Raw genomic sequence first — 461373 nt, 5'->3', positions numbered from 1 at the left:
TTGAGGTAACCGGCCCCTGGAGGTCTTGAGATGGCTGTCTTTCGCTTGATCGGCATTGACGCGCGAGGGGAGTGGCTGGACATCTCCGAGCTGCAGCTGTGGGCGCAAGGCCAGCGCGTCGATGCGGGTGCGACGATCTCCAGCAGCCTGCCCCCGCTGGCTGGCGATGTCTCCAGCCTGCTCGACGGCAATCCCGCGACAGGCTGCCGGTGGGCCGCGTCTGATGTCCGTGCGCCTGGGTTCTGGATACAGCTCGATCTCGCTGGCGACCGCGTGGATGAGGTCTATGTCGGTGGGGCGTTGCTTCCCGCCCGAATGACGGTGCTGCGCCCCGGCACGACCCAGCCTTACACGGCATGGCCTGCGCTGGTATCTGGTGGTGCATGGTTTCGGGAGGGCGGCAACGTGCTGTCGCAGCTCCTGGCCGCCTCGCCGGCAGGAGCCTGGGGCCTGGATGCGGCGGGCGCAACGCAGGCCGACCTGGTCGGATCGCGTACCGGCACCCGCACGGGTGGCGTCACCTCTTCGACGGTGCTCACTGTCGGCCTGTCGGGTTCGTTTGAGCCGCAGAGCAGTGGGCTGGTGGTGATTCCTGCCCAGGGCGTTGATGCGGGGAATTTTTCTCTCGTCATCGACCTGCAGACCGACACAGACCTAAACCTCGTGATTGCCGAGCATGGCTCGGATAACAAAGGGTGGTCTTTGCAAACCGCAGGCCAAGGCCAGACCGTATACGGAGCGGTACCGGGCGGCATCATTGTGGCTGTCGGATTAAATGCAGGCGGCGGGCTGACCATGACGACTACCGCTATCAATGACGGTCGGCCCCGTCGCATCGTGTTTACCTATAGCGCCCAAGGCGGGCGCAGGCTCTATGTCGATGGCGTGCTGAATTCACGGGACTATGCAAACTCCGGTGGGCCTGTCTACAACAGCTCGGAGCTGCATGTGGGTTCGCGTGCTGGCGATGTTGGCTTGCCTGCTGGCTCTTTGATGAGTGCCTTTGCGATTTTTAACCGCGCCCTGTCGGCTGCGGAGGTTGCGAGTGTGTGCACCGATCCGCGCATCACTCAAACACTGTCCATGCAGCGGCATCGTCCCTTGTCTGTCCTGGGATCTCGCCCCGTCTCTCAAGGGCTTCAGACCATGAGCACGCCCCGCACACGCAAGCTGATCGACGTGGAGTGTGGTGGCCAGGGGCGCATCTATGGAACCGTTGCCAGAAAGAGCACACCCGCCAATGTGCCGCTGCGCCGCCGTGTGCGCCTGCATCGCAGCGTCGATGGCTATCTGGCGCGTGAGACCTGGAGCAAGGCCGACGGCTCCTATGAATTCCGCGAGATCTCCACGCGCTACGAGTGGGATGTGATCGCCTGGGATCACGAGCTGCAGGAGTACTCGACCGTCGCCAATAACCAGCTCGCGGAGGTTGCATGAGTGATCTGCCAGCCTTCGAGATCTCGGCGGCCCATGCGCTGGCCCGCCTGCAGGCTACGGCCAACTTTGCGGACTCCGGGCCTGCCGCGTCGACTATCGCCCTTTATGACGGCGCCGAGCAGCTGCTGGTGACGCTGACGCTGACCAAGCCCTGCGGCCAGATCACCGAGGCGGGCTATCTGGTGCTGACCCAGGCCAGCGGCGGCGGAGACATGATTCTGACCAGTGGGCAGGCCGCCATCGGCGTCTGGAGCACCAGCGAAGGCAAGCTGATCGGGCGCGGCCTGGTCACGGACGAGGTGGGCACCGGGCACTTCAAGCTGCTGGGCACCACCGGCACCCAGCTCTATGCGGGCGGCAAGGCCATCCTGGGCGAGACAAGGATAGCCTGATGCCTGCCGTCGACCTGATCTTTAATCGCGCATTCAAGACTGGCAACCCGGTCGAGCTGGTGTTTGGCGACGTTGGCGGCGGCGGGCAGGTGCCCGATGCAGCGCTGGCCGTTGCCGCGCGCATGCCGGGTCTGCGGGTCAGATCCCTGGTGCATGTGCGCAAGGATCTGGTCGCAGCGGGCCGCATGCCAAGCCTGCGCTGCAGTGCGGTCGTTCGCTACAACACCGATACGCCCCGGCCTGTGGTGGCCGAGGTGGCTGCCAGTGCCCAGCAGGCGCAGCCTGTGACTGAGGGCTGGATCTCCGGCTGGCAGGACACGGATGCACTGCCTGCGGGCTGGGTGTCGACCGCTCAAGGCGCCATGCCCATCCTGGAGCAGTTCGGCGTTGCCTGGCAGGACGGTCAGCGGCAACGGGTGGCCCTGCAGGGGCGGTTTCAGCAGGCGCAGGCGCTGCCTGGCGCGTCAACCCAGGCCCGCTGGCAAGAAGGGCAGGGCGTGCGCGTGGGCCTGCAGGCCTCGGCCGAGGATGCCGTGCCCGTTCGCGCTGGCTGGGCCGTGCGGTTTCAGGAAAGCCTGCGCGACCGTCGCCGCATGGTCGACGCAACGGCCCAGGATGCGATGGGTCTGCAGTACGAGCTCACCACGGGCGCAGGCCCATCGGTGCCGCTGTACCGAGGATTTGAGGGCCGCTATCAGCAGGCCATGAGGCCGCCTGCAGGCAAGTCTCAGGTCAAGCCGCCAGAGCCAGAGAAGCCCGGCTGCTATGAGCAACTGGTGGGCGGCCCCATTCGTTTGCTGTTCTGCAGGTCTTGGACTGCTTCGGCAGATCTGCTGTTCATGTGCTGCAAGGCCGTCGGGCCAGAGCCGCAGCCCCAGTTCGTCATTCCACTGCTGCCCGTCTATATGCAAGTCCACAACCTCACGGCGCATCTGCTGCCAAGCCTTGAGCCCGTAGTGCTCACTGACGTTTCCATTGCTGCAGACGACGACAGCTATTGCTGGAGCCTGTCTGCCAACGGCCCCGAGCATCTGCTGGACCAGCTCGCGCCCGTGGGCGGGCTGCCGCAGCGGCTGCAGGTCGGCATTGACGGCATGCAGTTTGTCTTTGCCGTCACAAGCACCGCGCGCAGCCGCTCGTTTGACCGCCGCCGCGTGGCCGTGCAGGGCATCAGCGTCACGGCCATGCTGGGCAGCCCATACATGCCCAAGCAGGCCTGGCTCTCCACCTCGGTGGCAACGGCGCAGCAGCTGGCGGTGAGCGCGCTGGAGTTCAGTGGGGTCGATCTGGACTGGCAGATCCCCGACTGGCAGGTGCCCGCCGGCGCCTGGAGCTTTCAGGGCACGCCGCTGCAGGCCGTGCTGCGCATGGCCCAGTCGGTCAATGCCGTGGTGCGCAGCCACCGCACGGCAGAGCAGCTCATCGTCGCACCGCGCTACCCGGTGCTGCCGTGGGAGTGGGGCGCGGCCGTACCCGATGTGCAAATGCCTGCGGCCGTCATCGTGACGGACGAACTGCGCCCGGATCCGCGTGCCGAATACAACGCCATCTATGTCGCCGGCGGCAGCGTGGGCGGCGTGCTGGGTCATGTGGTGCGCAGCCTCAGCGCCCGCGACAAGCTGGCCCCGCAGATTCAAGACGACCTCATCACCCACGCCGACGCCGCCCGCATGCGCGGCAGCTGGGCGCTGGCCGCCAGCGGCAACAAGCTGCAGCACAGCATCAGCATGCCCGTTCTCACGGGCGGCACCAACCCGGGCATCTTGAACCCCGGCCAGCTGCTGGAGGTGGCCGACACCGACGGCACCTGGCGCGGCCTGGTGCGCGTCGTCAGCGTCAGCGCATCCATGCCCCGCGTGCGCCAGCAGGTCACCGTCGAAAGGGTCGCCGCATGAGCACCAACCTCTACAAGCGCCTCAAGGCCCTGCTGCCCGACGACCCCGTCATGACCGGGCAGATCAGCGCCGTGTTTGCCGACGGCACCGCACTGGTCGCGCTCGAAGGCGCAGCAGGTCTGCTGCGCGTGCGCAACCCGCTGGGCATTGCCAACGGCGTGCGCGTCTATGTGCAAGGCGGTGCCGTCACTGGCCCCGCGCCCGCCATGCCCTATGTGCTGATTGAAGTCTGAAAGAAGAAAGGAAGGGAATGGACGACTACGGCAACGAGCTGCCGGCCACCACGCTGCAGCAAGTCAACAAACGCTTTAACCAGGGGAGTGAACGCATGGCTGCCATCGAACGAGATTTGAAAGCCGCAACCCAGGGCTTGCATGAGGTGCGACAGGAACTGCACCAGCGCAACCAGCAGATGGCCGAGCTGCTGGAATTTTTCACCGCCATGAAAGGTGCCTTCAAGGTGCTCAACTGGGTGGGCAAGGTCGCAAAGCCGCTAGCCGCCATCGTCATGCTGGGTGGGGCCTGCGTGGCCTTCTGGACGGCCCTGAAAGGAGGGGCAAGCCGATGAACTGGAAAGAAAAGCTCCTGGCTGCCATCGGCGGTGCTGCCGTGGCCCTGGCCATACCTCTGGTGCAGAAGTACGAAGGCACCGTGTTGCGCAGCTACCGCGACCCGGTGGGCATCGTCACCGCCTGCACCGGCCACACCGGCCCTGAACTCAAGATGGGCCAGACCTACACCCGCCAGCAGTGCGAGGAAATGCTCTACAAGGACCTGGCCAAGCACGCCGACGCCTTGAGCTGCGTCACCGCGCCGCTGACCGACGGCCAGCGCGCCGCCTTTGTGAGCTTTGCCTTCAACGTGGGGGACGAAGCGTTTTGCCGCAGCACCCTGGTGCGCAAGGCCAATGCGGGCGACATCGACGGCGCCTGTGCCGAGCTGAGCCGCTGGACCTACGCTGGCGGCAAGCAGCTGCCCGGCCTGGTCAAGCGCCGCGCGGCAGAGCGCCAACTGTGCGAGGCGGGCCTGACATGACCGGCGCATCCCGCATCTGGCCATGGCTGGCCTTGGCCCTTGCCCTGCTGTTGGTCCTGCAGAACCACCGCTTGGCAGGGGTCGAAGTATCCCAGTCAAAAAAGGTCGCAGCCCAGGCGCAGAAAGCGCAAGCTGCTATGGAAATAAAAACCGCAGGGCGACTGCAGCACGCCGCAGGACAACAGGAAAACACCCATGACTACACGCAAGAAATGGCCCGCCTGGAAGCTGGCCGCGCTGCTGATGCTGCCCGCATTGCAGGCCTGCAGCACGACATCCGCAGTGCCGCCACCCGTAACGCCCAGCTTGCCGGTGACGCCACTGCCTGCCGAGATCTCGCAGATCAGCACCAGCGACTCGCAGCCCTTGCTGGCGAAGGCGCGGGCGTGGTTGGCCAGCTTGTCGGACTGGTCGAGCGCAGAGACGCCCAGGTCAATGCCTTGAAAGGTCAGGTGCGGGTGGACAGGCAACTGCTGGCTACGCACTGAGCCAGCCTGTCAGGATTGCGATTCGCGTTGGCGGTACTTAAAACCGGAACGTTGCCCCGATGATCGGGCCGCTCTGGCTGAAGTCGAGCCGCTTGCCCCCATCGCGGTAGTCCACGCTCAGGTGGCGGTAGCCGACGGAGACAAAGATGTTCTCCTTGACCTGGTAGTTCACCGAGGCATGAACCTGCCAGGTGAGCTTAGAGCCCACATCCAGCCCGCCCATATCGGCATACAGCAAGCTGGACCAGCGCGGCGCAATGTCGTAGCGCCAGCGTGCGGCGACCACGGGGTCGACGAACGAGGTGTTGGACTGCGCCGACGCCACCCCCGGCACGTTCACCTCGGCCCTGATCTGCCACAGGCGAAAGCCCGCCATCAGGTCAAAGCTTGACTGAGGGTTCAACGCCCAGTTGTGCCCGCCGGTCATCGTCAGCGAGGTTTGGCGAATCTTGGCATGGGCGCTCAGGCCCAGGGGCAGGGCGGCCTTGTCCGATGTGGCCGCGTAGCTGAAGTCGCCCTGCAGCACATAGCTGCCCTTGCGCGCCGTGCCGTTCACAAAGGCGGCGGCGTCCAGGTTCTCCAGAATGTCCGAGAACGACTTGTTCACGTCGACTGTGGGCGCGCCCCTGAATGGGCGAACGCTGCCGTCCAGACCAGTCATCCACACATAGGGCGTAAGCTGAAAGCGCCATGCGTCGGCCGCTTCCTTGTCCTGCGCCCAGGCCGGCGTGCCGGCCAGCAGGCCCATGGCCAGCGCTGCTGCTGCCGTCTTGATGTGCTGAGTCATTTGTCTCCCTTACAGCGTGTTCTTGTGCACCTTGCCGTCCTTCATGATCAGGCGCAGGTTCTGTTCCGGGTTGGCCAGAAAGTCCAGATTCACCGTCGGGTCGCCGTCAGCCACCAGCAGGTCGGCAAACGCACCGGGGGCGATACGGCCCAGCGGCTGGGGGTAGGGGTTGCGCTCTCCCGACAGGGCCAGCAGCTCGCCGTTGGTGCCCGTGGCCTGCTTCAGCAGCGTCATAGGGTCGTAAAAGCGCGTCAGCTTGGCCAGCTGCCGGCCCTGCGTGGCCGTGCCCTTGGGGCTGAACAGAATGTCCGTGCCCCAGCCGGTCTTGATGCCGTACTTCTGCGCCATCTCATAGGCGCGCACCGTGCCTTGGGCCACGCGCGACTGGCTCTCGCGGCGCACGGCGTCGGTGTAGGGGTTGGCATCCTCGTCCTGCAAGAACGGCTGCAGGCTCCACCACACACCCTCGTCGCGCATCATCTTGACGCTCTCTTCATCGGCCAGTTGGCCGTGCTCGATGCTCCTCACCCCCGACTTGATGGCCCGCTTGATGCCCTTTGGCGTGTACACATGCGCCATCACATAGGTGTTCCAGTCGGCGGCGGCTTCCACGCCGGCGCGCAGCTCCCTCTCGGTGAACTGGGTGCTATCCAGCGGGTCGTACAGCGATGCCACGCCGCCGCCCGCCAGCATCTTGATCTGCGATGCACCTAGCATCAGCTGCTCGCGCACGCGGCGCAGGACCTCGGTCTCGCCGTCTGCAATCATGGCCACGCCGACTTGCTCCACCATGCTCAGCGACTCATTCGCTGCACGCGGGATATCGCTGCGCAGGCGAAAGTCGCCATGGCCCGAGGTCTGAGAAATCATCGCACCGCTGGGGTAGATGCGCGGGCCGGGCACCATGCCCTCGTCGATCGCGCGCTTGAGCGCAAAGGCCGGCCCGCCCGCATCGCGCACCGAGGTAAAGCCGCGCATCAACGTGCGCTGCGCCTCTTGCGCGGCTGAGATATACAGATAGCCCAGATCGGCCGTCATCGCCGTCATCTGCGGCACGGCCGCCAGCATGGTGTGCCAGTGCGTATCGATCATGCCCGGCATCACCAGCTTGCCCTGGCAATCGATCACCTGGGCGCCTTCCACCTTTTCTCCGGCAGAGGGCAGGGCGGTAATCATCTTGCCCTGGATCAGCACCTGCACGCCCTGGCGCACCGACTTGCCCGTGCCGTCAAACAGGCGCAGATTGGTCAGCAACACGGGGCGGTCGGCCTGCCTGGGCGTGCCGCCCGCACCGGGCTCGGCCGCATGCAGGCCCACAAACGGGGCCATCATCGCGGCCACCCCGCCCACAAACATGCGGCGCGACATATCCGTCATCACCCGCTCATGCAGCAACTGGCACACCACGCTGCCGCAGGTGCAGGCTCTGGGGCGAATCGGGCCCGTCTTCCAGGCCAGGTCGGCGTCGGTAGCGATTGCGTTACTCATCTGCTCTCTCCCCTCATGCTGAATGAACAAAGACGCCCCGGCAGGCGTGACAAATGGAACCACCAGTTCACAATTTGATGCACCGATGCTACACGACGATAGGCGCATGAAAAACGCCCCGTTGCGCCAGGGCACCGGGGCGTCGATTAAACTTTGAGAACAGCGCAAATCTGCCGCGCTGCCGCAGGCCGGGCTTAAACCACTGGCCTATGCACCAGCACCGGAACGCTGCTATTTACCAGAACGCGCTGGGTTTCGCTGCCCAGCAAAATGCCGGCAATGCCCTTGCGGCCGTGCGATGCCATGCAGATCAGGTCGCATTGGCTGTCCTTGGCCTGCTGGATGATGGCCTGGTGCACCGAGAAGTTCATCGTCCGCACCGTCTTGCAGTTCACCCCCTCGGCCCTGGCAATGTCCTGCACCGCCTGCAGCACCTTGTCGGCCATACGCTCGGCGTCTTTTCGCAGCTCGCTGGGGTTGTAGGCCACCATGCCCTCGCCGCCATACATCAGGGCTGAATAGTCCGGCATCACATACAGCACCGTCACCTCGGAGCCTTGCTCCTTGGCCAGCTGCAGGCCCGCATGCAGTGCAGCTTCTGAGAGTTTCGAGCCGTCCGTAGGAATCAGAATGTGCTTGAACATTTTCAGCCTCCTTGCGCGCCAGCGCGTATGTGGTTGGTAGTCGATCCGAACCTTTACCAGACCCATACTCACACTCTGGGGCCGTCAATGCAACACCTGGAGTCAATATTCAATCAGCCATGGCACGCGCCTGATGCAACGCGCCGGGGTTGGGTAGCATGGTGGCGTTGTCTTCATCCTTCAGATGGCAAGGAAGTCCCATGCTCAACACGGATACCGTTGCGAAGAGGTTGTTTGGCGCCTCCGCAGATACCTTGGACGAAAGAGCGCTCAAGGTTGCCCAGCACATAGCGCGGCGCAAGCACATCTCACGCAATGTGGATGAGGAGCTGGATCAGGCACCGCCCACCTTCGGCCAGCGCGCGGCAGATGCCGTCGCCACCTTTGGCGGCTCCTGGGCCTTTGTGCTCCTGTTCTGCGCAACCATGGTGGCCTGGGTCGGCCTCAACGCCTTGCTGCTTTGGGCACGCGGCTCAACCTTCGATCCGTACCCCTACATTCTGCTGAACCTGTTTCTGTCCATGCTGGCCGCCATACAGGCGCCCATCATTCTCATGTCGCAGAACCGCCAGGCAGACAAGGACCGCATTCGCGGCGAGCATGACTACGAAGTCAACCTTAAGGCGGAGCTGGAGATCATGCTGCTGCACCAGAAGATCGACGAGCTGCAGAAGACGCAGTGGAGCGAGCTCATCACCATCCAGAGCGAACAGCTGCAACTGCTGCGCCGGCTGGCGGAAGGGCACCGGCCCGTCTAGCCACGCAGGCATTGTGCGTGGTGCTCTCGCATCCGCTGTGCAGATCGCCATCAGCGGCTAGGGCGGTAGTACGATTCGCCAATGGCAACTTGGAGTGGGTATGGGCAAATCGACGTATCGCGCATTGGTGATTGCTTCGCTGGGCATCCCAATCCTCGGAATACTGGCGGAATATGGCTTCGATCTGGTGCCCCAGGAGCTGGCTGACCTTTCCCAGAGCCTGTTGATGCAGTCTGAGGTCGGTCTCACCGACTGGATCTTCCTGCTGGCGTTCTCGGTGGTCCTAGTGCTCGGCCTCATTTCCTTCTATGGGCTGCTGCGGTTCAGGGCATGGGCGCCTCGGTTTACCCTGTGGTCCTCTGTGGCGACCTGGGTCGTCGTCTGTTTCAGCCCGCCGATTGTGCTGTCCGGTCTGGGGTACTCCACATCGACCTTGGGCTGCGTACTCTTTGGGGCAGTGCTTGCCCTGCCGTACTACTCTCCAGAAGTGCGAGAGATGTTCTGGCCCACCACATCAGAGGAATGAACAACAAAGCCCCTTAGAGGGGCTTTTTGCATGGCAAAGCGCTTCGGGCCACCCCAAGCGGACTACCTGAACGTCATGCGCAGCATGCCCTGAGCGGGCTGCTGGTCGGCGGGCAGGTTGGGTTGATCGAGTCGGGTGGCCTGCTGCTTTTCACGGTGCTGGGCGCGCTGGGTCAGCCGCTGGGTGCAGGCCGTTGCCAGCGTGGCCAGCTGCGCATCCGTCGCGCTCATGATCTCGCCATCGGCAATGCGCTGCGGCAGGCTGCTGAAGGACACCACCATCTGGTCCGTCGCAATCGGCTGGGCATGGGGCAGGGTGGGGCGGCCCTGGCTGTCGTAGTTCAGGTTCAGCAGATAGCGGCTGTGCTGCCATTCATCGGCGTCTCCCTGCATCACCGCATTGAACACCGTGCGGTGCACCTGCGCCGCGGCCTCTGCGGCCAGAGAGAAAGCCAGCGCCATGCGTTGCGTGTCTGCCGGCTGGTGCAGCGCGGCCTCCATACGATTAAAGGCGTCGATATAGGCCAGCTTGAAGGTCAAAGCCTTCTTGCCCGTAAAGCTCATGGCCAGCAACGTAAAGCCGTCGCGGGTCAGGCGGTAGGCGGGGCGGTTCTCGCCTTTTGCATCCGTGTAATCAACCAATCGGAAATCCGATTGGTGCTCATGCGGCAGGTCTGCGATGAGGGCGCGAATGCGCTCCATGACGTGCAGGTGCTGCTTGCCGAAGTGCGAAGCAACTTCGTTGCTGGTGGTGCAAGGTTGTCCGTCGACGAGCGTGACGGCGGGAGAGAAAGCCAGGTTGGACTTGGACATGGTGGCGCTCCGTGATGAGACTTTGAGTGCCTATCGCAGCGTTCTTACGCACTGCAATAGGCGGCCGGGAGGTTAAGAACCTAGATCACGCTAGGCGGACTTCTTCCCCTTTCGGGTCTTATATCCGTCGCCCTCCCGGCCATAAATCAAGCGTCTGCAAAAGTGCAGGCGTGCAATGTCCGGGCACAAAAAAACCGCCAGTTATCGGATGCGGTTCTTCCGCGTGATCTTAGGAGTTCTTACGCTCCGCCCTCTACAGGGTAAGAAAATTATACTCGATCTAGCTCAAAGCGGGAATAGAGCCGCAGCAGTGGTGTAAAGGGCACCGGGGTGCTCTATCCATGAGAAATTTGATAAGTGAATTTTAAAACTCTTTTTCAAAAATCTATGAACATCAATTAATATGATGTAACATGAAGTTACTTGTGAATAGGATCTTAAATAGACATGGCACATGCACTAAATTATCCAACTATTGAGTTTCAAGATACTGAGAGTCTGAAAAAATCCCTGCTATTATGGGATAGAGTATTTAGAATTGTTCCATCCGGCTATAATCCCGATGATTGTTCGGAGGTGAAAACAGCTGTAAGTTCAGGTTCCGTTGTCGACTTAGAAATTGACAAAAATGATAAATGGAATGCGGCAAATGGGTTTTTGAATTTCTTCGAGAGGCGTCACGATTATAGGAATATTCTGCCGTGGCCAGCAGGATTGTCTACGGCAACATTCACGAGGATAAATCCAGAAAAGATAGATGCAAAGCTGCTTCCTCTTTTTGAGCAGCTTTCGCAAAGAATGTCTAGTGATGGCTTTCTTGAGGTTCCATCTGAACACGCTGGTGCATATATGTTCTATTTAGCGAGCTATGTGGCAAAACAGCGCTCAATGGATTTGATTACAGATTCATCGGATTATTGGGCGGTTGGCACATATTTTTCTCAGAATGGAAACTTTGGGGAAAATGTTTGGAGTGAAAAATCGAATGCTTTTTTGGCGAATTTGGCAATAGATGATTTGCTTCCAATGGATCTCAGTCAAGTCTCAATCGATACTATCCTTCGTTTTAATGAAGATAATATTGAGCAGCGAAAGAATTTTCAGAAAGAAGTTTTTCTACTTAGGGAAGAGGTTTCACGTTGCAATAACAAAGAACATGCAAAATATATTGTGGCTGACTTTATAAAGACTTTTGAAAAAGCAAAAGACGAATATAAAAAATCTATTGGCTTCTTTCGGAAAAATGAGATCTTTAGTATTTTTTCGGTTGGATTGCCTGTGACGGCTACTATTTTATCGATGCCAATTGGAGGAGCAGATCCCTATGCGCCATTCAGGTTATGTGCTGGAGTTTTGATTGGCGCAGTATCGGCTTTTGCAACAAATGGGCTAATAAAAAAAGAAAAAACGGTCGCTTCTTATCTGGTTGATTCAGAGAATATGACAAGAAAACCCAATTGGTTGTTGCATAGAAAGTTTAACGAATTTATAAACGACTAATTTTGGTCGATGAATTTATAAATAGAAATAGGCGGTTTTATAATGGAATTTAATGAATCGTTCACGGGGGTGGTGAGTGAAATTGTGGATTCAACCAAGGATGATGAATTCCTAAGAGGATTAGCTCTTGATATTTTCTATAGAAATTTACCATCTGAAATTTCAAAAAAAATCAAAAGTATCCATAATAACTTTAGTTTCAATTATCGAGCGAAAAAACACTATCAATGCCAATATCGAGGATGTTCCGATGAATCCTGTTATTCACATGATATCTCTGAGAACGCGTTCTTGAAAAATCTTTGCAGGGGTGATTCTGAAGTCGTAATTTTAAAAAGGAATATGAAGGGTAATCCTATATTTTCCATGGGAGAATATATACATAAAAGAAATGCAACTAATTTTCCAGGCTACTGTGCCAAGCATGATTTAGACTTGTTCTCTGATGTTGAGGACGGTAACCAAAAATTAGATGATTATTTTGTTAATAAGCAATGTTTGCGATCTACCCGTAGGGAAATTTTTGAGGTGGAATGTCAGATTAATATGGGATCTGATTTCGTAAAAACTGTGCTAAGCGAAAATGATGAAAATAATATCCTAATTATAGATATTGTTGGTAATTTTAATCGTAAAATAGATGCGCTAAAAAAACGTCGATTAAATCTCCTGGACTTGCATGAAAAAATAATGCGAGGTATTGAGAGTAAAGATTACCTAGTTGAGTTTAGAGAATTGGACGCTGGGAAAAAAGGTTTTTGTTTCAGTGCTTGTCTTGATTTAACCCTAGATGAAGATGAGGAAGAATGTATATTATATTTTTATAATCTTGAATTTAAAAATGAATCAAAAGCATTCGTGTGTAGTTTGAAAAATAGTCTTTCTAGAGGTTATTTAGATAATTTTATTTCTAATTCTTTATTAAATTTTTCGAAAATAATTTTTCAAAAAAAAATGAATTTGGTTTTTTCTAAAGAGTTTTTTGAGAAAATTAGTGAGGGGGTAAAATTAATTCTGAATAACGAACCTGAACTATATTCGATTAATAATATAGAGGCCTCCCTGATTTCGCAGGATTTATTCTCATAAATTGAAAAACGGCTGTGCGATGCTGTCTACGTGCTTGTCATCAAGTTGAGCTGCGATTCGGTGGATTGTGCTCAGTGAACGTGATGATCTCTATAGTCATGCTCAAGCAGGTCAGAAAGCCATGCTCGAAAATAAGCGGGACAAGGCCCGCATTTTCATCTAGGTCAGTTGGTTCCGATGCAATGCGTCAGCCCGGCGTTCCCGCTCAGGTTGTGCTGGTCAAGGCTGCGGCCACACATCCAGTGTGATGTTGGGCAACTGAAATAAAGCAAAGAAAAAGGCAATATAGAGAGCTACATTGCCTTTGTGCGTTAGAAGGCGCTTTTGGGGGCGCTAATCAGATTTCAACGGTAGCTGCCGGGCTGGGACGCCGCTTGCTGCTGATTGGCAAGAAACTGGGCTGCCAAATGGCTTCTAAGCACTTGCTCCAGCGCGGGCGAGGGCGTCTCGGGGTCTGGGATCTTGCCAAAGGCCATCAGATTTCTGGTGAGTTGCACCGGCGTCATCAAAATTCCCCAAGGCAGGCCCCACCAACCCAGAAACAATGAAAAGACCGTGTCTCCGATTTTTTGTTTGGTGCCACAACGTGCGCAGGCCACCAGCGGCCTGCTCGACCACGACGTCATCATGACGACGGAGTACACACGGTAAGAGGTATGGACATCCACCGGGCCGGGGCCGTCGCACTTGGGGCAATTGCCTTTGTGCACCCGAAAGATATGGGCCTGGACATCGGCGGGGGAGAGCTGGCTCGCAGCGTCGGAAAGTAGCCCTTGGTGCAGGCATTTCTCATTGCAGTAGCGACGGTCGCCGTCTCGCTTTCCGCCAAAAAGAATTCTGGTATTGCAGTACGCGCAGGAAGCCATTCAATCTCTCTCAGTGTTGTTATCGCGCCTGATTAAACCAAATATCGCCGGCGATCACCCATCTAAATTCAGAAGGGATGATTCGTGTATCAAATGCGCCTGGCTTCTGGCCGCAATGGCATGGTGAATTGGTTTTTCATCAAGAGGTCAAAACGCACTCAAGAGAAATGACTGAATTGAGAGCGGCGTGGCGCTCAGGCAAGGCGCGGGCCCAGGCCCGCGCTTTCACCCAGCTCAGTTGGTCGCAAAGCAGTACATCAGCCCGGCGCTGCCGCTTTGTTTGAGCTGGTCGATGCTGCAGCCGCGCGTGCCGTGAGACGAGTTCCAGGAGGCATTGGCCACAGGGTCGGGGTTGGTGCCCTTGTGGTCGTGGTGGCCCACGATGGCAGAGCCGCCGTCGCTCTTGGTCCAGTTGCCGCAGGTGGTGTCCTTGCCGGGCTCGGGCACGGCCAGTGTGCCGTCAGGGCGCGAGCCGGTCAGGATGTCGTGGCGGTTGACCTCATCGCCAAAGCCCGAGACGACTTCGCCCTTTTCGGTCAGCGAGGTGTCCTTGCCGACCTTGGCATTGGGGCTGTGCAGGTCGGCCACGCTGGTGGCAATGACCACGCCCTTGGCGTTGCGCCACGGCCCGTTGCCGATGCGATCGCGCGCATTGACAGCCGGTTGCCCATTCAGCGCCGCATTGCTCAGGTAGGCGCGCCAGGTCTTGTTGCCTGCACCCACGCTGGCGGCCAGCGACTGGCAGTAACGGTCGGCCCCGGCCAGCCCGCCCAGGTCGCCGCCCTTGCCGGGGTTGGTGCTGGTGATGAAAAAGCTCATGGGGTTGCCGCCCGACGACCCCATGGCGCCGCAACCCACAATCAGTGCGGCAGTCGCAAGGGCTGTGCTGGCGGAAAGAACCAAACGACGGGACATGGCAGGCTCCTGAGCAATAGTGGAGCGTGCAGGCTAACGCAAGGTGGTGTCAGCGGCAATATGGACAAGAGCTGCGAGGTGAGCTCCCGTTTTGTTTGCGCAGATAAACGGTGATGCAATCGCGAGCGCGCACGGGCTGTTGTAAGCAGACGTTACACTTGGATGGAAGCTGTCTCATTCACTCGTGGTGCAAACCAAGAAAGTCTGTCCTGTGTCTGAAAATAAAGTAGTAACCGGTGTCTTGGTAAGAGCCATTCAACCCAAAGACTTTGATCAGTGGCTTTTGCTCTGGGACGGCTACAACGCTTTCTATGGGCGGGCCGGTGCTTCTGGACTGGCCAGAGAAATTACCGAGACAACTTGGGAGCGCTTCTTCAATCCCATCGAGCCAGTATTTGCGTTGGTCGCAGAACATGAAGGAGAAGTGGTCGGCCTGGCCCATTACCTGTTTCACCGCAGCACCACCAGGCTTGCCTCGGTCTGCTACCTGCAGGATCTTTTTACAGCCCCCACACGGCGCAAGCTCGGAATTGGCAAGGCCCTCATTAACAACGTCTACGAGCAAGCCACGCTGGCTGGTGCGAGCCGCGTCTACTGGCAAACGCAAGCAACCAATGAAGCCGGCCGCGCGCTCTACGACAAGTTGGCCAGACATGCCGGGTTTATCGTTTACAGCCATGAGCTGTAGGCTGTTGCGGCCACGCTAGATTGATGGGGTAGCGACTTCTGGTTGAGTTGCGAATGTCGCAGTACGGCAAGGAAGAGTCATTCATTCCTACATTGGCCTTTGACTACCCACAACAAGCTGCAATTTAGAAATTTTTAGGTTTTTTCTAGACGCTTGTTTGTCATTGCTCACTCTCAAAATTGCTGATAGATTCATTTTTATAAGAACAACAATCCTATTTTGCTTGTTGTCTAAATCCAGTATTAAATTAATTTTATATAAATTAGAAAAATATGCAAAAAATTTATAGAGGATTCTCTAGAAAAAAAGAGCCTGGTGAGTATTTGAATCAATTTTTATTATCTCCTCGCCAACCAACAGAAACTCCAAAGCTCATCCATGATTTTTCGGATCATTGGTTTTATGAGAAATTTGGCATTAAATGCAGATCCACTGCTGTTATTTGCACGACAGAAATAAATCAAGCAATGTTATATGGGAGTAGCGGTAGTATCTTAGAGATTAGACCGAGTGGTATATATTCAATTGTCTACAGTCCTTATGTAAAAGATTTTCTTGATATAGTAACTGAAATAGATGAGATATCTTTCAATGCGGTAAGTAGTTGGCTTGAAAATAAAAACTACCAGTGTGTCAGGTCAATATCAGAAATTGAGAAATCATTCTTTGGCGAAGTAATGGTTTCATGCGAAAAGTATAGCGCATTCACCTATATTTGAAATTATTTTATTTTATCTAAACCGCTGCTCAAGCCGACCCGCCTGCGGCGATCGGCTTAGCTAGTTCGTTAGATTTCTCATTTCCCGATAGAGCACATCAAGACTGTGAAATGACTACAAGCGATAAAATTAATTTATTCATCGAGAAGATTGACTTCTCATATCCACCCGATGTGGTTTATCTTTTTATTAAAATTCGTTCTTTGCTTGAAGAGAAAAATTCCAAGGGGGAACTGCCAACTCTAAATTTGTATTGCAATTGGCTTGTTCATCGTGAGCTAGATAGGTCAAGCCGTCACTTAATTGATAGACTAAATAATAAAATAATCGAGCATATGGATACCGAAAGAAATTTCAATTCAATGGTATCTGAAGTTTTAGGTGTTGATAGGCTTCGTGAGGAAGTTGAGAAAATCCTTCCCTTTTTGCAGGATTTGTCTAAAAGTAAACCAATTGATTGGATTAAGCTATTCTCCACTCTATTCGTGGAGTTGATTGATAAGCCAATAAAGCTTAAAGAATATAATTCTGTGAAGCAACTTAATTATCCAAATGACATATATGGCATCAAATTAGTAGAACACGATGGCTGTATATGTTGGGAGCTTCTTTCACCAAGCCTTGAAAATAAAAACTCAAGAATTATTGGGCCTCTCATCAGCACTTCTACCCTCCATATTTAATTGAAAATATTAAGCCATCAAGTGAATGGTAAATATAATCCTACGCCCAAGCGGGCGGTCTTGAGTCGTCGCTAACCTCAGTTTGTTAGTGGCTGTCTGGTTTGGGTCGTTTACAGACTTAGTTTTTGCAGTGCCTCGTGTCGCAGGCTATGCAGAGCAGGGGGCCGTGAGCACTGAAGTACCGAGGGGAGTTTTCTGGGGAGTTTAGGGGGCGCGACGGGAATTGAAATGATGGCGCTCAGAGGGAGAGGCACCTGTTAATCCCCCTTAAACCCCGGTTTGATCGGTTCGATTCCCATCGCCGGATGCGGACCTTGCTTGAAATGACGATCTATCGCATTTTTTGCTGAGACTTAGCAGTTTGGCCTGATAAAGGAGTCGTCTTAATCAATCTTTGAGTGTCTCCAGTTGATTGCGATCGACGCTCAAGGAGGAGCGATTCCGCGTTCAGCATCTGACGGGCTACATCTGCAGGAGCCTTACCAGCTATTTGCAACGGCAATGGCACTGAAGCAGGGGAATGGCGCAGTGGCAAACTCAAGCTAAATTTGATAAACGGCAAATCCAGACACGAGTGTCTTAAAGGGCTTGTAGCGTCCGTGTTTTCTGCTCGCTCGGGCCATGCATGGCACTTTAGGTAGATCACTGTCATCGATTAATGCTATTCGATACTGACAGAGATTTTGTCTTGAAACGCTTTGCTATAAAGCGATTGAAGCTATTAAAATTGATTATTCAATTATTGCATTTACTAGCTATTGAGCAGGAATGTGGTTGCCATGGTCATATCGAATCAGCAGCGGTCCATGGAGTGCGTTTCTGATGCATCACACGTTCCTGACTGATAGCTGGTTGCCGATGGGTGCGCCAAAAACGGCTTAGCGAGATGTTGGAGGCAAGACGGCCTTACACATTGAAAACCCGCAATGTATCGAAGCGACTAGACTCAGGAACATGAAGAAAATGTTTGGAGTCTCTGTGCTCGTTTTGCTTTTATCGGGCTGCTATGCAGCAGGCCCTGGATACAGCTACGGGTATAGCGATACTTATATCTATCAGCCTTATGGCGGCTCGTATTATTACGGGCGGCCTGCATACAGGCCTGGGTACTACCATCATCATCACGCGCATCGTCCACCTGCCCATAGGCCGCACCTTGGTCATGGAGGGCATGGAAATAATCGTCCTCCGCATGGTGGGCATCGGCCGGGTGGAGGCCATGGCCATGGCCATGGCCATGGGCATCGCTGAGTTGCATGCACCAAGGGAAAGAGTGAAGACTGGGAAATAGATATCGCACCAGCGTGCCAGTTAAGGGGTCAACTGCGGATCGGCGAGTCGGAAAGTTGAGAGTCACCGGCATCTGGCTGGTTTTTTTTGACCGTGCGGGAATGCCAGTCCGTGTTCCTTCTTGGCTTTCGGTCCGGGATCTGCTTGCGCAGCTCTGCCTGCCAAAGTCGTCCGCCGCATGCCCTTTACGCGTGAGGACATCGAAAAGCCTGCCTCGGCGGGCTTTGTTGTGCATGGATGGTTAGCGCTTTTTCCTCAGAGGTTTCCGCCCGAAATTTCAATCAGACTGCCCGTGGTGTAGGGGGACTCGTCCGACATAAGCCATACGATTGCATTCGCAACTTCCAGCGCGCTTCCTCCGCGCTGCATGGGAATTCGCGGCGCTAAGCGCTGAACCCTGTCCGGCTGTCCCCCGCTGGCATGGATATCTGTTTCGATGAGGCCTGGGCGGACTGCGTTCACGCGGATGCCCTCCGCGGCCACCTCCTTGGCCAGACCCAGAGTCATGACATCCATGGCTCCTTTGGACGCTGCATAGTCCACGTACTGGCCTGGCGCGCCCAGTCTTGCAGCGATGCTGGACACATTCACAATCGCTCCGCCATGACCGCCGCGTGCCGTGCTCATGCGAAGCACGGCCTCGCGGGCACACAGAAAGGCACCGATGGTGTTGATGCGAAACATCCGCTCCAGGCGCTCAAGGCTGAACTCCGCCACTGTCTGCGCCGTGTCCACGATGCCCGCGTTGTTGACCAGTGCATCCAAGCGCCCGAACTGCACATCGGCCACGGCAAAAAGGCATCGAATCTGTTCTTCGTAAGCCATGTCGGTCTGAATGGCCATGGCGTGCCTGCCCATGTCGGTGATTTGCGAGACAACTGCCTCGCTGCTGTTTGGTCCGTATTGAAGCTGAGCAGCACATCCTAGCCGGCCGTCGCAGCTTGTACGGCGGTGGCTGCACCAATACCTCGACTGCCGCCGGTGATGAGCACAACTTTGTTTTTCATGGGTCTTCTGAAGGGGGCGTGGGATGTGGCTGAGAGTCCAGGCATGTGCAGCACAGCTTGCGACTCATCTTATCGCTGCATTTCTTATTGGTGCCTAGGTTTGGCAGGATCTACGTGCTCATATTCTTGTATCTCAAGGCAACAAAAAACCACCTGTCGAGGTGGTCGTGAACCCATTGCAAGATGAATTTGAAGCGCCCGGCTACCAATACCGGTAGTTGTGGCGCTCGCGCAGCAGCCTCTCTTGCTCCTGCTTTTTTTCCATTGCTGTGGGCTCTTGCTGTTCTAGTTGTGGCGGCGTGGGGAAATCCTTGTCCATGGAGAACAGCTCCTTGGTGGTCTCCCAGAACTTCTGGATTGGCGGGGGAATACGGCTATCTGGCATATAGACCTCCAGTCCTGGATGACGAATCAGGATCGATCGTCAAAGAGCACAGTACTCTTTTTAATAACCCTAAATGCCCTCCAATAAGTAAAACGTCAGCTTTGATGCTGGCGCTATCGCATAGCTTGCTCGCCAAGTGGCGCACCCTGCTCGAGTTGGCTGCCTTGGCTGAGAAAGCCAATCATCATGCGGGTACCGCCGCTTCTTTCCATTGCCCAAGTCAACCAGGTTGATGCATGACCGCCGCCTGCGAAGCCGATTGCGGACATCGCGTCTGAGATAAGAGTCACGTCGTTGTCTCATCCAACTGATGACGGTCGGAGCGCTCGGTCGACTGTACAGACGATGCAGGAGAAAACGGGCTAGCATGCGAGGAACAACAAGGGAGTGGCCATGGAAAGGTATCGGTTCAATGTGTTTGGCGACATAGTGCTCATAGAGCGCAGAGACTCTGCATGGCGCTGTTTTTCCGTTGGAGCCGATGGCAAGCTTGGCTTTGTCGATCTGGCTGTTCCTTCCGAGGTTTCCTATGAGCAGTTGCCTCAGTATCTCTACGACATCTTTCACGAGAGCGCCGCATCGTCCGATGGCGATATCTTCGAGATAGTTTGAGCCTCCCGGCATCCCCGCAGTCGCTTGCGGAAGGTCTGCGGCGAGGGCCAGGGCACTGGCTCCTGTGGGCTTGCAACCTGTTCGACGCTCATATGCGCCAGGCCTTGTTTCCGCCGTATTTGACTTCGGCGTTGGACGATCAAGGCTGGCGTTTCGAGATCTTTCCGTGACGGATGAAGTACTGGAAGCCAGCCTCCGGCTATGCTGAGTTCGGCTATTCACTCAGGCAATAGCGCCTTGGGTTGGCCCCGCTTCACCTGACAGCGTAGGGGGCGAGCCGCTCGTTTAAACCATATGCAGGAGATGCCAATGACGTTTCAAAAGAACCCGCTCAAGGAAGCGGAACCCAAGCCGGAACCGGTTGATCCGCCCAATGAACAACCGCCTGCAGAGTTACCGACCGACCCGATAGATCGGCCGAATGTATAAGGGCTTCAGCCAGTGATGCCTTGGCTGACTCCGTTTATTGACTCAATAGCGGCTCGAGTGGCTCTACCTTGGTATCGCGAGCGTGATTGCTATGCTCAGGCCATCAAACCGATTGGGCATTCCTCTGAGCCGGTTCAAGCCCATCTACAGCCAGCGTCGAACCTGTTGGCGATAGGTGTCGAAGGACGCTCCAAATTGTGCTTGCAGCGCTTCTTCTTCCGGCCGAATCTGAAAGCGCTGCAAATAAGCCATGAATAGCGGCACAAGAAGCAGTGCTGACAACTTGCCCAACCCTGTGGCGAAGCCAAGCAGCAGCAGTGCAAAGCCCAGGTACATCGGATTGCGCGTCATACGATAAACCCCGCTGACAACCAGTGAGGTCGACGCTGTAGGAGTGGTGGGGTTTACCGTGGTTTGGGCGCGCTGAAACGCCCGTACGCCGGCTATGCAGAAGGCGCCGCCCAATATCGCCAGCAATAAGGCGGCCATCCTGTAGGCCGGGAATTTGGTGACCAGGATATCTGGCAGAAGCCACATGGCTGCGGCAAACACTGCGAACAGTGCTATAGGCGGCACTCGCAGCGCGAGCAAGGAGGAATCGGTTTGCGAGCGGGATTGGAGAGTCATGTGTTCAAGGCTAAAGCTTGAAGTGACTTGATGGTCAACTATGTCATGTCAGGTGGCGCGGTGATCGCCAGTCGGCTTGGCCCTGGCAGCGGTGTTACATCTTTTCGGGCTTCTTACACCCGCTCCATCATCGCCAGATTGGGTAGTTGGTGAGACCCAGCGATTGAGCCGTCTGTTTGTCAGAAGTGCCCGTATAAGGTGATTTCCCGGCGGCGGGCATGAACGTCACTGTATGTGAGTTCTGAAAGAAGAGGGCAGATTCCTGGAAACGACGTGGCCTAGCATGGACCTATGTTCCATGAAAGGAGGTCGGTCATGAAATCTCTCAATGCCCTTGTATTGCTCGCGGCGGTGGCGGCTCTCAGTGCCTGTGAAAAAGCGCCACAACCAGAACTTCAATCGAGGCCGCCAGCAACAGAAGGAATGCCTGCACAACGTCCCGCCCCGGGTTCTCAAGTTCCTGTTCCTGAGCCATCACCTGCAAATCCCAATCCACGTCCATAGCCTTTGTGATGTGGGCTGTGAGAAGGTCCATATAGTTGCAGCAAGACATCGGGTCTGGCCCTATGTCTTGCAACGTATCCAGGCTCGACGACAAATAGCTATCAGCTCAAGAGATGCCAGAGGGAATGGCGCCGCCGATACATGAAATATGGAGAACGGCTTCCTGTAATCATTGCAGGAGCTGTTTCAGCGATGAGAATCTTGACGATCAAGCATTGCCTGCTTCTCGGAGAGCAGTCACGCCCCATGCCGCGTATCCCAAGGGATTCATTCTGTCTGCCATAAACAACGAGAAAGGCCTGTTGATTGAAGCGCATTGATAGTGGTGCGCTTCTTGGTCGCAAGCCAAGCTTTCGATGGCTGCAAATATTGCTGGTGTACCAGCATGCCCTGTTTGCAGCTGATTTTTGCTGCGCATCTTTTGGGCGGTTGTAGAGTCGCTGCGGATGTCGACACGGGGTTTGATCGATAAGACTTGCATGGGCTTGTTTATTGCTTGGCCCGCCTGGCTCGCGAGTGTCTGCTCTGCGTCCGGTTCACCGATAAAGCGTATATTTGCGTGGAGATAAGCTGATGAGGGCGCGGCCCAAAGGCTCGGGCCGGGTTGCCGCAGTCAGAGTCATTCCCTTCAGCTTGTCGCTTTCTGGTGACTATTGAGCTGAGTTGGAGAACAACGATGCAAAAGACATTTCTCGCCATCGATACCAACTCCTGGATACTGCTGGTCAGCATTTTTGCGTTGCTCAGTCTCGCGGCTTTTCTGGGCAAGTTCACCTGGAATAAGAGGTTCAAACATGACGCCGTCGCCGAAGATGAGCTCAAGATCGTTCTGGGTGCGACCTTGTCATTGTTTGGTCTGCTGATCGGCTTCATTCTGTCTTTCGCGATTGGTGGCTACAACATGCGCGTGGCGGCCGAAGAAAACGAAGCCATCGCAATCGGCAATGCTTTTCAGCGAACCAGCTTGTTGAAGGACAGTCATCAGCAGCAGGCGAAGTCCTTGCTGCAAGACTATCTGAGCCTGCGCACGCAATTCTTTGAGACCATGAATGAAAACCAGCGGGCGCACATCCGCAGGGAGTCCATTCACATGCAGACCCGGATGTGGAGGCTGGTCAGCAAGATTGCCACAGCCAACCCCGACCCGGTCATTGCGACAGCCTTGAACGCCTGCAACGACCTCTATATCGCACAGCAAAAAACGATGGCCAGCTGGCGACATCACATTCCAGGTGCCGCCTGGTTTCTGCTCATCATCTTCGGGGTCTGTTCAAACTTTCTTATTGGCTACAACATCCGTGGCCAAAATCGTCGCAGCTCCCTGATTTTCATCGTCCCGTTTGTCACTGCCCTGGCTCTTTTCCTGATTGCCGAGATCGATGTGCCTGGTAAAGGCCTGATCCACGTGTCGCCGGACAATCTCACCATCCTGCGCGAAACGCTTTCCGATGGCGGGTTGATGTCTTGATTGCGGTTCGCGCATTGGCGCAGCATGCGGTTCCTGTCGGCATCACTGCGCAGCCACACTGTCTGAGCTGGCAGTTTTCTAAATGCCTGAGCGGTCGCACTTGTTTGCCGTGGATTTAGATGCCACAGGTCGTTGATCCTGGTTGATTAAAAGGCCGTGCAGTATGGAGTCCAGGGTGATGTTAGCGACTATCGAATTTATGAGCATATAGCGCACGGTCTATATGTATTTCAAAGGGGTTCTATATCAAGATCGTTGCATGAATTGCGCTATGTGCTTCTATTTCAAGAGCGTTCAGCCCGCAGCTGCACTGCGCGTTGCGGTGCAGAAATGTCGCACGGGGCGAGAATTGCCCTAACGCGTCTACCAGAATCAGTGGCGATTCGCCCCTGCCGTTGTAGAGAAAGTCCCTGCAGCGATGGTCATTTTGCGATGATGCTCGCCAATGCGAACAACATCGGCGAACTCTTGAAGGCGTATTGCGGTCAAGGTGAATCAGAGCCGGCTCAGGCTTTTGATGCTGCTTGATGGTAGTTGGTTTGAGATTCAACAAGCAAGGAAGTTCGTCATGAAAGTGATGCTGGCCATTTCATTGATCGCTATTGCTTTGGTGGGCTGCAATGGCTCCCAACCGCCTGTGCAAAGCGCTGCCGTGGACAAGCCGGCGGGCGTTTCAGCCACCAAGGTGGTCAACTTTGTGGGGCCCATGGATCTGACGATCAGGCTGCAGTCTTCGGATAATTTTGAGACTGCCGTGATGACGGACAACGCCGACCGTTCGTTCAGCATGACCCGTGTGCCGGCGGCCAGCGGTTTGCGCATGACCGATGGCAAGAGCACGTTCATCCATTTCAAGAATGGCGAAGGTATTGTGGAGTTTGTGAAGGATCGCCCCATCCAGATCAAGGAGTTCACAAAATAATCGGTCTGCTGATTCGATGGCAAGCTCATGGCGACATGGGTATTTTTATGGGCCTGAGTCAGGCGAAGCTTCCTTGCCACGCAGCAGCCATTTTTTCACGGGGGCTGCCATGCGCTGGTCTTTTCTCGTTCGGCATGAAACACCCGTGGACTGCACTGCGCCCTGGCCTTTGTGGCGGTAATCGCCTCGCCAAGGGCCTGCTGCAGATTCCTGAGACGATGTTCGTACTGCTTGCACAGTTGCTGCGAGTTGGTGTCTGGAGAGTTCTACATCCATTTGCGGGCGTCCCTTATCCAGCTCTTGGTCTCCGAAGGGCTGGGTCCTAAGAATGGCTAGTTCCAGATAGTGCCAGGCCGCAATAAAAAGGCCCGTGGATTGGGGGGATGAGAGACAGTTAAAGCTTGTCTATCAGTTCACGACAGCCCTTTATTCCCACTCAAATATTCATAAGACTCCGAAAGCCATAGCTGGTGTGGGTTGTAGCGATGTGCATGCACGCAATACCATCCCAGATGCCATGAGTCCAGATGAGCTGGGCCAGCTACTGGCTAAGAGCGGCTAACACCACCGATCCACGAAGCGTGCACAGATGATCGCAGCGGCCAGTTTCAGCAATGCGTCGTGGATATCTAGCCGCCTTCACAGCGGATGCGTAGCTTGCCAAAGCCTGCAAACCATGCGTGTGTGCGCTCTACCACCCAGCGATGCCAACCCATGCTTCAGTGGATGTGTGAGCTGGTTTTTCGGATGGTCTGGCCATTTATGCCTGCGATGAACATGCGAAAAGAGCGCACTGATTTCAAACCTCATAATCCCGAATAGACGCTGTAAAAGCTATAGAAAGTTCTCACCCTGCAATAGCAACAAGAGACCAATATCCAGACTTCTGACTGCAATTATCTGGGATTACTGGATTTTTCTCAGTCCAGTGCTGATTGGAGTCTTACACTTCGGCTCAATCGAAAATGAACGGGCTGTAGGGGGTCGCCTATAAAGCCAAGCCCTCGGTATGAGAGCTTGGTATATATCTGAAATCGGAAATAATCTCAGACTGAAGCGATTAACTAATAGTAATTGTGAAATCCACTACACATTGCAAAAATCATAACCAAGATTGTAATGATATCCGCTAGATATTACATTCATATATCCATCATCCCACGAGTAAGAGTCTCCGCCCCAACTCTCACCCTCAATCTTCAAAGTACCTCTTAAGCAGCCGACCATTAATGTATCAAGCATTCGCCTTAGCGCTGGATCTTCTAGCTGTGCTAGATAAATAGAATATACCTCATTGGAAGACATCTGGCCATTATCTCTGTAAGCGGGTTTATTAATTGGGTTCCAAATGAATGTTCCAGTTAATGGATGATATTGAGAAGTGACACACCATTTCCCATCACATATAGTAAGCCAGATCCCCTGGCTTCCAGCTAAAGGATTTACCTGCTGCCGAAGCTTCTTGGTGCAGCTGTTGATTAACGGTACTTCTGATGAATGCCATCGTTAGACCGTCTGTCATGTCTGTAGCATTGCATCCATTATCGCATCTGAATGGTCCATAAACTGCAGCAAGAACTGCCATAGACACAAAAACCGATCCCAAGAGAACTTTTTTCTGAAGATTTTCATACTCATTTGCAGCAAATGTTGAATATCTGATCGCCATTTTGAATGGCTTCATTAATCTGACTTCTTGTCATATCTTTTTCTAGAATTTTTAGCACCTCCTCTCTATTTTTCATCAAACCAGTTTTCATTGCCGCGTATTCATATGCATAACTTGCTACTGTATTTTTTTCTACAATTAAGCCTGTCTGATAGATACCCGCCACCAACACCATTGCATCAGCATTGCCGTTGTTTGCTTCATCTAAAACCATCGTATACGCTTGGTTAGCCTTGTTTTTTTGCTCTGCGGTTGCGGTATTTATATCGAAATCATAAAATGCCATGCTCAGATAATCTATCTTTGCTTCTGGAATTCCTGATTGGGCTGCCATGAATAAAAACTCATCACCATTATTTCCAACCTTTTGAATGTAATCCCTGCATTTTTTCGTTATATCAAAACTTCCATCGAGGGTGTAAGTATCTGGGGTCTTACTAAGAGTATTGCAACGCTCATATAAACTCCAGGCGCGGTAAGCATATATACCATCCTCCCTTGCTTTTCTTAGTATTTCAGCGGGTTCCTGATCTGCTTCTTCAATAGGTAGGCTGCCGTACCTAACACCACTAAATCTCTTTGCTCCCTTTGTTGGCATACCCCAATTGAAATGACCTTCTTTTGGTATGATTATTGAAGAATGACTAGTAGTGGGCGATGAATCTTTTGATTCACCAATCTTAGGTTCGCTAGATGAGTCAATATCTTTATCAATTGCCTTATATCCGGCAATTAGAAATACGATCACGATAAATGAAAAAATCCACTTCCACATATATACTTTACGAATATTAATTAATGTTGCGCCAATGTCCAAATCTATTAATAGCCGAAATCATCTTTCAGCATAGATATGCATACAGATATCAAAATTCTTTTTTCTGGTCATCTAGTGATTGAAAGAGTATGGATTCACGAAACTAATTATATGCAAATGAGTCTCATTTATGCTATATTTAGCCTAAGACTGGCTAAGACTGGCTAAGACTGGCTAAGAGTGGCTAACATCACTTCGTCATAGCCCCTCGCAGAGCAGTTATGCTTGCGGCCCTCATGGCAAGACGCCCCGTTAGCAAAGAACTGTGGCGACAGCTACAACCCCTGATCCCAGCCTTCGTGCCTTCTGCCAAAGGCGGTGCGCGCAAGCTCGCGGTCAGCGACGAAGCCGCCCTCAACGGCATCCTGTTCGTGCTGCAAACACGCATCCCATGGATGACCTTCCCCAACCCCTTGGATACTACGGCAGCGGCATGACTTGCTGGCGGCGCCTGCGAGACTGGAATGCCGCTGGTGTCTGGAAGCAGTTGCACCAGGCCATGCTGACGCGCTTGCGTGAACACGACCAGATCGATTGGAGCCGGGCCAGCATTGATGGCTCCTCGGTACCAAGCCCCCGGGGTGCCAGGAAACGGGCCCCAACCCCACGGACAGAGGCAAGCTCGGCTCCAAACGACACATCGTCGTAGATGCCAGAGGCATCCCGCTGGTGATCTTGGTCAGCGGCGCGAACCGGCACGACTCTAAGATGTTCGAGAGGTGCGTGGACGCGATTCCTGCGATTGCAGGCTTGTCAGGGCGTCCCCGTAAAAGACCTGCTGCGCGCCGACAAAGGCTACGACTACAAGCGTTGCTGAACCGACCTGAGGCAGCGGGGTGCCATAGGCCGGATTGCCAGACGAGGCGTTGAGAGCAGCCAGCGGCTGGGCAAGCATCGGTGGATGGTGGAGAGGACGCACAGCTGGTTTGCCAGCTTTGGCAAGCTGCGAATCCGCTTTGAACGACGGCTGGATATCCACGAAGCGCTGTTGAAGTTGGCGGCAGCGATCATCTGCGCACGCTTCGTGGATAGGTGGTGTTAGCCAGTCTAAGTGGCGCTGATGCCTTCAGATCATCCGCAGCGCTTGCCTCATCGGTCGTGGGCTCGATGGCTCATGTGTGGCCTTTCTGTGCCTGGGTGGGTTGCAGCTCGATAATCAGTACCCGAATGGCAGCTGCTCCGACTATTAGCCGTCGCATGTACTTCTCTTTCGTGGCGGTCGGAGAGCTATCGGAGCCCGTTGAAATCCATCATTAGCAGCAGGTCGTCCTTATGCCCAAAGCAGACTCCGCACAGTCCGTTCGTATGCGAATTCTGGTGGTCGATACACCGCCTGAAGTTCGGTTTGCTGTGCAGCGGGGAAGATCTGATTTGCTTGAACCATTGGACGATCCGCAAGAGTCTCTTCGGTTCGAGTTCTCGCTTCGCCTGGGCTCGCCCCTCTCGACTGGCGCAGCCAATTTCCTGGGGGAGTTCGCGCAGGGGCCATCCTCAGACCGTTTCGTTTACATCAATTCCGGCACTCTTGCGGGGCAAGCTGACTCGCCCTGGACACGCCGTGCCAAGCTGAAGCTCGCGACGATTCCGCAGGAAGTCGTTGATGCCGCTCTCGCCTCCGGGGGAGTCATTGAGGCTCGCGTCCTGGGGACGATGAAAGACGGTGGCCCGGTCTGCGCTTCGCTTAAACCGCATGCCGTCGTCTGGGGCGTTGCGCACGATGCGGCTTAGCCTCCGATCCATCTGTTGGTACATGCTCTCCGCGGAATGAGAAAAGCCCGCGGCGGCGGGCTGCGAATACTGATGGTTGGCGAGGGTGAGGTGCGACCTGAACCGCCGTTGGGGACTAGTCTGATTTCGCTGTCTGTTTGGACTGGCTGCTTTTTGTCAGCATGGGAATCACGCTCAGGATCAGTAGCGCAAAGATTGTGCTGATGACCGCTGTTGCCTCTTCACCGAGTCCTGCGCATACGCCGATGGCGGCAGTGAGCCAAAGCCCGGCTGCCGTAGTCAGGCCCTTTACATGAGGTGCTGAGTTCTCGCCATCAGATTTCAGGATGGCACCGGCGCCGAGAAATCCGACGCCGGTGATGACCCCTTGCACTACTCGTGCAGCATTCGCTGCATCCACCCCGGACTGCAGGGACACCAGTACGACCAATGAGGATCCCATTGCCACCAGCATGTGGGTGCGCAAGCCAGCAGCTTTTCCGTTGGCCTCACGTTGCCAGCCAAGGAGCCCACCCAGGACGGCCGCCAGAAACAGGCGAACCACGATTCTTGTTGCTTGGGCAGCGTCGGGGACATCTGAAAATTCACTGGCAATGGTACTGGTGATGGTGTTGAGCGTGTCATTCATTGAGGGGTCCTTTGATCGGTGCACAAGCGGCGATGAAGCGAGGCACAGGCAAGCATGCAAAGCCATTTTTGTCGTGCTGTAGAAATTGACGAGTAGGTAGAGGGCTCCAGAAAGCAAAAAAGCCCGCGCAGCGGCGGGCTAGGTAGAGGGGGGATGGGTCTCGTTTGCCAAAGGTTTACGCAGCAGGAATGGGCGCTTTACACCGAGGCAATAAAACGGACTCTGCGGAATCAGCCGCGCAGTACAGGAGATCCAAATGCCTTACATCGCAAATTTCTTTGGTTTGCAGCTGATTGCACTTGCTGTCCTATACGCCTGGTACAAGCTATCCACGCGTTGAGCGGGTCGGTTGAGCGAAAGCAAAAAGCCCGCTCAGTTGGCGGGCTGTACCAGGCATGAAAAGGCTAACTGCGCGTTCTGACTGCTTTTGAATACTTTTCAAGTTGGTCGAGCAGGTGTTCGTACAGCGCATCAGTTGCCATTGAGTTCAAGACGTCTGCCTTCACTGATTCGGCGTGCTGATGGAAGTTGGTTTGCAGAGTGCTCAACTGTTTTTCATCCAGCGTTCTGATCAGTGCAACGAGAAGCGCTTCCTGCGCCAAAAGTTGCCCTTTCATCGCTCTCAATTGAGTGCTTTGATTTCCGAGGAACTCCATTCGATCCTTCTTAATTCATGACTTGCATCAAGGATCGGGAATTATGGTGAGTACAACTGTCTTGAAGTTGACACTCTCCTTTTGTTGGGTGCCACAAAACTTGCCTTGGCGTGTGCAAAGACTGCTGAGGTTGGTTCGGTGTCCGCGCCACTGCCTTTTGATCTTCTGTAACTGGACGTTTGGTCAGCCTGTCTTGATGAGCAGTTCCTGACATTGCATGGCAGCTTCTTGAAGGATGTAGGGCTTGCTGCGCACTGCAGTGGCGAAGCCATGCGGCTTCGTCAAAGGGTTTCGGCGGCTTGCCGCCCGTACTGGAAATAAAAAAGCCCGTGAACACACGGGCTTACGTGAGAAATAAGTCTAAAGCTTGCGTGTCAGTGCACGACAGCCCTTTATTCCCACTCGATGGTCGCTGGCGGCTTGGTGCTCACGTCGTAGGTGACACGGTTGATGCCGCGCACTTCGTTGATGATGCGACCGGACACCTTCTTGAGCAGGCCATAGGGCAGCTCGGCCCAGTCGGCGGTCATGAAGTCGCTGGTGACGACAGCACGCAGGGCCACGACATAGTCGTAGGTGCGGCCGTCGCCCATCACGCCCACGCTCTTGACGGGCAGGAACACGGTGAAGGCCTGGCTGGTCAGGTCATACCAGCTCTTGCCGGAGGCCTCGTCGATCCAGTTGTTCAGTTCTTCGATGAAGATGGCATCGGCGCGGCGCAGCAGGTCGGCATATTCCTTCTTCACTTCGCCCAGAATGCGAACGCCCAGGCCGGGGCCGGGGAAGGGGTGACGGTAGACCATGCCGCGGGGCAGGCCCAGGGCCACGCCCAGCTCGCGCACTTCGTCCTTGAACAGGTCGCGCAGGGGCTCCAGCAGCTTCAGGCCCAGTTGCTCGGGCAGGCCGCCGACATTGTGGTGGCTCTTGATGGTGACGGCCTTCTTGCTCTTGGCGCCGCCCGACTCGATCACGTCGGGATAGATGGTGCCCTGGGCCAGGAAGGTGGCGCCCTTGGAGCCGGCGTTGGCAGCCTTGAGCTTCTCGGCTTCGGCCTTGAATACATCCACGAACAGACGGCCGATGATCTTGCGCTTTTGCTCGGGCTCGGACACGCCGGCCAGCTCGCCCAGGAACAAGTCGGAAGCATCGACGCGCACCACCTTGGCATGCAGCTTGCCTTCGAACATGTCCATGACCATATCGCCTTCGTTCAGGCGCAGCAGACCGTGATCGACGAACACGCAGGTCAGCTGGTCGCCGATGGCGCGGTGGATCAGGGCGGCAGCCACGGACGAATCCACGCCGCCGGACAGGCCCAGGATCACTTCTTCGTCGCCCACCTGCTCGCGGATCTTGGCCACGGCTTCTTCGATGTAGTCGCCCATGATCCAGTCGGCTTGCGTGCCGCAGATGTCGAGCACAAAGCGGTTGAGCAGTGCCTGGCCCTGCACAGTGTGTGTGACTTCGGGGTGGAACTGCACGGCGTAGTAGCGACGTGCTTCGTCGGCCATGCCGGCGATGGGGCAGGAGGGCGTGGAGGCCATGACCTTAAAGCCGGGAGGCAGTTCGGTGACCTTGTCGCCGTGGCTCATCCAGACCTTGAGCATGCCGTGGCCTTCGGCCGTGGCGAAGTCCTCGATGCCTTCCAGCAGCTTGGTGTGGCCATGGGCGCGCACTTCGGCGTAACCGAATTCACGGGTGTTGGAGCCTTCGACCTTGCCGCCCAGCTGGGTGGCCATGGTCTGCATGCCGTAGCAAATGCCCAGCACGGGCAGGTTCAGCTCGAACACGGCGTCGGGAGCGCGGTCATCCACTTCATAGACGGAGGCATGGCTGCCCGACAGGATGATGCCCTTGAGCTTGCCGTCAGCGGCAAATTCGCGTACCCAGTCGCTGCTCACATCGCAGGGGTGGACTTCGCAGTAGACATTGGCTTCGCGCACGCGGCGGGCGATCAGCTGTGTGACCTGGGAGCCGAAGTCCAGAATAAGAATCTTGTCGTGTTGCATGGTGATCAAGGGCAAGAGGGTGGCAAAAAGGTATTAGAAATCTTCGGGAGCCCAGACGGTGACGCCGCTTTTGCGGGCGGCCTCCATCTGGGCTGCGTCGAATGTGGCCAGCGGCAGGCGCAGCGATTGCGCCAGCCACAGGTAGGCGGCATCGTAGGTGGGCAGGCCCGTGTCCAGCGCCACATCCAGCACGGCCTTGTGCTGTGCAGGCGCCAGATCGTGCAGCTCCACGCGATGGCGAATGGCTTCCAGCACGCCCCACAAGCCTTCGACCGAAGTCTGTGGAATACGGCCATTATTCACGCCCGACGCAATCAGGTTGCCGCATTCCCACTGCCAGAGGTTGGGGGCTTGGGGATCCACCTCATCGCGGCGGATGCGGGTGTACAGGCGCCGGGTGTGTTCGCTGGCGCTGTCAGGCAGCAGCCAGGCGGCGGTGACGGAGGCATCAAGCACAAAAGCGGTGGCGCTCATGCCAGGCTCCGTCCGGTGTGACGCAGGCCAGTGATGCTGTCAGCGGCGGTCGTTGCAGCTGCTGGCGCTTTCACCGTCTGCTGCAGAGCCGAGATCTGCTCCAGCTCGCGAGCAATCTGCTCATTGGTGATCACGGGCTTGCGGCGCATGGGCAACATGCGCACAACCTCTTTGCCGTGGCGCGTGATGCGCACTTCCTCGCCTTGTTCGACCATTTCGACTAGGGCGGAAAAGCGGCTTTTGGCTTCGTAGATACCGATAGATTGCATGGTGGAAAACAAAAAATCTGGCTAGAACCAGTAGTTCAGGCCAGATTTTAGCATTCTGACCAGATTTTTTCAATCTGGTCAGAATTCAAGGGGCTTGCTTAGTCAGCGCGGTAGTTGGGTGCTTCCTTGGTGATCTGCACGTCATGCACGTGAGATTCGCGGATGCCGGCTGCGGTGATTTCCACAAACTCGGCCTTTTCGTTCATCTCGGAGATCGTGGCGCAACCGCAGTAGCCCATGGAGGCGCGCACACCGCCAGCCATCTGATAGACGATGGAGACCATGGAGCCCTTGTAGGGCACACGGCCTTCAATGCCTTCGGGAACCAGCTTGTCGGCATTGGGGTTGCCGGTGGACGATTCCTGGAAGTAGCGGTCGGCCGAGCCTTGCTGCATGGCACCGATGGAGCCCATGCCGCGGTAGCTCTTGTACGAGCGACCCTGGTACAGAATCACTTCACCAGGAGCTTCTTCGGTACCGGCAAACATGCCGCCCATCATGATGGTGGAGGCACCTGCGGCCAGGGCCTTGGAGATGTCGCCGGAAAAGCGGATGCCGCCGTCGCCGATCAAGGGCACGCCGGTACCTTTCAGGGCGTCGGCCACATTGGAGATGGCCATGATCTGGGGCACGCCCACACCTGCCACGATACGGGTGGTGCAGATGGAGCCGGGGCCGATACCGACCTTGACCGCGTCAGCGCCGGCTTCCACCAGTGCCAGAGCGGCAGCGCCGGTGGCGATATTGCCGCCGATCACGTCCACTTGGGGGTAGTTTTGCTTGACCCAGCGCACGCGATCGATCACGCCCTTGGAGTGACCGTGAGCCGTATCCACCACGATGGCGTCCACGCCGGCCTTGACCAGCAGTTCCACACGCTCTTCGGTGCCAGCGCCCACGCCGACGGCGGCAGCCACGCGCAGGCGGCCCGATGCGTCACGCGCGGCATTGGGGAAGGTGGTTTGCTTGGTGATGTCCTTGACGGTGATCAGACCCTTGAGTTCGAAGGCGTCGTTGACCACCAGGATTCGTTCGAGCTTGTGCTTGTTCAGCAGTGCCTTGGCTTCTGCAGGGCTGGTGCCGTCTTTTTCATTGACGGTAATCAGCTTCTCGCGGGGCGTCATGATCTGGCTGACCTTGACGTCGTAGCGGGTCTCGAAGCGCAGATCGCGGCTGGTCACGATACCGACCACCTTGCCGCCGTCGCACACGGGGAAGCCTGAAATGCCGCGCTCTTCCGACAGCTGCAGCACTTGCAGCACGGTGTGCTCGGGGGTGATGACCACTGGGTCGTGCACCACGCCGGATTCGTGGCGCTTGACCTTGGACACTTCAGCGGCTTGCTGCTCGGCTGTCATGTTCTTGTGGATCACGCCGATACCGCCTTCTTGCGCAATGGCGATGGCCAGACGCGCTTCGGTCACCGTGTCCATGGCGGCAGACACCAGGGGCAGGTTCAAGCGGATATTGCGAGTGAATTGGGTGGCGAGAGAAACGTCCTTGGGCAGGACTTCGGAGTAGGCGGGAACGAGCAGGACGTCGTCAAAGGTCAGTGCTTTTCCGAGAAGGCGCATGTGATGGCTCCAAAAGAAAGATTGTACCTGTGACTTGCCGCACAATGTGGGCTCGTGAGCCAGAATCCCCAACGCCTGTCCAAGACTTATTGACTCCATGCACGCCATCAAGTTCGCTTTGTTCGCAGCCATAGCCTGTTGCACGGTACCCGCAATTGCCCAGTGGCAATGGATAGATGGTCAGGGGCGCAAGGTATTCAGCGACCGGGCGCCGCCTGCGGATATCCCTGCCAAGAATATCTTGCGCAGCCCCGGTGGCGCAAAGCCTGCGGCGCCTGTGGCCGTGTCTGAAGCGAGTGCAGCTGCTGCCAAGCCTCCGGCGGACAAGGGCGTAGACAAGGGACTTGAAGAGCAGAAGCGCAAGCAGCAGGAGCAGGAAGCCGCCAAGGCCCAGGCCGACAAGCAGCAGAAGGAAAAACAGCGCCAGGACAACTGCAATCGCGCCAAGCAGGCCAGGGCAACCCTGGCCTCGGGCCGCATGCTCTCGCATGTGAATGCCAACGGCGAGCGCGGCTTCATGGACGAGGCCACGCGCGATGCCGAGATCAAGCGAGCCGATGGCGTGATTGCATCCGATTGCGGCCCAATGCCAGAGCCGGCGCAATAGTTGTCGGAGTCTTCGCCGGAATCTCGATAAGTAAAGCGCCTTCTGAAGGCGCTTTTTTTATCCTGCTGGCTGTTGGTTAGTAGCCCGCCTTGGCTCCGTCTCTCTGGCGTTTGAAAAGTCCGGCGCTGCGCGCACCCTGGCGGGCAAAGCGTTCGCGTCTGGCGACCTTGGGGTCTACGGTCAGCGGGCGATAGACCTCGAGACGATCGCCATGCTGGAGCATCTGGTCCGCGGTCGCGGTCTTGCCCCAGATACCGACCATGCCAGCCGAGGCTTCGGGCAGTTGCACATCCGGCAATGCTGCTGTTGAAGCGGTCACTGAGTCCAGCGCTTGCTGGACGGTGCTGCCTGCGGGAAGCTGCAACAAGGTTTCCTGCACGGTGCCGGAGCAGGGCGAGATGCAGACCGTGATGTCGATCAGCGTGGGTGGCGCATCAGCCATAGATCTGCTCGGCACGCTTGATGAATGCGTCGACCATGGAGCCTGCGATGCGGTCAAAGACCGGACCGATGATGGCGGCCACTGCGCCGTTCTCGAAGCCGTAGTCGAGCTGCAGCTCGACCTTGCAGGCGCGCTGTGTGCCGTCGCCCACGGGGTGAAAGCGCCAGTGGCCTTCAAGACGCGAGAAAGGTCCCTTTACCAGGCGCATGCTGACCTGCTTGCCGCCGTTGTCCATGGTACTGTTCGTGTTGCGCGTCACGAAAGACTTGCGCAGTCCGCTGAACGCAATGCCCACCTCGGCAGTCATGCCGGTGCCGTCCTGCTCCAGAATCTTGGCATGATCGCACCAGGGCAGAAAGTCGGCATAGTGGGCCACGTCCGTCACGAGGGCAAACATTTCTTCGGGGCTGTACCAGATCAGGACGGACTTGTTGACGTTTTTCATGAACAAAGAGCAATCAGCAGGGCGCAAGAGCAGGGAATTGGTCAGGGCCAATCAACCCAGGGGCGCGATGCGAAACTAAAATCATCGCTCAGAGGCGAGACGGCAATCCAGTATTGTAGGGAGAGCTTTCATCTCCGGTCCGCCTGCAACTAATATTCCATGGCCAAGAAACCAGAAACATCGTCGCGCATTGCCGACAATAAAAAAGCAGCTTTCAACTATTTCTTCGAGGAACGCCACGAGGCCGGCATGGTGCTGCACGGCTGGGAGGTCAAGGCCTTGCGCAGCGGCAAGGTGCAGCTCACCGATGGCTATGTGCTGATCAAGGACGGCGAGCTGTTCCTGCTGGGCTGCCAGATCAACCCGCTCAAGACCGCTTCCACCCACGTCAATCCCGACTCGGCGCGGATCAAGAAGCTGCTCTTGAAAAAGGACGAGATCAAGCGCCTTGTCGGCAAGGTCGAGCAAAAGGGCTACACCCTGGTGCCCATCAACCTGCACTGGAAAAACGGTTACGTGAAATGCGAGATTGCCCTGGCCAAGGGCAAGGCAGAGCACGACAAACGCGACGTGATCAAGGACCGCGAAGGCAAGCGCGAGGTGGAGCGCGCCATGAAAAACCGTAACCGTTGATTTGCCGCGCCTGGCTCGACTGCCCGGATTGACACAGTTTTGACATCAAGGCCCGCTATGTTGGGCCTTGCTTTACTGACATATCGCAGCAAGGAGTTTGGTCATGGGCACTTGGTCGCACGGCAATTTCGATAACGACACCGCATTGGACTGGTTGGCCGATATCACTGGCCAGCTTATCGATGAAATTGCAGAGGCCCTGGACTCGCCTGAGGCCTTGCAGGCGGGCGAGTCCGAGTCCGATCTGGTTCCCTGCCGCATTGAGCTGCTGTGTGCCATGGCCGAGGGCGGCATGCATCCGCTGTGGCCGGATCTGCAGACGCTGGAGCAATGGAAAGCCACTTATCTGCAGGCCTGGGATCAGAGCATCGACGAGCTGGAGCCCGAGGAGGGCTACAAGCAGGACCGCCGCGTCGCAATCATCGAGACCTTCGACCGCATGATCGCTCTGGCCGCTGCAGAAGAGGAAGAGGGCGTCGAGGAAGACTGGGGCGAAGAGTAAGTCTCCCAGTCACGCAGGGCGCATGCCCGGTGCCTGGGCATGCCCCGTCGCAGCTGCTTCAGGGGTTTTCGCCGTAGCGGGTCTTGAAGTCGAACTCGAGGCGTTCACAGTCTTCGGGGGACTTGAACTCCTGTGTCTTGCGCTCGGCCTCAGGCTTGGCTGTCTGCTTCCAGCAGATCTTGATGGTTTCAGCCTCCGTCCAGCGCTGCTTGCTGAGTGGATCGTCCATGAACTGGCCGACGAGCATGAGCGCGCCAAAGATGACCACGGGCAGGGCGATGAGCCAGACCACCAGGCGGTTTTTGGCAGGGGCATCGGGTTTGGAAGTCTCGGTTTTGGGGGTATCGCTCATAGTGGCTGCCGATTATCCGCAAGCCGATGATGAAGACATTAATGCAACGCATGAAAATTCGTGATCGCTGTTATCGGCACAAGGCAGCGCGGGTATGTAGTCGCAAACCTATAATGTTCGGCTGATTTGCCTGTCTGCGCAGCTCCTGAAAAAGCAGCGCCGGGCCGTACTGATCGCAGGCGTCATGCTGGCGTCTTCATACCAAACACCATGAGTACACCCACTTTTTCCGTTGCGGACATCCGCAAGACGTTCCTGGATTTCTACGCTTCCAAGGGCCACACGGTTGTCGCGTCCAGCTCGCTGGTTCCCGGCAACGACCCCACGCTGATGTTCACCAACTCCGGCATGGTGCAGTTCAAGGATGTGTTCCTGGGCACGGACAAGCGCCCCTATAACCGTGCAACATCGGTGCAGGCCTGCCTGCGCGCCGGTGGCAAGCACAACGACCTGGAAAACGTGGGCTACACCGCGCGCCACCACACGTTCTTCGAGATGCTGGGCAACTGGTCCTTCGGCGACTACTTCAAGAAGGAGTCCATCGAGTGGGGCTGGGAGTTGCTGACCAAGGTCTTCGGCCTGCCCGCCGAGAAGCTGCTGGCCACGGTCTATCACGAAGACGACGAGGCCTATGACATCTGGAAGAACGTCATCGGCCTGCCTGCCGAACGTATCATCCGCATCGGCGACAACAAGGGCGGCAAGTACAAGAGCGACAACTTCTGGATGATGGCTGACACCGGTCCCTGCGGCCCCTGCTCGGAAATCTTCTACGACCACGGCGAGCACATTGCCGGCGGCCCTCCCGGCAGCCCGGAAGAAGATGGCGACCGCTTCATCGAGATCTGGAACCACGTGTTCATGCAGTTCGACATGAGGGAAGACGGCTCCGTGGTGAAGCTGCCCGCACCCTGCGTGGACACCGGCATGGGCCTGGAGCGTCTGGCTGCCATCCTGCAGCATGTGCACAGCAACTACGAGATCGACCTGTTCCAGGCATTGATCAAGGCTGCCGGCCGTGAAACCCACACCGAAGATCTGAGCACTCCTTCGCTGAAGGTGATTGCCGACCATATCCGCGCGACCTCCTTCCTGGTGTCCGACGGCGTGATTCCTTCCAACGAAGGTCGTGGCTATGTGCAGCGCCGCATCATCCGCCGCGCCATCCGTCACGGCTACAAGCTGGGCCAGAAGACTCCCTTCTTCCACAAGCTGGTGGCCGATCTGGTGGTACAGATGGGCGACGCCTATCCCAAGCTCAAGGAGCAGGAAGCGCATATCACCAGCGTGCTCAAGGCCGAGGAAGAGCGCTTCTTCGAGACCCTGGCCAACGGCATGGAAATTCTGGACAGTGCGCTGGCCGGCGACGTCAAGGTGCTGCCTGGCGATGTGGCCTTCAAGCTGCACGACACCTACGGTTTCCCGCTGGACCTGTCCAACGACGTGGCGCGCGAGCGTGGCGTGACGGTGGACGAGGCCGGCTTCAACGCCGCCATGCAGCACCAGAAGGAAACGGCCCGCGCAGCCGGCAAGTTCAAGATGGACCGCGCGCTGGAATACACGGGGAACGCCAATGTGTTCACCGGCTACGACAAGCTGGCAGAGGCTGCCAAGATCGTCGCGCTGTACGCTGATGGCGTGAGCGTGAACGAGCTGCAGGCCGGCCAGAACGGTGTCGTGGTGCTGGACACGACCCCCTTCTACGCCGAATCCGGCGGCCAGGTCGGCGACCAGGGCGTGATTGCCGCGGGCGGCAACCGCTTTGCCGTGGAAGACACGCTCAAGATCAAGGCCGATGTATTCGGTCACCACGGCGTGCTGGAAGCCGGCAGCCTCAAGGTGGGCGATGTCGTTGAGGCGCAGGTGGATACCGCCGTGCGCGCTGCGACCATGCGCAACCACTCGGTCACCCACATCATGCACAAGGCCTTGCGCGAAGTGCTAGGCAGCCATGTGCAGCAAAAGGGCTCGCTGGTCAACGCCGAGCGCACCCGTTTCGACTTTGCGCACAACGCTCCGGTGACGGCCGAGCAGATCCGCGAGATCGAAGCCCGCGTGAATGCAGAGGTGCTGGCCAACACCGCCACCGATGCGCGCGTGATGGACATCGAAAGTGCCCAGAAGACTGGCGCCATGATGCTGTTCGGCGAGAAGTACGGCGAAACCGTGCGCGTGCTGGACATCGGCTCCAGCCGCGAGCTCTGCGGCGGCACTCACGTCAGCCGTACCGGCGACATCGGCCTGTTCAAGGTGGTGGGCGAATCCGGCGTGGCCGCAGGCGTGCGCCGTATCGAAGGCATTACCGGCGAAAACGCGCTGGCCTATCTGCAGTCGCTGGAATCCACCGTGGACCAGGCTGCAGCCGCTTTCAAGGCGCCTGCAGCCGAGCTGACCAACCGCATCGGTGGTGCGCTGGATCAGATCAAGGCGCTGGAAAAGGAAATCGCTGCTCTGAAGGGCAAGCTGGCATCAAGCCAGGGCGACGAGCTGGCCACGCAGGCTGCCGACGTCAAGGGCGTCAAGGTGCTGGCCGCCAAGCTCGAAGGTGCGGATGCCAAGACCTTGCGTGACACCATGGACAAGCTCAAGGACAAGCTGGGCGCGGCCGTGATCGTGCTGGCTGCCGTGGACGGCGACAAGGTGCAACTGGCCGCAGGCGTGACCAAGGCTGAAACTGCCAAGGTCAAGGCCGGCGAGCTGGTGAACTTTGTGGCCCAGCAAGTGGGCGGCAAGGGCGGTGGCAAGCCCGATATGGCCATGGCCGGCGGCACCGACGCCGCAGCCGTTCCCGCAGCGCTGGCCAGCGTGCAGGCCTGGGTGGCCGAGCGCCTCTGAGCCGAGAGCCTGTAAGGCGAACACCAAAAGGCAGTCCAGGCTGTCTTGCACCAAAACAAAACGCTCCTCGATGAGGAGCGTTTTTTATTGTTGGAGCGAACCCTTGGAAACTGGCATAACCCAAGTTGGAGACACCGAGGAAGGGCCGCCCCGCACCGAGGGTGTCGTCCCCCTTTCCTTAGCGCGAAGCGCGTAGAGAAAAGGGGGAAGGCGCAAAGCGCCTCAGGGGGTTACTTCTTCCTGAACACCAGGTCCCAGACGCCATGACCGAGGCGAATGCCGCGGTTTTCGAACTTGGTCAGCGGGCGGTAGTCTGGCTTTTCGGCGTAGTTCTCGGCCGTGTTCTGCAGCATGGGTTCTGCGTTCAGCACTTCCAGGATCTGCACCGCATAGGGCTCCCAGTCGGTGGCGCAGTGGATATAGCCGCCGGGCTTGATGCGAGCGGCCAGCTTGGCGATCAGCGGGCTCTGGATCAGGCGGCGCTTGTTGTGCTTTTTCTTGTGCCAGGGATCGGGGAAGAAGATGTGCACGCCGTCGATCGAGGCTTCGGGCAGCATGTTGTCGATGACTTCCACGGCATCGTGCTGCAGGATGCGGATGTTCTCGATCTCCTGCTCGCCAATGCGCTTGAGCAGCGCTCCCACGCCGGGTTCGTGCACTTCGCAGCACAGGAAATTGTCGTCGGGGCGCACGCGGGCGATATGGGCCGTGGCTTCACCCATGCCGAAGCCGATCTCCAGAATCAGCTTGCCGTCGCGGCCGTAGGCGGCTGCGGCGTCCAGAGGAGCCTTCTGGTATTGCAGCAGGAAGCGCGGACCCAGTTCCTCAAAAGCCTTGGCCTGGCCCGTGGTGGTGCGGCCTGCGCGGCGCACATAGCTTTTGATGGTCTTGGGATACGCCACGCCTTCTGGCGCCTGGCCTTGGGATGCTGCGGATGCGTCAGCGGCTGGCACGTTTTCGGCCATATCGGTGGTAGGTGTTGGATTTGAAGAAGTCACGGGGCGATATTGTAGGTTTGGCGCCAGCACCGGACCCAGAAGTCCAGCGCCAAAGGCAAGGCGCTTGCGGGGCTTTCGTTGCAGCCAGTAGTGGCTGCAGGCGCTTGTGGCAGGCCGAGCTCCTGCGCAGCAGCAGATAGCACGGTCAGCGGCTGGCTGACATCCACGGCGGGTGCGCCATGCTGTTTGGAGAGCTTTTCTCCGCTTTCCATGCAAACCAGCGGCGTGTGCAGATAGCGCGGCTGGGGCAGGCCCAGGGCGAATTGCAGCATTAGCTGGCGCGGGGTATTGTCGGCCAGGTCTTCGCCGCGCACCACATCGGTGATGCCTTGCTCGGCGTCGTCAACGACCACGGCCAGCTGGTAGGCCCAGAGCCCGTCCGCCCGGCGCAGTACAAAGTCGCCCACGCTGGTGATCAGGTTCTGTTGCTGCGGGCCCAGACGCCGGTCCTGCCAGTGCAGCACGGGCCGCTTGCTTTCCAGGCAAGACTGCCTGATTGCTATGCTTTGCGTAGCTGCTTGCGCTTGCTGGGTAAGAGTGTTGGTTTGATTCTCTTGTAGTTCCTGTACCTGCTGCTCCAGCGCAAATCGCCAGGCCCTGGCGGGCTTGCCTTGCAGGCCATGGCGGCAGGTGCCGGGGTAGGGGCGCTCCACATGCCGCTCGTGAGTCAGCCCCTTTGCCTGCCAGGCGGCTTCGATGTCCTTGCGTGTGCAGCCGCAGGCGTAGGCCATTTTTTGCGCCTGCAGTTGCCGCAGCGCTTTTTCATAGAGAGCATGGCGCTGCGACTGCCATACCACGGGGAGATCGGAGTGCAGGCCGCAGGCGGCCAGTTGGCGCAGGATTTCCTGGTCGGCGCCAGGCTGGCAGCGTGGCGGATCGATGTCTTCGATGCGAATCAGCCAGCGTCCTTGGTGGGCGCGTGCATCCAGCCAGCTGGCTAGTGCCGCGACCAGGGAACCCGCATGCAGCGGTCCGGTGGGAGAGGGGGCAAAGCGCCCGATATATGGCCCCGCACTGGGGGCGCTGGTGAAGGGACGGGAGAGGGCCGCAGACATGAGGGACGCCATCTTACGCCCCTTGCCCTGTGCGCAGCAGGCTCAGGCCAGAGCCAGGCCCATTTCGAGCCCAGAGACAAAAGCATCTTCCACGCGCAGACCTATGCACCAGTCGCCGCACAGGCCCAGACCTACCGAGGGATCGTGGCTGAAGGGCCTGCCCAGGGGGGCCAGAGTCTGGGCATGCTGCCAGAGGTAGACGCTGGCATGGCGCGGTGCGACGCGGATGCCCGTGATCTCGCCAAAGGCTTTTTGCAGCTTGGAGAGCACGCGCGTGGCGTCGTCATGGCGGTGCTCGTTGGACCAGAGCGGGTTGGCGTGAATCGTCCAGCGCTCGGTCTGGGCGCGGCCGGGCTTGGAAGACTCGCGGGCCACCCAGGCAACGCGCTCATGCGTGCTGCGCGCCGCATTCCACTGCGGGCCCAGTGTGGTCAGGCCGGCCTGAGCCGCCATGGGGTAGGACAGTGTCATGGCCCAGCAAGGGGCCATCTCCACGGGGGCCAGGGTCTTGGCCAGCGCTGCTCCCTGTGGTGCGGTCTGCAGCAGTTGCGCGGCCACGGGCGCCGGCACCGCTAGCACCACAGCATCGAAGTCGACGGCAATCTGCGGGCCGTGGTCCTCGGTATCCAGCATCAGCGACCATTGATGGCGGCTGTGGTGGCTGCCGCTGGCAATGTGGTGGCTCATGGCGCGCAGGGACTGGCCCAGATGCAGGCGCCCGGCCTCCCACAGCGGAGCGGCCCAGGCCAGGGGCAGGGACTGCATGTCTGGCATGCCGACCCAGTGGGTCTCGCGCACCGGTGCGTGCTTGTCGACTCTGCGGCCCTGGGCATTGCGGGTCTGCACGCTGTTCAGACTCCAGGCGCGCAGACTGCCGGGCGTGGTGTCCAGAGCCTGCTTGAAGCGTGGGTCGCGCACGGTGAAGAACTGGGCGCCGATGTCAAAACTGCCATAGGGGCCGCTGACCGAGCGCATGCGCCCGCCAGCCTGGGTCAGACGCTCATAGACATGAACGTCGTGTCCGGCCTGCATCAGCGTGCGGGCGCAGGCCAAGCCTGCAATACCTGCACCGATGACGGCAATGCGCTTGGCACCGGGATGCAGGAAGGGGGAAGAAGCAGAGGCAGTTGCGGACGCGCGAGTGCGGGAAGCATTCATGAAAAAGCCTTTTCGACACCGTTTGACTTCTAGCGTAGCCAGCTATCCAAAAGATAGCAAGTGCTGCTTTTGCTGAATTGTTGCAGCGCAACTCACTCTACACCTCCCGGATGTCGGCTGTGAGCCGCTGCAGCTTATTGGCGGTGATGGTTTTCCATGAGCGCCTTGCGCGTGGCCGGACTCTCGAGCTGCGTCAGCCACCATTGCAGCGCGCGCCCGGGTGTCCGGTGGGCCGGGCCAGGCCAGGCATAGTGCAGACGCAGATTGCGGCTGGCGCGCCGTACCTGCCTTGTGACGAGCAGGCCGGCGTCAAGATAGGCCTGCACCATGCCGCGCGGCAGAAAGCCTGCGCCAATGCCGCGTATCTGTGCTTCCAGCTTGGCCTGCATGCTGTCCACGGTGAGCACGTCCTGGCCGTTGACCAGGCCGAAGCTGGTGTTGCTGCGCACGCCTGAGTCGGCCACGGCCACCATGCGGTGCTGCAGCAGCAGCTCATCGGACAGCGGCTCGTCGAGCCTGGCCAGCGGATGGTGCGGCGCGACGGCGAAGACGAAATCCATCTCCCCGATCTCGCGCGTCTGCAACTCCGAGACATTGCTGGTGTTGACCGCCACGCCAATGGCCAGATCGGCCTGACCGCTGGTCAGCACTTCCAGTGTGCCGTTGAGAATGCCGTCGCGCAGCTTGAGCGTGGTCGGCGGGTTCAGCGCATAGAAGGCTTCGACCAGCTCGAAGACGGGCGTACGGGCCACGGCACCGTCGATCACGATGGTCAGCTGCGGCTCCCAGCCCGTGGCCACACGCTTGACGCGGTGCGCCACGGCGTCGATTTCCTGCAGCAGACGGGCGCCCTCGTGCAACAGGGCCTGGCCGGCTTCCGTGGCCTGGGCGTGGCGTGAGCTGCGGTCAAACAGCAGCACGTCGAGCGCATCTTCTATCTGGCGCACGCGGTAGGTCAGCGCACTGGGCACCAGACCCAGGGAGCGCGCCGCAGCGGCAAAGCTGCCGGTTTCGGCTATGGCCTGCAGCATGGCCAGGCTGTCGGGGGTGAGCACATCGCGGGAGCTGGGCATGGTGAGATCGAGTATTCAAACAGTTTGAATGATGCCATCAACGCCGTTCAGCCACAGCTTTGCCGCCGACTTCTACAGTAGAGCCCATAGAGACAGTTACATGAACGAAAGGAAGCACACCATGATGACTCTGCGCAAATCCCAGGAACGCGGCTACGCCGACCACGGCTGGCTCAAGTCCTATCACAGCTTTTCGTTTGCCGATTACTACGACCCGCGCCACATGGGGTTTGGCAATCTGCGCGTGATCAACGAAGACCGCATCGCGCCGGGCACGGGCTTCGGTGCCCACGGCCATCGCGATATGGAAATCATCAGCTATGTGCTCGAAGGCGCGCTCTCGCACAAGGACAGCATGGGCAATGAAACCCCCATCCTGCCCGGCGAAGTGCAGCGCATGAGTGCCGGCTCTGGTGTGGTGCACAGCGAGCAGAACTACGCCCAGGACCAGACCACGCATTTTCTGCAGATCTGGCTGCTGCCGGCGCGCACGGGCATCGAGCCCGGCTATGCGCAAAAGACCTTCAGCGAGGCGCAAAAGCGCGGTCGCCTGTGCCTGGTGGCCTCGCCCGATGGAGCCGAGGGTTCGGTGAGCATGAATGCCGATGCGCGCTTGTACGCCGGCCTGTTCGACGCAGGGGAGACTGCGGATGTATCCCTGCCAGCCGGCCGCAAGACCTATGTGCACCTGGTGCGCGGCGAGCTGGACGTGAATGGACAAAAGCTGACAAGCGGCGACGCTGCACTTATTGAAAATGAGGAGCACCTGCGCCTTGCAAATGGCCGGGCCGCGGAAGTTCTGGTGTTTGATCTGGAGCCTTGAGTCTGACGATTTCAAGGGTTGTGATGATGGATATGAGCCAACGCGACCCTTGGTCGCCATGACTGGAGTTTTAAATGTTGAATCAATTCAGAAATCCTCTGGACCTGCTGGGGCGGGTGCTGATCGCCCTGCTGTTCCTGCCGGCGGGAATCCAGAAAATCAGCGGCTTTGCTGGCACGGTGGGCTATGCCGCATCGGTGGGCATGCCCATGCCCCAGGTCGCCGTGGCGGTGGGCCTGGTGATCGAGATCGCCGGCGGTCTGGCCATCCTGCTGGGTTGGCATACGCGCTGGGCGGCCCTGATCCTGGGCTTTTTCACCCTCGTCGCGAGCTTTTTCTTCCACAACTTCTGGGGCGTGGCTGCGGAAGCCGCGATGATGCAGCAGCTGCTGTTCTGGAAGAACATCGCTGTGGTCGGTGGTCTGCTTGGCTATGCCGCCCATGGGGCAGGCGCCTGGAGCATGGACGCTCGCAAGAGTTGATTGAGGCTGCTGCATCGCCTGAAGGCGCGCGGGCAGCCAAGGCTTTGATAAGCTAGGGTGCTCTCGCAAGACAAGGCCCGCCGGGTGTCAATCCGGCGGGCCTTTATTTGGCAAAGAAACAGGATGGCGGCGCGGATGGCCGCGCCGACGCAAGCAAGAAAGAAGAAATCATGAGCACTATCGTTGTGGTCTACCACTCCGGCTACGGCCATACCCAGCGCATGGCGCAGTCGGTGGCGCAGGGCGCGGGCGCGCAGCTGCTGGCCATCGATGCCGACGGCAATCTGCCAGAGGGCGGCTGGGAGCAACTGGCCGCGGCCGACGCCATCGTCTTTGGCGCGCCCACTTATATGGCGGCACCGAGCTGGCAGTTCAAGAAGTTTGCCGACGCCTCGTCCAAGGCCTGGTTTGCCCAGGCCTGGAAGGACAAGCTGTTCGCCGGCTTCAGCAACAGCGCCAGCGTGCAGGGCGACAAGCAGGTCACGCTCGACTATTTCTACCACCTGGCCATGCAGCATGGCGGCGTCTGGGTGGGTCTGGGCCTGCTGCCTTCGAACACCAAGGCCGCGCAGCGCAATGATGTGAACTGGATGGGCAGCTTCAGCGGTGCCATGGCGCAGTCGCCCTCGGATGCATCGGCCAGCGAGATGGCCGCTGGCGATCTGGAGACCGCACGCCAGTTCGGTGAGCGCGTGGCCAGCGCTGCAGCACGCTGGGCAAGATAAGCAGCTTCGATCTGCTATTGAATAGGAAGCGGCTAGCGCTTTTCTATCTTGGATTTCAGATTGCTTGGTATCTGAAATCCTTTGATGAAAAGCGCTAGCCGCTCTTTTTTTGAGAGTCGCCCAGACAGGCCGACTTATTCCATCAGATGCTTTTTGATGGGGCGGGGGTGAACCAGCTCGGTGCGCGACAGATCGGTGCCCAGCGAGTCGCGGCCGTCAAAGACAAAGCAGCCGCCGTCGTAGAACTTGCCGTCGGTTTCCTCGAAGTACTTGAGGATGCCGCCTTCGAGCTGATAGACGTTTTCGATGCCTTCGTTCTGCATCAGGATGGCGGCCTTTTCACAGCGGATGCCGCCCGTGCAGTAGCTGACCACGGTCTTGCCGGCGAATTCGTCCTTGTGCTGGCGCAGTGCTGGCGGGAATTCGGTGAACTTGCTCAGGCGCCAGTCGATCGTGCCTGCAAACGCGCCTTCGTCCACTTCGTAGTCGTTGCGCGTGTCCAGTGTCACCACCTCGCGGCCCTCGTCGTCATGGCCTTGCTCAAGCCAGCGGCGCAGCGTGACCGGGCTGACCGAAGGTGCCCGGCCATGGGCGGGGCGAATGGCGGGATGATCCATGCGGATGATCTCGTTCTTGACCTTGACCAGCATTTTGCGAAAGGGCACGGTCTCGGACCAGCTTTCCTTGGGGGTCAGGTCGGCAAAACGCGGGTCTTGCTTCAGCTGCTCGACAAAGCCGCGTACGGCATCGGCAGGGCCGGCCAGGAAAAAGTTGATGCCTTCCTCGGCCAGCAGCACCGTGCCCTTGAGGCTCAGGGCATGGGCGCGCTCCAGCAGCGTCTGGCGCAACTGGTCGGCATCAGGCAGGGGCGTGAATTTGTAGCAGGAGATGTTGAGTATGTCGGCCACGTCGATATCCGGGGGGCGGCCGCGCGGCTGCTGCATCGACGGTGATGCAGCTCAGACCGGGGCCGTCAGCTCTGCCTTGATTTTATTGGACAGCTGTGCCACTGCGAGGGATGCGGGTGCTCCAGGCATGGCCTGCAGCAGCAGCTGTCGGCGCATCACTGCTTCGCGCACGGCGGAGTCGACCGGAATATCGCCCCAGTGAGTCAGCTGCAGCGGCTGACCGGAATCGGTGGTCACGAAGCGGTTGAGCACCTGCTGCAGCTGGCCCGTGATGGCGCGGCCATCGCCAGGGCGCTGCGCCTGGTTGATGACCAGACGGATCTGCTGGCGCTTTTGCTGCAGGGCCAGCACCTTGATGGCTGCATAGGCGTCGGTCAGCGAGGTGGGCTCGGGTGTAGCCACGACCAGCACCTCGGTGGCCAGAGATACGGAGAACAGCACCACGTCGGAGATGCCGGCGCCGGTGTCGAGCAGGATGATGTCGTAGCGCGGGCGCAGCAGCTCCACCGTACGCATGAACTGGGAGCGAATCTCGGGCGTCAGGCGCGAATACTCGATCATGCCCGAGCCGGCCAGCAGCACGGAGTAGCCGCCCGGCGTGGTCAGAATCGCATCTTCCAGCGTGGAGCGGCCCGTGAACACATCGTGCAGCGTGACCTTGGGATAGAGGTTGAGCACCACGTCCAGATTGGCCAGGCCCAGATCGGCGTCCAGTACCAGCACGTTGAAGCCATGACGCGTCAGAGCCGCAGCCAGATTGGCAGAGACAAAAGTCTTGCCGACACCGCCTTTGCCGCTGGTGACGGCAATGATGTGGGCCTGCTTGGTGCGGCCAGGCGCCCGCAGGGCATCTTCCATGGATATATGAGCGGGCAAAGTAGGGTGAGGGGCCAAGGTGTCCATCGTCTCAAGGCGTTATGACCTGGCTTGCGGCGTCGGTGTTTACGTCTGGTGCTGTGTTGTCGGAAACATTTTCCTCTAAAGAGGCAGCATGCAAAGGGCTGAATAGCAGGCTTTTTTCCTCGGCACTCACCGTACTGTCGGGCGGTTCCTCCACACAGACGCAGTTGCGGCCTGCGGATTTGGCCAGATAGAGCTGGCGATCGGCACGCTCGGTCCATAGCTGCGCCGTGCTGCGAATCCATTGCTGGGCGTAGACACCGCCGATACTCACGGTGACCTTCAGCATCTGACCCGAGGACACGGCGATGGAGTTGTCTTCGATGGCTTGGCGCAGGCGCTCGGCGACCGTACGGCCCTGATGCGCGGGGCAGACCGGCAGCACGATGGCGAATTCCTCGCCGCCGAAGCGCGCCAGCGTGTCCATTGGCCGAATGATTTCGGCCAGCGTCTGTGCCACCGATTGCAGCACCATATCGCCGGCGATATGGCCGTGCTCGTCGTTGATCTGCTTGAAGTGGTCGATGTCCAGCATCAGCAGCAGAGCGGTTTCGCCCGAGCGGGCCACGCGGTCGATCTCGCGCTCGATCACGGAGCGGAAATGGCGGCGGTTGGCCAGCCCCGTGAGAGGGTCGCGCAATGACAGAGCGCACAAGCCATCAATCAGGGCTTGCAGGTAATGGGTGGGGGTGTCGGTGGGCAGACGGATATCGCCACCGCCCGCGCGAGTCACCAGATTGTGTGCGGTGGCAAGGCGCAGATCGCGCAGAAACACGGATTGATGGGGGGCGGATGAGGTCACGACAAGCTATCAATGGTGGCCGTCAGTGTAGCAGCGACCCTTATCATTTTGTGGATGTAGGCTTTTCGTCAGTGTTGACAGGAGGCGGTTCTGTGGGGAAATTGCCAAGCGTTCGCAGAAAGTCGGCATCCGTGCGATAGAGCCTGATGGGGCTGCCGCTCTGGTGCAGCAGGCCGGCACGCTCCAGTCGTTGCTCGGCAGGCAATTTCAGCCCCACCACATGCAGCAGGCCGCCGCGCAAGGCAACCATGCGCTCAAGGCGGGCAAAGGTCTCGACGCCGGTGATGTCGATGCTGTTGATGGACTGCATCAGCAAGGCCAGGTCTTTGGCCTGGGGCACCTGCTGCAGTGCGTCGGCAGCGTAGCGCTCAAGCGCTGTGGCCGTGGCGAAGTCCAGGTCTGCGTCCATGCGCAGGGCCACGACATTGGGCGCGAGGGCCGGCAACTGCCAGAGCTGGCGGCTGCGCAGGCTGCCGTCAGGATGCTCGCCGATCTCGATGATGCGCGGGTGCAAGTGGTGATAGAGGTAGTAAGCCTGGCTGAGCATGATGCCCGCAAACACCCCCCAGTACATGCGCGGGGCGGTGACGATGGTCAGCACCAGTGTGGCGACGCTGATGCAGGCTTCCACCTTGGAGATCCTGAACAGCTTGAGGATCGCGCTGGGCTTGACCAGGTTGAGCACGGCGGTGATCACGATGGCTGCCAGCGTGGCCTGAGGCACGTGGTAGAGCCAGGGGATGAACCAGAGCACGACCACCACCACCAGCAAGATGGAAAAGACATTCGCATAGCCGGTCTTGGCACCGGCGAGCAGATTGACCGCCGAGCGTGAGAACGAGGCGCTGGTGGCAAAGCTGCCGAACAGGCCGGCGCTGATCTTGGACAGGCCCTGGGCAATCAGATCCTGGTTCTCGTTCCAGCGCGTGCCGGCCTGCTGATGCTCGACCTGGGCGCTGGAGGCCGTCTCCAGAAAGCTGACCAGGGAGATGACCAGCACTGGCATGACCAGGGCGCCGAACTGTTCCCAGTCCAGCATGCCTGGCCATTGGAAGCTGGGCAGTCCCGCAGGCAGGTGGCCGATCACGGAGCCGCCCGCATCGGCAAAACCCGTGATCCAGCTGATGAAGCCGCTCAGGCCGATGATGAAAATGGCTGAGGGAAAGGCCGGACGCCATTTCTTGGCCAGCATCAGAAGAGCCATGCTGACCAGGCCGTAGGCGATGGACTGGATGCTGAACAGGTAGATGGACGGCGAGTGCCAGACGGTGGACCAGTCAGCGCGCATGCCCAGCAGGGTGGGCAGCTGCGAGGCCAGAATCAGCAGGGCTGCTGCCTGGGTGAAACCTGCCAATACGGGGGAGGTGACCAGGTTGAGCAGCCAGCCTGCACGCACCACGCCCAGACTCCATTGCACCAGGCCGGAAAGAATCGCCATCCATGCCGCAAGCACTACCCATTGGGCCGAGCCCGGTTCGGCCATGCCCGTCAGGGAGGCGCCGATCAGCAAGGCGCTCAGCGCCGTCGGTCCCACGCCCAGCCGTGGCGAGGGGCTGAAGAGAATGGCCACTGCGGCCGGAATGATGGAGGCGTAGATGCCGGTGATGAGTGGCATGCCGGCCAGCGCGGCGTAAGCCACGCCCTGGGGCAGCAACATCAGGCCCACGGTCAGGCCGGCCCAGAATTCGCCGCGTAGTAGGCCGAAAGTAGGTTTGGGCCAATCGAGAAAGGGCAGCCATCGGGCCAGGGATTGCATGGAAGTCATGATTGCGGCGAACTAAACCGTCTGCAAGCTTAGTCGGGCTTTGTTGTGCAGAGATTAAAACAGGGCGAGGCTGCGACCTGGGTCGAGAAGGGCGGGCGACTCGGGGCGCATTGTCCGAACCGGGCCCGCATGGCATCGATGGCGGCAAGAGTGTCGGCGGATGGCCGATGAATCCGGGCGGGGGCGCCCGCCAGATCCGCGCCCTGCCAGGCGACCGGGTGGGTCGCTGGCTGCTGGTGAATGATACTCACGTTGAAATCGACTCGAAGACAGAAAAAACGGCACCAGCTGCCATGGTTTTCAATGCCGGCACCGCGTTTCATCCTAGCACGCTGCCCGGGCATATGCGGGAGGGCGCGCCAGTTTCGGGCGTTGGAGCAGCCATAAAAAAAGAGAGGCTCATGGCCTCTCTTTACACGCTTTGGTGCAGTGCGCGCGGTGGCTGAGCCACCTGTCATCTATCAGTTGCCCAGATTGCGGATCGCTTCTGGGGTGTACTGGCTGGGCTTGAGGTTGTCCTTACCCAGGATCGGCGCCTTGGGGCGCTCCTGGACCAGATTCATGCTCACATAGGAGCCGGCATTCAGGTCGTAGTAGAACGATGTCCCGGCATGCCATTTCCTGATGTCGTAGGCGTAGTAGTAATTGATCTCTGCGTGCTGCCACAGCTGGCCGCGTGCATCGTAGAAGTCCCCCGAGACGGCGTGGCCGGTGTCTTCATCAATGAACATCACGCGCTTGGAGTACAGGTGGCGAAAGCCCGGCTTGAGCTTGCCCTCCAGCACCCAGACACGGCGCAGCTCATAGCGGGTGTAGGCCGGGTTGGGGTGGCCGGGTTTGAGCAGATCGGCGTACTTCAGCGGCTGGTTGATGCGAAAGGTATTGGCAGGAACGAACATTTCGCGCTTGCCGTGCATGGTCCACTCGTAGCGCTCGGAGCCACCGTTGAACAGGCGTTCTGAGTCGATGGTCGCCTTGCCGCTGGTGCCCGGGGAGGGTTGGTCATAGCCGAACTCGGGCAGCTGGCGCACGCGGCGGGTGCCGGGGTCGTAGTTCCAGGCCAGGCGCTTGTCCGTGCCGAAGTTCATGGGCTCTATGGACAGAATCACGCCGCCTTTTTCGCGCTCGGGCAGGATGGAGAAATTGGTCACGTAGGCGTATTTGCCTTCGTTGGACTTGCCCAGGTTTTCCTTGGAGTCATAGCGGCTGAGCTGGATGTAGCTGGTGCGGCCCCAGGCGATATCGCCGCCTGCGCCCACCAGTGCCATGTCGCGTTCCACCTCTTCGGTGCTGGCGCGGCTGGGCATGAGGTTGTTCCAGAGCAGCTCCACGCCGCTCTTCGGAATGGGGAAGGGCAGAGCGCCCATGAAGCCCTTGACGCCATTGCCGTCGTTGACTATCTCGGCTTCCAGCGCATTGCGCTTGATGACGGCGCAGATATCGTCGTCATAGCGGAAGTCGCGGTGGCCCGGATAGACGGGAATGCGCATGGTGGCCGGGAATTTGCCAAGCAGCGCCTTCTGGCCGTCACTGAGCTTGTCGCCGTACTGGGCCATATTGGCGGCCGTGATTTCGAACAGCGGCTTCTCGTTGGCATAGATATCGGGCTGGAACTGTCCCACTGACCTGGTGAACTTCACGCCGGGCGGCACGCCCAGGATCTTGCCCGTGAAGGGCGGAATGCTGCCGTCGGCATTGCCGGCCCTGATGGCGCCCGTGCAGGTCAGCTCCTTGCCCAGCTTGTCGGCCTCGGCAGCGGGAACCTTGGCACAGGCAGCGCCTGCGCCCAGTAAACCCATGCACAGCAGCAGCGCCGTATTCATCGTCTTGTTCTTCATTGCTCTCCTCCCTGGTGAAAACCATGCAGGCTCCTGCCTGCGAACATCGATTCTTCAGATATTTGTCATGACATGAATCGTCTGTTGAGACTAATCGACAGCGTCCGGGGGCGGCCCATGATGCACAAAGGGCAGCGCCGTTGCCGGTGCTGCCCTTTTGGGGGATCAAAAATGACTAGGTATCAACGCGAGCCGTTGAGATCCATTTCCGAGTATTTGACGATGCGCGTGCCCTTGACCCATTTGTAGCCGAACCAGATGGCCAGGAACAGAGGCAGGCCGATATAGGTGGCAATGGCGCCGACCCAGTCGATCTGGTCCTTGATCAGGTTCTCGTAGTTTTGGCCCAGGGTGATGATCAGGCACAGCACAAAAGCGAAGATGGGGCCGAAGGGGAAGGCCGCTGCCTTGTAGGGCAGCTGGTTCATATCGTAGTTCTGCACTTCGCAGCCCTTGCGGAAACGATAGTGGCTGATGGCAATGCCCAGCCAGGCAACGAAGCCGCACATGCCCGACAGATTCAGCAGCCAGATGTAGACCACTTCGGGGCTGAAGATATTGGTCAGAAAGCACAGGGCGGCGATCACGGTAGTGGCGATCAAGGCCAGCACGGGCACGCCACGCGTGTTGACCTGGGCGAACACCTTGGGCGCCATGCCTTGCTTGGCCAATGCATACAGCATGCGGGTGGAGGCATACATGCCGGAGTTGCCGGCCGACAGCACCGAGGTCAGTACCACGGCATTCATCACGGCGGCAGCGCCCAGCAGGCCGGCACGCTCGAACACCAGCGTGAAGGGGCTGACGGCGATATCGCCCAGGTCGTTGCGCAGCAGCTTGGGATCGGTATAGGGAATCAGCAGACCGATGATGAGGATGGCGAAGACGTAGAACAGCAAAATGCGCCAGAACACCTTGCGCACGGCCTTGGGCACGTTCTTGGCGGGATCTTCGGATTCGCCGGCGGCGATGCCGATCAGCTCCGTGCCCTGGAAGGAAAAGCCCACCACCATGGCCACGCCGATCAAGGCCGCAAAGCCGCCTGCAAACGGTGCGTCGCCCGTGCTCAGGTTGGCAATATTGCCCCAGATTCCGTCAGGCGCGCCGCCTTGCAAAATGCCGAAGATCATCAGCACGCCGATGGCAATGAAGACCAGCACCGTGGTCACCTTGATGGCGGCGAACCAGAATTCGGATTCGCCAAAGCCCTTGGCCGACAGTGCGTTGAGGCCGAACATCAGGGCCAGAAACAGCGCACTCCAGAGCACTCCGTTGGTGCCCGGGAACCAGTAGGCCATCACCAGCTGTGCGGCCACCAGATCCACGGCAATGGTCACGGCCCAGTTGTACCAGTAGTTCCAGCCCAGCGCGAAGCCGAAACCTTCATCCACGTACTTGGCGCCATAGGTGGCAAAAGAGCCGGAGACGGGCATGTGTGCGGCCATCTCGCCCAGGCTGGTCATCAGGAAATAGACCATCAGGCCCACGATCATGTAGGCCAGCAAGGCGCCGCCTGGGCCGGCCTGGGAGATGGTTGCGCCGGAGGCGACAAAAAGGCCGGTGCCGATGGAGCCGCCGATGGCGATCATCGACATATGACGGGCCTTGAGGGAACGGTGCAACTGGCCGGTTGCTGCAGTGGATTCGCTGTCGCTCATGAATACGAGATTTTCTGGCAGGACATGACAAGGGGAAACAGGCTGGCTAAGGCCGTTGTCATGGCTTGCATTATTGTGGTTCTGCACGGCCGGCCCTGGGATAACAACGCGGCGTGCGCGATCGGCGATGACACTCATTGCCGTTCAGTGGGTGCAGATTGTGAGCGATTTATGGGCGGTGCGTGCGCTCCGGGTTGTCATGAAGTGCAGCGAATTGGCGGAGATTTTTTCCAAGTATCTGTTTTTTATGGGTTTATGGGCTCGGGCTAGTGGCTGCCTCTTGTGGGCGGCATTGGCTCTGCATGGAGCGGTGGCGCACAAATGGTGGCATGGACGCAACGGATCGAGGCAAAGCGCGGACCAACAGCGGTCTTTTGTCCAGCTGGTAGAGCCTGAAGCCTGCTTGGGGCATCAGCGCTTTTCCGTAGCCCGATTCGCCAGACCTCGGCTTTCACGGCGGCAGCCACACAAGGCTTACAGCTTGCCGGTGATGGTTTCGTGAGCATTTCTATTCTTGAATTCAATTCAAGAGAATTTGTTGAATACAGGGCTTAATCGGCACAGATGCAGCGGGCACACTGCGGGCTATGAAATCCTCCGCCGCTTTATTTGCCCTGGCCGTTGGCGCATTTGCCATTGGCACGACCGAGTTCACTCCCATGGGATTGCTGCCCGTGATTGCCGATGGGGTGCAGGTCAGTATTCCCACGGCGGGCATGCTGGTCTCTGCCTACGCTGTGGGCGTGATGCTGGGGGCTCCGGTCATGACGCTGCTTTTCAGTCGTTTTGGCAAACGGGCTGCGCTGATGGGCCTGATGGTGTTGTTCACCGTGGGCAATCTGTTGTCGGCCTTTGCTCCGGGCTATGCCACGCTACTGCTGTCGCGCCTTGTCACCAGTCTCAATCACGGTGCTTTCTTCGGCATCGGTGCGGTGGTGGCAGCGAGCGTGGTGCCCAGGGACAAGCAGGCCAGTGCGATTGCCGCCATGTTCATGGGCCTGACGATTGCCAATATCGGTGGCGTGCCCGCTGCGACCTGGATCGGCCAGCAACTGGGCTGGCGCCTGGCCTTTGGCGGCACGGCCATGCTGGGCTTGCTCACCATTGCCGCGCTGTGGCTGGCGCTGCCCAAGGGCGAACCGGGCACACGCCCTGACGTGCGCCGCGAGTTGAAGGTGCTGGCACGCCCCGAAGTGCTGCTGGCCATGGGCACCACGGTGCTGGGGGCCGGTGCCATGTTTGCGCTCTATACCTATGTGGCACCCGTGCTGGCCGAGATCACGCATGCCAGCCCCGGCTTTGTGGCCTTCGCCCTGGTGCTGATCGGCATCGGGTTCACGCTGGGCAATGCGCTGGGCGGCAAGCTGGCCGACTGGTCGCTGGACGGCGCCACCAAGATCATTCTGGCGCTGCTCGCCGTCATCATGGCCCTGCTGCCGCTGGTCATGACCACCCATCTGGGTGCGGCCATCGGTCTGGTGGTCTGGGGCGCTGCGGCGTTTGGCATCGTGCCGCCAGTGCAGATGCGGGTCATGCAGGCCGCGGCACAGGCGCCGGGCCTGGCTTCATCGGTCAATGTGGGGGCATTCAATCTGGGCAATGCGCTGGGCGCTGCGTTGGGCGGTTTCGTCATCGGTCAGGGCCTGGGATATGCGGCCGTGCCATTGGTGGGCGCTGCACTGGCTGCAGGCGGTCTGGGCCTGGTGTGGCTGGGCAAGGCCGGCCGCAGTCCTGCGGCGCAAGCGGCTGGCGAGAGTGCCGCACGCAAGGCTTGACGGCGCTGTCGTTCCGAGCGGCTCCGTCCTGCCGCTTACCAGCGCGCCTGCTCCAGCAGCATCTGGGTCAGCGCCTTGACTTTGGGCGAGGCATGGCGGGTGCGCGGGTAGACCAGAGACAGCTCGCGGCTGCGGCCTTCGAGCTGGGTCAGCACAGGTATGAGCCGCGCGCCGGCAATATGCTCGCGCACGGCAAACTCCATGACCTGGGCCACGCCCAGGCCGGCCAGCGAGCCCTCGACCAAAGGGTCGCCGCTGTCGAAGCTGATGGACTGCGGCGGCATCCAGTCCAGCGGCTCTTCGCCTTCGGCCTTGAATTGCCAGGGCACCTGAAATCCCAGATAGTGGTTGTAGACCGACAGGCAGCGGTGCCGGGCCAGCTCCTGCAGCGTGCGCGGTGCGCCATGGGCTTGCAGATAGCTGGGTGAGACCACGGTCACCCAGCGCAGCGGCGGCAGGCTGCGCGCAATCATGCGGCTGTCGGCCAGAGGGCCTATGCGCACGGCTGCGTCAAAACCTTCTTCCACCATGTCCACTACCCGGTCAGTAAAGCTGGCGTCGATCTGCAGACCCGGATAGCGATCCATCAGCGGCCCCAGCAACGGCGTGAGCACCACCCGTCCCAGCACCGAGGGCGCGGTCATGCGCAGCACGCCACTGGGTTCGCAGCGCCGGTCCAGCATCAGCTGGCGTGCCTCATCGAGCCCGGCAATCAGCGCGGCGCTGCGGTCCACCAGGGTGCAGCCATCGGGTGTGAGCGAGACATTGCGTGTATTGCGATGCAGTAGCCGGGTGCCCAGATCTGCTTCCAGTTGGGCAATCGCCCGCGAGATGCGGGACTGCGTGGTTCCAAGGCTGTGCGCAGCCTGCGTGAAGCTTTTGCACTCGGCCACCTTGACCAGCATGTGTACGGCGTTCAGATCCATGGTGCTCAAGCTTGATTGATGCGTATACGCATAAGTTAAACATGATTTTCATGTTTATCTACGTCCTTGAATTAAATACGATGCCTGCCTGACCGGTCATTCACGCTGCACCTGCAAAGCAGCACGCTTTGGAGCACTCACGCCCGCCGTAGCGGCGAGGCGTGCAGCCGCTCTGTTTCGAGAATGAGGACCGATTGATGGATCAAGAGAAAAACCAGTTACAAGCCCTGCCCAGCCTGCGCTATCCGCGTGCAGCGCTGGCCCTGTTATCGCTGGCGCAGCTGATGATTGCGCTGGATGCGACGATCGTGTTTGTGGCGCTGGACGCCATGGGCACGCATCTGCAGTTGCCTGTGCATCATCTGCAATGGGTGATCAGCGGCTATAGCGTGGCTTTCGGCGGCTGTCTGCTGCTGGGCGGGCGCTGCGCCGATCTGCTGGGGCAGCGCCGCATGTACATAGCAGCCATGGCCTTGTTCGGACTGGCGTCGCTGGCCGGAGGCTTTGCCACCGAGGCCTGGCTGCTGATCGCGGCGCGTGCGGCCCAGGGCGTGGGGGCGGCGCTGCTATTCCCGGCCACGCTTGCCATGATCAACACCCTCTACCGCCCAGGTGCCGAGCGCAATCGGGCGCTGGCCGTGTGGAGCATGGCCAGCGCCGGAGGGCTGGCGGCAGGGGCCTTGCTGGGCGGCGTGCTGACCCAGTTGCTGGGCTGGAACTGGGTGCTCTGGGTGCTAGTGCCGATTGCCTGGCCTTGTGCGATGGCGGCACTACGCTATCTGCCCGCGATGCCCAGCGTGCCGCGTCAGCAGCGTCGCTTTGATGTGGCCGGTTGCATCAGCGTGACGCTGGGCAGCTGCCTGCTGGTCACGGCCTTGGTGCAAGGTCCGCAATGGGGCTGGCTGGACGGCCGCACCTGGGGCGTGGTGCTAGCCGCCGCGCTGGCGCTGGCGGCATTCTTTGCCATTGAAAAACAGGTGGCTGCGCCGCTGATGCCGCTGGCCATGCTGAAAGTGCGCGGCCTGCAGCATGCCATGCTGCTGACGTTGCTGTTCATGAGTTGCTACGGCGTGCAGTACTACTTCCTGGGTCTGTACTTTCAGCAGGTGCTGGGCTGGAGCCCTCTGCAGGCCGGGCTGGCCTTTGTGCTGCCCACCATTGTCTGCACCGTCGGTATTCGCTGGGCCGAACGCGGATTGGCGCGCTACAGCGCCCGCATCGTGCTGATGGCCGGCTGGGCTGCAGGTCTGGCGGGGCTGGTCTGGACCGCCGCCGTGCTGCCATTGGCCGGCAATTACTGGTGGCTGGTGCCGGGCTTCATCGTGATGAGCATAGGCCAGGGTGCCAGCTGGACCGGCATGTGGGTATTGGTGGGCGAGGGCATTGCGCCGCAGCAGCAGGGGGTGGCTTCCGGTGTGGCCGCCACGGCCCAGCAGGTGGGGGCGGCACTGGGGCTGGCCGTGCTGGTGATGGTGGCTGCCCTGCCGGTGGCGCAAGTGCAGGCCACAGGTTCGGTAAATGCCCAGGCACTGCAGCAGGCCAATGCCCTGGGTCTGCAGAATGCGGAATGGGGCACCGCGCTGATTGCCCTGGTGGCCTTGCTGGTCTGCGCGCTCATGGGGCACAGGCCGCTGGTTCAGGAGCTGAAGCCTCAGCTTGGCTGAGTTAAATTGATATGAAAATAGCTGCTAGCGCTTATGGGTAAAGCGTTAGCAGCTATTGTTTTGATGGCTTCTGGTTCAGCTCAGCAGCAATGCATCGTCGGCCAGCTTTTCGCCGCGCACCTTCTCGAACATGTGCAGCAGGTCGGGCACATCCATTCTGGAGCGCTCTTCGCCGCTGACGTCCAGCACCACATTGCCCTGGTGCAGCATGACGGTACGCGTGCCCACATCCAGCGCCTGGCGCATGCTGTGCGTCACCATCATGGTGGTCAGATTGGCTTCCTGCACGATGCGCGCTGTCAGTTGCAGCACAAAGTCGGCGGTGCGTGGGTCCAGAGCGGCAGTGTGCTCGTCCAGCAGCAGAATGCGCGAAGGCTGCAGCGCCGCCATCAGCAGGCTCACGGCCTGACGCTGTCCGCCCGAGAGCAGGCCGATGCGATCAGTCAGGCGGTTTTCCAGGCCAAGGCCCAGCGTGGCCAGGCGCTCGCGATACAGATCGCGATTGCTTGCCTTTACGGCCTTGGACAAGCCGCGGAAGTTGCCGCGCTCGTGCGCCAGTGCCATGTTCTCTTCGATGGACAGGTCTTCACAGGTGCCGGCCATGGGGTCCTGAAACACCCGGGCCACCTGCTTGGAGCGGGACCATACCGGCATGCGCGTCATGTCGATGCCGGCAATTTCGATCTTGCCCTTGTCCACGCTCTGGTCGCCCGAGACGCAGTTCAGAAACGTGGACTTGCCTGCGCCGTTGGAGCCGATGACGGTCACGAACTGACCGTCGGGAATCGACAGCGACAGGCCGCGCAGCGCGCGGGTTTCGATTGGCGTGCCAGGGTTGAAGGTGAGTTCGAGGTTTTGTGCGTTCAGCATGGTGTTCTCCGCCGTCCTTCTTCTTACTTGCGCTTGCTCAGCTTTTTCTTGATTTGCGGAATCACCAGTGCGATGGTCACCAGCACTGCCGTCACCAGGTTCAGATCCTGCGCCTTCAGGCCGATGGCATCGATATTGAGGGCTGCCGCGATGAAGAAGCGGTAGACCACGGCGCCAAGTACCACGGCCAGCGTGGCCCAGATGATCTTGCGCGAAGGCAGGATGGTCTCGCCCACGATCACGGCCGCCAGACCGATGACGATGGTGCCGATGCCCATGGAGATGTCGGAGCCGCCTTGTGTCTGCACGAACAGTGCGCCCGCCAGGCCGACCAGGCCGTTGGAGATCGCCATGCCCAGCAGGATCATGGCGCCGGTGTTGACGCCCTGGGCGCGAGCCATGCGGGCGTTGGAGCCCGTGGAGCGGATGGCCAGGCCGCGCTCGGTGGCAAAGAACCAGTCCAGAGCCAGCTTGGCCACGATGACGAAGCCGAGCATGATGAGCGGGCGCATCACATAGTCGTCAATGTTGGCCGGCTGCAGCATGGTGAACAGCGTGGGCTCGTTGATCAGCGGCACGTTGGGGCCGCCCATGATGCGCAGATTCACCGAGTACAGGCCGATCATCATCAGGATGGAGGCCAGCAGGTCCATGATCTTGAGCTTGACGTTGAGCCAGCCCGTGATGAAGCCGGCCACGGCACCTGCAGCCGTGCCGGCCAGCGTGGCCAGCCAGGGGTTGGTGCCCGTGGAAATCAGAATGGCGCAGACCGCACCACCGAGGGGGAAGCTGCCGTCGACCGTCAGATCGGGAAAACGCAGCAAGCGAAAGGAGATGAAGACGCCCAGCGCCACCAGGCTGAAGATCAGGCCAATTTCAATGGCACCGAGGATGGAAAATAAAGACATAGAGAGAGCGACAGGCGCGGCAAACGTCTAAAAAAATCGGCAGGGCCATGTTGCCACGGCACCTGCCGCTGCGCTGGCACTGCCTGGTGGCAGTGCTGGCGACAGGGAGTGGATTACTTGACCACGGTCGCAGCGGACTTGATCAGCGCGTCGGACAGCTTCACGCCTTGCTTTTCGGCTGCGCCGGGGTTCACGAACAGTTCCATCTTGGTGGAGACTTCGGGCTTGATGTCGCCGGGCTTTTCGCCCTTGAGGATGCGCACCACCATGCGGCCGGTCTGTTCACCCAGGTCGCGGTAGTTGATGCCGTAGGCAGCCACGGCGCCGCGCTTGACGGAGTCGGTGTCAGAGGCCACCAGAGGAATCTTGGCGTCCTGGCCCACCTTGACCAGCGATTCGTAGGCCGACACCACGTTGTTGTCGGTGTTGGTGTAGATCACGTCGACCTTGCCCACCAGCGAGCGTGCGGCGCTGGAGACGTCCACCGAGCGGGGAGCGGCAGCGGTCACCAGAGTCCAGCCCATCTTGGGCAGCAGGGCTTGCAGCTCCTTGACGACCACGGCGGAGTTGGCTTCACCGGGGTTGTAGACCATGCCGATGCGCTTGGCATTGGGCACGACCTGCTTGACCAGGTCCATCTGCTTGTCCAGGGCCAGCAGGTCGGACACGCCGGTCACATTGTTCTTGGAAGGTTCCCAGCTGGGGACCAGCTTGGCGGCCACAGGGTCTGTCACGGCCGAGAACACCACGGGCACGGTCTTGGTCGACGCGATCACGGCCTGAGCGGAAGGCGTGGCGATGGCGACGATGGCGTCAGGCTTGTCACCCACGAACTTGCGGGCGATCTGGGCTGCTGTACCGGTGTTGCCTTGTGCGCTCTGGTACTGCCACTTCAGTGCCTTGCCTTCTTCGTAGCCGGCAGCCTTCAGGGCGTCCTTGACGCCGTCGCGCACCGCATCCAGGGCGGGGTGTTCAACAATGGCGGTCACGGCCACGGACTTGGTGTCGGCGGCATAGGCACCCGACATGGCGGAAATTGCCAGGGCCAGTGCGCCCATGCGGGCCAAGGACAGCTGCTTCATGTGTATCTCCAGCGTTTGTTGTGTGTTCCAGGTGAATTAAGACGGCAGTGCTCGATGCGCGTCGCCTCGCGGCAAAGTCTACTGCACCGATCTGGCTGTCTTCGCAATTGAGATAACCTTGTTTATCCCTATACGATGATCGCGAAAAAATGGCATGAAAGCTGCGCAAAGCGCTATTTGACTGGTGTTTGTGTGTGTGGACACTGTTCAATGGCGCGCAATATTGCGTTGAGCAGGGCGGGGTTTCTGCTTTTTCCTGCATTTTTCCTGCGTTTGATTTGCCAAGGTCAAGGATATCGAGGCGATTGCCTATTTTTTGGTCGCTGCGCTTTCCCTGCGGCAAGCCGGTCTCCATTGGGAGATTCACGGCCCTTGCTCCGGCATGAGAATTTTCAGGATGCTGCAAATTTGTGGGCATTTGACGGGCTGCGTTGCTAAAAACATTCAGCCCATGAAAAAAGCCTGTGCAGTCGGAACTGGCGCAGGCTTTTGGGGAGTGCATCCGGCAGCGGCTGTCGCCGCCGAATGCCATCATATGGCTTACATACCGGAGTAGTTGGGGCCGCCTCCGCCTTCGGGTGTCACCCAGACAATGTTCTGCGTCGGATCCTTGATGTCGCAGGTCTTGCAGTGCACGCAGTTCTGCGCATTGATCTGCAGACGCTGCTTGCCGGGATCGGCCTCGTCCTCCACGAACTCATACACGCCTGCGGGGCAGTAGCGCTGCTCGGGGCCGGCGAACTTGGTCAGATTCACGGCAACGGGGACGCTGGCGTCCTTGAGCGTCAGGTGAGCCGGCTGATTCTCTGCATGATTGGTGCTGCTGATGAAGACGCTGGAGAGGCGGTCGAAGGTCAGCTTGCCGTCGGGCTTGGGGTACTCGATGGGGGCGCACTCGGTGGCGGGCTTGAGATAGGCGTGGTCGGGCTTGTTGCGATGCAGCGTCCAGGGGATGTTGCCGCGCAGCACGAACTGCTCCAGTCCGTTCATCACGGTGGCCGTGGTCAGACCCTTTTTGAACCAGGCCTTGAAGTTACGCGCCTTCCACAGCTCTTCATAGAGCCAGCTGTTCTCGAACGCATAGGTATAGGCCGTCAGCTCGTCGCCCTGGCGACCGGCGACGATGGCGGCATAGGCGGCTTCGGCGGCCAGCATGCCGGTCTTGATCGCGGCATGGCTGCCCTTGATGCGGCTGACATTGAGGAAGCCGGCTTCGCAGCCCACCAGTGCACCACCGGGGAAGACAAAGCGGGGCAGGCTGGAGATGCCGCCGGCCGTGATGGCGCGCGCACCGTAGCTGATGCGCTTGGCGGGCTTGATGCCCTTGGCTTCGTCGCCTTCCAGGTAGTAGCGGATATTGGGATGGGTCTTCCAGCGCTGCATCTCCTCGAACGGAGACAGGTAGGGGTTGGAGTAGTCCAGACCGGTGATGAAGCCCAGCGTGACCAGATTGTCTTCCAGGTGGTAGAGGAAGGCGCCACCGTAGGTGTCGCTCTTCATGGGCCAGCCGGCAGTGTGCAGCACCATGCCGGGTTTGTGACGCTGGGGGTCGATCTCCCAGAGTTCCTTGATGCCCAGACCGTAGGTCTGCGGGTCGCGGTTGGCGTCCAGCGAATACTTGGCGATGACCTGTTTGCCCAGATGGCCGCGCGCACCTTCGGCAAAGATGGTGTACTTGCCGTGCAGCTCCATGCCCAGCTGGAAGTCTCCCGTGGGCTCGCCTTCCTTGCTGATGCCCATATTGCCGGTAGCTACGCCCTTGACGGAGCCATCTTCGTTGTAGAGCACTTCGGCAGCCGTGAAGCCGGGGAAGATTTCCACGCCCAGGGCTTCGGCCTGTTCCGCCAGCCACTTGGTGACAAAGCCCAGGCGAACAATGTAGTTGCCTTCGTTATGAAAGCACTTGGGCAGCAGCCAGTTGGGCGTGCGCAGAGAACTCTTCTCGCCGAGGAAGACCATGGCATCTTCGGTCACAGGCTGGTTCAGGGGGGCACCCTTTTCCTTCCAGTCGGGGATCAGTTCGGTCAGGGCGCGAGGATCCATGATGGCGCCCGAGAGCGTGTGAGCGCCGGGCTCCGAGCCTTTTTCCAGCACGACCACGGAGACATCCTGACCTTTTTCGGCCGCCAGCTGCTTGAGGCGAATGGCCGTGGCCAGGCCGCCTGGGCCACCACCGACCACCACCACGTCATATTCCATGGCCTCTCGCGGGCCGTACTGGGCCAGGATCTCTTCGTTTGTCATCGGGAAAGTCTCGCTTGATATTGGATTGGGAAAACTGGCGTGCGCGGCCTAGGCAGGTGCGTCTGCAAAAACCACGATGCGGGCGATTCTATGCTGACAGTCCGGCACGACCGTGCAGATTTGGCGACAGCCCATCAATCGGTGTTGCGGCAAAGTCCATAGGCTAGTGCTCCACCCGGGGTACGCCATCCCTCAAAGAAACTAGAACAAGGGGGTGATGAGGCAGTTGCAAACCTCGTTCAATCAGGACAATCAGGACAATCAGGAGACATAGCGGCATGAGAATCGAGTTGCCAGAGCGCAAAAAACAGGTCTATGAAACGCGCTTTCCCGTGCGCTGGGGTGATATGGACGCCATGGGCCATGTCAACAACGCCCAGTACTTCCGTTACCTGGAAACAGCCCGTATCGACTGGATGCACGGCATGGGTCTGAATCCGGACCCCGCAGGGCAGGGGCCGGTCATCGTCAACGCCTTCTGCAATTTCTATCAGCAGCTGGCCTATCCCGACGAGGTGCTGCTCAAGATGTTTGTCAGCGATCCCGCGCGCACCACCTTCGAGACCTGGGCCACGATGGAGCGTGTGGCACAGCCGGGAGTCATTTGCGCTGCCGGCGGAGGCACGGTGATCTGGGTGGATTTTCCCCGGCAGAAAGCCGCTGCGCTACCGGACTGGATACGTTCGGCAGTCACAGCCTGAGGTTTGTTCGGAATTCCGTACATCTCTCCGGATGCCGTCCGGAAATCCGATTGTCGTTATGCAGAAAAGTATTTTGAATATAAGCAAATCAAAGACTTGGCCGTGATCTATTGGCTGGCACGGTATGTGCTTAAAGGACGGCACGCCGCTTCGCTGCGGCTGACCAAGTGAGACTGGGGCTGGACCCGGCTGACGAAACCTCGGTTGCGTCGGCGGTCCGTCTCGGTTTGTTGTCGCTGCCTGAACCCGGTGCCTTCAAGGCCTGGATTCCGGCAGCGACTCAAACAACGCATACCAAGATTCCAAGAAATGAAATCCAATCGCCTGACCATCATGGTTCTGCTGGCCATGGTTCTGGGTGTGGTCGTGGGCTATCTCGTCCACGCCAACGCCGCGACACCGGAGACTGCCAAAGACATTGCCGGCTATTTCGGCATCCTCACCGACGTATTCCTGCGCATGATCAAGATGATCATCGCGCCCCTGGTGTTTGCCACGCTGGTGGCGGGCCTGGCCAATATGGGCGATGCCGGTTCCGTGGGCCGCGTGGGTGGTCGTGCGCTGGGCTGGTTTATCGCGGCTTCGTTCTGCTCGCTGTTTCTGGGTCTGGTGTTTGCCAATGTGCTGCAACCCGGCCACGGCCTGACCGTGGAGCTTCCCACGAATGCCGAGAGCCTGGGTCTCAAGACCGGTGCGCTGAACTTCAAGGATTTCATCACCCATGTCTTCCCCAAGAACATCTTCGAGGCCATGGCCACCAATGAGGTGTTGCAGATCCTCGTGTTCGCGCTGTTCTTCGGTATTGCCCTGGGCTATCTGAACCACCAGAAAAAGCACATGCTGGTCGATCTGATGGAAGAGACCTCGCACGTCATGCTGCGCGTGACCGAGTACGTGATGCGCTTTGCACCCGTGGGCGTGTTCGGCTCTGTCGCAGGCACCATTGCCACCCACGGACTGGGCATGCTGCTGGTGTTCGGCAAGTTCCTGCTGGGCTTTTATATTGCGCTGGCCGCGCTGTGGGTGCTGCTCATCGGTGCCGGCTATGTGGTGCTGGGCAAGGATGTCTTCCGCCTGCTGTCGCTGATTCGCGGCCCGGTGCTGGTGGGCTTTTTCACGGCCAGCAGCGAATCCACGCTGCCCAAGCTCATGGAGCAGCTGGAGAAATTCGGCATCAAGCCACGCATCACCGGTTTTGTGCTGCCCCTGGGCTACTCGTTCAACCTCGACGGCTCCATGATCTACACCACCTTCCTGGCCATCTTCATCTCTCAGGCCTATGGCATCGAGATGTCGCTGACCGCACAGCTGACCATGCTGATGGTGCTGATGATTTCCAGCAAGGGCATTGCCGGCGTGCCGCGCGCCTCGCTGGTGGTGGTGGCCGCCGTGCTGCCCATGTTCGGCTTGCCGGAAGCCGGCATCCTGCTGATTCTGGGCATCGACCACTTCCTGGACATGGGTCGTACGCTGACCAATGTGCTGGGCAACGCCATTGCCACGGCCGTGGTGGCCAAATGGGAGGGCGATGAAGCTCCAGAGTCTTCCACAGACTCGGCAGCCCAGCCTGTGATCATGGCTGAGGCCGCCCGCGCCTGAGCCTGATCCCCGCCTTGCCCGGCTTACTGCCTGCTGCTGTGCCGGGCGCTGCTAACATGGCCCGCACCATGCTAGCTTTCCTGCCCCCGCACCTGCGCGCTGCTTTGCTGATCCTGCTCTGGCTGGCTGCAAGCAGCCTGGGCGGCTGGCTGGGCTATCAGGGCTTTGTCAAGATCGGTCTCGAGACGGTGGCTGCGGCCGGCAACAACCGCCTTGACCTCTATGCAGCCAGCCTTCGGCGCGAGATCGACAAATTTGCCTTTCTGCCCGATGTGGTGGCCCTGCAGCCCGAGATCCTGTCCCTGCTGAAATCGCCAGGCGACGAAACGCTGCAATCCCGTGCCAACCTCTATCTGGAAGAACTGAGCCGCCGAGCGGGCACTCTCAGCGTCTACATGCTGGATCACCAGGGTCTTGTGCTGGCGGCCAGCAACTGGCGCCGCGCTGACAGCTTTGTGGGCGAGAACCTCGGTTTCAGGCCCTACGTTCAGCAGGCGCTGCGTGAAGGGCGGGGGCGTTACTTCGGTGTCGGCACCACGCGCGGTGAGCCCGGCTATTACCTGACCACGACCCTGGGCCAGGGGGAGCTGCATGGCGTGGTGGTGGTCAAGGTCGGGCTGGCGCAGCTCGAGCAGTCCTGGGCCAGTGCAGAGTCGCCGGTAATGGTCAGCGATGAAAACACCGTGGTCATCCTCAGCAACATGCCTGCCTGGCGCTTTGCCACCCTGCAGCCGCTGAACGCAGCAAGACGCGCCGAGCTGGAAGCTTCCCAGAAATACAACCGTCTGAATCTGAGGTCGCTGAGCTGGGGTGGCGTGAGCGGTGCCACCGGTATCAGGCAGGTCAGCATTCCTGATCTCAAGGACGCTGCGGCAGGCCCGAGCGCAGGCCGCTTTCTGGCACAGTCCACGCCGCTGGCCGGTACGCCCTGGCAGATCACCGTGCTGTCTCCCCTGAGTGTTGCATTGCAGCTGGCGGCGAGCCGTGCATGGGTGACCGGGGCGTTGATTGCATTGATGCTGTTGCTGGGGGCTTTGCTCTATCAGCGGCGCAGGCATGTGCGCGAGCAACTGGCGGCCCAGCAGGCTCTGAAGCAGGCCAACGAGGTGCTGGAGCAGAAGGTGCAGCAGCGCACGGCCGATCTGCAGAACGCCAATCTGGCACTGCAGCAGGAGGTGGTGGAGCGCATGCATGCCGAGACCACGCTGCGCGCTGCGCAGGATGAGCTGGTGCAGGCCGGCAAACTGGCCGTCATCGGTCAGCTCTCCACCGAAGTAGCTCATGAGCTGAATCAGCCCCTGGCAGCCTTGCGGGCGCTGGCAGGCAACAGCCAGCGTTTTCTGGAGCGCGGCCAGGGCGAGATGGTGCACAGCAATCTGCGGCGCATGGCCGAGCTGACGGAGCGCATGGGACGTATCACCGGACAGTTGCGCAACTTTGCGCGCAAGTCCGCGGGTCAGCCGGAACAGGTCGAACTGGCCAAGGTGGTCGATGGCGCTCTGACCTTGCTGGAGCCGCGCATTGCGCAAAGCGGCGTCATGATCGTGCGACAGCCTTCGGATCTCGCGCTGACTGCCTGGTGCGATGCCAATCGCGTGCAGCAGGTGCTGATCAATCTGCTGAGCAATGCGCTGGACGCTGTGCAGGGCGCCAGCACGCGGTGCGTGGAAATCGCCTGCAACCGGTCCGGTGCCTGGGCGCAGATCACGGTGCGTGACCATGGTCCCGGACTCAGCGAACAGGTGCAGGCGCGGCTGTTCGAGCCCTTTTTCACCACCAAGCCCGAGGGTTTGGGACTGGGCCTGGGCCTGCCGCTGTCGGCAGAGATTGCCCATGCCGCAGGTGGCAGCCTTAGCGGCGGCAACCATCCGGAAGGCGGGGCCATCTTCACGCTGCGCCTGCCCTTGGTGGATACTCGGCCGCTGTCCTGATTGCCTGCTGCCCATGAACTCTTCCCTCCAAGTCCTGATCGTTGAAGACGATGCCGATGTCGCCATGGCCTGCGAGCAGACCATGCGCCTCGAAGGCCTGGACTGCGTCTGTGCGAGCAGTGCCGAGCAGGCGCTAAAGCGGCTGTCGCCGGATTTCGCCGGCGTGGTGGTCAGCGATATCCGTTTGCCCCAGATGAGCGGGCTGGGGCTGCTGGCCGCGATTCGCGCGCTGGACGCCGAGCTGCCCGTGATTCTCATCACCGGTCACGGCGATATCTCCATGGCCGTGCAGGCCATGAAGGATGGTGCGGCCGACTTTCTGGAAAAGCCATTTGCGCCCGAACGCCTGGTGGAGACCGTGCGCCGGGCGCTGGAGCGACGTCGTCTGGTGCTGGAGGTGCGCAGCCTGCGTCAGCAACTGCAGAGCCGGGATGTGCTGCAGCACCAGTTGCTGGGGCGGTCGCTGCCCATGCGGCAGCTGCGCAGCACCTTGCAGAGCCTTGCGGCCAGCGAGGCCGATGTGCTGATCTGGGGTGAAACCGGCACCGGCAAGGAAAGAGTCGCACGCAGCCTGCACGAGTCCAGCCGGCGCAAAAGCGGCAATTTCGTCGCCATCAACTGCGGCGGTCTGCCGGAAACCCTGTTCGACAGCGAAATGTTCGGCAGCGAGGCCGGGGCCTTTACCGGCGCAGGCAAAAAGCGCATCGGCAAGATCGAGCATGCCAGTGGCGGCACGCTGTTTCTCGACGAGATCGAGAGCATGCCCCTGGCCATGCAGGCCAAGCTGCTGCGCGTGCTGCAGGAAAGAGTACTGGAGCGTCTGGGATCGAACACGCTCATTCCCGTGGATTGCCGCGTGATTGCGGCAACCAAGGTCGATCTGCTGGAGCTTAGCCGACAGGGTCTGTTTCGTTCCGATCTCTACTATCGTCTCAATGTGGCGACCGTGAACCTGCCCCCGCTGCGCGAGCGCCGCGAGGATGTTGCGCTGCTGTTCGAGCATTTCGCGCTGCAGGCCGCGGCCCGCCACCAGCGACCTGTGGCCGAGCTGACACCGCAGCGTCTTCAGACCTTGCTGGCCCAGGACTGGCCTGGGAATGTGCGCGAGCTGCGCAATGCGGCCGAGCGCATCACGCTGGGGCTGGATGCCGGCATATCGCCGTCCGGCGCCGCGCCTGGGACTGTTGCTTCGCTGGCGTCGACCATGGAGTCCATAGAGCGCTCCCTGATTTCCGAAGCCCTGCGCAACAATGAAGGCAATCTGACGCGCACGGCTCAGGCGCTGCACACCCCAAAGACCACGTTGCACGACAAGATTCGCAAGCACGGGCTGTGAGCAAGCCATGAAGCGGCTGCCGCGTTTGGGGTCCAGGGCGGAGCTTGCGTCCCGCTACACTGGGGCATGCGTGAGTTCAAGGTCATGGTCGTTGGTGCATATGGCTTCTTCGGCAGTCGCCTGGTTGCCAGGCTGGCCCGGCAAAGCGGTCTGCACATCGTGGTGGCAGGGCGCTCGGCTTCTGCGGCGCAGGCTCTGCAAGAAGGTCTGGCCCGGGATGCCCGCTCAAGCCTGAGCCATGCGGTGCTGGACGTGATGTCTCCGGGGCTGGAGGAGCGGCTCAAGGCCCTGGCGGTGGATGCGCTCATTCACACCTCGGGCCCGTTTCAGGGACAGGACTACCGCGTGGCCCTGACCTGTGCCCAAGCCGGCGTGCACTATGTGGATCTGGCCGATGGGCGTGAGTTTGTCTGCGGCATAGACCAGCTCGAGTTGCAGGCCAAAGCCGCCGGCGTGCTGCTGCTCAGTGGTGCCAGCTCGGTGCCGGCGCTGTCCTCGGCGGTGGTGGATGCGCTGGCTCGGGGCATGGCCCGCGTCGACCACATCGACATCGGCATCAGTCCGGGCAATCGAACGGACAGAGGCCTGTCCACCGTCGCTGCCATCCTCAGCTATTGCGGCAAGCCGCTGCCCGGTGCGGGCCGGCAAACCGTGATCGGCTGGCTGCGCAGCTATGCGCATGACTATCCGGCTCCTGTGGGGCGACGGCTGCTGTCGGCCTGCGATGTGCCCGATCTTGCATTGCTGCCGCTTCGTTATCAGAACTGTTGTGTCAGGTTTGGTGCCGGACTTGAGTTGCCGCTTCTGCAACGAGGCATGAACGCCATGGCCTGGCTGGCGCACCTGGGGCTGGTGCGCGATTGGTCCACCCATGCACGCACGCTCAAGCGCATGGCGGACTGGTTCAAGAACCGGGGCAGCGACGTGGGCGCCATGCATGTAACCGTCAGCGGGCTGGATGCCCAGGGGCAAGCCAGCCAGCGCAGCTGGGTGCTGACGGCGGGCTCCGGCGACGGGCCTTATGTTCCCACCCTGGCCGCCAGTGCACTGGTGCGCAAGCTGGCAGCAGGTGCAGCGCTGGTGCCTGGTGCCAGGCCCTGCATGGGGCTGCTGACGCTGCAGGACTTCATGGCCGAGGCGCGGGGGCTGGACATCCGGATGCAGGAGCTGGCCCCATGAGGCAGCGAGCCTCCTTGTTTCAGCAGGCCATGGGTGAAGAGTTTGGCAGGCTCGATGCCGCGCTGCAGCGCTTTCACCGTCTGCAGGGCGAGCATGAGTTGGAGGGCAGGGTGCAGACCGGCGCGCCCCGGACGCTGCTGGCCAGGTGGCTGGCCCTGGCCCTGGGTACGCCGCGCACGGCCGTTGAGGGGGAGATTCATTTCGAGCTGCAGGCCAGTCCTGAGGCCGAGACCTGGACTCGGATCTTCCCCGAGCAGGTCATGCGCTCCAGCATGCATTTGCACCAGGGCGGCCTGGTCGAGCGTCTCGGGCCGGCGCGGCTGTGCTTTGCCCTGCAGGCGGTGGATGGACGGCTGCACATGCGACTGCAGCGCCTGTTTTTTCTGGGCATTCCTTGTCCGGGCTGGCTGGCGCCGCGCATCGTGGCCGAGGAAACAGGGGCCGGGCAGCGCTTGCAGTTTCATATCGAGGCGGCCGTCCCGCTGATTGGCGTGGTGGCCAGTTACCGAGGCTATCTGCTGCTGCCCGAGGAGAAAAAATGATTGTGGTCTTCGATGCGCAATGTCTGCTGTGCAACGGCTGGGTGCAGTTTCTGCTCAAGCACGACAAGCATGGCATTTTTCAGTTCGCCGCCATCCAGGGAGAGGTAGGCGGCAAGCTGTTGGCCGACGCGGGCCTGCGCCTGGAAGGTCTGCAGACCCTGCTGCTGGTGGACGGCCAGCGTTCCTGGCAGCACACCGATGCCATCCTGCGCGTGCTGCATGCGCTGGGCTGGCCCTGGCGCCTGTCAGCGCTGCTTCGGCTGATACCCGCTGCTTTGCGCGATGCGCTCTATCGCCTGATTGCCAGAAACCGCTACCGCTGGTTTGGCAAAAGCGAGCAATGCCTGATGCCGGACCCCGCCGTGGCAGCGCGCTTTCTGGATTGAAGTTCTGATGAAAGGTGCCTTGGCCCATCAAGTGCACTGCAGCCTGCGGGCAACACGGATGCTTGGCGGCGGGGCCGCTAATCATTAGAATCTGCGGCTCACTCATCCTTCCTGATGCTGCTGCTCGAAGGTGCGTTGCATCTCCCAGATTCGGAGATGCGCTGTTGCGTACCTGTTTTTCTCAGCATCATGTCCCATCTTTCCGGGAAGCTTTCCCGACTGCAAAAAGCCCTGTCGCGTCAGGGCATCCAGGTCTCCTATCGGGACCATATCTATCAAATCCATAACGAGCAGGCGGCCGCCACTGTTTTGCTGCCTGACAGTCTGCCGCTGGAGCACAAGGCCGTCAGCCAGTTGCTGGACTTTGCTTCGGTCGCCGACCCGCAGGGCCATGGCGCAGTCTGCAAAGCCTGTGCCACGCCGGACTTTCACCCCGGCAGTATTGCGCCAGTGGGGGCTGTGGTGGCGACATCGCCGGATTTCGTGATTCCTGCTGCCATCGGCACGGACATCAACTGCGGCATACGCCTGCTGAGCACGGGCCTGACCCAGGCGCAGGCCGATCTGCACAGAGCCACCATCGTCCAGCGTCTGACCCGTGTCATCCTGCAGAACGGACGCGATGTACCCGTGCGCAGCGTTGGCTTCAAGGCATTGTTCGACGAGGGCCCGCAAGCCTTTATTGACCACTTGCCTGATGCGGGCCTGTGGCAGTGCGTGAATCGTGATCGCCTGCAGGCCGAGCTGGCCGAGTGCGTGGGACTGCAAGGCTTTGCGGGCAGCAGTCGCTACGCGCCCGAGGCCTTGCTGCAGGCACGTGAGTTGCTGCGTCCGCCGTCTGCCGCCGACCTGGGGAGCGGCAATCATTTTCTGGAGTTCTGCGTGGTCGATGAGATCTACGATCGCCACGCCGCCTATGCGGCAGGGCTCAAGAAGGGCGATATCACGGTGATGATCCACACCGGCTCGCGCGATGTCGGCTTTTATGTCGGCCGCCGCTGGATGGATCTGGCCAGGCAACAATGGCCGCAAGGCATCAAACACCCTCGGCACGGCCTGTATGGTCTGAGCGGTGCGCTGGCGCAGGATTACCTGCAGGCCATGGGCGTGGCAGCGCGTTATGCATGGTTCAACCGCATGGCACTGGCCGAGCTGGTGCGCAAAGAACTGGAGGACATTGCCGCGCCCGATGCATCGCGCCTGATTGTGGATGTGCCACATAACGTGGTGATGACCGAAGGCGAGTTCAATGTGCACCGCAAGGGTTCGACCCCGGCGCACGACGGCCAGTGGGCGCTGATTCCGGGCTCCATGGGCGACTACTCCTTCCTCGTCAAGGGTCTGGGCCATGAAGACTGGCTGCAATCTTGCAGCCACGGCGCGGGTCGGCAGGTGCGCAGACAGGACACACGCCGCATGAAGCAGCCGCTGATCGAGTCCATGTGGCAGTGCATTACGCTGCGCGAGGAGCGCTTGATCGAAGAAGCCCCGAGTGCCTACAAACCCGTGGGACCGGTGCTGCAGGCACAGGAAGAAGCGGGGCTGATCCGGGCGAGCCTGAGATTGAAGCCTTGGCTGACTTTCAAGGCCTGAAAACTCCATGGCTGTCGGCGCTTGATGAACGAATGCCGGCAGTCATGGCTTCTCGGCGGCCAGGCAGATCGCTCTGTGCAGGCTTGGATACGCGCAGGACTGCTTTGGATGATCGTCAAGGAAATCCGGTAGTACTCCTCGCAACGAGAGGCTTTGCGCTAATTTTCTGATCGCGGGTTGTCGCTTCCGAGGCTCAATGCCTCGCGACGCAGGATTTCATCCACCAGCGCCTTGAACTGGCGCGTCAGCAACTGGCGCACCACCGCTTTTCCGAGCAGCGGGGGGATGGTGAATGCGGGAACCAGGCGGCCGCTGTAGCTCAGGCGCACACGGCCGTCCGCCAGGGTTTCCAGGGTATAGCTGCCGTCCATCTGCTTGAGATTGCCGCCGACCGCGTGGGCGATGATGCGCTGTTGCGGCCATTCGTTCACGGCCAGCCGGATTTCGATGGCCTGGCGAAAGAACAGAAATCCCAGACTGCCTTTCTGTTCCACCAGCACCTGGTTGCCGTTGCGCTGCAGCACGCGAGAGCTGTGCATTCCCGGCACGAATTCGGCCAGATGCTCGTAATCTGAAATCACGCCCCAGGCAGTGGCCGGCCTGATCTGCATGATGGCCGAGGCGTTTACCACCACGGCGTCATCATGCTCGGCGGTCTCGATCTGCAGTTGCTGTGCCGACACCAGCGGGCCGCAGCAGATCAGCAGCAGCGCTGCGCTCGGGGCACGCCAGCTCCCTGGTCTCATGATCCGGATTCCCGCTTCATTGGGTCGGCGTGCACTTCGAAGCTCAGATCGAGCCGGTCCCGGACCTGGATGGCGCCGCCCAGGATGGAAAAAGGCGTGATACCGAAGTCTGACTGATCGATGCTCAGCGCTCCGCTGATACGGATAGCGCCTTGCTCCTTAACGATCCGGGCCGGAACGCTCAGGCCGCGCGTGACTCCGTGGACGGTGAGCTTCAAGACCAGTACGACCTCGCCGTCCGCATCCGGGGTGGTGCGCACCTGGACGCTTGCAAACGGATGGAGCTGGGTCTGCAGCACCTTGCTCAGCATATTGGCGCGGGTCCCCTCTATATCGGCGGCACTGGGCTGGGTGTCCAGGCCCGCTGCGGCACGCAGAGCGGGTTCGTCGACCGAGAGACTGTCCAGCGCCACATACAGGTCAGCCCGGCCCAACCGGGGCGCCACATAGCCCTGCAGCTGCCGGCTGCCAATCACGTGATCGTGCCCCAGGTTGGCCAGGGCGCCAGCGCGACGTACGGTGATGGATACCAGTGAACGCGAGGTGTCTACCTTCAGTACCTGCTGACCGCTGGCTGCGGCCTGCTCGTAGAAGGCTGCAGGAAAGTCGGCAGGCCTTGCCTGCGGGCTGGTGGGCGGCACGGCTTCCAGTCCCGGTTGGGAGCATCCCGCAATCAGGGTCACAAGGGCCATCAGAACCATCAGCACCATTAGGACCGCAATCTGCGGTTTGACGGCCTTCATGGCAGTTCGCGCAGCCGGGCGCGAAATTTCACTTTCACCTCGTCGCCCACGGCATCACTGCTCTGCCACTGTCCCGTGCCTATGCCGAAGAGGTTGCGGCGGGTAAGGAATTCCCCCTCGATTAGGCGCTGCTCGGGCTTCCAGCTGAACGGCAGCTCAAGCGGCTGCCGAACGCCTTTCAGCAGCAGCGTGCCGCGTGCCAGATGACGGTCAGTGCCCGGCGTGACGAGGATTTCGCGGGTATCGAAGACCGCCTCTGGGTAGCGGGCAAAGTCAAACCAGTCCATGCCGGCGATGGCCTGGTTGATGTCCTTGCTGTTCATATCGGCGCTGCTGACGCGAATGCGGACGTTCAGGAGACTGTCGGCAGCTTGCTGAGGGTCGAAATCAAAGCGAATGCTGAAGTCCTTGAATACCCCCGTCACCGGCGTCTTCTCGAAGGTTGCAGTGAACTCCAGCCGGTTATCGGGCCCTGGCTCGAGTTGCCAAGTGGCAGCATGAGCCGCCGTGGCGCAGAACGCCGCGAGCACGGCGAGGCAGCAAACGGTTTTTCGCATCTCGATAGGCCTCCGGCAAGCAGCGCTTTGCCGGGTCGGCCGCTGCTCTGCGAGGGATAATGCGCCATTCCGTCGCCTGTTGCACTGGTTGCAGCCAACGAGTTACCGCCTGTTGCTGCTGGCTTCAGGCCTTTTTCTCGCGCGGCACGCGACCCATGAGGTAGAACTCCGGATTGGGCAGCATGCCCGCAAAACTGGCCATGCGGTTGGACAGACCGAAGAAGGCGGTGATGGCCGCGATGTCCCAGATATCCTCGTCGTCAAAGCCGTGGGGATAGAGCGCTTCGTGATCGGCATCGTCGATGTCCTGGCTGTGCAGGCAGACCTTCATGGCAAAGTCCAGCATGGCTCGCTCGCGCGGGCTGATATCGGCCTTGCGGTAGTTGACGGCTATCTGATCGGCAATCAGCGGCTTTTTCTCGTGAATGCGCAAGATGGCGCCATGGGCCACCACGCAGAACAGGCACTGGTTGGCGGCACTGGTGGCCGTGACGATCATCTCGCGCTCGCCCTTGCTCAGGCTGCCTTCCTCCTTGAGCATCAGCGCATCGTGGTAGGCAAAAAAGGCCCGCCACTCGGCCGGACGGCGCGCAAAGGCCAGAAATACGTTGGGAATGAAGCCGGTTTTTTCCTGCACTTCGGCAATGCGCTGCCTGATGTCTTCCGGCAGGCTGTTCAGATCGGGAAAGGGGTAGCGATTCTTCATGGTGCTGGTCTCCTCTGGCTTTTCACTGATACCGACCAAGCATGGCATGGGTGAGCGCTCCAAAGCTGTCGTTTACGTTGCAGATACTGCTATAGAGCGCCTTATTGGTTTGAAGCACCTTCATATAGGGCGCAAGCAGTTATCAGAATTGAAGTGATTGTGTGGTGCTGGCACCGACCAGCAACCCACCCAGGCCCATGAGCACAAGGCCCAGACTGCGGTCCATCCAGGGGCGCACGGCCTGCATCCTGCGTTGCAGCACCGGGGTCGAGAAAAAGCAGGCGACCAGCGCAAACCACAGCACATGGGTCAGCGCGATGAAGAGTCCGTAGGCCAACTGGCTGGTCATGGGCACGGAAGGCCCGGCGATCTGCATGAACAGACTGATGATGAAGAGCGCGGTCTTGGGATTGAGTGCATTGGTCAGAAAGCCCAGCGCAAAAAGCGAGAGGCCGGCAGCATGGCCGGTTGCAGCGCCGCGGGCAGGCTTTGACGAACCTTCGCTGGCATGGCTGGCGCTGCGCCATAGACAAATTCCCAGCCAGGCCAGATAGGCTGCACCCGCATATCTGAGCAAGTCGAACAGCCAGGGCAGGCGCTGCAGGACCAGGCCCAGTCCCAGCAGGGTATAGGCGACATGGATCAGCACACCGCTGCCAATGCCCAGCGCTACCCAGAGACCTGCACGGCGCGATTCCATCAGACTGGTGCGGGTGACCAGGGCGAAGTCGGCGCCGGGGCTGATGACGGCAAGAGAGGTGACAAGAATCACGGTAGGCCAGGCGTTCATGCTATGTGTTTGATTGAGTTTAAATTGCTGTTTGTCCGATGGCTTTGTTGCAGGAAAATGGCATTCAGCGCTCTATGGGCCTGAACTCTAGGGCGGTCATAGCTTTTTGAATAACGATGATTTCTCAAGAAAATGGTGAATCTGGATCACAGATAGCCGCGGTCAGTCCACAGCGCATGCCGTCGCTGGTGGCCTTGCGCTGCTTTGAAGCCGCAGCACGGCTGGAGAGTTTCAGCCGCGCTGCCGACGAGCTGCACCTGACCCATGGCGCCATCAGCCGTGCGGTGCGTGCGGTGGAGCAGGAGCTGGGGGCGCCGCTGTTCGAGCGCCGCAATCGCCGCGTGTTTCTCAATGCCGCAGGCCGCTTGTTGTTCGATGGCGTGCATGCTGGGCTGGCGCAGATGGCGCGCGCGGCAGAAGCGGTGCGCCGGCAGGTGGTCGACAGGCCTTTGCTGCTGTCCTGCGAGCCCACGCTGCTCATGCGCTGGCTGATTCCGCGCTGGGGTGACTTTCAGGCTCGCTACCCGCAGCACATCGTGCATCTGGTCGCAGGCGGCGGTACCGTCGAATGGGCGCGCGGCATCGATCTGGCCATACGCCGCAACGACTTCGACTGGGGGCGCAACGTCCATGTACAGCCCTTGTGCGCAGAACGCATGGGGCCGGTCTGCCAGCCGGACCGGCTGGAGCAGTTCTTTGCCTCGAAGGCGGATGGCAGCCTGGAGCTGCGGGGTGGGGCGGCGCTGTTACACAGTAGGACGCGTCCCGGGGCCTGGGCGGATTGGTGTCAATCTGTGTCACTTCAGTGCCCGATGCAGGCGGGGCAAGCACAAACAGCCGGCGCTCTGGTGCTTGAGCATTTTTACTTGAGCCTGCAGGCCGCAGCAGCGGGCCTAGGTGTAGCCATGGGCCCGCAACTGCTGGTGGAGGACGATATCGCCGCCGGCCGGCTGGTGGCGCCGCTGGGCTTTGTGCCGGATGGCTCGCAATACTGTCTGCTGGCCCCGCAAGTCTGGGTCGCCGGTTCGGTGCAGCAGCTTCTGGCCGACTGGATAGCGCAGCAGATGAAGGACTGAACGCAGGCCTACGGGGGCATAGGGTTCCAGGCCCCGGCATGCTCGCTTCTTGCCTGACAATGCGCTCTGTTGAAAAGCAATGGATACGCGATGAGCAACGACGCACAAACCACCGACTGGGCTGCCTGGAGCCGTGAGGCCGTTGAAATGATGCAGGCCCGCAATGCCGAATGGCCTCGGCAGTTCGGCCTGGAGGGTAGCCCCAAGTACCGTTGGGATCTCGAACGTGCGCTGCTGGCACTGGAAGCTCCGCTGCATGAGGTGGTTGCCACGGTCTGCCTGGTGGGCACCAGCAGCGAGCAGGACGGCAGCTTTGTCTGGAGCTGGGCCAACGAAGCCATTCCCAGACAGCATGGCGAAGCACTGGAGGTCGTGCATGACTTCGGTCGCCAGAACCAGCTGGCACTGCTGACCACGGCCAGGATTCCCGGCGGCCGTCCCGAGGCCATGGAGTGCCTGTGCATTGCCGCCCGCCTGCAGCGCGCCGTGGGCACCTTCATCGACCAGCAGGGCGATGTGACCCTGTATTTCACCTTGCTGCACCTGCAGGTGGCGGCCGAGCAGCAACCGGTCAATTGAACGTTGCAGAAAAGATTGTTGACAGAAGGCGAGCGGGATCGCCTATAGACTGGCGCTCCGAAAAATCAGAAAAAGGTCCAACCCATGCAAACCATGCTTGCGCTGGCTGTGACCCTGTGGGTGCTCAGCGGCTGCGCGGTCTATGACGGCCGGTATTACGACGACGGCTACAAAAAGCCCCACCCCCATGGCTGTCCTCCGGGCCAGGCCAAAAAAGGCAATTGCTGATAAGGCTGCTGAAGAAACCCGCTCAGGCGGGTTTTTTTGCATCCTGTAGCTCGTCGGGCTTGAGCCAGCCAATGCGGCCCTGGCCGCTCTCATTGAGGGTGCTGACAAACTGGGCGGCATCGGCCTCGGGCATCTGTAGCGTGAAGCGCACCAGAGAGCCGTGATCGACCTCCAGTAACTCCGCGCCCGCTGTATCGGCCATGCGCCGCACCAGACCTTCCAGCGGATAGGGGGCCGTGCACTGCAAGGTCTGCATGCGTTGAATGGCGACTTTTTCGGCCTGCAGCAAGGCCTGTGCCACGGCATCGGTATAAGCGCGCACGAGTCCGCCGGCGCCGAGCTTGACGCCGCCAAAATAGCGCACCACGGTGGCCAGTACGCCTTCCAGATCCTGATGGCGCAGCACATCCAGCATGGGTCGGCCGGCCGTGCCGCTGGGCTCGCCGTCGTCCACGGCGGCCGATTGACCGCCTGCCAGCAGGGCCCAGCAGACATGGGCCGCGCCCGGATGCTCGCGCCAGAGTGCATCTACCACGGCCTGCGCGCTGGCCCGGTCCGTCATCGGCTGCACGCAGCCAATGAAGCGGCTTTTCTTGATGATGAGTTCACTGGAGGCGGAAGCACGAAGGGTCTGAGGCATAGCGGCGGCAGCATAACCGCAAAGTCGAGGCCGAGCAGCGTGGCCCGATGATGGCAGTTGTGACATATCCATGACACGACGACGCGGCCTGTGGGGATTGCTCGACAGTGTCCTTAAGCCAATTCCTACAGGAGCGGTCCACTTCGAGCCTTAAGCTTTGAACAAAGGAGGCCATCATGAACCATCCGCATCCAGAGTCCCTGAGCGAACATACTTTTGGCCGCGAACACTTCACGCCGCCTCCGCTGGCCCAGGAACTGACAGAGCCTCAGGCCCTGCAGGCTGCGGCTCCCGAAGACGAATGGGAGCTGCTGCAGCGCATACGCAATGTGGGCGAGTGGTAGGGCGCCAGAGCCCGACCGCGTTTTCTGCTTCAATTTCTGCCACAAGCCAGGCCGGCCGCTCCTGAAAGGGAGAGCCGGTTTTTCCTGTCCGCAGCCGCGCTGCAGCGGCGAGAATCGCGGTCTATGACTGCCTGCTTCGCGCCGTTTCCCGATTCCTCGCACTGGATGCTGCTGCCGGCTGCCGCGCAGGCAGCGCAGCTGCCCGTGGCTCTGGCCGATGTGACGGCCATGATGGAAAGGGTGGGGCGCAGCAGCAGCGACGCCGTGGCCGAGCAGATCCTGCAGCTGCTGGGGCGCCATGTGCCGCTGGCGCAGTGCACGATCTTCTCCTTCCAGGGCATGGCCAGGCCGCGCGTGGTGGGCATGGGCGACAGGGCGCGCACGGGGGTGCTGCCCATGATCTCTCAGGATTACAGCGAACGCTTCTATCCGCTCGACGGTTCGCAGCGCGTGATGCAGGCCGAGCTGGCACGCCTTGCCAAGGACCCGCATGCCAAGCCGCGCGTCTGGCTGCATCGCCAGGGCCCGCGCGATGTGCAGCATCCCGAATACCGTCATGTCTGCTATGAGTTGCCGCGCATTGCCGAGCGGCTGTCGTTGCTGATGCTGCAGGAAAACGCGCGCTGGCTTTCCGTGAACCTGTACCGCGGCGAGGAGCACGGTTGCTTCGACGCCTCAGCCATTGCCCGGATCGAGGCTTTCGCGCCGCTGGTCATGCAGGCCATGCGTCTGCATTACGCGGGGCAGACGCTGCAGGATGACCTGGTCGGGCTGGTGCTGGCGCGACTGGCAAGGCGTTTCGAGCAACTGACGCCGCGCGACCTCGATGTGGTGCGTGCGTTGGCCCAGGGTCTGGATGCCGATGCGCTGGCGCAGCGCCTAGGCATTACCGTCAGCAGTGCACGCACCTATGTCAAACGCGTCTGCGCCAAGCTGGGCGTGCAAGGGCAGCGCGAGCTGTTTGCGCTGCTGATGGAGCCTGCTGAAGCTGTCGATGGTCAACTATGATAGCTGCCATCGATTGATTAGAGAGGGATAGAGGCTGATTTCATTGAAATTTGACTTGGGATAGATGTTGTCTCCATCTGGTGACGTCGGCGGTGGGCTGCTTTTCTACACTGCATTGCAAACCAGACCGCAAAGGGGATGAACGCGCACCGGTTTGACCACGACAGCGCCCCCAGGAGACAAGAACATGCACCAGCCATTTGCCGAGCCACGCCGCTCCATCTACTACCAGTACCAGGTGCACCAGCCCTGGCTCGCCTCCCTGCATCCGGGCGAGCAAAACCACCCCATCGTCATCGTCGGCACCGGCCCCGTGGGCCTGACCACGGCGCTGGAGATTGCCCGCCACGGCCAGCGCTGCGTGGTGCTGGAGTCCGAGCTGCAGGTGTCCGAAGGCAGCCGTGCCATCGTGTTCACGCGCCGCTCCATGGAAATTCTGCAACAGGTGGGCGTGGCCCAGCGCGTGACGGAGACCGGATTGCCCTGGTGCTACGGCAACAGCATCTACCGCGGCCAGCGCGTGTTTCGCATGGAGAACGCGCGTGCTGACGACGACCGCTTCTTTCCCATGATCAATCTGCAGCAGCAGTACCTTGAGGAATATCTGGTCGATGCAGTGCAGGCCAACCCGCTGATCGAGCTGCGCTGGGGCAATCGCGTGAGCAAGGTCGAGCAAAAGGGCGAGCAGGCCTGGGTGGAAGTGGATACCCCTGAGGGCAGCTACGAGCTGCGGGCCGACTGGCTGGTGGCCTGCGACGGGGCGCGCTCCGGGATTCGCACGGCTATGAGTCTGCTGATGGAAGGCGCCTCCTACGAGGGCCGCTTTGTGATCGCCGACATCCGCATCGACCTGCCCCTGCCCACCGAGCGCCTCGCATTCTTCGATCCCACATGGAACCCGGGCAACACCATCCTCATGCACCGCGAGCCGCATGGCATCTGGCGTGTGGACTACCAGCTGCCTGCTGGCGAAGATCCCGAGGATGCGCTCAGGCCCGAGTCGCTGAAGGCGCGCATCGATGCGCAGCTGGAGATGATCGGCTTTGGCGGCACGCCCTGGGAGATGGACTGGAGCTCTGTCTACTCGGCCCGCGCGCTGACCCTGCCCGACTATGTGCATGGCCGCGTGATCTTTGCGGGCGACGCCGCCCATATGCTGCCCATCTTCGGCGTGCGCGGCGCCAACACCGGTTTTCAGGATGCCCAGGGCCTGGGCTGGCGTCTGGCACTCGTCGCCAAGGGGGCGGCCAGTGCCGCGCTGCTGCAAAGCTACAGTAGCGAGCGCGTGGGTGCGGCCCGCGAGATAGTGGAGGAGGCCGGCAAGAGCACGCGTTTCATGGCGCCGCCGAGCCGTGGCTTCAGGCTGCTGCGCGATGCCGTGCTGTCCCTGTCGCTGAGTCAGCCCTTTGTCGGCCCGCTCTACCACTGGCGCACCTCGCGCCCGCATGAGTACGGCGGCTCGCCGCTCAACAGCATGGGCGACGACAATCTGCTGTTCAAGGCCGGCCCCGCCCACGGCGCGCCGCCTCTGAACGTACGCTTTGCGCCGGACAGCTATCTGCTCGACCATCTGGGTGGCGGCTTCGATCTGCTGTATTTCACGAACGGCAAGGCGATTCCTGCCGAACTGCAAGCGGTCGTGGCCGGGATCAGGGCTCGCGGAATCGGCGTGCGCCTGATTGCCGTCAGCAGCCAGGTCGCCAGCGCGATACAGGGTGCCGATCTGGTGCTCGACGACAGCGAAGGCCGTTGCCGCGCACGCTATGGCGTGATGGCCGATGGCGCTGCCTATCTGCTGCGTCCCGATCAACATGTCTGTGCGCGCTGGATGGCGCTGGATGCCAATCGCCTGCAAGCCGCATTCAAGGCAGCCTTGCCTGCCTGAGGAGAGATTCAAATGACGCAAACCACTCTTGATATCGCTGGTCTGGAGACCGTGTACGACCAGTTGGCTGTCGCCATTGATGCCGTGGGCGCGGACAAGTCCGAGCTGCTGCTGGTCAAGCTGGCGCTGTTGGCTGCCAACCGGCTGGGTGACGCCGGCCAGTTCGGCGAGCTGATTGCCGCAGCCCAGCGCGATCTGTAAGCCAGCGGCCTGTTTCCGATCCGATTGCAGCCCGCCAAGGCCCGGTCCTGGCGGGCTGTTTGCATGGGGCTCTTGAATTTCATAGCGAGAGTGCTTTGTCTGGCAAAGGCTTTGCGTGGATTTTCTGAAAGTCGATACGGCTTGATATCTGACAAGCCCGAGCCCCGGAATCGGGGCAGACTGCAAGGGTCGCCACTGTCGGAGGATGGGTTCATGAGATTGCGTTCCAGCACCTTGCTGCTAGCTGCCACCTTGAACCTGTACGGATGGACCGCGGCTCCGGCCCTGGCCAGATCGGCTGCCGAATGGCTGGCCCTGACCGGCGCCGTGCAGATCGGCCTGACCCAGGCCGTCGAGAAGGCCCAGGCCGTCGTTTCCGGAAACGCGATAGACGCCGAGCTGGAAGAGGGCAAGAAAGGCGCCGCTCCTTATTACGCGGTCACCCTGGTATCGCCCGCGAACGAGGAAATCAGGCTGCGTGTGAATGCCAGCACCGGCGATGCCGCCGTGGAGAAGAACAAGGGGCGGGCCGAAGCCAAGCATGTCAAGCGCCTGGCCGATACCCGGATCACGCTGGCGCAGGCGGTCGATGCCGCTGTTGCCTCCCTGCCGGGCAAGCCGCTGGAGGCCCAGCTGGATTCGGACTGGGGCAGGACCAGCTACAAGGTCAAGTTGCTGCGAGCCGACCAGACGGTCATGAAGCTCCGGCTGGATCCGGTCACCGGTGCCGTCACGGGCCAGGAAAAGGATTGAGGCAGCGTGGCTGCGGGATTGTGGTGCTATGAAGAAGTGAGTATCTAGCGCTTGTCAATCAAAGGTTTAAGATACGTTAAGCATTGAATTTCAATGATCGCAAGCGCTGGCTGCTATGAAGTTCAGAGTTTCAGCCCTGTTTCCGCAAGACCTTGCTCGTGCAAGGCCGAGGGCGGAAAAGTACACTGACGGGTTCTTTCTCCGCATAGGCCATGAGGCCATATAAAGCCCATCCACATGAACGCCCCGGTTGATGTTTCCTTTTTCCATCGCGATGCCAAGCCGCTGACCAGCTACAAGCCGTACTGGGCCAAGCGCTTCGGCCCGGCGCCGTTCCTGCCCATGAGTCGTGCGGAGATGGATCAGCTCGGCTGGGACAGCTGCGACATCATTCTGGTCACGGGCGATGCCTATGTGGATCACCCGAGCTTCGGCATGGCCGTCATCGGCCGCGTGCTGGAGGCGCAGGGCTTTCGCGTGGGCATCATCGCCCAGCCCGACTGGACCAGCGCCGAGGCCTTCAAGGCCCTGGGCAAGCCCAATCTGTTCTGGGGCGTGACGGCCGGCAACATGGATTCGATGATCAACCGTTACACGGCTGATCGCAAGATCCGCAGCGATGATGCCTACACCCCCGGCGATGTGGCCGGCAAGCGCCCCGATCGCGCAGCCATCGTCTACAGCCAGCGCTGCCGCGAAGCCTATAAGGATGTGCCCATCGTGCTGGGCGGCATCGAAGGTTCGCTGCGTCGCATTGCCCACTACGACTACTGGAGTGACAAGGTGCGTCGCTCCATCGTGGTGGACAGCAAATGCGACATCCTGCTCTACGGCAATGCCGAACGTGCCCTGGTCGAAGTGGCGCACCGCATCGCGGCGCGCGAGCCGGTGGAGCAGATCACCGATGTGCGCGGTACTTCGTTCTTTCGCCGCGCTTCGGAGGAAGGCTGGTTCGAGGTTGACTCCACCACGGTGGACGAGCCCGGCGAAGTCGAGCCCCATATCAACCCCTATATGACGACCAGCGAGCAGGCCGAGGCTCAGGGCCAGACCTGCTCCAAGGAAGATGCCGCGAAATCGGAAGCGGACGGCCCCAATGACGGCGCATCGGTAGCCAAGGTCCAGCCCATCCAGTTCGTGCCCAATCTCTCGCTGCGCAGCAAGTCCAAGCTGCCCCCGCGCGAGCGCACCGTGCTGCGCCTGCCCAGCTACGAAGAGGTCAAGAGCGATCCGATTCTGTACGCCCATGCCAATCGCGTTCTGCACCTGGAGACCAACCCCGGCAATGCCCGTGCACTGGTCCAGGCCCATGGCGATGGAGCCACGGCGCGCGATGTGTGGATGAACCCGCCGCCCATTCCTCTGACCACGGCCGAGATGGACTGGGTTTTCGGTCTACCCTACGCCCGCAGCCCTCATCCCGTCTATGCCGACGAAAGCGGCAGCCATGAGGGTGCAACCAAGATTCCGGCCTGGGAGATGATTCGCACCTCGGTGAACATCATGCGCGGCTGCTTCGGCGGCTGCACCTTCTGCTCCATTACCGAGCACGAGGGCCGCATCATCCAGAGCCGCTCGGAAGACTCCATCATCCAGGAGCTTGAGGAGATCCGCGACAAGGTCAAGGGCTTTACCGGCACCATCTCCGACCTGGGCGGGCCCACGGCCAATATGTACCGCCTGGGCTGCAAGAGCCCGCAGATCGAGGCCGCCTGCCGCAAGCCCAGCTGTGTCTTCCCCGGCATCTGTCAGAACCTGCATACCGACCACGGGCCGCTGATCAAGATCTACCGTCGCGCGCGCAAGTTGCCTGGCATCAAGAAGATCCTGATCGGCTCGGGTCTGCGCTACGACCTGGCCGTGAAGTCGCCCGAGTACGTCAAGGAACTGGTCCAGCACCATGTGGGCGGCTATCTGAAGATCGCGCCCGAGCACACCGAGCAAGGCCCGCTGACCAAGATGATGAAGCCGGGCATCGGCAGCTATGACAAGTTCAAGCAGCTGTTCGAGAAGTTCAGCGAAGAGGCCGGCAAGAAGCAGTTCCTGATTCCCTATTTCATCGCCGCCCACCCGGGCACCAGCGATGAAGACATGATGAATCTGGCCATCTGGCTCAAGAAGAACGGCTTCCGCGCCGACCAGGTGCAGACCTTCTATCCCAGCCCCATGGCCACGGCCACGGCCATGTACCACAGCGGCCGCAATACGCTGACCAAGGTGCGCCGGCAGATGCGCGACGAGGACGAGGAGCGCGTGGACATCGTGCGCGGTGAAAAGCGCCGCCGTCTGCACAAGGCTTTTCTGCGCTATCACGACCCCAACAACTGGCCGCTGCTGCGCGAGGCGCTCAAGACCATGGGACGTGCCGATCTGATCGGCAACGGCAAGCAGCATCTGATTCCGACCTTCCAGCCTCTGGTCGACGGCAGCTATCAGAGTGCCCGCAAGAAGAACAGCACCTCGTCCAAGAGCGGTGGCGGTATCGGCTACACCACCAACAAGGATGGCAAGGCCGTGGCCGTGCGTCGTCGCCAGGATGATGCAGGCCTTGAGCCCAAGGGGGATGTGCGCTTTCGCAGCAGCCAGCCCCAACCCGGCAAGCTGCTGACCCAGCACACGGGTCTGCCTCCGCGTGCCGGTGTGACGGGCAAGGCAAGGCCTGGAGCCAGGCCGGCGAAGCCTGCGGGTCAGGCTTCGCGCAAGCCGCGCTGATGGCAGCAGCCTGAGTGCCGACTAGAAAAGGAAACGACGCCTCAGGCGTCGTTTTTTTGTTGCTGGCGTGCGCTGCTTTCAGCTCATGGCCAATGCTCCGCACCACTGGGGCAATTGGTTTTCCTGCGTGGCAGCAAAGTATTCGCTGGTCATGGGCTTGGGGCGGGCGATGGCGTAGCCCTGGACATAGTCCACGCCCATGCTCATGAGTTCCTCGGCGATCTCGCGGCTTTCGACGAACTCGGCAACCGTTTTTTTGCCCAGGGTCTGGCCGATGCGATTGATCATCTCCACCATGGCGTGATCGCCCTTGTCCTTGAGCATGTCGCGCACAAAGCCGCCATCGATCTTGAGGTAGTCGACAGGCAGCTGCTTCAGATAGGTCAGCGACGACATGCCGACACCGAAATCATCGAGGGCAAATCGGCAGCCCAGGGCGCGCAGCGACTGAATCAGTCGCGTGGCATTGCTGAGGTTGCCGATCGCGCTGGTTTCGGTGATTTCAAAGCACAGCTTCTGCGCTGCAATTCCGTGCAACTGCAGCTGCTCCTTCACGAACTCCAGCAGCCCGTCGTCGTCGAGGCTTGGGCCGGAGAGATTGATGGCGCAGGTTTCCACGAGCTTGGCGTGTCCTGGCTGCTGGGCAAGCGTCTGCAGAGCCTTGGAGATCACCCAGCGATCTATCGAGGGCATCAGGCCGTAGCGCTCCGCGGCGGGGATGAAATGGCCGGGCGCCAGGATCTGGCCGTTCTCGTCGCGCAGGCGCAGCAGGACTTCGAAGTGCATGCCGCCATGCTTGCCGCTCTTGTTGTGCTGCTGCAGCGGCGCAATGCTCTGGGCATACAGGCAAAAGCGCTCTTCGTCCAAGGCGGTGCGGATGCGCGTGGCCCATTCCATCTCGCTGACATAGCGGCTGTAGATTCCATCCTCGGCCTTGTAGAAAAAGACCTTGTTGCGCCCACGCTCCTTGGCCTGGTAGCAGGCCATATCGACCATGCGCAGCAGATCGGAAGCATTCACCGCATCGCCGGGAACATGCACGGCGCCGATGGAAAAGCCGGTGCGCAATATCTTCTCTCCCCAGGTGGTCTGCAATTGCTGGGCCGCCAGGCGCAGCTTCTCGGCAATGCTCGCCACATTGGATGGCGGGCAGTTCTCCAGCAGCACGGCAAACTCGTCGCCGCCCATGCGTGCCAGGCAATCGGTTTCGCGCAGATTGGCCTGCAGCATGCGCGAGACTTCGCACAGCACCTCGTCGCCGGCGGCATGGCCGCTGGTTTCGTTGATGAGCTTGAACTGGTCCAGGTCGATGTAGAGCAGGGCATAGGGCTTGACCTGATGCAGGCCCTGGGTCAGCATTTTTTGCAGGCGCCGCTCGAATTCGCCGCGGTTTTCCAGCCCCGTCAGCGTGTCGTGGCGCGCGTTCCAGGAGATCTGATCCATGTATTGCTGCTCGCGCGATACATCGCGCAGCACGAAGACGGCGCCCGATGTCTGGCCCTCGCGCTGCATGGCGGAGCCCAGCACCTTGACCGGCACGATGCTGTGGTCGGTGCGGCGCACCCAGTGCGTTTGCTCGTCACGCACGACGGTGCTTTCCTTGGTTTCGCTGACCAGTTGGGCGAGCAGGCCTTCACTGGTGATGGACGCGTCCATGGTGTAGAACTGCAGCACCTGCTTGATGGGCTTGTCCAGATAGTTGTGCTTTTGCAGACCCAACAAGCCGATGGCGGCCGGGTTGACGTAGTTGATCAGACCCTTGGCATTGGTCGTGATGACCGCATCGCTGAGCGCTGCGAGCGTGGTTTCCGCGCGCTCTTTCTCGCTGTTCAGGCCTTCCTGAACCTGCTCTCGCAGCAGGACCAGCCGCCAGGTGTTCCAGACCCACAGGCTCACCAGTCCGATGGCCAGGGCTCCGTTGAGCGCGAGCAGCAGCCAGACGATGTTGCGCGAGCTTTGGCCCAGAGAGTCGCTGAAGGCTCGGGTCAGGGCCGTCACGCCCTGGTTGATCAGGTCGATCTCGCGCTTCCAGGTGGCAATGTTTTCGCGGCTGATATTGCCCACTTCGTAGCCGCGCCGAATTTCCTGGGCCAGTGTGTCCAGCTGATTCAGATATTCGTCGCCCAGCTTCCAGTAGGCCACAGGCTCCTGCACCCAGCTGAAGTAGCGGAATGTGCGCAGCAGCCAGATCAGGGAGCTGACGTCGTCGGGGTGGTTCTGGCCTTGTTCTATGCCTTTGCGCGCCAGGTCCAGGCGCAGGGGCTTGTCGTAGAGGGCGATGCGTGCCTCGGCATCGCCACGGGGCACCTGCAGGGCCCGCTGGTAGTGGGCGAAGTCCACCGGGTTGCCTTCGTCGGCATAGCGGGACAGCGAGTAGATCGCATCCTTCTGGGCCTTGGACCAGAGGCTTTCTCCGTTGACGAAGGCGCGCACGGCCGAGAGCAGGTACAGGCTGCAGCTGGCACTGAGCAGCAGAATCAGTGCCAGGAGCGCAAAAGCCCAGACACGTTGCAGCAATTGTTGAGACTTCAGTGCGGGGCTCAAAGATGCCTTCATGACGCCTCATCCAGTAAATAGACTGTAGAAACATGGGCTCAGGCATCCAGAAGGCGCACGGGTACGAAACAGCCAGCAGGCGCCATGCCCGTTGGCGATCAGAACTCCGTCGCGATGCCCGCTCTCATGCTCGACCTTTCACAGCATTGCGTAGGAGATATGTCAGGTCACACGCAATTTGTATTCATTGGTAATTTTTGGCCTGCAGACGTGAGCGTGGCGTCAGACAACTTCCTCTGTCCCTCGAAGACAGAGCGGTGATTTTTGTGAGAAAGTGGGTAGCCAGTCTGGCAGTTTCAGAGCAGGTCTATGCAGTGCACTTGCTGCTGTTCGAGCACTCCGGCCCTGCGGTCGGCAAAGAAGCGCTCCAGGGTGAGCTTGACGGTGCGAAACGCGATTTCTTCCCAAGGGATGTCGGCCTCGTCAAACAACTGGGCCTCCATGGTCTCGGGGCCAGGGTAGAACTGGGTGCTCCTGAGGCGGGCCAGGTAGAAGAGGTGGATCTGTCCCACCTGGGGCACGTTGATGAGGCTGAACAGCCTGCCCAGCTCTATGTCGGCTCCGGCTTCCTCGTCGGTTTCGCGCTGGGCTCCGCGGCTGGTGGTCTCGGCCAGTTCCATGAAGCCCGCGGGCAGCGTCCACTTGCCGCGGCGCGGCTCGATATTGCGCTTGCACAGCAGCACGCGCCCGTCATCCATAACGGGCAGGGTGCCGACCACATTGAGCGGGTTTTCATAGTGGATGGTGTGGCAGGCCGGGCAAACGGCACGCTCGCGCGTGTCCCCATCGTCAGGAACGCGGTAGGTGACTGCGGTGCCGCATTCGCGGCAGAACTTGATGGGGCTGCGAAAAATCATTCCGCAACTATAAGCAAATCAGGCTGCAAGCGCAGGCGCAACATGTGCAAATAGCTATGAAAAAGGGAGCCACACCCTGGTGCAGATGTGACTCCCCTGGAGGCTGACTGGCGCTAAATGCTTGTGCGCCAAGGGTTTTCAGACAATCTGGATCTTGATGGCCTCGAGTCCGGTGATGGCGCCTTCCAGCACATCGCCCTTGACCACGGCGGCCACGCCCTCGGGAGTGCCGGTCATGATCAGGTCGCCGGGCTGCAGCTCCCAGGCGCTGGACAGATGTTCGATGGTCTCGGCGATGTTCCAGATCAGCTTGTGGATGTGGCTGCGCTGGCGATAGTCGCCATTGACCTGCAGCGAAATCTCGGCGTTGACGATGTCGCCCGCTTGATCGGCCGGCGTGATGGGGCCGATGGGCGCCGATTGCTCGAAAGCCTTGCCGATGCACCAGGGGCGGCCCTGCTTTTTCATCTCGTTTTGCAGGTCGCGGCGCGTCATGTCCAGGCCCACGGCATAGCCGTAGATGTACTGCAGTGCGTCGGCGGCCTTGATGTTCTTGCCGGCCTTGCCGATGGCGACGACCAGCTCGATCTCGTGGTGCAGGTTCTGGGTCAGCGTGGGATAGGCCACCTGGCCGGTGCTGCCGGCTTCCAGCGCCACGGTCGCGTCCGCGGGCTTCATGAAGAAGAACGGTGGCTCGCGGCCGGTGAAGCCCATTTCCTTGGCGTGATCCTCATAGTTGCGGCCCACGCAGTAGATGCGGTGAATGGGAAAGCGCTCGCCACGGCCCACAACAGGCAGGCTGGCAACAGCAGGGGGGTTGAACACGTAACTCATGAGGTCCTCGGCAGGAACAGGCGCTGAAATCAGCAATGGTTGATGTGGCAAGCAGTGTGCCACGGTGCGGGCACGCCGAAGGCGCGGCGCACGACGGCTTTTACGTATTCCGGACCTAGGGAAAATGCCAGTCTGCGTGGCTCGCGCTATGCTGGCGGCATCATGAAGCTGCATACCTATTTCCGCTCCTCCGCCTCTTATCGCGTGCGCATTGCGCTGCAACTCAAGGGCCTGCCCTATGACTCCGTGCCCGTGCATCTGGTGCGCGGCGAGCAAAAGGCTGCGGCCTATGCCTCCCATGTCGGCGACGCCCTGGTGCCCACACTGGTGACGGACGAGGGGCTCTGGCTCACGCAGTCCATGGCCATCATCGAATATCTCGATGAGACCCATGCTCAAACACCATTGCTACCTGCAGATGCACTGGGCCGTGCCCATGTGCGGGCATTGGCGCAGATGGTGGCCTGTGAAATCCATCCGCTCAACAATCTGCGTGTGCTCAAGTATCTGGTACACCAAATGGGCGTTGGCGACGAAGCCAAGAATGGCTGGTATGTGCACTGGGTACGCTCCGGTCTCGAAGCCTTCGAGCGTCAGCTGGCGCTGCTGGATGCTGAACGCAAGGCCGCGGGGCTGGCGCCGTCGACGTTTTGCTGGGGTGACACGCCCACGCTGGCTGAATGCTGCTTGGTGCCGCAGATCTACAACGCCCAGCGCTTCAATGTGAATCTTGATGCGTTGCCGCGCCTGATGGGCGTGGTCGAGCGTTGCAACGCCTTGCCGGCTTTCCAGCAGGCCCATCCTTCGGCCTGTCCGGATGCGGAGTGAAGAGGGCGCCATGAGCGAGAACTACAGGCCGGGTCTGCCAAACTCCTGGCCCGATTCCTGGCTGGTTCCCGATTGGCCGGCCTTGCCCGGCGTGCATGCGCTTTGTACCTCGCGCGAGGGCGGCGTCAGTCAGGCCCCCTGGGGCAGCTTGAATCTGGGCGACCATGTGAGCGACGACCCCGTTCATGTGCGCCGCAACCGTGAACTGTTCAATGCGGCGTTGCGGGCCCGCACGCCTGGTGCCTGTACGGCGTTTTTGCGGCAGGTGCATGGTGTGGGCGTGCTGGCGCTGGATGCAGGCAATGTGGCCGAATCCAACGGTGCGGCCTTTGATGCCTGTGTGAGCGACGAGGCAGGCGTGGTCTGCACCATCATGGTGGCGGACTGCCTGCCCGTATTGCTGGCCCATGATTCGGGGTTGGTCGTGGGTGCAGCCCATGCCGGCTGGCGCGGTCTGGCCGGCATGCCGCCCGGCAGAAAGCCGTCCGACGAGCCCTTGCCCGGCGGTGTGCTGGAGACACTTTTCGAGGCTTTCTGCCGCAAGGTGCAGATGCAGCCATCGCTTTCGGGTGCCGAAACAGAGCGCTCCCGGATTGCCGCGCACACCCAGGCCTGGTTGGGCCCTTGCATAGGCCCCGATTCCTTCGAGGTGGGGGCAGAGGTGCGCGATATTTTTGTGGCCCATGACCCTGATGCTGCGCGGCATTTTGTGCCGGTAGCGGGCAGCGAGGGCAAATATCTTGCCGATCTGGCGCAACTGGCACGCCAGAGGCTTGCTGCTTTGGGCATTGCTGCAATCTTCGGCAACGATGGCAGCCGGCCCTGGTGCACGGTCAGCAATGCATCACGTTTCTTCTCGCACCGACGCGATGCCGCCCGCCTGAGCAGCAGCGGTCGGCTGGCTGCCTGCATCTGGCGCGACGCTTGAATCGGGGCCGGGCGGCATGTGTCCTGCAGCTAGTGCTTCCTGCTCCTGTCGGGCTTTGAGGCGGCGCTTTCTGGCCGGCGTGCCCAGTATGTAGAGCAGGATGGAAAGTGGCAGCAGACCATAGAGAACAAAGGTGAAAAATGCACCCAGCAGGGTGCCGCCGGGGCTTGCAGCCTCGGCGATCGTCATCATCACGACAACGTACATCCAGGCGATGGCTATGAGGTACATGGTGTCTATCTTAAGAGCCGCCATGCATGTCGGCAGCACTGTGTTTTGTGTCAAAACAGCTTCATAACGGCGAAATGACGCAGCTTCTTGTCGGAACCGAGTGGCACATAGGTGACAATGCCGCCGTGTGAGCCGTATTGCAGATTCCGCAAGCGTCCCCAGACCCTGAGATCGCCGGTCGCTTGCCTTGACTAGGATGTAAGCATGAATTTTGACCCGAGCTGGGGCCAGGCTGGCCAATCCGTTCAACAGTTCTGGCAGGAGCATTGGAGCAAAAGTCTACAGACGCTCCAGCAGATGCAGGCCGGTGCTCCCATGGGACTCAGCGCCATGCCAGGTCTGGGTGCTGCACCCAACCCCTGGGCCTCCATCACGGAGGCCATGCAGTCGGCCATACCCCAGGCGGCGGCCGGCTCGGCTCAGACGGTTCAGTTCGATACCCCCAAACTGCAGGGGTTGCAGCAGGAATATCTCCAGTCCGTGCAGTCGCTCGCGGATGCCAAGCAGGTTCAGGCCCTGCTGGCCAAGGACAAGCGCTTCGCCAAGCCCGAGTGGAGCGCCAATCCCGTTGCGGCGATGGCCGCAGCCAACTATCTGCTCGGCAGCCGCATGCTGACCGGCATGGCTGATGCCGTGCAGGGTGACGAGAAAACGCGCAACCGCGTGCGCTTCGCGGTCGAGCAATGGGTGGCTGCCATGGCGCCCAGCAATTTTCTGGCGCTGAATGCCGATGCGCTCAACAAGGTCGTGGAAACCAAGGGCGAGAGCCTGGCCCAGGGCATTGCCAATCTGCTGGCCGACATGCGCCAAGGTCATGTCTCCATGACCGACGAAAGCCTGTTCACCGTGGGACAGAACGTGGCGACCACCGAAGGCGCGGTGGTTTTCGAGAACGAGCTGTTCCAGCTCATCGAGTACAAGCCGCTGACGGCCAAGGTCTTCGAGAAGCCTTTTCTGATGGTGCCGCCCTGCATCAACAAGTTCTACATCCTGGATCTGCAGCCGGACAACTCGGTCATTCGCTATGCCGTCAGCCAGGGCCATCGCACCTTTGTGGTCAGCTGGCGAAATCCCGACGAAAGCCTGGGTCACAAGACCTGGGACGACTACATCGAAGACGGCGTGCTCAAGGCCGTGAGCACGGTGCAGGACATCTGCGAGGCGCAGCAAATCAATGTGCTGGGCTTTTGCGTGGGCGGCACCATGGTCTCTACGGCCATGGCAGTGCTGGCCGCACGCCACGCCCGCGAGCATGGAGAGCTACCAGCCGCCAAGCCTGCGCGCAGTCGCGCTGCTGCAGCAAAGACCAGCAGCAGGACGGCTGCTGCGGTCAAGACGCAGGCCCAACCGTTCCCAGTGGCCAGCATGACGCTGCTGACCACGCTGATCGACTTCCGCGACACCGGCATTCTAGACATCTTCATCGATGAAAACATGGTGCGGCTGCGCGAGATGCAGATGGGCAAGGGCGGGCTGATGAAGGGGCAGGACATGGCCTCCACCTTCAGCTTTCTGCGGCCTAACGATCTGGTCTGGAACTATGTGGTGGGTAACTACCTCAAGGGCGAAACGCCACCGCCCTTCGATCTGCTTTACTGGAACAGTGACTCGACCAATCTGCCCGGCCCGTTCTATGCCTGGTATCTGCGCAATCTCTATCTCGAAAACAACCTGATCAAGCCCGGCGTGCTGACCGTGTGCGGCGAGAAGATCGATATGGGGCAGCTCAAGATGCCGGTCTATATCTACGGCTCGCGCGAGGACCATATCGTCCCCGTCGGTGCGGCCTATGCCTCCTCCCAGGTGCTGGGCGGTAAGCTGCGTTTCGTGATGGGGGCTTCCGGCCATATCGCCGGCGTCATCAATCCTCCGGCCAAGAACAAGCGCAGCCACTGGCTGCGCGAGGATGGCGAGTTTCCAGAGTCGTTCAACGACTGGCTGGCCGATGCCACGGAGTATCCGGGCAGCTGGTGGACGGACTGGAGCGCTTGGCTCGGCAGCCATTCGGGCAAGCAGCTGGCGGCTCCCAGGAGCTATGGCCGTGCGCGCGCTTATGCCGCCATCGAAGATGCACCGGGTCGCTACGTTCTGTCAAAAGCCTGAGCGAGGCCTGAGGCACAATCAGTTCCATATTGCGGTGCAGCAAACAAGGTTTGCACCGTGATAGGAAGCGTCGGGTGGCACGATGAACAGAATGCGACCCGCACGCATGCATCACTTGTAAGAAACCTAGAAAGGTTCGTCAGCAATGGAAGACATCGTTATCGTTTCCGCCGTGCGTACGGCGGTCGGCAAGTTCGGCGGCTCTCTGGCCAAGATTCCTGCAACCCAGCTGGGTGCGACCGTGATTTCCGAGGCTCTGGCCCGTGCCAAGGTGGGCAAGGACCAGGTCGGTGAAGTCATCATGGGTCAGGTGCTGACGGCAGCGACCGGACAGAACCCTGCACGTCAGGCCATGATGGCGGCCGGCATTGCCAAGGAGACTCCTGCGCTGACGATCAATGCCGTCTGCGGCTCCGGCCTGAAGGCCGTGATGCTGGCGGCTCAGGCCGTGGCAACCGGAGACAGCGAAATCGTGGTTGCCGGCGGTCAGGAAAACATGAGCCTGTCGCCCCATGCCGTACCCAATTCGCGCGACGGCCAGCGCATGGGCGACTGGAAGATGGTGGACACCATGATCGTGGACGGGCTGTGGGATGTCTACAACCAGTACCACATGGGCATCACTGCCGAGAACGTGGCCAAGGAAAAAAGCGTCAGCCGGGCACAGCAGGATGCGCTGGCGCTGGCCAGCCAGCAAAAGGCTGCAGCTGCGCAGGATGCGGGCAAGTTCAAGGACGAAATCGTTCCTGTGAACATTCCCCAGCGCAAGGGCGACCCCATCGTGTTCGACAGCGACGAATACATCAACCGCAAGACCAATGCCGATGTGCTGGCCACTCTCAAGCCCGCTTTCGACAAGGCGGGTTCGGTGACCGCCGGCAATGCCTCGGGTCTGAACGACGGCGCCGCAGCCGTGGTGGTGATGACAGCTGCCAAGGCCAAGGCTCTGGGCCTCAAGCCTCTGGCCAAGATCGTGTCCTATGCCACCAGCGGCCTGGCCCCAGAGGTCATGGGCCTGGGCCCTGTCTATGCCACGCGCAAGGCACTGGATCGCGCCGGCTGGAAGGCGGCCGATGTGGACCTGTTCGAGCTCAACGAAGCCTTTGCCGCACAGGCCTGCGCGGTGAACCAGGATCTGGGCATCGACACCGCCAAGGTCAACGTCAACGGCGGTGCCATCGCCATCGGTCACCCCATTGGTGCATCGGGCTGCCGCATTCTGGTGACGCTGCTGCATGAAATGCAGCGCAGCGGTGCCAAGAAGGGCCTGGCCGGCCTGTGCATCGGCGGTGGCATGGGTGTTGCTATGGCTCTGGAAGCCTGCTGAGGCTTCAGGATTGCAGACTGCTGCGGTGCTCCTGAAGGCCGCGCAGTCTGAGCAGCCCGCTGAGGCCCGCCTCCCATCGACCCTAGGGAAGATCACGAGGTAAACCACGGCGAAAGCGGGTTCATTCGGACCTACTCGATTGCATACTGGTATGGCCAGCGTGCAGGGTGTGTGGCGTTCAAAACGATAAGCAATACCTAAAAATGTTTATCGTTGATAGTGTGATCGTGAAATAACCATTGATTGACAGGAGAGATGAATGGGTCAGAAAGTAGCGTACGTCACGGGGGGCATGGGCGGTATCGGTACCGCAATCTGCCAGCGTTTGCATAAGGATGGCTTCAAGGTGATCGCGGGTTGCGGACCATCGCGCGACTACCGCAAGTGGCTGGACGAGCAGGCGCAATTGGGTTACACGTTTTATGCCTCGGTTGGTAATGTGGGGGATTGGGAATCCACCGTCGAAGCCTTCAACCAGACCAAGGCAGAGCACGGCAACATCGATGTGCTGGTGAACAACGCGGGTATCACTCGCGACCGAATGTTCGTCAAGATGACGCCGGATGACTGGAAGTCGGTCATCGAAACCAACCTCAACTCCATGTTCAACGTCACCAAGCAAGTGGTGGCAGACATGGTGGAAAAGGGCTGGGGCCGCATCATCAACATCAGCTCGGTCAACGGTGCCAAGGGCCAGGCCGGCCAGACCAACTATTCGGCGGCCAAGGCGGGCATGCATGGCTTCACCATGGCGCTGGCGCAGGAGCTAGCCGCCAAGGGAGTGACCGTGAATACGGTCAGCCCGGGCTATATCGGCACCGATATGGTCAAGGCCATTCGTCCCGATGTGCTCGAAAAGATCGTGGCGGGCGTGCCCGTCAAGCGTCTGGGCGAGCCTGCAGAGATTGCCTCCATCATCTCCTGGCTGGCTTCGGAAGAGGGCAGCTATTCCACCGGCGCTGACTTTGCGGTCAACGGCGGTCTGCACATGCATTAAGCCTGTTCAGGCATTCAGCAAAAAAGGAGCTCAGGCTCCTTTTTTTTATGCCTTCGCTTTGCACGCTTGCGACCGGAAAGCTCGTTTCAGCAAATGACAAAACCCGCAGAGATCATTCATGCGGGTTTTGAGGAATTGGAGCCGCTTCAGAGAGCGGCAGGTCGAGCGCGGGGCAGTAAGGCTTGTGGGTTCTTTGGCCTATCAGTGCCGACTGCCCGGGCACCTGGCTGCAACACACTGCGCTTTGGTCTGCACAGTGCTGCGCGGCGAGCGCTTAGCGCTTGCGATCGCGTTCGTCTTCGGGCCAGATGGACATGATGTTCGTGGTTTGCATGGGAATCTCTCCTGTATGTCTGTTTAACGTCTGACAGATTCAGCTCGTTGACAGCTTTTTGGAAATTTTTTGCCTGTTCTTTTATCCAGTGATCATCAGGCTGCGAATGCGGGGGCACGCTTGCGATCGCGCTCGTCCCAAGGCCAGGCCATCAGAGACATAGCTGCTGCTGCCTTTGCAGGCTGGGCTTTGGCGGTGTCGGTAACAGTGGTGGTCATTGCAGTTCACTCCTTTGCGTGTTCAACGCCTGGCCTGAACTGCAGGTTGACAAGAAGCTGAATCAACCGCGCAAGAAAATGCAACTCACGTTTGCTGATGTTGTCAGTGGCTGCGTCATCAGTTCAAAATGAATAGCGCCCTGCCAATTCTGGGCAATGGCTGGGCTTGCTTTAGGGTCTCAGCAGGTTTCGGTGGACAGGGCTTCGATCTGCTCCGAAAGCTCCAGCCAGCGCTCCTCCAATTGATCGATCTCGGCATTGACGGCGCTCAGCTGCTTGCCGGCTTCCACGATATCGCCGCCCGACAGGCCAGGCGTGGCCAGCTTCGCTTCGAGAGTGCCGCGCTCTGCATTGAGCTTGGGCAGCGTCTTGTCGATCTGTTCCAGCTCCTTTTTGAAAGGCTTGGTCTTTTCGGCCAGTTGCTGACGTGCTGCAGCAGCGAGGCGGCGGGCTTCCTTAGGGTCAGCTGCGTCAGTGATTGCTTCTGTTCTCGGAGCATCTGGCGCTTTTGTGGCGGGGGCTTCAGCCGTATTTGGCTTGAACTCTTCAGGAGCCTGCACAGCTGGCGTGCTCGCGGCCTGCTGTTCTGCATTACGTGCTTCTTCACGCAGGCGCTTGGACTCTTCCAGCAGATAGCGCTGGTAATCGTCCAGGTCGCCATCGAAGGGGCCGACAACGCCGCGGCCCACCATCCAGAAGTCTTCACATACGGCGCGCAGCAAGTGGCGGTCGTGAGAGACCAGCATCACGGTGCCGTCGAAGTCGTTGAGTGCCATGGCCAGCGCTTCACGGGTGGCCAGGTCCAGGTGGTTGGTAGGTTCGTCCAGCAGCAGAAGATTGGGGCGTTGCCAGACGATCATGGCCAGCACCAGACGGGCTTTTTCACCGCCGCTCATGCTGCCCACAGACTGTTTGACCATGTCGCCGCTGAAGTTGAAAGTGCCCAGCCAGTTGCGCAAGTCCTGTTCACGGCTCGCAGCAGGCGCGGCAGCGCCGAGTTCCTTGGCCAGCCGGATCATGTGCTCGAGCGGGTTTTCGCTGGGGCGCAGCACGTCCAGCTCCTGCTGGGCAAAGTAGCCGATATTGAGGCCCTTGCCTTCGGTGACGGTACCGGCCAGCGCCTTCATTTCGCGGGCGATGGTCTTGACCAGGGTCGATTTACCCTGGCCGTTGGCCCCCAGAATGCCGATGCGCTGGCCTGCCAGCACGGAGCGGTTGACGCCGCGCAAGATGGTGGTCTGGTTGCCGTCCTCGTCCTCGTAGCCAAAGGCTGCGTCGGAGATGGCCAGCATCGGGTTGGGCAGATTTGCGGGCTCCTTGAACTCGAAGGTGAATTCGGCCTCGGCCAGCACCGGCCCGATTTTTTCCATGCGCTCGAGCTGCTTGACCCGGCTTTGTGCCTGCTTGGCCTTGCTGGCCTTGGCCTTGAAGCGGTCAATGAACTTCTGCAGGTGGGCCATTTTTTCCTGCTGCTTGGCAAAGCTGGCCGCCTGCAGCTCCAGCTGCTGGGCGCGCAGCTCTTCAAAGCGCGAGTAGTTGCCGCCGTAGCGGTTGATCTGCCCGCCCTGAATCTGCAGTGTGACGTTGGTGATGGCGTCCAGAAATTCGCGGTCATGGCTGATGACGATCATCGTGCCGCTATAGCGCTTGAGCCAGGCCTCCAGCCAGACCAGGGCATCCAGATCCAAGTGGTTGGTGGGTTCGTCCAGCAGCAGCAGATCGCTGGGAGCCATCAGGGCGCGAGCCAGCTGCAGACGCATGCGCCAGCCGCCCGAGAAGCTGTTGACGGGGTGATCCAGCTCGGAGACCTTGAAGCCCAGACCCAGAATCAGGGCTTGTGCGCGCGATTCGGCATCATGTGCACCGGCATCGGCCAGATCCACATAGGCCTGAGCGATCTCCATGCCATCGCCGGAAGCTTCGGCTGCAGCCAGCTGGGCGTTCAGCTCGGCCAGGCGTGTGTCGCCATCCAGCACGAATCGGGTGGCAGATTCGTCGGTTTCCGGCATGTGCTGGGCCACCTGTGCCATGCGCCACTGAGGAGGGATGAAAAAATCACCGCCGTCTTCGCTGAAGCTGCCATTGAGCAGGGCGAACAGGCTGGACTTGCCGGCACCGTTGCGGCCGACAAGGCCGACGGACTCTCCCGGGTTGATGGTGGTGCTGACTTGGTCGAGCAGGACTTTGGTGCCGCGGCGCAGCGTGATGTTCTTGAGACTGATCATGACTGGAGCCGATTATCCGCGAATGCCCGCAGACCCAGGAGCATGCGGGATTGAGCAGGCTACAGCGATGCCCCGGTCACGGCGGCTCAGTCGGAGTCGTCATACCGCTTGAAGGCCTATGCGCTTCATCATGGTTTCGGTGAACTTCAGCTCATGCTCGAATGCCTGGGTATAGGCAGCGGAGTCCAGAATCTGCACCTTGCCGCCATCCATCTCCAGCATCTGGCGCACCTTGGGCTGGCTCAGCACCGCATCCATGGCATTGCGCAGCCTGGTGGTGACGGCTTGCGGCGTGTCCCTTGGCACCGACAGGCCGCCCCAGGAGCTCAGATGCACGTTTTTCACGCCGGCCTCCTCTAGCGTCGGGACCTGGGGCAGCTTGTCATTGCGCTGCTCGCCGGCAACTGCAAGCGGGATCAGCCTGCCGGCCTGCACATGGGGGTAGGCGACGGAAAAGATGGGCGCAGCAAACACTACCTGCTGGCCCAGCACTGCGTTGACCAGATCGGACGCCCCTTTGTAAGGCACGTGCGTGGCCTGGATCTGCAGCGCCGAGAGCAGCAGCTCCACGCCTAGGTGCGACGGCGTGCCCACACCACCAGAGGCGTAGTCGATGTCACGGGATTTGCCGGCGGCGATCAGGTCGGCCAGGCTGCGCAGCCCGGAGCCAGGATGAACCACGAGCAGAATGTCCGAGCGGGACATGCCCATCACATGCCGGAAATCCTTGAATACCTCAAAGCCTGGGTTTTTGTACATGCGCATGGCGGCTGCCATGGGCGAGCCTGAATACAGCAGGGTGTAGCCGTCTGCGGCAGCGCGGGCGACCTGGCGTGCACCGATGTTGCCGCCTGCGCCTGGCCGGTTTTCGATCACCACAGGCTGACCCAGTTGCTGACCCAGCGCATCGGAGACGATGCGCGCGGCATTGTCCGGACCGGTACCTGCCATATAGGGAACCACCCATTTGATGGGGCGGCTGGGCCAGCTCTGGGCCTGGGTGGGCAGACCCACAGCGCCCAGGCCTGCGGCGCCCAGACTGGCGCCAGCCATGCGCAGCCACTGGCGGCGCTCGCTGTTGCCGACAGAGGGGTTCAAGGATTGCTTGCTCATTTTGTCTCCTGGTTTTATAGCTGCCTGGTTATGTCCCGTCAGGGCATGAGCAGTTCCTTGGCAATGGTGTTGCGCTGGATCTCGCTGGTGCCGGTGAGCACACGGTACATGCGCAGCATGCGGAACAGAAACTCGACGCGGCGGCCCTGGACAATGCCTTCACCGCCGTGGATCTGCACAGCACGATCGGCGATGGCAAAGGCCTTTTCCGAGCAAAACAGCTTGCTCATCGAGGCCTGGGCGCGTGCATCAATGCCTGCATCCAGCGCGCGGGCGGTCTGGATCATCAGCGCGCGGGCGGCCGTCCAGTCGGTGGCCATATCGGCAAGCATGTGCTGTATGGACTGGAACTGGGCAATGCTGCGGCCAAACTGCTGACGGCTCAGCGCATAGTCGCGCGCATCGCGCAGCGCGCACTGTGCCAGACCCAGCATGGCGGGGCAGTGAAGCAGTCGGTTGACGGTAATGCGCCCCAGCGCAAGGCCCAGGCCGCGGCCTGGTTCGCCAATCAGCTGCGCCACGGGCACGCGCACGGCGTTCAGATGAATATCGCCGGTGTGCGACTGCCCGGCCATGGTCTTGTAGCCGCTGACCACCTCCACGCCGGGTGCGGCCAGGTCCACAAAGAAGGCGCTGATTTCCCGCTCGGCGCTGCCCTCGGGGGCGGTGGATGCCATGAGCACGGCAAAGTCGGCAAACGGCGACCCAGAGATAAAGCGCTTGTGGCCGGTCAGCACATAGTGCTCACCTTCTCGCACGGCCTTGGTTTGCACAGCGCCTGCATCAGATCCCGCCTGGGATTCTGTCAGCGCAAAGCAGATGGATTTTTCGGCGCGCGCCACGGGTGCGATGAACTGCTCCATCTGCAAAGGCGTGGCCTTGCGCACCAGAGAGCCGATACGCGGCGGGCCGCTGAGCTCGCCCAGCACATGGGGAGCGAACGGCGAGCCGCTGGCATAAATGGCTTCCTTGATCAGCACCTGGTCCAGAACCGAGAGCTCTTCTCCGCCCATGGCGCGGGGCAGCGTCATGCCGTAGAAGCCCAACTCGCGCGAACGCTTCCAGACCTGTCGCAGCAACTCCTTGCTGGCGCTGTTGTCATGGCTGATGCTGTGCTTTTGGGCCAGCTCTGCGAGCTCACCCTGCAGGAAATCCTGCAGGGCTGCAATCAGCTCGGCTGCGCGCGGCGATCCCTCAAACGGCATGGCAAGCAAGGCAGAGCTCGGAGATACAGCTTGCATGGTGTCTTTGGCATTCATCTCAGTTCACCTTTCGGCTGTGGTTGGCCCAGTAGGGCGCTTGCACGGTCTTGCGCATGACCTTGCCATTCGGGTTCTTGGGCAGCTGCTGCACAAACTCGATATGGCGCGGGCGCTTGAAACCGCCCAGGCGATCAGCGCAGAAGCGGTCGATGGCCTCGTTGATGCCCGTGTCACCGGGTGTCTGCCCCTGCTTGAGCACGATGTGGGCAGCCACGGCTTCACCCCATTTGTCATCGGGTATGGCAAACACACAGGCGTCTTGCACTGCCGCATGCTCATGGAGCACGGCCTCCACTTCGGACGGATAGACATTGAAGCCGCCGGAAATCACCATGTCCTTCTTACGGTCCACGATGTAGACAAAGCCGTGTTCGTCAACACGTGCCAGGTCGCCGGTGTGATAGCGGCCGTGCTTGAGCACCTCGGCCGTCAGTTCGGGGGCACGCCAGTAGCCGGCAAACACGTCGGCCCCGCTGACCACGATCTCTCCCACCTCACCTTGGGGCAGGGGCCGGCCTTCGTCATTCACCACTTCCACGCAGGATTCGAGGAAAGGCCGCCCGCAGGACGACAGCAGCTCGGGCCTGGCGGCGCGGGCATAAAGATGGTCTTGCACGGTAAGTGCGCAGACGCCTGAGGTGGTTTCTCCCGCGCCGTAGCCCTGGCTGAGCACCGGGCCGAACACATCCATGGCCTGCAGAATGCGAGTCGGTGCCATGGGGGCGGCGCCATAGCCCAGGCGCAGCAGATCGGGTAGGGGGCGATATCGGCCTGCGATCTCTGCCAGCAGCATATTGATCATGGTCGGCACCATGAAGGTGTGTGTCACGCGCAGGCTGCGCATGTCTTGCAGAAAGCGCGCAGGCTCGAAGCTGCTGAAAAGGTGGATGGTGGCGCCTGTGCACAGGGCCGGCATCAGCTGCATGCCCGAGGCATGTGTGACAGGGCCCACCAGGCCCAGGGTATGACCAGGCTGCATGCCCTCGCCGCGCATCAGGAACTTTCGCAGCTGGGCCAGGCGATTGCCGAAGGTCTGCATGGCGGCCTTGAGCGTGCCTGAAGAACCTGAGGTGTAGTGCAGCACGGCCACTTCGTGTTCATGCACGGATACTGCTGAAAATTGGTCTGAAGCCTTTTCCAGCAAGCGCTCATAGCTATTATTTTCATTGTCGTCCAACAGTATCAGCCGGACCTGCGGGTTGCGTAGCTGGGCGCGAAAGCTCTCGGCACGTTCCGCCGTGGTGACGATGATGGCTGCATCGCTGTTGTCAGCTATCTCGATCACTTCTCGGGGCGACAGGCGGGCGTTGAACGGTGCCTTGATCAGACCGGCCTTGTAGCAGGCCAGCTCGATTTCGACGATTTCGGTGCAGTTGGGCAGGTAGATGCCCACGCGGTCGCCACGCTGCAGACCCTGAGCCAGCAAGGCATTGGCCAGGCGGTTGCTGCGCTGCTCCAGCGCGGCATAGCTGAGGCTTTTGCTGGCGCTGGTCACCGCGAGGTGGTCGGCATACAGACGGCAGCAGCGCGCAACGAGTGCACCGACATTGGATATGGGGGCACCCGACAGAGGAGCTCCCGGCACAGGGGCGTCAGGCATATTGGCCGCGGGTAAAGCAGTGGTCATAGGCAAGTCCTTTTTTAAGCAGCGTCGCACCGGTGTGCGGCATCTGCTCGGACTGTCCCAAAACGAAGGAGATCAAGGAAATACCGTTTGTTTATCCATCCTCATCAATATTTTTGATGACTTGGAAAATCAACGACTTGTGCTCCAGATGCCTAGTTTCAGGGGGCTGCGCTGCGGGTTTGTCCCGTGTCAGGGGCATAGCTGACAGTTGGCCGCTGCATTTGCCGTGTTACTGTGCTTGGCTGTGCTTTATGCCCCAGCGTAGTCCCAGTGGGCTGGCCAGCGGCCCTCGCCGATCATGGCCTGGACCTGCCGCAGAAGGGCGTCCTGAACCACCTGTACTGCGGCATCATGGGCGCGGCCGGGCTGGCGCGCCAGATAGTAGCGTCGTTGCAGATCGGGGTTGCAGACTCTGGCCACGATCCAGGCGCTGTCGGCGCTCTGTGGCTGCGGGTTCTCGGCCACCGAGCAGGCGGGGCTGAAGGTAAAGCCCCCGCCGCATTGATAGAGCGATCGAATGACACGGGCCGAGTCATGCTCGTGCACGATGTTCAGACCGAGTTGCAGATCGCTGGCGGCCTGCTCCACCGTCTGGCGTATGGAAAAGCGCCGTGACTGCAGCACCAGTGGCTGTGCCGCAGCATGGGCAAAATCCAGGCAGGGAGTGTTTTCTTCTGTGCTGTGTCGATAGAGCAGGGGCGCGACCTCGCCCTGTGCGTCATGGCCACAGAAATAGATGGGCTCGGTGGCCATGGGCTTCACCTGCAGGCCCTGCAGACTGGCTGTGTCCACTAGAACGCCCAGATCGGCGCGGCGCTCCAACATGGCTTTTTGCACCATCAGGCTGGAGTCGTCGAGCACAAACACCCGTATGCGCGGGTGGCTCTGGCGAAGGCCGGCAATCACCGGTCCCATGAGCAGTCCGGTCAACAGGAACGGCATGGCAATGCTGACCGAGCCTTCCGGCCCCATGGGCAGGCGCTGCAGGCGCTCGCACATGGCGTCGGCATCGGAGAGCAGGCGGCGAGCATCCTCGTACAGCCGGCTGCCCGCTGGCGTGGCCGTGACTCCCGCATGGGTTCGTTCCAGCAACTGGATGCCGAGCTCGGACTCCAGCTTCTTGATCTGCGCGGTCAGTGCAGGCTGGGCCACATAGAGGGAATGGGCAGCCCGCGAGATCGAGCCAGCCTCCAGCACGGTGATGAAATAGCGAAGCCCGCGAAGATCCATGGTTGCCACTTTAAAAATCAGCTTGAAGGCTGGTGTGAAAGCCTGTAGAAGGCTATTTGAAGAATTGTTAGCTTCCTGTAATGTCGGCGTAATCTGACATGGCGCAAGGGCCAAATGTCGACAAGATGGCATATCTCTAAGTCTGAAGCCCGACAGATTCAGTATGTCGGTCCTACAACTGATGCAGCAAAACGTGTCCCTCTCTTCACCTTCAACCACTTCGAGCAGAAACGGCTCTGCCCACTGGCGCATTGAAGACATTGACTTCTCTGCCATCGATCGCCACGCCATAGAGCACAACCAGGATCTTTTCTTTCTGCTGATGAGCGCCTCGTTCATCGAAACCGGCTCGGATACCTACGCGGCAAACCTCGCGGAGCATTACGCGGCTTGGCCCGAAATTGCGGTCTGGCTCAGGGATCAATGGGAGTTCGAGGAACTGCAGCACGGGCGCGCGCTGCGGGCCTATGTGGAGGCCGTATGGCCGGAGTTTCCCTGGCAACAAGCCTACGACAGCTTTTTTGCCGAATATTCGCAACTGTGCACCATGGAGGAACTCTACCCCGACCCGCGGCTGGAGATGGTGGCGCGTTGCGTGGTGGAGACCGGCACCACAGCCTACTATCACACCTTGCGCGAGCTCAGCGACGAGCCGGTGCTCAGCGAGTTGCTGGGCAATGTCCGTAATGACGAGGTCAACCACTTCAAGCATTTCCTCAAGTACTTCAAGGAGCTGCAGCAGCAGTCGCCCGTGGGCCGTGCACGTATTGCCAAGGCACTGTACGGCCGCCTCAAGGAGCTTCGCGAGAGCGATTCGGATATCGCGCTGCGCCATGTATGGGCGCACAAGGGCCGCTATTTCGCCGATGGCAGCACGCGCTTCGAGGACATGGCTCAGCGCATCTACGAGCTGGTCAGCCGCCGTCTGCCTGCCGACCTGGCCGTGCGCATGTTGCTCAAACCCATGCTGTTGCCGACCAGGGTCGAGGGACTGATACGCACGCCAATCTCGAAGCTGGCCACACGCATCATGGCGTATTGACTGTGCACGCCTGGGGAGCAGCAGAAAGAAAAAGGCCCGGTTCGACCGGGCCCCTTTTTTGGCTGGTAGCGCTTGCCTTTATGAGGATAGCGCGTTGTCGGACCAGTGGCGCAGGGCCTCTTCGGTAATCAGTAGCACCTGCTCGTCACCCGAGCTGGTGTCGAGCCAGAACACGGGCAGATCGGGGAAGGCGGCCTCGAAGTACGGTTTTTCATTGCCGATTTCCAGCACCACCACGGCATCCTTGTTCAGGCGCGCAGGCAGATCCAGGAGCAGTTGGCGGATGAAGTCCATTCCGTCGGTGCCGCCGGCCAGGGCCAGCTCGGGTTCGGCCTGATACTCGGCAGGCAGCTTGCCCATGCTGTCGGAGTTTACATAGGGCGGGTTGCACAGCACCAGATCCCAGGGGCCGGGCACCTGGCTCATGCCGTTGCTCTCCAGCAGAGTCACGCGATCCTGCAGCCCATGCTTGTCCACATTGATGCGGGCGACGGCCAGGGCATCGGTCGAGATGTCGGCTCCGGTCACCCGGACTTCAGGATAGGCCATGGCGGCCAGGCAGGCCAAAGAGCCGTTGCCGGTGCACAGATCCAGCACCTGCACGGTCTTGTCGGACAGCCAGCCGTCGATGCTGCCGTCGGCCAGCAACTCGGCGATGAAGCTGCGCGGCACGATGGAGCGTTCGTCGATGTAGAAGGGTACCCCTACCAGCCAGGCCTCGTTCGTCAGATAGGCAGCGGGCTTGCGGCTGCGGATACGCTCATCAAAAAGTGTAGCTGTCTGCTCTTGTATATCAAGGGGAACAGGCTGATTTGCGACAGATTCCGGAGCGCCTGGAGTGAGCTCGCTGTCCAGGGGGAGGCCCAGCTTCCAGAGCACCAGCCAGGCCGCTTCGTCTTCGGCCGTGGCCGTGCCATGACCAAAAGCCACGCCGGCAGCGGTGAGTGCCTGGGTGCCGCTGGCAATCAGTTCGGCAACCGTGTTGCCGGAGATCGGGGTTGTGCTGGTGGTGCTCATGCGGTCTGGGGTGCGGTCTGCTGGCGCTGAAGTTGCTCCAGCGTCTTGCGGTAAATGTTCTTCAGCGGCTCGATATCGGCCACTGCGATGTGTTCGTCGATCTTGTGGATGCTCGCATTGGGCGGGCCCATCTCGATGACCTGAGGACAGATTTGGGCGATGAAGCGGCCGTCACTGGTGCCGCCGGTGGTGGATAGCTCGGTATCCAGTCCGGTTTCATCCTTGATGGCGGCCTGCACGGCCTGCACCAGCGTGCCCGGCGTGGTCAGAAAGGGCTGGCCGCCCACGGTCCAGACCAGCGAGTACTCGACGCCGTGACGGTCCAGGATTTCATGCACGCGCTTTTGCAGGGAGTCGGAACTGGACTCGGTGCAGAAACGGAAATTGAAGTCGATCACCACATGGCCGGGTATGACGTTGCTTGCGCCAGTGCCGCCATGGATATTGCTGATCTGCCAGCTGGTGGGCGGGAAGAAGGCATTGCCCCGGTCCCAGACCGTAGCGGCGAGCTCGGCAAGTGCGGGTAGGGCCTCGTGAATGGGGTTGCGTGCCAGTTGTGGATAGGCGATATGGCCTTGTACGCCGTTGACGGTGAGCTTGCCGCTCATGGTGCCGCGGCGGCCGTTCTTGATCATGTCGCCGGTCTGCTTGACCGAGGTGGGTTCGCCCACAATGCACCAGTCCAGCCGTTCGCCGCGTTGGCGCAGCTGTTCGACTACAACCTTGGTGCCGTCAATCGAGGGGCCTTCCTCGTCGCTGGTCAGCAGCAGCGCAATGTCAAAGGCGGGCTCGGGAGTGACCTGCAGAAACTCTTCCAGCGCCACGACGAAGGCCGCGATGGAGGTTTTCATATCACTGGCTCCACGGCCATAGAGCTTGCCGTCCCGGTGCATGGGCACAAAAGGCGGGCTGGTCCATTCCTTGAGCGGACCGGGTGGCACCACATCGGTATGGCCGGCAAAGACCAGTACAGATCTATCTGGATTGATAGCGCCTTGTGTAGGTTGAGAAAGCGCTGGAGAGCGTTTTGCCCATAGATTCTGTACGCGGAAGTCTGCGGGGCCGCTGTCCAGCCGCTCGCAGGCAAAGCCCATGGGCATCAGGGCATCGGCGAGCAGCTCAAGGCAGCCAGCATCTTCGGGGGTGACGGAGGGCAGGCTGATGAGCTGCTCGGTCAGTTGCAGGGTCCGGGACATGGAGGGAGAGGGCTTCAAACTAAAACAATGCCAAAGCCGCCTTGGCGGGCGGTTTCAGGCGGTTCTGACATCCAGGGTGATTTCCGTGAAGGACGGCATATCGTCATCGCCGGGCAGGATCACATCGGTGATGGCCGGAGCTTTGACAGCATTGGCCGCATGGCTGACGTCATTATCCATACGCCACATCAGATTCGTGGGCGAGTCGGCATAGGCCAGCGCTTCGTTGCGCTCAATTGTGCCACTGCGCACCAGCGCCGCCAGTGCTTCCTCAAAGGTCTGAGAGCCTTCGGCCATGGATTTTTCCATGGCCTCCTTGACACCGCTGAAGTCGCCCTTGACGATCATGTCGCTGATGAGCTTGGTGTTAAGCATCACCTCCACGGCCGGCACGCGCGTACCGCCGACAGTGCGGACCAGGCGCTGGGAGATCACTGCCTTGAGCGAGGCTGCCAGCTCGCCCAGCATGCTGGGCCGCACTTCCTCAGGGAAAAAGGACAGGATGCGGTTGAGCGTGTGGTAGCTGTTGTTGGCGTGCAGGGTGGCCAGGCATAGGTGACCGGACTGGGCATAGGCTAGTGCGGCCGACATGGTTTCGCGGTCGCGGATTTCGCCGATCAGAATCACATCGGGTGCCTGGCGCAGCGCATTCTTGAGTGCGGTCGCCAATGTGCTGGTATCGGTGCCGACCTCACGCTGGTTGACAATCGATTTTTTGTTGCGGAACTGGAATTCGATGGGGTCTTCCACCGTCAGGATGTGGCCGGCGAGCTTTTCGTTGCGTTCTTCGATCATGGTCGCCAGCGTCGTGCTCTTGCCCGAGCCCGTTGCGCCCACCACAAGCACCAGACCGCGCTTTTCCATGACCAGTTCGCTGAGGATGGCGGGCAGATTCAGTTCATTGCGCGACGGAATCTGATAGGAGATAAAGCGCACGACCACCGCATAGGAGCCACGCTGGCGCATGGCGCTAATACGAAAGCGGCCGATGCCGCTCATGGGTATGGCCATGTTCAGCTCGCCAGTCTGCTTGAGCTCTTCGATGGCTTCGGGCTTGACGACTTCGGAGAGCAAGGCCAGCGGAGCTTCGACCGGCAGCTCCTGATTGTTGATGGGGATGCAGATGCCGTTGATCTTGATCAGCGCAGGGGCGCGGGCGGAGAGATACACGTCCGATGCCTTTTTCTCGGACATTAGACGCAGAATTTTTTCCATGGTGCTCATTTGCTCTTCATCCTCTTTTGCGCAGCCTCTCTGTCTGCGCATGTTAGCGCGTGTCCAATCGATGCAGATGGTGCATGACGCCCAAAGCCGAACTTCGGCATGAAAAAAGCCTGCGCGCTCATGAGCGGGCAGGCTTTTGTGCAGGGCTGGCCGGTGCAGCTTCCGCTTCAGGGCGGAGCGTGCATGGCCGGGTGCCCATCAGTCGCGCAGCAGGTCGTTGATGCTGGTCTTGGAGCGGGTCTGTGCATCCACACGCTTGACGATGATGGCGGCATACATGGAGTAGTCCTTGCCGTCCTTGGTCTGCTTGGGAATGTTGCCGCTGACCACCACCGAGCCGCTGGGCACGCGGCCGTAGGTGATCTCGCCGGTTTCGCGGTTGAACAGAGGGGTGGACTGGCCGATGTAGACGCCCATGCCCAGAACCGAGTTCTCTTCCACGATCACGCCTTCGACCACTTCGGAGCGAGCGCCGATGAAGCAGTTGTCTTCAATGATGGTGGGGTTGGCTTGCAGGGGCTCGAGCACGCCGCCCAGGCCCACGCCACCGGACAGGTGCACGTTCTTGCCCACTTGGGCGCAGGAGCCCACGGTGGCCCAGGTGTCGACCATGGTGCCTTCGTCCACATAGGCGCCGATGTTCACATAGGAAGGCATCAGGATGGCGCCCTTGGCGATGAAGGAGCCGCGACGGGCCACGGCAGGAGGCACCACGCGCACGCCGGTGGCGGCGATCTCGGCTTCGCTCATGCCTTCGAACTTGGTGGGCACCTTGTCGAAGAAGTTCAGGGCACCGCCGTTGATCAGCGCATTGTCCTTGAGACGGAAGGACAGCAGCACTGCCTTCTTGATCCACTGGTGCACCGTCCACTGGCCCACACCTTCACGGGTGGCCACGCGCAGCTTGCCGTCGTTGAGTTCGGCAATCACGTGCTCCACGGCATCCACCACTTCCTTGGGGGCGGCGGAAGGCGAGATATTGGCACGGTTGTCCCAGGCGTTGTCGATGATGGATTGCAGTTGTTGCGTCATGATGTTTTCGGTCAAAGATCGAAAGTTGAGGTGAATCGTTGAGTCATGAGGCCTGCGCAAGGCAGACCTTGGGTGGAAATCAGCGTGTGCGGGACTCGATGAACTGGGCAATACGCTGAGCTGCTTCAAGGCATTCTGCCGTTTCGGCCACCAGAGCCATTCGGATGCGGTTGGCTCCGGGGTTGAATCCATGGGCCTCGCGTGCCAGATAGCTTCCCGGTAAAACCGTCACGCCTGTATGAATATACAGCTCTTTGGCAAATTGTGCATCATCCATGCCCAATTCCGGCGGAATGCCGGCCCAGAGGTAGAAGCTGGCATCGGGCAGCTTGACATCCATGACCTTGGACAGCACGGGCGTGACCTGGGCAAACTTCTCGCGGTACAGGCGGCGATTTTCCTGAACATGGGCTTCGTCGCCCCAGGCAGCGACCGATGCCGTCTGCACCACAGGGCTCATGGCACCGCCGTGATAGGTCCGGTAGAGTAGGAAGGACTTGAGCAGGGCCGCATCGCCCGCCACAAAGCCGCTACGCAATCCTGGCACATTGCTGCGCTTGGACAGGCTGGTGAACATCACCAGATTCTTGAAATCATGGCGCCCCAGCTTCTGGGCGGCTTCCAGACCGCCCAGCGGAGCTTCTTCCTGGAAGTAGATCTCGCTGTAGCACTCGTCGCTGGCAATCACAAAGCCGTGCTTGTCGGACAGGGCAAACAGCTTCTCCCATTCGCCAAGCGGCATCACGGCACCGGTGGGATTGCCGGGCGAGCAGACAAAAATCATCTGCGTGTTCTGCCATACCTCTTCGGGCACGGCATCCCAGTTCACGGCGAAGTTGCGCGCGGCATCGCTGGCGGCGTAATAGGGAGTAGCCCCGGCCAGCAGCGTCGCACCTTCGTAGATTTGGTAGAAGGGGTTGGGGCAGATGACGCGGGCACCGGCCCGGGTGCTGTCCACCACCACTTGGGTGAAGGCAAACAGGGCTTCGCGCGAGCCATTGACGGGCAGAACCTGGGTCGCAGCATCCAGTTCGATGCCATAGCGTCGGTTGGCCCATTGGGCGCAGGCCTGGCGCAAGGCCGGCAGACCGGCGGTGGCGGGGTAGACGGACAGACCCTGCAGTTCGCTGCTCAGTGCTTCTTCAATGAACGCTGGCGTGGCATGACGCGGCTCTCCAATGCCCAGACTTATGGGGCGTAGGCCCTCAGGCGGCTTGGCAGAGGCAAACAGTTGGCGAAGACGTTCAAACGGATAAGGCTGTAAGCGCGAGAGCAGGGGATTCATAGTGACACATTATGGGCTGATGCCATTTTCGCATGAGAAAACAGTGCTCATGGTTTCGAATTTGCGGGTTTGCAGGCTCTGGAAATTGCAATTTGTTACGTAAGCTGGATGACAGAGCAAGTGGCTACCGTGAACAAGCTGCGAAGTCAGCAAACGAAGTCAACAACAAAAAACGAATGGAGACTGGCAATGCAAAAGCGCATCTTGCCCGACAAAAAAAACCGCGTACGAGTGAGGAATTCCGGATTGCTGTGGTTGGGGCTGCCATGGCTGCTCGCCGGGCCTGTTTTGCCCGTGCTGGGGCTGAGCGCAACTTTGCAGCTGGGCTGGTTGTCATTGTGGGCCCTGGGAGTGCTGCTGTGGCTAGGCGCTCTTCACAAGAGCTGGCAGCAGCAGTGGCAGGACATGCAGCTGGCACTGGAAAAGGTCGCCCAAGGAGACCTGAGCATGAGCGCTGGCGCTAAGCCAGGCGATGGACCGGCGGCATCAAGCCTCACCGGGTCCATGGTGTATGCGCTGTCGGCCATGGTGGCCGATGTCCGCAGCAACGCGGCCCTGGTGGCCCAGGCCGGGCAGAGTATGGTCAAGGATCATCAGGCCCTATCCGAGCGTACCGAGACGCAGGCGAGCAATCTGGCGCAGACCGTGGTCAGTGTCGAGCAGCTCACGGCGGCGGTTCAGCACAATGCGCAGGTGAGCAAGGCAGCCCATGGCCGCGCCGACGGAGTGCGCTCGGCTGCCGACCAGGGGGCCCAAGCCATGCAGCATGCGGTGCAGTCGGTGGAGCTGATCGAGCGCAATGCCGGGCGCATGCGGGAAATCATCGGGGTGATCGACGGTATTGCCTTTCAGACCAATATTCTCGCGCTCAACGCGGCGGTGGAAGCCGCCAGAGCCGGCGAGCAGGGGCGCGGTTTTGCCGTGGTGGCCAGCGAAGTGCGTACGCTGGCCCAGCGCAGCGCCGAGGCTGCCAAGGAGATTAGGCAACTGATCGGTGAAACCGTGCAGCAGGTCGGCCGGAGTACGCTGCTGCTGCGCGGCGCAGTCGAGGAAATCCAGGGTGTGACGCGGGCCGTTCACGACGTGGTGAGTCATATGGGGGAGCTCTCGGACTCGGCCAGCAGCCAGAGCACGGGGCTTCAGGAAATCAGCAATGCCGTGCACCAGATCGATGAAATCACCCAGCACAACGCCCAGATGGTGGGCCAGGCGTTGCAGCAGGCGCAGGAGTTGCAGCTGCGCGCCCAGCACCTGTCGGGCGCAGTGTCGCGATTCAGGTTGCAGCAGGGCACGGCCGAGGAGGCCGTGGCGCTGGTGAATGCGACCATGCGGCAAGCCAGAAGCTCCTCCAGTGTTGCCAGCCTGCTGCAGGTCGTCTCCGATCCCGCGCAGCCGTTTTACGACCGCGATATGTATGTGTTTGCCCTGTCCGCTGAAGGGGAGTATCGGGCCTTCGGCGGCAATCCAGCCAAAGTGGGGCTGCGTGTGCAGGATGTACCCGGTATCGACGGCGACCGCCTGATGGCCGATATCATGGCCCAGGCCGAACTTCGCCCGGGCTGGGTGGAATACGACTACATCAACCCCAGCAATCAGCAGGTTCAGACCAAAATGTCCTATGTCTGCAAGCACGCAGGCCTTTACTGGGGTTGTGGCGTCTACAAGAGCTTGGTCGGTGCCTAGTGAAACCCGGGAGGCCTTTGCAGTCCCAGAAAATGCTATCAAATCAAGAGCTTCTGATGCTTTATATATAAGCGATAGAGGCTTATTTGGTATCAATTCTGGGCGCGCTGAGTCTTGGCCTTGGCCAGAATGGCGGCAATCGCCGCCTTTTTGTCTTGAGCTGGCGCAGCCGTCGTAACGGCTTGAGCGCTGGTTTCTGTTGCCGCGGGCTGCGCCGTGGTGCGCACCGGCGCGTTGGCCTTGCGGCCCGTGCGCTGTAGATGTAAGCCATAGCGGCTGCGGGCATGCTCGGCCTGCGCAGCGCTCCAGGCGGACCAGCCCGTGGCGTCGGCGCTGGCATTGACCAGCTCTATGCAGTCGACCGGACAGACAGGAATGCACAGCTCGCAACCCGTGCAATGCTCGGCAATCACAGTATGCATGCGCTTGTTGGCGCCCAGAATCGCATCGGTAGGGCAGGCCTTGATGCACAGCGTGCAGCCTATGCACCAAGCTTCGTCTATCACGGCCAGGGTGCGGGGCGCCTCCAGGCCGTTTTCGGCGCTGAGCGGCAACTCCGGCCTGCCGGTGATCGATGCCAGCCGGCGCACGCCTTCCTGGCCGCCGGGGGGGCATTGGTTGATGGCGGCTTCTCCGCTGGCAATGGCCTGGGCATAGGACGCGCAGTCGGGATAACCGCAGCGCGTGCACTGTGTCTGGGGCAGGGCTGCATCAATGTTCGCAGCCAGTGCTTGAAGCGAAGAGGCTGCGGACAGGGATGAGTTCATTCTGGTCTGGTGAGCCTTTATGCCCTGGCGCGCTGAGAACCGCGTCCTTTCTGGGCAGGGGCGCTATTTTGACCTGTTTTCGCAGTCTTGACAGGCTTGTCGGCATGGGCTTCATTGCTTTCCAGCTCGGGGCCGTCATCGCTGACGCTGCTCAGATGACCGGCGGCGCTGGCGGCCGTGGCGCTGGCCGGCTGATGGGACAGGATGAAGTCACGCACCTGAGGGTATACGGTCTTGCGCCAGCGGCTGCCGCTGAAGATGCCGTAATGGCCCGCGCCTTGCACTTCGATATGCTGGCGTGCCTCGGCAGCGATCCCGGCACACAGATCATGGGCGGCACGGGTCTGACCGGCGCCCGAAATATCGTCCAGCTCGCCTTCAACCGTCAGCAAGGCCGTGTTCCTGATGTCCTGCGGGCGCACCAGCTCGGGCTTGCCTTGCTCGTTCCTGACTTCCCAGGTGCCCTTGACCAGCTTGTATTCCTGAAACACGGTGGCGATGGTTTCCAGGTAGTAGTCGGCGTCCATGTCCAGCACCGCGTTGTACTCGTCATAGAACTTGCGATGATGCTCGGCACTGGCCTCGTCGCCCTTGATCAGGTCCTTGAAATAGTCGTAGTGGCTGTTGGCGTGGCGGTCGGGGTTCATGGCCACAAAGCCCGAGTACTGCAAAAAGCCCGGGTAAACACGGCGGCCAGCACCGGGGTAGTTGTTCGGTACTTCGTAAATGACGTTGTTCTCGAACCATTCGTAGCTGCGGGTTTCGGCCAGATTGTTCACGGCCGTTGGCGAGCGGCGCGCATCGATGGGCCCGCCCATCATGGTCATGGACAGCGGCGTAACTTCGCCACGGCTGGCCATCAGCGAAACCGCCGCCAGCACCGGCACCGTGGGCTGGCAGACGCTGACCACGTGGCACTGTCCATAGCGTCCTTGCAGATAGCGAATGAACTCCTGCACATAGTTCACATAGTCGTCCAGGTGGAATTCGCCATCGGACAGCGGCACGATGCGGGCGTTTTTCCAGTCGGTGATATAGACCTTGTGGCCTCCCAGCATGCTTTGCACGGTGTCGCGCAGCAAGGTAGCGTAGTGGCCGGAGAGTGGGGCCACAATCAGCACCACAGGCTGGCTGAGCATGAGATCCAACGTTTCGGGGTCGTCGGAGAAGCGCTTGAAGCGGCGCAGTTCGCAAAACGGCTTGTCTATCTCCACACGTTCGCGGATGGTGACATCCACGCCGTTGACCTCGACGTTATGCAGATCGAACTCGGGCTTTTCATAGTCCTTGCCCAGGCGATACATCAGGTTGAAACCCGCAGCCATGCGCTGGGCCAAGGGCACCTGGCTGAAGACCGAATGAGGGTTGTTGTAGAACTTGGACGCGGCCTGGGCAAAGTCTGCAAATGGCTCGACCATTGCGCGCTGCATTTCGTAGATCTGATAGAGCATCGGAGGCACTTTTGCGGGTTATGTTGCAGTGCAATATAACAGCAGAGTTTGACATGCGAAGTAGTGAATTCCCTTCAAGCTCCGGATCTGCGGGGATTGCGCAACGAAGGCTGGACTTCGCGGCGTCTGAAAGTAAAAAAGCTGACCGAAGTCAGCTTTTTCATACCGGCTCACAGCATCTGCTCTGCGGCTTCCTGCTGGATCTCGTTCGGCTTGGTGCGAGCCAGTTTCATCACCTCGTGCGGTGGCAGGGTCTTGAGGCGGTGGTCGCTCCAGACTTGGCGCCAGCGGCGTGCACCGGCAAGACCGTTGCGCAGACCGAGCATATGCCGGGCAATCGAATACCAGTGCGTGCCATGCTCGCGTGCTTCGCGCTCCATGTAAAGCACCATCTGCTCTTCAATATGCTCACGTGTGCGTTCTTTGCTCTCATCCTGATAGTAAAGAGCATCCCAGGACGCCATCCACCAGGGGTTGTGATAGGCCTCGCGGCCCACCATGACGCCATCGACCTGCTGCAGTTGTTGCTGCACTACGTCGTCGGTCTTGATGCCGCCGTTGACGGCGATGGTCAGGCCCGGAAAGTCGCGCTTGAGCTGTGCCACGACCTCATAGCGCAGCGGTGGGATCTCTCGGTTTTCCTTGGGGGAGAGGCCTTTGAGCCAGGCATTGCGAGCATGAACCACAAACACTTGGCAACCCGCGTCGGCAACGGTCCCGACAAAGTCGCGCACAAAATCGTAGCTTTCGATCTTGTCGATGCCGATTCGGTGCTTGACGGTGACCGGCACGGACACCACATCTGCCATGGCCTTGACGCAATCGGCTACCAGTGCGGCCTCGTTCATCAGACAGGCGCCGAAAGCGCCGCGCTGCACGCGTTCGCTAGGGCAGCCGCAGTTGAGATTGATCTCGTCATAGCCCCACTGTTCGCCCAGGCGCGCGCTGTGCGCCAGATCGGCAGGTTCCGAGCCTCCCAGCTGCAGCGCCACAGGATGTTCCTCGGCTTCAAAGCGCAGATGGCGGGCCACATCGCCATGCACCAGAGCACCGGTGGTCACCATTTCTGTATAGAGCAGGGTGTGCTGGCTGAGCAGACGGTGGAAGTAGCGGCAATGCTTGTCCGTCCAGTCCATCATAGGTGCCACAGACATGCGCCACATGCTGTGAACTGGTTGATTCGTTTGGATATTTTCTTTGTTCATCAATGAAATCTGTGGGCTTGCAGCACCGATACAGCGCCCTGAAAAACACCCAGAAACCCCAATATTTTGTCCCTCAGTGGCAGAGGTGCGGAGTAGCACCTTAACTATAGGGACCATTTCGGCCAGGAAAAGGCAGATGAGCCAAGCGTATATACGGCCCAGATTCGCCCAAAAGACAAGGGCAGTATTGTGCACACAGAGGCGCAGACTTTCACGAGCAAGGCTTTGGTGCAGACATGGCTTTGGGAATCACGGAGCCAGAAGCTCGATGACTTTGGAAATCTACTGACTGGAGGCTGCGGAATCACTAGTAAGGATGCATGTCTGCGACGCGATAGGCCCTTGCTGTGCGCTAGACCACGGCGGCAATCAACGAATCGGGCCGTCGCGCCAGCAAATGAGACAGCCGGTGAAGACCGGCTTGTAAGCGTGCACGGTCCTTGATGCTGCCCAAAGAGATGCGAATGGCATTTACGGAGCCGTTGCCGGTGGCAAATGCCTCCGCTGGCGTGACTGCTATGCCTTCGCTGCCAGCGGCACGTGCGAGCTGCGAGGAGCTCCAGTAGCTTGGCAATTCGAGCCATACATGCAGACCATCACCAACGCCGATGTAACGTCCCGCCAGAATGTCTCTGGCCATCCAGTGGCGCAGACGGGCCTCCTTGCGTACACCTTCCCTTAGTTCAGCAGCCGAACCATCGAAGATCCACTGCGTGGCCAGTGCGGCCGTCAGAGGCGCGACCATCAGCGCAAATGATCTGAGCGCTGCGAGGAACTGTTCACGTTCGTGCCGATCAGGGATGAGAACGAAGGCCACACGCAAGCCCGGAGTCAGGCATTTCGACAGAGTCGAGATGTAGCGCACCTGCTCCGGAGCAAAGAAGGCAATAGGCGGCGGCGGGGCATCGGCAAGCAGCCAGTAGGGGTCATCTTCGACGATGCGTACATTGCAGCGCTTTGCGATGCTGGCGAGTTCCCTGCGCCGGTGCTCAGGAATGGTGATGCTTGTCGGGTTCTGCAATGTCGGATTGAGATAGATCAGCCCAGGCTTGTGCTCGTGGCACGCCTGCTCAAGCGCTTCGGGCACCATCCCATGCTGATCCGCGTCGACGGCAACAATGCGTCGGCCGAACTGTGTTGCTGCGGTGCGCAGGCCCGGATAAGCCATCGGCTCCGCCAGGATCACATCGTCAGGCTTGGTCTGCGCAAGAATCAATGCAGCGATCGCCGCTTGTGCGCCTGGGCAGACAACAACCTGCTCTGGAGCCAACTGCCCAAGCATGGGCTCAAGCCATCTGGCTCCCGCCTTGCGGTCGGAGTCGCTCCCTCCGCCCAGGTGGTAAGTCATCAGTAGGTCGGCATCCGCTCTCATCAGCACCTGGGACAGGCCTTGCTTCAACATATCGTCAAAGTCCACGCCGTCCGGCGGCGGTGGGGTATTCATGCCCAGATCGAGGATAGTGGTCAGTTCGACTTTCGGCGCTGCGACGTAGGTGCCTCGGGCGCCGCGGCCTTCCAGCAGGTGGCGGCGTCTGGCTTCGTCATACGCGCGCGTGACCGTTGTCAGGTCGATGTCCAGTTGTGCAGCCAGTTGGCGCTGTGGAGGTAGACGGTCGCCCGGACTCAAGGACCCGTCTGACATGGCTGCCTGCAAGGCGTCTGCAATCTGCAGAAAACGCGGCCCGCCATGCGCGGACAATCGCGGCAACCACGCGGGCAAACGGTCATCTTGTATGGCTTTCATATACATACATTTTGTCTCAATGTATGGAAATTGTTTTTAAGTAATATGCCTTGACACGGCGGCGACATCACTCTTGTATGGCAATCGCTGACGTTTGTGCCTCTCGCGCCCGGGAGGAGGTTCCTCGCAATAGACAGTGTCAGCCATAGGCTGGAAATTCTCAAAATGATCGATTGGGTCCCTGTAGTCTTCGTAACGTTCAAGGTGCTCATCTTCGGCACATGCATGTTCTTCGCCATCAAGTGGCACTATGACCAGGGGAAGAAGGGCGTGGACAGGCGCGCGTTACTACGCACGAGTGCCAAGCTGGTTGCCATCTTCCTGCTCGCCCTGCTGGGTGTGCTGTTCTTTACCTTTGGCCTAGCCAGGATGCTCGGTATGGACTTGAGTCTTCCTTGACCGGACAGACTGGGCAACTGATAGCCGGTAATGCGATCAACCCTGCAACGGTTGGACTGACCTTGAATGGAGACTTGACGGCAATGGCAATCTGCCTGGTGTCACCACGGCACACTGCCTTTGATTTCAGGCTTTGGGAGATCTTTTGCCTGAATGCATGAGGCTGGGTCCGGGCTGACCGCGTGAAGCGGCCCTCTCAACGGCTTTGTGTAAGCTCCTGAGCTACCCAGAACAAAAAGGCGCTTCAATGAAGCGCTTTTTTGTATGTTGGTGCGGCAAGGTCGGATCATGCCGAATGACCTGAGACATCGACCATGCCATGGTCTTGTTTTCAGGGCCGTTTCGGCCCCTCACCCCGGAATTCTTCGAGGCAATGGGGACTGTTCCTCAAGACACTTGTTTGACTGGTGCAAGAGACTTGGAACCATTGGCAAAGCTCCGGGCAGTGAATCCAGGGGTGTGACCCGTGAAGGGGAAGCCCGTTACACGCTTGGTGCGGGGCGGGGCGTAGGTTCGTACCTTGGATGTGCTCAGGCCCAGACGCACCAGCGACTCGGCAATGGTCACGGCAGCAGCCACTCCATCGACTACTGGCACACCGGTAAGTTCGCGGATCTTGGCATCCAGCTCGGCCATGCCTCCACAGCCAAGGCAGATGACTTCCGCATGGTCTTCGCTGACGGCAAGGCCGGCTTGGCGAACAATCGCTTCGACCGCACGCTCGGGTTGAGTCTCCAGCTCCAGCACAGCCATGCCACTGGCGCGAACCGATGCGCAGCGGTCGTTCAGGCCAGCGAGCTTGAGTCGATCCTCGATCAATGGCACAGCGCGATCCAGCGTCGTGACTACAGAGTATTTGTGGCCCAGGAACATGGCAGCTGTGGCCGCTGCTTCGGTGATATCCACCACGGGAACGTCCAGCAATTCCTGCAGGCCTTCGCGGCCATGCTCACCGTAGCCAGCTTGAATGACGGCGTCAAAGGGTTGGCCATAGCTCATCACCGCATCCATAACTCCGACAGCGGCAAGATAGCTCTCGAAATTCCCTTCAACCGATTCGGCTCCGAAGCGCGGAGTCAGAGCGACTATCTCCGTGCCTGGCGCAGCCACTTTCTGAGCCTGTATGCCGATGGCATGAGTCATCGACTCGGTGGTATTCACGTTCACGATCAAAATGCGCATGGTTTCTTACTTTCTTTCTCAGTGCTTGGCGGAGGCTACGGAGATGGATTCGCCATCCTGGTCGTCGTAGGTGAGGCCTTTTGGTGCAACCATCCAATAGAACAGGGCGCCTAGTCCGGCTGCGATGAACCAGGAGAACTGGGACAGCGATTGCAACGTCGGCAGGAATGCAAAGAGCAGCGAGATCAGGGACGAGGGAATCAGGGCCTGAATTGCCTTGGGATTGATGCCGTTGCGGTAGTGATAGGGGCCTGCGGGGTCGTGTGTATAGAGCGCCGGCACATTCACACGCTGCTTGCGAATCAGCCAATAGTCGGCCATCACGATGCCGAACAGCGGACCCAGAAATGAACCCAGTCCGCCCAGGAAGTAGACGATGACCAGCGGAGAGTTGTAGAGGTTCCAGGGCAGGATCACGAAACCGAGGACTGCGCTGACTAGAGCTGCCCGGCGAAAGTTCAGATGCCTGGGCATGAGGTTGGCCAGCGCCAGGGCAGGAGCCACGAAATTGGCCATCAGGTTCACGGCAATGGTCAAGATCAGCAGCGAAAGACTGGCCAGCATCAGCAGCGGCTTATTGGGGATGTTCTGGACGATGTCGGTCGGGCTTTGAATCAGCGTGCCATCGATGGCAAGCTGGCCGCCTGTCAGGATGACCACGATCAAGCCGAAGATCAGCATATTGATAGGAATGCCCCAGAAATTGCCTTTCACCACGGCGCTGCTTGAGGTGGCTGCGCGTGTGAAATCACAGAAGTTCAGCACGAAGGTGCCGTAGATCGCCACCCATAGCGAAGCAGCGCCCAGGATCTGCAGCCACATGGCTCCGCCGCTGCTTGCAAACGGGGCAGACCAATGCAGGGTCCATTTGGCGCTGTAGAAGATCCATCCTGCCAGGGCAATAAAGGTCAGCAGAATCACCGGCCCGGCAAAGGCCTCGTACTTTCGTATGCTCTCCATGCCCCAGCAGGCAATGAGCACCTGCACAACCCACAGGATGGAAAAGCTGATCCAGCCCAGCAATGGCAGGCCCAGCACGACTTGCTCTTTCAGCGACTGCAAGCCTGGAAACAGCGTGATCAGCATCACGTCGAGCACCATGGATGCCAGATAGGTTTGAATGCCAAACCACGCAATGGCGACTCCGCCACGGATCAGTGCGGGAATCTGAGCGCCGCGTGTACCGAAGCTGATGCGACTCATCACCGGAAAAGGAATTCCTGTACGGGTCCCCATAAAGCCGGAGAGGGACAGTAGTACGAACAGAAATGCGGCTCCCAGCAGCAGCGCCATCAGAATCTGATGTCCTCCTAGTCCGAGTGTGAAAAGACCAATGGCAAAGGCGTAGTTGCCAAGGCTGTGTACATCGTTGGCCCAGAGGGTGAACAGGCTGTAGCTGCCCCAGGTGCGTCCCTGTTTCGAGGTGGGAGCGAGATCATGGTTGTACAGCGATGGCGAAACCCCGGCCGGCAGGCCTTTATCGCGCTTATGGCTTGTGGTGTTGGCTCCCGAGGTCAATGACTCATGGGTGTCCAGTACTAGGTTGTTCATATGCCGCCTTCCATCAGGGTGCACCGTGGAGCCCCTTTGCCATGGCCTCATTTCGGCTGAGTAAGACCATGTTTGTCTACCGTTATTAACGGCTGCAGACGATGCAAGCCTGCAGCCATGTGTTTGCTGCAGAAGCTCATGAGGTCAACCGAATTTGCCCCATGAACACCTGTTTCAGCAAGTCTGTTCAGTGACATGTTGAACACATCGCTGACATGCATTCAATGTATACAAGGCATGAATTCAAGACGCTAGTAAGAACCCTTGTTCTATCGGGAGGGGAGCCAGGTTTGGCGCGTTCTTGGGCGCGATGAAAAATGGTCGCTATCAGGCTTAGCAAGCTCTGGCGGGCATTTCGCTCGCAGGCGAAGACGGGAACCTACACTTTGATCACGGCTGTTTTGCACGGATCTCTATCTATGAATCGCCGACGACCAGCGCCAGGTAATTACGGGTTGCTTGCAAATTGCTGTGCCATAGAACAGAACCTCGAAGCTGAGCAGCGCAGTCATTGGCCAGCGGCTGCAAAGCCGGCATTCGGGCTGCTTGCATCGCAGCACTATTGCTTGCCAAAGACTAATCGGCGCTGATTTTTTATGGCTGTGAGATCAGTTGAAATGAAGGGCAAGACTTTGGCCGCTGCACTCACCAGACGTTGCAGCAGCCGAGATAGCTGGACAGTCCATTCGGCAGAGAATGCGGAGACGGGCATATCGTTGCGCTCAGTGGCATTGGCAATTCTTGCGGGAAGCCATTCCACGGCACGATCAGCGAACGTGCGAGTCATCACCCGAACAGGTGGCGATCTCAATCGCTGCCAGTACTATCACTGGGAGCGCCAGCGTTTCAAGCTTCAATACTGGCTCGCTAGGAAGCGTTGGGAGCTAGGGCCAAGATCAGCGAAGCGGCCGAGCGGCTGGATCAGGCTGAAGCGGAGGACGCCTGCTGGCGTCAGAACACTTATTTAGCTGAAGACGAATCTTCAGGAGCCAGGATGGAGCGCAGTCGGTTGCGGGCTCCGCGACGACCAATCAGGCTTTCATCAAGGCGCGATGCCAAGGCATCGATATGAGCAATCATTAGTTGTTCCGCCTTTAAATTGTCGCCTTCCGCCAGCGCATCAACGATGGCTGCATGATCGTCGTTGAAAACCTTGGCCTCGGTTTTCGATTGGTATAGATCCGAAATCAGAGTCGTTCTCGCAGAGAGATCGACCATCATGGAAGTCAAAAAACGATTGCCAAGACACTCGGCCAGGCAGATATGAAAGTCGGCCAGCAGCCAGCTGCGAGCTTCCGCATCTCCACAGGCAATGGCTTTGCGTTCCTCCGCGATGTGCTTGCGCAGGCGCTTCAGAGTTGCCTGCAAGGGCTGACCAGCGTCACGTAGCATGCCTGGTTCAACGACGCGCCGCGCCGCATAGGTTTCCTGAGCCTCTTCAAACGAAGGTTCTGCAACATACCAGCCAACCCTGGATCGGACCTCCACAAAACCTCGGGTCTGCAGATGCATCAATGCCTCTCGGACCAAGGTTCGGCTGACCTGAAATAAGTCCGCAATGTCTTGTTCACCAAGCTTCTCTCCCGGACGTAGCTTGGCTGTCAGGATCGACTCTATGAGACGCTCGGCGATCTTGGTTTTGGTGATGACTGGAGTACTCATTCAATTGATTTTATGCGACCGTACCATGCCTAAGTGGTTGCTCTGCAGCGTGGAAGAGTTCGCCCGTGTCCGCGATAGCAACTGGCAAAGGTTGCATGCGGAAGGCCATTTGATGGCGTCCTCCAAAGGAGGAGATTAGGCCAAATGGGCTGGGCGGGCTATTTCTTTATCGTCCGCTGACGGCTGCTTGGCGAGCAGCGAAGATGAATCAAGGGAGAACACCTAGGCTTTCTCTTGTTGATGTTGTATACAAGCGTTGAGTTCAAGAACTATGATGAAGCAATGCAAACCTCACTCACCTGGTCTATCGCTGAAAGTCTGACCAAAGCAATTGTTGAACATCGACTGATGCCGGGTACCAAGCTGTCGGAGCAGAAGCTGGCCGACCACTTTGGCGTTTCCCGCACTCTGGTTCGCCAGGCCTTGTTTCGGGCGTCACAGAACCGCCTGATCAAGCTGGAGCCTACGCGTGGTGCCTTTGTGGCCACGCCTTCGGTGGACGAGGCGCGCCAGGTGTTTGCCGTGCGCCGCATGCTCGAGGCCGAGATGGTGCGCAATTTTGCTGCGCAGCAGACACCTTCCCACTTGTTGGAACTCAAGGCGCATGTGGCTGCCGAGAAGAAGGCCATGGAAGCCAATGACGTGGGCCAGCGCACCGAGCTGCTGGGAGACTTCCACGTGCGCATGGCCGAGCTCATGGGCAACGAGGTGCTGGCACAGCTGCTGGGCGAGCTGATTTCCCGCTGCGCATTGATCACCTTGATGTACCAGTCTGCATCGGCGGCCGAGCATTCGCACGAAGAACATGCCGACATCGTGACCGCGCTGGCTGCGGGCGATGTCGAACATGCGGTGCAGCTGATGTTGCAGCACCTCGATCACATGGAAGAGGGCATGTCCTTCAACCGTATTTTGCCAACGCGCGATCTGTCGATGGCACTTTCATCCGTATCCCTATGACTTACGATTCCACCGCTTCCTATCCACGCGACCTGATTGGCTACGGCCGCAACACGCCCCATCCCGAATGGCCCGGCAAAGCCCGCGTGGCCGTTCAGTTCGTGCTGAACTACGAAGAAGGCGGTGAGAACCATATCCTGCATGGCGACCCCGGCAGCGAGCAGTTTCTGTCGGAGATGTTCAATCCCGCCAGCTATCCGGCCCGTCACATGAGCATGGACGGCATCTATGAATACGGCTCGCGCGCCGGCGTGTGGCGCATTCTCAAAGAGTTCGAAAAGCGCGGCCTGCCGCTGACCGTGTTCGGCGTGGCCACGGCGCTGCAAAAGCATCGCGAGCTGGCCCAGGCCTTCGACGAGCTCGGTCACGAAGTGGCCTGCCACGGCCTGAAGTGGATTCACTACCAGAACGTGCCCGAGGAGATCGAGCGCGCCCACATGCAGCAATGCGTGGACATCTTTGAAGAGCTCTACGGCCACGATGGCGACCACGGCCTTGGCTGGTACACCGGCCGCGACAGCCCCAACAGCCACCGCCTGGTGGCCGATGCCGGCCGCTTTACCTACGACAGCGATTACTACGGCGACGACCTGCCCTTCTGGATGAAGGTCGCCAGGAGCGACGGCACGACGCACAACCAGCTCATCGTTCCCTACACGCTGGACGTGAACGATATGCGCTTTGCGCTGCCCCAGGGTTACTCGCATGCCGATCCGTTCTTCCAGTACATGAAGGACACATTCGATGTCCTGTACGCCGAGGGCAATGCCAGCGGCGACAACGCCCCCAAGATGATGAGCATCGGCATGCACTGCCGACTGCTGGGCCGTCCCGGCCGGATTACAGCGCTGCAGCGCTTCCTCGATCACATCCATAAGCACGACAACGTGTGGGTGTGCCGCCGTATTGATTTGGCTCGTCACTGGGCCGAGCGTTTCCCTATGCGATGAACAGGCCTCGACTCAGCAATATCTAGTCAGGCAGCTACTGAGCCAGTATGGATGGGCGCGAATCCGTGCCTTCACAATTTGTGTGACCCGAGTAACCCCGGGAGCCTGAAGAAGGGCTGGCCGCGGGTACGTGGGCCCGGCCTTCAGTCGATCACCACCAACTTGCCGCGCATTGGCTGGGCGTGGGTGGGGAAGGAGCAGAAGTAAATATAGTCCTCGCCCTGGACCAGGCGCTGGACGGGGAAGGTCACCGAGGCATGCTCACCGCCGGAGAGCATCTGTGTCGCGGCAAGAATGCGGGCATCACTGCGGTTGAGCCAGGCATGCTCAGGGCCGGACTGCAGGCCCTCGCGAATCACGGCTTCCGTGTCTTTGCTTCGGGTGAGTACCCAGTTGTGGCCTGCTGCCTGCCAGGGCTTCTTGCCGGTATGCACCAGGTGCACGGTGAACTGTTCACAGCGCTTGCTGACCCGCAGCTCGGTCATGTCAAACTTCTTGCCGGGCTGACCCTGGATATGAGCCTGGCAGATGGGGTCCATCTGCTGCGCCAGGACGGAGCCGCCAGAGATGGCGAGTGCGGCCAATACGGTGAGATGGCAGATGCTTGAAGTGAAGAGCTTCATGGTCGTTCTCTGTTGCTGAGTAGGATGCAATGTCTGGTCGAGACAAGGGATCAGGCGGCCAGTCCGTCCACGATCACCTGTGGTGTGCCGCGTGAACAAGTCTCCACGCGCGCTAGCACGCCATACACGCGCGCCAGCAGTTCGGGGGTGACGGCCTCATGTGGCGGGCCGTCGGCCAGCAGCTCTCCGTCCTTCAGTACCACTACACGGTCGGCATGGCGCAGGGCAATGCTGAGGTCGTGCAGTACCACCAGCGTGATCATGCGATGGCGGCGCGTTTCCTCCCGGACCAGCGACATCACATGAAACTGGTGGTTCAGGTCCAGCGCAGACAGAGGCTCGTCCAGCAACAACACGCGCGGCTGGCGAATCAGGGCTTGCGCAAGGCCAGCCAGCTGAGCTTGCCCACCCGAGAGCTCGTCCAGATGGCGCATGGCAAGATGGCCTATGCCCAGGCGCTGCAGCAGCATGGCGCCTTGCTCCACGGCATCGGAGGGCCGTTCGTTGTCGGCTGTCCAAAGAGAGTGGGGCGATGCCTTGCGCGCGGCCAGCAGTGATTCGATGACGCGCAGATGGACGGGTGCAGGCAGAGCCTGCGGCAGATACACAATGCGTTTGGCACGCTCGGCCAGGCTGGCTTTGTCCAGTGCCATGCCCTCGAATGCAATGCATCCCCGAGCGCGGGCCAGACCGGCCAGCGCGCGCAGCATGGTGGACTTGCCGCTGCCATTGGGCCCCAGTACTACGGTGACGGTGCCAGGCTGCAGATCGAGAATGTTCAGCGACGAGATGACGGTGCGCCGTCCATAAGCGACATTCAGTTGCGTGATGTTCAGTCCCTGGATGTTCATGCGCGTCCCCTGGTCTTTAGCACGATGGCCAGGAAGAACGGAATGCCTACCAACGAGGTGACGATGCCCACAGGCACGATCACATCCGGTACCAGCGATTTGGAGGCCACAGAGGCCAGCGAGAGAACCAGGGCCCCTGTGAGAGCCGAGGCCGGCAGATAGAAGCGATGATCGTCCCCCACCAGGCGGCGTGCGATATGCGGCGCAACCAGTCCGATAAAGCCGATACTGCCCACAAAGGCCACCGAAAGAGCGGCCAGCAGGCTGATGCGGAGTAGTGCACCCAGACGCAGACGACGCACATCCACGCCAAAGCTTGCGGCCCTATCCTCGCCCAGACGCAGTGCGGTGAGTCGCCAGGCATTGAGCATGGAAAACGGCAACACCAGAGCCAGTGCCATGGCCAGGGCCATCACCTTGGGCCAGGTGGCGCGGGAGAGGCTGCCCATGGTCCAGAACACCAGGCCCTGCAGTGCTTCTGCTGTGGCAACGAACTGCAGCAGGGCTACCAAGGCGTTGAAGCTGAACACCAGAGCGATGCCGAACAGCACCACGCCCGTCGTGCTCATGCCGCCCCAACGGGCCACCAGATCCAAGAGCAAAGCGGATGCCATGGCGAAGACAAAAGCGTTGGCGGGCACGGCCCAGGCCGCGGGAATTCCTGGCAGGCTCCAGTCCAGCACGATGGCTAGCGCGGCCCCGAATGCGGCAGCGGACGACAGGCCCAGGGTGAACGGGCTTGCCAGCGGATTGGCCAGCACGGTCTGCATTTCCGCACCGGCAAGGCCAAGGGCCAGACCCACGGTCACGGCCATGAGTGCGTAGGGCAGGCGGATGTTCCAGACAATGACGTGCAGCGCGGGCGCAGCCGTGTCGGGCGCGAGCAGGGTGTGCAACAAGGTCGGCAGCTCCAGGCCCGAAGGCCCGGTAGTGAAGTCGGTCAGCAGCGCGCCAAGGATGGCGGCGCCGAGCAAGGCCAGAACCAGCAGTCGCCAGCCGGAAAGGCGCTTGTAGGCTCGTGCAAGTTGCATGGGATCCGGTTGCAGCGGTTGACGGGCCTGCACACTGCTTGCCAGGTCTTGCTCGAGCGTGGCGGCAGATGCTGTCATTTGCTGGCCCCGCCACTGGCAATATCACCCCAGTAAGCACCTTGCATGGGCAGGGCGGTGAGGAAGCGTTGATTGATTTCCTTCATGGTGGCCTGAGGATCGACGTCCTTGAAGAGGTCCGGGTAGAACCACTTGGCCATGGCCTCTATGGCAAGAATGTTGGTGGGCGCATCGTAGAAGTTGTGCCAGAGACCATGGGCACGGCCCGAGCGCACGGAGCTGAGCACTTCGAAACCGGGGCGCATGGCCAGCTCTTTCAGACTGGTGCCCAGCAGTTCGGCGCTCACTCCTTCGCCAGCCTTGAGCATGGGGCGGTTGCTTTGAGGGCGGCTGCCGGTGGCGATGTACACATCGGGGTCCTGTGCAATCAATGCCTCCTGGTGCAGGTCGCCGATAGCACCGGGGATCTTGCCCTGGGCGATGTTTACGCCGCCTGCAGCGTCGATGAACTCGCCGATGTTGCCCTTGCCTGCCGTGTGGCAGCAGCCATCCCAAACGCCCGCCAGCAGTTCCGCAAACACGCGCGGGCGCTTGTTTCCGGGGATGTCTTTCACACGCGACTGCACGCGCTGCAGATGCTCTTCATAGAAGCTGGCATAGGCATTGGCCTGGGCTTCACGGTGCACTGCTTTGCCCAGAATGCGGATGCTGCTGGCGGTGTTGCGCACGGGTTGGGCGCGGAAGTCGATGAAGACCACGGGCACGCCGGACTTCTCAAGCTCTTTGACCAGACCGCTCTGGCGTCCCGGCCCGTGGCCGCCGAGACCGAAGATGGCGATGTCGGGCTTGATCGATACCGATTTTTCGAAGCTCACGCTGTCTTCCGAGGTACGCCCGATCAGCGGGATACGTTCGATTTGCGGAAAGCGTTGTTTGTAGACAGCCCAGCCATTCGGGTCGGCAAATGCCAGCTCGCCTTGCCAGCCAACAATGCGCTTGAGCGGGTCGGCACCCTCCATCAGCGCGAGCGCGTAGAGAAATCGACCTTCACCCAGCAGGACGTGATCGACCTTGGCAGGGATTCGCACTGTGCGGCCCACGATGTCCACAACCGAGACTTCGACCAGGTTTGATGCGGCGGGAGCAGAGCCTTGCGCATGGGCGGGGGAGGCGATCACGCAGGCGGTCAGCATGGCCAGACCTGTGGCCTGCAACAGCTGCTGCAGTCTGGAGAATGAAAAGTGAAAGGTCATGAGAGAGGGCATTCAAAAGTCAATGCTTGCTTGCCAGGTGCTGGCATGCGCTCGTTCGCAGCGCTACCTGCAACTGCCGTGCAAGCGCTGCATTACGAGAGCGTCGGAAGCAACCTGGCCGAGATCAGAACGACATATCGAGGCTGGCCGTGTAGGTACGGCCTGCACCGGGGATGCCATACAGCTGGAAGCCGTCCAAGGACGAACCTATGCGGCTCCAGTAGAAGCGGTTGGCGATGTTGTTGATATTGAAGTTGGCCGTCATCTGACGGTTGATGCGCCAGCGCAGGGCCAGGTTCTGCACCACATAGCCTGGGGCTTTTTCTCGGTCCACCACATAGATCGGGTAGGTGCCGCTCGGCCCCGAGGCGGTGCTTGAATTGTTGTTCAGACCACCGACCATCACGTTGTCAGCGTAGCGGCGCTGGCCTACATACTGCGCGCCATAGCTCACCGTGACGGCAGGCGTGAGCAGATAGGAAGTCCAGACGCTACCGGCCCAGTCGGGCACGTTCTTGGCTTCGGCACCTTCATTCACACCTTTGGTGATACGACTCTTGAGGTGCGAGAGGCTGGCCATCACAGACCAGCGTGGCGTGATTTCGCCTTGCGCACTCAGCTCGAAGCCCTGTACGCGCTTGGCAGGCAGAGAGCGTACGGGAGAGCTGTTGTCAGGGTTGTACTCCCAGGAGTCGGTAAGCTCGGTGCGAAAGACTGCACCGGTGACGGAGAGGCGTCCGTCTAGTACATCCCATTTGCTACCAGCTTCCCAGGTACGAGAGAGTGCAGGCTGGTAGTTGAGCTGGGCCGCCGTGCCGTTGATGACATTGTTGGTGGTCACGCCCACTGCCGACGGCTGGGCCGCACGGCTGTAGGCGGCGTAGATGGAGCCTTCCTTGGCAGGTTTGTAGACCAGGCCCAGGCGGCCGCTGAGCGCACCGTCGGTGCGGCTTGCATCGGCATTCTTCGCGGTCCAGCGGTCATAGCGCAGGGCGGTCTGTGCCTGCCAGCGTTCGTTGAAGGTGACGGTGTCGTTGACATACACCCCGACGTTCTGCACCGATGCGCGCGCGCTGCCAGCGCCTACGATGGTGGGCGTTCCAGGGAAGGTGGTGGCGGGGTTGACCGGGTCGAAGGTGAGCGTGCCACTTGGCAGGTCCAGGCTGCGTTCGTGATCGCCATAGGTTTCGCGGTACAACTCCAGACCGGCAGTGAGCTTGTGCTGCAGGCCGGCGGTCTCGAACTGGGTGCTCAGATCGGTCTGGTTGTTGGCGATGGTGTAGCGCTTGGAGCTCGACATGGCAGCCAGACGTAGCGAGATCGGCTGGCCTGTGGTGTCCACCAGGTCGTAGTCGCCATAGGAAGAGATATTGCCAGGGGCTGTCACCAGAGGCCCCTTGCCGATATAACCCAGGCTATTGCGCGTACCGGCCGCATTGAATCGTGCGGGGGAAAGCACGCTCCAGCTGTCGACGCGTTCGTAGCGGAACTGGTTGCGGATGGTGGTGTCTGCAGCAAGGTCTCGCTCAATGCGGGCCGTGATGCTGTCGGTTCTTGCCTGTTGTGTGTACAGATTGGAAGCGCCAAACCAGGCGCTGCGAGCCACGCCTGGCATCACGTTGCCGCGTGTGCCGCGCTGTATGGGCAGGCCGCCGTCCGGAATGTTGTCATCGGACTGATGCAGCACGTTGACGACGACGCGCGTGTCCGTGCCCAGGCCGTGGGCGAAAGACGCTGCCACGCCATAGCGGTCGAAGTCGACCACATTGCGGCCGGCGACCTCATTCTTGTGCTTCATCAGGTTCAGGCGCAGTGCACCGGTCTCACCGATGGGGCGGTTCAGGTCGGCAGTGGCACGCGCATATCCATCACTGCCCACACCGACGCTGGCGTTGTAGAACGTATCGCGCTTGGCTTCCTTGCTCACCAGGTTCACGCTGCCGCCGACAGCCGACACTCCCGATTCGACCGACCCCGTGCCCTTGAAGACCTCGGCTTGCTCCAGATTGAACGTATCTGTGCGACTGGCCATGCCCGCGTCGCGCACACCGTCGATGGTGATGCTCTGCTCAGCAGAGAAACCGCGAATGGTGAAGAAGTCACCCCAACCCAGGTTGCCTTCGCCGGAGCTGAAGGTGATGCCCGCCACGTTCTGCAGCACATCCTGCAGGTTTTGCGCATTCTGTTGGCGCAGTACTTCGGCCGGCACCACCGTGATGCTCTGAGGCGTGTCGCGCAGCGGCTGTGTGAACTTGGGCGACTGCACGGACTGAGCTTGATAGTCGGGCTTGTCGCGGTTGGCGCGCACCTCCACGAGAGGCATGGTGGCCGCATCGTCGGCGGCCAGGGCTTGGCTGCCCGTCGCCAGCAGCGTGGGGCCCAGCACCAGCATCAGGCTGGCCAAGGCCGGAGACAATGAGGGCTCTAAACGTGAAGCCGATGAAAATTCACGCGAATCGCGCGCTGGCATGGAGGAGACGGAGATGCTCATGACTGCAATAAACTAGAATGAAAATCGTTCTTATTGATTGATGAGCCGTCACTCTAGTGAGGCAAGCGCCCCTCCGACAGACAGGCGAGGGCAGATTTGCAATGCAATGTTTTCCCTAGCTGCTTCAACACAATCCATTACATTTCCCCCGAAAAGCTCCGCGCAGTCGTCGCATGTCGCCGCCAGGGCTCGCATTCTGGTCGTGGATGACGACCCTGAGATCCGCGAGTTGCTGTGTGACTATCTGCAGGCCAACGGCATGCAGCCGTCTGCGGTTGCGAATGGCGAGGCTATGTGGGACTGGCTGGCGCGCCACAGCGCCGATCTCATCGTGCTGGACCTGATGCTTCCGGGCGTGGACGGGCTGACGCTATGCCGCAGTCTGCGTGAGCGCACCCACATTCCCGTGGTGATGCTCACGGCTCGCGGTGCGCTCATGGACCGCATCCTTGGTCTGGAGATGGGGGCTGATGACTATCTGCCCAAGCCCTTTGATCCCCGCGAACTACTGGCGCGCATCGGCGTGGTGCTGCGTCGCACGCGGCAGGTGCCGGCCTCTCTGCACGAACCCGAACGGCTGGCCACGCTTCGCTTTGCCAGCTGGACGCTGAACATGCACACGCGCGAGTTGCACTCTCCCAATGGCGTGCTGGTAACCCTGGCCCAGTCGGACTACCGCGTGCTTTGCGCCCTGGTTCAGAACCCGCATCGGACGCTGAGCCGGGATTACCTAGCCGAGTATGCCTTCGGCCGCGAGCGCATGGCGCTGGATCGTGCCATTGACGTGTGCATCAGCCGCCTGCGTCATCATCTGGAGTCCAACCCGCGCAAGGCGCAGGTACTGCGAACGGTCCGCAATGCAGGCTATTTGCTGGCCTGCGATGTCGAGACACTGGAGTGAGTGAGTCCACTGCATCGGCATGGCTACGTAGCCTGCTGACAAGGTTGTGGCCACAGACGCTGTCTGGCCGCATCGCAGCAATCCTCATCATTGGCATGCTGGCTGCGCAGGCGCTGACCGGAACCATCTGGTGGGAGATGCGGCAAAGTCAGCTGCTGGAAGTGCCGCTGAGGTTGGTGGCAGCTCGTGCAGCCGATACCTCGGTGCTCTTGTCTTCCATGCCGCGCGAACAGCGAAATACGCTGCTGGAGCAATGGAACACCAGCCATTACACACTGCAGCTGCTCGATGAAGCACCACCGATTGCAGACGAGACCAAGCCTTTCATCGCAGAGGCGCAGGTTTTGATCGCTCAGGTTCTGCAGGAGCGTTTGGGCCGCGCGGTGCCCGTGCGGGTGTTACAGCTGGGCCTGCGTGGGGAAGAGCAAGTGGACGGCTCTCACTCGGCCAATGTGTTGACATCGGGTAGACCAGAAGCTCACGTGCGCATGGCCATGCAACTTGCCGACAAGCAGTGGCTGGTGGTGAATGCGCAGGAGAGCGAAATTGGGTATCCGGTGCGGCCGCTGCATGCCTTGGCCGACTATGTGCTGCGCGTCTATCTGCTGCGAAGTCTCGTGATCGTGGCATTTGCGTTGGTGGCGGTACGCCTGGCCATGCGACCACTTCAGCGCATGGCGAGGGCCGCAGAAGCCCTGGGTCGAGATTTGCAAAGCCCCCCGCTCGAAACCGATGGACCGCGCGAAGTGCAACAGGCGGCGCAGGCTTTCAATGCCATGCAGAAGCAGATCTCCGAGGGAGTTGCCGAGCGAACGCGCTTTCTGGCGGCGGTGTCGCATGACCTGCGCTCTCCCATCACACGGTTGCGCCTGCGTGCAGAAATGCTGGAAACCGAGGCCTTACGCGCCAAGTTCCGCAACGATCTGCAGGAAATGGAGCATATGGTGTCTTCCACGCTGGACATGCTTACTGGCGCTGATGCTCAGGGTCCGCGCCAGCCAGTGGACATCAATGCTTTGATACAGGGGATGGCACAGGACATACATGAGTCCAGTGGGCAGGAGATTCCCATTCATGGGCAGGCAGGTGGTCCCTATGTCGGCTATGCGCAAAGCCTGCGCCGCTGTCTGCAGAATCTGATCGAGAATGCGTTGCGCTATGCCCGCGAGGTGCAGCTGCATGTCAGCGACGCCCATGATTTTCTAAGCATCAGCGTGCGTGATCGTGGTCCCGGCATCCCGCCAGATCAGATTTCTCGTGTACTGGAGCCCTTCTACCGCGTGGAGCATTCGCGCAATGCCTCCTCGGGTGGAGTGGGTCTCGGCCTGTCCATTGCGCAGACCGTGGCGCATGCACATGGAGGTCAGTTGCTATTGCGCAATCTACCGGGCGGTGGTCTGGAGGCAACGCTGAAGCTGCCGCGTCAGTGACGGCCTGGGCCGAAGTTGTGGCATTGAGCGAGGGACTAGCGGCGCATTGGATGCCGTCCATGAATGGGCATGCCGAACCTGTTCCTATGTCTTGCGGAAATACTTCATGAACAGAGCCGCCAACGGCTTCGCTGCGCTGCTCAACGGCACACCGCGCAGCTGAACCAAGCCAAGCGCCATGGGTGGTGGCAGTGGCTCAACCTGCAGACGCTCTAGTCCCGCTCCATAGATCTTGTCGTTCAAGAGAATTTCGGGGCAGAAGCCAAGTACGTCAGTGCGCCTCATCAGCTCACTCATCAGCGTGGACGAGGTGCAGTTGACCATCTTGCGTGGCTCCGCCAAACCCTGGCCTCGAAGCCAGCTCACCAGAGTCTCGCTCTGGCTGCCCGCGGAGTAGTTCAAAACCCAGGTCGCGTCACGAAGCTCATCCCAGGTTTTCGCCTTGGCCAGCGGATGGCCCTGTCTTCCGGCAGGCATGGCAATCACGTCCATCAGTGGTTTGAAGACCAGTTCATAAGGCAGATCGGCGGGGTCGGCAATCGCCAGTGCAAAGTCCAGCCGTCCCTCGAGCAGAGCGGGAATCAAGCTGCTCAGAAAGCCTTCACTGAGGGCCAGCTGCACACCCGGTGCCAACTGTTCGAACGTTTTCCAGACTTCGGGCAGTGCCTTGATCGAAACCAGGGGCGACATCGCCACGGCCACCCGGGCGCCCGAGCCGCCGCGGATCAGTCGCACCTCTTCGCGCGCCTTGTCCAGCATCGACAGCGCCAGGCGTGCATGGGAGAGCAGCACTTTGCCAGCCGGGGTGAACTCAATGCCCTTGTAGCTGCGTACCAGCAACTCTGCGCCTACATCCTCCTCCAGTTCGCGCAGCGACTTGGTCAGAGCGCTCTGGCTCAGAAAGAGTGCACGGGCAGCAGCCCGGATGGAGCCGCTTTCGGCGACTTGGGTGAAAGCCCGAATCTGATGATTTTTCATGAGGGCAGGGTTTTCATCGGGTGAATCATTTTGGTTGTCTCCTCGGAAAATATACCGGCTTTTGGTGCGATGACCGAGACGCTACATTTTTTGCATGCACTTGAAATTCAGCCCCTACCTCGATACCGATGCCATGCTCGCATGGCGGCACGCCATCCATCGCCAGCCTGAACTGGGTTTTGAAGAGTTCCAGACCAGTGCGCTGGTCGAGCGTCGCCTGCGCGAGTGGGGCTATGAGGTCACCACCGGGCTTGCGGGAACAGGGTTGGTTGGCTCGCTGAAGTTTGGCCCTGGCTCCAGGCGCCTGGGACTGCGTGCGGAAATGGACGCGCTGCCTATTCAGGAGGACACGGGGTTGCCCTGGGCCAGCGAGGTGCCAGGAAAAATGCACGGCTGCGGGCACGATGGTCACACCACCATGCTGCTTGGCGCGGCACAGGCGTTAGCCAAGCTGCATCGCGAAGGCAAGCATGCCATGGACGGCATGCTGCATCTGATCTTCCAGCCTGCGGAAGAACTGGGTGGTGCGGGCGGTGCCCAGCGCATGATGAAGGAGGGACTGTTTTCGCGCTTTCCCTGCGACGCGGTCTTTGCCATGCACAACATGCCAGGAATGGAGCAGGGCCAGATCCTGTTTCGTGAAGGTGCTTGCATGGCCTCCTCCGATAGGGCAACTCTGGTGTTCGAGGGCTGCGGCGGCCACGGCGCCATGCCGCACCTGGCGACCGATCCTACGGTGGTTGCTGCGTCCACGGTAATGGCCTTGCAAAGCATCGTCGCACGCAATGTAGATCCGCTGGCATCGGCCGTAATCACCGTGGGACGCCTTCAGGCCGGGCAAACCTACAACGTGATCCCCGAGACCGCCGAACTGGAGTTGAGCATCCGGGCCCTGAAGCCCGAGGTACGCGATCTGCTGGAGGAGCGCATTCGGGCGGTGGCGCAAGGCCAGGCCGACAGCTTTGGCGCACAGTGTCACATCACCTATGAGCGGGGCTACCCGGTGCTGGTCAACTCTCCCGCTGAAACCCGGCTTGCGATGGGTGTAGCCCGGTCGCTGTTCGGCGATGCGAGGGTCGTAGCCGATGCCGATCCGCTGTGCGCCAGTGAAGATTTCGCATACATGCTGGAAGAGCGCCCCGGTTGCTACCTCTTCATTGGCAATGGCGACAACGGCCACACACATGGCAGCGCCTCGGGACCTTGCAATGTGCACAACCCCAGTTTCGACTTCAACGATCGCAACCTCGAAACCGGCGCCACATTCTGGACGGCTCTGGCCCATTCCTTTCTTTCAACCCACGCCCGAATCTGATCATGAAAAAACCTGTCTCCATCTTGCGTCGACGCGCTCTCGTCCTGTCGCTTGGTTTTTCGTGTGTGGCCCCATTCGCAATGGGCGCTGCACGGGCAGCCGATCAGCGTGTGGTGACTCTGCTCGTTCCGTATCCGGCTGGAGGCCTGTCGGATTCCATCGCCCGGGCGATAAGCCCGGCATTGGGTCGTGCCCTGAACCAGCAGGTCATTGTGGACAATCTGGGCGGCGTCAGCGGATCACTGGCCGCGCAGAAGGTGCTGAACGCGCCCGCTGATGGGCACATGATCTTTCTCGGCTCACCCAACGAGGTGATTCTCTCGCCCATGGTCAACGCCGCCGTGAAGCTAAGAGCCGAAGACTTTCGCATGCTGGGCCAGGTGGCAGTGAATCCGCTGGTTCTGCTCACACGCGCCACTCTACCGGTGCGCAACGTCGATGAATTCATTGCCTATGCCAAGACCCAGGACAAAGGTCTGTCCTATGGCAGCGTCGGCATGGGCTCCATGTATCACCTGTTGGCTGAAAGCATGGCGCAGCAGACCCAGATCCACGTCACACATGTGCCCTACAAAGGCATGGCACCCATGGTCCAAGATGTCGCAGGCAACAGCATCGACTTTGCCATCCAGCCCTATGCAACGAGTTTCAAGGGAATGTCCGAGCAGGGGCGCTTGAGGCTCGTCGGGTGGCTGGCTCCCACACGCAGCGAGCTGGATCCCTCTGTGCCCGCGCTTGGAGAAGGCAAGATTCTGAAGAACTTCAGCCATTCCACCTGGGCCGGTCTCATGGTGAGCCGCAAAACTCCCGAGGACATGGTGGTACGTCTGAACAAAGTACTGGCCGAAGTGCTGCGTGATCCCGAGGTGCGGCGCCAGATTGCGGCCACCGGATCGGAAGCGCCGCAACCCCAGACGCTGGCTGAGGCGGAGCGGCAACTCAAGGAAGACACCGTCAAATTTCGCGCCATGGCCAAAAGCATTCAACTTCAGCCTCAGTAAGCACCACAGGCTGCTTTAGTAAGCGCGCCAGCAAGCGGCGCGCATTGCTCATCAAGCTGGAGACTGGTGCGATAAGCGGGTTGCACCTGCAGGCCAGGAGACGTGCGGGAAAGTCAGCCTGATCCGCCTGAAGCTAAAGGTCGCAACTGCCGTAGCAAGCAGCATTTCGCGACTGAGCTGCACTTGCCCGTCAGGGGGCTTCCAGCGGATTTCTTTCATTAAGAACCCCGTATCGCCTTCGTCTGTCTCATGGCTATCTGGCCTCGCAACAGACGGCTTAAGGAGGGGGGCCTGCGACTGGCTGGTGAATCAGACCGAACGGTGCACCAGTACAGGAATGCTGCTGTTGACCAGCACGCGCTGGGTTTCGCTGCCCAACAAAATGCCGGCGATGCCTTTGCGGCCATGCGATGCCATGCAGATCAGATCGCAATGGCTGTCTTTCGCCTGCTGGATGATGGCCTGGTTGATAGAGATATTCGTCATGCGCGCGGTCTTGCAATCCACGCCCTCGGCCACGGCGATGTCCGTCGCAATCTTGAGCACCTGGTCGGCTTCCTTCTCGGCGCTCTTGGCCATCTCTCCAGAGTTGTAGGCCATCATCGCCTCGGCGCCGTAGATCATGGCGGTGTAATCCGGCATCACATACAGCGCCGTTACCTGCGCACCTTGTTCCTTGGCCAGTTGCATGCCCGCGCGTAGCGCGGCCTCGGAGAGTTTCGAGCCGTCTGTAGGAATCAAAATGTGCTTGAACATAGCCAGCCTCCTTGCGCGTCAGCGCGCCTGTTGTTGAACAATGAATGCGATCGCATGCCGTGTTCATACTCACACCGCGGGTCGGTCAATGCAACACACAGCGTCAGTATTCAGACGGTTTCTTGATGGCAATCAAACCTTGGGAAAACAAGCAAAAATGCATCTGGCGTATACCCGTAAATGAATGCTAGCTATCAAAATAGTAATCCCTGAGCCTCATTCCTGGCATGCGGCCCTGCAGGCTGTTGAAGCTGGCATGTATCCGGTTTGATGCAATGGCCGGGAGCGGGGGCGAGTGGGGCGGCTCTTGTCTGCTGAATTGTTGCTTCCATATTGTTGGCGCGCGAGCCGAACCTAGATCCAGGCGGCTGCTCCAGAAATCGCATCAATGACTGACAAGGCGTCCGAGTCTGCATGCTGGTGGGACATTGAAACATGGTCGCATCTTAAAGATGCATAATAAATACATCTTATGTGGAGACAGCGAAAGGAGTTGTCCTATGAGGAGTCATGAGCTTTGCTCAGAAGAGGAAGTTGCCCGCCTGGTGCATGCTTTTTATGCGCGTATACGCCAGGACGAGGTGCTAGGCCCCATCTTCGAGGCGCACATTACGGACTGGGATCAGCATCTGGCCAAACTGGTGGATTTCTGGTCGGCCGTTTTGCGGCGCACTGCCCGTTTTTCCGGGGCACCCATGGCCAAACATGCCGCGCTACCCGGGCTAAGCACCGAGCTGTTTGAGCGCTGGCTTGGCCTGTTCGAGATCACACTGGCCGAGCAGCCCAATCGATCCATGGCCGATCAAGCCTGGCAGGCGGCACGCCGTATTGCGCAAAGTCTATGGTCGGGGTACCAGATGAGTCGTGATCCCAAACAGCTGCCGCAGGTGGTGAATCATGTCTGAGCTGCTGCAAATCGATGAGCCGACGGGATCGGCATACCGCTCCAGAGCACCTGCGCCCCAGTGGCAAGCCTTCCTGGAGTTTGGCTTCAGGCCTTTGTATATGGCCGGATGCCTGTGGGCTGCGGTGTCGGTGGCATTGTGGGTGTTTGCGCCGCAATGGCTTGCTGGGCGCCTGGGCGGTGTGCTGTGGCACGCGCACGAGATGTTGTGGGCCTTCGTGGCGACGATTGCCGTGGGTTTTCTATGCACGGCGGCAAGCAGCTGGACCGGGCGCAACCCTATTCAGGGTCCCGCGCTGGGCTGGCTGTGCGTGCTGTGGCTGCTGGCGCGTGCGAGCTTTCTGGTGCCGGGAGATACCGCGTTTGCCTTCGCCTGCGGGTTCGAACTGCTGTTCTTTGTCGCTGCTGCTGTGGTGCTGGGCCGGGCGATCTACGCAGCACGCAGCAGCCGCAACTACGGTCTGCCGCTGCTGGTATTCGGGCTGGGTGCGGCCGATGCACTCTTTCTGCGCGCGGTATGGCAAGGCAGTGGCTATGCAACGCTGATGCAATATCTCTACACCGGCCTGCTGTGCATGGCGGTAATTGCGCTGTTGCTGGCGCGGCGGGTGATTCCGTTCTTCGCCATGCGGGCTGTCGCCGGCCTTCAGATACCCATGCATACAACCAGCGGGCAGTGGCAGCTCTGGGCTGGTTTGCTCGGTATTGTCTGCCTGTTGCTGGGCTGGACACAGGGCATGGTGGCTGCATTGCTGGTCGCAGGTTTGCTCACACTGTGGCAGGTACTGGCCTGGAGGCCCTGGGCGGTGCGCCGGGTACCGTTGCTGTGGATACTCTACCTGGGCCATACGGGTTTAGGCGCTGGCCTGCTGGTGGCTGCGCTTCAGGCTGGTGGCTGGATGCTGCGTCTGGCTTGGCCGGTTCATGTCATCGGCGTGGCCGGTTTTGCGGTGCTGATTATCGGCATGGTGACACGTACGGCTTTGGGGCATCTGGGCCGGCCGTTGCGCACGGATGCAGCCATGGTGACCATGTATGTGCTGGTGCTTGCTGCCGCGGTGCTGCGTTTGCTGGCACTGCTGCCTGCGGCCCCCGCCCAGGCGGCGCTCCACGCTTCGGCTCTAGCATGGGTGTTGGCCTTTGCCTTGTACCTGTGGCGCTTTGCGCCATTGCTGATTCGACCGCGCCTGCCTCCCGCCGGACTGTCCGCTGCCCAGCCAGTGATCAAGTCCAGAAAATCCGCTTGAACGGAATCCCTCGATGCGTCTCACTCTGATGACCGACTATGCGCTGCGGCTGCTCATGTATGTGGCCCGGCAACCCCAGCGGCTGTGCACGATTTCCGAGATCGCACAGGCTTATGAAATTTCCGAGACGCATCTGATGAAGGTGACGCATCAACTGGCGCTGAAGGGCTGGATAGTCACGGTGCGTGGCAAGGGGGGCGGCATGCGCCTTGCCCATATGCCACAGCAGATCAATATCGGCGCCGTGGTGCGTGGAATGGAGCCAGACTTCGCACTGGTGGAATGCTTTGGCAGTGACAACCGGTGTACGCTGACTGGCGACTGCCGCCTCGCAGGCATGCTGCAGGGTGCTTTGCAAAGCTTCCTGGCGCATCTGGATGAATTCACTCTTGCGGATCTAATTGCACCGGCTGCAAGCGCAACGTCGCTGATCCCGATCCTGCGTTCGGAGGCTCGAACATGAGCTACGGCTTGCTGATCACACTACACCTGCTGGCTGCCGTGGCGTTTGCGGGTACTGTGTTCTTCGAGGTGGTGCTGCTGACCCAGGTACCCAGCCGAGTGCCGAAACAGCACATGCTCCTTGTGGAGCAGGCGCTGGGTAGCCGCGCAACGGCCGTCATGCCCTGGGTGTTGTTGGCTCTCTACTCTGCGGGGGCAGGCTTGGCCTGGCAGCTCCGATCGGCGTTGGCACACCCACTGGCCAGCAGCACGGGCATGTTGATGACATTCAAGATCGCCCTGGCGCTAAGCGTGCTTGCGCATTTCGCCTGCGCCATGTGGTGGCGTCGCCATGGACAACTCAACGGGCAGCGTTCGCATCGACTGCACCTGAGCGTGTTTTGCCATGTTGTGTAGATCCTCCTGCTGGTCAAGACCATGTTTTATTTGCATTGGTAGAGGCTTGCGATGGAGAGGGCTGCCATCGCACGGGTAATTGGAGACGTTACAGATCAGGTTCTTGCTGGTAAGGGGAAGGCAGCAGAAAAACAAGGCACCAAGAGCGATTGCGGACAGCCGTCCGCTTATGCTTTTCATGTTCCGGAGATTGCAGGGCAGGCTATGCGCAGCGGATGCAATCAAGCCAGTGAAGCATGCGATGGCGTGCGGATATCTGTGGCGAGCAGTGAAATCAGCAATAGCCGCAGGTATTGATGAAACGTCGCCAGCTCACATGGAGCCATATCAGTCATTGGATGAATGCATAGGTAAAGTCTCTATGTATTTGCGATACCGCAATTTCGGCCAGCAGGAGGCCACTCGTGCAAGCGATAGGGCGGCTGGAGTGGGTATCACAGCCGTAATCGGGCAGAGGCGAGGGGCAACGCTGGCAAACAACCGGATGAGGATGCTGCCTCGACCCTTCGAGCACTACTTGAGTCCAGGAGGCGGCATAGCCGAGTGGGCATTTTTCGCGCCTGAGCACCGGGTTGCTGGGGCGATGACTATGACTTTGGACAACGACAGTTCTTTAGCTTGTACATGCATGTCATATGAGCCGCCAATAGATAAGATGGTTGCATTTAATGTAACTTACATGAGATGGCACAGGGTTCCCAAACCCTGAATTCACCCATTCCTAGGCTGTTGTCTTCCAGCTTTCGATGGGCTTGCCATACATCTGCTCGATGGCATCCTCGTAGTAAGCCATCAAGTTCTTCCGCTTGAGCTTGAGGGTAGGGGTCATCAAGCCGTTGTCAATGCTCCAGCTATCCCTGACCAGATGAATCGCTCTGGGCACTGCATAACGGGCAAAGCTGCGTGTCTGCTTTTCGATTCTGGCAAGTGCTTCTCTCTCAGCAGCGGCATGGTGCAGGCTGGAGGCATCATCTGGGTTCAGGCCGACACTCCTGGCAAGCACTTCCCATTCCACTTGGCTGACAACGGCGATACAGGCGATGAAAGGACGATCCTCGCCCACCACAAACACTTGCTCAAACAGGGGATCGACGAGGATGGCCTGTTCCACATCATTGGGAGGCACTTTCTCACCCGTCGACGTCACAATGATTTCCTTGATTCGACCCTTGATTCGGATGCGACCGTTTTCGATGGCCGCTTGGTCCCCGGTTCTGAGCCAGCCGTCGGCAGTAAAGGTTTTGGCAGTGTCTTCTGGACGGTTCCAGTAACCGCGCATCACCACAGGGCCGGAGACCTGCAGTTCCTGATCATCGCCAATGCGGACTTCAATCCCCGGCAGCACCCGGCCCACGGTATCAGGCCAGTTGTCGTCGAGGTCGTTAGCACTGACCACAGGTGCAGTTTCGGTCATTCCATAGCCTTGCAGCATGGGCAGGCCCAGACCCAGAAAACAGCGCGCAATGATCGGAGACAAAGGGGCTCCGCCACTTACGGCCACGCGTAGCCGGCCTCCAAACTGTGCGAGCAGGGGCTGTGCGACAAGCCTGCGCAGCAACCAGGCTGGCAAAGCAGAAGCCCAGCTTGGCTTGGCATCGAGTTGTTCCTCTAAGGGAATGCCTTGACGAGCGCAGAAGCTCTTCCAGCCCTTGTTGACTGCCGCCTCGAACAGCTGGCGCTTGAAGCTGCTGGAGGCAAGCGATTCCTGAACCTTGGCATAAACACGCTCATAGATGCGAGGCACGGATATCAGCACGGTCGGCTTGACCTGCTTCATGTCCTGCGCAAGTTGTGCGACAGAACGCGCGTAGGCCACGCAGGAGCCGGTGGCAATGGCCAGGTAGTAGCCTGCAGTGCGCTCGAAGGTGTGTGAAAGCGGCAGAAACGAGAGAAAGACGTCCTCGGGGAAAGCCTTCACACGTTGCATCACAGCGTGCAAGTCGCTGACCACGTTGTCATGCGTGAGCATGACCCCCTTGGGCTTTCCGGTCGTACCTGAGGTATAGACAATGCCTGCCAGCTGTGTTTTGTCTGGCGGCTTGGGGAGGGCAGAGGCATAGCGCTGACCACCCTGAAGCCAGGCGGACAAGACAATGAGCGGTTTTCGCTGCAGGATCTTGACGGACTCCTGCTCTGCTTGTTCGGTAGGTATGGGAGAGGGGCCCGGTGACTCGTTGGTACGGCCTTGCTGCGCGTGGATCACGGCCTGAAGTTCGGGCAGCTCCTGACCTGTGGCGCAAATTTTTTGCCAAGCCTTGGCATCGGCCACCACCAGCAAGGACGCCCCTGAATCGGCAAGGATATAGGCAATGCTGCCGGCATTGTCGATGGCATGCAGAGGAACAGGCACATAGCCGCAGCGCAGACAGGCCTGGTCAATGGTCATCGCATCAAAGCCATTGGGCAGCAGGATTGCCACCCTTGCACCGGCAGGAAGATTCGATGCGCACAAGGCACGGCTCCACAGGGCAACCCGCTCGGCTGTTTCCGCCCAGCTTAGGCTTTTCCAGGCATTGCTGCTTTCATCGAACGCTCGGTAAGCCTCCGCTGATGGCGTGGCGCAGGCGCGCATCGCCAGGAGCTCCGGCAAGGTCTGCACCTGCTCGATAGTCAGATGTCGTTTCTCTGCCTGGAGACCCAGTACGTCGATTTCACTTTGTTGGTTCATGCGCTTACCTTCAAGAAGCAGGCAGTTTCCCGCTACGTGAATGATAGCGTTATGAAAATTGGGGACTCAGAATGCGGCCCCGAGCGGGATATCGATGCTTTGGTAGCAGACGGCAATGTAATGATGCAGGCGCTGCTGCTCATCACGCACTGCCGTCAGGGAAATCTGGTGTCGGTTCATGTCATGTTGCATGACGCATGGGCCCTGCCAGTGTCCTTTTCTGCCGATTTCCGTCCAGATCTGCGACCACTGAACATCCGAATCCTCATCGCCATGGATGAAAAGGCTGGAGAATTCCTTGTTCTTGGCGGCCTGGCGCTTCAAGCCGCTGATACGCGCAAAGGCCGGATTGATGTCCACGATTTTGCGATTCGCATCCAGTACCACCATGCCTTCGTGGGAATGGTCAAATACCGTGGCAGCGATATGCAGTTGGCGCTCGGTTCGCTTGTGGTCCGAGAGGTTGGTCAGAAGACCCACATACATCCGCTGGCCACGTGCCTCGGCCTGGCTCAATGCCAGACGCATTGGAACCAGCGTACCGTCCTTGTGCTGGCCCAACACCTCGGAAATCTTGTTCTGCAGGGGAGGGGCGTTATTGCGCTGGCCGGCTTCATGCTGCTCCAGATAGTAATCATGCTGGGTGACTAATGCGGCCGGCATGAGCATTTTCACGTTCTGGCCCAATACTTCCTCTGGGCTCCAGCCGAATATGACTTCCGCTGCCGGGTTGTAATCCGTCACACGGCCCTGATTGTCTATGCAGATAATTCCATCTGCAGCCATATTGACCAAGGCTTGCAATCTGGCCTCATTCATATCCACTTTCTGCCAGCGACTGCGGTAATGGATCAAGGCATTGGCCTGTGCAATCAGTCCTCCGAATAAAAGCGTAATCAGGGCAATCGTCAGTGCCAGAATCAGACGGTCGTTCGATGCTGCTGCATCATGGATCTCATGATCGGAAGTGACTCGCAGCGCCAGCATGGCTGTGTAATGCATGCCGGAGATTGCTGCGCCCATGGTGACAGCCGCCAATGTCTTGCGCCAATGGTCCTGCTTGAGCTTGAAGCGCGCCAGCCCGAAACGAACCCAGAGCGCAAGCGTAGCCAATGCAACGCCGACAACCAGGGAGATGAAAAACCAGGTGGCTGAATACTGGTGGGTTGCAGGCGTGCGCATTGCAGCCATGCCGCAGTAATGCATGGCTGCAATGCCTATGCCTACTGCCAATCCTCCCAAGATCAATTGCCTGATATTGAGCTCATTGTGAGTTAGCAAGGCGAGGGCGACTGCAGACGCAGCAATGCCGGGGACAATGGAAAGGACCGTGACCGTCAAATCATATTGAACCGTAGCATGCAGAGAATAAGCGAGCATGCCGATAAAGTGCATGGCCCATATGCCTATGCCTAATGCCAGCGATCCACTCACAATAGACCAGTAGCGCAATTGTCGTGAAGTGGCTGATCGGGCAAAAGACGCGTGGCGCAATGCCTGTCCTGAAGCAATCCAGCAAACAGCCAGCGACAGGATTACAAGCAAAGGGTCATATTCGCCCTTGATCAAGTGAGCGTCGGCAGAGGAGCCCCAGAAAAATTGCGCCAGCATGAATCATGATCCTGTAACACTGAAAGCACATTCAGTTACTTTGCGAGCATCGCATGAATCGGGTAATCCAATATTTCAAATTTGTAGGATAAATACCAAAGCGAATTTCCCATGGGCTGACAAAAAGGGACCCTCTAGATTGCCGCATCGAGTCCATTCGCGAAATGCTGCTGCACTGCGCTCATGGCGATTTTCGGATCGCGTTGCAGCAGGGCTTGCATGATGGCCTCGTGCTCTGCCAAAGAGTCTTCGATGCGGCCTTGCTTGAACAGCGACTTGTGGCGGTTGAGCTTCATGACTTTGCGCAAATCGGCTACCAGCTGGTTACGCCAGCGGTTATCGGCTATGTCGAGGATCTGCATGTGAAAGCTTTCGTTGAGCGCGAAAAATCGCTCGGCGTCGGCGGTGTTCAGCTTCAGTTCCTCATGGGTTTGCTGCAGACGCTGCAATTGTTCGTCCGTAGCCTTGCCGGCAACCTCGGCCGCTGCATCCGCTTCCAGCAGGCTCAGCAAGCGATAGACGTCGGAGATGTCCTTGCGTGAGACCTCGGTCACGTAGGCGCCCCGGCGCAGCTTCATGGTCACCAGACCTTCGGCTGCCAGCACCTTCAGTGCCTCACGCAGGGGCGTGCGGCTGATGCCGTATTCCTCGGCAATCTTCAGCTCGTCGATCCAGGCACCAGGTTCAAGCTCCCGCCGGAAGATGCGCTGGCGCAATTGCTCGGCGACCTGCTCATATAGCGCAAGAGGAGTAAGTGTTTTGCTTGTCATTACGCGTGATTATATGCTGCAAGTATTTTGAATTCATAATTATGAATCATGTACACTAAGCGCATCTAGGTAGTTCACCGCAATTCCAAACTTCACTGCGCGCACCGCATACGAGAGACAACATGAGCCAAGAGAATCCGGTACAGGACCCACAAGAATTTGCACCCGCTGATCTGCATGCCTGGAACAAGGCCGCCAACAAGGCGGCTCCTGGCGGTGATATCAACAACCTGAACTGGGTCACGCCGGACGGCATCACCGTTAAGCCGCTGTACACGGCCGAAGATACGCAAGATCTGCCATTCACCAACACGCTGCCGGGATTCGCCCCTTATATTCGCGGCCCCCAGGCCACCATGTATGCAGGGCGGCCCTGGACGATCCGTCAGTACGCGGGCTTTTCCACCGCCGAGGAATCCAACGCCTTCTATCGCAAGGCGCTGGCCGCCGGCGGTCAAGGTGTTTCTGTCGCTTTTGATCTGGCAACCCACCGCGGCTATGACTCCGATCACCCACGTGTGACGGGTGATGTAGGCAAGGCCGGCGTGGCGATCGACTCCGTCGAGGACATGAAGATCCTCTTCAACGAGATCCCCCTGGACAAGGTGTCTGTTTCCATGACCATGAATGGCGCCGTGCTGCCCGTGCTGGCCGGCTATGTGGTGGCTGCCGAGGAGCAGGGCGTCCCGCAGGACCAGCTCGCCGGAACGATTCAGAACGACATTCTGAAAGAGTTCATGGTGCGCAACACCTATATCTATCCGCCCAAGCCGTCGATGAAGATCATTGGCGACATCATCGAGTACACGAGCCAGAACATGCCCAAGTTCAACTCGATCTCGATCTCGGGCTATCACATGCAGGAAGCCGGCGCCAATCAGGCGCTGGAAATGGCTTTCACCCTGGCCGATGGCAAGGAATATGTGAAGACCGCCATTGCCAAGGGCATGGACGTGGATGCTTTCGCAGGCCGTCTATCCTTCTTCTGGGCCGTGGGCATGAATTTCTACCTGGAAGTGGCCAAGATGCGTGCCGCGCGCCTGCTGTGGTGCCGCATCATGAAGGGCTTTGACGCCAAGAACCCCAAGAGCCTGATGCTGCGCACGCACAGCCAGACGTCGGGCTGGTCGCTGACCGAGCAGGACCCTTACAACAACGTGGTCCGCACCACCATCGAAGCCATGGCAGCCGTGTTTGGCGGCACGCAGTCCCTGCACACCAATGCGTTGGACGAGGCCATTGCCCTGCCCACGGAATTCTCGGCCCGCATTGCCCGCAACACGCAGCTGATCATTCAGGAAGAGACCCATATCACCAACGTGATCGACCCCTGGGCTGGTTCCTACATGATGGAAAAGCTGACCCAGGAAATGGCCGACAAGGCCTGGGCCATCATCGAGGAAGTCGACGCCATGGGCGGCATGACTGCGGCCGTGGACAGCGGCTGGGCCAAGCTCAAGATCGAAGCCGCCGCCGCCGAGAAGCAGGCGCGTATCGATTCCGGCAAGGAAGTCATCGTCGGCGTCAACAAGTACAAGCTGGCCAAGGAAGATCCGGTCGACATCCTGGAAGTGGACAACGTCAAGGTGCGTGACAGCCAGATCGCGCGCCTCAAGAATATCAAGGCGAAGCGCGATGCAGCCCAGGTCGAAGCAGCGCTTGCTGCTATCACTGCTGCTGCAGAATCTGGCGAGGGCAACCTGCTGGACCTGTCCATCAAGGCCGTGCGCCTGCGTGCCACGGTCGGTGAAGTCTCCGACGCGATGGAAAAGGCGTTTGGTCGCCATCGCGCCGATACCCAGAAGGTGACTGGTGTGTATGCTGCCGCTTATGACTCGGCCGAAGGCTGGGACAAGCTCAAGGAAGAGATCAACACTGCTTCACAAGCCATGGGCCGACGCCCCCGCGTGATGATCGCCAAGCTGGGTCAGGACGGTCACGACCGCGGCGCCAAAGTGGTCGCAACCGCCTTTGCCGACCTGGGTTTCGACGTAGACATGGGGCCACTGTTCCAGACACCCGAAGAATGCGCTCGCCAGGCCATTGAGAACGATGTGCACGCTGTGGGGGTCTCCACTCTGGCCGCCGGTCACAAGACCCTGGTGCCGGCCATCATTGCGGAGCTCAAGAAGCAGGGGGCTGACGACATCATCGTCTTCGTGGGCGGAGTGATCCCCGCTCAGGACTATGATTTCCTCTACAACGCGGGCGTCAAGGGCGTATACGGCCCCGGCACCCCCATTCCTGCCAGCGCCAAGGATGTGCTGGAGCAGATCAAGAAGGCCAACGGCCTCTGATCGGCCGGCAAGCATCGATAGCAAAGGCGATCGCGACGTGACACCTGAGCAAATGCAAGACGGCATCCTGCGCGGCAACCCTGCCGTGCAGCGCCGGGCCATGGCCAAAGCCATTACCTTGCTTGAATCCTCCCGGGCCGACCATCGTGAACAGGCCGATGGTCTGCTCACCGCTCTGCTGCCGCACACGGGCAAGGCATTTCGCCTTGGCATCAGCGGCGTGCCGGGCGTCGGCAAATCCACCTTCATCGAAGCACTGGGCCTGTACCTGATAGAGAAGGGGCTGCGTGTGGCCGTGCTGGCGATCGATCCGTCCAGCACCGTCTCGGGCGGCTCCATCCTTGGCGACAAGACCCGCATGGAGCAACTGTCCATGCGGCTGGAGGCCTATATCCGCCCCAGCCCCAGCAGCGGCACGCTGGGCGGCGTGGCCGAAAAGACGCGCGAGGCCATGCTGGTCTGCGAAGCCGCCGGTTATGACGTGGTCATTGTCGAAACCGTGGGCGTTGGCCAGAGCGAGATCGCCGTGCACGGCATGACGGACATGTTCTGCGTGCTCCAGCTGCCCAACGCAGGCGACGACCTGCAGGCTATCAAAAAGGGCGTGATGGAGCTGGCCGACCTGGTGGTCATCAACAAGGCCGACATCGACCCCCATGCCGCCACGCGTGCACAGGCCCAGATCACATCGAGCCTGCGCCTGCTGGGCATGCACGGCAATCCCGATCATGCCAACACCGGCGCGCTGTGGCAGCCGCGTGTGCTGCAGATCAGTGCCTTGCTAGGGCAGGGGGTGGAGGGCTTCTGGGCTGCAGTCAGCAGCTTCAGGGAGCTGCAGACCGCGAACGGCCGCCTAGCCCTGCGCCGCGAGAAGCAGGCCCTGGCCTGGATGTGGGAGCGCATCGACTTCGGCCTCAAGCAGGCGTTTCGCCAGCACCCGCAGGTCAAGGCCCTGCTCCCCGTCCTTCAGGACGATGTGGCCTCGGGTCGCATCGCTGCCAGTACGGCAGCAAGAAATCTGCTTCTAGCGCAAATGCAGTAGGCGCTAGTAGCTCTTATTACCATAGCATCGCAGCATCACCATTGCGAGACAAGCAACCCAAATCACGTTAGAGGACAAGCATGCAAGACGATATCCTGAAGCAGCTGGAAGCCAAGCGAGAACTCGCTCGGTTGGGTGGGGGACAAAAGCGCATCGATGCGCAGCACAAGAAAGGCAAGCTGACGGCGCGCGAGCGTATCGAGCTGCTGCTGGACGACGGCACTTTTGAAGAATGGGATATGTTCGTGGAGCACCGCTGCACGGACTTCGGCATGGAAAACACCAAGATCCCCGGAGACGGCGTGGTCACCGGCTACGGCATGATCAACGGCCGTCTGGTCTTTGTGTTCAGCCAGGACTTCACGGTGTTCGGCGGTGCGCTGTCCGAAACCCATGCAGAGAAGATCTGCAAGGTGATGGACCAGGCCATGAAGGTCGGCGCTCCCGTCATCGGCCTCAATGATTCGGGCGGTGCGCGTATCCAGGAAGGCGTTGCCTCTCTGGGCGGCTATGCCGATGTGTTCCAGAAGAATGTGCTGGCCTCGGGCGTGGTGCCCCAGATCTCCATGATCATGGGCCCCAGTGCCGGCGGCGCCGTGTACTCGCCGGCCATGACCGACTTCATCTTCATGGTCAAGGACAGCTCCTATATGTTCGTGACCGGGCCCGAAGTCGTGAAGACCGTGACGCACGAGGAAGTCACGGCCGAAGAGCTGGGCGGGGCCATCACCCACACCGCCAAGAGCGGCGTGGCGGACATGGCTTTCGACAACGACGTGGAAGCACTGATGATGCTGCGTCGCCTCTACAACTACCTGCCCTTGAACAACAAGGAAAAGGCTCCTGTGCGCGAGACCACCGATCCCGTGGGTCGCGCCGATCTGTCGCTGGATACGCTGGTGCCCGAAAACGCCAACAAGCCCTACGACATGAAGGAGCTGATTCTCAAGACCGTGGACGATGGCGATTTCTTCGAGCTGCAGCCCGAGTACGCCAAGAACATCATTATCGGCTTTGCCCGCATGGCCGGTCAGACCGTGGGCGTCGTGGCCAACCAGCCCCTGGTGCTGGCCGGCTGCCTGGACATCAAGTCCTCCATCAAGGCCGCGCGCTTCGTGCGCTTTTGCGATGCCTTCAACATCCCCGTGGTCACCTTTGTGGACGTGCCCGGTTTCATGCCCGGCACTTCCCAGGAGTACGGCGGCATCATCAAGCACGGCGCCAAGCTGCTGTATGCGTATGCCGAAGCCACGGTGCCGAAGATCACCGTCATCACGCGCAAGGCCTATGGCGGCGCGTACGACGTGATGGCGTCCAAGCATTTGCGCGGTGACGTAAACCTGGCCTGGCCCCATGCCGAAATTGCCGTGATGGGCGCCAAGGGCGCGGTGGAGATCATCTTCCGTGAGGACAAGAACGATCCCGTCAAGCTGGCTGCACGCGAAGCGGAGTACAAGGAGCGCTTTGCCAACCCCTTCGTGGCCGGCGCCCGTGGCTTTATCGACGATGTGATCCAGCCGCACGAAACACGCAAGCGCATCTGCCGCTCGCTGGAGATGCTCAAGAACAAGCAGCTGGACAACCCTTGGCGCAAGCACGGGAACATCCCCCTGTAAGAACAAGAAGAACCAGGAGATATATCCATGTTTACCAAGATTCTGATTGCCAACCGCGGCGAGATCGCCTGCCGAGTCATCGCCACCGCCCGCAAGATGGGCATCCAGACCGTGGCGGTCTATTCCGACGCCGACAAGGACGCACGCCATGTCAAGCTGGCCGACGAGGCCGTGCGCCTGGGCCCCGCACCCAGCCGTGAGTCCTATCTGCTGGGCGAGAAAATCATTGAAGCCTGCAAGCAGACCGGCGCACAGGCGGTTCACCCCGGCTACGGTTTTCTCTCGGAGAACGAGGGCTTTGCCAGGCGCTGCGAAGAAGAGGGCATTGCCTTCATCGGCCCCAAGTCGCATTCCATTGCAGCCATGGGCGACAAGATCGCGTCCAAGAAGCTGGCCGGCGAAGCCCAGGTCAACACCATCCCCGGCTACAACGATGCCATTGCCGGCCCCGAGCAGGCCGTGGAAATCGCCAAGGGCATTGGATACCCGGTGATGATCAAGGCCTCGGCAGGTGGCGGCGGCAAGGGTTTGCGCGTGGCCTTCAATGACAAGGAAGCCTTTGAAGGTTTTGCCTCGTGCCAGAACGAAGCGCGCAACAGCTTTGGCGACGACCGCATCTTCATCGAGAAGTTCGTCCAGGAACCACGCCACATCGAAATCCAGATTCTGGGCGACAGCCACGGCAATGTGGTTTACCTGAACGAGCGTGAGTGCTCGATACAGCGCCGTCACCAGAAGGTGATCGAGGAAGCGCCTTCACCCTTCATCAGCGACGCCACCCGCAAGGCCATGGGCGAGCAGGCCGTGGCCCTGGCCAAGGCCGTCAAGTACCAGAGCGCTGGCACCGTGGAGTTCGTGGTCGGCAAGGACCAGGACTTCTACTTCCTCGAGATGAACACCCGTCTGCAGGTCGAGCACCCAGTGACCGAATGCATCACCGGACTCGATCTGGTCGAGCAGATGATTCGTGTGGCCGCTGGCGAAAAACTGTCCTTTGCCCAGGCCGATGTGAAACGCGACGGTTGGGCCATCGAGTGCCGTATCAACGCCGAAGACCCGTTCCGCAATTTCCTGCCTTCGACCGGCCGTCTGGTTCGCTTTGCGCCGCCCGAGCAGACCATGTGGCAGTCGGATACCGAGCACCTGAGCGGTGTGCGTGTGGATACCGGCGTCTACGACGGCGGCGAGATCCCCATGTACTACGACTCGATGATTGCCAAGCTCATCGTGCACGGCAAGGATCGCAACGACGCCATCGCCAAGGCCCGCGAAGCGCTCAACGGCTTCGCCATCCGCGGCATCAGCTCCAACATCCCGTTCCAGGCAGCTCTGCTGGCACACCCGGACTTTGTCTCGGGCAAGTTCAACACCGGCTTCATCGCCCAGCACTACGCCGACGGCTTCCATGCCGAGGACGTGCCCCACGATGATCCCGACTTCCTGGTCGCTCTGGCCCTGTTCCGCAATCGCCGCTACCGTGCGCGTGCATCGACCATCACCGGCCAGATGCAAGGCCATCAGGTGCAGGTGGGCGAGAAGTACACTGCCGTGGTTCTGGGGGCTGAAGGCCAGAACAAGTATGTGACTGGCGAGGTGACTGACTTCGATGCCCAGGCGCGCGTTTGCAAGGTCGTGATCGGCGAGAAGGCCTACGAGTTCCGCAGCAATGCCGATATTCGTGACCTGGTGGTGCGTGGCGTGTGCAACGGCAAGGCTTTCACCTGCCAGATCGAACGCGGCAACGGCAAGAACCCGCTGGCTCTGCGCGTCATCCACAACGGCACGCAAGCCGATGTGCTGGTGCTCTCGCCCAAGGGCGCCGAGATGCACAAGCTCATGCCTTACAAGGCCCCGCCCGACCTGTCCAAGTTCCTGCTCTCGCCCATGCCCGGCCTGCTGGTCGACGTGGCAGTGCAGCCCGGCCAGAAGGTGCAGGCCGGCGAGAAGCTGGCCGTCATCGAAGCCATGAAGATGGAGAACATCCTGTTTGCAGCGCAGGATGGTGTGGTCAGCAAGATCAGCGCCGCCAAGGGCGACTCGCTGGCGGTGGACGACATCATTCTGGAATTCGAGTGATGAGAGCTTTTCGGGGCCTCTGTCCAGAGCCGATATGGTCTGAGCATGAGGCTCCGAAGCAAAAGCCCGCACGGCTTTGGCTCTGCGGGCTTTCCAATTTTCAATAAGATCGGCTCTATCCTTTATCCAGACTCAGCTAGTAGCTATGACATTGAAAGCAGATACAACGATTTCCCGCCCTGCCAGATTGGCCCGTGCGCTGCTGGCTCTATTGGGGACGCTGCTGCTTGTCGATGCTCTGGTACTGATGGGCATGGGGCATTTCAATGTCGGCGTGGTGTTGCCCGCCGGCTTGGGCGCTGCGGCTTTGGGGCTGAGCTGGAAATGGCAGGCCGTGCAGCACTGGCGTGCAGTCAGGCCCTTGCATGCAAGGCTCTGGTCGCTTGCCTGGGCGGGCCTGGCGCTGTGGCTGATCAGCCTTTTCTGGTTCTGGGGCCACCTTTTCGGTCTGGGCCTTGCGCCGCAGCAAGTGCCGCCCGTGCAATCCATCGTGGTGCTGGGCAGCGGCACGCTCGATGGTCATCCCAGGCCGGTTCTGGCTGCGCGACTGGATACGGCAGCAGAACTGGCCAAACTGCAGCCCCAGGCCTTGGTCGCTGTTTGCGGCGGTGTCGATTGGGGTGAAAAAGAGTCTGAGGCCGAGGTCATGGCTCGCTATCTGCAGCAGCGTCACGGTATTGCTGCGCAGCGGCTGGTGCTGGAAAAGCTCAGTACCAGTACCGAGCTGAACCTCAAACTCAGCCGGCCCTTGCTGGCCGAGCGCGGCGTGGCCGCGGATTCACCCATGGCCATGGTTAGCAGCGACTTTCACCTGATGCGTGCCATGAACATTGCAAAGCGGCAGGATCTGCCTCAGGTCTATCCCGTGGCAGCTCCAACCCCTCTGGCCACGCGTTTCAATGCCTGGCTGCGCGAATACTTTGCCATGGCCAGCAGCTGGTTGCTGGGCGAGGTCTGATATTTCAATAAAAACCGGCTCTGGTGCTTACCAATATTGCGCCTTAAGCTATCAATCAAGGAGTAATTCATGAGCAATCGTCCTTTCAAGGTTCTGGGCATTCAGCAAGTCGCCGTCGGTGGCACCGACAAACAGCGCATGAAAAAGCTGTGGGTGGACATGCTTGGTCTTGAACAGACCGGCACCTTCCAGAGCGAGCGCGAGAATGTGGACGAGGACATCCTGGCCATGGGGCGGGGCGCGATGAAGGTGGAAGTGGACATCATGCAGCCCATGGACATCGAGAAAAAGCCCGCCGTGCACGCCACGCCGCTGAACCACATCGGCTTGTGGATCGACGACCTGCCCAAGGCCGTGGAATGGCTGACCGCAAATGGCGTGCGATTTGCTCCCGGCGGTATCCGCAAGGGAGCAGCAGGCTATGACATCACTTTTCTGCACCCCAAGAGCAATGACGAGTTTCCGATTGCCGGCGAGGGCGTGCTGATTGAGCTGGTGCAGGCTCCGGCCGACGTGATTGCGGCGCTGGGCTGAGTGCTTCAGGCACCGGCAGCCAGATTGCAACAGCGTAATAGCTGCGATTATTCTCAGAACTGATAGCCGAGCCTGATCCCGAAAGCCGTGGCGGACTCGGCATCAAATGCCGCCAGGGTCGTGCCGCCGCTGGAGATATTTACTGAGCCCAGACGCTGGTAGCTCAGCCAGGGCGTGAGCTTGAACTGTCCTTGCTGATAGCTCACCCCCACCGTGTAGCCGAGACGGCCATCGGTGGGGCGCAATGGCGACAATGCAGCCTTGTCGCTGCGCTTGTCATAAGCCACGGCGACAAAGCCGGACCAGTTCGCCGTCAGCCTCTGCCCAAGACCCAGCGTGTAGGTGGTAGTGTCCTCCATGTCCGCCAGGCTGCGGCCAGGGAGTACCGCCGCCAGGGTCTGCGGATACAGCCTGAATTGCGACCAGTTGGTCCAGCGAACCTGTCCAAAGAGCAGGGTGCCTGGCGTGATACCTGTCTGGATATCCAGGTTCAAGCTTTGCGGGGCAGTCGATGCCGTCCTCGTTTCGCTTGGCCATAGGTTTTCACGGGTCGCGATCTTGTGCTTGATCGCCGAGTAATAGGTTGCAGCGACGCGCAAAGCCATATCCGGGCGCTCATAGCTCATGCCCAGCAAGTAGCCTGGCTCGGTACTGGGTCTGAAATCCACCCGGTACCCATTGAGCACTCCAAATACCATCCCCCCCAGGGCGACATGTCCTTCGGTGCGTTGCAGTCGCAGACCGCCATGCACGGCCCAGTGCTCATCCCAGCGGTAACGTAGCGCTCCCATGAGCTCATGGCTGCTCACGCGGGCCTGCGTGCCGCCAAAAAGAGGCGATTGCAGCGGGCTGTAAGCGATGTCAAGGCCGAAAGGCTTGCTCAACATCAGCAGCAACGAGGTGCGTGGATTCACATCCTGCTTGTATGCAAAGCCCCATTGGGTGTAATCGTCAGCCACCTGTCCGGTGGACTTGCCCAGGGCATCCGTGCCCTGGATCCGGGGCCGAACCGTATAGGTCTCTACGGAAAGATAGCGACCGTTCTCAAATAGAGGCCCGAGATCCTGGCCTGTTCTATCAAGGCCGCCGGCCTGGGCGCAGAGCCCCCACATCATGGCTGCACAGCCAGCACCCGCTTTTGCTTTTCTCAACGCCTGCTCCAACGCTCTGATTCCAGTTGCATGAATGTAATTTAATGTGTCCAAGTGACAGGCGCATAGGTCTAATTGGAGGATGCAGTCTCGTGCAGTTGACGCTTTCGGGGCTCTAGAGAGCTATCAACGTGGCTTATGCTGCGGAACCCCAAAGCCACGCAGAAAAATGCCTCCCATCTCGACTGCTCTCACGACCGCTTACTACGACCGCCAATACAACGCCCGCGCCAGCGTGCAGGATCCGCTGGAGTATCTGGCGCGCTACACGCAGGAAAGCCAGGCTGCATTTGCCTTGTCCGGTGCAGTTCGCAACCAGCGCTACAGCCCCAGGGCTACGGATGTTCTGGATATCTATCTGCCCCCAGCTCAGGCAGGCGAAGCACAAGCCGCGCCTGTTTTCATCTTCATCCATGGCGGCTACTGGAAGGCTTTGGGCAAGGATGATTCGGCTTTCATGGCACCGGCGCTGACTCAGAAGGGCGCCATCGTTGTTGTGCCTGACTACGACCTGGCCCCGTCCGTCACGCTGGACCATATCGTCGATCAGATGCGTCAGGCCTATTCCTGGGTGGTACGCAATATCGCCATCTACGGCGGTGATGCCCGCAATATCTGTGTCTGCGGAAGCTCGGCCGGAGGACATCTGGCGGGCATGCTGCTGGCCAAGGACTGGCAACAAGACTACGACTTGCCAGCGCAGGCCGTGCCCCGCTCAGCACTGACCTTGAGCGGCCTGTTCGACCTTCAGCCGCTGCTGGCAACCCATATCAACGGCTGGATGCAGCTCGACGACGCTGGCGCCATACGCAACAGTCCCCGCTTTCTGCTACCCGATGCGAGTACCCATGCTCAATGCCAGTTGCGCGTGAGCTGTGGGGAGTTTGAAAGCCATGAATTCAAGCGCCAGTCGCGCGAATACCTGGCTGCGTGGCAGGCGCGTTGTCTGCCGGGGCAATGGGTGGAGGCGCCGGCTACCAACCACTTTGATTTGCCACTGCAACTGGCCGATCCGCAATCCGCCATTCATCAGACTGCGCTGCAGCTGATGGGGCTTGATCAGTCCTCGTCCAGCATGCGCGCGGCCTGATTGTTGAGTGCCGAGTCGGCCCGGAAGTAGCCGAGTACGGTGTTCACGCTATGGTGCCCGGTCAATGCCATGGTGTCAGCCAGCGGCAGATTGCGCCTGCCGGCTTCGGTCACAAATCCCGAGCGTAGCGAGTGTGCCGAAAAGTCTCCTTCCACACCAGCCAGCGCACAGCGTTCTTTGACGATGTTGCGCACCGCAGCGGGAGTCAGTGGCTCTGCCACATGGCCGCCTTTGCGGATGCGCCTGAAGATAGGACCTTCTGTGATCCGCGCAGCATCCAGCCATGCTCTCAAGGCAATGGCTGCACGGCCGGTAACGGGCTTGTGATTTTCGGGGGCATCGGTGCCGCTCTGATTGGTCTTGCTATGGCTCAGGGTGTAGATGAATTCCCCATTAGCCACTGTGCGCAGGAAACGCATATCGGCGCCAGCCACTTCGGAACGGCGACGCCCGCCACTGGCCCAGGCAAACAGTAGCAGCGCCCGGTCGCGCAGGCCGCGCAAGCTTTCGTCGCAGCTTGCCAGCAACTCCTCCAGCACATCGCGCGTCAGCGCCTCTTTCTTCTGTGGCAACTCACCGCGCCTTGCATAGGCCTTGCGCGTGCGTGACATCAACTCTCTGACTGCCCCGTCCTGACAGGGGTTGGACATGGCATGCACCTGATGTGCCTTGGACATCACGGCCATGCGGTGCACCAGGGTGTTGTGTGAAGGTGCCCCTTTTTTGCCCTTGTAGCCGGCAGCTACCAGGGCTTCGTCGATCTCGGGCGGCATTTCATTGAGCAGGCCGGCACCACTCTGCCTCTGGGCATGATCGATGATGAACTGCAGCACGGTAGCCACCTGTAGCGGCAGTTGCATGGGCTGCCCCATGCGCAGCAGATGCCAGGCCGCCCAGTAACGCATGGCGCTTTGATAACTGCTGCGCGTGTTGCGGGATTCGCCTTCATGCATCAGTTCCTTGATGGCCTCATGCGCTTCGGGTGCCAGGGCGGCTGGCGGCATATCCAGTACCTGTAGGCGGTTGGTATCAAAGGCCGCTGGAGCAGGGAAGGGCGAGGGCTTGCGTGAATCCATGATGCTATTTTCGCCCTGACTTTGCATGCCCGCTGAAATCGATGTGCCGCTCCTGAGCTGTCGGGTAAGGCGGTGCAGCGCCGCCGACCGTGTTGTCCTGGCTGTCTTTATCCACGCCAATTCAGGTGGTTTCAACTCTGTACGCAAGCCTGTGGCTGATGGCAGCTATCGCTTGCATCAATGACAGCGATCTGGGTGCAGCCTGGTGCCAGGCCGCCCTAATCACGGCCCTGGCAGAACAACCAGTATGTGCAGGCAAAAGAAATTGCTCTCGCTCGAACGTCGAACGGACTTCACCCTGAATCGAAGGGATAAAACGGGTTAATGTATGTTGTCATCTGTATGAAAATTTCTTACGTAATATTTAATACATAAGATGTACTATATATTACGTAATCAATTGATAGATCACGATAACAATCACTTATCGTTAGTTATTTAAAGAATAGATATGAATACAAGCAAAACTACGTCCAGGGGCGTCCAGGAGTCCGATGTCTGGGCTGCAGCCGATGTCTTGATTGCCCAGGGTCTGCGTCCAACCATAGAGCGCGTGCGCCAGCAGATAGGGCGCGGCTCTCCGAATACGGTCAGTCCCATGCTGGAGACCTGGTTTGCCACGCTGGGGCGTCGCCTGGGGGTTGCGGGAGAACAGGACCCATCCGTGCTGCAATCGGTGCCGGACCCTGTGCAGCGCCTTGCCGAAGAGCTCTGGAATACGGCACAGGAAGAGGCGAAAGCCGCCGCCAGCAAGGCCTTGGATCTTCGTGAACAGGCTTTGAAAGTCGAGGAGCAGGCTTTTGTGGCACAGCAGGAGCAACTAGCACAACGCCAGGCCACTATGGAAGCGCAAAAAGACGCGCTGAATCAAGCCCTGCAGACAGCTCAGAATCACGCCCAGGACCTGGCGCGTCGACTGGACGAGATGCAGCAGACGCTGCAGGAGCGCGATCAGCGCCTGGAAGAACTGCGTGACGAGTTGGGCAATGCCGTTCGCCAGCGTGAGTTGCAGCAGCAAAAGCACAGCGAAGAAATTCAGTCCGCTGCGGCGGAACGCCAGCGCATGGCCGAGCAATACGCGGGAAACGAGCGCCATATGCTCAACGAGGTTGATCGTGCACGCCAGGAACTCACGACAGCGAGAAAAAGCCTGCAGGACCAGGAGCGCAAGTCCGAGTCACGCTATCAGGAGATGCAAGGCCGCCTGGAGCAATCGGAGCAGGAGATCTTGAATCTGCATGCCCAGTTGCAGACAGCCCAGAACACCGCAGCCCTGGCGCAGGAGCGTGCAGTCGATCTCAAGAATCTGCTGGAGGCTCAGCAAAGAATTGCGGCCGCAGCCACGGCCCCAGATTCGAATGCGGCTCAACCTCTGGCGCGTCGAAGCAATCTCGCGGCGACCCGCCGCTCCATCAACCGGCGAACCTTGCGCTAGGCAATATCCGGCAGTCCCGCAACGGCCCAATCCGGTTTGTTTTCTATGCCGCCGCACGGGCCGCCTCTTATTGCGGTGGCTTGTCAATCTCCTCTGCGCACGCCGAGCCATAGCGGCCCAGCCATGACTATCCTGAAATAATTAATCGGTAACGTCCTACATTTCGGTACGCTTTTGTCTTTAATAGTGGTGGGAAATAGAAGAAGACAAGAACCAACCCGCCAATGGATGCGACATCAGTTTTGAGATGGGCGATCTCGATGCACGCTTCCTAGTAGCAAACCGCTTTCTCCTGAGTTCAAGCATTTCCAGGTCCTGGTATTGGTGCCTGGACGGACTTTCTGTTGCTTGATCCTTTTATCCGGAAGTAGAGGTGGCCATGGATTTACTCAAAAGCATTTTTCACCAATCACCGGAGGCGGCTCTTTTTGCGTCTCTGGCCCTGGGATACTGGGTCGGAAAGTTTCGCTTTGGATCATTCCAGCTGGGGGGTGTGGCAGGCTCCTTATTGGCAGCGGTCTTGATCAGCCAGATCGGCATTCAGATAGATTCAGGCATCAAGGCTGTCCTTTTCGCATTGTTCATATATGCCGTAGGCTTTGAAAGCGGTCCGCAATTCTTCAATTCTCTGGGGCGCCATTCGGTCAAGGAAATCATGATGGCCGTCGTGGTCGCCTTGTCCGGTTTGATCACGGTGGTGGTGATTGCCAGGGTATTCGGTCTGGACAAAGGACTGGCTGCAGGTCTTGCGGCCGGTGGGCTGACGCAGTCGGCAATCATTGGAACGGCTGGTTCTGCGATTGAGAAACTCGGGCTCTCAGGTGAGGAGGTGCAGCGCATGCAGGCCAACGTTGCCATCGGCTATGCGGTCACCTATATATTCGGCTCCTTCGGGGCCATCATCATGTGCGTTAATGTCCTGCCATGGATTACCGGACGCAATATCCGGGACGACGCGGTTCAGGCCGAGCAGGAGCAGCTCAAAGGCGTTCGGGTCTATGGCGTGGGTGAATCGCCAGCGGCCCCCGATCTGGTGGGCCGTATTTTCCGCGTTGCCCAATCAGGCAAAACCGTGGCCGATCTTGAAGCCGGGGGGACCCAGGGCAGGGTGACGGTGGAGCGCATTCAGCGAAAGAACGCCCTGGTCGGCGTGGACCCCAGCCTGGTCCTTGAGGCCGGCGACATTGTTTTGCTGGTCGGACGCCGCCCCGCCGTGGTGTCTCTGGGCCAGACAGTAGGCGATGAACTGCCCGGAGCCCAGGGCATGGACGTGGTGATGGTGCGTCGCGATGTGGCCATTTCCAATGCCCAGTATCTGAACCGCAGCGTCAAGGACATTCTGGACAGCCTGTCTCAGGACCTCAAGCACGGTGTCTATGCCGAGGGCTTGATTCGCGCGGGATCGCCGGTTCCCATCACTGCGCAGACCATGGTGATGCCCGGCGATGTGGTCACCTTGTTCGGCACACCTCAGGATGTTCAGAAGGCTGCCCAGGCCGCCGGCCCCATCATTGTTCCCAGCGACAAGACCGACTGGGTGTTCCACGGCTTCGGCATTGTCGTCGGCCTGCTGATCGGTCTGCTGGTGCTGCGCATAGGCGCCATTCCCATCACCTTGGGCAGCGGTGGCGGTGCCTTGCTCTCGGGCCTACTGTTTGGTTGGTGGCGTAGCCGCAAGCACACCATGGGCAATATGCCGACAAGCGCCTCGACATTGCTGCGCGATCTGGGGCTGGCCGGTTTTGTGGCCATGGTGGGCCTGCAGTCCGGCCAGCAGGCGGTCAGCACGGTCATGGAGCAAGGCTTGACGCTGTTCATGCTGGGCGTTCTGGTCACGATCATTCCGCTGCTGATTGCCATTTTGTTCGGCAAGTATGTGCTGCGTTACGACAACGTGGCCGTGTTCGCAGGCTCACTGTCCGGCGCACGCAGTGCCAACCCCGCATTTGGCGAAGTTCTGGACAAGGCCGGCAATTCAATCCCCACCACCCCGTTTGCAATCACTTATGCCTTGGCCAACGTGTTCCTGACGTTGTTGGGTCCGCTGGTCATCGCCTTTGCGTGAAACCCTGAACTGATTCACTAGGACGAATGGAAGGAGTTGCGATATGAGCAAGGATTATCAGAGTCTGGCGAACTTGAGCCCGTTCGAGCTCAAGGATGAGTTGATCAAGATCGCCTCGGGCGACGGAAACCGTCTCATGCTCAATGCGGGGCGGGGCAATCCCAATTTTCTGGCAACCACACCGAGAAGAGCATTTTTCCGTCTGGGCTTGTTCGCTGCTGCCGAGTCGGAGCTTTCGTATTCTTATATGACCACGGTGGGCGTTGGGGGCCTGGCAAAGATCGAGGGTATAGAAGGGCGCTTCGAGCGTTATATTGCCGAAAACCGCGATCAGGAAGGCGTGCGCTTTCTCGGTAAATCCCTGAGCTATGTGCGCGATCAGCTGGGTCTGGATCCCGCCGAGTTTCTCCATGAAATGGTCGACGGCATTCTGGGCTGCAATTACCCGGTGCCACCGCGCATGCTGAAAATCAGCGAGAAAATCGTGCGCCAGTACATCATCCGCGAAATGGCCGGCGATTCCATGCCGGGCGAATCCGTGGAATTGTTTGCCGTCGAGGGCGGCACGGCCGCCATGGCCTATATCTTCGAGAGCATGAAGGTCAACGGCCTGCTCAAGGCCGGTGACAAGGTGGCCATCGGCATGCCGGTTTTCACACCGTATATAGAAATTCCGGAGCTGGCCCAGTATGCGCTGGAGGAGGTGGCCATCAATGCCGACCCGGCCCTCAACTGGCAATATCCGGATTCCGAGCTGGACAAGCTCAAGGATCCAGCCATCAAGATCTTCTTCTGCGTGAACCCCAGCAATCCGCCATCGGTAAAGATGGACGAGCGCAGCCTGGAGCGTGTGCGCAAGATCGTGGCCGAACATCGACCGGATCTGATGATCCTCACCGATGACGTTTATGGCACGTTTGCCGATGGCTTTCAGTCGCTCTTTGCAATTTGCCCGGCCAACACTTTGTTGGTCTATTCGTTCTCCAAATACTTTGGTGCCACCGGCTGGCGTCTGGGTGTGGTGGCTGCCCACAAGGAAAACATCTTCGACCTGGCATTGGGCAAGCTGCCTGAGTCCGAGAAAACAGAGCTCGATCATCGCTATCGTTCACTGCTGCCCGATGTGCGTTCATTGAAGTTCATCGATCGCCTGGTTGCCGACAGCCGCGCGGTTGCCTTGAACCACACGGCCGGTCTGTCCACGCCCCAGCAGGTTCAGATGACCTTGTTCTCGCTGTTTGCGCTCATGGACGAGAGCGACCAGTACAAGCACACGCTCAAGCAACTGATACGACGTCGTGAAGCAACGCTGTATCGTGAGTTGGGCACGCCTCCGCAAAGAGACGAAAATGCGGTCGATTACTACACCTTGATCGACCTGCAGGACGTGACCTCCAAGCTTTATGGCGAAGCATTCTCGCAATGGGCGGTCAAGCAGTCCTCGACTGGCGACATGCTGTTCCGGATTGCCGATGAAACCGGAATCGTGCTCCTGCCGGGACGCGGCTTTGGATCGGACCGTCCATCGGGACGCGCCTCCTTGGCCAATCTCAACGAGTATGAGTACGCGGCCATAGGTCGTGCGCTGCGCAAAATGGCTGACGAACTGTACGCGCAATACACCGAGCAAGGCAAAAAGCGCTGACGGTGAAGGGCTTGCCTGAATGGCCATGAGTGATCCTCTTGGCCACATTCAGGCTGCGGTGCGGTGCATCAAGGCTTTGCGGCACCGTCACTCGCAAAAAGCCTGCCCGGCCGCCATGCATTTGAAAAGAGGCTTCGGGCCTCTTTTCTGGTTTTCCTCTTCACTGAGCCGTCAGGCGTGCGAAGTCGCGATCGAGATCCTTGATGGCCGTCTCGATGCGTTTGTTTCGCTCTGCCGCCCATTGCTCCTCCTGGGCAAGCATTTGTCTGGAGCGCTCAATCATGCGGTTCATCTCCGCAGGCTGTGGGCCGCCAGCAGTCACACGATTCTTCACGATGGCCACAGGGTCCAGCGCTGCCCGGAATTCGTCCTCCGACATCGGTAGGCTGCCGTTCTCGATGGACATCTCGTGTTTCAGCGTCGCGGCATAGATGCGCTGGGCATCGGCGTAGGGGAAGTCGCGAGGGGTGATGTTGCGTTCCTTGGCAAAGCTAACGACCTCCGAGGCAAAGTGGTGACCCACGCGGAAGGGCAATTTGTACTTGCGCATCAGAACATCCGCCACCTCCTGGGAGGCCGTCCAGTCAAGATTCAATTCTTCAAGCGCACGTTCAGGATTGATCACCAGGCCGCTGAGCACCTTGTCAAACCCCTGAAGAGTGGAAATCGTCGCTGCAATCAGCGCGGAGGAGTCATGGGACGACTTGTTATCGCTCATCCCCGGTGGAATATTGTGCTGGCTGATGAGGCGCCCCACACCCAGGGCCAGCACGCATGAAGCGTTGGCGCGGGTGTCGTTGAGCAATCCTGGATTGCGCTTCTGAGGCATGGCACTGGAGACATAGGTGTTGCCTCCGCCTTCCCGGAGCAGAATCCAGGGTCTGGGCTGTGCGTACTGCACCATGACGTCCTCGACAAAAGCTCCGACGTGCAGGGAAATGCTTGACGCAACCGCACCGATCTCCACCGGCATCTCGGCAGCCAGGATTTGTGCGGCATCGTAGGCGTTGTCGACTGTGACTGGATAGCCAAGGTATCTAGCCATGCGCTCCCTATTCAAGGGCCAGCTGGTGCCGTTGAGAACCGTAGTGCCCATTGCTGACTGGTCGATGCGTGCAAAAGCTTCGTGCAGGCGCTGGGCGTCCCGGTCAAAACCGGCAAGGTGTCCCAGAAGGTAGTGCCCATAGCTATTAGGCTGAGCAGCCACCCCGTTGGTGTAATTCGGAACGACTGTGCCGGCATAGGCCTGGGCCAGCCGCAGCAGATGAGCACGGGTCTGCGCCAGCTGTTTGTTCAGGCGCAGCATATCGTCCCGCTGTATGGCTGAGCGCACCGTAGCCAACATATCCTGGCTTGAGCGCCCGGCATGCAGAAGAGTGGCTTCCACGCCTGCTGCATCAATGAGCAGGGGCTCGAAAGTGATGACCAAACCTGGCCGTTTGCCATTGGGAGCGTCGCCTGCGTTCAAGACGCTCTGGAGACCTCGTGCAATTTTGGGAGCCATGGACTTGTCGAGCAAGCCCTCATCGGTGTTGATGACTGCCGATGCCTTGTTGATTTGTCCCAGCCAGAAGAAGGCGTCGCGCTTCGACTCCTGCGCAAACGCGCAATTGGCCAGCGATGTCAGTGCAAACGTGGCAACCAGGAGCTTGCGCAGCGCCCCACCGGCAAGGCCGTGGGGCAGTTTTGACAAGACGGCACTGCGCTTGCTGTTGGTTCTGTATTTCATGTATGTCTCCTGGGCTTTAGGGGGTGATCAAGGCTGGATGTCTTGTATTGCCGACTCGATAACTCTGTAATGGCAGATGGCTGGGAACTAGCTGATGGCGAATGATGCATGTCTTCACGACGCGAAATTGCCATATGGCTGAACTAGACGCAAAAAATCTTGGAGTGGAGGAGGGCGCCGCTCCTGCTCACTTTGTATGCCGATTGGCGCTATTAGAGTGTCGCGGTCTGCCACCGGCTGTCCCAGGCGAGATATGTGTTTTGCGCAGCGAAGCTTGTGCCGGCTCTGTCTTGTGGCTGATGGGGCAGCATCGGCAAGGTGCATATCGCAATCAGCCAGGTCAAGCGTTTGCAGGACGCATCTGCTGCATCAATTGATAGAGCGCTTCAGCTACCAATGAAAGGCTGCGCTCTCGCTTTCGAACCATATAGATCTGCCGGTCCATACCCGGCAGCAGCAGGTGCCGCGCCACCAATCCGGGCTTGTCGAAGTGAAACAGGCTCAGCGCGGGAGCTACGGTGATGCCGAGTCCGGCTTGCACCAGTCCCATCACGGTGGCCAATTGCTCAACCTCAACGAAAGTCTGCATCTTTCGAGGAAAAAAAGCGGCATCCAGATACTGGCGAACACTGCTGTGGCGTGCCAGGTGGATGAACGGCCAGGGTGTCAGATCCTCCAGGGACAGCTCGACCTTGTCCGCCAGTGGATGGTCGCCAGGGCACACCATATAGAAGCCGTCACTGCAAAACGGCTCGGCCTTGAGGTCGGGTGTATCCACGCGTATGGCGGCCAGCGCAAAATCCGCGTCTCCGTTGGCAACGGCAGCGATACATGGCTCGGACAGCACGTCCAACACACCCAGCTGGACTCCCGGATGCCGCGCCGTGTATACCTTCAGCACTTCAGGAAGCCAGCCTGCGGCAAGAGATGGCAGCAATGCAACTGATACGTGCCCCTGAGCCAGTTGTGCTGTATCACGCATCGCTCTCTCACAGGCAGCGAATTCTGCGGCGAGGCGCTCTGCAGACTGCAGGAATCGTTCGCCTTCACGGGTAAGCACTACGTGTCTTGTGCTGCGGTCGAAAAGTTTGAGACCTACCGTTTGCTCCACGGTGCGAATGAGTGCGCTGAAAGCCGGTTGTGACAGGTGGCACATGCTGGCGGCCTGGGTGAAGTTCTTTTGCTTGGCCAGTACCAGGAATGCCTGCACATCGCGCGACGATAGATTCATTTGAAATGCGGATTAATTAATCTCAATTATCGATTTCACAGCTTATAGCGGTTTTTCTATAGTGGGCAACAGGAGGTTTCATGACAAGAGTGCAAAACGAAACGACGTCATTGCTCATCGGATGTGCTGCAGGCTTTTCCGGTGATCGAATTGATGCGGCGCAGCCCGTCGTGCAGGAGCTGGTTCGACAAGGCAAACCTGCCTTTCTGATCTTTGAAACGCTGGCCGAGCGCACTCTGGCGCTGGCACAGCTTGCTCGTCGTCAGAATCCCGATGCAGGCTATGAGCCACTCATGGTGGAGTTTCTCCGGCCCGTGCTCGCCGACTGCCTGGCGCATGGAATTCGAATCGTCAGCAACTTTGGTGCGGCCAACCCACAAGGTGCAGCCCGGGCCATTGCTGCATTGGCCAAGGAGCTCGGAACGCGCCTACCCCAAATAGCGGTTGTTCACGGGGATGACCTCAGCGGACCCGCGCACTACCAGCTGCTCGAAAAAGCTCTGGGCTCGGACATGCCAGACCAGCAACTGGTGAGCGCCAATGCCTATATAGGTGCACGCCCCATTGCCGAGGCACTGCTGGCAGGTGCAGACATCGTGGTGTGCGGCCGCGTCTCCGACCCCTCGCTTGTAGTGGGACCTGCCATGGCCCACTTCGGCTGGGCCTGGGATGACTGGAATCGCCTGGCACGAGCCACGATGACCGGGCATTTGCTGGAATGTGGAACCCAGGTCTCTGGCGGCTATTTCGCAGACCCGGGGTACAAAGATGTACCCGGCATGGAGCGCCTGGGATATCCCATTGCCGAAATCGACAGCGCGGGCAACAGCACCATCTTCAAGCCATCTCTTACCGGGGGCTGCATCACCGCAGCCACGGTCAAGGAGCAACTGCTCTACGAAATCCATGACCCTGCCTGCTACCTCACGCCAGACGTTGTTGCCGACATCACTCAGGCCGAAGTGATTTCGGTTGGGCCTGACCGGGTGCGCCTGGAAGGTGTCATTGGTCATCCGAGGCCGGAGATGCTCAAAGTCAATGTCTGCTTTGAGTCAGGGTGGTTTGCCGAGGGAGAGATCTCCTACGCGGGCCCGAGAGCGCAAGCGCGCGCGCGTCTGGCGGCCCAGACCATATCCAGGCGCCTGGCGAATATTGCACCCCTCAGAACCGACCTGATCGGCGTAACCAGCGTCTGGGGAAACGACAGCAGCGACTGGCTGATCGACGAAGGCATTGCCGGCGAATCCCGGGATGTCCGGCTTCGCATGGCCTGGCAGCATGCCGACCATGCGGTAGCCGCGCGTCTGCCGCGCGAGATAAACGCCTTGTACTGCTGCGGTCCGGCGGGGGGAGGGGGCGTTCGCACCCATATGCGCCAGCGCCTGGGAATGGTGTCGTGCCTGGTACCTCAGCAACAGATTACGACTGGCTTCCACTGGACCAAGCCGCATCAGGAGTAAGCCATGAACTCAACCCTTACCGTTCCCCTTTACCGAGTTGCGCATGGACGCACGGGTGACAAAGGCAACCGCTCCAATATCAGTGTCATTGCATGGCATCCGGATCTGTGGGAGGTGGTGTGCGAACAAGTCACGGAACAAGTCGTGATGCACCTTTTTGCAGACCGCAAGCCAAGCCATGTCCGGCGATACCTGCTACCCAAGCTCCACGCCATGAATCTGGTGCTCGACAACGTGCTGGATGGGGGGGTCAACGACTCGCTGAACCTGGACAGCCATGGAAAAACGCTGTGCTTCAGGGTGCTTGAAATGCCCGTCGTGGTTCCATGCCATCTCGAGCCACTGCTCGTCGGTCCGAGCGCCTGAATTTTCTACAACAACCACTAGGAGACAAACCATGAAATTTCTGACACGACGCACCGTTCTTGCATGCGGTGCAAGCCTGGCGCTCAGCCCCTTGGCCTTTGCACAGGGCGAATTTCCAAACAAGCCTATTACCTTTGTTGTTCCGTTTGCCGCCGGCAGTGCCACCGACCAGCTTGCGCGTGCCTTGGGACAAGCCGTTTCCGAGCAAACCAAGCAGCCGGTCGTGGTGGAAAACAAAGGCGGTGCCAGCGGCATGATTGCGGCTCAAGCAGTGGCCAAGGCCGCGCCTGATGGCTACACCGTGCTCATCACGACCAATACGACGCATGCTGCCAACGAGCATTTGTACAAAAAGCTGTCGTACGACCCTGTCAAGGATTTCACCCCCATCACAGGTCTGGGCAAAGGCGGACAGGTCCTGGTCGTTCCAGCGACTTCGCCTTATCAGTCCGTAGGCGATCTGCTGGGCTATGCCAAAGCCAATCCCGGCAAGCTGAGTTTTGGCAGCGGCAGCTCTTCAAGCCGTGTCGCTGGCGAAATGCTGAAGCAACTCGCTGGAGTCGACATCCTTCACGTTCCCTACAAGAGCAATCCGCTCGCCCTCACGGATCTCCTCGGGGGGCAGATAAACCTGATGATTACCGACGTCTCGACAGGTGTTCCTCAAATCAAGGCCGGCAAACTGCGCCCGCTGGGTTACTCCACCCAAAAGCGCAGCGCGCAGATGCCTGATGTTCCGACCATCGCGGAAGCCGGTGTCAAAGGCTATGACATGGGCTACTGGTTCGCAGCCTACACGCCTGCCAATACACCAGCACCTGTCGCGTCCAGACTCAATCAACTGCTGACCAAGGCGGTGAACAGCGCTGCAGCCAAGTCCTTCTTCAATATGTCCGGCTCCGAAGCCTGGACCACCTCTGCCTCGGAGCTGGCACAGTTCCAGGCCGCAGAAACGACCAAGTGGGGACAGGTCATCAAGGCGGCAGGCATCACGCCTGAATAAGGCAGACAACAGCACAGCGGCCCAACATCCGGGCCGCTCACACGCAATCCAGTCCATCTTCAAATTGGCCGCCAGATGCCAAGGGATAGCTGCGCCGTTCTGAAACCAGGCTCATCGATAAAAACAAGGAGACAAACATGCATGCGTTCAAGCTAACAATAGCCGCCATGGCAGCGGCAATCGCCACGGGATGCGGAGGCGACGACAGCGGCAAGTCCGCCAATGAATCTGCCAAGCCCAGGCTGGCGATCCAGATTACGTCCACTCAGGATTTTCCTGGAACCTATGGCAGCGTTGGAGCCTACGAAAAGGTCAGCGGAACGATTTCTGGGGAACTCGACCCGAAGGATGCCAGAAACCGCATCATTCAGGACTTGGAGCTTGCTCCGGTCAACGCCAGGGGAATGGTGGAGTATTCAACGGACTTCGTGCTTCTCAAGCCCAAGAACATGTCCAAAGCCAGTGGCGTGCTCCGCTACGACGCGCCGAATCGAGGCAACATCCTGACCATGCCCAATCCCAGCAGCACACCAAGTGACGCTGTCTACATGGAGCGGGGCTACGTGATGTTGTATGCGGCTTGGCAGGGCGATGTACCCAAATCGTCTGCCGAGCGTTTGACGGCAAAAGTGCCGGTGGCAATCAATACAGATGGCAGCAGCATCACCGGCACGTATCGCACCGAGCTGGTTCCAAGTACCGCCACGTCAACGATGGGCCTGCCTGGCGGTGTCTTCAACGGAACCATGCTTCCATACGCTCCAGCCAGCCTGGACAATACCGCCCCTGGCTATTCGTTAACTCGGCGCATCAACGAAACGGACAAGCGAGAGCTGATTCCCACATCTGATTGGAAGTTTGCGGACTGCACTTTAAGCGCACCGTTTCCAGGCATTGCAGATGCAGGCAAAGTCTGCCTGAAGGATGGCTTCGATCCTCTGTATCTGTATGAACTGGTCTATGTTGCCAAGGATCCCAAGGTCATGGGAGTCGGGCTTGCGGCATTGCGTGATGCTGTTCATTTCTTCCGCTCGACAGAGAAGGACAGCAACGGCAGCCCCAATCCGCTGGCGGGGCGCATCAAATACACGCTTGGCCAAGGTACGTCACAGTCGGGAAATGCCATGAAGACCTTCCTGCATCTGGGCTTCAACCAGGCAACTGACGGTTCACGCGTATTTGACGGGATGTATGCGCATGTCGCGGCTCGTCAAACCAATGTCAACACGCGTTTTGCCGTTCCGGGAGGAGGAGGAGGGCTGCGTACCGACCATACCGCGTTCGGCCAGACCGCACCTCGCGGCCTTGACAAGAGCTATGTCGATGACATCAGTGGCCGTGAAGGCGGGGTCATGCGCCGCTGCAGCGAGTCCAATACCTGTCCCAAGTTTTTTCTGGGACTGTCAGGTACGGAGTTCTGGCAGTTGCAGGGTTCGCCTGTACTCACCAATACGCAAGGAAGCAGGGACATTACGCAACCGGACAACGCTCGCATCTACTACTACTCCAGCACGCAACACGGCGGGGCAGGTGGCGAATCCAGCATCAACTATGCACCAGGTCGTAATGTCTATCCTGCCGGAACGGTTGTGCATTTCAATGACACATTCCGAGCTCTCTTCCTCGCCTTGGAAGACTGGGTGACCCAAGGCACGGAGCCTCCGGCAAGCCAAACCCCTTTGTTGGCCGACGGCACATTGGTCAAGCCCGGGTCAGTTCAGTTCCCCACAATGCAGGGAGTCCAGTGGAAATCCGGCACAGGCCTTTCTGCCATACCTGCTTTCAACTACCTGGCCCGCTACAACAATTACGAATTGCTGGAGTTCGGGCCGCAATACCGGCCTGAAGATGAGTCAGGCATTGCAAGCATCTTGCCACCCCGTCAAACGGGTCGGCAGTATCCAATACTGGTACCTCAGGTCGACCCTCGAACCGGTCTCACGATTGCCGGCATTCACTCGGTAGAAGCACTTGCGCCGCTCGGCACAAGTGTTGAGTTCAACTATGTGGCGAGCGACAAGATCGTTGATTTGTCTAATCTGACGGGTAGTTACATACCGTTCCACAAGACTAGAGCTCAGAGAATTGCGGCAGGTGATACACGTGTCTCTCTCGAAGAGCTGTATGTCGACCAGGACGGGTATGTGCAAGCGGTCTCAGCAGCCGCACGAAGCCTGGTTGAAAAGCGGCTTTTGCTCCAGCGTGATGCGGAACTCATCATCGAGAAAGCAAGGAACTCGGCAATCTTCGATTGAAGAAGGGCGGATGTTGGCAACTGGTGCTTGAGCACCAGTTGCTCCGTGAGTGGAGATCCATGGCTGTTAGGGCTCAGTTGAGGTAAATCTGAGCCATTCCCGTTACTTGGCAACCCGGCTGTCTTCGACGGTGAAGTGCTCGACATGCGGTGGCTCCACAAAATAAGGACCGATGATGGCGCGCCACTCGGCAAAAGCGGCGGACTGGCGGAATCCAATCGTGTGATCGTCCAAAGTTTCCCACTGCACGGTCAGCACATATCGGCCCGCGGTCTCGATGCTGGCAAGGACTGTGTGGCCGAGATAGCCAGTGGCCTTGCTCAGCACTGCGTCTGCAGCCCGACGAATGGCGCTTCCAAAATCCTTGTGCTTGGCTGGCTCCACCTTGAAGTCTGCAATCTCAACAATCATCAGTTTTCTCCTGTTGGTAAGACGCCGGAACTCGGCGCCAAGTCAATCCCAGATTCAACCCTCATCAGGGGCCACTGCCACGAAAGATGGTCCTGGAGAGCTCCATCTCGCTTAGATGATGAGGTCGCAAGCCTCAAGCCGAAGCCTACGAAGACGCAACCCATCACTCTGTCCAGAGTCTTGACGGCACTTGGGCTGCGCAAAAATGCACTCAGCGGAACGGTTGCTGCAATCAGTGCCGCAAATCAGAGAAGGGTCAACGCCACATGGCAATATGCCAGCAAGAACGAGTATGCAGCGACGTTTGCATTCGAAGAAATGAACTGCGGCAGAAACGTTACATAGAAGATGCCGGCCTTGGGATTTAGCAGATTGGCCAACAGGCCTCACCAGAATGCACTGGCCCCGTGATGATGAGACCCTGAGTCGGGGTTGTTTCCATCGGAGGCGGCTTCAGGCCCAGCCAGCAGCTTGATTCCCACCCAAACGAGGTATGTCGCACCAATCCACTTGACCACGGCATATGCAGCTTCGGATGCATGTAGCAGTACACCCAACCCAAATGCTGCGGCTGTGCCCCATGCAAGACAACCCAAGGCGATGCCCAATGCCGCCATGGCAGCCTGCTTGCGGCCATCCATTGCCGTGGCACGCAACACAATGGCGGTATCAACTCCCGGCGTGATCGTCAGGATGGATGCAGTGACTACAAAGGCAATTAGCAATGAAAAGTCGACCATGTCTCAGACACTTTAGTTCTCACCGCAACCACGATGGCGCGGTTCACGGTCGCCAGAGCGCCAACGAGTGATGAGCTGGCACGGAATTTCTGGAGACTGGATTGTCGTTTATTTATACAAAGCAGCTTGGACTTCTCAGTTCAATATTATTCATCACACGATGTATATTATGTTAAATTACGTTTGATCCAGTACATCGAGTCAATCTCAAACCTGCGTACTTCCACATACTTCGCCCAAGCACAAGCGCAGGAGCGCCGAAGCAAAAAGGCTTATGGATCAAATCGCGCTTCTTGAAGCCGAGTTAGCCAGGTCGAACACCGGGCCAGCCAACCTACCGGTTTTCCAAATTGTCTAGCAGCCGATGCGGAATTGCCGATCCCTTGCGGCTTTACGCTCAAACCGAACCCAATCCAGCCTTTGCGTGCTGCACGCATTTACACGGCACTCGGCATCAAGAACGCGAATGCGCTGCTCAAGGGCTTGGCACTCTGCAGGAGTCGAAGACGTTGACCTTGAAGCCACAGGAACGACCTGTTCAGCAGCTATAGCATGGGCTTTGTCTCTCTGCTGCCTGGCAATTGCCACCTGCTCCTCCCAAGGCACATGGGCAGGAACGCGTGCAATTCGATCCATAAAACGTCCGTTTGCTGAGCACGGCACGCTCTCCCAGGTCAGACGATCTTGAAAGTCTTTACAGAGGTAAATTTCCTTTGTCTCAGACCTGTCTACCGGCCGACTGTTTTGCTGCGCGAGCTGCTTGCCACCGTCACATGGCGTGTTGCTGTAGGTATTACCACAGCGATAAATCTGGCCCGTTGATTCCGAACGCGGCTTATCGGGCGTCAAGACCCTAGGTGCGACAACTGCCGGTTCTCGTGGTTGCCGCGCCTCAGGTCGTTGAGGAACTGCCTCAGGCGGCCTCACTAAGAAACGCACGATTTCAGACTGATACCTGTACGCGAGCACGCTAACCAAAAGCACGACAACCGTAAGAGCGAGCTTTGTAAAAAAGCTCATTTCCTTGTGGCCACTTTTGAAAGGATTTTCGCGTTGCCAATTCCCAGGATCGTAGTGCCCCATATTCCCCTCCCCTTACTAATTAATCGCTTAATTTAAATGAAATTAAGGATTCAAAGGTTATCTAAAAAATGCCTATTGATGAGACCTTCAAAATGCTCTTTCAATTTCTTTGTCTTTATGAATTCTCTATCGAATTCTTCCTTTGATTTAGGGCGCCTTCCGAACTGATCTTGGAAATGACATCTACCATCATCAAACTGGACCATAGTGTAGCCCGTCTGCCTAATTACCTTATTTGCCGGCGGTAGCAAGAAGCCTCTCAACTTATTCCACATGGTTGTCCTCAAGTGACGCTCGGGATAAAGGTCATCCTCCATCCTCCCCGCAACGTAACGATCGGCTTGCGACTTTATGATGAAGTTAACTTCTTTAACCTGTAGCTCTGTCAATGTACGCGAGCGTAAGCAGTCGTCGTAACGTACAACTTGATTGCCGAGGTCGAAGTATCTACTATTCATCCGCTCCTTTCGTGCTTTTCCTGGACCTGGACTACGTGCGTATTCATTATGTGTAATTATGTACAAGTGCTCTTTATCGAAAGGAAATAATGTCTGGGTTCCTTGCCAGTGCAAATGTGGATCGTGTCCAACAGGAAGCTTTGGATCACCGGGAAACACATGCCTATTGAACATAATGACAGGGTGATCCGAAAATATGAATCCACTTGAACCTTCAGGAGCCTTGGCGATTTCAAGAAATCCCTCTGTCCACATCAGACAGTGCATTCTTCGCAGCTCTTGCATTGCCAGCATTAAATCCAACTGGGTCTGCTTCTTCCTAGCCAATGATTCGATGAAGCGTAGCCCTTTTGGAGTCCTTAAACGAAGAGCGTCCATGAACTCGTAGACATGCAAATAGGTGTCATGGATAACTTTATGATCTTCACTCAACCAAGCCCTAATAGCACGTTTACCTTGAGTGTCAATTGCTCCAAAAAGCATCCGTTCTATAACATCGTCCATTTTCCCTAGACGAGGTATGGAGTAAAGGTCAGACTTCCAAAAAAACGCGTCAGCCCCTTTGCTTAGGATACTAGGCCCTGTTCCACGAACTCTTCCACTCCCATCCTTGAACTTATCAGGACGCATGTCAAGGATCTTGAAGGACGTCTTTCCAGGAGCGAGAAAGCCTTTCTGATACCAAACGGGAATGTAATGGTGTCGATGACTACTTTGAGAGGTTTGCATCCGTTCTCCTTTTTAATGATTCTCGCCCATCCACCTTCATATCGTCATGTGCTCGAGACTCCTGAACTCCAACTTAAAGTTCCTTCTTGAAAAATTGATCATTACGGGTTAGCTCATCAAAAATATCGCCCATGGGTCCGGAGAATGAGCACTCTTCGGTGCTCTATTGGCTCGCCGCACGGTGTCGGCTACCCGTGACACATGGTGTCCAGCACCATTCCCCAGAGTTTCGCCTCTTCGGCCACGCTAAATCAGGAGCGGCCTGCGGCCTTTTCCTTTCTCCGGGGGTATTCATAATGCTTCCCCATTCCGAAAAGCCACCCTGATACCACTAAAGGCTCGGAGAAGAACTCAGGGAACGGTGCAAGCAAGGGACAGTGAAACGGGCGGCAGACAGATAACGGCCGGCTCCGAATCTAGGGGCCCGGTACACCAGAAAGGCGGCACATCATGGCAATGGCAGCAAATTTCCGGAAGTATGCAGAGGCAATGGCACTGCAACTGGTGCAGCCCTTTGGCCATCCTGTCTGGAACACATCGCGCCCCGCAACGCGCCTCGGTCGAGAGATTCGCAGCTTCATCACCAAGCCCATGAGGCGCGGGGCCTAGTTGAATACTCGGCAGTCCCTGCAATCCCCAGTAGGGAAAGACGCTCAGACTCGCGCGCGTGCTTCGTCAAGTTTCCAAAGGAAGAGCAGCCCAAGCTTGATCTGCTGCGGGTGTCTCACGGAGCCATTGACCGCAGGCTCTGGTCTAACGGGCAATGGGGAGCACGCTGTATCTGCCCCTATTCATATAGAACTCAGAACCTGCTGGCAGAATGGTGACCATGCGATTCCTCCACACGATGCTGCGCGTTGGCAATCTCCAGCGCTCTATTGATTTCTATACCAACGTCATCGGCATGCAACTGCTGCGCACGTCCGAGAACACCGAGTACAAGTACTCGTTGGCTTTTCTCGGCTTCGAAGGCGGCAACCCCGGTCAGGCGGAGATCGAGTTGACCTACAACTGGGGCACCGAGAGCTACGACATGGGCACGGCTTACGGCCATATTGCTCTGGGCGTGCCCGATGCCTATGCCGCCTGCGAGAAGATCAAGGCTGCTGGCGGCAATGTGACCCGTGAAGCAGGTCCCGTCAAAGGTGGCAGCACTGTGATTGCCTTTGTGACGGACCCTGACGGCTACAAAATTGAGCTAATCCAACGCAAGGACGATCTGGGCACCGGCACCGGTTTGCGTTGATTTTTCTTCTCCGGATTCCTGGAACGAGCGGCACCTAGTTGCCGCTTTTTTCATGCCTGAGCGAACCACTTATCGTCCAAACAGGGGTTTTCAGTTATTGGCCGCTATTCAAGACTCCGTGCTCAACACAAATCCGGAGACAGGCAATGAGTGATGCGATTCTGGCCCAACTTCAGCAGCGTTTGCAGCATATTGAAGATATCCAGTCAATAACAACGTTGAAGGCTCGATACTTGCGGGCTTGCGATCAAAAGCAGCCGAACGCCATGCGTGAGTGCTTTGTGAAGCATGGCGCAGTCATCGAAGCCGACGGCTTTCCGCCTTTTTCGGATCGTGAAGAATGGGTTGCAACCTTCAGCAGACTGGCGGTTGCCAATCCTTCCATTCAGGATATGCATCACGGTCACAATCCTGAGATCCGCTTTACAGGCGCTGATAGTGCCAAAGGCTTGTGGGATCTGGATTTTTGCCAGATCAATGTCAAGGAACGCACCATCGTCAATCTCTGCGGCCAGTACAGCGATGAGTACGAACGCATCAACGGGTGCTGGCAGATCCGTTCCATGCGCTTTGCGCGAAGATCGTTTGTTATGCGCCAGGTCGATGCTGGCGGTATTGAACGAGTCCTCGCTCTGGGCCAGCCTCCGGCAGCCGGGTTCATTGAAAACAGCTGAATGAACCAGTTGCGACCAGCAAAAAAGCCCGATACAGCGGATGCCGTATCGGGCTCTGGGTCAGAGTGTCGGGCTGAATCAGTCGGCCAGAATCACTTCCACGCGGCGAGCTTCGGCGTTGGAGCCATCGGCCTGAGTTTGCTCTGGTTTCTTCAGCTCAACCTTGTCTTCAGCCACGCCCAGTGCCATCAAAGCGGCCTGGACAGCCTGGGCACGTTGCTTGGCCAGCTCGGCATTGATTTCAGCACTGCCGGTTGCATCATGGAAACCGGAGATCACGGCGCGCTTGCCTTCGGCCACACCCTTGACCACGTCGCTCAGCGCTTCGTTGGCGCCAGCGGCCACCTCAGCCTTACCTGAGACAAAGTAGAACTTGACCACGCCGTTTTCCACGATCACGCGGGCAGTTTCTTCAATCACCACCACAGGCACGTTGGTCGCGCTGGGTGCGGACACTGCGGCTTCAGTCTTGGGTGCATGGGAAATACCGCGCTTGTAGACGACGGTGCCGACGACGGTGGAGACAACCAGAGCAATCAGGGCAAACAGAAAACCCAGGGCAAAGCGTTGTTGGCTATCGTCGTCAGAGCTGTTGAAGGACATGAATGAAATCTCCGTATTTGCGGGTGATTATGAAAGTACGAAAGCTGTATTCGTGACGCTTTGCGGCCCGATTCCAAGCATCCGGCTGGCAAAGCGACAAAACCACGCATTCTAGAGGCTTGCCGTGAAACGCCCTAACGGCGGCTGCGGCTGCAATCGCAAAAAAGATTCAAATCTCGGACGTTTCACTGCGGGAAAGCGTTGCTTTTACGCCTTCGCGCATGTGCAGGTGCACCGACGGCGCGCTAGCGCGTTATATATCAAAGTCAATTCAGTCCTGAATCCGGTTTGAGGAGTTTCCATGTCCGCCCTGCCCTTGTTGAACCATTCCATGCGCGATGCTGACCAGATGCTGGAGCGGGCTCTGGCGCAGTGGGGAGGCGACGAGGATTTGTGGATTTTTGGCTATGGCTCCCTGATCTGGCGTCCCGAATTCGACTTCAGCGAACGTCGCTCGGCCCATGTGCATGGTTGGCACCGTGCTCTCAAAATGTGGAGCACCATCAATCGTGGCACGCCCCAGGTGCCGGGCCTGGTGTTTGGCATGCTCTCTGGCGGCAGCTGCCAGGGCATGGCCTTCCGTATTCCGCGCAACCAAGGCGATACCGTGATGCGCAAGCTCTGGTTACGTGAGATGCCCAATGCCGTCTATGATCCGCGCTGGCTGCCTTGCCGCACGCCGCATGGTGCAGTGAAGGCCCTGGCATTCACGCTCTCGCGCCAAAGCCCGCACCACACCGGTGAGCTGGCGCCAGATGAATACAGGCGCATCTTCTCTGAGGCTCAGGGCATATATGGCACAACGCTGGACTATGCACAGGCCACTTTTGAGGAGCTGCAACGACTGGGCATCGACGACAAGGCACTCAAGCGCCTGTTGGCCTATGCAGATTTCCAACAAAGCGGTTGCTCGTCTTTTGCTGCTATTTGAAACATAGCTACCAGCGCTTTGCTGTATTGGGCTACAGGGCAAAAATACTTGAAATTCTGACGATCCGGGGCACAATGCCCTTTTGAATTCGGAAAGATTGCCATGTCCCCCAACCGTGTTGCCTCCCTCTTTTCGCGCCCTGTCTGGGCAGGTCTGACGCTTGTCGCAGGCCTGGCCATGACAGCCTGCTCCACGACCAGCAACACGGCAGCGCCCTCTTCTTCTGAAGCAGCTCCAGCGGCAAGTCAAGGGAAAGGCGTACAGTCGATTGCACGCCTGGACGCCACCAAGGGCAGCCAGGTAACGGGCACGGTGCAGTTCTTCCCACAGCCTGACGGCAGCGTGCGAGTAAAAGGCCGCGTTGAAGGGCTGGCGCCGAATACCGAGCACGGCTTTCACGTCCATGAAAAAGGCGACTGCTCCAGCGGAGATGGCTTGAGCGCCGGCGGCCACTTCAACCCGGGACAGCATGCACATGGCAAATTCGGCGACAGCAAAGCCCACCACATCGGCGATTTGCCCAGCCTGGATGCTGATGCCCAAGGCGTGGCAGCTGTCGATTTTGTGAGCAAGGAACTCAAGCTGGACAGAGGCAGCAACGGTATTCTGGGCCGATCGCTGATCGTGCACAACGATCCAGATGACTACACGACTCAGCCGACTGGCAATTCCGGCGCGCGCCTGGCTTGTGCCGTGATCGAGCGCGGAGCCTAAGCCAGCCATCGCCTAGAGAATGAGTAACGAGCGTGCATTTGAAGGACAAGGTCAGGCAGCCGGAACCGGGCTTTGACGGATAGACGAGCTCGGTAAATTCAAAGGCTACCGAGTCAGGCCCTGCCTCAGGGGCTTTTGACAATCAAGAATTGCGCTCTTGCCAGATCCTGCGCGCCTCTTCCAAGGCCTGTACGGTGTCCACATCAAGCACACAGCCGATGTCATCGCAGTCCCAACGCCGCAGACGCTGATACTCCGCCGCGTTGCGCACGATGGAGGCTGCGCCCAGATCGCCACTCAGCTCGACAAGTTCCTGAGCAGCTGCACGGCTGAAAGCCACAGGATGGCCCTTCTGGCCCTTGTAAAAAGGTTGAATCACACGCAGCTCACGTCTCTCCAGCTGTGCCAGCTGCAAAGCCAGTTGTTTCAGCGTGCTGGCTTGAATCAAGGGCAAATCTGCAGGCAGGATCAGCCAGCCATTGGCGCCGGCCGTTGCCTTGACGCCCGCTGCAATGCTGTCGCCCATGCCAGGGTGCGGCCCGCATTCCAGATGCCAAGGCAGACCGGAGGCCTGCACTGCAGCCAGAGTGTTTTTCAGAACGGTTTGCAGGCCCAGCATGGCTTGAAGCTTGTGGCTGGAACCGCCTGATGCGAGAAATCGATCGCCTCTGCCCGCAGCGAGAACCAGCACACAAGGCTGACCTGGATCTATTGAGGGAGCGCGCAAAACTTCTTGATTCATATTGCCGCCGAGCATAACGCCAGCTTTGACAGCGGGGCACAATACGCGCATGAGCAGCCTATCTTCATCCATTGCCGATCTGCGCAAAAGCTATGAACGCGCAGAGTTGAGCGAATCCGCTTCCGACCCCAATCCCCTGCAGCAGTTCGATCAATGGCTGCAGGAGGCTGTCAGTGCCCAGGTCCCCGAACCCAACGCCATGACCGTGGCAACCGTGAGCGAAGACCTGCGGCCCAGCACGCGCATCGTGCTGATCAAGGGCTATGACGAACGCGGCATTGTCTGGTACACCAATTACGAGAGCCGCAAGGGTCGGCAACTGGCAGGCAATCCATTCGCGGCCCTGCAATTTCACTGGGTGGAGCTCGAGCGTGTGGTGCGCATCGAAGGCCGTGTGGAAAAGGTCAGCGCCGAGGAAAGCGATGCCTACTTTTCCAGCCGCCCGCTGGACTCCAGGATTGGTGCCTGGGCGAGCCCGCAAAGCCAGGTCATCAGCGGCCGCAGTGTGCTGGTTGCCAATGCCGCCAAGTACAGCGCACAGTTTTTGCTCAATCCTCCCCGGCCTCCTCATTGGGGCGGCTTCCGTCTGGTGCCCGAGCGCTGGGAATTCTGGCAGGGACGCAAGAGCCGGCTGCATGACCGCCTGAGCTACCGCCAGGAGGATCAGCAGTGGATTCGTGAACGACTGGCGCCCTGAGTTTTGATGGGTCTGTCAAGAAAATGTGAGGGCGCTGCGACAGAAAGCGCCCTCTTCGCTGATTACTTTAGGCTTGTGGTTAGGTGAATATATTTTTTGTCGGTAGTGATAAATAATTCATGTAAGTTACATTAAACTCATCATATGCAAGACAGAAACATTCCGGATCAGCAGCCTCCAGATCCCTCCACTCTGCCAACCGGAAGCCAGCTGTTTCGCGACTGGCTCGAGCATGAGGGCAGCAAGAGCTGGGACGCGCTGGACACCTCTCCTGACGGCAACTATGAAAAGGTATGGCAGGCTTGGTTGATGCATCTGTCCGGACAGACCGCTATCACCGACAAAAAGCGCCCTGCCCGCAGGCCGCGATCTTCAAAGTCCTGGCATCAGGCCACAGAGCTGGATGTGCAGAGCTTCCTGCAGATACGCGACGGACAACGCGCGCATCACCACCCCGAGCGCAAGATCAGTCCTGTCACCCGCCGCCGCTACTGGCGGCTGCTGGAGCGCATCTATGAGCATGCGATACAGCATGGCTGGATCAGTGCCAACCCCGCAACCGGTCTTGAGCCGGCCGAGCGTCCGCCCTCCGAAGACGGCAAGGGCCATTGTCTGCCTCCCCTGCTCTGGCAATCGCTGCCAAGACATTTCCCCAGCGCAGACGACTACCAGGACTCACGCGACCGCGCTATTGTGCTGCTGCTCTACGAGATGGCTCTGGCCCCCGAGGAAGTGCGCTGCCTGCTGTGGAAGAACCTGCTTTCAAGTGCCGATCAGGTCTGGGTTGGCAGCTCGGAAAGCATTGCAAACGGTGAGTCGCCCCTGCCCCGCTACCTGCAGATAGAAGGCGGCAGAAATGCTCAGCAACGGCTGCTTGAGCTGCCCGACTCTGTGGCCCAGGCCTTGCAAAGCTGGAGAAGATTCAGCGCCGCACAGCGCGGACCGTCGGTGATTGATGGCAACCATATCGTCTTCTATTCGCGCCGTGGCGGCGAACTATCGGTACGCATGCTGTTCCATGTTGCCTCGCAGATCATTCAGCGCGCCCATCAGGCCCAGCCCGAGGACAGCCAGAAATTTCCGCTGCAGCGCGTAGGGCCACAGGTACTGCGCAACACGGCCATCGTGCAATGGCTGCGCGCCGGCGTACCTGAATCGGAAGTGATTACCAGAATAGGTGTGGACAGCACCCGTTCCCTGCGCCATCTGCAGCACTATCTATCGCCATAACATCCGGCCCAGGCCTAAACCCGGCCCGGATGCGGCTTGGCTCACCAAGAGCCGGATCAGAAGTCCATTCTCAGACCGACTACCAGATTACGACCCGTCAACGGCGCAGCACTCTTGATGAACGAGGTTGCAGCGTAGGCAAGACGATTGGTAAGGTTCTGGCCCTTGACATAGAACTGCCACTGGTTGCCGCCACTCTTCCAGAGGTAGCTTGCGCCCAGGTTCAGCATGCCGTAGCCCGGCGTCTGGGTTTCGTACTGGGCCGTGCGGTTCTGGCGCAGCACCTGCGTCCATTCAGCCATGGTGTCCCAGCCGGCCAGACGCACGTTCGCACGCAGACCCGCGCGCAATGCGGGAATGCGTGGCAGCGCAGAGCCGTCTTCCAGACGCGCACGCACGCCGTCGCCAAACACACTCAGGCTCAACTCACGACTCAGGCGCTGGCTCAGCTGGGCCTCCCAGCCCGTAAAGCGCGCATTGCCCTGGGTGTATTGCAGCAGTTGCAGCCCTTCGTGGGCATCCAGCGTGGCGCCGTAGATATAGCCCTTGATACGGTAGTGATAGGCGTTGAGCTTCCAGGTCGTATCACCGGTCGTCTTGGCCAGACCCAGGTCCAGCGCCTGCGAGCGCTCGCGCGACAGATTGGGATTGCCGATCTCGTAGGTTGCCGTGGCCATGTGCAGACCGTTCGCAAACAGCTCTTCGGCCGTGGGCATGCGACTGCCGCTGGTGAACGAGGCCGATGCGCTATAGCCGGGCTGGAACTTCCAGACCGTACCCAACGACGCCGAAGTGGCGCTGTGGCTGCGACGTTCGTTGCTCAGTTCGGCTTCCACGCGCTGACGGTCGTGGCGCAAGGCTCCCTGAAAACTCCAATCCTGCCAGCGGTATTCTTCCAGCAGATAGAGGCTGTGGCGCTGGGTATCCGTGGGCTGCACATAGGCCTCCTCGCCCGTGGCACTGAAGCGGCGCTTGAGGGTTTGCAGACCCAGCGTGCCACGCCAGCCGGCGATGGGCTCATGCTCCATCTCCAAACGCAGGTCATGGGCCTTGTTTCTGAACTGGGTGGCCACGCTGCCATCCTCGATCTCGTCGTGGCGGTAATTGGTCAGGCCGCCGCGCAGACGCAGCGCGGCAATACCCGCGGTGGGCTTGCGCCATTCGCCACGCAGATCCCAGCGCTCGCTGGTCAGGTCGACCACGGGCACGCTGCCGCTTTCCTCATGATCATGGTCGTGGTCATGCCCGTCATGGGAGCCGCAGTGCAGGTGATCACCATGTGCATGGCAGCCTTCGAAGCTGTGCTGATGGCCGGGCAAGCCGTATTTGGCCTGCTGCCGCGTGTAGGCCAGGCCCAGATAGCCCTGATTGCCTACCCAGGACAGACCCACGCTGCCCGTGTTGCCGCGGCTGAAGCTGCCTGGAACCTTGCTCTGGCCCCAGCCGCTGCCCACGCGATAGTCTCCCGCGTTGCGCGCCACGCCCTCGGCATGCAGCACCAGCTGGCCGTTATCGTTCTTCAGCGGTGTGGCTGTGGTCAGGGAGAACGCGCCTGCCGACATGCCTGCAGCTGTGCCGGCCTGCACCTCGGCCGAACCTTCCAGGCCCTTCTCGGGCGCCTGGGTCGGAATCTTGCCGTCCAGCACATTCACCACGCCACCCATGGCACCAGGGCTGTAAAGCAAGGCCGAAGGGCCGCGCAGCACTTCGATCTGCCTGGCCAGCAAAGGCTCGGTGGTCACCGCATGGTCGGGGCTGACGGTCGATGCGTCGAGCAACTCCGAGCCATCGCTGAGCACGGAGACCCGCGCACCATCCATGCCGCGAATCACGGGCCGGCTGGCTCCCGCGCCGAAATGGCTGGCATTGATGCCGGGCTCGGCGGCCAGGGTCTCGCCCAGGGTTGCAGCGCGGCGCAGGCGCAGTTCCTCTTCGCCGAGCACCTGGACGGGCGTGGCCATATCGCCGGCGGCCATGCCGGTCGCCGACACGGTCACCTCAGCCAGGCTGGACTCCTGCTTGGCCGCATCGGACTGCGCTAGGGCCAGGGATGAACAGGCCAGCAGGCCCAGGCCTGTGCCCAGGGCCAGTCCACGCCTTGCCGGCTGCAGCGCCTCGATGGCGCGAGCCAGAGCCGACTTGGGGGAGCGGCGCAAGGAATGGGCAGAAGAATTCGAAAAACGTTGAGACATCTCAGTTCCACAAACAACCGTGCGCACGCAGACGATCAAAGAAAGTACGCACGGATATTCAATAAAAACAGCCTAAATTGCTTATGTATAAAGCGCTTGCAGCTATCAATTCTGAAGTTTCTGGCCTAAGCGGCAAGCCATGCCGCAGTATGGCTCCTACCTAGACCAAGGAGCTGAGAGACAGAGGGGGTGCACGGGCAGCCAGCGGTGCTGCAATAAAGACGGCTCTGGGCGCGGGAGCAAAAGGCCGGGGAATGAAACTGTCAGGTGGCGGCGCACTGAAAGCGAGCACGGCCACAGGCCCAGCATAGCCGTGATTGGCCTGGTCCAGCAGCTGGCATTCTGCCGGTCCGTGACCGGCAAACAGCGCATGCACCCAGGACAGGTCCGAGGCGCAGTTGCTGCGGTCGGCCTGGCAATCTCCCGCCGCTTCGGCCGACGCTGCCGATAGCGCAGGTGCCGCATGGCTGTGCACCGCATAGATCTTGCCCCCGGGCCCGCCACCCAGGTGAACAGCACGGTGCATCTGGCCCAGCGTCGGCCCCAGCACCATGGCCAAGGCCAGCAGGCCCATCAGCCAGCGCATCACCCAGATTTCGCGCAGACACAGGCGACCGTCAGCAGGGGCTGAGCGGCTGGGTCGGCGCAGAAAGGAGTGAAGTGACACGTAATGGGGCTGGGTTGATCTCGGACGGTGCGAAAGCGGCCAAGGGTTGCAAAGTGTATCTGCACTCCGGGCCATGCGCTGAAAGCCAGGCTTAATCCTTGAGCCAGCGTGAGAACGCTTTCTGGAATTTTTCCACCTTGGGGCCCACCACAAAAGCGCAGTACCCCTGGCCGGGGTGCTGCAGGAAATAGTCCTGGTGGTAGTCTTCGGCGGGCCAGTAGTTGGTCAGGGGCTCGATCTGGGTGACCATGGGCGCATCAAATGCTTTTTCGCTCTGCATTTCCTGCAGCAATGCCTGTGCCTCGGCCGTTTGCTGCGCATCGGTGGTGAAGATCGCGCTACGGTACTGCGTGCCCACGTCGTTGCCCTGGCGGTTCAGCGTGGTCGGATCATGGGTGCCGAAGAAGATCAGCAACACATCACGCAGGCTGATGACCGCGGGGTCGAATTCGAGCTTCACGACCTCGGCATGGCCGGTCTGTCCGGTACAGATATCTTCGTAGCTGGGATGATCCAGGTGGCCATTGGCATAGCCGCTCTCCACATCGACAATGCCACGCACACGGTCGAAGACAGCCTCGGTACACCAGAAGCAACCTCCGCCCAGATAAATGGTTTCCGCTGCCATCACCGGCTCCTTGTTTTTAAGACGCGTCAAGCGTAGCTCAAATCAACTACCCATTTTCACCAATGACAGCGATTCCGGCCCCGCTATGCTGCAGGGCGCCCACTACACTGCTTGCTGCCTTGCAATACAAGCCGTTTACGGCGCACCTGCCATGTGGCGCATAGAACAGAAAAACCTGCCTCAGAGGGATACACACCATGAAGCGTTCCGGCCGCTGGGCCTTGAGTCTGGCCGTCATCGGCTTGCTGGTCGTCATAGGCTGGCGCGCAGTCGTCAATCTGCAGCATAAGAAGCAGGCCACGAACCATGCGGCGGTTCCGCAGGAGCTGCCCATACAACTGGCTGCCCAGGAGGTTCTGACGGTCCAGCCCCTCCAGCTTGCTTTGAGCGTTCCACTCAACGGTGTGGTTCAGGCTGTGAACTCGGCCGTGGTCAAGGCCTATGTCGCGGGTGAATTGCGCGGCCTGACAGTGCGCGAAGGCGATAGCGTTCGCAAGGGAGAGCAGCTGGCGCGCGTCGATGCGACGGAGGCCGAGGCACGCTGGCGCCAGGCCCAGCAGCAGGCCGACGCTTCCAGAGCCCAGCTGGCGATTGCCCAGCGCAACCAGGACAACAATGCGACCCTGGTGCAAAAAGGCTTTATCTCCACCACGGCGCTGCTGACCTCTCAGGCCAACCTGGATTCGGCCCGCGCCAATCTGGCCGCCGCCCAGGCTGCCGCCGATGCGGCCCGCAAGTCCGTCACCGACGCCGTCATCACCAGCCCCATGAACGGACAGATCGCCCAGCGCTTTGTCCAGAGCGGCGAGCGTGTCGGCGTGGAAGCGCGCATCGTCGAAGTTGTCGATCCAGCCAAGCTGGAAATCATGGCCCAGCTGGCGCCCGCTGATTCGGTACAGGTCCAGGTCGGCCAGATGGCCGAGCTGCAAGTGCCCGGTGCCCCCCAGGACATGACGGCCATCAGCGCCAAGGTGGTGCGCATCAATCCCAGCGCCCAGACCGGCTCGCGCACCGTGGCTGCGTATCTGGCGGTACAAGAAGACGAGGCCACCAAAAACAATAGCAGCCAACGCGCTCCCCAGTTGCGCCCTGGTCTGTTCTTGCAGGGAAGCATAACGACCGGCAAGGACAGCCAGCTGGCCGTGCCTCTGGGCGCCGTGCGCACCGACAAGCCCCTGCCCTATGTACAGGTACTGCAAGCTGGCAAGCCGGCCGTGACTGCAGCCGCACAGGAGCCGACCCAGGAGATGGCCGGCCGCACAGAGCTGCGCGTGGTCCACAAGACCGTGGAACTGGGACGCCAGTCCGCCAATGAGGGCGCAACCTGGGTGCAGATCCTCAAGGGCCTGAATACGGGAGACCGGATACTGGCCGGCAGCACCGGCGGTCTGCGCGAAGGCACGCTGGTCGAAGCGTCGAACCCAGCTGCGGCTGCTGCCCCCGCCGCCAAGGGGGCAGATGCAGATCGTCCCGGGAGCCCATAAATGTGGTTCACGCGCATCAGTCTGAAAAACCCGGTGCTTGCCACCATGCTCATGCTGGCCTTTGTAGTGCTGGGCGTTTTTTCCTACCAGCGGCTCAAGGTCGACCAGTTCCCGAATATCGAATTTCCCGTGGTGGTGGTCACGGTTGAGTATCCGGGAGCCTCGCCCGAAATCGTGGAGAGCGAGGTCACGAAGAAGATCGAAGAGGCCGTCAACTCGGTCGCCGGCATCAATGCCCTGACCTCGCGCAGCTACGAAGGCACCAGCGTCGTCATCATCGAGTTCCAGCTGCATATAGACGGGCGCCGCGCTGCCGACGATGTGCGCGAGAAAGTCGCCTCGGTGCGCCCCACTCTGCGTGACGAGGTCAAGGAGCCGCGTGTCATCCGTTTCGACCCGGCCAGCACGGCGGTCTGGTCGCTGGCCGTGCTGCCAGACCCCCATGCCCTGCATGGCGAGACCGCCCCCGATGGCCAGAACGTGACGCCGCCCGACGCGATTGCACTGACCAGTTGGGCCGACCAGGTGCTGAAAAAGCGGCTGGAAAACGTGCGCGGTGTGGGCGCCGTGAACATGGTGGGAGCCACCAAGCGTGAGATCAATGTCTATCTGGACCCACGGGCGCTCGAGGCCTACGCCATCACCCCCGAGCAGGTTGCCCAGGCGGTACGTGCCGAGAACCAGGATCTGCCCGTGGGGGCCATCCGCTCCAAGGCCCAGGAACGCGTGGTGCAGATCGATGCCCGCATTAAGCGCCCCGAGGAATTCGCCCGCATCATCGTGGCCTACCGCAACGGCGCTCCGATCCGCGTCGGCCAGTTGGCCCGCGTGCAGGACGATGCGCAGGAGCTGCAGACCCTGGCACTCTACAACGGCGACCGTACGCTACTGATGTCCGTGCAGAAGGCACAGGACGAGAACACCATCGAGGTGGTCGACGGCCTGAATGCAGCGATCAAGGCCATCGCCCCCGAGCTGCCGCCCGGCGTGCGCCTGCAGGCAATTGCCGACAACTCGCGCGCCATCCGCGTGGGCGTGGACAACGTGCGCCAGACACTGATCGAAGGTGCCTTGCTCACCGTGCTCATCGTGTTTCTGTTCCTGAACTCCTGGCGTTCCACGGTGATCACGGGGCTGACACTGCCCATCGCGCTGATCGGCACCTTCCTCTTCATGTACTGGTTCGGCTTTTCCATCAACATGGTCACGCTGATGGCGCTCTCGCTGTGCGTGGGCCTGCTGATCGATGATGCCATCGTGGTGCGAGAGAACATCGTGCGCCATGTGCAGATGGGCAAGAACGCCTACCAGGCAGCCATGGAAGGCACGCAGGAGATCGGGCTGGCCGTGCTCGCCACCACGCTTTCCATCGTCGCCGTATTTCTGCCCATAGGCTTTATGGGCGGCATCATCGGGCAGTTCTTCCATGAGTTCGGCATCACCATCGTGGCGGCCGTGCTGATCTCCATGTTCGTCAGCTTCACGCTGGACCCCATGCTTTCCAGCGTCTGGCATGACCCGGCGATCCACGCCCACGGTGAGCATGGCAGCAAAAGCCTGTACGACCGCACACTGGGGCGCGTGACAGCCTGGGTGGAGCGCATAAGCGATCGGCTCTCGAACGTCTACCAGGGCATACTGCGCTGGTCGCTGGCCCACAAGCTGCTTACCCTGGCGCTGGCGTTCATTATTTTCATAGCAAGCATCGCACTTGTACCATTGCTTGGCACCGAATTTGTGCCCAAGGCTGACTTCTCGGAAACCTCGATCAGCTTCAACACCCCCGAAGGCTCCTCGATCGAAGCCACCGAAGCCAAGGCCAGACAGGTGACGGACATATTGCGCGCCTTGCCAGAGGTGCGCTACACGCTGACCACCATCAACACCGGCAATGCCAACGGCAAGAACTACGCCAATATCTATGTGCGCCTGGTTGACCGTCATCAGCGCAGCCGCAATGTGGATGAGATTTCGGCCTATCTGCGCCCCAAGCTGCAGGCGATTGCAGGCATCAAGCTCACCCATGTGGGCCTGCGCGAGGCCGTGGGCGGGCAAAAGCAGGTCGAGTTCTCCCTCATGGGCCCGGATCTGGACGAGCTGGCCCGCCTGAGCCAGATCGTGCAGGAGCGAATCGACGATATACCGGGCCTGGTCGATCTGGACTCCAGCCTCAAGCCGAACAAGCCCATGGTCAATATCGAGGTCCATCGCGATGCCGCAGCCGATCTGGGCCTGTCGATAGGCAATATGGCCGGCGCGCTGCGCACCTGGGTGGCCGGCCAGACCGTGGGCAACTGGCGGGCCAGCGACGACCAGACCTATGACGTGAATGTACGGCTCGAGCCCGAGACGCGCACCACGCCGCGGGACCTGGAGCGCCTGCCGTTTGCACTGTCGGCCGGAGATGGCGGCATGCGCATCGTGCGCCTCAACCAGGTTGCCAGTGTGGTGGACAGCACCGGTCCCAGCCAGATCAACCGCCGCAATCTCAACCGCGAGGTCGCCATCAACGCCAATGTCTATCTGCGCAGCACGGGCGAGGTCACGGCCGATATCAAGCAGGCGCTAGCCACCATTCCCATGCCGCCCGGCTACAGCTACCAGTTCAGCGGCGCTGCCAAGAACATGGCCGAATCCTTTGGCTACGCGATTTCCGCGCTGATGCTGGCCATCATCTTCATCTACATGATTCTGGCCAGCCAGTTCAAGAGCTTTCTCCAGCCCCTGGCGCTCATGACCTCGCTGCCCCTGACGCTGATTGGCGTGGTGCTGGCCCTGATGATGTTCGGCTCGGCACTGTCCATGTTCTCCATCATCGGCGTGGTCATGCTCATGGGTCTGGTGACCAAGAATGCCATTTTGCTGGTGGACTTTGCCATCCGCGCCCGCGAACCTCGCACCGATGGGGCCAGCGGCCAGACCGAGCCGGGCCTGCCGCGCAACGAAGCGCTGCTGCTGGCGGCTCGCGTGCGCCTGCGCCCGATCCTGATGACCACGCTGGCCATGATCTTCGGCATGGTGCCGCTGGCCTTTGCGGTCACCGAGGGCTCCGAGCAGCGCGCGCCCATGGGCCAGGCCGTGATCGGCGGCGTCATCACTTCCTCGCTGCTGACCCTGGTCGTGGTGCCCGTGGTGTACTGCTATCTCGATGATTTTGCCAACTGGATACGCCGTAAATGGTCTGGCGCCCCCTCAAAAAGCGCCGAGCCGCCGCACGAAGCCTCCGAGGCTCGTAGAATCGATGGTTTGTCCTGATAAGTCTTTCCCCGGAGATACCATGGCCCTGCCAATGAATGCCCAAGTGGACCCGCGCGATGTGCACGCGCAGGCTCGTTTCAACATGATCGAACAGCAAATCCGTCCCTGGAACGTGCTGGACGAGTCCGTGCTGGAGCTGATGGGCAAGGTCCACCGTGAAGACTATGTGTCGCCCGAATACGCGAACATGGCCTATATGGACATTGAAGTCCCCCTGAAGGGCACTGCCGAAGAAGCTGCCGCCAAAGGCTGGCACATGCTTGCCCCCAAGATCGAAGCACGCATGCTGCAAGACGTGAAGATCAAGCCCACCGACCGCGTACTCGAAATCGGTACCGGCTCCGGCTATATGGCCGCCCTGCTGGCTGCCCAGGCCAAGGAAGTGGTGACGCTGGAGATCGACCCCGAGCTGGCCGAAATGGCCCGTGAGAATCTGCTCAGCGCCGGCGTCAAGAATGTCGAAGTCAAGCTGGCCAACGGTGCCACGGCTTCCCTGGCTCAGGGCACGTTTGATGTGATCGTGCTCAGCGGCTCGGTGGCCCAGGTCCCCGATGCCCTTTACGCCCAGCTCAACGAAGGCGGCCGCATTGCAGCCATCGTCGGTCATATGCCCGTGATGCGCTTCACGCTGGTGACCAAGAACGGCAACAACTTCGAAGTCCAGCAACCCTGGGATACCGCTGCCACGCGCCTCGTGGGTTTTGAAGAGCCTTCGCGCTTCTCCTTCTAAACGCTTGTTGCGTTCGCCCTGCTTCCTGCGCCCCGACCCCTCGGCGCATCCGGCAGGGCCTGTCTTTCAGTGTCAGGGCCGGCCCGCAAATTCGACGGCCGGCCACCAGGAGTTTTTATGTTGACCCAGGTCTTGCCCGCCCAGTTCCAGCAATGGCTGGCCTCTCATGCCGCGAATGGCATCAAGCCCGTGGTGTTGGATGTGCGCGAACCTTGGGAAGTCTCCGTGGCTAGCATCCAGCCCGGCGAAGGCTTCGAGCTGCGCTGCATTCCCATGCACGATATCCCCGGCCGCCTGCAAGAACTGAACCCCGACCACCCCGTCGCCTGTCTGTGCCACCATGGCGCGCGCAGCATGAGCGTGGCCGCTTTTCTGGTCAACAACGGCTTTGAGGACGTCAGCAACATCACCGGCGGTATTGACGCGTGGTCGCTCAGCGCCGACCCCAGCGTCCCCCGTTACTGAGACCGTCCTGCATCCCCGCCTCCTGCCTGTTGAGTTCCCCGTTGTGATCGAGACCGCCCAAACCTGACATCTATGACCAAGCTGCCCAGGCCTCTGCAAGCCCCCTCCGCCCACGCTCTGCGTGCCATTTCCTTGGGAGTTTTGCTGGCATGGGCCGGCGCTCAGACACAGGCGCAGACCTTGTCAGAGCTGGTGGCCCAGGCCCGCGGCTATGACGCTTCATGGCAGGCACAGCAAGCCGATGCGAGAGCGGCTGCCAGCCGTGCCGATCAGGCCCTGTCCGGGCTGCTGCCCAACGTGGGGTTGTCAGCGGGGGCCAACCGCACCCATGTGGACATCCATACCTCCGTGCCCATACCCGGCATGGCCAGCAGCTTCAACAACACACAGCAGAACGTGCAGCTCAGCGCCCAGCAGCCGCTGTACCGTCCTGCCAACAAGATTGCCTATGAGCAGGGACAACGCGGCGTGGATGTGGCCCAGGCTCAGCTGGATGCGGCTGCACAGAACCTGATCGTGCGTGTGTCCCAGGCTTATTTCGATGTGCTGGCGGCCCAGGACAGCGTGCAGGTGGCCCAGTCGCAAAAACAGGCCATCAGCACCCAGCTCGAGATGGCCAAGCGCAATTTCGAAGTTGGCACAGCCACCATCACCGATTCACGCGAAGCCCAGTCCCGCTTCGATCTGGTCACTGCCCAGGAGATCGCTGCGCAAAATGACCTGCAGGTCAAGCGCGTGGCCCTGGATCAGCTCGTGGGCCGCGTCGGCATTCAGCCCACGCCGCTGGCTGCGCCGCTGACCCTGCCCAGGGTGGAGCCCGACAATATGCAAGACTGGGTGGACAAAGCACTGGCTGCCCAACCCCAGTTGCGTCAGGCCCAGCTGGCCCTGGACATCGCCAGGCTGGACACGCAGAAGGCCGAGGCCGGCCACAAGCCCACCGTGGACCTGCAGGCCGGTTATGTGGTCAACCGTTATCCCAACGGCTCCATGACTCCCTCCATTCCCCTGAGCTATCGCACCAACGCAGCCCAGATCGGCGTGGTCATGAACATGCCGCTGTTTGCGGGCTTTGCGGTGCAAAACCGCATCCGTGAAACCGTGGCGCTGGAGGAAAAAGCCCGCGCCCAGCTCGACGATGCCCGCCGCAGCGTGGAGCAGGCGACGCGTACTGCCTTCCTCGGCGTGCAGTCCGGCCAGGCTCAGGTCAAGGCGCTGGAAGCAGCTCTCGCCTCCAGCCAGAGTGCGCTGGAAGCCAACAAGATGGGTTATGAGGTTGGCGTGCGTATCAATATCGATGTGCTCAATGCCCAAAGTCAGGTCTACCAGACCGAGCGCGACCTGGCCAATGCGCGCTATCAGGTGTTGCTTGGTCAGCTCAAGTTGCGCCAGGCTGCGGGTGTGCTCAGCGACGATGATCTGCGCATGATCGACGCACTGACACGCACGCCCAGTATTGCCCCGGCTGCCGCAGCCAGGCCAGCGGTCACTGTCACAAGCGGCATGGCTGCGGCAAAGCCTGCAGCCAGATCGCTCAAGCGTTAAGACCGGTCGAGAAGCAGGCTTTCAGGGTTTAACGTCATATCGACCTCAAACCCTTACCCATAGCGCGCTATACGCTCCTGATCAAGGAGCATTCATCAACGTTTGAATCGCCTCGGCCGTGGCCGCGGCCGCACCGCGATTGCCCTGCACCATATGGCGGCAGCTTTGTACGGCAGCCTGCAGACGATCCGGCTTGGTCACCAGGTCCAGGGCTTGGCACAGGCCCACTCCCATATTCTCCACTCCCAGGGCTGCGCCAACCTGCAGCGCCTGCTCGGAAGCCTGGCTGAAATTGAAGGTATGCGGCCCGAGAATCACGGGGCAATCGCAGGCCAGCGCCTCGATCAGGTTCTGCCCACCCAGCGGCGCAAAACTCCCGCCCATCAGGGCTGCCGCAGCCAGCCCGTAATACAGGGGCATCTCGCCCAGCGAATCGCCAAGCCAGATCGCGCCGGACTGCAGGGGAGGCATCTGCTTCCACTGGCTGCGCCGAGAAACAACAAAGCCCGCCTTGCCCAGCAAGCTCGCCACCTCGACAAAGCGCTGAGGGTGACGCGGAACGACCAGCCATTGCACCGCCGCTGCAGCATCGCCAAGGACCTTGAGCGCATCGATGAACATTGCTTCCTCGCCCTCGCGGCTGCTAGCAAACAGCAGCACGGGGCGCGCAAACGCTGCGCGCCATTGGCCTGCCCGGGCAATCTGAGCGGTATCGGGCTGCACATCGAATTTGAGATTGCCCAGCACCGCATCCACGCTGGCGCCTACATTGCGCAGACGCCTGGCATCGGCATCGGTCTGCGCCCAGACGGCAGCCAGCGCGGCGTATGCGGGGCGAGACAGGGGCCTGACTCTCAAGGCACCGGCTTCGGATTTCTCATTGAGACGTGCATTGGCCAGGGCCAGAGGAATACCGGCATTGGCACAGGCCGCAATCAGATTGGGCCAGATCTCGGTTTCCATCAGCACGCCCACGGCAGGCTGGAACTGCGCGATAAAACGCCTGGTGGCGCCCAGGGTGTCCCAGGGCAGCCAGACTTGCACATCGCCCGGGTGCAACAGCTTTGCGCCCTCCTCTCGGCCGGTCGCTGTGCTGTGCGTCAGCAGCAGACGCATGGCCGGCATGCGCTCGCGCAAGGCCTTGATCAGAATGGCGGCAGCCCTTGTCTCGCCCAGCGACACCGAATGAATCCACACCCAACGGCCGCGTCCGTCGCTCCCCAGATCTGCTGGCTGGTAATGGCCGAAGCGTTCAGGCACGGCCACGCCGTAGCCCGGTTCAGCCTGAGCTCTGCGACGCAGCTTGCGCCGCAGCAGCGGCTGCACCGCCCAGGCCAGCGCACTGAACAGCGCACGGGCAAAGCCCATGGGAGCCGGTTTGGCCATGCTTGAGCGCCGCTTCGGTCAGTGCGCGGAAGCGCCTATCTGAGCGTCAGGCTTGACGCGCTTGAGCAAGGCCAGCATCTGCGCTTCTATGCGCTGCAAGGCTTGCTGTGTATGGCCTTCAAAGCGCAGCACCAGCACAGGCGTGGTGTTGCTGGCGCGGATCAGGCCGAAGCCGTCGGCCCAGTCCACGCGCAGGCCGTCAATGGTGCTGACCCGTGCCGGTTCAGCAAACTCCGTGGCAGCGAGCGACTGCAGCTCGGCCGCCAGACGATGGGGCTCGCCTTCGGCGCAGGCCACATTGAGCTCGGGCGTGGAGAAGCTGGTGGGCAGTGCGTTGAGCAGTGCGCTGGGGTCGGTTTCGCGACTGACGATTTCGAGCAGACGGCAGCCCGCATAAGTGCCATCGTCAAAGCCATACCAGCGCTCCTTGAAGAAGATATGGCCGCTCATCTCGCCACCCAGCGGCGCGTCCAGCTCCTTCATGCGAGCCTTGACCAGCGAATGGCCGGTCTTGTACATCACGGCCTTGCCAGCGGCCGCTTCGATCTCGGGTGCCAGACGCTGGGTGCACTTGACGTCGAACACGATGGAGCCGCCAGGCACGCGCGACAGCACATCCTTGGCGAACAGCATCATCTGACGGTCTGGGAAGATGTTCTGGCCGTCTTTGGTCACAATGCCCAGGCGGTCGCCGTCACCGTCAAAGGCCAGACCCAGCTCGGCATCGCTGGTCTGCAGGGCCTGGATCACATCGCGCAGGTTCTCGGGCTTGCTGGGATCGGGATGGTGATTGGGGAAGTTGCCGTCGACTTCAGAGAACAGCTCGATCACCTCGCAGCCCAGCTGACGGAAGATGGCGGGAGCCGATGCACCGGCCACGCCGTTGCCGCAGTCCACCACAATCTTCATGGGGCGCGCGAGCTTCACGTCGCCCACGATGCGGGCGGTGTATTCGGCCAGCACATCGGCCCGGCTGATCTGCCCGGCACTGGTAATCGTCCAGTCCTCGGTTTCCATGCGCACGCGCAGGGCCTGGATTTCCTCGCCATAAATGGCGCGGCCTGCCAGCACCATCTTGAAGCCGTTGTAATCCTTGGGGTTGTGACTGCCCGTCACCTGAATGCCACTGGTGCACAAGGTGGCGGCGGCAAAGTAAAGCATGGGTGTGGTGGCCAGACCGATGTCGATCACATTCACGCCCACCTCGGTCAGGCCCTGCATCAATGCGGCCGACAACGCGGGACCCGACAGACGGCCATCACGCCCCACCGCCACGGTTTTTTCACCAGCAACCAGCGCTGCCATGCCGAATGCGCGGCCGATGCCACGGGCGACGTCTTCCGTCAGTGTCGACGGCACGATGCCGCGAATGTCATAGGCCTTGAAGATGGAGGATGCAACTTGCACGACAGCTCTTTCTCGAAGTTTTTCAATTCCATGGCGCCAGGCAGCGGGCTGCGCAGCGTGATCGGGCGATTTTAGGCTGCAAACAGCAAGGCCTGCGCCTTGATGGTCGCAGGCCTTGAACTCTGGATTCGCCGAAATCCCGGCGCGCCGTCCCGTTGGCGCTAGCCAAGGTAGTGAAGAGCTCCGCAACAACCGTTGCGGAAGTTACAGCCGCTGTTGAACCTGGGCCAGGGCCGCCGGATCTTCCATGGTGCTCAGGTCGCCGGGATCACGACCTTCGGCCACGGCCTGCAGGGCCCGGCGCAGCAGCTTGCCGCTACGCGTCTTGGGCAGAGCCGTGACGAAGATCACGCGCGACGGACGCGCAACCGCCCCCAGACGCGCATCGACCAGCTTCATCACATCGGCTTCCAGGGCCTTGCTGGAGGCTTCATCCGCCACCAAGGCGGCATCGCGCACCACGGCAAAGGCCAGCGCAGCCTGCCCCTTGAGATTGTCGGCAACGCCGACCACGGCCACTTCGGCAATCTGGGCATGGGCAGAGATGCTCTCCTCGATCTCGCGCGTGCCCAGACGATGACCCGCCACATTGATCACATCGTCTGTACGGCCGAGGATGAAGTAATAGCCGTCCTCGTCACGGATTCCCCAGTCAAAGGTGCTGTAGATCAGGCGAGCCGGAATGCTCTTCCAGTAGGTGTTGACAAAGCGGTTATCGTCGCGCCAGACCGTCTGCATGCAACCGGGCGGTAGCGGACCTTCAATCGCCAGCACGCCCTTCTGGTTCGCCTGGGTCAACTCCTCGCCGCTGGCGTCATCGATCAGCTTGACGTTGTAGCCATAGACAGCCCGACCTGGACTGCCAAAGCGCGTAGCCTGCTTTTCCACACCGTTGCACAGCGTCATGATGGGCCAGCCGGTCTCGGTTTGCCAGTAGTTGTCGATGATGGGCTTGTTGATGGCCTGGCTGATCCAGGCCGCCGTGGGCTCATCAAGCGGCTCTCCGGCCAGCCACAGGGCCTTGAGGCTGGAGATGTCGTAACGCTTGAGGTAATCCGCATCATGCTTTTTGAGCACGCGAATCGCCGTAGGGGCCGAGAACATATGCGTGACCTTGTATTTCTCGACAATGCCCCACCAGATGCCGGCATCGGGGTTGACCGGCAGGCCCTCGTACATCACCGTGGCCATGCCCGCAATCAGCGGCGCATAGATGATGTAGCTATGGCCCACGACCCAGCCGATATCGCTGGTGCAGAAGAAGGTCTGCCCGGCCTGGGCATCGAAGATATGCGGCATGCTGGCCGCCAGCGCCACGGTATAGCCGCCCGTATCGCGCTGCACCCCCTTGGGTTTGCCCGTGGTGCCGCTGGTGTAGAGGGTGTAGCTGGGATGGGTTGACTCCACCCAGACGCAATCCACCTGAGCATCCAGGTTCAGGGCGCGCAATGCCGACCAGTCATGATCGCGGCCGGCCTTCATGGGCATTTCAGCCAGTCCGCGGTTGACCATCAGCACGGCAGCAGGCTGGTGGATGGACTGCCTGAGCGCCTCATCCAGCAAAGGCTTGTACGCCACAACGCGGCCGCCGCGCGAGCCCGCATCGGCGCTGATGATGACCTTTGGCTCGGCATCATCGATGCGCGACGCCAGCGCGCCCGAAGCAAAGCCGCCAAACACCACGGAGTGAATGGCGCCCAGGCGCACGCAGGCCAGCATGGCAAAACAAGCCTCCGCAACCATGGGCATGTAGATCTGCACGCGGTCGCCTTTTTGTACGCCCAGCGACTGCAGCACGGCTGCCATGCGGTTGACTTCCGCATGCAGCTCGCGGTAGCTGTAGACCTTCTCGGTCTGGGTTTCGGTGGAAATGGCGATCAACGCATTCTGATCGCCGCGCACCGCCAGATGACGATCGACGGCGTTATGGCAGAGATTGGTGGCGCCACCCACAAACCATTTGGCAAATGGCGGCTTGCTGTAGTCACAGATCTGCTGGGGCTTCTGCTGCCAATCGATAAGGCCGGCCTGCTCCGCCCAGAAACCGTCGCGGTCATCAATGGAACGCTGATAAAAATCGTCGAAACGCGTGGTCATGAATATGTCTCCTTGACTCTCCGTCTTTTGCAGAGAGCTTTCTGAATTCATAATTATTCATAACGCGCTTGCCAAAAACTGACAGCGCTTGACTACTGCACCTATGCAGTACAGGGTTGCTGGCTCAAGTCATGAAGGCTATCGCTAAGCCAGGCGCGGCTCGTGAGACCTGTACATCACTGAATAGAGATCTGGCGCGCCAATGCATTGCCCAAAGAAAAAGCGCCCGAGGGCGCTTTTTTCCGTTGGCTGACTGCAGGCGATTACTTGACCAGGGCCAGCATCTCCTTGAAGGCGGGGTCTTCGCAGGTACGCAGCCACTCGAACATCACCATCTCGGTGGTCACCAGCTCGGCGCCGGCACCCGCCAGACGGTCAAACGCCGCATCCCGGTTACGCTCGGTGCGCGAGCTGCAGGCATCCGTCACCACCCACACATCGAACTCGTCTTCCAGCAACTCCAGCGCCGTCTGCAACAGGCACACATGGGTTTCGCAACCCGCGATCACCACCATATTGCGCTCGGGTGCCTGCTGCTGGGGCTTTTGCAAATGCTTGGGCAGGCTGCGCGCATTGCCGCCCTGCGGCTTGGCGGGAGGACGCAGCCATTCGCCCAGACCCTCAGGCACGGCGCTGAAATACATTTTCTCCAGCGTCCTCTGGCACAGCGCCTTCAGCTCCGCATTGTTGGCGCCAAGACGCGAAGGGTTCTGCTCCGTTCCCCAGACAGGCACCTCCAGCAACTGTGCCATCTTGGCCAGCTTGACGGCATTGGCCAGCGCTTGCGCGCCTTCATGGATGACAGGCATCAGCTTGTCCTGGTAGTCCACCAGAACCAGTTGCGACTCGGAAGCTTCTAACAACATGGCAAATCTTTCTTAAAACTGTGTCAAGCCTGACGCAAAAAAGCGCAGCGCTTGCGCAAGACCGTCGTGCGATGGGCTGAGGAAGCGCGCCGCATCGGCTGCAATCGATGGCGCTATTGTCGCTGCAAGCGCATTCCGGGGCAGAGAGTCCGTCAATGCAACGCCTTTTTTGTGTCAATACCATGAATTAGTGCATTCCCGACCGGCATTCACCAGAATGGGGAAATTACGTACTGTCATACGCTGCAAATTTGAGAGCAGCTCACGCAATAAGCTTATGCCCGCAGCTCACTTGCTGTGCTGCATCAAAAACCAAGAGAAAAAATTGGAAATAGAGTCCCCATCCTACAAATGAACGTGTTACCCTCACGCCCCATGTCCCGATGGCTTATTGCACTTCTATTTGTCGGCGTTACCTCAGCGCACGCGGCGCCTAGCGAGCAGCGTGACGACGACATGGCCCAGTTGCTGGTCAACCGCGGCCTCATCACCCAGTTGCGTGAAGCTCGCCACTCCGTGGCCGAGAAGACGACTGACTTCGTGCGTGAAGCACGTCAGAACGTGGCCGAGAAAACCTCCGATCTGGTGGTGACAGCCATGGGCTTCCTTGGCGTTCCCTATCGTCTGGGTGGCACCAATGCCGAAACCGGCTTTGATTGCAGCGGTTTCGTGCGTGCTATCTACTCCCAGACCATGGGCAAGGTTCTGCCTCGCGTCTCTGCCGAACAGGCCAACGCCACTCAGCAGATCGACCGCAGCGACCTCAAGCCTGGTGATCTGGTGTTCTTCAACACCATGCGCCGCACTTTCAGCCATGTGGGCATCTACGTAGGTGACGGCAAATTCATCCACGCGCCACGCACGGGTGCCAGCGTACGCGTGGAAAGCATGCAAACCTCCTACTGGGCGCGTCGCTTTGATGGCGCCCGCCGTGTCGAAGGTGCTGATGCCTCGGCCACCACAGCTGCTGCCTACAGCGCCCTGGGCCCGCTGCAGCCCTGACTTTCCATCAGCGCTCGCCAAAAAACGCCTGCCTTGTGCAGGCGTTTTTGCTTCCAGCCCTGGCCCCGTCCTCCTCTGCCTTCATGAAAGCAACCCGCTCGCGCCGACATTCAGAATCGTCCGACAGAGCCGAGCTTGGGGCCCGCGTAGAGTGACTTTCGTCAAAGCACCAACAGGGAACAGAATATGTCCATCATCGGAACCATCATCGTCGGTCTTATCGTCGGCTTGATTGCACGGGCCATCAAGCCTGGCAACGACAGCATGGGCTGGATCATGACGATTCTTCTCGGTATCGTGGGCTCGTTTGTAGCCACCTATCTGGGCTCGGCCATGGGCTGGTACCAGCCCGGGCAAACCGCAGGCTGGATTGCCTCGGTGGTTGGAGCAGTGATTCTTTTGTTTATTTATGGCATGGTGCGCGATAAGGCCAACTGAATCTGAATTCCGAACAAAAGGGGCCCCTGGGCCCCTTTTTCTATTTCCTGCATCTACTTACCGCATATGTGGAAAAAAGACCCGAGTTTGAGAAATCTCAGCGCGACCAGAGCAGAGCGCAAAGACATTGCACAGGCCGCAGCACGGGCCCGCAAGTTGCTCAGAAAACGCGCACTTATCAGTGCTGCTGCCAGCACCATTCCCATACCGGGGCTGGACTGGGCCGCCGATGCCGCCCTTCTCGCGCAGCTCTATCCGCGCATCAACCAGGAATTCGGGTTGACACCCGAGCAGCTCGACCAGCTCACGCCAGGCAAGCGCGAGCAAGTCCAGAAAGCCGTCGCCATGGTCGGCTCCGTGCTGATCGGCAAGTTCATCACCCGCGATATGGTGCTGCGCCTTGGCAAAGCCATGGGACTGCGCATGAGCACCAGGCAGGCTGCCAAATATGTACCGCTGCTGGGCCAGCTCGCAGCGGCCTCGATAGGCTACGCCACATTGCGCTATCTGGGAGAGCGCCATATTCAGGACTGCATGCGCGTGGTCGAAGAGGCCGAGATGGACATTCCCGGTCGCTGGCTGGACACTCGCAACCTGCTGCAACGCAATAGCGATCTGGTACGCAGTTGGCAGCAGCAAGATCGCGGCCCCTGGCAACGCGGCCCTCATGACTGAGCCCGCCACTTCCTCACCGACAATCCAGCTATGAACGACAGCAGCACCCAAGCCCAGCGTTACTGGCTCATGAAGAACGAGCCTGACGAGTACTCCATCGACCACGCATTGGCAGCCCCCGAACAGACCATTGCCTGGAACGGCGTGCGCAACTATCAGGCCCGCAATTTCATGCGGGACGATATGCAGGTCGGCGACGGCGTTCTGTACTGGCACTCCAGTTGCGCCGAACCCGGCATCTACGGCCTGGCCCGCATTGCCGGCAATCTGCGCGTGGACCCCTCACAGTTTGACCCCGAGGATCCCTACTACGACCCCAAGTCCCCGGTCGACAAGCCGCGCTGGCTGACGCTGGACGTGCAGGCACTGAAGAAAACCCGGCCGCTGCTGATCGCCGAGCTGCGCGGACAAGCTCCACTGGAGCAGATGCGTGTGCTGCAAAAAGGCAATCGCCTCTCCATCACCCCGGTGACCGAAGCCGAATGGCATTGCATTCAGGCTCTGTTGCAAGAGCATTGAGGCAGCTCCTTTTTGACGGCTTGATTCACAAACGCTTCTTCGGCCAATCAGCAGCAGGCATCGTCACCAGCGGCTTTCGCAAGTCCCCACCCCACCACAAAGACTCGGCGGACTGAGCCACAACGCCGCTGCATTTTCGGATGACGTGGCGTATTTCCCACAAGGCAATCTCGCTGCGCCCTCTAACATCCTTGAATCACAGTCCGATCAGAGGCTATGCCAAGGAGTTTGAGATTGCGCTGGAGCACCCCCTTCATGCTGGCCTGGCGCCGAGCCAAAACCACTTTGCCTTCAAGAGCCAGACTGGCCTTACGTGATGCACTTGCCGCGGCGCTGGCCAGCATGCTGGCCTGGGTCATCGCCCAGCAGCTCTGGGGCCACCCCAAGCCCGCGTTTGCCGTGGTCACCGCGGTGATCTGCCTCGCCCCTGGGCTGCCCAGCCATCTGAAACAGGCACGCAGTCTGCTCATAGGCTGCACGCTGGGCATCGTGATCGGCGATCTGCTGTGGCAGTTGCCCGAACAGCACCTGTTGCTGCGCATGAGTCTGGGCGCATTCCTCTCCATCCTGCTGGGTGCCATCATCGGCCCCGCGCCCGTGGTGCCGATTCAAGCCGGAGTCTCGGTGATTCTGGTGCTGGTGCTCGGCCCCAGCATGGCGGGCGGAGCCCGTCTGCTGGACGTCACGGTCGGTGCTGTGGTCGGGCTTATCTTCAGCCAAGTGCTGCTGACCTCCAATCCCATCAAGGATATGGGTCGGGCCGCCTCGATCTTTCTCAAGCAACTGGCCAATGGACTGGATCTGATTCTCAAGGCCTGCCAGCAGCAGAAAGCCGATGCGGCAGAAACCGCCCTCGGCCAGCTATCGCTGGCCCATGAATCGCTGGCCGCCCTGCGCGCCGCCGTAGGTCAGGCCCACTCCTCGCGACGCTGGTCATTGCGCGGACGGCTCAATTCCGAGCGACTGGCTTTTGTCACCCGCCGCTATGACCGCCATGCGGTGCGTGTTTACGCAACAGCCTTGCTGCTGGCCGAGAGTCTGAACCGAGCCACTGCACACACCGGCATGGCTCCTCCCACGGCAATATCCGACTACTGCCGCCGGCTGACGCATGCCTGCCTTGATCTGGCCAACCAGCCCACCGTGGTTGCCCTCAAGCCCGACGACCCTCTGGCGACCATGGATGACTGCCCTGCACCACCGGCACCGGAGCCTGTGCTGCAGCCCGAATGGCTGCTGGTGCATGAAAATGCCCGCCAGCTGGAGCGCGCTTTACGAGCCTTGATAGGCTCACGTGACGCATGAGAATTACATCAAAATACGCCAAATCGCTTACCCATAAAGCGATTCAAGCTCTCAGATAAGGAGCTTCAGAGGGCACGCTTGTATACCGTGCGCCCTTCCTTGATGGTCTCCAGCACCTGGAGACCGGCAAGCTGATGCGGCGGCACGGTCAGCGGGTTGTCCGACAGTACGGCCAGGTCGGCCAACTTGCCGACCTCGATGGAACCCTTGCGGTCGTCCTCGAAATGCTGGTAGGCCGACCAGATGGTCTGCGCCTTGAGCGCCACCCAGGGCGAGACGCGATGCTCAGGCCCGAGCACACGACCCGAGCGTGTGGTGCGATTCACCGTGGCATCAAGCACTCGCATGGACGATGGCAGGGCCACAGGCGCATCGTGATGAGACGTGAACACCATGCCCTCTTCCAGCACCCAGCCAGTCGGCGAGATGTTCTGCGCGCGCGGATCGCCGAGCACTGAATCATGGTGCCAGTCGCCCCAGTAAAAAGTATGCATGGGAAACAGCGACGGGAAAATGCCCAGTTCCTTGAGCTGGCTGACCTGGTCGCGCCGCAGCGTCTGGCCGTGGATCAGCACCGGACGTACGGCACGCGCCTGCTCCACAGGGCCGCTGGCACGCACGGCGGCGATGAACTGGTCTATCGCCGCATCGCCGTTGCCATGCACCAGAATCTGCCAGCCGTTGTGGATGGCCCTGGCCACCTGCTCGTTGGCCCTGGCATCGCTGAGCACCCCATAGCCCCTATAGCCGGGCTGCTGACCATCGGGCGGCACCAGATAGGGCTCGGTCAGCCAGGCCGTCTTGCCCTGAGGCGAGCCGTCGAGCGTGAGCTTGACACCACCAATGCGGAAGCGATTGGTATAGCTGCGGCTGAACTTGAGATTGTTGGCCAGCGCGCCGTCACCCAGCTGCAGGATGTCGGGATACGACACCACGTCAATGACCAGCCGGCGCGACTCGGCCGCCGCCATGGCCGAGGCAATGGCTCCCGCGTCGGAGCGCCCGTCCTGCGCTGTGGTGTAGCCGAATTCCAGATAGAGCTGCTGGGCTTTCTCAAGCCAGTCCATGGACTGCTCCAGCGTGAGTTTGGGCATGATCCGGCCCAGGGTGTGGAAAAAGGCATTCTCCTCCAGCACCCCGTTGGGTACCGGGCTGCCGGCGCGGCGGCGGATCACGCCGCCCTCTGGATTGGGAGTGCCGGGGCCGATGCCGGCACGGGCCAGAGCCACAGAATTGAGTGCGCCGAAATGCCCGGACTGGTGAATCACTGCAATCGGCAGGTCTCGGGAGACGGCATCGAGATCGTCGCGTGTGGGATGGCGCCGCTCCTGGAGCTGGGAATCGTCATAGCCAAAACCGAGCACGATGCCCAGCTGCTTGACCTCGGGCGAGGTCTGGATGTAATCGCGCAGCGTCTGCTGCAAGTCGGCGATGGAGGCGTTGCCACCGTCGGGCGGAGGCAGCAGATTGGCCGAAATAGCCTGCAGCCCCACGCCGCCGATATGGCTATGCGGGTCCACAAAGCCCGGAATGAGCGTGCGCCCCTGCAAGTCCACCATGCGCGTGCCAGGGCTGCGCAAGGAATCCAGCTCCTGCAGCGAGCCGACGGCGGCAATCACTCCGGCATTCACCGCCACGGCTTCCACCTGGGGCTGGGCATCGTTCATGGTGAGAATCGGGCCGCCGTAGAGGATCATCTCGGCGGGCCTGACCGAGGGCTTAGAACGGCGCGAAGCACAGCCCGTAAGCCAGGTCGTTGATGACAATGCCGTCAGCGAAGCTGCGGTGGCGAGAAACTGGCGCTTTTGCATCATGAACCTCCACAAGACTGCAGCGTAACCGTAGTTCGGACCCGAATCATGCAGCAGTTGCAAGTCATGCCCATGCGCCGGCGCAAGAGAACATCATGAAATTGACTCCAAGCGCCCATGCAGAGTACTCTTTCAGCTCATAAATATAGAGCAGAGCCATCAAAGCTCAGGCCTTGAGACGGCTCCAGCAGCGCCCCACTCCCAGCGCCAGCAGCCAGCCCAGCACACACATGCTGCCCGTCACAAGCCAGGTGAACTGCCAGCCGCCCATCTGCATGGCCACGGCCGCCACCAGTGGTGGGCCGGCAAACTGCCCCACGCAAGACCATTGCTGCATGAAACCCACGGTGGTGGACACCGTGGCCGGGCTGGGCGCCAGGTGCATGGCCGTGGTGAACAGGGTGGCCGGTATCAGTCCGCCCGTCGCCGAGAACAGCGCCACGGCCACGAAGCGCAGCCACAGCGGTGCCAAGGGCTCGCCGCCGATCTGCACATAGGCCAGCAGCGCCGTCAGCCCCATCAGCACATAGCCGGTCTGCAGGCAGCGCGCGGGACTCCAGCCCCGATGCAACAACCTGCCTGCGGCCACATTGCCCAGCATATTGCTGGCGGCGACCATGGCAGTCAGCAGGCCTGCGAGCTTGGCGCCGAGGCCGGCCTCCCCATACAGGGTGGGTAAAAATCCGACAACCCCCATCCACTGGCTCGAATACACCATGAAGCCCAGCGACACCAGCCAGGGGCCGGGGCTGCGCAAGGTGCGGGCCAGACGCGGACGCCAGCCCTCATCGGCTGTGGCTGCAAGGGCATCGGTTGCTGCATCATCCGCAGGCACCATGCGCCAAACCGCATAGGCAGCCAAGGCAGAGGTGCAGCCCAGCGCAATCCACCAGACCTGCCAGCTGCTTGCCTGCAGCACCCAGGGCCCCAGAAGCAAGCCCATAGCGCTGCCAATGGGCATATAGGAACCCCACCATCCCATACGCGTCCCCAGTTCCGACGGCTTGACCGCGCGGCGTATCAGCCCCGGAGCAGGCATGGCGACCAGCAAGAATCCCAGGCCTTCAAGCCCGCGCAGCGCCAGCAGCCAGGCAAAGCCTGTGGCCGCAGCGCCCACCGCGCTGGACAGAGCCATCAGCATCAGCCCCGTCAGCAGGCTGCGACGAAGGCCCCATTTGTCGGCGCCCAGCCCCACCACCAGGCCCAACAACATGCCCGCCACCTGAACAGTGGAGAGCAGAAATCCAGCCTGCAACAAGGACACGCCCAATTGCTGCTGCAGCAAGGGCACGGCAGGCGGCAGCTTGCCTACATGCAGCGAGGCACTGACGCCGGCTGCGACGATGATCCATGAGGGGTTCAGGCCCCGGCTTGTCACTGGCTCCACCACGTTGTCTCTTTTTCTCAGCTAGGTGATATGTCAACTATCTAGCATATGGCAAAACACGAGGCCGATTGATGAGCTTTGCCACGAACGCTGCCAGCACAGGCCACTCTCGCCTAGATCGCATAAAAATTGTGCAAACTCGCTTTTATGACCGACGACTCCGATTGAAGGAACTCCATGCGCTCTTCGCTAGATTTCAGCTCCTGGACCTCCTTGCTCTCCACCGTGCTGGGACTGTTGCTGGTGACCTGCCTGATGATGGGCATTCGCCTGTTGTTCATGCAGACCGTACAAAAGCGGCGCGAGCGTGAGAACCGGCAGATCAACGAGCGGCTCAAAACCTTGATCGCTGCCTACAAAACGCTGGGCAGCTCGTTCACCGGCACGCTGAGCGTCAGTCCTCTGCATCTGCGCGATCTCAGGCAAACCGATGAGACACCGCCACAAACGTCAGCCGGAGAAAGCTTGAACGAGCGCCGACGTCGTATCCGGGATGCCGTGGAGGCCGCTCTGTCCGACATCATCCTGCTGGGTACCGAGGAGCAAGTGGAACTGGCAACCCGGGCAGCCCAGGATATGGTGGCCGGTCGATCGATAGAGACTGCCGCGTTGGTAACTTCGCTGCGCGGCTTTATCCGCGACGCTCTGGATCTCGAACCGATTCCCCCGCATCTCCAGATACCGTCTCAGGGTCCGGCAAGGCCGAGTACCGGGGGAGCCGGAGGGAATCGCAAGGCCGGTGAAGCTCAGGGTTCAGGCGGTCGCGGTGGGGCAGGCGCTGGCATGGGAGCGGGAGGCCTGGGGCTGGGTTCGGGCCTGAGTGCCGGTACGGGCAGCGAGGATCTCACGGACCGCCGCCCATGACACCACACTTCCTGTTCAGAGAATGTCCAGCGGCTGCTTGAAGCGTGGCGGGGGCGAGGCAGCGTCGATCAGCGCCAGCTCCTCCGGGCCGAGTCTGAGCTGCAGTGCACGGACGTTGTCTCGGATATGGTCTTCGCAGCCGCTCTCGGGAATTGCCAGCACTTTGCCGCTGCGCAGAGCCCAGGCCAGAGCCACCACACTGGCACTGACACCCTGGCGATCACCAATTTCAGCCAGCAAACTGTGCTCAACCAGCGCTCCATGCCCCAGCGGGCAATAGGCCATCACGGTCACACCGTTCTTCAGGCACCAGGGCAACAAGTCATATTCGATACCGCGGCTGAAAGCGTTGTAGAGCACCTGATTGACCAGGCAGTTGCGTCCGCCCGGAACTTGCCACAGCTCCTGCATATCGTCGGTGTCGAAGTTGGAAACGCCCCAATGGCGAATCCTCCCCTGCGCCTTCAACTCCTCGAACGCAGCTACCGTCTCGGCCAGCGGCGCATTGCCGCGCCAGTGCAGCAGATAGAGGTCGATACAGTCCACTCCCAGCTTATGGGCGCTGGCCTCGAGCGCGCGCATCACACCCTTGCGGCTGGCATGCATAGGCAACACCTTGCTGACCAGAAAAGGCCGGGGCCGACTTGGCGGCAGCTCACGCAGCACATCGCCAATCAGTTCCTCGGAAAGGCCGTCGCCATACATCTCGGCGGTATCGATCACGCTCAGGCCGAGCTGCAACCCGGCGAGCAAGGCCGCCTTCTCCTCATCCAGGCTGCGCCGTCCCTGGCCAAGATGCCAGCTGCCCATACCCAGGCTGTTACGTCCCTGTAAAAAAGATATGGCACTGTGCATATGAGCGACCTCCAAGGAAATTCTTCTAAAACCTGCCAATTACCAGATAGTAATGACGCATTGCGTTATCACTCCTGCTTCTTTTGTCAGCTCAGTTTGAGCCGCGTTATGCTTCACCTGCGAATCAACGACAGATGATTCGAATGCGTATGTGAAATCAAGTTCGCTATTCCCAATAGCTTTCCTCAATATATTCATAACACGGGAGTTCATTGCATGTTCAAGTCCATCGCGGCCGCCGTTGTCGGCCTGTCACTGTCTCTTGGCGTCTGGGCCAAGACCGAAGCCACTCAGGAGTTACCCGCCGAAATCAAGGCCCTGCACTGGCAGGAAAGTGGCAAGGGAGAAATCGCGGACAAGGCCAGCGTCAGGATTCCCTCTGGCTATGCCTTTCTCGGCGAGGCCGACACATCCAAGCTGCTGCAGGCGTTTGGCAACCCGCCCAGCAGTGATCACTTTCTGATCGCCCCCAAATCGCTGAACTGGTTTGCCGTGTTTTCCTATGACGACACAGGCTACGTGAAGGACGATGAGAAGATTGACGCCGACGACTTGCTCAAATCCATGCAATCGGGCGACAAGGCTGGCAACGAGCAACGCAAGAAGCTGGGTCTTGAAGCGCTGTACACCGATGGCTGGCAGGTTCCCCCACATTACGACACCGCCACCAAGCGACTGGAATGGGGTCTGCGTCTGCGCGGCGAGTCAGGCGAGAAAAATGTCAACTACACCTCGCGCATTCTGGGCCGCAGCGGCGTGATGACGGCCACCCTGGTCTCCGATACCGCCACCCTGGCCCAGAACACCGAGGAATTCAAGAAAGTGCTGGCCGGCTTCGACTACAACAGCGGGCAGACCTATGCGGAATTCAAGAACGGTGACAAGGTCGCCGCCATCGGTCTGGGCGCCCTGGTGCTCGGTGGCGCTGCCGCAGTGGCTACCAAGAAAGGCCTGTGGGGCGCGATTGCTGGCTTTCTGGCCGCAGGCTGGAAGATCGTCGCTGCAGCAGCAGTCGCCCTGTTCGCAGGCATAGGCAAATTGTTTGGCCGCAAGAAGGCCGCTGAATAAGGCAGTCGCCGGGCCACGGCCTCAATGTCTGTAACCCGCCCCGCGCATCGCTAAGATCGCGGGGTTTGTCTTGTCCGGAAAGCCGTCTTGTACTTCACGATCTCCACGCAGCTACAGGTAGTTCTGGCCATCGTCCTGTTCTATCTCTATGACGCGGCCTTGCTGCTCAAGCCTGAAGAGGGTTTGCTGCGCCCGCTACGCTCGGGATGGCGGGCACAGCTGGCCAGCCACGGCTTCGAGCTGCGTCAGAACCGCCTGCTGTGGCTGCCTGTATTTGTGCTCCACCAGCCCGTCTATCGGCAGCGCTGGAGTGCAATGCGGATCCAGCTGCCCGCCGATGCGGGATCTTCCACTGCCGTAGAGGCGCATACCCGCAGCTTCAAGGCATTTGCACTGCCGCTGTATCTGCTGGCGGCACTGCTGTTTCTCGGTCTTCCTGCCGCCTTGTTGGTACTGCATTCCGAACTGCTGCAGCTGATCGCACTTGCGCTCATCTATCTGAGCACGGCCTGCCTGAGCTGGCTGACGCTGCGCCATGGCAGGCAGGGCCACAGCAGCCAGGCCTTCGCACGCTCCACTGCGTTTCAGATTCTGCTGTGCCCACCATTTGCGCTCAATGTAGTGCGCAAGCTCTCGTTGTCCTATGAAATACAAACCGACTTGCTACAGACGGCCCAGGCCCTGATGAGCGCCTCTGACTGGCAGAATCTGTCAGCCCAGGTGCAGCAGCTGATGCAGCGCGAAATGGATGAAATTGCCGAACTGCCCGAATATGCGCCAACGCTTGCGCAGATGCGGCAGGCACTACGGGTGCTCGAGCAAAACAGCACCCGAAGCTGAACAGGCCCTCAAGCTGCCCCCACAATAGCGGCTTCCATCACTGCGACTATCGCGAGCACACCATGGCCTTTGCCGACAACCTCAAGCAACTTCCCTCCATCGCCCATATCTCCGAGCTGCAGCTGATCGACTCCGACGGCAAGCTGGCCGCAACCATTCCTAACGCTCCCGGCAAAGCTGGCTCGGTCACGGTCTACAACGCGCTTTACGCCAAACATGGCAGCATCAATGTCGCAGCAGCCGAAGAAGGCCTGCAGCTGTTTGCCGAGCACACCGAAGACGCCAAGGCCCGTCCCGGCGCCCATCCCAATATCGATCGGCTGCTGGACGTGATTGCCAGCGGCAAGGGCTATACGGTAACGGTGATCGCAGCCTGAGCGCCCTCAGACCCTTTCTTCAATGAAAGGGCTTGATCTTGCAGCCAGTCCCTCCGGTGCCTGCGTCCGGAGGTCTTCGAGGTCCACTCGCTGAACACGATTGCGCCCTGCACGTTTGCCTCGATAAAGCGCCGCATCGGCCTGCTGCAGCGCGAGCTCAAATGCATGCGAAGCACTGAAAGGATTGGAAATGCCAATCGTTGCCGTGCAAGTGACGCAGCCATGCAGGCTTACTCCCGGTATTGCGACTCCTGCAATCGCTGTGCGTATTCTTTCGGCCAGTTGCAGAGCTTCGTCCCCCTGCAGTCCCGGGCAGAGAACCACAAATTCCTCGCCGCCCAAACGGCATTTCAGATCGCTCTTGCGCGTGCTCTGCCGAATCACCTCCGCCACCCGGCACAGTACCATGTCGCCGAACTGGTGCCCGTAGCTGTCGTTGATGCGCTTGAAATGATCGATGTCCACGATCAGCAGATGGACGGGCACGGCCTTTGCGCCCGCGAAATGCGCCCCCAGCCCGTTGAGCAGGCCACGGCGATTGAGCAGCTTGGTCAGCGGATCCTGCGCAGCCATGTTGCTGAGTTCATCGGTAAGGCGCCGCAAGACAAGCCAGACGGCGCCTGGCGGGATCACCGTGCCGAGAAATGACATGTAGATATAGAACACCATTTGAAAATGGCTGTTCATGTCCAGAGCCTGCAAGCCATGCTGAAGAATCTGCAGCAGCTTCATGGCATTGAGGATGCAGATGCCGACGATCAGAATGGCAAAGACCAGCATCTCCGCGGCCATATTCCTCGCAAAGCTACGCGTTCCCCACAACAGGGTGATCGTCATGCCCAGGAACAGCAAGGCACATGCCCCGGCCAGCATGGCCTGGCGCGCTTCAGACCCAGTGTCGACTGCACCAGCACCTGCACCGCGCTATAGGTCAGTGCCAACACCAGCAGCGGCCGCCACACGGGTGCCGGACGATTGAAAAAGCGCATCGCACCCAGAACATAAGCCACCGGTGCGCACAAGGTCAGCGTGTGGTCGATGATGCTCATCGCACCCCAAGCGGGCTTGCCGACCCACAGCTGCAATATATAGGCGCAGCCGAGCAGAAGATTGCCCAGCGCAAAGACCTCCATGCCCATCTTCCTGCCGAGCAGTCTGCGACTGATCAGCATGAACAGTGCGCTAAAGCACAGCAGATGCACGCATAGCATGCCAAGGATGACGGTCGCAACCATGAAATCACTCAACCCGGTAAAGACAGGTGCCGCGTGTCTCAGGCAAGGACAGCCCGGAGTCAGACCTGCGGATGAACAAGGCAGGACTGGCTCATGCTTTGTTCAAGCCCTTTCAATCCGCACTCGTAAGTATTTGCAAATGTAACGCCTTGCACCCGGTCGATGATGTCAAAACAGCTCAGGGCCTACCAGCAAATCTGAGTGACGCCTGGCGCACCACCTCGGGCAATTGCTGCACCTGGGCATAGCTCTCCCGCAGCCAGCTCGCATCGTTGCCGCGCTGCAGCACCAGGGCCAGCTCCCGCAACGCGCTCTTGCCGGATGCGGGGGCATGGCTGGTGACGCGCTGAAGCGTCTGCGCAATATGCTCACGCAGCGACAGCTGCTCGCTGGTCGCCGGGTCCACATAAGTACCGTCCAAGCCGAAGCGACAGGCCTGAAAGCGGTTATAGGTATAGACCAGATAGTCGTCTTCACTGGGCTCGAACGGCTGCTCGCTGAGGAACCATGCGCCCAATGCCTGCACATAAGCCGCCAGTTGCGCAGCGCGGTGGATAGACAGCGGCGTGTCGAAGACGCGCACCTCCACCGTACCGAACTCAGGCTTGGGACGGATATCCCAGTAAAAATCCTTCATGCTGTGGATCACACCCGTTGCCGCCATCTTGGCAAAGTAGCGCTCGAAATCCTCCCAATGCAAGGCAAATGGCGCACGCCCCGAGAGCGGAAAGGCAAACACCGAGTTGAGACGCGCGGAGTCAAACGCCGTGTCCTGCCCTTGTACAAAGGGGCTGGATGCGGACAGCGCAATGAAATGCGGGATATAGCGCGAAAGCCGGTGCAGCATCATCAACGCATCGTCGGCGCTGGGGCAGCCCACATGCACATGCTGGCCGAAGATGGTGAACTGCTTGGTCAGATAGCCGTACAGCGCCGTCAGCTCCTTGAAACGCGGCTTGTCGTAAATACGCTGCTGGTGCCACTGCTGAAACGGATGCGTACCGCCACCGGCCAGCGCGATATTGAGTCGGTCGGCCGCCTTGACCAAGGCGTCGCGCGTAACAGCCAATTGCTCGTAGGCGTCCTGCGCATCCTGACAGATGCCAGTCGAGATCTCGATCATGCTGGAGGTCACCTCAGGCACGATGGAGCCCGGGACCTTGGCGTTCTTGAGCAGGGCCAGCATATCGGGCGCATACGGCGTCATGTCGTAGTGATGGGTGTTGAGCAGCTGCAGCTCCAGTTCCACGCCCAGCGTCAGGGCCTGAGAAGGTGCGAATTCGCCCAGGCCGCCGGCTTCTGCCCCAGCGGGCTGACTTTGTTCGATTTCATGCGTCATGGCGCTTCCCTCCTCTTTGCAAGGCCGCGCGGCCCACGCCACGATGGGCATCGCCGCTACGCCACAGGGCGGTAGCGGCCAGCAGCACACCCAGTACCTCACACAATACGATCATGGGTAGCGCAATGGCCGCCACCTGCTGGGCCACGCTGGCATTGAAAGCCGTCCACTGCATTGCAATCCCCGACACCATCAGCAGCGCGAGACCCGACAAGGCCAATTGCCCGCAAGCCACAGGCCATTGCCTGCGCCAGCCTATGCCGGTACCTAGCCCCAACAGCAGGATGGAGCCAAACTTGCCCAGAATCCGGGCCAGGACCGCGCTGGCCACGACCGAAACCATCGCAACAGACAGGTTCACCTGCGAGGCCATGCTGGCCACCAGCACGAACATCAGCAAATTGAGCATGGCATTCGCCGCCTGGAAGGCCTGGGGCCAGACCAGCGGCATAGGACTCAAATTGCGCAGCATCAAACCCGCGACCATGAAGCCCAGTGCAGCAGAGCCACCCCATTGCTCGGCCAGCAGACAGACTGCAGCCATAGCCGCCAGCAGATACAAGGCCGTGGTGTCGCTGCGCGATGACTGCCAACGAAGGACCGGCCAGAAGGCAATGGTGACCAGAAAGGCCCAGAACAGAGTCAGCAGCACGCTGAACAGCAAGCGGCCCAGTCCCGCAGATGAAAACTGCAGGCCGCCGCCCGCGGCCGCTGCGACCGGCACGAACACCACTGTCAGCACCAGCGCCCCGAGCAACGCTAGCAAAGTGCTGATGGTAGCCAGCAGCAAGCTGCGGTCGGTCACCGCGCCACTGGCGCGCAAATCATCAGCAATGCGCAGCAGCACAGCCGGAGACGCAGCCATGGATACCACACCGACGGCCAGCGCCACGGCCCAGCCCCAACCCAGAGCCAGCAACGTCGCAGCCACCACCGTCAGCGTGACCAGCGACTCGCCCAGACTTTGCAGCAGCAGCCAGGGCTGGCGAAACAGCCAGGGCAATGAAACCTGAGAGGCCGCCAGCAGCAGGCTTGCGCCCACGGCCACCTCCAGCAGCACGGCCGTGCTGCCTTGCAGCGGCCAGGGCAGATCGCCAAAGCCCACCCATCCGGCTACCAGGCCGACCACCGTATAGCCCAGCATGCGCGGATAACCGGTAAAGCGGTGAACCATATGACCAAGCAAGGCGGCGGCTGCAACCAGCACGCACCAGCTCAGCAGTGGCGGAAAACCGGCGGGCCAGATGCCCGCCTCAAGATTGCCGAACGGCATAAAGCGCCCTCCTGTATCAAGACCCGGACAGTGCGACAAAGTCACGGCACCAGGAATGGTGCAGGCAGCGTTGCGAGAGATGCGGTCAGCGCCGCGTGAAAGCCCGGTCATGCGCCGGGATGCAACACCTGCTACTAGCGCGGCCAGCCCTGCGCCCAGAGGATCACGGCAGCCGCCACGCACGCTCCAAAGTTTGCCCCGGATCTCCGCAGGCGCTACCCAGGAGCGCTACAAACATCATAGGGGCGCCAGATCAAATGGCGTTACAGGGTGTCAGCCTTCCGACATTTCTGTGTCCGAATGCATGGCTTGTTAGGGTTTTGCAAACCTCCGGACATGAAAAATGCCGGGCTCAACTCAGCGTTGACCCGGCATTGATTCATATGAAAAGCCCTGCTGTCAGGCTGGCAGCTTGCCGCCCTTCAGCAGCGCCCCCACCAGCTCCACCCAATAACGCATGCCCAGCGGCAGATTGGCGTCGTTGAAGTCGTACTTCGGGTTGTGCAGGGAAGCGCTGTCTTCGCCATTGCCCAGCCAGATATAGACGCCCGGGCATTCCTGCGCCATGAAGGCAAAGTCTTCCGAAGCCATGCTGGGCACCATGTCCCGACGTACCTTGCCTTCGCCGAGCACGCCGGTCAGCACGTCGGCGCAGACTTCGGCATGCAGGGGGTTGTTGATGGTCGCGGGGTAGCTGACACGGTAGTCGAGCTGGGCCTCCAGGCCGTGCAGCGCACAGGTCGCGGCAATTGCATCGCGAAAACGTTGTTCGATGCGCGCGCGCTGAGGCATGTCGAAGCAGCGCACGGTGCCGCGCAGCTTGATGACTTCGGGCATCACGTTATAGGTATCGCCTGCGTTGAAGCTGGTCACGCTGAGCACGGCCGGCTTGTGCACCTCCTGCTCGCGCGCAATCAGCGCAGGCAGCTGCGTCACCAGTTGGCAGGCCGCCAGCAGCGCGTCCTTGCCCAGATGCGGCATGGCGGCATGGCAACCCTTGCCGGTCAGCGTCAGATCGAAGATGTCGAAGGCCGCCATCACGGCCGTGGAATGCACTGCCGCCGTACCCACGGGCAGGCCCGGCCAGTTGTGCATGCTGTAGACCGCGTCCATGGGGAAGCGCTTGAACAGCCCTTCCTCGATCATGGCGCGCGCGCCACCTTCGTTTTCCTCGGCAGGCTGGAAGATGAAATGCACGGTACCCGCAAAGTCGGGGGCCGAAGCCAGGGCCTGGGCCGCGCCCAGCAGCATGCTGGTATGGCCGTCATGGCCGCAGGCATGCATGCGACCTGCATGGGTCGACGCATGCTCGCACTGGTTGAGCTCGGTCACGTGCAGCGCATCCATATCGGCGCGCAGGCCGATGGAGGGTCCAGCGCCCAAACTGCCCTTAAGCACGGCGACCACGCCGGTGCCGGCCAGGCCGGTGTGCACTTCGAGACCGAAGCTCTTCAGTAGCTCAGCCACGCGTGCGCTGGTGCGGTGCTCCTGAAACGCGGTTTCGGGATGACGATGAAAGTCATGACGCCAGGCTTGCAGTTCCTGCTGGCCGGGCCACTTGATGGTATTCATCATGGTCTTGCTCCGGCTTTACAGCGTGTGGACAAAGGTCTGTGCGATCAGCGTCGCGGCCAGGAACACACCGGCATTGGCCAGCAGCGAAACCACCACGATGCGCCAGCCCAGACGGCGGAAGGCCGGGATGTCCTTGGCCAGCGACAGGCCCGCGAACGTCAGCATGGGCGTGATCATGGCCAGGAAGTTGACCTTTCCGGTCAAAGCCGCCACTTCGGCGGCATAAGGCGTCAGCGGGAAGGTCATGGCCATGGCGATGAACGAGATCCAGCACACGGCTGGCAGCACACGGCGCGTGCCGACATAGATCAGATCACCGACAAACACGGCGGCAATGATGAGCAGCACACCTGGCAACGCATCCATCACGGGCACGCCATGGCCGATTCGGTTGCCGATGAGCACCATGGCGCCGACCAGAACCCAGGAAGCAAAGCGCATGCCCAGACCCAGCGCCGGCACCTGTGCCTGTTCCTCATCCTTGGTGGCAGACAGGTCTACGGCCTGCTCCACCACGGCCTGCTTGCGCTTGCGGCCCAGAATTGGCTCCAGCCATTGATAGGCACGCAGCGCCAGGGGCAGCGAGATGAACAGGGTCAGATAAGTGCCCACCGTGGTCGCAATCAGATTGGCGGCAGCGGCAAAGGTGGCAATCTGGTCGCTCATCTCGGGATGCTGGGCAGCAATAGCGCCCACGGCAGCGGCCGTCATGCTGCCCGAGCCCACGCCGGCGCCCATGCCCAGTGCCAGCGGATGAAAAATATTGAGGCTGGAGACAAAGCCGGCCAGCAGCGAGATGAAGATGGCGCCGATCAGCGTACCGGTGATGTACTCGGCCAGCACACCGCGGCCTTCGGGCGAATCCATGCCGAAACGCTCGCCGATGATGGCGAGACCCGGTTCACGGCCGATGGAAAAAGTCGCACCAATCGCTTCGCGCTTGATGCCCAGCAGCAGCGCCACGGGCATGCCCAGGGCCACGCAACCGACCAGATTGCCCAACTCCTGCAACACCAGTCCCCAGCCGACTTCGGCCAGCTTGGGCAGCGAGCCACCGACCAGCAGACCCAGCTTGGCAATGAATAGAAACAGCGCGCAAGACAGCACGGCAGCGGCCAGATTCTGGCTGTACAGGCTCAGCTGCAGAGGCCCGGGCATGCGCTTGCGCAGCAGACCCAGCACCAGACCGATGAGCAGCGCCCAGATCATGGGTAGCAGCACCACCTTGCCCACGCCCAGCGCAATGGGCAGCGGCCCCAGCCACTCGGACAATGCCGCAATCACCAGCGCCAGCGCAAATACCTGCACCACGCTGCCCAAATTCAACGCGGCCTTGGCCGGCTGCACCTCTGTACGCATCAACTTTCCTTGCGCACGACGGCCGCTGCCGACGCGCTGAAATAGCTTTGAACCCTGAAAATGGGCACGGCCAGCCCAAGCTGGCGCTCACCCATGCGGGCGCTGAATATAACAATGCATTTATTGCATACGCACTCTTTTTCTGTTCTAAAAAAGTGAACATACGTATGAATACAGATGCAATTTGGCGACGACAATCGCCGCATGCCCGCCTTTCAAGACTCCCGCGCCCGCTATCTGTTTGAAGCCGTCTACTGCGGCTCTGTCCGTGCCGCAGCCGAAAAACTGGGCATCGTGCCCTCGGCCGTCAGCCGCCAGATCAGCCTGCTCGAAGAAGAACTGGGCGTGGCCCTGCTGGAACGCCACCGCAGCGGCGTGGTGCCCACCGAAGCCGGCCAGCTGCTGCTGGACTATCACCGCGAACATACAGCCCACCGCCACGACATGCTGGCCAAGGTCGATGCGCTGCGCGGCCTGCACAGCGGCAGTGTCAGCGTGGTCAGCGGCGAGGGCTTTGCACAGGAGCTGATCGACGGCCCCATACGCAATTTTCGCCAGCAATATCCTGGCGTCAGCATCTCGCTGGAAATCTACGGCACGACCGAGATCATGCGCCGCATTCGCGAGGACGCTGCCGAGATCGGCCTGGTCTACTACCCGCCCGCCGACAGCCATATCACCGCACGCGGCGCGGCGCGCCAGCCCATGCATGCCATCGTCCACTCCCAGCACCCGTTGGCCAGCGCGGGCCAGACATCGCTGCAGGAGCTCAGCCAATGGCCTATTGCCATGCTTCAAGGCGTGTATGGCATTCGCCAGCTCGTGGAATATGCCGAACACAAGGACAAGATCCACCTCAGCCCCGCGCTGACCAGCAATCTCATCAGCGTGCTGCTGGCCTTTGTCACCAGCGGCCAGGGCGTGACCCTGCTGCCGCCCTGCTCCGTCACAGCCGAGCTGGCAAGCGGGCGTCTGCGCGCCATTCCCATTCACAACCCTGCATTTCAGGATGCGGAGATGCAGCTCATCACCCGCACCGGCCGCCATCTGTCCCCTGCCGCCAATCGCTTTCTGCTGTATTGCATGCAAGGCATGCAGGCGTTCCAGGAGCCATGAGCGACGACCGCCTGCGCGCAAGACTCCGGGTCGTGGCCGCCTGAGCATACTCAGGACACCGCTGCACTTGCCTTAGACTGCACGCAGCATGCAAACCAGTCTGGCTCTCACTCCCTCGCAACTGAGCGAATTCCTTCTCAACGTCGCCACCGTACGCCCCGTGTTCATCTGGGGGCCGCCAGGCATCGGCAAATCGGCACTAGTACAGAACTTTGCGCAAAGCGTGGGGCTTGATTGTGTGTCCCTGCTGGGCAGCCAGCTCGCGCCAGAGGATTTGCTGGGCGTGCCGCAGATCATTGACGGCGTGACCCGCTTTTGCCCGCCCGCCATGATTGCGCGCGAGCAGCCCTATTGCCTGTTCCTGGACGAGCTCAACGCCTGCAGCCAGGATGTGCAGAAAGCGTTCTACAGCCTGATCCTGGAACGCCGCGTGGGCGAGTATGTGATGCCCGAGGGCTCCATCGTGATTGCAGCTGGCAACCGGGCTCAGGATTCCGCGATTGTGCGCACCATGTCCTCGGCGCTGATCAACCGCATGATTCATGTGCAGCTCAAGGTCAGCGCCAGCGAGTGGCTGCAATGGGCGCAGCAGGCCCAATTGCATACTCTGGTGCTCGAATACCTGGCCCAGCGTCCCGATCACCTGTGGAGCCAGCCACCCAAGCATGAGGAAGCGTTTTCCACGCCGCGCTCCTGGCATATGCTGAGCGACGCATTGCAGTCCTATGGCGATGATCTGAATCTGCACACGCTGGAAGCCCTGAGCAGCGGCTGCCTCACGCCCCAGCATGCGGCGCAGTTCAAGGCCTTCTACAAGCTGGCCGACGACCGTCACCGTCTGGACGCCATCTTCAAGGGCGACGCCAACTGGCCCCATGCACCACAGGACAGAGATGTGCTGTATTTCCTGGCCCAGGCCTTCCGTGCGCGCCTGCTCAAGATCTTGCCCGCCGACAAGCAACAAAGCGGCGGCGAGCTGCAGCAAACCGTTCACCGCTCCAAGGCCATGCTCAAGGAGCTGGCCCAGATCAGCCTGGAAATGGCCCAGATCGTCACCGCCGAAAGCGACAGCCAGACCCTACCCGCCTGGTATATGGTGGAAATCGTGCGCGACCTGCCGCGCCTGGTGGAAGCGCGCGAAGCGGCCAGAGCCTGATGGCCAAAGCCCCAACGCGCGAAACGCCAGCCACCCAGGCCTATACGCAGGGCCTGGCCATGCTGCAGGCACACCCCATCTTTAGCGAACTCAGCCGCAGCCTGGGCTTTGTGCGCGGCGCCCAGTCAGGCTGCCCGCCCCATGGCTGGGCGCAGGCCGGCCTCAACCACCAACGCTTTACCGGCCAGATCGACATCCACCCCAAGCGCCTGGCCAGCCCCGAGGAATGGGCGTACTGCCTGGGGCGGGCCACGCTCAGCTTCGCGCTGGAGCTGTTTCAGCGCGACCGCAGTCACTGGGCCCAATGGAGCGCGGCCTGCGATGTGGTCACAGCCCGCTTCATCCAGACCATCAAGCTCGGCCGTCCGCCCGAAGGCATGGAACTGCCCGACGGTCTGCCCCAACGCGACGAGGCTCAGTGGTACGCCCAGTTCTGCGAACAAGGCATACCTGCATGGGCACAGTCACTGAGCCTGGCCGGTCCCGGCCAGGGCGGCGCTCACCCCAGCCTGGCCTTACCGGAGCAGTGGCCACAACCGGCCTCATCCACCAGCAAGCCACAACCGTATTGGCGCAGGTACGGCAACTGGCCCGAAATGTTTGCCGCCGGCTTGGCTCGCTCCGTCACCCAGTCCGTGGAAATGGCGGCAGGCGTGCGCCGCGAGTTTGGCCAGAGCCGCCCTGCCAGCAGCGCGCTGGACCGCGCTCGACACTGGTTCATGGACAGCTTTCCGCTGCTGGGCAGCATGGTCGCGGCGTTTGACATCATCGAGGACGCCAGCGTCTGCGAGCGCGAGGACATTGCCGTCGCCGCGGTCGACGAAGTGCTGCGCACCATCTACATCAACCCCGGCCCCCGCCTGTCCGAGCTGGAACTGCGTTTCGTTATCGCCCACGAAGTGCTGCACGTCGCCCTGCGCCATCTGCCGCGCCGGCGCGGGCGTGAGCCTTTTCTGTGGAACGTGGCCTGCGACTTTGTCATCAACGACTGGCTGATTCAGATGGATGTGGGTCAACCGCCGGGTATCGGTCTGCTCTACGACCCGGAGCTGCGCGGTCTCGGCGCCGAGGAAGTCTATGACCGCATCGCGAGCGATCTGCGCCGCATGCGCAAGCTGCGCACCCTGGCCGGTGGCCGGGGCGACATGCTGGAGCGCAATGCGGGCGACCAGCGCGGCGCGGGCGACTTTACCGATATCGACGAGTTCTGCCGCACCCAGCTAGGCAAAGGCCTGCTGCGCCACGAGCAAAGCGCACGCGGCCTGCTGCCCGCAGGACTGATCGAGGAAATCCGTGCTCTGCTGCAGCCGCCGATTGACTGGCAGGTCGAGCTGGCGCGCTGGTTCGACCATCACTTTCCGCCCATAGAGACGCGGCGCAGCTATGCCCGCATCAGCCGCCGCCAGAGCGCCACACCCGATATTCCCAGGCCACGCATTCAAGCCGACAGCCGCTGGCTGGAAGGCCGCACCTTTGGCGTGGTGCTGGACACCTCGGGCTCCATGGAGCGCCATGTGCTGGCCAAGGCACTGGGTGCCATCGCCAGCTATGCCGAGGCCAAGGACGTGCCCGCAGTGCGCCTCATCTGCTGCGACGCCGCAGCCTATGACCTGGGCTATCTGCCGGCCGCCGACATGGCCCAGCGCATCGCCCTAAGGGGCCGAGGCGGCACCGTACTGCAGCCGGGCGTGGATCTGCTGCTACAGACCGACGACTTTCCCAAGGACGGGCCAATCCTCATCATCACCGATGGCGAATGCGACCCGCTGCGCGTGCCGCGCGAGCATGCCTATCTGCTGCCGCCAGGCCGCAGGCTGCCGTTTCGTACAACGGCCCCGATCTTTGTGATGGGCTGAAGCCGAGCCGAAGTTGGGCGTCAGGCAACCGCTGTTTCATGCAGCGCATGCCAGAGCACCCCGCTGACGGTGACCTCCAAAATCGCCGTGGAATAACGTGCATGTCTCTCGAGTGCCGAGACATGCGTTTCGAGGTAGCGCAGGGCCACATGCTGGCCTGCATGCCAGACGGGCTGCACCTCATCCACCGCAATCTGCAAGCCGGGTCTGCCACCCGCCGCGCCCCCGAACACCTGCTGCACCTGGGCGCGATCCACGATCCGACCGCCCGTGGTGACCATACTGAAGCCTTCGGCAAACACCTGCATCAGCGTCTGGGTGGCAGCCCTGGCGGCGTCGCCCTGCTCGGTAAAAACAGTGCGGATCAGCTCATGCACATCGTGAATGCTCTGCACAGCAGCTTCAAGGTTCTGGTCGTTCATGCTTTTCTTTCAAGGTATGTAAACAGGTCAGTGGCAGCAGCCCAGCCAAGGCGGCGGCTGCAAAGCTTGCGTGATAGGCCAAAAGGGCGCCGGTATGCGGCTGCAGCAGGTTGAAGATCACCAAAAACAGGGCCGCGCCCATACTGAAGGCCATCTGGCGATTGATGTTCCAGATCACGCTGGCCTGAGGCATCTCGGCCCCGTGAAAATTCATCAGCGCTGTGGTTTGCGCGGCATTGGCCGCCAAGCCACCGCCCAGGCCCATCAAGGCATAAGCCAGCACGAGGATTGGCAAATCGCCCGCGCTGTTCACAGCCATCAGGCAAGCAATACCCAGGCTGTGCAACAGCAGGCTCGCCACAAACAGCGGCCGCGCACCCACGCGGTTGTAGATGCGTCCGCACAGCAGCATGGCCAGCAGCGCGCCGCTGGCATAGACCAGCATGAACATGCCCGAGCGCTGAGCGCTCAGGGCCAGCAGGTCTTGCAGAAAAAACAGGCTCAGCAGATTGACGCTGGTAAACACACCGGGCACTGCGTAGTACACAGCCATGGACACTCGCAGGCGTGGGCTGTGCAACAGGCGCAGTTCAACCACTGGGGCAGCCACACGCCGACAGTGACACACATAACGCACGCTGGCCACCAGCCCCACGGCCAGACACAGCAGTGCCCCACCCCAGCCATGGCCCGCACCATACAGCGACATTCCCAGCAGCACGGCTGCCAGTGCGGTGCTGATCAGCAGCAACCCGGCGATATCGGGCTTTGCCATAGCCGACGGCTCAGCCGAATCACGTACCCAGCACCAGGCCAGCAGCGCGGCCGCCAAGGCCATCGGGATATTGGCAAAAAACACCCAACGCCAGGAGCAGGTATCCACAATCAACCCACCCAGCCCCGGCGACAAGGCCGGTGCAATCAGGGCCACAGCCATGACCAGGGTGGAGATGCGTGCGCGCTCCACCCCCTGAAACAAGGCAAAGGCCATGGCCTGCCCCACGGGTATCAGCAACCCGCCGGCCATGCCCTGCACAAAGCGCCAGCCCACCACAGCCGCAAAGCTGCCAGCCATGCCACTGGCCCCCACGGCCAGTGCAAATACCAGCATGGAAGCCGCCAGCAAGCGGCGCGCGCCCCAGCGGCCGGCCAGCCAGATGCTGATGGGAATCACCAGGGTCAAGCCCAGAATGTAGGCATTGCCCACCCAGGCGGTGTCCAGACTGGTCACGTCAAACTCGGCAGCCAGCCGGGGCAAGGCGACCGTGGGCATGAAGATATTGATGCAGTCGATAAAAAACCCCGTCAAAAACACCAGGGCGATGCGGTAGCGGTAGCTCATGTCGTTCCTTTGAGCCGCGAATATTAGGCAGCGCACCTGCCCGCGTCGATACCGCTATGCTTGATACTTTGTTTGACTGAACTGAACAATGGCCGCCACTGCAAGCACCGCCATCCACACCCAGCTTCACCGCGTGCAGACTTTTCTGGCCGTGGTAGAACTGGGCAGCTACACCAAGGCTGCCGACTACCTGAATATCAGCAAAGCCATGACCAGCCTGCATGTGAAGGCACTGGAAGAGGCTCTGTCAGTCACCCTGCTGGTGCGCAGCACACGGTCGGTATCGCTAACGGAAAGTGGTCAGCAGTTCTATGACGAGTTCAAGCAGATCTTTACGCATATTGAAGCAGCATTTGACAATGCACAGCACGGCAGCCGCCGCCTGCGCGGGCAGCTGCGCATCAGCACCACGGCCGAGTTTGGCGAGCGCTATGTGCTGCCGCTGATCCCGCAGTTCGTGCAGCGCTACCCGGGCATTGGCATCAGCCACGATGTCAATTCATCGCTCAGCGATCTGGTGGCCGAAAAGCTCGATCTGGTCGTGCGCCTGGGCAGCCTTGCCGACTCCAACCTCAAAAGCCGCAAGCTGGCCGACTACGACATCTGGCTGGTGGCATCGCCCCAGCTAGCGGGACTGGCCGCCGTGCAGCAGCCGCAAGACCTAGCTGACCTGCCCTGGATTGCCAACAGCAATCTGGACAACCCTACGCACTGGGTACTGGAAAATGCCGAGGGCCATCAGGCCGAGGTGCAGGGCCACGCGGCGCACCAGTCCAATTCATCAAGCGCGATTCGTGCGCTGGCGCTGGCAGGACTGGGCCTGGCCGTGCTGCCCGACTGGCTGGTGCAAGACGATGTGCGCAGCGGCCGCCTGCAGCGCGTGCTGACCGGCTACGCCCTGCCCTGCCAGCCGATTCACCTGGTCTTTCCCAACAGCCGGCACCTGCCGCGCAAGACAAGAGTGTTCATCGATTTTCTGGCCGAACACCTCACGAGCTGATATTCCACGCACATTCGAGTCAAAACAGCTTCGAGCGCTTATCAGACAAGCACATGCAGCTATCAAAACTGTACTTCGACGGCGCTCGTGAATGAGCGCCCCAGGCTGGCGCAACTCAAAGCCAAGCAGGCTGCAGTTCCATATTCAAAGCACCATCCAGGCTCCGCCACATCAGCCGACCGTCGATGGACCGCTGGACTGCACCGGTGCCTGGGCAGCAGGATTTTCCAACGCCGCTCGAAGACTGCCACGCCAATGCCATACCGCAGCGGCAAGGCCGACCCTTAGGCTTACCCTTGGATGTCACGATCGGGCAACTGAATTGCGGAATGCGCCAAGCGCATTCAGGCCGCCAGCCCTACATTACCCCCGAACTCGTTGATTCTCTGCCCCGCAAAGGTGGATGCAGGCTGCGCAGCCTTTGTGCGCAGCCGGGTTAAGGCGATGAAGGTCAAGAACAGAAAATGAACCCCGAACTCCAAGACAGGCCACCCCGGCATCAGTCAAAGCTACCGTCGATAGCCCAAGGCCATGGCTGCCTCCGCCCTTCCAGCCTGATGCTGCGGGACTGTGAGACATCCCCTGCATTCATGGCAATGACATAAGGCCCGTCCTGCCCGGCCCCCGCCGGGTCTGCTCCCAGCCCACGGCTTGCAGCATTCACTTCGTGATACCCACCACGCGCCCCACAACAACTTCCAACGGACAAGCATGAACCCAAGCGCGACAACAATTGCGGACACAAAGCCCAGGCACCGCCACAGCCACGCAACCGATGCAGACAACGTCCTGTATGCCAAGGTCAGCTGGCGGCTGCTGCCCCTGCTGCTGATCTGCTACATGGTCGCCTACCTGGACCGGATCAATATCGGCTATGCCCAGATCCAGATGAAGCAGACGCTGGATTTCGGCGACGCCGCCTACGGATTCGGCGCGGGTCTGTTCTTCATAGGCTACTTTCTGTTTGAAGTCCCCAGCAATCTGCTGCTGGAGAAGATAGGCACGCGCAAGACGCTGATGCGCATCATGCTTGTCTGGGGCCTCGTCGCCACGGCCATGGCCTGGGTCTCCACTCCCGTGCAGTTCTATGTGGCGCGTTTTCTGCTGGGCGCCTTCGAGGCAGGCTTCTTCCCTGGCGTCATTCTTTACTTCACCTACTGGTACCCTTCGGCCCGCCGTGGCCGCGTGATCTCCATCTTTCTCTCAGCCGTCATGGCCATGGCCATCGTGGCCGGACCGCTGTGCGGCGCCATCCTCAAATATATGGATGGCATCAACGGTCTGCATGGCTGGCAATGGCTGTTTCTCATCCAGGGCCCGCCCGCCTGCATTCTTGGCCTGATCCTCTTCGTCTACCTGCAGGACAGGCCTGCCGAGGCCAAATGGCTGACAGATGCCGAGAAAGCGCGTCTGCAACACAACCTGGCCAACGAAAGCGGCCAGGCCACTCACCACGGCACCAACGGGCACAAGGATGCCCATGGCAACACCACTCTGGGCCAGCTGCTGCGCGACCCCAAAGTCTATGCCCTGTCACTGGTGTATTTCATGATGCACGGAGCCACCTATCTGTTTGTCTTCTGGATGCCCACCGTGATTCAGGGCCTGGGCGTGCAGGACGTGCTGCATGTCGGCATCTACTCGGCCATTCCCTTTGTGGCGGGCTTCTTTGGCATGATTGCCTTCGGTGCCAGCTCCGACCGATTCCGCGACCGACGCTGGCATCTGCTCATTGCCACCGGCATGGCCATTGCCGGCCTGATCGTCACCCTGCAGATGCACGGCCATCTCGAAGGCTCGCTGATGGCCCTTGCTTTCACGCTGATCGGGCTTGCGGCCCTGCCCCCGCTGTTCTTTGCCCTGGTCAGCGACTATCTGCCAGCCGCCGTGGCTGCGGGCGGCATAGCGCTCATCAGCAGCCTGGGCAACCTGGGCTCGGCCGCCAGCCCCACCCTGGCCGGCCTGTTGACCCAGTACACCGGCAACAGGCACTACAGCATCTATCTGGTGCTGAGCATGTTGATCCTATCGGCAATGGTGCTGATGGTGGCGGCGCGGCCCGCCAAGTCACGGCACGGCCAGGCCATGCGCTAAACAGGGGCCAAACAGTACGACAGCAGCCGGCCGGCCTTCAGGCCGGCCTTTTTCATTGCATGAGTCCGAACAGGAATGCCGGTGTCTGCCCTTGCCTGCCAAAGGATTGCGGCACACAGCCAGTTTGCGCTGTCGCACTCTGCTGACTGGAGTACCGGCTTCCGGAAAAAGCTATGGACCCGAGCCACTGCCAAATATCCGATCCATCAGATCCGACCGCATGCAGATCAATCCATCATATACAAACAATATTATTATCTTTGGCAAAAAGATGATTCTGTAATTAACAAACAAAAAATTATTCATTTAACATCTTAAATATTTAAGTTATAAACTTGGCTTCGGCTCCGTTAATAGGGACAATTTGCACATATCACTCCATGCAAATTTCAGACCAAGCAATACGACAACTGATCAAAGAGAAAAGCACACGGCAATTCACGTCATTCAATTTCAAAAGAATGCTCACACCGTGGATCATTCCTCTTGTTGTGCTGAGTCTTTGGCTATTTTCAACAACAAGTGGCTGGATAGATCAGTCCATATTACCCAGTCCTATCACCGTCGCTCATGCCGCCTATGAGCAATGGGCTAACAACACTCTCTGGACGGATATAGGCATCAGTCTGGGCCGGGTTCTGGCAGGCTTCAGCATTGGTATGCTGTCAGGCTTGGTACTGGGCACGGCAGTAGGTCTTAGTCAGTTCAACCACGATCTGCTTGACCGTTCTCTGCAGATGCTGCGCACCATTCCGCATCTGGCCCTGGTGCCATTGATGATTCTATGGCTGGGTATCGATGAAACGCCGCGTATTTTGCTGGTCGCATTGGGCACATTGTTTCCTGTCTATATCAACACGGCCAGCGGTATCAAGAATGTCGATGCCAAGCTGCTGGAAATGGGAAAATCCTACGGCCTCAGTCGCAAGGAGCTGATTAAGCAAATCATCATTCCCGGCGCCATGCCATCCATACTGGTGGGCATCCGATATGCATTAGGTGTTGCATGGCTCACGCTGGTCATTGCCGAAACCATCGCTTCTCGCAATGGCATTGGTTATATGGTTCAGAACGCCCGCGAACTGCTGCGCATTGATATCATCATTTTCGCCATATTGCTGTATGCACTGGCAGGCTGGCTGGCAGACTGGCTTATCCGGCAGATCGAATATCGTATTCTGCGCTGGAATCCTGCTTATAAAAAGGCAGCACGTCAATGAATTCAATATTATCAAGCCGTCAAGATGCCGAAATCAAAGAAGATGGCTTCACCGCATGCGCAGTTTCTCTGCGCAATATCGGAAAATCGTTCGGCCCCCGCCAGGTTCTGCAGCATATCGATCTTGATATTGCGCAGGGTGAGTTCGTTTCCCTGATAGGCCCAAGCGGCGCCGGCAAGTCCACGCTGCTGCGGCTTATCGCGGGTCTGGAAGCCGGCAGCAGCGGACGCATGCAGTTGAGCAGCCCCGAGCCCGGGCGCCCGGCCCAGATACGAGTCATGTTCCAGGAAGACCGGCTGCTGCCATGGCAGACCGTGCTCGACAACATCACACTTGGCGCACGCGAGCAACGGCCTGCAGCTCTGGAACTGTTGCGTGCCGTCGGTCTGCAAGGCCACGAGAACGATTTTCCGTCCACGCTTTCTGGCGGTCAGAAACAGCGTGCGGCCCTGGCGCGCGCACTGCTGCATCGCCCCGATATCCTGCTGCTGGACGAACCCTTTGGCGCTCTTGACGCCATCACCCGGGTCTCCATGCAACTGCTGCTCTTCGACATGTTGCGTGACCACCCCTGCGCCGTGGTGCTGGTCACCCATGACGTGGAAGAGGCCGTAGTGCTCTCCAATCGCATTCTGGTGCTGCGCGATGGCGGCATTGCCAGGGATCTGGCGCTCGAAGGCGCAATACCCCGCGATCGGGGCTCGGCCGATCTGGCGACGCTCAAGGCAAGGCTCATCAATGAGTTGCTGGTGCAGGAGGCCTTGCACGAGGCGGCCCAGGCAACTTCGGCTTCGGCCTGAGTCGCGCCCTCTTCGAGAGCTGGCTGCGGCCTTCTTCTTCAATCACGGGCCTGCAAGCCCCGTTCCTTTCATTTCATTCACGGCAATCATCATGAGCCCCTACGACAGCACCACGGCTTTGACCTCCTCACCAATGAACCGCCGCAAGGCCTTGCGGCGTGGACTGCAGGCCGGCTCGGCACTGGCTGCGCTGAGCCTGGGCGGCAATGCCGCTCTGGCTCAATCCAATGGCACACCGCTGCGCGTGGCCATCATCGGTGACGGACGTACCGGTGTCTGGGCCACGCTGCGCAGCCTGCCCGAAAGCCAGCTGCACAGCGCCATAGGCTCAGCAATCACCTTCCAGCCCGGCTTTACCGCATCGCTGCCGGTGATGGAGGCCATCAAGGCCGGCTCGGTAGACTTCAGCTTTGCAACGGCAACGGCGCTCGTCAATGCCATCGCCGCCAAGGTACCCATGATTCCACTGGCCGCCTACGCATTGCCCGCCGATGAAGTGGACTTTCTGGTGCGCGCCGAATCCGCAATACGCTCGGCCGCCGATCTCAAGGGCAAACGCATTGCCCATCAGAACGGCACCACCGGCACTTACAGCCTGATCAAATACCTTGAAACTGCGGGCCTGCGTCTCAAGGACGTGGAAGCGGTCAGTCTGTCAGGCGTCGATGCCTATACCGCTCTCGCACAAGGCAGCATCGACGGCTGGATCCACTGGCAGCATGCCGCAGCCATTGCGAAGGCCCGCCTGGGCGACAAGGTCCGTCTGCTGCCCAATGTCAAAACCTATGACTGGGCCTTTTATGTCGCCAGCGAGAAAGCGCTGCAATCCAATCCCCAGGCCGTCTTCAATGCCGTCAAGCTTATCAAGCAGACGCAGGCCAGGATCAATGCCAGCCCCGAAGCCACGGCCAAGCTATGGGCTGCACAAGGAGGCTTCCGTCCCGGCAGCCTCGAAGAAAAAGTCTTTGTCGAACTGATTCGTGACAAGCGCCTGTCGGACTCCACCGCCGATCTGCTGGCCCCGCTGAGCAGGCAGGCCGCCACCGAAACCCAGGAAATGGCCGACAGCTTCCAGCAACTGGGCGTGCTGCCGCAACGCACCGATGTCGTCGGCTTTTTGCAAAGCAGCAAGGTTGGCGATGTGGCGCAGAAGATCCGCAGCGTCCTCGCCTGAGCCCCTGACGACCTCCAAGAATTGAGTTCATAGCCATGACCCAAGCAACACCCCGCCAGATGCATCTGGCCGCCTTCATCATTGCCGGTCCCGGTCGCGCCGGCGGCTGGCGCTACCCCAGCTCCGAATCCGACTGGCTCAACCCGACCTACTATCAAAAGATCGCGCAGACGCTGGAACGAGGCCGTTTCGACATGGCTTTTTTTGCCGATATTCTGGCCGTTCCCGACCGCTTCCAGAGCAGCACCGACAGCCAGTTGCGCTATGGCGCGCTGGGCTCCATGCGGCTGGACCCCACGTTGGTGCTGACGGCCATGGCGAGCGCCACCCGACATCTGGGTCTGGTGGCCACCCGCTCGACCAGCTATTTCCAGCCCTATGAGCTGGCGCGCTCCTTTGCCACCCTGGACCATCTGAGTGCCGGACGCAGCGGCTGGAACGTGGTCACCTCGTTCCAGGACGCCGAATCCAAGAACTTTTCGTTGCGCGAACAAATCCCCAAGAACGAGCGCTACGACCGCGCCGACGAGTTCCTGGAAGTCGTCCATCAGCTCTGGGACAGTTGGGAAGACGATGCTCTGGTGGCGGACCGCGAAGCACCGCTGTTTGCCGACCCTGCCAAGGTTCACGAAATTCACCATCAGGGCAAATGGTTCGACGTGCGCGGCCCGCTGAACGTGCCGCGCCCCCCTCAGGGTTACCCGCTGATCGTGCAAGCCGGGGCATCGGACCGAGGCCGCGACTTTGCCGCCCAATGGGCCGATGTGATCTTTGCCAGCCACGACTCTCTGGACAGCGCCCAGCGCTTCTACAAGGAGATGAAGGAACGCGTGGTGCGCAAAGGTCGCTCGCCCGACAGCCTCAAGATCCTGCCCGCTGCCACCCCACTGGTTGGCGAGACCCGCGCCATTGCCGAAGCCAAGCGCGAAGTGCTGCGCGACCTGACCCATGCCGAGCCCGGCCTGTCCACCCTGGCCTATCACCTCGATATTGACCTGGGCCAGTACCCGCTGGACGCGCCACTGCCCGACCTCAACGTGCCTGGCGTCAAAGGCCACTACGACGAGGTGCGTGAAGCCACCGACCGCGAACAGCTGACCTTGCGTGAGCTGGGCCTGCGTTACGGCAACCGCTACGAAGGCGGCATGATCGGCAGCGGCAAGGACGTGGCCGACCAGATGCAGCACTGGTTTGAAGAACAGGCCTGCGATGGCTTCATGATCCAGGCCCCCTACCAGCCTGCCGGCTTCGAGGAGTTCGTGCGCTATGTGGTGCCAGAGCTCCAACACCGCAAGCTGCTGCGCACCGAATACCACGGCGAAACCCTGCGCGAAAACCTGGGCTTGGAACGCCCGACCGTTCACGCCTGGAAAGACCGTGTCGAAACACGTTCCACGACAGAGGAATCTTCCTCCACCCTATCCACAGACAAGGTTGCCGCATGAGCCTCGCCACCAGCACTTCGCAAGACAACGCAGATCTGCAAACCGCCCCAGGCGAGATCGTCAACATCCAGGCCCAGGCTACTGCCACCGCAGGCCGCTACCTCGTCAGCGCACGCCACAATGTGCTTCCCACCGACGCCAAGGTCAGCAGCGGCGGCCCAGGCCTGGCGATTGCCGCCGGCGAGCTTTTGCTGTCCTCACTGGCGTCCTGCAGCTTCGGGTTGATTCAGGAAAAGGCGCGCGAATTCGGCTGGCCACTGAGCAGTCTCGATGCCGAAGTCCTGTTTCAGCGCGATCCCAGCGACGGCACCCGCTATGCCAGGCTGGAACTTGCGGTCACGACCGGCGGCGTCACGCAGCAGCAAGCCCAGCATTTACTGGACTACTTCACCGGCAAATGCCCGATCTACAACACCTTACGGCGCGGCGGCCCGGCCAGTGCGCGCATTACAGCGAAAGCTTGAGTTTCACAGACTTCCGCAAAGATAAGAGAGAGACAAAGGCTGGCGGTGCATTCTGTGAGCATCGCCAGCCTTTCAGCCTCCTGCTCTCTTCTACGGCCCTGACGCCCTGGTAATCAGGCTGATAGTGATCGACCTCAGAAGCTGCCCACCCAGGTCCCCAGCGCAATCACCATCACCAGTGCCGGCAGCGGGAACAGCATGGTGACCGCCGCAATGTCGCCATAAGACTGCCGGTGGTTGAGCTTGCAGATCGCCAGCAAGGTGATGATGGCGCCGCAGTGCGGCAGCGTGTCCATGCCACCGGCAGCCATCACCGCCACCCGGTGCAGCAGCGCCGGACTGATGCCGGCGGCCTGGGCCATGGCCAGGTAATCGGCACCCAAAGTCTGCAGCGCAATGCTCAACCCCCCGGACGATGAGCCGGTAATGCCCGCCAGCACATTCATGGCCACCGCTTCGGACACCAAGGGGTTGCTGGACACCTGCAGCACCGCATCGCGGATCAGTCCAAAACCGGCCAGGGATGCAATCACCGCGCCATAGCCCACCTCGGACGCTGTATTGAACAGCGGCAGCATGAAGCCAAACACGCCCTGGTTGACGGTGTCCTTGAGGTTGTGCCAGCGCCCCAGGCGCAGCAGCACCAGCGCCGTACAGGCCACGATCAACGCAATCACCAGCGCCCACAGTCCCACCAGCCGAGTCGGGTCCAGCGCCGGAAAGCGTTCGGTCACAAAGCCAAGGTCCAGGCGTGGAAACACACCGTAAGTAAACAACGCATTCACGCCGATCACCAGCAGCAGCGGCAGCAGCGCCATCCACAGCGGTATTTGTGCATGACGTGCGGCCTCGGCCGCTTGCTGCTCGGGCGTGAGCGCAGTGTCGGCGCCGCCTTCGTCGTGTTCGCCATAGCCTTCGCCTGCAGCCTTGGCGGCTGCGGCCCGCCGGCTCAGCCACCACAGGCCACCCGCCAGAATCAGCGCCGCCGCCAGAATGCCCAGCCCCGGCGCCGCAAACACATTGGTGCCGAAGTACGGAATCGGCATGGCGTTCTGGATCGCGGGCGAACCCGGCAGCGCCGTCATGGTGAAGGTGAACGCGCCCAGCGCAATCGTGGCCGGGATCAGGCGCTTGGGAATCTGCGCCTCTTCAAACAGATTGCGCGCAATCGGGTAGATGGCAAAAGCCACCACAAACAGCGACACCCCACCATAGGTCAGCAGCGCGCAGGCCAGCACCACGGTCTGTATGGCGTACTTCTTGCCCAGAGTACGCACGATCCAGTGAGCCAAGGTACTGGCCGCCCCCGAATCGGCCATCAGCCGCCCGAACAGCGCCCCCAACAGAAACAAGGGCAGAAACTGCAGCACATAGCCGCTGAGCGCGGCCATGAAGGTGTCGGTATATAGCGGCAGCAACCAGCGCCCGTCGCCCGACAGCACCACAGCCACGGCCGCCATCAACGGAGCCAGCAGCAGCACGGTCACGCCTCGGTAGGCCAGGAACATCAACAGGGCCAGCGAAACGGCCACGGCCAGCACGCTCAGCATGGCCAGCCTTTCTGTCCCGGCACAACAGCGGCGCTGGTTGGGATACGGTCAGCGGTGCGAAGCATGGCCCCTCCTGTTCTGCGAAAGCCGGCCAGGCCAACAACGGCACGGAACCAGCCTCACACCGGCTCAGTATGCCGCCGCATGCTGCAGTGCACAACAAAAGATATGGACACCTTGGCAGCGGCGCTGCATACCTTGCAGTCAAATTAGCCGCTCAAGCAACCTGCAGACTCACAGACAGCTATCCAGAACAGAGAAAACCGCTTGACTTGAAAATTCCCGTTCGGGAAAGAACAAACCAGAGCACGGTCAAAGCAATTGATATTTCCTGATCGGGAATTAATGAACAGACTTGCTCGGTCAGCCAGACTGAAATATCAAGCAAAAATCGGCTCTAACCTTTATGCATCAAGCGCTTACAGCTATCAAAACTATTCTCTGAGCTGGACCCCAAGCAGTGCATTGGCGTCATAGCGCAGCCAGCCCGCCGCCAACGGCTTGCCTGCAGCAGTGCCTGCACGGCGGTCACTGGGGTGAGAGCGCCCCTCGCTCACCACGACTTCGGCAAAGTCAAACGGGCTCATGCCCTCAATGCAAGCCACATTCACACCGTACTGGTGAGGCGATGAACGCCGCTGGTGAAAGGTATAGATGCCGCAGTGCTTGCAGAAAAAGTGCTTGGCCTGCCCGGTGTTGAACTGGTAGAGCGTCAGCGCATCCTGCCCCTGCAACACCTCGATTCCGCTCAGCTCGGCCGACACCGCCACGGCACCGCGCATGCGGCAGAACGAGCAATTGCAGCGCCGCGCTGTATTCAGGCCGTCACTGAGCAGGACGGTAAAACGCACTGCGCCGCAGTGGCAGGCGGCTTGGAGCGGCCTGGAATATTCGGGGATTGGTCCGGACATGGCTGTCTCTTTTGCTGGTAGTGGCTGCGCAAAGCTTAAGTCATCCGTTCAGTTCTATCGAGGCTCAAGCGCTTGCCCGAGAAATCGATGCGGCTATCAAACAAAAAGGCAGCCCAAGGCTGCCTTTGTTTTGAACAGATCCTGAGACCTGATCGCTGCGCTTATTTGCGTGCAGGTGGCACGTCCGTGCAAGAACCGTGCGCCACTTCCGCCGCCATGCCGATGGACTCGCCAAGGGTTGGGTGGGGGTGGATGGTCTTGCCGATGTCCACGGTATCCGCGCCCATTTCAATGGCCAGGGCGATTTCACCGATCATGTCGCCGGCGTGCGTGCCGACCATGCCGCCGCCCAGGATACGACCGTGGCCGTGGCCGTGGGCTTCGGGGGAATCGTCAAACAGCAGTTTGGTGAAGCCTTCGTCGCGGCCATTGGCGATGGCGCGGCCGGAAGCAGCCCAGGGGAACAGGCCCTTCTTGACCTTGATGCCTTGTGCCTTGGCCTGGTCTTCGGTCAGACCGACCCATGCCACTTCAGGGTCGGTGTAGGCGACGGAAGGAATCACGCGGGCGTTGAAGGCAGCGGAAGCCAGTTCCTTGTTGCCTTGCAGCTCGCCGGCGATGACTTCAGCGGCCACGTGCGCTTCGTGCACGGCCTTGTGTGCCAGCATGGGCTGACCCACGATGTCGCCAATCGCGAAGATGTTGGGCACGTTGGTGCGCATCTGGATGTCGACGTCGATAAAGCCGCGCTCTGTCACGGCCACGCCAGCCTTTTCGGCGCTGATCTTCTTGCCGTTGGGAGTGCGGCCCACGGCTTGCAGAACCAGGTCGTAGGTCTGGGGTTCAGGCACGGTGACGCCGTCCTTGGCAGGAGCGAACGAGACCTTGATGCCTTCGGGCGTAGCTTCGGCACCGACGGTCTTGGTGTTGACCATGATGTTGTCGAAGCGTGGCGCGTTCATCTTCTGCCAGACCTTGACCAGGTCGCGGTCAGCGCCTTGCATCAGGCCGTCCATCATTTCCACCACGTCCAGGCGTGCGCCCAGCGTGCTGTAGACGGTGCCCATTTCCAGACCGATGATGCCGCCGCCCAGAATCAGCATGCGCTTTGGCACTTCCTTCAGATCCAGCGCACCGGTGGAATCGACCACACGGGGGTCCTTGGGCATGAAGGGCAGATGCACGGCTTGCGAGCCTGCGGCAATGATGGCGTTCTTGAACTGAACAACCTTCTTGCTGCCGGTCTTTTCCTGGCCGGAACCGGTGGTTTCTTCAACTTCGATGTGGTTGGCAGACACGAAGTTGCCGTAGCCGCGCACGACGGTGACCTTGCGCATCTTGGCCATCTGGCCCAGACCGCCGGTCAGCTTGCCGATGACCTTTTCCTTGTGGCCGCGCAGCTGGTCGATGTTCACTTCGGGAGCGGCAAACTTCACGCCAGCCACTTCCAGGTGCTTGACTTCGTCCATCACGGCAGCCACGTGCAGCAGCGCCTTGGATGGGATGCAACCCACGTTCAGGCAGACACCGCCCAGGGTGGCATAACGCTCGACCAGCACGACCTTGAGGCCCAGGTCTGCAGCGCGGAAGGCTGCGGAGTAACCGCCAGGGCCACCGCCCAGAACGACGACGTCGCAGTCCATGTCCACGGTGCCGGCAAAGTTGCTGGCGACGGGAGCGGGAGCAGCAGCCACAGGGGCGGCCACAGGTGCTGGAGCGGCTGCAGCAGGCGCAGGGGCTGCTGCCTGAGCAGGTGCGGCGGCGCCGGCGGCGGCTTCCAGTGTCAGCACCAGCGAGCCTTCGGCAACCTTGTCGCCGACCTTGACCTTGATTTCCTTCACGACGCCAGCATGGCTGGAAGGAATCTCCATGGAGGCCTTGTCGCTCTCCACGGTAATGAGGGACTGGTCCACGGCCACGGTGTCGCCGGGGTTGACCAGCAGTTCGATCACGCCCACTTCGGCGAAGTCGCCGATATTGGGTACCTTGATATCGATGAGGCTCATATGCGCTCCTATCTTGGTTTTTGTCTCTGTGCCGCCCGATTCGCTCGGGCAGCTGAAAACGGTATTTCCGGGTTGAAGCCTGGCGGCTGACGCCTTAGCTCCAGTCAAAAGTCAGCAATACGGTACGGCTTTCAGGCTCGTAGAAAAGCAGGGTTTCGGTGCCGCTTGCGGCAAAGGCGTCGGCATTGGCACTGCAGATGAACTCGAAGTGCGCGCCGGTTTCTGGGTGGATGGGGTGAATGCCATCGTCCGTGCCGGTGTCGCTCAGCAGCTCATTCGTCAGATTGCTCCAGTTGCCGCCCCAGGAAGGGCCGCCCAGCACGCCGAGCAGATAGCGCCCGGAACTGGTTTCGTAGCAATCGGTGCCAGGCTCATACAGCGGCAGCTTGGCAACTTCAGCGGGGTCGTCCCACTCGTTCGCAGCATTCCAGCCATGGGCCAGAAAGTCCTGTCTGGCCTGCTCATATGCCGCGTGCTGGGTTGCATAATGCAGTTCCATCACATCGCGCCATGAGTGCTTGGCCTCGTGGTGCAGCTCGAACGGAGGCTCCACGCCCAGTTTGACCAGTTCACGATGCTGGGTGCGTACCTCGCGCCAGTCGAGCGATTTTTCCGCCCAGTCGGCACGATCGTGCTCCAGCATGAAGTAGCGCCAGTCTCCCAGCAGCTCGTACCTGCCTTGATCGTTGAGCTTGAAAGCCAGCCAGTCAGGCTTGAGCAGCGCGTTGCCAAACTCCTCGCCCCCCCACTCCCCGACTTGCCCTTCGTAGGGCTCGCAAGGGGCGACAAGATGAATCGGCCCGCTCCAGGCATCGTCGAGCAAGGCCAGATCGATGGTGACGAGCGGCAGAAAATGCCGCGCGTACTTCTCGACCGGCTCGGCGAAAACGTCAGCCGTATCCGGAAAAGGCCGGATACCGGGAATGACGCCACGCAGATGCTCGATGGGATGCTGTCTCAGGTTCTTCATCTCACTCATGGGCTGGCAAGGTGAAGCGCAAGGCATCTAAAAAGATAGCTGCTTGCGCAATTTAGATAAGCGCTACAGGCCGATTTCGCTAAAAATCGGCCTGTCTGTCAGCTGCTTAGAGCAGGATACGGCGGTAGTCGGCCAGCACAGCGCCCAGATAGGCGTTGAAGCGTGCGGCAGCTGCGCCGTCGATGACGCGGTGGTCATACGACAGGCTCAGAGGCAGCATCAGGCGCGGCACGAACTGCTTGCCGTCCCACACGGGCTTCATCGCGCCCTTGGACAGACCCAGAATGGCGACTTCAGGCGCATTGATGATGGGCGTGAAGTTGGTGCCACCGATGCCGCCCAGAGACGAGATCGAGAAGCAGCCGCCCTGCATGTCTGCAGCGCCCAGCTTGCCATCGCGGGCCTTCTTGGCCAGCTCGCCCATTTCCTGGCTGATCTGCAGAATGCCCTTCTTGTCGGCGTCCTTGAGCACGGGAACGACCAGGCCGTTCGGCGTGTCGGCGGCAAAACCGATGTTGAAGTACTGCTTGTAGACCAGAGTGTCGCCGTCCAGAGAGGCGTTGAACTCGGGGAACTTCTTGAGCGCAGCAACCACGGCCTTGATCACGAAAGCCAGCATCGTCACCTTGACGTCGCTCTTGGCCTTGGCGCTTTCGGCATTGGTGGACACGCGGAAGGCTTCCAGCTCGGTGATGTCGGCCTCGTCATTGTTGGTGACGTGAGGGATGACCACCCAGTTGCGATGCAGGTTGGCACCCGAGATCTTCTTGATGCGCGACAGTTCCTTGCGCTCGACAGCGCCAAACTTGGCGAAGTCGACCTTGGGCCAGGCCAGCACTTCCAGACCGCCGACGTTGCCGCCAGAAGACTTGGGAGCCACAGCCTGCTGAGCCAGGGTCTGCACGGCGCCAGCCATTACCGACTTGGTGAAGGACTGGATATCTTCCGCCGTGATGCGGCCCTTGTTGCCCGAGCCCTTGACTTCTGCCAGAGGCACGCCCAGTTCGCGAGCGAACTTGCGCACCGAAGGCGAGGCATGGGGCAGCTGACCCGAAGGCGCCACGGTGGGGTTGTGGGCCGCAGGTGCTGCCACAGGCGCAGCAGCGGCCACGGGAGCTGCAACCACGGGTGCAGGTGCTGCAGCCACAGGAGCGGCAACCGGTGCAGCCACGGGAGCAGCAGCCTGCACGGGGGCAGCAGCTGCGCCCTGCACTGTCATCTGGCCGACGACGTCGCCCACGTTGACGGTGTCACCCAGCTTGATGGTCAGTGCCGTGATGGTGCCGGCCGACGGCGAAGGGATTTCCATCGAGGCCTTGTCGGACTCCACGGTGAACAGCGATTGCTCGACTGCCACGGTATCGCCCACCTTGACCAGCATCTCGATCACGGCCACGTCCTTGAAGTCGCCGATATCGGGGATCTTCAAGTCCACGGTGGAAGACGCTGCAGGGGCGGCGGCCACAGGGGCTGCAGCCACGGGTGCAGGAGCTGCGGCCACGGGAGCAGCAGCCACAGGGGCAGGCGCTGCGGCGGCAGGGGCAGGAGCGGGAGCCGCATCAGCGGTTTCCAGCATCACGACCACGGAGCCTTCCTTGACCTTGTCGCCCAGGGCAACCTTGATTTCCTTGACCACGCCAGCCTGGCTGGAGGGGATTTCCATGGAAGCCTTGTCGGACTCCACGGTAATCAGGGACTGCTCGACCTTGATGGTGTCACCCACCTTGACCAGCACTTCGATCACGCCGACTTCGGAGAAGTCGCCGATATCGGGGACCTTGATTTCTGTCAATGCCATGTTGTCTGTCTCCCCTTCTTAGGCGTGCAGCGGGTTGATCTTGTCGACGTTGATGCCGTACTTCTTGATCGCTTCGGCCACGGTCGTGGCGTTGATCTTGCCTTCATCGGCCAGACCGCGCAGTGCAGCCACCACGATGTAGTGACGGTTGACTTCGAAGTGTTCGCGCAGCTTGGCGCGGAAGTCCGAACGTCCGAAGCCGTCGGTACCCAGCACCTTGTAGGTACGGCCCTTGGGCATGTAGGGACGGATCTGCTCGGCGTAGGCCTTCATGTAGTCGGTCGAAGCGATCACGGGGCCAGGGTGGGCAGCCAGTTGCTGGGACACGAACGGAACCTTGGCAGCTTCCAGGGGGTGCAGCATGTTGAAGCGGTCCACTTCCTGACCTTCGCGGGTCAGTTCGTTGAACGACGGGCAGCTCCAGACATCGGCGGCAACGCCCCAGTCCTTTTCCAGCAATTCCTGGGCGAAGAAGGATTCGCGCAGGATGGTGCCGGAGCCCAGCAGTTGAACGCGCAGTCCGCTCTCGGGCACCTTCTGGCCAGGCTTGACCATGTACATGCCCTTGAGGATCTGCTCTTCCGTGCCGGCTTCCAGGCCGGGCATGGGGTAGTTTTCGTTCAGCAGCGTGATGTAGTAGAAGATGTTTTCCTGGTTCTGCACCATGCGACGCAGACCGTCCTGCATGATCACGGCCACTTCGTGAGCGAAGGTGGGGTCGTAGGTGACGCAGTTGGGGATGGTGTTGGCCAGGATGTGGCTGTGACCGTCTTCGTGCTGCAGGCCTTCGCCGTTCAGCGTGGTACGGCCCGAGGTGCCGCCCAGCAGGAAGCCGCGCGCTTGCAGGTCGCCAGCCGCCCAGGCCAGGTCGCCGATGCGCTGGAAGCCGAACATCGAGTAGTACACATAGAACGGGATCATGACCCGGTTGCTATGGCTGTAGCTGGTGGCCGCAGCGATCCAGCTGGACATGCCGCCGGCTTCGTTGATGCCTTCCTGCAGGATCTGGCCGGCCTTGTCCTCGCGGTAGTACATCACCTGGTCCTTGTCGACCGGGGTGTATTGCTGACCGTGGGGGTTGTAGATGCCGACCTGACGGAACAAGCCTTCCATACCGAAGGTACGGGCTTCGTCCACCAGGATGGGCACCACGCGGGGGCCGATGTTCTTGTCGCGCAGCAGCTGCGTCAGGAAACGCACATAAGCCTGGGTCGTGGAGATCTCACGGCCTTCGGGTGTGGGCTCCAGGATGGCCTTGAAGGTGTCCAGCGCAGGAGCGGTGAACTGCTCGTCAGCTTGCTGGCGGCGGTGCGGCAGGTAGCCGCCCAGAGCCTTGCGGCGCTCGTGCAGGTACTTCATTTCCGGCGTATCGTCGGCCGGCTTGTAGAAGGGAATGTCTGCGATCTGGCTGTCGGGGATCGGGATGTTGAAGCGGTCGCGGAAGGCCTTGATGTCCTCGTCGCTCAGCTTCTTGGTCTGGTGAACGTTGTTCTTGCCTTCACCGATCTTGCCCATGCCGAAGCCCTTAACGGTCTTGACCAGCAGCACGGTAGGCTGACCCTTGTGGCCGTTGGCAGCGGCAAATGCCGCGTAGACCTTCTGCGAATCATGGCCACCGCGGCGCAGGTTCCAGATCTCGTCGTCGGACATGTGCTCGACCATCTTCAGGGCGCGAGGATCGCGGCCGAAGAAATGCTGGCGAACGTAGGCACCATCGTTGGCCTTGAAAGCCTGATAGTCGCCGTCGTTGCACTCCATCATGATCTTCTTGAGCACGCCGTCCTTGTCCTTGGCCAGCAGCTCGTCCCAGCCCTTGCCCCACAGCAGCTTGATCACGTTCCAGCCGGCACCGCGGAATTCGCCTTCCAGCTCCTGAATGATCTTGCCGTTGCCGCGCACAGGACCGTCCAGGCGCTGCAGATTGCAGTTGATCACGAAGACCAGGTTGTCCAGGTTCTCGCGCGAAGCCAGACCGATGGCGCCCAGGGATTCCACTTCGTCCATTTCACCATCGCCGCAGAACACCCAGACCTTGCGGTTTTCGGTGTTGGCAATGCCGCGTGCGTGCAGATACTTCAGGAAACGTGCCTGGTAGATGGCCATCAGCGGGCCCAGGCCCATGGACACCGTGGGGAACTGCCAGAAGTCGGGCATCAGCTTGGGGTGGGGGTAGCTCGACAGACCCTTGCCGTCCACTTCCTGGCGGAAGTTCAGCAGCTGTTCTTCGGAGATACGGCCTTCCAGGTAGGCGCGGGCATAGATGCCGGGCGAGACGTGGCCCTGGATGTACAGGCAGTCGCCGCCGTGGTTTTCGTTCTCGGCGTGCCAGAAATGGTTGAAGCCGGCCGCAAACATATTGGCCAGCGAAGCGAAGGAGCCGATGTGACCGCCCAGGTCACCACCTTCGGGGGGGTGAATGCGGTTGGCCTTGACCACCATGGCCATGGCATTCCAGCGCATGTAGGCACGCAGACGACCTTCAATCTCGAGGTTGCCAGGGCACTTTTCTTCCTGATCGGTCTCGATGGTGTTCACGTAGCCGGTATTGGCCGAGAAAGGCATGTCCACGCTGTTCTGGCGAGCGTGTTCAAGCAGATCCTCGATCAGCTTGTGAGCATAGTCCGCACCTTCGCGGTCGATCACCGCAGAGAGGGCATCCATCCACTCGCGCGATTCTTGTTGGTCCAGTCCGGCAGGAAAGCCAGCGCCTTTGGGATCAGTCTGAGCTGTCATTGTGAGTGTCTCCTTCGAGAGGGGGGTAGCTTTATCACGAAGCAGTGAGTGCGGCATCACACGGGTGCGGCAAGCGCCACACCGCATAACGCGTGGCACAGCACCTTCGGGTGCTCCCCGGATTAAACCGATTCACTGTGTCGATCGCTGGCGAGTTTCGCACATTTTTTTTGAATTTCAAATTGTGCTTTGTGATTTCACTATATAAAAAAATGTTGCAAATGCACATACAGTGAAGCCGCTATAGATTGTCTTTTACGCGACAGAAATAGTCGCAGATTCCACTAGGTCTCTCCCCTACACTGGAGGCATGCAAACAAGCAATCACGAACGAGAAAAAGAGGATGCAAAAAGCGCGCAATCCGTTGCATCCCCTGTGCGCTGGTGGCGTAGCTGGTGGCGCAGCCTGTCGCCAACCCGTCAGGACCGTTACGCAGCTCTTGCGCCGCTGGCATCCGTGCTTATGTTCATGGCTGCAATCATTGCGTCCTTCTGGTATTTGCGCACGGAAGAAGTGGACCGCGAGCAGGAAGCGCTGCGCCGCGACGTGGAATATGCCCAGCAGCGCGTGCGCCTGCGACTGCTGGAGCGCCAGGAGCAGCTGATGCGCATGGCCCGAGACATCGGCACCCGCGAAATGCGCAAGGCCGACTTCGACGGCCGCACCGAAGCGCTGATCAGCCAGTACCCCGAGCTGCAATCCATCACCTGGGTCAACGACAAGCGTCAGGTTTTGTACAGCCAGTCCGCCCCGACAGTGGCCACGGATCAGCTGCGTGCCGTCGGCGAAGGCCTGCATCAGGGCGAAACCCTGCAAGCCTATGAGCAAGCCCGCGAAATGCTGCAGCCCATTTATGTGCAGGAAAGAGCCCAGCCCAACGAACTGCCTCCGCTGCTGCAGTTGCATGTCCCCATCAGCTCCAACAGCCGCTACCAGGGCGAGCTGCTGGCCGAGTTTTCGGTGGACAGTCTGCTGCGCTATGGCACGCCCACCGAAGTGATGGCGCGTTACGCCATCACCATGCGTGACGCCGACAACCATGTGCTGGCCGGCACGCCTCTGGCACCGCGCAAGACGCCTACCGAGCTGCTGCACTGGCGTGCCATTGCCAATGAATATGAAGTGCCGGTTTCCCCCGTGGGCACAGCGCTGATGATGCGCGCACAGGCCTACCAGACCTCGCTGGGCGTTGTTGGCAGCGGCCTGTTCTGGCTGGTGGGAACCTTGTCAGCCATGACGGCCTGGCTGCTGCTGGCCACCTGGCGCCACACGCGCCGCCGTCAACGCGCGCAGGAAGCCCTGGTGGCCGAGACCAACTTCCGCCGCGCCATGGAAAATTCCGTGCTGACCGGCATGCGTGCACTGGATCTGCACGGCCGCATCACCTATGTGAACGCGGCCTTCTGCCAGATGACGGGCTGGAGCGAGAAAGACCTGGTCGGCCAGGTTCCCCCCTATTCCTACTGGCCCGACAACGACTACGACAATCTGCACTCACAGTTGCGTGAGGAACTGTCGGGCAAGACCATCGTCGGCGGTTTCCAAGTGCGTGTGAAGCGCAAGAACGGCAGCCTGTTCGATGCGCGCCTGTATGTGTCGCCGCTGATTGATGCCCACGGCCAGCACACGGGCTGGATGTCCTCCATGACGGACATTACCGAGCCCAACCGGATTCGCGAACAGCTGTCTGCATCGTACGAGCGCTTCACCATCGTGCTTGAAGCGCTGGATGCCTCTGTTTCCGTGGCACCTCTTGGCAGTGCCGAGCTGCTGTTTGCCAACAAGCTGTACCGCCAGTGGTTTGGCTCGCACACCGAAGGGCATCTGCAGTTGGTCGCCCAGGCAGGCAAGCTGCCCATTCGACGCCAGCCCGAGCCAGAGGACGAAGACGCTCTCATGGGCCTGCCCACGGACACACTGACCGCCGCACGCAGCGGGAATGCTGAAATCTTCGTGCCCAGCCTGAACAAATGGCTGGAAGTCCGCTCACGCTATCTGAGCTGGGTGGACGGCCGCCTAGCCCAGATGGTGATTGCCACCGACATCACCCAGCGCCGCCTGGCCGAGGAACAGGCGGCGGCCCAGGCCGAAAAGGCCCAGACTGCCAGCCGCCTCATCACCATGGGCGAGATGGCGTCCAGCGTGGCGCACGAGCTCAACCAGCCTTTGACCGCCATCAGCAACTACAGCTCCGGCATGCTGACACGCCTGGAAAACGGCACGCTCACGCCGGACCAGATGAAGTTTGCGCTCGAAAAAACCGCCCATCAGGCCCAGCGTGCCGGACAGATCATTCAGCGCATCCGCTCCTTCGTGAAAAAGAGCGAGCCCAATCGGATGCTGGCCCAGGTGAACGAGATGGTGAGCGAAGCGCTGGAGTTGGCCGGCATCGAGCTGCGCCGCCGCAATGTGCAGCTGACCTCGCATATCGCCGAGCGCATGCCGCCGGTAATGGCCGATGCCATCCTCATCGAGCAGGTTCTCATCAATTTGATGAAAAACAGTGCTGAGTCAATTGACATGTCCGACCGACCGCTGGGACAGCGCAATGTGGAATTGCGTGTGCGCCCACAGGTCTTCGAAAGCCTGCCGGGTGTGGAGTTCACCGTGGAAGACACAGGCAAGGGCCTGCCGCCGGAAGTGTTGGAACACTTGTTCGAAGCCTTCTTCTCCACCAAGAGCGAGGGCATGGGCATAGGCCTGAATCTTTGCCGCTCGATTGTCGAATCACATCAAGGCCGAATGCATGCCGAGAACCTCTACAATGGAAGCGAGGTCACTGGTTGCCGGTTCTCGTTCTGGCTACCGTTGGCAACGGGTGTGGAGACGACAACACTCACCACGACAAGCGAACCCATAAAGAGGACGATTGCATGAGTTTGATTCCCAAAAAAGGCACTGTTTACGTAGTTGACGACGACGAAGCAGTCCGTGATTCGCTGCAATGGCTGCTGGAAGGCAAGGACTACCGAGTGCGTTGCTTTGACTCCGCCGAGACCTTTTTGTCGCGCTACGATCCGCGCGAAGTGGCGTGCCTGATCGTCGACATCCGCATGGGCGGCATGACCGGCCTGGAACTGCAGGACCGCCTGATTGAGCGCAAGTCGCCTCTGCCCATCGTCTTCATCACCGGCCACGGCGATGTGCCCATGGCAGTGAACACCATGAAGAAAGGCGCGCTGGACTTCATCCAGAAGCCTTTCAATGAGGAAGAACTGCTGGGTCTGGTCGAGCGCATGCTTGATCACGCCCGCGAAGCCTTTACCGGCCACCAGCAGGCCGCCAGCCGCGATGCGCTGCTGGCCAAGCTCACGGGCCGCGAAGCCCAGGTGCTCGAGCGCATCGTCGCTGGTCGTCTGAACAAGCAGATCGCCGACGATCTGGGCATCTCCATCAAGACAGTGGAAGCCCACCGCGCCAACATCATGGAAAAGCTCAACGCCAACACCGTGGCTGATCTGCTCAAGATCGCACTGGGCCAGGGCCAGACCAGCGCTGCAGCCAAAGCGGCAGCTGCCGTCAATTAAGTGCTCCCCGCGAAATTGGAAGCCATTCCAATCGCGAGATAATCCACGGAGCACTGGTCAGGCCTCGCGCCTTAGCCAACTCCTATTCTGATAGCTGCTAGTGCTTGTATATCAAGGGCTAGCAGCATTTTTTATTGGTACTCCAGCAATGACAGCCCAACTCATCGACGGCAAAGCCCTCTCCGAACAACTGCGCAAGGAAGTCGCCACACGCGCGGCAGCGCTCAAGGTCAAGGGCATCACGCCCGGCCTGGCCGTGATTCTGGTGGGCGACAACCAGGCTTCCCAGGTCTATGTGCGCAACAAGGTCAAGGCCTGCGAAGACGTGGGTTTCCACTCGGTGCTGGAAAAGTACGATGCCTCCATGACCGAAGCCGAACTGCTGGCACGTGTCGAAGCACTGAACAACGACCCCAGCATTCACGGCATTCTGGTGCAGCTGCCGCTGCCCAAGCACATCGACGACCACAAGGTCATCGAAACCATTTCCCCCGCCAAGGATGTGGATGGCTTCCACGTAGCAAGCGCCGGCGCGCTGATGGTCGGCGAAGTCGGCTTCAAGGCCTGCACGCCCTATGGCTGCATGAAGATGCTGGAATCCATCGGCATGAAGGATCTGCGCGGCAAGCACGCTGTGGTCATCGGCCGCTCCAACATCGTGGGCAAGCCCATGGCCATGATGCTGCTGGCCGCCAACGCCACGGTCACCGTCACCCATAGCGGTACTGCCGATCTGGGCGCCATGACTCGCCAGGCCGACATCATCGTCGCGGCCGTGGGTAAGGTCGACGTGCTGACCGCCGACATGGTCAAGCCCGGTGCCGTGGTCATTGATGTGGGCATGAACCGCAACGCCGAGGGCAAGCTCTGCGGCGATGTGGACTTCAACGGCGTCAAGGAAGTTGCGGGCTACATCACCCCTGTGCCCGGTGGTGTCGGCCCCATGACGATTACCATGCTGCTGGTCAACACCATGGAGTCGGCAGAGCGCGCCGCAGGCTGATCCCTGGGAGCCGCTTCGCGGCCGGCCCTCTCTGGCGCCAAGCGCTCGAGAGGGCGACGGCTTCGACGCCTATTCACTGCCCAGGCGCGAGCACGCTTCTGACCACAGGCTGACGCTATGAAGGCGATAGCAATAAATACCCTGAGAGCGCTTGATTTTCCCGACCTTGCCGGCACCTAATACAGCATGAGCAATCCACTTCTCGAATCCTCCTCCCTGCCCTTGTTTGACCGCATTCAGCCTGCGGATGTGGCACCCGCCATCGACACTTTGCTGGCCCGTGCCAGCGAGGCGCTGGAGACCGTGGTTGCACCGGACTTCCCCGCGCAGTGGGAAGCCATCTCTGCCGTGCTGGACGTGGCGACCGAAAAACTGGGCACTGCCTGGTCGGCCATCAATCATCTCAACAGCGTGGCCGACACGCCCGAGTTGCGCGCAGCCTATAACGAAGCCCTGCCCAAGGTCACCGAGTTCTGGACCAACCTGGGTGCCGACGAACGCCTGTACGCCAAGTACAAGGCCATCGACGCTGCCAGCCTCAACAAGGAGCAGCGCGCCGCCTGGGACCATGCCATGCGCGGCTTTGTGCTCTCGGGTGCCGAACTGCAGGGCGCAGCCAAGGAACGCTTTGCGCAGATCCAGGCGCGCTCGGCCGAGCTGGCCCAGAAATTTAGCGAGAATGCGCTGGACGCCACCGATGCCTTTGCCTATTACGCCAGGATTGACGAGCTGGACGGCGTTCCGGCCGATGTAATCGCCGCGGCCAAGGCGGGCGCCGAAGCCGATGGCAAGGAAGGCTATAAGCTGACGCTGAAGATGCCCAGCTATCTGCCGGTGATGCAGTTTGCCAAGAGTAGCGCACTACGCGAGAAGATCTATCAGGCTTATGTGACCCGGGCCTCCGACCAGGCCGAGGGCGACGGCAAGCGCTTTGACAACACTGCCGTGATGAAGGAAATCCTCGCCCTGCGCCTAGAAGAGTCCCAGTTGCTGGGCTACAAGAACTTCGGCGAAGTCTCGGTCGTGCCCAAAATGGCCGATTCGCCCCAGCAGGTCATAGACTTTCTGCGCGATCTGGCACAACGTGCCCGCCCCTATGCCGAAAAGGACGTGGCCGATCTGCGCGCCTTCGCCAGGACCGATCTCGGCATTGCCGACCCCAAGCCCTGGGACTGGGCCTTCATCGGCGAAAAGCTCAAGGAAGCCCGCTATTCCTTCAGCGAGCAGGAGCTCAAGCAGTATTTTCCGGCCCCCAAGGTGCTGGCCGGCCTGTTCAAGATTGTCGAGACCCTTTTCGAAGTCTCCATCCGCCGCGATGAAGCCCCGGTCTGGAACCCCTGCGTGGAGTTCTACCGCATCGAGCGCTCCACAGCACAGGGCCCCCAGCTGGTCGGCCAGTTCTATCTGGACCCGCAAGCACGCAAGGGCAAGCGCGGCGGCGCGTGGATGGACGATGTGCGCACGCGCTGGCTGCGCCCCGACACCCATAAACTGCAAACGCCTGTGGCCCATCTGGTCTGCAATTTCGCGTCCGGCGTGGACGGCAAGCCCGCACTGCTCACGCACGATGACGTGATCACCCTGTTCCACGAAACCGGCCACGGACTGCACCACATGCTCACGCAGGTCAACGAACGCGATGTCTCGGGCATTGCCGGCGTGGAGTGGGATGCCGTCGAACTGCCCAGCCAGTTCATGGAAAACTTCTGCTGGGAATGGGATGTGCTCAAGCACATGACCGCCCATGTGGACACGGGCGAGGCCCTGCCCCGCGCGCTGTACGACAAGATGATTGCGGCCAAGAACTTCCAGTCCGGCATGCAGACCCTGCGCCAGATCGAATTCGCGCTGTTCGACATGTTGCTGCACACCGAGCACAACCCGGCAGACGACTTCATGGCACTGCTGAACCAGGTGCGCGCCGAGGTGTCCGTGCTGCAATCGCCAGCCTACAACCGTATGGCCCACACCTTCAGCCATATCTTTGCCGGCGGCTATGCCGCTGGCTACTACAGCTACAAATGGGCCGAGGTCCTGAGCGCGGACGCTTATGCGGCTTTCGAAGAAACCGTGCTTGCCGACGGCTCGCCCAACCCAGAGACCGGACGCAAGTACCGCGAGTCGATTCTGGAAGCCGGTGGCAGCCGCCCTGCCATGGAGTCCTTCAAGGCCTTCCGTGGCCGCGAGCCACAGATTGACGCCCTGCTGCGCCACCAAGGCATGAGCCAGGCCGCCTGAGTCTTGTGCGGCCTCCCAAAAAGCGCCCTTCCAGGGCGCTTTTTCATGCCCGCGACTGCGAGCACAAGGCCTAGACTGACACTGGCTGACTTGCGCACCGGGACCAGATCAAGACAGACCGGAGTCTGGCTGCGGACAGACCTTCATGCAGGCTATGCTCTGCCCATTGGCGTTCGCGCCCTCAGACCTCTTCATTGCACTTCATTGATCAAGATTGAGATGCCACGATCTTTCATTGCCCGGCCTTCGGCCGAGAAACCGACGTCCCGCAACGCCCTGCTGCTAAAGACGCTTGTAGCCGCCTGTGCCGTATTCGCGAGCGGAGTCAGCCCGGCTCAGAATCTCTACCGCAGCGTGGGTCCCGATGGGCGGGTCACCTACTCCGACCGGGCCATCAGCCCCAACGCCAAGCCCAGCGCCGAAGCCGTGAGCAGCGCAGATGGCCCAGTGTCTTCGGCCAACGCACAACTGCCCTACGAGCTGCGCCAGACAGCCAACCGCTATCCCGTCACGATCTACACTGGCAAGGACTGCGAGCCCTGCGACGAGGCCCGCTCTCATCTGCAGAACCGAGGCATCCCGTTCAGTGAACGCAGCATAGACACCAGCAGCGATGTGGCGGCACTCAAAAAGCTCAGCGGGCAGGACAGCCTGCCCTTTGCCACCATAGGCAACCAGCACCTCAAGGGTTTTGGCGCCGACAGCTGGGACCAGTACCTGAGCGCTGCCGGCTATCCCAAGCAGCCCCAGCTGCCGAAGAACTACAAAGCCCCCGCAGCCAAGCCCTTGACCGTGCCGACACCAGCCGCAACCGAAGCAGCCAAGCCTGCAGAGCGTCCCGCGGCACGCATCACGGCACCCGCAGTCCCTGCCCCTGGTGCTCCCACGCCTGACAACCCCGCGGGTCTGCGCTTCTAGGACTCGCAAATTTCGAATGGAATCAGGCTTTAGCGCTTACTCATAAAGCGTTAGCAGCTATCAATTTCATAAAAAAAACCACCTGCGCAAGCAGGTGGCTTTCCGGCAGCGGCTGGCTGCTCAGTACTCCAGCGTCTGCACGCCTTGAGCGGTTCCCAACAGGCACACTGCTGCCTTCTGATGAGCAAACACGCCGACGGTCACCACGCCTGGCCACTGGTTGACTTCGGACTCGAAGGCCAGCGGCTCGGCGATCTTCAGGCCGCGGACATCCAGAATATGCTGACCGTTGTCGGTCACCAGCGGCGCACCATCCTTCATGCGAATTTGCGCCGTCACCTCAGCGCCCATGGCTTCAAAGCGACGGGCGATCTGGGCAGCCGCCATGGGAATGACTTCCACCGGCAGCGGGAAATTACCCAGCACTGGCACGCGCTTGGACTCATCGGCAATGCAGACAAAACGCTGAGCGAGCGCCGCCACGATCTTCTCGCGCGTCAGCGCCGCACCACCGCCCTTGACCATATAGCCCTTGCCGTCGATCTCGTCGGCACCGTCGATATAGACAGCCAGACTGGCGACTTCATTGGCATCGAACACCTTGATGCCCAGGGCCTTCAGGCGCTCGGTACTGGCCACGGAGCTGGAGACGGCGCCAGGAATCTGATCCTTGATGGTGGCCAGTGCATCAATGAATTTGTTGACCGTGGAGCCTGTGCCCACGCCCACAATTTCACCAGCGACCACATATTTCAGGGCAGCTTGTCCGACCAAAGTTTTCAGTTCATCTTGAGAAAGAGGTGCAGCAGATGTCGTCATGAGGGAAAATCCAGGTAATCCTGCGATTATCTCCATGTCTCTTATTCCTTACTCACTGACGCGTCCTATTCTTTTCGGCATGGACCCCGAAGCGGCCCACGACCTCACCATGAATCTCATGGCCAAGGGCCAAAATACCTTGCTGCAGAAGGCCTGGGCGCGCCCTCTGATCAGCGACCCCATAGAGCTGGCGGGCCTCAAGTTCCCGAACCGCGTCGGCATGGCCGCCGGCCTAGACAAGAATGCACGCTGCATCGATGCGCTGGCCGCCATGGGTTTTGGCTTTGTGGAAGTGGGCACCGTCACGCCCCGCCCTCAGCCCGGCAACCCCAAGCCCCGCATGTTCCGCATTCCGGAAAAGAACGCGCTGATCAACCGTCTGGGCTTCAACAACGAAGGCCTGGATGCGTTCCTGGCCAATGTTCGTCGCTCCCAAGTGCGCTCAAAAGCAGGAAACAATGGCGGCTCTATGCTGCTGGGCCTGAACATCGGCAAGAACGCCACAACCCCCATTGAAGAGGCCACCAGCGACTACATCAAAGCGCTGGACGGCGTGTACCCTCATGCCGACTATGTGACGGTCAACATCAGCTCACCCAACACCAAGAATCTGCGTGCACTGCAGAGCGACGAAGCGCTGGACGCGCTGCTGGGTGCAGTCGCCAATCGCCGCGAGCAGCTTTCCAGCCAGCATGGCAAGCGCACACCGGTGTTCGTGAAGATCGCTCCCGACCTCGATGAGGAGCAGGTCGGTGTGATCGCCGCGACGCTGGAGCGCCACGGCATGGATGGCGTGATTGCCACCAACACCACCGTCAGCCGCGATGCCGTCAAGGGTCTGCAGCATGCCGAAGAAACCGGCGGCCTGTCCGGCGCGCCCGTGCTCGAAGCCAGCAACCAGATCATTCGCCAGCTGCGCTCAGCCCTTGGCAGCCGCTTCCCCATCATCGGCGTGGGCGGCATCCTGAGCGGTGCTGACGCCGTGAGCAAGATCCGCGCGGGCGCCGATGTGGTGCAGATCTACAGCGGCCTGATCTATCGCGGCCCCGACCTGGTCACAGAAGCAGCCCAGGCCATCGCCCATATGCCCTGAAATTTCACTGAAGTTGCACTGAACCTGAGGCCTGGCCTTCTGAGCATGCCAAAAAGAAACAGCCCGTCCGGCGTATGCCTGACGGGCTGTTTTTTTCAGGACTCTTCAGCCGCGCGTACGTTGCTGCAGCTTGAGGATCCAGGGCAGCGCAGCACTGCCCCAGCGAATCAGCTTTCCCGGCCCCAGGACCATGAGCAAGCCGCCCGCTGCGGCCGTTGCCAGCGGATGCAGGCGCACGAACGACAACAGGCGCTCTGGCAAGGGAGCATCCGCGTCCACATGCGGCGTCTCTGTCCTGCGCAAGGCAAGCGTCTGAGCCTTGGCAGCAGCCCTGGCCTTGATGCGTGCACGCTGCTTGGCAATGCGCAAGAGCACCAGTTTCTGCTCGGCGGTCGCTTCATTCCAAAGCAGAGCATCCATGCCTGCGGGCTTGGCGGGCTCCAACTCTGCAGATCGCGAATCGGGAGAGGCGCTATTCATGCTAAATCTTCTCCTTCAGCGCTTGCCAGTCTGCCCTGAGCTCGCGCCGTGTCAGCCTGAATGGACTGGACAGTTGCCTGACGGCTGCCAGCAGACGCCACAGCCCCAGGCCCCAGATCAGAACCCAGCCACCGACCAGCAGCCACGCCGCCAGTTGGCGATGCTCGCTGTCCCAGAACTGCACGAGCACGGCCATGGACAGCACAATGAGTACGACCACAGTGAGTGCGCCCAGCACAATGGCCAGCACCGCCAGCGCTTGCATACTGCGCTTGTGCTGTTGCCATTCAAGCTGCGCGAGATCAACCCGATCTTCGGCAGCAATCGCTGCCTCGTTCAGGTTGGCGCGCCAGCGCTCCATCAGGGAATCAAGACCTAGTAGTGAAATCAGATTCACAGGCACTTGTCCTTATGCAACTCGGCAATGCTTAGCGACGACCTAGCATGAAGCCCAGCAGAGCGCCAACGGCCAGCGCGGCACCGGCAACGCGCCAGGGTTCGTCATGAGCGTAACGATCGGCCACATCGGCAGCTTCACGCGCCTGGCGAGCAGCATCATGGGCGGCACGCACGGCAGATTCGCGCACGTTGGCCATGCTGTCGTCGATGCGCTGACGCAGCGCGCTGATTTCGGGAACCTTGTCCAGTTCACGGGCAGACAGCAAACCGCGCAGATCGCTGACCAGTTTTTCCAGATCGTCTTGGGCTGTGGAAACGGCGTCGGAAACAGAGCGTGACATATCGGTCCTTTCAATGTGACGAAATTGGAATATCGCATGCACTGGGCAGTGCACCAAGATAGCTGCGAAGCAGCAGGCATCGGGGCCGGCCGCTCATAAAACCTGCAGCATGTGAACATCTTACAGAAAACACACCGCATCAAAGAAACTCGCGCACTCTCAGCACTGTCGGACAGCAACGAAACTGCCGCATGCCGACCCATAAACAAACGTTCAATGGCCAGACCGCACCGCTGCTGCCCGGGCGGCAGCTAGCCCCCACGCATTCGAGGCTGCATCAGGCATGCAGGATACGGAGTTTCGTCTTAAGCGTCGGCATGCCAGCAAACCTGATTACAGATGGCCATGCATCGATTGCTTAACAGTTCATTAATGAAGCGCCGGCATGCTTGTCGAGCAGTCATGTCCTGGCAGGACTTCCAGTCCAAAAACTCCCAGGAAAGCGAATATTTGACTCAAATCAAGTAGCGCAGATGGCAACTTTCATATAGTCATATTCATATATAAAAAGTTAATTTAATACTTTTTATATGTAAGGCATCAGGGTTTTCTGTTGCCAGTGCGACGATGAAAGGAAGGGCCATGCCACTTCAGAAACAAGAACTCTCCGACTGCTCCAGCAGCAACTCGGCCTGCACCTGCAGCACCCCATCCATTGCCCGGACACCTGCGCAGGCAGTGACGGCGCCTACCAAGCGCGGCTTCTTGCAGGACTTGATTGCCATGGCCGCTGGCCTAGGCATTGCGGGCAGCGCCCGCGCAGCGCTGCCCGGCGACCCCAGCTTCCAGCCCGCACGACGCCCCGGCATGGAGGGCAAACGCTTCGGCATACTGGTCGATATGCGCAAATGCATCGGCTGCCAGGCCTGTACGGTGAGCTGCTCGGTCGAAAACCAGCCCCCCATCGGCCAGTTCCGCACCACGGTGCTTCAGTACGAAATCGACCAGGCTGGCGACACGGCTGCTGCCATGGTCAGTCTGCCGCGGCTGTGCAACCACTGCGACGAACCACCTTGCGTGCCGGTATGCCCGGTGCAGGCCACATTTCAGCGCACCGACGGAATCGTCCTTGTCGACAACGAGCGCTGCGTGGGCTGCGGCTATTGCGTGCAGGCCTGCCCCTACGACGCGCGCTTCATCAATCACGAAACGCAGACCGCCGACAAATGCACCTTCTGCGAACACCGCCTGGAAGCCGGCCTGCTGCCCGCCTGCGTGGAAAGCTGTGTGGGCGGTGCGCGCGTGATCGGCGACCTGAACGACGCACACAGCGAAATCAATCGGCGCATCGAAGCTCACAAGGATGAAATTAAGGTCCTCAAGCCCGGCATGAAGACCAAGCCGCATGTCTTCTACATCGGCCTGCCCGATGAGTTCGTGAACGGCGTGGACGGCCAGGCCACGGTCCGCCTTGTTGCCGAACATCTGTGAAAGGAGTGCCCTCATGCAAATCATTGAACTCCTGACCCCAGCCTACGAAGCGGCCTGGCTGCCCTGGGCCGTGCAGTATTTCTTTCTGGTCGGTGTAGCCACGGGGGCCGCGCTGCTGACCTCGGCCTGTGCATTCGGCCCGGCCCATGGCTTGCGCCAGCGCCTGCTACCCACGGCTGTGCTGGTACTGGCCATGAGCGCGATTGCCGCACCTGTCGCCCTGCTGGCCGATCTGCACCAGCCAGCGCGCTTCTGGCATTTCTATGCCCACCTCACTCCCTGGTCGTGGATGAGCCTGGGTGCCGTGCTCATGCCCAGCTTTGTCGGACTTTGCGTACTGATGTGTGCACTGTGGTGGATGGGCAGGCCGCAATGGATGCGCATGCTGGTGCCTGTTCTGGTGCTGTCCACGCTCAGTATCGTGGTCTACACGGGTGCCGAAATCATGGTCATCCGCTCACGCCCCCTATGGAACACGCTATGGGTGCCGATCAATCTGGCACTCAGCGGCTGGCTGGCGACCGTGGGCATGGGCTTTGTGCTGTACCGCTTCTTGCCCAAGGCCTTGCAGCCCGATGCAGCAGCCCTGCAAGGGCTGCGCAATCTGGGCCTATGGCTGGCTACCGGCTTGATTGCCAGCGCCCTGACCTGGGGAATTGCCGGCATCGCGGGCCAGAGCCCTTCATTTGACATGGCTGTGCGCCTGTTCAATGAGTTCCCTGTCTGGCGCATCTCCATGCTGGGCTCGGCCGTCTTTGGTGCCGCCGTGGTGATGGCCCTGCTGCGTGGCGAGCAGCGCCTGGCAGCCAAGGGCTACACCCTGGTGCTGGGCGCCGGACTGGCCGCATCGGCCTGGGCGTTCCGCTGGGCACTGTTCATGGGCGTGCAGGGCGTACCCAAGTTTGGCGCCGGCCTGTATCTGTACACCATGCCTCTGGGCGGTGAAGGACTGATGGGCATGCTGGGCATGGCCGGCTTGTGCGTGGCACTGGTGTCGCTGGCCGCCTGGGCGCTGGAGCTATTCCCAGTGCGCAAGCTGGCGAACGCTGTTTAAGAATCAAGCCAAATACGCCTAGAACGCAATACCCGCAAGCGCTTGCAGCTATCAATTTCATAAAACCACTGCTGCGCTTGCCCTTCCCCACACAAAGGGCAAGACCATGAATGACAAGAAACTCTCCCCTGAGCAATCACAAAACACCGAGACCAGCCGCACCGATGCCGGTCGCCGCCGCATGCTGCTGCGCGGCGGCGCCGTTGCAGGCGGTCTGGCGGCTTTTGCCGCAGGCTATGGCGAAACCGTAGCCAAGGGAGCCAAGGGGCTGATCACCGGAAGTTCTGGCAAATCCACCCAAAGCGCCACGCGCGGCAACTCGCTGACGCCAGAGTTCCGCATCGATCCCGTCAGCGGCAAGCTGACGACCCAGCCTGGCCAGGTGGTCAGCCCCTCCTCGTGCCTGGGCTGCTGGACGCAATGCGGCGTGCGCGTGCGGGTGGATACCGACCACAACCAGATCATCCGCATCGCCGGCAACCCCTACCACCCGCTGGCCACCACACACCCCGCCCCCATGGAAACCCCGGTGCGCGAGGTGTACGCCATGCTGGGCGGTGACAACGGCCTGGAAGGCCGCGCCACCAGCTGCGCCCGCGGATCGGCCATGCTCGAACACCAAAAGGCACCGCACCGCGTGCTCAAGCCGCTCAAGCGCGTGGGACCGCGCGGCTCCGGCCAGTGGAAGAGCATCACGCTCGAAGAACTGGTCCAGGAAATCTGCGAAGGCGGCGACCTCTTTGGCGAAGGCCATGTGGACGGTCTGCGCGCCATCCGCGACGTCAACACACTGATTGATGAAGCCAACCCCGAATACGGCCCCAAGTCCAACCAGCTGCTGGTGACGGAGGCCGCCAACGAAGGCCGCACTCCGCTGGTCAACCGCTTTGCCAAACAATCGTTCGGCACCATCAATGTGTCCAACCACGGCTCCTACTGCGGCCAGACCTACCGTGTGGGCACGGGGGCGGCGCTGGGCGATATGGCCGGCATGCCCCATGGCAAGCCGGACTGGAAGCACTCGCGCTTTGGCCTGTTCATCGGCACCTCGCCGGCGCAATCCGGCAACCCTTTCCAGCGCGTGGGGCGCGAGCTGGCCGAAGCGCGTTCACGCGGCGAAAACACCTATCGGTACGTCGTGGTCTCTCCCATGTTGCCCACATCATCCAGCCATGCGGCGGGTGACAACAACCGCTGGCTACCCGTCAAGCCTGGCAGCGACCTGGCGCTGGCCATGGGCCTGATCCGCTGGATCATCGACAACGAGCGCTATGACAAGCAGTTTCTGACCCAGCCCGGCCCAGCCGCCATGGCAGCAGTGGGCGAAGCCAGCTGGGGCAATGCCACCCATTTGCTGATCAACGATCCCAGGCACCCGCGCTACGGCCAGTTCTTGCGCGGCGCAGATATTGGTTTGTCTAGCCTTGAGCCAGTCGATGAAAAAACGCCCGCCGAGGATGTCTACGTAGTGCAACTGGCTGACGGCTCGCTGGCTGCGCACACGGTTGCCACACCTGCAGAGCTGATGGTGGAGCGTGAATTCACTCCGATCAAATCCGCCGATGCTTCCGAAGAGCCAGTCCCGATCTCCGTCTGTACTGCCTTTGTCAAACTGCGCACCGAGGCGCACAAGAAAACGCTGGCGGAATACGCCGCCCTGTGCGGCGTGCCGGTCAAGGAGATCGAGGATCTGGCGCGCGAGTTCACCAGCCATGGCAAGCAAGCCGTGGCCAACTCGCACGGTGGCACCATGAACGGCTCGGGCTTCTACACCGCCTATGCCATTGCCATGCTCAACAACCTCATCGGCAACTTGAACGTGCGCGGCGGCTGGGTGATGGATGCCGGCCCGTTCGGCCCCTTTGGCACCGGCCCACGCTACAACTTCGCGCAGTTCGATGGCGCGGTGAAGCCCAGAGGCGTAGCTCTGTCACGCACCAAGTTCCCCTACGAGAAGACCAGCGAATTCAAACGCAAAAAAGAAGCGGGCCAGAACCCCTACCCCGCCAAGGCCCCCTGGTATCCCGCCCCCGGCGGGCTCAGCAGCGAGATGCTGGCCGCGGGCATGCTGGGCTATCCCTACCCGGTCAAAGCCTGGATCAACCATATCAGCAACCCCATCTATGCCATGTGCGGCTTCGAGAACGCACTGGCGGATGCTGTCAAGGATGTGAAAAAGCTGCCGCTGTTCGTCTCGGTCGACCCCTTCATCAACGAGACCTCGGCCCTCGCCGACTACATCGTGCCCGATACCGTCACCTATGAAAGCTGGGGCATTGGCGCGCCCTGGGCCGACGTAGTGGCCAAGAGCAGCACCGTGCGCTGGCCCACCGTTGATGCCGCCACCGCCAAAACGGCAGACGGCCAGCCCATCGGCTTTGAGAGCTTTGTCTTTGCCGTGGCCAAGCAGTTGAGCCTACCCGGCTTTGGCAAGAATGCCATGTCCGCCAAAGACGGCGAACCGCTCGATCTGGAAAACGCCGAAGACTTCTACCTGCGCGGCATGTGCAACATCGCCTACCAGGCCGGCAAGCCCGTGCCCGAAGCCAGCGATGACGATATCGCCATCACCGGCCTCGGCAAGTGGATGCCGTCGCTGCAAAAGCGTGTCGCCCCAGAGGAAGTACGCCGCGTCGCCATGGTCATGAGCCGTGGCGGTCGCTTTGACAAGGTCGAAGATGCCTGGAAGGACGACCAACTCAAGCTGCAGGCCAAGTTTCCGGCGACCTTCTGGCACGAGGGTTTGTGCAGGATGCGCCACTCCATGACCGGCGAGCGCTACAGCGGCTGCCCCACCTGGTATCCAGCGCGTCTGGCCGATGGCTCGGATATGCGTGCCGTGTTCACCGAGCAGGACTGGCCGCTAACCATGACCAGCTACAAGTCCAATCTGATGAGCAGCATGTCCATTGCCGCCTCGCGCCTGCGCCAGGTGCACCCGCACAATCCTGTGAGCATCAACAAGGCCGACGCGGCAAAGCTGGGCATCGCCAATGGCGACCCCATTGAAATCAGCACCCCTGGCGGCAAGCTTCAAGCAGTCGCACTGGTGCGCGCCGGTATTGCGCCAGGCGCCATCGCTATCGAGCATGGCTACGGCCACAAGCAACTGGGCACCGTGGCCCACAAGGTGGACGGCCGGCCCACCCATGCCAACCCGCAGCATGGCAATGGGGTGAACCTCAATGCGCTGGGCTTTGCCGATCCAACCCGGCCTGAGAAAGACAATGTCTGGATCGACTGGGTATCGGGGGCAGTGGTCAGGCAAGGATTACCAGTGAAGCTGCGAAAAGCTTGATGACAGCTTGAAGCTCTGGCGGGCGATCGGAACGCTAAATCCCATCGCTCGAATCTGCGCAGCGAGAGTTGCCGGCAAGCCGCAGCGCTATTTGGGGTCTGCGGCATTGCCGCATCCCCACTGGCTTGCTGTAAATACCGAAGCCGGACCAGATGCACCCCGATATAGGACATGGCAAGCCATATCCGTGATTCCGATAAGGCAGTCTTTCGTATTCTGGTTCCGAAAAATTCCGACGAATTGAACATAAGTCCAGAAAAAACTGTTCGATGGTATTTAGTCACACGATATTTACAATTAAAAACCACTCATAACAGGTATTTAAAATCAAAGAAATAATAAATCGTCCCCATTGACTGGAAGTACTCACCCAAAGAGGGACCTGCAGTTCAATGGTCATATTGTTTTGAAATTTACAATTTAAAACAATGCCCTCAAATGTCTGTTTACGCTTCATTGTTGATAGCAATGAAGTTCTGAAATTCAATAAATTATAAAAATAGCACTATCCACCTGACAGGGCCTCAATGCATGCCCAAACAAGGTATTTCTGTTTTCATCCGGCTTATTGAAACTGCCATTAACCGAAGGAACGTTTTGGAACAACATGTGCCAGGCCAAAACGTAATGGCGGTTGGCACTGATCATTGGGCTGTGGCAAATGGTCTTTCGCTTGGAAATTTCCCGGTTGTCCGAGAACTGGCTATTCAAAGGAATGATCATGAAGAAGTCTTTGATTGTCATGGCGGTTGTTGCATTGGCTGGTGTGGCATCTGCTGCGGCCAGCAGTTCCAGCCTTGCCGCAACCAACACGGGGACCAATGCCTCGTCGGGCGCTTACTCCTCGGTTGGGAGCTCAGGCACGGGCAGTGCTGTGAGCTTCAATAGCGCGGCAGCAGGTGCTCAAGCAAGCGGCTTTGGGAACAGTACCGGCATGAGCGGTTCCTGGGGACCCGTGGCCGCAGGACACTCGAATGTCGGCGGAAGCGCCTCCACCACGGGAACCGTCACCAGCCTTGCGGCGACCACCGGAGGGGGCGTCGCGGGAGGCTATGGAGCCACCAATGCCAACGCACATTCGGATGTGGGCAGCAATTACCAGGGCCAGGCTCCCGGCAAGCTGGTCAGCGGGGGCGCGGGAGGCTACGCAAACTCGAGCACCAACAATATCGCTGGTACCGCGTCCATGGGCAATGGCATTGCGGCGGTGAACAGCACAGCCCATACCAACTCCTACTTTGCCGGGAACTCGCAGGCGCTCTCGGGCCCTGGCGGAACCTCGACCAGCAATCAGTCTGGTGCGACTTCCGTCGGCAACGCGACAACGACCGGCTTCAGCCTGGGTAACGCCTTCGGTGGCTCCAACGGCGGCGGCACTTCGGGCAATGCCTATGGATGGGCCAACTCGGCAGCCAACTAAATAAGGTCCGCGAACCCAGTTGTATTGCCCCCGAGTCGAGGCTTATCAGGTCAAGACTCGGGGTCAAGGGAGAAACAGCATGAAAGCCTCGATCGCCTTGCTAAGCCTTTGTGTCCCTGTGTGCGGTTTTGCGCAGAGCGCCGACAGCAGTGCACAAAGCCTCTCCAGCTCCTCGGCCGTGGGAGCGCAACAGAATCAGTCCATCACCATCGTCAATCCGGTTGCTGCGGCAAGCAGTCGATCGGTATCCAGCGTCGAAAGCCACTCCACCTCAAGCTCGGATCAAAACATAACGACCAGCGGTACAACCACCCAGAATCTGAACAGCAGCGTATCCGGGACATCCAGGAACATCGTCGAATACAGCGGCAGCTACACCGTGAAGAACGTTCCCAGCGTGAGCGGACCCAACCTCACCACCAGTAACGACACCTGCATGGGCAGCACCAGTGGCAGCGCCAACGGCCCTGGCTTTGGCGTGAGCTTCGGCACGACCTGGACGGACGAGCATTGCACGCGCCTGAAAATGAGTCGCGAGCTCTGGAACAAGGGCATGAAGGCAGCTTCACTGGCGATGGACTGCATGGACCCTGCTGCTCGCATGGCCCTGGAGATCACGGGCTCCAAATGTCCTCAGTCCATGACCACGGAGGAGCGCCGCAACCACTATGGGCCAGATGCATCTGCGCAGGCCAGCCCCGCGCCGGTGGCTTCCGGTAACAGGCCTGAACAGGCAACTGCGTCCAGCCAGACAGCAAGCCTCTACCCGAATTGATGATGGTTCAATCCAGGAGGCTCTGTTCAACAGGTCTGCCACTGCCTTGAGAACCGCAATGGCAGGCCGTTGCTGAGGCTCTGCCCTCGCCGAAGCCAGGCTGGCTTCGGCTCAACTCTTGCTCGAGTTTCAGCAACTCACGTTAAGTCCCAGGCCCGGCAGCCAAGTCTCCGCAGCTATTGCGATACGCTAGTATTTCCGTCAGCGCCCCTGCTCCGCATCGTGCGAATCCATCTTCGCAGGCTGGCGTACTTCTGCGAGATCCCGCCAAGGTATCGGTCATGCCCATCTATATCGCTCTGCTGCGTGCCGTCAATGTCGGCGGAACCGGCAAACTTCCCATGGCGGAGTTGAAGTCCATGTGCGAAGCCGAAGGCTTCACACAGGTAAAGACCTATATCGCCAGTGGCAACGTGGTGCTGAAAGCCGATTGCTCCGCTCAGCAACTCAAATCGGCTCTGGCGCGACGCCTGGCCAGCTACGCAGGAAAGCCCATAGAAGTCCTTGTGCGTACGCTCCAGCAGATGACGCAGGTGCTGGAGGCCAATCCCTTTCCCGAGTCGCCAGGCAACCGCGCTGTCGCCATCTTTCTTGAGGAAACACCTCCTGCAGATGCGCTGTCCCAGGTTACGGGTCGCAACGACGAACAACTGCAACTAGGTCGTCGTGAAATCTATGTGGCTTACGGTTCAGGAATGGGCAACTCCAGACTCAAGATCCCTGCAGCGGCCTCAGGCACGGCCAGAAATCTCAACACGATTGCCAAACTGGTCGAGATGGCAGCTGCACTTGATGGTGGTGGAGCGGGGCCAGCCAAACGCTGATTCCAGGCTGAGCCCATGATGCGCAGCGACGGCCAGCAAGCCGGTCGCCCCTCGCCGCTTCACAATCAATTGGAGCTGACCGCTCAATGGATCAAAAGGCCTCAGCTACCTCAGCACTTGCCTCGGATCAGCCCAGGTCTGGCAATCCACTCTGGCTCATAAAAGCATAGTGCTCGGCCGCAGGCACCGGTTTGCGCGCGCTCGAACACACACTGCCTTGCTCCGTGAAAAGAAAGGGGTAAAAACTCAGGCACGCGTCATTGCCCATGTCGGCCACTTCGGCTTCCCAACCTTCCCAGCGCAAGTCTCGATAGAAATCGCGCAGCCGCTCGGTGAAAGCCCATTGCATGAATGCCGTGTGTCCAATTCCCAAGGACTCCCAGGCCCCGGTATCCGGGGCCAGGTAATGGACTGCCCCCAGATCTTCTCCGAGCGCTCCGCCATTGATCGCAAAGAACCCTCCCACAGCATCGTCGGCAATCAACAAGAAGCCATTGCCACGTCCGCGATTCCAGCTCGCGAGATCGCGTGTGAGCCTGGCATGCCCGCAGCCCAGCATTCTGAGCCAGCCTCCGTCGACCAGGATTCCGCCGGTTCCATGTGCAACTGCCCCCAGCGGCGAGCGCGTCGTGACCTGCAATGCCAGCAACACGGAGTCGCTCTGCTCCGAAGGAGGAAGGCACTCCACAGGAATGCTCGCATCCTGTGCCCAGGCCTGTATCAGCGGCAAAGCCGGTTCGTCACGCTCCAGAAGCTCCGCCAATGCACGCATCGATTCCTCATGAAGAAAAGCAAACAATGTCGATATTCTGACATTGAGCCTGCCCGCCCCAAGTCAGGCTGAACACGGCAAATCGATGCCCCAATCGACCTAGGCTTAATTGCGCATTCGCCCCGCCTGGGTACCGGCCGCTAGCTGGCCTTTGGCAAGCTCTGGATTGGCTGTACCGGCTGGCTGCCAGCCTGATTCAGACCTATGGTGCAGCCAAATGGATCGAGCAACATGGCCACAACAGCGCCAAGACTGGTGACGATCGGGCCACGGAACAAGACTGCTCCTCGTCGCTCCAGTTCCTGCCGCGCGAGGTCCAGATCTGCCACATCCCAATAAACGGTTGTCCCACCGGCTCCGCCGGGGCACTTGCTATCAAGTGGGTGAAATCCGATCAGACATGCCGGCGTGCTGATGAAAGCGTAGTGATGATTCTCATACTGCACCTGCACCTGAAACAGTTCGGCATACCAGATGGCTGCAGCGTCGATATCAGGGACGAACAGCACGACGGATTGAATTTGCTTGAGCAACATAAGCTCTCCAAGACTCTCTGACACAGCAACCCGGAATGTAACGCCGACCCGATGATAACGAGAGGACTGCTGTCTTGACCTGCGTGCTTCTGCCAGCCCTTTGAAAGCCGCCCCGAAATCCTCTTCAGCCGCCATTCGGAGGCACCCTGAACCCTGCCATCACTCGCGCCTCGGCGCGCTCCAGCCAATCCCGGACTCGTGCCAGCCAGCGCCGTGCGCGGGCCTTCCCGGATACTGCTGCTTCAAGCCCGTCCTTGGGCCCAACTACAGTCCTGTCATCCAATCCGTCATAACCCGTATCAGGGTGTTCAATTCGATGATTTTTCATGGTCGGCCAATGGTCTTTGGCCGCTAAACATCTGTAAAGTTGAATGATCTGACCATTCAGTTCAGAAAATCTGATTCAACACCCATGCGAAACCTGAATCTCGACCAGTTGCAGACGCTGATTGCCATCGCCGATCTCGGCACCTTTGCCGCGGCAGCCCAGGCGCTGCATCTGGCGCCACCCACGGTCAGCCTGCACATCAAGGAACTGGAGACACGCATGAACGCCACGCTATTGCTGCGCGGCAGGCGTCAGGCAGAACTGACGTCGGCCGGTCAGGTGCTGGTGCAGAAAGGACGCAAGCTGCTAGAGGCCGGAGACGACCTGATCGATCAGGTGCAGCGCCATGCAAGCGGCCGCGCCGGCCTGGTCAAGGTGGGCGTGTCCGCCGGGGTCAACATCCGGCTGTTTCCGCTGATGCTCGAGGCGCTGAGTCGTCACAGCCCCGGCATAGACATCAGGCTGGAGGCGGTGGGCTCGGCCGAATCCATGCAGCGCCTCAAGGCCGGAACGCTGGATATCGGCCTGGTCGCCAGCCCACAGGCAGAGTCGGCAGAGATCACGCTCACGCCCTGGCGTAACGACCCCATGGTGGCTCTGTTGCCCGCAGCCTGGACGGTCCCTGACCGCATCAGCCCCGAATGGCTGGCAAGCCGCCCCTGGGCCTGCTTTGCCTCCGCCACGCAGATGCACGGCCTGATCGCCGGCTGGTTCGGTCAGGCCGGCCTCAGCCCTCGCCCCTTCATCGCCCTGACCTATACCGAGGCGCTCAAAAGCCTGGCGGCAGCCGGTCAGGCTGCGGCCCTGTTGCCGCTGGAGGCCATGGAAGAGCAGCAACAATTGAGCAGCGTGCAGATACGACATCTGTCACCCACCTTGATGCGCCCCATGGCCATCGCCCATCGCCAGTTGCCAGCCCTGAACCCGGCGGTAGCCAGCGTGCTGACGGTGCTGGCAGAGTTCGGCAATCAACCACGCCTTGCTTGACCTAGGCGCTGCACTGCCTAGAATCGAGGCTTTTCACTGTCCAACGAGACTCTTCACCCATGCGCCATTGATGCCGCCGTCTGACTGACGGCCACCATCCCTTCCTCCTTTCGCTGCCACCGTTATGCGCAGCCGGGGATGTTCGGCATCAACCCATCGCATGGTTCTATGACAGAAGCTCGCCTGACGCTGCATGGCGTCTCCTACACGCTGCCCAATGGGCGGCCACTCTTTTCCAATCTGTGCTGCAACTTCGGCTCTCTGCGCTCGGCGCTGGTGGGCCGCAATGGCGTGGGCAAGACCGTGCTGGCCCGCATTCTGGCTGGAGAGCTGTCTCCCAGTGGCGGCAGCGTGATGCGTGCGGGCCGCATTCACTATCTGCCGCAGAACCCGCTGGCGTCCCGTCCAGACCTGGACCTTGCTGCGCTCGCAGGCCTGAGCGGCACACTGCAGGCACTGGGGCGTATTGAACAAGGCAGTTGCGAAGCCAGCGACTTCGAACTGCTGGCCGAGCGCTGGGATATACGTCAGCAGTTTCAGACGCAGCTCGAGCGGATCGGCCTGCACCGGCTGTCACCGCAAACCCCTGCCAGCCAGCTCAGCGGCGGTCAGGCCATGCAAGTCGCTCTGCTGGGGGCACAGCTGGCCCAGGCCGATTTTCTGATTCTTGACGAGCCCAGCAACCACCTGGATGCTGCCAGCCGCTCGGCCCTGGCGCAGCAGCTGCAGCAATGGCGAGGTGGCTTTTTGCTGATCAGCCATGACAGGGTCTTGCTGGAAGTCATCGACTCTGTGGCGGAACTGAGCTCCAGCGCAATCACGATCTACGGCGGCAACTATTCTTTCTATAGAGAAGTCCAGCAGCAGCAAAGCCAGAATGCACAAGACGAACTGGCACGCCTCAAACTGGAGCGCAGCCGCGCCGAACAGGCCTTGCGCACGCAGCAGGAGCGCCAGAGTCGCAGGCAGGCGCGCGGTGAAAAACTGGGCAAGCACGGCAACCAGGCCAAGATTCTGCTGGACGCAGGCAAGGAGCGCGCCCAAGCTTCAGGCGGCAAGCTGGCGACCCAGCAGGCCACAGCGCGTGAAACCCTGAACCAGAGCGTGCGCGAGGCCGCCCTGGCGCTGCAGCGCCAGGTGGACTGGCAGGCCGAGAGCATTCACTGGCACCTGCCGCAAGGGGTGACAAACCACAGAGATCGCATAGTGGCTGAACTGCACGAGGTGCAACTACCTCATGTGGCAAGGCACTCCCCCCTGAACCTTATGCTGCGCGCCGGTCAACGCATGGCCATCACCGGGCCAAACGGCTGTGGCAAGTCCACGCTGCTGCAACTGCTGGCCGCTCAGCTGCAGCCGCTGGCGGGCGAATGCAAGCTGAATGTGACGCATGCCGTGCTCGACCAGCATCAGAGCCTGCTGCAACCCGCATCTTCGGTACTGAGCCAGCTGCTGACGGCGAGTCCGAGCACACCCGAATCGCTGCAGCGCATGCGCCTCGCGCAGATAGGCCTAGACACGCGCCATATCGCCCAGCCCACCGGACAGCTCAGCGGTGGTGAACGTCTCAAGGCCGCCATGGCCTGCGTGCTCTACCGCGACGAACCCGCTCAATTGCTGCTGCTGGACGAGCCCGACAACCACCTGGATCTCCCGTCCCTGCAGGCGCTGGAGAGCATGTTGCGCCAATACCCGGGCACGCTGCTCATCGTCTCGCACGACGCGATGCTGCTGCAGGCTCTGGAGTTGACGCACCAGTTGAACTTTGCTGCTGGGACATGGACATTGACAGCGCTCTGACCGCAGGAGCCGACTCAGTCCGGACGCTGCGCATCCAGCCTGCGGACTCGCACCTGGCACCCCTGGTTTCGACTTCAGGGATTCAGGAGACCTTTTTCCAGTGTCTGCCATCCGTGGAGCGGTAATCGCCTCCCGTGGCACAGCAACCGCCCGCACCAAAAGCCATTCGCCCGAGCGTGACCTGAAGCACGCCTGCCTCGTAGCGGATGGACTGGCGCTGACAGGAGGTGAAGAACGGGTAGGGCTCGGGAGCCAGCACTTTTTCCCAGTGGACCTCACCCTTTTCCAGAGGCTCCACGAGAAAGACCTCGCAGTCGTGGACCAGGAGGAATACCGGCTGGCCTGCCAGCATACCTTTGAAGACATGCTCCGGCGCGGCATCCCGTGTGGCCTGAGCCTGCTTGCTCAGAGGAGCTGGGGGGTCGCCAGAGTCGCAGCCCGCCAGACCGGCCAGCGCCAGCAACACCAGGGAAATCAAGGGCTTTGCCATCATGGTGCCAGTATGCCAGCCACCGCCAGCGGGGCACGGCAAGTCCATGCCCACATGCCATGCGAGCGTAGTGGCATGCAGCTTGCCCTCAACGTCGCGGACGTTTGGAGCCAGCTGCTTAAGCAGCTTTCGCGCGTACGCGGTCACGCAGTGAGCCCAGCAGTTCAGCTGGTAGAAGCCTGAAAGCCAGTTGCAGCAGCAAGAAACCGATCAAGCCGTCGTCCAGCCAGCCCAGAACTGGAATGGTGTCGGGCACGAAGTCCAGGGGACTGATGAGGTAGAGCGCTGCCAGCACAGTGGCGAGTTTGGCGGCTCTGGGCGAACGCGGGTCGCGCAGCACGGCCCAGGCAAGCAGCAGCTCTTTGCGAAAGCGACTCAGCAAACGGCCCAGTTTCCACATGACAGTGACCCCTTCAAAGCGACAAAACACCAGCCCTTAGCTTGCGACCGGTCTCAGAGAAAACAAGAGAGCAGCCATTTTCTGGCGGCACAAAATGTATCCAGGAACCCGGTCCCTTCGTAACAGACTCGCTGCAGCGCTTTGTAGGCAGTCGCTGAATGCTATCTTTTTCAGCGCAATCAACCATCCACCGGATTCAGCGGCGTCTGCAGAGTGAGCTGATAGAAGGCCAGATCCAGCCAGCGGCCGAACTTGAAGCCCACCTGCGGCATCAGGCCCACGGACTCAAAACCCAGACGCTTGTGCAGCGCAATGCTGCCTGCGTTGGCGGCATCGATGGCACCGACGAGTACATGCACGTCGCCACGCTGCCTGGCCTCGGCAATCAGCAAATCCATCAGCTGCTGACCCAAACCGCAGCCTCGATGTTCGGGGTGGACATAGACCGAATGCTCGACCGTGTACTTGTAGGCCGGATAAGCGCGAAAACTGCCCCAGCTGCAAAAGCCAAGCAACCGTCCTTGTGCATCTTCGAGGCCGATGACGGGAAAGCCGCCCGCACGTTTGGCTTCGAACCAGCTGACCATGTTTTGCGCCGTCCGCGGCTGGTAGTCGTAAAGTGCCGTGGAGTTGACGATGGCATCGTTGAAAATGTCCAGAATCGCAGCGGCGTGGCGTTCGTGCGTACATTGCACGATGTTCAGATCACTCATTTCTTGGCCTCAGGCACCCAAATCAGAGCCGGTATTATGGGCAAGGTTGAACCAGCCGTGGCCCTCGCAGCGTTTAACTGCACTGGCCCGGGTGCTATAAGAGTAGGCTCAGGTTCCCCAACGGTACTTTCAGGAAACCCTCATGCAAAGCAGCGCACGCAACCAGTTCAAGGGTCATGTCTCCCATATCAGCCATGGCATCGTTACCGATGAGGTCCAGATCCGCACCGAACACCAGGCCGAACTGGTGGCCACCATCACACATGGCAGCGCAGTCAGTCTGGGCCTGAAGGCCGGCAGCTCGGTAATCGCCATGGTCAAGGCACCCTCCGTGATGGTGGTGACGGATTGCGAAGGTGTACGCTTTTCGGCACGCAACCAGCTCACTGGCAAGATCACCCGGATCAAGCCCGGCGCGGTGAACTCCGAAGTGACCATTGATGCCCAAGGCCTGCAGGTGGTGGCCATGGTCACACAGGAAAGCACCGAGAACCTGGGCCTGGCCGTTGGCAAGACGGCCACTGCCTTGTTCAAGGCGTCGCAGGTCGTGCTGGCAGTGCTGCCCTGAAGAACAAGTCGCCCGTTCAGGCTCGTCCATAGTCTACGCAAGACCGCGCGTATGGCTTGATTGCTGCTGTTTTGCGGCTTAGCGCTCTTCGTACCTGCCGGTCACGCGCCCTTGACTATCCGTCACCACACTGCTCTTGACCTGCCAGACCAGACCGTCGAGCCCGGGCACGGTGTACTCACCGTCGCGCCCCTTGACAGCCTGCTTCCAGGCCTGCATCTGCGCCGGAGTCAGGCTCAGCTTGAGCTCATGGTCGCTATGCCAGTCCAGCAGTCCGCCTTCACTGTCGCCGGCGGGCACCAGCTCTAGCGTCGAGCCATCGCCCGCCAGAATCAGCGGCCGGCCATGGGGCAGGCGGGCCGGCAGCATGGCCTTGAGATCGCGCACGCCCAGGCTACCAAGGCGAATCACGGTCTGGGGACTGCGCAGCAGGCGCTTACGGTGACTGAAGCCCAGGACATCGTTGTAGAGCACGCCCGTCTTCGAGCCTTCACGCGCCGCACCGGCATCGATAGCGGCCTGGACATCGGGCAGCTCATGCAGGCTGGGCCTGGCCAGATCGGTGATCCATAGCGGCATATAGCTCTGCAGCGACTGAAGCGCTCCCTGCACATTCCAGCGACGCACCTCGCGCAACTCGTCGCCGGTCAGCCCCACCAACTGCAGAAACATCAGGTCGCCATAAGGCGTGTGAATGGCGGGCAGCTCGGGGTCCTGCACAAAGCCCATTTCGGTCAGCAGCGTGTCGGCGTCGGCCTTGATCGGGCCATTGGCCGTCATCCAGTGCCCCGGGGCCAGCACATTGCCGGTACGAAACACATATCGAGCAATATTTTGCAAAAAGTTAACAGGCCAACTAGGTGCTTCCTGTTCGTTGGCGCCGCGCAACAATCTGAAGCTCAGCTCGAAGCCATAGCCACTGGGCTTGCCCGGAGCAATGTCGTAGCTGTCATCCAGGTCGCCGTACAAATCGCTGAAGCCGTAGCTGACATAGTGCCAGTGCGGCGCCCCCTGCTCGCTGCGATAGACGCTGACGCCGTCCAGCGGATCGTCTCCCCCGAGACGAAACTTGATCAACGTGCCGAAATGGGTGGGCTGCTGATCGCCATAAACCGTCTGCAGCGCCTTATCGATTGCATCCCATCCCTGGCTGCCCTCTTCCCCGGTGGCTTGGGACTGAGAGTCGTAGGTGTCGCGGGAATTCATGGCCTTTTCTCCTTTGCCCCAAGTATCAAGGCGCATGAAGGCCGTTTGGCACGGATTACAAACGGAGATGTGAGCGAGCGTTTCTGGCCGCTAGGCTTGCAGGAAATCTCGGCAGGGCCCCTAGATCTGCCACCAGGCAGGCAGCAGCGCACGCACCTCGGCGCGTGCGAAGCGGTCGTCCATCAACACCAGAACACCGCAATCGTGCTCGCTGCGTATGACTCGGCCAGCGGCCTGTACTACCTTGCGCAGTCCGGGATAAAGATAGGTGTAGTCATAGCCCAGCCCCGCTCCCATGGCCTGGTCCATGGCGCGCTGCATGGCTTCGTTGACAGGGTTGAGCTGGGGCAGGCCCAGTGTGGCGACAAAAGCACCGATCAGACGACTGCCGGGTAGATCCACGCCCTCGGAAAAAGCCCCGCCCAGCACGGCCAGACCCAGACCCTGGCCGCCCTCGACAAAGCGGGCCAGGAATTCGGCCCGCCCGGCTTCGTCCATGCCACGCTGCTGCTGCCAAAGCGGCAGCTGCGGGTGCCGCCGCTCCAAGGTTGCGGCGACTTGCTGCAGATACTCAAAACTGCTGACAAAACACAGATAGTTGCCGGGCTGACGCGCATATTGCTGCGCGATCAGATCTGCGATTGGAGCCAGAGACGCTTCGCGATCACGCCAGCGTGTGGAGATATGGCGAGCAATGTGCACCTGCAACTGCCGGGCCGCAAACGGTGCTGGGACATCAAGCCAGGCGGTATCGGCAGGCAGCCCCAGCAGGTCACGGTAGAACGCGGGCGGACTCAGCGTGCCTGAAAACAGCACCGTGGCCTGCGCTGCGGCATGGCGTGCCGCCAGATGTGGTGCTGGCACTACGTTGCGAATGCACAGCGTGGATGACGGCATACGCACTCTGCTCGCACGCTGCAATGGCGTGGCCAGTTGAATATCAAACAGCGCATGTGGCCCGAACTGATCGGCCAGTGCCTGGAAATGCAGCAGTTCCCAGTAAAAACCCAGCAAGTCATCGTCGGCTGGTGCGTGCTGCCCTACTGCGACCGCATGGCCGCCGGTCTCCTGTTCCGCCAGTTGATCCGCGATGGCGCCCACGGCCCGGTGCACGGCGCCCAGCAGTGCGCCAGGAATACTCCCGTAGCTTTGGTAGTTGGCCTGATCCTGAGCCTTGTTCAGCGCCTGCCACTGGCGCTGGAGTGTATCGAGTGCCTTTTTGACAGCACCGGTCGCTGCCTGACGGGCCTGTCCCAGATCAAACTGGGACAGCGATGCCGTATACATGCTGCGCGCTCGCTCCAGCAGATTGTGCGCCTCGTCCACCAGCACGCCCAAACGCCATTCCTGCTGCAAGGTCAGCGCATACAGCATGGCCGCACTGTCGTAGTAATAGTGGTAGTCGGCCACCACCACATCGGCCCAGCGCGCCAGTTCCTGCGACAGGTAATAGGGGCAGATGTCATGCTGCAATGCCAGAGTCCGCAATGCTGGAGCATCCCAGAGCGGCAGTTGCAGCGCCTGCTGCCTGGCCGCCGGCAGCCGGTCAAAGAAGCCACGCGCCAGCGGACAGGACTCCCCATGGCAGGTTTTGTCGGGATGCTCGCAGGTCTTGTCGCGCGCCTGCATGTCCAAGACACGCAAGGGCGCAACCGGCATCTCGGCAGCCGCCGACATGGCTCGCGGCATGGCTTGCTGCAGCTGGCTCAGTGCATGCAGCGCCAGTCCATGGCCCGTGCCCTTGGCAGTGAGAAAGAGCAGCTTGTCCAGACCGGCTGCATCAGCCTCCGAGCCCCCCTTGGCCATGACTGCTGCCATGCTCTTGAGCATGGGAAAAATCGTGGCCAGGGTCTTGCCGATGCCGGTCGGCGCCTGAGCCATCAGACAGCGACCGCCTGCGCCAGCATGGGCCGTGCGATAGACGGCCACGGACAGCTCCCGCTGCCCGGCTCTGAAGGCCGGCATGGGAAATTTCAGCTGCACCATCGCCACATCACGCGCCTGACGGTGAGCGGCCTCGCTGCGTGCCCAGTCGAGATAGCGGGCACATAGCGATTCGAAAAAGGCCTGCAGTTCGGTGGCTGAGCATTCCTCCACCAGCACGGTCTCCTCCGCGCTGCCGATCTGGAAATAAACCAGCGCCAGCTTGATCTGCTCAAGGCCGCGCTCCTGACACAGCAAATGGCCGTAGACCCTGGCCTGGGCCCAATGCAAGGCCCGATGATGGGGACGCACGCCTTCAAGCCGCCCCCGGTAGGTCTTGATCTCTTCAAGTTGCTGCCGCACGCCGTCAAAGCCATCGGCTCGGCCGCGAACCTGCAGCTCCTGGAACCGACCGCTGAGAGCCAGCTCCACTTCGTAGCCACCCGCTTTCTCACGCCGTTTCTGCACCACGGCATGGCCTTCCATGCCCTCCAGCGCGCTGGGCGCGGGCGTGAAGCGCAGATCCAGATCGCCGCTGCGCGCCGTGAACTCGCACAGTGCGCGTACTGCCACGCTAAGCGCAGGCTTCATGGCGTGCTACCTTCGTCACGCCACTGCACATGGCAGACGCGCACGGGAATGCCTTGCTCGGTGCAATAGGCCAACCAGCGAATCTGGTTGTCCTGCAGCTTGTCGCCCGGCGCTTTGACTTCCACCAACTCATAGCGTGAACCGGCATCGGACCGCAGGGGCCAGAAGCGCACCAAATCGGGAAAGCCGGTGCGGTTGGCCTTCACGTCCAAAAGCAGCCGCGCGAACAGAATCCGCAGGTGGGCGGCAGGCATGCAATCGAGCGCCAGTTCCAGCAGCTCTTGCGTCAATGTGCCCCAGAACACGAACGGTGACTGAACCCCTTGCTTGTCGGCAAAGCGCTGGCGAATCGTGGCTTGGTAGCGACCATCCTCCAGCTCGGCCAGACAGACATCGAACAACGACCGGCGACGCAGCACAAAATCCGGTGCACCCAGGTCGGCCGGCCCACTCTGAAAGGGATGAAAAAAAGCCCCCGGCAACGGCGCAAAAATGGCAGGCCAGCACAACAGACCGAATAGCGAGTTGACCAACGCGTTCTCCACATAGAACACGGGTGCATCGGCGCTATGCCAATGGGCTTGCAGCGCGTACTCCACCGCCATGGGCTGGGCGGGTCGATCCAGCTGCACATCGCTGCGCAGGGCCGCCACGGCCGGGGCCAGAGCCGGCTGGCGCCCCGTGGCCCCAAGTCCCATGCTGCGGCTCAGACGCGGCAGCATGCGCGCCACGCGCTGACGCTCCTCATCACTTTCAGGCGCGGCCTGTGCCTGGCTGGCAAGAGCCAGCGCCTGATCAAAGCATTGCATGCGCTCAAGCACGCGAATATGACGATGGCGTGCACCCGCATAGCGGCTGGCCGTGTAGGCCTGAGCCGCCAGCGGCCAGTCCTGCAGTCTCTCGCACACTTGGCCAAGCTTGAGCAGAACCTTGGCTCGGCGCATGTCCAGCCATGGGTTTTCGCTATGATTTTCAATAAGCGCAGGCAGCAATTGTGCCGGCTCCACGCCTTCGTCGAGAGCCTGACGTCGGGCCGATATCTCCAGATAGAAGTCCAGATCTTCGCGGCGCTGAAATGCACGCGAGTCAGCATCCAGCGCCACCGGCTCATAGCGGAAGATACCGAGGTCGGCCAGCACGAACTCCGACCAGTCCTGATAGAGATTGCCAAAGAACATCAGTCGCAGACGCTCGCCCAGCTCGCCCACCATGACGCGCCAGACAGGTTCCACGGCCTCTGGGTGCCAGACGGCATAAGGCCGCGGCTCGGGCTGCCTCTCGGCCAGCCGCTGCAGCATCTCGGCCTTGCGCATTGAGGAGCACAGCTCAAAGCCAGCCAATATCTGCAGCAGCTCGGGTTTGGTGTGCAGGCCGAACAGCTCGGCCGCATCCATGGGCTCGGTGGTACTAAGCCAGCCACATTCCAGCAAGGGCGCGGCAGCATCGACCGTCACCGGGATCTCCTCGTAGGCAAGCTTGCTGGCGCGAAACCAGGGCCCGCGCCGCATCAGCATGCGTACCAGCAGCGCCCTGGAGTTCTGCGGCAGCCGCGCAAAGCCAGCAATGAAATCAGCCTCCTGGGCACTGAACAGATCGCCATAGCGCTGCGCCAACCAGTCCAGCGCCTGCTGGAAGTTGTGCAGATAGTAGAAGCGGTGCGGCGCAAGAATGGCGGCTTGGGATGCGGTCACGTTGACGCTCACAAAATGCTCGGCGAAAAGACAGTTGGATGCCGACCACGAGACCTGTATTTTCATACAGCTCGAAAAGCCCTTCAAACTCCTCCGAACCAGAGGTTACAGATCGACGGACGAAACGCGTGTGGCTTGAAGGCCCTGTGGCAGTGGCACACAATCAACGCTTCATTCAACAAGGAGCAGGCAATGCTGGACTGGAACGAATACCGCAAGGAACTGGCAGGCAGGCTGGGAGAGTTTGCCGAGTTGAGCCCGGGCACCATGGAAGGCTACAAGGCCCTGTCCGGCGCGGGCAAGAAGACCGGCCATCTCGATGCCAAGACACGCGAGCTGATTGCCATCGCCGTGGGTGTGACCACGCGCTGTGACGGCTGCATCGCCGTGCACACCAAGGCAGCCAAGGCGGCAGGTGCCAGCCGGGAAGAAATTGCCGAAGCACTGGGTGTGGCCGTGGCCTTGAATGCAGGTGCTGCCATGGTCTATTCGGCCCGCGCTCTCGATGCGCTGGGCGAGTAAGAATCTCAAAGGACAGCAGCCAGCGATTCACTGGCTCGCCATCTCGGCCCTTCAAAGCACGACCTGCGTGCCCAGTTCCACCACCTGGTTCGCAGGCAGCTTGTAATAAGTGGCCGCGCTGGCCGACTGGCGCGACATCCAGCCAAACAGCGCACAGCGCCAGGCAGAAAGACCTCCGGGCCCGTCCACCACCTGTACCCTGGCTACGAAAAAGCTGGTCGTCATGGGGTCGAGGTTAGGCATCTCACCGTCGGCATCCGGTGTCATCCGCTTGAGCGCCGCTGGAATATCAGGCTGCTCGCGAAAACCGAAATGCATGTCCAGCGCCCAGACCCCGTTGCACATGGGCTTGAGCCTCAGGCGCTCGCCCTCATGCACATAGGGTGTGTTCTCGTTGATCACGTGGAGAAACACCGTCTGCTCATGCATGACCTTGAAATGCTTGAGATTGTGGAAGAGCGCATTCGGCACCAGCTTGGGGTCGGAAGTCAGATAGACAGCCGTGCCGGACACCACAGGCACACCGCTCATGGGCGAGCTCATCAGATCGCTCATGGGGATATCGAGGCGGCGCCTGTGCTCGGCCACCAACTGGGTACCGTCACGCCAGGTCATCAGCGCGATGAAGATGATGGCGCCCAGCGTCAGCGGCAGCCAGCCGCCCTGCTCCAGCTTGGTCAGATTGGAGGCAAAAAAGCCTATCTCCAGCACAGCAAAACACGCCAGCGCCGCGAGCGTGACGGACCTTGTGCGACTGCGCCCCAGATAGACCACGAAGCCCACCAGCATGGTGGTGATCAGCATGGTGCCCGACACGGCAATGCCATAGGCCGCCGCCAATGCCCCCGAGGACTTGAAGGCCAGCACCAGCGCGATCACAGCCAGCAGCATCAGCCAGTTCACGCTGGGGATATAGATCTGGCCTTGCTCCTGATCGGAGGTATGCAGCACGCGCACACGCGGCAGATAACCGAGGCGGCTGGCCTGCAGCGTCATGGAATAAGCCCCCGAGATGGTCGCCTGCGAGGCAATCACCGTAGCAGCCGTAGCCAGCACCACAAAAATCAGCAGCCAGGACGGTGAGGCCAACAGAAAAAAGGGATTGCTGGCCGCTGACGCATCACGCAACAGCAAGGCGCCCTGACCGAAGTAATTGAGCATCAGAGCCGGAAACACCAGCCCATACCAGCCCAGACGCACGGCCCGGCTGCCGAAGTGGCCCATATCGGCATAAAGTGCCTCCGCACCTGTCATGGCCAGAAACACGGCAGATAACAGGAAGAAGGCCTTGTCCGTATGCTGCACGGCAAAGCGAAGCGCATGCAGCGGGTTGACGGCCTGCAGCACCATGGGTGTCTGCACAATGCTGGCCACACCTGCCCAGGCAATGCAGAGGAACCAGACAATGGTGACCGGGCCGAACAGGCGCCCCACCACGCTGGTGCCTTTCATCTGAATGGAGAACAGCCCGATCAGAATGCCTATGGTGGTGGGGACGATGAAGTGCTCGAACTCCGGCGTGGCAATGCTCATGCCCTCCACGGCAGAGAGCACGGAAATCGCCGGCGTGATGATGGCGTCCCCATAGAACAGTGCAGCCGCAAACACTCCGGCAGCGACCACAAAGCGCGAGCGGCGCGACTGATCGCCCATCACGCGATGGGCCAGCGCCGTCAGCGCCAGCACGCCGCCCTCTCCGTCGTTATCGTGGCTGAGCACCACCCACACATACTTGACGGCGACGATGACGATCACGGCCCAGAGCAGGGCCGAGAGTGCGGCCAGCACATTCTCGGGACCCACCGTCAGCGCGTGGGTGCCGGTAAAAGCCTCCTTGAACGCATAGAGCGGGCTGGTGCCGATATCGCCGAACACCACGCCTAGCGCCGCCAGTGTCAATGCCGACTGGCTGCTGCCCTGCCCTGTTTTCCCATCCCTCTGAAGCCCGTGTTTGCTCTGTGACATAACCATGCTTTTGTAGTGATAGAGACCGCCTCGCGTCAGGAGCCGGCAGCCCAGTATGGCACGCTGACGGAAATTGGAAAGCCTGGATGACGCCGGGCCGGGCTTTCCTTCTTTATGAAATCTTGATAGCGGCAGCCGCAATCCATGCAAGGGCTTGAGGCTTTAGTTCCTAGATTCAAGGCTTCACAACAACCGGCTTGTCCTTCAAGCCCGCCTCTCATGAAGCCTGTCGCCATCCTCCAGCACGAAGCATCGCAAGGCCCCGGCATTTTGCTCGACCACCTGCGCCAGCAAGACATTGCCCATGTGGTGCTAGACCCTTGTGCCGAAGGCGCAGCCTCGGCCAATGCGCGAGACTATCGCGGCATCATCGTGCTGGGCAGCAATCATTGTGCCAACGAGCAGTTGCAATGGATCGATGAGGAACGCTGCCTGCTGCAGAGTGCACTGCAGCACGACATCCCCGTGCTGGGTCACTGCTTTGGCGCGCAGATGCTGGCCCGCGCCATGGGCGCAGGCGTCTGGCGCAACCCCTGCGCGAATATCGGCTGGAGCGAAGTCCGCATCACTCCCAGCGCCCAGCAACTGATGAACCTGCCCGCGCAAGCCACCATCTTCAACTGGCATTACGACACTTTCGACATTCCGACAGCCGCCAGGCGCACCATGTACGGCCAGCATTGCCTGAACAAAGGCTTTGTCCACGGCCGGCAATGGGCATTTCAAGGCCATCTCGAAGTAACCGCAGACAGCGTGCGTCAATGGTGCGGCGAGGGCCACGATGAGCTGCTGCAGGCCCAGGGCCCGGCCGTTCAGAGCGAGGCCCAGATCCTGGCCAGGCTGCCGCAACACATTGGCCAGTTGCATGCCATGGCACTGCGTACCTACAAGGCATGGACCGATCAGCTGGACAGGCCGGTTTCGGTTTCGTGCAACAGCCCTTCGGAGACTGTGAACCGATTTCGCCTCAAGTCCAATGAGTACCTTCGCATGCAGCTATGAATTTGCAAGCATAAGCCTTCAGCAAGGCAACGATCAGACGTTTTGTTGCATCTAGTGGACGGTCTCAGGCAAGGCACGGCCGCCGTCTGGGCCAGAATGGCCTGGCTCCCCACCAGTGGGTCACGAACAGCCGTGCGCTGCAGTTTGAGAACGGCATCGACCTGCCTCGCGACTATCTGCTGGGCCGCCCCTCCTGGGACAGCCTGGGCTACGATCCCACGCCCGAGGCCGAGGAACACCCTGGCAGCTCTCACTGGCGTTCGCTGCTGACGCTGCAGTTGCATGAGGAATTCCACTGGTGCTGGCAGGACGGCGCACGCCTCATGGCCTTTATCGAGGATGGCAGGCTGCGTGCCAGGGACTTCGGCCATTTGCAGGTGGACTGCGGCTGATGCCGGGTTCAACCGCCACAAGTACAAGGAACCGCTCATGACCACACAGATTCCAGCAGAGATCCTCAAACACTGGCAAAGCGGTCACAAGATCGAAGCCATCAAACAGCTGCGCGAGCAAAGCGGGCTGGGTCTGAAGGAGGCCAAAGACCTGCTGGAAGCCAGCGACGAGCCGGACTTTGCCGAACATGGCGCAGCAGAGCGAACGCAGGCCATGCAGCAGTTGCGCGAGCAGCTGGACAAACTGGGCATGAAGGATGCCACTTTGCTGCTGGATCAGCTGAATCGGGCCGACACCGTGCCCGGCAGCTCCTTCTCTTCCATCAAGACCACCACCACGACCGTCAATGGCAAGACCACCACCAGCGTCACCGTAAGTGGCGATCATGCAGAGGCCATAGAGGCGTTGATGTCCGGCGCGAACACAGTGCCCGCAGAGACCAGGGCCGAGGTCGAAGACGCCATGGCACGCGGCAACAAGATCGAGGCCATCAAGCTGCTGCGCGATGCCACAGGCTTGGGTCTGGCCCAGGCCAAGGAGCATATCGATGCGGCCATGGATGGCATTGCGCTGGACTGGCAGATCCTGCAACGGCAATCGGTGCGGGCCAGCGCCCCCAACCACTTTCAGCCCGGAGCGCCATCGCCGGGAGAAGTCCCCAGAGGGCAAGGCCGGTACCTGTGGCTGCTGGTGCTGGCACTGGCTGCCGTCGGCCTTTGGTATTACTTCAAGATGCCTTGAAGCCTTTATCAGACAATGGGAAAAAGCTCACTTTTGAGGAGCATTCAGCTTGAACTCAAGGTTGCGGGACAGCTGCATCGGCCAGCTGCCAGCCGCCACCCAGTGCCTGGTACAGCGCCACAGCGTTTTCCAGCTGGCTCTGACGCAGGCGCAGCACTTCCTGCTGCACGGCAAACAGATTGCGCTGGGCATCCAGCTCCTCCAGATAGCTGGCGTAGCCGGCCTCATACCGATCCTTGGCAAAACCCAGGGTACGACCCAACACCTTTTCGCGCTCCTTGGCATGCTCCCACTGGGCTTGCAGTTGCTGGGAACTGACCAGGGATGTTTCCACATCGCCAAAGGCCTTGATGACCACACCGCGATAGGCATAGGCGGCCTGATCGCGCTGGGCAGATGCCGCATCGAACTGGCCCTGCAGGCGACCGCCGTTGAACAGCGGGGCCAGAATGCTGCCGCCCAGCGACCAGACCCGGGCCGGGTTGTAATCCAGCGCGTTGATGAACAAGCTGCCGACGTTCGCGCTCAGGCTCACCTGAGGCAAAAAGGCCGCGCGCTGTGCCGCAAGATTGCTGTCGCTGGCCTCCAGCAGCAGCTGGGCCCGAGCAATGTCGGGGCGGCGCTCCAGCAAGCCCGATGGCAAGCCAGGTGCAGGCATGGCGGGCAAGCTCATCGACTCGAGTCCGGCATGGACGCTCAAGCTGGAGAGGGCCAGGGCCTGTGCCTGGTCATCACCGCTGCCGCCCACCAGCTGCATCAGTGCTATGCGCTGGCGCTGCAGCGCCAGAGACAGCTGCTGCACCGATTGCCGCACGCTTTCCAGTTCGGCCAGCGCCTGGCTCTGCTGCAGCTGCGAGATATAGCCCACGCGCACCTGATCGGTGAGCAGACGCACCGCGTCCTCGCGCGACTTCACCGTATCCTCGGCCACGGCCAGTTGGGCCTGCAGCGAACGCAGTGCGATATAGGCCTGTGCCACGGTCGCGGCCACCGTCAGACGTACCGCGTCGCGATCCGCCTGGCTTGCCTGCAGGCGTTTATCGGCAGCCCGGCCCAGACTGCCCAGGCGGTCCCAGAGATCCAGCTCCCAGCTCGCTTGCAGCACGGGCTGGGCCGAGCGCACATGCACCATCTGGCCGGTTCGCGCGCTCAGGCTGCGGTTGGCCGAGCCTGGTGCACTGAGCGACAGCTGCGTTGCAGCCGCCGAGCCCGTCACATCGAGATTCGCACGAGCCTCCTCCACCCGGGCCAGGGCAGTGAGTACATCGTTGTTGCGCGCAAGCGCCAGTTCCACCCAGCGACTCAACTGCGCATCACCAAAGGCCTGCCACCAACCGGTCTGGACTGCGCCGGCAGCACCTGCGGCCTGATCCGTGCCCCAGCTGGCCGGCACCGCTGGCTGAGCGCTGTCCGGGGCCCGGGTCAGACTGGGCACGCTGCAGCCAGCCACGAGGAATGCCAGCGCCAGGGGCAAGGCACGCACGGTATGAAGGGCTTTCTTCATGGCTTGGCCTGTTCGGATTCGGACACTGCGGGCGCTTGAGGCTTTCGAGCCAAATCAGCCTCAATCGCTTGAGAGGTATGCGCTGAATGCTCTACTTTTTGTGCAGTATCGAGGCGCACGATGACCGACATCCCAGGGCGCAGGCGCGCGGCATCGGCCTGACCCTCGTCGATGGCAATCTTGATGGGCAGACGCTGGACGACCTTGGTGAAATTGCCCGTGGCGTTGTCGGCCTTGAGCACACTGAACTCCGAACCCGTGGCTGGCGCAATCTCCTGCACATGGCCCTTGAGGCGCACGCCGCCCAGCGCGTCCACGCTGAAGCTCACAAGCTGGCCGATCTGCACCCGGGCAGTCTGGGTTTCCTTGTAGTTGGCCACCACCCAGTAAGTGGGCGGCACCACATACATGAGCTGCGTACCGGCCGCCACGTACTGGCCCTTGCGCACCGATACCTCGCTGACCTGTCCATCGCTGGGCGCATGGACCACGGTGTTGTCCAGATTGATCTGGGCCTGACGCAGCAGCGCTTCAGCCATCTGCACCTGGGCCTTGAGAGAGTCACGGCCAACGGTCGTGGCCTTGATCTTTTCCTGATTGATCGCAATGTCGGCCTGGGCCTTGGCCACGTTGGTCGCGGCCAGACGCGAGGTGGCACGCACCTTGTCGCGCTCGTTCAGAGACACGGAGCCTCGCTCGGCCAGCTCCTGCACACGCTTGAGCTCGGCCTGGGAACGCTGGGCCTCTGCCTCCACGGCAGCCAGACCGGCGCGGCTGGCACTCAGCGTGGCACGGTTCTGGGCCTGTGTCTGTTCCGAATTGCTCAGCTGCGCCTGGGCATTGGCCAGCTGCGCCTGGGCCTGGGCGACGGCCGCTTCATAGCTGCGGCTATCGATGCGTACAAGCGCCTGGCCGGCCTTGACCTGCTCGTAATCCTTGACCAGCACCTCGGTCACGTAGCCATTGACCTGCGGAGCCAGCACGGTGACAGCACCACGCACATAGGCATTGTCCGTGGTCACCACCGAGCTGTTGAAAGGCCACAGATTCCAGGCCCGCAGCACGAGAAGCATGCCTGCCAGGGCCACGACCAGCATGATGAGCACGCTGCGCAAAGAAGGCTTGATCTTCTTTGGCGTGGGAGGCAAGGCTGCAGCGGGTGAAGGGGCAGCTGTCGCCGCAGAGGCGGCGGGGGAATGGGGTTGTTGACTGTCGCTCATGCTCAATCTCTTGCTGTTATCGGTTTGAGTTCCTTGCCTGGGGACCGGAGCCATCCCGGCCGCCATCGTCGGCCGCGGGACTGCTGCGGGCCTTCTTGTCGATTTCCTGCTCCAGCTCGGCCTCGAGTTCGAGCGCCTGGGCGTTGTCCTGAAGGGGGTCGCGGCTGGCCAGCACGGCCTGCTCGCGAGTCTCGGCCGCCTGCGCAGCAGCAGCCAGGCGCCCGGCCTCCGCGCCTTCAATCACCACGGTCCGCGCCGGACTGGCGGGCCCTGCCTGAGCACCCTCTTCCACATCGCCATAGGCATCGGTGGCAGTGGGCTGCACCACCACCGTGACACGCTGCGATGCATGGGGCTCATGGGCGTTCGCTGCCTCAGGCTCTGCAACCGGAGCCACCGAAGGTGCGCGCTGGGGCGTACCGTCGGTCCCGGCGGCTGCCGCCACCTGGTTGCCGCTTTGCCGTGTCATGGCGCGCACCCTGGCCGCAGCCTGGCGCACTCGCGCCGAGGCTCCCAGACTCCAGAGCAGATACAGCAAGGCGATGGCGGCCGTCAGCGCAAACACATCGTTATAGGCCCTGACATTGGCTTCGCGTCGCACGATCTGCGATAGCTGCAGCGTTCCCTGGTTGGCGCGCATGGCTGGATCGGGCGTCACCTTGCCGTAGATCTGGTTCTGTATCTTGAGCCGCTCGGCCACCACGGGGTCGGTCGGGTCTATCTGCGCCACCAGGGCCACGGAGTAGATCTGCTCGCGGTAGGTCTGATAAGTACTCAGCAAGGCCGAGCCCAGCAAACCGCCCATGGCCTGGGTCATGGAGATTGTGACCACGGCGGTGAGCATGTGGTTGGCACCGAACTTCAGTCCCTGGATGATGCCGGTCAGCATCAGCGGGCCCATGAAGACGCCCGAGCCCACCGCCAGCAGGAACTGGCTGAAGAAAAAGTCCGAAGGACGGTCCACGCTGCTGCGGTGGTGATCGAGAAACGCGGCCACGGCAAACAGTGCTATCGCCGCCACAATCTGTTTGCCCATATTGGGAACACCGAAAGTAATAGCAGACAATGCAATACCTATAAGCGTTCCAAGCAGAATCACCACAAATAGCGGCTGCATCTGGTCGGATGTCATGCCCAGCGTGCGCATCAATCCCACCACGCCGTAGCTTTGCTCGGCCGTGAGAAAGCGCAGCAAGATGGCTCCGATCACGAAACGAATCGTCGGCATCTGCGCGAACCAGCGCGTGTGGAACATGGGGTTGGCACGATGGTGCTCGATGTAAAGCGCGACGCTGAGCAGCGCGATCGCTGCCACCAGCATCCAGGCCAGCCCCGGCGTATCGAACCACCAGCGCGAATAGCCCTGGACCAGCACCGCAATCAACAGGCCCAGGCCCGGAACCATCAGGCTGAAGGTGACGAAGTCCAGCTTCTCGAAGGTCCTGATGTACAAGCCCGAAGGCAGCTTGAGCAGCACCACGGCGGCAAAGGACATCAGTGCCAGGCCGGCTTCAAACAGATAGAGGTTGTGCCACTCGCTGTTGTAGAGCAGACCCGGCGACAGAATCCAGGCCAGCGGCGTGGCCAGCTGGACCACGCCCACGCCGATCACCAGCATCTTGAGCACATAGGTGCGCGGTGCCGACTGCAGCATGTAGAGCGTGCTCAGCGAGGAGCAGGTCGCCGCTGCCAGGCCGCTGGCCGCACGCAGCAGAATCAGGCTGTCGTAGCTGCCCAGCAGCAGATGCAGCACACTGAGCGCTGCGTAGCAGCCCAAGCCGATTTCGGTGAACAGGCGCATGCCGAACTGCTGGCGGAATTTGTAGACCAGCAGATTGGCCGTCATATTGAACATGACGTAGGCACCGGTCAGCCAGGCGGCTTCGACCGAGGTCAGCCCCATCTGTCCCTGAATCGTGGGCAGATTGGCGGTGAACAAGGCATTGCCCAGGCCGCCGGTCAGCCCGACCAGGACCGCAATCAGCCCATAGCAGACACGGATCCAGGGCTCGTGATGGGGCATGGCCGGCGAGCCAGGCAGCGCGGGCTTTTCATGCTCGGCCCAATCCGGCGGGCGGCGCAGCAGAATGACGGGCCCCTGAGGAATGGCGGGAGGAGCTGAAGCCTGGCTGCTGGGAGATTTCGGGCCTTCTTGATTGGCTTGAGCCCCAGTGGCTTGTGCTGCAGCTTGACTCATAAACCTCAGGCCTTGATTCCGTCCAGAATGATTTGCAGGGCGCGACGCGCCAGTTGTTTGCGTTGCGCAGGAGTTTCGCCACGCAGGGCGCCGCCCAGCATGCCGAACACCAGGGACAGATCCTTGGCGTTCAAGGCCTGCTTGCACAGGCCCTTGGCCACCGCACGCTTCATGGGCTCTTCGAACACCAGCCACATCTGCTGGCGCGCATCAATGACCTCTGCATCGCTCTGGTCCACCGTGCGCCAGTAGTCCACCAGCGTGGCGGAGACGGCGATGCGCTCGCCCACCAGAGCCAGCAGCTTGAAGAAGGCCTGGTCGTCGTCGCGCCAAGCGATGGCAGCGGCCCGGGTCTTCTCGACAGAGCGCTCCAGCAGCGCCACCATGATGGCGCGACGGTCCGGGAACTGGCGGTAAAGCGTGGCGCGGCCTACCTGGGCACGCTCGACAATGAGATCCAGTGGAGCGGTCACGCCATGCTCGGCAAACACGACATCGGCCGCGTCCAGCAACTGGGCGCGGCGTTCAGCGGATGGAGGACGGGTGGTGGACATGACGCCATTATCGGACAGTTTTGTCCGATAAATTGCAGAACTCGACGTTCCCCCTGCCCTCGCAAGGGTCGGGCAAGACTGTTCTCAATCGCGCGGCAGCGCCTGCAGGCTGCGCCGGCTGGTGAACTCTCGGCGCTGCCCAGTCAGCGGATCATCAAAGGCCAGGCTGCGCGCCAGCAGTTGCAAGGGCTTGGAATAGTCGCCCGGCTCCGGGTCGTCGACCACGGGATAGAAGGCATCGCCCCTGAGCGGCAGACCCAGCGCCGCCATATGCACACGCAGCTGATGGCGCTTGCCCGAGACCGGACTGAGCCGATAGCGCGCCCAGGCGTTGTTGTGCTCGATGATTTCCATCAGGGTGCGGCTATTGGGCTCGCCCTCGACCTCATGCATGCGAAAGAAATGCCCGCTCTCTTCCATACGGCTCACGTGTTCGCGCGGAAAGCTCAGCTCAGCACGGTAAGGAGCCACGGCCTCGTAGACCTTGTGAATGGCCCTGTCCCTGAACATCCCCTGATAGATGCCGCGTGTGGCGCGCTGCAGCGAGAACACCACCAGTCCCGCGGTGTCGCGGTCGATGCGATGGATCGGCGACAGCTCGGGCAGATCGAACTCGCGCTTGAGCCTGACCAGCAGCGTGTTCTGCAGATACTGGCCGGCAGGCACCACAGGCAGAAAGTGTGGCTTGTCGGCGATGAGCAGATGCTCATCGCGATGGATGACTTCAGCCGCAAACGGAATCTCTGGCTCGCCTTCCAGCTCGCGATAGTAGTAATAGCGCAGCCCCGGCATGAATGCAGCGTCCGGGCCGGCCACCTCTCCGGTTTCACTGACCACTTGACCGGCTTCCATGCGACGCAGCCAGTCTGCGCGCCCGACGGCGGGCAGGCGTGCACACAAGAAGTCGATCAGCAGCCCCTCGCCCTGGGACGGCAAGACCACACAGCTAGGGCTGACGCCGTCGCGCACGGGCAGAACCTTGGGATCGTGGGAGTTATGCATGGCGCGGGATTTTAGTGGCTGGCCCGACTCCTCGCGTTCATGGCGGCATCGCCGCGCCAGCGATGCGACCTCGCGTCGGCTAATCCATTCGGATATTGGCTTTGCGAATGGTGTCCTCCAGAACTTTTTTCTCCTGCTCCAGATAGGCCAGGAACTGGGGATGCCCCATGCGCATGGGCTTGAAGCCGGCTTCCGTGAGCTTTCTGGCCAACTCGGGGTCCGCTTGCAGAATCGCGATTTCATCGGCCAGACGCTTGACGATACGGGTATCCGTGCGCGCGGGAGCCAGCAAGCCTTGCCAAGCCTCGACCTCCAGATTGCGAAGAGCCGGTGTCTCTGAAAGACTTGGCGCCTGGGGCAGCGTGGCCAGGCGCTGGCGGGATGTCACGCCCAGCGCCCTGACCTTGCCCTCCTGCACAAACGGCTGAGCCAGCGCAACAGGCAGCACGGCAAGGTCGATCTGACCACCTGCCAGCTCGATCAGCACCTGCGGGCCAGACCTGTAGGGAACATGTACCAGCTCGGTACCGGACATCTGCTGAATCAGCTCCCCCGTCAAGTGCAGGCTGGTCCCGATGCCATCGGTGCCCAGGGTCAGTCGCCCCGGTTTCTGGCGCGCAAGTTCAATGAGATCATCCGCACTGCCTGCAGCAAGCCCCGGCCGAGCGAGCAGCACGAAGACCGAAGAGGCCACAGGTGCCACGGGCTTCAACTCCAGCAGACCGTCGTAGTGGAACTTGGACGGCGAGACCAAGGGAGCAACCAGCACCGAGCTGGCCACACCGAAGAGCAAGGTATAGCCATCGGGCCTGGCCTTGATGACACGCTGCGTGGCAATAGTCCCCGATGCTCCGACCATGTTCTCGATGATCACGGGCTGCCCCAGGCGCTCGGCCAGGCGTGGCATCACCAGCCTGGCGGCCACATCCACACTGCCTCCGGGCGCGAAGGGAACCACCACCGTCAATGCCTGGGCAGGCCAGGGCTGGGCAGCCGCCTGGCTTGCCGGTGATAGCTGCTGAAGCAGCGGAGCGCCCAGCGCCCAGGCTGCAAACTGTCTGCGTCGTATTTGCATGATGATCTTTGTGCAGGGACTGGAATGGATCAACGGGACAGCCAGGGCAGTTGCTCTGCCTGGTAGCGCCATGTCTGGAACACCGTGTTCAAGCGCCCCGGGCCTGTGCGTCGTGCAGCGGCATCGGGGTACTCGCCGAACCAGGGCAGAATGAACTCCCAGACCACCTCGCCCTGCGGCGTCACTTCAAACAATCGCCCGGTGGCGGACTCCGTGATGTGCGTGTTGCCGTTCCAAAGCCGCTGCGCGCTGCCCATGAAGGCGGTGTAGAAGGCGTTGACCATCTCGTCCTGGTAGCTCCATGCGATCTCGTGGGAAACAGGATCTATCTCCAGCACACGCGAGAAAGCCACATGGGCTCCCTGACGGAAGTTGCCGTTGTCAAAGGTCAGGACATGGCCGTTGGCCAGCGCAACCGGAGCATGCTGGTGCGAGACCACCGAAGGCGGGATATGCAGCTTCACGTTGCCGCTGGCCTTGTCCACGCCAATGATTCCCGAGGTGGTGCGCAGACTCATGAGCACCGTTCCGTCGGCCGCTAGCCCAAGGCCGTTGACCAAAGGCCAGTGATAGCGGCCAAAACCCGGGTGAATGGGAAAGTCCTCAGGCTCCAGATGCTCCCAGGCCTTCCATTCCCAGACCAATCGACCTGTGCGGTCCACTTCCCGGATCACATCGCCGTACATCAGCTCGTCAGCACCAAGCGAAGTGCCGCCGGGCACCCGTTCCGCAAAGCCCTGGGGGACGGGGGCGCAGGCTGCATAGAGCAGATGGCCATTGGGCAACCACTGTGCGTCATGGTGGTGTGTCGGGTCTTCATAGCGCCAGACCACCTCCCCGTCGGGCCTGACCTCGTAGAAATCACCGCCATGCCACATGGACCAGGGTGCGTAGAGATCAGGCGAATCACGATGGTTGCCGTTGTAGCCGAGGTTGCCGTTAGGCAGGATGACCGCATGGCGGCCGGCGCGTACAGGCAGCTTCCACTCATGAGCCACCTGACCGTGGATATCTATAAGGTAGACATGTCCATCGGCCGTCTGGGGGGCGATCAATGTATAGCCGCCAGCGCTCAGAGCACTGTCATGAGCGATGAGACCTGTGCCGCGTCGGCGTTGGGTGACCTGGTCAACGGTGGTAGCCATGGGGTTCTTTCTGTGACTTGAGGGATGGATGGCTGTCACTCTAGAAGTTCGTCAGCGTCAGGAATAGCTGTTTGTTTTTTAAGAGGTGTCAGAAAAAAATTTACACTCAGGACATGCCAGCAATTTCCCAGGCTTTTCGATGCTTTGACGAGGTGGCGCGCCGAGGTTCGGTCCGCAAGGCCTCGGCAACGCTGCATCTGACCGCTGCAGCGGTGAACCAGCAGATCCTCAATCTCGAAGCGCAGGTGGGTCAGCCTCTGTTCGACCGGCTGCCCAGAGGCATGCAGCTCACGGTGGCCGGCGAGATCGTGCTGGCAGCCGTCAGGCGCAGCCAGCGCGACTTTGACAATGCCCTGGCCCAGGTCGAAGACTTGAATGCCTTGCGCCACGGGCATGTGAGCGTGGGCGTTCCCCACGCAACAGCCGAATACCTCGTGCCCCAGGTGATAGCGGCAATGCATCTGCGTTATCCCGATATCACCTTCAGCGTGCGTGCCGGCATTGGCGAAGAGCTGCTGCGACATGTGGCGCAGGGCGAGATCGATGTGGCCTATTGCCTACGCAGAACGCCTCCTGCCGGGGTCGAGGAAATGCGCTCCTGGGCCCAGCCCCTTGGAGTGGTGATGGCTCCGGATCACCCTCTGCGCGTGCGGCCGCGGCTGCTGCGTCTGCGTGACTGCCTGGCCTATCCGCTGATCATGATGTCTCCCGACATGGAGTTGCGCAGCATGCTGGAACGCCTGGGCGATGGTGCGCTGAGCCGGACCCAGCCACTGGTGCAAACCAGCAGCATCCCCATGGCCCGTCGCCTGGTGGCAAGCGGCCAGGCACTGGCCTTCATGCTGCCGGACAATGTGGCGGAGGACGTGGCAGCCGAGCGTCTGAGCTGGCGTGCGCTGCACGATGCCGGGGCGCTGCTGCACAGCTGCGCCTATCAGCGAACCGGCTACGCGATGGCAGCCGCAATGGAAATGTTTCTGACCGAGCTAGAAAATGCGGCAGATGAATTGAAGGCAAACTTTGATACCGGTGTTTCCTGGTCCATCGGCAATCTTGCCGTTTGACTGCGCAGGATCGACAGGCACCGGAGACGCACAGGCGCCGCAACGCCGAGGATGCCTTTGCGCAATGGCGCAGCACTTGGCTGCGCTTCATGAAGCGCCGCAGCCTTTGCTGCAGATGCATGCACTCGTGATACCAGCAGGCTTCAGGCTGCCACGCCGTATCCCGGACCGGTCGCGACGTCTGAACTGATCACATGCGGGCAAACCTGGATCAGGCAATTGGATGACGAGGCATTTCACCTATGCGTAATAGCATGTGGCAAAAAGGATGCAACAGCATGGTCGACACCACCAGTACTTCAGCCCCTGAATCCACTCCTGCACATTCGCGCCTGACACCTCGCTGGCTGCGCTGGGCGGCCATTGCGATGGCGCTGCTGCTGGCTTTGATTCTGGCGGCGGCACTGCTGATTGCCTTCATGGACTGGAACAGGCTCAGGCCATGGATCAATGAAAAAGTCAGCAGTTCCACAGGCCGTGAATTCGCCATCAATGGCGATCTGCAGCTGCAGTGGACCTGGCCACAGCCTCTCGATACGGGCTGGCGTCACTGGGTGCCCGGCGTGGTGGTACATGCCAACGATCTGACGCTTTCGCAGCCCCAGGGCTGGCTGGTTCAACAGGCACCTGAAAAAGCCGATGACAAGCAGCCGGTGCTGCCTGCGACGCCCAAGGAACTCAACACCGGTCGCCTGCCCGGGCCAGGCCAGACAGCGAACGAGAAAAAGACGGCCGCAGATGACGACGACGCCATAGCCGATGCCGGCCAGCAACCGCCCGAGCGCGATGCCCGCACCATGATCACCGCCGCGAATGCCACGGCCAGTCTGCGCCTTTGGCCGCTATTGGCCCGTCATGTTCAGCTCGACTCCTTGCTGCTGCAGGCTCCCGACATGGTGCTGGCCCGCAATGACAAGGGCGAGAACAACTGGACGTTTGACAAGCCCGCCAGCAGCGGCCCCAAGTGGAGCTTTGACATAGGCCAGTTGCGCATCAGCGATGGTGTGCTGGGTTGGTCCGACGCCATCAAGAACATGGCTGTGCGCGCCCGTATCGACACGCTGCGCAGACCGGTCAGCGCTGACCAGCCTTATGGCATGCGCTTCGGCCTCACTGGCTATCTGCATCAGGGCAAGAACCGCGCGCAGATTCAGGCCCAGGGTCTGGCCGGGCAGGTACTTGATCTGCGCCAGGATAGGCTGCGTTTTCCACTGCGCATCTCGGCCAAGGTCGGTAGTCTGCAAGCCTTCGCTGAAGGGTTTCTCGACAACCCCAAGACTCTGGACGGCCTGGACTTTCAAGTGAAGGTTCTCGGCAAGAGCATGGCCGACCTGTTTGAGCTCACCGGCCTGCTGCTGCCCGCCACGCCCCCATTCGAGACCAGCGGCCACCTGATCGGCAGCCTTCAGCCAGGCAAGGCCGTCTGGCAGTACGAAAAATTTCAGGGCAAGCTGGGGCAGAGCGATCTGAGCGGCGATCTCCAGTACCGCTCGGCCCAGCCCCGGCCCAAGCTGACAGCGCAGCTGCGCTCCAAACAACTGCGGCTGGTGGATCTGGGTCCGGTCATCGGCGCAGCGCCTTCCGGCAGCTCCGGCAAGCCCCAGCCCGTCAACGGCAGGGTACTGCCGCAGGTCCGTTTCCAGACCGAGAACTGGGACAAGATGGATCTCGATCTGCGCTATGAAAGCAACCATATCCTGCGCCCGGAAGCCCTGCCCATAGAGAATCTCAGCGTGCACGCTCTGCTGGACAACGGCAAGCTCACCCTGTCGCCGCTGAAGTTCGGTCTCGCCGAAGGCACGCTGAATATCGACGCCCGCGTGGACAGCCATGCCAAGCCGGTAACCGCCAAGCTCAATGGACAGGTGCAGTCGATCAAGCTCTCCGCGCTGTTTCCCAAGATCGAAAAGATGAAGAAAAGCCTGGGCCAGCTCGATGGCGCCATTGCCCTCACCGGGCAGGGCGAGTCACTGGCCCAGTGGCTGGGCACAGGCAATGGCTCGCTGCGGCTGTATGTGCGCGATGGCACTTTCAGCGCGCAACTGTTGGACCTGGCAGGGCTGAACGTCGGCTCAATCGTCATCGCCAAGCTGTTTGGCAACGACAAGGAAGTGCAACTGCGCTGCGCCGTGGCCGACCTCAATGTTCAGCAAGGCATAGCCCGGCCACGCACCGCCAAGCTCGCCACTACCGAAGCCGTGGTCGAGGCCACGGGCCAGATCAATCTGGCACAGGAGCAGCTCGATCTGCGCATCGTCCCCGAATCGCTGAAGTGGAAGTTCTTCTCACTGCGCACGCCGCTCTATGTGCGCGGCAGCTTTGCCAAGCCCGATGTGGGCCTGGAGCCTGGCCCCTTGGCAGCCCGTGCCGGGGCTGCGGTAGCAGCTGCAGTTTTTGCACCAGCAGCACTGGCACTGGTGCCGCTGACGGTGCCTGCAGCAGACGACGATGTGAACTGCAAGCAATTGCTGACCCAGGTACGCAATCGCTAAGACGAACAGGCAACAGACAGCCCGATCTCAGCATCAAGTCCTGGCCCGCTGCAAGGAAGGCAGGCAGCCGATCGGACGAAATATGGCAGAAGTGTTCCACACCATATTTCATGCCTCGGAGATCAGCAAAGCAGATGCAGCCGCAGCAAGCCTTTCAGCCTGGACTGCGGCAGCGTCACGGAATCAGACGCTCTTGAGACGGAAGACGCTGACCATCCGCGACAGATCGCTTGTCTGCTGCTGCATGGATTGGGCTGCAGCCGTGGACTCTTCCACCAGGGCCGCATTCTGCTGGGTCACCAGATCCATCTCGGCCACGGCACGGTTGATCTGCTCGATGCCGCTGGTCTGCTCATGGCTGGCCGCTGTGATCTCGCCCATGATGTCCGTCACGCGCTGCACGCTGCTGACGATTTCATCCATGGTCTGACCGGCCTGGCCGACCTGCACACTGCCCTCCTCCACCTTGGTCACCGACGCCTGGATCAGCAGTTTGATTTCCTTGGCTGCTTCTGCGCTGCGGCCGGCCAGGGAACGCACTTCCGATGCCACGACAGCAAAGCCACGGCCTTGTTCGCCGGCACGGGCCGCTTCCACGGCAGCGTTCAGCGCCAGGATATTGGTCTGAAAGGCAATGCTGTCGATCACGCCGATGATGTCGGAAATCTTGCGTGACGAGTGGCTGATGGCCCCCATGGTCTCCACCACCTGCGACACCACCATACCGCCCTTGACGGCCACATCGGAGGCCGACAGTGCCAGCTGATTGGCCTGACTGGCGTTGTCGGCGTTTTGCTTGACGGTGGAAGTCAGCTGCTCCATGGATGCAGCCGTCTGCTGCAGAGAACTGGCCTGCTCTTCCGTGCGTGCAGACAGATCATGGTTGCCCGCCGCAATCTGGCCGGATGCCGTGGCAATGCTGTCCGTGCCCTGACGCACCTGCCCCACCAGCCTATCCAGGTTGCTGTTCATATCGTGCAAGGCCTGCATGAGCTGCCCGGTCTCATCGCTGCTGTTCACATGGATCTGGGCCGTCAGATCACCATCGGCCACGCGGCGGGCCACACCGACCGCATGCTTGAGAGGAGCGGTGATGCCCTGCGTCAGACGCCAGGCGCTGACGGTGCCGATGGCCAGGGCCAGCAAGGCCAGAACCAGAAAATATGTCTTGCTGCTGCTCTCGATCTGCTCCACCTCTGCCGCCTTGGCGTCGAGGCTGGTGCGCTGCAGATTCAGCAGTTCTCCGAGCAGCTTCAGATAGCTCTGGGCGGCCGGTACATAGCTATTGATCAGCGTGGACTCCGCCTCTTCGGCCATGCCGTCGGCCTTGAGCTGGCTGACCTTGTCGCGGCTGGCGAGATAGGTCTTGCGCACCTGCATGATCCTGTCCATGATCTCTCGCTCCGCAGGCTCGGAGATCAGGGGCTCGATCTGCTTGAGCACATTGCCTGTGCTCTTGGTGGTGGCGGCCGCGTCCGCTGCCAGAAACTGCACCAGACTTGCGTCGCTGCTCTTGGCGATGGCCGTGGTGCGGGCCACGGCCACGCTGACATTGCTGTTCCAGTCGCTGATCAGGCGCTCCTTGGTCAGCGGCTCCTGCATCATTTGCTGCGTGGCCTTGCCCACCGAGTGCAGCTGCCAGATGCCGATCACCGTGATCACCACGGCAAATGCCAACACCACTGCGAACCCCAGGCCCAGTCGGGCACCAATGTTCAGCTTGGTCAATCTCATCGCTTTCATCCATTTCTTAGAAAATACATGGCCCGCAAAGCGGCCATTTCTTGATATGAAATGGACCAACCCGGCCGAGCTGCTTGCCGCGCCATTCGCCTATAGCAAATCGCAACATGATGTAATCGGTATTATCCAGGGATTACGTCGCAGAATTGGCCGGCCTGAAGCATCAACGCAGCAAGCAAGGTGCTGCTGCCTTCTCCACAACAAGCAAGGGCGCAAAATGCGCCCTTGCTGTCTTTGTTACCTGGTCTGGCTACGCAAGCCTGCCAACTCATGAGAAGCGAGGAGCCCGTTTCTCGACAAAGGCCGTCACGGCTTCACGATGATCTGCCGTTTTATGGGCAATTGCCTGATAGCCGGCCGATATTTCCAGCAGTGAAGCCAGCGTGGCATTCTGGCCCTCGCGCAGCAGACGCTTGGTCATGCGCGTCACCCCGCCCGGATTGGCGGCAATCTTGAGCGCCAAGGCCCTGGCGGCCGGCAGCAGCTCGTTCGGGGGCACGACCTGGCTCACCAGACCACAGGCCAATGCCTGACCTGCACTGATCGCCTCTCCCGTGAAAGCCATTTCGCTGGCCTTCGACATCCCCACCACACGCGGCAGCAACCAGGCCCCGCCATCACCGGGAACAATGCCCACACGAACAAAGCTCTCCGCGAACGTGGCATTTTCCGAGGCAATCCGGATATCGCACATGCAGCTCAGATCCAGACCCGCACCGATGGCCGGGCCGTTGACCGCGCAGATCACGGGAACATCCAGCTGGTAGAGAGCATTCGGAATTTGCTGAATGCCCTGGCGATATTCCTCGCGAATCATGTCGGGAGTGAGTGCGTCATCGAAATAGCGTCTCATGTCCTTGACATTGCCGCCGGAGCTGAAGATAGAGCCGGCGCCGGTCAGGATCAGCACCTTCACGCTGGCGTCCAGACGCACATCTGCGCAGAGCTGCACGAACTCTGCTACCGCCGTATTGCCGGTCAGCGCATTGCGTGTCTCGGGCTGATTCATGGTGACGGTCAAGATACCGCCATCGCGTTCAATGTTCAGAAATGCCATGTTCCATGGTCTCCATAGTTGTTGAGCGGCTTCAAGCCAGGGCCTCTACATCGGTGATCCGCCGGATCAGATCCAGTGTCATGCCCTCGTGCGACATCAGGGCCTGCCCGGCCGATGCCTGCCAATAGGCTTCGCTGCCGGCCGTCAGTCGCCATGCATGCAATCTGCGGGTGAACAGCTGCAGGTCATATTCCTCGGTGAAGCCAATCGCGCCATGAATCGCATGCGCAAGCTCCGTGACCACTAAAGCCGCCTCGCTGCAACGTGCCTTGGCAACGGCCACACGTAATCTGTCAGGCACGATGCCGTCACCGCTGCAACCGAGCTGAGCCGCCATGCGGGCCGCAAAAACATGCTCGCTCATGACTGCCAGCTGATGCTGGATCGCCTGGAACTTCCCGATAGCACGCCCAAACTGCTGACGCTCGTTCGCATATTGCAAGCTACGCTGGAACACGTCACGCATGGCTCCCGCCATCTGCGCGGCCACCACGGCGGCCTGCAGGCTGCGGGCATCGAACTGCAGCCCGGGCCGGATGATGCCGACGACCCGCAGCTGCTCTGGTGCCCAGCTCAACGACGCGTCCAGCGCCAGAGCGTGCGGCGCAAGCTCAGCCTGTGCCACGCTCAGCAGATACCAGACCCCGGCTTCTTCTTGCACTTGCACCAGCACCGAGTCCGTGACCTGCCCGCCTCGCACCAGCGCGCAATGCAAACCGCCATCTGCCTGCATCGCGCCCTGCGCCAGCGCAATGCTGCCGGCCGGGCAGGCCATATGCGCCTGCGCCAGCATGGCCCGCGCCAGCATGGTCTCTCCCAGAGGCAGAGGCAGGGCGTGGGCTCCACATTGCTCCAGCACGCCAAATATCTCGCCCAGGCCCAGACCGGCACCGCCCTCTTCTTCGGCCAGCAAGGCATCGGCCAAGCCGGTTTCCTCCAGTTGCTGCCACAGCCGGGCGACGGCCGCTGAGCGGCTGCCAGCGCTCTCGATCTCGCGAATCACCTGAGGGGTGCACCAGTCTGCCAGCACCTTGCGCGCTGCATCTGCAAACAAATCGTTATTGCTCATGAACTTGTCTCCGATCAGCGCAAACCCAGGCCACGGGCGATCATGCCGCGCAGAATGTCACGAGTGCCACCGCGCAAGGAAAACGAGGGAGAAGCTTCGGTGACGTACTTGAGCGTCAGCAGCAGCTCCACCGGTACATCTTCGGCCGGCCGGGCAAACAGCTCCTCGGCAATGGCTGCCGGGATCATCTGCTCCAGTGTTGTGCCCAGCTCCTTGACCAGCGCGGCTTCGACGACAGGACTTGCTCCCTGGGTCAGCTTCTGCTGCACGGATACCGACATCGCGCGCAGCGGTGCCAGTTGCGTCAGCACCTTGCCCGCAAGCCGCATGCCGGACTCGGTGCGCCCCTGCGGCGTGCGTGCGTATTGCAGCCATTGATCGAACAGCACGATGCTGGAGAACAACCGCTCCGGGCCGCTGCGCTCGAAAGCGAGTTCGGCGGTAACCTGTTCCCAGCCCTGACCTTCGGCACCGATCAGCGCATCGGCAGACAGCTGCACATTCTCGAAAAAGACCTCGCAGAAATGGCTGTCACCCGATAGATCCTGGATGGGACGCACCGTCACACCAGGCAATGTCAGGTCCACGATGACTTGCGACAAGCCCTTGTGACGGTCCTCGGCACTGCCTGAGGTTCGCACCAGGGCAATCATGTACTGACAGTGATGCGCGTTGGTGGTCCAGATCTTCTGGCCATTGAGCAGGAAACCCTGCTCGTTGGGAACCGCTCTAGTCCTCACACTTGCCAGATCCGATCCCGCATTGGGCTCGCTCATGCCAATACAGAAAAATACTTCGCCCCGGCAGACTCTTGGAATGTAGAACTGCTTTTGCGCTTCCGTACCGTATTTGAGGATCAGCGGTGCACTCTGACGATCGGCAATCCAGTGCGAACCCACAGGCGCACCGAAGTTCAGGCATTCCTCCACCAGCACATAGCGGGCGAACGCGCTGCGCTCGCCTCCGCCATAAGCCTTGGGCAAGGTCATGCCGATCCAGCCCTTTTCGCCCAGCTTGCGGCTGAGGACCGGGTCATATCCGCTCCATGATTTGGCGCGGACATGCGCAGGAATGTCTTTGACCGCGGCTTGCAGAAAAGCACGCACCTCGGCGCGCAGTGCCTCGCCTTCCGGCGGGATGCCTGTCAGGCTCAGTCCATCGAGAATGGTCATCGTCTTGCTTTCTCTCAGTCCAGGGACACGCCCGTGCTTTTGACAACGCCTGCCCAGCGCTTGATTTCGCTCTGTATGTATTCGCCGTAGGCCTTGGGCGTGGATCCCAGCGGCTCGGTGCCCTGCACGCGCAGCTTCTCCAGCACCCCGGGGTTCCTGAGGGCCTTCATCAGCTCGGCATTCAGGCGCTCCACAATCGCATCGGGCGTTTTGGCGGGCACCATCACGCCTTGCCAGGCTCCAGCCTCGAACCCGGTCATGCCGCTTTCGGCCAGCGTAGGCGCCTTGGGGAAATTGGGAATCCGTCCGGCCGTGCTGACGGCCAGCAGCCGGAGCTTGCCGTCCTTGATGAAAGGTGCCACCGAATTGATGGTGTCGGTCATGAAATCGATCTGGCCAGCCACCAGATCCACGTCGGCAGGGGCGCTGCCTTTGTAGGGCACATGGCTTGCATCCATGTTGTAGTGCTGCACCACCTGAAAAGCCGCCAGGTGCGTGACATTGCCGTTGCCCGCCGAACCGTAGGAGAGCTTGCCTTTGTGGTCCTGGGCGTACTTCACAAGCTCCTGCACGGTGTTGACAGGTACCTTGGGATTGACGACAAGCCCCAGTGGCACCACCGCCGTCAAGGCTACGGGGCGCAGGTCCCGGCTCACGTCATAGCTCTGCTTTTTGTAGAGCGAGGGGCTCAGTGCAATCGATGAGGTGTTGTAGAGCACGGTGTAGCCGTCGGCCGGCGCCTTTGCCACCAGCGCATTGCCAATGTTGCCGTTGGCACCTGGCCGGTTGTCCACGATGACCGACTGCCCTAGTTGCTGGCCTACCTGCTGCGCCAGCACCCGTGCCACCATGTCCGTGGGACCGCCGGGCGGGAAAGGGACGATCAGCGTGATCGGCTTGCTGGGCCAGTTGTCCTGTGCCTGCACCGCACCGCAAACGGCCAGCGCGGCAGCGGCCGACGCGGCAACGGCGAGCAGCGAGGACCGACGTGAAAATCGATAACTCATCTTGTGTCTCCTGTAGTTTTCTCATCTCGGCGCACAGGGATGTGCGCACCGGTGCAAAGGCATCCGCTGCAGCGCGGACCTAAGCTCCGCGGCCGGCCAGCAGGCGCACGGCGGTATAGACCATCACCTGCTGGCGACGCTGGTTGTAGACCTCGATCCGCGAACTCACCACCGCGCGACCGCCTTTGCTCGTTGGCTTGATGTCGATCACTTCGACCAGCGCCTCAATGGTGTCGCCCACCACCACGGGAGCCAGAATCTTCTGGTGCAGCTCAAGCATGGCCAGGCCCGTGCCCTGGATCATGCTTTGCAGGATGAAGCCTTCGATCAAGGTATAGGTGAGCGCGCCCGGCACCGGGCGGCCCTGAATGGCACCGCCGTCGTAGCCGTCCTCGATGAAGATCGCCTCGAGCATGCCCGTGGTGTTGATGAAGTTGACCAGATCGGTCTCGGTCACCGTACGGCGAAAGGTGCGCAGTTGCTGGCCTACCCGCAGGTCCTGCCAGACAAAACCCTGGCCCATGCGCGGCGTGTCTGCCAGCGCCGCGGCACGGTTTTCAGTAGAAGAAATCAAATTGCTCACGCTCATTCTGTCTCCGCTTCATGCTGTTTGTTCAGCAGTCCTTCGACTGCAAGGCCGCAATGCGCGCGTCGTCCCAGCCTGCCTCGCGCAGCAATGCCTGTGTGTGCTCGCCCAGGCGCGGAGGCATGCCTATGGGTGGCTGGGTGCCGTTGATGCGCACGGACGAACGCGGAAATTTCACAACCCCCATCGCGGCATCCTTCTTCTCGACAAAAAAGCCGGTGGCCTGCAAGTGCGGGTCATGGGGCAGATCGTCGATGCGAGTGACCGGGGCTGCTGGAATCTCCAGCTCTTCGCAGCTGGCCAGCCAATAGGCAGTGTCCTTTTGTGCCACGTAGCCGCTCATCGTCTCCAGCAGCTCGGCGATGTGGCGGGTGCGCATCGCCTGGGTGGCAAAGCGCTGGTCCTGTGCCAGCTGCGGCTGACCGACGGCCGCAAAGAAGCGGCGCCAGTGCGCATCGGTGTATGGCATCAGGCAGACATGGCCGTCCAGCGTCCTGTAGGGCTTGCGCCAGGGCGCCATCACGCGCGGATAGCCTGCGCCACTCTGCGCGGGTGTGAAGTGCATGCCGTAGAAATGCTCCACCAGGTTGAAGCCCGCCATGGTTTCGTACATGGGCACTTCCACATAACTGCCCTCGCCCCTGCGCTCACGCTGGTAGAGCGCCGCCAGCACCGCATGCGCCGCTACCAAAGCGCAGGTCTTGTCGGCCGCAATCGTGGGCAGATAGCGGGCCTCGCCCGTCTGGCGCTGCATGAGATCGGCCAGGCCACTCATGCCCTGGATTACGTCGTCATATGCAGGCTGCCCGGCATAGGGACCGTCTTCGCCAAAACCGTGCAGGCCCACATAGATAAGGCGCGGGTATTGCTTGCGCAGGCTGTCCGGATCGAGCCCTAGCCTGGCCAGCTTTTGCGGGCGCATGCTGTGCATGAGCACATCGGCGCCCTGCAACAGCGCATGCAGCGCGGCCTGCGCCTGCGCTTGCTTGAGGTCCAGCACCACACTTTTCTTGCTGCGGTTGGAGCCCATGAACATTGCCGCCATGCCAGGCTCCAGCGCCGGGCCGGTGTGGCGCGTGGAGTCGCCTTCCGGCGGCTCGATCTTGATCACCTCGGCGCCGTAGTCGGCCAGCACTTGGCTGGCCATGGGGCCGAAAATCACGCTGGAAAGATCCAGCACCCGCACCCCTGACAAGGCCCCCTGGGCTTGGTCCTGGCCCGCGATGCGCGTGTGCTTTAACGACTCCTGGCTGCTCATCCCAATACCCCACTGTCCTGATAGGCCTGCATTTGCTGGACAGACAGGCCCAGATGGCGCTCCAGGAGTTCCCGTGTGTGCTGACCCAGCTGAGGCGGTGCATGGCGGTACGTCACCGGTGTGTCCGACAGACGGATGGGACTGGCGACCAGCGGTACCTGGCCTGCCTTGGGATGTGTCATGGCGATCTGCATGCCGCGAGCCCTGACCTGCGGATCCTCGAACACTTCACGCACCGTGTTGATGGGGCCGCAAGGCACGGCATGTTGCTCCAGCAGTTGCACCCAGGCCCTGGTGCTGCGCGTGAGCGTCACGCGGCGGATCATCTCCACCAGCTCGGCTCTATGGGCCAGCCGCGCCGCATTGCTGCAGAAGCGCTCGTCCTCGGCCCATTCGCTCCTGCCTGCCGCATGGCAGAAACGGGCAAACTGGCCGTCATTGCCCACAGCCAGGATCATGTGGCCGTCTTCGGTCGGGAACTCCTGGTAGGGCACCGTGTTCGGATGCGCGTTGCCCATGCGCTGCGGCACCTGGTCCCCGTACAGATAGTTCATGCTCTGGTTGGCCAGACAGGCCACGCCGACATCGAGCAAAGCCAGATCTATGTGCTGGCCGCGCCCCGTATGCTCGCGGGCCTGCAGGGCCGCCAGAATCGCCGTGCTGGCATAAAGCCCGGTGAGGATGTCGGTCAGCGCCACGCCGACCTTCATGGGGCCGCCTCCGGGCTGGCCATCGGCATGGCCCGAAATACTCATCAACCCCCCCATGCCCTGGATCAGAAAGTCATAGCCCGCACGATGCGCATAGGGACCATCCTGGCCAAAGCCCGTGACCGAGCAGTAGACCAGGCGGGGATTCAGGGCACTGAGGCTCGCGTAATCAAGCCCGTACTGCGCCAGGCCGCCAGTCTTGAAGTTCTCGATCAGCACATCGCATCGGGCCGCCAGCTGGCGCACGATCTCCCGGCCTTCGCCGCGGGTGAAGTCCACGGAAATCGACTGCTTGTTGCGATTGGTGCACATATAGTAGGCCGACTCCCCCGTCGGCAGGCCTTCGGGGTCTGTCACGTGGGGCGGGCCCCAGGCACGCGTGTCGTCACCGCTGCCGGGTCTTTCCACCTTGATCACCTCGGCCCCCAGATCACCCAGGGTCTGTGCCGCCCACGGGCCCGCCAATACCCGCGAAAGATCGAGCACCTTGATGTGCTGCAGCGCCTGTGCCGGCCGGCTGTCGCTGGCTTTCATTGCAGGGGAACCTTGGCCTTGACGACGATGCGCTTCCACAGCGCGATTTCGTTTTTCTGGAATTCATGCATCTGTGCCGGGCCACCGGTCATGGGAATGGCCCCCAGACGCTCGTAGAAGGCACGGGTTTCATCCATCTTCGAGATGGCGGTGAAAAGCTCGGCGAGCCTGGCAGTCTCTGCGACCGGTGTCTTGGCGCTCACCATGGCACCCACCCAGGTGTAGGCCTCGAATCCGGGCAGACCGGCCTCGGTGGCCGTGGGTATCTCCTGGGAGGTACTCACGCGCTTGTCGGAGGCCACCGCCAGGATCTTGACGCGCCCTCCCCGGGCCAGTTCCTGCACTGCCGTAACTTCCGCGAAGGTGTAGTCCACCGTCCCTGAAGCGACGGCCGTGGTGGTCTCCCCTGCGCCCTTGAACGGCACATGCACAGTTTCGATCCTGGCAGCGTCGTTGAGCAGCTCTCCCATCAGCTGATAGCCTGCAGAGCCGGCCCCGAAATTCACCTTCCCCGGGTTGGCCCTGGCATGGCTGATCAGGCCCTTCAGATCGGAGTAGGCCGCTTGGGGCGCGACGGCCAGCATGGCCGGCGAGCGCATCATCATGGTCAACGGCGCAAAGTCCGTTAAGGGATCGTAGGGCAGATGCCTGAACAGCGCTGCATTGACCGCCAGCGTTGAATTGCTGCCGATGAACACGGTATAGCCATCGGCGGGCGCCGACAACACCTGCTTGACGGCGATGAAGCCGTTGGCTCCTGCCTTGTTTTCCACGACCACGGGCTGGCCTGTGAGCTCCTGAAGCTTGCGCCCGAAATAGCGTGCCGAGGTGTCGGTGCCGCTGCCCGGACCAAAGGGCACGATGAGCTTGATCGGCTTGGAAGGGAAGGCCTGGGACTGAGCCATGGCGGGCATGCCTGCGGCGAGCAGGCCGTAGCCCAGCAAGGCCGCCAGCAGGTATCTGCGTGCTTGCTTCAAGTTTGTCTCCTGATACGGAATTGCTGCCGTGTTTTTCTTGTGAGCTCACTTTAGGCAGGCGCAAAATTAATGTCTAATATTAAAAATTTCATTTCTGATATCCATTGAATATCAATGAACCTGAAGCAACTGAACCAGTTCATCGCTCTGGCCGAAACCGGCAACTTCCACCGTGCCGCAGAGCAGTTGCATATGGCTCAGCCGCCGCTGTCCATCTCGATTCGCAAGCTGGAGGAGGAGTTGGGCAGTGCCCTGTTCGATCGCACCAGCACCGGCGTCGTGCTGACGCCTGCCGGCAAGGCCATGCTGGAGAGCGCACGCGCCACCCTGTTTCATGCCGAGCAATGTCGCCAGGCTGTACGCGATACCAGGGAAGGTGTGGGCGGCCTGATACGGCTGGGCTTTGTCGGCTCGGCCACCTACGAACTGCTGCCGCGCCTGATCCCATCGTTTCGCGACCGCTACCCCAAGGTGGGACTGGAGTTCTATGAGGCGACCAGTGCCGAAATCCTGGAAGGGCTGACAACCCGGCGCTTTGATGCCGGCCTGCTGCGCTACCCCGTGCTGGAGCTTGACGAAGGTATCGAACTCACGCCGCTGGATCAGGACGAGTTCGTGCTGGCCGTCTCGGACAGCAGCCCCCTGGCGCAGCGCGACGCAATCGCTCTGTCCGAGGCAGCGCACGAACCTTTTGTGATGTATCCACAGGACACGGTACCCAGCCTCGCCGCGCTGGCCAAGCTACGCTGCCAGCAATCGGGCTTCACCCCCCGCATCGCCCAGGAGGCCATGCAGGTGCAGACCATCATGAGCCTGGTGGCCTCCGGCCTGGGCGTGGGGCTGGTCGCAGGCGTATCGCACCTTGTTCAGCCACGCGGCGTGAAATGCCTGTCCCTGTTGGACAACCCGCCCGGATTTCATGTGGGCATAGCACTGGTGCATTCGACCGTACCGGGCAGCCGGGCCGTGGAAAAGCTCATTGAACATGCGCTGCAACATGCCAAGCTGCCGGCCGCGCCCTGAATTCGCAGCGGCCAGCGCACACCGGTCTCGGCGGGCTCAATGAAAATCGCGGCTGTTCAGCCCGACCTCGGCAAACCGCCCCAGCCAGCGGGTCACATTCCTGGCCTTCATCACGACCAGATGGCGAACCGCAGGTTCCTGCCCGGTCCGGGCCTCAGGCATATCCCCTGCTGATTCCGACGCATCCAGTTGCGGGGCCGTGCTGCGCTGCCAGACGCCCTCCACGGCCAGCAGACGCGAAGCGAGCAACGCAGAGCGCCAGCGGGCAAAGGTCTGGCTCCAAACCACCAAGTTGATGACGCCGGTTTCGTCTTCGAGCGTGATGAACAGCGTGCCGTTGGCGGTAGGCGGGCGCTGGCGCACGGTAACGATGCCACAGGCGCGTACCTTCTGTCCTGGCAGCATCTGACGCAGCTCGGCTGCAGTCTTCAGCCCATGGCGCGCCAGCCTGGGACGCAGCAAGGCCAGCGGGTGGCGTCGCAGGCTCAGGCCGGTGGCGGCATAGTCAAACATGATTTCCTCGCCCTCGGCGGCCTGGGGCAACTCAAGCCTCGGCTCATGAATGGCGGCCTGCGCAAAAATGGGCGGCAGACTGACCTGCGCAGCAGCATCCCACATTTGCTGGCGACGGTGACCGGCCAGGCTGCGCAGCGCATCCGCCGCAGCCAGGGCTTCCATATCCGCCTTGTCCAGCCAGGCCCGGATGGCCAGATCGCTCACGTCCTTCCAGGCAGCCTGCGCAGCTTCGCGCTCGATTCGCAGCGCTGCGGCCTTGCCCAGCCTGGCAACCCGGTTCAGCCCCAGACGTACGGCCGGCTGAGGCTGGGCCACGCCGCGCATCGCTTGCAGAGGGCCTTCCAGCGTGCAATGCCAGTGGCTATGGCAAACATCGACCGGCAGCACGCGCACGCCATGGCGGCGCGCATCCTGCACCAGTTGAGACGGCGAATAAAAGCCCATGGGCTGGGCATTGAGCAGCGCCTGCAGAAAGATGGCCGGCTCATGGCGCTTGAGCCAGGCGCTGGCATAGGCCAGCAGCGCAAAGCTGTAGGCATGACTTTCAGGGAAGCCATATTCGCCAAAGCCCAGCATCTGCGCAAAGATGGCCTGAGCGAATTCCAGCTTGTAGCCACGCGCCACCATACCGTCGATCAACGGACGCTCGAACTTGTGTACGCCGCCCTTGCGCTTCCAGGCCGCCATGGAACGGCGCAGCTCATCAGCCTTGCCGGCCGAAAACTTGGCAGCATCGATAGCGATCTGCATCACCTGCTCCTGGAAAATGGGCACGCCCAAGGTGCGTTTGAGCGCATTTTCGAGCTCCGGCTTTTCCAGCTTGAGCGGCAGCTTGCGGCGTGCACGCTCGCGTGCCAGCAGATAGGGATGGACCATGCCGCCCTGAATCGGGCCGGGCCGCACGATGGCAACCTCGACCACCAAGTCATAAAAAGTGCGCGGCTGCAGGCGCGGCAGCATGCTCATCTGGGCGCGGCTTTCGATCTGGAAAGTACCCACGGTATCGGCCTGGCAAATCATCTCGTAGGTCGCGGCATCCTCCTGTGGAATCTGGTGCAGCTCCCATGGCTCGCCGCGCCAGCGGGCGCGCTCGTTCAAGGCATTGCGCAACATGGTGAGCATGCCCAGGGCCAGCACATCGACCTTGAGCAGGTTCACGACATCGAGATCGTCCTTGTCCCACTGAATGACGGAGCGCTTGGCCATCGTGGCAGGCTCCACGGGCACCAGACGTGTGAGCTTGCCCTCGGTCAGCACGAAGCCGCCCACATGCTGGCTGAGGTGGCGCGGGCTGTCCTTGAGCTGCCAGGCCAGCTCTATCCAGAGGCGCAGCTGATGCATGCCCACTGCGCAATTCATTTCGCGTGCCAGCACCTCGGCCTCCTGGAGCTTGCGCTGCACCCAGTCTTCGGGCAGTGCTTCGGGTGCCTGGTCTTCCTGTGCCGAATCCGCCGCCTCGGCATGCGTCTGTGCTTGCGCCTGGGCATGCTCGCTGAACCAATACTGCCCCTTGGCCAGGGCATCGATCAGATCGGCCGGCAGGCCCAGCGCCTTGCCCACATCGCGCAGCGCGCTGCGGCTACGCCAGCAGCTGACCACGGCCGTGAGCGCGGCGCGGTCACGCCCGTACTTGCCGTAGATGTACTGAATGACCTCTTCGCGCCGGGCATGCTCGAAGTCCACATCGATATCGGGCGGCTCGCTACGCTCCTTGCTGATAAAGCGCTCGAACAGCAGATTGCCACCATGCGGGTTTACCGCGGTGATGCCCAGGCAGTAGCAGACCGCAGAATTGGCCGCCGAGCCGCGCCCCTGGCAGAGAATGCCGACGCTGCGCGCATAGCGCACGATGTCATGCACGGTGAGAAAGTACATCTCGTACTTCTTGTCCTCGATCAGCGCCAGTTCTTTGTGCAACTGGTCGTGTACTTTCTCGGGAATGCCCTGGGGATAGCGCCCCGCCGCGCCCTCCCAGGTCAGCCAGGCCAGGGTCTGCGTGGCCGTCATGCCGGGCAGCACGCTCTCTTGAGGATAGTGGTAGCGGATCTCGTCCAGAGTGAAGCTGCAGCGCCCGGCCAGCTCCAGTGTCGCCTCCAGCATGGCTCTGGGGTAGAGCGAGGCCAGCCGCAGACGCGAGCGCAGATGCCGCTCGGCATTGGGCTGCAGCGCAAAGCCGCATTCGGCCACGGTGCGTCCCATGCGGATAGCCGTGACCACATCCTGCAGAGGCTTGCGCGAGCGCGCATGCATATGGACATCGCCGCAGGCCAGCAAGCGCAGCCCCAGCGCCGCGCCCGCCTGCTGCAGGGTCTGCAGCCACAGGCTGTCGTCGGGCGCCAGGTGCAGCTCCATACCCAGCCAGAGGTTTTCAGCATCAAGATAGCTCGAAACACTTTCCAGGCAGGCCGTTACAGCTATCAAATCCGATGCATCCAGCTTCCCGCGCTGCGGCAGCAGCAGGCACTCGCAGCCTTGATTCAGCAGCTGCCAGGGGCTGGATTCATCGACCAGATACTCCCCTTTGGCAGCCCGGCTGCGTGCAACGGTAATGAATTCACAGAGATTGCCCCAGCCCTGCAGATCACGCACCAGCACCACGATCCTGAGCGGACCCCAGGCGAATTCGCTGCCATGGATCAGATGCAGGCCGCAGTCCCGCGCCGCTTCAAAGGCGCGCACGGCACCGGCTACCGAGCATTCGTCGGTCAGCGCCAGCGCCGCATAGCCCAGGCTTTTGGCCCGGTGCACCAGCTCTGCAGGCGATGAAGCACCGCGCAGGAAGCTGAAGTGCGAGAGACAGTGCAACTCGGCATAGGCCAGCGGCCCTCTGCCCATGCCCTGAGCCACGGGAATGGCCGGTATCGCGGCAGGCGGCGGCCCCGCCAGCCGCAGAGCGGGAGCGGGCGGCTCGGCCATGATCTGCTCAGCCATACATTCCTTGCGCAAACCAGCTGGCAGGGCTGGCGGTCATGCCCATCAGGTGTTCGCAACGGACGCGCTCGCGGTAAATCCAGACATGTCCGACCACTGCGTTATAGGCCACGAAATAGTCACGCTCGGCGAGGCCGGCCGGTGCAGCAGCCTGGGCATCGCCAGCCGCATCCCACCAGCCGGACTCCAGCCTGTAGGGCCCTGCCCTGAGCTGCAGCGGCCCATGCCATTGGGGACGATTGCCCTTCACTGGCAAGGCCTGGGGCTGGGGCAGCAGCCAGGGGGGCCACAGGGCTTGCCAGGGGTCGGCACAGCCAGGCTGACGGCCGCGATGCGTGCCTTGCTGCCTGAGCTGCGCTCCCGCTCCAGCCTGGGTAGCATCTCTTGCCGCAGCCGGATTCTTGCTCTGTAGCAAGGGCGCAGCAGCTTGCCAGCGCTGCATGCGCTCGGGGCGGTGGTCGGCCAGCGGCTGCACCATCTGCACGACCTCCTCGCCCCAGCGGGCGCTCAGGCGCTCCACCCATTCATGCCAGGCCAGACTGCCCAACGGGCTCTGGCCCTGGGCGCCAGGCAGGCAACTCAGCGGCTCGGCCGCCCAGGCAGCCGTCTCCAGCGCCTGCAACTCCAGCATGTCCACAGGTGCGCGCCAGCGCTGCTGGCCCAGGTGCTCACGCAGCAGGCGCTGCAGATGCGCCATGCCCTGCGTGGGCTGGGCTGTGCGGATGACAAGCGATTCCCAGGCCGGCAGCTCCTGGCCGTCGATACGGCGCAGATCGTAGTGCCAGCGCAATTGCAGTGCCAGCACCGCATGATGACGGGCCTGCAGCCAGGACTGCAGCGCGCGCAACAGCGGCTGCGCAGCATGGAGCACGGCATCTGCATGGTGGGCCGGATAACCCAGGTCGTGGCGCAGCTCGAATTGCTGAGGCAGTTGCAGCCAGTCAAGCGGCTGGGGCAACAGACCATAGGCCTCGTCAAGCGCACGCAGAGCCTTGGCTCCAATACGGCGCGACAGCCCCGCGCGCGGCAGTGAGCGCACATCGCCCCAGCATCGGCAACCCAGGCGCAGCAGCACGGTGCTGTGCTGCTCCAGGGCGCTCAGCGTCCATAGCGGCAGCGCATCGGCATGCGGCGATGACTCAGGCACGGACAAAGGAACAGGGACGGAGCCGCAAGGCCGGCCCTGCTGCAGCCGCAGCCGTGCCAATGCCTGCCAGGCCGTGCCGCCCTGTCCGCGCAGCGGCTGCACTGCCGCATCGCCGCCCCCGGTCTCCGGCGGGCCGGACACAGCGGCCTGACAGGCCTGGGCAAAAGCACTGTCCAGCCGCGCCAGCAAGACCTCGGCACCGCCCCAAAGACGCTGCACCATGCTGGTCTCCATGAGCAAGGCGTCTTCGAGCAAGGCCACACGCGGCGAAAACTCCAGCGCCCACCAGCAGGCGCTCTCGGGCACCGGGCTTGACTCGCTCAGGCAAGCCAGAGGCCAGGCGATCCAATGCTCTGCACTGCCCATCTCATGCCTCCGTCATCCAAGGCGAGGCTGTTGCAGGAGCGGCGGCTGCCATGCGCCCTTGCATGAGCATGGCAGCCTCCTCGCTCTGGCGCGCATGTCTTTGTGCCTGTGCCTGCAGCACAGGCTGCCAGGCCCACTGCGAAAGCGGAATCTGTATGGGGCGCTCCAGCAAAGGCCCACGGCGCTTCAGTATCTGTATCTGCAAACCCGGCGCCAGCTGGGCAGCGGAGACTGTCGTGACTCTCTCCAGTCTCAACCGCAATGCGGCGGGAGTGCTGCACGGCTCAGCCTGCGACTCCTGCCATAGCCACAGAGGCCGCCCCTGCGAAGCGGCAGCCAGTTGCAAGCGGCGCAGCGTGGACGTGGGAAGTTCGGGCAACCAGGCCAGCACCGCCAGCACATCCCGGCAATGCAGCGCCTGCTCGCAGGCCCAGGCAAGATCCTGGGCACTGCGCCCCGGCTGCACTGCGCACAGCCGCTTCGCGTCAATGCCGGCAGCCTGCAAGGCCGGGGCGAAGGGCAGATAGGGCGGAGCCACCAACACCAGCTGCCCCATCCGCGTATCCCCGCGAGAAGCCGCATGCTGCCGCACTCCTGCGGCCAGCGCGGGCAACAGCAAGGCCCACTCCGCATGGCAGTGTGCGGGTTGCTGCAGCTGAATCAAGGCATTGCCGGGCCAGCCGCCACCGGGCAGCTCGCAGTCCAGTGCCGTATGGCCACTGGGCCAGACATTCCGGCAGGCATCCAGCTGCCAGTCCGTGCCGCGCCAGACACCCGAAATCTGTATGGTGGACAAATGTGGGTGGCCCGCAGCTGGCAGACTTGGCCGCACGCCCTGCCCTGCACCAGCCTGCGGCCGGACAGACTCCGTCATGCCTGGCTGTGAGCCAGGACGGGCCAAATATGTCTGGGACTGGGTGTGCATAGGAATATTCTTAAATACTGTACAAATATACAGTTATTGGAATTTCCGTGCAAAACAAGGCCCTAAGGCCAGTAGCAGATGCTGCCTACCCTTGTTGATCGGGCATCACGCGCTATCAAAAATACTTTTCGGAATGCCGCAAGCAGACGCGGCAAAGCACGCCGCGCTGCGGCGTGATGCAAAAAATATTGAAGAAATACCCGCTTAGCGCCCGTCCATAAAGCGCTTGCAGCTATCAAACTTGAAGAAAGCCGTCGCGGGCAAAACTCGCAGTCAATGCCCTCAATTGAGCGACTGCCTGTCGGCATTCATGGCCGAGCTGCGACCAGCCTGCGGCATCAACTGGGCACAGGCCTCGCACCATTCGGCCACGGCAACTTCCAGCGTGGAGCCGCCCTCCCCCAGCGTGGGCCAGCGGCGCTGGCAGTCGTTCATGATGGCCTGCAGCTGCCACAGGGCCTCGCGGTTGACCAGGGCCAGCTCGCTCATGCCCAGGGCGTCATCCTTGAGGTAGCTCAGCACATCCAACTGCTGGCTGGGGTGGGAGCCCGCCTCGGCCAGCTGCTTTTGCAGTTGTGCAAGATTGGTCTCCACAAGCACCGCCGCCTGCGCATCAGGCATTTGCTGCCAATGCTCGGGAAACTCGCGCCGGAGCTCGCTCCATTTGCGCAGCGCGGCCTCCAGCGCCGCGATGCTGTGCGAGAACTCGGCCTGCAGCGGCGCCAGAGGCTTGCCGGGACTGATTTCGTCGTAGAGCAGCGGCAGAATCAGGTTCACCAGATCGGCCGGATAGCTCTTGTGGTTCATGCGCAGCATGAGCGACAGGCGCTGGCCCGGCATATCCGTGAATTTCTCGAAGAAGGCCGAGACCACCTCGGCCAGCAGCAGCACCTGCCCCATGGGCGAAATGGCGTTACCCTTGATGCCGCGCGGATAGCCGGAACCATCCATGCGCTCATGGTGCTCGAGCACGGCGATTTCCACGGCGCGCGAATACAGTTCTGTGCTGCGCACCACCAACATGGCGGTGACGGAATGCGCGACCAGATGCTTGCGTTCCTCGCCGCTCAAGCGGTGGTCCGGGTCGGTCCAGATCGGGTCCATATAGAGCATGCCTACATCGTGCAGCAGCGCGGCCGTGGCCAGCGGCACGCATTCGCGCTCGGTCCAGCCGTTCTTGAGGGCCAGAAAGATCGCCACCAGCGTCATCTGCAGGCTGTGCTGGTAGAGGTCGGAGCGCTGCTCGCGCATGACGGTGAGCTTGAAGGCAATGGCCTGAGGCAGTAGCAAGCTCTTGAGCGGTGCCAGCAGACGCTCGACATCGCCGATGGACGCCACCATGCGATGCAGCAGATCGACCTGCTCACATTGCTGGCGCGCCAGAGCGACCAGAGATGCCACGTCGACCAGGTCGCCCGTGATCAGGTTGGCATCGATGGGGTCACGCAGCTTGTGCATGACCAGACGGTCATAGAGACGACTGTCAACACGTGTGCCTTTGTCCACCAATTTCATGCCCTTGTCGGTATAGATTGCATCGCCTGTCATGACCTCCGTATGCTCGGCCATATCGGTGACTGCGCGCAAAAAATGTACATCGGTCTCGTGCCCCTGCGCACCAGCGTTCTCACTCATCAAAGCGCTCTTTTTCTGTCTGCTCAATCAAACTCGATTGTTGCAGATTGCAATAATTTGTGGGCCACAATTAAAGCAAAAACAGCTTACATCGCTTGTTCTATCAACTCCGGTAGCTATTAATTCTGCTGATTCCGCAGAAAAAGCAAAAAAAGAACCGCCGCAGCGGTTCTTGCCCGGGAGCGCAGCGCCGCTTATTTCAGCAGCGTCACACCGGTCTTGGACTGGATCTCGTCAAAGCTCACGCCCTCGGCCAGCTCCACCAGCTTCAGGCCCTCGGGTGTCACGTCCATCACACCCAGATCGGTGATGATGCGATCCACCACGCCCAGACCCGTCAGCGGCAGGGTGCAGCTGGGCAGAATCTTCAGGTCGGTCGTGCCGTCCTTTTTCTTGGCCACATGTTCCATGAGCACGATGACGCGCTTGACGCCCGCCACCAGGTCCATGGCTCCGCCCATGCCCTTGACCATCTTGCCGGGAATCATCCAGTTGGCCAGATCGCCTTTTTCGGACACCTGCATGGCGCCCAGAATGGACAGATTGATCTTGCCGCCGCGGATCATGGCAAACGACTGGTCGGAGCCGAAGATGGCCGATCCGGGAAGCGTGGTCACGGTCTGCTTGCCGGCGTTGATCAGGTCGGCGTCGACCTGGTCTTCGGTCGGGAAGGGGCCGATGCCCAGCATGCCGTTCTCGGACTGCAGCCACACTTCCTTATCACCCGTATGGTTGGCCACCAGTGTGGGAATGCCGATACCGAGGTTGACGTAGAAACCGTCTTCGAGTTCTTTGGCCGCGCGCGCGGCCATCTGGTCTTGGGTCCAGGGCATAAGAGCCTCCTGAATAAATCTTGATTGACGTTATTGGTAGTCGCCGGAGTCGATCATGGACTGCAGGTGCGAAATCACACCATCGAGCAAGTACAGCAGATCGACGCTCTGGCCGTCTTCGAGCCGTTTGAGGACCATGTCGCGAGCCCCCACCTGGATGCTGGTTTCGCGATAGCGCACAACGGGGTCGGTTCCCCACTCGTCGCTCACCATATGCCAGTCCATATCGTCCATTTCGCAGCTCAGCGCGTCCCCCAGCACCACTCCCAGTCCTCGGGCCAGCAGCAGGTTGTCGGCCGATACCAGGCCGCAATCGAGCAACTGCTGCAACTGAGCCAAGCCAGAGCGGTCCATGCTCCAGTCGTTCAGCCCCAGTTCACGGGCCGCAACCTGGCACACCAGCAAGCGCTCGCGGTCCAGTTGCTCCAGCTCCTGCGCAGCCAGCGCACGAAAGACTGGTACGTCGGCCTGGGCGGCAGCCTCGGGCGAATAGGACGTATCCGCCATGGTTCAGGCTTCGCGCACGGTGCGCTTTTCGATGCGCTTTTCGGGATTGGCGTTGTGCACGATGCGGTGCACATAGATGCCGGGCAGATGGATGTCGTCAGGAGCGATCTCGCCCACTTCCACCAGCTCCTCGACCTCCACCACGCAGACCTTGCCGCAGGTGGCTGCTGCAGGGTTGAAGTTGCGCGCCGTCAGGCGGAACTGCAGATTGCCGCTCTTGTCCGCGCGCCAGGCCTTGACCAGGGATACATCGGCCACGATGGCGTGCTCCATCACATAGGTCTCACCATCGAACTCGCGCAATTCCTTGCCCTCGGCCACCAGCGTGCCCACACCGGTCTTGGTGAAGAAGGCGGGAATGCCCGCACCGCCGGCGCGCATCTTCTCGGCCAGCGTGCCCTGAGGCGTGAATTCCAGCTCCAGCTCACCGGCCAGGTACTGGCGCTCGAACTCCTTGTTCTCGCCCACATAGCTGGAGATCATCTTCTTGACCTGGCGGGTATCCAGCAGCTTGCCCAGACCAAAGCCGTCCACGCCGGCGTTGTTGGATGCCACCGTGAGGTTCTTGACGCCGCTGGCGCAAACCGCATCGATCAGGGCCTCGGGGATACCACACAGGCCGAAGCCGCCAACGGCCATCAATTGCCCGTCGGCCACCACGCCCTGCAGCGCCGCTTCTGCGGATGGGTAGAGCTTTTTCACACATGTCTCCTTGAAATTGGATGCGCTACGATACTACGTACTTGAGTAAGTAGTTTTTCGTAAAGAGCAGTACCATGGTTGTGGATTACCGGCTGGCGTTCGATGCCGCCCCCGTAGGTCTCGTCATCTCGCGCAACCGCATCATGATTGACTGTAATCGGCAATTGTGTGAAATGTTCCATGCCTCGCGCGAGGTACTCATAGGACAGACGTTCCAGGTGCTATACCCCAGCGTTGACGAATACGAGCGCCTGGGCGCGCGCATCGCCCCCATCCTGAACACCACGGGCATCTACTCCGACAACCGCATCATGAAGCGCGCCAATGGCGAGGTGTTCTGGTGCCATGTCAGCGGTCGTACGCTGGACCGCAACGACCCCCATGCCTCGGGCATCTGGAGCTTCGAGGACCTCTCGGCCCATCGCCCCGTCAAGGCCGAGCTCACAGGCCGCGAACGCGAAGTGGCTGCACGTCTTCTCGAAGGCATGACCAGCAAGGAAATCGGCAAGGCACTTGCCATCAGCCATCGCACCGTGGAAATCTACCGCGCCCGGCTGATGCGCAAATATGGCGCCTCCACCGCAGCCGATCTGGTGCACAAGCTGGTAGCTGGCTGAGCCGCTGCCACAACTGAGGCCGGGTAGGTCAACGACCTGATTTGATGGTTCATGCTTGTGCAAACAGGCAGGCTCGCATACGCTCAAAAAGTCATAGTCTCAGTCACTTTGCGAAGTACCTGAACCCGACTTTGCGTCGGCTCAAGACTCAACCCATATTTCTTCCTATGGCGCTGCTTAGTAATTTCAATAGCACAACACGCCCTTCAGGCCAGCCGCGCACCGATAATTCATCTCAACCAATCGCCAATAGCTATTGAGTTGAATTGATTGATATCAATAATTGATTGATATCTGTTTCCTGGACCTACCGACCTGTCGGATCGTTGAAACGGAGAGCCCCATGACTACTGAATCCAAGTGCCCCTTCCACCAAGGACAGAACAGCGAGACCGCTGCCGCAGGCAACGCCACCAGCAACAAGGACTGGTGGCCCAATCAGCTGCGCGTGGATCTGCTGAGCCAGCACTCCGCCAAAAGCAACCCCTTGGGTGAAGACTTCAACTACGCCCAGGCTTTCCAGAAGCTGGACTATGAAGCCGTCAAGCGCGACCTGCGCGCCCTGATGACCGACTCGCAGGACTGGTGGCCTGCCGACTTCGGCCACTACGGCCCCCAGTTCATCCGCATGGCCTGGCACGCAGCCGGCACCTATCGCATTCAGGACGGTCGCGGCGGCGCAGGCCGCGCCCAGCAGCGCTTTGCCCCGCTCAACAGCTGGCCTGACAACGTCAACATTGACAAGTCGCGCCGTCTGCTGTGGCCGATCAAGCAAAAGTACGGCAACCAGATTTCCTGGGGCGACCTGATGATGCTGTGCGGCAACGTCGCACTGGAAACCATGGGATTCCGCACCTTCGGCTTCGGCGGCGGTCGCGTGGACACCTGGGAACCCGATCAGGATGTGTACTGGGGTGCCGAGAAGGAATGGCTGGCACCCACCCAGAACCCGCACAGCCGCTATAGCGGCGAACGCGACCTCGAGAACCCACTGGCCGCCGTGCAGATGGGTCTGATCTATGTCAACCCCGAAGGCCCGGACGGCAATGGCGACCCCCTTTCGGCCGCGCATGACATCCGCGACACCTTTGCCCGCATGGCCATGGATGACGAGGAAACCGTGGCGCTCATCGCCGGCGGCCACACCTTCGGCAAGACCCATGGTGCGGGCCCCGCCAGCCATGTGGGCGCCGAGCCCGAAGCCGCCGGCCTGGAAGCCCAGGGCCTGGGCTGGGCCAGCAGCTTTAAGTCCGGCAAGGCCGGCGATGCCATCACCTCCGGCCTGGAAGTGACCTGGACCCAAACTCCTGCACAGTGGAGCAATTTCTTTTTCGAGAACCTGTTCAAGTACGAATGGGTGCAGGAAAAAAGCCCTGCCGGTGCCATTCAGTGGGTGGCCAAGGACGCTGGCGATGTCATCCCCGATGCACATGGCGGCCCCAATAAAAAACCCACCATGCTGACTACCGACCTGTCGCTGCGCATGGACCCGGCCTACGAGAAGATCTCGCGCCGCTTCCTCGAAAACCCACAGGCTTTTGCCGAAGCCTTTGCCCGCGCCTGGTTCAAGCTGACCCACCGCGACATGGGCCCGCGTGCACGCTACCTGGGCCCCGAAGTCCCCAAGGAAGAGCTGATCTGGCAAGACCCCATCCCCGCAGTCAAGCATGAACTGGTCAACGACGCCGATGTAGCCGCCCTCAAGGCCAGGCTGCTGGCATCGGGCCTGTCGGTGCAGGAGCTCGTCGCCACGGCCTGGGCATCGGCCTCCACCTTCCGCGGCTCGGACAAGCGCGGCGGCGCCAACGGTGCCCGCATCCGCCTGGCTCCGCAAAAGGACTGGGCAGCCAACAACCCTGCGCAACTGGCCAAGGTACTGGGCAAGCTCGAGGAAATCCAGCGCGAGTTCAACAAGGCCGCCGAGGGCGACAAACGCATCTCGCTGGCCGACCTGATCGTGCTGGCCGGCAGCACGGGCGTTGAAAAAGCGGCCGCAGACGCCGGTGTGAAGATCAACGTGCCCTTCACTCCCGGCCGCGGCGACGCCAGCGACGAGCAGACCGATGCCGAATCCTTCGCACCACTGGAGCCCAAGGCCGACGGCTTCCGCAACCACCTGCAAGGACGTTTCCCGGCACCCGCCGAAGCCCTGCTGATCGACAAGGCCCAGTTGCTGACGCTCACGGCCCCCGAGATGACCGTGCTGATCGGCGGCCTGCGTGCCATCAACATCAACACCGCCGGCAACCACGGCGTGCTGACCCAGACTCCGGGCAAGCTGACGAACGACTTCTTCGTCAACCTGCTGGACATGGGCACACAGTGGCAGCCCCTGGAAGATGGCAACTACGAAGGCGTGGACCGCAAGAGCGGCGCCAAGAAGTGGATCGGCACCCGCGTGGACCTGGTCTTCGGCTCCAACGCTGTTCTGCGCGCCGTGGCCGAGGTCTATGCCGAGAAGGGCAACGAGCAGAAGTTCTACCAGGACTTCGTCGCTGCCTGGGTCAAGGTCATGGAGCTGGACCGCTTCGACCTGAAGAAGTAATGCGATGCTCGGGGTGAAGACCCCGGCTCCAAAAATCTGCAATAAAAGAGCTGCCAGCGCCTTTCAATCAGGCGCTGGCAGCTCTTTTTCAGGAACAAGCGCATCAGGCCTGAGCTCGCGAAAGTCCCGCCATTTCGGCCTGAGTGCTCCACCCACAGGACGATCTCCGTTAGGCTTGCGATGTTTCCCAATCAAGCCCCACAAGTCATGCTTTTCATCCTGCTTAAACTTCTGCACCTTCTGGCCATCATCATCTGGGTCGGCGGCATGTTCTTCGCGCATTTCTTTCTGCGCCCTGCCGTCCAGGGTCTGCAGCCGCCCGAGCGCGTGACGCTGATGCATGGTGTGCTGCAGCGCTTTTTTGCCTGGGTCATGGTGCTGGTAGTCGTCGTGCTGGCCACCGGCATCGGCATGATAGGCAGCATTCACGCCATGGCCGCCCAGGCCGGCGGCCAGTTCAACATGCCGGTCAACTGGATTGTGATGAGCATTCTGGGCCTGGTGATGATGGCTGTTTTCGGTCATATCCGCTTCGCACTGTTCAAGCGCCTGAATGCTGCCGTACAGCTCAAGGACTGGCCCGCAGGCGGCAAGGCGCTGGAGAGCATCCGCAAATGGGTTTCCTTCAACCTGGCCCTTGGCCTGGTGATCGTGGTCGTGCTGCGCGTGCCGCTCTGAGCCTGCTGCCGCCTTCTGCGAGCCCGATCTTCATGGCCGGGCTTTTTTTGGGGTCCGACAAGGCTCTGACACAAACCAACAATGCGCAAACTGCTTTTGTTTTCATAGCAAAAAAATCAACTAGTGCAAAGGCAGCACCCATCTCATTCAAACCTTGCTGACATTTTTCTGCAGCTGCACAATAATTGCCGACTCAATCATTGATTAAGCAAATATTGGTGGCGCCATTGCAAAACCAGACCGACCCCATCATCGACCCGCAGGACGAATCCAGCTTCTTCTACCAGGCAGGGGTCTACGCGCCGGACAAAAGCATTGGCTTTCTCATGCGGCGTGTACTCAGCTCCATCCTGCAGCTGGCCGACGCCCAGCTGGCCGAGCAAGGACTGACCTATGTGCAGTGGCTGCCGCTGTACAAGCTGCTGGTCTGCTCCGACACCAACAGCAGCACGCTGGCCAAGGACCTGGGCATGGACCCGGCTTCGGTAACGCGCGCACTGGACCGCATCGAGGCCAAGGGGCTGCTGCGCCGCGAGCGCTCCACCACCGACCGGCGCGTGGTGCATCTGGTGCTCACCGAGGAGGGGCGCAGCGTCGCCACCCAGGTGCCCAAGGTGCTGACCAAGGTGCTCAACGGCCATCTGCGCGGCTTCAGCCACAGCGAATGCACGCTGATGCTGTCCATGCTGCAGCGCATGCTGGTCAACGGCGATGCGCTGCGCGAGGCCCTGACCCAGGAGCCCGCCAGCCCCCCCATCCAAACGAACGAGGCAGGCCGCGACCCCGGGGGCTAGGCTGGCCTGCTGCCTACTTTTTTCACCGCCCTATTTCAATAAAAACCACTGGCACTTTTCCATGACCTCTAGACCTTCACGCAAACCCGCCACCGAGTGCGCCCCTGGCCGCCCGCTGCTGGCAACCGCAGCACTGGCCGCTGCGCTGACACTGGCAGGCTGTGCCTCGCAAGGGCCGGCACACCAGCCGCTGACACGACTGGGCTCGGCCGATGTCGGCCTGAACGACTCCGCCAGCCTCAGCACTGCAGATGCCACGGCACTCGCCTCCTCCCAATGGTGGACAGGTCTGGGCGATGCCCAGCTCAATCAGCTCATCGATCAGGCTCTGGCCGGCAGCCCCAGCCTGGCCGCCAGCAACGCCCGCTTTGAAAAAGCCGCAGCCCTGGCCACGGCCAGCAGCACGGCCAGCGATGTGCGCGGAACGCTGAGCGCCGACGCTACACGCCAGCGCTACACGGCCAACGGCATGATTCCCGCCCCCATTGCGGGCAATATCTACAACAGCGGCAATCTGCAGGCCGGCCTGTCCTGGTCGCCCGACATCTTCGGCAAGCATGCCGCGGACCTGCAGGCCGCGCTGGGCCAGGCACGCGCCGCCAAGGCCGACAGCGCTGCTGCCGCCAACCAGCTGGCCGCACAGGTGGCGCGCAGCTATATCGCCCTGGCACGGCTGATTGCCCAGAAGGAAGTGGCAGAACGCACGCTGGGCCAGCGCCAGTCATTGCTGAACCTGAGCGAGCAGCGCACCCGAGCGGGCCTGGACAGCCAGGTGGAGCTGACCCAGGCCCAGGCCGGCATGCCCGATGCCCAAACCCAGATCGAGATGCTCGGCGAACAGATCACGCTGGCGCGCCGCACGATTGCCGTGCTCTGCGCCCAGGCGCCCGACGCACAGAATGCGCTCTCGCCCAGACTGTCGGTGCTGCGCATCCAGCCCGTTCCCCAGGCTCTGGGCGCGGATCTGCTGGGCCGCCGCCCCGATGTGGTTGCCGCGCGCTGGCGCGTGGAAGCGGCCACGCAAGGCATTGAATCCGCCAGGGCCGACTTCTACCCCGATGTGAATCTGACCGCCTTTGTGGGCCTGAACGCGCTGGGCCTGGACAATCTGCTGCAAGGCAGCTCGCGCCAGATGGGCATTACGCCTGCGCTGCGCCTGCCCATCTTCGACGGAAAGCGCCTGCGCGCCCAGTTGCGCGGCAAACAAGCCGATCTCGACACCGCCATTGCCCAGTACAACGGCGCCGTGCTCGATGCCGTCAAACAGGCCGGCGACGCCATTGCCTCCGTGCAATCGCTGCAGCGCCAGCAGCAGCTGCAAACCGAGTCGCTGTCCAAGGCCGAGCGTGCCTATGACTTTGCCGTGCAGCGCTATCAGGCCGGCCTGGGCAGCCAGATCACCGTGCTCAACACCGAAACCCAGCTCATCAACCAGCGCCGTCTAGCCGTGGACCTGCAGGCGCGCGAACTCGACACCCGCGTGGCCCTGGCCGCTGCCCTGGGCGGCGGCTGGAGCGACGACACCCCGGCTGTTGCCGTGAAATAAACATCGGACTCAATAAATCAATAGCTGCTACCGCTTTACTGCCATTGAATTCAAGGCAAAAACGCTCTCAATTCATTGATTGACAAGCGCTAGCAGATCCTCTTTTTCAATAGCGCAAAACCGCTTCACAGATAACAAAGCGCCAACATCATGACCGACACCAAGCCTACTCAGAACGCTCCCCAAGCTCCTGCCGCCGCTACGCCCAGCGCCAACCCTGCGGGCCGCCGCAAGGGCCTGACCATCGTGGCGGCCGCTGTCGCCGTGGCCGCCATCGCCTGGGGCGGCTGGCACTGGATGGTGGCCCGCAACTACCAGACCACGGACAACGCCTATGTGGCCGGCAATGTGGTGCAGATCACGCCCCAGGTCGGCGGCACCGTGATCAGCATCGGCGCCGACGATACCGACTATGTCCGGGCCGGCCAGTTGCTGGTGCAGCTGGACCCTGCCGACTACCTGGTGCAGTTGGCCCAGGCCGAGTCGCAGTTGGCCCAGACCGCGCGCCAGACCCGTACCCTGTATGCCAACAACGCCCCGCTGGCCGCCCAGGTGGCCCAGCGCGAAGCCGATCTGCTGCGCCTCAAGGCCGATGCCGCCAAGGCCAACGACGATGTGGCACGGCGCCGCCCGCTCACGGCCACCGGCGCCGTGGGCAAGGAAGAGTTTGACCATGCCAAGGCCCTGGCCACGGCCGCCAGCAACGCCGTGGCGGCCGCAGAAGCCGCCGTGCGCGCTGCCAAGGCCCAGTTGACGGCCGCCGAAGCCCAGACCAAGGGCACGACGGCCGAGGACTTCCCTGCCGTCATGGCGGCCGCAGCCAAGGTGCGCGAGGCCTATCTGGCCCTGCAACGCACGCGACTGATCGCCCCCGTGGACGGTTTTGTGGCCAAGCGCGGCGTGCAACTGGGCCAGCGCGTGGCCGCCGGCTCGCCGCTGCTGACCGTGGTCGATCTGCACAAGCTCTGGGTGGATGCCAACTTCAAGGAAAGCCAGCTGGCCGATCTGCGCATGGGCCAGAAGGTGGAGCTGACCGCAGATGTCTACGGCGACAAGACCACGTACGAAGGCAAGGTCGTGGGCCTGGGCGCGGGCACGGGTGCGGCGTTTGCGCTGCTGCCCGCGCAGAACGCCACCGGCAACTGGATCAAGGTGGTGCAGCGCGTTCCCGTGCGCATCAGCCTCGAGCCCGAAGCGCTCAAGCAGCACCCGCTGCGTGTGGGCCTGTCCATGGACGTGAAGGTCGATATCCGCGACAAGGATGGCCAGGCCTTGGCCAGCACGCCGCGCACCGAGCCCGTGGCCCAGACCACTGTCTATGACGGCAGCCTGGCCCAGGCCGAGCAGCGCATCCAGCACATCATCGCGGGCGACAAGCTGCCTGCACTGACCCAGCTGGCCGATCTGCCCGCCCCGGTCGCACCCGCTGAGCCCGCCCAGCCTGCAGCCCAAGCTGCGCAATAAGACGCGGAATCAGCCATGACTTCCACCACCTCTGACGACCCCGGAGCGGGCGCCTCGCCACCGGCTCCGGCGGCCCGCCCCATGCCGCCAGCCATCGCCCCGCTCAAGGGCGCGCAGCTCGCTCTGGGCACGCTGGCACTATCGCTGGCCACGTTCATGAACGTGCTGGACTCCTCCATCGCCAACGTGGCCATTCCGGCCATCTCCGGCGATGTGGGCGTCAGCCCCAGCCAGGGCACCTGGGTCATCACCAGCTTTGGTGTGGCCAATGCCATCTCCGTGCCGCTGACGGGCTGGCTCACCCAGCGCTTCGGCGCCGTGCGCCTGTTCACCATGAGCGTGCTGCTGTTCGTGCTGACCTCCTGGCTCTGCGGCTTTGCCTCCTCGCTGGAGATGCTGGTGCTGTTCCGCGTGCTGCAAGGCGCCGTGGCCGGCCCCATGATTCCGCTGTCGCAGACCCTGCTGCTGTCCAGCTATCCGCCTGCCAAGGCCGGTGTGGCGCTTTCGCTCTGGGGCGTGACGACCCTGGTCGCACCCGTGGTGGGGCCGCTGCTGGGCGGCTGGATCACGGACAATATCTCCTGGCCCTGGATCTTCTACATCAACGTGCCCGTCGGCCTGCTCTCGGCCCTCATGACCTGGAGCATCTACCGCAACCGCGAAACGCCCACGCGCAAGCTGCCAATCGACACCGTGGGCCTCTCCCTGCTCGTGCTCTGGGTGGCGGCGCTGCAGCTGATGCTGGACAAGGGCAAGGAGCTGGACTGGTTTGCCTCCAATGAAATCATCGCCTTTGCGGTGATCGCTGTCGTGGCATTTGCCGTGTTCGTGGTCTGGGAGCTGACCGACGCTCATCCCGTCGTCGATCTGCGCCTGTTCAAGCGGCGCAACTTTGCGGCCGGCTCGATCGCACTGTCGATTGCCTATGGTCTGTTCTTCGGCAATGTGGTGCTGCTGCCGCTGTGGCTGCAGCAATGGATGGGCTACACCTCCACCTCGGCCGGCCTGGCCCTGGCGCCGGTGGGCCTGCTGGCCATCCTGCTCACGCCCATGGTGGGTCGCAAGGTCGGTGTCTGGGATCCGCGCAAGATGGCCACGATTGCCTTCATCGTGTTTGCCATGGTGCTGTGGATGCGCTCGCAGTTCACCGTGGAGACCAACTTCGCCCACATCCTGATTCCCACGCTGATCCAAGGGGGCGCCATGGCCTTCTTCTTCATTCCGCTGACCACCATCACGCTGAGCGGACTGACGCCGGATCGCATTCCTGCCGCCGCAGGTTTGTCCAACTTCGTGCGGATCACGGCCGGCGCCATGGGCACCTCGATTGCCACCACGCTCTGGGAAAGCCGGGCTTCCATGCACCATGCGCATCTGACCGAGCTGCTGGTGCAGGGCCAGGGCACGTTTGCCAACACGGTCAAAAACCTGCAGGCAGCAGGCATGAGTGCCGAGCAGGCCTATGCCCAGATCAACCGGCTGATCGATCAGCAGGCCTTCACGCGGGCCGCCGACGACATCTTTCTGGCGTCGTCCTTTCTGTTCCTGACCCTGATCGTGCTGATCTGGTTCACCAAGCGCCCCGCCTCTGCCGCAGGAGCCTCCGACGCAGCCGCCGGCGCACACTGACAAACTTCAGGCAGAATTGGCTGGAAGCGATTGACCCACAATCGCTTCCAGCTATTTTTTTGATAGTTTCTAGGCGCCGGCAGCCTGCTTGTCCAGGCGCCGCAAAAAAACCTGCAGCTCCTTGACGACCTGGGCATCGCCCTTGGTCTGGGCACAGCTCAGCCCTTGCTGCCAGGCGGCGCGTGCTGCCTGTGCATCGCCCAGCGCCAGCTCCACCTTGCCAAGCTGCTTCCAGGCGACAGAGTATTCGGCATCCAGCGCCGTGGCCTTGCGCAGATGCTCGCGCGCCACGGCCATCTGCTCTTCGTCGGCATAGGCCTTGCCCAGGGTATAGCGCAGCAGCGCACCGTCCTTGCCGGCCGCCAGCATGCTCTCCAGATTGTGAACCATGGGATTCATGTGTATTTGCTCCTCAGACAGCGAGTGTCGCATTCGCCCCATCGGATCATTGAAATGGCCGCCCCGGCGATACGGCTTCTTGCAAATCGGCTCTTGCAGCGCGGCAAACCGTCCCAAACTGCGGCCAATGTCTTACTAAGGCGCCCGATCTTGTTTAGCAAACCAAGCTTCTCCACTCCCATCGCCGACTACGAAGACTCGCCTCAGTACTCGGGCGGGCGCTTTCGCAACACACATCCACGTCCGGCCGACGGTCCCAAGCCCGATGCAGGGACGCTCTGGAAGTTCTTCTTCAACAAGCCGGCCGATTCCGAGCCGGGCAAGGCGCTGCCCGTTCTGCCGCTTAGCACGGCCGAGCTGAACCTCGCGCCCGAGCGCAGCCTCTATCGCCTGGGCCATTCGACCTTGCTGATGAAGCTGCGCGGCGGCTGGTGGCTGACGGACCCTGTGTTTTCCGAGCGTGCCTCCCCACTGTCCTTTGCCGGCCCCAAGCGCTTTCATGCCCCGCCGATTGCCCTTGACGAGCTGCCTGCCTTGCGCGGCGTGCTGCTCTCGCATGACCACTACGATCACCTGGACCGCGCCACCATTCGCGTGCTCGCGCCCAAGGTAGGCGTTTTTCTCTGCCCTTTGGGAGTGGGAGACAGACTGGCAGCGTGGGGCGTGCCGGCCGACAAGATCGTGCAGCATGACTGGTGGCAAAGCAGCGAGGTCGACGGCCTGCGTTTCACGGCCACGCCCGCCCAGCATTTCTCGGGACGCAGCCTGCGCGACGGCAACCGCACACTATGGGCTTCCTGGACCATAGAAGACCGCCAGGCCGACAGGCCGCTGCGCGTCTTCTTTAGCGGCGACGGCGGCTACTTCGACGGTTTTGCCGAAATCGGCAGGCGCTTCGGCCCCTTCGATGTCACGCTGATGGAAACCGGCGCGTACGACGCCCACTGGCCCTATGTCCATATGCACCCTGCACAGACCGTGCAGGCTCACCGGGATCTCGGCGGCCAATGGCTGCTGCCCATACACAACGGCACTTTCAACCTGGCCATGCATGCCTGGTGGGACCCGTTCGAGCAGATCCTGAGCCTGGGCAGACAGCACGGCATAGAGATCGCCACCCCCATGATGGGCGAGCGCCTGGACCTGGGCGCTCCGCATGCGGGTTCGGCCTGGTGGCGTGCCTGCGCCGAGGCCGGCCGCAAGGAACTGGATCTGCGCCCGGCACAACCCTGAAGGTGCGGCCCGCATGGCCGACAATGGCCTCATGGACATTTCGCGCACCTCATACCTTGCCGCCGCCTGCGCCACTGCTCTGACCACCTTGCTGCTCGGGGCATGCTCCCATCTCTCCGATGGCAGCCGGCTCAAGCCGGATCCGGCTGCCGACACACCGGCTATCGTCTCTGCGCAACCTGCGCTGGTGCCTGCTCCGGCTTCGCCCCTGGATGCGCAGTCCAAGCCACCACGGAGCACGGAATGGCCTGCCTGGATCAATGCAGATTGCACGCCCCCTGCCCAGCTCGACCAGCAACCCAGGCCACGCCGCCACACCACGCCTTTCATCAGCGCTCACTGGTTCCCGAACGGGCTGGAGACCACGGTGGTCTTCCGTCTGGAAGTCACGGCCCAAGGTCAGCTCGGCCGTGTGGCCTATCAGCCCGCCGATGCCGATCCACGCATTGTGAAGTCCATACTGCAGTCGCTCAAACGCTGGCAATTCAAGCCCGGTATGCGCCAGGGCCAGCCCGTGACGTCCTGCTTCGAGCAGCCCTACGAGCTGGTGTTTCCGCGTGTGCAGGAGATCGATCCCGAGCCCAAGCCGGCCTTGAACACCGGCCCGCAGTGAGGACGCAAGCACGGCGCGGACGATGCATGCTCGAAAACCCCAAAATCCATACGATTCGGTGGTGCAAGCCCCTTGCCCACCGCTAGAATCGCCAGCGTCAGGAGAGAGTGCCTGCAGCTGAAGCTGCCTTGCACCGCCGAAGGCGCAGACCCCCACCCGGAGTCAAAACGCTCAGGCAAAAGGACTGACAAGCGCTGCCAGGTGTGCAAGCCTGCAGCGTCCCTTGCTGGAGAGAGATGCAGGCCGTGCGCCGGCATCCACCGAAGGAGCAAGCTGCCCGATGCAATGCGGGCAGTGAATCTCTCAGGTAAAGCGGACAGCAGGGCAAGCCCGCCACGCATGGCCCAGCCATGCATGGCCACTCATTTTGGTTTGACCACCGGAGCGCTTGCCTGTGACTGCTGCTGACACCTCTTCCGATCTGCGTTCCACACCGCTGTTTGCCCTGCACCAGAAACTGGGTGCCCGCATGGTGCCGTTTGCCGGCTACGCCATGCCCGTGCAATACCCTCAAGGCCTGATGGCCGAGCACCTGCACACCCGCAAGGCCGCCGGCCTGTTCGATGTCTCGCACATGGGCCAATTGCTGCTGCGCGGCCCCGATGCCGCAGCCGCGCTCGAATCGCTGATGCCCGTCGATGTCATGGACCTGGGCCTGCACAAACAGCGCTACGGCCTGCTGCTCAATGAGCAAGGCGGCATTCTGGACGACCTGATGTTCGTCAACCGTGGCGAAGATCTGTTCCTCATCGTCAACGGCGCCTGCAAAGAGGCCGATATCGCCCATATCCAGAGCCGCATTGCCAATCGCTGCGAGGTCATCCCCCTGCCCGATCGCGCCCTGCTGGCCCTGCAAGGCCCGCAAGCCGCCACAGCCCTCGCGCGTCTGATTCCCGGTGTGACATCTCTGGTCTTCATGACCGGCAACCACTTCGACTGGCAAGGCCATGCGCTCTACATCACGCGCAGCGGCTATACGGGCGAAGACGGTTTCGAAATCTCCCTGCCCGGCGAAGCGGCAACAGCCTTTGCCGAGGCGCTGCTGGCCCAGCCCGAGGTGGCACCCATCGGTCTGGGCGCGCGCAACTCGCTGCGCCTTGAAGCCGGACTTTGCCTGTACGGCAACGACATCGACACCAGCACCACGCCCGTCGAAGCTGCGCTGAACTGGGCCATGCAGAAGGTGCGCCGCAGCGGCGGCGAGCGCGAGGGCGGCTTTCCGGGTGCGGCCATCGTGCTGGAGCAATTGCAGAACCCGCAGTCGCTGCGCCGCAAGCGCGTGGGCCTGATCGCGCTGGAGCGCATTCCCGTGCGCGAGCCTGCCGTGCTGGAAAACATGGACGGGCAGCATATCGGCCACATCACCAGCGGCCTGCTCAGCCCCACGCTCAACCAGCCCGTGGCGCTGGCCTATGTCGAGCCCGACTACGCCGCCATCGATACGGAAATCTTCGCCATGGTGCGCGGCAAGCCCGTGCCCATGAGGGTGGTCGCCACGCCCTTCGTTCCCACCCGCTATCACCGCGGCTAGGTCTGCCGCCGCGGATGAGACGGGCCAGTTTGCCAAACAGCGGCCAGAACACCGCTAAAGTGCGAGCTGGACCTTTCTCAAACAACACCCGATTCCCCTGAATCCCCCATCTGGAGCTTTTCATGAGCATCAAGTATTCCAAAGAACACGAGTGGATCAACGCCGCTGACACCAATGCCGCCATCGTCGGCATCACCGTACACGCACAGGATGCGCTGGGCGATGTGGTGTTTGTGGACCTGCCCGCCGTGGGCTCCACCTTCAAGGCCGGCGATGTCGCGGGCGTGGTCGAGTCCGTCAAGGCCGCCGCCGATGTCTACATGCCCGTGACCGGCGAGATCGTCGAAGTCAACGAAGCCCTGCGCGATGACCCCTCCCTGGCCAACAGCGATCCGCTGGCCGCAGGCTGGTTCTTCAAGGTCAAGATGAGCAATGTGGGCGAGCTCGAAGCTCTGATGGAAGAGACCGCCTACAACGACTTCGCCAAGGACAACTAAGCGTATCAACGGCCCTCGCTTTGCGAAGGCCGTTTTTGCATGCAGCCATGAGCACCATCCAGTATTTCGACGATCCGGAAGTAGGTCTCGCCCGCGAGACCAGCCACCCGGCCTTTGTGCGCATCGCGACCCAGGACTTCTACTACGACTGCGGTGACGACTTCAGCCCCTTCGGCAACGATGACGGCAGCGACACACTGGCCGCTCTTGAAGAGTGGTACCAGGAGCAGACGGGCGGCAAGCCCGCCAAGACCCTGCGCTTTCTGCGCCAGCAACTGAGCGACTGGGATCTGCCCGTGCCCGAGGACATGCTGGCTCATGACAATGCGGCCAAAGCCCAATGGCTGGCCAGCGACGACATGAACCAGAGCTATCTGCGCTCGGTCTGCCGCGCCCATGTGGCCACGGCCTTTGGCCAGTTCAAGATCACGGGCAGCATCGATGCCGATCTGCACCAGCAGGCACTGCTTGCCCTGGCCTGCCAGCAATGGCTGAACACCGTGGCACGCAGCAAATATCCCGATTGGGAACATGCCGACCAGGAAAGCGAACGCTTGGCCCTGATGAACACCGCGCTGGAACAAGCCAGCGCTGCTTGAAGCACCGGCTGTATGCCTTGAGGCATACGGCATTCACGCATGCCTGGCATGCAAACCGTCAGTCACAGTATTTGAGAATAGGTCCCTCCCATGCTGATGTCGCCTCCCGCCCCCGTCGCTTCGCTGGAAGCGCTGGAAAACAGCCACGAATTCATCCCCCGTCATATAGGCCCGGACACCGAGGAACAGCAAAAAATGCTGGCCGCCATCGGCAAGCCCACGCTGGACGCCTTGATATGCGATGTGATGCCCGACTCCATCGCTCGCGCCAAGCCCATGGATCTTCCGGCGCCAATTACCGAAGCCGCAGCACTGGCCGAACTCAAGGCCATCGCCAGCAAGAACCAGGTGCTGAAGAGCTTTCTCGGCCAGGGCTACTACGGCACGCACACGCCGGGCGTCATCCTGCGCAACATCCTCGAGAATCCCGCCTGGTACACAGCCTACACCCCCTATCAAGCCGAGATTTCACAAGGTCGCATGGAAGCGCTGGTCAACTTCCAGACCATGGTGACCGACCTGACAGGCATGCCTATCGCCAATGCCTCGATGCTGGACGAAGCCACGGCTGCCGCCGAGGCCATGACGCTGGCCAGGCGCTCTGTCAAATCCAGAAGCCATCGCATCGTGCTCGCCGGCGACCTGCACCCGCAGACGATTGAAGTCATACAGACCCGCGCCCGGCCGATCGGCATCGAAGTGGTGATCGCCAACAGCCAGCAGGAGTGGGAAACTGCCCTGGCAGGCGACCTGTTTGCCGCCGTCATCCAGTACCCTGCATCCAGCGGCTGGATTGTGGACTGGAAGGCCGATGTGCAAGCCATTCACGCCAAGCAGGCGGCCGCCATCGTGGCCACCGACCTGCTGGCCCTGACCCTGCTGACACCTCCCGGAGAATGGGGGGTCGATATTGTCGTGGGCAACAGCCAGCGCTTCGGCATGCCCATGGGCGCAGGCGGCCCGCACGCTGCCTTCATGGCCTGCCGCGACGAATACAAGCGCAGCCTGCCCGGCCGTCTGGTGGGCGTCAGCGTCGATGTGCATGGCAAACCCGCCTACCGCCTCGCGCTGCAGACGCGCGAACAACATATCCGCCGCGAAAAGGCGACGTCCAATATCTGCACGGCCCAGGTCCTGCCGGCCGTGATCGCCAGCATGTATGCCGTCTACCACGGCCCCCAGGGACTGAAGCGCATCGCCCAGCGGGTGGCACGCCTGACGGCGATCCTGAGCCGGGGCCTGGCCCAGCTGGGCTTCAGCGCCCATCACCACGACACGGCCTTCGACACACTGAGCCTGCATACCCGGGAGGCAACCGATGCTCTAGCGGCCCGTGCCGTATCCCGAGGCGTCAATCTGCGCAAGGCCTGGGATGAGTATCTCTGCATCAGCCTGGACGAAACCACGACCCGGGCCGATGTCGAGCTGCTCTGGCGCATCTTTGCCCAGGAGGGCCAGGCTCTGCCCACCATCGAGGCCATGGACGAAGGCCCGACCTCGCTGATCCCCGAATCCCTGCAACGCAGCACGGCCTATCTGAGCCACCCGGTCTTCAACACCCACCACTCCGAAACCGCCATGCTGCGCTATATCCGCAGCCTCAGCGACAAGGATCTGGCACTGGACCGCAGCATGATCCCGCTGGGCAGTTGCACTATGAAGCTCAACGCCACCAGCGAGATGATTCCCATCACCTGGCCAGCGTTTGCCGACATCCACCCGTTTGCGCCCTCCAACCAGCTGCAAGGCTATGCCGAGCTGGACCGGCAGCTGCGCGACTGGCTGTGTCAGGCCACGGGCTACGCGGGCATCAGCCTGCAGCCCAATGCGGGGAGCCAAGGCGAATACGCGGGTCTGCTGGCCATCAAGGCATTCCACGAATCACGCGGCGAGGCACACCGCAATATCTGCCTGATTCCGAGCAGCGCCCACGGCACCAACCCGGCCAGCGCGCAAATGGTGGGCCTGCAGGTCGTGGTCACCAAGTGCGACGACAACGGCAACGTGGACATGGCGGATCTGAAGCTGGCCTGCGAGAAGCACAGCGCCAATCTGGCCTGCATCATGATCACCTACCCCAGCACGCACGGCGTGTTCGAGACCCAGGTGAAGGAGCTGTGCCAGCTGGTGCACAGCCACGGCGGCCGCGTCTATGTGGACGGCGCCAATATGAACGCTCTGGTAGGTCTTGCCGCGCCCGGCGAATTCGGCGGCGATGTCAGCCATCTGAACCTGCACAAGACCTTCTGCATTCCCCACGGCGGCGGAGGCCCCGGCGTCGGCCCCGTGTGCGTGGTCGAAGATCTGGTGCCCTTTCTGCCAGGGCATGCCACGGCAGGCGATGTCCGCCAGGTGGGGGCTGTCAGCGCAGCGCCTCTGGGCAATGCAGCTGTTCTTCCGATCAGCTGGATGTATATCCGCATGATGGGCGAACCAGGCCTGAAATTGGCAACCGAGACCGCCATCCTCAACGCCAACTACATCAGCGCGCGGCTCAAGGAGCACTTCCCCACGCTGTACGCGGGCGAGTATGGGCATGTGGCCCATGAGTGCATCGTGGATCTGCGCCACTTCAAGGACAGCTGCGGCGTGATGGCCGAGGACGTGGCCAAGCGCCTGATCGACTACGGCTTCCATGCACCGACGCTGTCCTTTCCCGTGCCCAACACGCTGATGGTGGAGCCGACCGAGAGCGAAAGCCTGTATGAGCTGGACCGCTTCGTCGAGGCCATGATCGCCATCCGCGCCGAAATTGCCGAAGTGGAGGCCGGCAGACTGCCGCGGGACGACAACCCGCTCAAGAATGCACCCCACACGGCAGAGTCCTTGCTGGCCGCAGACTGGCAGCATGGCTACAGCCGCGAGACAGCTGCCTATCCCCTGCCGGCGCTGCGCCGCGCCAAGTACTGGAGCCCCGTGGGCCGCGTGGACAACGTCTATGGTGACCGCAATCTGTTTTGCAGCTGCGTGCCCATGGATGCCTACGCCAGCCGATAGCCCGAGACCGGCATTTCGCCGCCAAAGCCAGTGCACTGCCGTCGCACTGGCTTTTTTCATCCCGACTCATGCCCATGTCCTCCTGACATCGGTGAATGAGCCCCAAGGTCCATGCCCTCTCTAGGCTGCTGCGGGACATGGTCTCGAAGGGTTCGATGACGAGCAACGCTCCGCTTTTTCTAGGGCAGGAGCCGCGACCGGCTTACACTGCCGGGAATTCTGCCTGTTTCATGAGCTCTTCCGAACCCACGCCCCCACCCTTGCTGCCTGTGATCGACGGCGGTCTGCCCCTGCATGCCCTGCTGGCCCCAGGCGCCGCCCCGTTGGGCCTGAACGCCAGCACCCAGCCCTTGGTGCCCGACGACGAGGACCCGCTGCAGGCTCTGGTGGCAGAGCTGCGCAACTACCAGCACGAGCTGGAGCTCCAGAACGAGGTGCTCAACTACAGCCAGGCCGTGGCCGAAAGCGCCTCCGAACGCTTCGAGACGCTGTTTGCCAGCATTCCGCTGCCGCTGCTGGTGGTCGACGAATACGATATGGTTGTCCAGGCCAATGCCATGGCCCACCGCGCATTTCAGCCCACCGAGAAAGATCGGCTGCTGATCAACTTCAAGCCCTTTGTGCACTTCAAGGATGAGGAGCGCGTGACCACAGCCTTCGAGCAGGCCAAGGCACTGGGGCGTGCCGAAGTGCATGAGGTGCTGTTCCAGATCACTGACGAATTCGAACTCTGCGGCGACCTGCATGTGGCGGGCGTGGTCGTGCCTCAGCAAAATGGCCCGGCCACCTGGCAGTATCTTTGCGCCGTGGTCAACCAGGGCCCGCTGCTGGCCGAGCGCAAGGCCTTGCAGGAACGCAACCAGCAGCTCTATGCCAGCGAAAGACGGCTGGAGTCGGTCATCAACTCCGCGCTGGACGCCATCATCTGCGTCGACCAGTACCAGCGCATCACCGTCTTCAACCCCACGGCGGCAGCCCTGTTTCTGTGCTCGCCCCAGGATGCTCTGGGCAGTCCGCTGGAACGCTTTTTGCCCGATGCTGCGCGGGCTCTGGCCTTTTCCTCGCTGACCACGCAGGCCGTGCTGGGCGAGATGACGGGCCTGACCATGGCGGGACGCGAGATCCCCATGGAAATCAGCGTCTCCTTCGAGCACCACAGCAGTGGCGACACCACCACCATCTTTGCGCGCGACCTGACCAGCCGCAATCGTGCCGAAGCCCAGCGCAATGCGCTGGAAACCCAGCTGCGCGAATCCCACAAGATGCAGGCCGTGGGCACCATGGCCGGCGGGATTGCCCATGACTTCAACAACATCGTGGGTGCCATTCTGGGCAATGTGGAACTCGCAAAAGTCGACAGCGCCAACAACCCGGCTGCCATGGAAAGCCTGCGCGAGATCGAAAAAGCCGGTCGCCGTGCGCGTGACCTGGTGCGCCAGATTCTGACCTTCAGTCGCAACGACCTGCCCGAGCGCCGCCCCGTTCAAGTGCAGGAGGTCATGTCGGACACGGCGCGCCTGCTGCGCGTGACCTTGCCGCCTTCCATAGAGTTGCAGGTACAGGAGAGCGAGGAACTGCCGCCGCTGATGGCCGACCCTACCCAGGTGGAGCAGGCGCTGTTCAATCTCTGCAACAACGCCATGCAGGCCATTGGCAACCAGCGCGGCTTCATCCAGATGCGGGCCATGCGCATCGCGCCCGACCATTACCAATGCGAACGGCTGGGCCTGCCTGTAGCCGAATACCTGGTCTTCATGGTGCAGGACTCGGGCCCCGGCATCGACATCGTGACCCAGCGGCGTATCTTCGAGCCTTTTTTCACCACCAAGCCGGTGGGCCAGGGCACAGGCTTGGGCCTGTCGGTGGTACATGGCGTGATGCGCACCCATGGCGGCGCCGTCGACGTGCACAGCGAGCTGGGCCAGGGCAGCTGCTTCACGCTGTACTTTCCCCTCGGCGAGCCGGGCGGCAGCCACCCGGCGCAGGTACCGCTGCGCACGGACAAGCCCGAAGCACCGCTGGCCGAGCCGGTCCAGGCCACACGCGCCAGCCATGTGATGTATGTGGATGACGACCAGGCCCTGGTCTTTCTGTTCCAGCGCCTGCTGCGCCGTCGCGGCTATGAAGTCTCGGGCTTCACCGACCCGCGTGAGGCAATGGCGGCCCTGGAAAGCGAGCCTCAGCGCTTTGACCTCATCGTCACCGACTACAACATGCCTGGTTTCAGCGGCCTGGACCTGCTCAGACAGGCTCTGCAGATCAGCCCGCAACTGCCCGTGGCGCTGGCCTCCGGTTATGTGACGGCCGAGATCGAACAGGCCGCGATTGCAGCCGGAGCCAGGGCCTTGATCCACAAGCCCAACGATGTGCAGGAGTTCTGTGCCACCGTTCACGAGTTGCTGAACCCCTGAAACCACCGGCAGATGCTTGAATGAGTGCGTTGAACTGTGTCTATGAAGATGAGCACCTACTGGTGCTGGACAAACCCTCGGGCCTGCTGTGCGTGCCCGGTCGCGGCCCGGACAAGCAAGATTGCCTGAGCCTGCGTGCCCTGCAGCATTTCGGCGATGCGCTGGTGGTGCACCGCCTCGATCAGGCGACCTCGGGTCTGGTCATCATGGCACGCAATCCGGGCGTACAGCGCCAGCTCGGCCAGGCCTTTGCCGAACGCCAGGTCGACAAGCGTTATATCGCCGTGGTGGCCGGTGATCTGCAGGCGGGTCCGGAAACCGCAGATGCCAAGGGCTGGCAACTGATCGATCTGCCGATCGCGGCCGACTGGGAACGTCGTCCGCTGCGAGTCATCAACCACGAAACCGGCAAAAGCAGCCAGACACTATGGCGGGTTCTGGAGCAGACAGGGCAGCAGGAGATGGCCTGCACCCGCGTCCTGCTGAGTCCGCTGACGGGGCGCACCCATCAATTGCGCCTGCATATGGCCGCCTCGGGCCACGCCATCCTGGGCGATGCGCTCTATGCCGACGAAACGGTGGCCAGCGCCAGCCCGAGGCTGTTGCTGCATGCGACGGCACTGGAACTCATACATCCGGTCACCGGTACTTTGCTGATGCTGAAAAGCGAGCCGGCCTTTTAAGCTGCATCAAATCTGCTGCCACCGTCAAGCCGCAACAGTTGCTGCGCCGCAACAAAGACCCTTCGGTCTCGCACCCGAAGTCCCCAAAATCAGTCCCCAAAGAGCGCTGATGCAGACACTTGCAGCACAGTTCCAGATTGGACTATGCATATACATCACAAATGAAGGTCAAGCCATAGCCTCTGGGTAATAGCTGCTATGCACGACATAGCAAAAACCGAAAGCCTGCACCAGCCCCTGCATACCCTGTTGCCTTCATTTACCACTCGATTAATCTGTGCTTCTTTGCGCGAACTGCTATGGCAGCAATCGCGCTTTTCGAACATCTCTCGAGTTTAAGGAAGTCCTCATGAGCATTCCGTTCCGCATGCAAACCGTTGTTGCCGCCCTGGGCCTGGCTGGTGCCGCCCTGGTCTCCACCGCGCATGCCCAAATCAAGATCGCCCTGGTCATCCCCACCACCGGCGCGCTGACCCAGTACGGCGACATGGTCAAGGAAGGCGCGACCACCGCTGTCGAAATGGCCAACGCCTCTGGCGGCATCAACGGCAAGAAGATCGAACTGGTCCCCGTGGACGATGCCTGCGAGCCCAAGCAAGGCCCTGTTGCAGCCAACCGCGTGGTCAACAGCAAGATCGGCTATGTGGTCGGCCCCGTCTGCTCGGGTGCCTCGATTGCCGCAGCGCCCATCTACAACAACGAAGGCGTGGTGGTCGTCACTCCCTCGGCCACCTCCCCCGCACTGACCGACGGCAAGAACTACCACTTCATCTTCCGCACCATCGGCCGTGATGACCAACAGGGCCCCGCAGCCGCCAAGTTCATTGCCGAGAAGCTCAAGCCCAAGAAGGTTGCCGTGCTGCATGACAAGCAGTCCTATGGACAAGGCATCGCCTCCTCCGTGCGTGACGACCTGAAGAAGGCCAAGATCGATGTGGCCCTGTTTGAGGGCATCAACGCCGGCGACAGCGACTACTCCGCCGTCATCACCAAGCTCAAGGGTGCAGGCGTGGACTTTGTCTACTATGGCGGCTACCACCCCGAAATGGGTCTGCTGCTGCGCCAGGCTGCCGAGCAAGGCCTGAAGGTCAAGATGATGGGCCCCGAGGGCGTGGGCAATCCTGAAGTCAACGCCATCGCCGGCCCTGCCGTCGAAGGTATGCTGGTGACCCTGCCCGCCGACTTTGCCGCCAATCCCAAGAACGCGGCCGTGGTGAAGGCTTTCGCCGACAAGAAGCGCAATGCTTCGGGCGCCTTCCAGCTGACCTCGTTTGCCGCCACCCAGTCTCTGCTGGCCGCCATCAAGGCCGCTGGCGACAACCCAGCCAAGGTTGCAGACTGGATGCACAAGTCCACCGGTGTGGACACCGTGCTGGGTCCCGTCTCCTGGAACAAGCAGGGTGACCTGAACTCCTTCGACTTCCAGGTCTTCCAGTGGCACAAGGACGGCAGCAAGTCGCTCGCAAAGTAATTCCACCACCTTCTTCCGGGGGCAATGGCAGGGGCCATGCCTCCGGATATTTGCTATCTGGCCCTCGGGCCTTTTCCTGTTTCAAGGGTGGCGTTACATGTCAGACATTCTCCCCCAGCTGATACAACAGCTTTTTAATGGGCTCTCACTCGGAGCCATTTACGCCCTGATCGCCATTGGCTACACCATGGTCTACGGCATCATCGGCATGATCAATTTCGCACACGGCGACATCTACATGATCGGAGCCTATATAGGCTTGGTCACGCTTTCCGCCATAGGCACGCAAAGCGGTCTGCCGGTCTGGGCCATCATCGGCCTGATGCTGGTCGTGGCCGTCTTCGTCACCGGCGTCTACGGTCTGGTGGTCGAACAGGTGGCCTACAAGCCCGTGCGCCAGAGCCCGCGCCTGGTGGCGCTGATCTCGGCCATCGGCATGTCCATCTTCCTGCAGAACTGGGTGGCTCTGGGCCAGGGTGCGCGCGACATGGCCGTGCCTTCGCTGCTGCCCGGCGCCATCAACTTCCACATGGGTGACTTCGAGGTCTTCATCCCCTACACCCGCGTGCTCATCATTGCCGTGACCGTAGTGCTGATGATCGCGCTGACCATGTACATCAAGCATTCGCGCATGGGCCGTGCCTCGCGTGCCTGCGCGCAGGACATGCACATGGCCAATCTGCTGGGGATCGACACCAACAAGGTCATCTCCTTCACCTTTGTGCTGGGCGCCGTGCTGGCTGCCGTGGGCGGTGTGCTGATTGCGCTGGCCGTGGGCAAGCTCAATCCCTTCATCGGCTTTCTGGCCGGCATCAAGGCCTTCACGGCTGCCGTGCTGGGCGGCATCGGCTCCATCCCCGGCGCCATGCTGGGCGGTGTGATCCTGGGGGTGGCCGAGACCTTTGCCGCCGCCTACATCTCGTCGGAATACAAGGACATCGTGGCCTTCGGCCTGCTGGTGACCATCCTGATGTTCCGTCCCTCTGGCCTGCTGGGCAAACCTGAAGTGGAGAAAGTCTGATGAAGTACAGCTTTTCTGCCGCTTTGCGCGATGCGCTGATCGCCACCGTGATGACCGCCATCGTCGTCACTCCCATCTTCAGCCTGCACCTGGAGCGCGCCGGTGTGCGCACCGTCATCGCCCCTGACTGGAGCATGACGGGCTGGGCCTGCCTGGCCATCTTCGTCGTGCAGATGCTCAAGCCTCTGTTCGCCGGCAGGCTGCCAAGGCTCAACCTGCCGGCCGTGCCGCAGATGAAGTCGGGCACCCGCAACGTGGTCATCTTCGTGGTGCTGATGATGGCTGCGTCCTGGCCCTTCTTCGCCGGTCGCAATGCCGTCGACATCGCGACTCTGGCCATGATTTACGTCATGCTGGGCCTGGGCCTGAATGTGGTGGTCGGCTTTGCCGGCCTGCTGGATCTGGGCTTTGTGGGCTTCTACGCCGTGGGGGCCTACACCTACGCGCTGCTGTTCCACTGGGCCGGCTGGACGTTCTGGGAAGCGCTGCCGCTGGCCGGTGCGGCCTCGGCGCTGTTCGGCTTTGTGCTGGGCTTTCCCGTGCTGCGCCTGCGCGGCGACTATCTGGCCATCGTGACGCTAGGCTTTGGTGAAATCATCCGCCTGCTGCTGGTCAACCTGACCAGCTTCACGGGCGGCCCCGATGGTATCTCCAGCATCCCCAAGCCCTCTGTGCTGGGCCTGCCGATGACACGCACGCCGCTGACCGAGGACGGCACCACGTTTCACCAGTTCTTCGGCATGGAGTTCAACTCCATGCACATGGTGATCGCGCTGTACCTGATGGCGCTGCTGCTGGCCATGGTGACGCTGTTCATCAGCAACCGCCTGATCCGCATGCCCATAGGCCGCGCCTGGGAAGCCCTGCGCGAGGACGAGATCGCCTGCCGCTCCCTGGGCCTGAACCCCATGAAGATCAAGCTCTCGGCCTTCACGCTGGGCGCCATGTTCGCGGGTTTCGGCGGCGCCTTCTTTGCCGCACGCCAGGGCATTGTCAACCCCGAGTCCTTCACCTTCATCGAGTCGGCGCTGATCCTGGCCATCGTGGTGCTGGGCGGCATGGGCTCGCAGCTCGGCGTGATCGTCGCCGCCATCATCCTGACCGTGCTGCCCGAGCTGGCGCGCGAATTCTCCGAGTACCGCATGCTGATCTTCGGCTTGGTCATGATTTTGATGATGATCTGGCGCCCCCAGGGCCTGCTGCCCATGAAGCGACATCAGGTGGAGGTGAAGCCATGAAACTGCACCTGAACGCTATCATTTCAATAACTACAACCACAGGCAGGGCAAACGCATGAGCGAGTATTTGCTAGAAGTCAAAGACCTGTGCATGCGCTTCGGCGGCCTGCTGGCCGTGGACAACGTGGGCTTTAACGTACGCCCTCAGGAAGTGTTTGCCATCATCGGCCCCAACGGCGCGGGCAAGACCACGGTGTTCAATTGCATCAGCGGTTTCTACCAGCCTTCGGGCGGCACCGTGGTGCTGGACGGCCAGAGCATTGCGGGCCAGAGCAGCCATCATGTCGCCAACCACGGCGTGGTGCGCACCTTCCAGAATGTGCGTCTGTTCAAGAGCATGACGGCGCTGGAAAACCTGCTCGTCGCCCAGCACCGCCAGTCGCGTGCCAGCTTGCTCGGCGGCCTCTTCAACACCCCCGGTTATCGCCGCGCCGAGCAGGAAAAGATCGACAACGCACTCCAATGGCTGGACGTTATGGGCCTGCGCCAGTTCGCCAACCGCGAAGCCGGCAATCTGGCCTATGGTCACCAGCGCCGCTTGGAGATTGCGCGCTGCATGATCACCAAGCCCCGCGTGCTGATGCTGGACGAACCCGCTGCCGGCCTGAACCCCCAGGAGAAGAAAGACCTGCAGCATCTGATCGACCAGCTGCGCAAACAGTACGGCGTCGCTGTGCTCCTGATCGAACACGATATGGGCCTTGTCATGGGTGTGTCCGAGCGCATTCTGGTCATGGAATACGGCAAGCCCATCGCCATGGGCCTGCCCGAGGCGATTCGCAATGATGAACGGGTCATCAAGGCCTATCTGGGAGAGGCGTGATGAGCCAGCATATGTTGCAACTGGAGCAGGTCTCCACCCATTACGGCGCGATCTGCGCGGTCGATCATGCCAGCCTGCATGTCGATCAGGGCGAGATCGTCACCCTGATCGGCAGCAATGGCGCGGGCAAGACATCGCTGCTGATGACGGTGTGCGGCAATCCGCGCGCCAGCGGCGGACGCATTCTGTTCGAGGGCGAGGACATCACCCAGATGTCCACCCACCACATCATGCGCCGCGGCATCGCCATCTCGCCCGAAGGCCGTCGCGTCTTCAAGGACCTGACGGTGACCGAGAATCTGCAGATGGGCGGATTCTTTCTGAACAAGACCGAGATTGCCGACGGCATCGAGCATGTGTTCAAGCTCTTCCCGCGCCTGAAGGAACGTGCCGCGCAGCGCTCGGGCACCATGTCGGGCGGCGAGCAGCAGATGCTGGCCATCGGCCGTGCGCTGATGAGCAAGCCACGCCTGCTGCTGCTGGACGAGCCCACTCTGGGTCTGGCGCCGCTCATCATCGCGCAGATCTTCGAGATCATCCAGACCATCCGCGCAGCGGGTGTGACGGTGTTCCTGGTCGAGCAGAACGCCAACCGCGCCCTGCAGATTGCTGATCGCGGCTATGTGCTCGAAACCGGCAAGGTGGTGCTGGAGGACAGCGGCGTCAACCTGCTGAGCAATGATGAGGTGCGCAAGGCCTATCTGGGTCATTGATCGCCTTTGACCCTGCAGCAGGCCCCGCCGGACGCCAGTCCTGCGGGGCTTGTTCTTTTCGGCCTTGAATCGACCGTAAGATGCCCGGCATGACCAAGCATTTAACGATTCTGACAGGCGGCTCCCGTGGCATGGGCCTGTCCATGGGACAGCGGTTGCTGCAACAAGGCCATCAGTTGCTCAGCATTGCCCGCAAGACCAGCACCGCCCTCGCCTCCAGCGCCAGCAAGCCCGAGCAGCTGTTGCAATGGGAGCAGGATCTGGCGCAAAGCGCCGCCGCTGCGCAACGCCTCACGACCTGGCTGGAAACGCAGGACCACAGCGCATGGGCCAGTATCACCCTGATCAACAACGCCGGTGTCATTCCGCAGATTGCACCGCTGTCTCAAGTGCCTGCGGCCGATATGATCCATGCGCTGCGCGTGGGTCTTGAAGCACCCATGGCCCTGACCGGAGCCTTTCTCGGCGCGACCGAGAGCTGGGCAATTCCCCGCAAGGTGCTCAATATTTCCTCGGGTCTGGGCCGCCGCGCCATGGCTTCGCAAGCCAGTTACTGCACAGCCAAGGCAGGCATGGACCAGTTCAGCAGCTGCGTGGCGCTGGAAGAAGCTGCCAAACCCAACGGCGCGCGCATTGTGTCTCTGGCCCCCGGCGTCATCGACACCGATATGCAGGTCCAGCTGCGCAGCGCGGCCTCGGCCGATTTTCCGGATGTGGCCCGTTTTGCCAGTCTGCACAGCAACGGCCAGCTGACCTCGGCCGACGAGGCCGCAGACCGCGTGCTGGCCTGGCTGGCGCGGCCCGATTTCGGCGACCAGGTGATTGCCGACGTACGCCAGGCCTGAGCCTTCATTCGCAGCCGCTGACATCCAAAGCTCGGCTGCACTGCCGAATCCCCGCAAAGCCGGGGTACAGGCCCGGCCTATTCACGAATCAAGCCTTCGCACCTCGGCCATGCGTGGCAAAATGTTTCGACTGCTCTGCGCCGTGCGCAGAGCCGCAATCCGCGCCCGTGGGCCACATCGGCAGCGACACCCGATCGGTACGCTGCCTCCGTGCTAGCAACTGCAGCAACCCTGCGGTGCAGCGCGTGCGGATGGCGATCATGTCCGTACAGCATGGCTCGCGCTCCCCGGTAAAGACAAATACCCATTGATGGCGGAACCACCCTCCCCGATCATCGAAAAGCCCACCTTCCGTGACTCTGGCTTCTGAGTTCAGGACTCAGACACCAGCCGCGACTGCGCCGCCCTTTTCTGCGGGCCAGCGCTCCCCCGTTCGTCTCTGGAGTTTCTTTTTCATGTTTCGCCAAATCCTCATCAGCACAGCCGTGATCGCAAGCGCGGGCCTGAGCTTTTCCGCCGCTGCACAAGACCCCGCAGCCGAATACCCCAACAAGCCCGTGCGCATGATCGTGCCCTTCCCGCCCGGCGGCGGCACCGACATCCTCTCGCGCGTGATTGCCAACAAGCTCACCGAAGTCAGCAAATGGACCGTGGTGCCCGACAACCGTGCGGGTGCAGGCGGCACCATCGGCATCACCGAAGCGGTGAAAGCGGCCCCTACGGGCTATGACATGGTGATGGGCCAGAAGGACAATGTGGTCCTGGGCCCCTATCTCTACAAGAACCTGCCCTGGAACCCCACCAGGGACCTGATCCCCGTGGCCCATGTGGCCTACACCCCCATCGTGATCGCCACGGCCGCCAACTCGCCCTACAAGACGCTGGCTGACGTGGTGGCTGCGGCCAAGAAGAATCCGTCCAAGATCACCTATGGCTCTCCCGGCAACGGCACCAGCATCCACCTCGCGGGCGTGATGCTGGAAAAGGCCTCGGGCATTCACTTGACCCACGTGCCCTACAAGGGCTCCAACCCCGCGATGATGGATGCGCTGGCCGGCAACGTGGACCTGCTGGTCTCGTCCGTGCCATCGGCCATCGGCCAGATCAAGTCCGGCAAGCTGCGCGCGATTGCCGTCACCTCGGCCAGCCGCTCCAGCTCGCTGCCGGACACACCCACGCTGGCCGAATCGGGCCTCAAGGGCTTTGACGTGAGCACCTGGTACGGCCTGTTCATGCCCAAGGGCACTCCCTCGCCCATCGTGACCAAGGTCAATCTCGAAGTGAACAAGCTGCTGGCCATGCCCGAAGTACGCGAAGCCATTCTGACCCAGGGCGCCGAGCCCCAGTCCATGAGTGTCGCCAACTTCGACAAGATGTTCCAGGCCGACTTCAAGCAGTCCAAGCAGATCGTGGAGTCCTCGGGCGCCAAGATCGAGTGACGCCGCAATGCGCGGAGGACCTGCGTCCTCCGCGCGCCCGCTACAGATCGGCCTGATCTGCATCAATGCGGCACATGACAAGCTCATGAATACTTCTGCGGAAATCCTTGAATTTCTGGAGAACATCATGGCATTGCTGGTCTGGGTCCCCGAGCTGGACACCGGGATTGCAGAGATCGACCGGCAGCACCGCCGCATCGTCGACTACATCAACCGGCTCTACGAACTGCGCAGCTCGCCCGACCGCGAAGGTCTGGGCGATGTCATTGGCGAGATGATCGACTACACCGTCTCGCATTTCGTCTTTGAGGAAAGCCTGATCGAGAGCGCCGGCTATATGTTCGCCGGGCCGCACAAAAAGGTGCACGAGCTGTTCACACGCCGTGTGATCGAGATGCAGACCCGCTTCGATGCGGGCGAGGATGTCGCAGCAGAACTGCACGGCATGCTCTCGCGCTGGCTGTTCAACCACATCCGCAACGAAGACCATGGCTATGTGGACTCGGCCAAGGTCTATCTGCGCATGATGTCCAAGGAAAGCGGACACTCCGCACAGAAGGAACAGCTGAAGGCCGAAGTGCTGCAGGAACTGGAATTGCAGCGCAGGAAAAAAGGCTGGCTGGCCCGACTGCTCAATCGCTGAGCACGCTTGCCCACAAGAAAAACGGCTCCCTGGGGAGCCGTTGCTACGTGGATAACTGCCTTGCTCTCACTCGCGCACAACCAGCACCGGCACACGCACGGCACCCAGCACGCGCTGGGTGACGCTGCCCAGCATCAGCTTCTCAAGGCCGCGCCGCCCCTGGGAGCCCATGACAACCAGATCGGCGCCCACGCTTTCCATGGTGCGCACAATGCCTTCATGCACGGCATGGCCCTCACCCACCAGGGTCTTCACTGGCACGCCAGCCTCGTCCATGATGGCTTTGACCGCATCCAGTGCGGTGTTGGCCTCGGCCGTTGCAGCACTCAGATACTGCGACTGCCCATAGGCAAAGTCGGCACCGACGCCGGTGAAAGGATAGGGATCGACCACATACACTGCCGTCACGGCGCTGCCGAAGACCTTGGAGAGTTCGGCGGCCTTGCGTGCCGCCAGCATGGAAGGCTTGGAGCCATCGACCGGAACCAGAATGTGATTGAACATGGACATATGTTTCTCCTTTCGAGTTGCAGGCGACATGAACCTCAAGCCAGAGACCCGGGGCAGATGCCGCTCTTGGAATAGCATGCAGTCTGCCTTCATCATGCCTCAGCGTGTTGACATGAATCAACCCCAAAGTTCAACGCATCTCAGATGCAGACATGCGCTGCCTGGTATTCGTAGCACTTGTCCAGCAGCCTGTCGGACTTGTCGGTGATCGTGATGCGCGTGCCGTCGGGGCGCAGCAGGGAGACGTTCTTGAAGGCAGGCTCATGCGGCTTGCTGGGCGCATCGCGGCGCACGGTCCAGGCCTCCTGGACAACGCCGTCGGGCATGTCCATCATCACGACGATCTGCTCGGTGTCATCGGACAGGCGAATGCACTTGGCATCGTTCATCTCGACGACGGCTCCGGCGGGCGCTGCCAGACCATAGGGACATTCCTGAACGCCGTGAATCGGCACCGAGATATCGCCGAGGGAGATTTCCAGTCCGTTGCGAAAATAGATCGTGGGTTCCTTGATCTGGGCCGCCTGCGCAGGGCGATCCTCGAAGGGCTGGCAGGCCGCTATCGTGGCAAGAGCTGTCAGCACGGAAATGCTAAGGGCGTAGAAGCGATTCATATAAAAAAACCACGCCTTGCAGGGCGTGGTGTGGGCCAGTGGACCTGGCTGCCTGGATGAGAGCTTACGCGGCGATGTGAGAACTTCGTCGCAACGAGCCCGCATCATGCAGTGTTAAGGGCGTCACTTTGATGCATTGAGAACGTTACAGTTTTGCCCAAATTTTCCAAAGCAGCCCGCCCGGGTCCGTCAGGAGGCCTGAGCCGGCTGCTCCTGAAGCTCGGCGCCCTGGAAGTTGCCACGGCGATAGGTCAGCACCAGCGTGTCGCGCACGCCACCGGGCTCGGCAGGTTGAATCGGCGTGGTCTCATGAATCATGCGCGCGTCATCGAGCAGCATCACGGACCAGGGCTCGGTCAAGGTAAAGCGCTGGCCGTTGGGACCAGTCGCTTCGAACACCCGGGTCTCGCCCCCTTTGACGCCCTTGCGTCCCACCAGCAGCACGGCGACCAGATCAACGCCGTCGCGGTGCGCGCCTTCTGGCGTGGGACGTCCGATGCCGTCCGTGGTGTCGATGCGGAACTGGTGCGCCTCGACAAACCAGCGCTCATGCCGCTCGTCGGTGCAGAACACCTGATCGGCCAGTTGCCCCAGAGCATTGATCATCTCCAGCCATGCCGCGCTCGTCGTCGTGCTGTCCAGCATGGGCTCGAACATGCGCTGCATGCCGCCATGCAGCGCGTTGTATTCCACGGGCTGCCAGTGGGCGCGGTGGGGCACCTGCTGCACCTGATCGCCTTCGCTGACAAAGCAGGAATGACGGCGGCGGCGATAGCGGCCGCCATCCTTGAGAAAGGCGTCGGGCGGCAGGCCCTGCCAGTCCGCATCCATGGCATGCAGATCGCTCACGCTCAGGCCCATCCACTGGGCGAAGTCCTCGGGCTGCAGCACGGCATAGCCGCGCGTGCGCAAGGACAGGGCTGCCTCGGCAGCGGCAATATAGGGAGGGGAAAACATGATGTGCGCCATAAGGTCGGCAAGCTTACTCCTCGCAGGCCCTTGCAGCTTACGCCCCGGCATCAAAATTTACGCAAGGCAGCATCAACCAAATTGCATGGATGAAAAAATGCCTGCATCGCGCAAAGCGATGCAGGCAGACAGCCTGACGCCAAGAAGGTACCAGACATCATCACGACCGTGATGACAGCGATCAGTTCTCAGGCTTACACCAGGGGCAGACCCACATAGTTCTCGGCCAGCGAGGTGGAGCCGGCCTCGGAGTGGACGATGTAGTCCAGCTCTGCTTCCTGCACCTTGGTGTTGAACTCGCCCTCGCCGGGGAAGTTGTGCAGCATGGAGGTCATCCACCAGGAGAAACGCTCGGCCTTCCAGACCCGACGCAGGCACTGCTCGGAATAGCGATCGATACCGGCTTCGGACTGCTGCTGGTAGTACTCGACAAAGGCTTGCGACAGATAGCCCACATCGGAAGCCGCCAGGTTCAGGCCTTTGGCGCCTGTGGGAGGCACGATGTGGGCGGCGTCGCCGGCCAGGAACATGCGGCCGAAGCGCATGGGCTCGGTTACGAAGCTGCGCAGCGGCGCAATGCTTTTCTCCAGCGAAGGACCGGTCACCAGATTGGCGCGCGCTTCGGGGTCCAGGCGCTTCTTGAGCTCTTCCCAGAACGCTTCGTCGCTCCAGTCCTCGACCTTGTCGGTCAGCGGCACCTGCAGATAGTAGCGGCTGCGTGTGGCGCTGCGCTGGCTGCACAGCGCAAAGCCGCGTTCGGTGTTGGCATAGATCAGCTCGTGCGACACGGGCGGCGTATCGGAGAGCAGGCCCAGCCAGCCGAAGGGATAGACCTTCTCGAAAGTCTTGATCTTGTCCTGAGGCGCGCTGGCGCGGCAGATGCCGTGAAAGCCGTCGCAACCGGCGATGAAGTCGCATTCGATCTCGTGCACCTGGCCGTCTTTTTCGTAACGCACCTTGGGCTTGTCGCTCTCGAATTCCACGGGCTGCACGTTGCTGGCCTCGTACACCGTGGTCAGGCCCTCCTGGGCACGCACTTCCATCAGGTCACGGGTGACTTCGGTCTGGCCGTAGACCATCACGCGCTTGCCGCCGGTCAGGCCGTTGAGGTCGATACGGTGGCGCTTGCCCTTGAACAGCAGCTCGATACCGTCGTGAGGCAGACCTTCCTCATTCATGCGCTTGTCGGCACCCGCCTGCTTGAGCAGATCCACCGTCACCTGCTCCAGCACGCCGGCGCGGATGCGGCCCAGCACATAGTCGGCGCTGCGCTGCTCGATGATGATGTTGTCGATGCCCGCCTTGTAGAGCAGCTGCCCCAGCAGCAAGCCCGAGGGACCGGCACCGATGATGGCGACTTGTGTACGCATGAATATGACTCCTTGTTATGGCTCAAAAACCTGTCAATCGGCGCGCGTGACAACGCCGGTTGCGCTATGGAGCAAGACTAAGTTTTGTGCTGCATCAAGACAAAGGAGAGAATCGTTGTTTGCGCGATAATCGCACAATGAGAACGATGATCGCGCAAAACAAGGACAACAGAACCGAGCATGAGTGAATCCGGCACCCCTACCATCGCTGCGGCGGACTTCATTGCCGGCCTGGCCAAGGGCCTGGCCGTACTCGAGAGCTTCGACACCGAGCGCCAGCGCCTGAACGCCACCATGGCGGCCGAGCGCGCGGGCATCACGCGCGCCGCCGCCAGGCGCCATCTGCTCACCCTGGCCTATCTCGGCTATCTGGAATCCGATGGCAGCTATTTCTGGCTGGCCCCCAAGGTGCTGCGCCTGTCGGGTAGCTATCTGGCCTCGGCCCGGCTGCCGCGCATCGTGCAGCCCGTGCTGCACAGGCTGGCCGCGCAGACCGGACTGTCCTACTCCTGCGTGGTGCGCGAGGGCCGCGAAGTCGTCATCGTCGCGCGCAGCGCCGTGCATGAGAAAGGCGAGCGGCTGATGGCCCACGGACTGCACCTGGGCACGCGCCTGCCGGCGCATGCCACGTCCACGGGCCGGGTGCTGCTGGCCTCGCTCTCGGGCTCGGAGCTCGACGACTGGCTGGCCACCTATGACCTGCCCAAGCTGACGGCGCACACGGTCTCCGATGGTGCGGCGCTGAAGACCTTGCTCGACGAGGTGCGCCGCCTCGACTACTGCATGGCACTTGAGGAGCATGAACTGGCGATTCAGGCCGTGGCCGTGCCGCTGCGCAATATGCGCGGGCGCACCGTGGCAGCGCTGAATGTGGTGACATCGGCCAAGCGCATGAGCCCGCAAACCATGCAGCAGGAAATACTGCCGCTGCTGCAGGAAGCCGCGAGAACCTTGCGCCCGCAGCTTTGACGCTATTAATATCAAAGCTTATTGCGCTTTCCCTTCATTGATTTCAGGTACAAATAAGGTTGAAATCCTTATTCAACAGGCGCAAACAGCTCCCCTAACAGGAGCATAAACCGACAGCGGCCATGCCCCGGAGCAGGCCAGTCGCTCAGATATGACCGCTTTCCACCGAGCAGACTTGCATGCTGAGACGGCGCAGCAGCTCGGCTGTGCGGCGCATCAGGGGCGTGGACTTCTTCTTGGCGGGCTGCACCAGACACAAGGTGCTGACGATATGCGGCGACTTGATGGGCACCTCCACCAGCGATGCATCAGTGGCATGACTGTGCATGGCGCTGTCGGTCAGCGCCGCATAGCCATAGCCGCCACGCACCAGATCCAGAATGGCCGGCACGCTGGAAACCTCCCAGACCACATTGAGCTTGACCTGGGACAGCGTGGCCTGGGCCTCCATCAGTTTGCGGAAAATCTGCCCGTGCTGGGGCATGATCAGCGGGAACTCGGCCAGATGCTCGAACGGGATGCTGGTGCGCCCTGCCAGCGTGCTGGCCGGCCCGATCAGGCACAGACGCTCTTCGAGCACGGGCGAGACCTCGATCTGCGGGTGCGGCTCCGGCGTGTAGACCAGGCCCAGATCCATGCGCCCCGAGGTTAGCCACTCCGAGATATTCATGGAGAAACCTTCGACCACCGCCAGCCTGGCCTTGGGCATCTCGCGGCTGAAGCCATCGATCAGGGGCAAGGTCAGGCGCCGCGCCAGGCTCGGCGGCAGGCCCACGGTGATGCGCCCCACGGGCTCGTCGCGCTGGCTGCCCAGGTCTTCCTTGGCCATTGCCACGCGCTGCATGATGGCGTGCCCATGCTCGAGCAGGCGACGCCCCGCATCGGTCAGCGTCACGCCGCGCCCGGTGCGTATCAGCAATGTCTCGCGCAACTCGGTTTCCAGGGCCCGTACCTGACGGCTGAGCGCCGGCTGGGCGGTGTCCAGCAGTACCGCAGCTTTGCTGAAGCTCCCCACTTCGGCCACCCGAACAAAGGTCTCTATCTGCTGCAGATTCATGCTCACACCTTTCAAAACAAGCTATGCTATTTTGCTATAGCTGCTAGCCTCAGCTAGACCTAGGTGTTTATGCCCCAAGTGACACAATGTAATTAACTGGGCCTGAATATCTAAAAATAACAGCCGACGATATCAACAATGCGTGGTCCACACGCAATTCATCATCGACATCCTTCCAGGGAGACAAAATGACCCATAAGCTCAACATGAGCCGTCGCCAAGCTGCATTCGCACTCGGCGCCATTGCCGCAGCCGTGGCAGCCCCCTCGTTCGCCCAGAGCGACAAGTGGCCCACCAAGTCCTCGCGCATCATCAACCCCTTCCCCGTAGGCGGCGGTCCCGATGGCATCTCGCGCCTGGTGGCCGACAAGCTGGGCCGTGCCTGGGGCCAGCCCGTGGTGGTGGAAAACCGTCCCGGCGGCAACGGCTTCATCGCCATCAACGAATTCAAGCGCGGCGCGACCGACGGCACGGACATGATCCAGCTGGACAACGTCCACATCGCGGCCTACCCCCACCTGTTCAAGAAGCTGCCCTACGACCTGAACAAGGACTTCGACATTCTGATGCCCTTGTTCCGCAACTACTTCTTTGTCTGCGTGCCCGTCAACAGCCCCTACAAGACCATCGGTGACCTGATCGCCGATGCCAAGGCGCATCCCGGCAAGCTGAACTACGGCTCATGGTCCGTGGGCAACCCCGTGCACCTGGGCTCGGCACTGCTGGAAAACCAGACCGGCACCAAGATGGAGCACGTGATCTACAAGGAAACCAGCCAGCTGTACCAGGGCGTCGCCAATGGCGAGTTGACCTTTGCCCTGGGCTCTCTGGGCACTGCAGGTCCTCTGGTACGTGGCGGCAAGCTGCGCTTCCTGGCGGTGGCTGCTCCCAGCCGCATTGCCGGCTTCGAGAACGTGCCCACGGTGTCCGAATCGGGCGGCCCCAAGGATTTCGCAGCCATCGGCTGGAACGCCCTGGCCGTGCGCCCCGGCACTCCTGCGGCCGTGGTCGAGAAGATCCGCACCGATGTCCGCCAGGCGCTGACCGGCCAGGACGTGAAGGAAAAGTTCGCTGCCTTCGGCTACGAGTCCTTCAACCCCACACCCGCTGAATTCAAGGCCTTCATGGCTTCCGAGAGCAAGCGCTTTGGCGAGGTGATCAAGAAGGCCGGTCTGGCTCTGGACTGATACAGCCCGCCCATCCGTAAAGAAGCCGCCTCTTGAAGGCGGCTTTTTCATGCGCTGCAGCATCAGAAAAAACGCCCGATGCGCAGCACCGGGCGTTTTGCAGAGAAGCGAGCAAGCTTCTTATTGATCGCGCGCCTCGATGGCACGGTTGATACCCAAGGCAGCCAGCGTGCACAAGGCGCCCGACAGCAGATAGATACCCAAAGCCACCAGACCGAACTTGGCCGAGACGCCCAGGGCTACCAGTGGAGCGAACGCCGCACCGATGAGCCAGGCCATATCCGTGGACAGGGCCGCGCCGGTGTAACGATAGCGCGACGAGAAGTTGGAGGTCACCGTGCCCGATGCCTGACCATAGGACAGGCCCAGCAGCACAAAGCCCACCAGGATGAACACATTGTTGCCGGTGCTGCCGCTGCCCAGCAGCCAGGGCGCCAGGAAGCTGAAGATACCGATCAGGCAGGCCATGGTGCCCAGGGTGTTGCGGCGACCCACTCGGTCCGCCAGCCAGCCCGACAGCATGATGGCCGCGCCGGCCAGCAGCGCGCCGATGATCTGCACCACCAGCACTTCGGTCATGGACTGATCGGAGTACATGGAGATCCAGGACAGCGGGAACACGGTCACCAGGTGGAACAGCGCAAAGCTGGCCAGTGCGGCGAAAGCACCGATCAACACATTGCGGCCTTCGTTGGCCATGAGACTGGTCACGCTGATGGGCTCCAGCTCACGCTCCTGCAGAAGCTGGGTATAGGACTGCCCCACGACCAGACGCAGGCGGGCAAACAGCGCCACCACGTTGATGGCAAAAGCCACGCAGAAGGGATAGCGCCAGCCATAGCTCATGAACTCGTCCGCCGACAGGCTGGAGTACAGATAGGCAAACAGCGCTGCCGCAATGATGAATCCCAGCGGCGCCCCGAGCTGGCCGATCATCGAGTACCAGCCGCGCTTGTTCGGCGGTGCGGACATGGCCAGCAGCGAGGGCAAGCCATCCCAGGAGCCGCCCAGCGCCAGGCCCTGGCCGATGCGCAGGATCACCAGCGCCCAGACGGCCTTCATGCCGGCGACCTCATAGCTGGGCAGAAAGGTCATGCCCACCGTGCAGACGCCAAGCAGGAGCAGCGCCAGTGTCAGTTTGGTGGCACGCCCCCAGACCCGCTGCACGGCCATCGACAGCGCCGTGCCTACAGGGCGGGCCACGAAGGCCAGCGAGAAGATGGCAAACGCGGCCAGCGTGCCGTCGAGCTTGGACAGATAGGGAAACAGCAGCGAGGGAAACACCAGCACGCAGGCGATGCCGAACACGAAGAAGTCAAAGTACTCGGAAGAGCGCCCTATGATCACGCCCACCGCGATCTCGCCAGGGGTCACATCCTCATCGGTATCCGCATAGGCCAGGGTTTCCGAGTTCTCATAGTCTTGCTGAGTAAGACCAACGGACGGGTTCATGCTTATCATAAAGGTACAACTCCTTGTCTTACTTTTCAGTCCCGGGGACGCTTTCCGTTCTACGCCCAAGCATGTGCAGCTGCAATAGAGTTTTTGCCCTGAACCCTGTCAGCCCAGCCCTCGGCAGAGGAGGCCTAGTGGGGCGAATTTGACAATTTCAAGCCCTGTCAGCGCAAAGTTTGCCCGCCTTTAAAAGGTGCTAAACCCTTGTCGCGTAGCGTATTTTCAAGACTAGACCCTTGACCTTGGACAAAATGTCCAATGGACACCCCCCGGTTTGGTATTACATTTGCCGAGATCCAGTAATCCGCGTTTACACCTAAGCGCGACTTTGTCACGCCTAAAGCATGTTAAAAATCAAGGAAATCCGTGGGCCCGCGTGGCTCTCAGCGGCCGCTTTGACCGCAACCCTCGCCGGTTGCAGCAAGGCCGTCGTCCTCAACCCAGCTGGCGATGTCGCCAAGCAGCAAGGCGATCTGGTCATTACGGCCACTTTGCTGATGTTGCTCATCATCGTCCCCGTCATCTTTTTGACGCTGCTGTTTGCCTGGAAATACCGCCAGTCCAACACCGAAGCCAAGTACGACCCCGAATGGCACCACTCCACTGCGCTGGAACTGGTGATCTGGACGGTTCCCCTGCTCATCATCATCGCTTTGGGCGCCATTACCTGGATCAGCACCCACAAGCTCGACCCCTATCGTCCTCTGGACCGCATCTCCTCCACCAAGGCGCTGGACCCCAACGTCAAGCCCCTGGAGATTCAGGTCGTGTCCCTGGACTGGAAGTGGCTGTTCTTCTACCCCGAGCAAGGCATTGCCACCGTCAACGAAGTGGCTGCCCCGGTGGACCGCCCCATCCGCTTCAAGCTGACCTCCACCAACACCATGAACGCGTTCTACGTTCCTGATCTGGCCGGCATGATCTACACCATGCCCGGCATGCAGACCGAACTGAATGCCGTGATAAACAAGCCCGGTGTCTATGGCGGCAAGTCCTCTCATTACAGCGGCGCTGGCTTTGCCGGCATGACCTTCAAGTTCCACGGTCTGGAAAACCAGCAGTTCGACCAGTGGGTGGCCCAGGCCAAGAGCGAAGGCAAGACGCTGACGCGCGATGCCTACCTCGATCTGGCCAAGCCCAGCGAGCGTAACCCCGTTGAACGCTTCGCCAGCGTGGACGAAGGCCTGTACAACAAGGTCCTCAACCGCTGCGTGGAAGAAGGCAAGATGTGCATGAACGAAATGATGGCCATCGACGCCGCCGGCGGCAAGCCACCTGCACACCACGGCAAGACCTCCAGCGTGACCCTGCCCCTGGATGTCTGCACTTCCAAAGACGCTGACCGCGTTGTCGCCCTGCTCGACGAAGTCGCCGCCTCCGGAGCTGTCGCACAGCAATAAGTAGTTCACGGTGCGGATGCGCTCACCGCTCAGCCGCTCCAATACGACAAAAGAGACTCAACATGTCTGAAACAACAACCCCGGCCTCCCACTGGCTGTTGGGCCGTATCACATGGGACCAGATTCCCATGACGCATGAGCCCATCGTGCTCTTGACCTTTATTGCCGTGGTGCTTGGCGGCCTCGTCGTGGTCGGCGGCATCACCAAGTTCCGCCTCTGGGCTCCGCTGTGGAACGACTGGATCACCTCCATCGACCACAAGAAGATCGGCATCATGTACATGATCCTCGGTCTGGTCATGTTCCTGCGCGGCTTTGCCGATGCCGTGATGATGCGTCTGCAGCAGTCCATGGCCTTCGGCGACAACATGGGCTACCTGCCTCCTCACCACTACGACCAGATCTTCACAGCCCACGGCGTGATCATGATCTTCTTCGTGGCGATGCCCTTCGTGACCGGCCTGATGAACTACCTGGTTCCTCTGCAGATCGGCGCACGTGACGTGTCCTTCCCGTTCCTGAACAACTTCAGCTTCTGGATGACCACCGGCGGCGCCGTGCTGGTGATGATCTCCCTGTTCCTGGGCGAGTTCTCCACCTCCGGCTGGCTGGCACTGTCCAATCTGGGGCACCAGAGCGGCAGCACGGGTCTTGATTACTACATCTGGGGCCTGCAGGTTGCCGGTGTCGGAACGACCTTGTCAGGTATCAACCTGATCGTGACCATCATCAAGATGCGCGCTCCCGGCATGAACCTGATGAAGATGCCCGTCTTCACCTGGACTGCCCTGTGCACCAACGCCCTGATCGTGGCCTCCTTCCCCGTACTGACCGCAGCCCTGGTGCTGATGTCGCTGGACCGCTACGTCGGCACCAACTTCTTCACGAACGAGCTGGGCGGCAACCCCATGCTGTACGTGAACCTGATCTGGATCTGGGGCCACCCCGAGGTCTACATCCTGATCCTGCCCTGCTTCGGCGTGTTCTCCGAAATCGTGGCAACGTTCAGCCGCAAGCGTCTGTTCGGCTACACCTCGATGGTTTACGCCACCGTGTGTATCACCATCCTGTCCTACCTGGTGTGGCTGCACCACTTCTTCACCATGGGCTCCGGTGCCAGCGTGAATACCTTCTTCGGTATCACCACGATGATCATCTCCATCCCCACGGGCGCGAAGATCTTCAACTGGCTGTTCACCATGTACCGCGGCCGCATCCGCTTCTCGGTGCCCATGCTGTGGACGGTGGGCTTCATGGTCACCTTCGCCATCGGCGGCATGACCGGCGTGCTGCTGGCCGTGCCTCCCGCAGACTTCGTGCTGCACAACTCGCTGTTCCTGATCGCCCACTTCCACAACGTGATCATCGGCGGCGTGGTGTTTGCCGTGTTTGCCGGCATCAACTACTGGTTCCCCAAGGCTTTCGGCTTCCGACTCAACGAGTTCTGGGGCAAAGCTTCGTTCTGGTTCTGGCTGGTCGGCTTCTGGGTTGCCTTCACTCCCCTGTACATCCTGGGTCTGATGGGCGTGACTCGCCGTGCCAACCACTTTGACGATCCCTCGCTGCAGATCTGGTTCATCATCGCTGCCTGCGGTGCTGCCCTGATCGCTGCCGGTATCGGCTGCTTCTTCATCCAGCTGGCCGTGTCCATCTGGAAGCGCGACGAGCTGCGTGACGTGACTGGTGACCCATGGGAAGGTCGTACCCTGGAATGGGCCACTTCCTCGCCCCCTCCCCAGTACAACTTTGCCTTCACCCCCGTGGTGCATGACATCGACGCCTGGACCGACATGAAGAAGCATGGCTATCAGCGTCCGCTGAGCGGCTTCGAGCCCATCCACATGCCCGCCAATACCGGCGCCGGCGTGGTGATTGCCGGCCTGTCCACGGTTCTGGGCTTTGCTCTGATCTGGCATATGTGGCCTCTGACGATCGCTTCGTTCGTCGCGACCATCCTGGCTTCGATCATTCATACCTTCAACTACAAGCGTGACTACTACATCCCTGCGGTCGAAGTGGCCACAACGGAAGAAGCACGTACCAAGCAGCTTGCAGCAGCCCATGTCTAATACACATATCAACGCTGGCGGCGCGGCCGCCCTGGCTACTCGCGAGTACCACCTCGCGCATGAGCCCCATCCGGAAAACGGCACCTCGCTGGGCTTCTGGCTCTACCTGATGAGCGACTGCCTGATCTTTGCCGCACTGTTCGCCACCTATGGCGTGCTGGGCCGCAGCTATGCAGGCGGCCCCTCGGGCAAGGATCTGTTCGATCTGTCGCTGGTGGCCGTCAACACGGCCTTCCTGCTGATGTCGTCCATCACCTTCGGCTTTGCCATGCTGCAAAAGCAGAAGAAGAACGTGAACGGCACACTGCTGTGGCTGGCCGTCACCGGTCTGCTGGGCGCGGCCTTCCTGGCCGTGGAACTCTATGAGTTCCACCACCTGATCCATCAAGGTGCGACGCCTCAGAGCAGCGCCTTCCTGTCGTCCTTCTTCACGCTGGTGGGCACCCACGGTATCCACGTGACCTTCGGTCTGATCTGGCTGATCACCCTGATGATCCAGATCAAGAAGCACGGCCTGATCAACGAGAACGTGCGCCGTATCAACTGCCTGTCCATGTTCTGGCACTTCTTGGACGTGGTCTGGATCGGTGTGTTCACCTTTGTGTATCTGATGGGGGTGCTGTAAATGAGCGCACACGATATCCACGCCGGTCATGACGATCACCACGATCACGACGACCTGCACGTCACCATGGGCGACTATGTGAAGGGCTTCATCCTGGCCGTCATCCTGACAGCCATCCCCTTCTACCTGGTCATGAACAACGTCATCACCGACCGCACCACGGCCGTGGCCGTGCTGGGCCTGTTCGCGGTGGTTCAGGTGCTCGTGCACATGGTGTACTTCCTGCACATGAACGGCAAGATCCAGGGCGGCTGGACCATGCTGTCCACCATCTTCACGGTGATCTTCCTGGCGATTGCGATCTCCGGCACGCTTTGGGTCATGTTCCACATGAACACCAACATGATGCCCGGTCATGAAATGCACCAGGCCGCAGGCCATGCAGATCACGCAGGTCACACGGCTCCAGCAGCTGTCACACCTTGACTGACCTCATGAAGAACCAGAGCGCTGCGCGGCAGCGCTCTCCCTTCGCCAAGGCGATGCTCGCGTTAGTGGGCATCGCCTTGTTTTTAGGGTTCATGGCTCTGGGCACCTGGCAGGTGCAGCGCCGCGCCTGGAAGCTCGACCTCATCGAGCGCGTGGAGCAGCGCGTGCACAGCGCCCCCGTAGCGGTTCCCGAGCCCGGCCAGTGGCCGCAGATCAATGCGGCCAGCCACGAGTACCTGCCCGTCAAGGCACAGGGCCAATGGCTGGACAGGCAAAGCGTGCTGGCCAAGGCCTTGACCGAGGCCGGCGCGGGCTTCTGGCTCATGACGCCGCTGCAGCTGGCCGATGGCACACAGATTCTGGTCAACCGCGGCTTCACGCCTGAGAAGACGCGCAGCCAATGGCTCAAGCAGATTGCCGAAGCTGGCCCGTCTGCCGAGACCGTCACCGTCGTCGGCCTGATGCGCATGAGCGAGCCCGGCGGTGGTTTTCTGCGCAAGAACGATCCCGCCAACGACCAGTGGTACTCGCGCGATGTCGCCGCCATCGCCCAGGCCCAGGGTCTGAGCAGGCCCGCCCCCTACTTCATCGACCAGGGCGTGCCCGCCAGCAACCCCGCCCATGCCCTGGCAGAGGCCGGCACCGAAGTCCTGCGCCCCGGCATGACGGTCATCCGCTTCCCGAACAGCCATCTGGTCTATGCACTAACCTGGTATGGGCTGGCCATCATGGTGATCGGAGCGGCCTGGCTGGTGCGCCGGCACGACAAGGCGGTTGCCAAAAGCTGATGCCTACCCCTGAAAAGCGCTCCCCGGAGCGCTTTTTTTCGGCCCATTCAGGCGGCACCTACATCAGGAACGCATAGCCCCAAAGGCGTCCGTGGCAGCCGCGCTCGGTGACAATTGCGCGGTGAGCCAAATTTCCGATTCCCTGTTTCGCGTACAGCGCCTGACCGAGCGGCAGAACATGCAGCTGCTGATTCAGCTGCGCTGGATTGCCGTAGTCGGCCAGGTCGTCACCATCTCGCTGGTGCACTACGGCTTTCAGATTGCCCTGCCCCTGCTGCCCATGGCGCTGGTGCTGGTGGCTCTGGTGGCCACCAACCTGGCCTATATCTACTGGAGCCAGGGCCTGCACCGGCCCGTGACCTCGCGCAGCGTCTTCTATGCGCTGCTGGCCGATGTGCTGGCCCTGACCATTCAGCTGTACCTGAGCGGCGGTGCCAGCAACCCCTTCATCTATCTGTATCTGCTGCAGGGCATTCTGAGCGCCGTGCTGCTGCCCGCCCACTACACCTGGTGCGTGGTCGCGGCCTCCTTTGTCGGTGTCACGGGCCTGACCCTGTTTCACCAGCCCCTGCATGTGCAGTTCGTCAGCCAGGAAGGCCTACCCAGCCTCTACGTGGTGGGTGTGCTCATCAGCTTTGCACTGACCAGCATCCTGACCATCGTCTTTCTGACCCGCATCGTCGAGAACACGCGCCGGCGCGACAAGCGCATCTCCAATATGCGCCAGCGCGCCAGCGAGGAAGAACACATCGTGCGCCTGGGCCTGCTGGCCACCGGCGCGGCCCACGAGCTGGGCACGCCCATGGCCACCATGTCCGTGATCCTGGGCGACTGGCAGCATATGCCGGCACTCATGCAGGATGAGGATCTGCGCGAGGACCTGCAGGAAATGCAGCGCCAGCTGCTGCGCTGCAAGTCCATCGTCTCAGGCGTGCTGCTGTCGGCCGGCGAGACCCGGGCCGAAGGTACGGAGAGCACCACCTTCGCCAGCTTTGTGCAGGGCGTGGTCAGCCACTGGCAGGCCCACAACAGCCTGCAGCACTTCGCGCTGCACCAGCAGGGAGTGAAGGACTTCGCCATTCTCTCGGATACTGCATTGCAGCAAATGATTTGCAATTTGCTGGACAATGCCCTCGAAGCCTCGCCCGACTGGGTGGAGCTGACCCTGAGCAGCGATCACGACCAGATACGCATCCAGGTGCGCGACCATGGTCCGGGCTTCGATGCCGCCGTGTTGCAGCAGTTGGGCCAGTGCCATGTCTCCACCAAACTGGAGCGCCCTGGTCGCGGCCTGGGCCTGTTTCTTGTCACCAACGTGGCACGCGCCCTGGGCGGCCGCGTTCATGCCGGCAATCTGCCGGCTCAGCAAGGCGGAGGCGCTCTGGTGGAGGTCAGCCTGCCCCAGTCCGCTCTCGCGATTTAAGACATTGTGGTTTGCATGGAAGAAGACCGTTTACTGCTGCTGGTTGAAGATGACGCGGCATTTGCACGCACGCTCAAGCGCTCGTTCGAGCGCCGGGGCTACCGCGTGCTGCATGCCACCAGCGGCGAGGAAGTTCAGCTGCTGCTGACCCAGCACCGGCCGCAATATGCGGTCATGGACCTGAAGCTGGCCGGCAATGCCTCGGGCCTGAACTGCGTGCAGATGCTGCATCTGCACAACCCGGATGCGCTGATCGTCGTGCTCACCGGCTACGCCAGCATTGCCACGGCCGTGGAAGCCGTCAAGCTCGGCGCCTGCCACTACCTCGCCAAACCCTCGAACACCGACGATATCGAAGCCGCCTTCGGCCGCATCGAGGGCCGCACCGATGTGGAAGTCAGCAGCCAGACCACTTCCATCAAGACGCTGGAGTGGGAGCATATTCACGAGACCCTGGCCGAGTCCGGCTTCAACATCTCCGAGGCCGCACGCCGCCTGGGCATGCACCGGCGCACGTTGGCGCGCAAGCTGGAAAAGCGCCAGGTCAAGTGACCGGCATCAAACCAAAATAGCAATGTTGATAGCTGCTTGCGCCTTTCAGTATTGCCTTTCAAGTACAAAAGTATCTGAAATCGTTATGCAACAGGCGATAGCAGCTCCTTGTTTCATTAGCTTCGCGACTGAGTCCCCGCGCACCGGCAGGCGACCATGAAGCAGCAGCAACCCCGACTCATAGGAGTCACCGGCCTCGCTCTGCTGTTTCTGTCCTATGCGACTGCCCTACCCTGGCTCGTGCGCGGCGAAGCCGTGCATCTGGTGCCTTTTCTCTGCGCCCTGGTCTTTGGCTGCTGCCTGATCCGCCCTCTGAGCGTCGCCTTCCAGCGCGCGCCAGGGCCGGCAAGGGTGGCAGCGCTGCTGTTTCTGGCCCTGATCGCAGCCGCCGTCACCTTCATAGTGGCTGGCGGACATGGCCAGCGCCTGCTTGCACATATGCGGACCCTGCCGCTGTGGCAGGTCAACCACCTCTTCTTTCTGTTTTTTGCCCTGCTGCCGCTGAGCAAGGGCATCATCGTCGCCGCGCTCAATTTCGTCAGCATGGTCGCGCGTGGCGCCGGAGGCAAGCCCTAGGCAGGCATTGAGCAGGCACCGGATCCAGTACCGTTTTTTTGCAGCAGCCCGCCACCATCTATAGTTGCTTGGGAGATGCACATCATGAAAACCCTGGGCCGACTTGTTCTCTCTGCGTTTCTGGCACTGCTTGCCAGCCTCGCCGTGGCGGCGCTTTTCCTGCCGTTTCACAGCATCTTTCTGCCGCCCGACGGGGTCAGCTGCCTGAATGAGGGCATCTCAGGGTGCATGCGCACCCTGGAGATAAGCCTGCTGGTTTACGGCCCCTTGTTCTGCATCATCGGCGTTCTGATCGGCACACCAGTCTTCATGCTGCTTCTGTACCTGCGCGACTGATCAGGCAGCTCTGCCTGGGCATTCATACAGGGCTCTATCGCGGGCCGCAGGGCAAAAGAAGGCAAATCCGGGCCGGGCGGGCCATAAAAAAACCGGCAGTGTCTCCACTACCGGTTTTTTGTTTTCAGCGCCCTTCATGGGTGCCAGCGCAGGCCTGAATCAGCCCGCCTCAATCGGCGACTGCCTGCTCGGGCTCGGCCTTGGGGGCGTCCTTGGGCAGCTCGGTAATGGTGAGCTTGACATCACCCTTGCCTTCGTTGCCCGCTTCGTCCCAATCCACCTCCAGGCGTCCGCCGTTGGTCAGGCGACCGAACAGCAGCTCATCGGCCAGCGAGCGGCGGATGGTGTCCTGGATCAGGCGCTGCATGGGGCGTGCACCCATGAGCGGATCGAAGCCCTTCTTGGCCAGATGCTTGCGCAGCTCGTCGCTGAAGGTGACGTCCACCTTCTTCTCGGCCAGCTGCTGCTCCAGCTGCAGCAGGAACTTGTCGACCACGCGCAGAATGATCTGCTCGTCCAGCGGCTTGAAGCTGACGATGGCATCCAGACGGTTGCGGAACTCGGGCGTGAACAGGCGCTTGATATCGCCCATTTCATCACCGGCCTCACGGGGATTCGTGAAACCGATGGTGGCCTTGTTCATGGTCTCGGCACCCGCATTCGTGGTCATGATGATGATCACGTTGCGGAAGTCGGCCTTGCGTCCGTTGTTGTCGGTCAGCGTGCCGTGATCCATGACCTGCAGCAGCACGTTGAAGATGTCCGGATGCGCCTTCTCGATTTCGTCGAGCAACAGCACCGAATGCGGCTTCTTGGTCACTGCCTCGGTCAGCAGACCACCCTGGTCAAAGCCCACATAGCCGGGAGGCGCGCCAATCAGTCGGCTGACTGCATGACGCTCCATGTACTCGGACATGTCGAAGCGGATCAGGTCTACGCCCAGGATATAGGCCAACTGCTTGGCCGCTTCCGTCTTGCCGACGCCCGTGGGGCCCGAGAACAGGAAGGAGCCGATCGGCTTGTCCGGCTTGCCCAGACCCGAGCGCGCCATCTTCACAGCCGACGACAGCACTTCCAGCGCCTTGTCCTGGCCGAAGACCACGCTCTTCAAGTCACGCTCCAGCGTCTGCAGCTTGCTGCGGTCGTCGTTGCTGACATTGGCCGGCGGAATGCGGGCGATCTTGGCCACGATGGCTTCGATCTCGGCCTTGCCGATGGTCTGCTTGCGCTGCGCTTCGGGAGCGATGCGCTGGGCAGCACCCGCCTCGTCGATCACGTCGATGGCCTTGTCGGGCAGGTGACGGTCGTTGATGTACTTGGCCGACAGCTCGGCCGCCGCCTGCAGGGCTTCCTGCTCATAGGTGATGCTGTGGTGCTCCTCGAAGCGGGACTTCAGGCCCTTGAGGATGTCCACGGTCTCGGCCACGGTAGGCTCGACCACATCCACCTTCTGGAAACGGCGCGACAGGGCCGCGTCTTTTTCGAAGATGCCACGGTATTCCGTGAACGTGGTCGCACCAATGCAGCGCAGCTGGCCGCTGGACAGCGCGGGCTTGAGCAGATTGGACGCGTCCAGCGTGCCGCCCGAGGCCGCACCGGCGCCGATCAGCGTGTGGATTTCATCGATGAACAGGATGGCGTGCGGCTTGTCCTTGAGCGACTTGAGCACGCCCTTGAGGCGCTGCTCGAAATCGCCGCGGTACTTGGTGCCGGCCAGCAGCGCACCCATGTCCAGCGAATAGACCACGCCTTCCTTGAGCACATCGGGCACCGTGCCTTCCGTGATGCGCCAGGCCAGCCCCTCGGCAATCGCGGTCTTGCCCACGCCGGCTTCGCCCACCAGCAGCGGGTTGTTCTTGCGGCGGCGGCAGAGGATCTGGATGGTGCGCTCGACCTCATACTCGCGCCCGATCAGCGGATCGATCTTGCCTTCCTTGGCGGCCTGATTCAGGTTCAGCGTGAACTGCTCCAGCGGCGATGCTTTTTCATTGCGTTCGCCCGCCGCGCCTTCTTCGCTCTCCGAAGGAGATTCGGCCTTGGCGGGCTCTGGCGGCTCGCCCTTCTTGATCCCATGGGCGATGTAGTTGACCACGTCCAGGCGCGTGACGCCCTGCTGGTGCAGGTAGTACACGGCATGCGAGTCCTTTTCGCCGAATATGGCCACGAGCACATTGGCGCCCGTCACCTCTTTCTTGCCATTGCCCGTGGACTGCACATGCATGATGGCGCGCTGAATCACACGCTGGAATCCCAGCGTGGGCTGCGTATCCACCTCTTCGGTGCCGTCCACCTGCGGCGTGTTGTCCTTGATGAAGTTGGACAGCGATGAACGCAGGTCGTCGATATTGGCCGCGCATGCGCGCAGCACTTCAGCTGCACTGGGGTTGTCCAGCAGGGCGAGCAGCAGATGTTCCACGGTGATGAACTCGTGGCGCTGCTGCCGGGCCTCGACAAACGCCATGTGCAAGCTGACTTCCAGTTCTTGAGCGATCATGTGCGACTCCTTTCGGCTTGCTTGGTTGACTCTCTGCTAACTAATCTGAGGGCGGTCGGCGCTTATTCAACAGGCTCGAATGTGGCCTGCAGCGGATGACCCGCTTTCTGGGCTGCCTGCAGAACCTGCTCGACCTTAGTCGCCGCCACGTCCTGACTGTAGACGCCGCAGACACCGCGGCCGTCCAGGTGAATCTTGAGCATGATCTGCGTAGCCGATTCACGATCCTTGCCGAACAGCTCCTGCAGCACGGCAATCACGAACTCCATGGGCGTGAAGTCGTCATTGAGCATCACGACCTGGTACATGCGCGGCGGCTGCAGCCGCTGGCGGCGGCGTTCAAGCACCAAGGAATCACCATCGTCAGGCGTTCTGATCGCTGGCGAGACCGGGGGAATTGATGGGGGTTGGGTAGCCATGAAATCCATTCTAGCGAGCCGTTGCAATGTTTTTGCGCTGGCATATGCATAGCATTGTTAGGGATTTCAAGGCGGCCGGAAGCAAATTTGACAAAACCAAGGGAAATCCATGGAAAGCCCTTAGCCAGCAAGCGCTATGCGCTATCAAAAAATCAGGCTCCCGTCCGACATTTGCCGCTGCGCTACCGAAGCGGCAGCCCTTGGCGGCTATTCATAGACCACTTTGACCTGGCCTGCCGCGGCCGAGCCATACCAGGCGGCCAGTGCGGCATCGGTGGGATAGAAGCGGCTGCTCTCGCCCAGCGCCAGCTCGCAACTGGCCGAACCACGCTCGTCGCGGCAGATCAGGTCCAGACGCACCTTGACGCCATGATTGAGATTGCCGTTCTCGGTTTCCTCGACCTTGGCCGGGAACTGGCGCAGCAGCGCTGGCACATCGGGCATCTTCTCCCCCACGCTAACCTGCAGATAGCGCGCAAAACGACAGCGCGCATCGGCCAGGCTCCACATCTGCTGCACCTTCATGCGCAGGCCGCCACTGAAGCGGTCGGGCTGAAGCCGCCCCGAAACCACGACAAACTCGTCTTCCTTGAGCACATCGGCGCAGGCAGCCATGGTTTTTTCGTCGACCGAGGCCTCGATCACCGCCGATTTGTCGTCCAGCGTAAAGATGCTGAGCCTGCCGCGCTGGCCGTTAATGGTGCGCAGCCCGCCAATGATGCCAGCCATGGTCTGCGGCTCGCGGCTGTCGCGCATTTCGCCGATCGGAGTGCGCACGAAGCGGCGCACTTCGGCCTCGACCTCGTCGAACAGATGGCCAGTCAGATAAAAGCCTATGGCCGTCTTCTCCAGCGTCAGCTTCTCCTTGACACCCCAGGGCAGCACATCGGCCATGGGTGGCTCCGCCGTGCTCGAGCCCAGCGCGTCATCGCCCATCATGTCGAACAGACCGCCCTGATCGGCATTGGCAATCGAGGTGGCAGCAAAGCCGAAGGCGGTGTCCAGCGTCGCCATCAGCGATGCGCGGTTCATGTCGATGGAATCGAAGGCACCGCCCTTGATCAGCGCTTCCACCGTCCGTTTGTTGATGCGACTGCGGTCCACGCGCAGGCAGAAGTCGAACAGGCTCTTGAACGGACCCGTCTCGTGGCCGTTGGGGCCCGTGCCCTCGCCGTTGCGCGCGGCCACTATGGCTTCGATGGCCGCCTGACCGGTTCCCTTGATGGCCCCGAGGCCGTAGCGTATGACCTTGTCGGTCACCGGCTCGAAGCGGTGCACGCCGCGGTTCACATCGGGCATCTCGAAAGTGATACCCATCTTGAGCGCATCCTCGTACAACACCTTGAGCTTGTCGGTGTTGTCCATTTCCACGGTCATATTGCCGCAGTAGAACTCGGCCGTGTAATGCACCTTGAGCCAGCCCGTGTGATAGGCCAGCAGGGAGTAGGCTGCCGCGTGCGACTTGTTGAAGCCGTAGCCAGCGAACTTCTCCATCAGGTCAAAGACCTCGTCGGCCTTTTCCTCGGACAGTCCGTTCTTGGCCGCGCCCTCGCGGAAGATGCCCCGGTGCTTGACCATCTCCTCGACTTTTTTCTTGCCCATGGCCCGGCGCAGCAAGTCGGCGCCGCCCAGCGAGTAGCCGCCAAGCACCTGGGCGGTCTGCATCACCTGCTCCTGGTAGACCATGATGCCGTAGGTTTCGGCCAGCACCGACTCGACCAGCGGATGCGGGTACTCCACGACTTCCTGCCCGTGCTTGCGGGCAATGAAGGTGGGAATCAGGTCCATTGGGCCGGGACGGTAGAGGGCGTTCAGCGCAATCAGGTCTTCCAGGCGCGATGGCTTGGCCTCCTTGAGCATCTGCTGCATGCCACGCGATTCAAACTGGAAGACGGCTTCGGTCTTGCCGTCGGAGAACAGCTTGTAGGTCGGGTAATCGTCCAGCGGAATGTTCTCGAACTGGAAGTTCTCCTGGCCCTTGTGGCGCTTCATGATGAATTCGCGCGCAATCTCCAGAATCGTCAGCGTGGCCAGGCCCAAGAAGTCGAACTTCACCAGGCCCACGGCTTCCACGTCGTCCTTGTCGTACATGGCCACGGCCGAAGTACTGCCGGGCTGCTGGTAGAGCGGACAGAAATCGGCCAGCCGGCCCGGCGCAATCACCACGCCGCCGGCGTGCATGCCGATGTTGCGGGTCATGCCCTCCAGGCTCTGTGCCATCTCGATCAGGGTCTTGACGTCCTCCTCGCGCTCAATGCGCTCGGCCAGGATGGGCTCTTCCTTGATGGCGTAGGTGTATTTATCGCCTTCCTTGGGCGGATTGGGCGGGTACTTGAGCGTGACATGCAGGCCGGGCTTGTTCGGAATCAGCTTGGAGATGCCGTCGCAAAAGGTGTAGCTCATGTCCAGCACCCGGCCCACGTCGCGGATGGCCGCACGTGCGGCCATGGTGCCGAAGGTGGCGATCTGGCTGACGGCATCGCGGCCGTAGCGATCCTTGACATAGTCGATCACGCGGTCGCGGTTCTGCTGGCAGAAGTCCACGTCGAAGTCGGGCATGGACACGCGTTCGGGGTTCAGGAAACGCTCGAACAGCAGGTTGTATTCCAGCGGGTCGAGATCGGTCACCTTGAGCACATAGGCCACCAGCGAGCCGGCACCCGAGCCACGGCCCGGCCCCACGGGACAGCCGTTGGCCTTGGCCCACTTGATAAAGTCCGACACGATGAGGAAGTAGCCCGGAAAGCCCATCTTCATGATGGTGCCCAGCTCGAACTCCAGCCGCTCCACATAGCGCGCACGTTGGGCGTCGCGCTTGGCCGCATCGGGATAGAGGTGCACCAGACGCTCTTCCAGCCCCTGGTAGGACTCGTGGCGGAAGAACTCGTCCATGCTCATGCCGGACGGCACGGGGAAATTGGGCAGCTGCGGGTTGCCCAGCTCCAGCGTCAGGCTGCAGCGGCGCGCAATTTCGATGGTGTTCTCGATCGCGCTCGGGATGTCGGCGAACAGTTGCGCCATCTCGGCGGCGGTCTTGAAATGCTGGTCGCGGGTGAACTTGCGCACCCGCTTGGCATTGCCCAGGATCTCGCCCTCGGCGATGCAGACCCGGGCCTCGTGCGCCTCGTAATCGTCGGGCTTGGCATACTGAATCGGGTGGGTCGCGACCACCGGCAGGTTCAGACGGCTGGCCAGCTTCACGGCCGCCAGCACATGCGACTCGTCATCGGCACGGCCCGCGCGCTGCAACTCGATATAGAAGCGGTGCGGGAACATGGTGGCCAGGCGCTGGGCAATCTCGGCCGCACCTTTTTCATCACCACGCGTCAGGGCAATGCCCACAGGACCGGCCTGCGCGCCGGACAGCACGATCAGCCCCTCGCCCAGCTCCTGCAGCCATTCCCATTTGTGCTGCGCCTGGTCGCGCACCACATTGCGCGTCCAGCCGCGTGCCAGCAGCTCGGCGATATTGTGGTAACCCTGGCGGCTCTGAACGAGAACGATGACCCGCGAAGGCGGTGCATCGCCCAGCCCTTCGAGCACGATCTCGGCCCCCAGCAGGGGCTTTACGCCCTTGCCGCGACCTTCGCGGTAGAACTTGATGCCGCCAAACAGATTGTTGAAGTCGGTAATGGCCATCGCCACCTGCCCGTCTTCGGCAGCAGCCTTGATCATGGCATTGACGCGGGTGGTTCCGTCGACGACGGAAAATTCGGTGTGCAGGCGCAGATGGACAAACATGGCCGCTATTGTAGAAAGAGCGCTTCGTCCTTGCGGGCTCAATGCCACTAGATTCGCTGCCGCAGCGTAAAGACGCGCTCAACTCGCCGGCGCGGGGCAGCGGCCCATTACAATGCGTCGATCCTTTTTCAGGAAGGTCCGGGCCGGGTGGTGTATGGTGTGGGTTTTGCGCCTTGCCGCCAGATGCGACGGGCCAGCCTCCCATCACCGCTAATGATTGTCAGAAAACTGTCCACCATGCCGCGTATTTCCCTGACTCTAGTCCCTGCCGTGTTAATCGCCGCCACGCTGGCGGGATGCTCCAGCACCAAGGACGACCCGACGGCCAAGTGGACACCCGAGCGCATCTATACCGAAGCGCGCGACGAATCTTCCTCGGGTGCCTATGACAAGGCCGTGCCGTTGTTCGAAAAGCTTGAGGGCCGTGCCGCCGGCACGCCCCTGGCCCAGCAGGCCCAGCTGGAAAAAGCCTATGCCCAGTACAAGGCCGGCGAAAAAGTGCAGGCACTGGCCACGCTGGACCGCTTCACCAAGCTGCATCCGGCCAGCCCCGCCATGGACTACGCCCTTTACCTCAAAGGCTTGGTCAACTTTAACGATAACCTGGGCATGTTCGGCTGGCTGACGCGCCAGGACCTGTCCGAGCGCGACCAGAAGGCCGCCAAGGATTCCTTCGAGTCCTTCCGCGAGCTGGTGACCCGTTTTCCCGACTCCAAGTACTCGGATGACGCCCGCCAGCGCATGCAGTACATCGTGAACTCGCTGGCCCAGTATGAAGTCCATGTCGCCCGCTATTACTTCAGCCGCGGTGCCTATGTCGCAGCCATTGCCCGTGCGCAGACTGCCATCAAGGACTACCAGAACGTTCCTTCGGTGCGCGAAGCCATGGTGATTCTCGTCAAGTCCTATGACGCTCTAGGCATGACACAGCTGCGCGACGATGCCAAGCGAGTGCTGGAGCAAAGCTACGGCGCGAATGCCGAGCAAGGCGTTGAAAAGAAGAGCGAATCCTGGTGGAAGCTCTGGTAAGCAGAGCCTGCCAGGCCTGAAAACAAAAAGGATGCGCCAGTGCGCATCCTTTTTTCATTTACGCGTTTCCGAGTCCGCCGCTGCCTGCGACTCGCCCTCATGCCTGCCGGCATGCACCCTCAGTTGCTCCAGTGCCTCGTCGAACTCCTGTGGGCCGGTCAACACGCGCATCGGCGGCAGCGCCGACATCAGCTTCGCTCCATAGCCCATGGTGACAAGGCGGCTGTCACAAATGACCAGCACACCGCGATCGGTTTCGCTGCGAATCAGGCGCCCAGCCCCCTGCTTGAGCGCCAGGGCCGCCTCAGGCAACATGTAGTCGTGAAACGCCGCCCGCCCCACGCTCTCCAGCAGCCGGGAACGGGCCTCAACCAACGGATCGTCGGGAGGCGGAAACGGCAGCTTGTCGATGACCACCAGCTGCAGGACATCGCCGGGAAGATCCACTCCCTCCCAGAAGGTGGCGGAAGCCACCAGAATCGCGCCTCGCCCTGTTCCGGCTCCGGCAGCCATGAAACGCTGGATCAGGGCCAGCTTGGGCGCTTCACCCTGCACCAGCACATCGAGATCGGCAAACAGCCCCAGATTCGAGCGCAGCGATGCGCTGATGGCCTGCAAAGCCTTGATGGTGGTGGTCAGCACCAGGGTGCGACCACCCAGGCGCTGAGCTGCATCCAGCACCAGTTGGGCGACCTGCTCACTGTGCTGTGCGCTACCAGCCGCAGCAAAGGGCTGGGGCACATAGATACCGGCCTGCCGGTGATAGTCGAACGGGCTTTCCACCTGCAGCACCTGTGCGCCGCGCAGGCCACAGGAATCGACAAACCAGCTCAGCTGGGCATCATTGCCCAAGGTGGCCGAGGTGAAAATCCAGGCCTTCTTCCTTGACGGATCGGGCTCCTCCCCCTGGCCCGTACCGCCATCCTCCAAAGAGCGCCGAAGCAGCCGCTGCTGCATGATGCGGGCAATCGACAGCGGCGACTCCAGCATGCGCAGATACTGCGCGCCGACCTCCAGCCAGCGCACGCACTCGTCGTCAGCGGCAGATGCAAAGCGCGCCAGCCCGGCCAGCAGCTCTGCACCGCGCTCGTACAGGCGCTGCAAATCGGCGGCCGCCCCCTCCAGGGCAGCAAGCGGAATCAACAAGGCACGCAGACTCTGCCCCAGGCGCACCAGGGCCGCGCGCCATTTCACCGCATCCAGCCCTTGAGGGGTCACGGCCTGCCATGCCAGCCGCCCGCCGACCGGAGGCTTGCCGGCCTGCAAACGCAATTCGCGCATAGCCTGCTCCAGCGTGGCACAGAGCACCAGCCAGTCGGCCATGCCGCGTGCGTGCTCCTGAGTCAGGCGCAGGGCGTCACGGGCATAGCCCACCAATTGCTGGCTCGACAGGGCCTCGCCCGCAAACTGCACGCCGATGTCGTTGAGCTGATGAGCCTCGTCGATCACCACCACGCCGGTATTGGGCAAAAGATGGGCCATGCCGCTGTCGCGCACATCGAGATCGGCAAACAGCAGATGGTGGTTGACCACCACCACGTCGGCTTCCAGCGCCTGCTGGCGAGCATGATTGACATGGCAGCCCTGCCAGTGGGGGCAGTCCGAACCCAGACAGTTGTCCTTGGTGGAGGTCACCAGAGGCAGGGCGGCGGAGCGCTCGTCCAGCGCCGTCAGCTCGGCCAGGTCACCGGAGCGCGTGACCCTGGCCCAGCGCTCCACATCCGCCACGGCCCGCAGCACCTGCGGATCCTGAGGAGCCGTACGCCCCTGGCGCACGCGCTCCAGCCGCTCCATGCACAAATAGGAGGAACGGCCCTTGAGTCTGGCCATGCGCAGCGGCAGGCCCAGACCATGAACCAGACGTGGCAGGTCACGGGCAAACAGCTGATCCTGCAGCGCCTTGGTGGCCGTGGACACCAGCACCCGCTGACCGCTGAGCAAGGCCGGCACCAGATAGGCATAGGTCTTGCCCACGCCCGTGCCGGCTTCCACCACCAGCACCTGGCCCTCCTCAATGGCGCCAGCGACCGCCAGCGCCATGCGGGTCTGGCCCGAACGCGGCGTAAACGCAGGCTCGGCCAACGCGAGCCCGCCCTGCGGCGCAAATACCTGCGCAACCGCCTCCTGCAATTGAGTCAAAACCGTTTCACCTTCTCACAAGCCAGGTCAGTACGACCTCACATAAGATCTCGAATATTCGCCAAGGCTTGGCCTCGGATCGATAAAATGTAACGTAACGTTAAATAGCGCTCCGCGAACGCATTCGCACACACTCATGTCATCCAGCTACCGCATTCAGGCGGCCACCGGCATTCACCGCGGCGACCGGGAATATCAGCAGGACCAGGTCCTGCTCATGGCACACCCCTATGCCAAGGGCTGCATTCTTGGCGTGGTAGCCGACGGCATGGGCGGTCGCAGCGGCGGTCGCAAGGCTTCCGACCAGGTCATGCTCACGGCCCGTCAGCTTTTCGAGCGCTTTGAGCCCGCCAAGGAAGACTGCACACGCCTGCTGCGCACCATTGTGCAGGATGCCCACACCGTGATCCGCCTTACGGCCATCGCAGCCGAGCAGGAGCCCCACAGCACCATCGCGGTCTTCGTGGTGCTGCCCGACAATCGCTGCCACTTCATGCACTCCGGCGATTCACGCCTCTACCATTTTCGCGGTGCTTCCCTCGTGCACCGCTCGCTCGATCATTCCTATGTGCAGGCACTGGTCGATCGTGGCGAACTCACCGAGATCGAAGCCCAGCATCATCCGCAGTCCAATATCTTGCTGGGCTGCCTGGGTGCCGAGCCGCCGCCCCCCATGGCCCACCATGTGATTGAAAAACTGCAGCCAGGCGACAGTCTGATGGCCTGCTCGGACGGGGTATGGCATTACTTCACCACCCAGGAGCTGGGCACGGTGCTCGACGGCCTGTCGCCACGCGAAGCCTCCCAATTTCTGATCGAGAAAGCCAGGCGGCGCGCAGCAGGCAGTGGTGATAATCTCTCGCTGGCCATACTCAAGCTGGATACCTCAGTCGCTGAAGCAAGCGCCTGAGTGGTGGCCCGGCGACGCTCTGCCATGAGGTGCTTTCCACAATCCCTTGGTGGCGGCCGCTGATCCAGTCTGGCTTCAGGGCGCAGGAGCAGGCAGCGGCGCCGATGTCTGACCGCGCTCCTTGGCCTGCTGCAAAGCCCTGGCCTTGTGCTCGGCCGCAGCCTTGAGCTTGGCGTCGTAATCCGCCTTGGCCTTGGCCTCGCGCTCGGCGCGCCCCTGGTCGGCTTGGGCGCGGTTTTGCTCGTGACGACGCACATAGTCGGCCTGCTTGCTGGCACGCTGCTGCGCCTCGGTCTGGCGCTGGGCCTGCGCCGCCTGCTCATCAACCGCCGGCTTGGCGCCCGAGCCCTTGGGTTGGCTGCTGCCGTTCTTGTCGCGCTGCTGCGACTTCATGGGCACGGCAGCGTTTTCGGCCTTCTTCTCTTCGATGGCCTGCAGCTTGGCTGCGGCCTTTTCCTTGCGCTCGGTGTCGTTGATTTCCAGCTCGCGCGCACGCAGCGGCGCGTCTTTTTCTCGGGCCGCCCTGCGGGCCTCGGCCAGACAGCCTTCAACTGCAAACTTCTGGTAGCAGAGCTTTTCGTCGGCCACGCGCTGCTGTTCGATGACGGCACGCTTGCTGAGAATCTCGTCGCGCTCGGCTTCGCGCTGCTTGTGCAGATGCTGACGCGCCTTCCCGGCCGCCTCCTTCTGCGCCTGCTTGTCGGTCTGCGCCGCCGCATCCGTCTGAGCCTGGGCCATGGCCGGCACGCAGGCCAGACAGACCGCAGCCAGAGGCGCCAGTGCAAGGACTGCAATGCGGTGGCGGATCAGCTGAGCAAGGATAGTGGGCATCGTCATCAACTCGGAACTCGAAGTACAGGCTGGCATCTTAAAGCCGCAAGCAGTTGTCCGCTGGCGATCAGGTCAAGCTGGTATCCACCACGCGACGCTCCAGCGCCAGGTATTCCTTGGAGCGCATCTCGTTCAGGCGCGATACCGTGCGCGGAAACTCGTGGGACAACGGACCTTCGGTATAGATCTTCTCAGGCGGCACGGCAGCCGAGAGAATGAGCTTGACATGGCGATCGTAGAGCACGTCCACCAGCAGTGTGAAGCGCCGCGCGGCCGAAGCCATGTTGACATGCAGCTCGGGCACATCGGACAGCAAGATGGTATGGAACTGCGTGGCAATTTCCAGATAGTCATTTTGCGAGCGCGGGCCGCCGCAGAGCTCGCGGAAGTCAAACCACACGACGCCACCGGCACGTCGCTTGGCCGCAATCCTGCGGGTCTCGATCTGCATCACGGGCTCTTCGTCATGGGCTTCGGCCAGGCGATCGAAGGTTTCCTGCATCGCAGCATCGGCCTCTGGGCCCAGCGGGCAATGATAGAGCTTGGCGTCCTCGAGTGTGCGGCGGCGATAGTCGGTGCCGTTGTCCACGTTCACCACTTCCATGCGCTCTTTGAGCAAGGCAATCGCGGGCAGGATGCGGTCGCGGTGCAGGCCGCCAGGGTAGAGGCCGTCGGGCTCGAAGTTGGAGGTGGTCACAAAGCCCACACCGTTGGCAAACAGCGACTCGAGTAGCTTGTAGAGAATCATGGCGTCGGTGATGTCGGCCACATGAAATTCGTCAAAGCAGATCAGCTTGTATTTCTTGGAGATCTTGGCACCCAGTGCATCCAGCGGGTTCTGCGTGCCCTGCATCAGATGCATCTCGCGGTGCACCTCGCGCATGAATTCGTGAAAGTGCAGGCGCACCTTGCGCTTGAGGGGTACGGCGTTGAAGAAGCATTCCATCAGAAAGCTCTTGCCGCGCCCCACCCCACCGTACATATAGACGCCCTTGGGCAGGTCGGGGTGATTGATCAGTTTCTTGAGAGCATTGGAGCGCTTGCCCTTGTACACAGTCCACTCGTCAGCGCAGCGCTGCAACGCGTCGACTGCACGCAGCTGCGCGGGGTCGCTTTTGAAACCCTTGGCGGCCAGCTCCGCCTCGTAGGCTTGTCTTACATTCACCGTCTTGTCTCCAGATGCTCAAAAAACAATAGCTGCTACCGCTTATTTGATAAGCGTTAGCAGCCATTTTGTGCGGAATTCTAAAAGAAACTCAGCCTGCGCGCGGGCACTTCACAGCCATGTCAAAACCTGCGCGCAAGACTGAAAAAATCTTAGAAGTTCAGCGTGCGCTTATCCACGGCCAGGGCCGCTTCCTTGGTGGATTCGGACAGCGAGGGGTGAGCGTGGCAGATACGGGCGATGTCTTCGCTCGATGCCTTGAACTCCATGGCCACCACGGCTTCGGAAATCAGCTCGGACACCATCGGGCCCACCATGTGCACGCCCAGGATCTCGTCGGTCTCGGCATCGGCCAAGAACTTGACCATGCCGGTCGTGTCGCCCAGGGCGCGCGCGCGGCCGTTGGCCAGGAAGGGGAAGGAGCCTGCCTTGTACTTGACGCCTTCAGCCTTGAGCTGCTGCTCGGTGCGACCCACCCATGCCACTTCGGGGCTGGTGTAGATCACCGAAGGCAGGGTAGCGAAGTTGACGTGACCGTGCTGGCCGGCAATGCGCTCGGCCACGGCCACGGCTTCCTCTTCCGCCTTGTGCGCCAGCATGGGGCCGCGCACCACGTCGCCCACGGCCCACACGCCGGGCAGATTGGTCTTGCACAGATCGTCCACCACGATGGCGCCGCGCTCGTCCAGGGCCAGGCCCACAGCCTCGGCGTTCAGGCCGATGGTGTTGGCAGTGCGGCCGATCGACACGATCAGCTTGTCCACTTCCAGCGTCTGGGCTTCGCCCTTGGCGTTGGTATAGGCCACGGTCACGCCCTTCTTGCCGGACTTGACTTCACCGATCTTCACGCCCAGCTCGATCTTCAGACCTTGCTTGTCGAAAGCCTTCTTGGCTTCCTTGGCGATCTGCTCGTCCACCACGGGCAGGAACTTGTCCATGCCTTCGAGCACGGTCACTTCCGTGCCCAGGCGGCGCCAGACCGAACCCATTTCCAGGCCGATCACGCCAGCGCCGATCAGGCCCAGCTTCTTGGGAGACTTGCCCAGGCTCAGAGCGCCGTCGTTGGACAGGATGTTCTCTTCGTCGAAAGCCACGCCGGGCAGAGCACGGGCGTTGGAGCCAGTGGCCACCACGATCTGCTTGCCGGTGATGACTTCCTCTTCCTTGCCGGCAACCTTGATTTCGTAGCCGCCTTCGACAGCCTTGACGAAGGAGCCGCGGCCGTGGAAGAAGGTGACCTTGTTCTTCTTGAACAGGTACAGGATGCCGTCGTTGTTCTGCTTCACGATCGCTTCCTTGCGGGCGATCATCTTGGCCACATCCATCTCGACCTTGCCGGTGGAAATGCCGTGATCGGCAAAGTGCAGCTTGGCATGTTCGAAATGCTCGGAAGACTGCAGCAGCGCCTTGGAGGGAATGCAGCCCACGTTGGTGCAGGTGCCCCCGGGAGCAGCGCCGCCAGCGGCGTTCTTCCACTCGTCGATACAGGCGACGTTGAAACCCAGTTGTGCAGCGCGGATGGCAGCGATGTAGCCGCCGGGGCCTGCGCCGATCACGACGACGTCAAATTGCTTGCTCATGATTTGAATCTTTTCTCTGTTTAACTCGAAAAAGCCCACCGCTTTTGGTGGTGGGCTTTGTAGAAGCTCGATCTGCTGAATTACAGATCAAACAGGAGGCGAGAAGGATCTTCCAGCGCGTCCTTCATGGCCACCAGGCTCAGCACGGCTTCGCGGCCGTCGATGATGCGGTGGTCATAGGACATGGCCAGATAGTTCATGGGACGGATCACGATCTGACCGTTCTCGACCACGGCGCGATCCTTGGTGGCGTGCACGCCCAGAATGGCGGACTGAGGGGGGTTGATGATGGGGGTGGACATCATCGAGCCGAAAGTGCCGCCATTGGAGATCGAGAAGGTGCCGCCGGTCATTTCTTCAATGCCCAGCTTGCCTTCCTTGGCCTTCTGACCGAACTCGACAATCTTCTTTTCGATGTCGGCGAAGCTCATCTGGTCTGCATTGCGCAGGATGGGCACCACCAGGCCGCGAGGCGAGCTCACAGCGATACCGATGTCGAAGTAGCCGTGGTAGACGATGTCGTTGCCGTCGATGGAGGCGTTGACTGCGGGGAACTTCTTCAGTGCATGCACTGCAGCCTTGACGAAGAAGGACATGAAGCCCAGCTTCACGCCATGTTCCTTGGTGAACTGGTCCTGGAACTTCTTGCGCAGTTCCATCACGGGAGCCATGTTCACTTCGTTGAACGTGGTCAGGATGGCGTTGGTGGCCTGGGATTGCAGCAGACGCTCGGCAATACGGGCACGCAGACGTGTCATGGGCACACGCTGCTCGGGACGGTCACCCAGGTTTTCCTTGGTCACGGGAGCAGCCACCTGAGGCAGCGCAGCCTTGGGAGCGCCAGTGGGGATGGCTGCGCCGGCCTTGATGGCACCCAGAGCATCGCCCTTGGTCACGCGGCCGTCCTTGCCTGTGCCAGCCACGTTGGCAGCGGACAGGTTGTTGTCAGCCAGGATCTTTGCAGCAGCAGGCATGGCCACGCCGCTCTTGTCAGCGCCGGCAGGAGCTGCGGCCACGGGGGCTGCAGCAGGAGTCGCAGCAGCAGCGGGGGCGGCTGCAGGAGCAGCGGCACCGGCGACGGCTTCGGAGTCGATCTTGGCGATCACTTGCTCGGCTGCCACGGTTGCGCCGTCGCCTTGCAGGATTTCGGTGATCACGCCTGCCGAAGGAGCGGGCACTTCCAGCACGACCTTGTCGGTTTCGATTTCGATGAGGATTTCATCGATGGCCACTGCCTCGCCGACCTTTTTCTTCCAGGTCAGCATGGTGGCTTCAGTGATGGATTCGGACAGCTGGGGGACTTTAACTTCAACGATTGCCATTTTGAATTCTTTCCAAAGATGTTTCTTGTGCCCCCCTGTCCTCGGACAGGGGGTGTCGCCTGTATTACTTGGTCAGGACAAAGCCCTTGAGCTTGGCGAATGCGCCTTCCACCAGTGCCTTTTGTTGCTCTTGGTGCAGATGTGCGTAGCCAACGGCGGGCGAAGCGGACGCAGCGCGACCGGAGTAGCCCAGCTTCTGGCCTTCACGCATGTTCTCGTGGATGTTGTGCTGGATGAAGAACCAGGCGCCCTGGTTCTGAGGCTCATCCTGGCACCACACGATGTCAGTAGCGTTGGCGTACTTCTTCACTTCGGCAGCGAACGCCTTGTGGGGGAAGGGATACAGCTGCTCGACGCGGATGATGGCGACGTCCTTGGATTCCTTCTCGGCACGCTTCTTGACCAGATCGTAGTACACCTTGCCCGAGCAGGCGATGATGCGCTTGACCTTGGCAGCGTTCTTGACGATGGTTTCGTCCTGCTCGGGTATCACGGTCTGGAAACCACCAGAGGTGAACTCGGACAGGGGCGAAGTGGCGTCCTTGTTACGCAGCAGCGACTTGGGAGTCATGATGACCAGCGGCTTGCGCAGGCCACGGACCATCTGGCGACGCAGCACGTGGAAGATCTGGCTGGCCGTTGTGGGCTGCACGATCTGCATATTGGTGTCGGCAGCCAGCTGCATGAAGCGCTCCAGACGTGCCGAACTGTGCTCGGGGCCCTGGCCTTCATAGCCGTGAGGCAGCATCAGGGTCAGGCCGTTGACACGGCCCCACTTCACTTCACCCGATGCGATGAACTGGTCGATCACCACCTGGGCGCCGTTGGCGAAGTCGCCGAACTGGGCTTCCCAGACCACCAGGGTGTTGGGGTCGTTCGATGCATAGCCGTATTCAAAGCCCAGCACTGCCTCTTCGGACAGGATGGAGTCGATCACGACGAACGGAGCCTGATTCTCGGCAGCGTTCTGCAAAGGAATATAAGTGCCCTCGTCCCACTTTTCACGCTTCTGGTCATGAACCACGGCGTGACGGTGCGTAAAGGTACCGCGACCCGAGTCTTCACCCGACAGACGCACGGGGTAGCCCGAAGCGACCAGGGAGCCGAAGGCCATGGTCTCGCCCATGCCCCAGTCAATATTCACATCGCCGCGACCCATGGCTGCGCGATCGTCGTACACCTTCTTGACCAGAGCATGAGGGTTCACGCTGGCAGGCAGGGTAGTGATCTTCTCGGCCAGACGCTTCCACTCGGTCAAGGGAATAGCGGTGTCGCCGGCGTCGGTCCAGGTCTTGCCCACGAAGGGGCTCCAGTCCACGGCGTACTTGCTCTTGAAGTTGGTCAGCACCACATCCTGGGTGTGACGGCCTTCGTCCATGGCGGCGCGATAGGCCTTGACCATGTCGTCGCCCAGCGTGTCGCCCAGGCCCTGGGTCGCCAGCTTGTCTGCGTACAGCTTGCGTGTGCCGGGGTGGGCAGCAATCTTCTTGTACATCAGAGGCTGTGTCAGCGCAGGTGTGTCCTGCTCGTTGTGACCCAGCTTGCGGAAGCAGATGATGTCGACCACCACATCCTTGGAGAATTCCATGCGGAATTCCAGGGCCAGCTGCATGGCCAGGCATACGGCTTCGGGATCATCGCCATTCACGTGCAGCACGGGCGACTCGATCATCTTGACGATGTCGGTGCAATACAGCGTGGAGCGCAGATCGCGGGGATCAGAAGTGGTGAAACCGATCTGGTTGTTGATGATGATGTGAACCGTACCGCCGGTGGTGTAGCCACGGGTTTCGGACAGCGCCAGGGTTTCCTGGTTCACGCCCTGGCCGGCGAAGGCCGCGTCACCGTGCACCAGCACGGGCAGCACTTGCTTGCCCATAGGATCGTCGCGACGGTCCATGCGCGAGCGCACCGAACCTTCTACCACGGGGTTGACGATTTCCAGGTGCGAGGGGTTGAAGGCCAGCGACAAGTGAACGGGGCCGCCCTTGGCAGACACGTCGGAGCTGAAGCCCTGGTGATACTTCACGTCACCGGCAGGCAGATCTTCGGGAGCGGTGTGGTCGAACTCGGCAAACAGATCCTTGGGCGCCTTGCCCAGGGTGTTGACCAGCACGTTCAGACGGCCACGGTGAGCCATGCCGATCACAACTTCCTGCACGCCCTTGGCGCTGGCGGAGTTGATCAGCTCGTCCATGGCGGCGATGAAGGACTCACCACCTTCCAGCGAGAAGCGCTTCTGGCCCACATACTTGGTGTGCAGATAACGCTCCAAACCTTCCGCAGCGGTCAGGCGTTCCAGAATGCGCTTTTTCTCGTCGGCATTGAAGACGGGCTTGGAACGGATCGATTCCAGGCGTTGTTGCCACCAGCGCTTTTGATTCTGATTGGTGGCATACATGTACTCAGCGCCCAGGGTGCCGCAGTAGGTCTCGCGCAGAGCATTCATCAGCTCGCGCAAAGTCATGGTTTCCTTGCCGAAGAAGGTGTTGCTGGTGTTGAACACCACTTCCTGGTCGGCATCGGTGAAGCCGTAGAAGGAAGGCTCCAGCTCGGGAATTTCGGGGCGCTCGGTGCGCTTGAGGGGATCCAGATCGGCCCAGCGTTGACCCACGTTGCGGTAGGCAGCAATCAGCTGCTGCACGGCCGTGCGCTTGCGACCCAGCTCGGAGTCAGCGCCGGAAGCCACCACCACCTTGGTGCCGCCCTGCTTTGCACGCTCGGCAAAAGCATTGATCACGGGCAGGTGAGGAACGTCCTTGTTGTCGGTACCGTCCACTGCAGGCACATGCTGCAGTGCATCGAAGTATTCACGCCACGAATCGGGGACGCTACCAGGATTGGCCAGGTAGTTCTCATACATCTCTTCGACATAGGGCGCATTGCCGCCGAACAGATAGGTGTTGCCTTGATAGGCTTGATAGATCGTTGACTGATCGCTCATATCTCGCTGACCTCCGCTTTCCTTCGGAAAGCATTAGCTGGTTTGTGGAACCTCCCGCGACACGGCTGTACCGATTGGCGGATGCGACTGTGGCTGGGGAAGGGCCTTGAGTTGCGGCAGCCATTGTGCCACTGTTCAAAGTCTTGGTCTTATAAAAGACAAGATGTTTACACCCCTGGGACTCGCTTACATTGCAGGAACTCCGTAAACAAGGATTCGCATGCCGCTTTTGCCGCTTCACAAACGTGCATTCATTCTTCTTTTGATAGCAGTAACTGCTGGATTCGGCTTGGTTCTTGAGGAATATGCCGTTGCCATCTTCTGGGGCGTGGTATTTGCCATCGTCTTCGCCCCCCTGCACCGCAAGCTGCTGATGCGCATGCCCAACAGGCCCACGCTGGCAGCGCTGGCAACCTTGCTAATTAGTCTGGTAATGGTCATTTTGCCGCTGTCTCTGATAGGGCTTTCGCTCATCAAGGAGACCGCTGCCATCTATGACCAGGTCAGCAGCGGCAACCTGTCCGCCGGCAACTATGTAGAGCAGATATTCAATGCCCTGCCCTCCTGGCTGACCCCGTGGATGGAAAAGCTGCACCTTGGCACGCTGGAAGAAATCCAGACCAAGCTCTCCAATATCGCGCTGCAGGCCAGCAAGCTCGCGGCCACCAAGGCCGTGGGACTGGGGCAGAACACCCTGGGCTTTGTGGTGGGCTTCGGCGTCATGCTCTATCTGATCTTCTTTCTGCTGCGCGACGGCAAGGAGCTGGTGGCACGCATCTGGGCTGCAACGCCTCTGGCACCCGAGCACAAGCGCGAGCTGGCCATCAAGTTCATCACCGTCATCCGCGCCACCGTCAAGGGCAATCTAGCCGTCGCAGCCGCCCAGGGCGCGCTGGGGGGATTGATCTTCTGGATTCTGGGCATCCAGGGCGCGGTGCTCTGGGCCGTGGTCATGGCTTTTCTGTCGCTGCTGCCCGCAGTGGGTGCCGGTCTGGTCTGGGGGCCGGTCGCTATCTACTTCCTGGCCACAGGCGCCGTCACCAAGGGGTTGATCCTGGCCACCTACGGCGTGCTGGTCATCGGACTGGTGGACAACGTGCTGCGCCCCCTGCTGGTCGGCAAGGACACCAAGATGCCTGACTACGTGGTGCTGATCTCTACACTGGGAGGCATGGCCTTGTTCGGGCTTTCGGGCTTTGTACTCGGCCCTGCCATCGCCGCTCTGTTCATGGCCGCCTGGGAGCTGTTTGCCTCCATGCAGGCGCAGGAGGAGCAGCAACTGGGCATAGAAAGCGCGCAAAAACGCACAACGACCGATGAGCTGCAGCCTGCCGAGAGCGCGCTTGCTGTCGCTGCAGAGCCCTCGATCCAAACACCAAAAAGCGACACAGACTAGAAATTTTCTGTGCAATTCGGCCTGTCGGCTTATGGCGTTCCGCGCTGAAACTTGATACGTTCAGAAGCGCAGGCCGAAAACTATGGTGGCGATAAAGAAATACAAAAACGAAAAATAAGGAGCAAAACCGCTTGACGTTACTCAAGAATTAAGGGTTTGTAACTGCTATCAAAAATGGGGGGGGTCGTAAAATTTGCTTTCACTATAAGCGTTCATACGAAAAGGTACCCCACAATGGTCCAATTCTCCAGACGCCAGTTCATGAAAGTGACTGGTTCGACTCTGGCGGGTTCCAGCTTGGCGCTGATGGGTTTCTCACCCACAGCTGCGCTCGCTGAGGTGCGACAGTACAAGCTGTCTGCTGCCACCGTAACCCGCCAAACCTGCACCTACTGCTCCGTAGGCTGCGGCATCCTGATGTACTCCTTGGGCGACGGCAGCAAGAACAGCCGCCTGTCCGTGATGCACGTGGAAGGCGACCCGGATCATCCGGTCAATCGCGGCACACTGTGCCCCAAGGGTGCATCGCTGCTGGACTTCGTCCACAGTCCAAGCCGCCTCAAGTATCCCGAATATCGTGCCCCCGGCTCCTCCGAGTGGAAGCGCATGTCCTGGGACGAGGCGCTGAACCGCATCGTCAAGCTGCTCAAGGAAGACCGCGACGCCAACTTCGTTGAAACCAACGAAAAAGGCCAGAAGGTCAACCGCTGGCTCACCACCGGCATGCTGGCCGCCTCGGCCTCCAGCAACGAAGCCGGCTACATCACGCACAAAGTGGCCCGTTCCTGGGGCCTTCTTGCACTCGACAACCAAGCACGTGTCTGACACGGCCCGACGGTGGCAGGTCTTGCCCCGACGTTTGGCCGTGGAGCGATGACGAACCATTGGGTCGACATCAAGAACGCGGACGTTATTTTGATCATGGGCGGTAATGCCGCCGAAGCACACCCCTGCGGCTTCAAGTGGGTGACCGAAGCGAAGGAGCACAACAAGGCTCACTTCATGGTGGTCGATCCGCGCTTCAACCGCTCGGCATCCGTGGCTGACTTCTATGCACCGATCCGCTCCGGCTCGGACATTGTCTTCCTCGGCGGTGTGATCAACTACCTGCTGACCAACGACAGGATTCACCACGAGTATGTGAAGAACTACACGGACTTCTCATTCATCGTGCGCGAGGACTTTGCGTTCGACGAAGGTATTTTCTCGGGCTACAACCCCGAAAAGCGCACGTACGACAAGGCCTCCTGGGACTATGAACTCGGTGACGATGGCTTTGTGAAGGTCGATCCCACGCTGGAACACCCTCGCTGCGTCTATCAATGGCTCAAGAAGCATTACGCAGGCTACACCCCCGAGAAGGTGGAATCCATCTGCGGCACGCCCAAGGAAAAATTCCTGCACGTGTGCGAGAAGCTTGCTTCGACTGCCGAAGCAGGTCGTGTCGCCACCATCATGTACGCACTGGGCTGGACCCAGCACACCACGGGCGCGCAGATCCTGCGTACCGGCGCCATGATCCAGCTGCTGCTGGGCAATATCGGCATCGCTGGCGGCGGCATGAACGCGCTGCGTGGCCACTCCAACATCCAGGGCCTGACCGACCTGGGCATTCTGTCCGCTTCGCTTCCCGGGTACCTGACGCTGCCGAACGAAGCCGAGCAGGACTACAACCAGTACATCGCCACGCGCACGCCCAAGCTGCTGCGCCCCGGCCAGATGAACTACTGGTCGAACACGCCCAAGTTCCACGTCAGCCTGATGAAGGCATGGTGGGGCCCGGCCGCAACTGCAGAAAACAACTGGGCTTTTGACTATCTGCCCAAGCTGGACAAGCAGTACGACATGCTGCAGATCTTTGAGATGATGACTCAAGGCAAGGTCAACGGCTACATCGCTCAGGGCTTCAACCCCCTGGCGGCCCTGGCCAACAGCAACAGCGTGCGCGAAGGCCTCAAGAAGCTGAAGTTCCTGGTCATCATGGATCCGCTGGTGACCGAGACTTCGGAGTTCTGGAAGAACCACGGTGAGTTCAACGACGTGGACTCCGCCTCCATCCAGACAGAGGTTTTCCGCCTGCCCACCACCTGCTTCGCCGAAGAAGACGGTGCCGTGGTCAGTTCCTCGCGCGTGCTGCAGTGGCACTGGAAGGCTGCCGAACCTCCGGGAGAGGCCAAGACCGACATTGCCATCATGTCCGGCCTGCACCTGCGCCTGAAGGCCCTGTACGAGAAGGAAGGCGGCAAGTTCTTCGAGCCCATCACCAATCTGTACTGGCCTTACGCCGAAGCCCACCACCCCTCCTCCGAGGAAGTGGCCAAGGAGTACAACGGTCGTGCGCTGGTAGATCTGTTCGACCCCAAGGACCCCACCAAGCTCATCCGCAAGGCGGGCGAGCAGCTGGCGGGCTTCGGCGAAATGCGCGATGACGGCACCACCCTGGGCGGCTGCTGGATCTGGGCTGGCAGCTGGACTTCGTCCGGCAACCAGATGGCGCGCCGCGACAACAGTGACCCCACCGGTATCGGCAATACGCTGAACTGGGCCTGGGCCTGGCCTGCCAACCGCCGTGTGCTGTACAACCGTGCATCCTGCGACCGTCAGGGCAAGCCGTTCAACCCCGAACGCGTGCTGATCAAGTGGAACGGCAAGCAATGGGGCGGCGCGGACGTGCCGGACGTGGCCGTGGGCCTGGATCCCGAGGTGATCAACCCCTTCATCATGAACCCCGAAGGGGTGGCCCGCCTGTTTGCCCGCAAGGGTATGGCAGAAGGTCCGTTCCCCACGCATTACGAGGCGTTTGACAACCCGCTGGGCTACAACCCCATGTACCCCAACAACAAGCTGGCCGTCATCAGCCCCGTGATACGCATCCTGGAAACCGCCAAGGGCACCCAGGGCGATCCCAAGGACTACCCACATGTGGGCACGACCTACCGCCTGACCGAGCACTTCCACTACTGGACCAAGCATGTTCAGCTGAACAACATCGTCCAGCCCGAACAGTTCGTGGAAATCGGCGAGGCACTGGGCAAGGAGCTGGGCATTGAAACCGGCCACCAGGTCAAGGTTTCGTCCAAGCGTGGCTTCGTCAAGGCCGTGGCCGTGGTGACCAAGCGCATCAAGCCCATGAAGATCGATGGCAAGACCATCCATCACGTGGGCGTGCCGATTCACTGGGGCTTCTCCACGACGGGACGCAAGGGCTATCTGGCTAACAACCTGACAGCCTCCGTGGGTGACGGTAACAGCTTGACCCCTGAATCCAAGACCTTCCTCGTGAAGGTGGAAAAGATCTAAGGAGCCACGCTGATGTCCTCAACCATGTCTCTCGATATCAAACGCCGCTCGGCGACGACGACACCCGCACCCAGCGCACGCGGTGCGCATGCGGGTGAAGTCGCCAAGCTGATCGACGTCTCCAAATGCATTGGCTGCAAGGCTTGCCAGACAGCCTGCATGGAGTGGAACGACCTTCGCGACGAAATCGGCACAGTGGCCGCTGGCGTCTACGACAACCCGACGGATCTGACGTCGGAGTCGTGGACCGTGATGCGCTTTGCCGAGTACGAAAACGAAGCCACAGGCAACCTGGAGTGGCTGATCCGCAAGGACGGCTGCATGCACTGCGAAGATCCGGGCTGCCTCAAGGCCTGCCCCTCGCCTGGCGCCATCGTCCAATATGCCAACGGCATCGTGGACTTCCAGCAGGACCAGTGCGTGGGCTGCGGCTACTGCGTCACGGGCTGCCCGTTCAACATTCCGCGTATCTCCAAGAAGGACCACAAGGCGTACAAGTGCACCTTGTGTTCGGACCGCGTGGCTGTTGGCCAGGAACCCGCCTGCGTCAAGACCTGCCCCACCGGAGCCATCCAGTTCGGCACCAAGGAAGCCATGCAGGAGCAGGCCTCCCGCCGCGTCGTGGACCTCAAGGAACGCGGCTACGAAAAGGCCGGTCTCTACGACCCGCAGGGCGTGGGAGGTACGCACGTGATGTACGTGCTGCACCATGCGGACAAGCCTTCTCTCTACAAGGGCCTGCCGGACGATCCCAAGATCAGCCCGATGGTGTCCCTGTGGAAGGGTGTGGCCAAGCCTCTGGCCATGGCCGCCCTCGGTGCAGCTGCTGTCGGCAGCCTGTTCCACTACATCACCAAGGGTCCGAACGACGTGTCCAAGGACCTGGAAGATGAAATGGAGCGCAAGGACGCCGAAGCGCAGAACAAGGAGAACGGCCAATGAAACGCAACCCTCGCGACCTCGTGCGCTACAACGCATCGGAGCGCGCCAACCACTGGGTGGTAGGCATTTGCTTCATTTTGCTGGCCCTGTCCGGCCTGGCGTTCTTCCATCCCGCCTTCTTTCCGCTGACACAGCTGTTCGGCGGCGGCCCATGGACTCGCATTCTGCACCCCTATATCGGGGTGGTGATGGCCTTGTTCTTCGTCATCATGGCTTGCCGTTTTGCCAAGCTCAATATCGTGGAACCCCGCGATATCGAGTGGCTCAAGAACGTCAACAAGATGATCGACGGCGACGACCACGACATGCCCGAGCAGGGCAAGTACAACGGCGGCCAAAAGCTACTGTTCTGGGGCCTGGTGATCGGCATGCTGATGATCACGGTCACCGGCGTGCTGATGTGGCGTGCCTGGTGGACGCTGCCCGTGGGCGTGGTGCGTGCCGCTTCGGTGGTGCATGCCATCGCTGCGGTATGGATGATCGGCCTGATCATCATGCACGTCTATGCGGCTATTTGGACTCGCGGCACCATTCGCGCCATGTTGTATGGCACAGTGACCCGTGCCTGGGCCAAGCAGCACCACCGCGGCTGGTATCGCAAGATGACTGGCGACAACGACTGATCGCATCGGTCTTTGGATAAAGTCACTTAGACACTTGTTGATCGCCGCCGGACGCCCTCTGCTGGGCGTGCCGGCGGCTTCAGTTTCGGGACCCCTATTTCTATGCAACAACGCATTCTTCAACCCGGCGAAATCGAAGCGCTGGACAAAACCAGCTTCCCCCGCATCCTGCTGCCTCAGGTAGCCAGCCTGTTCGCCGACCGCGCCGCGCGCCTGCGCCAGCTGTCGCAAGGCAATCCGATTGCGGATTACCTGCAGTTTGCTGCCAAGATCGTGGATGCCCAGCATGCCTCTGCCTCCCAGGTGGAGCTGCAGCCCCTGGACACCGCCAGCATCGAGCGCGCGCAGCAGCACTCCATGCCCTTGCTGCCTGCGGTCGACCACATCGATCCGGTCTGGCATGAGGTGCTGGATGTCATGCTGGACACGCTGGCCGGAAGCGAAGGCCTGCCCGAGCCCCTGCAACCGCTGATCACCTCGCTGCGCGAACTCAGCCTGCAAGAGCGCAATGAAATCGCCCAGCGCCTGCTGCAAAAGGAAGTGGCTGCCCGCCATATCGGCATGGCACCTTTCATCATGGCCGCGCTGCAGGTGGTCTTCGCCAAGCGCGCAGCAGCGCTGCAGGTCCAGGACGTGCCCTATACCGAACCTGCCACCATCTGTCCCGTGTGCGCCAGCGAACCTGTGGCCAGCGTCATCCGCATCGGCGGCAAGCTTGCCGGTCACCGCTACGCCCATTGCGGCACTTGCGCCTGCGAATGGCATATGGTGCGCGTCAAGTGCACGCACTGCGAATCGACCAAGGGCATCCACTACCAGGGCATCGACGGCGGCGGCGAGGAAGTCCTGGCCGAAACCTGCGACGAATGCGGCAGCTACCGCAAGATCGTCAACCAGGAAAAAAACCCCATGGTCGAGCCTCTGGCCGATGATCTGGCCAGCCTGATGCTGGACCTGCTGATGAGCGAGACCGGCTTCCAGCGCGCCAGCGCCAATCCTCTGCTGTTTGTGGCCGTGGCCGAAGAGCAGCAAGGCGAGGCCGACCAGCAGCTGGTGGACCCAGCGGCCTGAACCTGCGGGCGCCAAGCGCCACCATAATGAGGGCGGCAGGTCTTCCTGCCGCCTTTTTTGATTTTTCGACGACCCGACATACCCTGGCCATGAGCAATACCGCAGTGACTGCCCCCGAAATTTCGCACCCCTCCCAGCTTCCTGCCGTGGACAAGGTCTTGCTCGCGGTCGAGATGCAGGCATTGCGCGAATGCTATGGACTGGACGCCTGCACCAAAGCCGTCCGTGACGTGCTGACAGGGCTGCGCCAGCAGCTTCTGGGCGCCGGCGATCAGCCCGCCCAGAGCGTGCAGGCCGACATCGGCAGCATCGTCGAGGCCGCACAGCGCCAGCTTCAGGCCCGGTTCGCGCCACGCCTGCAGCCTGTCTTCAACCTCACCGGCACGGTGCTGCATACCAATCTGGGCCGCGCGCTGCTGCCGCAGGCTGCCATAGACGCCGTAGTGCAGGCCATGAGTGCCCCGGCCAATCTGGAGTACGACCTCGAAGACGGCGGCCGCGGCGATCGCGACGACCTGGTCGAATCGCTGATCTGCGAGCTGACCGGCGCCGAAGCCGCGACCGTTGTCAACAACAACGCCGCTGCCGTGCTGCTGGTGCTGTCCACCATGGCGACGGGCCGGGAAGTCGTGGTCTCACGCGGCGAGCTGGTCGAAATCGGCGGCGCCTTCCGCATCCCCGATGTCATGACCCGCGCCGGCGCGCGGCTGATCGAAGTCGGCACCACCAACCGCACCCACGAGAAAGACTATGCAGGGGCCATCGGCGAGAACACGGCCGCACTCATGAAGGTGCACTGCAGCAACTACGCCATCACCGGCTTCACCAAGGCCGTGAGCGACGCCGATGTTGCCCGCATTGCGCACGACAGCAGCCTGCCCATGATCGTCGACCTGGGCAGCGGCACGCTGATCGACATGCGCGACTGGGGACTGCCCTACGAGGTCACGGTGCGCGAGACGGTCGAGTCCGGCGCCGACATCGTCACCTTCAGCGGCGACAAGCTCCTGGGCGGCCCGCAGGCCGGCATCATCGTCGGCAAGCAGGAGCTGATTGCCCAGATCAAGAAGAACCCGCTCAAGCGCGCGCTGCGCGTGGGCAAGATCACGCTGGCGGCGCTGGAGCCTACGCTGCGCCTGTACCTGAACCCCGAAAAGCTCGCCCAGGAGCTGACGACACTGCGCCTGTTCACACGCAAGGCCGCCGACATGCAGGCCCAGGCCGCTCAGCTGCAGCCTCTGCTGCAGCAGGCACTGGGCCAGGAGTATGTGGTGGAAACCGCGGCCATGAACAGCCAGATCGGCAGCGGCGCCCTGCCCGTGGAAAATCTGCCCAGCTTCGGCCTCAGGATCTATCCGGCCAGCGGCAAGCAGGCGGGTCGCCAGCTGACCCGGCTCGAAGCGCGCTTTCGCGCCCTGCCTCGGCCCGTGATCGGGCGCCTGCATGACGACGCGCTGTGGCTGGATCTGCGCTGTTTGGAAAACCCGGCGCAGGCCCTGTTTGCCGCGCAGCTGCCGCTGCTGGCCTGAGCCAGCCCTACGGCCCCCCGAAATTTATCTATAAAAATACCTTGCATCGCTTGATACACAAGCGCCAGCAGCTATCAAAACCATAAGCACACCATGATCATCGGAACCGCAGGCCATATCGACCACGGCAAAACCACGCTGGTGCGCGCGCTCACGGGCGTGGAAACCGATCGCCTCAAGGAAGAGAAAGCCCGCGGCATCTCCATAGAACTCGGCTATGCCTACAGCCCGCTGCCCAATGGCGATGTGCTGGGCATCATTGACGTGCCGGGCCACGAGAAATTCGTCCACACCATGGCAGCCGGTGCCGTCGGCATTGACCACGCCCTGCTGGTCGTGGCGGCCGACGACGGCGTCATGCCCCAGACCATAGAGCATCTGGAGATTCTGCAGCTGCTGGGTGTCAGGCGCGGCAGCGTGGCGCTGACCAAGGTCGATCGCGTGCTGCCGCAGCGCATTGCCGACGTACACCGGGAAATCAACGCCATTCTCGGCGTCACTGCTCTGGCGGACAGCCCCATCTTCGAGACCAATGCCGCAGAACCCGGCAATGCCGGCGTACAGGCTCTGCGCGAACACCTGCAGGTGCAGGCCCAGATGATGCAGGCGCGCCCCCGGGACGGCCTGTTCCGGCTCGCTGTGGACCGTGTCTTCACGCTGGCAGGCCAGGGTACGGTGGTCACGGGCACGGTCTTCAATGGCCAGGTCCGCGTGGGCGACACGCTGGCACACTCGGCCAGCGGTCAGACCGTACGCGTGCGCAGCATTCATGCCCAGAACCAGAGCAGCGACAGCGGCGTCGCCGGCCAGCGCTGCGCACTGAATCTGGCAGGCATAGGCAAGGACGAGATCGAACGCGGCGACTGGATCATGGACCCGCGCCTGCTGCAGGCCACGGACCGCCTCGACATTCATCTGCACCTGCTCAGCGAAGCGCCCTCGCTGGCCCAGTGGACGCCCGTCCATGTGCACCTGGGCACCAGGCGCACCACCGGCCATGTGGCCCTGCTGCAGGACCAGGCCATAGAGCCCGGCACCGAAGCCCGCGTGCAGCTGGTGCTGGATGCGCCGGTATTCGCCCTGCCCGGCGACCGCCTGATCCTGCGCAACGCCCAGGCCAGCCGCACCATCGCCGGCGGCATGGTGCTCGATCCCTATGCGCCCAGCCGCAAGCGCCGCAGCACAGAGCGCATGGCCTACCTCGACGCCATGGAGCAGCTCATAGCCCGCAGCGACTTCAGGCCGCTGATCGCACAGGCCCCACACGGCATTGCGCGCTCGCAGCTGGTGAGGCTGAGCGGCCATGCCTTCCCCGAGACCAGTCTGGCCGACACCATCCAGCTGCCCATTGCCGGCGGCGATGCCATGGTGCTAGGCCTGCAGCGCTGGCAACTGCTGCAGAACCAGCTTATCGAAAGCCTGGCCCGCTTTCATGAAAAATCGCCCGACGAGCCCGGCGTCAACGCTGCCCGGCTGAGACGCATGGCACTGCCCGGCCTGCAGCAAAGCAGCTACGACGCACTCTATCAAGGCCTGGTCGATGCTCTGCTTGGCAGCCAGAAGTTGGCCAGCACCGGCGCCTGGCTGCATTTGCCACAGCACAGCGTGCAGCTGAGCAGTGCCGAGCAGACGCTAGCCGAAAAACTGCTGCCCGCCATCGCGGCAGGCCGCTTTGACCCGCCCTGGGTGCGCGATCTGGCGCGCGACCATGCCGCAGGTGAAGAGCTGGTGCGCCAGCTGCTCAAGAAGCTCTCGCGCCAGGGCCAGCTGTTCCAGGTCGTCAAGGACTTGTTCTATGCACCGGCACGCATGGACGAGCTCGCCGCACTGGTTGCCGACATCGCCGGCAGGCACGCCAGGGGTGAAGTGGAAGCCCGCGCATTCCGCGACGCCACCGGTCTGGGCCGCAAGCGCGCCATCCAGATTCTCGAATTCTTCGACCGCACCGGCTACACGCGCCGCGTGCGCGATGCCCATCTGCTGCGCCCTGACGTGCATTGGAATAGCACGCCACGCTGATCCTGCAAGGAAAGCAGATAGAAATAAGCCCAAGTTCCTTATGCAACCTGCGCAACAAGCTATCAAATCAGAGTAACGGGACATGAGGCCGGCTCGTCGTCAAATGCCGGATTGCTGGCTACAATCGCAGTCCTATCTTCTACAAGAGCGGCAACTGCCGCTCTTGACCCAAAGGAAGGCAATCGTGCCCGGTGGCGCGGCCGGGCTTCAAACCCGGTGGGGGGCGTCAGCCGCTCCCGGGTTGGTTCGACTCCAGCTGCTTTCCGCCACTCCCCTTCTGGTATTCAGGCTACAGCTTCCTGCTCCTGCAGCATTCGCCACATCACCTTGCCGCTGCCGCTCTTGGGCAAGGCCGTCACGAACTGCACCAGACGCGGCGCCTTGTAGACCGCCATATTGTCGTGGCACCACTGGATGATCTGCTCTGCCGTCGTGGCCTCATGACCGGCACGCAGCACGACCACCGCCTTGACGGTTTCGCCGCGATAGGCATCCTTGGCGGAGATCACGCAGGCCTCCTGAATCCCGGGATGGCGGAACATCAGCGACTCCACCTCGGCAGGCCACACCTTGAAGCCACTGGCGTTGATCATGCGCTTGAGCCGGTCGGTGATGAAGAAATAGCCCTCCTCATCCACGCGTCCCAGGTCACCGGTGCGGAAAAAGCGCTTGCCATCCAGCTCCATAAAGCTCTGCTCGGTTGCCTCGGGGCGCTGCCAGTAGCCTTCGAACACCTCGGGGCCGTTGACCACGATCTCGCCCTGCTCTCCCTGGGGCACTTCCTCCAGCGTGTCGGGGCTGATCACGCGCGCATCGGTGCTCATGAAGGGAATGCCCAGACATTGCTGCTTGGGATGGTCGGGAGGATTGCTGTGCGAGGGTGCGGCAGTTTCGGTCAGACCATAGCCTTCACAGAAGCGCAGCCCGTACTGCTCCAGTAGCCGCTGGGCCACGGCCTGGGGCATGGCGGCACCGCCGCCACCGATGTATTTGAGGCTGGAGAGATCGAAGGACGCAAAGTTGGGACTGGCCAGGAGATCAATCACCATGGTCGGGATATTGGTCCAGCTCGTGACCTGATAGTGCGAGATCAGGCGCCCTGCCAGTTCACGCTCCCAGCGCGGCATGATGATCAGCGTCGCCCCCACGTAGATGGCGCTGTGCAGCACGGACACCATGCCCGTGATGTGAAACATGGGCACGACGGCGAGCACCACGTTCTCGCTGGTGCCCGTGCCCCACAGCGCACCGGAAACGGCATTGTGGTTGATGCTGCGGTGCAAGTGCATGCAACCCTTGGGCTGTCCAGTGGTGCCGCTGGTATAGGGCAGCAAGGCCAGATCGTCACGGCCTGCTGTATGCGGCGGCGGCAGCTCGCTGCAGGCCAGCGCCTGCGTCCAGGCATGGACCTGGCCGTGGCTCAGGCTGGCAGGCTCGCGCTCGCCCAGCAGCCAGTTGCGCCAGGCTTCGGGCGGCGCATCCGGCCCCTGCACATCGGCATCAAAGCCGTCGGTAAACCGGGTGACCAGCAGGTGCTGCAGCGCATCGGACGGCTCCAGGGCATTGCTGGCCTTGGCCAGCTCCGAAGCCAGATCGGCCGTGGTGATGGCCACCTTGGCGCCGGAGTCCGTGATGTAGTGCTTGAGCTCCTCCGCCGTATTCATGGGATTGACCGGCACCACCACCGCATTGGCGCGAAAGATGGCGTAATGCGCCAGCACCAGCTGCGAGCTGTTCTGCATCAGCACGATGACGCGGTCGCCCTTCTGCACGCCCAGGCCATGCAGATAGGCGGCCATGCGCTCCGTGCCCTCGCACAGCTGCTTATAGGTCGTGGTGCGACCCAGAAACACCAGCGCGGCCTTGTCCGGATAGCGCCTGGCATTGACGGCCAAGTTCTCCCAGACGCTGGTTGCTGGAACGGTGATGGAATGGGGCAGCCGATTGGGCCAAAACTGGTGATGAGCGGGCATGAGTCAGGCAATCAGAAAAGCGTATACATAGTCCGAGTGGACTAATCAGTCCGCAAGACTAGGCCTGCCGACACGGACCGGCATCCGGGATGCCCCCAAGAGCCGGTCACTCATGTGACGGCTGCTGCGGCCTGGCCCGGCTCGCTCTGGTCCGGCTCCGCGCTCTGGCTTACCATGCGCAAATGCCCCATGAATCACGCCTGCAGCAATCGCTGCGCCAGCTACTCGCCAACGGGCGCACCGCCGCCCTGGCCTTTCAGCCACAGGCCGGTTCTTCAGCGCCCGGATATCTGCCGGCCCCGGGGCTGTCCCTGGTGCCCTGGGCCTGGAGTGGCGAATTCAGCTGCCTGGTGCTGCATGTCAGTGCGCTGGCCAGCCATACACAGGCCATGGAACTGCACCCCGCCGTCAGCCTGCTCATCAGCAGGCCAGAGACCGCTGGCGAAGCCGTGCATGCGCTGGAGCGCATCAGCATTCAAGGCGTGGCGTCCACTCCCCCGCGCGACAGCGGCCTGTGGCACAGCGCCCGTGCCAGCTATCTGGAGCGCTTTCCCGAAGCCGAGCCCATGACGGCGCTGGGCGACTTTCGCTTTGTCTGCATCACACCGCAAGGCGGCAGGCATGTCGCCGGCTTCGGCGCGGCGCGCGATGTGGACGAGCACGATCTCATAGCCGCACTCAACCCGGTGGCCTAGTCTTTGCTGGTCTGGCCCAGCCTAGTCCGGCCAGCTTGATCCTGGTGCACGTGCTCGGCAATCAGGCACATGCAAGCCAGCGGCTGGCCCTGCACCAGGGCCTGAACATGGTCCTGCCAGATCTGCCCCTGCTGCTCCACGCTTGCGTCCAGAAAGCACTGCAGCATCTGATATGGATCTGCACAGGCCTGATAGCGATAGAGATCGCGCCGCAGGCATGTCGCGCGCAGATGCAGACCGAACGCCTCCCAGGTCACGGGCCGGCCTTGCAGGCGCTGCCACTGATGCAGCAGCTCATGGGCGAAGACGCCTGCCACCACAGGGTGGGAAAGCCGCAGCGGCCGATGCGGATCGGCATGTTCGAAAAAGCTGCGCGGCAGATAGATGCGCCCGCCACCCAGGGACAGCGCGCGCCTGGTATCGCCCAGACGCCGCACATGCAGTCGCATGCCGGGCAGCAGTTCATCCAGCGCAGTACCGAAAAGCAGCTGCACGAATCCGGTCTCGACCGGCATCAGGCTTCGTCGCCAGAACATCATGCAACAGGCCGCGCGCAAGGAGGATTCCGCATCTTGAAGACTCCCGGCACGCGCTAGAACTCGAAGACCTGGCCCGGTTGCGGAACCTGGACCGAGAAATCCAAGCGCTCGTGCAGCAGCGTGGCCAAGTGCTCGTTGGCCTCGCGGCCGTCGATCAGAAAACGACTGCCCAGCGCCTCGACCAGAAAACAGGACCCCGTGACCGACTGCGCCGCACCGTGAAAAGTGATGTTCATGAAGCAACCATTGACGATCCATAAGTTCTTCGCCCCACCTTGAAATACATGGTTAAAAGGTTTTTGGGCGCTCTGCTACCCGAAGTTCTCTCATGAAGGAATTTTTCTCATGAAGTGGGGTAGTCTCATATAAGCATCTTTTCATGCCTAACCTTCAAATCTACATCGTATGTAGCGAAGTAGCCATGCAAACCGGAAGCCAGAGCCTCCGCTAAGGAACTGTTTATGCAAGCAGGTCTTTTTGACGACCAATCGCTACAGGCATCTATTCCTGGACTTCGGTACGAGGAGAACTTCCTGAGCTTGACGGAAGAAGCTCATCTCATTGAAGTAATCCAGTCCCTGCCGTTCAAGTCCGCGAAATACAAAGAGTACTTCGCCAAACGCCGGGTCGTAGGCTTTGGCGGAAGCTTCGACTTCGAGGCGAACCAGCTGAAGCCAGGGCAGCCCCTCGACGAGCGCCTGTTGCCATTACGTCTGCGTGTCGCGCAGTGGGCCAACATGGAACCTGAAAGGCTCTCTCACGCCTTGGTGTCCGAGTACTCACCGGGTACACCGCTGGGCTGGCATCGCGATGTCCCGGACTTCGAATGCATCTTCGGGATCTCTTTCGGCGGAACAGCGACACTGAAATTCCGCCCGTATCCATACAACCCAAAGCGCCCGCATCAAACGGTCAGCCTAGAAGTTAATCCAAGGTCCATCTATGTCATGCGGGGAGATGCTCGCTGGAAATGGCAGCACTGCGTTGAAGAGACCTCCGAGATGCGATGGTCGGTGACATTCAGAAACTTAAGGCGGCAAGCAACTCAAGTCTCAAAACAAGTGGGATTGTCGAGATGGCTTGTTTAAGAACTAGAGCGGCAACTCGACCAGTGATGAAGACCTCTTACTCCATTTTGAGACCGCGGTCCTTAACCAATTTCGACCATTTCAGACTTTCGCTTCTGATGAAGCTCGCAAAGTCCTGGCTGCTACCGCCCCCCAGCTCATTGCCCTGACTCAGGATGCGGTCTTTGGCGCATGCGGCGGCTCCAGGAATACGGCACGGTCATCGACAGCAACCATTTGCAGCACCAATGTGAAGAGCACTTGCAGCTTAGCTTGAACAAATAGCCAAGCTTATATGCCTCTCGCCATACTCCCCTTTAGAACTCAGCGCCGTGTACCTCCAGGAGTTACGGAAAACATTTGGAGCGTCCTCGTAGCCGCCTCCAGGTAGGCATGGGACCGAGCAGCAGATCCTGTGCGACCAATCTCCTCAGCACCGCTTTTCGAGTAATAATTGATAACGATTTATCATTATCAATTTAAACTGAGGTCCACTATGGCTAAGCTGCTTCCAGTGACCGTTCTCTCAGGCTTCCTGGGGGCGGGCAAAACGACCCTTCTAAACCACATACTCAACAACCGCGAAGGCCGCCGAGTTGCAGTCATAGTCAATGACATGTCCGAGGTCAACATCGATGCGGCTCTGGTGCGCGATGGCGGTAGCAAGCTCTCCCGCACCGAGGAGAAGCTGGTTGAAATGAGCAATGGCTGCATCTGCTGCACCTTGCGCGAAGACCTTCTAGTGGAAGTCCGCAGGCTCGCCAAAGAAAAGCGCTTCGACCATCTCGTCATCGAATCCACAGGTATTTCAGAGCCACTGCCTGTGGCCGAAACGTTCACCTTCACCGACGAAGCAGGAGCAAGCCTTTCCGATATTGCGGCTCTGGACACCATGGTCACGGTTGTTGATGGCTTCAATTTCCTCAAGGACTATGAATCCAGGGATAGCCTCGAGAGCCGTGGCGAATCGCTTGGACAGGAGGACCACCGGTGTGTTGTCGACTTGCTTATCGAGCAAATTGAGTTTTGCGATGTGCTCGTTCTGAACAAGACCGACCTCATCTCCGACGCGGAGCAATTGCGTCTACGGGCCATTCTGGCGAGCTTGAACCCTCGCGCCAGAATCGTTGAAGCGACCTTCGGCAAAGTGCCCCTCGCATCCGTGCTTTCAACCAAGCTCTTCAACTTTGAAGAGGCGGCAAAGGCCCCGGGCTGGCTCAAGGAGCTTCGTGGTGAGCACAAGCCTGAGACCGATGAATATGGGATTGGCAGCTTTGTCTATCGGTCGCGCCGCCCCTTCCACCCCGAGCGCTTTCACAGGCTGGTAGAGACCGAATGGCCGGGAGTCATCCGTTCCAAAGGCTTCTTCTGGTTGGCCAGTCGCCCCGCCAAGGTCGGCGACTGGTCTCAGGCAGGTGCAGTGTGCCGGAACGGCCTTGCTGGCCGATGGTGGGCCACCGTGCCTCCAGAGCACTGGCCAACGGACTCAGAATCCATTGCAGCCATCAAGAAGAACTGGGACGAAGAGGTTGGAGACGCACGCCAAGAGTTGGTCCTCATTGGAATTGATATGGACGAAGCAGCACTCCGGCGCATGTTCGACGCATGCCTATTGACAGACCGGGAAATGACTCTAGGCCCCCGGGCGTGGAGAGCTTTCAAGGACCCTTTCCCGACCTGGGCGTAAGCAAAGGAGCGAAACAACATGACGACACATTGCATACAGGCCGGTGCCTACCAGGCAATCATTGGAGAGCCCTTCATCGTGACCTTCTGCACAGGCATGAAGCTGCACTTCAAGGCGCCAATCGCATTTGGTGAATTATCGAAAATGTTAATGCCCAGCTCCTCCGAGGCAGTAGCGGGCACTTTCAACGGCTTGCACTTTGGCCCAGAAGAACTCATTGTTCACGGCGGCCATGTCCAGTTCGGCATCTCCTCATAAGCCTGAACTCCCGTTCTAGACGGCATGACCGAGCACAAGCCCAGCAAAGCAAAGCAAAGCAAAGCAAGGTGAGCCTACGCGATACGAAATCGTCCGTCAGCTCATCTTCATCACGTCCATTGCAGCGCTCGCCGCTAAGTTTTTGATGTACCTGGCGGCCCTCCGAGTCCGGAGAATTTCACACCCAGAGGCTTCAAGGTCGCGCGTCATAAGCTCGCGCGAATCCCAATCCAGACCCGAGCAATTCTCTGGCCTCGTAGCTTTGCCGCTGACTTCAGCCCAGGCCTGCTCGGAGCCGGTTGGTGCAGCAACAGCGCGCAAACCGGATCCGGAACGGGCCCATCCTCAACCGCGTTCCGCCACGGGCTCGCCGCTGTCCCAGCCTCCTCCCAACGCACGAATCAGCGCCACCGTGGCCGTGTACTGCGCGGTGCGCACCTGCAAGGCCTGCCGCCGGTTGCGCAACTCGTTGCGGCGCGCATCGAGCAGCTCCAGCTGGCTCACCAGACCGTTGCGATAGCGCACGTCCGAGAGGTGTGTGGCGCGCTCCGAAGACTGCACGGCCTGCCCCAGCACATGGGCCTGCCCCGAGAGCAGACGCAAGGCACTGAGTTGATCCTCGACCTCCCGGAAGGCCGCGAGCACCTGACCGCGCTGGGCTGCCACGGCAGCCTCCAGGCGCGCACGAGCACCCTCTTCCTGCGCTGCGCGCTGGCCGCCGTCGAAGATGGGTAGGGACAGCAAGGCACCTATGCCCCAGGAGCGCGCCGACCACTTGAACAGATCGCCGAGCTCCGGCGAGGCATAGCCGCCATTGCCCGTGAGCGTGATAGCCGGAAACCATGCGGCCTGCGCCACGCCCACGCGGGCCTGGGCAGCCAGCACCGATGCCTGGGCCGCCGACACATCGGGGCGGCGCGCCAGCACCGTCGCAGGCACGCCTGCCGGAATAACGGGCAGCGTTGCCAGCACAGGCTGCTCAGCCAGCGTGAAGCCAGTGGCGATATCGCCGACCAGCACGGCCAGAGCATGCGTGAGGGCCGCCTGCTGGCGCTCCAGCGCCAGCGTCTCGGCCTCGGTGGCCGAAACCTCGGTCTGCATGCGCGCCACGTCCAGCTCGGCCGCATCGCCGGCCCGGAAGCGCTTCTCGATCAACGTCAAAGTCTCGCGATAGGCTACCAGACTCTGCTCGACCAGTTGGCGTTCGGTCTGCAGCGAACGCAGCTGCAGATAAGTCTGGGCCACATCGGCCTGCACCATCAGGCGCGTACTCTGCAGCAAGGCTTCGCGTGCATTGGCATCCTCGCGTGCCGCCTCACTGGCCCGAGACAGGCGGCCGAACAGATCCGCTTCGTAGGAGAAGTTCAAGCCGGCCGTGACCAGGGTTGCGGGCTGCATGCCGTTCGCGGTGTTCACACCGGCCTGGCGCACAGCACCGCCCGAGGCACCGATCTGCGGCTGCCGCTGGGCATCGGCCGAGCGCAGTAGAGCGCGGGCTTCGGCCAGGCGGGCCGCAGCGGTCTGCACATCGGTATTGGCTTCACCCGCACGCTCCACCAGAGCGCTGAGTTCGGCGTCGGCAAATACCAGCCACCAGGCCCCTCGCGACTGGGACTCGGCCGGGGTAGCCTGCGTCCAGCCCGCGGCTGCGGCCTGGGCTCTGAAGCTTGCTGGCACGGCAACGCCGGCATGCTCGGCTACCGTGGGCGGTGCGCTGGCGCAACCCGCCAGCACCAGGGCTGCCGTCAGCGCGCTCAGGGACGGCATCAGGGATCGAATGCCTTGCATCGTTTTCATATCGGAATCCATGGTTGATTGGCGCTTATTCGTCATGGCCGCGCGGCGCAGCAGGCATGGGTAGGGCCGAGGCGCCGTGACCCGGCTCGCTGATCGGCGCTACATGACTGCCATGCTGCTGCAGCGGACGGTTGCCGGCCAGACGGCGCAGCACCACATAGAACACAGGCGTGAGGAACAGGCCGAAGGCCGTCACACCGATCATGCCGGCGAACACCGCCACGCCCATGGCGCTGCGCATCTCGGCTCCAGCGCCCGTGGACAGCACCAGTGGCAGCACGCCCATGACAAAGGCCAGCGAGGTCATCAGGATGGGGCGCAGGCGCAGGCGACTGGCTTCGATCGCAGCCTGCACGGGGGTGCGGCCGGCAAATTCCAGCTCGCGGGCGAACTCCACGATCAGGATGGCGTTCTTGGCCGACAGCCCCACCAGCACGATAAGCCCGATCTGCGTGAACACATTGTTGTCACCGCCGCTCAGCCACACGCCGGTCATGGCGGCCAGCAGGCCCATGGGCACGATGAGGATGATGGCAATCGGCAGGGTCAGGCTTTCGTACTGCGCCGCCAGCACCAGGAAGACCAGCAGGATGGCAATGGGGAACACCAGCACGGCAGAATTGCCGGCCAGGATTTCCTGGTAGGTCAGCTCGGTCCACTCGAAGCCTATGCCGGGCGGCAGGGTTTCGGCGGCAATGCGGTCGACGGCTGCCTGGGCCTGGCCCGAGGAGAAGCCAGGCGCGGGCCCGCCATTCACATCGGCAGCCAGAAAGCCGTTGTAGCGCATGGCGCGTTCTGGCCCGAAGCTGGGTTCAAGCTTCATCAGCGCCGACAGCGGCACCATCTCGCCCGTGGTGGAACGCACCTTGAGCAGGCCCACGTCTTCGGCACGCGCCCGGTAGGCGGCATCGGCCTGGACGCGCACGCTATAGGTGCGCCCGAACTGGTTGAAGTCGTTGGCGTACAAGCTGCCCAGGTAGATCTGCAGCGTCTCGAAGATATCCGTCACCGGCACTCCAAGCTGGCGCGCCTTGGTACGGTCGATGGCGGCATAGAGCTGGGGCACGTTGACCTGCCAGCTGGTGAACAGGCCGGCCAGTTCGGGCGTCTGGTAGGCCTTGGCCATGAATGCCTTTACGGCCGCATCCATGGCGTCATAGCCCAGCGAGGCACGGTCCTCGATCTGCAGCTTGAAGCCGCCGGTCGTTCCGAGGCCGGCCACAGGAGGCGGCGGGAACATGGCGATAAAGGCTTCCTGGATGCTGCCAAACGCCTGGTTGAGCTGGCCCGCCACAGCACCGCCGCTCTGGTCGGCATGCTTGCGCTCGGCAAAGGGCTTGAGCGTGACAAAGACGATGCCCGAGTTGGAGCTGTTGGTGAAGCCGTTGATGGACAGTCCGGGGAACGCGATGGCGTCTTCCACATTGGGATTTTTCTTGACGATCTCGCCCATGCGGCGGATCACGTCTTCCGTGCGATCCAGCGTGGCGCCATCGGGCAACTGGGCAAAACCGACCAGATACTGCTTGTCCTGGGCCGGCACAAAGCCGCCGGGCACCAGCTTGAACAGACCCCAGGTCGCGCCCACCAGCACGGCGTAGATCACCAGCATCAGCGCCTTGCGGCCGATGACACGCTGCACGCCGCCGCTATAGGCATCGGAGCCGCGGCGGAACAAGGCGTTGAAGCGACGGAAGAAGCCGCCCAGCACGCGCTCTATGCCGCGCGTCAGTGCGTCCTTGGGCGCATCGTGGCCGCGCAGCAGCAGCGCGGAAAGCGCGGGCGACAGGGTCAGCGAGTTGATGGCCGAGATCACCGTCGAGATGGCGATGGTCACCGCGAACTGGCGATAGAACTGGCCCGTCAGGCCGCTGATGAACGCCAGCGGCACAAACACGGCCACCAGCACCAGGGCGATGGCGATGATGGGCCCGCTCACCTCCTGCATGGCGCGGTAGGTGGCCTGGCGCGGCGACAGACCGGCCTCGATGTTGCGCTCGACGTTCTCCACCACCACGATGGCGTCATCCACCACGATGCCGATGGCCAGCACCAGGCCGAACAGGCTCAGCGCATTGATGGAAAAGCCCAGCAAGTGCAGCACGGCGAACGTGCCCACCACCGAGACCGGCACGGCCAGCAGCGGAATGATGGAAGCGCGCCAGGTCTGCAGGAACAGGATCACCACAACCACCACCAGGGCCACGGCTTCCAGCAGGGTCTGGATCACGGACTTGATCGAAGCACGCACGAATTGCGTGGGGTCGTAGGCGATGCGGAACTCCACACCTTCAGGCATGTGCTTTTGCAGCTCGGCCATGGTGGAGCGCACATTGGCCGAGATCTCCAGGGCATTCGAGCCCGGAGCCTGGAACACGCCCATGCCCACGGCGGGGTCGTTGTTGAGCAGGGAGCGCAGCGAATAGTCGGCCGCGCCCAGCTCCAGCCTGGCCACGTCGCGCAAACGCGTCACGGCGCCATCGGAGCCCGTCTTGACGATGATGTCACCGAACTCTTCCTCGGTCTGCAAGCGGCCTTGCGCATTGATGGACAGCTGCATGTCAACGCCAGGCAGGCCGGGCGAGGCGCCGATCACACCGGCCGCAGCCTGCACGTTCTGGCCGCGAATGGCGGCCACCACGTCGGCGGCCGAGAGACCGCGCTGCGCCACCTTCTGCGGGTCCAGCCAGGCGCGCATGGAATAGTCGCCGCCGCCGAAGATCTGCACCTGGCCCACGCCCTGGATGCGCGCCAGGCGGTCCTTCACATTGAGCACAGCATAGTTGCGCAGATAGTCGATGTCATAGCGGCCGTTGGGCGAGACCATGTGCACGACCATGGTCAGGTCGGGCGCGCTCTTGACCGTGGTGATGCCCAGGCGGCGCACTTCCTCGGGCAGGCGCGGCTCGGCCTGGGAGACGCGGTTCTGCACCAGTTGCTGGGCCTTGTCGGGATCGGTGCCCAGGGCGAAGGTCACGGTCAGCGTCATCACGCCGTCGGTCGTGGCCTGACTGCCCATATAGAGCATGCCTTCCACGCCGTTGATGGATTCCTCCAGCGGCGTGGCCACGGTTTCGGCAATCACCTTGGGATTGGCGCCCGGGTACTGGGCGCGCACCACCACCGAGGGTGGAGCGACCTCGGGGTATTCCGAGATCGGCAGCGTCCGCATGGCGATCAGGCCAGCGAGAAAAATAAGCACCGACAGCACACCCGCGAAGATCGGGCGGTCGATGAAAAATCGGGAAAGGTTCATGGTGTCGGAGGATTAAGGGTTCTCAGACCGTGGGTTGCTTGGCGGTGCCGCGGCCATCGGCCAGCTCGGCCTTGGCGGCCATGGGCACGTCCTGAGGCGCGACCACCACGCCGGGGCGCACACGCTGCAGTCCGTTGACAACGATGCGCTCGCCGGCCTTGAGACCCGAAGTGACCACGCGCAGGCCGTTCACCGGTGCGCCCAGTTGCACCTCGCGGTACTCGGCCTTGTTGCCTTCGCCCACCACGAGCACGAATTTCTTGCTCTGGTCCGTGCCCACGGCGCGCTCGTTGATGAGCACGGCCTGGGTGGTCTGGGGCTGGCCCATGCGGATGCGCGCGAACTGACCTGCCATGAGCGTGCCGTCCACATTGCCGAACACGGCGCGCACACGAACCGTGCCGCTCTTGGCATCGACCTGGTTGTCTATAAGCTGCAGATGACCGGCATAAGGCGTGCCGCCGCTGGTGCCCACCCCCATCTGCACGGGAATGGTTTCAATCAGCGCACGCGTGCTGCGCCCCTGGCTTGCGCTCTGCAGGCCCTGCAGCGCCTGGGCCACGATCTGCTCGTCGGCGTCGAAGCTGGCATACATCGGGTCCACCGACACCAGGGTGGTCAGCACCGGCGCTCCGGCTCCCGAGCTCACGAGATTGCCCACCGTGACCTCGATGCGGCCCACGCGCCCGTTCACCGGAGCCTTGACCTGGGTGTAGCCCAGATTCAGCTTTGCAGTCTGCAGCGCCGCCTGGGCCGCGCGCAGATTCGCATCGGCCTCGCGCCGGGCATTCACCCGCTCGTCGTATTCCTTTTGCGCGATCGCCCGCTCGTCCCACAGACGCGTGGCGCGCTCGGACTCGCTCTGGGTATAGGCCATGCGCGCCTTGGCGGCAACCACCTGGGCTTCGGCGCGATCGACTTCTGCCATATAGGGAGCCGGGTCCACGGTGAACAGCAGATCACCGGCCTTGACCAGCGCACCTTCCTTGAAATGCACGGCCTGCACCGCGCCAGAGACGCGCGGCTGCACATCCACGCGCTGCACGGCTTCAAGGCGGCCGGAGAATTCATTCCACAGCGTCACGTCCTGCTGCAGAACCTGGGCTGCCGAGACCGGCACGGCCGGTGCTGCGGCTTGCGCAGCCGGCGCTTCCGCGTGCGATGCCTGCAGGCCCAGCATGGCGGCAGTCGTGGCGATCACGGCAGCGGCGACGCCGGCTGCGGCCCACCGGCGGCGATTGGAGAGTTTGGAGTGCTCGTTCATGGCAATGTCTTTGGTTCAAGGGTTGAAAGCGGTAGCGGCTCTTTCGGCGGCAGGCAAGACTCATCCCTTCCAGCGTTCAGGCCAGGAATCGAATGAGAAAGAGAAGAAAAAAGGCGCAGCCGTGCTGCGTCCGGCCCACGGGGCCGGATCAGGTCAGCGGTATCAGCGGGGCAAGATCAGCTCAGAGCCGACATCGGGTGGTTTCGAAAAACTGGCGCAACTGCTCCTGCAACTGCGCGGCGCAAGGGCAGGACTCGGGCGGCTGCTCCAGCAGTGCCTGCGGCCATTGCCCCGCTTCTGCAAACACATGGCGAAACACGCTCAGGCCGGCAGCTTCCAACCGCGCGCCATAGTTCAGTGCCTCATCCCGCATGGGGTCGGCCTCGCCGACCAGAATCAACGTCGGCGGCAATCCCGCGAGGCGGCGGGCCCTCGCCGGCACCGCATAGGGGTGCTCCGCATCATGCGGCTCGCCCAGGTACTGGCACCAGCCCGAAGCCCATTTGCATTCGACGGACTCGCCCTGAGCGGCACGCTGCGAAGGCGTGGCCGAGCAAGGGTCCAGCATGGGAGAGATCAGAATCTGCCCAGCCAGCGGCGGCTGCTGCTGATCGCGCGCCATCATGCAGATGCCGGCCGCCAGATTGGCGCCAGCCTCTTCACCGGCCAGATAGAGCGGAGCGCCCTTTCCGGCCAGCTTGGTGCGTTGCTTGTAGGCCCACAGCAGCACCTCGTAGCCCAGTTCCAGCGGACGCGGAAACGGATGCTCGGGTGCCAACGGATAGGCCAGCGACACCACACAGGCCCCGGCGGCTGCCAGCGAACTGCCGACGGTGCAACCGTTGTCCAGATCACCGGCCACAAAGGCGCCGCCATGGAAATGCAGCACCAGCGGGACCACTTCGCCGCGTCGCTTGCCGCCATACAGGCGCACATGGGCCTGCACACCATCGGCCACGGAAATCGTGGTGTCGGTATGAGGAATCGGCTGCAATGCGGTGGCTTTGGTGTTTGACATGGTTTTTCCGGACAGGACCGGGTGATGGAACAGAAATGTAGCAACAGTGATTCACGGCATAAACCCCGCAAACGCGGCCACACTGTTTCCAATTCTCGAACAATGACGGGGTGAGCTGTGTGTGAGAATCCCGCATCCTCGGCGAGTCCGGGTTTTCGCGAGGACAAGGAGATCCCATGGATCAGATACAGGCCATGCGTATTTTCGCGCGGGTCGTGGAAGCCGGCACTTTCACGCGTGCAGCCGATTCGCTGCAAATGCCAAAAGCCAGTGTGACCAAGAACGTTCAGGCGCTGGAAGAGCGCCTGCGCGTGAAGCTGCTCAACCGTACCACGCGTCGCGTCACCGTGACCGCCGACGGTGCGGCCTACTACGACCGCGCCGTGCGCCTGCTCGCAGACTTCGACGACCTTGAGGCCAGCGTCAGCCAGGCCCGCACCACGCCGCGCGGGCGCCTGCGCGTGGATGTGGGAACGACGGTGGCGCGTCTGCTCATCATTCCCCATCTGAGCGAGTTCCAGTCCCGCTACCCCGAGATACAGATCGATCTGGGCGTGAGCGACCGCACCGTGGATCTGATCAGCGACAACGTGGACTGCGTGATCCGCGGCGGCGAGCTCTCCGACCAGTCCCTGGTGGCGCGCCGCATCGGCAATCTGGAATTCATCACGGTTGCCGCACCTGAATATCTGCAGCGCCACGGCGTGCCCCGGCATCCGCGCGATCTGGAGTCCGGCCATCGCAACGTGATCTATTTCTCCCCGGTCTCGGCCAGGCGCTATCCGCTGGAGTTCCACAAGGGCGGCGAAGTGATAGAGATCGCCAGTCCAGCCCACCTTGGCATCAACGAAGGCAATGCCTATATCAGCGCCATACTCGCGGGCCAGGGCATAGGGCAGCTCAGCCGCTTCCAGATTCACAAGTACCTGGAAAACGGCCAGCTGCAACGGGTTCTCGAAGACTGGAAGCACCCACTGCTGCCGATCTATGTGGTCTATCCGCCCAACTCCCACCTCAGCGCCAAGGTACGCGCCTTTGTGGACTGGGTGGTGGAGCTGTTTTCGCGCAACCCGCTGCTGCAGGGCGAAAGCCGGCCCGCCTAATCAGGCGGGGCCGCGCTCACCAGGCGCCGGGCACAGCGCACCAAGCCTGCATCACTGCTGCAGCTGCGCCCAGACCTTGTCCAGCCGCTTGGCGCTGACCGGATACGGCGTGCGCAGCTCCTGGGCAAAAAAGCTCACGCGCAGCTCCTCCAGCATCCAGCGGTACTCCTGCATGCGGGCATCGATCTGCCCCTTGCGCTCGGCCACCAGCCGCCAGTAGCGCTGCTCCAGCGGCAGCAGCTCCTTGAGCTTGGCGGCATCGCGCGCCGGATCGGCCCGGTACTTGTCCAGGCGCGAGGTAATCGCCTTGAGGTAGCGCGCGTAATGACCGAGCTGCGCCCAGGGTGCCACGGCGATGAAGTTCTTGGGCATGAGCTTTTGCAGCTGCTCGCTCGCGTCCTTGGTGGCCTCCGGCGCGTTCTTGGTGTCCTTGATCTTGCGCGCAGCGGCCGCGTACTCGGCGAGGATAACGGCCGACATGCGAGCCACCTCGTTGGCAATCAGCGTCAGGCGGCCACGGCCGTCCTGCACTCGCTGCTTGAAGTCGGCCTCGTTGCTCGGCAAGGGCTCCTGCAGAAAGGCGCGGTCTATGGCCACATCGATGATCTGACCGCGCAGCTCCTCCTGCGTGCCCAGCGGCATATAGGCCACGGCCATCTTCTGCAGATCGGGAATATTCTTTTCCAGATACTTGAGCGCATCGCGAATCTGCAGCGCGAACAGGCGGCGCAGGCCCACACGGTGCTTTGCGGCGGCGGCCTCGGGTTCGTCGAAGACCTCGATGCCGACGGCATCGCCATGGTCGATCAGGGCCGGAAAGCCGATCAGCGTGGTGCCGCCCTTCTTGATTTCCATGAGCTCGGGCAGCTCGCCAAAGCTCCAGTCCTTGTAGCGCGCATCATGCGACTGGGCCGGCTTGCCCGCCACAGCCTTATCATTTTTAGGAGCTACTTGCGCATTATCCTTCGCACTTTCAGATACTTTTTGCTCTGAATGTATCGTCTCACAAGCGCCAGCAGCTACCTTTAACGAAGCAAGCGCCTGGAATGCACCACGTGCCTTGGCGCCCCACTCGGCCTTGAGCGCGCCCAGATTGCGGCCCTGGCCCAGTTGGCGGCCATGCTCGTCGGTGATGCGGAAGTTCATGAACAGATGCGGGCTCAGCATGTCCAGCTTGAAGTCGGCGCGCTTCACATCCAGCGAAGTCTCGTCGCGCACCTGCTTGAGCAAGGCGTCGATCAGGCCCCCCTGGGCCCAGCGTTCGTTCTGCGTAAACAACTCGGCCAGCCGCGCCGCGCTCTCGGGCAGCGGCACAAAGCGGCTGCGCGGGCGCTGGGGCAGGCTCTTGAGCAGCGCCTGGACCTTGTCCTTGAGCATGCCCGGCACCAGCCACTCGGCACGCTCCTCCGACACCTGGTTGAGCACAAACAGCGGCACGGTGACCGTGATGCCGTCGCGCGCGTCACCGGGGCTGTGCAGATAGCTGGCGCTGCAATCGGCACCGCCCAGCTTCACGGTCTTGGGAAATTTGTCCGTGGTGATGCCGGCGGCCTCGTGCCGCATCAGCTCGTCCCTGGACAGGCGCAGCAGCTCGGGCTGGTTCCTGCTCTCGGCACGGAACCACTTGTCGAAGGTCGCGCCGCTGTACACATCCCTGGGCAGATGCTGGTCGTAGAAGGCAAAGATCAGCTCGTCGTCGACCAGCACGTCCTGGCGGCGGCTCTTGTGCTCCAGCTCCTCGACCTTGCGCATGAGCTTGAGGTTGGCGGGCAGGAAATGCCATTGGGTTTCCCACTCGCCCTCCACCAGCGCCTGGCGGATGAAGAGATTGCGCGCCTCATGCGGATCGACGCGGCCGTAGCTGACGCGGCGACCGTTGTAGACCACCAGACCGTAGAGCGTGGCGCGCTCCAGCGCCACCACATCGGCCTGCTTCTTGCTCCAGTGCGGGTCCAGTAGCTGCTTCTTGAGCAGATGGCCGCCCACCTCCTCCAGCCACTGCGGCTCTATGACCGCAATGCCGCGGCCGTACAGGCGCGAGGTCTCGACCTGCTCGGCCGCAACGATCCAGCGGCCGGGCTTCTTGCTCAGGTGGGCGCCGGGATGCGGGTGGAACTTGATGCCGTGCGCGCCCAGATAGCTCTCGCTCTCCTCAGCCTTGTAGCCGATATTGCCGAGCAGGCCCGACAGCATGGACAGGTGCACGGCCTCATAACCCGCCGCCTCGTTGTTGAGCAGCCATTTCTGCTCCTTGACCACGGTCAGCAGCTGAGAGTGGATGTCGCGCCACTCACGCACGCGGCGGATATTGATGAAGTTCTGGCGCAGCAACTGCTCCCACTGGCGGTTGCTGATCTTGTGCGTGGCCTCGTCGGCATGTTGGGCCTGCTCGGCGGGGTTGAACAGCGCCAGCCGCTCCTCCACCGTGCCTTCGACCTGCGCACCGCTGGCACGCTGACTGACGGGCAGGAAGGCCTGGTTGCGCGCATTGGGCTTGGCCGCAGGCGCGTGCTGAGCCGCCATCTCCTTGCGGCTCTTGGCCACGACCTTGCCGCCGCGCGCATCCGACAGCCACTGCCACAGACGCAGATAGCCGCTGAATTCGCTTTTCTCGTCGTCGAACTTGGCATGGGCCTGGTCGGCCTGCTGCTGCGCTTCCATGGGCCGGTCGCGCACGTCCTGCACGCTCAGAGCCGAGGCGATGATCAGCACCTCGGCCAGGGCGCGGCGCTCGCGCGCTTCCAGAATCATGCGGCCCACGCGCGGGTCCAGCGGCAGGCGCGACAGCTCCTTGCCCATGGGCAGCAGATGGCCGTGATCGTCCACCGCGCCCAACTCGGCCAGCAACTGATAGCCGTCGGCAATGGCGCGGCCCGAGGGGGCCTCGAGGAAGGGGAAATGCACCACATCGCCCAGACCCAGCGACTTCATGCGCAGGATCACGCCGGCCAGCGAAGAGCGCAGGATTTCGGGGTCGGTGAAGCGGTCGCGGCTGACAAAGCTCTCTTCGTCATACAGGCGAATGCAGATGCCGTTGGCCACACGGCCGCAACGGCCCGCGCGCTGGTTGGCCGCAGCCTGCGAGATCGGCTCGACCAGAAGCTGCTCCACCTTGCTGCGAAAGGAGTAGCGCTTCACGCGCGCCGTACCGGCGTCGATCACATAGCGAATGCCAGGAACCGTGAGCGAGGTTTCGGCCACATTGGTGGCCAGCACGATGCGCCGGCCCGTATGGCCGTCAAAGATACGGTCCTGCTCGGCCTGCGACAGGCGCGAGAACAGCGGCAGCACCTCGGCGCTGCGCAGCGTGGGCGAGTGCTGCAAATGCTTGCGCAGATGGTCGGCGGCTTCACGGATCTCGCGCTCGCCGGGCAGGAAGATCAGGATATCGCCGCCCTTGCCGCCGGCCCAGAGTTCATCGACGCCATCGGCAATGGCGTCGTTCAGATCCTTGTCCTTTTCACCCTCGAACGGGCGATAGCGCATCTCCACCGGATAGGTACGACCCGAGACCATGATCACGGGCGCCGGACCGTTCTTCGATTCGAAGTGCTTGGCAAAGCGGTCGGCGTCGATGGTGGCTGACGTCACCACCACTTTCAGGTCTGGGCGCTTGGGCAGGATCTGCTTGAGATAGCCGAGCAGAAAGTCGATGTTCAGGCTGCGCTCATGCGCCTCGTCGATGATCAGCGTGTCGTAGGCCTTGAGCAGCGGATCGGTCTGGGTCTCTGCCAGCAAGATGCCGTCGGTCATCAGCTTGACGGAGGCGTTCTTCTGCAGCGTGTCCTGAAAGCGCACCTTGTAGCCCACCACTTCGCCCAGCGGGGTGTTCAGCTCCTCGGCAATGCGCTTGGCCACCGAGCTGGCGGCAATGCGGCGCGGCTGGGTGTGGCCGATCAGATGGCCGCGCACCTGGCCATTGGCATCGGGCGCGGCATTGAGCCTGCCCCGGCCCAGCGCCAGTGCGATCTTGGGCAGCTGCGTGGTCTTGCCCGAGCCGGTCTCGCCACAGACGATGATGACCTGATGGCGATCCATGGCCTCCATGATTTCCTGGCGACGGCTGGATACGGGGAGCGACTCGGGGAAGTTGATCTTCAAAGACATAAGGGCTGGGATTATCCCAGCCTCGCACCACACTCGCACACAAGATGTTGATCGCACCGCGGCCTGAGGAGTGGACGGCCCGCGCTGCGGCAGACAATTTCCAGCCTCAAGCCGGGCCGCGCTCAAATGCCTAGGGGCAGTCCAGCCGCCTGATTGCGGGTATCTGTAACAAAACCAGTTAGCTGGAATAAAAACGGCTACTGGCGTACTGTTCCACAGGGCGCCAACCTGGATGCCCCCTGTAGCAGCACATGATGGATCGACCTTTCTATCGTCGGGTTTTTCTCAAACTTGCTGGCATGGGCTGCACTGTTTGACCTGCGCTTCATTCCGGGCGGGAACGACACAGGGCTCGACAGGGGCGAGATTTACCAACATGTTTTTGGCACCGGTCATTGCAGCTTCAACAACAAAGTATTCATTTGTGGCGCTTGAAAATGTGTCGGATCCCAATGGCCTGATTGGCGAAAAGCAACTGGAATGTTTACATGCTGACCTGGCACAGCTCGATAAAACCGCTCCTGTAGCGGTCTTTGCACATCGGCCCCTGTTTGACCTGTACCCGCCCTGGGATTGGGCAAGTAAGGATGGAGCCAAGGCGATTGACATCCTTACGCCCTATCAAAACACCACCGTGTTTTTTGGTCACATCAACCAGGAACGCCACCAAATGACGGGCCACATTGCGCAGCACACAGCACAGTCCCTCATCTTTTCATTCGCTTTGCCTGGCAGCCAGCCCAAGCGCCCCCGTCGCTTGGGACCCAGCACACCCATACAAGGGTCTGGGCTACACCACGATCACAGAACATGCTGGCGCAGCAAAACCCACGCGGCACCCAACTTGGCCAATGGCCAATACATTGATAACGCGGCCGATTGCATTGGCTGTCACGCGGGCAGTGGCGTTGCCTTCGGGCGAAATGCACCCAACATCACCTCTGACGTGAAGACAGCTATTGGTGACTGGTCCATCGCAGATATTCAAAAACTGCTTAAAACGGGCGATGTCAGACTCCGATGCAGTGGGCTCCGGCATGAAAGTGGCGGTTCGAGGCACCTCCAAACTCAGCGATGCGTATCTGCATGCCATTGCGATCTATCTCAAAAGTGTGCCTGCGATCTGCCTCAATCCGCCGCTCAAGGCGGCCAACCAAGCTCCTTGAAGAAAGCCCCTTGGCTCACAACCTCGCAACCATAATCCGGCCTTGACTGGATGCTGGCATCTCAGAATCGAGCCGATTCTCACCGCTCATGAAATGCCGATGTGCAGCGCAAACAGCATGCCGTTGAAAACGGCCTCACCGCTCACGCCGAGCACTCCTACAGAACATTTACGGAAAGGTGAAAAGCCGAGTCAGGGGTTGTAGCAGTTTTCACCGTTCTTTGCTAACGCGTTGTCCTGCCATGAAGGCATGAAGCATAAATGCTTCATGCCTTCATGGCCCTCACCCCGACACCTGTAGACATATAAGCGACTCTCAGCGCCGCTTAGCGGCGTCTGCCTCCGTCACGGCCGCCCTGTTCCCAGCCGCCACGATGCAGCATCCACTGACCGCCAGGGCCTTGATGCCAAGCGGGCTGGCGATAGGCATAGCCGGGGCGGCCATGCTCATAGTGACCAGGACGCCAGACATGACGACCACCTTCCCAGTCCCAAAAGCCGCCAATCCAGACACTGCCCACGAAGGGCGCCACGGGAATGGTCTCGACATAGGGGGCGGGCGGCGCCACATTGGCGCTAACGACGTCGCCATAACCGTTGTAGCCATAAACCGGTTCGGCAGGCACCACGGCGCATCCCGCCAAAGCGGCAGAGCCGAGCACGGCAGCCAGAGCCAAGGTGCGCCAATGACTGGGGGTATTGATATCTGCCTGACTGGACTCAGTGCGGGCTTGAACTTGCGAGCGTTTTTGCATGATTCACTCCTGTAGGTGGACAGGCTTTCAAAGCGAAAGCGGCAAAACAGGTACTCGACAAGCCCATTGTGCAAACCAGACTTAGGCCAGACTTAAGTTGACATTGACTGCCTGCACTTTGCGTCCAGAAATCTGGCTTTAGAGAGGCCCCATAGGGAGCCATTAACGACTTGAACAACAGCAGCCACAAAACTTTGGCTCAGATTTACAAGCCAGTCACATTGGCTTTATGCGGCATTTCTAGACTGGACTCGCATACCTTCTGAGCGAAGGAATGGAGATTCCCATGGAGTTCAAGCGTACAGTTTTTTTGGTCAGCGTCATTTTGCTGAGCATTGCGCTGCGAGATGTCGTCCTGCCTCCCGAATGCCTGGAAGAGTGGGTGAATGGCTGGCTAAGCAAGATCGCACAATTAGGCAAAGCCGCGCGACTGGGCTGATGCGTTAGTTCGCTTTAACGCAGCGCCTGCCCCTGCGCCGAAGGCAATCGAATGCATACGCTCATGTGTCCATCCGATTGTTTTGCCGAAACGGCTCCACCGTGCATCACCGCAATGGCTTTCACAATTGCCAGACCCAGGCCATGACTCTCGCCACTGTTGGCTCGCGCACCATCTACACGATAAAAGCGGTCAAATAGATGCGCCAGCTGATCTGGCGCAATCATCTGACTGCCATTGGTGATGGACAGTTGGGCCATACCGTCCACCTCCGATTCGATTTTCACATTAATGACTGCCTTGCCTGCGCCATGCTGTATGGCGTTTTGCAGCAAATTGCTCAAGGCGCGCCGCAGCAAGGGACGCTGGACGACGACCTGTGCATCTCCACTGATCTGCACCTCAAGCCCGGCATCGTCCAGCAACATTTCGAAAAAATCGACGATTTTGCCCATTTCCTGGGCCAGCGAAACCTGTACCGCGTCGTAGGCCCGCGTCCCCTGTTCTGCACGGGCCAGAAACAGCATGTCCGCCACAATGCCACGCAGGCGCTCCAGCTCTTCCAAGTTGGACTGCAGTATTTCGCGTAGCTCAGCCACAGAGCGCTCTCGCGACAAAGCCACCTGGGTTTGACCGATCAGATTTGTCACCGGGGTGCGCAGCTCGTGCGCCACATCGGCATTGAAGGTCTCCAGTTGCAGATAGGTTGCACTGAGTCGGTCTAGTGCCGTGTTGATGGAGATACCCAGGGTCAATAACTCCCGGGGCAGGATCGGCAGTTGCAAGCGCTCATGCGCATACTCTGCGCCCTCTCTCGATAGCGGCCGCTGCTCCCCCGCCTGTCTGCGTCCGATACGCTGCGTATCGACCGACAACTGCTGTACCGGCCTCAAACCCACCACGGCAATCCAGTAGCCCAAAGCGGCAACAATCAAGCCGGCAAGCAAGATCAACCCCTCCAAAGCAAGGCGAAAGCTATGCAAGGTGTTGTTGATACCTGCCGCGTCCATTCCCACCATCAGTTGCACGGCAGGGCGTATATCGTTAGCCGGCAGATGTGTGCCCAATACGACCACTTTTGTGGCGTCGCCGGGCAAGCTCAGCCGCCACAAGGGTGACGGAGATGGCTGCAACAACTGTTGCGCCACCCATTGGGCACTCTGTCCCATACGGTAGTCCCCCTCAGCACTCCAGAGCCAGTAGCGGTGATGCCCGTCCGCATCCTGCAGGTCCTGCATCTTTTGCTTGACATGCTCGGCCAACTGGGGAGAGCGACTGTGCTCCAACATGTAGCGCAGATCTTCCATGCGTCCCTGCAGCTGGGCGATCTGGTAGCGGTCCAGCTCGTGCTCCAGTACGTGGAACAAGGCCGCTCCCATGAGCACAAAAATAACCACCGCCACCAGAGCAAACATCCAGGCCAGACGTGCAGCAATGCTCCAGCGTGCGCTCTGGCCGGCACCTGCTGGTGGAACAGTCGACTCAAGCGCCATCGCGCTCTTCCAGCACATAGCCCATGCCGCGGATAGTGTGCAGCAGGGCTGAGGTAAAAGGCGCATCAATCTTGGCACGCAAGCGCTTGATCGCCACTTCCACCACATTGGTGTTGCTATCAAAGTTCATGTCCCACACCATTTCGGCAATCGCTGTCTTCGTCAGTATTTCGCCCTGATGTCGGGCCAGCAGCTCCAGCAGGGCGAACTCCTTGGCCGAGAGTTCAATGCGCTGGCCGGCGCGCACCACCTTGCGCCGGATCAGATCAATGCTCAGCTCGCCCACGCGCAGCAAGGTCTGCTCCTGAGCGCGCCCGCGCCGCGTCAAGGCCTGCAGCCTTGCCAGCAGTTCCAGAAAGGAAAAAGGCTTGATCAGGTAATCGTCTGCCCCCTCGCGCAGGCCGTTGATGCGGTCGTCCACACCATCGCGCGCCGTCAGCATGATGACAGGCGTGTTCTTGACGGCCCGCATGGAGCGCAGGATGTCGAAGCCGCTCAAGCCCGGCAGCATCACATCGAGCACCACCACATCAAAGTCGTAGTTGACCGCCAGATGCTGGCCGTCGATGCCGTCATGCGCCACATCCACGGTCCAGCCCTGCTCGGTCAGGCCCTGGCAGAGATAGTCGGCGGTCTTGCGTTCATCTTCGATGATCAGAACTTTCATGGCTTCACCATCGTAGAGGAAGATTCGGGGCCCGGGCGACCCTGGTCATGCCTGGTCTTTCTGGCCGCTCTTTTGTTCTCCACCCAGTAATGCGCCCGATCCAGGTAAAGGTAAATGATGGGCGTGGTGAACAGGGTAAGCAGTTGCGACAGCAGCAAGCCTCCGACCATGGCGAAGCCCAGCGGCCGCCGCAACTCGGAGCCAGCGCCATGGCCCAGCATCAGCGGCAGGCCACTAAGCAAGGCACACATGGTGGTCATCATGATGGGGCGAAAGCGCAGCAAGCAGGCCTCGAAAATGGCATCGCGCGGTGCCATGCCCTGGTCACGCTCGGCATGCAGGGCAAAGTCCACCATCATGATGCCGTTTTTCTTGACGATGCCGATCAGCAAGATGATGCCGATCAGCGCAATCACGCTCAGGTCATAGCCACCGGCCATCAAAATCAGCAGCGCGCCCACGCCCGCGGACGGCAAGGTGGAAAGAATGGTCAGCGGGTGGATATAGCTCTCGTACAACAGGCCCAGCACGATATAAACCGCCACCAGCGCAGCGGCGATCAGATAAGGCTGTGTGCGCAGCGAATCACCAAAGGCCTGAGCAGTGCCCTGGAAGTTACCGTTCAAGGTGGGCGGTACGCCCATCCGGGCCTGCGCCTGAGCAATGGCATCGACGGCCTGCCCCAACGCGTTGCCGGGCAGCAGGTTGAAGGAGATGGTGACGGCCGGGAACTGCCCCTGGTGGTTCACGGCCAGATAGCCGGTGTGACTGGTGTCCAGCTTCACGAAGGTGGACAGCGGCACCTGCAGGCCGGTGATGGGCGAGGTCAGGAAGATCTTGTCGAACAGCTGCGGATCTTGCTGCAACTGCGGCGTGACCTCCAACACCACGTTGTAGCTGTTGAGTTGAGTGAAGTATTGCGCCACCTGGCGCTGACCCACGGCGTCATTGATGGTGGCATCCACCAATGCCGGCGTGATGCCATAGCTGGACGCCAGATCGCGGTCGATGGTCAACAAGGCCGTGGGCGCGGCGTTCTGCTGGTCCGAAGTGACATCGGTCAAGCCTGGCAGAGCGCGCAGAGCCTCCAGGATTTTGGGTGTCCAGTCGTTGAGCTCCTGCAGATTGCTATCGGTCAGCGTGTACTGGTACTGTGCACTAGCCAGACGCCCGCCCACATTGATGTCCTGCCCGGCCTGCATATACAGGGTCACGCCCGGGATATGGGCCAGTTGCGGGCGCAACCGGGCAATCACCTGATCGGCCGTGACCCTGCGGCCTTCGTCCAGCGGACGCAGGCCGATGAACATATTGCCGGAATTGAAGGTGCTGGCACCGGCCTGCATGCCGAATGCTGTCACATCAGGATCCCGGCGCACGATGTCTGCCAACGCCAGCATGCGTTCGTGCATGGCATCGGACGAGCTGTCCTGCCCCGCGATGGCCGAGCCAAAGATATAGCCAGTGTCTTGCTGCGGAAAAAAACCTTTGGGTATGACCAGATAAAGCACCACCGTGGCCGCCAGTGTGGCGACAAAGCTCAGCAAGGTGATGAACTGATGGCGAAACACCACCTCCAGTCCTTTGCGATAGCCGGCCAGCATGGCCTCAAAGCCGCGCTCAAACCACATATAGATCCTGCCATGGTGCTCGGGATGCGCTGCAGTGTCGCCCGCATCGCCGATCTGACGAGCCCGCAGAAATTTGGCGCACATCATGGGTGTGACGGTGAGCGATACCAGCACCGAAACCACAATCGTGATGGTGACGGTGACCGCGAACTCGCGAAACAGCCGCCCCACAATGCCTCCCATCAGCAGCAGAGGAATGAACACCGCCACCAGCGACACCGAGATAGAGACAATGGTGAAGCCGATCTCGCGCGAACCCTGCAGCGCGGCCTGCAACGGCTCCATGCCGGCTTCAATATGACGGTAGATGTTCTCCAGCATCACGATGGCATCGTCCACCACAAAGCCCACGGCGATCGTCAAGGCCATCAGGGAAAGATTGTCCAGGCTGTAGCCCAGCACATACATCACCCCGGCCGTGCCCAGAATGGCCAGCGGCACGGTGACACTGGGAATCACCGTCACCATCACGCTACGCAAGAACACAAAGATCACTGCCACCACCAGAGCGATCGACAGCAGCAAGGTGAACTCCACATCCTTGACCGAGGCTCTGATGGTCTGCGTACGATCGATCAGCGTGTTGACCGTAATGCTCGGCGGAATGCCGGCCTGCAGCTTGGGCAACGCAGCGCGAATGCGGTCGACCGTCTCGATTACATTGGCCCCCGGCATCTTGGTGATAGCGAGCAAAATGGTGCGGCCATTGGCAATGTTTGCCCCCTCCGGGGCCGCGGGACCCGCATAGGCCCAGGCGGCAATCTTGGTGTTCTCGGGCCCGTCCACGGCCAAGCCGATATCGCGCACGCGTATGGGCGCGCCGTTGCGCCAGGCCAGCACCACATTGTTCCAGGGTTCGGCCTTGAGTAGCTGGTCATTGGTGTAAACATTGAAGGCCTGAGCGGCACCGTCGATGGTGCCGGTCGCGGCACTCACAGTGGTGTTGGCAATGACACCGCGGATGTCCTCGAGACTCAATCCCAGAGCCTTGATCCGGGCCGGATCGACCTGAATGCGCACCGAGGGTTTTTGCTGACCAAACACATTGACCAGACCCACGCCGGCTATGCGCGAGATCTGCTGGGCCAGAATGTTCTCGGCAGCATCGTCGACTTGCGTGATGGGCAGCACCTGGGACTGAACGCCCAGAATCAGCACCGGTGCGTCGGCCGGATTGATCTTGCGAAAACTGGGAGGGCTGGGGAGATTCTTGGGCAATTGCCCCGTCGCAGCATTGATGGCGGACTGCACATCCAGAGCCGCACCGTCGATATCGCGGGCCAGATCAAACTGCAAGGTGATCTGCGAAATGCCCAGCGAGCTGGAAGACGTCATCTGCGTCAGGCTGGGAATCAGCGAGAACTGGCGCTCCAGCGGCTGCGCCACATTCGAAGCCATAGTCTCGGGGCTGGCTCCGGGCAAGCGGCCCGTGACCTGGATGGTGGGAAAATCCACCTGCGGCAAAGGCGCCACCGGCAGCAAAGGCCAGGCCGTCAGACCTATCAGCAACAAAGCCAGCGCCAGCAGCGAAGTGCCTATGGGGCGTTTGATGAAGGCAGCCGAGATATTCATGATGTCTGCCCCCTGCTGGCAGCGCTGCCGGCCGGCCCAGCACCCGTCGCCTGCTCCACCACCTGGGCGCCCGGGGTCAGCCGGTACTGTCCATCGGTCACCACGCGCTGACCGGGCTGCAGCCCCTGGCTGATCACCGTGAGTCCGGCCTCGCTGCCACCGGCCACCACGGGCTGCATCTGCGCTTTGTTGCCGGCGTCGACCACATAGGCAAACAGGCCGTTGTTGCCGCGCTGCAGCGCGGCATTGGGCACGACCACGGCCTGTGGCACCGTGCCCAGAATCAGCCTGGCCATCGCCGTCTGGCCGGGCCAGAGCTTATGCTCCGGATTGGCGAAATAGGCTTTGAGTGTGATCGTTCCCGTGGTGGTATCGATCTGATTGTTCACCAAAGTCAGTGCGCCCGTGGCCAGCAACTCGTGCGAGCTCTGATCTTGCGCTTGCACCGTCAGAACCCGTCCGGTGTTGATCGCCCTGTTCACTGCCTGAAACTGCTCTTGAGGCAGGGTGAACTGCAGCGCAATAGGGTCGATCTGGTTGACCACCAGCAAGCCACCCGTGTCTGCGGCATGCACGATGTTGCCGGCATCCACCAGCCTGGCACCCACGCGCCCGGTGATGGGAGAGGTGATGGTGGTAAAGCCCAGTTGCACCTGGGCGTAGTTCACCTGGGCAGCATCGTTTTGCACCGTGGCTTGCAACTGGCGTACCAGTGATTTTTGTGTCTCCAGCGTCTGGCGCGTGGTGGCTTCATCGCGTATCAGCTCGTTATAGCGCTGCAAATCGGCCTGGGCATTGGCCAACAAGGCTTCGTCCTTGGCCCTTTGCGCCTGAACCTGCTGCAGCTGTGCCTGATAGGTGCGCGCATCGAGTCGCGCCAGCACCTGGCCGGCTTTCACGTCCTGCCCTTCCTTGAATGCCACCTGATCCAGCTGCCCATCCACCCGGGTGCGAATGATGACCGAAGCCGCTGGCACAACGCTGCCAATGCCGGTCAACACCACCGGCATATCTTTTTGGGTGACCAAAGCAGTCCGCACCGGCACCTTGGCCGCAGCTGCCGTCGATGCGGCAGTCGCAGCGGAGTGCGGCTGCCCATGCCAATGCGGCCAGGCCAACACCAGCGCGATGGCAACGGTGACCGCCCCCAGGCCCCAGACCTTGAGAGGCATGCGCCGCGCTGGAGCAGCCGAGCTGCTGTTGCCTGCGCTTCCATCAACACCAACAGGCCCTGACTCATTGCTCATGATCAATCTCCTGCCCAGAAATCTGCACGGCCGTCGCAGCCTTGGCTGTTGCCCGCCCCGCCCAGGCCTTGCCACACATGACTTCGTCCACCGCTGCGCCGGCAGGGAGCTTTTCCCCGGCCGGTGGCAGCTGGGCCGTGCACCAGCCCCCGCCCACGGCCTTGATCAAAGCCACGCTGGCCGCATAGGCACGCCCTTGCACCTGCAGCGCGGCGCGCTCGTTGCTCAAGGCCAGTGCCTGGGCGGTGATCACATTGATATAAGTGACGGTGCCGGCGCGGTACTGGCTCAGCGCCACATGCTCCGCCGCCTGGGCCGATCCGCTGGCGCGTTGCTGGGCCGCGTATTCCTGCTGCAGGCCTCCCAGGGCAGCGAGGTTGTCTTCCACCTCCTGAAAGCCGTTGAGCACGGTCTGGCGATAACTGGCCGCTGTGGCCTCAAAACCGGCCCGGGCATGGGCCAGATTGGCACTGCGCGCACCGCCATCGAACAGCGTGGCGGCTGCAGCCAGACCCAGTGCCCAGACCTTGCCCGGCGCGGCCACCCAACTCAGCAGACCCAGTCCCGGGCCGCTATTACCGCCGCTGGCACTGAGGGTCAGGTTGGGATAGAAGGCCGCCTGTGCCACGCCAATCTGGGCATTGGCCGCCGCAACCCGGCGCTCAGCAGCGGCAATATCCGGGCGACGCTCCAGCAATTGAGACGGCAAACCCAGTGGAACGCCGGGCAATCTGGCCAAAGCCGCCTCATCATCCGGCGCCAAGCTGAAGTCGGCTGGCGTGTGCCCCAGCAGCACGGCCAAGGCATGCTCCAGCTGCCGCCTTGTCAGGCTCACATCCAGGGCCTGCGCCTGGGCCGCCGCCAGCGTGCTTTCCGCCAGCGATACATCACCGCGCGTGGCCACGCCGGCATGCAGCTGAGCCTCGGTGAGCTGCAGCGATCTGGCATAGGCGGCGGTGGTGCGGGCGTACAGGGCTTGCTGGCGGTCGAGGATGCGCAGTTGCAGGTAGTCGTTGACCACACTGGCCTGTACCGCCAACTGCGCCGCAGCCAGATCGGCGGCCGCGGCCTGGGCCATATCCCGGGCCGACTCCACATTGCGGCTCACACGTCCCCATAAATCTGGCTCCCAGGAGGCACTCAAAGTCCAGCTGTGGCTATTGCCCAGGCTGCTCTTGCCTGCACTGATGGAGCGGCCCCGCTGGCCCTGCGCATTGATGCCCGCCACCGGGTAGTAATCGGCCTGCGCGCCTTGCACCAGGGTTTGTGACATCTGGTACTGGACCTGTGCCTGGACAATGGTCTGATTGGCCGCCATGGCCTGGTCCACCAGAGCATTGAGCTGTCCATCGCCATAAGCCTGCCACCAGGGTGTATGCGAATCCACTGCAGCAGGCATGGCCTGGCGCCAAGGACCGTCTTCCTTGAACCCTGCCTGGCTGCCGGCTCCATCGGGTGCTTGAGGTCTGACATAGTCGGGCCCCACGGCACAGGCAGACAATGCAGACACAGCCAGCACCCCAAGCCAGCGGCTCATTTGCCTGCGTTTCGCCAACGACTCTTTCAAGGTCTTGCGCATCCACATAAGCCACCTCACCAGATGAGACTCACTGTAGAAAGCGGGCCCGGTCGACGCGCTGACAGGAAAATGACAAAACCGTCAGTAACGGGATGTCATTGACGGTTGCTATGCTCGGCGCCGCGGTCCTTCTCCGCCGGGAGGCATGTCCTCCCTCGTCTCTTTCACCTTCTCTGCTTGCACTTTTCCCCGACCGCTGAACTCATGGTTTCACTCGCCGCCCTTGCCATTCCGTTGCTTGCCATCTGGTTCTGGTGCCCCCTCAATCGCATCGCCATGAGGCTGCGCTTTGCCCTTACGTTGATTACGGGAATGCTGGGTATAGCCCCTGCCATATTGCTCTACCTGCTGCAAACAGGTGCCGTGCCATACATCAGCATTGCGCCCTGGCAGGTCCCCGGCGGCTGGATTCTGTCCACCCTGCTGATGCTGGTGATTTTTGTGCTGTTGCGCGATCTGCTCTGGCTCATCGCCCGGCTGACAGGCCGCAATAGCATGGCGCAGATCATGCATATCCCCGCGCTCAGCATTGGTGCACTGGTGGTGGCAGCAGGTCTGAGCGCCATCGGCGTCTTCAACGCCCTGCAGCCACCCCGGGTGCATGAGCAGCAGATCGCGGTCAGAAACCTGCCCGCCGCACTGCAGGGACTGCGCATTGCCGTGCTGGCCGATATCCACGCCAGCCCGGTCAATGATGCAAGCTATGTGCAGACCATCGTGCAGCGCACCCTTGCCACCACACCCGACCTGATCGTGCTGCCCGGCGACATGGTGGACGGCGATGTCGCCACCAGCCGCTCCCATGTGGCACCGCTTGCCGGTTTGAGCGCACGCTACGGCGTCTGGGCGGCACCGGGCAACCACGAGTACTACAGCGGCTACAACGCCTGGAGGGCCGAGTTCCGCCGCCTGGGCCTGAATCTGCTGGAAAACCGCACGCAGCTGCTGAGCATCAAGGGCAGCAAGCTGGCGCTGTCCGGCATCGGCGACCCGGTGTTCGGCCGCACCTCGCCCAACAATGCCGATCCCGAGGAGGCCGAAGGCATCCCCCCCGACGTGGATGCGGTTGCCGCCCAGGCCCGCAAGGCCGGGGCAGCGTTTCATATCCTGCTGGCGCATCAGCCCAAGTTCGCGCGCGACAACGCGGGCAAGGGCGTGAATCTGCAGATCTCGGGCCATACCCACGGCGGACTGATCCTGGGCATGGACCGCTGGCTGGTGGCCCCCGTCAACAACGGTTTTGTGCGCGGCGAATATGACGTCGGCAATATGAAGCTGCTGGTCAGCAGCGGCGCAGGCCTGTGGGCCGGTTTTGCCGTACGCCTAGGCGTGGCGCCGCGAATCGAGTTGCTGACGCTGGTTGCACAGCAGTGATTACCGACCTTGCGAGCTCCCGCAGTTGTGCGGGGCCTGTATTTCCTTGAAATTCTTACAGCGCAAAACAATCTCAACCATTTGAAGCATTTGCAGAAATCAAACAGATTTCAAAGCCCCGGCTTTTTCCGGCAATTCAGGCCGCCATAAAGCAGCTGATTTGCGGCCTTCTTTTCAAATCAGTCACTTAGGCAAGAAAACTCTCGAAACTCCGCGCTCAGCCCGATTAACTGCAACCCCGTTCATTGACAGCCATGCCTGACAAAAAGCTGTCACAGCTGCACGTGACCACCTTCGCATAAAGCGATCCAACAGGCTGCGGCAAATGCGCCGCTAAGATACAAATCATTTTTCACAGTCCGCACCGGTTCAGGCCATTGCCCTGGAACAGGCCATATTCCGGACATTGCCAAGGCAGCAATGCTGCGCAGCGGTCATCGCCCGCGGACTCTTTTCTCGATTGCAGACCATGAATTGTTCCCAATGCGGCAATCCGCTCTCTCCGAATGCCAAGTTCTGCAAGAACTGCGGCACCAGACAAGCTCCGGAAGCGGCCATCACTGCTGTTGAAAAAATCTGTAGCCAATGCCAGGCTGTCTGCAAGCCCGACGCCCGTTTCTGCACGCGCTGCGGCATGGTTTTCGAGAGCCGCGCCGACACCGATGTGCTGGCGGCCGCGCCTCAGATGCCTTCGGGCGCTGCGCAGGCCATCGATGAAGCCAGTCTGACTCCACCCCTGATCGAGCCCATGGACCAGCCCGCGCCAAGGCCGCCGTTGCCCGAGCCTGCAGCCAAGCCTGCGCCGCGCAACCACCGTGCGCCGGCCTTTCCTCAGGAGCCGGTGCGCGGCAGCAATGCCTGGATCAAATGGGCAGTGCTGGCACTGCTGATCGCCGCCATTGCGGGCGGTGTGATGATGGCCAGCAATATGAGGGGTCTCACCGGCACGGGCAGCAGCGCCAATAGCGCATCCGGTGCGACCCAGGCCGGCAAGGATGCGATTTCGGCCGAGGACAAGGCCAAGGCCGATGCCCTGGTCGGCCCGCTGGGCGGCAATACGGCCGCGCAGGCAACGCCTGCCGAAGGTGCCCCTATTGGCGCCCCTGCTACCAGCAGCGTCGACACTGTGCCCGCCACCGCAGTCGCCCCCGTGGTGGTGAGCCCAGACACCGTCAGCGCGGCACCCGCGCCAGCGGCCAGCCCGCAACTGCCCGCAGCCCCTGCATCCGGCAAACCGCCCGTGCCGCCCCCTGCAAGAACACCTCCAGTCAAGAAGAGCACCGCGCCATCGCTGGATGACCTGCTGGATTGAAAGCCATGAAAAAACTCAAACTCACTGTGCTCGCCTGCGCCGCAACCCTGCTCGGCGGCTGCGCCACCTTGCAAGATGCCTCCACGTCGCTGAGCTGCATGCTCTCGCGCGTCACCAATTCTGCAGACCCCAGCTGCGGCCCTGGCGGCAGCGCGCCCGCTGTTTCGGGTGGGCAGAGCGAGCGCTTTGCGCGCCTGCAAGCCGCTCTCGATCAGGAGACCCAGCAGGCACAGAGCATGCAGGCCCAGGCCGTGCAGGCCATGCAGAAGCTGCCGCCCAAACAACGCGCCGTGGCCGGTCCGGTGCAGACCAGAACCGTCAGCATCGCCGACGGGCAGTCGGGACAGACACACCAGATGCGCAGTTTCTCAGCCCTGACCGTGGAGATGCCGCTGGCCGCCAAGGGTCGCAAGGAATACACCCAGGCCATGAACGTGCTCAAGGAGCTGGCCAATGAGCTGGCCGACAACCGCGGCGCCTCCAGCATCGTGGTCGATCAGTCGGACGAGGATGTCAAGGCCGGGCGTGTGAATACCGCCACAGGCACCACCCAGTCCAAGGGCGGCAAACCCGTCACTGTCATCAAGAAGATCGACACTGGCCTGCCCGCCGGCGTTGAGCGCTACACCATCGAAGCCGGCGAGATCCGCGGCAAGCTTTGACACCCGGCCAGCCAGCGGCTCACCGTGCCAGACCAGCCAGCCTCAACCACAAGACAGGACGAAAAATGAGAGAGCAACCCCTGGGAGAAATACGTTTTGCCACCCTTGCCAGAGCCGCCGAAGGGCTGACTCAGTGGCGACCGCTGCTGCTGAGCTTTCTGACACTGCTGGTCACCGGCGCACTGATCGCAGCCGCGGCCTGGATGCTGGTCAAGGCCGGCTTCTTCATGTACCTGATCTTCATGCTGGCGTCCGTCATCGCACTGCTGGCCGGCTCTTCGGGAGTCGGCATCATGCTCATGGACAAGGCCAGGAACGAGCCCGTGCGCTCCTTCTCGGCTGCTGCATCGGCCGGCCTGCTGTGCCTGCCCAAGTTCCTGCTGGTCGGTCTGGCGGTATTGCTTGCCACGCTGGCCTACTACCTGCTGGCTGCCGTCATCTACTTCGTCTGCAAGATTCCCGTGCTCGGCAGCATTCTGGCCTTTGTGGCCCATCCGATTCTGGTGCTGGTCGCCGCGGCTTTGCTGATCGCCATGATCTGGGTCGTCGGCCCCTTGATGGGCCCAGCGCTTTGGAGCGGCCTGTCCGTCAAGGCTGCGCTGGCCAATGTGCTGAGCATTGCACGCAAGCGACTGGTCGAAGTGGTGCTGATGGAAGTCGTGCTCTACGTCATTTTGGGCCTGGTCTGCTTCATGCTGTTTGCCGGACTGGTTCCCGCCACTGTCTCCCTGACCGGGATGGCCATGAGCATTACCGGAGATGCCGGCTCCATGGCCGGCATGTTCATGGGCGGCGGCTACGGCCGTGGTTACGGCGGTGGCTTCAATCCCATGGGCATGATGGGTGGCGGCAGCACCGGCCTCATCGCCGGCCTGGGCGTTCTCTATTGCGTGGTGGGCGCCCTGCTGGCCCAGGTGGCCATCATGGGCATGAACCTGATCTATCTGCAGGCCCGTGAAAGCGTGGACCCTGCCGAAGCCGAGGGTGCACTGGACAGCCTGATTGGCGATGTGCGCAAAAAGGCCGAAGAAGCCAAGGCCCAGACCATGGCTGCCGCAGAACGCACCATGGCCGCTGCCGAGCGTGCCAAGCAGGCTGCCAGCGAGCGCCTGCAGGAAGCCACAGCCAAGCCCGCCGCCACCGACATCCCGCCCGGCACCGACGGAAATGCCAGCGCCGGCACCGCAGCCGCCGCCGCAGGCCTAACTGCCGCCGCAGCCGCAGCCGCATCGACCGAGCAGGCTTTTGCCGAACAGCAGGCACGTGAGCGCGCTGCTGCCGATGCTGCAGACAAGGCACGTCAAGACGCTGAAGAAGCTGCCGCCCGCCAGCGCAGCGAAGCCGAAGCGGCACGACTGCGCGCCGAGGCCGAGGCAGCCCGCCTGAAGGCCGAAGCCGAAGCAGCCGAGCAGGCTGCCCGAGAGCGTGCGGCAAGCGAACGTGCGGCACACGAACGTGCTGCAGCCGAAGCCCAGGAACTGGCTGCACGCCAGCGTGCCGAAGCCCAGGCAGCAGAGGAACGCGCCGCAGCCAAGGCTGCCGAAGAAGCACGTCAGCAAGCCGAGGCCCAGCGTCTGAAGGCGCGGGCCGAGCAACAGGCAGCCGAGCGTGAAGCGGCCCGGGCCCGCGCCGAAGCACAAGCCGCTGAAAAAGCCCGCCAGACACAGGCTGCGCCGAGCTGCCCCGCCTGCAGCGCCCCCGTGGCAGCCAATGACCTGTTCTGCGGCGAATGCGGCAACAAGCTCAAGTAGCAGCTTGCATGAAAGCCCGCAACGCTTCACAAGCAGGTGCTGCGGGCCAATGAAAAGGGGCCTCAGGCCCCTTTTTTCGTACTTCCCGGATTCAGAGCCCGCAGGACTGTGCGACCTGCTCCTTGAGCCTCTCGGTCGATGGCTCGCTCCCCACCAGCGCCAGCAGCCCGCAGGCCAGCGAGCCCTGCCAGTGCACATAGTCATGGCCGGTGCTGTGCACGCGCTGCACCACGCTATTGCCCTTGGCACGCAATACATCGCCCAGCTCCTGGCTGGTCTCGCGTATGCCTGCCTGCCCGCCACGAGCCCCTTCGTAGATCCCGGCATCCAGGTAAAAGCGTATCGGCAGCTGCGGCGATTGCTGATACTGACGCGCCAGCCAGTTGGGCGACTCGCCCTTGGGAGCCCACCAGTAGGAGCCCGAAAGACTGAGCACATTGCCAAACCACTGCGGATGGCGCAGCGCCACATAGCTTGAGGCCAGGCCGCCATAGCTCGATCCGGCAATCACCGTGCGCTCGGCAGCTGCCGCTATGCCCTGTGCCTTGAGCCAGGGCATGAGCTGCCCGCCCATGAAGTCGGCAAACACCGGATTGGGCGGCAGCTCGCGGCTGCGAGCGTCGCCTGCGCCATTGGCCACCAACACGACAGCGGTTGCAGGCACAAGGCCGTCTGCCATCAGGTTGTCGATGATGGCGGGCGTGGGAACCTGGCGCAGATAGGCCTGTGCGTCGAACAGCACCAGCAGGGAACGCCCAGCCGTATCGGACTGCTGCCAGCCCTGCGGCTTGTAGATCCAGATATCGCGCCCGTTGCCCAGCGCCTGGCTGCCCAGCCAGTGACGCTGCAACTGGCCGGCAGCCACGCCGGCACGGGGTTGGCTCCAGGGCTGGGGCGGCGCTTTGGCCAGTGTCAGCACGGAGCGACCATCGAAGCGATCCTGCACCGTCTGCAGATCCGCAGACCGCCCCCAGCTCTGGGGATTGAACGGATCGCGCTGCAAGGTGGACAGAATGGCACGGCGCTGAATCATGGCATCGGCCGAGACCGCAGGCACATCGGGCGCAAAGCCATAGCTGAGGCGCGCATCCCTGGGCATGACGAAACTGGCCCACCAGACATCGCTGCTTCCAAGGCGCTGCAGCGGCTCATGATTGCCCGAGGGACTGCCGAACAGCCGCACGGACTGTCCGGCGCCGCGCCAGACAAAGCTCACCAGCTGATGCTCGGCATCCCAGGGCTCGATCAGCGGCGTTCCCTGGCGTTCCATTTCCTGCCAGAAGCCGCGGCTGTCGCCGCCCTGCGCCAGCCTCGCCTGCAAGGCCCTGAGCCTGGGGCTGCGCAGCGGCTCGGGTTCGATCTCTGCCACAGGCCCATGGCCGGCCGCCAACGGCGCCAGCACCTGGGTGATCGTCAGCTCGTAGGCGCCAGGACTAGGCGCGGCATGGGTCCGTGCATCGCTGTGCCCGCCCTGCGCCACCAACATGCCGCTTGCTGTCGATGCATAAGGCTGGACGTTCTCTGCACGCAGCACCAGACGCTCCTTCGCCTTGCCCCGGCTTAGCCAGGTAAACGCGTGATCGACGCCTTCGCCCTGGCTCAGCCGCCGCAGATGGCGCCCGTCAGGTGTCTGCACATCGAGCACCACGCCCAGCGCCTGCAGATTGCCGCGCACCACGGCACCGGCCGGTGCCTCCAGCTGCAGGCTCAGCACCTGTCCCGGTGACAGCCGACCTGAGAGCGGCTCGCGCATCGCCAGCGACGATGCCGCCTTGGCCGCGCTCTGAGTGGCGTCCGCGGGCAAAGGTCTGGCGGCACCGGCCGTGCTGGCGACGCCGACGCTGGCCACCGCCAGCAGACCTGGAACAAGTACGGAACGCAGTCCCTTGCCCGATGGCCTGTAGCGCGTCACCGGCAAAGACAAACCTTGATGATCTTCATGCATTGATGCTTGCTCCGTCTCAGAAGTCCACGGCCGCGCTGATGCGCACGGTGCGCGGTGCGCCCACGGTCAGGAAGTTGTCGGCGAAGGCGCCGGCCCAGTAATTGCGGGCAAAGACGTTGTCCACCGTGCCGCGCAAGACCACTTTCCTGTCAGCAATGCGCGTGGTGTAGCGCGCACCGACATCAAAGCGCGTCCAGCTCGGGGCACGCAAGGTGTTGGCCGAGTTGACCCACTGCTTGCCCGTATGCACCAGGCGTGCGTTCAGCGCCAGACCGGCCACACCCGGCACATCCCAGTCTGCCGCCAGATTGGCCGCCCAACGTGCTGCTCCGAACGCGTCATGGCCGTCGTTGGAGCCGCCCTGGGTGCTGGTCAGCTTGGGCTGCAGGTACGTGATGCCGCCCAGCACGCGCAGGCGGGAGCTCACGGCACCAAAGGTATTCCACTCCACGCCGCGATTGCGCTGCTCGCCATTGAGCTTGAGGGTATTGGCAGCGGTATCGATGGTGGTGGAAGGCTTCTCGATCTGGAACAGCGACAGCGTATTCGTCCAGCCTGCGCGGCGCCACTTCACGCCCGCCTCCATCTGCTTGGATTTGTAGGGCGCGAATGTCTCGCCTGCATTGGCGTAGGTGGAGCCGACCTCGAGGCCCGGACTCAGCCCTTCAATGTAGTTGGCATAAAAGGACAGATCCTCACCCCAGGGCTTGGCCACCAGGCCCAGCATGGGAGTGACGGCGCTCTCGTCGTAGCCCTTCATCTTCTGATTCACGCGCTGGTGGCGCGCGCCCAGCGTCAGCTGCAGCCTGTCCTGCAGCAGGCTCAGGGTATCGGCCACGGCGAAACTGCGGATCACATTGTCGTTTTCCTGGCGCACGGCATTGCGCGGTCCGGCCAGAACCGGCAGCACCGGGTCGTAGATATTGGTGGTGTAGCTGCTGCTGACCACAATGGGCAGCGCGCGCCCGCTTTGCTGCTGCAGCTCGTTGAACGAGAACACCAGCTGATGGCCCACATCGCCGGTCTTGAAGCGCCCGCGCAAACCCGCGTCCAGCGCTGTGCTGTTGGTATAGCCCTGCAGGTTATAGGTCTGGCCAACGGCGGAGCCGTCTCCCACGGCATTGAGCACCACGCGCGTGCCCGTGGGCTGGCCAGCATAGTCATGCCAGGCCTTGCCCAGGCTGCCGTAGAGCTGCCAGTTGTCGCTGAGCTCGAAGCTGCCGCGCAGCGCCACCGACTTGTTCTCCACTTCGGTATTGACGCCGCGGAACAGATTGTTGCTGGCATCCGGCGCCGCAATCAGATTCTTCATCTTGCCAAAGCTCACCATCACCGGACTGCCGTTGTCCAGGTTCACCTTGTAGTGATAGGCATCCAGCCCCAGCGTGAAGCGATCGCCCTGATAGTCCAGTGCCACGGCGCCCAGGCGGCGACGGCGCTTCTGGTCGTCGACCTCGGTTTCCCCGCTGGACAGCGCGCCATTGAAACGTATGCCCAGGCGGCGCTCGGGGCCGAAGCGCCGCGATACATCCACGTGCTCCTGCAGCTGCGAGCCCGAGGTGTAGGTGGTGGTCAGCCGTGTCAGATCCTCGGCCAGCGGCTTCTTGCTGACCACATTCACCACACCGCCCACCGCACCGTTGGGGGCCATGCCGCCGAGCAGTGCACCCGGGCCCTTGAGCAGTTCCACGCGCTCGATCATCTCGGTCGGCACATGGCTGTCGGGCGCCAGCCCGTACAGGCCGTTGAAAGCCACTTCGCTGGCGTTGACGTCGAAGCCGCGAATCACATAGTTCTCATTGACATGGCCGGTATTGGTGGTGAAGCGCACCGAAGAGTCGTTTTCCAGCACGGCAGCTACCGTGGCCGCATTCTGGTCGCGGATCAACTCTTCGGAGTAGGCGGTGATGTTGAAAGCAGCATCCATCACATCCACATTGCCCAGCAGCCCCAGCGCCGCCCCTCTGGCAACCTGGGCGCCAGGAGCAAGCGCGGGCAGACCGCCGCCGTCCTGCTTGTCGGAAACCGTGACTTCGCTCAGGCGTTTTTCCGGCGATTGCGCTGTCTGCGGCAGCGTCTGGGCATGGGATGTGGCACTCAGAGCCAGCAATACCGCCAGACCCACGGCAGAGCGCGGGCTGCGGCAAGCCGCAGAAGAAAGCCAATACGCGAATGGCGCGAACTGTGCGGATGCCGGCGGCACCTTGCCTGCGCCGCCACGAACCGGGGTTGCCATGTAGACCTCGTTTTTGATTGATCTCCTATGGCTAAAACGAAGTGCGTGGCTAAGGTTTGTTGAGAATGACTCTCAATTCGGTTAAATTGTACAACACGCAAATCATCCAAAACGATAGCAGCAAGTGATTTCCATTCAACGCCATAAGCCATTTTCAGGGCTGAGTCCCGGCGGGCTTTTCCGTCTCGCAGTCCTGCTCGACGTTCTCGCTCATCAGCACACGCACCACCTTGCGGGCATCGGCATCGAAGACCGCGATATCGGGGCAGTAGCGGGCGCCCTGGGGCGTCTCGACCTTGCGGTAGCTTGCACCATAGGTCTTGAGAACCTGGGGTGGCTGACCGGGCCTGGGCTCGGCCAGCACCTGAACCTGGTTCTGGCCCATGGTGGCCGCAGGGTCGGCATCGCACCAGTCGGCAGCGGGCTCCTGCGCCAGACTCAGGTCGCTGCCGCGCTGGTACAGGCCGCTAGGCCAGCGCACATGGCCTTGTGCATAGGCCGGCATCTGATAGCAGGCCATGAGCTTGCCGCCCTTGCGCACTGGCAGCATATGGCTTTCGGCCTGCTCGACCAGCTCCGGCCCTGCGGGCTTCCAGGCATAGATGTCCACGCCATGGCTGCAGCAGCTGGCTCGCCATTCGCTGTAGATGCGCCTGGCCTTGCCATCGAAGGCGGGCGAGCTGATGTCCTGCAGGGACTGCGGCCCCAGCACCAGCTTCTGAGCTCCCGGGTCGTAGAGCCATGTGCGGTGCGCAATATTCGGCCCTGCAGGCAGATCCAGCGCCTGGGTCAGATCCGGCCAGCCGTCAAAATTCGCATCCACCCAGCGCGGCTGCACCAGCCAGCAACTGCCCACGGCATCGGTTGGCAGACTTTGTTTCAGACGTCCCTGCTCATAGACCTGGATGGCGGAAACCTGGAGATCCGTATGCTCGCCGCAGTCGGCCAGGGAGCGCAGCTTCTGATTCATCAGGAGGCGCAGCTCGTAATGCAGCGCATGGGAGAAGGCCGGGGGCTGGCGCAGCAGATTGAGCGGCCAGCGTCTTTTGCCATCCATGGACTGCCACTGGCCCTGCAGGCGCCGTGGCGCCATGCCCGGCAAAGCCGCCAGCGACCAGCGGCCCGAAGGCTTGGGGTCGCTTGCCCCCTCCATGGGCGTTTCCGTCAGCTGTCCGCTTGCCGAGCCTTCCAGATCAAGCGTGGCTCCGGGCCGATTGCAGGGCTCGTAGCAGTAGCTGCCGCCAACGGCACCGTCAAGCCGCCACAGCTCCAGCTTGACTGCCTTGCCGGCGATCTCGCCGCGATAGCTCGCCGACCAGACCACCGCTTCATGCGAGGTGTCTGCCGTCTCGGCATGCGCCATCGACGTAGAGCTCATGAGCGCCAAAGCAATGTTCAGGCCTGCAAAGCCGGTCGGGGATTTCAGCGTCATATCACTTCCATTTACTTCGATCACCAGGCTTGCATCTGCATCAAGCCCGCAGCAAACCCTTTAATGTGCGGCCAATATGAATGCTGCAAGATGTGACAAATCTGCGCACAAGCATGGGCAGCCAAAGCGATTTATGCAATCAGACAACAACACACAACAAAACCGCAACATGGGCCTGCTGGTCGCAGCCCAATCCCTGGGGGGAGCCTCTCCGCCCATCATCATCTCACTGGGCGGCCTGGTCGGGCAGCAGCTGTCGTCCAACCCCGCAGCGTCCACCCTGCCGGTCAGCATCTACCAACTCGGGCTGGCGCTATCCACCCTGCCTGCGGCCTGGATCATGAACCGCATGGGCCGCCGCGCGGCCTATGTGCTGGGCGCCATTCTGGGCGTGATCTCCGGCGTGGTCGCCGCACAAGGCATTGCGCACAGCGACTTCGTCACCTTCTGCATCGGCACGGCGCTGGCCGGCTTTTATGCGGCCTGCGTGCAGAGCTACCGCTTTGCCGCCACCGATATGGTGAGCGAGCCCGCGCAGCAGGCCAAGGCCATTTCGCGCGTGATGATCGGCGGTCTGATTGCCGCCATCATCGGCCCGCAGGTGGTGATCTGGACGCGCGACGCCATGCCTGCCACCCCGTTTGCCGGCAGCTTCTACAGCCAGGCGGCGCTGGCCCTGCTGGCCCTGCCTCTGCTCATGGGCCTGCGTCTGCCGCCACCTCAGAACAAGAAGGCTGTGGTCGGCGACGCCAGGCCTCTGGGGGAGATTGCCCGCACGCCTGAGTTCGTCGTGGCCTGCGCGGCCGGTGTGGTCAGCTACGGACTGATGGCGTTCCTGATGACCGCTGCGCCCATGGCCATGGTGGGCTGCGGCTACAGCGTGGGCGAAGCCGCCCTGGGCATCCAATGGCATGTGCTGGCGATGTTCGTGCCCAGCTTCTTCACCGGCAAGCTGATTGCGCGTTATGGCAAGCGGCCCGTGACCGCTCTGGGCCTGCTGATGATAGGCGCGGCCGGCGTACTGGCCTTGATGGGCCTGGACATCTTCCACTTCTGGGGCTCGCTGATTTTGCTGGGCGTGGGCTGGAACTTCGGCTTCATCGGCGCCACGGCGCTGCTGACCGAGTGCTACCGCCCTTCGGAGCGCGCCAAGGTGCAGGCACTCAACGACTTCCTGGTCTTCGGCACGGTGGCCGTGGCCTCGTTCGGATCGGGGCAGCTGCTGCACAGCGCCGGCTGGAACGGCATCAATATCGGCATGCTGCCGCTGGTGGCCGTCGTACTGGTGCTGCTCGGCCTGCACAGCCAGCGCAAAGCAAAGGCCTGAAGCTGCGCCGGTGTTTTATTGTCTTCAGAAGGCAATCAAAAATAGAAGCATCTACCGCATTGCTGACAATGAAATCAAGCAATTTCAGCATTGAAATCTATTCAGCAAAAGCGCTACAAGCTATTGTTTATATAGCACCACATTTTCTGCAAATGCGCTGAATGGGTGTTGCCTGAGGCCTGGGTCAACGCCCGCAGCAGACTCCAGTCAAGGCCCAAGATGGCACGCAGACCTGAAGCTCATAGACCGCGAAACCGTGTGGAGCAATCTGCCGCCGGCGAGGGGGGAAGTGTTCTCACGCCCCTGAGCCTGCGCTGCCTGTGCCTGCCGCGCCCAGCCTTGCCGGTGGAAATGCCACTTGGCCGGCGCCGATTTATCGATATCGTCGGGCCATCTGCATCCGCGAGGAGACCGAGGACATGGTGGACATCATTCATAGAATTGGTATCAGAGCGCCTATCAGCGATGTTTTCCAGGCAATCTCGTCCGTTGCAGGTATCGCCGGCTGGTGGACCAGGGAGATAAGCGCAATCGCGGGGCCCGAAGTCGCGATGAGCGCGCGCTTCACCGACCAGTCCGGTCGGGAGCTCGGGAAAATCGGTTTCGACCTCATCAGGCCGGAGGCGGAGCACAGCGTGCGCTGGCGCTTCACGGAGGGGCCCGAAGAATGGATAGGTACCGAGGCGACCTTTGAGCTGAGCCGCCAGGACGGGTACACCATCTTGCTGTTCGGCCACCGGAACTGGCGCGAAACGGTCGAGTTCACCGCCCACTGCAGCATGAAATGGGCCGTCTTCCTGCTCAGCCTCAGAGCTCTGGCCCAGACCGGCAAAGGCAATCCGTCTCCTCAAGATACCAAGATCGACAACTGGAACTAGCGCTCCAATGCACGACAGGCCCAGGCCCGTCACGGCCTGCAGGCCCGCGTCCGTAGCTGCCGCACATGGCTTTCCGCGCGGCCCCAGGAGCGGCTCCTGGGTACAAGTCGTCATTTTTTGAAAACATCGCGCCACAAAAGCCACAAACTGTGCGATCAGCGCGCATAAAACCACGCAGCAATTAGCTCAGGCGCGCTAGTAACCGCTACACTTTGCGCCGCAGGCCTGCGTAATACCGACGCAGGCCTTTTTTTCCCCGATTTCGAGGTTTTCGCGCACTGCCATGTCCACCGTCTTCAATTTCACCTTTGTTCCCTGGTTCCGGTCTGTGGCTCCCTATATCCACAAGTTCCGACACCAGACCTTTGTGGTGGGCCTGACCGGTGAAGCCATTGATGCGGGCAAGCTCAGCTCCATCGTCCAGGATCTGGCCATGATCCAGGCCATGGGCGTCAAGATCGTGCTGGTGCACGGCTTCCGCCCCCAGGTCAACGAGCAGCTTCGCCTCAAGGGCCAGGAGCCGCGTTACTACAACGGCATGCGCGTCACCGACTCCATTGCGCTGGACTGCGCCCAGGAAGCGGCCGGCCAGCTGCGCTATGAGATCGAAGCCGCCTTCAGCCAGGGACTGCCCAACACGCCCATGGCCGGCGCACGCGTGCGCGTGATTTCGGGCAATTTCCTCACAGCCCGTCCTGTGGGCATCGTCGACGGCGTGGATTTCATGCACTCCGGTCTGGTGCGCAAGGTCGACGTGGAGGGCATTCGCAGCGCCCTGGACTCCGAAGCCATGGTGCTTGTCTCGCCCTTCGGCTTCTCGCCCACGGGCGAGGCCTTCAACCTCAGCATGGAAGAAGTGGCCACCCGTGTGGCCATCGAGCTCAAGGCCGACAAGCTGCTGTTCCTGACTGAAGTGCCCGGAGTGCGCATGAACCCCAGCGGCCCGGCCGACGAGAACAACCCCATCGATACCGAGCTGCCGCTGGACGCTGCGCGCCGCCTGCTGGCCCAGCTCCCCCCTGCACAGCAGCCTACCGATGTGGGCTTTTATCTGCAGCACTGTGTGCGCGCCTGCGAGCATGGCGTCGAGCGCAGCCACATCCTGCCCTTTTCGACCGACGGAGCGCTGCTGCTGGAGATCTATGTGCACGACGGCATCGGCACCATGGTCATTGACGAAAAGCTCGAAGAACTGCGCGAGGCCACGATCGACGACGTGGGCGGCATCATTCAGCTGATCGAACCCTTCGAGCGCGACGGCACGCTGGTCAAGCGCGACCGCACCGAGATCGAACGCGACATCGCCAGTTACACCGTCATCGAACACGATGGCGTGATCTTCGGCTGTGCCGCCCTGCACCCCTATCTGGAAGCCAAGACCGCAGAAATGGCCGCCGTCACCGTCTCGCCCAAGAGCCAGGGCACGGGCGATGGCGAGAAGCTGCTCAAACGCATCGAACAGCGCGCCCGCGCCCTGGGCTGCGAAACCATGTTTGTGCTGACCACGCGAACCATGCACTGGTTCATTAAGCGCGGCTTTCAGCCCGTGGAGCCCGAATGGCTGCCCGAGGCCCGCAAGGCCAAGTACAACTGGGGCCGCAAGAGCCAGGTGCTGGTGAAGAAGCTCTGATCCGCTCCACTCTTGAAAATGGCTTCCAGCGCTTGATGAGAAAGCGTTGGAAGCTATTTTTTTGGAAGCAAGAAGATGTTGGAGTGGCAGAAACCGGCTACACAAGCAGCAGCTCTCGGCGCTGCATGAGCACCTAACGCAACGTTGCTCTGTCCGCCGTAGCTGCAAATTCCGACGGTGGACGGCCGAACTGCTTGCGGAAAGCCGCCGAATAGGCGCTATGGCTTTCATAGCCGCTTTCCAGCGCCACGGTGGTGATGGGCATGCCCTGCAACAACTGGGGGATGGAAGCCATCAGCCGCATCTGCTGATACCACCGACCCCAGTTCATCCCGGTGCTTTTCAGAAATCGACGATGCAGCGTCTTGGGCGTCAGCGCGTGCTGCCGGGCCAGGGCTTCCACCGTGGTGCGCTGCGCCGGTGCACTCAGCATGCTCTCGCAGATGCGTCGCATCAGCATGTCTTGCGGCCATGGCAGGTAATACGGCAATGGCGCCAGCATCTGCAACTCCTCCAGCAGCAGATCGCCCAGCAGCGCATCGCGCGGGCGATGCGGCCCCTGATGGGGCAAGTCGACAAGTGCCGCCATCAACTCCCTGACCAGTGGCGATACATGGAGCACGCAGTCCTGGGCCGGCAGGTGTGCCGACCATGCCTCCTCAATGAACAGGCCAAAGGCTCGCACCGCCGTGGTCGCCGTGATCCGGTGCAGCATGCCCGGGCGCAGCCACACTGCCGTCGTCGGCGGAACCAGCCATTGGCCGCCGGGGGACTCGACCAGCAACACGCCTTCCGAGGCATAGATGAGATGGCCGCGCGCGTGGCTGTGCTGTGGCACCACATGGCCGGGCGGATAGCGCTGCTCCACGCCCGTGACAGGCAGTGGCGAGGCCTGCGCATGCTGCAAATCCAGCGCATGCGCACCATGTTCTGGGGAGGAAAAACCCATGAGATGTCTAAATTTCTACAGCAAATGAATATCTATCGATAGAAGTCTATACCTCTGGCGACATAAAGTAGCAGCACTGCCTCCATCAAGCACCTTGCCGTGAAACACCGCCACCCGCTTCCGCTATGCCTACTGACTCTGACATCTGGTCGGGGTCCGTACGCACGCGCTTGCGCATGGTTCCTCTCCGGTCTCCCCAGACCCCGACCTTAGCCAGCCCAACCCGGGCAGGGAGACCAGATCATCGTTTCTACTACCCCAAGGTCTCTATGCTGGCTGATCCCTCTACCAAATACCGCGCATTTCCCGTTGTGGACCTGCCCAACCGCCAATGGCCTGACCGTACATTGACGCAGGCCCCCGTATGGCTGTCGACAGATTTGCGCGACGGCAATCAGGCTCTGTTCGAACCCATGAACCACGAGCGCAAGCTGCGGCTGTTCCAGGAGCTGGTCGCCATCGGTTTCAAGGAAATTGAAATCGGCTTTCCCTCCGCTTCCCAGACCGACTTCGACATCGTGCGCCACCTGATCGACGCGCAGCTGATTCCGCAGGACGTCACGCCCATGGTCATCACCCAGCTGCGCGAGGACCTGATTGCCACCACGGTGCGCAGCGTGAAGGGTGCGCGCCGCGTGATCGTGCACCTGTACAACGCCGTAGCCCCGGCGTTCCGCGAAATCGTCTTTGGCATGGAAGTGCCACAGATCATTGCCATGGTGGAGCACCATGTGCGCCACCTCAGGCAACTGACCGAGCAGCACCCCGAAACCGAATGGGTGCTGCAGTACTCCCCGGAAACCTTCTGCATGGCCGAGCTGGACGTTTCCCTGGCCGTTTGCAATGCCGCCATTGCCGCCTGGGATGCCGGTCCCGAACGCCCCATGATCATCAATCTGCCGACCACCGTGGAGGTTTCCACCGCCAATGTGTTTGCTGACCAGATCGAATGGATGGACCAGCGCCTGGCACGACGCGAACATGTCACGCTGTCGGTACACCCCCACAACGACAGAGGCACCGGAGTGGCCTGCGCAGAGCAGGCCCTGCTGGCCGGCGCCCAGCGTGTGGAGGGCTGCCTGTTTGGCAACGGAGAGCGCAGCGGCAATGTGGATCTGGTGACCCTGGCCCTGAACCTCTACACCCAGGGCATTGCCCCCGGCCTGGATTTTTCCGACATCGCCGCCGTAGCACGCATTGCCGAAGCCTCTACGGCCTTGCCCATCCACCCACGCCACCCTTATGTGGGCGATCTGGTGTTCACGGCATTCTCCGGGTCGCACCAGGATGCAATTGCCAAGGGCTTTGCAGTGCAAAAGCCTGATGCTCCCTGGCGCGTTCCCTATCTGCCCATAGACCCGCAGGACCTGGGACGCACCTACGACAGCATCGTGCGCGTCAACAGCCAGTCCGGCAAAGGCGGCATTGCCTTCCTGCTGCAAAAGGACTGGGGCATCACCATGCCAAGGCGCATGCAGATCGAATTCAGCGCCATCGTCCAGACCTGGGCCGACAGCAGCGAAACCGAGCTGAGCAGCGCGCAGATCTGGTCATTGTTCGAAGCCACCTATCTGCATGCCCATGCCCAGTCACCGGCCTTGCGCTACCAGGGCCACCGGCTGTTCGACAGCGATCAAGGTCAGGGTATCGAACTGCACTGGCACGATGCAGACGGACAGAGCAGGCAAAGCAGTGGCATGGGCAGCGGTCCTATTGCTGCCGCAGTGGCGGCGCTGGAGTTGCCGCTGCGCATCGACAGCTATGAAGAGCGCAGCCTGGGCAACGGCGCCGATGCCTGCGCGCTTGCCATCGTCGAAGCCGCCTGGCCTGGCGTGCCCGGCTCGCGGTTTGGCGTAGGCATGCATGCAAACATCGTCACTGCATCGGTGATGGCGGTCGTGAATGCCGCTGCGCGCTTTGAGGGCGAGGTGGTTCAGACCCACGCGCCCAACCCTCGCTAGGCCCTGCCCGAGCAGACGGGCTGCCGCATGCCAATCCCGGCCCTGTCGCCGGGTTTCAGTGACTGCCAGCGCATGGACTCCCCAGCCAAAGGGTCTGTCACAATTTTGGGACAGGCCCGGGCTGCCATCAGCAGCCTCCGGCCAGCTGGAGTCCCGCGGATGTTGCGCTGCGTCACGTCACTTCCAGGCGGTCTGCGCTACAAAGTCGAATTGCATTTGAACTGCATTTAGCATGAGGCATGCCATGAACACACTCCCTCCCCAGGCCATCAGCCAGGACGTCCTGGCCGAAAAATATCTGGCCGACGGCGAGCAGTCCGAACAAGACCTGTTTGCCCGCGTGGCACACGCCCTGGCCGCCGTTGAAAAGCCCGAGCTTCAAGCGCATTGGGAGCAAAAATTTCTGCTCAATCTGCAACTCGGCGCCATCGGTGCCGGCCGCATCATGGCGGCTGCGGGGCTGGACACCAAGGCCACCTTGATCAACTGCTTCGTACAGCCTGTCGCCGATGCCACCAATGGTTTTGACACCCAAGGAAACCCCGGCATCTACACGGCGCTGTCGCAGGCGGCCGAGACCATGCGCCGCGGCGGCGGCGTAGGTTATGACTTTTCCAATCTGCGCCCACGCGGTGCGCTGGTGCGCGGCACCAATTCGAATGCATCGGGGCCCTGCTCCTTCATCGATGTCTTCGATGCATCCTGCACCACGGTGGAGTCGGCGGGTGCACGACGCGGCGCCCAGATGGGCGTGCTGCGCATCGACCACCCCGATGTGCTGGAGTTCATCACCGCCAAGCGTCAAAAAGGCCGCTGGAACAATTTCAATGTCTCGGTCGGTGTGAGCAACGCCTTCATGCAGGCGGTCAGGGACGATGCCGAATGGGAGCTGGTCCATGTCGCCAGCCCCAGCGATGCACAGATACAGGCTGGAGCCCATCGCCGTGAAGACGGACTGTGGGTCTACCAAAGCCAGCCTGCGCGCACGCTCTGGGACGCCATCATGCAGTCGGCCTATGATTTTGCCGAGCCCGGCATTCTGTTCCTCGACAACATCAATGCCGACAACAACCTCTGGTATGCCGAGCAGATTGCCGCCACCAACCCCTGTGGAGAGCAACCCCTGCCGCCTTACGGCTGCTGCGATCTGGGCCCGGTCATACTCACGCGATTCGTGCGCGAACCATTCACACCGCAGGCCTTCTTCGACCTGGACGCCTTTCGCACCGCCGTCGCCGTTCAGGTGCGCATGCTGGACAACGTGCTGGATGCCACCGTCTGGCCCCTGCCCGAGCAGCAGCGCGAAGCGCAGCAAAAGCGCCGCATCGGCGTGGGTTTCACAGGGCTGGGCGATGCCTTGATTCTGCTGGGCCTGCATTACGCCAGCGATGAAGGCCTGCAACAGGCCGAGGCCATCGCCCGCAATATGCGTGATGCAGCGTATGCAGCCTCGGTGGAGCTGGCACGGGAAAAAGGCAGCTTCCCGCTGTTCAACGCCAAGCAGTATCTGAAAAGCGGCTTTGCCAAACGCCTTCCCAAGGAACTGCGTGCGGACATCAGAAAACATGGGCTGCGCAACAGCCATCTGCTGTCCATTGCCCCCACGGGCACGGTATCGCTGGCCTTCGCCGACAACGCGTCAAACGGCATCGAACCAGCCTTCTCGTGGACCTACACACGCAGAAAGCGCACAGCCGATGGCGGCGAGCAGTTCTACACCGTACAGGACCATGCCTACCGCCTGTACAAAGCCATGCACGGCGACGAGGCACCGCTGCCCGACTGCTTTGTCAGTGCGCTGGAGCTGAGCGCCAGCGAGCATGTGGCCATGATGCGCTGCGTCCAGCCCTTTATCGACACCTCGATATCCAAGACCGTCAACATCCCGGCCGACTATCCGTTCGAGGACTTCAAGCACCTCTATATGGAATGCTGGGAGGCCGGACTCAAGGGCTGTGCCACCTACCGCCCCAACGACACGCTGGGTGCAGTGCTCTCCACAGAATCTGCCTCAAAACCCTCTCAAACGCCCACCGATAAAGCGCAAGCCGCTATCAATTCCTCAGGCGCCAACGGCATGACCGCCGTGATAGAGCGCCGTCCCGAAGGGCCGCTCAATGCCGTGGTCGACAAGATCGAATACTTCACGCATGACGGCATAAGGCGTCTCTACCTCGTCGTCAGCTTCATGGTGGTCGATGGCGTGGAGCGTCCCATCGAGTTCTTCATGCCCGTGGGCCAGACCGGCGAGAGTCAGCAATGGATCACGGCCACCATGCGCAGCCTGAGCCTGGCCGCGCGTGGCGGTTTTCTCGACAAGGCCCTGGCCGATCTGCGCAAAGTGGCCTGGGACCGTGGCCCCGTGCGCTATGGCAACAGAACGCGCGAGGACGGCAGCCGCATCCCGCTCTGGCACGACAGCGAGGTGGCTCTGCTGGCCTATGCCATCCAGAGCATCATCGCCAACCGTGGCTTGCCCCAGCCTGCCCCCAGCACGGCAGCCACGCCGGCCGCCGCGCCCGAAGGCAATGGCTCGGTCAATGGCAAGAAATGTCCCGACTGTGGCGCTCACGCCATGATTCGCAAGGACGGCTGCGCGTTCTGCACGGCCTGCGGCTACGTAGGTGCTTGCGGCTAGCAGACAGTCCTGCAAACTGGCTGCTGGCGGACATGCTCCGCCAGCAGCGATCGCCCGCAGCGCGGCTGAGTGAAAGGAACGCTGGCTAGACCTCGCTCACCACGAGCATGGCGCTGCGCCCCCGCATCGTCCTTCCGCAACGCTGCCTGATCCCGGCATCGCCGTCGGCAAAGATGCAGTCTCACGCACCCTGGGCGCGGTAGCGCAAGGCCTCTATGACCAGAGCCAATGCTGGAGAGATCTGCCTTCTGTTGGCGTAGTAGAGGTGATATCCGGGAAATATGGGCCACCAGTCCTCCAGCACGGGGACCAGGCGCCCCTGATCGATATGTGGCTGAACCAGGTCTAGCGGCACATAAGCCATCCCCTGCCCGTCGAGCGCAGCCTGCAGCATGAGAAAGGTGTTGTTCAGGGTGACCTGACCGCTCACGCGCACGTTGACAGCCACTCCCGCCTTCTCGAACTCCCATGCATACAGCCCCCCGTATGTGGGCAGGCGCAGATTGATGCACCGATGGCTGGTCAGTTCATGCGGTGTTTGTGGCAAGGGCTGACCCCGCAGGTATTCGGGAGATGCGGCAACCGCCATACGCAAGTCCTCTGCAATGCGCACGGCAATCATGTCCTTGTCCACCCGGTCCCCGCTGCGGACACCGGCATCGAAGCCCTGGGCAGCGATATCGGTGAAGCCATAGTCCACGCTGAACTCCAGCTGCACATCCGGATATTCATCCAGCAGGGGCTTCAGCCGCGGCCACAGGATGGAGTGGATGGCATGGTCATGGGCCGTGATGCGCACAGTGCCAGCGGGTTTGTCGCGCAAGGCACTGAGCGCGCCCAGCTCCAGATCGATCTCGTCAAGACGCAAAGCCACGGTATCCAGCAGGCGCGCCCCGGCTTCGGTGGTGGAGACACTGCGCGTCGTGCGGGTCAGCAGACGTACTCCCAGGCGCTCTTCCAAGGCCAGCATGGTGTGGCTCAGCGCGGAACGCGACAAACCCAGCTGCGCCGCCGCACGCGTGAAGCTGCGCGCCCGGGCAACCGCAACGAAGGCGCGCAGGTCATTGAGATTTTCCTTGGACATTGGTGAATATCTTGCACAAGCAAATGCCAATTTTGCAGTCTTCTCAACCAATTCGGGTTTTTCTACAGTGGCGAAAACCTTGAACACAGGATTTGCCATGAAAAAGACACTCACCGGCATGCTCGCTTGCGCAGCCCTCAGCAGCGGCGTCGCCGCCCCCGAAGAAACCGTCTCGGGCACCGGCATCACACGTGCCGGCACACAGAACACCATGACCGGCCCCGAAGGGTTCTTTACAGGGCTGGTACGTGTAGACCCCTTGTTTGCGGCCAACGACGAGATCAATGTCTCCGGAGCCTATGTCACTTTCTCGCCCGGCGCGCGTTCGGCCTGGCACACACATCCCAAAGGGCAGTACCTCGTGGTGACCGCAGGCACGGGCCTGACACAGGAATGGGGAAAAGCCATCCAGGAGATCCGTCCCGGTGATGTAGTCTGGTGCCCACCAGGCGTCAGACACTGGCATGGAGCGGCCCCAGGGACAGCCATGACGCACCTGGCCGTAACCGGTGCCACGGCGGACGGCAGGAATGTGGAGTGGCTGGAGAAGGTCAGCGATGATCAATACAACGCCCGCTGAACCGGTCATGGCGCGGACGGCACGTCGCCAGGCTTTGACATGGAGCCTGGCCATGCTGCTGGGCTGCTCTGCTGCATATTCTCAGGAGGCTCTGAACATGGACGGTTCCGCCAAAGACACACTCTCGACGCGTCAGCAGGCCATCGTGCCCATCGGTGCCTTTGCAGCCGCCGGTGATATGGCTTCTCTGAATGCGGCATTGAACCGGGGGCTGGACGCTGGCCTGACGATCAGCGACATCAAGGAAATCCTGGTGCAGCTCTATGCCTATGCCGGCTTTCCACGCAGCCTCAATGCGCTGGGCGAATTCATGAAAACACTTGAAACACGCAAGCAGCGCGGCATCGAGGATTTGCCCGGCAGCAGCCCCAGCCGGACGATTCCGCAGGGCGATGCACTGCTGGCCGCCGGTACAGCCAACCAGACACGGTTGTCGGGCGCGGCCGTCTCGGGGCCGCTGTTCGACTTTGCACCCGCCGCAAACGAGTACCTGCGCACCCATCTGTTCGGCGACATCTTCGAACGTGACAACCTCGACTGGCAAAGCCGCGAGCTGGCCACCCTGGGCATGCTGTCCGCCCTGCCCGGGGCTGAGCCTCAGTTGCAGGCCCATATGCGCATCAGCATGAATGTGGGTCTGAGTGCCGAGCAGTTGCAGGAGCTTCCCCGGGCGCTCGCCACCCATGTCGACTCCGCTGCCGCAAGTCGTGCTGGCGATGCCCTGGCCCGGCACCTGGCAAGCCTGCAGGGCGACAGGCCCTGAAAACCGCTGCGACCGGATCGCCTGCCTGGGTCCTGCGATTCCCTCTGACCCCGGATTGACATCGGCATGCATTACCCTGGGTCCTTGTCCCGAGACGCATTTCACCACCACGAAAGGAGTTTGCCGTGATTGTCAAAGCTTACGGAGCCCATGGCGCCGACAAACCGCTGGAGTCACTGGATATCAGCCGGCGTGCCCCTGGTGCGCATGATGTGCAGATCGACATTGCATTCTGCGGAGTCTGCCATTCCGACCTCCATCAGGTTCGCTCGGAGTGGGCAGGAACCTTGTACCCCTGCGTGCCCGGCCATGAGATCGTGGGTCGTGTCGGCGCCGTCGGTGCCCATGTCTCGAAGTTCAAGGTCGGCGACCTCGTAGGTGTCGGCTGCATCGTCGATAGCTGTCAGCACTGCGGGGATTGCAATGAAGGCCTGGAGAACTACTGCGACCACATGGTCGGCACCTACAACGGCCCGACCTCAGATGCTCCGGGCCACACGCTGGGCGGCTATTCCCAGCAGGTCGTCGTGCACGAGCGCTATGTGCTTCGCGTGCGCCATCCTGCCGGGCAGCTGGCAGCGGTAGCGCCTCTGCTCTGCGCCGGCATCACCACCTACTCGCCACTGCGCCACTGGAAGGTGGGGCCGGGCCACAAGGTCGGGATCGTTGGAATCGGCGGCCTGGGTCATATGGGAATCAAACTGGCACACGCCATGGGTGCCCATGTGGTCGCATTCACCACTTCCGAGTCCAAACGTGAAGATGCCAAAGCCCTGGGTGCAGATGAAGTCGTCGTCTCACGCAATGACCGGGAAATGGCAGCACATGCCAAGAGCCTGGACTTCATACTCAACACGGTGGCGGCTCCGCATGAGCTGGATGCCTTTTTCGCCCTGCTCAAACGCGACGGCACGATGGCATTGGTGGGCGCACCTGCCACGCCGCATCCATCGCCCAATGTGTTCAATCTGATCATGAAGCGTCGCAGTCTGGCCGGCTCCATGATCGGAGGCATTCCCGAAACGCAGGAGATGCTGGACTTCTGTGCCGAGCATGGCATCGTCTCGGACATCGAGTTGATTCGTGCCGACGAGATCAACCACGCCTATGAACGCATGCTCAAGGGGGATGTGAAGTACCGCTTTGTCATCGACAATGCCAGCCTTGCTGCCTGACGCAACACCTTGAGCGGCAGCGCCAGCATCGCCCCGGACGGATGTTGCGACTCTCACGGACAGTCCGGGGCAATGACCTGTCGCACCTTGCCGGCCACACCGCGCCGGTTGCACCTCAGCAGGTCTTGCTCTCAGTGTCTGCCTTTGCCGGCCCGCAGGAGGGCTGCGTCTGCGCGGTCTCTGCCTTGGCCGTCGCAGGCTCGGGTTGCGGCCCCGGCTCGGGTTCAGGCTCCTTGGGCAAGGAGGCCCGCGCCACATGAAGCATGTGCAGGGCCAGCGATTCGTACAGCGGCCGTGCAATCATGCGCGAGATCATGCTGGCGATCATGGCCGATGCCATCAGGCTCAGCACCAGGGCGTGACCGTCCACCATCTCCATCACGATGATGAAAGCCGTCAGCGGCGCCTGGGTCACGGCTGCCAGAAAGGCGGCCATCCCCATTGCTATCAAGGCAGGAGCTATATCCGCAGTCCCAGCAAGCGATGCCACATTATTCCCCACACCTGCGCCAATCGACAGCGAGGGCGCGAAGATGCCGCCGGGCACGCCCACCCAGGCCGATAGCCAGGTGGCGATGAACTTGAGCGTGACATAGAACTCGGGCACGTCGGCCTCGCCCTGCAGCATATGCTTGACGGCCTCCGAACCCGCACCAAAGGTGGCACCGCCGGTGACCACGCCTATGACGGCAATCAGCAGGGCCAGCGCGGCGGCAAAGCGGATGGGAAAGCGCGACCTGAGCTTGTTGAGCCGCTCGGTGGACGAGGTCAGCGAATGGGTCATGAGCTTGGCGAACAGGCCGCCCAGCACGCCGCAGGTCAGCGCCACGGCCAGGCAAGGCAGCAGGTCGCGCCAGCCGAGTTCGGCCACGCGGATGCGACCAAAATAGCTCAGATTGCCGAAGACCGAGACCCCCATCAGACCGGCCAGCACAATCGCCGCGATGATGAGGCCGCTGGAGCGCGACTCCAGCTTGCGCGAGAGCTCCTCGATCGCAAACACCACCCCTGCCAGCGGCGCATTGAACGCTGCGGCAATACCTGCAGCGCCGCCAGCCACGAGCAAGGCATGGGTGTTGATGACGGACTTGGGGCCCAGCCAGCGCCGTGCCGAATGCATGACACCGGCAGCCACCTGCACCGACGGCCCTTCACGCCCTATCGACAGCCCCGCGAGAAATCCCGCGCTGGAGAGCACGATCTTGGCAAAAGACAGCCACAGCGACACAAAGCGCTTGCGCAAGCCGGCATCGACCGATGGCTCCAAGGTGGCAATCACCTGCGGTATGCCCGATCCACTGGCCCCCGGCGCCCATTTGCGCGTGGCCCAGACGGCGGCCGCCGTGATGGCGGGCATCCAGATCAGCACCAGCCAGCCGTTGACGCCGTGATAAATACTCTCGAAAAATCCGAACGCCGCTTCGGCCAGCAGCGTGAAAGCCACCACGCTCAGGCCTGCTGCCGCAGCATAGGCCAGCACTATTGTCCGCTCCAGCCAGCGCTTTCCGTCGCGCATCTCTTCATTGAGGTTGTGGAAGAAATCTGGCTCTTGCTGCATGGGCGGGCAATCGTTTCGGGGCGGCTGCAAAAATGGGCGAATACCCACATTCTGCGCCAGCTGCAGGGCTGCGCAGATTGGCAATGTCCACAACGGCCTGCATCGCAGGTGTACCGAATGGCGGCCCGAGTCTGGAATCTCCGCCAGAACCGGGCAGACCGCCCCGGTCTATCCCGGGGCGGCCGCTGTCATCGCATCGGTTCCGTCAGAATCGTCCATGCCAAGGCGGCCAGGCCGCCCATGACCGCAAGCACTCCGCCCTGCCTAGGCATATAGGCCAGCAGCCATGCGACGGCTAGCGCGGCCACACTCAGGCAGCCGAGCCAGACGACTATTCCCACCGCACCACCCCAGTAACCTGTGCAGAGCCATAGAGCCACCATCATCAGCGCCGCCCCCGTCACGCGCAGCAAGGCCCGCTGCACAGACCCGGGCTCACTCCGCGATAGGATCTGATGGCAATGCCTGTCCATGGCCTGGCTCAGCACCAGCATGCCTGCCAGACACAGCGCCAGAGCGCAGATCATCAACGGCCAGAAACTCATGCCATGCCTTTCAGCGCCTGCAGCGCGACCGCCATCACGGCAGCCGAGCCTGCCATCCATGCCGCCACCCTCGGCAGGCTGCGCACATGGAAGACCCAGACCGCCACTGCCGTGTAGAGCACAAAGCTGAGCAAGGTAGACAACAGGACGGCAGGTGCAGGCTGCATGGTACCGAGGGCCACAAGTGCATGGGCCAGCACGACACAAGCCAGCGCCGTGAGCGCATAGCCGCCCAGCGTTGCCATCAGCACGCGCAGCAGCATGGCCCAGCGATAGCGCCTGGTCTGTGCCTGGGTCATTGCTGCCGCCTTCATGTGAGACCTCCTGAGATCGCGCCGCGGGCCGCACGCGGCTGCCGCACGCTCTTGCTACACCGCGACTTTTCATGCCGCCATGCGCCCCAAGCCACCAGCAGGCCCAACCCCATGCAGGTCAACTCCACCCCGCCTCGCCGGCCGTCACCCTGCGCCAGATACAGCAGCAGATGCTGGCCTGTAGTGATGGCATTGAGCAGCGGCAAGCCCAGACATAGCAAGGCCAGAGCGCATAGCTGCTCGCGCCATGCCTTGTATGTGGTGCGCAGCAGTGCATGCAGCAGGCTCAATGCCCAGACGGCAAAGAACACACGGATTTCCCAGCCGGCGCGCAGCTCCAGCGCCAGCGGCAGCAGGCGGTTGCCGTAGAGATAGGCAATCGACGCCAGTGCCGAGCCTGCCAGCGCTGCCACATTGAGCGCGTCGATACAGCGGTACATGGAATGCGTTGCCACGCCCCATTCGTTACCGCTTTTTGCTCTACGCTTGACTGCAAACAGTATCGATCCGGAGGCAATCATCGCGGTGCCGATCAGACCCAGAACAAAATACAGCCACTTCATCGTCCAGCCACCAAAGGTGACCAGGTGCAGCGCGCTGATGACGGGATAGGTATCGCTTGCGAAACTACTGGACGGCGGATTGGCGGGCAGCTGCAGCAGTCGGCCGTCGACGGCATCGAAGGTCACCGAACTGGCGACATTGACCATTTGACGCGTCGCCGCCGTATCCGGCTTGCCTTCCATGAAACGCACCGTGGCCCTGCCCTGCTCGGGTCGCTGCACCAACACCTCCATCACAGGCTGCGCCAGCAAGGACTGCGCCTGCTGCGCGAGGCCGACAAGATCCGCACCGGCAACGGTAACGGCAGGCGCATCTGAAGCCGCTTTCACCTCGGGCGTGGCCTTCAGCTCGGACTCGTAGCGGCTGTAGGCCGAGCGCTCCTGACCATACAGGGATTGCAGCGGCCAGGGCATATAGCTGGTGTAGAAATGCGCGAGTCCGGTGTAGACGATCATGAACAGAAACGGCAGCGTGAGCACGGCCGATGCGTTGTGCGCATCCAGCCAGGAACGCTGCCCTTTGCCGGGCCGGAAGGTGAAGAAGTCCTGGAAGATGCGCCGGTGCACGATCACGCCCGAGACCAGCGCCACCATCATGCACATCGAGACCAGTCCCACCACCCAGAAGCCCGCGATACCGCCCTGCAGAGAATAGTGAAAGGACATGAAATGCCGGCCGCCTTCGGTCTCGCGCGTGGTGGGTTCAGGCAAGGCTTCGCCCGTCCGCGCATGCAGGCTGGCCTGCACTTTGCTGCCCTGGGAACGCGAAAATACCTTGACGCCCTCACCGGTCTGCAGCGGCAGACCGATGCGCCAGATGCTGGCATCCGGCGCCGTCTTGCTCAGGTGCTGCTCGGCCAGCCGCAAGGCCTGCAGACGCTCGTCCAGAGAAAGCGGCTGCTGGCCGCTGCCCTCCAGAGGCGCACCCTGCATCCACAGCGTGATGGGTTCGCGGAACACGCTGATCGAGCCTGTCAGAAAGATGGCGCAGAGCAGCCAGCCGCACACCAGACCGCACCAGGTGTGCAGCCATGACATGGTCTGGCGAAGTCCGGGCTGAGATGCTGGCTTGCCGCTCATGTCAGCCCACTCAGAATGCGCCACGCAAGGTCAGCAGCACGCTGCGCGGCTCGCCATACCAGTTGCCGCTGCCCGAGGTCCCAACCGTCTTGTAGTAAGTCTTGTCGAACAGATTGTGCACATTGAGTGCAGCCGACCAGTTGCGATTGATGCGATATTGCACGCTGGCGCCCCAGACCGCGTAGCCGGCCTGAGTGAAGCGGAAGGGAACGGCATCGCCATCGTATTGGCCGGACGCCGGGTTGTAGCTGTTGGCCGTGCCGCTGACATAGGTGGCGCTTTGCAGCGTCACGCCACCGCCCAACGTCCATGGCGAGAGCTGGCCCTGCAATTGATACGTGCTCCACAGCTTGAACAGGTGCTTGGGGGTGATGGAGCTATAGACCAGCTGCGACGGGTCGGTCTTGTTGCGATTGTGGTTATAGGTATAGCCGGCAAACAGCTGCCAGCCCTGCGCCAGCTGGCCAGTAACTTCCATGTCCAGGCCCTGGCTGATGATCTTGCCCTGGGCCACATAGCAGCAGCTCAGGCCCAGGTTGCCGACATCGGTTTCCGGATAGCGCGGATCACGCACCGCCTGGCCCTTGCGCTCTATCCGGTAGAGGGCAAACGCAGTATTGAGCTTGCCCTCGGCGAGCTCTCCCTTCACGCCCAGCTCGTAGCTGCGGCCCTTGATCGGGTCCAGCGCAGCGCCTGGTGCCGGCCCGGCCAGCATATTGGCCTGCGACTTGTGGATCTCGGTCACGCTGCCATAGGCCGTCCACTGCTTGCCCAGGTCATAGACCAGGCCCGCATAGGGAGTGAAGATGCCGCTTTCGCTGTAGTATTCGCGACCGCTGGCCCGAACGCTGCCATCGGCGTTGTAGTTGATGTATGGGGTGTCGTAGGAGTAGCTGGCATAACGCCCTCCGACAATGGCGGTGAGCTGATCCGTCAGGCTCAGGTTGGCACGACCATAGAAGCCTTTTTGCGTGGCACCGTAGCCGGGATAGCTGCGTGTCTTGCGCTCGCTTGCAGCCGGGGGAATTCTGCCGGGATCGAACTCGTAGACATTGGTCAGCGAAAGCGGCGTGTCCATCTCGGAGTAATAAGTGTCCTGATCGTCACGCACCTTGCTCCAGTCCGCACCGATCAGCAGCCGGTGCTTGCGGCCGAACAACGAGACCGGGCCGCTGGCATGCACATCCAGGCTTTTTTTCTCCGAACGAAAATCGTTGGAAAAGCCGGTCCAGTTGGCGCCCAGACCTGTGGCCGGATCGACAGCCCCGCTGAGGCTGGCCAGCCGCGCATCGCTGTCCACTTTCTGATAATTGACTTGAGCCTTGAGCTTCCAGTCGCCCGCCAGTTGCTGGTCGAGCTGCGCAAAAACTTCCTTGGCGCTCTTGTCGTAGTGGCTCCAGCCTGCCATCAGTGCGGTTTTGCGGGACAGCTTCAGATCGTCGCCATTGGCGGCACGCGGCAGTCCCTCGCGCCAGGGAGTGGCCTTGAGCTTGTCATAGCTGGCTCCCAGGCTTACACGCGTGGAGCTGGTCACATCGGCTTCCAGAATGCCGTAGAGCAGGCTGTTTTGCGAATCGGCGCCGCGATAGAAAAAGTTCTTGTCCGAATGCGCGAGCACGGCACGACCACGCAGGCTCCCTGCTTCATTCAACGGACCCGCAACATCCAGCTCGGCCTGTTTGCGATTCCAGCTGCCGATGCCCACCGAGCCCAGAATCTGCTTTTGCGCTGTGGGACGTTTGCGCACCAGATTGATGGCACCACCAGGCTCCCCATTGCCGCTGAACAGGCCATTGGCACCGCGCACCACCTGCACACTGTCATACATGGCCAGATTGGGGTCGAACAGCTGCTGACTGAACGCGTCAACACTGGCACCGTCGATCTGCACGTTGCTGATCTCGAAGCCTCGCGACAGAAATTTGGTGGCCGCACCGCCCAGCCCGCCCGCACCGCCATAGTCCACCGTCACGCCGGTGGTCTGCTGCATCACTTCCCCCACATTGCTCAAGGCCTGGTCTTCAATGCGCTGGCGCGTCACCACCGAGATCGACTGTGGTGTCTCGCGGATGTCCTGCCCTTTGCCCAGGGACACATATGAGGCGGCATACGAGCCGCTGCCCTCTGTGGCTTCGCGTTCAGCCTGGGCAGTCACCGTCACCTCGCCCAGCATGCCGGTCTGGCTGCTGTGGCGACGCACGGTGATGGCAGCCCCGACTGGGACCGCCTCCAGCCCGCTCCCAGCCAGCGCCTTTGCCAATGCCTCGTTCAAGGTCTGAACGCCTTGCAGCGCCGGCGCCGTGCGGCCTTCCACCAAGGCTGCGTCGACCGAAACTGACACCCCCCAGGTGCGGGCCAGTGCATTCAATGCCTGTCCCAGGGGCTGCGCAGGCAAGCTCAGGCTGTGCGAGGTGGACATGGCCGTCTGGCTGCTGGCGCTCTGGGCATGAGCCGTCGGCAACACCGCCAGACCTGACCAGGCCAGGCAAACCATGGCACTGGCCAGAGCCACGCTGCGCAGACCGCTGCCATGCGAACCTGCAGCCATCCCCTCCCCTTGCCAAGAAGAAAAATGAGAGTGATTTCTTTTCATCAAATGCATCCTGTGAATTGCTTGTCTAAGTGCTTTCACAGTGAAGACGCATGAAACGGCTTGTACCGGACAAAAATTTTCAGCCGGACAGGCCTGCCGTCAGCGCCGGTGGATGGCGACTCTGCCATCGGGCAGCGACTGCACCCGCACGGGTAGGGAGCGCGGCAGGCTGGCGATGAAGATTGCAGGCTCGCGCAGCTTGAAGCTGCCGGTCAATCGCAGCGCTTGCAGAGAAGCTGCATCGTCCAGCACCATCGGCTGGGTCAGGTAGTCATTCCAGCGCGCCACGACCTCGGGCAGTGGCGTGTGGTCAAACACCAGCCAGCCTTCGCGCCAAGCGCCCACATCCGCCGCGTTCAGTGAGTAAGGGGCAAGCTGGCCGCCTGCATCCAAGCGCAGGCCCTGGCCTGCGGTCAGGAGCGCGTCCGGGGGCCGATCGGCCATGCCGCCCTGCTTCCACACTGCCACACGTCCCTGCGCAACGCTGACCTGCAGGCCGGCAGGCCGCAGCGCCACGGAGAAAACCGTGCCCAGCACACGCACGCGGCCCAGGGCCGTGTGCACCTCGAGGGGACGCACTGCGTCATGGGCTACGTTGAGCCGGATTTCGCCCTGCTGCAGATGAACCTCGCGACGCTGGCGATACAGCAGCACCGATGCGTCGGTACCTGGAGCCAGATCAAGCTGGCTGCCGTCGGGAAGATGGCGGCTCAGTTGCTGGCCGTGACCTGTATGCAGCGCCATCTGCTCCGTTGGCTGCAGCCAATGCCAGCGGCCAAGCATGCCGGCCAGGCCCGCCACACCAGCCACCCCCAGCACGGACAGCGCACGCCGGCGGGTCTGCTGCACACGTGCCGAATGAGTCGCGGGCAAGGGCATCTCGCCCTGCAAGGCACTGCCCTGTGTCGCAGCCCAGCCTGCCATGGCTGCCTGCGCCGCCTGTTCGTTCGCAGGTTCCCTGGCACGCCAGCGCGCCAGCGCCTCTGTTGCAGCCTTCGCCACATCAGGACTTGCGCCATGCTGGCGCGCAATCAGCAACAAGGCGTGCTCCAGCCGCTTGCGATCCGGCTTGCCGAAGAAAGCGTCGACACTCATGAGGTCAGCCCCATGCAATCGCACACTGCGCGCACCACATGCTTTTCGATGGCAGCTTCGCTGATATTCATATGTGCTGCGGCCTCGGCATGGCTGAAGCCATAGATGCGCACCAGCACAAACACCTCACGGCGCTTGCGCGGCATGGCCTGCAAACGGCGAGACAGCAAGACCAGTTGCTGTCGCCCTTGCACCTGACGCTCGGGCGAGGGAGCTTCGTCTGCAGCCACCACGGCCAGGGTCTGCAGCATGCGGGCTTCGGCAGTGCGGCGGCGCGCATCGTCGATCACGATGTTCTTGCCGGTGCGAAACAGCAGTGCCCGCAAGTCCCGTATTGCAAGATCTTGCGACTGCATGGCAAATACGCGCGCATAGCTTTCCTGCACCACATCCGCGGCCGCATCCCGGCTATTGAGCGAGCGAGCAAAGAAACTGACGAGTTCTGCGTAATAGTGCGCAACCACGGGTACACCTCGACCTCTTGCGAGGCATGCCGCCCAGGCTTTGGAATCGGCGGCAAAGCATGCAGCGACGGAGCGGGAAAGCGCAGACTCTATCAGAAAATGAGAATCAATCTCATCGAATGGCAAATCTCAATGCCTCGTCGCATCAGTGCAGAGCCTGCGGCTCCATCGCTGATCAGATCGCGTAATACCAGCGCTTGATCGCTTCGCCAGCCTTGGCCAGCACGGCCTCACGCCCCGCCCCATCGAGTGGGCTGCCGGTCAGATAGGCCGTCACCAATAGCGGCGCAGATTGCGCGGTAGGCCAGACGATGAGCGTGTCGCAGGCCGTGCCCCTCTCGCCGCTGCCCGTCTTGCCGCCCACCTTCCAGTCGCTGGGCATGCCGGCGCGCACACGCTTGTCCCCGGTACGGCTGTCCGCCAGCCATTGCTGCAGCAGTGCGCGGGCATAGCCTTCCAGCACATCGCCCAGCAGCAGCTTCTGCAGACTGTGCACCATGGCCTGCGGCGTGGTGGTGTCGCGTTCATCCCCGGGCAGCGCAGTGTTCAGCGAAGGTTCGTTGCGGTCCAGCCTGGTGGTGCCGTCACCCAGTTCGCGCAGCCATTGCGTCAGCGCTGCCGGCCCGCCGCTGGCTTCCAGCATCACATTGGCTGCCGTGTTGTCGCTGACAACCACCATCGCTTCGCACAGCTCCTGCACCGTCATACCTCCATTGGCTCCTGCCCATTTTTCGGATATCGGCGACCATGCCACGACCTCGGCTGGAGAGTAATAGAGCTTGCGCCACAGACGAATCTCGTCTCTTTGCGACAGATAGAGCACGCGGGCGGCCAGCAAGGTCTTGAAGGTGCTGCACATGGGAAAGCGCTCGTCGCCGCGCCAGCCCGCCTCGGCACCGCTGACGGTATCCAGCACATGCAGGCCAAGCCGGCCCTGAGACTGAATTTCCAGCGCCGCCAGCTCGTCACTCAATGTTTTCGCCGCAGCAGCTTGCTGCTTGGAGATAAAAGCACAGCCGCTCAGTCCCCAGGCCCCCAGACCCAAGGCCAGTCCTGTTGTCAGCATGCTGCGTCGTTGCATAAGATCCTCTTGTAGTTAACTGTGATGGTTTGAAGCATATAGCGCTGTATTCAGGTGAACCAGCAGTAATAATTGACGCCATCCATTAGAAAAACTTTTACCTCCATCGTCCCATGCAGCTTCCACTGAACGCCTTGCGCATGTTTGATGCGGCCGCCCGTCATTTGAGCCTGACCCGCGCCGCACAGGAGCTGCATGTGACGCAGGCGGCCGTCAGCCAGCACATCCGCAATCTCGAGGAACGCCTGGGCAAGCCGCTGTTTCGCCGCCTGCCTCGCGGTCTGGCCCTGACCGACGAAGGCCAGGCCTTGTGGCCTGTGGTGGCGCAAAGCTTTGAGCGCATAGAACAATCGTTGCAGCAGGTGGCGGAGCCGCGGCCACGCGAAATCCTGAGTGTGGGCGTGGTCGGCACTTTTGCCATCGGCTGGCTGATTCCCAGGCTGAGCCATTTTCAGCAGTTGCATCCCTATATAGACCTCAGGCTGCTGACCAATAACAATCGCGTGGATCTGGCTGGCGAAGGACTGGACGCCGCCGTGCGATTTGGCGACGGTGCCTGGCATGGCACGCACGCGCAGATGCTGCTGCGCGCTCCGCTCTCTCCCATGTGCACTCCCATGCTGGCACAGCAGCTGCGCGAGCCTGCCGACCTGGCCCGGCAAACCCTGCTGCGTTCCTATCGCACCCAGGAATGGGAAGGCTGGTTTGCCGGCCTGGACCAGACTGCCCCGCTGGCACGCGGAGCCATGTTCGACTCCTCCCTGACGCTGGCCGAGGCCGCCGCCCAGGGTGCAGGCATTGCCTTGCTGCCCGCGCGCATGTTCGAGCACATGCTGCAGCAAGGCCGGCTGGTGCGCCCTTTTGCCCACGAGGTCGATACCGGCGCCTACTGGCTGACCTATCTCAAGTCACGCCAAGCCAGCTCCGCCTTGCAGACCTTCAGACACTGGCTGATGACCCAGCTGCAAACCGACTGAAACCAGCGGTCTTCAATGGCTTGAGCCTTTTCACACCAGGCGTTTGAAGCTATCAATCCATGAGTCCTCCGCAGCCGCCAAGCCGCACAGGTCTGCATGGCTTCAGGGCAACGGGTAAAGTACACGCCCAGCAAGCGCCATGGCGCTTTGGTTTTACTCATTTCATCAGACACCTGCCTTGACTGCCGCCTCCACCCTGCCCGTCCTGTACTCCTTCCGCCGCTGCCCCTATGCCATACGCGCCCGCCTGGCGCTGGCCCATGCGGGCCTGGCTTGCGAACTGCGTGAAATCAATCTGCGCAACAAGCCTCAGGCGCTGCTCGATGCATCGCCCAAGGGCACGGTGCCCGTGCTGGTGCTGCAGGATGGAAAAGTCATCGATCAGAGCCTGGAGGTGATGCTGCATGCGCTGCGCGGCAACGACCCCGACGGCTGGCTGCAACCCACGCATGGCAGCCTGGAAGACATGCTGGCCCTGATCGAGCGCAATGACGGCTTCTTCAAACAGGCTCTTGACCGCTGCAAATACCCCGAGCGCCACGATGCCGAGGCCGTGAACCAGGCCCAGGCCGATGCGCTGACCTGGCTGTCGGCCCTGAACGATCAGCTCGAGGAGACCGGCTATCTGTTCGGTCTGAACCCCAGCCTGGCCGATATGGCACTACGCCCCTTTGTAAGGCAATACGCACGCATCGACGAAGCGCAGTGGAACGAGCAGCCCTGGCCTCATCTGCAGCACTGGCTGCAGCGCTGGATTGACTCGGCCCTGTTTGCCGAAGTCATGGAAACTTATCCGGGCTGGGTTCCGGGCAGCAAGGGGCCGACCTTTGTGGGCGAGAGCGTGGAAAGCCTCTGATGCAGCAGCCATGGCTGCGAACGCTTGAATGACAGCGCTGGCAAGCGTTTGACCAGCATCAAAAAAACCCGGCAGCTTGCGCTTGCCGGGTTTTTTATCGCATTGCTGTCAACAAGATTCAGCGCTTGGCGCCCTTGAACAGCAGCACCGCCAAAATCACGAAAAACGCTACAAAGCAGACAAACGACCAGTTGGCAATGGAGCCGCCCAGCAAAGTCCAGTCAATGGCGGCGCAGTCGCCCGAGCCCTGGAAGATCATGGGAATGGAGCGGCTGAAGGAGTAGTGCTCGATCATTCCGTAGAAGTCACGGCCGCAGGTCGCAAACTCTGGTGGATACCACTGCAGCCAGCTCTGGCGTGCTGCCACGAACGCACCAAAACCACTGCTCAACAGGGCCAGAATGCCAAAACTCATCCACCAGCCTTTTTGGCCTCTAACGCTTGCCAGACCTGTGAAGATAGCTACCACAATCAGTGCATATCGCTGCACGATGCACATGGGGCAAGGCTCCAGGCCCACCACATGCTGCAGGTAAAGGCCAAACGCCAGCATGGCAACACAGGCGACGCTGATCAGCGCCAAGATGCGCCGTGGCGCGGTTTCAAACCATTGAAGCATCATTATCTTTCTGCGAAATATCTAAATCATGCCAGCACCAAGGATAACGCCCTCTGATGCCTGCATGACTCCTTCGCAGAAGACTGCAAGCCAGAGCCGCCTCGCGGCGACTCTGTCATCCCCCTAAGAGAGGGGGAAGGCGCATAGCGCCTCAGGGGGTGTCAAATCCCGGCCGCCTCATCCAGGAACACCTTGGCCCGGCGCGGTGTCACCACCAGGGTTTCACCTTCGCGCAGACCCATGTCCTTGAACTGCTGTGCGGGAATCTGGGCTTCGATCAACCCGTCCTCACCGGCATGGCTGGCGTTTGGTGTGGTCTCGGAGGGAATAAGTTCCAGCCTTGCGATGGGGCCGACCACAATGGCGCGCGAAAGCTGGGCCACGATGCCTGTCGGACGGCCCTGGGCGTCGAGATTCTGGCCCGGGGAATAGCGCTCCACTTCCAGATCATGGGGTCGCACATAGGCAAAAGCCTGGCTGTCCTGGGCACCGCGCGCATCGCTGCTGTCAAGCTGCATGCCTTCGTCCAGATAAACCCGGCCGTCGCTGGCGCGGCCCTTGAACAGGTTCACATCACCCAGGAAGCCATAGACAAACGGGGTGGCCGGGTCGTCCCAGACCTGCTGGGGCGTACCTTCCTGTTCGATCTTGCCCTGGTTGATGACCACCACGCGGTCCGCCACTTCCAGGGCCTCTTCCTGGTCGTGGGTCACGAAGATGGAGGTCACATGCAGCTCATCGTGCAACTGGCGCAGCCAGCGACGCAGCTCCTTGCGCACCTTGGCATCCAGCGCACCAAAGGGCTCGTCAAGCAGCAGCACCTTGGGCTCGACGGCCAGGGCGCGGGCCAGCGCGATACGCTGACGCTGGCCACCCGAGAGCTGCGACGGGTAGCGCTCGGCAATCCAGTCCAGCTGCACCAGCTTGAGCAGCTTCATGACCTTTTCCTTGATGACTGCCTCGCTGGGACGCTCCTTGCGCGGCTTGACACGCAGGCCGAAGGCCACGTTCTCGAACACGGTCATGTGGCGGAACAGCGCATAGTGCTGGAACACAAAGCCCACGTTGCGATCACGCACATGCACATCGGTGGTGTCTTCGCCGCTGAAGTGGATGCTGCCCACATCGGCCGTCTCCAGACCCGCGATGATGCGCAGCAGCGTGGTCTTGCCGCAGCCCGAGGGGCCGAGCAAGGCGATCAGCTCGCCCGACTTGATATCCAGACTCACATCGCGCAGGGCCTGAAAATCGCCGAACTGCTTGCTGACATTACGAATTTCGATACTCATGATGAATCTCTTGTTCTGATCCGGGCAGCTCAGGCTGCCTTGGCGGTTTTGTTCGTTGCGAGGCTTATCTGGCCTGGGCGCTCGGGGGGGGCTTCGGCTGCGGCCTTGGCCTGCTGCTCGGCACGCCACTCAGCGAGAGACTTGATCACCAGCGTCACCAGCGCCAGCAGCGCCAGCAGCGATGCCACGGCAAAGGCGGCAGCCGCCTGGTAGTCGGCATACAGCACTTCCACATGCAAGGGCATGGTGTTGGTCTGGCCGCGGATATGGCCGGAGACCACGGACACGGCGCCGAACTCGCCCATGGCACGGGCATTGCACAGAATCACGCCATAGACCAGACCCCATTTGATATTGGGCAAGGTGACATTCCAGAAGGTCTGCCAACCCGAGGCTCCGAGCACGATGGCAGCCTGCTCCTCATCGCTGCCCTGAGCCTGCATCAGCGGGATCAGTTCGCGGGCGATGAACGGGAAGGTCACGAACACGGTGGCCAGCACAATGCCTGGCACGGCAAAGATGATCTGGATCTCATGCTTGGCCAGCCAGGGGCCCAGCCAGCCATTGGCACCAAACACCAGCACATACATCAGACCCGCGACCACGGGCGAGATGGAAAACGGCAGATCGATCAAGGTCGTCAAAAAGGCCTTGCCTTTGAACTCGTACTTGGCAATACACCATGCGGCAGCCACACCGAAGACCAGATTCAAAGGCACGGCAATCAGCGCCGTGATCAGCGTGAGCTTGATGGACGAGATCGCATCGGGCTCGCCCAGCGAGGTGATGTAGACATCCCAGCCCTTGCGCAGCGCCTCGCCAAAAACGGACAGCAGAGGCAGGATCAGGAAGACCAGCATGAACAGCAGAGCCACCGTGGTCAGAACCCAGCGCACCCAGCGCGGCTCGGTGGTGGTCATCTTCTCCAGCTTGGCGGTCTTGGGCGGTGCCGTGATCTTGTACAGCGCGACCAGCACCACCAGAGCAATGGCGACGATGGTGATGAGGTGTGCCCAGATGGGCAGCATATTGGGGAACAGCACCTGAATGGCTGCGTGAATCGAAGACATCAGCGGCCTCCCTGCGCCTTGCGCTGCCATGCCTGCAGTGCGTTGATCAGCAGCAGCAATACAAAAGAGATCAGCAGCATCACCACGGCCACCGCCGTGGCACCCGCCACATCGTGTTGATCCAGCTTGGCCATGATGATCAGCGGAGTGATTTCCGAAACCATGGGAATGTTGCCGGCAATGAAGATCACCGAGCCATACTCACCCACAGCGCGCGCAAAAGCCATGGCGAAGCCGGTCAGCAGCGCCGGGCCGATATGCGGCAGGATGACTTTGTAGAAGATCTGCCAGCGCGAGGCACCCAGACTGGTTGCAGCCTCTTCCAGCTCCTTCTCGAAGTCTTCCAGCACCGGCTGCACGGTACGCACCACAAAAGGCAGGCCGATGAAAATCAGTGCAATGGCGATGCCCTTGGGGTTGTAGGCCATCTGAATGCCCAGCGACTCGAAGTACTGTCCGATCCAGCCATTGCCCGCATACAGCGCCGATAGCGAGATACCGGCCACGGCCGTAGGCAGCGCGAATGGCAGATCGACCAGCGCATCCACCACCTTCTTGCCGGGGAACTGGTAGCGCACCAGCACCCAGGCGATCAGCATGCCGAACACCACGTTCACGCAGGCCGCGATAAAAGACATGGTGAAGGACAGCTCGTATGAGGCGACCACGGCGGGTGCCGAAACCGCAGACCAGAACTGCTCCCAGGTCAGAGAAAAGCTGGTGAACAGCAAGGCCACCAGCGGGATGAGCACGATGATGCTCAGATAGAAAATGGTGTAGCCCAGCGTCAGCCCGAAACCGGGCAACACTCGCTTGGCACTACGCGCCTTGCGGGGGGCTAGAGCAGCAGAGGACATATTCAAGGACGGAACGGGGAGAGGATTTCACTGAAGGTCAATCAAGCACGGCCCGGCTCGAAAACATCAAGCAAGGGCCGTCCCGCAGCGAGGATGTTGCCCCTCCCGCGCAGCGGGAGAGGAGGAAACCGCAAAGCGGTTCAGGGGGAACAGGTTACTTACCGGGCGTATACAGCTTGTCGAACTGACCGCCATCGTTGAAGTGCACCTTCTGCGCTTCGGTCAGAGAGCCGAAATACTTGGCCACAGTGAACTGCTTGATGGGCTTGAACTGGTCGGCGTGCTTCTTGAGCACCGCTTCGGAGCGAGGGCGGATCGCATGCTTGGCGGCGATTTCCTGGGCCTCGTCGGAGTACAGCCATTGCAGATAGTCGGTGGCCAGCTGGGTCGTGCCCTTCTTGGCGACGGTACGCTCGACCACGGCCACAGGGTTCTCGGCCACGATGCTCACCGAGGGGTAGACCGCATCGACCTTGCCCTGGCCGAATTCACGATCCACGGACACGACTTCGGATTCGAAAGTGATCAGCACATCGCCGATATTGCGCTGCAAGAAGATGCTGGTCGCATCGCGGCCGCCCTTGCCCAGCACGGGCACATTCTTGTAGAGCTTCTGCACAAATTCGGCCGCTTGCGCATCGGTACCGCCCTTTTCACGCACCGAACCCCAGGCTGCCAGATAGGCATAGCGGCCGTTGCCGCCAGTCTTGGGGTTGACCACCACGACCTTCACGTCGGGACGCACCAGATCGGACCAGTCCTTGATGTTCTTGGGATTGCCGTTGCGCACCAGGAACAGCATGGTCGATGTTGTGGGCGATGCATCGTGAGGGAACTTCTTGTTCCAGTCCTTGGCGACCACGCCATTCTGGGCCAGGAAATCCACATCGGTGGTCGTGTTGAAGGTCACCACATCGGCAGCCAGACCGTCGTTGACGGCACGCGCCTGAGCACTGGAGCCGCCATGAGACTGATCCACCTTGATGTCCACGCCCTTGGTCTTCTTGTAATGGGCGATGAAGGCAGCGTTGTAATCCTTGTAGAACTCGCGCGCCACGTCATAGGAGACATTGAGCAGCTGAGTTTGTGCCGAGGCAGCGCCTGCTGCTGCCAGTGCGATGGATGCCAACAATGTCTTGAGCTTCACGGAATGCATGGTTCGCTGCCTTTTCTTGAGCAATGTGTATAGATGTATACATTGTGCGAACGACTCCTTAAAACTCAAAAGAATATATTTTTCTTTGTTTTTCCGAAAATCCATATAAAGAATGCAACAGCGCTCAAAGCTTAAGCAAAAATAGCCGCAAACGCTTTACTAGAAAGCGCATGCAGCTATCAAAAATGATAAACAGAAAGCGCTTGCAGCCTATTGCATCAGGCCGCAAGTGCAGTTGCCAGCACAGGCCGTAGCGCTGAAGCAGGGGTCTGCGCGTTCCAGCCCCCCTGCTCTGTCAGCGACTGCAGCAGCGCCAGACCCAGCGGCCAGGCGCCAAAGCCCGATTCGATATTGATATGCCCGGCGTTCTGCAAGCGAACCAGCTCGCTGCCCCAGGCCCTGGCATAGGCGCCCGCGCGGCGAATGGGGCAGAACGGATCATTGCTGCTGGCCACCAGCACACTGCGATAGGGCAGCGGCGCATAAGGCACGGGAGCGAAGTCCGCCAATTGGGCACGACGTTCAGGATCGGCCGGCGCCACCAGCAAGGCGCCATGCACGCGCGCTGCAGCAGCCTCGCCCAGATGTGCGGTCGTGATGCAGCCCAGGCTGTGGGCCACGATAACGGCAGGACGCTCATCCGAGAGCAAGACTCTTTCCAGCTCCGCCACCCAGGCATCGCGGTGCGGTACCAGCCAGTCCTGCTGCTGTACACGAACGGCGCCCTCCAGTTGCTCTGCCCACAGGCTTTGCCAATGGCCGGGACCGGAGTTGCGCCAGCCTGGCACGATCACGATGCGAAACGGGGATGTCATGCTGCCTCCTGTAATCTCGGAGCGCCAGCCAGGCCAGAGGAAAAAGCCCGGCGCGCTCCTGATCTGATAACAAGGCAGCCATTGTGGGCAGGGCCTGCCCAAATCCCAACGAATGTTTTGTTGTTATCTTATGAGCATATGCTTAGTCAGACTGCGCCTGTCCAAAGCACATCAAGCTGCTCACTGACACTGCCTTCTCCGATACTGGTGATTTTTGCCAGTCCACTGGTTAGGTGCACTTGCCTTCACCTCAGCACTCCTTAAATTAGCTCGATTCCGTGGAGTGCCGCTGCGCTAGTGAATACAACTGCTGCACACCTTCTATTGCAGAGTGGGACAAGCGTTGAACGGGCCGTGCCATCCCTCTCTCGCCAACGGGGTGATCTGCAGCCCAGCGGCGCGAGCGTGCTGAGCGCGCCACACAAGAATCACTGCAGCTGATTCGATGGGGTCGGATACAGCTCACATGCTTGATGAGTCTTTGCGCTTCACGCAGGGAGCCCGGAAGCCTGATCATTCAGGAAATGTGAAGAAACGTCATTAATACAGAGCGCAACCTGATATTTCTGAGCAATTCTTGAACATCATGGCCTAAGCGCTCGACTTGCAAACTGCCCGAAAAATTCGCCTCAGCCATATTAGGGCCCCGGCAACTGAAAAAATTTTCGCATTCGGCGCATCCAAACGTCGGTCTCGCGGGTAGTAGCTGTAGCAACACAAGCAATGTGCTGCCTTGGTGAATCCTTCCAACCGATCTAATTGGAGAATCTCAATGTCGACCACTCGCTTCGCATACCGTCTCACCGCTATTGCTACCATTGCCTCCACCGCAGCCCTGCTCGCTGCCTGCGGCTCGATGAAATCTCCGGCCAGCACCTTCTCCCAGGCCTCGCTGCCGGCGCCTATTCAGGTTCCATCCGGTCACAAGGTCGCTTGGGAAACGGTAGGCAATGGCGACATCACCTACGAATGCCGGGACAAAGCCAATGCACCTGGTCAAACCGAATGGGTCTTTGTCGGCCCCGATGCGGTGTTGAAAGACCGCGCCGGCAAAACTGTGGGCCGCTACTACGGCCCTCCTGCAACCTGGGAAGCGAACGACGGCTCCAAGCTCACCGCCACCCAGCTAGCCGTCGCGCCATCTGGTGCCGGCAACCTACCATACCAATTGGTGAAGGCCAACCCAGCCATGGGTAGCGGCGCACTGGTAGACGTTAGCTACATCCAGCGCGTCGCACTCCAAGGGGGCACCGCTCCTACCGACAAGCCTTGCACCACAGCCACAAAGGGGCAAAAGACCATGGTCAAATACCAGGCCGATTACATCTTCTGGAAACCCACGATGTAAGGCTTTGCAGCGGCATGACTAGAATGATCGAAGGAGCCATCTCTATTTCCTTCTAAGCTTTTATTTGTGCCGCCTGCCGCCGCCCTCCAAGACGACGCTTTCGACCACACCGTTGCGCTGCAGGCCTGTGCGCAAGGTGATCGCGAAGCCCTGCGCGGCATCTATGAACATGAAGCACGCTACCTGCTGGGCGTAGCTCTCAGAATAGTTCGTGACCGCGCTGCGGCAGAGGATGTGCTTCACGACGCTTTTGTGTCCATCTGGGAGCGTGCATCAAGTTTTGACGCCAGCCGTGGGCCTGCCCGTGGATGGGTCTACAGCATAGTCAGGCATGCGGCCCTGAATCGTGTACGCGATGGCGCGCGCGAAACCGTGCTTGATGAACCTGCTACAGCGCAACTGGATGCACAGGCAGCTTTAGAGGTCTGGCAGGAAAGCGGCGATGAGCTTGCAAGGCAGGCGTCGCTTGGCCGTCTTGGGCATTGCCTTGACGGTTTGGAGCCAGCGCGCCGTGCCTGTTTGTTGCACGCCTATGTGGACGGCTGCAGCCACAGCGAGATTGCCGAGCGGTTGCAAGCGCCTCTGGGCACGGTCAAGGCCTGGATTCAGCGCGGACTGCGCGCACTGCGGGAATGCATGCAATGAGCAGCGAAACCCAACAGCAAACACCTCCAGATGACCTGCATACACAGGCCGGAGAGTATGTACTGGGCACACTCGATGCTGGTCAGCGTCGCACCATTGAAGCGCGCCTGCCGCACGAGTCCGCCCTTCGTGCAGCCGTGGACGAATGGGAGCAGCGCCTGTTGCCACTGACCTCGCTCGCCGAGCCAGTCGATCCTGGGGCGAGCCTATGGCAACGCATCGCCACAAGTATCACGCCGGTAAAGCGCACTCCCACTGAGCCGACCAGAATACGCTGGTGGCAATGGGACAGCCTCGCTCTGTGGCGTGGGTTGACGGGTACGGGTTTCGCCGCTGCTGCGGTACTGGCGACCGTCCTTGTGGCGCGCGAGGCCTCGCCCCCTGCTGCGCCACGCTACTTTGTGGTGCTCGCGGCACCTCAGAGCCAGTCTCCTGGCTGGCTAGTGCAAGCCCAGGTCGAGGGCAGACTCCGTCTGGTGCCACTAGGTACCGACAATATTCCTGCTGAGAAGTCCCTGCAATTCTGGACCAAGGCCGACGGCTGGAGCGCTCCAGTATCGCTTGGTCTGGTAAAGCCAGGCGAGGCCATAGAGGTTCCGGTCGACAAGCTCCCTCCCCTGCAGCCCAACCAGTTGTTCGAGCTGACGCTGGAACCCTATGGCGGCTCACCGATTGGGCGCCCCACAGGCCCTATCCAGTTCATCGGTCGAGCCGTCCAGATCTAAGATTTCGTTGGAGGGGAGCTTGAGGCGTTCCACCGCCCTGAGCTTTGCCAGGAATAGGCACCGCCGCTATGGAATTGACACGAGGCGCGAAGCCTAACGAAGTACGAAGGGCTTCCGGCGGCATTACGGCTTGGCGAGCCTGGTGCCCATTACATCCGAATCAAGTACGGCCCAAAAGGCAGCTGGCGAACCGGGAGTGACAATCTGCAGGGAACGCCTTGCCACTCCACGGCTGATTATTTGCTCATGCCGTCCTTGGACATTGAGTCTTTCGACATCGCATCCTTAGACATCTTGCCCTTGCCCATGTGATCCTTTGAAGATTTGTCTCCCTTGGTCATTGCGCCCTTGCCCATTTCTTTGTCCATGCTCATGGCGTCTTTGTGCTTGGAGTCCTTCCCCATGGCAGGCTTTTCCATTGCCATGTGATCCTTGCCCATGGAATCCTTGGTCATCGCATCGGCTGCAAATGCCGAGGCGGCGCTCAGTGCCAGACACATGGAGAGCGCGGTGGTAGTGAATGCGTGTTTCATGATGGTGCTTTACGCGGCGTGAGCCGCAGGGGAACAGGTGAAATAGGACATAGGTGTTGCGTCAGCTGCCGCCGAACCAGTTGTAGCCCTGATCTTCCCAGTAGCCTCGGTTGAAGGTGTTGCTCAAGAAGATGGCCTTTATGTGCTTCGGATTCTTGTAGCCAAGCTTGGTAGGCATTCGCAACTTCATGGGGAAGCCGTACTTGGGCGGCAATGGTTGGCCATCCCAGTCGAGTGCCAGCAGCGTCTGAGGATGCAGCGCCGTCGCCATGTCGATACTGGTGTAGTAGTCGTCGGCGCATTGGGCATGCGGAGTCGATTCATGGAGGTGCATGCCGCCTCAAAATTCCCGCCATGTCATTGATTTAGAAGACACATTTGCTTCAAGAGGTCGCAGGCAGTTTCAGGAAGGCGCACGTTTTGTGTGGGGGAAATTGTGGGGGATTTTTTTCCATTCCACTGAATCGTACTTACTACCGATGCTTCCCTTTGACCCTGCAGGAAGCCATGTCAACACTTGCTAGATTCGCTAAGAAGCAGACTCGCAGCGTGTCCAGCATGTAGCTGGAGACTTGGCTTCCAAGTTGCATGTCCACAACTTGGAGAGAAAAATGGTTGAACTGACAAGGACGGTTTCTGATTAGACTGCCAGGGCTTGGACCAGAAAGGGAGTTGTCACCCCCGGGATTGGCGATGGCCCTACCCTCAACTACGGCGAGTGCGAATAGCGAATCGACGTTCGAGCTGACGCGGGACCAACACGGACCCGACACAGTGCGATGGGCTTTTATGGCCATTCAGTTAAGCGCGATTACATCCGCAACCCATCAGCTCAAATCCAGATTCGGTTAGGCCAGAACAAAGCCGTTGCAGCTGAAACGATGCCCCCAGACTCCCAAGCGGATCCTCAGAAAGAGCGCTGGTAAGGTCAGAACTTGTACTGCAGTCCAGCGGTAATGCGGCGCGGAGCGCCCGGCATAACCCACATGCGGTTGTAAGCACTGTGGTAATACGTCTTGTTGAAGAGGTTGTCCACGTCCAGAGAAATCCGAAGCTGGCGATCAATGTTCCAGTAGCTGGTCAGCTTGAAGACCGTGTAGGCAGGCAAGTGTACGGTGCTGTCCATGTCCGCATCACGCTTTCCGACATGCGTGAAACCGCCTCCTATACCGACAAGACCGCCCTTGGCCGCCGCCATTTCATGCGTCACAAACGCGCTGACGCTGTTGCGAGCGAACTGGGTAATCAAAGGATCAGCATTGAGGTATGTGTAGCTCATGGCCACGCGCCAGCCCGCTGCAATGCGTCCCGCGACTTCAACTTCCAGCCCGCGGTTGCGCACCTTTCCTGGCAGCTCGACGAGATAGGGCTCGTTCTCCTCGTCCCACGTGGCCATGTGGCGCTTGCGTATATCGAACAGCGCGATGGTTGACCCCCATTGCTGGTCCGCGCTTTGCCATTTGGCGCCGGTCTCATACGCGGTGCCGCGTTCCGGGGGGATAGCGGCGCCAGTGTAGGTGGTCTGCGCCTGGGCACGGAACGTTTTGCCAGCACTCGCATAGAGCGACCACTGTGGCGTGGCCAGCCAAGTCAGGCCGAGTCGCGGGGATGTGGCATTAGGCTGCTGGTACGTCGTCGGTGCTCCGTCCACCGCGCGTTCAGTGATAGCGCCGCGGTAGCGGTCATGTCGCACGCCAGCCAACAGCTTCCACTGCGGAGTCAGGCTGATTTGGTCTTGCACGTAGATCGCCATGGTGCGGTCGCTGACATCACGATTGATGGCGCTGACGTTGAGCGGAGCCGACGGTTGGTTGCCATAGACCGGGTTGTAAATGTCGATCCCGTAGCCATAACGTGTACCACCCGCATGGGTCATCATGGTCTGATCTAGCGTAAAGCGGTTGAACTCGACGCCCGTCAGCAGCGTGTGCTCAAGCGAGCCTGTCTTGAAGCGACCCGTGAGATCCAGCTGCAGTGAGGTGTCTTGCGAGCCGAAATCGCGCGACACCTGACGACGGCAGGCCCAGCCCATGGTCTCCACCGATGAGCCGCAAGCACCGCCAGGAAACGGGAAGGCCTCCGATTCCAGTCCTTTCATCGTGTTGCGCTTGTATTGCAGGCCGGCACGCAGACTCCAATCTGCAGACAATGCATGGTCCAGCAAGAACTGGTGGGTCTGGTTCTGCATGGTGATGTCCCCGTCACTGGGCTCTCCAAAGAACCGCGAGATGGGCACCGCGCCGACCTGGCGATTCACCGTCAGCACGCCCCGATCCAGCGGCGCACGCTGCCGCAGAAATTCGCCGTCGTAGCGCAACTGCGTATCTGGGGTGAGCCTCCAGGTGAACGCTGGGGCAATCATCTCCCGGCGTATCCGCACGAAATTTCGGAAGCTGTCTTGCTCCTCCTTGACTACGTTGAGCCGGTACGCCATGGTGGCGGGCTCGCTAGCGTTGCCGTTGAGCGGTCCCGTCGTGTCCAACGCCATGCGTGTGGAACCATACGTACCGTAATAGGTCTCCAGCGAGTGGGCAGCCTTCCACAAGGGCTGCTTGGTCACCAGGTTCATGGTCCCACCGGGCTCGCTGTTGCCATACAGGGCGCCCATGGTGCCCTTCAGAAATTCGAAACGCTCCACGTTGGCGGTGTCGCGCGGTGCGTTGAAGCCTCGGTTACTCTGCATGCCGTTGCGCAGCAGGCTCATGCCCATGTCCTCATGGCCCACGAAGCCGCGCATGGCCACGTTGTCCCACATGCCACCAAAGTTGTTCTGGCGCGAGACTCCGGCCACGTAATCAAGAACATCATCGAGCCTTTGTGCGCCCAAGTCGTCCACTAGTTGACGGGTGACCACGCGCACAGCCTGGGGCACTTCTTGCAATGGCGTGTCGGTCTTGGTGGCGCCCTCGCTGTCCTGCGCGTGGTATTGGCCAGATTGCTGCCGCCCAACCACTTCGACCGTATCCAGGGTTGGTAACGCCCCCTCTGACTGCGCTATCGCCTTTGTGCTGGGCAAGCAGGCGGCCAGGCAGGCAAGGGCCACGATGGAATGTGATGTGCGCACCGATAGGCGCTTGGCGGTGATGGAGGTCATGCAGGAGTGCAAGAGGGATTGGAAAAGGTGCGACCAGTTGTGGCGCCTTTTGTCACTGTCGCTCGGCATGGGGCGTTGGAGCGTACTGGTGCTACTGCTGATGCAGTGCGCGATCTGCGGCCGCTATGCAGCGGGATGGCGAGCAGGCCTTGGGACAACATGAGGTGTGGCGCGTTCTGGAAACTGCCGGAAAAGTGGGCCGCAGCGAGCAGCAGTCCACGCAACGGCATCCCCGGCCTGTAGCGCATGGCGGGGTATCAGAAGCTGGCTGGCTGTTCACGTTCCGGGCACCCCGCCGGCAATGAAGATGGATGCTAGGCAGGTCTCCTGACTGGCATGTCTTCGCTGGCTCTACACCTTCCCGAACCGAAGTTCAGTGGCCTTTTGAAAGCTCGCTCAATGCCTACAGTTGCGGGGGCAGTTCCATTTCGATGCCGGGTGCACGGGTAGCACAGCCAGCTGGATTCCCTGATGCAGCGGTTCTTGCCACTGCACCTCCTCTCGGAGCCAAAGCGCAGTTAATGTAACCGATGAGCAATCGAGGTGATACAAGGCTCTTCCCTTTTGCGCCGTTGTTTTGTGCTCACCGGGATAACGGAGAAGCCTATGGGGACGGATTCAGCCCAAGCGTGCATCCAAATGGATCGAGCGGCATTGCGGCGTGAGCGCCGAGAACTTTCGAAATCGGACCTCGATGAGCTAAGCGTCCCGCTCACCTAGAGCTTCGATTACCGATCCTGCACCAAAGTACGCAACAGCTGCAAGAATAGTTGCTCTTTTTCTTAACTTCCTGATGAAGTGAAACTCCAAGTCTGCGCAGGGACTCAACTTATGTTGAGTTACCGTTCCTGCCCGCTTTACACATCCACAGTGCAGCCCATATCGGGTCCTTATTTCAACCGACCTTAGCTGGAGCGGATTGCCCACCTTTCGTGGTCGCACCACTTGCCGTCGATGCAAAGATAGCCAGGAGAGAAACCTTCTTTCAAAAAGCCCACGCGTCGCACCAAGGCTATGGATGCATGATTCATCGGTTGAATATTGGCCTCCAGCCTGTGCAGTCCGAGCTCTTCAAATGCATAGGAAACCGTGGCATGCAACGCACTTGTCATCAATCCGCGTCGCTGGAATTTCGACATCCCATAGTAGCTAAGGTACGCACTTTGAAATACTCCGCCTACTATTTCATTGATGTTGACAATGCCAACAACTTCCTTTGAGGTGTATTCCCGAACCACAAGGCCTACATTAGCCCCCGTCAAGCTACGCGAATACCAACTATCAAAGCCAGTTTGTTCGGTGAACGGCGCGACCCATGGGTGATGATATTGGTGGCTTTCTCGGTTGGCTGCTATCAGTTCGTTTGCATCAACACGGCTTACTCGGCAGAGTTCTATGGATTCCATAGGCGGCATCGTATTGAATAAAAATTCAGATTGCCTGGATCGCGCTGAAATCGCGAATTTGACTGCAAATGGTTGCTTCTGCTGGAACTGCTACTGTTGCTGAACGACCCATTGCGGTCGCTCGCGTCTCTGTTCCCAATGTCTGCCGCCGACATAAGCGGTCGTTCCCTGACGCCAGATCCTGTGCGTCACACGCGACAAGGCTGAGTCCCCCGCCAGCGGTCGTTCGCGTCGACCAACAAACGACCCAACACTGACCTTCGTCAGAGGAACTGAAGGCTAAACACCATTGAGTTTGCGGCCGCATGAGTGAGGTATGTGCAAAGGATAGGTCGCCCATTCCTTTTCGTCTCTATGACGAAGATGGCAGAAAGCACTATGGCTCCAAGCAAGATAGTGACGGCAAAACGGCCTGTGTAGCCATGCGATACAGTGAATACGATCACTGATGCCAGTCCAGCAATCCACCATGGTGATCTAAATAACCGGCGGACCATCTGAATTGGCAGCCATTGCCCTGCAAGGGTCTCAATGAATGGCATCACCACAACCCCGCCAATCAACTGAATGCCAAGAGAATACTTGGCCATTGAATTTGCAGCAGACGGCACTGGCCCTATGGCCCAAACCGTAAAAAGGACCCAGAGCATCTGCCCGAAAAACATGATGCCCGCCCCGCCAAGAATCAGCATCCATCGCGGAGCATTTAACAGGCGAATCGGTATTTCGTGACTCATCTACCAGTTAGTTGAGTAGCAATAAAGCAGTTGTAGCACATGAGTTTCCTTAACCGACAGACTGCTTCTGGCCGAAGCCGGGCCTAGCTACTTGTGAGCGCAGCACCGCAAAGCTGACCGTCGGGGCTGCTCCTTGAGCGTCCGGTTCAGGACAGGCAGTCAACGGGTGCGGGGCGTCATCAGTCGGCCAGAAGCGGAAGCTCATGCGAAGGAGAGCTACCATGACGCAAAGGGAGAGTGCCATGCTCATCAATTTGCTGGATGCCCAACCACTTGGGCATTGGGACATAAGTGAACGCATAAGTCAGTTT

General features: G+C 61.1%; 393 protein-coding genes, 1 tRNA gene, 5 pseudogenes and 3 riboswitches (1 of these 402 only partly in view). Of the genes and pseudogenes, 198 read left to right on the top strand and 201 right to left on the bottom strand.

All coding sequences use genetic code 11. The features are described 5' to 3' along the window. The 7 genes in view from F3J24_RS01990 to F3J24_RS01960 are tightly spaced (at most 17 nt apart) and all read left to right on the top strand, a layout consistent with a single transcriptional unit that may run on beyond the window. A protein-coding gene (locus F3J24_RS01990) for a hypothetical protein (RefSeq protein ID WP_167002260.1) crosses the window boundary here: on the top strand, positions 1-29 show its end. 1138 nt of this gene lie to the left of the window's left edge; the window shows 29 of its 1167 coding nt (coding positions 1139-1167); its start codon lies beyond the left edge, outside the window; its stop codon occupies positions 27-29. A gap of 1 nt (position 30) precedes the next feature. Next, positions 31-1437: a LamG domain-containing protein gene (locus tag F3J24_RS01985; RefSeq protein ID WP_167002258.1), complete on the top strand. Its 1407-nt coding sequence runs from the start codon at positions 31-33 to the stop codon at positions 1435-1437. Continuing rightward, positions 1434-1829, top strand: a complete 396-nt coding sequence (locus tag F3J24_RS01980; protein WP_167002256.1) for a hypothetical protein — start codon at positions 1434-1436, stop codon at positions 1827-1829. Before F3J24_RS01985 ends, F3J24_RS01980 begins: the two co-directional genes overlap by 4 nt. Further along, positions 1829-3724, top strand: a complete 1896-nt coding sequence (locus tag F3J24_RS01975; RefSeq protein ID WP_167002254.1) for a hypothetical protein — start codon at positions 1829-1831, stop codon at positions 3722-3724. Before F3J24_RS01980 ends, F3J24_RS01975 begins: the two co-directional genes overlap by 1 nt. Then, positions 3721-3957 (top strand): hypothetical protein, encoded by a 237-nt coding sequence (locus tag F3J24_RS01970; RefSeq protein WP_167002252.1) that lies wholly within the window; start codon positions 3721-3723, stop codon positions 3955-3957. The genes F3J24_RS01975 and F3J24_RS01970 overlap by 4 nt, the downstream gene beginning before the upstream one ends. A 17-nt stretch (positions 3958-3974) precedes the next feature. Next, the gene (locus tag F3J24_RS01965; RefSeq protein ID WP_167002250.1) at positions 3975-4292 is read left to right on the top strand and encodes a hypothetical protein; all 318 of its coding nucleotides are present in this window, start codon (positions 3975-3977) and stop codon (positions 4290-4292) included. Beyond that, positions 4289-4759 (top strand): lysozyme, encoded by a 471-nt coding sequence (locus tag F3J24_RS01960; protein WP_167002248.1) that lies wholly within the window; start codon positions 4289-4291, stop codon positions 4757-4759. The genes F3J24_RS01965 and F3J24_RS01960 overlap by 4 nt, the downstream gene beginning before the upstream one ends. A gap of 95 nt (positions 4760-4854) precedes the next feature. Here the strand turns inward: F3J24_RS01960 and F3J24_RS01955 are convergent, their stop codons facing one another. From F3J24_RS01955 to F3J24_RS01940, 4 genes are all read right to left on the bottom strand, one after another. Continuing rightward, positions 4855-5244 carry a hypothetical protein gene (locus F3J24_RS01955; RefSeq protein WP_167002246.1) on the bottom strand — a complete coding sequence of 130 codons (390 nt, stop codon included), beginning with the start codon at positions 5242-5244 and terminating at the stop codon, positions 4855-4857. 40 nt (positions 5245-5284) lie between these two features. Further along, on the bottom strand, positions 5285-6034 hold the full coding sequence (locus F3J24_RS01950; RefSeq protein WP_167002244.1) for a YfaZ family outer membrane protein: 750 nt from the start codon (positions 6032-6034) through the stop codon (positions 5285-5287). A gap of 9 nt (positions 6035-6043) precedes the next feature. After that, on the bottom strand, positions 6044-7522 hold the full coding sequence (locus F3J24_RS01945; RefSeq protein WP_167002242.1) for an amidohydrolase family protein: 1479 nt from the start codon (positions 7520-7522) through the stop codon (positions 6044-6046). A 194-nt stretch (positions 7523-7716) separates the two neighbouring features. Next, positions 7717-8166: a universal stress protein gene (locus F3J24_RS01940; protein WP_167002240.1), complete on the bottom strand. Its 450-nt coding sequence runs from the start codon at positions 8164-8166 to the stop codon at positions 7717-7719. Positions 8167-8366: 200 nt separating this feature from the next. Here F3J24_RS01940 and F3J24_RS01935 point away from each other — a divergent pair, with 200 nt between their 5' ends. Beyond that, positions 8367-8924, top strand: a complete 558-nt coding sequence (locus F3J24_RS01935) for a DUF1003 domain-containing protein (RefSeq protein ID WP_167002238.1) — start codon at positions 8367-8369, stop codon at positions 8922-8924. Between the two features lie 100 nt (positions 8925-9024). Continuing rightward, a complete protein-coding gene (locus tag F3J24_RS01930) occupies positions 9025-9450 on the top strand; it encodes a hypothetical protein (protein WP_167002236.1) in 426 nt (141 codons plus the stop codon). A 62-nt stretch (positions 9451-9512) separates the two neighbouring features. Here the strand turns inward: F3J24_RS01930 and F3J24_RS01925 are convergent, their stop codons facing one another. After that, positions 9513-10262, bottom strand: coding sequence for a Rha family transcriptional regulator (locus tag F3J24_RS01925; RefSeq protein WP_167002234.1), 750 nt, complete (start codon positions 10260-10262; stop codon positions 9513-9515). Positions 10263-10709: 447 nt separating this feature from the next. Between F3J24_RS01925 and F3J24_RS01920 the strand changes: the two genes are divergently transcribed. Continuing rightward, the gene (locus tag F3J24_RS01920) at positions 10710-11762 is read left to right on the top strand and encodes a hypothetical protein (protein WP_167002232.1); all 1053 of its coding nucleotides are present in this window, start codon (positions 10710-10712) and stop codon (positions 11760-11762) included. A 42-nt stretch (positions 11763-11804) separates the two neighbouring features. Further along, on the top strand, positions 11805-12851 hold the full coding sequence (locus tag F3J24_RS01915) for a hypothetical protein (protein WP_167002230.1): 1047 nt from the start codon (positions 11805-11807) through the stop codon (positions 12849-12851). Between the two features lie 344 nt (positions 12852-13195). Here F3J24_RS01915 and F3J24_RS01910 read toward each other — a convergent pair whose 3' ends face one another. Continuing rightward, positions 13196-13717 carry a hypothetical protein gene (locus tag F3J24_RS01910; protein ID WP_167002228.1) on the bottom strand — a complete coding sequence of 174 codons (522 nt, stop codon included), beginning with the start codon at positions 13715-13717 and terminating at the stop codon, positions 13196-13198. Between the two features lie 234 nt (positions 13718-13951). Further along, positions 13952-14632: a hypothetical protein gene (locus F3J24_RS01905; protein WP_167002226.1), complete on the bottom strand. Its 681-nt coding sequence runs from the start codon at positions 14630-14632 to the stop codon at positions 13952-13954. Between the two features lie 211 nt (positions 14633-14843). Between F3J24_RS01905 and F3J24_RS01900 the strand changes: the two genes are divergently transcribed. From F3J24_RS01900 to F3J24_RS01885, 4 genes are all read left to right on the top strand, one after another. Next, positions 14844-15320, top strand: a complete 477-nt coding sequence (locus tag F3J24_RS01900; RefSeq protein WP_370527701.1) for an N-acetyltransferase family protein — start codon at positions 14844-14846, stop codon at positions 15318-15320. Positions 15321-15592: 272 nt separating this feature from the next. Beyond that, positions 15593-16039 carry a hypothetical protein gene (locus tag F3J24_RS01895; protein ID WP_167002224.1) on the top strand — a complete coding sequence of 149 codons (447 nt, stop codon included), beginning with the start codon at positions 15593-15595 and terminating at the stop codon, positions 16037-16039. A gap of 110 nt (positions 16040-16149) precedes the next feature. Beyond that, positions 16150-16722: a hypothetical protein gene (locus tag F3J24_RS01890; RefSeq protein WP_167002222.1), complete on the top strand. Its 573-nt coding sequence runs from the start codon at positions 16150-16152 to the stop codon at positions 16720-16722. Between the two features lie 1063 nt (positions 16723-17785). Continuing rightward, entirely contained in the window at positions 17786-18013 is a 228-nt protein-coding gene (locus tag F3J24_RS01885) for a hypothetical protein (protein WP_167002220.1), read from the top strand. Positions 18014-18267: 254 nt separating this feature from the next. On the opposite strand, the pseudogene F3J24_RS01880 reads toward F3J24_RS01885, so the two are convergent. Both F3J24_RS01880 and F3J24_RS01875 read right to left on the bottom strand, forming a co-directional pair. Next, positions 18268-19019 (bottom strand): annotated as a pseudogene (locus tag F3J24_RS01880) (SDR family oxidoreductase). Between the two features lie 202 nt (positions 19020-19221). After that, positions 19222-19404 carry a hypothetical protein gene (locus F3J24_RS01875; protein ID WP_043005007.1) on the bottom strand — a complete coding sequence of 61 codons (183 nt, stop codon included), beginning with the start codon at positions 19402-19404 and terminating at the stop codon, positions 19222-19224. Positions 19405-19797: 393 nt separating this feature from the next. Here F3J24_RS01875 and F3J24_RS01870 point away from each other — a divergent pair, with 393 nt between their 5' ends. Continuing rightward, a complete protein-coding gene (locus F3J24_RS01870) occupies positions 19798-20016 on the top strand; it encodes a hypothetical protein (protein WP_167002218.1) in 219 nt (72 codons plus the stop codon). 573 nt (positions 20017-20589) lie between these two features. On the opposite strand, the gene F3J24_RS01865 is transcribed toward F3J24_RS01870, so the two are convergent. From F3J24_RS01865 to F3J24_RS01855, 3 genes are all read right to left on the bottom strand, one after another. Further along, positions 20590-21072 (bottom strand): isoprenylcysteine carboxylmethyltransferase family protein, encoded by a 483-nt coding sequence (locus F3J24_RS01865; RefSeq protein ID WP_167002216.1) that lies wholly within the window; start codon positions 21070-21072, stop codon positions 20590-20592. 361 nt (positions 21073-21433) lie between these two features. Continuing rightward, positions 21434-21607: a hypothetical protein gene (locus tag F3J24_RS01860; protein WP_167002214.1), complete on the bottom strand. Its 174-nt coding sequence runs from the start codon at positions 21605-21607 to the stop codon at positions 21434-21436. Between the two features lie 177 nt (positions 21608-21784). Next, positions 21785-22057, bottom strand: a complete 273-nt coding sequence (locus F3J24_RS01855; protein ID WP_167002212.1) for a hypothetical protein — start codon at positions 22055-22057, stop codon at positions 21785-21787. A 195-nt stretch (positions 22058-22252) separates the two neighbouring features. Between F3J24_RS01855 and F3J24_RS01850 the strand changes: the two genes are divergently transcribed. Then, on the top strand, positions 22253-23044 hold the full coding sequence (locus F3J24_RS01850; protein ID WP_167002210.1) for a hypothetical protein: 792 nt from the start codon (positions 22253-22255) through the stop codon (positions 23042-23044). Positions 23045-23612: 568 nt separating this feature from the next. Then, the gene (locus F3J24_RS01845) at positions 23613-23966 is read left to right on the top strand and encodes a lysozyme inhibitor (protein ID WP_167002208.1); all 354 of its coding nucleotides are present in this window, start codon (positions 23613-23615) and stop codon (positions 23964-23966) included. A 558-nt stretch (positions 23967-24524) separates the two neighbouring features. Here F3J24_RS01845 and F3J24_RS01840 read toward each other — a convergent pair. The 3 genes and pseudogenes from F3J24_RS01840 to F3J24_RS01830 form a co-directional block, all read right to left on the bottom strand. After that, positions 24525-24682 (bottom strand): annotated as a pseudogene (locus tag F3J24_RS01840) (IS5/IS1182 family transposase); the annotation flags it as partial. Positions 24683-25365: 683 nt separating this feature from the next. Beyond that, a complete protein-coding gene (locus F3J24_RS01835; protein WP_167002206.1) occupies positions 25366-25650 on the bottom strand; it encodes a hypothetical protein in 285 nt (94 codons plus the stop codon). Next, entirely contained in the window at positions 25601-26410 is an 810-nt protein-coding gene (locus F3J24_RS01830; RefSeq protein WP_167002204.1) for a sel1 repeat family protein, read from the bottom strand. The genes F3J24_RS01835 and F3J24_RS01830 overlap by 50 nt, the downstream gene beginning before the upstream one ends. A 278-nt stretch (positions 26411-26688) precedes the next feature. On the opposite strand from F3J24_RS01830, the pseudogene F3J24_RS01825 reads away from it, so the two are divergent. Both F3J24_RS01825 and F3J24_RS01820 read left to right on the top strand, forming a co-directional pair. Beyond that, positions 26689-27494, top strand: a pseudogene (locus tag F3J24_RS01825) (IS5 family transposase). 230 nt (positions 27495-27724) lie between these two features. Further along, the gene (locus F3J24_RS01820; protein WP_167002202.1) at positions 27725-28180 is read left to right on the top strand and encodes a DUF5990 family protein; all 456 of its coding nucleotides are present in this window, start codon (positions 27725-27727) and stop codon (positions 28178-28180) included. A gap of 115 nt (positions 28181-28295) precedes the next feature. Here F3J24_RS01820 and F3J24_RS01815 read toward each other — a convergent pair whose 3' ends face one another. From F3J24_RS01815 to guaB, 6 genes are all read right to left on the bottom strand, one after another. After that, positions 28296-28808, bottom strand: a complete 513-nt coding sequence (locus F3J24_RS01815; RefSeq protein WP_167002200.1) for an MgtC/SapB family protein — start codon at positions 28806-28808, stop codon at positions 28296-28298. Between the two features lie 404 nt (positions 28809-29212). Then, positions 29213-29464, bottom strand: a complete 252-nt coding sequence (locus F3J24_RS01810) for a hypothetical protein (RefSeq protein WP_167002198.1) — start codon at positions 29462-29464, stop codon at positions 29213-29215. A 392-nt stretch (positions 29465-29856) separates the two neighbouring features. Next, positions 29857-31473, bottom strand: a complete 1617-nt coding sequence (gene guaA / locus F3J24_RS01805) for a glutamine-hydrolyzing GMP synthase (protein ID WP_003054707.1) — start codon at positions 31471-31473, stop codon at positions 29857-29859. A gap of 33 nt (positions 31474-31506) precedes the next feature. Continuing rightward, complete coding sequence (locus F3J24_RS01800; protein ID WP_167002196.1) at positions 31507-31947, bottom strand: type II toxin-antitoxin system VapC family toxin; 441 nt, start codon at positions 31945-31947, stop codon at positions 31507-31509. After that, complete coding sequence (locus F3J24_RS01795; protein WP_167002194.1) at positions 31944-32216, bottom strand: type II toxin-antitoxin system Phd/YefM family antitoxin; 273 nt, start codon at positions 32214-32216, stop codon at positions 31944-31946. Before F3J24_RS01795 ends, F3J24_RS01800 begins: the two co-directional genes overlap by 4 nt. A gap of 98 nt (positions 32217-32314) precedes the next feature. Beyond that, a complete protein-coding gene (gene guaB / locus F3J24_RS01790; protein WP_167002192.1) occupies positions 32315-33790 on the bottom strand; it encodes an IMP dehydrogenase in 1476 nt (491 codons plus the stop codon). Positions 33791-33887: 97 nt separating this feature from the next. On the opposite strand from guaB, the gene F3J24_RS01785 reads away from it, so the two are divergent. Continuing rightward, positions 33888-34397, top strand: a complete 510-nt coding sequence (locus F3J24_RS01785) for a DUF4124 domain-containing protein (RefSeq protein ID WP_167002190.1) — start codon at positions 33888-33890, stop codon at positions 34395-34397. Positions 34398-34473: 76 nt separating this feature from the next. Here the strand turns inward: F3J24_RS01785 and F3J24_RS01780 are convergent, their stop codons facing one another. Further along, positions 34474-34839: an RnfH family protein gene (locus F3J24_RS01780; protein WP_167002188.1), complete on the bottom strand. Its 366-nt coding sequence runs from the start codon at positions 34837-34839 to the stop codon at positions 34474-34476. After that, positions 34832-35284, bottom strand: coding sequence for a type II toxin-antitoxin system RatA family toxin (locus F3J24_RS01775; protein WP_043005099.1), 453 nt, complete (start codon positions 35282-35284; stop codon positions 34832-34834). The genes F3J24_RS01780 and F3J24_RS01775 overlap by 8 nt, the downstream gene beginning before the upstream one ends. A 159-nt stretch (positions 35285-35443) precedes the next feature. Here F3J24_RS01775 and smpB point away from each other — a divergent pair, with 159 nt between their 5' ends. Both smpB and F3J24_RS01765 read left to right on the top strand, forming a co-directional pair. Beyond that, on the top strand, positions 35444-35917 hold the full coding sequence (smpB, locus tag F3J24_RS01770; RefSeq protein WP_003054725.1) for an SsrA-binding protein SmpB: 474 nt from the start codon (positions 35444-35446) through the stop codon (positions 35915-35917). Between the two features lie 103 nt (positions 35918-36020). Next, a complete protein-coding gene (locus tag F3J24_RS01765) occupies positions 36021-36419 on the top strand; it encodes a DUF4259 domain-containing protein (RefSeq protein WP_043373170.1) in 399 nt (132 codons plus the stop codon). A 58-nt stretch (positions 36420-36477) separates the two neighbouring features. Here the strand turns inward: F3J24_RS01765 and F3J24_RS01760 are convergent, their stop codons facing one another. Beyond that, on the bottom strand, positions 36478-36771 hold the full coding sequence (locus F3J24_RS01760) for a hypothetical protein (protein ID WP_167002187.1): 294 nt from the start codon (positions 36769-36771) through the stop codon (positions 36478-36480). A 210-nt stretch (positions 36772-36981) separates the two neighbouring features. Here F3J24_RS01760 and alaS point away from each other — a divergent pair, with 210 nt between their 5' ends. Continuing rightward, positions 36982-39606 (top strand): alanine--tRNA ligase, encoded by a 2625-nt coding sequence (gene alaS / locus F3J24_RS01755; RefSeq protein ID WP_167002185.1) that lies wholly within the window; start codon positions 36982-36984, stop codon positions 39604-39606. Between the two features lie 230 nt (positions 39607-39836). Here alaS and trmB read toward each other — a convergent pair whose 3' ends face one another. From trmB to F3J24_RS01735, 4 genes are all read right to left on the bottom strand, one after another. After that, positions 39837-40571 (bottom strand): tRNA (guanosine(46)-N7)-methyltransferase TrmB, encoded by a 735-nt coding sequence (gene trmB / locus F3J24_RS01750; protein WP_003074922.1) that lies wholly within the window; start codon positions 40569-40571, stop codon positions 39837-39839. A 29-nt stretch (positions 40572-40600) separates the two neighbouring features. Further along, on the bottom strand, positions 40601-41659 hold the full coding sequence (gene gluQRS, locus F3J24_RS01745; RefSeq protein WP_167002183.1) for a tRNA glutamyl-Q(34) synthetase GluQRS: 1059 nt from the start codon (positions 41657-41659) through the stop codon (positions 40601-40603). 42 nt (positions 41660-41701) lie between these two features. Continuing rightward, positions 41702-42817: an NAD(P)/FAD-dependent oxidoreductase gene (locus F3J24_RS01740; RefSeq protein WP_167002181.1), complete on the bottom strand. Its 1116-nt coding sequence runs from the start codon at positions 42815-42817 to the stop codon at positions 41702-41704. Between the two features lie 134 nt (positions 42818-42951). Then, positions 42952-43890 carry a LysR family transcriptional regulator gene (locus F3J24_RS01735; RefSeq protein WP_043373163.1) on the bottom strand — a complete coding sequence of 313 codons (939 nt, stop codon included), beginning with the start codon at positions 43888-43890 and terminating at the stop codon, positions 42952-42954. A gap of 121 nt (positions 43891-44011) precedes the next feature. Here F3J24_RS01735 and F3J24_RS01730 point away from each other — a divergent pair, with 121 nt between their 5' ends. The 3 genes from F3J24_RS01730 (at position 44012) to F3J24_RS01720 (ending at position 45920) form a co-directional block, all read left to right on the top strand. Next, positions 44012-44713, top strand: coding sequence for a pirin family protein (locus F3J24_RS01730; RefSeq protein ID WP_167003395.1), 702 nt, complete (start codon positions 44012-44014; stop codon positions 44711-44713). 74 nt (positions 44714-44787) lie between these two features. After that, positions 44788-45195, top strand: coding sequence for a DoxX family protein (locus tag F3J24_RS01725; protein ID WP_167002180.1), 408 nt, complete (start codon positions 44788-44790; stop codon positions 45193-45195). 170 nt (positions 45196-45365) lie between these two features. Beyond that, on the top strand, positions 45366-45920 hold the full coding sequence (locus F3J24_RS01720; protein WP_167002178.1) for a flavodoxin family protein: 555 nt from the start codon (positions 45366-45368) through the stop codon (positions 45918-45920). Positions 45921-46054: 134 nt separating this feature from the next. Here the strand turns inward: F3J24_RS01720 and F3J24_RS01715 are convergent, their stop codons facing one another. The 6 genes from F3J24_RS01715 to F3J24_RS01690 form a co-directional block, all read right to left on the bottom strand. Continuing rightward, complete coding sequence (locus tag F3J24_RS01715; RefSeq protein ID WP_167003393.1) at positions 46055-46828, bottom strand: sulfurtransferase; 774 nt, start codon at positions 46826-46828, stop codon at positions 46055-46057. Between the two features lie 51 nt (positions 46829-46879). Then, positions 46880-47731, bottom strand: coding sequence for a MinD/ParA family protein (locus tag F3J24_RS01710; protein ID WP_003054751.1), 852 nt, complete (start codon positions 47729-47731; stop codon positions 46880-46882). A gap of 4 nt (positions 47732-47735) precedes the next feature. Further along, positions 47736-48530: a GGDEF domain-containing protein gene (locus F3J24_RS01705; RefSeq protein WP_167002176.1), complete on the bottom strand. Its 795-nt coding sequence runs from the start codon at positions 48528-48530 to the stop codon at positions 47736-47738. Positions 48531-48573: 43 nt separating this feature from the next. Beyond that, positions 48574-50286 (bottom strand): SulP family inorganic anion transporter, encoded by a 1713-nt coding sequence (locus F3J24_RS01700; protein ID WP_167003391.1) that lies wholly within the window; start codon positions 50284-50286, stop codon positions 48574-48576. Between the two features lie 470 nt (positions 50287-50756). Beyond that, the gene (locus F3J24_RS01695) at positions 50757-52133 is read right to left on the bottom strand and encodes a DUF1329 domain-containing protein (protein ID WP_167002175.1); all 1377 of its coding nucleotides are present in this window, start codon (positions 52131-52133) and stop codon (positions 50757-50759) included. Positions 52134-52315: 182 nt separating this feature from the next. Continuing rightward, the gene (locus F3J24_RS01690; protein ID WP_148729885.1) at positions 52316-53791 is read right to left on the bottom strand and encodes an amino acid permease; all 1476 of its coding nucleotides are present in this window, start codon (positions 53789-53791) and stop codon (positions 52316-52318) included. A 587-nt stretch (positions 53792-54378) separates the two neighbouring features. On the opposite strand from F3J24_RS01690, the gene F3J24_RS01685 reads away from it, so the two are divergent. Next, entirely contained in the window at positions 54379-55566 is a 1188-nt protein-coding gene (locus tag F3J24_RS01685; protein ID WP_167002174.1) for an MFS transporter, read from the top strand. A 35-nt stretch (positions 55567-55601) separates the two neighbouring features. Here F3J24_RS01685 and F3J24_RS01680 read toward each other — a convergent pair whose 3' ends face one another. Beyond that, a complete protein-coding gene (locus F3J24_RS01680) occupies positions 55602-56492 on the bottom strand; it encodes a LysR family transcriptional regulator (protein WP_167002173.1) in 891 nt (296 codons plus the stop codon). A gap of 197 nt (positions 56493-56689) precedes the next feature. On the opposite strand from F3J24_RS01680, the gene F3J24_RS01675 reads away from it, so the two are divergent. Continuing rightward, positions 56690-58156: an MFS transporter gene (locus F3J24_RS01675; RefSeq protein ID WP_167002172.1), complete on the top strand. Its 1467-nt coding sequence runs from the start codon at positions 56690-56692 to the stop codon at positions 58154-58156. 75 nt (positions 58157-58231) lie between these two features. Here the strand turns inward: F3J24_RS01675 and F3J24_RS01670 are convergent, their stop codons facing one another. The 4 genes from F3J24_RS01670 to F3J24_RS01655 form a co-directional block, all read right to left on the bottom strand. Further along, the gene (locus F3J24_RS01670) at positions 58232-59026 is read right to left on the bottom strand and encodes an ABC transporter ATP-binding protein (RefSeq protein ID WP_003054766.1); all 795 of its coding nucleotides are present in this window, start codon (positions 59024-59026) and stop codon (positions 58232-58234) included. A gap of 23 nt (positions 59027-59049) precedes the next feature. Beyond that, positions 59050-59934, bottom strand: a complete 885-nt coding sequence (locus F3J24_RS01665; RefSeq protein ID WP_003054767.1) for an ABC transporter permease — start codon at positions 59932-59934, stop codon at positions 59050-59052. 113 nt (positions 59935-60047) lie between these two features. Then, positions 60048-61016 carry an ABC transporter substrate-binding protein gene (locus F3J24_RS01660; protein WP_050874385.1) on the bottom strand — a complete coding sequence of 323 codons (969 nt, stop codon included), beginning with the start codon at positions 61014-61016 and terminating at the stop codon, positions 60048-60050. A gap of 540 nt (positions 61017-61556) precedes the next feature. After that, positions 61557-63260, bottom strand: a complete 1704-nt coding sequence (locus F3J24_RS01655) for an electron transfer flavoprotein-ubiquinone oxidoreductase (RefSeq protein WP_167002171.1) — start codon at positions 63258-63260, stop codon at positions 61557-61559. 278 nt (positions 63261-63538) lie between these two features. Here F3J24_RS01655 and F3J24_RS01650 point away from each other — a divergent pair, with 278 nt between their 5' ends. From F3J24_RS01650 to F3J24_RS01615, 8 genes are all read left to right on the top strand, one after another. Further along, the gene (locus F3J24_RS01650) at positions 63539-63961 is read left to right on the top strand and encodes a thioesterase family protein (RefSeq protein WP_167002170.1); all 423 of its coding nucleotides are present in this window, start codon (positions 63539-63541) and stop codon (positions 63959-63961) included. Positions 63962-64270: 309 nt separating this feature from the next. Next, positions 64271-65560, top strand: a complete 1290-nt coding sequence (locus F3J24_RS01645) for a dicarboxylate/amino acid:cation symporter (RefSeq protein ID WP_167002169.1) — start codon at positions 64271-64273, stop codon at positions 65558-65560. A 56-nt stretch (positions 65561-65616) separates the two neighbouring features. Next, positions 65617-67491, top strand: coding sequence for an ATP-binding protein (locus tag F3J24_RS01640; protein ID WP_167002168.1), 1875 nt, complete (start codon positions 65617-65619; stop codon positions 67489-67491). 13 nt (positions 67492-67504) lie between these two features. Beyond that, complete coding sequence (locus F3J24_RS01635; protein WP_167002167.1) at positions 67505-68827, top strand: sigma-54 dependent transcriptional regulator; 1323 nt, start codon at positions 67505-67507, stop codon at positions 68825-68827. Positions 68828-68893: 66 nt separating this feature from the next. Beyond that, positions 68894-70006, top strand: coding sequence for a saccharopine dehydrogenase family protein (locus tag F3J24_RS01630; protein ID WP_167002166.1), 1113 nt, complete (start codon positions 68894-68896; stop codon positions 70004-70006). Then, the gene (locus F3J24_RS01625) at positions 70003-70548 is read left to right on the top strand and encodes a DUF4166 domain-containing protein (protein ID WP_167002165.1); all 546 of its coding nucleotides are present in this window, start codon (positions 70003-70005) and stop codon (positions 70546-70548) included. The genes F3J24_RS01630 and F3J24_RS01625 overlap by 4 nt, the downstream gene beginning before the upstream one ends. Continuing rightward, a complete protein-coding gene (locus F3J24_RS01620) occupies positions 70545-70934 on the top strand; it encodes a thiol-disulfide oxidoreductase DCC family protein (protein WP_167002164.1) in 390 nt (129 codons plus the stop codon). Before F3J24_RS01625 ends, F3J24_RS01620 begins: the two co-directional genes overlap by 4 nt. Before the next feature lie 114 nt (positions 70935-71048). Then, on the top strand, positions 71049-72527 hold the full coding sequence (locus F3J24_RS01615) for an RtcB family protein (RefSeq protein ID WP_167002163.1): 1479 nt from the start codon (positions 71049-71051) through the stop codon (positions 72525-72527). Between the two features lie 158 nt (positions 72528-72685). Here F3J24_RS01615 and F3J24_RS01610 read toward each other — a convergent pair whose 3' ends face one another. The 5 genes from F3J24_RS01610 to F3J24_RS01590 all read right to left on the bottom strand — a co-directional run bounded on the left by F3J24_RS01610 (position 72686) and on the right by F3J24_RS01590 (position 76069). Then, positions 72686-73273 carry an SRPBCC family protein gene (locus F3J24_RS01610; protein WP_167002162.1) on the bottom strand — a complete coding sequence of 196 codons (588 nt, stop codon included), beginning with the start codon at positions 73271-73273 and terminating at the stop codon, positions 72686-72688. Next, a complete protein-coding gene (locus F3J24_RS01605) occupies positions 73270-74016 on the bottom strand; it encodes a YceI family protein (protein ID WP_167002161.1) in 747 nt (248 codons plus the stop codon). The genes F3J24_RS01610 and F3J24_RS01605 overlap by 4 nt, the downstream gene beginning before the upstream one ends. After that, entirely contained in the window at positions 74013-74573 is a 561-nt protein-coding gene (locus F3J24_RS01600; RefSeq protein ID WP_167002160.1) for a YceI family protein, read from the bottom strand. The genes F3J24_RS01605 and F3J24_RS01600 overlap by 4 nt, the downstream gene beginning before the upstream one ends. A gap of 124 nt (positions 74574-74697) precedes the next feature. Continuing rightward, positions 74698-75279 (bottom strand): peroxidase-related enzyme, encoded by a 582-nt coding sequence (locus tag F3J24_RS01595; RefSeq protein WP_043373130.1) that lies wholly within the window; start codon positions 75277-75279, stop codon positions 74698-74700. Positions 75280-75421: 142 nt separating this feature from the next. Further along, positions 75422-76069: a LysE family translocator gene (locus F3J24_RS01590; RefSeq protein WP_167002159.1), complete on the bottom strand. Its 648-nt coding sequence runs from the start codon at positions 76067-76069 to the stop codon at positions 75422-75424. 116 nt (positions 76070-76185) lie between these two features. Here F3J24_RS01590 and F3J24_RS01585 point away from each other — a divergent pair, with 116 nt between their 5' ends. The 3 genes from F3J24_RS01585 (at position 76186) to F3J24_RS01575 (ending at position 77952) form a co-directional block, all read left to right on the top strand. Next, a complete protein-coding gene (locus tag F3J24_RS01585; RefSeq protein ID WP_370527700.1) occupies positions 76186-77145 on the top strand; it encodes a LysR substrate-binding domain-containing protein in 960 nt (319 codons plus the stop codon). Positions 77146-77235: 90 nt separating this feature from the next. Then, the gene (locus F3J24_RS01580) at positions 77236-77724 is read left to right on the top strand and encodes a DUF6882 domain-containing protein (RefSeq protein WP_167002158.1); all 489 of its coding nucleotides are present in this window, start codon (positions 77236-77238) and stop codon (positions 77722-77724) included. Between the two features lie 84 nt (positions 77725-77808). Beyond that, positions 77809-77952, top strand: coding sequence for a hypothetical protein (locus tag F3J24_RS01575; protein WP_167002156.1), 144 nt, complete (start codon positions 77809-77811; stop codon positions 77950-77952). 22 nt (positions 77953-77974) lie between these two features. On the opposite strand, the gene F3J24_RS01570 is transcribed toward F3J24_RS01575, so the two are convergent. Further along, the gene (locus F3J24_RS01570) at positions 77975-78592 is read right to left on the bottom strand and encodes a YigZ family protein (protein ID WP_167002154.1); all 618 of its coding nucleotides are present in this window, start codon (positions 78590-78592) and stop codon (positions 77975-77977) included. 176 nt (positions 78593-78768) lie between these two features. Between F3J24_RS01570 and F3J24_RS01565 the strand changes: the two genes are divergently transcribed. The 6 genes from F3J24_RS01565 (at position 78769) to F3J24_RS01540 (ending at position 85495) form a co-directional block, all read left to right on the top strand. Next, a complete protein-coding gene (locus tag F3J24_RS01565; protein WP_167002152.1) occupies positions 78769-78936 on the top strand; it encodes a hypothetical protein in 168 nt (55 codons plus the stop codon). Between the two features lie 123 nt (positions 78937-79059). Next, positions 79060-79944 carry a helix-turn-helix transcriptional regulator gene (locus tag F3J24_RS01560; protein WP_167002150.1) on the top strand — a complete coding sequence of 295 codons (885 nt, stop codon included), beginning with the start codon at positions 79060-79062 and terminating at the stop codon, positions 79942-79944. A 187-nt stretch (positions 79945-80131) separates the two neighbouring features. Next, the gene (locus F3J24_RS01555; RefSeq protein ID WP_167002148.1) at positions 80132-81829 is read left to right on the top strand and encodes an FAD-dependent monooxygenase; all 1698 of its coding nucleotides are present in this window, start codon (positions 80132-80134) and stop codon (positions 81827-81829) included. Positions 81830-81841: 12 nt separating this feature from the next. After that, the gene (locus F3J24_RS01550; RefSeq protein WP_167002146.1) at positions 81842-82030 is read left to right on the top strand and encodes a DUF2783 domain-containing protein; all 189 of its coding nucleotides are present in this window, start codon (positions 81842-81844) and stop codon (positions 82028-82030) included. Positions 82031-82243: 213 nt separating this feature from the next. After that, positions 82244-82783, top strand: a complete 540-nt coding sequence (locus F3J24_RS01545; RefSeq protein ID WP_167002144.1) for a PepSY domain-containing protein — start codon at positions 82244-82246, stop codon at positions 82781-82783. A gap of 237 nt (positions 82784-83020) precedes the next feature. Beyond that, positions 83021-85495: a YgiQ family radical SAM protein gene (locus F3J24_RS01540; protein ID WP_167002142.1), complete on the top strand. Its 2475-nt coding sequence runs from the start codon at positions 83021-83023 to the stop codon at positions 85493-85495. A 78-nt stretch (positions 85496-85573) separates the two neighbouring features. On the opposite strand, the gene F3J24_RS01535 is transcribed toward F3J24_RS01540, so the two are convergent. From F3J24_RS01535 to F3J24_RS01525, 3 genes are all read right to left on the bottom strand, one after another. Then, complete coding sequence (locus F3J24_RS01535) at positions 85574-88051, bottom strand: bifunctional diguanylate cyclase/phosphodiesterase (protein ID WP_167002140.1); 2478 nt, start codon at positions 88049-88051, stop codon at positions 85574-85576. 296 nt (positions 88052-88347) lie between these two features. After that, complete coding sequence (locus F3J24_RS01530) at positions 88348-88908, bottom strand: NUDIX hydrolase (RefSeq protein ID WP_167002138.1); 561 nt, start codon at positions 88906-88908, stop codon at positions 88348-88350. Positions 88909-89046: 138 nt separating this feature from the next. Next, the gene (locus tag F3J24_RS01525; protein ID WP_167002136.1) at positions 89047-89742 is read right to left on the bottom strand and encodes a fumarylacetoacetate hydrolase family protein; all 696 of its coding nucleotides are present in this window, start codon (positions 89740-89742) and stop codon (positions 89047-89049) included. 162 nt (positions 89743-89904) lie between these two features. Here F3J24_RS01525 and maiA point away from each other — a divergent pair, with 162 nt between their 5' ends. Further along, positions 89905-90570, top strand: coding sequence for a maleylacetoacetate isomerase (gene maiA, locus F3J24_RS01520; RefSeq protein WP_167002134.1), 666 nt, complete (start codon positions 89905-89907; stop codon positions 90568-90570). Between the two features lie 10 nt (positions 90571-90580). Next, positions 90581-91498, top strand: a complete 918-nt coding sequence (locus tag F3J24_RS01515; protein ID WP_167002132.1) for a polyphenol oxidase family protein — start codon at positions 90581-90583, stop codon at positions 91496-91498. On the opposite strand, the gene F3J24_RS01510 is transcribed toward F3J24_RS01515, so the two are convergent. Then, positions 91415-91729, bottom strand: coding sequence for a hypothetical protein (locus F3J24_RS01510; protein ID WP_167002129.1), 315 nt, complete (start codon positions 91727-91729; stop codon positions 91415-91417). The genes F3J24_RS01515 and F3J24_RS01510 overlap by 84 nt on opposite strands. A 204-nt stretch (positions 91730-91933) precedes the next feature. On the opposite strand from F3J24_RS01510, the gene F3J24_RS01505 reads away from it, so the two are divergent. The 3 genes from F3J24_RS01505 to phbB all read left to right on the top strand — a co-directional run bounded on the left by F3J24_RS01505 (position 91934) and on the right by phbB (position 96156). Beyond that, a complete protein-coding gene (locus F3J24_RS01505; protein ID WP_167002127.1) occupies positions 91934-93832 on the top strand; it encodes an alpha/beta hydrolase in 1899 nt (632 codons plus the stop codon). A gap of 145 nt (positions 93833-93977) precedes the next feature. Continuing rightward, positions 93978-95159 carry an acetyl-CoA C-acetyltransferase gene (locus tag F3J24_RS01500; protein ID WP_043004953.1) on the top strand — a complete coding sequence of 394 codons (1182 nt, stop codon included), beginning with the start codon at positions 93978-93980 and terminating at the stop codon, positions 95157-95159. A gap of 259 nt (positions 95160-95418) precedes the next feature. Further along, positions 95419-96156 (top strand): acetoacetyl-CoA reductase, encoded by a 738-nt coding sequence (gene phbB / locus F3J24_RS01495; RefSeq protein ID WP_003064980.1) that lies wholly within the window; start codon positions 95419-95421, stop codon positions 96154-96156. 429 nt (positions 96157-96585) lie between these two features. On the opposite strand, the gene F3J24_RS25035 is transcribed toward phbB, so the two are convergent. From F3J24_RS25035 to F3J24_RS01470, 6 genes are all read right to left on the bottom strand, one after another. Further along, positions 96586-96708 (bottom strand): hypothetical protein, encoded by a 123-nt coding sequence (locus tag F3J24_RS25035; protein WP_255498844.1) that lies wholly within the window; start codon positions 96706-96708, stop codon positions 96586-96588. A gap of 179 nt (positions 96709-96887) precedes the next feature. Beyond that, positions 96888-98933 carry an ABC-F family ATP-binding cassette domain-containing protein gene (locus F3J24_RS01490; RefSeq protein ID WP_167002125.1) on the bottom strand — a complete coding sequence of 682 codons (2046 nt, stop codon included), beginning with the start codon at positions 98931-98933 and terminating at the stop codon, positions 96888-96890. A 99-nt stretch (positions 98934-99032) separates the two neighbouring features. Then, a complete protein-coding gene (locus tag F3J24_RS01485) occupies positions 99033-100046 on the bottom strand; it encodes a tripartite tricarboxylate transporter substrate binding protein (RefSeq protein WP_167002122.1) in 1014 nt (337 codons plus the stop codon). A 38-nt stretch (positions 100047-100084) separates the two neighbouring features. Further along, a complete protein-coding gene (locus F3J24_RS01480; protein WP_167002120.1) occupies positions 100085-101305 on the bottom strand; it encodes an acyl-CoA dehydrogenase family protein in 1221 nt (406 codons plus the stop codon). Between the two features lies 1 nt (position 101306). Then, on the bottom strand, positions 101307-102908 hold the full coding sequence (locus F3J24_RS01475) for a class I adenylate-forming enzyme family protein (protein ID WP_167003386.1): 1602 nt from the start codon (positions 102906-102908) through the stop codon (positions 101307-101309). 276 nt (positions 102909-103184) lie between these two features. Next, positions 103185-104165, bottom strand: a complete 981-nt coding sequence (locus tag F3J24_RS01470; protein WP_167002118.1) for a LysR family transcriptional regulator — start codon at positions 104163-104165, stop codon at positions 103185-103187. Between the two features lie 181 nt (positions 104166-104346). On the opposite strand from F3J24_RS01470, the gene F3J24_RS01465 reads away from it, so the two are divergent. Then, on the top strand, positions 104347-105207 hold the full coding sequence (locus tag F3J24_RS01465) for a ferritin-like domain-containing protein (RefSeq protein ID WP_167003384.1): 861 nt from the start codon (positions 104347-104349) through the stop codon (positions 105205-105207). 78 nt (positions 105208-105285) lie between these two features. Here the strand turns inward: F3J24_RS01465 and prmB are convergent, their stop codons facing one another. The 5 genes from prmB to dapC all read right to left on the bottom strand — a co-directional run bounded on the left by prmB (position 105286) and on the right by dapC (position 110961). Then, positions 105286-106224, bottom strand: coding sequence for a 50S ribosomal protein L3 N(5)-glutamine methyltransferase (gene prmB / locus F3J24_RS01460; protein ID WP_167002116.1), 939 nt, complete (start codon positions 106222-106224; stop codon positions 105286-105288). Beyond that, entirely contained in the window at positions 106221-107420 is a 1200-nt protein-coding gene (gene dapE / locus F3J24_RS01455; RefSeq protein WP_167002113.1) for a succinyl-diaminopimelate desuccinylase, read from the bottom strand. The genes prmB and dapE overlap by 4 nt, the downstream gene beginning before the upstream one ends. Before the next feature lie 54 nt (positions 107421-107474). Beyond that, positions 107475-108644, bottom strand: a complete 1170-nt coding sequence (locus F3J24_RS01450; protein WP_167002112.1) for a PilT/PilU family type 4a pilus ATPase — start codon at positions 108642-108644, stop codon at positions 107475-107477. Positions 108645-108842: 198 nt separating this feature from the next. After that, complete coding sequence (gene dapD, locus F3J24_RS01445; RefSeq protein ID WP_003054847.1) at positions 108843-109676, bottom strand: 2,3,4,5-tetrahydropyridine-2,6-dicarboxylate N-succinyltransferase; 834 nt, start codon at positions 109674-109676, stop codon at positions 108843-108845. A 79-nt stretch (positions 109677-109755) separates the two neighbouring features. Beyond that, positions 109756-110961 carry a succinyldiaminopimelate transaminase gene (dapC, locus tag F3J24_RS01440; protein ID WP_167002110.1) on the bottom strand — a complete coding sequence of 402 codons (1206 nt, stop codon included), beginning with the start codon at positions 110959-110961 and terminating at the stop codon, positions 109756-109758. A 189-nt stretch (positions 110962-111150) separates the two neighbouring features. Here dapC and F3J24_RS01435 point away from each other — a divergent pair, with 189 nt between their 5' ends. Next, positions 111151-112644, top strand: coding sequence for a methyl-accepting chemotaxis protein (locus F3J24_RS01435; RefSeq protein ID WP_167002108.1), 1494 nt, complete (start codon positions 111151-111153; stop codon positions 112642-112644). 92 nt (positions 112645-112736) lie between these two features. Here the strand turns inward: F3J24_RS01435 and rsxB are convergent, their stop codons facing one another. The 4 genes from rsxB to F3J24_RS01415 form a co-directional block, all read right to left on the bottom strand. After that, positions 112737-113411, bottom strand: a complete 675-nt coding sequence (gene rsxB, locus F3J24_RS01430; protein ID WP_167002106.1) for an electron transport complex subunit RsxB — start codon at positions 113409-113411, stop codon at positions 112737-112739. Positions 113412-113428: 17 nt separating this feature from the next. After that, positions 113429-114862, bottom strand: coding sequence for a polyhydroxyalkanoate depolymerase (locus tag F3J24_RS01425; protein ID WP_167002104.1), 1434 nt, complete (start codon positions 114860-114862; stop codon positions 113429-113431). Between the two features lie 170 nt (positions 114863-115032). Continuing rightward, a complete protein-coding gene (gene dusA, locus F3J24_RS01420; protein ID WP_167002102.1) occupies positions 115033-116067 on the bottom strand; it encodes a tRNA dihydrouridine(20/20a) synthase DusA in 1035 nt (344 codons plus the stop codon). Positions 116068-116419: 352 nt separating this feature from the next. Then, entirely contained in the window at positions 116420-117811 is a 1392-nt protein-coding gene (locus tag F3J24_RS01415) for a PLP-dependent aminotransferase family protein (protein ID WP_205244571.1), read from the bottom strand. Positions 117812-117976: 165 nt separating this feature from the next. Between F3J24_RS01415 and F3J24_RS01410 the strand changes: the two genes are divergently transcribed. Further along, a complete protein-coding gene (locus F3J24_RS01410; RefSeq protein ID WP_167002100.1) occupies positions 117977-118210 on the top strand; it encodes a hypothetical protein in 234 nt (77 codons plus the stop codon). A gap of 387 nt (positions 118211-118597) precedes the next feature. Here F3J24_RS01410 and F3J24_RS01405 read toward each other — a convergent pair whose 3' ends face one another. The 4 genes from F3J24_RS01405 to F3J24_RS01395 all read right to left on the bottom strand — a co-directional run bounded on the left by F3J24_RS01405 (position 118598) and on the right by F3J24_RS01395 (position 122605). Continuing rightward, positions 118598-119392: an aspartate/glutamate racemase family protein gene (locus tag F3J24_RS01405; protein ID WP_167002097.1), complete on the bottom strand. Its 795-nt coding sequence runs from the start codon at positions 119390-119392 to the stop codon at positions 118598-118600. An 18-nt stretch (positions 119393-119410) separates the two neighbouring features. Continuing rightward, positions 119411-120943 carry an NCS1 family nucleobase:cation symporter-1 gene (locus tag F3J24_RS01400; protein WP_167002095.1) on the bottom strand — a complete coding sequence of 511 codons (1533 nt, stop codon included), beginning with the start codon at positions 120941-120943 and terminating at the stop codon, positions 119411-119413. 559 nt (positions 120944-121502) lie between these two features. Continuing rightward, entirely contained in the window at positions 121503-121730 is a 228-nt protein-coding gene (locus F3J24_RS24790) for a hypothetical protein (RefSeq protein ID WP_205244570.1), read from the bottom strand. Between the two features lie 173 nt (positions 121731-121903). Then, positions 121904-122605 (bottom strand): GntR family transcriptional regulator, encoded by a 702-nt coding sequence (locus tag F3J24_RS01395; protein ID WP_167002093.1) that lies wholly within the window; start codon positions 122603-122605, stop codon positions 121904-121906. Positions 122606-122887: 282 nt separating this feature from the next. On the opposite strand from F3J24_RS01395, the gene F3J24_RS01390 reads away from it, so the two are divergent. Both F3J24_RS01390 and puuE read left to right on the top strand, forming a co-directional pair. Then, positions 122888-123565 (top strand): GntR family transcriptional regulator, encoded by a 678-nt coding sequence (locus tag F3J24_RS01390; RefSeq protein ID WP_167002090.1) that lies wholly within the window; start codon positions 122888-122890, stop codon positions 123563-123565. After that, on the top strand, positions 123562-124515 hold the full coding sequence (gene puuE, locus F3J24_RS01385; RefSeq protein ID WP_167002088.1) for an allantoinase PuuE: 954 nt from the start codon (positions 123562-123564) through the stop codon (positions 124513-124515). Before F3J24_RS01390 ends, puuE begins: the two co-directional genes overlap by 4 nt. A 143-nt stretch (positions 124516-124658) precedes the next feature. Here puuE and azu read toward each other — a convergent pair whose 3' ends face one another. The 5 genes from azu to F3J24_RS01360 form a co-directional block, all read right to left on the bottom strand. Next, positions 124659-125138 carry an azurin gene (gene azu / locus F3J24_RS01380; RefSeq protein WP_167002086.1) on the bottom strand — a complete coding sequence of 160 codons (480 nt, stop codon included), beginning with the start codon at positions 125136-125138 and terminating at the stop codon, positions 124659-124661. A 50-nt stretch (positions 125139-125188) separates the two neighbouring features. Further along, positions 125189-125989 (bottom strand): ABC transporter ATP-binding protein, encoded by an 801-nt coding sequence (locus F3J24_RS01375; protein ID WP_167002084.1) that lies wholly within the window; start codon positions 125987-125989, stop codon positions 125189-125191. Further along, entirely contained in the window at positions 125986-127020 is a 1035-nt protein-coding gene (locus F3J24_RS01370; RefSeq protein ID WP_167002082.1) for an iron ABC transporter permease, read from the bottom strand. The genes F3J24_RS01375 and F3J24_RS01370 overlap by 4 nt, the downstream gene beginning before the upstream one ends. 74 nt (positions 127021-127094) lie before the next feature. Beyond that, on the bottom strand, positions 127095-128291 hold the full coding sequence (locus F3J24_RS01365; RefSeq protein WP_240154201.1) for an ABC transporter substrate-binding protein: 1197 nt from the start codon (positions 128289-128291) through the stop codon (positions 127095-127097). Between the two features lie 124 nt (positions 128292-128415). Then, the gene (locus F3J24_RS01360) at positions 128416-130782 is read right to left on the bottom strand and encodes a TonB-dependent siderophore receptor (RefSeq protein WP_240154200.1); all 2367 of its coding nucleotides are present in this window, start codon (positions 130780-130782) and stop codon (positions 128416-128418) included. 193 nt (positions 130783-130975) lie between these two features. Between F3J24_RS01360 and F3J24_RS01355 the strand changes: the two genes are divergently transcribed. Both F3J24_RS01355 and F3J24_RS01350 read left to right on the top strand, forming a co-directional pair. Beyond that, positions 130976-131683, top strand: a complete 708-nt coding sequence (locus F3J24_RS01355; protein WP_370527720.1) for a response regulator — start codon at positions 130976-130978, stop codon at positions 131681-131683. After that, positions 131680-133113: an ATP-binding protein gene (locus tag F3J24_RS01350; RefSeq protein WP_370527699.1), complete on the top strand. Its 1434-nt coding sequence runs from the start codon at positions 131680-131682 to the stop codon at positions 133111-133113. Before F3J24_RS01355 ends, F3J24_RS01350 begins: the two co-directional genes overlap by 4 nt. A gap of 84 nt (positions 133114-133197) precedes the next feature. Here F3J24_RS01350 and F3J24_RS01345 read toward each other — a convergent pair whose 3' ends face one another. Continuing rightward, entirely contained in the window at positions 133198-134091 is an 894-nt protein-coding gene (locus F3J24_RS01345) for a LysR substrate-binding domain-containing protein (RefSeq protein WP_167002078.1), read from the bottom strand. Positions 134092-134185: 94 nt separating this feature from the next. Here F3J24_RS01345 and F3J24_RS01340 point away from each other — a divergent pair, with 94 nt between their 5' ends. Together F3J24_RS01340 and F3J24_RS01335 are read left to right on the top strand one after the other, a co-directional pair. Next, complete coding sequence (locus F3J24_RS01340) at positions 134186-135406, top strand: M20 aminoacylase family protein (RefSeq protein ID WP_167002076.1); 1221 nt, start codon at positions 134186-134188, stop codon at positions 135404-135406. 65 nt (positions 135407-135471) lie between these two features. Beyond that, a complete protein-coding gene (locus F3J24_RS01335) occupies positions 135472-136407 on the top strand; it encodes a tripartite tricarboxylate transporter substrate binding protein (RefSeq protein ID WP_370527698.1) in 936 nt (311 codons plus the stop codon). A 309-nt stretch (positions 136408-136716) separates the two neighbouring features. Here the strand turns inward: F3J24_RS01335 and F3J24_RS01330 are convergent, their stop codons facing one another. Then, a complete protein-coding gene (locus F3J24_RS01330; protein WP_167002074.1) occupies positions 136717-137163 on the bottom strand; it encodes a universal stress protein in 447 nt (148 codons plus the stop codon). Between the two features lie 500 nt (positions 137164-137663). On the opposite strand from F3J24_RS01330, the gene F3J24_RS01325 reads away from it, so the two are divergent. Genes F3J24_RS01325 through F3J24_RS01310 form a run of 4 tightly spaced genes read left to right on the top strand, consistent with a single transcriptional unit; the run spans position 137664 to position 140172 of the window. Next, the gene (locus tag F3J24_RS01325; RefSeq protein WP_167002072.1) at positions 137664-138068 is read left to right on the top strand and encodes a group III truncated hemoglobin; all 405 of its coding nucleotides are present in this window, start codon (positions 137664-137666) and stop codon (positions 138066-138068) included. Further along, positions 138061-139314 carry an NnrS family protein gene (locus tag F3J24_RS01320; RefSeq protein ID WP_167002070.1) on the top strand — a complete coding sequence of 418 codons (1254 nt, stop codon included), beginning with the start codon at positions 138061-138063 and terminating at the stop codon, positions 139312-139314. The genes F3J24_RS01325 and F3J24_RS01320 overlap by 8 nt, the downstream gene beginning before the upstream one ends. Positions 139315-139327: 13 nt before the next feature. Next, positions 139328-139777 (top strand): Rrf2 family transcriptional regulator, encoded by a 450-nt coding sequence (locus F3J24_RS01315; protein ID WP_167002068.1) that lies wholly within the window; start codon positions 139328-139330, stop codon positions 139775-139777. After that, on the top strand, positions 139774-140172 hold the full coding sequence (locus F3J24_RS01310) for a CopD family copper resistance protein (RefSeq protein ID WP_167002066.1): 399 nt from the start codon (positions 139774-139776) through the stop codon (positions 140170-140172). The genes F3J24_RS01315 and F3J24_RS01310 overlap by 4 nt, the downstream gene beginning before the upstream one ends. Positions 140173-140893: 721 nt before the next feature. Here F3J24_RS01310 and F3J24_RS01305 read toward each other — a convergent pair. The 3 genes from F3J24_RS01305 to F3J24_RS01295 form a co-directional block, all read right to left on the bottom strand. Beyond that, positions 140894-142840: a long-chain fatty acid--CoA ligase gene (locus tag F3J24_RS01305; protein WP_167002064.1), complete on the bottom strand. Its 1947-nt coding sequence runs from the start codon at positions 142838-142840 to the stop codon at positions 140894-140896. A 66-nt stretch (positions 142841-142906) separates the two neighbouring features. Next, on the bottom strand, positions 142907-144451 hold the full coding sequence (locus tag F3J24_RS01300; RefSeq protein WP_167002062.1) for an MHYT domain-containing protein: 1545 nt from the start codon (positions 144449-144451) through the stop codon (positions 142907-142909). A gap of 134 nt (positions 144452-144585) precedes the next feature. After that, complete coding sequence (locus F3J24_RS01295; protein WP_167002060.1) at positions 144586-145221, bottom strand: GntR family transcriptional regulator; 636 nt, start codon at positions 145219-145221, stop codon at positions 144586-144588. A gap of 122 nt (positions 145222-145343) precedes the next feature. Between F3J24_RS01295 and scpA the strand changes: the two genes are divergently transcribed. The 6 genes from scpA to F3J24_RS01265 all read left to right on the top strand — a co-directional run bounded on the left by scpA (position 145344) and on the right by F3J24_RS01265 (position 153744). Then, entirely contained in the window at positions 145344-147518 is a 2175-nt protein-coding gene (gene scpA / locus F3J24_RS01290; protein WP_167002058.1) for a methylmalonyl-CoA mutase, read from the top strand. A gap of 37 nt (positions 147519-147555) precedes the next feature. Next, on the top strand, positions 147556-148560 hold the full coding sequence (meaB, locus tag F3J24_RS01285; protein WP_199406945.1) for a methylmalonyl Co-A mutase-associated GTPase MeaB: 1005 nt from the start codon (positions 147556-147558) through the stop codon (positions 148558-148560). 80 nt (positions 148561-148640) lie between these two features. Further along, positions 148641-150176, top strand: a complete 1536-nt coding sequence (locus tag F3J24_RS01280) for an acyl-CoA carboxylase subunit beta (protein WP_167002055.1) — start codon at positions 148641-148643, stop codon at positions 150174-150176. A gap of 27 nt (positions 150177-150203) precedes the next feature. After that, positions 150204-152252, top strand: coding sequence for an acetyl/propionyl/methylcrotonyl-CoA carboxylase subunit alpha (locus F3J24_RS01275; protein WP_167002053.1), 2049 nt, complete (start codon positions 150204-150206; stop codon positions 152250-152252). A 145-nt stretch (positions 152253-152397) separates the two neighbouring features. After that, entirely contained in the window at positions 152398-153210 is an 813-nt protein-coding gene (locus F3J24_RS01270; protein WP_167002051.1) for a YdcF family protein, read from the top strand. A 69-nt stretch (positions 153211-153279) separates the two neighbouring features. Next, complete coding sequence (locus F3J24_RS01265; RefSeq protein WP_167002049.1) at positions 153280-153744, top strand: VOC family protein; 465 nt, start codon at positions 153280-153282, stop codon at positions 153742-153744. 53 nt (positions 153745-153797) lie between these two features. Here the strand turns inward: F3J24_RS01265 and F3J24_RS01260 are convergent, their stop codons facing one another. Next, positions 153798-154895, bottom strand: a complete 1098-nt coding sequence (locus F3J24_RS01260; protein WP_240154198.1) for an OmpP1/FadL family transporter — start codon at positions 154893-154895, stop codon at positions 153798-153800. 169 nt (positions 154896-155064) lie between these two features. On the opposite strand from F3J24_RS01260, the gene F3J24_RS01255 reads away from it, so the two are divergent. Beyond that, complete coding sequence (locus F3J24_RS01255; protein ID WP_167002047.1) at positions 155065-155985, top strand: alpha/beta hydrolase; 921 nt, start codon at positions 155065-155067, stop codon at positions 155983-155985. Here the strand turns inward: F3J24_RS01255 and F3J24_RS01250 are convergent. After that, positions 155955-157061, bottom strand: coding sequence for a site-specific integrase (locus F3J24_RS01250; RefSeq protein WP_167002045.1), 1107 nt, complete (start codon positions 157059-157061; stop codon positions 155955-155957). The genes F3J24_RS01255 and F3J24_RS01250 overlap by 31 nt on opposite strands. Before the next feature lie 451 nt (positions 157062-157512). Between F3J24_RS01250 and F3J24_RS01245 the strand changes: the two genes are divergently transcribed. The 3 genes from F3J24_RS01245 (at position 157513) to aspD (ending at position 162206) form a co-directional block, all read left to right on the top strand. Next, positions 157513-158496 (top strand): DNA-binding protein, encoded by a 984-nt coding sequence (locus F3J24_RS01245; protein ID WP_167002043.1) that lies wholly within the window; start codon positions 157513-157515, stop codon positions 158494-158496. A 379-nt stretch (positions 158497-158875) separates the two neighbouring features. Beyond that, entirely contained in the window at positions 158876-160561 is a 1686-nt protein-coding gene (gene aspT, locus F3J24_RS01240) for an aspartate-alanine antiporter (RefSeq protein WP_167002041.1), read from the top strand. A gap of 43 nt (positions 160562-160604) precedes the next feature. Then, positions 160605-162206 carry an aspartate 4-decarboxylase gene (gene aspD / locus F3J24_RS01235; RefSeq protein WP_167002039.1) on the top strand — a complete coding sequence of 534 codons (1602 nt, stop codon included), beginning with the start codon at positions 160605-160607 and terminating at the stop codon, positions 162204-162206. Positions 162207-162366: 160 nt separating this feature from the next. On the opposite strand, the gene F3J24_RS01230 is transcribed toward aspD, so the two are convergent. Both F3J24_RS01230 and F3J24_RS01225 read right to left on the bottom strand, forming a co-directional pair. Next, a complete protein-coding gene (locus F3J24_RS01230; protein WP_167002037.1) occupies positions 162367-163935 on the bottom strand; it encodes an argininosuccinate lyase in 1569 nt (522 codons plus the stop codon). 340 nt (positions 163936-164275) lie between these two features. After that, entirely contained in the window at positions 164276-165166 is an 891-nt protein-coding gene (locus F3J24_RS01225) for a LysR family transcriptional regulator (RefSeq protein WP_167002035.1), read from the bottom strand. Positions 165167-165246: 80 nt separating this feature from the next. On the opposite strand from F3J24_RS01225, the gene F3J24_RS01220 reads away from it, so the two are divergent. From F3J24_RS01220 to F3J24_RS01205, 4 genes are all read left to right on the top strand, one after another. After that, complete coding sequence (locus tag F3J24_RS01220) at positions 165247-166626, top strand: acyclic terpene utilization AtuA family protein (RefSeq protein ID WP_167002033.1); 1380 nt, start codon at positions 165247-165249, stop codon at positions 166624-166626. A 3-nt stretch (positions 166627-166629) separates the two neighbouring features. Further along, positions 166630-166992: a hypothetical protein gene (locus F3J24_RS01215; RefSeq protein ID WP_167002032.1), complete on the top strand. Its 363-nt coding sequence runs from the start codon at positions 166630-166632 to the stop codon at positions 166990-166992. 31 nt (positions 166993-167023) lie between these two features. Further along, on the top strand, positions 167024-167995 hold the full coding sequence (locus tag F3J24_RS01210; protein ID WP_167002031.1) for a tripartite tricarboxylate transporter substrate binding protein: 972 nt from the start codon (positions 167024-167026) through the stop codon (positions 167993-167995). 137 nt (positions 167996-168132) lie between these two features. Continuing rightward, positions 168133-170250 carry an alpha/beta hydrolase domain-containing protein gene (locus tag F3J24_RS01205; protein WP_167002030.1) on the top strand — a complete coding sequence of 706 codons (2118 nt, stop codon included), beginning with the start codon at positions 168133-168135 and terminating at the stop codon, positions 170248-170250. Positions 170251-170352: 102 nt separating this feature from the next. On the opposite strand, the gene F3J24_RS01200 is transcribed toward F3J24_RS01205, so the two are convergent. The 3 genes from F3J24_RS01200 to F3J24_RS01190 form a co-directional block, all read right to left on the bottom strand. Next, positions 170353-170661 carry an antibiotic biosynthesis monooxygenase gene (locus F3J24_RS01200; protein ID WP_167002028.1) on the bottom strand — a complete coding sequence of 103 codons (309 nt, stop codon included), beginning with the start codon at positions 170659-170661 and terminating at the stop codon, positions 170353-170355. A 386-nt stretch (positions 170662-171047) separates the two neighbouring features. Continuing rightward, a complete protein-coding gene (locus tag F3J24_RS24880; protein ID WP_240154197.1) occupies positions 171048-171401 on the bottom strand; it encodes a LysE family translocator in 354 nt (117 codons plus the stop codon). A gap of 1133 nt (positions 171402-172534) precedes the next feature. Continuing rightward, positions 172535-173671 (bottom strand): DUF4238 domain-containing protein, encoded by a 1137-nt coding sequence (locus F3J24_RS01190; protein WP_167002026.1) that lies wholly within the window; start codon positions 173669-173671, stop codon positions 172535-172537. A gap of 829 nt (positions 173672-174500) precedes the next feature. Between F3J24_RS01190 and gloA the strand changes: the two genes are divergently transcribed. Beyond that, positions 174501-174917: a lactoylglutathione lyase gene (gene gloA / locus F3J24_RS01185; RefSeq protein ID WP_003070839.1), complete on the top strand. Its 417-nt coding sequence runs from the start codon at positions 174501-174503 to the stop codon at positions 174915-174917. 146 nt (positions 174918-175063) lie between these two features. Next, entirely contained in the window at positions 175064-175591 is a 528-nt protein-coding gene (locus tag F3J24_RS01180; protein WP_167002024.1) for a nuclear transport factor 2 family protein, read from the top strand. A gap of 78 nt (positions 175592-175669) precedes the next feature. On the opposite strand, the gene F3J24_RS01175 is transcribed toward F3J24_RS01180, so the two are convergent. Further along, positions 175670-176194, bottom strand: a complete 525-nt coding sequence (locus tag F3J24_RS01175; RefSeq protein ID WP_043003138.1) for an OmpA family protein — start codon at positions 176192-176194, stop codon at positions 175670-175672. A 301-nt stretch (positions 176195-176495) separates the two neighbouring features. On the opposite strand from F3J24_RS01175, the gene F3J24_RS01170 reads away from it, so the two are divergent. Both F3J24_RS01170 and F3J24_RS01165 read left to right on the top strand, forming a co-directional pair. After that, entirely contained in the window at positions 176496-177125 is a 630-nt protein-coding gene (locus F3J24_RS01170; RefSeq protein WP_167002022.1) for a gamma-glutamylcyclotransferase, read from the top strand. Positions 177126-177227: 102 nt separating this feature from the next. Beyond that, complete coding sequence (locus F3J24_RS01165) at positions 177228-177839, top strand: superoxide dismutase family protein (protein WP_167002020.1); 612 nt, start codon at positions 177228-177230, stop codon at positions 177837-177839. Between the two features lie 142 nt (positions 177840-177981). On the opposite strand, the gene F3J24_RS01160 is transcribed toward F3J24_RS01165, so the two are convergent. Beyond that, on the bottom strand, positions 177982-178596 hold the full coding sequence (locus F3J24_RS01160) for an NTP transferase domain-containing protein (RefSeq protein WP_167002018.1): 615 nt from the start codon (positions 178594-178596) through the stop codon (positions 177982-177984). A gap of 34 nt (positions 178597-178630) precedes the next feature. Between F3J24_RS01160 and pdxH the strand changes: the two genes are divergently transcribed. Both pdxH and F3J24_RS01150 read left to right on the top strand, forming a co-directional pair. Next, positions 178631-179278: a pyridoxamine 5'-phosphate oxidase gene (pdxH, locus tag F3J24_RS01155; protein WP_167002016.1), complete on the top strand. Its 648-nt coding sequence runs from the start codon at positions 178631-178633 to the stop codon at positions 179276-179278. Positions 179279-179422: 144 nt separating this feature from the next. Beyond that, entirely contained in the window at positions 179423-180508 is a 1086-nt protein-coding gene (locus tag F3J24_RS01150) for a site-specific integrase (protein WP_167002015.1), read from the top strand. A 56-nt stretch (positions 180509-180564) separates the two neighbouring features. Here the strand turns inward: F3J24_RS01150 and F3J24_RS01145 are convergent, their stop codons facing one another. The 3 genes from F3J24_RS01145 to msrA form a co-directional block, all read right to left on the bottom strand. Continuing rightward, positions 180565-182700: a TonB-dependent receptor domain-containing protein gene (locus F3J24_RS01145; protein WP_167002013.1), complete on the bottom strand. Its 2136-nt coding sequence runs from the start codon at positions 182698-182700 to the stop codon at positions 180565-180567. 160 nt (positions 182701-182860) lie between these two features. Beyond that, positions 182861-183367 carry a hypothetical protein gene (locus tag F3J24_RS01140; RefSeq protein WP_370527697.1) on the bottom strand — a complete coding sequence of 169 codons (507 nt, stop codon included), beginning with the start codon at positions 183365-183367 and terminating at the stop codon, positions 182861-182863. A gap of 91 nt (positions 183368-183458) precedes the next feature. After that, on the bottom strand, positions 183459-183995 hold the full coding sequence (gene msrA / locus F3J24_RS01135; RefSeq protein ID WP_167002011.1) for a peptide-methionine (S)-S-oxide reductase MsrA: 537 nt from the start codon (positions 183993-183995) through the stop codon (positions 183459-183461). A 197-nt stretch (positions 183996-184192) separates the two neighbouring features. Between msrA and F3J24_RS01130 the strand changes: the two genes are divergently transcribed. The 5 genes from F3J24_RS01130 to F3J24_RS01110 all read left to right on the top strand — a co-directional run bounded on the left by F3J24_RS01130 (position 184193) and on the right by F3J24_RS01110 (position 191477). Then, positions 184193-185479 carry an efflux RND transporter periplasmic adaptor subunit gene (locus tag F3J24_RS01130; protein WP_167002009.1) on the top strand — a complete coding sequence of 429 codons (1287 nt, stop codon included), beginning with the start codon at positions 184193-184195 and terminating at the stop codon, positions 185477-185479. Next, complete coding sequence (locus F3J24_RS01125) at positions 185480-188734, top strand: efflux RND transporter permease subunit (protein ID WP_167002007.1); 3255 nt, start codon at positions 185480-185482, stop codon at positions 188732-188734. Between the two features lie 22 nt (positions 188735-188756). Further along, positions 188757-189467 carry a protein-L-isoaspartate O-methyltransferase gene (locus F3J24_RS01120; protein ID WP_167002005.1) on the top strand — a complete coding sequence of 237 codons (711 nt, stop codon included), beginning with the start codon at positions 188757-188759 and terminating at the stop codon, positions 189465-189467. A 117-nt stretch (positions 189468-189584) separates the two neighbouring features. Then, positions 189585-189932 carry a rhodanese-like domain-containing protein gene (locus F3J24_RS01115; RefSeq protein ID WP_167002003.1) on the top strand — a complete coding sequence of 116 codons (348 nt, stop codon included), beginning with the start codon at positions 189585-189587 and terminating at the stop codon, positions 189930-189932. A 72-nt stretch (positions 189933-190004) separates the two neighbouring features. Next, positions 190005-191477: a TolC family outer membrane protein gene (locus F3J24_RS01110; protein ID WP_167002001.1), complete on the top strand. Its 1473-nt coding sequence runs from the start codon at positions 190005-190007 to the stop codon at positions 191475-191477. A gap of 81 nt (positions 191478-191558) precedes the next feature. On the opposite strand, the gene F3J24_RS01105 is transcribed toward F3J24_RS01110, so the two are convergent. The 4 genes from F3J24_RS01105 to F3J24_RS01090 all read right to left on the bottom strand — a co-directional run bounded on the left by F3J24_RS01105 (position 191559) and on the right by F3J24_RS01090 (position 197233). Next, positions 191559-192863, bottom strand: coding sequence for a 3-deoxy-D-manno-octulosonic acid transferase (locus F3J24_RS01105; RefSeq protein ID WP_167001998.1), 1305 nt, complete (start codon positions 192861-192863; stop codon positions 191559-191561). An 18-nt stretch (positions 192864-192881) separates the two neighbouring features. Next, positions 192882-194270, bottom strand: coding sequence for a phosphomannomutase/phosphoglucomutase (locus tag F3J24_RS01100; RefSeq protein ID WP_167001996.1), 1389 nt, complete (start codon positions 194268-194270; stop codon positions 192882-192884). A gap of 204 nt (positions 194271-194474) precedes the next feature. After that, positions 194475-196367, bottom strand: a complete 1893-nt coding sequence (locus F3J24_RS01095) for a propionate--CoA ligase (RefSeq protein WP_167001994.1) — start codon at positions 196365-196367, stop codon at positions 194475-194477. Positions 196368-196630: 263 nt separating this feature from the next. Beyond that, a complete protein-coding gene (locus F3J24_RS01090) occupies positions 196631-197233 on the bottom strand; it encodes an isochorismatase family protein (RefSeq protein WP_167001992.1) in 603 nt (200 codons plus the stop codon). Between the two features lie 375 nt (positions 197234-197608). Here F3J24_RS01090 and F3J24_RS01085 point away from each other — a divergent pair, with 375 nt between their 5' ends. From F3J24_RS01085 to F3J24_RS01065, 5 genes are all read left to right on the top strand, one after another. After that, positions 197609-198235, top strand: coding sequence for a C40 family peptidase (locus F3J24_RS01085; RefSeq protein ID WP_034349623.1), 627 nt, complete (start codon positions 197609-197611; stop codon positions 198233-198235). 186 nt (positions 198236-198421) lie between these two features. Beyond that, positions 198422-198673 carry a GlsB/YeaQ/YmgE family stress response membrane protein gene (locus F3J24_RS01080; protein ID WP_043003124.1) on the top strand — a complete coding sequence of 84 codons (252 nt, stop codon included), beginning with the start codon at positions 198422-198424 and terminating at the stop codon, positions 198671-198673. A gap of 87 nt (positions 198674-198760) precedes the next feature. Next, on the top strand, positions 198761-199348 hold the full coding sequence (locus tag F3J24_RS01075) for a hypothetical protein (RefSeq protein ID WP_370527696.1): 588 nt from the start codon (positions 198761-198763) through the stop codon (positions 199346-199348). 30 nt (positions 199349-199378) lie between these two features. Beyond that, complete coding sequence (locus F3J24_RS01070) at positions 199379-199867, top strand: EVE domain-containing protein (RefSeq protein ID WP_167001988.1); 489 nt, start codon at positions 199379-199381, stop codon at positions 199865-199867. Between the two features lie 234 nt (positions 199868-200101). After that, positions 200102-201172: an aromatic acid exporter family protein gene (locus tag F3J24_RS01065; protein WP_240154196.1), complete on the top strand. Its 1071-nt coding sequence runs from the start codon at positions 200102-200104 to the stop codon at positions 201170-201172. 65 nt (positions 201173-201237) lie between these two features. On the opposite strand, the gene F3J24_RS01060 is transcribed toward F3J24_RS01065, so the two are convergent. After that, the gene (locus tag F3J24_RS01060; RefSeq protein WP_167001986.1) at positions 201238-202983 is read right to left on the bottom strand and encodes an amidohydrolase; all 1746 of its coding nucleotides are present in this window, start codon (positions 202981-202983) and stop codon (positions 201238-201240) included. 166 nt (positions 202984-203149) lie between these two features. Next, complete coding sequence (locus F3J24_RS01055) at positions 203150-204370, bottom strand: MFS transporter (protein WP_167001984.1); 1221 nt, start codon at positions 204368-204370, stop codon at positions 203150-203152. 177 nt (positions 204371-204547) lie between these two features. Here F3J24_RS01055 and F3J24_RS01050 point away from each other — a divergent pair, with 177 nt between their 5' ends. Then, positions 204548-205234, top strand: coding sequence for a hypothetical protein (locus F3J24_RS01050; RefSeq protein ID WP_167001982.1), 687 nt, complete (start codon positions 204548-204550; stop codon positions 205232-205234). Between the two features lie 15 nt (positions 205235-205249). On the opposite strand, the gene F3J24_RS01045 is transcribed toward F3J24_RS01050, so the two are convergent. After that, positions 205250-206089, bottom strand: a complete 840-nt coding sequence (locus tag F3J24_RS01045; protein ID WP_167001980.1) for an aldo/keto reductase — start codon at positions 206087-206089, stop codon at positions 205250-205252. A gap of 216 nt (positions 206090-206305) precedes the next feature. Here F3J24_RS01045 and F3J24_RS01040 point away from each other — a divergent pair, with 216 nt between their 5' ends. The 3 genes from F3J24_RS01040 (at position 206306) to F3J24_RS01030 (ending at position 208374) form a co-directional block, all read left to right on the top strand. Next, positions 206306-207157, top strand: coding sequence for a DUF2167 domain-containing protein (locus F3J24_RS01040; protein ID WP_167001978.1), 852 nt, complete (start codon positions 206306-206308; stop codon positions 207155-207157). A gap of 87 nt (positions 207158-207244) precedes the next feature. After that, the gene (locus F3J24_RS01035) at positions 207245-207997 is read left to right on the top strand and encodes a hypothetical protein (protein WP_167001976.1); all 753 of its coding nucleotides are present in this window, start codon (positions 207245-207247) and stop codon (positions 207995-207997) included. 62 nt (positions 207998-208059) lie between these two features. Further along, complete coding sequence (locus F3J24_RS01030) at positions 208060-208374, top strand: DUF2322 family protein (RefSeq protein ID WP_167001974.1); 315 nt, start codon at positions 208060-208062, stop codon at positions 208372-208374. Positions 208375-208380: 6 nt separating this feature from the next. Here the strand turns inward: F3J24_RS01030 and F3J24_RS01025 are convergent. The 5 genes and pseudogenes from F3J24_RS01025 to F3J24_RS01005 form a co-directional block, all read right to left on the bottom strand. After that, positions 208381-209609: pseudogene (locus tag F3J24_RS01025) on the bottom strand (diguanylate cyclase). A gap of 178 nt (positions 209610-209787) precedes the next feature. Continuing rightward, the gene (locus F3J24_RS01020; protein WP_167001972.1) at positions 209788-210948 is read right to left on the bottom strand and encodes a YbdK family carboxylate-amine ligase; all 1161 of its coding nucleotides are present in this window, start codon (positions 210946-210948) and stop codon (positions 209788-209790) included. Then, positions 210938-212221, bottom strand: a complete 1284-nt coding sequence (locus F3J24_RS01015) for a cation:proton antiporter (protein WP_167001970.1) — start codon at positions 212219-212221, stop codon at positions 210938-210940. Before F3J24_RS01015 ends, F3J24_RS01020 begins: the two co-directional genes overlap by 11 nt. A gap of 399 nt (positions 212222-212620) precedes the next feature. Continuing rightward, positions 212621-213796 carry a M20 aminoacylase family protein gene (locus F3J24_RS01010; RefSeq protein ID WP_167001968.1) on the bottom strand — a complete coding sequence of 392 codons (1176 nt, stop codon included), beginning with the start codon at positions 213794-213796 and terminating at the stop codon, positions 212621-212623. 15 nt (positions 213797-213811) lie between these two features. Next, complete coding sequence (locus tag F3J24_RS01005; protein WP_167001966.1) at positions 213812-215155, bottom strand: DUF3100 domain-containing protein; 1344 nt, start codon at positions 215153-215155, stop codon at positions 213812-213814. Positions 215156-215332: 177 nt separating this feature from the next. Between F3J24_RS01005 and F3J24_RS01000 the strand changes: the two genes are divergently transcribed. From F3J24_RS01000 to F3J24_RS00990, 3 genes are all read left to right on the top strand, one after another. Further along, complete coding sequence (locus F3J24_RS01000; RefSeq protein ID WP_167001964.1) at positions 215333-216271, top strand: LysR family transcriptional regulator; 939 nt, start codon at positions 215333-215335, stop codon at positions 216269-216271. An 88-nt stretch (positions 216272-216359) separates the two neighbouring features. Further along, positions 216360-217427 (top strand): AAA family ATPase, encoded by a 1068-nt coding sequence (locus F3J24_RS00995; protein WP_167001962.1) that lies wholly within the window; start codon positions 216360-216362, stop codon positions 217425-217427. Continuing rightward, the gene (locus F3J24_RS00990) at positions 217427-219283 is read left to right on the top strand and encodes a hypothetical protein (RefSeq protein ID WP_167001960.1); all 1857 of its coding nucleotides are present in this window, start codon (positions 217427-217429) and stop codon (positions 219281-219283) included. The genes F3J24_RS00995 and F3J24_RS00990 overlap by 1 nt, the downstream gene beginning before the upstream one ends. A gap of 20 nt (positions 219284-219303) precedes the next feature. On the opposite strand, the gene F3J24_RS00985 is transcribed toward F3J24_RS00990, so the two are convergent. Further along, on the bottom strand, positions 219304-219705 hold the full coding sequence (locus tag F3J24_RS00985) for a DUF4440 domain-containing protein (protein ID WP_167001958.1): 402 nt from the start codon (positions 219703-219705) through the stop codon (positions 219304-219306). After that, a complete protein-coding gene (locus F3J24_RS00980) occupies positions 219686-221047 on the bottom strand; it encodes an MFS transporter (RefSeq protein ID WP_167001956.1) in 1362 nt (453 codons plus the stop codon). Before F3J24_RS00980 ends, F3J24_RS00985 begins: the two co-directional genes overlap by 20 nt. Before the next feature lie 88 nt (positions 221048-221135). On the opposite strand from F3J24_RS00980, the gene F3J24_RS00975 reads away from it, so the two are divergent. The 7 genes from F3J24_RS00975 (at position 221136) to F3J24_RS00945 (ending at position 229244) form a co-directional block, all read left to right on the top strand. Next, positions 221136-222047 carry a LysR family transcriptional regulator gene (locus F3J24_RS00975; protein ID WP_167001954.1) on the top strand — a complete coding sequence of 304 codons (912 nt, stop codon included), beginning with the start codon at positions 221136-221138 and terminating at the stop codon, positions 222045-222047. A gap of 711 nt (positions 222048-222758) precedes the next feature. Then, entirely contained in the window at positions 222759-224141 is a 1383-nt protein-coding gene (locus F3J24_RS00970; protein ID WP_205244568.1) for an MFS transporter, read from the top strand. A gap of 461 nt (positions 224142-224602) precedes the next feature. Beyond that, positions 224603-225361 (top strand): ABC transporter permease subunit, encoded by a 759-nt coding sequence (locus tag F3J24_RS00965; protein WP_167003363.1) that lies wholly within the window; start codon positions 224603-224605, stop codon positions 225359-225361. Beyond that, complete coding sequence (locus F3J24_RS00960; protein WP_167001952.1) at positions 225358-226161, top strand: ABC transporter ATP-binding protein; 804 nt, start codon at positions 225358-225360, stop codon at positions 226159-226161. Before F3J24_RS00965 ends, F3J24_RS00960 begins: the two co-directional genes overlap by 4 nt. 91 nt (positions 226162-226252) lie before the next feature. After that, positions 226253-227335: an NrtA/SsuA/CpmA family ABC transporter substrate-binding protein gene (locus tag F3J24_RS00955; protein ID WP_167001950.1), complete on the top strand. Its 1083-nt coding sequence runs from the start codon at positions 226253-226255 to the stop codon at positions 227333-227335. A 35-nt stretch (positions 227336-227370) separates the two neighbouring features. Beyond that, entirely contained in the window at positions 227371-228780 is a 1410-nt protein-coding gene (locus F3J24_RS00950; RefSeq protein ID WP_205244567.1) for an LLM class flavin-dependent oxidoreductase, read from the top strand. After that, complete coding sequence (locus F3J24_RS00945; protein ID WP_167001948.1) at positions 228777-229244, top strand: OsmC family protein; 468 nt, start codon at positions 228777-228779, stop codon at positions 229242-229244. Before F3J24_RS00950 ends, F3J24_RS00945 begins: the two co-directional genes overlap by 4 nt. Positions 229245-229378: 134 nt before the next feature. On the opposite strand, the gene F3J24_RS00940 is transcribed toward F3J24_RS00945, so the two are convergent. The 6 genes from F3J24_RS00940 to aceE all read right to left on the bottom strand — a co-directional run bounded on the left by F3J24_RS00940 (position 229379) and on the right by aceE (position 239221). Further along, positions 229379-230794, bottom strand: coding sequence for a GntP family permease (locus F3J24_RS00940; protein WP_205244566.1), 1416 nt, complete (start codon positions 230792-230794; stop codon positions 229379-229381). Between the two features lie 434 nt (positions 230795-231228). Next, positions 231229-231705, bottom strand: a complete 477-nt coding sequence (locus F3J24_RS00935; RefSeq protein WP_167001945.1) for a GFA family protein — start codon at positions 231703-231705, stop codon at positions 231229-231231. A gap of 161 nt (positions 231706-231866) precedes the next feature. After that, entirely contained in the window at positions 231867-233711 is a 1845-nt protein-coding gene (gene lpdA / locus F3J24_RS00930) for a dihydrolipoyl dehydrogenase (RefSeq protein WP_167001943.1), read from the bottom strand. 94 nt (positions 233712-233805) lie between these two features. Beyond that, a complete protein-coding gene (locus F3J24_RS00925) occupies positions 233806-234690 on the bottom strand; it encodes a hypothetical protein (RefSeq protein WP_240154191.1) in 885 nt (294 codons plus the stop codon). Between the two features lie 106 nt (positions 234691-234796). Further along, positions 234797-236488, bottom strand: coding sequence for a dihydrolipoyllysine-residue acetyltransferase (aceF, locus tag F3J24_RS00920; RefSeq protein ID WP_167001939.1), 1692 nt, complete (start codon positions 236486-236488; stop codon positions 234797-234799). Positions 236489-236506: 18 nt separating this feature from the next. Continuing rightward, a complete protein-coding gene (aceE, locus tag F3J24_RS00915) occupies positions 236507-239221 on the bottom strand; it encodes a pyruvate dehydrogenase (acetyl-transferring), homodimeric type (protein WP_003055351.1) in 2715 nt (904 codons plus the stop codon). Between the two features lie 310 nt (positions 239222-239531). Here aceE and F3J24_RS00910 point away from each other — a divergent pair, with 310 nt between their 5' ends. From F3J24_RS00910 to F3J24_RS00890, 5 genes are all read left to right on the top strand, one after another. Further along, positions 239532-242099 (top strand): PAS domain-containing sensor histidine kinase, encoded by a 2568-nt coding sequence (locus tag F3J24_RS00910; protein WP_167001937.1) that lies wholly within the window; start codon positions 239532-239534, stop codon positions 242097-242099. Then, positions 242096-242749, top strand: coding sequence for a response regulator transcription factor (locus F3J24_RS00905; protein ID WP_003055354.1), 654 nt, complete (start codon positions 242096-242098; stop codon positions 242747-242749). Before F3J24_RS00910 ends, F3J24_RS00905 begins: the two co-directional genes overlap by 4 nt. 148 nt (positions 242750-242897) lie before the next feature. Next, complete coding sequence (folD, locus tag F3J24_RS00900; RefSeq protein WP_003055356.1) at positions 242898-243752, top strand: bifunctional methylenetetrahydrofolate dehydrogenase/methenyltetrahydrofolate cyclohydrolase FolD; 855 nt, start codon at positions 242898-242900, stop codon at positions 243750-243752. A gap of 186 nt (positions 243753-243938) precedes the next feature. Further along, a complete protein-coding gene (locus F3J24_RS00895) occupies positions 243939-245990 on the top strand; it encodes a M3 family metallopeptidase (protein WP_167001935.1) in 2052 nt (683 codons plus the stop codon). A gap of 219 nt (positions 245991-246209) precedes the next feature. Then, positions 246210-246908: a glutaredoxin domain-containing protein gene (locus F3J24_RS00890; protein ID WP_240154189.1), complete on the top strand. Its 699-nt coding sequence runs from the start codon at positions 246210-246212 to the stop codon at positions 246906-246908. Positions 246909-247028: 120 nt separating this feature from the next. Here F3J24_RS00890 and rpiA read toward each other — a convergent pair whose 3' ends face one another. Further along, positions 247029-247727, bottom strand: a complete 699-nt coding sequence (gene rpiA / locus F3J24_RS00885) for a ribose-5-phosphate isomerase RpiA (RefSeq protein WP_167001932.1) — start codon at positions 247725-247727, stop codon at positions 247029-247031. 34 nt (positions 247728-247761) lie between these two features. Between rpiA and F3J24_RS00880 the strand changes: the two genes are divergently transcribed. Then, positions 247762-248820, top strand: coding sequence for a quinone-dependent dihydroorotate dehydrogenase (locus F3J24_RS00880; protein WP_167001931.1), 1059 nt, complete (start codon positions 247762-247764; stop codon positions 248818-248820). 105 nt (positions 248821-248925) lie between these two features. Here the strand turns inward: F3J24_RS00880 and F3J24_RS00875 are convergent, their stop codons facing one another. From F3J24_RS00875 to F3J24_RS00865, 3 genes are read right to left on the bottom strand one after another with little or no spacing between them, the layout of a single operon-like run. Next, positions 248926-249300, bottom strand: coding sequence for a hypothetical protein (locus F3J24_RS00875; protein WP_167001930.1), 375 nt, complete (start codon positions 249298-249300; stop codon positions 248926-248928). 1 nt (position 249301) lies between these two features. Further along, complete coding sequence (locus F3J24_RS00870; RefSeq protein ID WP_370527695.1) at positions 249302-249703, bottom strand: phage holin family protein; 402 nt, start codon at positions 249701-249703, stop codon at positions 249302-249304. A gap of 25 nt (positions 249704-249728) precedes the next feature. Then, entirely contained in the window at positions 249729-250040 is a 312-nt protein-coding gene (locus tag F3J24_RS00865; RefSeq protein WP_003055367.1) for a YqjD family protein, read from the bottom strand. 582 nt (positions 250041-250622) lie between these two features. Between F3J24_RS00865 and dsrO the strand changes: the two genes are divergently transcribed. The 3 genes from dsrO (at position 250623) to F3J24_RS00850 (ending at position 255823) form a co-directional block, all read left to right on the top strand. Beyond that, a complete protein-coding gene (gene dsrO, locus F3J24_RS00860) occupies positions 250623-251471 on the top strand; it encodes a sulfate reduction electron transfer complex DsrMKJOP subunit DsrO (protein ID WP_370527694.1) in 849 nt (282 codons plus the stop codon). 13 nt (positions 251472-251484) lie between these two features. Then, the gene (gene nrfD / locus F3J24_RS00855) at positions 251485-252525 is read left to right on the top strand and encodes an NrfD/PsrC family molybdoenzyme membrane anchor subunit (protein ID WP_167001929.1); all 1041 of its coding nucleotides are present in this window, start codon (positions 251485-251487) and stop codon (positions 252523-252525) included. 106 nt (positions 252526-252631) lie between these two features. Next, positions 252632-255823 (top strand): tetrathionate reductase subunit A, encoded by a 3192-nt coding sequence (locus F3J24_RS00850; protein WP_167001927.1) that lies wholly within the window; start codon positions 252632-252634, stop codon positions 255821-255823. 483 nt (positions 255824-256306) lie between these two features. Here the strand turns inward: F3J24_RS00850 and F3J24_RS00845 are convergent, their stop codons facing one another. Next, positions 256307-256636: a hypothetical protein gene (locus F3J24_RS00845; protein WP_167001618.1), complete on the bottom strand. Its 330-nt coding sequence runs from the start codon at positions 256634-256636 to the stop codon at positions 256307-256309. Here F3J24_RS00845 and F3J24_RS00840 point away from each other — a divergent pair. The 3 genes from F3J24_RS00840 (at position 256545) to F3J24_RS00830 (ending at position 258842) form a co-directional block, all read left to right on the top strand. Beyond that, positions 256545-257243 carry a hypothetical protein gene (locus F3J24_RS00840; RefSeq protein ID WP_167001925.1) on the top strand — a complete coding sequence of 233 codons (699 nt, stop codon included), beginning with the start codon at positions 256545-256547 and terminating at the stop codon, positions 257241-257243. The two genes, F3J24_RS00845 and F3J24_RS00840, sit on opposite strands and share 92 nt — an antisense overlap. Positions 257244-257322: 79 nt before the next feature. Beyond that, positions 257323-258018 carry a hypothetical protein gene (locus F3J24_RS00835; protein WP_167001923.1) on the top strand — a complete coding sequence of 232 codons (696 nt, stop codon included), beginning with the start codon at positions 257323-257325 and terminating at the stop codon, positions 258016-258018. Positions 258019-258299: 281 nt separating this feature from the next. Beyond that, the gene (locus tag F3J24_RS00830) at positions 258300-258842 is read left to right on the top strand and encodes a DUF1697 domain-containing protein (RefSeq protein WP_167001921.1); all 543 of its coding nucleotides are present in this window, start codon (positions 258300-258302) and stop codon (positions 258840-258842) included. Positions 258843-258969: 127 nt separating this feature from the next. On the opposite strand, the gene F3J24_RS00825 is transcribed toward F3J24_RS00830, so the two are convergent. Both F3J24_RS00825 and F3J24_RS00820 read right to left on the bottom strand, forming a co-directional pair. Beyond that, positions 258970-259641 carry a DUF2625 domain-containing protein gene (locus F3J24_RS00825; RefSeq protein ID WP_240154188.1) on the bottom strand — a complete coding sequence of 224 codons (672 nt, stop codon included), beginning with the start codon at positions 259639-259641 and terminating at the stop codon, positions 258970-258972. A gap of 113 nt (positions 259642-259754) precedes the next feature. Continuing rightward, the gene (locus F3J24_RS00820; RefSeq protein WP_167001919.1) at positions 259755-260150 is read right to left on the bottom strand and encodes a VOC family protein; all 396 of its coding nucleotides are present in this window, start codon (positions 260148-260150) and stop codon (positions 259755-259757) included. Between the two features lie 412 nt (positions 260151-260562). Between F3J24_RS00820 and F3J24_RS00815 the strand changes: the two genes are divergently transcribed. Next, the gene (locus F3J24_RS00815) at positions 260563-261465 is read left to right on the top strand and encodes a LysR family transcriptional regulator (RefSeq protein ID WP_167001917.1); all 903 of its coding nucleotides are present in this window, start codon (positions 260563-260565) and stop codon (positions 261463-261465) included. A gap of 168 nt (positions 261466-261633) precedes the next feature. Then, entirely contained in the window at positions 261634-263265 is a 1632-nt protein-coding gene (locus F3J24_RS00810) for an ATP-binding cassette domain-containing protein (RefSeq protein ID WP_205244565.1), read from the top strand. A gap of 82 nt (positions 263266-263347) precedes the next feature. Here F3J24_RS00810 and F3J24_RS00805 read toward each other — a convergent pair whose 3' ends face one another. The 3 genes from F3J24_RS00805 to F3J24_RS00795 form a co-directional block, all read right to left on the bottom strand. Beyond that, positions 263348-263758 (bottom strand): hypothetical protein, encoded by a 411-nt coding sequence (locus F3J24_RS00805; protein ID WP_167001913.1) that lies wholly within the window; start codon positions 263756-263758, stop codon positions 263348-263350. Between the two features lie 115 nt (positions 263759-263873). Next, entirely contained in the window at positions 263874-264155 is a 282-nt protein-coding gene (locus F3J24_RS00800; protein WP_167001911.1) for a YkvA family protein, read from the bottom strand. A 179-nt stretch (positions 264156-264334) separates the two neighbouring features. Further along, positions 264335-264868 (bottom strand): GNAT family N-acetyltransferase, encoded by a 534-nt coding sequence (locus F3J24_RS00795; RefSeq protein ID WP_167001909.1) that lies wholly within the window; start codon positions 264866-264868, stop codon positions 264335-264337. A gap of 142 nt (positions 264869-265010) precedes the next feature. Here F3J24_RS00795 and F3J24_RS00790 point away from each other — a divergent pair, with 142 nt between their 5' ends. Then, on the top strand, positions 265011-265436 hold the full coding sequence (locus F3J24_RS00790; RefSeq protein ID WP_167001907.1) for a molybdopterin-binding protein: 426 nt from the start codon (positions 265011-265013) through the stop codon (positions 265434-265436). Positions 265437-265514: 78 nt separating this feature from the next. On the opposite strand, the gene F3J24_RS00785 is transcribed toward F3J24_RS00790, so the two are convergent. From F3J24_RS00785 to F3J24_RS00775, 3 genes are all read right to left on the bottom strand, one after another. Continuing rightward, positions 265515-266642: a suppressor of fused domain protein gene (locus F3J24_RS00785; RefSeq protein WP_167001905.1), complete on the bottom strand. Its 1128-nt coding sequence runs from the start codon at positions 266640-266642 to the stop codon at positions 265515-265517. Between the two features lie 120 nt (positions 266643-266762). After that, complete coding sequence (locus F3J24_RS00780; protein WP_167001903.1) at positions 266763-269156, bottom strand: ATP-dependent DNA helicase; 2394 nt, start codon at positions 269154-269156, stop codon at positions 266763-266765. After that, positions 269153-270826 (bottom strand): VRR-NUC domain-containing protein, encoded by a 1674-nt coding sequence (locus F3J24_RS00775; RefSeq protein WP_167003351.1) that lies wholly within the window; start codon positions 270824-270826, stop codon positions 269153-269155. The genes F3J24_RS00780 and F3J24_RS00775 overlap by 4 nt, the downstream gene beginning before the upstream one ends. A 213-nt stretch (positions 270827-271039) precedes the next feature. Here F3J24_RS00775 and F3J24_RS00770 point away from each other — a divergent pair, with 213 nt between their 5' ends. Next, positions 271040-271369, top strand: coding sequence for a carboxymuconolactone decarboxylase family protein (locus tag F3J24_RS00770; protein WP_003055390.1), 330 nt, complete (start codon positions 271040-271042; stop codon positions 271367-271369). Between the two features lie 51 nt (positions 271370-271420). Here F3J24_RS00770 and F3J24_RS00765 read toward each other — a convergent pair whose 3' ends face one another. Continuing rightward, complete coding sequence (locus F3J24_RS00765) at positions 271421-273334, bottom strand: potassium transporter Kup (protein ID WP_205244563.1); 1914 nt, start codon at positions 273332-273334, stop codon at positions 271421-271423. A gap of 219 nt (positions 273335-273553) precedes the next feature. Between F3J24_RS00765 and F3J24_RS00760 the strand changes: the two genes are divergently transcribed. From F3J24_RS00760 to F3J24_RS00750, 3 genes are read left to right on the top strand one after another with little or no spacing between them, the layout of a single operon-like run. Then, entirely contained in the window at positions 273554-274336 is a 783-nt protein-coding gene (locus tag F3J24_RS00760) for a type 1 glutamine amidotransferase (RefSeq protein WP_167001901.1), read from the top strand. 32 nt (positions 274337-274368) lie between these two features. Beyond that, the gene (locus tag F3J24_RS25090; RefSeq protein ID WP_370527719.1) at positions 274369-274728 is read left to right on the top strand and encodes a DUF1963 domain-containing protein; all 360 of its coding nucleotides are present in this window, start codon (positions 274369-274371) and stop codon (positions 274726-274728) included. A gap of 37 nt (positions 274729-274765) precedes the next feature. Beyond that, the gene (locus F3J24_RS00750; protein WP_167001899.1) at positions 274766-275470 is read left to right on the top strand and encodes a ribosomal protein L7/L12; all 705 of its coding nucleotides are present in this window, start codon (positions 274766-274768) and stop codon (positions 275468-275470) included. Between the two features lie 55 nt (positions 275471-275525). On the opposite strand, the gene F3J24_RS00745 is transcribed toward F3J24_RS00750, so the two are convergent. The 7 genes from F3J24_RS00745 to F3J24_RS00715 all read right to left on the bottom strand — a co-directional run bounded on the left by F3J24_RS00745 (position 275526) and on the right by F3J24_RS00715 (position 284167). Beyond that, entirely contained in the window at positions 275526-276974 is a 1449-nt protein-coding gene (locus F3J24_RS00745; protein ID WP_167001897.1) for an efflux transporter outer membrane subunit, read from the bottom strand. Beyond that, on the bottom strand, positions 276971-278194 hold the full coding sequence (locus tag F3J24_RS00740) for an HlyD family secretion protein (RefSeq protein ID WP_167001895.1): 1224 nt from the start codon (positions 278192-278194) through the stop codon (positions 276971-276973). The genes F3J24_RS00745 and F3J24_RS00740 overlap by 4 nt, the downstream gene beginning before the upstream one ends. A 16-nt stretch (positions 278195-278210) precedes the next feature. Then, on the bottom strand, positions 278211-280391 hold the full coding sequence (locus F3J24_RS00735; RefSeq protein WP_167001893.1) for an MFS transporter: 2181 nt from the start codon (positions 280389-280391) through the stop codon (positions 278211-278213). Positions 280392-280396: 5 nt separating this feature from the next. After that, entirely contained in the window at positions 280397-280945 is a 549-nt protein-coding gene (locus F3J24_RS00730; protein WP_043372707.1) for a TetR/AcrR family transcriptional regulator, read from the bottom strand. 84 nt (positions 280946-281029) lie between these two features. After that, a complete protein-coding gene (locus tag F3J24_RS00725) occupies positions 281030-281947 on the bottom strand; it encodes an RluA family pseudouridine synthase (RefSeq protein ID WP_167001891.1) in 918 nt (305 codons plus the stop codon). 79 nt (positions 281948-282026) lie between these two features. Continuing rightward, a complete protein-coding gene (locus F3J24_RS00720; RefSeq protein WP_167001889.1) occupies positions 282027-283022 on the bottom strand; it encodes a tripartite tricarboxylate transporter substrate binding protein in 996 nt (331 codons plus the stop codon). Positions 283023-283051: 29 nt separating this feature from the next. Further along, positions 283052-284167 (bottom strand): aryl-sulfate sulfotransferase, encoded by a 1116-nt coding sequence (locus F3J24_RS00715; protein ID WP_167001887.1) that lies wholly within the window; start codon positions 284165-284167, stop codon positions 283052-283054. Positions 284168-284280: 113 nt separating this feature from the next. Here F3J24_RS00715 and F3J24_RS00710 point away from each other — a divergent pair, with 113 nt between their 5' ends. Both F3J24_RS00710 and F3J24_RS00705 read left to right on the top strand, forming a co-directional pair. Continuing rightward, positions 284281-285231, top strand: a complete 951-nt coding sequence (locus F3J24_RS00710; protein ID WP_167001885.1) for a LysR family transcriptional regulator — start codon at positions 284281-284283, stop codon at positions 285229-285231. A gap of 278 nt (positions 285232-285509) precedes the next feature. Then, positions 285510-287723, top strand: a complete 2214-nt coding sequence (locus F3J24_RS00705) for an AsmA family protein (protein WP_167001883.1) — start codon at positions 285510-285512, stop codon at positions 287721-287723. A 183-nt stretch (positions 287724-287906) separates the two neighbouring features. On the opposite strand, the gene F3J24_RS00700 is transcribed toward F3J24_RS00705, so the two are convergent. From F3J24_RS00700 to F3J24_RS00660, 9 genes are all read right to left on the bottom strand, one after another. Further along, positions 287907-289457, bottom strand: coding sequence for a methyl-accepting chemotaxis protein (locus F3J24_RS00700; protein WP_167001881.1), 1551 nt, complete (start codon positions 289455-289457; stop codon positions 287907-287909). Positions 289458-289734: 277 nt separating this feature from the next. Then, a complete protein-coding gene (locus F3J24_RS00695; protein WP_167001879.1) occupies positions 289735-290523 on the bottom strand; it encodes a crotonase/enoyl-CoA hydratase family protein in 789 nt (262 codons plus the stop codon). Between the two features lie 31 nt (positions 290524-290554). Then, positions 290555-291592, bottom strand: a complete 1038-nt coding sequence (locus tag F3J24_RS00690) for an acyl-CoA dehydrogenase family protein (RefSeq protein ID WP_167001877.1) — start codon at positions 291590-291592, stop codon at positions 290555-290557. A 14-nt stretch (positions 291593-291606) separates the two neighbouring features. Next, complete coding sequence (locus F3J24_RS00685) at positions 291607-292764, bottom strand: acyl-CoA dehydrogenase family protein (protein ID WP_167001875.1); 1158 nt, start codon at positions 292762-292764, stop codon at positions 291607-291609. A gap of 14 nt (positions 292765-292778) precedes the next feature. Next, positions 292779-293771, bottom strand: a complete 993-nt coding sequence (locus F3J24_RS00680; protein ID WP_167001873.1) for a tripartite tricarboxylate transporter substrate binding protein — start codon at positions 293769-293771, stop codon at positions 292779-292781. 79 nt (positions 293772-293850) lie between these two features. Beyond that, complete coding sequence (locus F3J24_RS00675; RefSeq protein ID WP_167001871.1) at positions 293851-294360, bottom strand: MaoC family dehydratase; 510 nt, start codon at positions 294358-294360, stop codon at positions 293851-293853. Positions 294361-294385: 25 nt separating this feature from the next. After that, a complete protein-coding gene (locus F3J24_RS00670) occupies positions 294386-295615 on the bottom strand; it encodes a CaiB/BaiF CoA-transferase family protein (protein WP_167001869.1) in 1230 nt (409 codons plus the stop codon). Beyond that, the gene (locus F3J24_RS00665) at positions 295612-296859 is read right to left on the bottom strand and encodes a CaiB/BaiF CoA-transferase family protein (protein ID WP_167001867.1); all 1248 of its coding nucleotides are present in this window, start codon (positions 296857-296859) and stop codon (positions 295612-295614) included. Before F3J24_RS00665 ends, F3J24_RS00670 begins: the two co-directional genes overlap by 4 nt. Then, positions 296856-297836 carry a tripartite tricarboxylate transporter substrate binding protein gene (locus F3J24_RS00660; RefSeq protein ID WP_167001865.1) on the bottom strand — a complete coding sequence of 327 codons (981 nt, stop codon included), beginning with the start codon at positions 297834-297836 and terminating at the stop codon, positions 296856-296858. Before F3J24_RS00660 ends, F3J24_RS00665 begins: the two co-directional genes overlap by 4 nt. A gap of 114 nt (positions 297837-297950) precedes the next feature. On the opposite strand from F3J24_RS00660, the gene F3J24_RS00655 reads away from it, so the two are divergent. Continuing rightward, positions 297951-298859 carry a LysR substrate-binding domain-containing protein gene (locus F3J24_RS00655; protein WP_167001863.1) on the top strand — a complete coding sequence of 303 codons (909 nt, stop codon included), beginning with the start codon at positions 297951-297953 and terminating at the stop codon, positions 298857-298859. Between the two features lie 36 nt (positions 298860-298895). On the opposite strand, the gene F3J24_RS00650 is transcribed toward F3J24_RS00655, so the two are convergent. The 7 genes from F3J24_RS00650 to F3J24_RS00620 all read right to left on the bottom strand — a co-directional run bounded on the left by F3J24_RS00650 (position 298896) and on the right by F3J24_RS00620 (position 308421). Continuing rightward, the gene (locus F3J24_RS00650; protein WP_167001861.1) at positions 298896-302306 is read right to left on the bottom strand and encodes an error-prone DNA polymerase; all 3411 of its coding nucleotides are present in this window, start codon (positions 302304-302306) and stop codon (positions 298896-298898) included. Continuing rightward, positions 302299-303819 (bottom strand): hypothetical protein, encoded by a 1521-nt coding sequence (locus tag F3J24_RS00645; protein WP_167001859.1) that lies wholly within the window; start codon positions 303817-303819, stop codon positions 302299-302301. Before F3J24_RS00645 ends, F3J24_RS00650 begins: the two co-directional genes overlap by 8 nt. 1 nt (position 303820) lies before the next feature. After that, positions 303821-304744, bottom strand: coding sequence for a translesion DNA synthesis-associated protein ImuA (gene imuA, locus F3J24_RS00640; protein ID WP_167001857.1), 924 nt, complete (start codon positions 304742-304744; stop codon positions 303821-303823). Positions 304745-305026: 282 nt separating this feature from the next. After that, positions 305027-306379 (bottom strand): HD-GYP domain-containing protein, encoded by a 1353-nt coding sequence (locus F3J24_RS00635; RefSeq protein ID WP_167001855.1) that lies wholly within the window; start codon positions 306377-306379, stop codon positions 305027-305029. 194 nt (positions 306380-306573) lie between these two features. Next, on the bottom strand, positions 306574-307212 hold the full coding sequence (locus F3J24_RS00630; protein WP_003055433.1) for a 3-oxoacid CoA-transferase subunit B: 639 nt from the start codon (positions 307210-307212) through the stop codon (positions 306574-306576). A gap of 30 nt (positions 307213-307242) precedes the next feature. Further along, positions 307243-307719 (bottom strand): DUF3806 domain-containing protein, encoded by a 477-nt coding sequence (locus F3J24_RS00625; protein WP_167001853.1) that lies wholly within the window; start codon positions 307717-307719, stop codon positions 307243-307245. A 3-nt stretch (positions 307720-307722) separates the two neighbouring features. Next, complete coding sequence (locus F3J24_RS00620; protein ID WP_034375901.1) at positions 307723-308421, bottom strand: CoA transferase subunit A; 699 nt, start codon at positions 308419-308421, stop codon at positions 307723-307725. A gap of 74 nt (positions 308422-308495) precedes the next feature. Here F3J24_RS00620 and F3J24_RS00615 point away from each other — a divergent pair, with 74 nt between their 5' ends. The 7 genes from F3J24_RS00615 to F3J24_RS00585 all read left to right on the top strand — a co-directional run bounded on the left by F3J24_RS00615 (position 308496) and on the right by F3J24_RS00585 (position 317694). Further along, positions 308496-309038 carry a PAS and helix-turn-helix domain-containing protein gene (locus F3J24_RS00615; protein ID WP_003055436.1) on the top strand — a complete coding sequence of 181 codons (543 nt, stop codon included), beginning with the start codon at positions 308496-308498 and terminating at the stop codon, positions 309036-309038. Positions 309039-309381: 343 nt separating this feature from the next. Continuing rightward, a complete protein-coding gene (gene katG, locus F3J24_RS00610; protein ID WP_167001851.1) occupies positions 309382-311583 on the top strand; it encodes a catalase/peroxidase HPI in 2202 nt (733 codons plus the stop codon). Between the two features lie 207 nt (positions 311584-311790). Further along, complete coding sequence (locus F3J24_RS00605) at positions 311791-312261, top strand: CopD family protein (protein WP_205244562.1); 471 nt, start codon at positions 311791-311793, stop codon at positions 312259-312261. 218 nt (positions 312262-312479) lie between these two features. After that, entirely contained in the window at positions 312480-313055 is a 576-nt protein-coding gene (locus F3J24_RS00600) for a MarR family winged helix-turn-helix transcriptional regulator (protein WP_370527693.1), read from the top strand. Positions 313056-313116: 61 nt separating this feature from the next. Next, a complete protein-coding gene (locus F3J24_RS00595; protein WP_167001847.1) occupies positions 313117-314601 on the top strand; it encodes an efflux transporter outer membrane subunit in 1485 nt (494 codons plus the stop codon). 150 nt (positions 314602-314751) lie between these two features. After that, the gene (locus F3J24_RS00590; protein ID WP_167001845.1) at positions 314752-316065 is read left to right on the top strand and encodes an HlyD family efflux transporter periplasmic adaptor subunit; all 1314 of its coding nucleotides are present in this window, start codon (positions 314752-314754) and stop codon (positions 316063-316065) included. Between the two features lie 15 nt (positions 316066-316080). Continuing rightward, positions 316081-317694 carry a DHA2 family efflux MFS transporter permease subunit gene (locus tag F3J24_RS00585; protein WP_167001843.1) on the top strand — a complete coding sequence of 538 codons (1614 nt, stop codon included), beginning with the start codon at positions 316081-316083 and terminating at the stop codon, positions 317692-317694. A 69-nt stretch (positions 317695-317763) separates the two neighbouring features. On the opposite strand, the gene F3J24_RS00580 is transcribed toward F3J24_RS00585, so the two are convergent. Next, positions 317764-318093, bottom strand: coding sequence for a hypothetical protein (locus F3J24_RS00580; RefSeq protein WP_167001840.1), 330 nt, complete (start codon positions 318091-318093; stop codon positions 317764-317766). Between the two features lie 150 nt (positions 318094-318243). On the opposite strand from F3J24_RS00580, the gene F3J24_RS00575 reads away from it, so the two are divergent. From F3J24_RS00575 to F3J24_RS00500, 16 genes are all read left to right on the top strand, one after another. Further along, complete coding sequence (locus F3J24_RS00575; RefSeq protein ID WP_167001838.1) at positions 318244-319326, top strand: MBL fold metallo-hydrolase; 1083 nt, start codon at positions 318244-318246, stop codon at positions 319324-319326. 13 nt (positions 319327-319339) lie between these two features. After that, on the top strand, positions 319340-319939 hold the full coding sequence (locus tag F3J24_RS00570) for an energy transducer TonB (protein ID WP_167001836.1): 600 nt from the start codon (positions 319340-319342) through the stop codon (positions 319937-319939). An 88-nt stretch (positions 319940-320027) separates the two neighbouring features. Continuing rightward, positions 320028-320136, top strand: a riboswitch (glycine riboswitch). 19 nt (positions 320137-320155) lie between these two features. Further along, positions 320156-320269, top strand: a riboswitch (glycine riboswitch). Positions 320270-320333: 64 nt separating this feature from the next. Then, on the top strand, positions 320334-321470 hold the full coding sequence (gcvT, locus tag F3J24_RS00565; protein ID WP_370527692.1) for a glycine cleavage system aminomethyltransferase GcvT: 1137 nt from the start codon (positions 320334-320336) through the stop codon (positions 321468-321470). Between the two features lie 122 nt (positions 321471-321592). After that, the gene (gene gcvH, locus F3J24_RS00560) at positions 321593-321967 is read left to right on the top strand and encodes a glycine cleavage system protein GcvH (RefSeq protein WP_059440226.1); all 375 of its coding nucleotides are present in this window, start codon (positions 321593-321595) and stop codon (positions 321965-321967) included. A 47-nt stretch (positions 321968-322014) separates the two neighbouring features. Continuing rightward, positions 322015-322566 (top strand): MolR family transcriptional regulator, encoded by a 552-nt coding sequence (locus F3J24_RS00555; protein WP_167001832.1) that lies wholly within the window; start codon positions 322015-322017, stop codon positions 322564-322566. A 90-nt stretch (positions 322567-322656) separates the two neighbouring features. Continuing rightward, complete coding sequence (gene gcvP, locus F3J24_RS00550; protein WP_167001829.1) at positions 322657-325563, top strand: aminomethyl-transferring glycine dehydrogenase; 2907 nt, start codon at positions 322657-322659, stop codon at positions 325561-325563. A gap of 230 nt (positions 325564-325793) precedes the next feature. After that, positions 325794-327974 (top strand): response regulator, encoded by a 2181-nt coding sequence (locus F3J24_RS00545; protein ID WP_167001827.1) that lies wholly within the window; start codon positions 325794-325796, stop codon positions 327972-327974. A 20-nt stretch (positions 327975-327994) separates the two neighbouring features. Next, positions 327995-328657 carry an RluA family pseudouridine synthase gene (locus F3J24_RS00540; RefSeq protein WP_167001825.1) on the top strand — a complete coding sequence of 221 codons (663 nt, stop codon included), beginning with the start codon at positions 327995-327997 and terminating at the stop codon, positions 328655-328657. A gap of 349 nt (positions 328658-329006) precedes the next feature. Continuing rightward, positions 329007-330128 carry a high-affinity branched-chain amino acid ABC transporter substrate-binding protein gene (locus F3J24_RS00535; protein ID WP_003055476.1) on the top strand — a complete coding sequence of 374 codons (1122 nt, stop codon included), beginning with the start codon at positions 329007-329009 and terminating at the stop codon, positions 330126-330128. A gap of 97 nt (positions 330129-330225) precedes the next feature. Continuing rightward, entirely contained in the window at positions 330226-331149 is a 924-nt protein-coding gene (livH, locus tag F3J24_RS00530; protein ID WP_003055478.1) for a high-affinity branched-chain amino acid ABC transporter permease LivH, read from the top strand. After that, positions 331149-332387: a high-affinity branched-chain amino acid ABC transporter permease LivM gene (locus F3J24_RS00525; protein ID WP_167001823.1), complete on the top strand. Its 1239-nt coding sequence runs from the start codon at positions 331149-331151 to the stop codon at positions 332385-332387. The genes livH and F3J24_RS00525 overlap by 1 nt, the downstream gene beginning before the upstream one ends. Before the next feature lie 55 nt (positions 332388-332442). Further along, entirely contained in the window at positions 332443-333210 is a 768-nt protein-coding gene (gene livG / locus F3J24_RS00520) for a high-affinity branched-chain amino acid ABC transporter ATP-binding protein LivG (RefSeq protein WP_043002941.1), read from the top strand. Next, positions 333210-333923 carry an ABC transporter ATP-binding protein gene (locus F3J24_RS00515; protein ID WP_167001821.1) on the top strand — a complete coding sequence of 238 codons (714 nt, stop codon included), beginning with the start codon at positions 333210-333212 and terminating at the stop codon, positions 333921-333923. The genes livG and F3J24_RS00515 overlap by 1 nt, the downstream gene beginning before the upstream one ends. An 80-nt stretch (positions 333924-334003) precedes the next feature. Continuing rightward, a complete protein-coding gene (locus tag F3J24_RS00510; protein WP_167001819.1) occupies positions 334004-334768 on the top strand; it encodes an SDR family NAD(P)-dependent oxidoreductase in 765 nt (254 codons plus the stop codon). Positions 334769-335223: 455 nt separating this feature from the next. After that, entirely contained in the window at positions 335224-336207 is a 984-nt protein-coding gene (locus F3J24_RS00505; protein ID WP_167001817.1) for a tripartite tricarboxylate transporter substrate binding protein, read from the top strand. 85 nt (positions 336208-336292) lie between these two features. Next, complete coding sequence (locus F3J24_RS00500) at positions 336293-336850, top strand: bacteriohemerythrin (RefSeq protein WP_085960130.1); 558 nt, start codon at positions 336293-336295, stop codon at positions 336848-336850. A 66-nt stretch (positions 336851-336916) separates the two neighbouring features. Here the strand turns inward: F3J24_RS00500 and F3J24_RS00495 are convergent, their stop codons facing one another. From F3J24_RS00495 to pobA, 4 genes are all read right to left on the bottom strand, one after another. Next, positions 336917-337354, bottom strand: coding sequence for a universal stress protein (locus F3J24_RS00495; RefSeq protein WP_029158699.1), 438 nt, complete (start codon positions 337352-337354; stop codon positions 336917-336919). Positions 337355-337500: 146 nt separating this feature from the next. Further along, positions 337501-337974 carry a hypothetical protein gene (locus F3J24_RS00490; RefSeq protein ID WP_167001815.1) on the bottom strand — a complete coding sequence of 158 codons (474 nt, stop codon included), beginning with the start codon at positions 337972-337974 and terminating at the stop codon, positions 337501-337503. 189 nt (positions 337975-338163) lie between these two features. Beyond that, entirely contained in the window at positions 338164-338943 is a 780-nt protein-coding gene (locus F3J24_RS00485) for a 2OG-Fe dioxygenase family protein (protein WP_167001813.1), read from the bottom strand. Positions 338944-339137: 194 nt separating this feature from the next. Beyond that, positions 339138-340313, bottom strand: coding sequence for a 4-hydroxybenzoate 3-monooxygenase (gene pobA, locus F3J24_RS00480; protein ID WP_167001811.1), 1176 nt, complete (start codon positions 340311-340313; stop codon positions 339138-339140). Between the two features lie 180 nt (positions 340314-340493). Here pobA and F3J24_RS00475 point away from each other — a divergent pair, with 180 nt between their 5' ends. Further along, positions 340494-341282, top strand: a complete 789-nt coding sequence (locus tag F3J24_RS00475; protein WP_167001809.1) for an IclR family transcriptional regulator C-terminal domain-containing protein — start codon at positions 340494-340496, stop codon at positions 341280-341282. Between the two features lie 145 nt (positions 341283-341427). Here the strand turns inward: F3J24_RS00475 and F3J24_RS00470 are convergent, their stop codons facing one another. Next, a complete protein-coding gene (locus F3J24_RS00470) occupies positions 341428-342339 on the bottom strand; it encodes a LysR family transcriptional regulator (protein ID WP_003055493.1) in 912 nt (303 codons plus the stop codon). 188 nt (positions 342340-342527) lie between these two features. On the opposite strand from F3J24_RS00470, the gene F3J24_RS00465 reads away from it, so the two are divergent. Then, positions 342528-343526 (top strand): tripartite tricarboxylate transporter substrate binding protein, encoded by a 999-nt coding sequence (locus F3J24_RS00465; protein ID WP_003055494.1) that lies wholly within the window; start codon positions 342528-342530, stop codon positions 343524-343526. Positions 343527-343646: 120 nt separating this feature from the next. On the opposite strand, the gene F3J24_RS00460 is transcribed toward F3J24_RS00465, so the two are convergent. Then, positions 343647-344987, bottom strand: coding sequence for an MFS transporter (locus F3J24_RS00460; protein WP_167001807.1), 1341 nt, complete (start codon positions 344985-344987; stop codon positions 343647-343649). Between the two features lie 338 nt (positions 344988-345325). Between F3J24_RS00460 and cyoA the strand changes: the two genes are divergently transcribed. The 9 genes from cyoA (at position 345326) to F3J24_RS00415 (ending at position 353179) form a co-directional block, all read left to right on the top strand. Further along, on the top strand, positions 345326-346381 hold the full coding sequence (cyoA, locus tag F3J24_RS00455; RefSeq protein WP_167001805.1) for a ubiquinol oxidase subunit II: 1056 nt from the start codon (positions 345326-345328) through the stop codon (positions 346379-346381). Positions 346382-346443: 62 nt separating this feature from the next. Continuing rightward, complete coding sequence (gene cyoB / locus F3J24_RS00450) at positions 346444-348450, top strand: cytochrome o ubiquinol oxidase subunit I (RefSeq protein ID WP_003079510.1); 2007 nt, start codon at positions 346444-346446, stop codon at positions 348448-348450. Next, positions 348443-349075 carry a cytochrome o ubiquinol oxidase subunit III gene (cyoC, locus tag F3J24_RS00445; RefSeq protein ID WP_167001803.1) on the top strand — a complete coding sequence of 211 codons (633 nt, stop codon included), beginning with the start codon at positions 348443-348445 and terminating at the stop codon, positions 349073-349075. The genes cyoB and cyoC overlap by 8 nt, the downstream gene beginning before the upstream one ends. Then, complete coding sequence (gene cyoD, locus F3J24_RS00440) at positions 349076-349501, top strand: cytochrome o ubiquinol oxidase subunit IV (protein WP_034352369.1); 426 nt, start codon at positions 349076-349078, stop codon at positions 349499-349501. A gap of 8 nt (positions 349502-349509) precedes the next feature. Then, positions 349510-350292: an SURF1 family protein gene (locus F3J24_RS00435; protein WP_167001801.1), complete on the top strand. Its 783-nt coding sequence runs from the start codon at positions 349510-349512 to the stop codon at positions 350290-350292. 121 nt (positions 350293-350413) lie between these two features. Further along, positions 350414-351715, top strand: a complete 1302-nt coding sequence (locus F3J24_RS00430; RefSeq protein WP_167001799.1) for an ATP-binding protein — start codon at positions 350414-350416, stop codon at positions 351713-351715. 15 nt (positions 351716-351730) lie between these two features. Beyond that, positions 351731-352267 carry a response regulator transcription factor gene (locus F3J24_RS00425; RefSeq protein WP_003055506.1) on the top strand — a complete coding sequence of 179 codons (537 nt, stop codon included), beginning with the start codon at positions 351731-351733 and terminating at the stop codon, positions 352265-352267. 156 nt (positions 352268-352423) lie between these two features. Then, positions 352424-352843 (top strand): polymerase, encoded by a 420-nt coding sequence (locus F3J24_RS00420; protein WP_167001797.1) that lies wholly within the window; start codon positions 352424-352426, stop codon positions 352841-352843. An 84-nt stretch (positions 352844-352927) separates the two neighbouring features. Then, positions 352928-353179 carry a hypothetical protein gene (locus tag F3J24_RS00415; protein ID WP_167001795.1) on the top strand — a complete coding sequence of 84 codons (252 nt, stop codon included), beginning with the start codon at positions 352928-352930 and terminating at the stop codon, positions 353177-353179. Between the two features lie 169 nt (positions 353180-353348). Here F3J24_RS00415 and clpA read toward each other — a convergent pair whose 3' ends face one another. From clpA to dnaE, 3 genes are all read right to left on the bottom strand, one after another. Beyond that, on the bottom strand, positions 353349-355673 hold the full coding sequence (clpA, locus tag F3J24_RS00410) for an ATP-dependent Clp protease ATP-binding subunit ClpA (protein ID WP_167001792.1): 2325 nt from the start codon (positions 355671-355673) through the stop codon (positions 353349-353351). 62 nt (positions 355674-355735) lie between these two features. Beyond that, complete coding sequence (gene clpS, locus F3J24_RS00405) at positions 355736-356101, bottom strand: ATP-dependent Clp protease adapter ClpS (RefSeq protein ID WP_029158698.1); 366 nt, start codon at positions 356099-356101, stop codon at positions 355736-355738. A gap of 198 nt (positions 356102-356299) precedes the next feature. Continuing rightward, on the bottom strand, positions 356300-359833 hold the full coding sequence (dnaE, locus tag F3J24_RS00400; RefSeq protein WP_167001790.1) for a DNA polymerase III subunit alpha: 3534 nt from the start codon (positions 359831-359833) through the stop codon (positions 356300-356302). 237 nt (positions 359834-360070) lie between these two features. On the opposite strand from dnaE, the gene F3J24_RS00395 reads away from it, so the two are divergent. Continuing rightward, entirely contained in the window at positions 360071-360862 is a 792-nt protein-coding gene (locus tag F3J24_RS00395) for an outer membrane protein assembly factor BamD (RefSeq protein ID WP_167003345.1), read from the top strand. A 54-nt stretch (positions 360863-360916) separates the two neighbouring features. Here F3J24_RS00395 and F3J24_RS00390 read toward each other — a convergent pair whose 3' ends face one another. Further along, positions 360917-363001, bottom strand: a complete 2085-nt coding sequence (locus F3J24_RS00390) for an ATP-dependent DNA helicase (RefSeq protein WP_167001788.1) — start codon at positions 362999-363001, stop codon at positions 360917-360919. 136 nt (positions 363002-363137) lie between these two features. Between F3J24_RS00390 and F3J24_RS00385 the strand changes: the two genes are divergently transcribed. Next, entirely contained in the window at positions 363138-363911 is a 774-nt protein-coding gene (locus F3J24_RS00385) for a PP2C family serine/threonine-protein phosphatase (protein ID WP_167001786.1), read from the top strand. 75 nt (positions 363912-363986) lie between these two features. Here the strand turns inward: F3J24_RS00385 and F3J24_RS00380 are convergent, their stop codons facing one another. The 5 genes from F3J24_RS00380 to F3J24_RS00360 all read right to left on the bottom strand — a co-directional run bounded on the left by F3J24_RS00380 (position 363987) and on the right by F3J24_RS00360 (position 371753). Further along, positions 363987-364742 carry a hypothetical protein gene (locus F3J24_RS00380; RefSeq protein ID WP_167001784.1) on the bottom strand — a complete coding sequence of 252 codons (756 nt, stop codon included), beginning with the start codon at positions 364740-364742 and terminating at the stop codon, positions 363987-363989. A 67-nt stretch (positions 364743-364809) separates the two neighbouring features. Next, positions 364810-365907 (bottom strand): cell division protein ZapE, encoded by a 1098-nt coding sequence (gene zapE / locus F3J24_RS00375; protein ID WP_167001782.1) that lies wholly within the window; start codon positions 365905-365907, stop codon positions 364810-364812. Between the two features lie 152 nt (positions 365908-366059). Next, the gene (gene lpdA, locus F3J24_RS00370) at positions 366060-367487 is read right to left on the bottom strand and encodes a dihydrolipoyl dehydrogenase (protein WP_167001780.1); all 1428 of its coding nucleotides are present in this window, start codon (positions 367485-367487) and stop codon (positions 366060-366062) included. 80 nt (positions 367488-367567) lie between these two features. Beyond that, positions 367568-368809 (bottom strand): 2-oxoglutarate dehydrogenase complex dihydrolipoyllysine-residue succinyltransferase, encoded by a 1242-nt coding sequence (gene odhB, locus F3J24_RS00365; protein WP_003079542.1) that lies wholly within the window; start codon positions 368807-368809, stop codon positions 367568-367570. A gap of 64 nt (positions 368810-368873) precedes the next feature. Beyond that, positions 368874-371753 (bottom strand): 2-oxoglutarate dehydrogenase E1 component, encoded by a 2880-nt coding sequence (locus F3J24_RS00360; RefSeq protein ID WP_167001778.1) that lies wholly within the window; start codon positions 371751-371753, stop codon positions 368874-368876. 220 nt (positions 371754-371973) lie between these two features. Between F3J24_RS00360 and F3J24_RS00355 the strand changes: the two genes are divergently transcribed. The 8 genes from F3J24_RS00355 (at position 371974) to F3J24_RS00320 (ending at position 382902) form a co-directional block, all read left to right on the top strand. Beyond that, positions 371974-373149 carry an AI-2E family transporter gene (locus F3J24_RS00355; protein ID WP_167001776.1) on the top strand — a complete coding sequence of 392 codons (1176 nt, stop codon included), beginning with the start codon at positions 371974-371976 and terminating at the stop codon, positions 373147-373149. 234 nt (positions 373150-373383) lie between these two features. After that, positions 373384-376449: a formate dehydrogenase-N subunit alpha gene (fdnG, locus tag F3J24_RS00350; RefSeq protein ID WP_167001774.1), complete on the top strand. Its 3066-nt coding sequence runs from the start codon at positions 373384-373386 to the stop codon at positions 376447-376449. 12 nt (positions 376450-376461) lie between these two features. Further along, positions 376462-377391: a formate dehydrogenase subunit beta gene (gene fdxH / locus F3J24_RS00345; protein ID WP_003055535.1), complete on the top strand. Its 930-nt coding sequence runs from the start codon at positions 376462-376464 to the stop codon at positions 377389-377391. Continuing rightward, positions 377388-378014 carry a formate dehydrogenase subunit gamma gene (locus tag F3J24_RS00340; RefSeq protein ID WP_167001772.1) on the top strand — a complete coding sequence of 209 codons (627 nt, stop codon included), beginning with the start codon at positions 377388-377390 and terminating at the stop codon, positions 378012-378014. The genes fdxH and F3J24_RS00340 overlap by 4 nt, the downstream gene beginning before the upstream one ends. Positions 378015-378116: 102 nt before the next feature. Then, positions 378117-379085: a formate dehydrogenase accessory protein FdhE gene (fdhE, locus tag F3J24_RS00335; protein WP_167001769.1), complete on the top strand. Its 969-nt coding sequence runs from the start codon at positions 378117-378119 to the stop codon at positions 379083-379085. 89 nt (positions 379086-379174) lie between these two features. Beyond that, on the top strand, positions 379175-380614 hold the full coding sequence (gene selA / locus F3J24_RS00330; protein ID WP_167001767.1) for an L-seryl-tRNA(Sec) selenium transferase: 1440 nt from the start codon (positions 379175-379177) through the stop codon (positions 380612-380614). Positions 380615-380707: 93 nt separating this feature from the next. Then, positions 380708-382633 carry a selenocysteine-specific translation elongation factor gene (gene selB / locus F3J24_RS00325; RefSeq protein WP_167001765.1) on the top strand — a complete coding sequence of 642 codons (1926 nt, stop codon included), beginning with the start codon at positions 380708-380710 and terminating at the stop codon, positions 382631-382633. Positions 382634-382806: 173 nt separating this feature from the next. Then, positions 382807-382902 (top strand) — tRNA-Sec (locus tag F3J24_RS00320). Between the two features lie 15 nt (positions 382903-382917). On the opposite strand, the gene F3J24_RS00315 is transcribed toward F3J24_RS00320, so the two are convergent. After that, positions 382918-384606, bottom strand: a complete 1689-nt coding sequence (locus F3J24_RS00315; RefSeq protein WP_167001763.1) for a long-chain fatty acid--CoA ligase — start codon at positions 384604-384606, stop codon at positions 382918-382920. A 182-nt stretch (positions 384607-384788) separates the two neighbouring features. Between F3J24_RS00315 and F3J24_RS00310 the strand changes: the two genes are divergently transcribed. Further along, positions 384789-385301: a pyridoxamine 5'-phosphate oxidase gene (locus F3J24_RS00310; protein WP_167001761.1), complete on the top strand. Its 513-nt coding sequence runs from the start codon at positions 384789-384791 to the stop codon at positions 385299-385301. Here the strand turns inward: F3J24_RS00310 and F3J24_RS00305 are convergent. Together F3J24_RS00305 and F3J24_RS00300 are read right to left on the bottom strand one after the other, a co-directional pair. Then, a complete protein-coding gene (locus F3J24_RS00305; RefSeq protein WP_167001759.1) occupies positions 385298-385840 on the bottom strand; it encodes a hypothetical protein in 543 nt (180 codons plus the stop codon). The two genes, F3J24_RS00310 and F3J24_RS00305, sit on opposite strands and share 4 nt — an antisense overlap. 53 nt (positions 385841-385893) lie before the next feature. After that, positions 385894-386076, bottom strand: coding sequence for a hypothetical protein (locus F3J24_RS00300; protein ID WP_167001616.1), 183 nt, complete (start codon positions 386074-386076; stop codon positions 385894-385896). A 225-nt stretch (positions 386077-386301) separates the two neighbouring features. Here F3J24_RS00300 and F3J24_RS00295 point away from each other — a divergent pair, with 225 nt between their 5' ends. The 3 genes from F3J24_RS00295 (at position 386302) to F3J24_RS00285 (ending at position 388852) form a co-directional block, all read left to right on the top strand. Beyond that, the gene (locus F3J24_RS00295; RefSeq protein ID WP_167001757.1) at positions 386302-386928 is read left to right on the top strand and encodes an alpha-ketoglutarate-dependent dioxygenase AlkB; all 627 of its coding nucleotides are present in this window, start codon (positions 386302-386304) and stop codon (positions 386926-386928) included. Between the two features lie 475 nt (positions 386929-387403). Beyond that, positions 387404-388594, top strand: a complete 1191-nt coding sequence (gene zigA, locus F3J24_RS00290; RefSeq protein WP_167001755.1) for a zinc metallochaperone GTPase ZigA — start codon at positions 387404-387406, stop codon at positions 388592-388594. 18 nt (positions 388595-388612) lie between these two features. Further along, positions 388613-388852, top strand: coding sequence for a hypothetical protein (locus F3J24_RS00285; RefSeq protein ID WP_167001753.1), 240 nt, complete (start codon positions 388613-388615; stop codon positions 388850-388852). Between the two features lie 345 nt (positions 388853-389197). On the opposite strand, the gene F3J24_RS00280 is transcribed toward F3J24_RS00285, so the two are convergent. The 4 genes from F3J24_RS00280 to F3J24_RS00265 form a co-directional block, all read right to left on the bottom strand. After that, on the bottom strand, positions 389198-390661 hold the full coding sequence (locus tag F3J24_RS00280; protein WP_167001751.1) for an efflux transporter outer membrane subunit: 1464 nt from the start codon (positions 390659-390661) through the stop codon (positions 389198-389200). Between the two features lie 13 nt (positions 390662-390674). After that, positions 390675-393905, bottom strand: coding sequence for an efflux RND transporter permease subunit (locus tag F3J24_RS00275; protein ID WP_167001749.1), 3231 nt, complete (start codon positions 393903-393905; stop codon positions 390675-390677). Between the two features lie 22 nt (positions 393906-393927). After that, entirely contained in the window at positions 393928-395169 is a 1242-nt protein-coding gene (locus tag F3J24_RS00270; protein WP_167001747.1) for an efflux RND transporter periplasmic adaptor subunit, read from the bottom strand. A gap of 181 nt (positions 395170-395350) precedes the next feature. Continuing rightward, positions 395351-396187, bottom strand: coding sequence for an alpha/beta hydrolase (locus tag F3J24_RS00265; protein WP_167001745.1), 837 nt, complete (start codon positions 396185-396187; stop codon positions 395351-395353). A gap of 176 nt (positions 396188-396363) precedes the next feature. On the opposite strand from F3J24_RS00265, the gene F3J24_RS00260 reads away from it, so the two are divergent. Continuing rightward, positions 396364-397290, top strand: coding sequence for a LysR family transcriptional regulator (locus F3J24_RS00260; RefSeq protein WP_167001742.1), 927 nt, complete (start codon positions 396364-396366; stop codon positions 397288-397290). Between the two features lie 51 nt (positions 397291-397341). On the opposite strand, the gene hrpA is transcribed toward F3J24_RS00260, so the two are convergent. Further along, a complete protein-coding gene (hrpA, locus tag F3J24_RS00255) occupies positions 397342-401397 on the bottom strand; it encodes an ATP-dependent RNA helicase HrpA (RefSeq protein WP_167001740.1) in 4056 nt (1351 codons plus the stop codon). 376 nt (positions 401398-401773) lie between these two features. On the opposite strand from hrpA, the gene F3J24_RS00250 reads away from it, so the two are divergent. Next, positions 401774-402598 (top strand): metallophosphoesterase, encoded by an 825-nt coding sequence (locus F3J24_RS00250; protein ID WP_167001738.1) that lies wholly within the window; start codon positions 401774-401776, stop codon positions 402596-402598. Between the two features lie 290 nt (positions 402599-402888). Here the strand turns inward: F3J24_RS00250 and F3J24_RS00245 are convergent, their stop codons facing one another. Further along, the gene (locus F3J24_RS00245; protein WP_167001736.1) at positions 402889-403317 is read right to left on the bottom strand and encodes a YXWGXW repeat-containing protein; all 429 of its coding nucleotides are present in this window, start codon (positions 403315-403317) and stop codon (positions 402889-402891) included. Positions 403318-403603: 286 nt separating this feature from the next. On the opposite strand from F3J24_RS00245, the gene F3J24_RS00240 reads away from it, so the two are divergent. Then, positions 403604-403756 (top strand): hypothetical protein, encoded by a 153-nt coding sequence (locus tag F3J24_RS00240; protein ID WP_167001734.1) that lies wholly within the window; start codon positions 403604-403606, stop codon positions 403754-403756. A gap of 14 nt (positions 403757-403770) precedes the next feature. On the opposite strand, the gene F3J24_RS00235 is transcribed toward F3J24_RS00240, so the two are convergent. From F3J24_RS00235 to F3J24_RS00215, 5 genes are read right to left on the bottom strand one after another with little or no spacing between them, the layout of a single operon-like run. Further along, entirely contained in the window at positions 403771-405249 is a 1479-nt protein-coding gene (locus F3J24_RS00235) for a heavy metal sensor histidine kinase (protein WP_167001732.1), read from the bottom strand. After that, entirely contained in the window at positions 405239-405916 is a 678-nt protein-coding gene (locus tag F3J24_RS00230) for a heavy metal response regulator transcription factor (protein WP_167001729.1), read from the bottom strand. Before F3J24_RS00230 ends, F3J24_RS00235 begins: the two co-directional genes overlap by 11 nt. Further along, positions 405913-409119, bottom strand: a complete 3207-nt coding sequence (locus F3J24_RS00225) for an efflux RND transporter permease subunit (RefSeq protein ID WP_167001727.1) — start codon at positions 409117-409119, stop codon at positions 405913-405915. Before F3J24_RS00225 ends, F3J24_RS00230 begins: the two co-directional genes overlap by 4 nt. After that, on the bottom strand, positions 409116-410366 hold the full coding sequence (locus F3J24_RS00220) for an efflux RND transporter periplasmic adaptor subunit (protein WP_205244561.1): 1251 nt from the start codon (positions 410364-410366) through the stop codon (positions 409116-409118). The genes F3J24_RS00225 and F3J24_RS00220 overlap by 4 nt, the downstream gene beginning before the upstream one ends. Then, positions 410356-411903, bottom strand: coding sequence for an efflux transporter outer membrane subunit (locus F3J24_RS00215; protein ID WP_167001725.1), 1548 nt, complete (start codon positions 411901-411903; stop codon positions 410356-410358). Before F3J24_RS00215 ends, F3J24_RS00220 begins: the two co-directional genes overlap by 11 nt. 246 nt (positions 411904-412149) lie before the next feature. Between F3J24_RS00215 and F3J24_RS00210 the strand changes: the two genes are divergently transcribed. The 4 genes from F3J24_RS00210 to F3J24_RS00195 all read left to right on the top strand — a co-directional run bounded on the left by F3J24_RS00210 (position 412150) and on the right by F3J24_RS00195 (position 417044). Then, on the top strand, positions 412150-413319 hold the full coding sequence (locus tag F3J24_RS00210) for a metallophosphoesterase (RefSeq protein WP_167001722.1): 1170 nt from the start codon (positions 412150-412152) through the stop codon (positions 413317-413319). 469 nt (positions 413320-413788) lie between these two features. Beyond that, a complete protein-coding gene (locus tag F3J24_RS00205; protein ID WP_167001720.1) occupies positions 413789-414631 on the top strand; it encodes a zinc ribbon domain-containing protein in 843 nt (280 codons plus the stop codon). Between the two features lie 5 nt (positions 414632-414636). Further along, complete coding sequence (locus F3J24_RS00200; RefSeq protein WP_167001718.1) at positions 414637-415293, top strand: hypothetical protein; 657 nt, start codon at positions 414637-414639, stop codon at positions 415291-415293. A gap of 65 nt (positions 415294-415358) precedes the next feature. Then, entirely contained in the window at positions 415359-417044 is a 1686-nt protein-coding gene (locus F3J24_RS00195) for a zinc ribbon domain-containing protein (protein ID WP_167001716.1), read from the top strand. Between the two features lie 91 nt (positions 417045-417135). Here F3J24_RS00195 and F3J24_RS00190 read toward each other — a convergent pair whose 3' ends face one another. From F3J24_RS00190 to F3J24_RS00180, 3 genes are all read right to left on the bottom strand, one after another. Further along, positions 417136-418989 carry an enterochelin esterase domain-containing protein gene (locus tag F3J24_RS00190; RefSeq protein ID WP_167001696.1) on the bottom strand — a complete coding sequence of 618 codons (1854 nt, stop codon included), beginning with the start codon at positions 418987-418989 and terminating at the stop codon, positions 417136-417138. Positions 418990-419005: 16 nt separating this feature from the next. Further along, entirely contained in the window at positions 419006-421225 is a 2220-nt protein-coding gene (locus F3J24_RS00185) for a TonB-dependent siderophore receptor (RefSeq protein ID WP_167001687.1), read from the bottom strand. Between the two features lie 154 nt (positions 421226-421379). Continuing rightward, positions 421380-422657, bottom strand: coding sequence for a hypothetical protein (locus F3J24_RS00180; protein WP_167001685.1), 1278 nt, complete (start codon positions 422655-422657; stop codon positions 421380-421382). 133 nt (positions 422658-422790) lie between these two features. On the opposite strand from F3J24_RS00180, the gene F3J24_RS00175 reads away from it, so the two are divergent. The 3 genes from F3J24_RS00175 to argA all read left to right on the top strand — a co-directional run bounded on the left by F3J24_RS00175 (position 422791) and on the right by argA (position 426492). Then, positions 422791-423984 carry an MFS transporter gene (locus F3J24_RS00175; RefSeq protein WP_167001683.1) on the top strand — a complete coding sequence of 398 codons (1194 nt, stop codon included), beginning with the start codon at positions 422791-422793 and terminating at the stop codon, positions 423982-423984. A gap of 419 nt (positions 423985-424403) precedes the next feature. After that, the gene (locus tag F3J24_RS00165) at positions 424404-424862 is read left to right on the top strand and encodes an SRPBCC domain-containing protein (protein ID WP_167001681.1); all 459 of its coding nucleotides are present in this window, start codon (positions 424404-424406) and stop codon (positions 424860-424862) included. A 283-nt stretch (positions 424863-425145) separates the two neighbouring features. After that, a complete protein-coding gene (gene argA / locus F3J24_RS00160; protein WP_167001679.1) occupies positions 425146-426492 on the top strand; it encodes an amino-acid N-acetyltransferase in 1347 nt (448 codons plus the stop codon). A gap of 133 nt (positions 426493-426625) precedes the next feature. Here argA and F3J24_RS00155 read toward each other — a convergent pair whose 3' ends face one another. Beyond that, complete coding sequence (locus tag F3J24_RS00155; RefSeq protein WP_167001677.1) at positions 426626-427441, bottom strand: helix-turn-helix domain-containing protein; 816 nt, start codon at positions 427439-427441, stop codon at positions 426626-426628. 269 nt (positions 427442-427710) lie between these two features. Here F3J24_RS00155 and F3J24_RS00150 point away from each other — a divergent pair, with 269 nt between their 5' ends. Further along, a complete protein-coding gene (locus F3J24_RS00150) occupies positions 427711-429402 on the top strand; it encodes a 2-isopropylmalate synthase (RefSeq protein WP_167001675.1) in 1692 nt (563 codons plus the stop codon). Between the two features lie 244 nt (positions 429403-429646). Beyond that, complete coding sequence (locus F3J24_RS00145) at positions 429647-432040, top strand: adenosylcobalamin-dependent ribonucleoside-diphosphate reductase (RefSeq protein WP_167001673.1); 2394 nt, start codon at positions 429647-429649, stop codon at positions 432038-432040. Positions 432041-432221: 181 nt separating this feature from the next. Here the strand turns inward: F3J24_RS00145 and F3J24_RS00140 are convergent, their stop codons facing one another. After that, positions 432222-433124 (bottom strand): LysR family transcriptional regulator, encoded by a 903-nt coding sequence (locus F3J24_RS00140; RefSeq protein WP_167001671.1) that lies wholly within the window; start codon positions 433122-433124, stop codon positions 432222-432224. Between the two features lie 97 nt (positions 433125-433221). On the opposite strand from F3J24_RS00140, the gene F3J24_RS00135 reads away from it, so the two are divergent. The 3 genes from F3J24_RS00135 (at position 433222) to F3J24_RS00125 (ending at position 435642) form a co-directional block, all read left to right on the top strand. Then, positions 433222-433704, top strand: a complete 483-nt coding sequence (locus F3J24_RS00135; RefSeq protein WP_167001668.1) for a cupin domain-containing protein — start codon at positions 433222-433224, stop codon at positions 433702-433704. Beyond that, positions 433682-434467 (top strand): carboxymuconolactone decarboxylase family protein, encoded by a 786-nt coding sequence (locus F3J24_RS00130; RefSeq protein ID WP_205244560.1) that lies wholly within the window; start codon positions 433682-433684, stop codon positions 434465-434467. The genes F3J24_RS00135 and F3J24_RS00130 overlap by 23 nt, the downstream gene beginning before the upstream one ends. A gap of 125 nt (positions 434468-434592) precedes the next feature. Beyond that, positions 434593-435642 carry an NAD(P)-dependent alcohol dehydrogenase gene (locus tag F3J24_RS00125; protein ID WP_167001666.1) on the top strand — a complete coding sequence of 350 codons (1050 nt, stop codon included), beginning with the start codon at positions 434593-434595 and terminating at the stop codon, positions 435640-435642. Positions 435643-435757: 115 nt separating this feature from the next. Here F3J24_RS00125 and F3J24_RS00120 read toward each other — a convergent pair whose 3' ends face one another. The 8 genes from F3J24_RS00120 to bla all read right to left on the bottom strand — a co-directional run bounded on the left by F3J24_RS00120 (position 435758) and on the right by bla (position 444935). Continuing rightward, complete coding sequence (locus F3J24_RS00120) at positions 435758-437200, bottom strand: chloride channel protein (RefSeq protein ID WP_167001664.1); 1443 nt, start codon at positions 437198-437200, stop codon at positions 435758-435760. A 188-nt stretch (positions 437201-437388) separates the two neighbouring features. Beyond that, positions 437389-437745, bottom strand: a complete 357-nt coding sequence (locus F3J24_RS00115) for a DUF3325 domain-containing protein (RefSeq protein WP_167001662.1) — start codon at positions 437743-437745, stop codon at positions 437389-437391. Next, a complete protein-coding gene (locus F3J24_RS00110; RefSeq protein WP_240154181.1) occupies positions 437742-438059 on the bottom strand; it encodes a hypothetical protein in 318 nt (105 codons plus the stop codon). Before F3J24_RS00110 ends, F3J24_RS00115 begins: the two co-directional genes overlap by 4 nt. After that, the gene (locus tag F3J24_RS00105; protein ID WP_167001661.1) at positions 438056-439702 is read right to left on the bottom strand and encodes a PepSY domain-containing protein; all 1647 of its coding nucleotides are present in this window, start codon (positions 439700-439702) and stop codon (positions 438056-438058) included. Before F3J24_RS00105 ends, F3J24_RS00110 begins: the two co-directional genes overlap by 4 nt. Positions 439703-439712: 10 nt before the next feature. Next, positions 439713-442250 carry a TonB-dependent siderophore receptor gene (locus F3J24_RS00100; RefSeq protein ID WP_240154180.1) on the bottom strand — a complete coding sequence of 846 codons (2538 nt, stop codon included), beginning with the start codon at positions 442248-442250 and terminating at the stop codon, positions 439713-439715. A gap of 144 nt (positions 442251-442394) precedes the next feature. Further along, a complete protein-coding gene (locus F3J24_RS00095) occupies positions 442395-443390 on the bottom strand; it encodes a FecR family protein (protein WP_167001657.1) in 996 nt (331 codons plus the stop codon). Further along, positions 443387-443854 (bottom strand): sigma-70 family RNA polymerase sigma factor, encoded by a 468-nt coding sequence (locus F3J24_RS00090; RefSeq protein WP_167001655.1) that lies wholly within the window; start codon positions 443852-443854, stop codon positions 443387-443389. The genes F3J24_RS00095 and F3J24_RS00090 overlap by 4 nt, the downstream gene beginning before the upstream one ends. 175 nt (positions 443855-444029) lie before the next feature. Then, positions 444030-444935 carry a class A beta-lactamase gene (bla, locus tag F3J24_RS00085; protein WP_167001653.1) on the bottom strand — a complete coding sequence of 302 codons (906 nt, stop codon included), beginning with the start codon at positions 444933-444935 and terminating at the stop codon, positions 444030-444032. A gap of 113 nt (positions 444936-445048) precedes the next feature. Here bla and F3J24_RS00080 point away from each other — a divergent pair, with 113 nt between their 5' ends. Together F3J24_RS00080 and F3J24_RS00075 are read left to right on the top strand one after the other, a co-directional pair. After that, positions 445049-445912 (top strand): LysR family transcriptional regulator, encoded by an 864-nt coding sequence (locus tag F3J24_RS00080; RefSeq protein WP_167001651.1) that lies wholly within the window; start codon positions 445049-445051, stop codon positions 445910-445912. A gap of 139 nt (positions 445913-446051) precedes the next feature. Next, positions 446052-446768, top strand: coding sequence for a glutathione S-transferase (locus tag F3J24_RS00075; protein WP_167001649.1), 717 nt, complete (start codon positions 446052-446054; stop codon positions 446766-446768). Between the two features lie 118 nt (positions 446769-446886). Here F3J24_RS00075 and F3J24_RS00070 read toward each other — a convergent pair whose 3' ends face one another. From F3J24_RS00070 to F3J24_RS00045, 6 genes are all read right to left on the bottom strand, one after another. Then, positions 446887-447387 (bottom strand): disulfide bond formation protein B, encoded by a 501-nt coding sequence (locus tag F3J24_RS00070; RefSeq protein WP_167001647.1) that lies wholly within the window; start codon positions 447385-447387, stop codon positions 446887-446889. Positions 447388-447548: 161 nt separating this feature from the next. Continuing rightward, positions 447549-448676, bottom strand: coding sequence for a sulfate/molybdate ABC transporter ATP-binding protein (locus F3J24_RS00065; protein ID WP_167001645.1), 1128 nt, complete (start codon positions 448674-448676; stop codon positions 447549-447551). A gap of 29 nt (positions 448677-448705) precedes the next feature. Continuing rightward, on the bottom strand, positions 448706-449746 hold the full coding sequence (cysW, locus tag F3J24_RS00060) for a sulfate ABC transporter permease subunit CysW (RefSeq protein ID WP_167001643.1): 1041 nt from the start codon (positions 449744-449746) through the stop codon (positions 448706-448708). Next, entirely contained in the window at positions 449746-450603 is an 858-nt protein-coding gene (gene cysT, locus F3J24_RS00055; protein WP_003055648.1) for a sulfate ABC transporter permease subunit CysT, read from the bottom strand. Before cysT ends, cysW begins: the two co-directional genes overlap by 1 nt. A gap of 154 nt (positions 450604-450757) precedes the next feature. Next, positions 450758-451759 (bottom strand): sulfate ABC transporter substrate-binding protein, encoded by a 1002-nt coding sequence (locus F3J24_RS00050; RefSeq protein WP_003079689.1) that lies wholly within the window; start codon positions 451757-451759, stop codon positions 450758-450760. Positions 451760-451977: 218 nt separating this feature from the next. Beyond that, complete coding sequence (locus tag F3J24_RS00045; protein WP_167001640.1) at positions 451978-452574, bottom strand: alpha/beta hydrolase; 597 nt, start codon at positions 452572-452574, stop codon at positions 451978-451980. Between the two features lie 772 nt (positions 452575-453346). Between F3J24_RS00045 and F3J24_RS00040 the strand changes: the two genes are divergently transcribed. The 3 genes from F3J24_RS00040 to F3J24_RS00030 all read left to right on the top strand — a co-directional run bounded on the left by F3J24_RS00040 (position 453347) and on the right by F3J24_RS00030 (position 455292). After that, the gene (locus F3J24_RS00040) at positions 453347-453922 is read left to right on the top strand and encodes a DUF3455 domain-containing protein (RefSeq protein WP_167001638.1); all 576 of its coding nucleotides are present in this window, start codon (positions 453347-453349) and stop codon (positions 453920-453922) included. Between the two features lie 66 nt (positions 453923-453988). Continuing rightward, on the top strand, positions 453989-454567 hold the full coding sequence (locus F3J24_RS00035) for a sigma-70 family RNA polymerase sigma factor (RefSeq protein WP_167001636.1): 579 nt from the start codon (positions 453989-453991) through the stop codon (positions 454565-454567). Next, the gene (locus F3J24_RS00030; RefSeq protein WP_167001634.1) at positions 454564-455292 is read left to right on the top strand and encodes an anti-sigma factor domain-containing protein; all 729 of its coding nucleotides are present in this window, start codon (positions 454564-454566) and stop codon (positions 455290-455292) included. Before F3J24_RS00035 ends, F3J24_RS00030 begins: the two co-directional genes overlap by 4 nt. Before the next feature lie 236 nt (positions 455293-455528). On the opposite strand, the gene F3J24_RS00025 is transcribed toward F3J24_RS00030, so the two are convergent. From F3J24_RS00025 to F3J24_RS00005, 5 genes and pseudogenes are all read right to left on the bottom strand, one after another. After that, positions 455529-455825: a hypothetical protein gene (locus tag F3J24_RS00025; protein WP_167001632.1), complete on the bottom strand. Its 297-nt coding sequence runs from the start codon at positions 455823-455825 to the stop codon at positions 455529-455531. 61 nt (positions 455826-455886) lie between these two features. Then, positions 455887-456129 (bottom strand): annotated as a pseudogene (locus tag F3J24_RS00020) (molybdopterin-dependent oxidoreductase); the annotation flags it as partial. 624 nt (positions 456130-456753) lie between these two features. Next, entirely contained in the window at positions 456754-458919 is a 2166-nt protein-coding gene (locus F3J24_RS00015; protein WP_167001630.1) for a TonB-dependent siderophore receptor, read from the bottom strand. 299 nt (positions 458920-459218) lie between these two features. Further along, positions 459219-459433: riboswitch (cobalamin riboswitch) on the bottom strand. 391 nt (positions 459434-459824) lie between these two features. Continuing rightward, on the bottom strand, positions 459825-460325 hold the full coding sequence (locus F3J24_RS00010) for a GNAT family N-acetyltransferase (protein ID WP_167001628.1): 501 nt from the start codon (positions 460323-460325) through the stop codon (positions 459825-459827). 263 nt (positions 460326-460588) lie between these two features. Continuing rightward, positions 460589-461062 carry a type II CAAX prenyl endopeptidase Rce1 family protein gene (locus tag F3J24_RS00005; protein ID WP_167001626.1) on the bottom strand — a complete coding sequence of 158 codons (474 nt, stop codon included), beginning with the start codon at positions 461060-461062 and terminating at the stop codon, positions 460589-460591. Between the last annotated feature and the right edge of the window lie 311 nt (positions 461063-461373).

Source organism: Comamonas sp. Tr-654 (assembly GCF_011752915.1).
GTDB lineage: Bacteria > Pseudomonadota > Gammaproteobacteria > Burkholderiales > Burkholderiaceae_C > Comamonas.
This window is presented reverse-complemented; position numbering and strand designations above follow the sequence as displayed.

Bases quoted from the DNA above. Each gene is read 5' to 3' on its own strand.
- F3J24_RS01985 (WP_167002258.1), top strand. From the start codon at position 31: ATGGCTGTCTTTCGCTTGATCGGCATTGACGCGCGAGGGGAGTGGCTG.
- F3J24_RS01980 (WP_167002256.1), top strand. From the start codon at position 1,434: ATGAGTGATCTGCCAGCCTTCGAGATCTCGGCGGCCCATGCGCTGGCC.
- F3J24_RS01975 (WP_167002254.1), top strand. From the start codon at position 1,829: ATGCCTGCCGTCGACCTGATCTTTAATCGCGCATTCAAGACTGGCAAC.
- F3J24_RS01970 (WP_167002252.1), top strand. From the start codon at position 3,721: ATGAGCACCAACCTCTACAAGCGCCTCAAGGCCCTGCTGCCCGACGAC.
- F3J24_RS01965 (WP_167002250.1), top strand. From the start codon at position 3,975: ATGGACGACTACGGCAACGAGCTGCCGGCCACCACGCTGCAGCAAGTC.
- F3J24_RS01960 (WP_167002248.1), top strand. From the start codon at position 4,289: ATGAACTGGAAAGAAAAGCTCCTGGCTGCCATCGGCGGTGCTGCCGTG.
- F3J24_RS01950 (WP_167002244.1), bottom strand. From the start codon at position 6,034: ATGACTCAGCACATCAAGACGGCAGCAGCAGCGCTGGCCATGGGCCTG.
- F3J24_RS01945 (WP_167002242.1), bottom strand. From the start codon at position 7,522: ATGAGTAACGCAATCGCTACCGACGCCGACCTGGCCTGGAAGACGGGC.
- F3J24_RS01940 (WP_167002240.1), bottom strand. From the start codon at position 8,166: ATGTTCAAGCACATTCTGATTCCTACGGACGGCTCGAAACTCTCAGAA.
- F3J24_RS01935 (WP_167002238.1), top strand. From the start codon at position 8,367: ATGCTCAACACGGATACCGTTGCGAAGAGGTTGTTTGGCGCCTCCGCA.
- F3J24_RS01930 (WP_167002236.1), top strand. From the start codon at position 9,025: ATGGGCAAATCGACGTATCGCGCATTGGTGATTGCTTCGCTGGGCATC.
- F3J24_RS01925 (WP_167002234.1), bottom strand. From the start codon at position 10,262: ATGTCCAAGTCCAACCTGGCTTTCTCTCCCGCCGTCACGCTCGTCGAC.
- F3J24_RS01920 (WP_167002232.1), top strand. From the start codon at position 10,710: ATGGCACATGCACTAAATTATCCAACTATTGAGTTTCAAGATACTGAG.
- F3J24_RS01915 (WP_167002230.1), top strand. From the start codon at position 11,805: ATGGAATTTAATGAATCGTTCACGGGGGTGGTGAGTGAAATTGTGGAT.
- F3J24_RS01910 (WP_167002228.1), bottom strand. From the start codon at position 13,717: ATGGCTTCCTGCGCGTACTGCAATACCAGAATTCTTTTTGGCGGAAAG.
- F3J24_RS01905 (WP_167002226.1), bottom strand. From the start codon at position 14,632: ATGTCCCGTCGTTTGGTTCTTTCCGCCAGCACAGCCCTTGCGACTGCC.
- F3J24_RS01895 (WP_167002224.1), top strand. From the start codon at position 15,593: ATGCAAAAAATTTATAGAGGATTCTCTAGAAAAAAAGAGCCTGGTGAG.
- F3J24_RS01890 (WP_167002222.1), top strand. From the start codon at position 16,150: ATGACTACAAGCGATAAAATTAATTTATTCATCGAGAAGATTGACTTC.
- F3J24_RS01885 (WP_167002220.1), top strand. From the start codon at position 17,786: ATGGCGGCTCGTATTATTACGGGCGGCCTGCATACAGGCCTGGGTACT.
- F3J24_RS01875 (WP_043005007.1), bottom strand. From the start codon at position 19,404: ATGCCAGATAGCCGTATTCCCCCGCCAATCCAGAAGTTCTGGGAGACC.
- F3J24_RS01870 (WP_167002218.1), top strand. From the start codon at position 19,798: ATGGAAAGGTATCGGTTCAATGTGTTTGGCGACATAGTGCTCATAGAG.
- F3J24_RS01865 (WP_167002216.1), bottom strand. From the start codon at position 21,072: ATGACTCTCCAATCCCGCTCGCAAACCGATTCCTCCTTGCTCGCGCTG.
- F3J24_RS01860 (WP_167002214.1), bottom strand. From the start codon at position 21,607: ATGGACCTTCTCACAGCCCACATCACAAAGGCTATGGACGTGGATTGG.
- F3J24_RS01855 (WP_167002212.1), bottom strand. From the start codon at position 22,057: ATGCAAGTCTTATCGATCAAACCCCGTGTCGACATCCGCAGCGACTCT.
- F3J24_RS01850 (WP_167002210.1), top strand. From the start codon at position 22,253: ATGCAAAAGACATTTCTCGCCATCGATACCAACTCCTGGATACTGCTG.
- F3J24_RS01845 (WP_167002208.1), top strand. From the start codon at position 23,613: ATGAAAGTGATGCTGGCCATTTCATTGATCGCTATTGCTTTGGTGGGC.
- F3J24_RS01835 (WP_167002206.1), bottom strand. From the start codon at position 25,650: ATGAAGCCATTCAAAATGGCGATCAGATATTCAACATTTGCTGCAAAT.
- F3J24_RS01830 (WP_167002204.1), bottom strand. From the start codon at position 26,410: ATGTGGAAGTGGATTTTTTCATTTATCGTGATCGTATTTCTAATTGCC.
- F3J24_RS01820 (WP_167002202.1), top strand. From the start codon at position 27,725: ATGCCCAAAGCAGACTCCGCACAGTCCGTTCGTATGCGAATTCTGGTG.
- F3J24_RS01815 (WP_167002200.1), bottom strand. From the start codon at position 28,808: ATGAATGACACGCTCAACACCATCACCAGTACCATTGCCAGTGAATTT.
- F3J24_RS01810 (WP_167002198.1), bottom strand. From the start codon at position 29,464: ATGGAGTTCCTCGGAAATCAAAGCACTCAATTGAGAGCGATGAAAGGG.
- guaA (WP_003054707.1), bottom strand. From the start codon at position 31,473: ATGCAACACGACAAGATTCTTATTCTGGACTTCGGCTCCCAGGTCACA.
- F3J24_RS01800 (WP_167002196.1), bottom strand. From the start codon at position 31,947: ATGAGCGCCACCGCTTTTGTGCTTGATGCCTCCGTCACCGCCGCCTGG.
- F3J24_RS01795 (WP_167002194.1), bottom strand. From the start codon at position 32,216: ATGCAATCTATCGGTATCTACGAAGCCAAAAGCCGCTTTTCCGCCCTA.
- guaB (WP_167002192.1), bottom strand. From the start codon at position 33,790: ATGCGCCTTCTCGGAAAAGCACTGACCTTTGACGACGTCCTGCTCGTT.
- F3J24_RS01785 (WP_167002190.1), top strand. From the start codon at position 33,888: ATGCACGCCATCAAGTTCGCTTTGTTCGCAGCCATAGCCTGTTGCACG.
- F3J24_RS01780 (WP_167002188.1), bottom strand. From the start codon at position 34,839: ATGGCTGATGCGCCACCCACGCTGATCGACATCACGGTCTGCATCTCG.
- F3J24_RS01775 (WP_043005099.1), bottom strand. From the start codon at position 35,284: ATGAAAAACGTCAACAAGTCCGTCCTGATCTGGTACAGCCCCGAAGAA.
- smpB (WP_003054725.1), top strand. From the start codon at position 35,444: ATGGCCAAGAAACCAGAAACATCGTCGCGCATTGCCGACAATAAAAAA.
- F3J24_RS01765 (WP_043373170.1), top strand. From the start codon at position 36,021: ATGGGCACTTGGTCGCACGGCAATTTCGATAACGACACCGCATTGGAC.
- F3J24_RS01760 (WP_167002187.1), bottom strand. From the start codon at position 36,771: ATGAGCGATACCCCCAAAACCGAGACTTCCAAACCCGATGCCCCTGCC.
- alaS (WP_167002185.1), top strand. From the start codon at position 36,982: ATGAGTACACCCACTTTTTCCGTTGCGGACATCCGCAAGACGTTCCTG.
- trmB (WP_003074922.1), bottom strand. From the start codon at position 40,571: ATGGCCGAAAACGTGCCAGCCGCTGACGCATCCGCAGCATCCCAAGGC.
- gluQRS (WP_167002183.1), bottom strand. From the start codon at position 41,659: ATGTCTGCGGCCCTCTCCCGTCCCTTCACCAGCGCCCCCAGTGCGGGG.
- F3J24_RS01740 (WP_167002181.1), bottom strand. From the start codon at position 42,817: ATGAATGCTTCCCGCACTCGCGCGTCCGCAACTGCCTCTGCTTCTTCC.
- F3J24_RS01735 (WP_043373163.1), bottom strand. From the start codon at position 43,890: ATGCCCAGCTCCCGCGATGTGCTCACCCCCGACAGCCTGGCCATGCTG.
- F3J24_RS01730 (WP_167003395.1), top strand. From the start codon at position 44,012: ATGATGACTCTGCGCAAATCCCAGGAACGCGGCTACGCCGACCACGGC.
- F3J24_RS01725 (WP_167002180.1), top strand. From the start codon at position 44,788: ATGTTGAATCAATTCAGAAATCCTCTGGACCTGCTGGGGCGGGTGCTG.
- F3J24_RS01720 (WP_167002178.1), top strand. From the start codon at position 45,366: ATGAGCACTATCGTTGTGGTCTACCACTCCGGCTACGGCCATACCCAG.
- F3J24_RS01710 (WP_003054751.1), bottom strand. From the start codon at position 47,731: ATGGACACCTTGGCCCCTCACCCTACTTTGCCCGCTCATATATCCATG.
- F3J24_RS01700 (WP_167003391.1), bottom strand. From the start codon at position 50,286: ATGCAATCCCTGGCCCGATGGCTGCCCTTTCTCGATTGGCCCAAACCT.
- F3J24_RS01695 (WP_167002175.1), bottom strand. From the start codon at position 52,133: ATGAAGAACAAGACGATGAATACGGCGCTGCTGCTGTGCATGGGTTTA.
- F3J24_RS01690 (WP_148729885.1), bottom strand. From the start codon at position 53,791: ATGAGCGACAGCGAATCCACTGCAGCAACCGGCCAGTTGCACCGTTCC.
- F3J24_RS01685 (WP_167002174.1), top strand. From the start codon at position 54,379: ATGAAATCCTCCGCCGCTTTATTTGCCCTGGCCGTTGGCGCATTTGCC.
- F3J24_RS01680 (WP_167002173.1), bottom strand. From the start codon at position 56,492: ATGGATCTGAACGCCGTACACATGCTGGTCAAGGTGGCCGAGTGCAAA.
- F3J24_RS01675 (WP_167002172.1), top strand. From the start codon at position 56,690: ATGGATCAAGAGAAAAACCAGTTACAAGCCCTGCCCAGCCTGCGCTAT.
- F3J24_RS01670 (WP_003054766.1), bottom strand. From the start codon at position 59,026: ATGCTGAACGCACAAAACCTCGAACTCACCTTCAACCCTGGCACGCCA.
- F3J24_RS01665 (WP_003054767.1), bottom strand. From the start codon at position 59,934: ATGTCTTTATTTTCCATCCTCGGTGCCATTGAAATTGGCCTGATCTTC.
- F3J24_RS01660 (WP_050874385.1), bottom strand. From the start codon at position 61,016: ATGAAGCAGCTGTCCTTGGCCCGCATGGGCGCACTGGCCCTGGCAATT.
- F3J24_RS01655 (WP_167002171.1), bottom strand. From the start codon at position 63,260: ATGACAAACGAAGAGATCCTGGCCCAGTACGGCCCGCGAGAGGCCATG.
- F3J24_RS01650 (WP_167002170.1), top strand. From the start codon at position 63,539: ATGAGAATCGAGTTGCCAGAGCGCAAAAAACAGGTCTATGAAACGCGC.
- F3J24_RS01645 (WP_167002169.1), top strand. From the start codon at position 64,271: ATGAAATCCAATCGCCTGACCATCATGGTTCTGCTGGCCATGGTTCTG.
- F3J24_RS01640 (WP_167002168.1), top strand. From the start codon at position 65,617: ATGGCCCGCACCATGCTAGCTTTCCTGCCCCCGCACCTGCGCGCTGCT.
- F3J24_RS01635 (WP_167002167.1), top strand. From the start codon at position 67,505: ATGAACTCTTCCCTCCAAGTCCTGATCGTTGAAGACGATGCCGATGTC.
- F3J24_RS01630 (WP_167002166.1), top strand. From the start codon at position 68,894: ATGCGTGAGTTCAAGGTCATGGTCGTTGGTGCATATGGCTTCTTCGGC.
- F3J24_RS01625 (WP_167002165.1), top strand. From the start codon at position 70,003: ATGAGGCAGCGAGCCTCCTTGTTTCAGCAGGCCATGGGTGAAGAGTTT.
- F3J24_RS01620 (WP_167002164.1), top strand. From the start codon at position 70,545: ATGATTGTGGTCTTCGATGCGCAATGTCTGCTGTGCAACGGCTGGGTG.
- F3J24_RS01615 (WP_167002163.1), top strand. From the start codon at position 71,049: ATGCTGCTGCTCGAAGGTGCGTTGCATCTCCCAGATTCGGAGATGCGC.
- F3J24_RS01610 (WP_167002162.1), bottom strand. From the start codon at position 73,273: ATGAGACCAGGGAGCTGGCGTGCCCCGAGCGCAGCGCTGCTGCTGATC.
- F3J24_RS01605 (WP_167002161.1), bottom strand. From the start codon at position 74,016: ATGAAGGCCGTCAAACCGCAGATTGCGGTCCTAATGGTGCTGATGGTT.
- F3J24_RS01600 (WP_167002160.1), bottom strand. From the start codon at position 74,573: ATGCGAAAAACCGTTTGCTGCCTCGCCGTGCTCGCGGCGTTCTGCGCC.
- F3J24_RS01595 (WP_043373130.1), bottom strand. From the start codon at position 75,279: ATGAAGAATCGCTACCCCTTTCCCGATCTGAACAGCCTGCCGGAAGAC.
- F3J24_RS01590 (WP_167002159.1), bottom strand. From the start codon at position 76,069: ATGAACGCCTGGCCTACCGTGATTCTTGTCACCTCTCTTGCCGTCATC.
- F3J24_RS01585 (WP_370527700.1), top strand. From the start codon at position 76,186: ATGATTTCTCAAGAAAATGGTGAATCTGGATCACAGATAGCCGCGGTC.
- F3J24_RS01580 (WP_167002158.1), top strand. From the start codon at position 77,236: ATGAGCAACGACGCACAAACCACCGACTGGGCTGCCTGGAGCCGTGAG.
- F3J24_RS01575 (WP_167002156.1), top strand. From the start codon at position 77,809: ATGCAAACCATGCTTGCGCTGGCTGTGACCCTGTGGGTGCTCAGCGGC.
- F3J24_RS01570 (WP_167002154.1), bottom strand. From the start codon at position 78,592: ATGCCTCAGACCCTTCGTGCTTCCGCCTCCAGTGAACTCATCATCAAG.
- F3J24_RS01565 (WP_167002152.1), top strand. From the start codon at position 78,769: ATGAACCATCCGCATCCAGAGTCCCTGAGCGAACATACTTTTGGCCGC.
- F3J24_RS01560 (WP_167002150.1), top strand. From the start codon at position 79,060: ATGACTGCCTGCTTCGCGCCGTTTCCCGATTCCTCGCACTGGATGCTG.
- F3J24_RS01555 (WP_167002148.1), top strand. From the start codon at position 80,132: ATGCACCAGCCATTTGCCGAGCCACGCCGCTCCATCTACTACCAGTAC.
- F3J24_RS01550 (WP_167002146.1), top strand. From the start codon at position 81,842: ATGACGCAAACCACTCTTGATATCGCTGGTCTGGAGACCGTGTACGAC.
- F3J24_RS01545 (WP_167002144.1), top strand. From the start codon at position 82,244: ATGAGATTGCGTTCCAGCACCTTGCTGCTAGCTGCCACCTTGAACCTG.
- F3J24_RS01540 (WP_167002142.1), top strand. From the start codon at position 83,021: ATGAACGCCCCGGTTGATGTTTCCTTTTTCCATCGCGATGCCAAGCCG.
- F3J24_RS01535 (WP_167002140.1), bottom strand. From the start codon at position 88,051: ATGAAGGCATCTTTGAGCCCCGCACTGAAGTCTCAACAATTGCTGCAA.
- F3J24_RS01530 (WP_167002138.1), bottom strand. From the start codon at position 88,908: ATGATTTTTCGCAGCCCCATCAAGTTCTGCCGCGAATGCGGCACCGCA.
- F3J24_RS01525 (WP_167002136.1), bottom strand. From the start codon at position 89,742: ATGAGTTACGTGTTCAACCCCCCTGCTGTTGCCAGCCTGCCTGTTGTG.
- maiA (WP_167002134.1), top strand. From the start codon at position 89,905: ATGAAGCTGCATACCTATTTCCGCTCCTCCGCCTCTTATCGCGTGCGC.
- F3J24_RS01515 (WP_167002132.1), top strand. From the start codon at position 90,581: ATGAGCGAGAACTACAGGCCGGGTCTGCCAAACTCCTGGCCCGATTCC.
- F3J24_RS01510 (WP_167002129.1), bottom strand. From the start codon at position 91,729: ATGTACCTCATAGCCATCGCCTGGATGTACGTTGTCGTGATGATGACG.
- F3J24_RS01505 (WP_167002127.1), top strand. From the start codon at position 91,934: ATGAATTTTGACCCGAGCTGGGGCCAGGCTGGCCAATCCGTTCAACAG.
- F3J24_RS01500 (WP_043004953.1), top strand. From the start codon at position 93,978: ATGGAAGACATCGTTATCGTTTCCGCCGTGCGTACGGCGGTCGGCAAG.
- phbB (WP_003064980.1), top strand. From the start codon at position 95,419: ATGGGTCAGAAAGTAGCGTACGTCACGGGGGGCATGGGCGGTATCGGT.
- F3J24_RS25035 (WP_255498844.1), bottom strand. From the start codon at position 96,708: ATGACCACCACTGTTACCGACACCGCCAAAGCCCAGCCTGCAAAGGCA.
- F3J24_RS01490 (WP_167002125.1), bottom strand. From the start codon at position 98,933: ATGATCAGTCTCAAGAACATCACGCTGCGCCGCGGCACCAAAGTCCTG.
- F3J24_RS01485 (WP_167002122.1), bottom strand. From the start codon at position 100,046: ATGAGCAAGCAATCCTTGAACCCCTCTGTCGGCAACAGCGAGCGCCGC.
- F3J24_RS01480 (WP_167002120.1), bottom strand. From the start codon at position 101,305: ATGAATGCCAAAGACACCATGCAAGCTGTATCTCCGAGCTCTGCCTTG.
- F3J24_RS01475 (WP_167003386.1), bottom strand. From the start codon at position 102,908: ATGCCTGACGCCCCTGTGCCGGGAGCTCCTCTGTCGGGTGCCCCCATA.
- F3J24_RS01470 (WP_167002118.1), bottom strand. From the start codon at position 104,165: ATGGATCTTCGCGGGCTTCGCTATTTCATCACCGTGCTGGAGGCTGGC.
- F3J24_RS01465 (WP_167003384.1), top strand. From the start codon at position 104,347: ATGCAGCAAAACGTGTCCCTCTCTTCACCTTCAACCACTTCGAGCAGA.
- prmB (WP_167002116.1), bottom strand. From the start codon at position 106,224: ATGAGCACCACCAGCACAACCCCGATCTCCGGCAACACGGTTGCCGAA.
- dapE (WP_167002113.1), bottom strand. From the start codon at position 107,420: ATGTCCCGGACCCTGCAACTGACCGAGCAGCTCATCAGCCTGCCCTCC.
- F3J24_RS01450 (WP_167002112.1), bottom strand. From the start codon at position 108,644: ATGAGCACCATGGAAAAAATTCTGCGTCTAATGTCCGAGAAAAAGGCA.
- dapD (WP_003054847.1), bottom strand. From the start codon at position 109,676: ATGACGCAACAACTGCAATCCATCATCGACAACGCCTGGGACAACCGT.
- dapC (WP_167002110.1), bottom strand. From the start codon at position 110,961: ATGAATCCCCTGCTCTCGCGCTTACAGCCTTATCCGTTTGAACGTCTT.
- F3J24_RS01435 (WP_167002108.1), top strand. From the start codon at position 111,151: ATGCAAAAGCGCATCTTGCCCGACAAAAAAAACCGCGTACGAGTGAGG.
- rsxB (WP_167002106.1), bottom strand. From the start codon at position 113,411: ATGAACTCATCCCTGTCCGCAGCCTCTTCGCTTCAAGCACTGGCTGCG.
- F3J24_RS01425 (WP_167002104.1), bottom strand. From the start codon at position 114,862: ATGCTCTATCAGATCTACGAAATGCAGCGCGCAATGGTCGAGCCATTT.
- dusA (WP_167002102.1), bottom strand. From the start codon at position 116,067: ATGAACAAAGAAAATATCCAAACGAATCAACCAGTTCACAGCATGTGG.
- F3J24_RS01415 (WP_205244571.1), bottom strand. From the start codon at position 117,811: ATGAAAGCCATACAAGATGACCGTTTGCCCGCGTGGTTGCCGCGATTG.
- F3J24_RS01410 (WP_167002100.1), top strand. From the start codon at position 117,977: ATGATCGATTGGGTCCCTGTAGTCTTCGTAACGTTCAAGGTGCTCATC.
- F3J24_RS01405 (WP_167002097.1), bottom strand. From the start codon at position 119,392: ATGCGCATTTTGATCGTGAACGTGAATACCACCGAGTCGATGACTCAT.
- F3J24_RS01400 (WP_167002095.1), bottom strand. From the start codon at position 120,943: ATGAACAACCTAGTACTGGACACCCATGAGTCATTGACCTCGGGAGCC.
- F3J24_RS24790 (WP_205244570.1), bottom strand. From the start codon at position 121,730: ATGACTCGCACGTTCGCTGATCGTGCCGTGGAATGGCTTCCCGCAAGA.
- F3J24_RS01395 (WP_167002093.1), bottom strand. From the start codon at position 122,605: ATGAGTACTCCAGTCATCACCAAAACCAAGATCGCCGAGCGTCTCATA.
- F3J24_RS01390 (WP_167002090.1), top strand. From the start codon at position 122,888: ATGCAAACCTCACTCACCTGGTCTATCGCTGAAAGTCTGACCAAAGCA.
- puuE (WP_167002088.1), top strand. From the start codon at position 123,562: ATGACTTACGATTCCACCGCTTCCTATCCACGCGACCTGATTGGCTAC.
- azu (WP_167002086.1), bottom strand. From the start codon at position 125,138: ATGAAGCTCTTCACTTCAAGCATCTGCCATCTCACCGTATTGGCCGCA.
- F3J24_RS01375 (WP_167002084.1), bottom strand. From the start codon at position 125,989: ATGAACATCCAGGGACTGAACATCACGCAACTGAATGTCGCTTATGGA.
- F3J24_RS01370 (WP_167002082.1), bottom strand. From the start codon at position 127,020: ATGCAACTTGCACGAGCCTACAAGCGCCTTTCCGGCTGGCGACTGCTG.
- F3J24_RS01365 (WP_240154201.1), bottom strand. From the start codon at position 128,291: ATGACCTTTCACTTTTCATTCTCCAGACTGCAGCAGCTGTTGCAGGCC.
- F3J24_RS01360 (WP_240154200.1), bottom strand. From the start codon at position 130,782: ATGAGCATCTCCGTCTCCTCCATGCCAGCGCGCGATTCGCGTGAATTT.
- F3J24_RS01345 (WP_167002078.1), bottom strand. From the start codon at position 134,091: ATGAAAAATCATCAGATTCGGGCTTTCACCCAAGTCGCCGAAAGCGGC.
- F3J24_RS01340 (WP_167002076.1), top strand. From the start codon at position 134,186: ATGCACTTGAAATTCAGCCCCTACCTCGATACCGATGCCATGCTCGCA.
- F3J24_RS01330 (WP_167002074.1), bottom strand. From the start codon at position 137,163: ATGTTCAAGCACATTTTGATTCCTACAGACGGCTCGAAACTCTCCGAG.
- F3J24_RS01325 (WP_167002072.1), top strand. From the start codon at position 137,664: ATGAGGAGTCATGAGCTTTGCTCAGAAGAGGAAGTTGCCCGCCTGGTG.
- F3J24_RS01320 (WP_167002070.1), top strand. From the start codon at position 138,061: ATGTCTGAGCTGCTGCAAATCGATGAGCCGACGGGATCGGCATACCGC.
- F3J24_RS01315 (WP_167002068.1), top strand. From the start codon at position 139,328: ATGCGTCTCACTCTGATGACCGACTATGCGCTGCGGCTGCTCATGTAT.
- F3J24_RS01310 (WP_167002066.1), top strand. From the start codon at position 139,774: ATGAGCTACGGCTTGCTGATCACACTACACCTGCTGGCTGCCGTGGCG.
- F3J24_RS01305 (WP_167002064.1), bottom strand. From the start codon at position 142,840: ATGAACCAACAAAGTGAAATCGACGTACTGGGTCTCCAGGCAGAGAAA.
- F3J24_RS01300 (WP_167002062.1), bottom strand. From the start codon at position 144,451: ATGCTGGCGCAATTTTTCTGGGGCTCCTCTGCCGACGCTCACTTGATC.
- F3J24_RS01295 (WP_167002060.1), bottom strand. From the start codon at position 145,221: ATGACAAGCAAAACACTTACTCCTCTTGCGCTATATGAGCAGGTCGCC.
- scpA (WP_167002058.1), top strand. From the start codon at position 145,344: ATGAGCCAAGAGAATCCGGTACAGGACCCACAAGAATTTGCACCCGCT.
- F3J24_RS01280 (WP_167002055.1), top strand. From the start codon at position 148,641: ATGCAAGACGATATCCTGAAGCAGCTGGAAGCCAAGCGAGAACTCGCT.
- F3J24_RS01275 (WP_167002053.1), top strand. From the start codon at position 150,204: ATGTTTACCAAGATTCTGATTGCCAACCGCGGCGAGATCGCCTGCCGA.
- F3J24_RS01270 (WP_167002051.1), top strand. From the start codon at position 152,398: ATGACATTGAAAGCAGATACAACGATTTCCCGCCCTGCCAGATTGGCC.
- F3J24_RS01265 (WP_167002049.1), top strand. From the start codon at position 153,280: ATGAGCAATCGTCCTTTCAAGGTTCTGGGCATTCAGCAAGTCGCCGTC.
- F3J24_RS01255 (WP_167002047.1), top strand. From the start codon at position 155,065: ATGCCTCCCATCTCGACTGCTCTCACGACCGCTTACTACGACCGCCAA.
- F3J24_RS01250 (WP_167002045.1), bottom strand. From the start codon at position 157,061: ATGGATTCACGCAAGCCCTCGCCCTTCCCTGCTCCAGCGGCCTTTGAT.
- F3J24_RS01245 (WP_167002043.1), top strand. From the start codon at position 157,513: ATGAATACAAGCAAAACTACGTCCAGGGGCGTCCAGGAGTCCGATGTC.
- aspT (WP_167002041.1), top strand. From the start codon at position 158,876: ATGGATTTACTCAAAAGCATTTTTCACCAATCACCGGAGGCGGCTCTT.
- aspD (WP_167002039.1), top strand. From the start codon at position 160,605: ATGAGCAAGGATTATCAGAGTCTGGCGAACTTGAGCCCGTTCGAGCTC.
- F3J24_RS01230 (WP_167002037.1), bottom strand. From the start codon at position 163,935: ATGAAATACAGAACCAACAGCAAGCGCAGTGCCGTCTTGTCAAAACTG.
- F3J24_RS01225 (WP_167002035.1), bottom strand. From the start codon at position 165,166: ATGAATCTATCGTCGCGCGATGTGCAGGCATTCCTGGTACTGGCCAAG.
- F3J24_RS01220 (WP_167002033.1), top strand. From the start codon at position 165,247: ATGACAAGAGTGCAAAACGAAACGACGTCATTGCTCATCGGATGTGCT.
- F3J24_RS01215 (WP_167002032.1), top strand. From the start codon at position 166,630: ATGAACTCAACCCTTACCGTTCCCCTTTACCGAGTTGCGCATGGACGC.
- F3J24_RS01210 (WP_167002031.1), top strand. From the start codon at position 167,024: ATGAAATTTCTGACACGACGCACCGTTCTTGCATGCGGTGCAAGCCTG.
- F3J24_RS01205 (WP_167002030.1), top strand. From the start codon at position 168,133: ATGCATGCGTTCAAGCTAACAATAGCCGCCATGGCAGCGGCAATCGCC.
- F3J24_RS01200 (WP_167002028.1), bottom strand. From the start codon at position 170,661: ATGATTGTTGAGATTGCAGACTTCAAGGTGGAGCCAGCCAAGCACAAG.
- F3J24_RS24880 (WP_240154197.1), bottom strand. From the start codon at position 171,401: ATGGTCGACTTTTCATTGCTAATTGCCTTTGTAGTCACTGCATCCATC.
- F3J24_RS01190 (WP_167002026.1), bottom strand. From the start codon at position 173,671: ATGCAAACCTCTCAAAGTAGTCATCGACACCATTACATTCCCGTTTGG.
- gloA (WP_003070839.1), top strand. From the start codon at position 174,501: ATGCGATTCCTCCACACGATGCTGCGCGTTGGCAATCTCCAGCGCTCT.
- F3J24_RS01180 (WP_167002024.1), top strand. From the start codon at position 175,064: ATGAGTGATGCGATTCTGGCCCAACTTCAGCAGCGTTTGCAGCATATT.
- F3J24_RS01175 (WP_043003138.1), bottom strand. From the start codon at position 176,194: ATGTCCTTCAACAGCTCTGACGACGATAGCCAACAACGCTTTGCCCTG.
- F3J24_RS01170 (WP_167002022.1), top strand. From the start codon at position 176,496: ATGTCCGCCCTGCCCTTGTTGAACCATTCCATGCGCGATGCTGACCAG.
- F3J24_RS01165 (WP_167002020.1), top strand. From the start codon at position 177,228: ATGTCCCCCAACCGTGTTGCCTCCCTCTTTTCGCGCCCTGTCTGGGCA.
- F3J24_RS01160 (WP_167002018.1), bottom strand. From the start codon at position 178,596: ATGCTCGGCGGCAATATGAATCAAGAAGTTTTGCGCGCTCCCTCAATA.
- pdxH (WP_167002016.1), top strand. From the start codon at position 178,631: ATGAGCAGCCTATCTTCATCCATTGCCGATCTGCGCAAAAGCTATGAA.
- F3J24_RS01150 (WP_167002015.1), top strand. From the start codon at position 179,423: ATGCAAGACAGAAACATTCCGGATCAGCAGCCTCCAGATCCCTCCACT.
- F3J24_RS01145 (WP_167002013.1), bottom strand. From the start codon at position 182,700: ATGTCTCAACGTTTTTCGAATTCTTCTGCCCATTCCTTGCGCCGCTCC.
- msrA (WP_167002011.1), bottom strand. From the start codon at position 183,995: ATGGCAGCGGAAACCATTTATCTGGGCGGAGGTTGCTTCTGGTGTACC.
- F3J24_RS01130 (WP_167002009.1), top strand. From the start codon at position 184,193: ATGAAGCGTTCCGGCCGCTGGGCCTTGAGTCTGGCCGTCATCGGCTTG.
- F3J24_RS01125 (WP_167002007.1), top strand. From the start codon at position 185,480: ATGTGGTTCACGCGCATCAGTCTGAAAAACCCGGTGCTTGCCACCATG.
- F3J24_RS01120 (WP_167002005.1), top strand. From the start codon at position 188,757: ATGGCCCTGCCAATGAATGCCCAAGTGGACCCGCGCGATGTGCACGCG.
- F3J24_RS01115 (WP_167002003.1), top strand. From the start codon at position 189,585: ATGTTGACCCAGGTCTTGCCCGCCCAGTTCCAGCAATGGCTGGCCTCT.
- F3J24_RS01110 (WP_167002001.1), top strand. From the start codon at position 190,005: ATGACCAAGCTGCCCAGGCCTCTGCAAGCCCCCTCCGCCCACGCTCTG.
- F3J24_RS01105 (WP_167001998.1), bottom strand. From the start codon at position 192,863: ATGGCCAAACCGGCTCCCATGGGCTTTGCCCGTGCGCTGTTCAGTGCG.
- F3J24_RS01095 (WP_167001994.1), bottom strand. From the start codon at position 196,367: ATGACCACGCGTTTCGACGATTTTTATCAGCGTTCCATTGATGACCGC.
- F3J24_RS01090 (WP_167001992.1), bottom strand. From the start codon at position 197,233: ATGTTGTTAGAAGCTTCCGAGTCGCAACTGGTTCTGGTGGACTACCAG.
- F3J24_RS01085 (WP_034349623.1), top strand. From the start codon at position 197,609: ATGTCCCGATGGCTTATTGCACTTCTATTTGTCGGCGTTACCTCAGCG.
- F3J24_RS01080 (WP_043003124.1), top strand. From the start codon at position 198,422: ATGTCCATCATCGGAACCATCATCGTCGGTCTTATCGTCGGCTTGATT.
- F3J24_RS01070 (WP_167001988.1), top strand. From the start codon at position 199,379: ATGAACGACAGCAGCACCCAAGCCCAGCGTTACTGGCTCATGAAGAAC.
- F3J24_RS01060 (WP_167001986.1), bottom strand. From the start codon at position 202,983: ATGCAAAAGCGCCAGTTTCTCGCCACCGCAGCTTCGCTGACGGCATTG.
- F3J24_RS01050 (WP_167001982.1), top strand. From the start codon at position 204,548: ATGCGCTCTTCGCTAGATTTCAGCTCCTGGACCTCCTTGCTCTCCACC.
- F3J24_RS01045 (WP_167001980.1), bottom strand. From the start codon at position 206,089: ATGCACAGTGCCATATCTTTTTTACAGGGACGTAACAGCCTGGGTATG.
- F3J24_RS01040 (WP_167001978.1), top strand. From the start codon at position 206,306: ATGTTCAAGTCCATCGCGGCCGCCGTTGTCGGCCTGTCACTGTCTCTT.
- F3J24_RS01030 (WP_167001974.1), top strand. From the start codon at position 208,060: ATGGCCTTTGCCGACAACCTCAAGCAACTTCCCTCCATCGCCCATATC.
- F3J24_RS01020 (WP_167001972.1), bottom strand. From the start codon at position 210,948: ATGACGCATGAAATCGAACAAAGTCAGCCCGCTGGGGCAGAAGCCGGC.
- F3J24_RS01015 (WP_167001970.1), bottom strand. From the start codon at position 212,221: ATGCCGTTCGGCAATCTTGAGGCGGGCATCTGGCCCGCCGGTTTTCCG.
- F3J24_RS01010 (WP_167001968.1), bottom strand. From the start codon at position 213,796: ATGATGAATACCATCAAGTGGCCCGGCCAGCAGGAACTGCAAGCCTGG.
- F3J24_RS01005 (WP_167001966.1), bottom strand. From the start codon at position 215,155: ATGCGTACAGAGGTGCAGCCGGCCAAGGCCGCGTTGAATTTGGGCAGC.
- F3J24_RS01000 (WP_167001964.1), top strand. From the start codon at position 215,333: ATGCAATTTGGCGACGACAATCGCCGCATGCCCGCCTTTCAAGACTCC.
- F3J24_RS00995 (WP_167001962.1), top strand. From the start codon at position 216,360: ATGCAAACCAGTCTGGCTCTCACTCCCTCGCAACTGAGCGAATTCCTT.
- F3J24_RS00990 (WP_167001960.1), top strand. From the start codon at position 217,427: ATGGCCAAAGCCCCAACGCGCGAAACGCCAGCCACCCAGGCCTATACG.
- F3J24_RS00985 (WP_167001958.1), bottom strand. From the start codon at position 219,705: ATGAACGACCAGAACCTTGAAGCTGCTGTGCAGAGCATTCACGATGTG.
- F3J24_RS00980 (WP_167001956.1), bottom strand. From the start codon at position 221,047: ATGAGCTACCGCTACCGCATCGCCCTGGTGTTTTTGACGGGGTTTTTT.
- F3J24_RS00975 (WP_167001954.1), top strand. From the start codon at position 221,136: ATGGCCGCCACTGCAAGCACCGCCATCCACACCCAGCTTCACCGCGTG.
- F3J24_RS00970 (WP_205244568.1), top strand. From the start codon at position 222,759: ATGAACCCAAGCGCGACAACAATTGCGGACACAAAGCCCAGGCACCGC.
- F3J24_RS00965 (WP_167003363.1), top strand. From the start codon at position 224,603: ATGCTCACACCGTGGATCATTCCTCTTGTTGTGCTGAGTCTTTGGCTA.
- F3J24_RS00960 (WP_167001952.1), top strand. From the start codon at position 225,358: ATGAATTCAATATTATCAAGCCGTCAAGATGCCGAAATCAAAGAAGAT.
- F3J24_RS00955 (WP_167001950.1), top strand. From the start codon at position 226,253: ATGAGCCCCTACGACAGCACCACGGCTTTGACCTCCTCACCAATGAAC.
- F3J24_RS00950 (WP_205244567.1), top strand. From the start codon at position 227,371: ATGACCCAAGCAACACCCCGCCAGATGCATCTGGCCGCCTTCATCATT.
- F3J24_RS00945 (WP_167001948.1), top strand. From the start codon at position 228,777: ATGAGCCTCGCCACCAGCACTTCGCAAGACAACGCAGATCTGCAAACC.
- F3J24_RS00940 (WP_205244566.1), bottom strand. From the start codon at position 230,794: ATGCTGAGCGTGCTGGCCGTGGCCGTTTCGCTGGCCCTGTTGATGTTC.
- F3J24_RS00935 (WP_167001945.1), bottom strand. From the start codon at position 231,705: ATGTCCGGACCAATCCCCGAATATTCCAGGCCGCTCCAAGCCGCCTGC.
- lpdA (WP_167001943.1), bottom strand. From the start codon at position 233,711: ATGAGCCTCATCGATATCAAGGTACCCAATATCGGCGACTTCGCCGAA.
- F3J24_RS00925 (WP_240154191.1), bottom strand. From the start codon at position 234,690: ATGAGTGAGATGAAGAACCTGAGACAGCATCCCATCGAGCATCTGCGT.
- aceF (WP_167001939.1), bottom strand. From the start codon at position 236,488: ATGGCATTGACAGAAATCAAGGTCCCCGATATCGGCGACTTCTCCGAA.
- aceE (WP_003055351.1), bottom strand. From the start codon at position 239,221: ATGACAGCTCAGACTGATCCCAAAGGCGCTGGCTTTCCTGCCGGACTG.
- F3J24_RS00910 (WP_167001937.1), top strand. From the start codon at position 239,532: ATGCAAACAAGCAATCACGAACGAGAAAAAGAGGATGCAAAAAGCGCG.
- F3J24_RS00905 (WP_003055354.1), top strand. From the start codon at position 242,096: ATGAGTTTGATTCCCAAAAAAGGCACTGTTTACGTAGTTGACGACGAC.
- folD (WP_003055356.1), top strand. From the start codon at position 242,898: ATGACAGCCCAACTCATCGACGGCAAAGCCCTCTCCGAACAACTGCGC.
- F3J24_RS00895 (WP_167001935.1), top strand. From the start codon at position 243,939: ATGAGCAATCCACTTCTCGAATCCTCCTCCCTGCCCTTGTTTGACCGC.
- F3J24_RS00890 (WP_240154189.1), top strand. From the start codon at position 246,210: ATGCCACGATCTTTCATTGCCCGGCCTTCGGCCGAGAAACCGACGTCC.
- rpiA (WP_167001932.1), bottom strand. From the start codon at position 247,727: ATGACGACATCTGCTGCACCTCTTTCTCAAGATGAACTGAAAACTTTG.
- F3J24_RS00880 (WP_167001931.1), top strand. From the start codon at position 247,762: ATGTCTCTTATTCCTTACTCACTGACGCGTCCTATTCTTTTCGGCATG.
- F3J24_RS00875 (WP_167001930.1), bottom strand. From the start codon at position 249,300: ATGAATAGCGCCTCTCCCGATTCGCGATCTGCAGAGTTGGAGCCCGCC.
- F3J24_RS00865 (WP_003055367.1), bottom strand. From the start codon at position 250,040: ATGTCACGCTCTGTTTCCGACGCCGTTTCCACAGCCCAAGACGATCTG.
- dsrO (WP_370527694.1), top strand. From the start codon at position 250,623: ATGCCACTTCAGAAACAAGAACTCTCCGACTGCTCCAGCAGCAACTCG.
- nrfD (WP_167001929.1), top strand. From the start codon at position 251,485: ATGCAAATCATTGAACTCCTGACCCCAGCCTACGAAGCGGCCTGGCTG.
- F3J24_RS00850 (WP_167001927.1), top strand. From the start codon at position 252,632: ATGAATGACAAGAAACTCTCCCCTGAGCAATCACAAAACACCGAGACC.
- F3J24_RS00840 (WP_167001925.1), top strand. From the start codon at position 256,545: ATGAAGAAGTCTTTGATTGTCATGGCGGTTGTTGCATTGGCTGGTGTG.
- F3J24_RS00835 (WP_167001923.1), top strand. From the start codon at position 257,323: ATGAAAGCCTCGATCGCCTTGCTAAGCCTTTGTGTCCCTGTGTGCGGT.
- F3J24_RS00830 (WP_167001921.1), top strand. From the start codon at position 258,300: ATGCCCATCTATATCGCTCTGCTGCGTGCCGTCAATGTCGGCGGAACC.
- F3J24_RS00820 (WP_167001919.1), bottom strand. From the start codon at position 260,150: ATGTTGCTCAAGCAAATTCAATCCGTCGTGCTGTTCGTCCCTGATATC.
- F3J24_RS00815 (WP_167001917.1), top strand. From the start codon at position 260,563: ATGCGAAACCTGAATCTCGACCAGTTGCAGACGCTGATTGCCATCGCC.
- F3J24_RS00810 (WP_205244565.1), top strand. From the start codon at position 261,634: ATGACAGAAGCTCGCCTGACGCTGCATGGCGTCTCCTACACGCTGCCC.
- F3J24_RS00805 (WP_167001913.1), bottom strand. From the start codon at position 263,758: ATGATGGCAAAGCCCTTGATTTCCCTGGTGTTGCTGGCGCTGGCCGGT.
- F3J24_RS00800 (WP_167001911.1), bottom strand. From the start codon at position 264,155: ATGTGGAAACTGGGCCGTTTGCTGAGTCGCTTTCGCAAAGAGCTGCTG.
- F3J24_RS00795 (WP_167001909.1), bottom strand. From the start codon at position 264,868: ATGAGTGATCTGAACATCGTGCAATGTACGCACGAACGCCACGCCGCT.
- F3J24_RS00790 (WP_167001907.1), top strand. From the start codon at position 265,011: ATGCAAAGCAGCGCACGCAACCAGTTCAAGGGTCATGTCTCCCATATC.
- F3J24_RS00785 (WP_167001905.1), bottom strand. From the start codon at position 266,642: ATGAATTCCCGCGACACCTACGACTCTCAGTCCCAAGCCACCGGGGAA.
- F3J24_RS00780 (WP_167001903.1), bottom strand. From the start codon at position 269,156: ATGAAGCCTGCGCTTAGCGTGGCAGTACGCGCACTGTGCGAGTTCACG.
- F3J24_RS00770 (WP_003055390.1), top strand. From the start codon at position 271,040: ATGCTGGACTGGAACGAATACCGCAAGGAACTGGCAGGCAGGCTGGGA.
- F3J24_RS00765 (WP_205244563.1), bottom strand. From the start codon at position 273,334: ATGTCACAGAGCAAACACGGGCTTCAGAGGGATGGGAAAACAGGGCAG.
- F3J24_RS00760 (WP_167001901.1), top strand. From the start codon at position 273,554: ATGAAGCCTGTCGCCATCCTCCAGCACGAAGCATCGCAAGGCCCCGGC.
- F3J24_RS00750 (WP_167001899.1), top strand. From the start codon at position 274,766: ATGACCACACAGATTCCAGCAGAGATCCTCAAACACTGGCAAAGCGGT.
- F3J24_RS00745 (WP_167001897.1), bottom strand. From the start codon at position 276,974: ATGAAGAAAGCCCTTCATACCGTGCGTGCCTTGCCCCTGGCGCTGGCA.
- F3J24_RS00740 (WP_167001895.1), bottom strand. From the start codon at position 278,194: ATGAGCGACAGTCAACAACCCCATTCCCCCGCCGCCTCTGCGGCGACA.
- F3J24_RS00735 (WP_167001893.1), bottom strand. From the start codon at position 280,391: ATGAGTCAAGCTGCAGCACAAGCCACTGGGGCTCAAGCCAATCAAGAA.
- F3J24_RS00730 (WP_043372707.1), bottom strand. From the start codon at position 280,945: ATGTCCACCACCCGTCCTCCATCCGCTGAACGCCGCGCCCAGTTGCTG.
- F3J24_RS00725 (WP_167001891.1), bottom strand. From the start codon at position 281,947: ATGCATAACTCCCACGATCCCAAGGTTCTGCCCGTGCGCGACGGCGTC.
- F3J24_RS00720 (WP_167001889.1), bottom strand. From the start codon at position 283,022: ATGCAAATACGACGCAGACAGTTTGCAGCCTGGGCGCTGGGCGCTCCG.
- F3J24_RS00715 (WP_167001887.1), bottom strand. From the start codon at position 284,167: ATGGCTACCACCGTTGACCAGGTCACCCAACGCCGACGCGGCACAGGT.
- F3J24_RS00710 (WP_167001885.1), top strand. From the start codon at position 284,281: ATGCCAGCAATTTCCCAGGCTTTTCGATGCTTTGACGAGGTGGCGCGC.
- F3J24_RS00705 (WP_167001883.1), top strand. From the start codon at position 285,510: ATGGTCGACACCACCAGTACTTCAGCCCCTGAATCCACTCCTGCACAT.
- F3J24_RS00700 (WP_167001881.1), bottom strand. From the start codon at position 289,457: ATGAGATTGACCAAGCTGAACATTGGTGCCCGACTGGGCCTGGGGTTC.
- F3J24_RS00695 (WP_167001879.1), bottom strand. From the start codon at position 290,523: ATGGCATTTCTGAACATTGAACGCGATGGCGGTATCTTGACCGTCACC.
- F3J24_RS00690 (WP_167001877.1), bottom strand. From the start codon at position 291,592: ATGAGCAATAACGATTTGTTTGCAGATGCAGCGCGCAAGGTGCTGGCA.
- F3J24_RS00685 (WP_167001875.1), bottom strand. From the start codon at position 292,764: ATGACCATTCTCGATGGACTGAGCCTGACAGGCATCCCGCCGGAAGGC.
- F3J24_RS00680 (WP_167001873.1), bottom strand. From the start codon at position 293,771: ATGAGTTATCGATTTTCACGTCGGTCCTCGCTGCTCGCCGTTGCCGCG.
- F3J24_RS00675 (WP_167001871.1), bottom strand. From the start codon at position 294,360: ATGAGCGTGAGCAATTTGATTTCTTCTACTGAAAACCGTGCCGCGGCG.
- F3J24_RS00670 (WP_167001869.1), bottom strand. From the start codon at position 295,615: ATGAGCAGCCAGGAGTCGTTAAAGCACACGCGCATCGCGGGCCAGGAC.
- F3J24_RS00665 (WP_167001867.1), bottom strand. From the start codon at position 296,859: ATGAAAGCCAGCGACAGCCGGCCGGCACAGGCGCTGCAGCACATCAAG.
- F3J24_RS00655 (WP_167001863.1), top strand. From the start codon at position 297,951: ATGAACCTGAAGCAACTGAACCAGTTCATCGCTCTGGCCGAAACCGGC.
- F3J24_RS00650 (WP_167001861.1), bottom strand. From the start codon at position 302,306: ATGGCTGAGCAGATCATGGCCGAGCCGCCCGCTCCCGCTCTGCGGCTG.
- F3J24_RS00645 (WP_167001859.1), bottom strand. From the start codon at position 303,819: ATGGGCAGTGCAGAGCATTGGATCGCCTGGCCTCTGGCTTGCCTGAGC.
- imuA (WP_167001857.1), bottom strand. From the start codon at position 304,744: ATGCACACCCAGTCCCAGACATATTTGGCCCGTCCTGGCTCACAGCCA.
- F3J24_RS00635 (WP_167001855.1), bottom strand. From the start codon at position 306,379: ATGAGTGAGAACGCTGGTGCGCAGGGGCACGAGACCGATGTACATTTT.
- F3J24_RS00630 (WP_003055433.1), bottom strand. From the start codon at position 307,212: ATGCCCTGGACCCAAGACCAGATGGCCGCGCGCGCGGCCAAAGAACTC.
- F3J24_RS00625 (WP_167001853.1), bottom strand. From the start codon at position 307,719: ATGGCGGATACGTCCTATTCGCCCGAGGCTGCCGCCCAGGCCGACGTA.
- F3J24_RS00615 (WP_003055436.1), top strand. From the start codon at position 308,496: ATGGTTGTGGATTACCGGCTGGCGTTCGATGCCGCCCCCGTAGGTCTC.
- katG (WP_167001851.1), top strand. From the start codon at position 309,382: ATGACTACTGAATCCAAGTGCCCCTTCCACCAAGGACAGAACAGCGAG.
- F3J24_RS00605 (WP_205244562.1), top strand. From the start codon at position 311,791: ATGCTTTTCATCCTGCTTAAACTTCTGCACCTTCTGGCCATCATCATC.
- F3J24_RS00595 (WP_167001847.1), top strand. From the start codon at position 313,117: ATGACCTCTAGACCTTCACGCAAACCCGCCACCGAGTGCGCCCCTGGC.
- F3J24_RS00590 (WP_167001845.1), top strand. From the start codon at position 314,752: ATGACCGACACCAAGCCTACTCAGAACGCTCCCCAAGCTCCTGCCGCC.
- F3J24_RS00585 (WP_167001843.1), top strand. From the start codon at position 316,081: ATGACTTCCACCACCTCTGACGACCCCGGAGCGGGCGCCTCGCCACCG.
- F3J24_RS00580 (WP_167001840.1), bottom strand. From the start codon at position 318,093: ATGAATCCCATGGTTCACAATCTGGAGAGCATGCTGGCGGCCGGCAAG.
- F3J24_RS00570 (WP_167001836.1), top strand. From the start codon at position 319,340: ATGGCCGACAATGGCCTCATGGACATTTCGCGCACCTCATACCTTGCC.
- gcvH (WP_059440226.1), top strand. From the start codon at position 321,593: ATGAGCATCAAGTATTCCAAAGAACACGAGTGGATCAACGCCGCTGAC.
- F3J24_RS00555 (WP_167001832.1), top strand. From the start codon at position 322,015: ATGAGCACCATCCAGTATTTCGACGATCCGGAAGTAGGTCTCGCCCGC.
- gcvP (WP_167001829.1), top strand. From the start codon at position 322,657: ATGCTGATGTCGCCTCCCGCCCCCGTCGCTTCGCTGGAAGCGCTGGAA.
- F3J24_RS00545 (WP_167001827.1), top strand. From the start codon at position 325,794: ATGAGCTCTTCCGAACCCACGCCCCCACCCTTGCTGCCTGTGATCGAC.
- F3J24_RS00540 (WP_167001825.1), top strand. From the start codon at position 327,995: ATGAGTGCGTTGAACTGTGTCTATGAAGATGAGCACCTACTGGTGCTG.
- F3J24_RS00535 (WP_003055476.1), top strand. From the start codon at position 329,007: ATGAGCATTCCGTTCCGCATGCAAACCGTTGTTGCCGCCCTGGGCCTG.
- livH (WP_003055478.1), top strand. From the start codon at position 330,226: ATGTCAGACATTCTCCCCCAGCTGATACAACAGCTTTTTAATGGGCTC.
- F3J24_RS00525 (WP_167001823.1), top strand. From the start codon at position 331,149: ATGAAGTACAGCTTTTCTGCCGCTTTGCGCGATGCGCTGATCGCCACC.
- livG (WP_043002941.1), top strand. From the start codon at position 332,443: ATGAGCGAGTATTTGCTAGAAGTCAAAGACCTGTGCATGCGCTTCGGC.
- F3J24_RS00515 (WP_167001821.1), top strand. From the start codon at position 333,210: ATGAGCCAGCATATGTTGCAACTGGAGCAGGTCTCCACCCATTACGGC.
- F3J24_RS00510 (WP_167001819.1), top strand. From the start codon at position 334,004: ATGCCCGGCATGACCAAGCATTTAACGATTCTGACAGGCGGCTCCCGT.
- F3J24_RS00505 (WP_167001817.1), top strand. From the start codon at position 335,224: ATGTTTCGCCAAATCCTCATCAGCACAGCCGTGATCGCAAGCGCGGGC.
- F3J24_RS00500 (WP_085960130.1), top strand. From the start codon at position 336,293: ATGAATACTTCTGCGGAAATCCTTGAATTTCTGGAGAACATCATGGCA.
- F3J24_RS00495 (WP_029158699.1), bottom strand. From the start codon at position 337,354: ATGTTCAATCACATTCTGGTTCCGGTCGATGGCTCCAAGCCTTCCATG.
- F3J24_RS00490 (WP_167001815.1), bottom strand. From the start codon at position 337,974: ATGAATCGCTTCTACGCCCTTAGCATTTCCGTGCTGACAGCTCTTGCC.
- F3J24_RS00485 (WP_167001813.1), bottom strand. From the start codon at position 338,943: ATGGCGCACATCATGTTTTCCCCTCCCTATATTGCCGCTGCCGAGGCA.
- pobA (WP_167001811.1), bottom strand. From the start codon at position 340,313: ATGCGTACACAAGTCGCCATCATCGGTGCCGGTCCCTCGGGCTTGCTG.
- F3J24_RS00475 (WP_167001809.1), top strand. From the start codon at position 340,494: ATGAGTGAATCCGGCACCCCTACCATCGCTGCGGCGGACTTCATTGCC.
- F3J24_RS00470 (WP_003055493.1), bottom strand. From the start codon at position 342,339: ATGAATCTGCAGCAGATAGAGACCTTTGTTCGGGTGGCCGAAGTGGGG.
- F3J24_RS00465 (WP_003055494.1), top strand. From the start codon at position 342,528: ATGACCCATAAGCTCAACATGAGCCGTCGCCAAGCTGCATTCGCACTC.
- F3J24_RS00460 (WP_167001807.1), bottom strand. From the start codon at position 344,987: ATGATAAGCATGAACCCGTCCGTTGGTCTTACTCAGCAAGACTATGAG.
- cyoA (WP_167001805.1), top strand. From the start codon at position 345,326: ATGTTAAAAATCAAGGAAATCCGTGGGCCCGCGTGGCTCTCAGCGGCC.
- cyoB (WP_003079510.1), top strand. From the start codon at position 346,444: ATGTCTGAAACAACAACCCCGGCCTCCCACTGGCTGTTGGGCCGTATC.
- cyoC (WP_167001803.1), top strand. From the start codon at position 348,443: ATGTCTAATACACATATCAACGCTGGCGGCGCGGCCGCCCTGGCTACT.
- cyoD (WP_034352369.1), top strand. From the start codon at position 349,076: ATGAGCGCACACGATATCCACGCCGGTCATGACGATCACCACGATCAC.
- F3J24_RS00435 (WP_167001801.1), top strand. From the start codon at position 349,510: ATGAAGAACCAGAGCGCTGCGCGGCAGCGCTCTCCCTTCGCCAAGGCG.
- F3J24_RS00425 (WP_003055506.1), top strand. From the start codon at position 351,731: ATGGAAGAAGACCGTTTACTGCTGCTGGTTGAAGATGACGCGGCATTT.
- F3J24_RS00420 (WP_167001797.1), top strand. From the start codon at position 352,424: ATGAAGCAGCAGCAACCCCGACTCATAGGAGTCACCGGCCTCGCTCTG.
- F3J24_RS00415 (WP_167001795.1), top strand. From the start codon at position 352,928: ATGAAAACCCTGGGCCGACTTGTTCTCTCTGCGTTTCTGGCACTGCTT.
- clpA (WP_167001792.1), bottom strand. From the start codon at position 355,673: ATGATCGCTCAAGAACTGGAAGTCAGCTTGCACATGGCGTTTGTCGAG.
- clpS (WP_029158698.1), bottom strand. From the start codon at position 356,101: ATGGATTTCATGGCTACCCAACCCCCATCAATTCCCCCGGTCTCGCCA.
- dnaE (WP_167001790.1), bottom strand. From the start codon at position 359,833: ATGTTTGTCCATCTGCGCCTGCACACCGAATTTTCCGTCGTCGACGGA.
- F3J24_RS00395 (WP_167003345.1), top strand. From the start codon at position 360,071: ATGCCGCGTATTTCCCTGACTCTAGTCCCTGCCGTGTTAATCGCCGCC.
- F3J24_RS00385 (WP_167001786.1), top strand. From the start codon at position 363,138: ATGTCATCCAGCTACCGCATTCAGGCGGCCACCGGCATTCACCGCGGC.
- F3J24_RS00380 (WP_167001784.1), bottom strand. From the start codon at position 364,742: ATGCCCACTATCCTTGCTCAGCTGATCCGCCACCGCATTGCAGTCCTT.
- lpdA (WP_167001780.1), bottom strand. From the start codon at position 367,487: ATGAGCAAGCAATTTGACGTCGTCGTGATCGGCGCAGGCCCCGGCGGC.
- odhB (WP_003079542.1), bottom strand. From the start codon at position 368,809: ATGGCAATCGTTGAAGTTAAAGTCCCCCAGCTGTCCGAATCCATCACT.
- F3J24_RS00360 (WP_167001778.1), bottom strand. From the start codon at position 371,753: ATGAGCGATCAGTCAACGATCTATCAAGCCTATCAAGGCAACACCTAT.
- F3J24_RS00355 (WP_167001776.1), top strand. From the start codon at position 371,974: ATGCCGCTTTTGCCGCTTCACAAACGTGCATTCATTCTTCTTTTGATA.
- fdxH (WP_003055535.1), top strand. From the start codon at position 376,462: ATGTCCTCAACCATGTCTCTCGATATCAAACGCCGCTCGGCGACGACG.
- F3J24_RS00340 (WP_167001772.1), top strand. From the start codon at position 377,388: ATGAAACGCAACCCTCGCGACCTCGTGCGCTACAACGCATCGGAGCGC.
- fdhE (WP_167001769.1), top strand. From the start codon at position 378,117: ATGCAACAACGCATTCTTCAACCCGGCGAAATCGAAGCGCTGGACAAA.
- selA (WP_167001767.1), top strand. From the start codon at position 379,175: ATGAGCAATACCGCAGTGACTGCCCCCGAAATTTCGCACCCCTCCCAG.
- selB (WP_167001765.1), top strand. From the start codon at position 380,708: ATGATCATCGGAACCGCAGGCCATATCGACCACGGCAAAACCACGCTG.
- F3J24_RS00315 (WP_167001763.1), bottom strand. From the start codon at position 384,606: ATGCCCGCTCATCACCAGTTTTGGCCCAATCGGCTGCCCCATTCCATC.
- F3J24_RS00310 (WP_167001761.1), top strand. From the start codon at position 384,789: ATGCCCCATGAATCACGCCTGCAGCAATCGCTGCGCCAGCTACTCGCC.
- F3J24_RS00305 (WP_167001759.1), bottom strand. From the start codon at position 385,840: ATGATGTTCTGGCGACGAAGCCTGATGCCGGTCGAGACCGGATTCGTG.
- F3J24_RS00300 (WP_167001616.1), bottom strand. From the start codon at position 386,076: ATGAACATCACTTTTCACGGTGCGGCGCAGTCGGTCACGGGGTCCTGT.
- F3J24_RS00295 (WP_167001757.1), top strand. From the start codon at position 386,302: ATGCAAGCAGGTCTTTTTGACGACCAATCGCTACAGGCATCTATTCCT.
- zigA (WP_167001755.1), top strand. From the start codon at position 387,404: ATGGCTAAGCTGCTTCCAGTGACCGTTCTCTCAGGCTTCCTGGGGGCG.
- F3J24_RS00285 (WP_167001753.1), top strand. From the start codon at position 388,613: ATGACGACACATTGCATACAGGCCGGTGCCTACCAGGCAATCATTGGA.
- F3J24_RS00280 (WP_167001751.1), bottom strand. From the start codon at position 390,661: ATGGATTCCGATATGAAAACGATGCAAGGCATTCGATCCCTGATGCCG.
- F3J24_RS00275 (WP_167001749.1), bottom strand. From the start codon at position 393,905: ATGAACCTTTCCCGATTTTTCATCGACCGCCCGATCTTCGCGGGTGTG.
- F3J24_RS00270 (WP_167001747.1), bottom strand. From the start codon at position 395,169: ATGAACGAGCACTCCAAACTCTCCAATCGCCGCCGGTGGGCCGCAGCC.
- F3J24_RS00265 (WP_167001745.1), bottom strand. From the start codon at position 396,187: ATGTCAAACACCAAAGCCACCGCATTGCAGCCGATTCCTCATACCGAC.
- F3J24_RS00260 (WP_167001742.1), top strand. From the start codon at position 396,364: ATGGATCAGATACAGGCCATGCGTATTTTCGCGCGGGTCGTGGAAGCC.
- hrpA (WP_167001740.1), bottom strand. From the start codon at position 401,397: ATGTCTTTGAAGATCAACTTCCCCGAGTCGCTCCCCGTATCCAGCCGT.
- F3J24_RS00250 (WP_167001738.1), top strand. From the start codon at position 401,774: ATGTTTTTGGCACCGGTCATTGCAGCTTCAACAACAAAGTATTCATTT.
- F3J24_RS00245 (WP_167001736.1), bottom strand. From the start codon at position 403,317: ATGCAAAAACGCTCGCAAGTTCAAGCCCGCACTGAGTCCAGTCAGGCA.
- F3J24_RS00240 (WP_167001734.1), top strand. From the start codon at position 403,604: ATGGAGTTCAAGCGTACAGTTTTTTTGGTCAGCGTCATTTTGCTGAGC.
- F3J24_RS00235 (WP_167001732.1), bottom strand. From the start codon at position 405,249: ATGGCGCTTGAGTCGACTGTTCCACCAGCAGGTGCCGGCCAGAGCGCA.
- F3J24_RS00230 (WP_167001729.1), bottom strand. From the start codon at position 405,916: ATGAAAGTTCTGATCATCGAAGATGAACGCAAGACCGCCGACTATCTC.
- F3J24_RS00225 (WP_167001727.1), bottom strand. From the start codon at position 409,119: ATGAATATCTCGGCTGCCTTCATCAAACGCCCCATAGGCACTTCGCTG.
- F3J24_RS00220 (WP_205244561.1), bottom strand. From the start codon at position 410,366: ATGAGCAATGAGTCAGGGCCTGTTGGTGTTGATGGAAGCGCAGGCAAC.
- F3J24_RS00215 (WP_167001725.1), bottom strand. From the start codon at position 411,903: ATGAGCCGCTGGCTTGGGGTGCTGGCTGTGTCTGCATTGTCTGCCTGT.
- F3J24_RS00210 (WP_167001722.1), top strand. From the start codon at position 412,150: ATGGTTTCACTCGCCGCCCTTGCCATTCCGTTGCTTGCCATCTGGTTC.
- F3J24_RS00205 (WP_167001720.1), top strand. From the start codon at position 413,789: ATGAATTGTTCCCAATGCGGCAATCCGCTCTCTCCGAATGCCAAGTTC.
- F3J24_RS00200 (WP_167001718.1), top strand. From the start codon at position 414,637: ATGAAAAAACTCAAACTCACTGTGCTCGCCTGCGCCGCAACCCTGCTC.
- F3J24_RS00195 (WP_167001716.1), top strand. From the start codon at position 415,359: ATGAGAGAGCAACCCCTGGGAGAAATACGTTTTGCCACCCTTGCCAGA.
- F3J24_RS00190 (WP_167001696.1), bottom strand. From the start codon at position 418,989: ATGCATGAAGATCATCAAGGTTTGTCTTTGCCGGTGACGCGCTACAGG.
- F3J24_RS00185 (WP_167001687.1), bottom strand. From the start codon at position 421,225: ATGGCAACCCCGGTTCGTGGCGGCGCAGGCAAGGTGCCGCCGGCATCC.
- F3J24_RS00180 (WP_167001685.1), bottom strand. From the start codon at position 422,657: ATGACGCTGAAATCCCCGACCGGCTTTGCAGGCCTGAACATTGCTTTG.
- F3J24_RS00175 (WP_167001683.1), top strand. From the start codon at position 422,791: ATGCAATCAGACAACAACACACAACAAAACCGCAACATGGGCCTGCTG.
- F3J24_RS00165 (WP_167001681.1), top strand. From the start codon at position 424,404: ATGGTGGACATCATTCATAGAATTGGTATCAGAGCGCCTATCAGCGAT.
- argA (WP_167001679.1), top strand. From the start codon at position 425,146: ATGTCCACCGTCTTCAATTTCACCTTTGTTCCCTGGTTCCGGTCTGTG.
- F3J24_RS00155 (WP_167001677.1), bottom strand. From the start codon at position 427,441: ATGGGTTTTTCCTCCCCAGAACATGGTGCGCATGCGCTGGATTTGCAG.
- F3J24_RS00150 (WP_167001675.1), top strand. From the start codon at position 427,711: ATGCTGGCTGATCCCTCTACCAAATACCGCGCATTTCCCGTTGTGGAC.
- F3J24_RS00145 (WP_167001673.1), top strand. From the start codon at position 429,647: ATGAACACACTCCCTCCCCAGGCCATCAGCCAGGACGTCCTGGCCGAA.
- F3J24_RS00140 (WP_167001671.1), bottom strand. From the start codon at position 433,124: ATGTCCAAGGAAAATCTCAATGACCTGCGCGCCTTCGTTGCGGTTGCC.
- F3J24_RS00135 (WP_167001668.1), top strand. From the start codon at position 433,222: ATGAAAAAGACACTCACCGGCATGCTCGCTTGCGCAGCCCTCAGCAGC.
- F3J24_RS00130 (WP_205244560.1), top strand. From the start codon at position 433,682: ATGATCAATACAACGCCCGCTGAACCGGTCATGGCGCGGACGGCACGT.
- F3J24_RS00120 (WP_167001664.1), bottom strand. From the start codon at position 437,200: ATGCAGCAAGAGCCAGATTTCTTCCACAACCTCAATGAAGAGATGCGC.
- F3J24_RS00115 (WP_167001662.1), bottom strand. From the start codon at position 437,745: ATGAGTTTCTGGCCGTTGATGATCTGCGCTCTGGCGCTGTGTCTGGCA.
- F3J24_RS00110 (WP_240154181.1), bottom strand. From the start codon at position 438,059: ATGAAGGCGGCAGCAATGACCCAGGCACAGACCAGGCGCTATCGCTGG.
- F3J24_RS00105 (WP_167001661.1), bottom strand. From the start codon at position 439,702: ATGAGCGGCAAGCCAGCATCTCAGCCCGGACTTCGCCAGACCATGTCA.
- F3J24_RS00100 (WP_240154180.1), bottom strand. From the start codon at position 442,250: ATGGCTGCAGGTTCGCATGGCAGCGGTCTGCGCAGCGTGGCTCTGGCC.
- F3J24_RS00095 (WP_167001657.1), bottom strand. From the start codon at position 443,390: ATGAGTGTCGACGCTTTCTTCGGCAAGCCGGATCGCAAGCGGCTGGAG.
- bla (WP_167001653.1), bottom strand. From the start codon at position 444,935: ATGCAACGACGCAGCATGCTGACAACAGGACTGGCCTTGGGTCTGGGG.
- F3J24_RS00080 (WP_167001651.1), top strand. From the start codon at position 445,049: ATGCAGCTTCCACTGAACGCCTTGCGCATGTTTGATGCGGCCGCCCGT.
- F3J24_RS00075 (WP_167001649.1), top strand. From the start codon at position 446,052: ATGGCGCTTTGGTTTTACTCATTTCATCAGACACCTGCCTTGACTGCC.
- F3J24_RS00070 (WP_167001647.1), bottom strand. From the start codon at position 447,387: ATGCTTCAATGGTTTGAAACCGCGCCACGGCGCATCTTGGCGCTGATC.
- F3J24_RS00065 (WP_167001645.1), bottom strand. From the start codon at position 448,676: ATGAGTATCGAAATTCGTAATGTCAGCAAGCAGTTCGGCGATTTTCAG.
- cysW (WP_167001643.1), bottom strand. From the start codon at position 449,746: ATGTCTTCGATTCACGCAGCCATTCAGGTGCTGTTCCCCAATATGCTG.
- cysT (WP_003055648.1), bottom strand. From the start codon at position 450,603: ATGTCCTCTGCTGCTCTAGCCCCCCGCAAGGCGCGTAGTGCCAAGCGA.
- F3J24_RS00050 (WP_003079689.1), bottom strand. From the start codon at position 451,759: ATGCATTCCGTGAAGCTCAAGACATTGTTGGCATCCATCGCACTGGCA.
- F3J24_RS00045 (WP_167001640.1), bottom strand. From the start codon at position 452,574: ATGACATCCCCGTTTCGCATCGTGATCGTGCCAGGCTGGCGCAACTCC.
- F3J24_RS00040 (WP_167001638.1), top strand. From the start codon at position 453,347: ATGTCGACCACTCGCTTCGCATACCGTCTCACCGCTATTGCTACCATT.
- F3J24_RS00030 (WP_167001634.1), top strand. From the start codon at position 454,564: ATGAGCAGCGAAACCCAACAGCAAACACCTCCAGATGACCTGCATACA.
- F3J24_RS00025 (WP_167001632.1), bottom strand. From the start codon at position 455,825: ATGAAACACGCATTCACTACCACCGCGCTCTCCATGTGTCTGGCACTG.
- F3J24_RS00015 (WP_167001630.1), bottom strand. From the start codon at position 458,919: ATGACCTCCATCACCGCCAAGCGCCTATCGGTGCGCACATCACATTCC.
- F3J24_RS00010 (WP_167001628.1), bottom strand. From the start codon at position 460,325: ATGGAATCCATAGAACTCTGCCGAGTAAGCCGTGTTGATGCAAACGAA.
- F3J24_RS00005 (WP_167001626.1), bottom strand. From the start codon at position 461,062: ATGAGTCACGAAATACCGATTCGCCTGTTAAATGCTCCGCGATGGATG.